Raw genomic sequence first — 461,373 nt, 5'->3', positions numbered from 1 at the left:
CGGCAATGAAGACGCGGCGGCTCAACTGCCACGTGAATTGTTTGAAGAGCAAGCAAAACGCCGTGTGATGGTTGGCCTATTACTTGGCGAAGTCATCAAGTCAGAAGAGCTAAAAGCAGACGACGAAAAAGTGAAAGCTTTGATCTCTGAAATGGCAACGGCTTACGAAGATCCATCTGAGGTTATTGCTTACTACGAGCAAAACGAAGAGATGATGAACAACATGCGCAACGTTGCTCTCGAAGAGCAAGCGGTTGATGCTATCATCGCTAAAGCACAAGTTTCTGAAAAAGAAGTGAGCTTTAACGAGCTGATGAATCAGACTCCGGCTGCATAATCAGCGATATCTCGCGCAGAAAAGTTGACTTTTAAAGCGCTATTCTGCTAACAATGGTCCGTATGATACACATCATTCGGGCCATTTATTTTAGGGACATAAGAATATGAGCTACCAAGAAAAAAACGCAATGTCACCCATTGTTGACGCCCTCGTACCTATGGTGGTTGAACAGACTTCCCGCGGTGAACGTTCTTACGATATTTACTCTCGTTTGTTGAAAGAGCGCGTGATCTTTTTGACTGGGCAAGTCGAAGATCAAATGGCTAACTTAGTGGTTGCACAATTGCTATTCCTAGAGTCAGAAAACCCTGACAAAGACATTTTCCTCTACATCAACTCACCAGGTGGCAGTGTTACTGCGGGTATGTCTATTTACGACACCATGCAGTTTATCAAACCCAATGTCAGCACGGTATGTATGGGTCAAGCTGCGTCGATGGGTGCTTTTTTACTTGCAGGTGGTGCGCCGGGCAAACGCTATGTCTTGCCAAACTCTCGCGTGATGATTCACCAGCCTCTTGGCGGCTTCCAAGGTCAGGCTTCTGACATCCAAATCCACGCTCAAGAAATCTTGGGCATTAAGAAAAAACTCAATACCCTATTGGCAGAACACACTGGTCAGCCTTTAGAAGTCATTGAGCGCGACACCGACCGTGACAACTTTATGTCGGCTCAACAAGCGGTAGATTACGGTTTAGTTGATGCTATCTTGTCACATCGTGGTGAATAATACTCTCTAGACTAACAGCAAAATGAATTGTTTTGTTGTACACTGGATCAGAGAAAGAATAGGTTAAGAGGTTAGCGAATGACAGACAAAAGCAAAGACAATAACAGCAAGCTGCTTTATTGCTCTTTCTGCGGCAAGAGCCAGCACGAGGTTCGCAAGTTAATCGCAGGCCCTTCCGTTTACATTTGTGATGAATGTGTCGATCTTTGTAATGACATTATTCGTGAAGAAATCAAAGATGTTCTGCCTAAAAAAGATGCCGAGGCCCTACCGACGCCAAGAGCCATTAGTGAACACCTTGATGATTATGTGATCGGTCAAGAGCATGCAAAAAAAGTGCTATCGGTAGCGGTGTACAACCACTACAAACGCTTGCGCAATGGTGACAAAACCAGCGATGGTGTTGAGCTAGGCAAAAGTAATATTTTGCTTATTGGCCCAACAGGTAGCGGTAAAACACTACTCGCAGAAACGTTAGCACGCTTCTTAGATGTGCCGTTCACCATGGCGGATGCAACCACGCTGACTGAAGCCGGTTACGTCGGTGAAGACGTTGAAAACATCATTCAAAAATTGCTGCAAAAATGCGATTACGACGTGGCGAAAGCCGAACGTGGTATTGTTTATATCGATGAGATCGATAAGATTTCACGCAAAGCGGAAAACCCATCGATTACACGTGATGTTTCTGGTGAAGGTGTGCAACAGGCATTGCTTAAGTTGGTTGAGGGCACTATTGCTTCGGTACCACCGCAAGGCGGACGTAAGCACCCTCAGCAAGAGTTTTTGCAAGTCGATACATCTAAAATCCTCTTTATCTGTGGCGGGGCCTTTGCCGGTCTAGATAAAGTGATTGAACAACGTGTTGACAAGGGGACAAGTATTGGCTTTGGCGCTGAAGTGCGTTCTAAAAGCGAGTCTAAAACCACCGGTCAACTGTTTAGCCAAGTGCAACCCGAAGATTTGGTGAAATACGGTTTAATCCCGGAATTTATCGGGCGTTTACCGGTAACCACGACCTTGACCGAGCTTGATGAAGCTGCACTAGTGCAAATTCTTTGTGAGCCTAAAAATGCGCTAACGAAGCAATATGCCGCGTTGTTTGAACTCGAAGATGCCGAACTTGAGTTTCGTGAAGATGCCTTACGCGCTATTGCTAAAAAAGCGATGGAGCGCAAAACCGGTGCACGTGGACTTCGCTCTATTCTTGAGGGCGTGTTACTCGAAACCATGTACGAGCTTCCTTCCTCAGAAAACGTCTCAAAAGTGGTGATTGACGAGTCCGTCATCAATGGCGAATCAGAGCCTTTACTCATCTACAGCAACTCAGATAATCAAGCTGCTGGCGCAGAATAAGACTTGAGTAAAAAGGAGGTATATTTACCTCCTTTTTTTATTTATTGTCATTGAAAGCAAATATTTAATCCCCATATCTTACCTATAACATAAAGCGGAAGAGAGAATATCATGAACTTGGAACGCTCCGAGCGAATCGAGATACCCGTCCTGCCTCTACGAGATGTTGTGGTTTACCCTCACATGGTGATTCCACTTTTTGTAGGGCGTGAGAAATCTATCAGTTGTTTAGAAGCAGCGATGGAAGCTGATAAGCAAGTTTTGCTAGTGGCACAAAAGCAAGCCAGCACTGATGAGCCAGAAACTCATGATCTTTATGAAATCGGTACCGTTGCCACTATTCTACAATTACTCAAACTGCCCGATGGCACTGTGAAGGTGTTGGTTGAAGGCCAGCAACGCGCAAAAATTATCGAATACAAAGACAGTGACTTTTTCTTAGCCGATGCCGACTTTGTTGAAACCCCAGCAATGGCCGAAAACGAGCAAGAAGCGGTGGTTCGCAGTGCCATTAACCAGTTTGAAGGTTTTATCAAGCTGAATAAAAAAGTGCCGCCTGAAGTGTTGACTTCACTGAATGGCATTGATGATGCAGCGCGCTTAGCCGATACCATTGCTGCTCATATGCCATTGAAAATTGAAGAAAAACAAAATGTGCTTGAGCTGCTTGATGTCAGTGAAAGACTCGAGTTTCTCATGGGCCAAATGGAATCAGAAATCGACTTATTGCAAGTTGAAAAACGCATTCGCGGCCGTGTTAAAAAGCAGATGGAAAAGTCTCAGCGCGAGTATTACCTCAACGAACAAATGAAGGCGATCCAAAAAGAGTTGGGCGATTTAGACAATGCGCCTGATGAATTTGAGTTGCTGAAAAAGAAAATTGCTGACGCTAAGATGCCGAAAGAGGCGTTAGAAAAAACCGAGCAAGAGTTGCAGAAGCTAAAAATGATGTCGCCCATGTCGGCAGAAGCGACTGTGGTGCGCAGCTACATTGACTGGATGGTGAGTGTACCTTGGGCGAAGCGCTCGAAAGTGAAAAAAGATCTCGCCAAAGCTGAAGAGATCCTCAATGCTGACCACTACGGGCTTGAGCGTGTTAAAGACCGAATTCTCGAGTATTTGGCAGTGCAAAATCGCGTCAATAAACTCAAAGGGCCGATCCTTTGTCTCGTAGGGCCTCCTGGCGTGGGTAAGACGTCTTTAGGACGCTCTATTGCGGCTTCAACGGGGCGTAAGTACATTCGTATGGCGCTTGGTGGCGTTCGTGATGAAGCGGAAATCCGCGGTCACCGCCGAACTTATATTGGTTCATTACCAGGCAAACTGATCCAAAACATGTCTAAAGTCGGTGTTAAAAACCCGCTGTTTTTACTCGATGAGATAGACAAAATGGCCTCTGATAGCCGCGGTGACCCAGCGTCGGCGTTGCTAGAGGTGTTGGATCCAGAGCAAAACAACAGCTTTAATGATCACTACTTGGAAGTGGATTACGATTTGTCTGATGTGATGTTTGTCGCGACCTCAAACTCGATGCAAATCCCTGGCCCGCTGTTGGATCGCATGGAGGTTATTCGTCTTTCAGGTTATACCGAAGATGAAAAACTCAATATTGCTAAACGCCATTTAATCAACAAGCAAATCGAGCGCAATGGTCTTAAAAAAGGTGAGTTGATCTTAGAAGACTCTGCGATTATGGGCATCATTCGCTACTACACTCGTGAAGCGGGTGTGCGTAATCTTGAGCGTTCTATTTCGACTGTGTGTCGCAAAGCGGTGAAAAACATCTTGCTAGATAAGTCGCTAAAATCGATCACTGTGACCGGTGATAACCTCAAAGACTACCTCGGAGTTCAGCGTTTTGATTTTGGCAAAACCGAAGATCTCAACCGCGTAGGTCAAGTCAATGGTTTGGCTTACACTGAGGTCGGTGGTGAGTTATTGTCAATTGAAGCAGAATCGGTAGTCGGTAAGGGTGTATTAACTCAAACTGGTTCGCTAGGCGATGTGATGCGTGAGTCAATCCAAGCGGCAATGACGGTGGTGAGAAGCCGTGCGGACAAATTGGGTATCAATCACGACTTTTACGAAAAACGCGATATTCACGTTCACGCACCGGAAGGCGCAACACCTAAAGATGGTCCGAGCGCGGGTATTGCCGTTTGCACCGCTTTAGTGTCGAGTCTGACGGGTAACCCAGTTCGCTCGGATGTGGCGATGACGGGTGAAATTACCTTGCGCGGTGACGTTTTGCCTATCGGTGGCGTTAAAGAGAAATTGCTTGCTGCACATCGCGGTGGGGTGAAAACGGTCTTGATCCCTAAAGACAATGAACGCGATTTGGAAGAAATTCCGAAAAATGTGATTGCTGATCTCAAAGTGATCCCTGTGAAGTCGATTGATGAAGTACTGACAGTCGCACTTGAGCGCAACCCACTTGGTGTTGAAATCGCTTAATGTTTATCCACTTGCTCACGAAATTGAGTGATTAAGGACAAATATTATTAATCTTTACGCTGACAGCTCGAAAAAGGCTTGTCAGCGTTTTTTTTCAAGGCTAAGTTAGTCAACGTTGAATGAGTGCTGAAAGTTGTTTGACTCACATTGTCAGAGTTAAACACTTGTTTTGGCTTTGTGCCAATCTAGCGAATTAGCGGGTCGTACTCGCTGGGCGACACTCGATTCTGCTGCGCAGTCATTGATCACACGCTTATTCAGATTGGCATTACTGAAACCGTCAATTGGGTTTCTAACGTTTACATGAGTCATTTAGTTAGACTTTATTTTAGAAATGGATAACGTCACCTCGTATCGTATTCATCGGTGACACAAAGGGGAATAACAGTGAATAAAACTCAACTTGTAGAAAAAATTGCTGCCGATGCCGATTTGTCAAAAGCATCAGCAGGCCGTGCTCTTGATGCGATGATTGAAGCCGTTGGCGAAACCCTACAATCAGGTGACCAAGTGTCTTTGATTGGCTTTGGTACTTTCAGTGTTCGCACTCGTGCAGCACGTACCGGTCGCAACCCGAAGACAGGGGCAGAGATTCAAATTGCCGAAGCGAAAGTGCCTGCTTTTAAGCCGGGTAAAGCGCTTAAAGATGCGTGCAATCAGTAATCTTCATCGGTAATTGATTTTAATTGAACGTTTTAAGTTAATGCGCATCCTAATGATGCGCATTTATTTTTCTGATATTATCCAATGAGACAATAGAAGAAGCCATGGCTTCAAGAGTGGAGAGCTTTACAATATGATGGATCGGCTACGAGAAGGTGCAAATAGCATCGTGGTCAAAATAATCTTAGGTTTGATCATACTGGCCTTTGTCTTTGCCGGTGTGGGAAATTACCTGGTGAGTGGCAGTAATAACAACGTGGCTGAAGTGGGGAGCACCCCGATTACACGTCAAGACTTTGAGTCAGCCTACCAAAACCAACGCAGTCGCTTGCAGGCCCAAATGGGGGAGTACTTTGGTCAGCTCATGGCTCAACCAGGCTACGTCGATTCGTTGCGTCAGTCCGTACTGCAAGAAATGATTAACGACGCTTTGATGTTGCAACTTGCCGATGATCTCGGTCTTAAAATCAGTGACCAGCAAGTTCGTCAGGCGATTGTCGATATTCCCGCTTTCCAAAACGGTGGCCAATTTGACAAAGACACTTACCAAAGTGCCTTGCGTGTCAATGGCTATACCCCAGACTCTTTTGCCCAAGTGATGCGACGCAGTTTGTTGCAAGAACAGTTGACTCAAGCTTTGCAAAACAGTGAGTTCAGCTTACCTAGTGAGGTTAAGCAACAAGTGTCTCTATTGACGCAAACGCGTAACATCGAGCGTTTGACGATTACTGCTGAGCAATTTGCTGATCAAATTGAGTTGTCAGATCAAGATATTGAAGGGTATTACCAATCAAACCAAGAACAATTTAGCCGTCCTGAGCAGTTCAAATTGTCGTATATTGAGTTTTCTGCCCAAGGCCTACAATCGTCAGCTTCGGTGACAGATCAAGAGATAGAAGCTTATTATCAAGAGCATTTGTCTGATTTTACCAGTGAAGAGCAACGCCGTGTTCGTCATATTTTGTTCCGCGGCGATGACGCAGAACAACAAGCAGAAGCGGCGTTAAAAAAACTGCAAGACGGCGCCAACTTTGCTGAGTTAGCCAAGGCAGAGTCACAAGATGGCGGCAGTGCCACTAAAGGTGGTGACCTTGGTTGGATTGAAAAAGGCACCATGGCGCCAGAATTTGAGCAAGCTGCATTCTCATTGGCTAACGCTGGTGATTTATCGGGCGTTGTGAAAACAGATTTTGGTTATCACCTTATTCAGTTAGAAGAGATTAAAGCAGGTGATACTCAGCCACTTAGCGAAGTGCAAGAGCAGATCAAACAAGATCTCGTTGACAATCAAGTCGCGGATCAATACTACGACCTGCAAAATCAGATTGATCAGGCAGCGTTCGAATCGCCAGACTCTCTAGAAAGCGCGGCCAAGATTGCAGGAGTGAGTATTGAGCATACCGATTTTATCTCACAAGATGACCTGCCTGAGGTTCTTCAGTACCCGGCGGTTGAACAAGCACTTAACAGTGATGAGGTAAAACTCCAGGGTCTAAACTCAGCAGCGATTGAAATTGGCGCTGAGCATATTGTTGTCGTACGAGTTGACGATAGTCGTGAAGCGACGGTCTTGCCACTTGAAGAAGTCAAACCACAAGTGATAGAGCAGTTGAAGGCACAAAAGTCACTTGATAAAGCAGAAGAACTGGCGTCTCAGTTGGTTGAGGGCTTAGCACAAGGTGACGATAGTTTATTGGCAGAGCACCAGTTGGCCTTTGGCGATTTAGAGACCATTGATCGCCGTTCGCCATTAGCTAATGATGTCTTCGCGATGAAAAAACCGCAAGATGGCAAGCCAACCTTTACTCAGTCTGAAGATCAGCAAGGTAATGTCGTTGTGATTAAGCTCGAGGGCATCGGAACCTCTCAACAGCAAGTTGATGAGTCCCGCTATGCCGAACAGTTGACGCAGAGCTTACTGCAGCAAGATCTGACGGCACTCATCACCGCGTTGCGTGCCGATACTGATATCGATGTGTATTTGACTTCAGAGAGTGATCAGTAAGACAAAAACTAGGTAATCGGTATGTTGCTAAAGAGGGGTTGCATTTGCAGCCCCTTTTGTTTTTGTCTCGTGCGCCTGGGGAGTTTCGCCGCTTCGACATAAGCTGAATACGGTTTCAAAAAAAGGAGAACCGTATGAAAAAACTGACTCTATTAAGCGCGATGTTCACTGTGGTATTGGCTTCAAATGCCGTGGCTGACAGCATGGAAAACCAAGCTGTATCAGCGATTCAGTCACCCGTTGATGTGGTGGCCAACACGCAAGTGAATCCGACTATTAACCCGGTGGATAAAACGCTACAAGGCATTGAAGTGACAGTGAATATCAATCAAGCTTCAACTCATGAACTGGCGACGTTACTCACCGGGGTCGGGGAGAAAAAAGCGCAGCGTATCGTTGATTATCGAGAGTTGAACGGCCCGTTTACCAGTGTCGACAGTTTAACGCAAGTGAAGGGAATCGGCCCGGCGTTGTTGGCTAAAAACCGCCAACGGATAACGTTATAATTTTTATTCCTTAGCCAAATGGCGCTACCGCCCCGTTTGGCTGAGGTTTTCCCCTTTCCATGGTGAGTACATACTTACCTTGTCATTGCCCCCCATTGAATAACAGACGACAAACCGATGACTAGGAGTAGCGCTTATTGTCGCTTGGTCATTGATTTAACGACAGAGTAGAGCCCGGATGTGCCCCCTTGATGGCTAAACAGCGCTAGGGCAAATCCACACACCATACCGACTAAATGCGCGTTGATCGCAACTGACGCCTCAATCCATTGCTCCGTCAGTGCTGAAGCCCCATACCATTGCTCCCAACCCACCTTTAACACTATCGCTAAGCACAGTAGGCTGCTACTGCGTTGACCCCTGCGCCACTCGTTTGCGCTACTGTATGCCCACAAATAATGCAATACCCCAGACAGACCGACGTATTGTTGCATGTCGGTGAGTAGTAAGCCGAGCCCTACGCAGCAGGCACCGGATAACAGCAACAGCGTTATTTGGCGAGGTGACCAACGAAAGACAAAACACATAAGCCACAGAGCCGATATATTCATCGCCCAGTGGGTGATATTGGTATGGATAACGTTTCCTGTTATTATCCGCCACCACTGTCCTTGCGCGATCAGTAAGTGAGACCAGAATAACTCGTTTGCTATACTTGGCAATTGAGCGATCAAGCTGAACAAGGTAAAGAAAAAGGCGATAATCATAGAGGTATTGGATGTCCCGATATTGTCCGGCGTGTTACAAAGCCCGAAAAGCGTGTATTTGTGCGTCAATCACACCGCTACAAGCACAAACAAAATTAGTGATATTACAGCACCATACTGAGACGTCGCAAGCGTTGGCGACGGCGCCAATCTTAGAGTTGAGCTTAGACTCTTGCCAAGTGCTCGTCGGGGAAGATTTTACCGATAACGCGATGTTAAATACACTACTGACTAACCCGAGTTACCATTGTGTCCTGTTATACCCAAGTGAGCAGTCGGTGGCGCTGGGTCAGTCTTTCTCTTCGGCAGAGCACCAGGGCAAGGCATTGTGTGTGATATTGCTCGATGGTACTTGGAAAAAAGCTTACAAAATGTGGCGCCTGTCGAGTAACCTACATTCACTGCCAAGCGTGTGCTTACCCGAGGGGTTATGCGGTGACTATCGCTTGCGCAAAGCGCCGAAAAGCCACTATTTATCGACGGTTGAGGCCGGTTATCACCTTTTGTCGTTGCTAGAGCCCGACAACGACTTTTCACCGCTATTACACTCTTTTAATCAGATGATTGATTTTTATATGTCACAAATGCCACCAGAGGTATTGGCGTCACATTATGGTTTAGAGCAATCGGATTAATACAAATCCTCTTAAGTCGTTTTTAATGGAAAAATGCAGGCAAAACTTAACAACAAGGCGCGGTTTTTTGTATAGCCGCAATCTTAAGCTTGGCTCTACAAGTTGCTTTGTGACGCAGTTATCGAGTTTTTAACCCGCTTGAGTGGTCGGCACCCCAGCGAGTTTGGTGTTAACGATGCCAAGCAATGCGTTAGGAGAAAAGCTTTTGATGTAAGCTCTCCGCTTGCCGGTCAGTCAGCGATGAGATGTAATCGGCGATGGCTCTCATTCCTAGCCCTTTTTCTTCTGCGCGTTGCCAGGTTAATTTGGCCGCTTGAGGCAGCAGGCGCTCAGGGTTGGCGGCAAATACTTCAAAGACATCCATAATCACTTGTTGACCGCGATATTCGACGATTTGAACTTGAGGGATATGCACCACATTCTCACTGACAAATTGCTTTAAAATCTCCAATGTCTGGGCCATCGATGGGTCCAACTTCGCGTTGTAGCTAAGCAGTGGACTGATAAACTCTTGGTCGACAAAATCGATACGGATGCTGGTAAGCAGGGCATTGACCATACCGCCGATGGCATCTTTACGCTGAAAGTGCTGCCCGGAGAACAACATGTCGGTCATCGAATGAATGTGCTGCCTAAACCAGGAATCCCCACCGGTGGTAATTGGCTCTTCTACGCCTGCTTGCCATTGCGCTCGCGTCACTAGCCCTAAGACGATCGCGTCTTCAAGATCGTGGATCCCATAGGCGATATCATCAGCCAACTCCATAATAGAGCAATCCAGGGATTTAAACCGAGTTTTGCCGTGTTCTGTCGCGGTCGGTGCCAATAACAACTTTTGAAACAGGGCTTGGTCTTGGTCACATAAAGGATCCAATACCCATTCAAGTCGCTTGCTATCGCATTGGTATATGCCTTTCGCTGGTGCCCATTGCTCGGCTTTTAATTGGCGTCGATTCTCTGGTACGGGGTAGCCTTGGGTCGCGTTGACTTTGTCGATTAAAGCGGGGTATTTGAGTAGGCCAAGTTGGGTGCGGCGCGCCAAGTTCATCCCGTAGTATTCCGTGTAAGGCTCTAGTCGCGTCACGATGCGAAATGTCTGCGCATTGCCTTCAAAGCCGCCGTGGTCTCTCATCATAAAGTTCAGTGCGATTTCACCGCCGTGGCCATATGGTGGGTGTCCAATGTCATGAGCGAGACACAAAGAGTCGATAAGGCTAGTCGAAGGCAGTACATCTTGATATTGGGGCTGTTTTTTTTTCAGTTGAGCGACAATGCCTGAGCCAAGTTGGGCCGCTTCCAGTGAGTGAGTTAACCGCGTGCGGTGAAAGTCGTCTAAGTTTGTTCCCAATACTTGAGTTTTCGATTGCAAGCGGCGAAAGGCGGCGGAGTGAAGAATACGCGCTCGATCTCGTTGATAGGGACTGCGGTGGTCATCGCGGCGAATCTTGTGTTCGTCGTTGTGCCTTTCTTGCCAAAGTGGGTGTAAATTAAACTTCAAAGGCGTCTCCTGTTAGGAACAATTAACTGATTTCATCTAAAGAAAGACTAAAACTGGGCACAAAGGTGGCCAAAAAATAATCCATTTCGTCGCTGCGCCGTTCTTCAAGTGTGATTTCTAAGCGTTTTTTTGCCAATTCAAATTCGTGATTACCCGCTCGTAATTCTTCTAAGCATTTTAAGTACGCACACAGGGTGTCAGCTTGTTTAACGATTTTATGCTCGGGGACAGAAACATCGGTCGAACACACAAAAGGGGCGAAGTCGTCTTGAAACTCCTCAGGTAGCATAGAGAGCAATTTTTTCTCGGCAGCGGTCTCAATCTTTTTGTATTCTTTGGCAATATCTGGGTTGTAGTATTTTATTGGTGTTGGCAAATCGCCGGTCAGTACTTCGCTGCTGTCGTGGTACATGGCGAGTAAGGCCACTCGTTCGGGGTTGATGTCGCCGGCAAACTTTTTGTTTTTGATCAATGCCAAGGCGTGAGCGACGAAGGCAACTTGTAAGCTGTGTTCAGAGACGTTTTCTTTTGTTACAGACCGCATAAGAGGCCAACGTTGAATGAGCTTCATACGCGACAAGTGAGCAAAAAAGTGACTTTGTTTCATAAGCTCTCCTCAAACCGAAAAACGGACAAGTTACAGCATAACTTGCCCGTTGAGCAGAAGAAAGCGTTGTTAGTGCACTTATTGTCGATAAGTGCTTAAGAAACGCTCAAAACGACCAATGGCGGCTTCAAGGTCTTCAACATAAGGCAAAGTCACAATGCGGAAGTGGTCCGGTTTGGGCCAGTTAAAGCCGCTGCCTTGTACTAAGAGCACTTTTTCTTGGATTAAAAAGTCCAATACCATCTTTTGGTCATCGTGAATATTGTACTTTTTAGTGTCTATTTTGGGGAATAAATACATCGCGCCTTTGGGCTTGACACAAGAGACGCCGGGGACTTGGTTGATAAGCTCCCACGCTCGATCGCGTTGCTCAAGTAGGCGGCCACCGGGTAAGATCAGCTCGTTGATACTTTGATAACCTCCGAGCGCAGTTTGAATGGCGTGTTGCATGGGGACATTGGCACACAAGCGCATAGACGATAAAATTTCTAATCCGCTAATGTAGCCCTGAGCCAAATGCTTAGGCCCGGTTAAAAACATCCACCCTCCGCGAAAACCACATACGCGATAGGCCTTTGAGAGACCATTGAATGTGACCACCATGACGTCTTCGGTGAGCGTTGCAACCGAGGTGTGTGTGGCACCGTCATAAAGAACTTTGTCATAGATTTCATCAGCAAAAATAATCAAGTTGTGCTGGCGGGCGATTTCGATGACCTCGAGTAAAAAGTCGCGACTGTACACTGCCCCGGTCGGGTTATTGGGGTTAATCAGAACAATTCCCCGCGTTTTGCTGGTAATTTTTGCTTTGATATCGTCGAGGTCCGGGAACCAATCAGCTTGCTCGTCACAGATGTAGTGGACGGCTTTGCCGCCGGAAAGTGAGACGGCAGCCGTCCACAGCGGGTAGTCTGGGGCCGGGACCAACATTTCGTCGTCATTGTTTAACAGGGCTTGCATCGCCATGACAATCAATTCTGATACGCCATTGCCGATATAAACATCTTCCACATCTAAACTGCGGATTCCCTTGCGTTGGTAGTGTTGCACGACGGCTTTTCGGGCGGAGTAAATGCCTTTTGAATCGCCATAACCTTGTGACGTCGGTAGGTTACGGATCACGTCAACTAAGATCTCATCCGGGGCATCAAAGCCAAAAGGGGCGGGGTTACCGATATTTAGCTTTAGAATTTTATGCCCTTCTTCCTCCATGCGTTTAGCATGTTTGAGCACTGGTCCTCTAATGTCGTAGCAGACATTGTTGAGTTTGGATGACATCTCAATATTTTGCATTGCTTTACTCATAAAATAAGGTGTATTTCTTTATCAAAATACAGCAAAAAGCCTTTTTTTAGAATAAAAATCCATGTTTTTCTTAAAAGCTGAGGTTAAAGCAAAAAAGTAAGTGGTTGTAACACGCAAAAAGTCAACAAAGATTGATTTAGATGAATATTTGTCGTGTAAAGAGCCTTTACTATGAGCCATGGTCACACAGTGGGGGAGTGTTATGGCATTTCAGTTGTTTATCGCCGAGCAAATACAGTCTTTACAAAGGTTGCGTCAAAGAGCGGTGTTCTTATCCGCTCCTTGGATTGCAAAAGAGAGCGGTAGGGTTTGCAGTGCAGTGCAAACTGAGGTACAGCGGACTGAGATGTTACAGGCACTACAATCCCTGCCTTGTTACCCAAAGTGGTTTTGGCAAGACAGAGACCAACGAGACATGGTGATCGCCTGGGGACAGACCGAGGGTGTTCGTTGGTTTTCTCAATCAGAAGCGTCCGCTCACTCCACTGAGCGCGACTCCTCCTTACCGCCTAAATATTGGTGTTTTTTTCCTTTTGATCCACAACAGCCCGGATTGCAAGTACAGGCCGAGGTTGAGATTCGCTTTTCTTCCCGGTATAGGTCGTTGACGGTTCAGCCCGGAGCCAATATTGACTCGGTGATCGCTGCACTGAGATCTTTGCTTGTTGAGGGCACCTTGTCTACTTCGCGCCTGCCAGTCAAACTCATTGAACAGCGCCATTGCCCAACGTGGCCACAATGGCAGAAAGAAATCGAGCACGCGCAACAATGGTTACAACACGGCCAACTCGACAAGGTGGTGTTGGCGCGCAAAACCACCTGGAAAACGGCAAACTCAATATGTCCCTATGCACTATTGCTGGCCAGTACTCAGTACAATGCCCAGTGTTATCACTGGCTGTTTGCTTTTTCTGCTGATCAAACCTTTATTAGTGCGACTCCTGAGCGACTGCTGCGTCGTCGTCATCGATATTTAACCACGGAAGCACTGGCGGGTACATCACCGCTCGGTTTTGAGCCGAAAGGGCAGTGTTGGTCGCAATGGTTGATAGACGATGACAAAAATAATCGTGAAAATCAGTGGGTGGCTCAGGATATTCAACAACAACTGGCCGGGTTAGTTGAGTCATTTGACATTGGTGATTGCGAATTATTGGCCCTCTCCTCTTTACAGCATTTGCGCCGGCCTATTCGCGCAACGCTACACCAAGAGGTACCAGATAGAGCTCTGGTCGCGCGCCTGTCACCCACCGCGGCCGTTGCAGGTTACCCTCGAAGTACAGCGTTAGACTTTATCCGTCGTGTCGAACCTTTTGAACGCCAATGGTATGCCGGTTGTTTTGGGTATTATCAAGGTCAGCACAGTGAATTTACCGTCGCCATCCGCTGCGCAGAAATTACCCCCCATCAAATTGACTTTTATGCTGGAGCGGGAATTGTTGAGGGGTCAGATGCAGAGCAAGAATGGCATGAGTTAGATCGAAAATTGACCTCGCTCACGCAATTGTGCCGTGCCAAACACGAGGCAGCTCATGGCTAAATGGCAGACCCAAAAAGCAGAACAGGCTTCCTCACTGGTAAAGAGTCACCAAGTGAGTATCAACCAAAGTTGGGCTAGGGCTTTACTTGGTGTTTTACAAACTCAAGGTATTCAGCATATGTGCTTTGCACCCGGATCTCGTTCGACACCTCTGGTCACCGAAGCCGATGCACTGGGTTTTGCAATGCATGGCCATTTTGATGAGCGCGGGTTGGGTTTTTTCGCCTTGGGTTTAGCCAAAGCCACCGGCCAACCCGTTGGCGTAATTGTGACTTCTGGGACCGCGGTCGCCAATTTGTTGCCGGCGGTGATTGAGGCAAAACTGACGGATGTTCCCTTGATCTTGCTCACCGCCGATCGACCAGTGGCTTTGACGCAGTGCGCTGCCAATCAAGCGATTGTTCAAAAAGGGATCTTTTCTCATTACTTGACTGGGGAGTTATTACTGCCGGAGCCGAGTGACGGCGCATCACTGATTTGGATGCTAACTCAACTTGAATATCACTGTTTTAGCCAGCGTCAAAACCCTGGCCCTCTGCATATTAACTGCCCATTTTCTGAGCCTTTGTACGGGCCAATCGATGACAGCGTGCTTCAGCATTGGCAAGACGTTTACCAGCATTGGCAGCGAGGTGGTAGAGCGTATCGCCATGCTGTGGTCGACAAGGCGGTGACTGGTCACTCTGAGCTGACTATAGAAATACCGTGCGGCGAGGAGGCTTTTGGCGTGGTAATCATCGGCGATGTGTCGTTGGAGCAAGCCCATCACATTGCAAAGTGGGCACAGTCTCTAGGGTGGGTATTGTTGTGCGATCCTCAATCGGGCCTAAGTAGTGCTTGGTGTCATTACGATGTTTGGTTAAATGGTACTAAGGCGTGGCAATGGCTCAACCAAGCCAGTGTGGTGGTGCAATTTGGTCATCGGTTAGTGTCGAAAAATTTGCAGCAATGGCTGGCACAGTGCTCGTGTCCTTATTGGTTGATAAGCGACGAAAAGCGCTTAATTAGCCCTAACTTAGCACCGACTAATCGAGTCTTGGCAAACAGTTTGGCTTGGCTAACCGCCAATCATCACTTTGTCGCAACTTCATCCCCTATACCGCAAGCGCTACGGGAAGTCTCACTGCATGCAGAGCAAGCGTTGTATCAAGAACTGCAGCGTGACGTCAGCCTCGATGAATTTTCACTCGCCCACTGGCTAACCGATATCTCTGTGGTTAAATCGCTGTTTGTCGGTAACAGCTTAATGATTCGCATGCTGGATAAAGTGACCCGCCTGCCTTATTGCCAAGTGTGGACTCAAAGAGGCGCATCTGGAATCGATGGTTTGCTGTCTGGCGCGTGTGGTATTGCCCGAGGAACCGGGGAAAAACAATTGACAATTGTTGGGGATACATCGGCATTGCACGATCTCAACGCTTTAGACTTGTGGCGAGATAGCAAGACACCACAGGTTATCGTGATCGTCAATAACGACGGCGGAGCGATATTTGATTTTTTACCCGTTAAGACCACACGAAGAGACGCTTTGTATCGTTTGCCACATCATTTGAGCTTTGAGCATGCCGCTTGGCAATTTGGTTTGCAGTATTACCGGGCCGATAACATTCAAGCGTTCAACAACGTGGTTGAAGGGCATTTCGCGTCGGGACAAGGCGTGTTACTGGTCGAAGTCCCTTGTCTGCCTGGCGGGGCTAAAGCGCGTGTCGACCGTTGGTCTTATTGCGTGTGTGAGGAAATAAGATGACGCTAGCCTGTGAGTTTCACCCACCAATAAGGGACGGGCATGACGGGGTTTTATTGGTCGCATTGCATGGCTTGTGGGGTGATAAAAGTGAATTTTCTCCGATTGCCGATGCCCTCAGGCACTGGGCTTGGCTTGGTATCGATTTACCCGGCCACGGCCAAAGCAAAGGCGTGCAAGTTACCAGTTTAGCGCAGACTTGTGAACGAGTCTGTCAGGCGTTGGCTCCTTATGCTTCTTTTCGTCTTGTGTTACTCGGGTATTCCTTAGGAGCACGAGTGGCACAATACGGGCTGGCGATGCAGCTTTGGCCGGATAACCTGCTTGGCGTCATCGCTGAAGGGGGACATTTAGGCCTGACAAGTGAAAGTGAGCGCAAGCAACGCGCCATTCATGACCATCAATGGGCGGAACGCTTTTGTCGTTACCCAATAGAGACGGTGTTGGCGGCTTGGTATCGCCAAAACGTGTTTGCCACGCTTTCTTGTGGGCAACGGCGCGCGCTAATCGAGAGGCGAAAGCACAATGATGGTCGCGCCGTCGCGCAGATGTTGCTGGCGACTTCGTTGGCCACTCAGCCCAACCTCGGGCCCTATTTAAGCGTTCATCAAGACCTTTTGCATGTCTTATGCGGCGCCAATGATCAAACGTTTTGCCGGTTATATACCCGCAGACTATGGCCATTTTCAACCCTTGCTAATGCAGGTCACAATGCCCACCGCGATAACCCTCAGGGCTTTGCTTCCTTGATTCATGGCCGGGTGACTCAGTGGGTAAGAGGGGCAACCGTTAGTGAATTCAATGGTTTTGACAAGGTGATGTCGGTTAACTAACGCGACAATGTAATGTAACGAGGAAAAGGTATGGTGTTATGAGTCAAACGGTAGGTATGAGCGAACAAAGCCTTTACGCCCCGATTAAGTGGCAGCCATCGGCAATAGCGTATCAAGATATTTTGTATCACACTTCTGAAGAGGGCATCGCCAAAATTACCATCGCACGCCCGTCAGTCCACAATGCATTTCGGCCACAGACGGTAAAAGAAATGATCGCCGCTTTATCGGTGGCCCGCTACGACCCCAATATTGGTGTAATTATTTTTACCGGCCTTGGCGATAAGGCATTTTGTTCTGGGGGCGATCAAAAAGTGCGTGGCGATTATGGCGGTTATCGCGATGAACAAGGGACACATCATTTAAATGTTTTGGATTTACAGCGTGATATTCGCACTTGTCCAAAGCCGGTTATCGCATCGGTCGCCGGTTGGGCGGTAGGCGGTGGCCATGTGCTTCACATGATGTGCGATTTAACCATTGCCGCAGACAATGCCCAATTTGGTCAAACTGGTCCGAAAGTGGGCTCTTTTGACGGCGGTTGGGGCGCTTCTTACATGGCGCGTATTGTCGGCCAGAAAAAAGCGCGTGAGATTTGGTTTTTGTGTCGTTTCTATGATGCGCATGAAGCTTTGCAAATGGGGTTGGTCAATACGGTGGTTCCCTTGGCGAATTTAGAGCGAGAAACCGTGCGCTGGTGCCGAGAAATACGCCAGCACAGCCCGATGGCTCTGCGCTGTTTGAAGGCGGCGCTCAACGCCGATTGCGATGGTCAAGCTGGGCTACAAGAGTTGGCGGGCAATGCCACTATGCTGTTTTATATGACAGAAGAAGGTCAAGAAGGACGCAATGCGTTCAACGAAAAGCGCCCACCGAATTTTGATCGCTATCCACGCAATCCCTAATGCTGAGAAGTCATGGTGATTACCGAAAAGAAAGCGTCGTTGTGGCGCTATTGTATACCTTTTAAGAGGCAAGGTGTTGTTGAACCGGCGCGTTTTGGCGACCAAGGTGTGACTTATCGTAGCGGGTTAGTGGTCGAGCTTTGGCAAAGTGGGCGGCAAAGCCTCGCTGAGATTGCCCCTTTGCCGGGTTATAGCCAAGAGTCTCTCACGCAGGCCACCGTTCAGGCAAAGCGGCAATTGAGTTTGTGGGTTCAGCATCAGCCCATGTTGTTCGAACACTTATATCCCTCAGTTGCATTTGGTTTATCCATGGCATTACACGAAGGGAAGCAGCCATACTCACGTCTGCATCTAGGAGAGACGGCGCGTTTAATTGGCTCGGATGAACTGGGCTATCCCCAGGAAGTTCAATGTCAATGTGGGGGGCTAAGTACCCCGTGTGAGGCGTCAGTAGCGAGGCAAGATCACAGCGTGGTTGGCTGCGCCAAAATCAAACTCGGTCGACAGCGATTAGTGGTCGATATTGAACGAGTTAAAGCCGCGCTCAATCACGTGAGTGTATTGCGCATTGATGTGAATCGCAGTTGGTCACTCGATGATGTCATGACTTTTAGCCACGCGTTTAACCCTTCACAGCGCGAGCAGATTGAATGGGTTGAGGAGCCATGTACTCGCTTAGCAGACAGCATACAGTTTGCCCGTCAAACCGGTTGGCCGTTGGCGTTGGATGAAAGTTTACATGGACAAAAACCCTCTCGACAATCTCGCTGGGTGAGCGCGTTGGTGCTAAAGCCCACCTTGATCGGCAGTCTGGAACGCTGCCGACAGTGGGTTGATGTGGCTAACCAGCATCAACAAAAATGGATGCTAAGCTCTAGCTTGGAATCCAGCCTTGGTCTTAACCAAATTGCACGGTTATCCGAGCAATGGCAAGCACCGGCAGTTGCAGGCTTAGATACCTTTGATAGGTTCAATCATCAGGTTATCCGACCTTGGCCTTTGTGTGAGAAGCCCGTGTTGGCCTTAGAAAAATTGGAGAAGATATGGACCAGTACGGTTGTCTAGCCTCTGCGTTGATTCAAGAAAATGCGCCTAATCGTTATCACCCCAAAAGCGAGGCTCAAGCATGTAAACGAGTGTACCTTACTTATCCGGCAATGGAAGTGGATGGTATCTATTACAGTGGCGAAGAGGTGGGTAAGAAAGTTCAAAATTATCAAAGACAATTAAACGTTCAGGGCGTAAGAGCCAATCAGGTGGTGATGGTGGTCTGTCGTCATCAGCCTCAAGTGGTGTGGTTTTATTTGGCGATGTTGTCTATCGGCGCAGTGACGGCGTTTGTTGCCCCTCAGACTCATGCTCAATTGGCGGATAAAGCCGAGCAACTGTTTGCTTCTGGGGCGGTAAGGTGGTTTTGGTCCCCCGATGGTGATATGGCGCTGCCTAAATGCCCCCTCTTGCGACTAAAGGATGAGTTACCCTGCCAAATCCAGGATCACGATACGAGTAGTCAAGCCGACCACGGCACGCGAGGGGGGCATTTTAATCTTAATGTTATTGCCAGTTTGGTGTTTACCTCAGGCAGTACTGGGCAGCCAAAAGCGGTTGCTCACAGTTTGGCACAGCACCTTGAATGTGCTCAAGCCGTCAATCAGGCTCTGCGATTTGACTCAACCAGCCGCTGGTTGGTCAGCTTACCTTTTTATCACGTGTCGGGCTTGGCTTTGATTCATCGCTGTTTTCTGGCCAATGCGACTTTGGTCTTCGGCCGCGATTGGCAACAGTACTTGCCTTGTTGTAGTCATGTTTCTATGGTCGCGACTCAATTATTGACTTTGTTGTCTTCACCTCGTTTGCTTGAGAGTTTGCCTTGTGTGCTACTTGGCGGTAGTTCGATTCCAGAATCCTTGTTACCTTTACTAAGGGAGCGTGGTTTACAAGATTGCGTTTGGCTTGGCTATGGGATGACAGAAAGCGCGTCGACGGTCACACTTGGGCGCTTGGCAAGTGAGGGAACGTCAGGACAACCATTGTGGCGAAGAGAGGTACGCTTAAACGAGCAGATCATTGAAATAAAAAGCCCGAGTCTTGCGATGGGCTATTATTATCAAGGTCAGCTAACCCCGTTATCTGACCCAGGTTCATGGTGGCAGAGCAGTGATTTAGGGTGTTGGCAGAATCAGCAACTCAAGGTTCTTGGCCGGCGTGATAATGCCTTTATGTCTGGTGGTGAAAATATTCATTGTGAAGAGATCGAGCGCACCTTGCTCAATCATCCCGACATTGATCGCGTGATGGTGTTTGCCGTGGCAGATGAACGCTATGGCGCTCGGCCTGTCGCGGTCTACTCGGGCAGGGTTAATCTGGCACAGTTAACGCCGTGGCTGCAACAGCACCTCGAAAAATTTAAGTGCCCAGAGCATTATGCCTTGATGCCATCTTGGGCGGTGTCTTCACCGGTGAAAATACCGAGATACCGTTTAAAAAATTGGCTTAAAGTGAATCGCCCTGATTGGACCTTGCTTTAGAAGGCGTTTCAGGCGCGGCTAAGTGTTGTAATAAAAGATGGTGTAATTGATGGCGATGTGTCTCGGTTGCAGACTGCATCTCACAAAGGGTCATCTCTATACGCGGGCGAGTGGGTTTGGGTACTCCGCGACACGCACGGCCGCGGTAGCGACTAAAATAACTGCCCCATAAGCCGTTAATCGCAATAGGTAAAACAGGCGGCTGGCTGCGCGATAAAATACTATCGAGCCCGCGCATGAAAGGTTGTAAATGGCCATCAGGCGTCAGACGTCCCTCTGGGAACAGGCACACTAATTCGCCCTTATTTAAAGCCTGTTCAATCTCTGCCATCGCTTGACGGACACTGCCTTTTTTCTGGGCTGAAATCGGGATCACACCGGCGTTTTTCAATACGCGCCGAATGGGGGCAAACGTGGTGTATTCTTGCTGCATGACAAAGCGAATACGGCGAGGGGTGAGGGTGGTGATCAGGAGCGCGTCTAGGTAACTGACATGGTTGGCAATGATCAGCGCGCTGCCTTGTTTGGGCAGGCGATCAAGATGCTGAATGCGAATTCGATAACACAGTTTGAGCAACAGTTGAACTAAGTAACGGAGCACAGTGATCGGCTCACGGTAGCAAAGCGCAATGGCGAGCAACAGGTTACCCGCTGCAAGTAAAGTAAACAAAGCGGTAATCGTGCCGTTAAACAGCCCCAAAAATAGCATGCCCACAATGGCGCTCGCGACCATAAATAAGGCGTTGTAAATATTGAGAGCCGCAATGACTTGAGAGCGGCGGTCTGCTTTGGCACGAGTTTGCAGCTGTGTGTAAAGCGGCACAATAAATAGCCCGCCACTGACGCCCATGACAAAAATCGCCGTAAATAGCCCCCAGAGCTTGGCAGTGAACATAAACGTCAGTGTTTGCGTAAATACTGGCAAAACTTGAGAAATCGATTCCGATTGAAGACTAAAATACATCCCGCTTAATCCCATCAGTAACATGCCAAGTGGCGCGAGTGCCGGCTCGATAGCCTGTTGGCAAATACGTGCACACAGCATAGAGCCCGTGGCAATACCAATGGAAAACAACGCCAATAGAAAAGAAACCGCACCTTGTGGAGCGTGAAGATACTCTTGGGTGTAATTGGGAAACTGGGTGAGGTAGGTGGCGCCTAAAAACCAAAACCAACTGATAGAAAGCGCAGGAGTAAGCAAAGACTTTGACGCGTGTAAATCTTTAAGCGTCCGTTTTGTATCGCGTATCGGTTGCCAGCGAAATGGGCGTAGTTTTCCTACACTGGGCGCTGGGGGAATAAAGTAACTGCACACGTAGCCCATCAAGGCGCACAGAAATACGGTAGTGGCGGCGATGATATAAGCGCTGTGATTTGAGGCGATGACACCGGCGACAATGGTTCCGGTTAAAATGGCGATAAAGGTGCCCATTTCAACCCACGCATTGGCGCGGGTGAGTTGATTTTCCGCGAGGTGCTGAGGCAAAATCGAGTACTTGACTGGGCCAAAGAATGCCGACTGGGTGCCCATCAAAAAGAGTAAAAACAACAAAATGCGATAATCATGGGTGAGAAAGCCCACGGCCCCACAGGCCATGATCAACACCTCTAACAATTTTATTAGGCGAATGTAGTGAGATTTATCCCATTGATCAGCCAGCGTACCGGCAGTGGCTGAGAAGAGAAAAAAAGGCAAAATGAACAACCCAGCGGCTAGATTAATAAAGACATCGGCATCGATTGGCAAGGTATCGATAGGGGCAAAAGCCACAAACAACAACAGGACATTCTTAAAGACGTTGTCGTTAAAGGCACCGAGAAACTGGGTGGTAAAATAGGGTAAAAAGTGTTGTTGGCATAAGAAAGAGCGACTCATCACAATGACCAATTTTGCAGGTATTGCTCGATGAGATTATCAATTAAGTGCTCACCATTGACGGGGCTCGAGGTGAAAAACTTGTCGTCAACACTGAGTAAAGTAATGCCGTGTACCCCAGACCACAGTACGCGACTGGCTTCAAGAACCTCTTGGTCACTGCGCTGTGGCGATAAAGCGTGTAATAAGGTCTCGAGTAGCGTCATCATAGTCTCAATACGCTGACTTTGCCATTGGGGTAATTCATCCCCTTGCATACTGTGTTCAAAAATCAACTGCCAGTGGTTGGGATGGGCTTTGGCAAAGTCGTGATAACAATGAGCAATAGCCAGTAACGCTTGTTTGGGGTTATCACTGTGTTGTTGACTGGCGGTCAGGGCCAGTTGCGATAATTTGTCGAGAGTGCGGGCAATGCCGTGCAGTAAGAGTAAGTTATAACTGCCAAACACATTAACCAAGGTACTCGGAACATACCCAATCAGCGAAGCGAGCTTGCGTAAACTCAATTCGCGGTATGAATGAGTGGTTAAAAATTGATCTAAGGTCTGTAAGGTGAGCTCTGTCAATTCTTCTCGGGTGTGGTCATTGCGTCTTGCCATTAAAAACTCTCATATTGAACATTGTTCATTATAATAGGTTAACTGCACTTTATTCGTCAACCGGTGGGCCGGTGACCCATTTTGCTCTTTTTATCATCAATCGCAATATTCTGATACAAAGCATTGCCGTGTATCTACTTTCAAAACAATTCATTAAGGGTATTATAAACTTGTCTTAAACCAATAATGAATGGGTCAGTTATGAAGAAGTTATTTGCTTTTGTCGCTTTACTGATGGTATCAGTGGCGACCACTCCTGTGGTCGAAGCGAAAAAGTTTGGCGGCGGTAAGTCGTTTGGTAAATCGTTTAAAACTGCACCGGCGCCAAAACAGGCGACGCAGAATACCAGCACGTTAAACGGCAAAAATACCGCAGCAGCCAACAGCAGTAAAAAAGGCTTAATGGGAGGCTTGCTGGGCGGTCTTTTAGCCGGTGGGCTTTTGGCGGCTTTCTTTGGCGGTGCGTTTGAAGGTATTCAGTTTATGGATATCTTAATTATTGGTCTGGTGGCCTTTTTGATCTTTAAGTTAATGCGCGGTTTACTTGGCGCGAAACAAGGCAGTATGAATCAGCAACACCGCGCACAGCCGGCTTTTGGTGGCCAGAATTCGCCTAAGTTTGAGCAGCATAACTTTGAACAGCCACAGGCAACACAAACCGGTGGAATGGGATTTGGTGCTGCCACGGATGTTCCGCATAACTTTACTCCGGGTTTTGATCATGCGGCTTTTGTCAATGGTGCACGCGAACACTATCGCATCATTCAAGGTGCTTGGAACCACAATCAATTAGAGACGATTGAAGAATACGTATCGGCCAGTTTATTCGCTGAGCTAAAAGAAGAACGCGCGAAACTCGGCGGTGAGCAACACACCGACGTTATGTACGTCGATGCGGAAATTGTTCGTGCCGATCACGATGCCAATAAGGCGCAAATCAGTTTGCAGTTTAGCGGACGTTATCGCGATGCGGTTGAAAATGTTGAGGAAGACATAACTGACGTTTGGCATTTAGAGCGTGACCTGAGCCAAGATAACGCACCGTGGTTGATTGTCGGTATTCAAGCGTAACAATAAACCATCCATTGTCTATGATCAAAAGCCTTGCGGTTTATACGCGAGGCTTTTTTGCTCCTGTTGTAAACCCGATCTCTCATTTCAGAGCCGCGGGTGTCGTGGTCGACTAGAGTGGGGGAAATAGTGCTGGGCACTGGATCTGCTGTGGTTAGAGAGCGTTGGGGGTCAAGGTGATACCCATCGGGTTATACCAATCTGATTAAGCCTGTGGTCAATGATGGCGCAGGATCAAACCTTGAGAACCAGGCAACCTTTTTGCGTACAAAGTTAGGCATCTACGTCGTTATTCTACATGTGATTTTCTTAATGGCGTTATTGAGTTTTTAACCAGAGAAGGTGACCAGCTATTTAGTTAGATTGGTAAGCATGGTTATGGCGCTTTAGACGAAAAAAAACCAGCACATGGCTGGTTTTTTTATATGGTGGAGGGGGACGGATTCGAACCATCGAAGGCAGTGCCGGCAGATTTACAGTCTGCTCCCTTTGGCCACTCGGGAACCCCTCCGGGGGTTTTATCCTTGCTTTTGGTTTTCTCAACACGAAAAGCAAGCGCGCTTATCAATAAAAAGGATTATTGCTAAGCAAAATATGGTGGAGGGGGACGGATTCGAACCATCGAAGGCAGTGCCGGCAGATTTACAGTCTGCTCCCTTTGGCCACTCGGGAACCCCTCCAGGGGTTTTATCCTTGCTTTTGGTTTTCCCAACACGAAAAGCAAGCGGCTTATCAATAAAAAGGACTATTGCTAAGCAAAATATGGTGGAGGGGGACGGATTCGAACCATCGAAGGCAGTGCCGGCAGATTTACAGTCTGCTCCCTTTGGCCACTCGGGAACCCCTCCAGGGATTTTTATCCTTACTTTTGGTTTTCCCAACACGAAAAGCAAGCGGCTTATCAATAAAAAGGACTATTGCTAAGCAAAATATGGTGGAGGGGGACGGATTCGAACCATCGAAGGCAGTGCCGGCAGATTTACAGTCTGCTCCCTTTGGCCACTCGGGAACCCCTCCAGGGGTTTTTATCCTTACTTTTGGTTTTCCCAACACGAAAAGCAAGCATGCTTATCAATAAAAACTATTGTTAAGCGAAATATGGTGGAGGGGGACGGATTCGAACCATCGAAGGCAGTGCCGGCAGATTTACAGTCTGCTCCCTTTGGCCACTCGGGAACCCCTCCAGGAATTTTTATACTTAATCCAATGCCTTCCCAACGCATTGCTCAAGTGCGGAGCGCATCATAACAAACTGTTTTGGGCTGTAAAGTGTTTTTCCGGTGTTTTTGTGTTAACTGCTGCCTTTTTCGGCGCTGGTGAACAAAACTTGTTAAGTCTGTCGTTTAATTAAGCATGTGATGCGGTAAATAAGTGTAAATAAACGCAACTTAAAGTGAGACACATAACAAAAGCTTGTTATGATAGCTAAAACTTATCATTCAGGTATATGGATATGAAAGCCCTGTTGTTTACGAGTCTCTTTTTTTGTGTATTTCGCGTATTTGCTGCTGTACCTGTGGTGGTCGAACCGGTTGAGTCGAGGCCATTGACTCCGACGTTAGGTTTGATAGGTCATCTACAGGCCAAGCAATCGGTGGTGGTGTCATCGGTGGCAACCGGGCGAGTGATTGATATTTTAGTTGAAAATAATCAGTCGGTTGAAAAAGGACAGCCTCTTATCCTACTTGAATCTTCCAAACAGCAAGCCCTGTTAGCACAAGCCAAAGCGACGTTGGGCGATCAGAAACGGCGTTTGAATGAATTTGTTAAACTTCAAAAGCGCAATGCGATCACCCAAAGTGAATTAGAAACGCAAAGAGCGCAGGTCGCCATCGCTCAAGCTCAATACGACTCCGCTCTTGTCGATGTTGAGGACCGAGTGGTAAAAGCCCCTTTTAATGGGCAACTTGGCTTGATTGATTTTAGTTTAGGTCAGTGGATCAATACCGGCAGTGCGGTGGCAACGCTCGACGATTTGTCGTCGATGCAACTCGATATTGCTGTCCCTGAGCGTTATTTGTCGTCGCTGGCGATTGGTATGCCAGTCAGTGCGATGACGCAAGCTTGGCCCGGACAACGTTTTGTAGGTGAAGTGGTGGCGATTGACAGTCGAGTCGATACCGAAACACTGAACGTACGGGTTCGCGTTCAGTTTGACAACCCTGAAAGACGTCTTAAAAGCGGTATGTTAATGGATGCCGAGGTCCATTTCCCTGCAGTGACTGCCTTATCGATTCAGCCAAAAGCCCTGCAATACGCGGGCACGGAGCGTTATGTGTACCGTTTAACGGACGAACAGACTGTGCAAAAGACTCAGGTTTGGATTGGCGATACGATTGAAGATCGGATTGTGGTTGAGAAAGGGTTGCAAGTTGGTGATCAGGTGGTGGTTCAAGGAACGATTAATTTACGCGATGGGGTTGAAGTCATGCCCAGAGTCGCCATGCCAGTAACCTCTTCACAGAGCGAGGTGATACCCGAGAGTACCCCGTTGACTATGAGCAATTAGGAGAATCGCCATGATATTGTCTGATATTGCTGTCAAACGCCCGGTGTTGGCGATTGTACTGAGCGCCTTGTTGTGTGTGTTTGGTTTGGTGTCGCTGTCCAAATTAGCCGTACGAGAAATGCCGGATATTGATAATCCGGTGGTGTCGATCATGACGCAATACAGTGGCGTATCGGCGACGATTATGGAACAACAAGTGACAACGGTTCTTGAAGATCAAATCTCTGGCATACGAGGCATTGATGAGATCACGTCGACTTCTCGCAACAACAACTCTCGCATTACGGTGACCTTTGAGATTGGCTACGATCTCCAAGCGGGGATGAGTGATATTCGCGCCGCGGTTGACAGAGCGCGCAGTGCTTTGCCTGAACAAGCCGATGATCCACAGATTTTTCAGAACGACGGCAGTGGTGAGCCTTTAGTCTACGTTAACGTGCACTCTAGTGGTCTCGACCGTACGCAACTGACGGATTATGTTGAGCGTATATTGACTGATCGCTTCTCACTGCTCGATGGGGTGAGTTCAGTCGATGTGTCTGGCGGGCTGGAAAAAGTGATGTATGTCGAGTTACGCCCACAAGCGATGGCGGGTCGCGGTGTCACGATCAGCGATATTGTCAATGCGCTTAATCGAGAGAATTTAGAAAGCCCTGGTGGTCAAGTTCGCAATGACAGTACGGTCATGACGGTGCGAACAGCGCGTAATTATCAAAGTGCACAAGATTTTCAGTTTATGGTGGTCAAGCGCAGTGGCAGCAATCAAGCCGTGTACTTGAAAGATGTCGCCAACGTCTACATTGGCGCGAAAAACGAAGATTCACTTTTTCGCAGTGACGGTATTGTCAATGTCAGTTTAGGTATTGTGGCACAAACCAGTGCCAATCCTTTACAAGTGGCTAAATTAGTCCGTCAGCAAGTCGCTTTAATTAAGCCATTTTTACCCGCGGGGACCGAAATTGCCATTGACTATGATTCAACGGTATTTATCGAACAATCGATCAAAGAAGTCAATCAAACCCTGTTGATCACAGCCCTTGTCGTTATCGTGGTGTTGTATTTGTTTTTAGGTCAAATTCGCGTGACTTTGATCCCGGCGGTGACGGTGCCGGTATCGCTGATCAGTGCCGCAATCATCGCCTATTGGGCGGGCTATTCCATCAACTTAATTACCTTGATGGCCTTTATTTTGGCGATTGGTTTGGTGGTCGATGACGCGATTGTGGTGGTGGAAAATGTCTATCATCATATTGAACGCGGTGAATCTCCCTTGTTGGCGGCTTTTAAAGGCACGCGTGAAGTGGGTTTTGCCGTCGTCGCCACTACGATTGTCTTGGTAATGGTCTTTTTGCCAATTGCTTTTATGGATGGTTTAGTGGGGCTGATTTTCACTGAGTTCGCCATGATGCTGGTGGCGGCCGTAATTTGTTCGTCGTTTATTGCTCTGACCTTGACTCCGGTGCTCGGCAGTTGGTGGTTAAAACCGTCTCAGACGCCTTCTCGCTTTCATCAAGTCATCGATCGCATGATTGATAAGCTCACCCATTTGTACAAAAAAGCGCTAGCCGTGGTCATTCTGCGGGCGTGGTTTGCCCCATTAGTGATTCTTGCGTGCATTGCGGGGGGGTATCAAATGATGCAGCAAACCCCAACAGAGCTCACACCGCAAGAAGACCGTGGCGTGCTCTTTGCCTTTGTACGAGGTGCCGATGGTACCAGTTTTGAACGCATGTCTGAGAATATGGCTGAAGTCGAGCAAAGATTGATGCCGATGTTAGGGCAAGGCGTGCTTAAGTCGTTTAGTATTCAAACCCCTGCTTTTGGCGGCCAAGCCAGTGATCAGACGGGGTTTGTTATTATGATTTTGGAAGACTGGCAAACACGTACGACCTCGGCGCCAGAGGCGTTAAAAATGATCCGCCAATCCATGAGCGGGATTACCGATGTGCGTTTTCGCGTCTTTATGCCCGGGTTTCGAGGTCGGCCAAGTGGGCCTATTCAAGTCAGTATTGCCGGCTCAGATTACCCCACCTTGTACCATTGGGCGCAGCAGTTAGAGCAAGCGGCCAACCAATCGGGGTTAATGACGGGCGTCGATATCGATTATTCGGAAAACAGTCCAGAGCTCTTGGTGAATATTGATGTTCAACGCGCGTCGCAGTTGGGGATCGCAGTTCAAGATGTCTCACAAACCCTTGAGGTATTGCTTGGTGGTGCTTCACAAACGACGTTTGTCGAAGACGGTCAAGAGTATGATGTTTACTTGCGAGCCAATGAAGATAAATTCAACAGCCTTAATGATTTAAGTCAGATTTATTTACGTACTCAACAAGGGCAAGCTGTGAGTTTAGACACCATAGCGCACATTGAACCGGTCGCCGTGGCCAATAAATTGACTCACGATGAAAAGAAAAAGTCGATTGTGGTTGATGCCAATTTGGCGGCGGGAGTGGACCTGGGTCAAGCACTGGGCTTTTTGGAGCAATACGCCAGTGAACATTTTCCCGCCAATGTGAGTTTGGGGTATCAAGGCGAATCGAAGGATTTTAAAGAGAATCAGTCGCGCATGTGGGTGACGTTTGTTCTGGCCTTGGTCGTCGTGTATTTGGTGCTGGCTGCGCAATTTGAAAGTTTTATCAACCCGTTAGTGGTGATGCTGACGGTACCTTTGGGGCTCTTTGGCGGTTTTGCTGGTTTAGTGATTATGGGGCAAGGGTTTAATATCTACAGCCAAATTGGCATGATCATGTTGATCGGCATGGTGACCAAAAATGGCATTTTAATTGTGGAGTTTGCCAATCAGTTACGCGATAGAGGTATTGAATTTGAAAAAGCCATCGTTGATGCTGCTGCGCGCCGATTGCGGCCCATTTTAATGACCGCGACGACCACAGTCGCAGGCGCTGTGCCACTGTTGCTCTCGACTGGGGCAGGTTATGAAAGCCGAATCGCGGTGGGGACGGTGATCTTTTTTGGTATGTCGGTCGCGACCTTAATTACTTTATTTGTTATTCCGGCCATGTACCGTTTATTATCGCGACATACCAAATCACCGGGCTTTGTCGCAAAACAACTCGACCTAGCCCGTCAAAAAGACACCAAAACGCGAGTGGGTCATGGTTAAGGGTCACTTGGCATCGACGTGACGAACCGTTGATTAATACAGGATAAAACAATGAGCAAATTTAACTATCAATCACTGTCTCAAGCAGAGCAAGACAAGCTCGATGCGGCTACTTTCCGTCAGCTTTTAGCGCATTTAGACAACAATAAACAAGTGCAGAACATTGATCTCATGATCTTAGCGGATTTTTGTCGCAATTGTTTAAGTAAGTGGTATTTGGCAGAGGCACAGCAGCAGGGGATTGAACTGTCGCTAGACGATGCGCGTGAGCGTGTTTATGGCATGACTTATCAGGAGTGGAAAGATAATCACCAACCTGCAGCAACACCCGAGCAACTCGCGGCTTATGAGCAAAAACAGGCGAAAAAGAGTCAATCTTAAGCTTGGTAAGTGTTGGGACAAAGACACAAGGTGGCGCTGGGGCCACCTTTTTTATGCCAATTTAGTGGAGGGTTATTTTTGACGCTGGCGCATGACACCTTCTTGTACGGCACTGGCCACGAGCTGGCCTTGCTGGTTGTAAATCTCTCCGCGTACTAAGCCGCGAGTACCGCTGGCGGTTGGACTTTCAATGGCGTAGAGCAGCCAATCATCCATTTTAAATGGGCGGTGAAACCAAATGGAATGATCGATGGTCGCCACCTGAAATCCTGGGGTCATGATCGAGACTTCGTGAGGGTGCAGCGCGGTGACCAAAAAGCCCCAATCTGATGCATAGGCTAATAAGTATTGGTGGATCAGGCGATTGTCTGGCATCTCACCATTGGCGCGGATCCACAAGTACTGTTTGGCTTCGTTGGCTTTGGGTTTTAATGGGTTAATCGCGATAACAGGACGCGTTTCAATTGGCTTTTCACCGCAAAAAGTTCGGCGCAGTTTTTCAGGTAAATACTCGGCAATTTTTTGGGCCAGTTCGGTTTCCGATTCCAATTTATCTGGGCCTGGGATATTGTCTGGCATGGCTTTTTGGTGTTCGAAGCCTTCTTCGTCGATATGGTAACTGGCGGTGAGGTAGAAAATGTTCTTACCGTTTTGAATGGCTTTGACTCGGCGAGTTGAAAAGCTGCGGCCATCTCTCAGTTTTTCTACGTCATAAATGATAGGCTTTTCAGGGTCGCCGGGAAGCAAAAAGTAGCTGTGAAAGGAGTGAACCGTGCGATCTTCAGGTACCGTATAGCGCGCGGCTGACAGTGCTTGGCCGATCACTTGACCGCCATAGACTTGCGGTAAACCAAGGTTTTCACTTTGACCGCGGAACAGGCCTTCTTCTAAGCGCTCGAGTTGTAATAAATGCAATAATTGATGAAGAGGTGTACTCATAACGGACATCCTATAATAAATTAGACCCATGACAGTCGATGATTTTGCCTAGGGGTAAGGCGCTAGTCATGCTAAAAGCTAGGTTTTCATCACCCTCTTTGCGCTGTGGCAAAGGGCATTATTGGGGTCTTAGTCGTGACTAAATGGGGTATTGCGTGATAATTGTTTATCACTTTACACCTAGGTTATCTATCTTCCAATCCATTTGAGTGAATAAACGTTAATGAATCGGTCATATTTGTTTAAAAAGGTTATTCTGTTTGGTTTGTGTTTGGGGTTGTTGGCTTGTCAGTCTGCACCATCACTTGAGACGTATCAGTCTCCGATTCGTCATCTTTATGGCCATGTTTTCGTGCTTAATGACGAGTCTCTCCCCGCTGAGGCACTGATCACGATTACCTTGCTGGTCAAGCCATCTACGGGCGGTGAGCTTTATCCCATCGCAAAGCATAAGTTTCGCGTCAGTGAGCGTCCATACCCTTATCGGTTTGATATGTCCTACGACAAACGAAAACTCAGTGATTCGGATGAGACATATTGGTTATCCGCGACAGCCAGTTACTATCCGCAAGGGCATTATCAGTTAGCCAAGCTGCACCCGGTTGAGTTGGGCAGCAAGCTCAGTGCCTCACTTTTATTACAAGCTCAGTAATCGTGTGCTTTACTATTAATCGCCTTGCCATAAGTATTGTTTTAACGAGACTCGGCCTGTTTCAGAGACTGTGATTTTTTCATTGAGTAATGCCTGACGTTGGGCATCAAAACGTTGACCTTTTAATGAGATTTGTCCTTGGCTGTTGAGGACCCGATGCCATGGCAGTTGTGAACCCTCGGGCAGTTGGGCGAGCGCTTTGCCCACATGGCGCGCATAACCTGGGTAGCCCGCCATCTTTGCAATCAAACCATAGCTGCATACTTTTCCGGGTGGGATTTGGTGAATGACGAGGTAGATGGCACGTAGGAATTCGTTGGGCATTATTCTTAATTTATCATTGGCTTTGGCTGTAGTGTAGGGGGCTTGTGGTGAAAATGTCCACTGCAATTGTTGGATGTTTAAGCAAACGATACAGCAAGAGGGATTGAGCGTTGATTGGCACTTGCATTCTGGACCGAGTTCGTGAATAATCAGCACCATATTAAGGCGTAAGTCTCACAGCATTATGAGGCTCTGGTCCTCTCGCAACAATAGCTCGTGAACTCGGTCAGGTCCGGAAGGAAGCAGCCGCAGCGAGTGACTTGTGTGCCGGGATGTGGCTGGGGTCTCGCCCTTTAAAAAGCCTGCTAAGCATTTGTTTAGCAGGCTTTTTTCGTTTTAATTTGAGCATTTCACTTGATTCGCTTCTGCCGTATGTTTATTCATGGGTAGGCTAGATGAAACAGTGGTCTCCGCTGCATTTGACCTAAGCCTCGGCAGACCCATGATAATGTTGTGGGCTTTTTAATCACTTACATGGAACGTGAGAAGTAATACTTGGGTGTCCTTGATTTTTCCCTAATTTTTATACCAAATTACTGTGAGAGTGGGCATTCTATTTAAGAAGGCCAATCCTCGGGGTTCGTCAATCGCGTTTTATCCGAGAAGGTTTCTGCGCGAATGTCTTGAGGGTTGTAAATCACGCAAGATTGCATTGATAAACAGCCACAACCAATGCATCCACCTAGGTCATGCTGTAGCGCCTTCAACTGTTGAATACGATGTTCAAGCATCGCATTCCAATTTGAAGCCATCTGTGTCCATTGCTTTTGGCTTGGAGCCTGATGTTTAGGCAGTTCAGAAAGTGAATCCGCTATCTCTTCTAAGGTTAACCCAACCATTTGTGCTGCTTTGATGACGGCTATTCTGCGTAATACATTGCGATGATAACGTCGCTGGTTACCTTGATTACGCCAACTGTAAATAAGCCCCTTTTGTTCATAAAAATGTAAGGTCGATATGTTTACTCCAGACCTTCTTGCTACCTCACCAACCGTCATTTCCATCATTCTGTGTCCTTTAATCCGCTCTTTTTTACATTATATAAAAAAGTGCTTTACCTCAAGTTAACCTGAGGTATTAACGTGTCAACAAATTGGTCTTATCGGAAAGAAATATGGAATCAGCAGTAAAAACACGGACAACAACCTATTTAACGGGACGGTTTTTTGATGGGGTATCCTCAGGGCTTTTCATGATGGCTTTACCTTGGGTTATGCTATTGACGCCTAATATGGGGTCTTTTGTGGCATTACTGGCTTTATCTTGTACCCTTCTTTCATTTGTCTTTACCCCTTTTTTCTCCACTATGATTGATCGATATTCAAGAAAGCGACTTTTGGTTTCGGTTCAGCTAATACAATCTATTACAGCGGCGGTGGTTGCTGTGTTTTATGGCATTGGTTGCGAGTCTAATTGGTTACTTGCGGTTGCTCAGTTGATCTTTTGGACTTCGAGTAACTTGGCTTGGTCGGCCAATAATGCCTTTACCCAAGAAAATTTTAATCAAAACGAATACGCTTCGATTTCGGGAAAACAAGAGGTCATCATGCAAGTCACTACATTAGGTTCTGGAGCTTTGGGGGTGGTTTTGCTGGAATGGTGGGGGATGTTCGAATTTTCTAGCTGGGCTGCGATGGCGTCTGCCATTGCCGCTACCAGTTATATGTTAACGCCCTATCGCCGACAACGAATGGACGCCATATCAGTCACTTTTGTCACTCAGTTGACAGAAAGTCGAGATATATTCCTGCAAAGGCCTCATTTTTATGGCTTTTTAATACTCTCAGCGTTGAGCTACCCGATTTTAACGTTCCTCATCAAATTAGTCCCGATTTGGTTTTCAGAAATCGGTGTGTCAGGCGCTTGGTTTGCAGGTTATAACATTGCTTTTGGCATGGGCTCACTAGTCACGGGTTTATTGATAGGCCGATTATTAACCTTGGGGTCACAGCAAAGTATTATGATTCAAGCCATGGCGATTGCATCCGTCATGCTAATAGGAATGAGTTTATCGGCGTCACCGTGGTTACTGCTGGTGTTTACTTTTTTCTTTGGTACATTTAATGCATTAAATCGTATCGCTAGAACAAATTTAATGCATCACACTATTAGGGTTGACCAACGGGGAAGAGCGGAAGGTGGGCTGCAGATGTGTTCTACTCTGGCACAAAGTATGAGTTATGTCGTCATCGCCTATCTGAGCCATTTGGGCGTAACTCAACTTGGCTTTTTCTTTGCTGCAGGGGTGATGGTTGCAGCGGTCTTGATGATGATTCATCTTAATAAAGGGCAAGCGATGGTGATTGACTCAGTGTAAATCATGGTGCTCATTCTCTGTTTTATCGCTTTAAGGACATTCATCATGTTTCGGGCTGAGCCTCTTCAACAGAACACCATTGTTAGTGAGCAGCGCCATTCAGTGACTCAATGACCCTATGATTAAGGTGGTATGGGGGAGCGTGATGATACTTCGCTCTGTTTAACGCAATACCTGGGTGTCCTTGATTGGTCATCCTTAATTGGTCATCTTGGGTTTTCTCGAAGCAACACAGATTAATTAACGACTGGAGTTTGACCATGCCACTAGAAGTACCGGTTCCCGATGCCTCATTACTGGGTAAATACAAACAACGCAATGCATTCACAGATTGTTACTCGACCGTCGTTACTATTCCTGTCACATTGCCTGAGTTTATTGACGCTTTTTACACCACTTGGTGGTTTAAACTGGAACGATGGTTGCTGGCTTTATTTTGTCGTCAGTCTTCGACAGACAAGCAAGTCAGCCAACTTGCGCGAGCACAAACCAGTGACATGTCTGTCTGGCGGGTGGAGAGTCGAACTGAAACGGAAATCCTGCTTTCAGCTTGGCATACTCGTTCTTGGTTGTGTGTGCAATCTGAACAAACCAGTAGCCATGTGGTTATCTCAACCAACTTGTTGTTTGGCTCAGCCGTAATACCTTCTAGGTCAAACGGTCAATTTGCTCTTTTGTTTCATCTGCTCGGTGGTGTTCATCGTTGGTATGCAAAATGTCTACTGGCCGCAGCGGCGAAGCAACTGCGGCGTAAACACAGTCGAGATCAACAATAACCGTTTACGTATAAATGGTTGAATCACGTGGGGGTCTATTAAGGTGTCACTCGCTGCTTATTGAAAGTGAGGCAGTACGTCTCTAGCAATGTCTTTTAACGATTTTTCAATCGGTTGTCGGTTGCGCCTAAAGTGCAAACCAATGTGATCCACTCCCATGGCTTTCATGGACTCTAGCTCTTGGATGAGCCCGTTGATGCCCGTTTGCACGCCAAAGTGATGACGGACGATCGGCGCATTGGGATCATCGACTAAGTCTAAGTGAATAAAGCTGACATAAGGCTTTTCTCCGGCAACTTGCCGCCAAAGTTTAACCCTTTGTTCGTGGTCTTTTGGCGTTCCGGGGTAGGCGAGCCAACCATCGACATGTTCACCGACCCATTCGGGGCTTTGTTGCGCTAATCCTGCAACATAAATAGGAATTTCTTCAAACTTGGGTAAGATCTTAAGTTCGCCTGGGAGCTGACTGTCATCCTGGTCTTTGAGTATGTCTACACTGTGGCGAAATTGCTGTCCACGGCGGTTAAAGTCAGCCTCAAAAACCGGGTATTCACTCGGGCGATCACCACTTGCTACGCCAAGAATTAAGCGATTATTACTGAGCTGATTAATGGTCGCGGCCGCTTTTTTCACTATCCAAGGCGCTCGTAGCGGCAGCACCACCGCCGCGGTTCCCAGCAAAATATTTTTGGTGCAAGCGGCCAAATAACCAAGATAACTAAACACTTCAAAGATTTGCGCAGCATCGCCAAAGTTTGGGTCATAGAGAGGAACATCTCTCACCCAAGCAGCCTTAAAGCCAAGCTTATCAGCCAACATGATTCTTTCTTGGTGCTTTGCCATATCGGGGACACCAAAGGGCTTGTTTTGTCGTAAGCGTTTAGATTGGCCCTCTTGAGTCCAATCATTATCTAAAGGTAGCTCTACGCCAATAGTAAACGAGCTGTTGAGATCTTTATGCATACTGCTTTTCCTGTCGTGGCCATTGAATGTTGAAATGTTTTACGTTGTAGGAGAAGCAAGGTATGCGAAAGGTCACGTTGGAAAAAGCCATTAAATCACAAAAGATTTTTGTTTAAATTGATCGTTGTTTTGGAGGTGGTGAAGGGATAAGGCAATAATGAACGAAAAAAGGGCACTCGTGTTTGTATCAATACAACTAAGCTGGTTGACTGGCTTGTTATAAACTTGTTCAAGCGGTCAAGAAATTGCACCAAAATAGGTCGTCAATTTAAAAGTCGCCGTGCTTTATTTTTTTTTAATTATTTAAAAACAATAATTTAATAAGAGAATCAATAATAAGTTGAGTGAAGGTATTTTGGTCTGGTTATTGCTAACTATTATGTTTTAGTTTCAATAACAAGGATGATTTATGAGGCTCAACAAATTGGTAACGGCGGCGGTACTGGCTGTAAACACTCTTCTATTACCTGTCACACAGGCAGCGGACGACCCAGTAAAAGTGGGTTTTGTTTATGTCGGCCCAGTGGGCGATCACGGCTGGAGCTATGAGCACGATCAAGGTCGACAAGAGCTCGAGCAACACTTCGATGGCAAAGTAGAAACCACCTATGTCGAAAATGTGCCAGAAGGAGCAGATGCGGAAAGGGTAATCACCCAACTTGCCAAATCCGGCCACGATGTCATCTTTACCACCTCGTTTGGCTTTATGAATCCGACGTTAAAAGTAGCGAAAAGGTTCCCGAAAGTGCATTTTGAGCATGCTACTGGTTATAAACGCGCTAAAAACGTTAGCACATACTTACTCAGTACTTACCAAGGGCGTTATGTTTCTGGCGTAGCAGCCGGAATGCAGACCGAATCTAATGTCATTGGTTATATTGCTTCTTTTCCCATTCCGGAAGTGATTCGAGATATCAATGCGGTTTATCTGGGGGCAAAAAGCGTAAACCCCGATGTCAAAATTAAAATTGTTTGGGTGAGTACTTGGTACGATCCTGGCAAAGAATCGGATGCGGCGAATGCGTTAATGGATCAAGGGGCGGATATTATTATCCAACACACCGATAGCCCCGCGCCATTAATTGCCGCAGAGAAACGTGGCAAGATGGGGATTGGCCAAGCGTCTGATATGAGTCACTTTGCGCCTAACTCACACATGTTCTCTGTTCGCGATCACTGGGGCCCTTACTATATTGAAACGGTGCAAAAAGTCATGGATGGTACTTGGACATCCGAAGACTACTGGGGTGGTTTTGACGAAGAAATCTTACAAATCGTTTCGGTTAATCCCAACTTGAGTGAGGACATCAAAACCGCGATCAACGAGACCTACGCCAAGATCAAATCGGGTGAGTTCCATCCATTCACAGGTCCAATGAAAGACAACCAAGGCAATGAGGTTATCCCGGCAGGTAAAACGTTGACCAATCAAGAGCTAGCTGGAGTGATGTGGTACGTCGAAGGTATCGACGCCAAAATCCCACAATAAATCGTCATGACATTCAGCGTTAGGTAACTAACGCTGAATGTGTATTAAAGCAACTCAACAAGGCTCGACCTAATGTCTCTTAATCTACCTATTATTGATATCTCCGCTCTACAAAGTGATGACGTCAGTCAATGGACCGACGTGATTAGCGAGATCGACAAAGCCTGCCGTGATATCGGCTTTTTTTATGTGATTGGTCACGGTATTCCCCGTGAGCAGTTCGACCAAGTTCAAGCCATGGCCGATCGCTTTTTTGCACTGCCAGAGTCAACCAAGCAACAGATCAGCATACAACATTCGAGTAACCACCGAGGGTGGGGGCAAGTCAATGCTGAGCAGCTTGATCCCAATGGCCCGAGCGATCACAAAGAAACCTTTGATATGGCGCTCGACCTTAGCCCATTTCACCCACAAGTGGCTCGCTGTCCGCAGTTATACGGCCCCAACCAATACCCCCATCTCGAAGGCTTTATTCAATTGATGCAGCAACAATATCAATTGAGTATGGAAGTGGCGCTGCGTATTCTTAAGGCCATGGCGCTTGCGTTGTCTTTACCGATGGATTTTTTTAGTCAGTATTTCACCTTTCCAATTAGTGTATTGCGTTGTATTCATTATCCGCCTCAAACGGGTGAACAAAATGGTGCGGGCGCTCATACCGATTACGGCTGTATTACCTTGCTCTACCAAGACACCATCGGGGGGCTGCAGGTTCAAGACCGACACGGTCATTGGTTAGAGGCACCGCCGGTCGACAACAGTTTTGTCGTCAATATTGGTGATTTAATGCAGCGTTGGACCAATGACTGTTACAAATCAACCAGTCATCGAGTCACCAGCCCTTCTTGTCAGCGGACGCGCTTTTCGATGCCATTCTTTGTCGAACCTAATTTTGATACCCCGGTCAAGACCATTGCGTCCTGTATAACCAAAGGAGAGGTATCACCTTACCCTGAAGTGACCGCAGGAGACTGGATTTTATCGCGCTTTGCCGATACCTATGAGTACCGAGCTAAAGACAAAAAACCTTAACCAGGGCACAGGTAAAAAAGGGTAGGGGAAGGAATAAACCCGCACGATATGGCGGTGTAAATGAATAAGGATTGTTCAAGACTATGGTAGATGTACCTTTACTGACACTGTGGAATATCAGTAAGTTTTATCCCGGTGTGGTTGCCAATGACAAGGTCAATATGACTCTCAACAAAGGAGAAATATTGGCACTGCTCGGTGAAAACGGCGCAGGAAAGTCCACATTGGTAAAAATGATTTACGGCGTCAGCAAGCCAGATAACGGCGCCATTTTATGGAATAACAAAGAAGTGGATATTCTGTCCCCAAACCAAGCGAGAGCGATGGGCATTGGGATGGTCTTTCAGCACTTTTCGGTATTTGAAACACTGACCGTACAAGAAAATATTGAGCTTGGACTCGAGAAAACGTTTGTTGAGCAACTCGGTGACTTGCGCCAAAAAATCATCGACATCAGCAAAAAATATGACCTGCACGTAGACCCCGACCGCTACGTACACAGCTTGAGTATTGGGGAGCAACAGCGAGTCGAAATCCTGCGTTGTCTGATTCAAAACATCAAATTATTAATCCTTGATGAGCCGACCTCCGTTCTTACGCCAAACGAAGTTTCTGGTCTGTTTCGGGTTTTAAAGAAATTGGCGAGTGAAGGAACGAGTGTGTTATTCATCAGCCATAAATTAAAAGAGGTGACAGAGCTTTGCGATCGCGCGGTCATTTTGCGCGCAGGGAGAGTGACAGGGGAGTGCATCCCCGCCATGGAGACCTCGGAGTCAATCGCCAGAATGATGGTTGGCAGTGAGGCAGTCCTGACACAAACTTACCCAAAGCGAAACACCCAACAAGTTATCTTTTCGGTAACAGGCTTGACCTTGCCCTCCAGTAATCCATTTGGTTGTGGTTTGGACAATCTCAGCCTGACCTTAAACCAAGGTGAGATCTTGGGTGTGGCTGGGGTTGCGGGCAACGGACAAGAAGAGCTACTCGCCGTATTGAGTGGTGAAGACACGCGGGCGACTCAAAATAGCCTGATTTTTGAAAACCAGTTTATCGGTCATCTGAATGCAGGTCAGCGTCGAGCGCTCGGTATGGCGTATGTACCGGCAGACCGTTTGGGGCAAGGCGCGGTGCCACAAATGAGTTTGACTGATAACACGTTATTAACCAACACGGCATCGCTGACAAGAGCGAGCTTTATTCTTGGCCGGAAACTCAAGGCGTTGGCCGATAAAATCATTATCGATAACAACGTCAAATGCCACAACCAAAGCGCACAGGCAAAGAGTTTGTCGGGTGGTAATTTGCAAAAATTCATCATTGGGCGGGAGATAGAGCAGGTACCCCGTGTTCTTATCTGCGCTCACCCTACCTGGGGCGTTGATATCGGTGCCGCCAGTGCGATTCATCGACAATTAATTGCGTTGCGTGACCAAGGCTCTGCGATCATCATTATTTCAGAAGACATCGACGAATTATTTGTGTTATGTGACCGGCTTACCGCGTTATACGAAGGCCAACTGTCACCGATAGTCGAAACAGAAAGCACGAACATTGAAGAGATAGGACAATGGATGGCCGGTGATGTGATGCCGACTAAGGAGGCACGTCATGCTTAAGGTCGAGCCTCGTCGAGAAAGCGGCAAACTGATGTCTTGGCTCTCTCCATTCATTGCGATCACTTTTACCATGCTGGTGTCTAGCGTGATGTTTTCCTTGTTGGGCGTTGATCCGTTGCGCGCATTTGAGGTGTTTCTCATCATGCCACTCAGTGACAGTTACAACTTAGGTGAGTTGATGGTCAAAGCCGCGCCTTTGATGTTGTGTGCTACCGGATTGGCCATTTGTTATCGAGCGAATATTTGGAATATTGGCGCAGAAGGTCAACTACTGATTGGGGCGGTGGTATGCAGTTACTTTGCCGTCCAAGCCAGCGAGGATAGCGCTTGGTTCACGTCGGGGCTGATCCTTTTGTCTGGCGTGATTGCCGGCGCATTTTGGGCAGCGATTCCGACCGTCTTAGAACGCTACTTTAACACCAATATGATCCTTTCTACCATCATGCTCAATTACGTCGGCCTCTATACGTTACTGTGGGCGGTACACGGCCCCTTGGCGGATCCTCAAGGTTTTGGCTTCCCTGAGTCTACCATGTTTGCCGATGCCATCTTGCTGCCTCTTATTGGTGATGAAGGCCGTGCTTCAATCAGTATCATCATTGCCATTGTGATCGCTTTAATTGCCGGTGTTACGCTGTTTAACACCCTACCAGGCTTTGTACTTCGCGTTTATGGCGAAGAAAAAGCCGCCGCGAGATATGCGGGGTTTAGCAGTAATAAAGTGGTGTGGGGAGTGATGTTATTTGCTGGTGCACTCGCGGGCTTGGCCGGTGCGGCTGAAGTGATGGGGCCGATCGGTCAGCTGATCCCTTCTGTCTCGCCCGGTTATGGGTACGCTGCCATTATTGTCGCTTATTTAGGCCGCTTAAACCCCTTTGGTATTATTCTCTCAGCACTGTTTATGGGCTGTTTGTACATGGGCAGTGATCTCGCCCAGATAGAACTCGGCGTGCCGACGGCGATCACCGGGTTATTTCAAGGGGTGTTACTGTTTTTTATGCTCGCCGCAGACTTTTTAATTCACTATAAAATTTCGTTTGCGAGTTCGTCTGCTTCACACGCCTCTCTTTTAACCGATACTCAGTCCCCAGTCCAGGGAGTGGACACCGACTTAACGTCAGATGCTGGCAGCAACAAATAAAGGAACGCGAGATATGGATATAGAACTGATACAACAAATTTTGATCGCGGCATTGAAGACAGGCACTCCCTTGTTGTTGATTGCGTTGGGCGAATTGGTGACCGAAAAATCGGGTGTGCTCAACTTAGGCCAAGAAGGCATGGTATTGATGGGGGCGATGGCGGGCTTTACCGGGGCCTATTACTCAGGGAGTTTGTTGCTCGGTGTCACCTTTGCGATCCTCGCCGGTATGGCAATGGCATTGTTGTTTGGCATTTTGGCGCTGAGTTTAAATACCAGTCAAGTGGCGACCGGGTTGGCGCTCACCATTTTTGGCGTTGGATTGAGCTCATTTTTAGGGGAGAGTTTAGTGGGATCAACCGTGGCAGGGTTCTCAACCTTTGCCATTCCATTACTCAGTGACATCCCTTTTTTGGGTATGCTGCTGTTTCATCAAGACGTGCTCATTTATGCTAGCTTTGTGCTCGCAGGCCTGACGTGGTGGGTCTTGCACAAAACCCGAGTGGGATTAACCGTCAGAGCGGTGGGTGAAAATCCGTATTCCGCTAACGCATTGGGTATTAAGGTGATAAGAATTCGTTTTCTCGCCACCCTGTTTGGCGGGGCGATGGCAGGGTTAGCCGGTGCTTATTTATCCTTATCTTACACCCCGATGTGGATGGAAAATATGAGTGCAGGGCGTGGTTGGATCGCCTTGGCCCTGGTGGTGTTTGCTTCTTGGCGAGTTGGGTATTTAATGCTCGGGGCGTATTTGTTCGGTGTTGCCTCTATTTTGCATTTGGTGGTACAAGGCTTTGGCTTTGATATTTCACCCAATTTACTGGCGATGATGCCATACCTCGCGACTCTCGTGGTGATGGTGTTGATCAGCTCCGATGCGATGAAGCAAAAGCTCTCGACGCCAATGAGTTTATCTAAGCCGTTTGATCCCAAACTGCATTGATATCAGCAACGGGCGTGGGCCATAGCGCGGTCATTCGTCTCCCAGCCCACTGACTTTGTCTCGTTATCCTAAGACCGCACAGCCGTTGCGGTCTTTTTTTACTTTGCTCGGAAAACCTATGGGCGGGTCAAGCTGACAATATGAGGTGCAATCGCGTAATCGTCGCCGCCCAACTTACCGACAGCCTGTGTCTGACTTTGATCGATCAAATCGTGATGATAAAGATCATCTCTTACGTACACTGACTCAACATTCAACAAAACCACTGAGCCACCGGTGGGTTGTTCGCTTACGGTAATGATGTCACGCAGTGTGCACTCATAGCGAATCGGTGAAGCTTTAACCGCCAAGACATCAACACTTGTCCCAGGGCAGACCTCGATATTGGCGTAGTCAAATTCGCTACCGGCAGCTTCAAGGGCTGCGCTGGTGAGATTGGCTTGTTCGAGAAGCGCCTCATTGACGATATTGACAATACACTGGCCGGTTTGTTTTAAATTGGTGAGGGTGTCTTTGTCCTTACCATTGCGCGGCAAAATTTGGGTGTACATTAATACTGGCGGCTGACAACTGGCGACGGAGAAAAAGGAATAAGGGGCAATATTGTCGACGCCATCGGCGGAGCGAGTACTAATCCAAGCGATGGGTCTAGGAGTGACCCCACCATTAAGTAAGCGGTAATTCTGTTGTGAGGTTAATTCGCTGGTTGAAAAAATCATCTTAACTCTACCCTAAAGCCGGTTTGTGGTTGTGTTTATTGGCCTTAGCATGCCACAAACCCCTCATCCCTTCTAATAACACGATTACAGGTCACCCATGAATTTTGCTGTGTAAATCATGGGTGTCCTGTTGTTATTGGTTTGCGATATTGCCACTTAAGGCATTATTCGACAGGGGTGGCGGCTTGATGAGCGTTTGGCGCAAATTGAGTCCGCAGCGCTTTTTTGTCTACTTTTCCGACCGGAGTCATCGGCAACGCATCGCAAAAAACCACTTTATCCGGGATCTTGTAATCGGCGACCCCCATATCGCGAACGCAACGTTTTACGCCAATGGCCGACAGCGTTTGACCTTCTTTTAACACTACCACAGCCAAACTGCGCTCACCGAGATACGGGTCTGCGATAGCGACGAGTGCGGCATCAAAAATAGCGGGGTGGGCGAGAAGGTAATTTTCAATCTCTTCTGCGGCAATCTTTTCACCACCGCGATTAATTTGATCTTTATCTCGCCCAGTCACCATCAAATTGCCAGCGGCATCCATCTTGACCAAATCGCCGGTCCGGTAAAACCCATCGTCAGTGAAAGCGCGTTGGTTGTGCTCGGGGGCTCGGTAATAGCCGCGAATAGTATAAGGGCCTTGTGTGATCAAATACCCTTCTTGGCCAAGCGGTACATCGTTTCCTTGTTCATCAACGACCCGCACTTCATCGGCGGATGACATGGCTCGGCCTTGAGTATGAATAATGGTCTCGAGCGGGTCGTCAAGTCGGGTGTAATTGACTAAGCCCTCCGCCATCCCGAACACTTGTTGCAGTTGGCAAGCAAAGGCTTGTGGGATTTGTGCAGCGACATTGGCACTGAGCTTTTGACCGCCAACTTGAATTAACGACAGGCTGCTAAGATCGCATTGGTTGCGCTTTTGGGCTTCAAGCCATAACAAAGCGATAGAGGGCACGAGCGCACAATCGGTGATCCGATACTGCTCAATGAGGGAAAAGGCGGTGTTTGCTGAGGCATCTTGACTGAGCACCACGCAACCACCAACAGAGAACACCCCGAGGGCACCCGGCGAACTCAGCGGGTAATTATGAGCCGCGGGTAGCACACATAAATAGCGGGTACCGGTATGCCATTGGCAGACATCAACACTGGCTTGGACACTGTAGGCATAATCATTGTGGGTACGTGGGATCAATTTTGGTGTGCCAGTGGTCCCGCCAGACAGTTGGAAAAAGGCGATATGATCGGCTTGACCGTCTTGATTGTCAGTGCGTCCGTGCTGGTAAAGATCACCAAAGTTGTGGACACCCATATAAGGCACTGGCAATTCTTGTTGTGGCTGACAAACAAATACATGCTCAAGACTTGGTTGGTTGTCGAGCAGTTGTTTGGCCAGGGATAAATAATCAAAGCCCGCCGCTTCTTCTGTTATCACCATGGCCTTGACGTCGGCGTGTTGGCAGAAAAAACTCAACTCGCGTTGGCGATGGGCGGGTAAGGCCATAATGGGCCGTGCTCCGATCTGCAGTAATGCGTAAAAAGACAGATAAAACTCGACGCAGTTGGGCAGTTGCACTATCACATTATCATTGGCGCCAATGCCGTGGGCGCGAAAACCGGCAGCGAGACGTTCAATTTCATCGATCGCTTGTTGGTAAGTCAGCTGTCGCTTTGCATCGATCATGGCGACCTGTTCGCCGCACTGACTGGCGGTTTGTCTGAAGTGATCGACTAAGGTTTTATCTTGCCAAAAACCCAGTTGACGATAACGCGTCGCGAGCGACGTTGGCCATGGCGTAAAATCTCGATAATCTTGCATCTTTGTCCTCCGCGATCAAGCAATTAAAGGTTCACTGATAGACAAGCCTGCCGCGTTGACTATGGTCTGCATTTTGGCCGCGGTTTCTTCTAATTCAGCTTGTGGATTTGACTGATTGACAATACCTGCTCCGGCAAAGAGCCTCATTTTCCGTTCATTAACCTCAGCACAGCGAATTGTTACCACCCATTCGCCATTGCCTTTGGCATCACACCATCCGACCATACCGGTAAAGTAACCCCGGTCGAACCCTTCGAGTAATTTGATCGCTTGATAGGCTTCGTGTCTAGGGAAACCACATACTGCTGGGGTGGGGTGAAGTTGACTGGCCAGTTGCAGTACATGTGTCGAAGGATCGGACAATTGACCGTCTAAGCGAGTCGACAAATGCAGCATAGTGTTGGTTTTAATGACACTGGGCTGCTTAGGGCAATGAAGAGGAGCGCAATAAGAGCTGAGGACTTTTTCTATTTCATCGACCACCAAGGCGTGTTCATGTCGATCTTTGTCGGTGGCGAGTAGATCGTCACTTAAACGTTGATTTTGTGCCTCATCATCCGCTTTAGGACGTGAACCTGCCAAGGGATTAGAGACGATCTGAGCGCCTTGTTTGGCAATCAAGAGTTCGGGACTGGCACCGAGTAAAAAAGTGTTGTCGCCGGTTTGCACACTAAACGTATAGCCGGTTTGGTTAATGGACAATAAATTATTGAGCAGAGCAAAACGGTCGATGCTCTCTTTTGCTTCGACGTCGAGCGCTCGAGATAGCACCGCTTTATCAAGTGATGAATGGCCAAAGTGTGCCACTAATTGGCTGACGCCTTGGCGGTAGTGATCGCCGCTGGGCTTGGAAATAATACTGGCCGGGTTACGGCTGATTTGTGCTTCGGTTTGTGTCGAGCATCGTTTGGCGAATGTTAAATGGTTAGGGATCAAAAGCTTAGTAGGAAAGGATTGATCAAAAGGAATCACGCCAAATAAAACCGGGTTGTCTTGTTCATCGGTTTGGGCCGATGTTAGCAGTTGTTGCGCTTGGCTGGCTAACTGTTCAAAAGCAATGACCTCGTTGACGGCGGTTTTCACTCCCTGACCCACTAAAGTGTGCTTGGCAGAGGAAAAGAAAAAAGATGCGTCGTGAAAATCACCGCGTGTGAGTTTCACTTGAGGAGTGTCGTGACGTTCCATGAAAGGCCTCATTAAAAAATGTGTTTTCAACTTGCTAAATGCGTTTTGAGGGCTTAGTTTATAACACCATTAATGATAATGGTTATCATTAATATTTGTTATTGATTATCGTTTCTAGATCGAGATCACAAATTAACATTGACTAACAGAAACAAGATTAATAATTAATCCATTGAAAATTATAAGGTTATTTTAAATGAGTGAACGAGTTGTTCTGGTAACAGGGTGTGCCCAAGGGATCGGATTTGCGGTAATGGAAGCCTTATTACAGCAGGGTAAAAGAGTGATCGCGACCGATAAGAACATCGAGTTATTAAAAGAAAACAGCGCGCATTTGAGTGAACAATACCCACACCATTTACGTTGTGATGCGTTAGATTTGAGTCAAATGGAGCAAATCGAAGCGCAGATAGAACAGTGGCAACAAGACGGTGGTCAAATTACAGAGCTGGTGAGTTGCGCGGGTATTTTACACTTAGGACCACTTCATCAAATGACGTTGAGTGAAGTCAAACACACGTTTGAAGTCAATACCTTTGGCACTTTAGCACTGATGCAAGCGATCGCTTATCAGATGCCACATGACCAAAAGCCAGCCATGGTGATTATCGGCTCGAATGCGGCGAATACCCCAAGGCCCAATATGGGGGCGTACGGTGCGTCGAAAGCCGCTTTGCATATGATGGTCAAGTGCTTTGCTATCGAACTGGCTGAGCAAGGGATTCGCTGCAATATTGTCAGCCCAGGTTCCACTCTGACGAAGATGCAAAAACAGCTGTGGAATGATCAGTATGGCGAGCAACAAGTGATTGAGGGCGATAGTCGTACTTACCGATTAGGTATTCCACTGCAAAAACTGGCAACCCCAGAAGAAATCGCCCAAAGCGTGCTATTTTTACTGTCACCTGCTGCCAGTCACATCACGATGCACGACCTGCGGGTCGACGGCGGCGCAACCCTGGACAATTGATCATGACAATCACTCTTTCCCCTTTACAAATGGCCTATTGGTCTGGTCGACAGGCAACGGGTATTGCGGCGCACTTTTACACCGAATGGCGCATTCAAGACCTAGACCTCACCGCCCTTAAGCGTTCGGTAATGCACTTATATCTCATGCATCCGTGTTTGCGGTTGTCGATCAGTTCACAAGGGCAGGCCCAAGTGATGCCTTTCTCTCCCGAGCATTGGCATCGGTTACACATCATCGACGGTCAGCATTGGTCAGACAGTGAAGTAGCGGCACAAATCGCGCACATTCGCCACCAAAAAATGCATCAGACATTAGCGCTTGAACAAGGGCAGGCTGTCGAGTTTACGGTCACCTTGCTGCCCAATGGCCAAGCGCAATTTCATCTCGATGTTGAAATGCTGGCGGTCGATGGCAGCAGTGTTTGCCGTTTAATGACGCAATTGGCCGAGCGGTATACTTACCCACTTAGACAACCCCCTCAAGAAGATAACACCTTGTCGGTTCTTTCTGAGTCTCATTCACACCGCCAAAGTACTAAAGCCTATCAACAGGCTCAGAATTGGTGGCAGCAACAGCTGAACAACATTGCTCCTGCCCCTGAGCTTCCTGAGCCAGTCAATCAAGGTAAGCACGACCTTGGTCATACTGAACGATGGTCAACCATGCTTGATCCCCATCGCTTACGCGCCCTAGAGCAGCTGGCTAATCAACACCAAGTGACCATGTCAACCTTGTGCCTGACTATGTTCCAATTGCTGTTAAGCCACCAATGTCAGCAGCCTCGTCTTCGCTTGATGGTGCCCAGTTTTTATCGCCCTTGGGCAGTGAATGGTGATCAACCAGCCATTGGCGATTTTTCTGACGTGAGTGTGTTTTCCGGCCATACTCAATCGTCACTGACTTTACTTGAGCATGTTAAATGCAACGCTGAAACGGTGGCCGAACTGTTATCACATCGCGCCTATTCTGGCGTTGAAGTGATGCGCGACTTGTCTCGTTATCGCGGGACCGTCGCACAGGCCCCGGTGGTTTTTACCTCTGGATGGAGCGAACAAGACACCTTGTTTACCAAGCGAGTTCAAGAGGTCTTTGGTGGCATGCAATGGGCCTCGTCACAAGGGGCTTATGTTTTTCTTGATGCACAATTTGCACCTTGTCAGCAAGGACTGCTGATCAACTGGGACGTACGACTTGACAGGGTTGAACGCCAATGGGTTGAAGCCAGTTTTACGGCGATGGCCTCACTGCTCAATACCTTGGCATCAGAGCCGAGCTATTGGCAGCAGCCTTGGCAAACCGTTTGTCAGCATCTTTTTCCATCCGCTCAAGGCGATAAGATTCGAACAGAGCCCCCCACATCGAGACAGGAGGAAGACCCTGCCTTATTGCGTACCCCTTTTACGGGGTTGCAGCAAACTTATCTTTTGGGCCGAGAAGCGAGCACATCACTTGGCGGGGTTGCAATGCATGATACTCGCCTATACCGAGGAAATTGGGATAGTACGCGTTGGCAAACTAACCTTGCTCTAGCCATTGAACAATGTCCGATGCTACGTAAACGCATTGATCTTGAAAGCCGGACACAAATGATTGTTGAAGGACAAGGCCGAGCGAGCGAGTGGATAGCAACCAACAGCCAGTGTATCGATCTGCGCTCATCAAGTCGCCAAGAGGCGCTTAGTGAAGTCGAAGCCTATTATCAGAAACATCGGCAAACCTGTCACGACCTTAACGGTTTTCCTTGGTTTATGACCTTATGGCTATTGCCCCAAGACCCACAGGACCCTGGTGCTTATCAACATGTCGTCATGAGTCGTTTTGATGCGCTATTGGTCGACGGGCATGGTATTTCCGCCTTCATGCAGCAGTTTTTTTCAGCACAGCCACACTTTCCCAATGCACAAGCCGGTCTTAGCCAGTCGCCTTCGCCAGTAGAACAACAGGATGATGAGCTTCGTCAACGTGCAAAATCTTTTTGGCAACAACAGAGTATGAGCAAAGACGCCTCCCCCAAACTGCCTTGGTTACAGCCTCTTGATGGGATAGTCGAAGCCAAATTTGAACGTTGTGAACGAGTGATTGAGCGCTCGCAGTACCGTCAACTTTGTCGTGAGTCAGCCAAGTCGCACTGTTTTATTAATAGTACGCTAACGTGGGCCGCGACATACAGTTTACTGTCGTGGCAGCAAGGGGAGGCGCTACGCGTTGGTTTGCCGATAGCTTTTCCGAAATCAGAGCAAGTTTGGGATAATCAATCCTCCTTTATCGCCTTGGAAATACCGCGGCAAGAGCAAGTCAGTGTGGCTGAGCAAGTGAAGCGACTGCAAGGACAAATCGCACAGGGGGTTGAGCATCGCGATTATTCCGGGATCGATTTAGCGAGGGACATCGTGGGGAGAACTGGGGAGGCCTTGCCGCTACCTGTTGTGATCACCAACGGTTTGGGGTGGCCGCAAGTCAACAAAGCCGATGGAATGCATTTACAGCAAAGTTGTACCCAAACCCCACAAATTGCGCTTGATATTCGCTTTACTCTCACTCAAGAAGGCGATTTAGTACTGGCAGCGGATTACGTCACTCAGGCGCTTGACACCGGTTGGGTCGAGTGTTTCCTTGACCTCTGCCAAACGATACTTGAACACTTAGCCAAACCCGATGGTGAATGTTGGCAGCAACCGTTTTGCCGTGCGTCCTTGGTTGACCCGATTGCGCCCCCTTTGCCGCACAACGCCAATGAGTATGACTTTTTAGGTCGCATTGCCAAACGACTGCAAGCGAAAGGGGAGGAGACGCTTTGTTATTATCAGAATAAGGCCTACAGCGCGCACTGGTTCTACCAACACGTCAGTGCCTTGATGAGTTATTGGCAATACAGCGGTATTCGTCGCGGTGATGTGGTGGCTATTGCATTGCCCAAGGGGCCTCAACACCTAGCCGTGATCATAAGCTGTGCACTTAGCGGACTGGTTTGGGTGCCTATTGATACACTCAGTCCGTTGTCACGGCGCCGCTATTTGCTCAGTCACTGTCAAGCCAAGACCATTGTCGGTGAGGGGGCTCTGGACGGTTTTGACATTAAACGCTTCGAAGAGATCATCGAATGCGGACAAAAGCAACCGCTAAGCCCGTGGCCAAGTGCACAAACATTAGCGAGACTCAGTCATCAGACTGTCCCCAGTTATTACCTTTATACGTCGGGTACCACTGGGCAGCCCAAATGTGTTGTACTCAATAATCGCGCCACCGCCAATGTATTAGGGCAAACACTCTCTCAATGGCAAGTCACCAGCAATGATTGCTTGTTATCTGTCACGCCTTGGCATCACGATATGTCGCTGTTTGATACACTTGGCATGATGTCATGCGGTGGGGAAATCGTCGTGCCTTCACCAGAGGAAGAAAAAGATGCCTTGGCTTGGGCTGCGCTGGTCGAGCGTTATTCCGTCAGTCTTTGGTGCTCTGTCCCTGCGATCCTAGAAATGCTATTGAGCTGTGCAGAGCTTGATTCACTGAAGGGGCTTCGTTTAATTGCCCAAGGTGGGGATTATATCAAGCCGAATGTTATCAATGGGTTAAGAGAAAAGTTTCCTAGAATGCAGTGGTATTCTTTGGGCGGACCTACCGAAACCACCGTCTGGAGTATTTGGCATCAATTGCAGCCTAAAGATGTGCAGGTGATTCCATATGGCAAAGCGCTGGCGGGAAATAACTATTATATTTTGGACGCGAACTTACAACCCTGCTTACCTTATCAGGTTGGTCGTATGTATTGTGCAGGCGTTAATTTGGCCAATGGTTACCTCCAACAAGGTGAGCTGGTGCAACACGATTTCGTTGAGTTACCGCTTGCAAATGGACACACACTGCGTGCTTATCAAACCAGCGACCAAGGCTTTGTCGACAACGATGGCAAGATTATTTTCGCTGGTCGATTAAATGGCTACATCAAGGTGCGTGGCGTGAGAGTCTCCCTACCCGATATTGAAAAAAGCCTTATGGAGACCAATCGGTTTGTGGACCTTGTTGCTTTGCCACTGACACGCAATGACGGCGATACTGAAATCGGTGTCGCTTTTATTGGGCGAGACGCTGATCTAAAGCAGTCACAGGCCAGACAAATCGCAGGGCAAGTGTTACCTGTGTCTCATCATCCTCGAGTGTGGTTGAAGTGTGAGCGCTTTCCTTTGTCCGCCAATGGCAAAGTCGACCGCCGTGAGCTTACGCGTCGTATCGAGCAAGCAACGTGGCAATCTCACCCTACGACGAGTTTGTGTGAAAAGGAGCATGCAACAGCTTCTGAGCGCGAGTTGGATAGGGTAGCGCGTCAATTGATCGCCTTGTATCAACAAGTCTCGCAAAGGAAAAGTATGACCTGTCGACAAACGATGAGCTTAATCCATACCGGAGTACAAGCGAATGATTTAATCGATATCCAGCAAAAGATCCACCAACAGTTTGGACAAAAAGTGCCGATGACAGTACTGATCTCATGTCGTTATGCCCATGATTTAGCCAAGCGGCTGGTAACCATATCCAGGACATAAATCAGAATAGGCCGCACCTTACGTGGTGCGGCGCTTTATTTTGCTTTAACGTTGAGGTGAAAAAAGATCGTGTAACTTTTGTTCGGCGTTACTTGGTTTAAAACAGCGCTGTAAAAAAGTCATTAAGTTATTTTGATGGTCGAGCATCTCGGTTTCTGGGTGCAAACTGGCATCAGAGTCGAGGCTCATACTCAAACCATAGCCGTTCGTCTGACCGCGGAAAGTCAGATTAAAACCGTCGGCAGGCCCTGAGGTGAGCACATGGTGGGTGGTCTCGCATTGATGAAAGGCAGGGGGATCGAATGGCAATACGTTGATAAAGGGTGAGAAAAAATAGCGATGATTGTTTTTTATCCCTTGGTCTTTTGCCATTTGTTCAATGCGAAAGCGGCCGTGGCGATATAACTGGCGCAGGGCCTGGCTGTGATGTTTCACTTGTTGGTGCAGGGGCGCTGACTCATCAACTGACAAGGTGAATGGCAAAATATTGACCATCATCCCTGGCATGTAAGCACCGACGCTGCCCCAGCGACTCATAAACGGAACCCAAAGTGTCAGGGGGTCATCGTGTGGGCAATATTTTGCCGACAAATGATGATGAAGATACAAGCCAGAGAGAACCACGAGCAGATCGGCCCAAGCAATGCCATAGAACTTGGCCGCATCAATGAGCGTTTGCGAAAATGGCGTGTCCAGTCGAGCCGAAAGGGCAACGCTTTCTTCTTCGTAGTCATCGGCCTTGTCCAGCGCCGTGACCGAGTTAGGCTGCTGTAGATAGTGGTGCCAGAACTGCTGGGACTGCTGGTGTAAGGGGCTGCTTTGGTAAGCGTTTTCTTCCGAGAGAAATTGGTTTAGGCGATTAAAAGGGCGGCCGCAGTCTTGCCCGGCTTGAAAATGCGCATACCAAGTGGCACAGCGCTGCTCTAACAGGGTCATCCCAAACCCATCCATGATGATGTGATGGGCTCGCAGATACCACAAATAATGGTCATCGGCTAACTTTATCACCCATTGGGCAGACAATTTATCGTGATAGAGGTTGATCGGTTGCTTTAACTCATCCTCCATCAAGGTGCGTGCTTTGGCGAGGGGCGTTTCATTCTCACTCAGATCAATGACCTTGACGATGGGATAATGTGGTTCGGAAATCGCTTGTTGTACTTGGCCGCTTTGCGGGTCTTTACGGAAAGTCAAAGCGAGCACGTCGGTTTCGCGCACGGCGGCTTCAATCGATTGACACAAGGCATCGAGATCAACGGGACCGGTCAGCTCAATGTAATGAGCCACGGTCGATAGTGGCTCGTCGGGGTGCAGATCAAACTCTTCCCAAAAGTCCATTTGTGGCAAGGTTAAGGCGTGCCACGATAAGGTCGAGGCTTGGGTACTCGGTTGGGTCGTTTCAGTGTGCATGGTATTCCTATAGCTAGATTTAAAAAACTGAGCGCCAGACGCTGATCTGAAAAGGCACTTCTCACACTCAGAGCAAGAAGTGCATCATGTCAATGATTTGGCATCGATTATCAGCGGTCTCAATAGTGGCTAGCATAATTAAAGTTGAACAAATAACAATGATAATTATTATCAATTAGATTATTTAAGTGACCTTGATCTCAAACTTACCCGCCAAAACCCCAACTCATTACTCGCCAATACCCAGGTTGACGCTCAGTGTGTTACCTCGATAGTCGCGATGTGCCAAGCCAAGTTCGACCAAACGCGGCATAACGTGTTCTAGAAATAGAGTCACCGATTCCCACGAGCCACTGGGCACGGCAATAAACCCATCCATGGATTTGGCCGCTGCTCTTGTAACTATCGCGTCAACGGCATCTTCAGGTGTGCCAATCACGAGCCAATGCGCTGAGCCTATGACTTCTGGGCTATTGAGTAAGGTTTCTAGACTGGGTCTATCGCGTTCAATCCGGCGACGCAGTAACTCGGCATGGGTCAAGCTTCTCACCGGGGTGGTGTCGGAAGGGAGATCATCAGGCCCAAGAATGTGGTCTAATGAATAACAAGAAAAATCAACCCCTAATGCCTGTTTTAAGTAGTCAAATCGCCGTTTTAGGCCGAGGTTTAAATGCGTTTCACGATGCAATTGTTCGGCTTGTTCACGCGTTTTTGCTAAAAATAAACTCAAACCGGGGAGCACTTTAATGGAGCGCGGATCGCGGCCGTGTGCTTTGGCTCGTTGTTGAAGATCTTGGCGTAATTCGATACCCGACTCAATATCAGGGCTGGCGGCAAAAATCGCGTGGGCGGTTTGAGCGGCAAAGTCACGGCCAGATTCTGACGCACCCGCCTGAAACAAGGCGACCTCGCCATAAGGTGAAGCGGGAATATTCAAGGGCCCCTGTACGGAAAAGTATTCCCCTTGATGGTTAATGGGTTGAATCAATGAGGGGTTGGTGTACTGACCGCTACTCTGATCGGCGAGTAGCGCTTCATGGGGGTAACTGCGCCAAAGTTGTTGGACGACTTGAGTAAACTCTGCGGCTTTTTGATAGCGCTGCTTAGAAGGCAGCAACTCTTCTTGACCAAAATTGCCTTGTCCATCTAATGCGGTGACGATATTCCAGCCGGCTCGACCTTGGCTTACCCATTGCAAAGATTGCAATTGGCGTGCGACGGCGAAGGGCGGTAAAAAAGCGGTCGAAGCTGTGGCAATCAAACCAATGTGTTTGGTTTCTCTGGCAAGACTTGCCAATAGGACCATGGGATCTAAGCTGCTAAAGCCCGGTTCGTGTTCAATGGCATGTTGATTGAGAAATAGAGTGTCTGGTCGAAAGAGGAAGTCGAGTTTGGCGGCTTCTGCGCGTTTGGCCAGTTCAATATAAAGGTCACTGTGATGAATATCTTCGATGCGACTGTCCGTGCGTCGCCATGCGTTTTTACTCAGCCAACTAAACGCTAGGGCCATACCAATACATAATGGAGAAGATTGACTCATAAAATCACTATCCTTCGGGTAAATATAAGAAAACGTATGCGCTTGTGTGGGTGGTGTAATCCCTCAATCAAACCTTGTCATACCAGGTGGTTTAGTATTAATCTTGTCGCAATTATAAATCAAATGAGAAACTAAATGATAACCAATATCATTAAATGGATAGTAACATCTTGTTTTCTGATCGTCAGCCATCAATCGTTTGCGGCACAATGGCCGACCACCTTTGTCAATAGCGATGGTACAACAACGGTCATCAAGGCCAAGCCTCAGCGGGTTTTATCGACCTCAGTCAGTATTACGGGCACCTTACTAGCCATCGATGCCCCAGTGATTGGCAGCGCCTCTGCCGCCAACCATCAATTTTTTGCCCAGTGGCAAGAGGTGGCGAAGCAGCGCGGTGTTGTCGACGTTTGGCCTGCGGGCAGTGTTGATATTGAGATGGCTTATGCGTTGCAACCCGATTTGATTGTTGTATCAAGCAGTGGCGCCGATTCAGCCCGCGCGCACATTGCTCAGTTACAACAGGTTGCCCCGACCATTGTGCTCGATTACAGCAAACAAACCTGGCAAGATTTGGCGAATCGTTTAGGGAAAGCTTTGGGTTTGGAACAGCAAGTGGCTAAAAAGATTGAACAATTTAACGCTTATCTCAAAGACAGTAAAGAGGCGATGAGTTTGCCCGAAGGCCGCGCAAACATCATCAGTTACCAAGGCCCAGGCGCGGTCAACCCGATCGCCACGGCGCAAGGCAGTCATGGGCAGTTATTGAGCCAGCTGGGCTTTGACATCGAACAACCCAACCCAGCATGGCAAACGGCCCTTGATCATCGCCAAGATTTTATTCGTTCGCACTATGAGCACCTCACACAGTTAAAGGCGCAAACTTCATTTCTGCTCACGCGTAAAGGCGACCAGGTTGACGACTTTCTCAATGACCCTGTATTAGCCAACTTACCCTCAGTACAAGCCAAACAAGTGTATGGGTTGGGGAAACATTCGTTTCGTATCGATTACTATAGTGCCCATGAGATTGTCGAACAATTGGTACAGCGCTTTGCAAAATAAGTTGGCATAACATGGCACGATACAACGGAATTGGCGAGACTCAAACACACCGCCTTTGGCTCGGCGGCCTTACGCTTTTGCTGGTATTAATTGGGCTGTCGGTATTGAGCATCTTTATCGGTACACGAGCCATTGCCCCGGATGTCACTTGGCAAGCGATATGGCAATTTGACCCAACCAACAATGCACATTTATTAGTGCACTATTTGCGATTACCACGCGCTGCGTTGGCTGTTGTGGTCGGCGCCGCGTTGGGGCTTGCCGGTGCGGTGATGCAAGCGCTGACTCGTAATCCACTGGCAGATCCCGGAATTTTAGGGGTCAATGCCGGAGCGACACTGGCGATAGTGTTGGGTATTTCTCTGTTGGGGATCAGCCAAGTGGTCGATTATGTCTGGTTAGGATTGGTCGGGGCAGCTTTACCTGGCGTGGCTTTGTACTTTCTCTCTGGTGTCAAACAGGGAGGGCACCCCGTTCGCTTGGTGTTATCGGGCGCGGCGTTGTCGGTGGTGCTGTTGGCTCTGACACAAATGATCACGATCAATAGTGATGAAACCGTCTTTAATCAATTTCGCCATTGGGCGGTGGGATCTTTGCAAGGGCGCGGTTTTGCAGTGTTGTGGCCGGTGCTCTTCCTCACGGTGATAGGCAGTGCATTGGGGTGCAGTCTGTGCGCAGCGCTCAATGCCACGTCTTTAGGGGACGAGGTCAGCCGCTCGTTAGGCGTTAACCCTAAGCGTATTACGCTACTCGCCTGTGTGGTCATTGTCGTGTTATCGGCAGCGGCAACAGCAGCGGCGGGGCCGATCAGTTTTGTCGGTCTAACGGCACCGCACTTGGCGCGTTTTATTACCGGCCCTGATCATCGTTGGTTACTCCCATATACCATGCTAATTGCCGCGTTATTGGTTCAGGTTGCCGATATATTGGGCCGAGTGATTGGCTACCCCGATGAAATCAGCGTAGGTATCATGGTGGCCTTGCTCGGTGGGCCCTTTTTTGTCTATCTCGTTCGTCGATGGAAAATAGCACAGTTATGAAGCAACCCTTACCACTTTCCGATTCCCTCTTAGTGCTGGGCTCTTGGCGTTTCTTGTATCAAAAGCGCAGTATTGTTTTTGGTTTGATCAGCCTCGCGATAGTCTTCGTTCTCATGGCCTACAACATGACGCTTGGCAGCTATCCATTAGCGCTTAACACGGTTTTTAGCACCTTGATGGAGCCCAATGGCGCCGATATTGCCCATCGAATTGTCTGGCAAATCCGCTTGCCCCGAGTCGTGACCGCGTTGTTTGTTGGTGCGGCACTGGGGGTGTCTGGGTGTGTGTTTCAATCGATTTCGAAAAATGCTTTAGGCTCGCCAGATGTGATTGGTTTTACCACTGGCGCGGCTACTGGGGCGCTATTGCAGATTGTCCTGTTTGGCGGTCAAGTGCTGATGGTGGCAATAGCAACGATCCTCGGTGGTGTGCTGACTGCGGCGGCGGTTTATGGGCTGGCGAGAAAAAATGGTGGCGTCAATGGATACCGTTTGATTCTGATTGGGATCGGAGTTGGGGCGATGTTAAGTGCTTTGAATGGTTTGTTACTGGTAAAAGGCGACTTGGACAATGCGATCAGTGCAAACTTGTGGCTTGCCGGTTCACTCCAGGCCAGAACCTGGTCCCACGCTTGGCCGGTTGTGGTCGGGGTCATGGTATTGGTGCCTTGGGTTAAAGGCCTTAGCCGAGCGCTCAGTTACCTTGAAATGGGGGACGAGTTGGCTCAGCAAGCGGGGATAAGCGTTGAAAAAGTTCGACGCTGGGCGATGTTGCTCGCGGTACTACTGGCGGCCTTAGCGACCGCTTCAGCTGGGCCGATTGCTTTTATTGCTCTTGCTGCACCTCAATTGGCTTCGCGTATTGTTCGCTCTGGCCAACTTGCGGTGATCAGTTCGGCTTGCTTAGGAGCGCTGTTATTACTGCTTGCCGATACCCTAACCCAATGGCAGCCTTGGCATTGGGTACTGCCGATCGGTCGTGTTACCGGTATGATTGGTGGTATGTATTTGTTGTGGTTATTAGTCAAGATGAAGTAATTACGTCACTTAAATGATAATGAGAATTCTTTACATTTACATTTTGACACAGTAAAGTGCTTGACCATGTTGTCAGGGGCAGAGCCGTGTTTTGTCCCACCAAAGGAAATGAAAATGGAAGAAGCCGAGCTGCGTCAATTGGTGACTTTAGTCTGGGACCCTGCTGCCCAGTCTCTTGGTCTGGATGAAAATTTATTTGAATACGGATTGAACTCAATTCACATACTGCGTTTGGTTGATGCGTTATCACAACATGCTGGTGTGTCTGCAACGCTAAGTGACTTTTATACCCAGCCAAGCTTGTCTCATTGGTTGAAAACCTGTCGTCAACTGCGAGAACAGGAGGCCAATCATGGTGGAGTCACAGCCTAATCGATCTGCCAGTGGCACTGAGCAACAATGGCGTCCTACCTCTGCGATAGAGCAAATGATTTGGCTTGATCATCAACAAGTCGAAGACACTCGACATCAAGGACAGCTCGCGATTAAGCTTAAGGGTGAACTCGATGTCATGCGCCTTGCTGAGGCAGTGAAAGCCATGGCGGACAGTCTGCCGGATATCGATGCTCGTTATCGGTTTGATGAGTCTTCAGGCTTGATGAAAGCTCAGAATCAGTCCCCCGTTTTTCACTTGAAGATTGAAAGTGCCCACGACGTTGACGCGGCCTTACAGCAAGCTCGATTACGCCGTGCGCAAAAGCGCGATTTGTCACGCTGTGCGCCACTTGAATTTGTGCTTTATCACTACGAGCAAGATCAATGGCTGTTGACCATCGTCGCCCATCGAATCGCATTTTACCGGCTCAATTGGCACAGTATTCTCTCATCGATCTCAGGCTACTATCGCCAAGATTGGCAAGGGGTACTTACAGTGGTTGAGCAGGAAGACCTCCAGCCTTTGTGGTTGATTCGTGATGACAGTGCGCCACTGGCTCCTCGTTGGCAGGCTTTTCGTCAGCCGAGTTATGTCGGCCGAGCGGGCGGGGCAACTCAGGGGCAAAATACGGTTATCGATAAACAATTTCCCGTTGATTGGTTGAGTCAATACGTCGATGATGCGATGGACCACCAAGCGTTATTGCGTCAAGCGGGCCTGGGGTTTGCTCGGCAATTGAGCGCACTTTGCCAGACCCATTTGACGCATTTTTTCCTCTCTGAAAAACCTCATCAACACGGTGAGTGGAATGGCAACTGGATGACGTCAGGGCTTAGTCAAGTTACGCTCGCTTGTGATATGAGTTCAACACACTCAGATGAACCGTTACCAGCGCCTGTGGTATCAAGTAATTGGTCGGTGTCATCATTGGCTGTCGACGAGCTTCATCTCGGCGTTTCATGGATCGCGGATGCCAGTCAATATTTACAGTTACCCGGTGTTGATGTTGGGTTACAGCGCAGCGCAATGCCTCACCCAGAGTTCGACTTAATGCTTGGCCTGGGTATCAGTTGTGATGGCTTGTTGATGTGTCAATTAACGGTGAGTGAGCGGGTGTCAACCGCGTTAGCTGAATACGCACTTGATGGTTTTATCGAGGCGTTGATGACAGGGCAGCTCAATACCCGTACGGGGAGACTTGAGCTTGGTTCTGTCAGTCCATTCGTTCAATCTAGCGTGAGTGACTTGCCACGCCAAAGCGTCAATAAGCCAAGCGCTGTGGTGACAGTGGATAAGACCACGCAAGAGCCCGCTTTTGAAGCATTGCTGTTGACTGTGTTTCGCAGCGCTTTACAGCGGCCAGAGTTTGATCTCGACGATGACTTTTTTGATGCTGGGGGTCATTCATTAATTGCCACGCGAATTTTGGGGCAACTAAAGCAGCAACACGGGATTGAGCTTCGAATTAACGATGTGTTTAGTCAGCCAAGGGTACGGCAATTGGCTCAGATCGTAAGCGATAGGCACAAACCAAAGATGAATACTGAACCCAGCCACCGCGTCACGGACTGTGTGACAAACGCCCCATTGGCGTTGGCACAGCAATCGCTATGGAAAGTGTATTCCGCCTTTGGTTATGGCGCTATGTTTAATATCCCTTTTACCTTGCGTTTCTTAAAACCGGTTGATGAAAAACGCTTTGAACACGCCTTTGCCATTTTGATGAAACGACATCCAATCTTGCGCAGTTTGTTCCATCAAGAGCAAAACCGTGTGCTTCAACAAGTAGTGAGCTTAGACGAATTACCGAAATACACCTGGTTTTGGGATTCAGCTCAAAGTGGCGAGTTAACTCTGAAGCAATACTTAGATCAAGAAGCGCATTACCCCTTTGAACTGGCCACGGAATTACCGGTGCGCTTGCGCTTCATCACAGAAGAAGGGACGGAGATACAATATTTGTCCTTTTTATTTCACCATCTAGTGCTCGACGAATGGTCAGTCAATATTTTGATGGATGAACTGTGTCACGTGTATCATCAATTATCGCTTAACCCATCCAGCGCTGAGAACGATATCGATCTAAAACCGGTGGCTTCATTTCTTCAATTTGCCCAGCAACAAGCAACGGCTGGTGTCGAACCCTCTCACCTCGATTACTGGACTTTGCGACTCAAAGGCATTGCTCCGGGGTTACGTCTTCCTTTGCTCTTAGCGGATCAACAGACACCGGCTTTGCCAGCGAAGAGTAAAGATGCAGGCGGTTGGCAAGAGCTCAAAATCAGTGAGTCCACCCGCGCCGGGTTATACCAATTGGCCAAAACATGCCAAGGTTCGCTGTTTAATGTCATGTACAGTGGTATTGCTCTGGCTCTGCGCGGTTTGGGGGCGCAAGACAGCCTTTTGGTGGGAACGCCAGTCAGTGGTCGCATTGATGCCGACTATTTTGATACTGTGGGGTATTTCACCACCATCGCGGTTCATCCGGTGCATTTTGTTGCTCAGACACTGGGCCAATTTATTGACACGGTAAAAAACACCATTAACGATTCCATGCCTTATACCGATGTCCCCATCGATCATGTTGAGCAGGCGCTGTTTGGCGATCACAAGCCATTTGATGTTCATATGTTTGATGTTTTTATTCAGTTACACGCTAAAAATAAATTACATGGGCAATTGCTAAGCGCGGATCATCAGCCCATTCCTTTTGAACAAGTTGACCCGGATAAAAGCGAATCACCACTAGGACTGCAATTCGAAGTGATGGAAGAAACCGTGGCCGGCCAGCCAAGCTTGAGGTTACTGATGAGCTATCGAAGTGATCGCTATAGTGATCAGCAAGTGGCGCAGATTTTACAGGTGACAAAGCAAACATTGGTGACCATGGCACACATAGAGTCGGCCGCAATGAGCTTTGAGGACGTGCTTAAATCAAGCTCTCGCCATGTCCATGATGGCAAGCTGAATCAATGAATATTATCAAACCATAAAAGAGAGAATTATGACGCGTTTATCTGGTCATCAATTAACATTAGGGTATGACCATCATACGGTGAGTGAAGGGCTTAACATCGACATTCCCGATGGCCAGTTTACCGTGATTGTTGGCCCTAACGGCTGTGGGAAATCCACCTTACTGAAAACCTTGTGCCGACTCTTAGCCCCCAAAGCGGGTGAGGTTCTCCTCGATGGCCAACGCTTGGCCAAGTTTGACGCCAAAGCCTTGGCTCGTGAGCTCGGTTTATTGCCGCAAAGTGCTCAGTGCCCCGATGGGCTTCGAGTGGTCGACTTGGTCGCTCGTGGCCGTTACCCTCACCAAAGTGCTTTTCGACAATGGAGTGAGCAAGATCAAGACGCGGTCAGCGAGGCCTTGGCTCTCACCAATCTAGAGTCGTTGTCCGAGCGCCCCGTGGATGCTTTGTCTGGCGGTCAGCGGCAGCGAGTGTGGATTGCCATGGTGCTGGCTCAGCAGACGCCGATTTTACTGCTCGATGAGCCGACGACGTATTTAGATATCACTCATCAAATTGAGTTGTTAGAGCTGTTTAAACGTTTAACCACGCAATCAGGCCGAACCTTGATAGCGGTGCTGCACGATCTCAATCAAGCCTGTCGGTATGCCGATCATTTAGTGGTGATGGCCAATGGTCAAGTGGTGGACACTGGTGCGCCTAAAGACATCATTACTCAAGATTTGGTTGAAGAGGTCTTTGCGTTACCCAATGTGATCATTGACGATCCGATCAGTCATACTCCGCTGATCGTGCCAAAAGGGCATGGGCAGTGACAACGTTTGCCGCGTCTGCGCCGCAAGTCATAAGCGGTAAGCCAAAAATGGCTTGGTCGAAGTTACAGGCCAAGGGTCGGGTTTGGTACCGGCTTGGCGGGGTGGCGATTTACGCACATAAGATTAGCGAGCCAGTTAAAAGTGTTGAACACGCTGCTTTGCCAAGTCCGATTGCTGACGCGCCGTTTGTTCGCCAGCAAGAGTTTTTAGCAGGGCGAAAGGCGGCCGATAAGGCGCTAAAAGCGATCAACATCGATGCGCCGATGTTGCCGATTGGCGATCACAGAAGCCCGTTATGGCCAGAAGGGGTTACAGGCTCAATCAGTCACAAAGGCGCGTGGGCCATTGCTTGTGCACAAAGACAAGACGTGCGTCAATATCTCGGGGTTGATATTGAACAGCCTCTGTCAGTTGGCGTTGCCAACGCCATTGCCACGGTGTGTGCCGATGACGATGAGCGGGCGTATTTGTCGCGCCATGTGCGTCTTGTGCTGGGGGATAAGGCGTTCCACGATGTGGGCGGGGACAATGACTGGGCTTTGCTCATCACAGCGTTGTTTTCTGCCAAAGAAAGTTTGTTTAAAGCCGTGTACCCAGCAGTAAATCAGTATTTGGAATTTAGTGATGCGAAGCTGATTGCTTGGCAGCAAGAGGCTCAGGTGATGTGGTTTGCGTTTCAGCCTCAGTGGTCAACCCTGGCGAAACGAGTTTGGCCGGTGTATCTCGGTCAGCGACATGGCCTGGTGGTCAGTTTGGCAAAGGGCGATAGGCCAAGTGAATAAAAGTTAACAGGACACTCACCCTTATTCTTAAACTAGCAAGGCAAACCTCAGTGTTTGCCTTGCGTTTTTTATGGTCGACTTTAGCTCACAGCTCACGCCAGTTCCCTTAATAATCCACGCGCCGCGTGATTTTCCCGTTGTTCATATGCACAGAACTGTCACACATGTAATCAATGGTATTGGGGTCATGGCTGACTAGGATCATGGTCAGTTGATGTTGCTGCTTGAGGTCGTTGAGCAAGTTTAAAATCTCGGCTTGAACGGACATATCCAGGGCAGATGTCGGCTCGTCGAGTAATAAGAGTTTGGGTTTTAACAGTAAAGCTCGCACAATGGCCACGCGTTGACGCTGACCGCCAGAGAGTTGATGCGGATAGCGTTCGAGCATCGCAGGTGATAAGCCGACTTGCTCAAACAAGACACAAATCTCCTTTCGTCGCTGCGCTTTAGGTAGCCCTTTTAACGGCTCTGACAAAGTGCGATATAGCGTGTGCTTAGGGTGTAAAGAGGCGTAAGGGTCTTGAAAGACCATTTGCACATCTTGTCTCAATTGACCTTTAAAGACTTGTTGCGGCTTTAAATTATGACCGGCTAGCGTGATGTCACCTTGCCAGTGAGGGTTAAGCCCAGCCAATACCCAAAGCAGTGAAGATTTGCCACAGCCCGATGGTCCGACTAAGCCAAAGCACTGGCCGGATTCGACCGTCAGTGAGACTTGGTGAACCACGGTATTGCGTTGCTGGCCATTGACATGAGTGACACTCACGTTCTGTAGGTTAACGGCTGACATAGTTATTCTCCAAAGCGTCGCGATTTAACACCGGTAGGGGCTTGCCACGTTTTTCAAGATGCGGTTGGCAAGACCATAGCGTTTTGGTGTAAGGATGGTTGGCCGTTGGCAGTTGGTCAGCAGGTAACGCGTCTAAAATCTGGCCCTGATACATGACTAAGACGCGATCGCAGTAATTCGCGACTTGTTGCAAGTCATGGCTTATCAGTAATAAACCCATATTGCGCTGCTCAGTCAGGCGGTAAATCAACTCGAGAACTTGATCGCGCATCACGTGATCTAATGCCGAGGTCGGCTCATCGGCAATCAGTAATTTAGGTTGGTTTATCAAGGCAATTGCCAACATCACGCGTTGGCCCATGCCTCCGGATAACTGATGAGGGTAGTTATTTGCCAGTGTTTTGACCTTGGGTAAGCCGACTGCCTCGAGCATGTCATACACCCGCTCTCGTCGCTCTGCTCGGCGCAAGGTTTGATGTAATTTTAACGGTTCTTCAACTTGCTTAAACAAGGTTTTTGAGGGGTTGAGGGCATATTTAGGGTCTTGCAACACCATGGCAACGTCGCGGCCGCGGACACCTTGCCATTGCCTTTCATTCATTGTCAGCAAGGGCGAACCTAACAATTGCGCTTGGTCGGCTTTGGCCTGGCACACCGAGGGCAGTAACCCCATCAAGGTTTTGGCTGTGAGGGACTTACCCGACCCCGACTCGCCGACTAAGGCAACGCGTTCGCGACCTAAGGATAAAGAAAAACCGTCGACGAGTTTGTCACCGGATGGCAGTTGTATCGAGAGGTTATCGATGTCGATAAGAGGATTAGTTTGCATGACGAGGATCCAATTTGTCGCGTAGGCCATCGCCTAATAAGTTAAAGGCGAGACTGGCGAGTAAAATAGCGCACCCCGGGACAGCGGCGACCCACCAATGATCAAAAATAACTCGGCTGCCACTGGCGACCATTGAGCCCCATTCTGCCGTCGGTGGTTGCACGCCCATACCGAGAAACCCAAGCCCCGCCGCGGCTAAAATGATACCGCCGAGGTTGAGCGCCGCGCGCACAATGGCACTGGGCAAACACAAGGGCAGTATATGCCCAGCAATTAAGGGGATCCCATGAATGCCTTGCATTTTAGCGGCTGCAAGATAATCACTTTTTCGCAGTGCTAAGGTCTCGGTACGTGCTTGACGCGCGAACGAAGGCCAACTGGTAAAGGCAAGCGCCAAAGCGCCATTCATTAAACTGGGGCCTAAAATAGACACCAGAGCCAAGGCGATCACTAGGCTTGGCAGTGACATGACAATATCGGTAAACCGCATCAAAATACGCTCAATCCATCCGCCAAAGTAACCGGCACAAATACCAATCAACAGTCCCGTTGGCACCGTTAATACGATCACCAAACTGACCAGGATGAGAGTCGGTCTGGCACCATAGAGCACACGGGTAAACAGATCTCGGCCGAAACGGTCGGTACCAAACCAATGTTGGCTACTCGGGGGCAGTAAACGCTGGGAAATGTCTTGGGCATTGGGGTCAAAATGACTCAGCCAAGGAGCAAATAGGGCAATAAACACCAACAAAGCAACCAAAACGCTGCCGATGGTGAAGGTATTCAAGCGTGGAGCGGCTCGATAGAAATCAGAGATAGACATATTAACGCGTCCTCGGATCGACCCAACGCGTTAACGCATCCGCGATGGCATTGAGTAAGATGAAACAAGTACCGATGAGCAAGGTCGGGCCCAGTACCGCAGAAGTATCTGAGGCAAATAGGGCACTGGTCAGGTAGCGGCCAAGCCCTGGCCAAGCAAAGACCGTTTCTGTCAATACGGCGCCTTCGAGCAAACTGGTGTAAGACAAAGCCAGAATGGTAATTAAAGTGCCCAAAACATTGGGAAAGATATGAATAAAGACAATACGCCAGCGGCTAGCCCCTTTGGCTTTGGCCAGTAAAATGTACTCTTTATTGCTCTCTTCAAGCATGGCAGCGCGCAACAATCGGGTGATAGAAGCCATCGATAGCAAGGCCAACACGGCCACGGGAAGCCATAGGTGAGCAAAAGCATTACCTATGATGTCAAGGTCGCCAGTGCGCAAGGTATCCCAAAGAACAAATCCGCTGTCAAACGCCATGGTATAAGTATAAATATCGTCAAGACGACCAGGGCCTGCCGACCAATGCAGTTTGGCGTAGAACAACAATAAGCCCAACAAGCCGAGCCAAAAAACCGGTACTGAATAGCCGAGTAAGGATATCAATCGTGCGAGATGGTCGAGCACACTACCGGGCTTATACACAGCGAGTATCGCCAAACTGATGCCGAGTATGGCGCCCAGTAGCATCGCAACGGTTGCCAGTTCAATCGTCGCCGGAAAGGCCTGCTTTAAATCTTCTAACACCGGTTGTTGAGTGATCTGTGAAACCCCCAAGTCCCCACGCAGTAATTGACCGACGTAGTGACTAAATTGCACCACAAGTGGTTGATCCAGACCGAGCTCTGCTCTGGCTTGTTGATAAGTGGCCTCACTGGCGTGGTCGCCAACCAGTTGTAATGCAGGATCAATCGGCGCAGCTCGCGACAGTAAGAAGGTGAATATCAACAGGCCAATGATGGTTAACGCAAACGACGCTAACCCGGTGAAGGCTTGTTGAAGACGCAAAAAAAATGGATGCCGACGTGATAAAAAGGGCTGGTGTTGATCACCAGCCTTGGATTGGTATTGTGTCATTATTTTGATACGTTTTGATAGTAAACCATGTCAGGCGTAATGCCCTGAACGTAACCTTGGATGTTGTCACGCAATGCGACTAACTTCTTGTTTTGCAAGCCGACAACAAAAGGTGATTGAGCGCGAACCTCTTTTTGAATGGATTCATACATCTCAGTGCGTTTCACGTCGTCGGTTTCAGCGCGAGCGGCTAAGGTTGCTTTACTGATAGCAGGGATATGCCAATTGGCGCGCCAAGCGAGGGTTTTACTGCCGTTTTCTGGGTTGTAAGCAAACGCCGACGCATTGGTATTGGGATCAAAATAATCGGGGCCCCAGGCGGTGACGGTCGCTTGATACTGATGAGATTTGACATCCGTAGCGATTTGGCTACTCACACCGGGGATGAGCTCAACGTCAATACCGGCTTTGGCAAAACTCGCTTGCAGGGCTTGCGCAATGTCTAAGTAAGGAGGCTGGTTACTGACGGCAAGAGTGAAGTGAGGGTTTTTTATTCCAGCGTTAGCAAGGATCTCACGCGCTTTTTGTGGATCGTACTGATAAGGCTGATCGGTCAATGCACCTTTAAAACCCTGAGGTAAAAACGATTGCTGAACTTGGAATTGACCGTGCATCAAATCTTCTGCAATGCCTTGATAATCAAACGCCCAACGTGCCGCCTGCCAAAACTCTGGCTTGCCCAAATCAGGGTTATCGCGGTTGTCTGCGTTAAACATCAAGTAATACAAAGAGGCATAAGGCAGTGCGAGGGTTTTCACGCCGTCTTTTCCTTGTAGCGATAAGAACTGATCGGAGCCGAGATTGCGAATGATGTCCGCATCGCCCTGTTCAAGCAACAATTGACGTGTTGCGGCATCCGGGACATTTTTCAATAACAAGTATTGGCTTTTCGGTGCCCCAGCCGGTGAACTGGCATTGGCTTCCATCAGAAGGGCTTGGTGAGGAACGTACTTGCGGATTTTGAAAGGGCCGCTGCCCGCAGAATGGGTGTTGAGCCACTGGTGGCCAAGATCGCCGTCTTTTTCATGCGTCAACACCGTTTTTTTATCGACGATAGACGCCGCAGGAGCCGACAGTAAACTGAGGACAAAAGAAGGACCGACATCGGCATCCCAAGTAATGCGCAGCGAGTGATCACCGGTTTTGATGAGATGTTGGTCGACGTTGTCTGGGGTCCAGCCAAGCTGAGTCAAAATAAAGGAAGGGGCCAGATTGAGTTTTACCACACGTGCGAGGCTGAAAATGACATCATCTGCAGTCAGTGGATTTCCAGAAGCAAAGTTCGCATTATCGCGTAAGTTCATGTCAATACTGTGAGCGCTTGTCGTCCAAGTCGTGGCCAACGTTGGCATGAGCTCAGTGGGATTTTGTGGATTAGATTGAACTAAGCGCTGATAGAGGTTGGTAAAACTTTGTACTGATGTTAGCTCGAAACCTTGAGCGGGGTCGAGACTGGTGACATCATCCAAAGATTGTGCGACCACTAAGGTATTATCTGGGGTTTTGGCCAGTAAATTGGCGCTAAATGAGGTACTGACTGCCAAGGCCAACACAGACAAAGAACGAGCTAAGGGCATCGCTATTTCCTTATTTAATTGTAACAAATTATTAAAAGTAACCAATTAATAATGTGATAACAAGCACATAAAGAGTTTTAGCCAAAAGAATAGATAGATCAAAAAAATATAACTTATTTGATATTAACAATAAATAACGATAAAAGCGGTTTCGTGTGGGGGGAATCGGCGGCAAAGTGAAACGAAAAAGCGACGCAGGCTTGGTTTAGGAGCACTCTTTACGTTGTCGAAAGAGTGCTCCTCCTGCCAAGGTGTTTACTGGCTCAATTCGCTGGCTAATACGCGATTGAGTCTACCAGCGGCTTCAATCAACTCTTCAGGCGTGCCATTGGTGAAGTTCAATCGCAAGGCGCTCGGTTGATTTTCTGGATCCGAATAAAAGACGGGACTTGGCACAACCGCGACGCCTTCAGCAAGCAGTGTTTTCGCCAGCGCAAAGGTGTCACATGGCGGTAAGGTTAACCAGACAAACATTCCGCCTTCAATGGCATCGAGTTGACATTGTGCTGGCAAATCTTGGCGCAATGCTGCGAATAGGGTCTCGTAGCGGGCTTGGTATAAATGGCGAATTTTTTCTAAGTGCTCAGGAAACCCTGGGTTGGATAGCAAACCAAGTAAGATGGCTTGCATCGGTACGCTAGAGTGTAAGTCTGCCCCTTGTTTAACTTTAATCATCGGGTCGAGAAAATCAGACTTTCCGGTGACAGAGCCAAGGCGCAATCCCGGCGAAGCAATTTTAGAAAATGAACGCAGTACAATCGCTTGTTGAGGACAAAATTCAGAGACTAAAGGTAAAAAATCACCTTGAAAACGCAATTCACGGTAAGGGACGTCTTCGACAAAGGCGACGTTGTATTGTTGGCACAATGCGGCGACGGCTTGACGAGTATTGAGATCCCAACTGATCCCGGTTGGGTTGTGAAAATCGGGAACCGCGTAAAATAGCTTGGGCTTTTGAGTGCTAAAGACGGTTTCTAGTTGTGCTAAGTCTGGGCCGGTCGGCGTTTGGTCGACGGTAGCGATATTGGCTTGTGCTAAACCAAAGACTTGCGTGGCTCCAAGGTAGCTTGGTGCTTCCATCACAACGACATCGCCTGGGTTAATGTAAGCACGAGCGATCAAATCAAGTCCTTGTTGTGAACCTGTGGTAATCATCACTTGGTGATCGTCTGGCAAAGTGAAGTAATCGCGCAGAAAAGTGATAAGAGGCGCATAACCCGCCGTTGAACCGTACTGAAAAACGTCAGGGGAGGTGATCAATGCTTCAATTGAGCCTTTCATCAGTTCAATCGGAAACGTATCTTCATCGGGTAACCCGCCGGCTAAAGAAATGACATTGTCATTATTGACAGCGGCGAGAATCTCACGAATGTAAGATGAAGGGATGCGTTTTAGCGATGTTGCAATTTCCATGGCAGTTCCTGAACGGTGAAAGGCAAAAAATAGTGGCAACTATCATAACGGCTCTTGCTGAAAGCGATGTGTCCATTTATGCTATTGTCTTTGTCCATTTATGCGATTTCATCATGCCTTCTCTTCACCGTTCTCGGATCAACGACGCGTTATACGAAATACACAAAGACATCGCAAAGCCGTTATCCGCGGCTTATTTAGCTAAGGTGTCGGCTTATTCAGAGGCGCATTTTCACCGAGTATTCAAACAAGTGGTGGGCGAGAGTGTCCATCAGTATGTGCGCCGTGTCCGCATGGAGTTTGCGGCGAATCAGTTGATGTTTGACGGTGAGGCCAATGTCGATGAGATTGCTCAAAAATGCGGTTTTTCATCATTATCTTCATTCAGTCGCGCGTTCAAGGCGACGTTTCATGAAACGCCGGGCCAATGGCGTCAGTCATCAGAGAATCATCGCGTGCCGCTGAGTTTTCGCTTGGATGAGGATAAAGCCCGCCACTACCAAGTCCAGGTGCAAACGCCACTGCCAAGGCCTTCTGTGGTGTTTACTCAACCGCAAATGATGGCCTATGTTCGTCACCGGGGCTACGATCGCGGCATACGTCAAGCCTGGCATCAGCTTTTAGAGTGGGCAGAGCAAGAGCAGCGTTCAGTGACCACTCAAATTGGCTTACATCATTCCAACCCGGCCTGGGTGGCATTAGAACATTGTCATTACGTTGCCTGTATTGCGATTGATAAGCCGGTACGGGTTCGAGGTCAAGTTAATCAACTGATTATCCCCGGAGGCCGACATGCGGTTTTTCACCTTGCCGGAAAGTATGGCGATATGCTGCCAAAGATTGGCCAAATCTTGTCGCAATGGTTACCGCAATCCGGCTTTAAATTAGCAGCCACTCCCGCTTATGCTTGCTATCAAACCAATCACTTCACCGATCCCGATGAGCGCTTTGAACTCGATTTTTATTTGCCCATTACCGGATACTAATCCGATTGCATTATAAAAAAGACAGCGAGTGGCTTAGCTATTTGTTATGCATTTAAGTGCCTATGAGTGGGCTAAAAATAACCGTTAAGCTCAAACTTTGAATGGTGCGTAAACGATTGCGCTCACATATTTGCGACTTAAATATAATAATCAATACAAATATCACCCGATCGTCACATAAGCTTAATCAAGTTGGACCAGTCTTATGGCGCGTTATAAAAATAAGACTTCCACGCAAGGAACGATTAAAAACTAAACTTGGATTAGCTTGGAGATTACGATGATTTTCCCTGAATTTAAAAAGCGTACGCTCGCGAAACTGATTGCAGCATCGCTTTTGGTTACCCCACTGGTTGGGTGCCTAGATGGCGACGATGATGATGACACAACCGAGGAAACGGTCAGTGCCGCCTTTACGTTACAACTTTTACACGTTTCAGATATTGATGGTTCCAATTCTGATGCGCTGGCAAACGTTGGTAATTTTGCCAGCAACCTGGCCGCACTAAAAGCCGATTACCCAGACAACACACTGTTTTTAAGTTCAGGGGATAACTACATTCCAGGCTCTGTCTATGATGCAGCGGATGATGATTCCATGGCCGATGTGTCTAGTATCAACGTACCTGGCGTGGGTCGTGCCCACATTGCTTGGCTCAATGAAATGGGCTTACAAGCTTCTGCCGTTGGTAACCACGACCTCGATGGTGGCACGGCAGAATTTGCTTCAATCATTGCTCAAGAAACCGATGATGAGAGCGGTAATACCTATATTGGCGCTGATTTTCCATACCTAAGCGCCAATATGGATTTTTCTGCTGATGAGAATACCGCTGATTATGTCGTTGATGATATTCAACTTGCCAGTAATATCCCCAATAGCTTAGCGTCTTCAACCATTATTATTGTCGATGGTGAAGCGATTGGTATTGTCGGTGCCACCACGCCAACCGAAGAAGACATTACTTCAACGGGCGATGTGACTGTCACTCCAGAGAGTGATGACACTACGGAACTTGCCGCGATCATTCAAACCGAGGTTGATGCTTTAATTGATCAAGGTGTCAACAAGGTGGTTCTATTAGCGCACATGCAAACCATTTCGGTTGAGCAAGAGCTCGCGACGTTGCTTTCTGGTGTTGACATCATTGTGGCCGGCGGTTCGAACACACTGCTCGCGGATTCCACCGACCGTTTGTTAGACGGTGATACCGCGGCAGATGATTACCCGTTATTTTATCAAGATGTTGATGGCAATGATGTGGCGCTGGTCAACGTTGATGGTGACTATAAATACCTTGGTCGATTGGTGATTGGTTTTGACGAAGACGGTCAAATCATTACCAGCACGGTCGATGCTGATGAAAGTGGCGTGTATGTCAGTGATGATACCATGGTCGCAGAGCTTGGCGGCGCAGCCAACACCGAAGTGGATACGGTAACCGACGCCGTTAGCGACCTATTGCTAGAAGCGGAAGGCAACATTTTTGGTCATACCGACGTGTTCATCAACGGTATTCGCGCACAAGTTCGCTCCGAAGAAACCTCGCTTGGCGACCTGACGGCTGATGCCAACTTGTGGTATGCGCAGCAAGAAATCTCTGACGTGCAAGTGTCGATCAAAAACGGTGGTGGTATTCGCGCCGCCATTGGTTATTACGAATACCCCGCAGGTTCAACCAATGCCGATGATCTTGAGTACTACCCACCGGCAGCCTATGACGCCGCTGGTAAAGCGGAAGGGGACATCTCACAGTACGATATCCAAACGGCGTTGTCGTTTAACAACGAACTGGCTGTGATTGACGTCACCGCGGCAGAGTTAAAAGACCTGGTTGAGCACGCCGTGGCAGCAACCGTATCCGGTGATGAAACTGTTACTGCTGGTCAATTTGGTCAATTTGCGGGCTTGAATTTTACCTATGACCCGAGCTACACCGCGATTGCGACGACACTGGGTGATGACAATACTTACACAGTGGATACCGAGGGCGAACGTGTACGTGAGTTGGTCGTGGGTGATGATGTTGTTGTGAGTGATGGTGTAATACAAGGCGATGAAACTCGCAGCTTTAGTGTTGTGACTCTAAGTTACCTACTTGAGCAAGGCGATGGTTATCCGTTTAGCTGTACTTACAATGGCACCTATTGTACCGATGCCACTTACTTAGCTGGTAATGACGATCAAGCCGCGATGACAGATATTGGCAATGCTGATTTTGCCGATGCCGGTACCGAGCAAGATGCACTGGCAGAGTACTTAGCAGCGTTCTACCCAGATGCGGATAACGCCTTTGATATCGCTGATGACATCTTTGATTCAAGTGTCGTTGATGAGCGTATCATTCGCGACGACAGCACAGAGTAAAGATTGACGCTTAAAACCACCCTATACACTAGGGTGGTTTTTTTTGTCTCAAATTTCCAGATTTGTATATTAATCACTCACAAATAGTCGAAATTTCAATCACTTTGACTATCAAGGAAGACAGTAATGAAAATGACACCTTTAGCCATCGCGGTCGCGGCTAGCCTACCGCTATCTGCTCATGCCGAGTTGATGATCACCGAATACGTTGAAGGCAGTGGCAATAATAAAGCCATTGAACTTTATAACGCGGGTAGCAGTGACCTTGACCTTTCCACCTATTCACTTTCCCGCTACAAAGATGGCGATGAAACCCCCACAGCAATGGTTTCTTTAAGTGGGACATTAAGCGCCGGTGAGTTACTTGTTGTTTACAACAGTTCCGCGGATTTTACCTTAAGCGATGATATCAATACACTGGCGACGTCGACCCTGTATCACAATGGCGGCGATGCCGTTGGTCTGTTTGATGGCGAGACGTTAGTCGACATTGTTGGGGATGTGCCAACAGAAAGCGGTTGGGGCAAAGAAGAAACACTGAGAAAAATCAGCCTCACCGCTGCGACGAGTTATGATGCCAATAATTGGCAAAGTTACGATCAAGATACCTTTGATGGCTTGGGAAATCTTGATGTTGAGGAGACAGAAGAACAAGAGGTCGTTGGCATTGAAACCACCATCATGGCCATCCAAGGCTCGGATTGGAGTTCACCGCTGATTGCCGATGACGCCTATGAATCAGAAGACTATTACCAAGTGACGGGGGTGGTGACGGCGATTCAAACGACCGCCTTAGGCAACGACATCGCTCAAGGTTTCTTCTTACAAGATGTCGATGGCGATGGAGATGCCACCACTTCAGATGGTTTGTTTATCGAATCGGACAGCAGTGAGATAGCCCTTGGCAATACCGTCACTGTGACCGGCAAAGCCTATGAAAACTACGGTTGGACACAGCTAATCGATACCACAATTAATGCCATTGAAGACACTGATGTCAGCGTTGAAGCGGTCGATTTGGTGATGGCAGACAGTGATGAAAGCTTTTCTCAAACGCTAGAGCGTCACGAGGGGATGTTGATTAATCTTACTGCTGAGCAAGAGATGCGTGTGACGCGTACTTACAGTTTTGATTATGATGCCTACCGATACAATATGGTGGCCGCTTATAACCGCGTCAATTTACATCCTAATCAAAATAATGTACCTGGCTCAGATGAGTCCGCTGCTCAAGCGGCGACGAATGCCGACTATCGCTTGTTTATCGAATCGTTTGAAGACGCTGACAACGGGGTAGTGCCTTGGTATCCAGACTTTCTGGTCGAGAGCTCAGTACCGATGGCGGATGGGACCACAACCAGTGATGATTATATTCGCGTTGATGATACCATCGATGGTTTGCAAGGGGTACTGGGTTACTCTTACAGTGAGTACCGACTTTATGTGACCAATGAAGCGACCAGCGACACCTTCATTCACAATAATGATCGCACCACGTCACCTGAGGTTATTGATGGTGATCTTCGCGTTGCCACGTTTAATGTACTCAACTATTTTAACTCGCCATTTGGCGGTGCGCAAAACCCTTACGGCGATAATCGCGGCGCAGAAAGTGCAGAGGAGTTTAGCCGTCAGGGAACCAAAATAGCCAAAGCGATTGTGGCGCTGGATGCAGATATTGTCGGTTTGATGGAAATCGAAAACAACGGCTTTGGTGAGGATTCTGCTATTGCTGATCTCGTGACTAAGATCAATGCACTCATTGAGGATGAAGCGGATCAATACGCGTATATCTCGAGTGATGATTACGATTATATTGGCACTGATGCCATCACCAATAACGTTATCTTTAAACCCAATGTGGTAACCCTTGATACGTTCCGCGTTATCGCGATGCCAGAGCAGCATGCGACAGAAGGGGAAGATGTTGATAACTATCAACGCGATGCCATTACCCCTACCTTTGAAGTGAACGCCACTGGCGATTTGGTCACGGTGTCGGTCAATCACTTTAAATCAAAAGGGTCAACGTGTTGGGAAGACGTTAACTTACAAAATGAAGAGGATGTCGATAACCAAGGCAGCTGTGAAAACTTGCGGGTCTCCGCCGCTCAGCACCTCGGTGAACAAATGGCGCAGATTGATGGTTACAAGCTGATCATGGGCGATCTTAACTCATATGCCAGTGAAGATCCGATTTTGTTGTTAACCGAATTGCCCGATGGTTACACAGTCACGCCAGCGCGCGATACCTTTGTTGGTGATGAAGCAATGGATGGCAGTGATCCTGAAGCGCTTAGTGACGCATTTGGTTATGTGAACGTCATCAAACAGCAACACCCGGAGTCATACAGTTATTCTTACGATGATTACCTTGGCACACTGGATTATATTTTAGCGGATGCTGATACGGCGAGTGTCATCGTTGATGCGATGGATTGGAACATCAACGCGTCTGAGTCAACCTATGTCGATTACACCACAGAGTACTCTGGTGACTTGACTAAATATGACGATATGTATCGCTCCTCCGATCACGACCCAGCGGTGGTGGTATTCTCTTTTAGCTCGGATGAACAAGCCCAGCCGGTCACGCCTCCGTCAGAGCCGATTAACCCGCCAGCAGGTGTTGAAGAGCGCCCAACAGCAGCGATGCTCAATGAGCCGTTAAGTGTGCTGTTCGATTTGACGGTCTTGGGGGATTTTCAGCTCCATACGGGAGACAGTGTTATTTTGACGGCCTCGAAACAATCTACGGTTAGCGCCTTTGCTGCAACTGATGAGGACTCGAGCAGTCAAGTTACTTTAACAGAAGAGTTGATTGAGCAAGGGTGGGTCAGTTTATCGACGACCATGACCGAAGAGGGTGACTATACCTTGACCAAGCAAATCTCAGGTACCGATGGCGATTACGAGTACGAAACGGCGACCATCACCGTTGCCGAAAGCACAACGACCACAACCGACAGTAGCTCAGGAAGTTCGGCCGCCAGTTCGAGCTTATGGGGCTTAGTGCTGATGTCTGCTTTGGCACTGTGGCGTCGACGTCGCTAGGTCAGGATCGCTCCTTATTACTGTAATGACACAAAGCGCAGCCTCGGGCTGCGTTTTTTTTTGTTTTTGGTTCAGAAAATGAAAACAACTTGAACGACCGTTCAAGTTGTGGTTGAATGAACGTTCAACTACAAGGAGTTTTACTATGCTTAAGTTCTTTTTTCACCACACGCCCAACCCAATGAAAGTGGCTCTGTTTCTTGAAGAAACGGGCTTGGACTTTCAACTTGTCCCGGTTGACACCTTAAAAGGCGATCAACACACTCCAGAGTTTCGTCTTATCAACCCCAATGGGAAAACCCCTGCGATTGAAGACGATGGTCAGCGTGTGTTTGATTCCAACGCGATTTTGATGTATCTGTCGGAAAAAACCGGTCAGTTAGGCGGTAAAGCGGAAGATAGAGCAGAGCTGCTGTCGTGGATGATGTTTATCGCCACGGGTCTTGGTCCGTATTCTGGTCAATGTGTTCACTTTCGACACGCCGCGCCTAAAGAAGGATTAGAGTACGCCGTAAACCGATACTTGCGTGAAGCGCAGCGTCATTACGAAGTACTCGATGCCCACCTTGAAGGCCGAGCGTTTATTGTCGGTGACGAATACACCATTGCCGATGTTGCTGCGTGGGGATGGATTGACAAAGCGCCGGTCGTACTCGGTGAAGAGGGCTTGGCGCCTTACCCAAATCTGGCGCGTTGGTTTGAATCAATCAATGAAAGGCCGGCTGCGAAGCGAGCCCGCGATATTGCCAAGGGGATTGAATTTAAAACCGAGTTTGACGAAGAAGCGCGTCGCGCCTTTTTCCCATCTAACTACCCAAAATCATAGTTGATGGCGTTATCTGACCAACCATGCCGCACCTGATGCGGCATGGTTGATTTACGCGTTAGTAAGGTAGGGGAGTTACTTTGTTTGGACTTGATGGAGATGCACATCGAGTTGTTTGAAAGGAATTTTGATTCCGTTCTCATCAAAAGCTTGCTTAATCGCTAAGTTCATATCCCAATATACAGCCCAATAGTCTTGGCGATTCACCCACGGGCGGGCAATGATTTCAATTGAAGAATCATTTAAGGCACTCACGCCGATTTTGACTGCTGGGTCAGAGTGTACTCGCGGATCACTTTCAATCACTTGCTTGATGACTTGTTGTGCCAGGTTCAAATCACATTGATAAGAGACGGCAAAAGTAAAATTAATTCTCCGAGTATCGAAGTGGGATACATTGGTGATCGGCTTTTTTAAAATGGATGAGTTCGGCACCACAATCAAGCGATTGTCACCGGTCTTTAACAAGGTCGAAAACACTTGAATGTTTTGTACAGTACCAGAAACGCCAGCGGCCTCGATAAAATCACCAGATTTAAACGGACGCAGAACAATAATCAAAATACCCGAGGCAAAATTGGCTAGCGAGCCTTTTAAAGCCAGTCCTACCGCTAAACTCGCCGCACCGAGTACCGCGATCACAGAGGCGGTATCGATACCGACCTTGCTCAAGACAGCGATCAGCACAAACGCCATCAAGCCGTAATAGGTAACATTGCGTACAAATCCACTGATGGTTTTGTCGACATTTTTTCGTTCTAACCAGTGGGCCAAGTGTTTAGTTAATAGTTTGGCAAGCAAATTACCAATAATAAAAATCACAACAGCAGCAATAATATTGATGCCGTAGTGAACAATTAAAGGGGCGCTATTGAGAAAAAAATCACTCGCCTGAGTTATCGGTGATTCGGTCATGTTTGTTCTCCTAACAAAGTCATACTCCATTATCAGAGATAATCGACTGAAATGACAACTATTATTCGTTTTAAAGCGCGATTATTCCCCCGTGAGTGACACAATGTGAGCCCGAGTTAAAACGTCAGTGTGTTTACTGACAAGAGTGTTACTCACGGTAGCCACTATTGCCCCGTTAATGAATGTTAGGGGCAGAGGGCTATTGCTTGATCTCGGCGAGAATATCGAGCGCCGTCAATCTATCTTGGTGATGATACATATCATTGGTAAACATGAGCTCGTCGATGGCAAGCGTGTTAAGCAATTGCTCAAGTTTGTGGCGAATACTGATAGGGCCACCACAGACATTGAGGCTTAAAAAGTCATCGACGAAAGCGCGCTCTTGTTCGGTCCATAAACCTTGCATCGAATCGACAGGCGGTTTTAACCACAAGCCTTCCCCGCGCAGCAAGGCCAAAATACGTTGCTTTTGTGTGCTGCTTAAATATTGTGCTTGTTGATCGGTTTGGGCGGCGACCAAGGGAAGTGCCACCATGACATAAGGCTTTGATAAGTGTTCCGAAGGCGTAAAATGTTGACGATACACATCGACCGCTTGGTATACATAGCGCGGAGCAAAATGGCCGGCAAAGGCATAAGGCAAGCCTTTTTTAGCCGCTAGCTTGGCACTAAATAGGCTAGAGCCCAGCAGCCATATCGGCACTTGACTATTTTCACCAGGGTAGGCACGAACGCTTTTCCCCGCTTGATGCGGGCCAAGTAAGGTCTGCAACTCGGTGACTTCTTGCTCAAAGCGGTCGGCTCGGCTTGGGTCACGGTTAAGAGCTTGGCTGGTCGAGGCATCGCTGCCCGGAGCACGGCCAAGGCCAAGATCAATGCGATTGGGGTGCAAGCTGTCGAGAGTGCCAAATTGTTCAGCGACGACCAAAGGGGCATGATTTGGCAGCATGATCCCGCCAGAGCCAACGCGAAGGTGCTCAGTGTGATTGGCAACGTGCCCAATCAGTACAGCAGTTGCTGAACTGGCGATACCTTGCATATTGTGGTGTTCGGCAAACCAAAATCGATGAAAGCCGAGCTGATCGGCGTGTTGGGCGTACTGAGTACTTTTTTTTAACGTGTCGGCAAAGTGTTCATCTTGGCGCATCGAAGACAGTTCAAGTAATGAAAAAGGGATGGTGTTGAGTGACGTCATAAAACCTAGCTGATGTTTAGCAAATAATATTGCAAGGTGTGAATGTGCATTGATGAGTAAAACTACCACGCTTACCCGATGAGAAAAACCCGCAAGAGAGGCATCAGTGTGTTGATAATTTAGCATGAACGCCGTCTGCTTTGGCGAGCAAATTGATTGTTGCCGGGGGCTTGGCGTAAACTGAGCGTTTTTATTATGGGGACAGTCATGCATATTGGTTTTGATTTTGGCACTGCGAATTGTTCAGTAGCAACCATGGTGGGTGATGTTGTACAACGGGTTGCTTTGTTTGAGCAGCAATCTTATATGGCTTCGGCATTGGTGGCGCCAAACCGTGAATCCGTGTCTGAATACTTATTTCGCCACCGCGGTATTTCGCCAACCACCCCTGCTGGCCAACGTCTATTAGCAAGGGCTATCGCATTCAACAAAGAAGAAGACTTACCGATTGGCCCTGATGATGTCGATTTTGGTTTGCGTGCTTTTGAGCAGTACCTTCAGGACCCTCAAGAGGTGTATTACGTTAAGTCCCCCAAATCTTTTTTAGGCGCGATGGGGCTGGGCGAATTGCAATTGGCTTTTTTTGAAGATTTGGTTTGTGCTTTGATGGATAAGATCAAAACACAAGCTGAACAGTCGCTAAAAAGTGACATTAAGCAAGTGGTGATTGGCCGCCCGATCAATTTTCAGGGCCGAGGTGGCGAAGAGTCTAATCGCCAGGCGGAGTCGATTTTACGTCAGGCGGCAACGCGTGTTGGCTTTCAACATATTGAATTTCAATACGAACCTGTCGCGGCCGGGTTAGAGTACGAAGCCAATTTAGAGCAGGATCAAATCGTATTAGTCGTGGATATTGGTGGCGGGACAACCGATTGTTCACTGTTAAAAATGGGCCCTTCATGGCGCCACTTAAATGACCGACAGGCTTGCCTACTTGCTCACAGCGGTCAACGAATTGGTGGCAATGACTTGGACATTCAGCTCGCTTTTAAGCAACTGATGCCGACGTTTGGCTATAAAAGCTTGATGGAAAGTGGCCTTGAAATGCCCAATACACAGTTTTGGAACCCGATTGCCATTAATGATATTAGTGCTCAAAAGCGTTTTTATGCTCGTGAAAACGAAAAGGATCTCAAAGCGCTCATCAAACAAGCCCAGTCGCCGGAAAAACTCAAGCGTTTGTTGGCCGTACATCGCGATACGCTGGGTTATCAATTGGTAAAATGCGCTGAGCAAGCAAAAATCGCCCTGTCTGCACAAAGTGACACAGCGCTTGAGTGTACGGTCAATGGCGAATCACTGAACGTGGCAGTGACTCAACAAAACGCTTTTTCTGCTTTGCAGACGCCGATACAAAAAATGGTGCAACTGGTCGATGAGGTTAGACTACAGGCCCAGCACAAACCGGATGTGGTGTTTATTACCGGCGGCTCAGCGCGTTCTCCTTTTGTTCGTCAAGCCATCGAAAAGGCCTTGCCAGGGGTGCCTTTGGTCAGTGGTGATGATTTAGGCTCCGTCACTTCAGGTCTGGCCCGCTGGGCTAAACACTGCTTTGAGTGAGGCGGTGCTCAAGTAAGAGAAAAAACGATCAGCGCGGCAGTACTCAGTTAATGACTGTCAGTAAATCACTTGGTTACGACCTTGGCGCTTAGCTTGATAAAGCTTTTGATCGGCAAGGTGCATCCAATGCTCGAAACCTTGTGCATTGACGTGTTTGCAGTGCTGAATACCGATACTGACCGTATAATTAATTGGTGGATCCTTGCGTTTTATTTTTTCACGCAGTTGCTCTGCCAGTATATAAGCGCTGAATTGATTGATGTCGGGATACCATACTAAAAACTCTTCGCCGCCTACTCGTGCCACCCAGGCTTGTTTGGTGAGAATCGTGTGGATGTGTTGTGATAAATTTTGAATGACTTTATCGCCAGTAGTATGGCCGTGGACATCATTGATTTGTTTAAAATGATCAATGTCGATCATCATAATCACTCCCGAGTTTTGCGGCGGCAGTTGGGCGACTCGCGCGGCCATTTCACGGCGATTAATACAGCCAGTAAGAGGGTCAGTGATGGCCATTTGGTGGAAACTTTTGGCCAGCAAAGCACGCCGGCAGAGAAAAACCAGACTGTAGCTAAGGCCTACTAATGTGGTAAACGTCAGCGAGCTTATCAAGAAGGCGTTATGTGTCACGTTTTGTAGGTCTTGAGTGATGTCTTTTTCTACGACCTGAGCCCCCATTAAATCGCCCATTTGCCATTGTTGCTCTGGGGGGAGTTGTTGAATGCGGTTGTGACAATCAATGCAGGTCTTGTCGATGGCGTAAAAAGGCCAATAGGTTCGATGTAGTGAGCGGTCGGAATATTCTAACCGCGAAGTGATAAGTCCTTCTTGATGCTGCTCTTCTATTTGCTGCATTTTGGCAAACATGTCTTGATCTTTGGGGCCGCGCTTGATTGCTCGGCCGTAAAGTCCGATGACTTCTGAGTGCAAAGCGCCGCCATACAATTTATCTAACTGAGCGAGTTGTAAAGCTTGGGTGCGAAACAGCGCCGGATTGGGCAAAATACCTGGTGCGTATTGCTGCTCAAAATTCGAATAAGCTCGAATAAACCCCTGCGTTAAATTGACGACTTGGCTGCCTTGTTTCGTGGCATTCTCAATAACTTTTAACTCGGCTTGATGGGCGGTGATCTGAAACATTAGCAGGGCACACACAGTGGCAACAAAGAAAATGACCAAATGGCAAAATTTCGTAAACACACTCGGTGGGTGCAGCGGGTGAAACTCAGGTTCCATTAACTCACTCTTTTTTAGCGGACAGTAGCCAGTATCGATAAGGGAAGGTACCGATTAATACGTGCCTTACCTTGATGGTATAGTAACTTTAGCTTGGTTGCTTTTGATGTGGTTAGCAAGCGGGCGAGATGTGTATTATGCAACATTGCTAGCGGTCTCTCATTTTATTAATAATGCGTGAAATCTCTTAATTTTATTCAGTGGAGAACGAGGTGAAGTTTTGGCCTGTCTCATTCGCAGTAAGGCAATTGTCTTCTGAGCGAACAGTGATACACTGAGAGCAAGTTTTTGATGTTCACAGGAAAAAAAGATGAACCCAATTATTGCTTTACTCAAAAAACATCAGGTCAGTGATGAGCAGATCCGCGAAGTATTTGAAACCTTGACTCAAAACCCTTTGGCGGCCATGGCAACCATTAGTCAGCTCGGCTTACCCGAAGAGGATCTCAAAGCCTTGATGGGGCAGGTGATGCAAAACCCAGCATTAATCAAACAAGCGGTTGACGAGCTTGGCCTCGACTTTTCTAAAGTGGAAGCCGCTCAGCAGAAAATGCAAAACCCGAACGCTTAATTCTTCTCAGCACGAAAGATAAAAAAAATCCCCAGCGCCTAAAGAGGGCTGGGGATTTTTTATGCGTCTAAAAGCGTTGTCATTTTAGAGATGTTTGTCGTGGTGAACAACGGGGGGCTTTATACCTTAAAACGACTCAGGTGACTGCGCAATCGACGGTTAACTTCAGAGACTTTTTCGGTGGACGCTAATACCTCTTGACCGCTTTGAGTTAAGTGCTCTGCAATTTCTTTGATGCGATTGATGTTGCGGCTCACCTCTTCGGTTACCGCTCTTTGCTCCTCGGCGGCGGTGGCAATATTGGCATTGGAGTCTTCTAAGCCTGCGACTTGAACATTAATATCGCTAATGGTGGTCAACGCGCTTTGCGTGGTCGATACCGTATTATCGAACTGACCACGGGTGCTGTCCATCATTGTCACTACATTAGTGGCCCCGTGGTTTAAGCTATCAAGCATCTGGCTGATTTCTTGTGTGCTGGTCTGCGTGCGAGCGGCCAAGGCGCGCACTTCATCAGCCACCACGGCAAAACCACGGCCGGCCTCTCCAGCTCGAGCCGCTTCAATTGCCGCGTTCAACGCCAGCAAGTTGGTTTGTTCAGAAATACCCTGAATAACATCTAAGACCTGTGTGATCTGCTGTGCTTCTTCATTCATGTGGTGCGCTTGCTCTGATGCTTTGGTCAGTTCATTTGACAAACTACCCATGTCGTCAGCGGTAGCCGAAATCGACTGATGTGAGCTATTGGCAAGGCCGGTTAGTATTTGAGCTAAGTCAGCACCCGCTTGAGCACCTTTGGCAACAGATTCCGCGGTTGAGCTCATTTCGGTAACCGCAGAGGCAACTTGCTCGGTTTCACTTTGGTGGTTAAGCAATACCGTATGATTGTTTTGAGCGACGGACTCAGCACCGTTTAAGCCGAGGTCTATTTGTTTTGACGCCGTGGCAATATCTGTCACCAAGGCCTGTAAGTGAGCAATGAACAAGTTAATGGAACGCGCGATAACGGCTAAGTCGTCGTGGCCTTTTTCCGGCAGGCGGCGCGTCAGGTCGGCGTCACCGGAAGACAGATCTTGAGTTAACTCTCTCAGGGCAACAATTGGGCGATAGAGTAATGTCATCACACCAAACATGAGCACGCCGCCAATGAGGATAGAGCCAAGAGTAAACCACAGGCTGTTAGACAACTCTTGGCGCAAGGTCGCATATAGCGCGTCTTTATCGACGGCAATCAGCATTTCAAAGGCGCGGTGGCCTGCTAAGGTAATGGAGCTGAAGTAACCAACTTTATTGACCCCAGACATTTGGTATTCCACTTGTCCTTGGTCGTCTTGTTTAATACGCTGCTCTAAGACCGAGAGCTTGGGATCATAGTCGCTTAAGGGCGAACCAATCTGCTGGGCAACTGGGCTGGCGAGCACGTTGAGGTTTTTGTCGAGCAAGATGGCATAACCGCCTTTAAAGTCGACGTTATTGGCCATGTTCAATAGGGTGTCTAGGCTCAGGTCGCCAACCAATACACCGAGTAACTGACCTTGCTTTCTTACGGCAATCGAGAGGCTGATCACCGGTTTTTGAGTCACGCTGTCGCGATAGATTTCGCTTAACTGAATACCAGCAGACTGAGTGGCTAATTGATACCAAGGCCGAGTACTTGGGTTTAGCTGAAACGGACGATAGGTTGACAACTTTCCTTCTGCGCTCACCAATGTCGACTGTCCCTGGACGGCGAAGGCGAGGTTGGTGAAGTCTAAACTGTTGTTGAGGTTTTGTAATAACGGTCCGATGGACGTTCTATCCTCTTGTTGTGCGACCCATTGGCTAAGGGTTTTTAAACTGGTGACATGTTGCTCTAGCCAGGTACTGACGGCGCGAGACTCGTAGTTTAATGTTGACTGGCCTAGCGTGGTAATTTGTTGGTCAATTAAGGCCTTTTTTGACTGATAACTCAATAGTGATGAGCAGATAAGCGCGGCGGCTAAAATGACTAAAGCGCATAGGTTTAAACGGGTTTTAAATCCAAATATCATGGTAAAGACTCAGTAATGCATAGTTAAGATGGGCTTGGTATGCCCCTTATCAAAAAGCAGAAAATCGGTTTCTAACAAGGGTCATGGGTTAAATGATGGACAAGGGGTTTCATAGAAGCGGCGGCATGATGGGCAATTTTAGGAGGAAAGTCAACACAATGTCAGAGGTGAAAGTGGCCGTCACGCTGATCAGCAGTCACGACCACATTGATAATCAAGTGAGCGAGTTCAACAGATAGGGCATTAGGGCACATTATGGCCTTTACTGGCCACCCATACGCGATACCATTGCTCGCGAGTTAATGTCAATTCAAGTGATTTAACCGCACTGCGAAGGCGATCAATTTTTCCAGACCCGACGATGGGTAATGGCTTGCCAGGAAGGCGCATTACCCAAGTATAAATGACTTGATCTATGCTCTCGGCACCGAGCTCTTCTTGCAGCTCGCACAATACCTTTCGAACTCGCTGGTGCTGCTTTGCTTGTCCCGAGAATATTTCCCCACCCGCCAAACATGACCATGCCATGGGACGAATGCGATGCTGCTGCAAGTAATCGAGCGTGCCATCATAGGCGCAGTCAATATGGAGTGGGTTAATTTCAATTTGGTTGGTGGCTAAAGGTGCGTCAAGGCGAGATTGAAGCAGTTCACATTGGCGAGCGGTAAAATTAGACACGCCAAAATGGGCGACTTTCCCTTGTTGTTTTAAATCACCAAAGGCCGTGGCGACTTCATCGGCATCCATTAACGCATCCGGGCGATGCAGCAGCAAGAGATCAAGGTGATCGACTTGTAAGCGCTGCAGGGACTGTTCGACAGAGGCAATAATATGCTCACGACTGGTGTCATAGTGATTAATTTTGCGTTGAGGAAAGTCAGGACGGGTTAGTTTAATGTCACACTTGGTGATAATTTGCATTTTATCACGCAAAGATGGCTCGAGTTTGATTGCTTCGCCAAACAGCTGCTCACAGCGGTAATCGCCATAGATATCGGCGTGATCGACACTGGTGATGCCTAATTCCAGGTGTTGTTTGATAAACCCAAGTCGCTGTTGCGGTGTCATGCCCCAATCGGCAAGGCGCCAATAGCCTTGAATAAATTCTGACAGGCTTGGGCCTTGAGGCGATGTTGTTATTTGATTGACCATAGTGACCTTAAAATGACGAGTTGATGGATGAGACTAGACAACTTGTCTATTGGTATCAATACCGTCAGTGAGAACCCTGAATCTGGCGCACACATTTCGTTAGGCTAAAAGCGAGAGTTGGGTTGCTGCAAAAAATCGATCTCTTGCTTTGTTGACGGCCGATTTAACAGCGCATTGCGATGTGGATAACGGCCAAAGCGATCAATAATTGCCTTGTGTTGCAATTCGTACTCGAGGTTGTGCTCAAGACCAAGCGATTCAAATAAAGGCACGGCCTCGCGGTGGATTTGCGCCGATTCACTATGCATGTAGGGCATATATAGAAACAACCGTTGAGCGGGCACTAGAGCTTGGTCAAATCCTTTTTCGATGGCCACTTGCGATAAAGTCAACGCCATAGTGTCATTAGCGAAGGCAGCGGCTTGATCGCGAAAGAGGTTGCGAGAAAATTGGTCGAGAATGATAATTTCTGCCAGTGCACCTTGTGCATTACGTCGCCAGGAGTGTAATTCACCAGCACTTGCTTGTCGGTGAAGGTCGCCAAAGCGCTGTTTAATAATGGCGTCAAATTCAGGGTCTTTTTGCCACCATTGCTTTGGCCTGGTTTGATTGAACCAAAAATCAAGGATTGAGTCAGGCATGTGTACCTCCAAATTCAATAAAGAACAGTCCACTAACATAACAAAATGAGTGAAAAACAATAAGGGGACACTCAATAAATGAGTTCAACAATAAGATGAGTGAAGAGAAGCCTCTAACATAGGTTTTCTGTCTTTGATAACCAACTCGAGTATGTTAATCCATGGGTGTCCTTTAAAAGCTCCCCGTTGTTTAAAGCACCATTGTTTAAAAGCGCAATGATCGCTGTGTTACGTTTAATGAGAGGAGTCAATGCCAAGCTTCTTCAGTTTTCGGTAAACGGTGTTGCGACTGATCCCTAGGGCTTGTGCCGTTTGGCTGATGTTTCCTTGTAAGCGATAATAGGTGGACAGCAGCGTTTGTTCAATGGTCGCTTTGAGCTCTGCGGAAACCTCATCGTTCTCCTGTCTATCATCAACGCGACAAGGCGTTAAGTTTTTAGAATGGTCAACGCGTAAGCGCTGCTTAAAGTCATCGACCAATTGGTCGAACCCTAGACAAGAGAGGCCTTTGCTCAGAAGTGAAGCCACTTTAATTGCGCTATCGAGCTCTCTGAGATTACCCGGCCAGGGGTAGCGGAGCAGGGTGTCCATTAACGGTTGATCAATACACTGTGATTTGTCGGCGTATTGACGATGAATCTTTTCAATAAGTGCTTGTTTGTCTTGTCTTTCTCTCAGAGGCGGTAAGGTTGCTTTAAAACCATTGATACGGAAATACAGGTCTTGGCGAAATCGCCCTTGTTTGACTAGCTCTGCTAAATTTTCCTGACTGGCGGTGATGAGGTAAATATCGACATCATGGCTGTGGTTAGAGCCTACGGGGATCACTTTTTTATCTTGTAATACATGCAGTAAGCGTGCTTGAGCCTCTAATGGCATATCGGCAATTTCATCGAGAAATAAGGTACCTTGATGGGAGGCCCGTATTTTGCCTTGATAACCTTTAGGATTAGCCCCTGTAAATGCGCCAGGGGCGTAGCCAAACAATTCCGCCTCGAGTAAATCTTTGGGTAGGGCGGAGCAATTGACGGCAATCAGCGGCTGTTGGCTGCGCTTTGAGTGTTGGTGGAGTTGTTTGACGAATTCATTTTTGCCTGCACCGGTTTCACCTTCAATCAAAATGGCAATGTCTTGGTCTATCAGTTGACAGGTTTGCTGCCAAGCTTGTTCGATGCGTGGCTCACCGTAATGAAGTGGGCAAGAGGGTACAAAAGGATCCGAGGTAAACGTCGTACTTGTGTTTGATTTGTTTTGCATTTGATAAACAAATCGATCTTGGCAAGAGGCGATCAAGGCATCAAGACTTTTGCCGATAAGTGGTGCTTGGTCGAGTAATTGCCCAGCCATCGCGTTGTGGGCAACAATCTTCCCATGCCTGTCGGCAACCGCGATGCCTTGCCACCCCGAACCTAAAATGGGTTGACTGAGTGCAAATTCAAGGCGAGTGTCTCCTTGCGGGTGACTGCACAACCATTCATTTTCGATCATTTTGACCATCGCTTGAATCAGCGCGGGGGTATCGCTTTGGTGTATTTGTTGTTCGCTGGTGATATCTAAAATTGCGATGAGATTGTGTTGATGATCGAAAATAGGGCAAGCCGAGCAACTGATAAAATGGTGGTGGTCAATAAAGTGTTGGTTTCCGATCACCGTGATGGGGCTCTTTTCGATTAATGCGGTGCCAATGGCATTAGTCCCTTTGAGGTTCTCCTGCCAACAGACGCCGCTTTCAAGCGCTATGGCTGCAAACTTGTTGGCAAAGCGCCGCTCCCCCCACTCTGAAACAATGACGCCTTGATGATCCGTTAAGATTAGCCGACTTTTTGTGCGAGAAAAGTGTTGTTCAAATAAAGGCACGGCGAAGCGAGTTGAGATATCAATCAAATGTGCCAACTGTTGTTTTCTTTCTTCGAGTTGAACTCGGTCTAAACGCCATTCCTCCCCTTCGTGGTGCTGGAGTAACCCCGCTTGCTTACTGCGATGCCATGACGTGTCTAACCAGTGTAAGTTGTGATTCAGTGTCGGCTGTTTCATTGTGCCACCTTGTTACAGTGTGGGTGTGTCAAATTGGCACACTTTATCGTCATTGTGTGTGTATTGGCGTTCAAATGAGTGAGTACGCAACAGTTGTAAATCAAATGTAATCATAATATTAAATGTCCGCATTGGCAAGTTTGCTTGCTTTGGCTTGCCTTTTGCCTATTCAACGGGTGCAGTCAAATGAACTGTGAAAAATCCATAATAAAAACAGACTAATAACAATACCGTGTCACACGTCATAAAAGGAACGAGTTATGATTTATGCCCAACCCGGAACCCCAGATTCAAACATCACCTTTAAGTCACGCTACCAAAACTACATTGGCGGGGAGTGGATTGAACCTTCGCAAGGTGAATACTTCGATAATCTTTGCCCAGTCAATGGTGAAATCTTTTGCCAAGTTGCCCGTTCGACACAAGAAGACATTGATCTCGCGCTCGACGCAGCACACCGTGCAAAATCTCAGTGGGCGGCAACCAGTGTCGCTGAGCGCTCTAATGTGTTGCTGAAAATTGCCGACCGCATAGAAGCGAACCTAGAAGAGCTTGCCGTGGTTGAAACCTGGGAAAATGGCAAACCCATTCGCGAGACACTGAATGCGGACTTGCCATTGGTTGTCGATCATTTTCGTTATTTCGCCGGTTGCATGCGGGCTCAGCAAGGCAGCGCTTCAGAGTTAGATGTCAATACAGCGGCTTACCATTTTCCTGAGCCGGTTGGCGTGGTTGGGCAAATTATCCCGTGGAATTTTCCCTTGCTAATGGCGGCATGGAAATTAGCCCCAGCGATAGCGGCTGGATGCTGTGTGGTATTAAAACCGGCCGAGCAAACTCCAGTATCGATATTGGTATTAATGGAAAAAATTGGCGATTTGATTCCCCCTGGCGTCGTTAATGTGGTCAATGGCTTTGGCGCAGAAGCCGGCCAAGCATTGGCACAAAGTGAGCGTATTGCCAAGTTGGCGTTTACGGGGTCGACCCAAGTCGGGCAGCATATTTTGAAATGCGCAGCGGCCAACTTAATTCCATCAACAGTGGAATTAGGTGGTAAGTCTCCCAACATTTATTTTGCCGATATTTTTGATCATGAAGATGCCTATTTAGATAAATGCGTAGAAGGTTTATTGCTGGGCTTTTTTAATCAAGGAGAGGTGTGTACCTGTCCATCGCGGGTGTTGGTACAAGAGTCAGTGTATGAGAAATTCATTGAGCGAGTGATTGAGCGAGCGAAAACCATTAAGCAAGGCAACCCAATGGATACCGACACACAAGTGGGCGCTCAAGCTTCATTGGAACAATTTGAGAAAATCCTCTCCTACCTCAACATTGGTCGTCAAGAGGGCGCGCAAGTCTTGTTTGGTGGCGAAGCGGCGCAGGGCGAATCGAGCGTGGGGAACGGTTATTACGTTCAACCAACCTTGCTCAAAGGCACCAACGATATGCGCGTGTTCCAAGAGGAAATTTTTGGCCCTGTTGTGGCAATCACCACGTTTAAAGATGAAGCTGAGGCGTTACAGCTGGCCAACGATACCGAGTATGGTCTTGGGGCTGGGTTGTGGACACGCGACATTAACCGTGCTTATCGAATGGGACGCGCTATTGAGGCGGGGCGTATTTGGGTAAATTGCTATCACATGTACCCAGCTCACGCCGCGTTTGGTGGCTATAAAAAATCGGGGATTGGCCGTGAAACCCATAAAATGATGCTTGATCATTATCAAAACACCAAAAACTTGCTGGTAAGTTATGATGTCAATCCATTGGGCTTTTTTTGATACGTGTAATAACCATCACTGACAATGTAATATTGGCTGTAAGTAAAAGCCGCTGAATCTTCAGCGGCTTGGTTTGGCAAAGTCGAGTTTTCGCGCAAGTTTGTAGGGGCGGTTACGTTTGGGCGTGTTTATATGTGCGTCGCCAGAGCCATAGGTCAATCAAGACAAATCCAGCTAAGCTCACGCCAAGTACAGGTAAAGCCAATGCGAGCACAGTGGTTATGATCGCAATGATCGCCTTGTCTTTGCGTGGCAAAGGTTGCCAACTGAGGATAAGGTATTGCTGATTACTTGTCTTGGTTGGGCGTCGTTGCCACCACATTTTATAGCCCAAAATGATCATCCAGCACAAACAGAGGCCAAAAGTGGCCAAGATCAATTGATTGAGCAGACCAAACAGTACCCCCATATGCGCATCGATTCCCCAGCGAATGAGTTTCGCAACGAGGGGGTAATCGGAAAAATCGGCGCGACTGGTGATCGTTTGACGATCTAAATCGATAGCGACACTGTCGACTTGTGATGGCCAGCTGCGATCAATTTCCCTCACTAACCACGCTCTGTCGCTGGCGCTTGGCGGTTTTATCTCCACTTTGTCAGCGTCAATCCCTCCTTGGCGTGCAATGGTCAGTACTGCATCAAAATCACGTGCGGTAAAGACATGTTTTGACACCGTTGACTGTGCAATCTCATGATGATGAGGGTTATTCTCGGTCATGTTGTTTGAATTGAGTGTTAATGATACCGATGGTGTCACCCAGCCCAGCGTTTGTCGCCACTGGCCAATATTGCCACCCGCCCATTTTGACCATGTCAGACCGGTTGCAGAGAAAAAGACCAAACCGACGAATAATAGTAGGCCTAAACGTTGATGGCGTCTTTTGTACCGATATCTCGCATTGGGCCTTTTGGGGGTGGGTTGCTTACGGCTCGACATCCACAGTATTGCTCCGCCCAGTGCGACGACCCATAACCACGAAGCGGCAAGTTCACTGTAAATACGACCGGGTTCACCCAATAAAAGGTTGCGGTGCAGGTAATCTAATGTGATGCGAAAGGGCAAAATACCACTGGTGCCGTAGGTGGGCAGATCGCCGCGCACCTCAAGCGATACGGGGTCAATGAATAGGGTGCGCAGTTCCCAGCCATAATTGTTGGGATCTTGAAACATGACTCGCGTTGTCTGGCCTGGCGCCTTTGCGGGTCGAACGGCGCTCAGCGGTAATGGCGATTGGAGGCTGGCTTTGGCCGCGTTGATTTGTTGTTCAAGTCCGTGCGCCTGACCTTGGCTCTCGGTCGTCAGCTCATGGTGATAAAGAATCTTTTCAATTGGTGGGCTGAGCACGTATAGGGTGCCAGACAAGGCGGCAATAAAGATGAACGGGCCGACAAAGAGGCCGATATAAAAATGCAATCGCTTGATAAACGAAATAAGCGGTGTTGAGAACACGATAAATTTTCCTGTTAAGTCAGTAAAGAGTAATGACGAGATTCGCCAGCTTTTAGAGTTGCCTGCTTAACGGGTGGCGCGCGAGCAAAGTGGGTTATCAGCCTGCGACTCATTCGCGCTCGAGGTAAGGCTTTTCCAATAAGATGGAGCAAGACCAATTGGCAGTGAATTGGAGTTATGTTGAAGGGGACGTCAGCACTCAAATGCGCCCAAAAAGCGCAGTAATCACACCAATTTTGCTTCAATGATGAATTATGAGAGTGGTGTCGATGGTGCGTATGTTGACTGTGTGAAATGGGCACAGAAGACGAATGTAAATAGCCCGATTGATAGAAAGAAACCAGCGGCGCAATATAGATAAAGGCAATGGTGAGCAAAGCCAGCAAGCTAGCTGCACGCAAAAACCTATCGTCATTGGGGTGAATATATGGCATTGCGCAAAGGGCTTGAATAAATGGGGCGTTACATTATCACATTTTCATTGACACTGATAAGATTAAATACGTGTAAAAACATGAGCGTAAGGTGACAAAGCCGCTGAAAAAGCTCATGATGGCAAGATGAGTCCTCATTGTGATGCAATTATGAAACGGCAAAATAGTAGCCTCAGTATTCTTTTTAAACTTCAACGTTTTATTGCGCCTTATCAATGGCGTGTGGCGGCGGCGTTGTTCGCACTGATGGCCACAGCGAGTCTGACTTTATCCGTGGGTTATGGCGTCCGAATGCTGATCGATGAAGGTTTTTCACAGCAATCCTTGCCAGAGCTCACCAGTGCAATTGAATTTATTATGCTGGTCATTTTATTGATTGCCGTCGGGACCTTTTTTCGCTTTTATTTGGTCTCTTCGGTTGGAGAGCGAGTGAGCGCAGACATTCGCCTAGCGGTGTTTAATCATGTGATTACCTTGCATCCGAGTTATTTTGAAACCCACAGCAGCGGCGATATTATGGCGCGGCTGACCACGGATACGACCTTGTTGCAAAGTATTATCGGCTCGTCCTTTTCAATGGCAATGCGCAGCGCTTTGATGTGCCTGGGCGCCATTGTTATGCTGTTCGCCACCAATATCAAACTGACGATGATCGTGTTGGTTGCCGTGCCGTTTGTGTTAGTGCCGATTTTGGTTTACGGGCGAAAAGTTCGCGCGCTGTCGCGTTTGAGCCAGGACTCGATGGCGGATGTGGGACGCTATGCGGGAGAAGCGATTGAACACATCAAAACCGTGCAAAGTTTTGGCGCCCAACACAATGAAAAAAAAGCCTTTGAACACCATGTTGAACACGCGTTTGAGCTGGGAAAAAAACGGGTTAAACAGCGGGCGATTTTAATCACTGGGGTGATTGTTATTGTGTTTACTGCTATTGCCGGCATGTTGTGGGTTGGCGGTCGAGATGTCATTTTGGGGGCGATGTCTGCGGGAGAATTGGGCTCGTTTGTCTTTTATGCCATTATGGCGGCCACATCGATGGCGACCATTTCTGAGGTGCTGGGTGAATTACAACGCGCGGCGGGTGCGACGGAAAGGTTGATTGAAATACTCGAGGTAAAAAGTGATATCAAAGGGCCAAGTGAGCCTTTATCAATAAGTGAATTCGAGGCTGAGATAGCGTTTGAACAGATTGATTTTAACTACCCTTCACGGCCAGGCCAGCCAGCGATCAGACAACTCACACTACGGGCACAAAAAGGTCAGGTACTTGCTTTGGTTGGACCGTCTGGCGCTGGGAAAACCACCCTGTTTGAATTATTGCAGCGTTTTTATGATCCTTTGCATGGGCAGGTGCTCTATGGCGGCCAAGATATTCGCCAATTCTCGCCTTGCGATCTCCGAGACCAAATGGCCATCGTGCCACAACAACCGGCTTTGTTTAGCCAAGATGTGATGCACAACATTCGCTATGGCAACCCAGAAGCGAGCGATGAGCAAGTGATTGTCGCTGCCAAAAAAGCCCATGCTCATGAGTTTATTGAAAAGCTGCCTCAAGGTTATCATAGCTTTTTAGGCGAGCGAGGCGTTCGCCTTTCTGGTGGTCAAAAGCAGCGCATTGCCATTGCGCGCGCGATTTTAAAAGACCCTAAGGTGCTATTGCTCGATGAGGCAACCAGTGCTCTAGACAGTGAAAGTGAATACTATGTGCAACAAGCCCTCGAGGCGCTCATGCGAGGGCGTACGACGCTGATCATTGCTCATCGTTTGTCGACAATTCAACACGCCGATAAGATAGCAGTGCTCGAGGAGGGCGAGTTGGTTGATGTCGGTACACACCTCACCTTATTGCAAAGCTGCGAACTTTATCAAAGGTTAGTGTCCTTGCAGTTTTCTGCTCAAAATAAATGAGATTAACCGCTTTTCGTCAGCCTTTAAGGAAAATGAGTCCATGACAAGTCAGGAATCCTCGTCGGCGAACAATGCCGATGACGTTATCTCCCCAAAGCAGTATCGGTCGAACTTATGGCGTTTGACATTGGCGCAAGCTTTATCTGGTGCCAGTGCGGTGATCGTGTTTGCCACCGGGGCCATTGTTGGTCATGATTTGGCGCCTTCTGCCGTATTGGCAACGCTGCCTATTTCTGTTTTCGTCGTTGGTATGGCGGCATGCGTTTTCCCTACAGGAGAGATTGCACGTTGCTATGGCCGCCGAACCGCGTTTGTGGTTGGCTCTTTGGTTGGGGTATTAACGGGATTATTGGCAATGGCGGCAGTGTTGCTAGGCTCGTTTTGGCTATTTTGTTTGGCGACGTTTTTTGGCGGTGCGTATGCATCGGTGGTGATGTCATTTCGATTTGCAGCGACCGATGGTTTACCTGCTAAAAAGCGTCCTCAAGCTTTGTCACTTGTGATGGCGGGCGGTATTGTGGCGGGTGTGATTGGCCCACAATTGGTCACTCATACCATGCAGCTGTGGCCATCACAGAGGTTTGCCGCGACGTTTTTGGCTCAAGCACTTGTCGCCTTGTTGGCGGGAGGGATTTTGTTTGGTGTTGACTCGCCAAAACCACTCAAACAGCATGTGGTGATGAGTCGTCCTTTGGCGGAAATTGCTTTACAGCCTCGATTTATTTGTGCGGTGATTTGTGGCGCGGCGTCTTACACTATTATGAACTTTTTGATGACGGCAGCGCCATTGGCGATGCATCTTCATGGCCATAGTCAAGCGTCTGCGAATTCAGGCATTCAATGGCATGTGATTGCCATGTACGCGCCGAGCTTTTTTACCGGAAAATTGATCAGTCGTTTTGGCGCCACCGCAATATCAGCATTGGGAATTGTGTTGACCGGAGTTTCAGCAATCGTTGGCTTATTGGGTAACGACGTTGGGCACTTTTGGGGTCTGCTGATTTTGCTCGGGGTAGGTTGGAACTTTGGCTTTTTAGGGGCTTCTGCGCTGGTGTTGGAATGCCACCAACCAGAAGAGAAGAACCGAGTGCAATCGTTAAATGATTTTATTATTTTTGCTTTGATGGCGATAGGGTCGTTTTCGTCTGGTGGTTTGTTAAGTGCTTATGGTTGGCATTCGGTGTTGTTGGTGTCGTTAGTCCCTCTTGTGATTGCCATTGTGACCCTAAAATTGGCAAGCGGCAGAGCGTAATATGTAGGACACCCAAGAAAAATATGTAGGACACCCAAAAATATGTAGGACACCCAATGAATATCCCTAAAATATTGGTGGGTGCCCTTGGCTTAATTTTGAAATGGTTTTTGATAATCATCGGTTAGGTGAGGGTTACCTACTTTTATATATACTGTCGCGCCTAGTTTTCCCGCTTTAACGATTTGTTGCTCGCTGCTGGCCAAACGTAACCAGCTCCCTTTTGGATACTCAATGTGATTGAAAATAACACTACCTGATAAAACAAAGATCTCACACATTGGCTGTGTTGCTTGACAGTTAAACAAGGTTTCGCCGTCAGTAAGACGCTGTAATGAAGTGGTTTCTTGATTATCTTGGTAGAGAGGGCAAATTGCACGCCCCTTGTCATGCGTCCAGTTGCTTTGGTCTTGAGTATCAATGCCTACGGTGGTGCTATTACTGTCCTGCATTTGCCATAGTTTAACGAAAATTGTCGCTCCATCAATGCTACTTGGTGCATGGGAAGTACCAGGGGGATTTCTTAAATACCAGCCTTTGGGGAAGTCACCGGATTGATCTGAAAATGTTCCAGATAAGACTAAGATCTCTTCTCCTCCTGGGTGGAAATGCGTTGGAAATTCGGAGTTTGTGGCGTAACGAACAATGCTCGTTGCCCTAGCTTTTTCATCACCAATTCTATCTAGCATTACGCGCTCAACCCCAGCTTGTGGCGAAGGCACCCACTGGTATTGGTCGTCTTTGAGTGTTGCGGTAAGCGAAAAGTCGGTATTGATTTGCATAGGGGTACTCTGGTTAATCACGTCAAAAAAAATTAACTGATCTTACTTTCGATGAAAAGCTTTCAGGCATGGTAAGCCTAATGAGGATATACAGGAAGGATATACAGGACACCCAGTTAAATTCCCAATGATTGATTCAGTAATCGTCTGAAGTAGCTTCATGAGTGTCCTTATTTCCTTCTCATTCACACTTTCTGGCGAGATCATTATGAACTCAAAAGGGTGGTTGCTTTTTACACAACCACTGGAGGGAGTTAGCTGGCTTTGGATGAGACTTGAAATTGATCGATTAGAGAATTGAGCTTTAGCGCCGACAGACCCATACGAGAGGCGCGATGTTGCAAAGCGCGAATGGAACGGCGCATTTGCTCAGTGGCAGCGCCCATTTCTTGTACTGTGTTAGCATTGGTTTTGTTGCTTTCATTCATTCCGAGCATGGTATTAAAAATGGACTCGACTAATTGATAAAGCTGTTCATCACTTGAATTAGATTGTTCACTCGCCTGTAAATTTTTATCCACTTCTTCGGCGCCTTGCTCCATAAAATTCACTGCTTGACGTGTTTCAAGTTGGATATTTTCTAACATGGTACGAATCTCCTCGGCAGCAAGCGCCGTTTTTGATGCAAGGTTGCGTACTTCATCTGCGACAACGGAAAACCCACGTCCGTGTTCGCCCGCTCTGGCGGCTTCGATCGCGGCATTTAGAGCCAATAAATTCGTTTGATTGGTTATGTCTGAAATAGTGGTGATAATACCGGCAATTTCATTGGTCTTCTCATTGAGAGATTGTACCGAGTTGGCACTGGTGCGAACCACATCACGGATCTCTTGAGTTCCTACTTTGGCTTCTTTGAGCCTTGCTCTTGTTTGGGCGACAACATTATCCATAGTGTCTTTAAGTGATTGAGCTGTTTGTGATGCGGTATTGACTTGTTCCATCTGCTGTTGAAAGACGGTGAGCATGCTTTCAACTGCGCCGTCGAGATATTGTGATGCCTGGTGCGCCTCATCATTGGTGCGGATCATAAAATCATTAGAGCGCTTCACATTACCACTGGCCGTGATGACATTGCCAATGGTGCTATCTAAGTTGTCAATAAAACTGTTCATCCATCGACTGAGATCACCGATTTCATCATTGGGAAAATGATCATCCAGCCTTTGGGTTAAGTTACCTTCACCTTCAGCGATGGTTTGCACTACATCGGTCATTTTATTTAGGTTTGTACTTATTTTTTTTGTACTCAATTGGTTAAATAAAATGCTGCTCAATGATAACCCTGTTAAGGCTGCCATTCCGATTAATAAAGGCGACCAGTTAGTGTAACTATGTAAGCCAGCTGTAATAAGAAGAGGAAAACTGGCCGCGGCTAAAAAGTGTTTGGTTAGCGTTAAATTGATTGAGCGGCGGCGGTAAACTTCTTCGAGATCCGCTTCACACATGATCCCCCAAGTGTCAGGGCAACCCTTCAACTTAAATGTCACCCCCTTACCGATAACAGGAATGTGACGGTAGTCTGAATAACCTGGGTAAGTGACAAATAGGTTTTGCCCTTGCTTGATGGTCTCTCGTACCCCTGGATGCAGTTCTTTAGTTGCAGGATCGGTAAAGCGAATTTCAAGTTCAGTGTGATCTTTTATTGTAACGTCTCCCCATGGTGTTAGGACACCACTTTTGAGGTTATCACCATGACTAAAAGTGTCATCTTCGAAGCGAGAGCGGGAAAGGGCGGTACCAGGTAATATTGTCTTATCGAATTGGGCATCGACCATAAATAAGTAATTATCCCCCGATTCTTTAAAGATGTGTCCTGCTTCTCTTTGAATTATGTCACCAAGTACATCATTAGGTATTCGAGCACAGACTGCTCCGACACTCTCGCCATTTTTTTTGATTGGCAAGTAAAACATGAGGGTGACAGCGTCGTGAAATGTTGAGCTTGACGGGCCGATGGTTAATGTTTCTGGATCGACATAAGGCCCGTGTAAGAACGCATCGCTAAGGCCTAATTGAACAGCCTTATCAGGCAAATCGGTTTTGTTGATGCGTGATGAGTGAGTTGAGTTGAGAACTTTTCCTTGTTGGTCAATAACAAAATATTCTGATACATCGGCAACACGTTTTTTTCTTTCAAGTAAATAATCTTGCTCAATGAACGGGAACTGTTGCTCTACTTGCTCTAAAAGGACATGTAATTGTGACCATTGATTATTTACCCAAGCATCAAGCAATTTAACGCGTGTAGCGGCGATACTTTCAAAGGTTTTTTCTATGGCGGGATAGATTTTTTTATTTAAGTAACACGATTTCAATAAAGAAAGTTTGTTTGAGTTTCCAAACCAAGGCAACCAATGTTTTTCTTGATAGGAAAGCGACATCTGATGGCTTTTTAAAATCATTCTTTTGTATAACTCCATTTATACTTTATATCAGTGTTTAACACGGCTTGAAATGTGATAAATATCACTTAATATAACAAGAAAATTTTTTATTTGTATTATTTAAAGTCAATTTAGTTTGAAAGTTTAAAAATAGCTATCAGTGAAGATGAATGAACTAGTTCTTAAGATGAAGTCTAGTTATTTATAAAGTTAAAAAACGCCACTAATGATAGTTTTAACATTAATATGTAGCGCTTTTAGAGATTTTGGTTCATAAAAATTGAGCTGTTTACCAAGAAAACATACAAAGATATACAAGATACTCAATCAAATTTCTAAAGCATTAAATGACTGTCCCTAGTTTTTTTGAAAAATTTGGGCAAGTAATAATTGGACTTCAAAGCTCAAAATTTGACAACTACGAAGAGTAAGTCTAATTTTAAAATACTGTATAAATTACCAGTTTTGGTGTGTTTATGACTCAAGCGCGTTCATCACTTATTTCATTGTCAGATACCGCTTATTACCATTGTATTTCCCGATGTGTGAGAAGGGCTTATTTGTGTGGGCAAGACGACTATAGCGGTCGTGATTTTGAGCATCGCCGAGTTTGGTTGATCGAACGACTTCGCTTATTAACACAAGTTTTTTCGATTGATATCTGTGCCTACGCAATCATGTCTAATCACTATCATTTGGTACTTCATGTCGATGAAAACCAAGCGAAAAGTTGGTCTGATAAAGAGGTTGTTGAGCGCTGGAGTGTTCTTTATACATTGCCCGTCTTGGTGTCACATTGGTTAAAAAATGAATTGATGGATGACTCAGAACTCGTAAAAGTATCTGAGGTCATAGCAGTATGGCGACAGCGGTTGATGGATATTTCCTGGTTTATGCGCAATATTAACGAATTTATCGCTCGTCAAGCTAACAAAGAAGATCAGTGTACTGGGCGGTTTTGGGAGGGGCGATTTAAATCTCAAGCCTTGTTGGATGAACGCGCACTACTTACATGTATGGCGTATGTCGAACTTAACCCCGTCCGAGCGGGCATGGCGAAGACATTGCAAGACTCTGAATTTACTTCTCTCTACGAACGTATTCATGGTAAAGCCTGTGATGATGATAATGGGGCGGGGCAAATCGCTGAACTTGTTGAGAAGCCTTTGTTTGGTTTTTTAGGTGCTCAGTCTCAAGCAAAAGCAAGTAAACCAGACACGTTACAGGGTATTGAATTTTCATTGTTAGATTATATCGCCTTGGTTGAGCACATAGGCCAGATTCTTCAGCGAGATAAAATCGGATATCTCTGCTCAAAAGCCCCCTGCCTTCTTAAGAAATTAGGGTTGTATAATGAGCAATGTCATCGTTTTTGTGCTCAGTTTGGTAGACACTTTAGCTGTGCGGTTGGCGGAGTAGATGAACTCAGAGAGTATGCAAAGAATACCGATCGTAACTAGGTGAGGCAGTACGCTTATTAGTCCGGGCTATTTGTATCGGTTAATGCCATTGTAACTGAGAGGGTCATTCAAGTATCTAATGATGAGATTAACAACTTTCAATGCTCTGGGAAATGTGTCTTGACTTGCCCAATTTATCCCCTTCGAGCGAGTGTCCTCATTAATAATACCCTTTGATATTTTTAGTTCGGGAATGACTGATTTATCTTCCTTCACCGATTTAGATGAGTGTCTACTGCTTTCTTTTCGAGTTAAAAGCGAGAGTTTGGCTGATTTGATGGATGTCTACAATATATTCTTGATTAAATACATGGGTGTCTTAAAGAATGTTCTAAACACCGAATACAAAAAAAGCCTGACTCACTAGAATCAGGCTTTTCGAATGTGGCGGAGAGATAGGGATTTGAACCCTAGAACCGCTATTAACGGTTGCCGGTTTTCAAGACCGGTGCTTTCGACCACTCAGCCATCTCTCCAATGGCGTGAATAATACCACGCTGATTTGACTTGTAAAGGGCAGTTTGAATCAAGTGGATGTTTTTCAAACACTTTGTCATAAAAAACTGCCGATGAGGCCATTATTGGCTCTTGGTATAAAAGCGTTGTAGTTCCGTTAACCCTTGCATCAACAAACTGAGTTTAGGGTTGTCATCTTTAAGGCGATGATAGTCTTGATCATAGAGCTTATAATTGCCAAATTTATCGACGACTGTGGTGTCTGAATCCGTGATTAGGGCAATTTCACGCTCGTCACCAGCTAAAATCCAGTTGCGACGATTTTCGTTAAATAAATTTCGGCCACTGCTGTAATCACTGGTTTTGGTTGAAACGCCCAATAGATCCTGCATCAAGGTAACTGAGAAATCCAAATGACTGGTTTTGCTGTCAAACTGAGCCGCTAAACGCCCTGGCCAATGAATGATCATCGGTACTTCTAGTTGGTAACGACTGTAATTTGAATTTGCTCCCCAACTGTTGGTATTGGTCTCATTAAATTCATTGCCGTGGTTGGAAGTAAAGACCACAATGGTATCGTTGAGCAATTCTTTTTCTTGCAGGGTGTCAATAATGGTCTTCACACGTTGATCGGCGGCCGTGACAGACTCATCGTAACTGGCTTTCATTTTGTCACTTGCCGACATCGATGAATGATGCGTACTGTAGCGATCAAAATTTTCGACTGTAGTCACTTCTAAAAAACTAAACCAAGGCTGTTTCACCGTAGTTAACCAGTTCTGCCATGCCTCAATACCTTTTTGCGAAGAGGGTTTGCGCTCTTGTAATTGCTGAGCCAAGTTAAAGTGGCGGAAAATGACTTCACTGTAGAGTTCATCATTAAAGGCATTGCCACTAAATAAACCAAATTTATACCCCATGTCTTCAAGGGTTGTTAACAACAGCGGCGCAGAACCCTGAGCTTTAATACTGCTGGCATAACTGGTGGGTAAGCCATAAAACAAGCCGAACATACCAAGCTGATCATTACTTGAACTATAGTGGTGCTTGAACTGAAGGTTTTCATCAGCGAAGGCAGATAAGTTTGGCATGGTTTGCGGGTTAACGCGATCGGCTCTTAGGTTGTTAATACTGACAACCATCACATTGAGTTTGTTTACTCGGCGATTGAACTGCAATGGCTCCAGCGGATAGCGAACCAGTTCGACCTGATTTTTATTTTCTTCAAGGCGCTTTAAATATTCTTCTCTGTCCAATAAACCGTGTTTTTCCATAAAGCTTTTGGCTGTCATCGGGTAGGACAGAGGGAAATTGGCACGTTGGCTGGTGATGGGGTTATAAAAATACGCATCAGCCCAAATGTAAATAAGATGGCTGGCGATAAAGCACAAGAAAAACACGGCAGCAATTGGCCGGCCGATGTGTTTTCGTGACAGTTTTCGTTGCGAGCGCCACACCCATTCTGACAATGCCAGCTCAACTAAAAAAATGAGCGGTAAAACAACGAATAAATGTTGTAAATCACTACTGATAGAAGAAGGGGTGTCGCCAAATAACAGCTCCCACACCACAGGGGTTAAATGCAGGTTTATCAACTGGTAAGCTTGAGTGTCGACCAGTAGCAGGGTTAAACCTACAGTGGTAAAACAAACGGAGAATAGCCTCAATAGCTTACGCGAGGGCAGAGCAAAAGTTAGCGGAAACAGCACTAACAAATACAACGAAAAAACCAAAAAGCCAAAGTGACCTACCCACGAAACAGCCAAATAAAGCTGACCGAGGGCCGTTTCTGGCCAAGGGGATTGCGTAATGTATCGGGTCCCGATCAGCATTGCCGCAATGATGTTGAAAAAAGCAAACCAATGTCCCCAGCCTACCAGGCGAGACACTCTTTCTCCATATGAGGTTTTTTCACTATCTACCATGGATAAATTCTATTGTCCGTTTGAGGTTGAACTTACTTATCTTCTAAAGAAGAGGTCAGCGCTTGCGCAAATTTCTCTGCTAACGCATAGCGTTGAGAAGCTGCAACATTTGTATTGAGAACATTGGTGGCTAAATTACCGGCGATCATCAAGGTTAATTCAGCAGAAGCACCGTGTTTTTCAAGTACTAGACCTACTTCAGTTAGGATTTGTTCAACTTGTTGGTCAGTGTATTTTGATGTAATTGGCATAAAGACTCTAATAATGATAGTAAAAGCGACTTATGATACCCTACATCACCTATGAACTTAAACCTTGAAGCGCGATAAATTCACTATGAGCTTAAACCTTTCTAATGTCATTCTTCATCAATTGGTTAAAGACGAGCAAGACCAATTAACCGTACAATTTCGCTCTGATGCTTTAGAGCATGATGAATTCAGTGAGAACCTTGTCGCCGAGCTACACCGAGTCTTTCACTCTAAAGCGGGTAAAGGCTTTGGTTGCTTTAAAGAAGACAGCGAGTTTAAGCAGTGGCTCGGTGATTTTCGCCACAATACATTGTCATTTTCAGAGTTTTCTCAACACTGTGGTCATCGCTTAAAAGATGAACTGCAAAAGTACCCGTTTGCTGAACAAGGCATTTTAGTGTTAGCGGTGTATCAAAGTTTATCAACGGAATACCTGTTTGTTGGCATCATTCCCCTTAAACATAGTCTAAAAGTCACCGATGGGTTAAATATCAGCGACACAGCCTATCTCGATATCACAAAAATGGACATTGCTGCGCGTATTGACCTGTCAACCTATGAGACAGACAGCGATTCGAATCGTTACCTTTCTTACGTTAAAGGGCGAGTGGGTCGTAAAGTGGCCGACTTTTTTTTGGATTTCTTGCAAGCTCAAGTTGGGCTCGATCCCAAACAGCAAAACCAAGTGCTAATGCAGGCGGTGAGTGATTTTTGTGAGGACGCTCAGCTAGAAAAAAGTGAAAGTTTGGAATACAAGAAACAAGTCTTTGATTACTGTAATGACCAATTAAAATCTGGCGATGAAGTGGCGATTAAAGAATTGTCTAGCGAGTTGCCGGCCAGTAAGGACGGCAGCAGTTTTGCAGACTTTACTCAAGCCCAAGGGTATGAGCTAGAAGAGTCTTTTCCCGCCGACCGAGCAACGGTAAGAAAGCTAACCAAATACGTTGGGGCTGGTGGTGGTCTGAACATCAGTTTTGACAGCCTTTTGTTAGGGGAAAGGGTCTTCTACGATCCAGAAACCGATACCTTGACGATTAAGGGAACACCGCCAAATTTAAAAGACCAATTGACGCGCTAATTGATATTAAATTACGTGGTAACTGGTTTAAAAAAGAGAATATTGTTAGGGTATATGAGCAATTTCCATGTAAATATTTTGATTTTTTGTCATGAAAGACTTGAGATTTTGCTGAGAAAATTGAACTATGTTGTACAGATAATTTGAAAGACACGGAGAGTGATAGAATGAAAGTTGGTTTAGTCGGTTGGCGTGGTATGGTCGGTTCTGTATTGATGCAGCGCATGATCGAAGAGAAAGATTTTGATTTGATTGAGCCGGTATTTTACAGCACGTCACAAGTCGGCATTGCCGCACCGAATTTTGGTAAAGATGCCGGTCTGCTGCAAGACGCGTTTGACATCGAGAGCCTAAAACAACTTGATGCTGTTATCACTTGTCAAGGCGGTGGATATACCGAAAAAGTTTACCCTGCTCTTCGTCAGGCAGGTTGGAAAGGATATTGGATTGATGCCGCGTCGACTTTGCGTATGGCTGATGATTCAATCATTACGTTGGATCCGGTGAACTTGAACCAAATTCAACAAGGCATCCACAGTGGCGTCAACACTTATGTCGGTGGTAACTGTACAGTGAGCTTGATGTTAATGGCATTGGGTGGCTTGTATGAAAAAGGTCTGGTTGAATGGATGAGCGCAATGACGTATCAAGCCGCTTCAGGGGCTGGTGCGCAAAATATGCGTGAGTTGATCGCTCAAATGGGTGTCGTTAACGACTCTGTGAGCTCTGAGCTTGCCAACCCAGCCAGTTCCATTTTAGACATCGACCGCAAAGTTGCTCAAACTCTTCGTTCACAAGAGTTTCCAACCAGTAACTTTGGCGCGCCATTGGCTGGTTCTTTAATTCCTTGGATCGATAAGAAACTAGATAACGGCCAAAGCAAAGAAGAGTGGAAAGCGGGCGTTGAAGCCAATAAGATTTTGGGCAGCTCGGCAAACCCTATTGCTATTGATGGCACATGTGTACGTATTGGTGCGATGCGCTGTCACGCACAAGCTCTGACCATTAAATTGAAACAAGATGTGCCAATCGATGAGATTGAAGACATGATTGCTTCACACAACCAGTGGGTGAGCGTTGTACCAAATGACAAAGAAGCGACGGTTGCTGATCTCACGCCTGCAAAAGTCACTGGGACATTGTCAGTACCGGTTGGTCGTCTACGTAAAATGTCGATGGGTAACGATTTCCTAAACGCCTTTACGGTCGGTGACCAATTGCTATGGGGCGCGGCAGAGCCGTTGCGTCGTACCTTGCGAATCTTATTGCAAGAAAAGTAATTGACGGATTAAACGAAATTAAAAAGCGCCTCAATGGCGCTTTTTTTTTTGAGCGTACAAGGTGTGATTGCAGTATTGACTGCCTGAGTCATCCAAACGGGCAAAAACAGGTTGAGTACGTGATCGTATTTTTATGACTGTCCTGCTTTTTGTTTTTCTGCTTTTTGTTTTATTTCATCTATTCGATTTGTGTACGGTGATGCATTAAGCCAAACCCGGGAACAAATGACGTAAGCCATTAGCCATAAACTCAATTCCCAACGCGCCTAATATCAAACCCATGATACGGGTAATCACGTTAATACCGGTTTGACCTAAGAATCGCACAATCAGGCGGGCGCTGCGAAAAAGCAGCCAAGAGCAAAGTGAAAACACCACAATGGTCATGATGATACCAAAGGTATCGAGTGTGGATGGGTAGCGCGCTCCGAAAACAATGGTTGAGCTGATCGCCCCAGGGCCGGCCATCAGTGGCATGGCTAAGGGGACAACGCCAATTTGCTCACGACTGACGTATTCAGACTTTTCTTGTTTGTTTTGCTTATCTTCACCAAGTTTACCGCTCATCATTGAAAAGGCGATGGTCATCAGTAGCATGCCACCCGCAACTCGAAACGAATCCAATGAAATACTAAACATATCTAACAACCATTGGCCGGCCAACAGTGAGATGACCAATATAATCGCCACAGAAACGTGAGCGGTTACCGCCGTTTTGTTTTTTTCCTCTTCGCTCATATGTCCCGTTAGCGAAACAAAAATAGGCATGATACCCACGGGGTTAACCGCGGCGACCAAGCCCAAGAAAAATTGCATAAAGATAGCCAGTTCAAACGATGTCATTGCATTACCCTCAAAGAAAACGCGCCTACTTTAGGCGAAATCACACGAATTCACGAGTGAAAAAAAATAAGGCTAAAGTCAGTTATCGCAAAAAAAAACTAATGTTACTTGGCTGCCTGTTATTCGCGCCCGCTTTGCTCTTTCATAACACACGCCCAAGCGGATGGCCATATTGTTGCTCACTGCCCACGTCATACAGGAAAGAAACTTACTGATTGAGTTTCCAGGTTATAAATCTGTCGAGACAACAAGTCTTTCTGTTAATGTCAATTTTATCTTTAAATATCTAGTTGTTTTAAAACAATGGCTTATTTTGAGTTGTGGCACATTTTTTTCGTTTTTGTCACTTTATTCAATCTATAATGATCTGAATCAATTTTGCTCAATAAAGTGGGGGATATACTCACCACATGAAAACAATTTACTAAATACTTAGTCGTCAATGAGAGTCGTTAATAAATAGTTTTTGAATGATTAAGTCTTATTAGGAGAAACAATATGCCTGTTACTAATTTAGCTGAACTGGATGCCTTGGTTGCACGAGTGAAAAAAGCCCAAGCTGAATTTGCAACCTTTAGCCAAGAGCAAGTGGATAAGATTTTCCGCGCTGCGTCACTGGCAGCAAACCAAGCGCGTATTCCGTTGGCACAACAAGCGGTCGCCGAGTCTGGCATGGGAATTGTGGAAGACAAAGTGATCAAAAACCACTTTGCTTCTGAGTTTATTTACAACAAATACAAAGATGAGCAAACTTGTGGTGTTCTAGAAGAAGATGACAATTTAGGCACCATGACCATTGCCGAGCCAGTGGGCATTATCTGCGGTATTGTGCCAACCACCAACCCAACGTCAACGGCTATCTTTAAGTCATTGATCTCACTTAAAACCCGCAATGGCATCATTTTTTCACCGCACCCAAGAGCGAAAAACTCAACCAATGATGCGGCCAAATTAGTCCTTGATGCGGCCGTTGCTGCGGGCGCACCGAAAGACATTATTGGTTGGATTGACCAGCCTTCTGTGGAGCTTTCAAACGCACTAATGAAACACGAAGGCATTGCGCTCATTTTGGCGACAGGTGGTCCTGGTATGGTGAAAGCCGCTTACTCATCTGGCAAACCCGCTATTGGTGTGGGTGCGGGTAACGTTCCTGTTGTGATTGATGAAACGGCGGATGTGAAACGCGCCGTGGCTTCTATCCTCATGTCAAAAACCTTTGATAATGGGGTGGTATGTGCATCAGAGCAAGCGGCGATTGTAGTCGATGAAGTGTATGACGAAGTCAAAGAGCGTTTTGCAACCCACAAAGCTTATGTACTGACCAAAGCCGAAGCTGACAAAGTGCGTAAAGTCTTGTTAATTGACGGTAACCTCAACGCAAAAATTGTTGGTCAAACGGCGTCGACGATTGCCGAACTGGCGGGGGTTAAAGTGCCTGCGGATACCAAAGTATTGGTCGGTGAAGGCCTTAGCAACGGTAAAGTGTCTTACGATGATGCTTTTGCACACGAGAAACTATCGCCAACCCTCGGGCTATTCCGCGCCGAAAACTTTGAAGACGCGGTTGCTCAAGCGGTGACCATGGTTGAAATTGGCGGTATCGGCCACACTTCGGGCTTATACACCAATCAAGATGCAAACGCAGATCGCATTCGCTACTTTGGCGATAAAATGAAAACCGCGCGTATCTTGATTAATATCCCAACCACACATGGCGGTATCGGTGATTTGTACAACTTCAACGTTGCGCCTTCATTAACTTTGGGTTGTGGTTCATGGGGGGGGAACTCCATCTCTGAAAACGTGGGTCCAAAACACTTGATCAACAAGAAAACCGTAGCAAAACGAGCCGAAAATATGTTGTGGCATAAACTTCCAAAATCGATTTACTTCCGCCGCGGTAGCTTGCCGATTGCCTTGGGTGATTTAGAAGGGAAAAAACGTGCATTTTTGGTCACTGACCGCTTCTTGTTCAACAATGGCTACGCTGATGACATTGTCCAACTGCTCAAAGCACAAGGCATGGAAGTTCAAACTTTCTTTGATGTTGAAGCCGACCCTACGCTCTCTGTCGTCAAAAAAGGAGCTGAACAAATGAACAGCTTCCAACCTGACGTGATCATTGCCCTCGGCGGCGGTTCACCAATGGATGCAGCGAAAATTATGTGGGTAATGTACGAACACCCTGAAACGCATTTTGAAGAGTTGGCGATGCGCTTTATGGACATCCGTAAACGTATCTATAAATTCCCTAAAATGGGGAAAAAAGCTGAGCTTGTGTGTATTACAACTACATCAGGGACTGGTTCTGAAGTGACCCCATTTGCGGTGGTAACGGATGATGAAACGGGTGCGAAATACCCACTGGCAGACTATGAAATCACGCCTAATATGGCGATTGTTGATGCAAACTTGGTGATGAATATGCCTAAATCGCTGACTGCTTTTGGTGGTTACGACGCGGTGGTTCACTCACTTGAGGCTTACGTATCTGTATTGGCTAATGAATATTCAGATGGTCAAGCCCTACAAGCGCTTAAATTACTTAAAGAATACTTACCATCAAGTTATGCCAACGGTGCCAATGATCCCATTGCACGTGAAAAAGTGCACAATGCCGCGACCATTGCCGGGATTGCATTTGCCAACGCCTTCTTGGGTGTGTGTCACTCAATGGCCCACAAAGTAGGGGCAGAGTTTCACTTGCCACATGGGCTGACCAATGCCATGTTGATGTGTAATGTGGTTCGCTACAATGCCAATGACAATCCGACCAAGCAAACCGCGTTTTCTCAATACGACCGCCCACAAGCTCGTCGTCGTTATGCAGAAGTCGCCGATCACTTGGGACTATCTTTACCGGGCGATCGCACAGCACAAAAAATTGAGCGTTTACTGGGTTGGTTAGAAGAGCTGAAATTGCAATTGGATATTCCTGCGTCAATTCAAGCGGCAGGGGTGGCAGAGGCTGATTTCCTCGCCAAAGTTGATGAGCTCGCGGTGGCGGCATTTGATGACCAATGTACCGGAGCTAACCCTCGCTACCCGTTAATCAGCGAGCTCAAAGATGTCTTGTTGGCTTCTTACTACGGCAAACCTTTTATTGAAGGTGAGACGTTTGAAGGCACGACCGTGATTAAGAAAAAAGCGGATCAGGATCAAGCGAAAGTTAGCTCAAAAGTGGCAGAGAAAGCCGCTAAGCCAAAAGCAGAAGCTTAAAATAGATAGCAACATCTTGTTGAGCTAATTAAATAAACGGCCTTAGTTGGCCGTTTTTTTATGGGTAAACACAATACTCACAAGTGGCGAGCAAAAGATATGAGGGTAATGGCGCTTTATACGTCGGTATTCACTACTCGACCGCTGAAATAATCATTGGTGACGATGTACTCGGCATTGCGAGTCAACTCTTGCTGGATACAGGCCCAATAATGACTATCAATCGGATCGCCTTGATGGGTCGGAGCTGGGATCACACCGCCCACTCGTATATTGTAAGGCGCCATCTCCTTTGCCCAGCTCGAAGTTAAGCCAGAGACTAAAGCTCCAATACTTTCAATGCCTTTGGTATCACTGTGGTTTTCATATGAAAGCACATTGACGATGACGCCTTGATTGCCTACGGCACGCATTCGTTGCGCGGCGACATGGCCGGCTGCCTGAAAATAAGCGGCTGTTTGCGCGATGGGTTCGACAAACCGCTCGGCTAAAGGATCATTGAGTCCCGAAAGCGGGGAGGCTGTCCAGCAATTGACAATCACATTAGGGCACTGCTCAACCTCTTGTTCGATACAATCAAAGAGGTATTGCAAAGACGGTGTGGTAAAGTCTTTAACGGGCATGGCATAAACTGCTTTGCCTTTGGATTGAAACTGCTTAAATATATGCTCTAGCCTGTCTTTGTGAGTGTCACATAAGATCAAGGTCGCGCCCGTTTGAGCAAAGTGATTGGCGATGTTTCTTCCCAAATCGCTGCCCGCAAAGGTAATTAATACCGTTGAATTTTTTAATTCCATGCACTTCCCATCCCTAACACTAAAGTCTTATTTTCAATAGAGTGGACAAAAATACGAATATTAAGTGTGAAAATGGTCAAACATTAGTATATGACAGTCAATAGAAAATCATTATTTAGCTAAGCGTCACATTTTTGTTTTTGACGAATGTCATTTTTTTGACGAAATTGCCGAGTGTGGTTCATTTTCACTCGTATTCATTCACGAGACTTAAAGAAAGGTGAGGAGTGGCATGACTACGCAGCGCAATGTAAACGGTCTTTTTTCAATGCGGTGTTGAGTTGTTCATACAGTCTATTTTGACTATTGTTCTGCGATGGTATGGGGTTCGCCGTTGCTTTTAAGCGCCTCTGCTGGTGCGACGATAAATTGTGGTAGCACGCTTCGGGTAACCCTGCGGTGTTTTGAGGTTGGACACACAAGCCCTCAGGCCGTAAGTAATGACTGAGGTGACTACTGACAAGGCTGGCAGAGTGTAATAGTTGACTTTGTTGTGCCCCTAAATCGTAGCTGTCGTGATCCGCAATCAAAGGTTGAGAGGGGGCAATTGATAATTGCTCACGCAGTGAGGTACCAGAGGACAACGTCTCTGGCTTTGTCTCTGTGGCAAAGAGTCGCTCTTGAACATCGTCAGATAACATCGACAGTAAAAGCGCGAAATCAGAACGTCGGCCCTGATTAATGGCTTGATTAACACTGGGTTGACCTTGCAAATCATTAAATTGAAGCTCATTGATTAGTGGGCTGTGATTAATCGTGTTGACCGACATAGATAGTTCTCCTTGAGACACAATCTTTATCGGTTAAGCGAAACTTTTCTTTAACGATTTTTACGAAATATTGTCCTTGTCTGCGGTTGTTATTTACTCAATGTTGAGGTAGTGCATGGCAACGTCCAAAGAGGGGCATTGATGGTCACTGATTTGAGAAAATCGGTCACTTTGTGTGGTAACGGCAATGCAGTGCAATTTGGCCGCTTTGGCTGATTGACAGCCAGTTTGGCTATCTTCCACCGCAACCGCTTGTGATGGAACAAGCCCGAGTAAATCGAGGGCGTGCTGATACACATCTGGCGCAGGTTTGCTGTGTGGTACATCTTCATTGCTTACCACGCAGAAAATTAACTTGTTAAGTTTATGATCAATCAGGGTTTTATTGACGGCTTGGCGGTCTGCACCGGTAACGATCGCAACCTGGATACCCGCTCGGTGTAACCGGTGTAATACCGACAGTGCACCAGGCATTAAGGGAAAGGCATGTTGGGATAAATAGCGCTGAGTGGCTTGCTCTTTTTGTCGTAACAGTTCTTGAGGCTCAACGGGCAACAAATAGTGTTCGCACAGTTGCTCAGCATTGAGCCGACTGGGCTGACCTTGGTAGTACTGTTGATAATCTTTGCGGTGGAAATCGAGAGCGTATTGCTCAAGAATGGTTTGCCACATTTGGCAGTGCACGGTTTCTGAGTCGACAAGGGTACCATCGTGATCAAAAAGAACCGCCTTGAGGTTATTGAATGGGTTATGCTCAATGGTTGGCATTACTGCTCCGCTCATATACTGGGATAAAATGTGACTAGAGTATGGTCTAACAATGTGATTTTCTGTGATTTTGTTAGAACTTTGCTGATAAAATTGCTCTGTTTTCGTCTCGATGACTGACTGATCTTAGGAATTTAGCCCGTCCTTTTCATATCGAGGTTTAAATTCTGTGATATTGGGGTAGAATGAGCAAAATTGACATTAATGATCACAGAGGGTGACATGGAAACGATTGATAAAATTAAACAGCAAATTGAAGAAAACACCATTCTACTTTACATGAAAGGCTCACCTAAGTTGCCAAGTTGTGGTTTCTCTTCACAAGCATCACAAGCGCTTATGGCGTGTGGTGAAAAATTTGCTTATGTTGATATTCTGCAAAACCCTGATATTCGTGCTGAATTGCCAAAATACGCGCAATGGCCAACGTTCCCACAGCTTTGGGTTGAAGGCGAATTGATCGGTGGTTGTGACATCATTCTAGAGATGTTCCAAAAAGGTGAACTGCAACCTTTAGTCAAAGAAGCGGCAGCAAAAGCACAACCTGAAGAATAAAAAATCGCTTATATCGGGAAAGGTAAAGCGGTGTTTACCGACAATAAAAAGGGCTTGGTGATACCAAGCCCTTTTTTTGTGATAGCGAAACGGTGCTTAGAGCGTCATCGCGGCTAACCAACCAAAACCTATCAGTGGCAAATTGTAATGCAAAAAGGTGGGTACAACCGTTTGCCAAATGTGTTCGTGTTGTCCATCTACATTCAAGCCTGAGGTTGGGCCTAACGTCGAGTCTGAAGCTGGAGAGCCAGCATCTCCTAGAGCGGCAGCGGTTCCTACTAGTGCCACCGTCGCCATCGGTGAAAAGCCAAAGGCAATGGCGAGTGGCACATAAATGGTGGCGATGATTGGGATGGTTGAAAATGAAGAGCCGATGCCCATGGTGACTAATAAGCCCACGACGAGCATCAAAAAGGCGGCCAGTGGTTTATTATCACCAATTGAGGTCGATAATGATTGCACTAAGGTTTCGACACCATTGGTGGCCTTCATGACTTCGGCAAAGCCGGCAGCGGCAATCATAATAAAGCCAATCATTGCCATTAAGTGGACGCCTTTGGTAAACACATCGTTCGTGTCTTTCCAAGCAATGACACCACCGAGGTTGAATACGGTGAAACCAGCAAGAGCACCAATAATCATTGAGCCAGATAGTAATTGCACACTTAGCGCAGCAACAATGGCCACCATCGATACTATGATGTGTCTTGGGTTAATGGTTTTCTGCTCAGCTTGTGGCGCCGTGTACTCGGTAACCGCGTATTCACGAGGTTTGCGATAGCTAATCAACACTGCAACCAGCAAGCCAAATACCATTCCTGCCCCTGGCAATAACATGGCATGAGGGATTTGCCCTGCCGTAATCTCGGTTAAGCCATTATCGTGAAGGTTTTTCAACAAGATATTGTTTAAGAAAATACCGCCAAAGCCAATGGGCAACACCATATAGGGAGTGATCAAGCCAAAGGTTAACACACATGCGACCAAGCGACGGTCAAGTTTGAGCTTGGCAAAAACGCCTAAAAGGGGAGGGATCAAAATCGGAATAAAGGCGATGTGTACTGGGATAATGTTCTGCGATGACATGGTGATCAAAACCAGCGCAAAAATCAAACCGTATTTTAAGCCCGTAGAGGCGGTTTGGTTTTCATGACCAATAAAACGTTTAATAACGGATTGAGCGAGTAGATCCGTCACGCCAGAGCGAGAGATTGCCACGGCAAAGGTCCCTAACATGGCATAACTTAATGCGATGGTAGCGCCGCCGCCTAAGCCACCTTCAAAGGTCGAGACGGCATCCGTTAAGCTCATGCCAGAGTACCAACCACCAACGATGGCACTAAAGGTCAGAGCGACCACCACATTTACGCGCATCAATGCCAAAACCAGCATGACGCAAACAGATAAAACAACAGGATTCATAGTTTTCTCGGATAGTTATGTTTACATTTTTTCTTCATTGTTATCATTAACCGGCCAACCCCCAAGGGCTTGCCACTTATTGACGATTTTACAGAATAAATCGGCCGTCTTTTGTGTATCATACAATGCGGAGTGGGCTTCGTTATTGTCGAAGGTCATACCGGCAGTAAGGCAAGCTCGAGCAAGAACGGTTTGGCCAAACGCCAAGCCACTGAGCGCGGCAGTATCGAAGGTCGCGAAGGGGTGGAAAGGGATGCGTTTTAGTCTGCAACGCTCGTTAGCCGCATTAACAAAATTTAAATCAAAAGCGGCATTGTGAGCGACCATGATAGCGCGATTGCACTCAGCGGCTTTTTGTTCCTTGCGCACCATTTTATAAATTTCTTTGAGAGCCACATCCTCAGTAACGGCACCGCGTAGTGGGCTATAGGGGTCACGTATTCCGGTAAATTCTAATGCTGCTGGCTCTAAATTCGCTCCTTCAAAAGGGAGGATATTGAAATGCATCGTTGAGGCTGGTCGCAATTGACCGTCTTGGTCCATTTTTAAGGTAATGGCACAGATTTCCAACAGGGCGTCGGTTTGGTGATTAAAACCCGCGGTTTCAACATCAATGACAACGGGAAAAAAGCCCCTGAATCGATCTTTTAAAGCGGTGGCGTCTTGTTCTGCAGGCATGTTAACTCAAGGTGTGTGACAAAGGCTGCATTATTACAGATTATGGCCGGTAGCAAAACCGTCTAAACAGAGAAACTTTTTTTCGTGAAAATTATTGTTGGCGAGGTTTTTGCTTAAGTTAGTACAGCGAGTCATGATGACGGGCAAAAGTTCACCGTAGCGCTCCAGTGTGCGTTCTATACCCGCTAAGGGCTGCTTTCTAGTGAGAACGAAAACATTCATCCAAATCAGTACTATCACAACTCGGCAAACTATTGCCACTGCCATCAAAAGAGAAGAATAACCATGTTAAATCTGTTGAAATATAGCGGTTTGATGTTGTCTATGGTCGCCTTTCCCACTTGGGCGATGCTAGAGAAGCACTATGTTGCAACGCCCGAACAATCGCATTGGAATCTAACTGAAGACACACCGCTGTCATGTCGTTTAGTTCATCCTATTCCAAATTACGGCAACGCTGAATTTAGCGCCCGTGCCAGCAAGAAGCTGAATTTAGATTTTGAGCTCAAAATGTGGCGGCCGATGGCGCGAACTCGGTCGGTGAGTTTGGTTTCTCTTCCCGCGCCTTGGCAAGCGGGAGAGGCGGCACAAAGGTTGGAAAAGTTAGAATTTTTTCAGCAATTTGATGGCTATGTCGGCGGGCAGACCGCGTGGGTGATGTTGTCGGAGTTAGAGCGTGGTCGTCAGCCGACCTTTAGTTATCAAGAGTGGCAAGATCGCAATCAACGCATTGAAATTTCGTTGTCTTCGGTGCTCTTTCAACAAAGTTACAATCAATTTAGCCGTTGTATTCAAAACCTTTTGCCTTATAGCTTCGAAGATATTGCTTTTACCATTCTTCATTATGAACGCCAAGGCGATAAGTTAACGAAGGCATCGCGTAAGCGCTTAGATCAAATTGCGCAGTATCTTAAATACAATCAAGACATTGATTTGGTGTTGGTATCAGCCTATCTCGATACCAGTTTAGGCAAAGACGAGAGTCAAGACTTAACGGAACGACGAGCGCAATCGTTGCGGGATTACTTTAAAACCTTAGGTTTACCTGAGGAGCGCATCGAAGCTCAGGGCTTTGGCAAACGCAGGCCAATCGCCGACAATGCATCACCGATAGGCAAAGATCAAAACCGTCGAGTGGTGATTTCTTTTGGTCGCAGTGGCGTATAGCGCGAAGCTGACGACAGGACGGGTCACATTGTTAACAAAAAAGGCGATGAATACCTCATCGCCTTTTTTATCTTCCATCAATGCCGATAAAATGGTTAATTTAATCTGAATTTGGCAATGATCTCACAGCTAGTGGCTGTATCAATGTCTTGTACGTGTTTTGCAATCATTGGGTTTGGATGACGTTTCATAAAATCAACCAGCGCTTTTTTACAACAACCAATAGGCTCAACAAAACTGGCACAACTGCGGTGAGGGCATTGAGGGATCAAGGTTAACACACGCTCTGAAGCAAGTTGAAGATACTTCAACTCGTAATCGCTGTCGCCAGCCCAACGCCAAAACTGGGCGAGGTTATGGCAAGAGATCACGGCAATCGTTAATCTTTCATCGATTTCAATGTCATTCGAATCAAGAATTTGCTCACTTAAAGTTAATGCTTGTTGATAATGCAAAATGCTTTGACTCGGGTTGTCGAGTTGCATCGCCGTATCGGCAAGCAGTGTGTGTTTTTCCCATTCACTGATCATGATCAACATCCTAAAAATATAATAGGTTATAAATCTAAACGATAAGAATTATCATGTAAAGCCTTTCTATGTTAAAAAAGCAGGGATTACCCTGCTTTTTATCGTGTCCGGCTCAATCTCTTAAAAAGGGGCGATTTTAGCCTTCTAGGCCGGCATTGGCTTGTTTATTTTGGATGAACTCGATCATGTAGCCGTCTGGGTCTTTGACAAAAGCAATCACCGTTGTCCCGCCTTTAACTGGACCCGCTTCACGAGTGATGTTTCCGCCTGCAGCTTTAATGGCATCACAAGTCGCGTAAATATCATCGACGCCAATGGCAATGTGTCCATACGCGTTACCCAAGTCGTACTCTGAGGTTCCCCAGTTATAGGTTAACTCGATCACAGCACCTTCAGATTCATCACCGTAACCGATAAAAGCCAGGGTGTACTCGTATTGTTTGTTTTCATTGGTACGCAGTAAAGTCATACCTAAAACCTTAGTGTAAAACTCAATTGAGCGGTCGAGATCACCAACGCGTAACATGGTGTGTAAGATGCGATTGTTTGACATAAAAACTCCTCGTTTTACAAATTGTCTTGTGGTGAAAACGGCGGCGAACAACAATGTAAGCCGTTTGCCGTTCTCTCTTGTGATTACTTAGGTATTGACCGTCGCACGGCATCGCTGGCTGACGCCCGCTATTTTTTTTGTTTCTTCACTTGTTGTTTAAGCACTTCATTGATGAAACTGCGACGTCCATACTGGCGGGTGATAATGCATTTGTCCAGCGAGAAACCTCGAGCTGGGCAATATTCACGGCCGTAATAAATGATCTGTAGGTGTAATTTATTCCACTTTTCTCTGGGAAATAAACGCTTGGCGTCGCGTTCGGTTTGTTCCACACTTTTTCCGTTTGACAATCCCCAACGATACATCAAGCGATGGATATGAGTGTCTACGGCAAAGGCCGGAATATTGAACGCTTGTGACATGACCACTGAGGCGGTTTTATGACCGACGCCAGGCATGGCCTCTAAGGCATCGAAGTCTGCCGGTACTTGGCCATTGTGCTGCTTGAGGATCATATCAGATAAATGCCATATTCCTTTGGATTTCATCGGTGATAGACCACAGGGTTTGATGATGTCTTTTATTTCATCAATGGTTAATTTGACCATATCCGCGGGATTATCTGCTTTGGCAAACAATTTGGGCGTGATCTGATTGACTCGTTCATCGGTGCATTGAGCCGATAACAATACGGCGATCAACAAGGTATAAGGGTCCTTGTGATCCAAGGGGATGGGCACTTCAGGGTAAAGCTCATCAAGAATATTAATGATGGCAGCGACTTTTTCTTTCTTTGAAACCGCAGTGGTCATAGTGATTATCTCAAACAAAAACTTGAATCGAAGTTAAACATTGGTGACGCGAGCACGCTCAATTTTCGGTTTGTCTGCGCGTTGAGTCTGGCGCTGTGCTCGGCGGTGATCAATGATGTTTTTGACCGCAATCAACAACCCGACACCAATAAAGGCCCCAGGTGGTAACAACGCCAACAAGAAACTATTATCAAAGTGAAATAGTTCAATTCTCAGTGCTTTCGCCCAATCGCCGAGTAAGAGGTCGGCACCGTCAAACAAGGTTCCGTTGCCAATGATTTCACGTAATGCCCCCAACAAGACTAATACGAGGGTCATGCCTGTTCCCATCCAAAAGCCATCGATGGCAGAGGGCATGACCGAATTTTTAGAAGCGAAAGCCTCGGCGCGGCCAATAATAATACAGTTAGTGACGATAAGCGGAATAAAAATGCCCAAAGACAGGTATAAGCCGTAAGCAAACGCATTCATCAACAGTTGTACACAAGTCACTAAGGCGGCAATGATCATGACAAAAACCGGAATGCGGATTTCATTGGGCACGTAATCTCGAATCAAGGAAACCGTTACATTAGAGCCAACCAATACCAAAAGTGTGGCAATGCCGAGGCCAAGCGCATTGGTTAAGGTGGATGAGACGGCAAGTAATGGACATAACCCAAGTAATTGAACCAGGGCGGGGTTGTTATCCCATAAGCCATTTTTGATTAACGCACGCGTATCAGATGTCATGGGTTACTCCTCACATTGGCGGGGTTGAGCAATCAATTGCGCTTGGTGTTGATTGACATAGTCAACGGTGTTACGGACGGCTTTAACCACGGCTCTTGGCGTTATGGTGGCGCCGGTAAATTGGTCAAAATCGCCACCGTCTTTTCTTACTTTCCAGTTCGCTCGGTTCGTTTCTGTGACCGTTTTACCACTGAAACTGCTGATCCAATCAGAGATGCGAATATCAATTTTATCGCCTAAGCCTGGGGTTTCGTTGTGCTGTAAGACACGTGTCGCCAGCACTTTGCCATCGAGATCAACACCGGTGATCAGTTTAATGGCTCCACTGTAACCATCAGGCGCGATGCTTTCAATAGCGATCGCGCTGGGTTGTCCATTTAGGGTCGCGATATAAGCCGGCATCGCCTGATCTGTACCAAGTAAGGGATGACGGACGAGAGTACAGGATTGGGTGAGATCGTTGTCATGAGCAGACAAAGGGATCACCTGGTTCAAGGTTGCTTTGAGTTGCGCTTCTTGTTGTGCTTGAATGCGGTCGGCCGTCAAGTATTGAGTTATCGCAACCACGCCCGTTGTGGCACAGGCAAACAGTGCTAGGGTCAGACCATTTTTTTGAATAGCTTTGAAAATCATCGTAGCTCCTAGTGCCCGTAGGTTCTGGGTTTTGTGTAATAGTCAATCAAAGGCACACACATGTTGGCAATTAAAACCGCAAAGGCGACACCATCGGGAAAGCCTCCCCAAGTGCGAATGATATAAACCAAAGCGCCGATCATCGCACCATAGATCAATCTCCCCTTGACGGTCGTGGACGCTGAAACAGGATCCGTTGCGATGAAAAAAGCCCCTAACATGGTGGCACCGGATAACAAGTGGAACCAAGGCGTTGGTGAACTTTCTGATGCGAATAACCAACTCAGCGTGCTCAGAACAAGCAAAGCCAGTAAAAAAGCTACAGGGATCATCCACTGGATGATGCGCTGTTGTAATAGAACCAAACCACCGAGCAAATAAGCGAGGTTGACCCACATCCAACCATGACCGGCAAAGGCATTAAAAATGGGCATTTGCATCGATTCGCTGACTGTGCTGCCGGCTTTTAACGCGGTTTTCATACCATCGAGTGGTGTGGCCATGGTAACACCATCCAGATCACTGCGAATTTGCAACAAAGACAGACCTTGAGGATCAAAGCCGGTAAATATCAACGACAACGCCTGCGAAAAGCTGACTGTATGGGCGGCGATTGATTCTGGTGCACTCCAACTGGTCATGGGGACAGGGAAAGCGATCAATAAAACCACATAGGCGACCATCGCGGGGTTAAAGAGGTTTTGACCTAGGCCACCATAAAGGTGCTTGGCGATCACGATGGCAAAAATTAAACCAATGACCATAATCCACCACGGTGCTAAAGGTGGCACTGCCACAGCAAGTAACCACGCAGAAACCAATGCGCTGTTATCTCGAAGTGCTTGGCGCGGTGAGCGTCCTCTAGCCAGCATGACACTGGCTTCTAAAGCGAATGCGAAGGCAATGGCAAAGGCCAATTGAATTAATGTTCCCCAGCCGAAGAAATAACATTGTGCGACCAAGCCTGGTAAGGCGCAAATGGCGACCCAGCGCATTAGGCTAGCCGTGGTGCGACGATTGTGCATATGGGGTGAACCCGCAATAAAAAAGGACACTACTTGTTCTCCGGATCAGTTGATGATTGAGCAGCTTTACGGGCCTTGGCGCGTGCAATAGCAGCGGCAACCGCGGCTTTTTTCGGATCCTCAGGCGCTTCAGAAGTCGGTGTCGAATCCGACTCTGTTTTGTCCGCTTCTGGGGTTGCCTGGGCGGCTTTACGGGCCTTGGCGCGTGCAATGGCAGCGGCAACCGCGGCTTTTTTCGAATCCTCAGGGGCCTCAGAAGTCGGTGTCGTATCCGACTCTGTTTTGTCCGCTTCTGGGGTTGCTTGGGCGGCTTTACGGGCCTTGGCGCGTGCAATGGCAGCGGCAACCGCGGCTTTTTTCGGATCCTCAGGGGCCTCAGAAGTCGGTGTCGTATCCGACTCTGTTTTGTCCGCTTCTGGGGTTGCTTGGGCGGCTTTACGGGCCTTGGCGCGTGCAATGGCAGCGGCAACCGCGGCTTTTTTCGGATCCTCTGGGGCCTCAGAAGTCGGTGTCGTATCCGACTCTGTTTTGTCCGCTTCTGGGGTTACTTGAGCGGCTTTACGAGCCTTGGCGCGTGCAATGGCAGCGGCAACCGCGGCTTTTTTGGCATCCTCAGGGGCCTCAGAAGACGGTGTGGTATCCGACTCCGTTTTATCCGCTTCTGGGGTTGCTTGGGCGGCTTTACGGGCCTTGGCGCGTGCAATGGCAGCGGCAACGGCGTCTTTTTTCGCATCCTCAGAGGCTTCAGAAGATGGTGTGGTATCCGACTCCGTTTTATCCGCTTCTGGGGTTGATTGGGCGTTTTTACGGGCCTTGGCGCGTGCAATGGCGGCGGCAACCGCAGCTTTTTTGGCATCCTCTGAGGCCTCAGAAGACGGTGTGGTATCCGGCGCTGCTTTGTCCGCTTCTGGGTTCGCTTGGGCGTCCTTACGGGCTTTGGCACGTGCAATGGCGGCGGCAACGGCGTCTTTTTTGTTGTCATTTTGCTCTGGCGTTGCTTCAGCGTTTTGTGCCGCGGCTTGTTGCGCTTTTGCTTTAGCTATGGCGGCAGCAACTGCGGGTTTAACCTTCGCAGGTTGATCGCTCTGTTGTTTGTTTTTGACCCGTTCAATCGCGGCAGCGACGGGGTCATCTCCGTTTTTTTGCATGGATTTTCGACGATCACTTGCTGCCGATTTAAAGCGATTTTCACGCTCTTGTTTATCGCGTTCCATACGCGCTTTTTTGGCTTCAAAACGCTCTTTTGCGCGCTCTGCCGCTTCGGCGTCTTGCTGACGTGTACGAATTTCCGCTTTGGCCTGGCGGTAATAGTTGACCAAAGGTATTTCACTTGGGCAAACAAAAGCACAAGCGCCACACTCAATGCAGTCTTTTAAGTTAAGCTCTTCTAATTTTTCGTATTCTTGAGCTTTGGCATGCCATTGCAATTGCTGTGGCAGTAACGAAGCAGGACAAGCCTCAGCACATTGACTACAACGAATACATTCTAATTCGTTTTGCTCTGCGGCGATTTCACGTTTCTTCGGTGCCAAAATACAGTTGGATGTTTTCGTGATCGGTACGTTTGCGTGCGGTAGGGTAAAGCCCATCATCGGGCCGCCCATGATCAGTCGAGGGAGCTTTTTATCTGCCTTGTACTCAAAAGATTGCAGTAAGTGTTCTACTGGGGTACCAATACGGACCCAAACATTGCGTGGCTGCTTGAAGGTCTTGCCCGTTAGGGTGACAACGCGTTCAATTAAAGGCTCGCCATCGACAATAGCGCGCTTGATGGCATAAAGAGAGCCGATGTTTTGTACTAAAATCCCGATGTCGGCTGGAATGCCACGGCTGGGGACTTCTAAGTTCGTTAAGATTTTTATTAACTGTTTCTCGCCACCCGATGGATACTTGGTCGGTATGACTCGAATCACGATATTTTTGTCTTTCGCTGCGACTTGTAACGCTTCAATCGCATCCGGTTTATTGTCTTCGATACCGACAATGGTCAATTTGGGTTTGAGAATGTGCTCGACAATTTCAATGCCGGCAATAATTTGCTCTGCCTCATCTTGGATCAAGCGATCATCGGCAGTGATATAAGGTTCACACTCTGCAGCATTAATGATTAAGAGTTCGGTTTTTGCTAAGCCAGATTGCAACTTTTTTGCACTGGGGAAACCAGCGCCCCCCATCCCGGCAATACCGTAATCACGAAGGCGATCGAGTAACTTTTCCGCTTCAATTTGTCGATAATCTTGAAAGGGCTGCTTTTCAAGCCACTGGTCTTGGCCATCGGGGATCAAAACGGCACACAATTCTGGCAACGCCGAAGGGTGGGCGGTTGTTCTTGGCTCAATGGCTTGAATTGTCCCAGAGGTGGAGGCGTGTACAGGCACGGTAAAACCGGTTGTGGCTCGGGTCAATGCCTGACCTTTTTTTACTTGATCTCCGGGCGCAATCAGGATATGCCCGGCTTTGCCAATGTGTTGCTTGAGTGGGATGATAAGCTCTGCAGGCAGCGGGCATTGACTTAAAGGCAGTTGGTTAGACTGTTTTTTATTTTCGGCAGGATGAATTCCACCGGGAAAGTCCCACAATGCACCGGATTTTATTTGTTCTATGAGCGACAGCATGTGACCCCTTAGTGAGTCGATGATTGATGTGTTACATCAACCACAGGTATTTGTTCTAATTGCCATTTCCAGTTTTCTGTAGTGGTAGCGACTGGAATCATTTCAATACAATCCGTTGGACAAGGTGCGACGCAAAGGTCGCAACCGGTACACTCATCCTTGATCACGGTATGCAAAGCCTTGGTTCCCCCGACAATGGCATCGACGGGGCAGGCTTGAATGCATTTCGTACAGCCAATACACATATCTTCGTGAATAAACGCGACGGTTTTGACTTCATTGTCCAAGTCGTGTGCTGACTCTTGTACTTCAACCCCCATTAAATCGGCGAGCTTTTCGATTGTGGCTTGCCCGCCGGGGGGACATTTATTGATGTCATCCCCATTGGCTATGGCCTCTGCGTAAGGGCGACAGCCTGGGTAACCACACTGACCACATTGGGTCTGGGGTAAGATATCGTCGATTTGTTCAACAATTGGGTCACTTTCCACTTTAAAGCGAATCGCGGCAAAGCCTAGTATGACACCAAAGATAGCCGCAAGCGCTGCCAATGCAGCAATGGCGATAAACAGAGTAGACATAAAATTAATTGACCAATCCAGTAAAGCCCATGAAGGCAAGAGACATTAAACCTGCGGTGATCATCGCAATCGAAGCCCCTTTAAAAGGCGATGGTACATCTGCAGCTTGAATACGTTCTCGCATCGAGGCAAACAGAATCAACACCAAAGAAAAGCCAACCGCAGCGCCAAAGCCATAAATAATCGATTCAACAAAGCTATGGTTTTCATTGATATTGAGCAAAGCAACCCCCAAAACGGCACAGTTTGTGGTGATCAAAGGCAAAAAGATACCCAATAAGCGGTACAGGGTTGGGCTGGTTTTGTGGACCACCATTTCGGTAAATTGCACGACGACGGCAATAACAAGGATAAAACTCATTGTACGTAAGTAATCAATGCCAAGGGGCGAAAGAATATAAGTTTCGACTAAGTAGGAGCACACCGAAGCCAACGTTAAGACAAACGTGGTGGCCAGACCCATACCGATGGCGGTCTCGAGTTTTTTTGATACCCCCATAAAAGGGCACAAGCCGAGAAACTTTACTAAAACGAAATTGTTTACTAGGACAGTGCCTATCAACAATAGAATATAATCAGTCATAATGTGCACGTTTTGTTGTAACGACCGAGTCATTATCCTTGGTTGTGAGGGGAATAACAACCATTGTCCTTTGAATGTCAATGGATTGAGTGCACCCATCATTGAGTGGCAGCTTTTTGGCAAAGCAACCATCACTCCAGTCGAATAAAATTACGGCCTTATTATACCATTTGAATCACAAAGAAAAATGCTTGGAGTAGAAAGTAAAAAACCCAATCCGAGGATTGGGTTTTTTGAAATTGGCTCCCCCTGCGGGACTCGAACCTGCGACATACGGATTAACAGTCCGCCGTTCTACCAACTGAACTAAGGGGGAATTGCTTAAAGCGGAACGAATGTTACTCAAGCCAATGGTGAGAGTCAAGTATTGCAAAGAAAAAAAACTGAAAAAACCATGTGTTAACAAAAAAAGAGCCAAAAGAAAGGAGTCTAAAATAGGTTGAGGCCTTGATAATACTGGCCTGACGTGAGTTATCCACTAAAATTGTGGATAAGTATGTTGATGAGTGATTGATAACTTTTTTTATGTCACTTTTCTTTAAATAAATAAATTAATAACTTGAAAATGTCAAATTAAATCAATGTGTTATTGGGTTGGTGGATTTTAGCAGGGTTAGCCTTGTCACGAATTAGTCATACAAATAACGAGAAAATGGGGAAAAGGTGTGCAAAACCATTGGGGGGATAAGAGAGCTCAGAACGAGCAAGGCGAAACATAATAGCAAAAACTCAAATAAAAAAACATGCCGTAGGATCACTTTTTTGTCTTTTTCTTCGTAATAACACTGGTTGCCATGGTATTTTATTGCCTTAGCAACGTTTGCCATTTGGCCGAGATTGAGTATTCTGTCTTACCGTGATTGATGACCAATAAGTGATGTAGAGATGAGTAAGCAATTCGAATTGGTGTCTGAGTACCAACCCTCTGGCGACCAACCCAAAGCCATTGCCCAGTTGACCGAAGGATTAGAAGCTGGCTTGGCTCATCAAACCTTGCTTGGGGTGACGGGCTCAGGGAAGACCTTCACGCTCGCCAATGTGATTGCCAATGTGGCGCGGCCAACCATCTTGCTAGCGCCTAATAAAACCCTAGCGGCACAATTGTATGGCGAAATGAAAGCGTTTTTCCCCAACAACGCCGTGGAATACTTTGTCTCTTATTACGACTATTATCAACCTGAAGCTTACGTGCCGACCACCGATACGTTTATTGAAAAAGACGCCTCGGTTAACCAGCATATTGAACAAATGCGGTTGTCGGCAACAAAAGCTCTACTCGAACGCAAAGACGCCATTATTGTCGCCTCGGTTTCGGCGATTTACGGTTTGGGCGACCCTCAATCTTACTTGCAAATGATGTTGCACCTGCGCCGAGGTGATGTGTTAGATCAACGTTCGATGTTAAGGCGTTTGGCTGAGCTTCAATATACGCGCAATGATATTGGTTTTGAACGCGGTCAATTTCGAGTCCGCGGTGAAGTCGTGGATATTTTTCCAGCCGAATCAGAAAAAGACGCTGTGCGAGTTGAAATGTTTGATGATGAGATTGAAACCATTAGTTTATTTGACCCTCTGACAGGCGTGGTCAAACAAAAGGATCTCGCTCGATATACCGTGTACCCAAAAACGCATTATGTGACACCAAGAGATAAATTGCTCGAAGCCATTGAGAAAATCAAAGACGAACTGAGCCATTATAAGGATGTGTTGTTGGCCAACAACAAACTACTTGAAGAGCAAAGGATCAGTCAGCGTACTCAATTTGATATCGAAATGATGCTGGAATTGGGCTTTTGTTCGGGAATCGAAAACTATTCACGCTACCTGAGTGGACGCAACGAAGGTGAGCCACCGCCAACCTTATTTGATTATTTGCCACACGACGGCCTGTTAGTGATCGATGAATCTCATGTGACTGTGCCACAAATCGGTGCGATGTTTAAAGGCGATCGCTCGCGCAAAGAAACCTTAGTGGAATACGGTTTTCGACTGCCGTCTGCATTAGATAACCGGCCGTTGAAATTTGAAGAGTTTGAGTCTTTAGCACCGCAAACGATTTTTGTCTCGGCAACTCCAAGTCAATACGAATTAGAGCGTTCAGGCGGGGAGGTTGCCGATCAAGTGGTACGGCCAACGGGCTTGCTTGACCCAGAATTAGAAGTGCGGCCAGTGGCGACCCAGGTTGATGATATTTTATCTGAAATCCGCCAACGAGTGGCGATTGATGAACGTGTGTTAGTCACCACGCTGACTAAACGCATGGCGGAAGACTTGACTGAGTATTTGTACGAACACGAAGTCAAAGTTCGTTATTTGCATTCCGATATTGACACGGTAGAGCGAGTTGAAATCATACGCGATCTGCGTTTGGGCGAAATCGACGTTATTGTCGGCATTAACTTGCTGCGTGAGGGATTGGATATGCCCGAAGTGTCTTTGGTGGCGATTCTCGATGCAGATAAAGAAGGTTTTTTGCGTTCAGAACGCTCATTAATTCAGACGATTGGGCGTGCGGCGCGTAATGTCTCAGGCAAAGCTATTTTGTACGCTGACCGGATCACAGACTCGATGAAAAAAGCGATGGAAGAAACGGAGCGACGTCGAGAAAAACAACAAGCGTACAATGAGCGCAACGGACTCGTTCCTCAGGCGTTAAAACGCAATATTCGCGATATTATGGAATTGGGCGAGGTGCACGGCCAATCGAAGCAGAAAAAATCTCAAGTGGTGGCGCTTAACAAAGTGGCTGAACCCGATAGTGATTATAAAGCGTTAACCGCGCAAGACTTCGAGCGGGTGATGAAATCACTTGAGGCCGAAATGTATCAACACGCGCAAAACCTTGAATTCGAACTCGCGGCACAAAAGCGTGATGAAATAGAAGCTTTAAAAGAGCAATTTATTAGTAATGGATAATAACAAAACACTCATCGGCAATTGATTAACTTTGATAATCGTTATTAAATACGGCCGAATATGATGTTGGCTGCGCAAAAAACTATCATAGCTGCGCAAATTTGAGTAAAATTCGCGGTGCTAAATTGCATAATGAAATGCGTAATGCAATGATTACTAATATTAGAATAAGGCTAGGAAGCAGTCGTGGTTGAAGAAAGCAAGAATCGTTATTTACTGATGGTGGAAGACACCGCTTCGGTTGCGGCATTGTACCGTTCGTACCTGACACCACTGAATATTGATATCACCATTGTCGGCAATGGTCGCGATGCGTTGGACAGTTTAACACGACGCATCCCAGATTTGATTTTGTTGGATTTGCGACTGCCGGACATGACTGGCATGGATGTTTTACACGAAGTCAAAGCCAATCACCCTGATGTTCCTGTGATTTTCATGACCGCGCACGGCACGATTGATACCGCCGTTGAAGCGATGCGTCATGGCTCACAAGACTTTTTAATTAAACCTTGTGAAGCCGACCGATTGCGAGTTACGGTGAACAACGCCATTCGCAAGGCGAGTAAGTTGAAAAGCGAGCACTCAGCAGAAAACCCTGGTTATCAAGGCTTTATTGGCAGTAGCCACAATATGCAGCAAGTGTATCGCACCATTGACTCGGCGGCGTCGAGCAAAGCGAGTATTTTTATTACTGGTGAAAGTGGCACAGGCAAAGAAGTGTGCGCCGAGGCCATTCACGCCGCCAGTCAGCGCGGTGATAAACCATTTATTGCCATTAACTGTGCGGCGATACCCAAAGACCTGATCGAAAGTGAGTTGTTTGGTCATGTAAAAGGGGCCTTTACCGGCGCGGCAACGGATCGCCAAGGCGCGGCAGAGTTGGCCGATGGCGGCACACTATTTCTCGATGAGCTGTGTGAGATGGATTTGGAATTGCAGACCAAACTCTTGCGCTTTATCCAAACGGGCACCTTTCAAAAAGTGGGCTCGTCAAAAATGAAAAGCGTCGATGTGCGTTTTGTGTGTGCGACCAACCGAGATCCCTGGAAGGAAGTGCAAGAAGGGCGTTTTCGCGAAGATTTGTACTACCGCTTGTATGTCATTCCATTGCATTTACCGCCTTTGCGCGATCGCGGTAACGATGTGGTTGAAATTGCCTATTCGTTACTCGGCTATATGTCGCACGAAGAGGGTAAAAACTTTGTCCGCTTCGACCCAGCGGTGCTTGAGCGTTTTGCCCAATATGAATGGCCGGGTAACGTGCGACAATTGCAAAATGTACTGCGCAATGTGGTGGTGCTTAACAACGGTAAAGAAATCACCATGGAAATGCTGCCACCACCTTTAAATCAGGTCAAACCTAAAATGCCAGAGCCCGTCAGTAGCGGAACAAAACCGTCGGTATCAGAAATTTGTCCCTTGTGGATGACGGAAAAGCAAGCAATAGAAAATGCCATTGCCGCTTGTGATGGTAATATTCCTCGTGCCGCTGGTTATCTCGATGTCAGCCCATCGACGATCTATCGCAAAAAGCAGCAGTGGGACGCTCAAGGCGCTGAGAGATAAAGCATGCAGATTATGAACAAGCAAAAACTCGAACAATTGCAAAATGAAATCGGTCGAGAAAACATCCCAATGTTACTCAATATCTTTTTGGGGGAGTTAGAGGTTTACAACCAGCAACTCAATCGACTTAAAGGTGAAGAACAATTGGATTACATGCTGGAGATCACTCATGCACTCAAAAGCAGCGCCGCCAGTTTTGGCGCTGATCAATTGTGTGTGATCGCCCAAGAAATAGACACCAGTGGCAAGCAACAAACCCTGGTCGATCAAGATAAGGAAGTGGCGAGATTGACCGATGTATTGCTGAACACGGCCACACAGTACCATGAAGTGGCTCTTTCCTTTTCATAGCTGACTTTCAATAGCGTCCTTCAAGCGTGTGCGGTCGTGACGCCAAGGGCGATTGGGGGAGGCTAGGTCAGTCGTGATAATTTGGTGTTCTTTTTTGAGATCGAGTTCAACCTTCGATGTGATGATGCTATCGACCTGACGGCCGGCACAAGCTCTTTGACACCAGTGCAATTTTTGCCGCAAGGTCATTGAACCTGCAGGGCCATACTCTTTACCTAAATTGTCGATAAACAACAGCTTAGCATCGTGGTTGTCAGCAATAGCTTGGCCGATTTCTTTTAATAAGAGCGGTGGCATGATACTGGTTAAAAAACTGCCTGGGCCGAGTATGATTAAATCGGCACTTTGTATCGCATCGATGGCTTCTTTGGTGGCGGGCACCGTTGGCGAAATTTCTAAACGCACCAGATCATGCTTCATATTATCGACGTGGGTTTCGCCAGTGATCCATTCGCCGCGAATGTCTAGTGCACTGAGATCGGCTGGGTGTTCTGACATCGGAATGAGGTTGACTTCCACGCCTAGTGTCTGTCGGATTAAGTTTATTGCATCCAGGGGTCTGACCGATAAATTGCCCAGTGCCGTCAGGATCAAGTTGCCTAAATTGTGACCGCTGAGCTCACCTGAACCTCTAAATCGGTATTCAAACATCATAGAGCCGATCGAAGGTTCTGTGATCAACTGGTTGATGCAATTACGGGTATCTCCCCACGCAATACCACCTTGAGACTCGCGTATTCGGCCAGTAGAGCCACCATTATCTGTGGTGGCGATAATACCCGTGGCGTTATGCCCGTATTCTTTTAGGGCCGATAATACTCGCCCTAAGCCATGGCCACCACCTATGGCGACTATCTTGGGGTGCACCGAACGGGCGCTGTCAATCTCGGTTAGCGTCGATGTGGTCACGTTAAGCACTTTTATGGTTTTTCATTCTATAAGCATATCTTATTTCAACGCATTTGTACTTTGTAGTAAATAATTGTTGAACCTCAATCACTTTCTTGACTACTATGAAAGGCCGTAGCCATGATGGACCATGGCTGCCATAACTCCTAGCACGCATGGCTAAGTCGATTTCGATGACTTGTTATCAAAACGTCGATTGAGATACGCAGTGTGTGCCGTGGCCCAAGGGGTCACCAGGGTAGCAGAGGAAACGAAGCTATCTCCCGAACTTTGGAAAGGTGTTCAATGGCACAACCATTTATTGATATTCATAGGCGCAAATTTCACTATTTGCGCTTGTCGATTACGGACGTGTGTAACTTTCGTTGCACCTATTGCTTACCCAATGGTTATCGTCCTTCCGACATAAAAAACTCTGGTTTTCTGCGGCTCGATGAAATAAAGCGAGTGGTATCGACGTTTGCCCAATGTGGGACGTCAAAAGTGCGTATTACCGGTGGTGAACCTTCGATGAGACGTGACTTTTGCGATGTGATTGCTGCCGTTTCTGACACTCCTGGTATTGAAAAAGTGGCGACCACCACCAATGGCTATCGCATGGCATCGCAAGTCGAACGGTGGCGAGCGTCTGGCTTAGATGCGATCAACGTCAGTCTCGATAGCTTAAACCCAGAAATGTTTCGCCAAATTACCGGTCAAAATCGCTTCCACGACGTGATGGCAGGCATTGATCGCGCTTTTGAAGTGGGGTACGAGCAAGTCAAAATTAATGCCGTTCTGATGAAATCGCTTAACGATCAGCAACTGCCGCAATTTTTAGCTTGGATTCGCGACCGGCCTATTCAATTAAGGTTTATCGAACTGATGCAAACCGGTGAGATGAATGACTTATTTACCCGTCACCATCTTTCTGGTATTCATATCCGTCATTATTTAATCGCCAATGGCTGGCTATTAAAAACGAGAGGTAAAGATGATGGCCCCGCTCAGGTGTATAGTCACCCTGATTACCAAGGTGAGATTGGACTGATCATGCCTTATGATCGAGGTTTTTGCTCTACGTGTAACCGTCTGCGCGTTTCGGCGATTGGCAAATTGCACTTGTGCTTATTTGGTGAGCAAGGCGTCGAACTTAGAGACTTGCTGCAATCTGATCAGCAACAGCATGAGCTCATCGCCCGCATTCAAGCGGCGTTGACCAGCAAATCAGCAAGCCATTTCTTACATCAGGGCAATACGGGACAAACCCCTCATCTCGCCTCCATCGGTGGTTAGTCTTTAGCGTCGATAGCCTATCTGGGTATTGATTGGATTGACATTGCCCGTGATGGGGCTGGGCAATGCGTACAGACATTATGATTTATTAAGGAAGTTAAGATGTCTCATTCTTCACAACCATTTCGCGCCGCACAGATTGCGGTATTAACGGTGTCGGACACGCGAACTCAAGAGACCGATACCTCAGGGGCTTATCTCGTTGAGGCGCTCACACAAGCCGGTCACCAATTAGTCGACAAAAAAATTGTTATCGATGATAAATACCACATCCGCGCCTGTGTTTCTCAGTGGATTGCCGATGATAACATCCATGCTATTTTGATCACCGGCGGCACTGGCTTTACAGAGCGCGACACGACGCCTGAAGCGTTAAGCCCATTGTTTGATAAAACCGTTGAGGGGTTTGGTGAGGTATTTCGCGCGGTGTCGTATCAAGAAATTGGCACTTCAACCATTCAATCTCGAGCCCTAGCCGGGTTTGCCAACAAAACGGTGATCTTTGCCATGCCAGGTTCGACCGGGGCTTGTAAAACCGCGTGGACCAAAATCATTGCCGAGCAGTTAGATGCCAGCCACCGACCGTGTAATTTTATGCCGCATGTTGGCGCGTAAAAGTCACTGAGTGTTGAAATAAGGAATTTATCATGGAGTTTACTCATATCAATGGCGCTGGCGAGGCCAATATGGTCGATGTGTCTGAAAAACAGCACACGGTGCGAGAAGCAAGGGCACAGGCTTTTGTGTCTATGTCTGAACAAACACTCGCCATGATCCTCAATGGCGATCACCAAAAAGGAGACGTGTTTGCGACTGCTCGCATTGCCGGGATTCAAGCGGCGAAAAAAACCGCCGATCTCATCCCACTTTGCCACCCACTAATGCTATCTAAAGTGTCTGTGACCTTAACAGCAGAGGTCGAGAATTCGCGCGTTCGCATTGAATCTTGGTGTAAATTGACCGGTCAAACCGGGGTGGAGATGGAAGCCTTAACCGCTGCGTCTGTCGCGGCTTTGACCTTATATGACATGTGTAAAGCCATGCAAAAAGACATGGTGATCTCTCAGGTATTATTACTGGAAAAAAGCGGCGGTAAATCCGATGATTTTAAGGTGACACCATGATCCATGTGCATTTTTTTGCCCAAACGAGGGAATTAATTGGTGAGGCGAGGATTGAGGTTGAACCGAGTTTTGAGTCTGTCGAAGCGCTTAGAGCCCAGCTTGCCAGTCAAGGAGATAAATGGGCATTGGCGTTAGAACAACAAAGGGTATTAGCCGCGGTCAATCAAACGTTGGTTTCTCTTGAGCACCCCTTGTGCGATGGTGACGAGGTGGCTTTTTTTCCTCCGGTGACAGGGGGATAATCGATGCATCAAGTCAGCATACAGCACAGTGATTTTAATTTTGCCGAGGAATATCAGCGCATGGCGACGTCTTCTCAAGCTGGGGCTGTGGTCGGTTTTGTCGGCCTGGTCAGAGATATCAACTTAGATCAATCAATTTCGGGTTTGTATTTGGAGCATTATCCCGGAATGACAGAAAAATCGTTGCAAGACATCAGTCAGCAAGCGGCCGAGCGCTGGCCGATTTTGGCGAGTAAAATCATTCACCGCATTGGTCAGCTTGACGTCAATCAGCAAATTGTCATGGTGCTGGTGAGCAGTGCTCATCGACAAGCGGCCTTTGAAGCTTGTCAATTTATGATGGACTTTTTAAAAACTCAAGCGCCGTTTTGGAAAAAAGAGCGACGTTGCAACGGTGAGGAGATTTGGCTCGATGCGCGTGAATCAGACCAAAAGGCGCTGCAACGTTGGTCAAAAACTAACGGGTAATCCTGTCTTGTAACTACTCCCAAAGAGGTAGTGATTGGTTGTTTTGTAATCAATCCTGCCTTTTTCTCTTACATAACTTGATCTTGATCACTTTTTTGTCGGTTTGAATTGTCGATTACATTTAAATAGTTCGACATTTTCGCACATCAATGATAAAAATCGAAAGTTATACAATCGTCGTTAATAGTGTGAATATACAAATTTTCAATACTTTCTGGCGAATTGTAATTAAAAATCAGACTTTTATAACAGAGAAACCGCTTTCACTGTTATTTTTTTGATTCTACAGTGATTTTTTTATTGGTTTCTATGAATAATTACCCAATAAAGAGTGATTGTAGTGAGGTTTTAAGCACTTTGCCGCTCAGCCTCATTCATGGATGCAAATGTAAAACTTGGAGTTACGCATGTACAAAAACAAACTTACCCAAGCGCTAATGCTAAGCGCTGGGTTCTCTCTTGCCGTTTCTAGTCCAATGGCGTTTTCCGCCGATGTCCCTGCTGGTACCCAACTTGCTAAAGTACAAGAATTTGTACGTGGTAATGGCACCGAAGTGGCTTCACTGGACCCACAAAAAACCGAAGGGGTCCCTGAGTCCAACGTGATTCGCGATCTTTTTGAAGGGCTAGTTAATCAAAATGGCGAAGGGAAAATCGTTCCCGGTGTAGCGAAAAGCTGGGAAACCACCGACAACAAGACGTTTGTTTTTCACTTGCGCGAAGATGCAAAATGGTCAAATGGCGATCCGGTGACTGCCGATGATTTCGTCTTTACCTTTCAACGCGCGGTCGACCCAGCTACAGGTTCTCCTTATGCTTGGTATTTAGAAATGACCGCAATGGTCAATGCCGCCGATATCATTGCCGGGAAAAAAGACAAATCAACCTTAGGTGTGAAAGCGTTAGATGCTAAGACTTTAGAGGTGAAGCTTGCCCAGCCCGTACCATACTTTGTCAAGATGATGGCCCACACCACCGTGAAGCCCGTGCATCGTGCGACACTTGAAAAATGGGGTGATGAGTGGACCAAGCCTGATCATTTTGTTGGCAATGGTGCTTACAAGCTCGATTCTTGGGTGGTTAACGAGCGCATGGTATTGAGCCGTAATCCGCAGTATTGGGATGACAAAGACACGGTGATCAACAAGGTCACTTACTTGCCGATCGAAAGCCAAGTGGCAGAAATGAACCGTTTCCTATCCGGTGAGCTTACGATGACTAACGAACTGCCACTTGAGCATTTCCGCCGTTTGCAAAAAGAGCACCCAGAGGATCTTAAAGTCACTGGTCAATTGTGCAGTTATTACTACGGTTTTAACAATGCCAAAGCGCCATTTGATGATGTACGAGTACGCAAAGCGCTATCTTACGCCATTGATCGCGATATCATCGCTAACGCGATTCTCGGCCAAGGTCAAAAACCGGCCTACTTCTTGACCCCTGAAATTACCGCAGGCTTTACCCCTGAATTGCCAGAATACGCGACTTGGTCGCAAAAAGAACGCGTGGCTAAAGCGAAGGAACTCCTTAAAGAGGCGGGTTTTGACAGCGATCACCCACTAAATTTCACCTTGCTGTACAACACCAGTGACAATCACAAGAAAATTGCCACTGCAATTCAGTCGATGTGGAAAAAAAGCTTAGGTGTCAACGTCACTCTGGAGAACCAAGAGTGGAAGACCTACTTAGACACACGTCGTGAAGGCAACTTTGATGTGACCCGTGCAGGGTGGTGCGGTGATTACAACGAAGCGTCGTCTTTCTTGTCGTTGATGCAGTCAAACAACAGTTCCAATGATCCTAAATATCACAGCCAAGCATTCGATCAGCTAATGGAAAAAGCGCTTAATTCTACCTCAGAGCAAGAGCGCGAAGCCCTATATGCCGACGCTGAAAAGCAATTGGCTGTCGACATGCCCATTGCGCCTATCTATCAATACGTCAACGCGCGTTTGGTTAGCCCTCAATTAGGTGGCTACCCTGAAAACAACGCAGAAGACAAGGTTTACAGCAAAGATTTGTACATTAAAGCAAACTAAGTAACCCTCTGTTTTTAAAAGGCCTACTTTGCATTTTAACCTAATAGGGCGTGCAGAGTAGGGCCTTTTCTTATCCCTCATTGCGTCTTTGTCAATGTGTAAAATGTCGAGTTATCTATGTTAAAATTTATTTTTAAACGGGTGTTAGAAGCGATCCCCACCTTGTTGGTGCTGATCACCATCTCCTTCTTCTTGATGCGCTTTGCCCCCGGTAACCCTTTTTCTTCAGAGCGCCCATTACCGCCAGAAGTGATGGCTAATATCAATGCTAAGTACGGTTTGGACAAGCCTGTGTTTGATCAATACCTCACCTACCTTGGCAATATTTTACAAGGCGACTTTGGTCCTTCGTTTAAATACAAAGACTACACAGTGAATGAACTGGTCGCACAAGCCTTGCCAGTGTCCGCCGAAGTGGGCTTTTTTGCCTTTATTTTTACTTTAGTGGTTGGTGTAAGTGTCGGCACTATTGCTGCGCTGCGGCAAAACTCTTGGGTGGATTATCTGATTATGTCCACTGCTATGACCGGTGTGGTGATGCCCTCTTTTGTTCTCGCCCCAGTACTGATTTATATCTTCTCTATTTCGATGGATGGCTTTTTGCCTGCTGGCGGATGGCAAGGTGGTCAGTGGCAATTTATGATCTTGCCTGTGTTGGCGATGTCGCTGTTGTATGTCGCCACCTTTGCCCGAATTACTCGCGGGTCTATGATAGAAACGCTCAACAGCAACTTCATTCGCACAGCCCGTGCGAAAGGGTTGAGCTTTTCCTATATTGTGGTGAAGCACGCCCTTCGACCTGCAATGTTACCGGTGGTTTCTTATATGGGACCTGCCTTTGTCGGCATTATTACCGGGTCTGTGGTGGTGGAAACGATTTTTGGTTTGCCAGGTATTGGCAAGTTGTTCGTCAATGCTGCTTTTAACCGAGACTATTCGTTAGTGATGGGAGTCACCATTTTGATTGGCTTCTTATTTATCATTTTTAACGCCGTTGTCGATATTTTGTTGGCGTTAATTGATCCTAAGATCCGTTTTTAAAAGGCCGTATTATGTTGACGAAAAAAGACAATGTTGAGGCGGTAGAAGCCTTTTCAAAGCAACTTGAAATTCAGGGTCGCAGTCTGTGGCAAGATGCGCGCATCCGATTTATGCGCAATAAAGCGGCCATGGTGAGCTTAGTGATCTTAACATTGATCACCTTAGCGGTTATTTTTGCCCCTTTGCTTTCACAATACACCTTCGATGATACCGACTGGTATGCCATGCATGCCGCGCCTTCCGCAGAGCACTTATTTGGTACTGACTCGTTGGGAAGAGACTTGTTTGTACGCACCCTAATAGGCGGGCGCATTTCTTTGATGGTGGGGATCTTAGGCGCTTTTGTTGCGGTTTTGATTGGTACTTTATATGGCGCAACGTCCGGTTTTATTGGCGGGCGAGTGGACCGCGTGATGATGCGGGTACTCGAAATCCTCTATGCGATTCCCTTTATGTTTTTGGTCATTGTGCTCGTCACGTTTTTTGGTCGTGACATTATCTTGATCTTTGTGGCGATTGGCGCGATTGCTTGGCTGGATATGGCGCGTATCGTTCGCGGCCAGACCTTGAGCTTGCGCAGCAAAGAGTTTATTGAGGCCGCTCGGGTTAGCGGGGTGAGCACCCGCCATATTATCACCCGTCATATTGTGCCCAATGTGTTGGGTATTGTGGCGGTGTATTCAACGTTACTGATCCCAAGTATGATTTTAACTGAGTCGTTTTTGTCTTTCCTCGGGTTGGGGGTACAAGAACCGATGACCAGTTGGGGCGCGTTATTGCAAGAGGGCGCGAACACCATGGAAGTGGCAATTTGGCAATTGTTGTTCCCGGCCGCCTTTATGGTTGTCACTCTGTTTTGTTTTAATTACGTCGGCGATGGCTTGCGCGACGCGTTAGATCCAAAAGATCGCTAAGTGACAAGGAAAAAAAGATGAGTTTATTAGACGTAAAAGATTTAAGAGTCGAATTTTCAACTCAAGATGGCACGGTCACGGCGGTCAATGATTTGAACTTTTCGTTAAACCCAGGAGAAACGCTTGGGATTGTTGGCGAGTCGGGGTCGGGTAAATCGCAGACGGTGTTTGCGATTATGGGTTTGTTGGCCAAAAATGGTTATATCTCAGGCAGTGCTAAATTTGAAGGGCAAGAGATCCTCAATCTGCCAGAGAGACAACTCAATGCGATTCGCGCCGAACAAATTGCGATGATTTTCCAAGATCCGATGACCTCGTTGAACCCTTATATGAAGGTTTGCGATCAGTTGATGGAAGTCTTGATGTTACACAAAGGCATGGGTAAAAAAGAGGCCTTTGAAGAATCGGTAAGAATGCTTGAAGCGGTTAAAATTCCTGAGGCGAGAAAGCGCATCAACATGTACCCACATGAGTTTTCTGGTGGCATGAGACAACGGGTTATGATTGCCATGGCTTTGTTGTGTCGCCCAAAACTCTTGATTGCGGATGAGCCGACCACGGCATTAGATGTGACAGTGCAAGCGCAGATCATGGACTTGCTCAATGAACTAAAAAATGAATTCAATACCGCCATCATCATGATTACTCACGATCTCGGTGTTGTCGCGGGCTCTTGTGACAAAGTGCTGGTGATGTATGCTGGGCGTACCATGGAATACGGCAGTGTTGACGATATTTTTTACCGGCCAAGCCACCCCTACGCTGAAGGTTTGTTAAAAGCCATCCCACGCCTCGATTCGGTCGGTGACACACTGCCAACCATTCCAGGTAATCCACCAAACTTGTTGCACTTACCCACAGGCTGTCCTTATCAAGAGCGCTGTCATCGGGTAATGGACAGCTGTCGCCAGTCCGCACCAGAGTTAGTGCATTTTGGCCAAGGTCGTCAACGCGCCTGTTTTTCTAACTGGGAGGCATGGGAAAAATGAGTCAAGCTAATGTATTGTTAGAAGTGTCCAAGCTTAAAGTGCATTTTGATATTACATCTAAATCACTGTGGCCATGGGCGAAACCCGCTAAACTCAAAGCCGTTGATGGCGTTGATATTCGCCTCTACGAAGGAGAAACCTTAGGGGTTGTCGGTGAATCTGGCTGCGGTAAGTCAACGTTTGCGCGCGCGATCATTGGTTTGGTGTCTTCGACAGAGGGGGAAGTGGTTTGGTTGGGTCGCGACTTGACCAAGATGCAAGACATCGAACGCCGAGATACACGCAAAGAAATCCAGATGATCTTTCAAGACCCATTGGCCTCACTGAACCCGAGAATGACGGTCGGTGATATCATTGCTGAGCCGCTGCGGACTTTTTACCCACAATTGAGTAAAGACGACGTCAAAACACAAGTTAGAGAAATGATGGCAAAAGTGGGGTTACTACCGAATGTGATCAACCGTTATCCCCATGAGTTTTCCGGTGGTCAGTGTCAGCGGATCGGCATTGCTCGTGCGCTGATATTGAAACCAAAAATGATCATTTGCGATGAACCGGTATCGGCTTTGGACGTGTCTATTCAGGCTCAGGTGGTCAATTTGCTGAAATCACTGCAACAAGAGCTTGGCTTGAGTTTGGTGTTTATCGCTCACGATTTGTCGGTGGTCAAACACATTTCTGATCGGGTTTTAGTCATGTATTTGGGCAACGCGGTTGAAATGGGCACATCAGAAGCTCTTTTTTCTGATCCGCAACACCCCTATACCCGAGCGTTAATGTCGGCAGTGCCTATCCCCGATCCCAATATTGAGCGCAACAAAAAAATTGAGATGTTAGAAGGGGAGTTACCTTCGCCGATCAACCCGCCCTCTGGGTGCGTATTTCGAACTCGTTGTCCGCTAGCAACGACAGAATGTGCTGAGCGCAAACCCGAGATTATCGGTACCGAGCGCCACGCCGTTGCGTGTTGGAAAGTCGACTCGCTGGTGTGAGAATAAAACAAAGGCAATGGTAGAAAAAAAGCCCCGTGAAGGGGCTTTTATGTATTTGTAACTCTGTATTCGCAAAGCGAGTGTCAATTGATCACGGACCAAACGAAAGTGTTAATAAGGGATAACACTGCTCACTGTGGCCCGTGATGAATCGCGTTACGCGTTGTCTTCTGCTTGACTGGCTTGAATCGCAGTTAAAGCGACAGTGTAGACGATGTCATCGACCAAAGCGCCGCGAGACAAGTCGTTTACTGGCTTGCGCATACCTTGTAGCATTGGACCAATAGAGACCAAATCTGCAGAGCGTTGTACGGCTTTATAGGTGGTATTACCCGTATTGAGATCAGGGAATACAAACACCGTTGCTTTACCGGCAACAGGGGAGTTCGGCGCTTTAGAAGCCGCGACGTTTTCCATGATTGCCGCATCGTATTGAAGCGGACCATCAATGATCAAGTCAGGGCGCTTTTCTTGAGCGATACGCGTTGCTTCACGGACTTTCTCAACATCGGCACCTTGGCCAGACGTGCCTGTTGAATAAGAAATCATTGCCACGCGAGGCTCAATACCAAAGGCCGTTGCTGAGTCTGCAGATTGAATAGCGATTTCAGCCAATTGCTCGGCGTTAGGATCCGGGTTAATGGCGCAGTCACCGTAAACCAGGACTTGATCAGGCAGCAGCATAAAGAAGATCGAAGACACCAAAGAAGCATTTGGTGCGGTCTTGATCAGCTGTAGTGGTGGGCGAATAGTATTGGCCGTCGTGTGCACCGCACCAGAGACCAAACCGTCTACTTCGTTGCGTTCAAGCATCATAGTACCGAGTACCACGGTATCATCAAGTTGCTCGCGTGCAACCACTTCGGTCATGCCTTTGTTCTTACGCAATTCAACCAAACGTTCTACGTACTGTTCGCGAACTTCCTCTGGGTTGATGATTTGAACTCCGCTGCCAAGTGTCACGCCTTGTTGCTCAGCAACGCGCTTGATTTCATCTGGGTTACCGAGAAGAACACATTGGGCAATGCCGCGTTCTGCACAGATAGCTGCTGCTTTGACCGTTCTAGGCTCATCACCTTCCGGTAACACAATGCGTTTGTTTGCGCGACGGGCAAATTCAGTCAGTTGATAGCGGAATGCTGGCGGGCTAAGGCGACGACTGCGAGTGGCCCCTTCGGTCAATGAATCGATCCACGGTCCATCAATGTGGCTGGCAACGTGCTCGTTGACAAATTCAATGCGTTCTTTGTCATCCGCGGGAACTTCTAAACTGAAGCTTTGCAGGTTCAATGACGTTTGCCAAGTGTTACCTTGCGCTTTGAAAATCGGTAGGCCCGATTCGAAAGCCGGCTTACATAGCTCGGTGATTGAGTCTGGAATGTCGTAGCCACCTGTCAATAAGATAGCACCGATATCAACGCCGTTCATTGAGGCCAGAGAGGCAGCGACAATAACGTCAGGACGATCGGCTGAGGTCACCAAAAGTGAACCAGGGCGGAAGTGCTCAATCATGTTAGGGAGTGAGCGGGCACAAAAAGTAATGCTGCGGATTCGGCGCGTTTCGATATCGCCTTTGTTGATGATGTCCGCTTTAAGGTGCTTAGCCATGTCGATAGCACGAGTGGCAATCAAATCAATGCTCCATGGCACACAACCCAACACACGCACAGGGCTTGAGTTGAAAATCTGCATGACTTCGAGTTGGTTTTTCTTCGCTTGATCAGCATCATCAAAGATCTCTGACAGATCAGGGCGAGTGCGACCGGCTTCATCGACTGGCGCATTGAGCTTGTTGATGATCACGCCCGCGATGTTTTTGGTGCCACCAAAGTTTGAGCAAGCGACTTCGATACGCTCTTTTAACTGCGTCGGGTTATCTGTACCTGGGGTAGCCACAAGAACAATCTCTGCACCGAGGGTTGCGGCAATTTCAGCGTTGACTTGGTTGGCAAAAGGATGCTTACGAGTGGGTACTAAGCCTTCGATCAAGGTGACTTCTGCATCTTGCGCCACTTGATTGTAACGTTCAACCACGGTTTCAAGCAGTTCGTCCATGTTGTCATTACCGATCAAATTGTCGGCAACAGACATCGCTAGAGGTTCGCCAATGTTCGTGTTGGTATTCGCTGCGATAATGGTTGAAGACAGATCCGGTTGATCGCCTCCGTGACGGGGTTGAGAAATTGGCTTGTAAAAAGAAACTTTAACGCCCTTGCGCTCCATAGCGCGTAATACCCCCATGCTAACGCTGGTCAAACCAACGCCGGCACTGGCAGGGATAAGCATAATAGTTCGTGACATGGATGAAGTACCTATATTTTTTTGAGTTAAAGCCTAACTGCTTATTCCATCAGTCAATAAGTGATGGAATAGAAATTAGTCCCCATTATAAAACTGGCTAGTCAATGACTAGCCAGTGTGCGTTGCTTATAGACCTGCTAGGCGTGCAGTGTCTTCAGCAATGACTAATTCTTCATTAGTTGAAACGACCATGGCAGGGATGTGGCTGTCTGCCGTTGTAATCGTCCCTTCTCCGCCAAAGCGCGCTTTTAAGTTTGCTTCGCTGTCGACTTTGATGCCAAAAATGGCTAAGCGGTTCAATACCATTTCGCGAATAGGTGCTGAGTTTTCACCGATACCGCCCGTGAAGATAATCGCATCTAAGCGACCTTCTAACGATGCCGTGTAACCTGCAACGTATTTAGCAAGGCGGTGACAGAATACGTCCATCGCGCGTTTTGCTTCTTCTTTTTCTTCGTAGTTATCTTCAACGAAACGACAGTCTGACGTCACTTCTGTTAGGCCTGCAAGACCTGATTCTTTGGTCAACATGGTGTTGATCTCGGCCACTGAGTAACCTAGTGTATCGTGTAAGTGGAAAATAATCGCAGGGTCGATATCACCACAACGAGTTCCCATCACCAAACCTTCTAGTGGGGTTAAGCCCATGGACGTATCAACAGATTGACCGTTTTTAATGGCACAAACAGAGGCACCGTTACCTAAGTGACAGTTGATGATGTTCAATTCATTAACCGGCTTACCAAGAAGTTCTGCGGTCTCACGAGTGATAAATAGGTGAGACGTGCCGTGCATGCCGTAACGACGAATCGCATGGTCTTTATAAAGGCTGTACGGCAGGGCGTAAAGGTAAGACTCTTCAGGCATGGTTTGATGGAAAGCCGTATCGAAAACAACTGACATTGGCAGACCCGGGAACGCTTTTTGCGCCGCCTTGATGCCGATGATTGCCGCTGGGTTGTGAAGCGGCGCTAACGTTGCGCAATCTTCAATACCAGCAATGACGTCTTCTGTGACCAGCGCAGATTTAGTGAATTTCTCACCACCGTGAACAACGCGATGGCCTACGGCTTTGAGTTGTTGAGCAAGTTCTGGTTTAGAGGCTAGGATAGTGTCGACAATAAATTGCAGCGCCTGATCGTGTGCAGCGCCGTCGCCAAGTTGTGCTTCGTGTTTGCCATCGAGCTTCCACTTAATACGCGCTTCTGGCAGGTGAAGGCATTCGGCTAGACCGGTTAGGTGCTCTTCGCCATTTTGTGCATCGACAATGGCGAATTTAAGCGAGGAACTACCACAGTTTAAAACTAAAACTAGCTTTGACATGAGTGACTACCTGTATCTTTGTCTGATATAAATCAGTAAATAATGAAATAAATCCACAAAAACACCCAGTCATTAAAAGTGGGTTGTGTTTCTGTGCAATGGGTTTTCCTTTTCTGCACCGCTCTTGCTTTTAAGAGTGATACCTGTGTTAGTTTGACAAGCCTAGCTTGCTAAATCCACTATTAACAGCAACAATAATAAAAGGACGCGCAGAGGATAACGATAATAAACCAATATAACAAAAAAAATTTAAGTAAAATTAAATTTTCTTGATTTTTTTGTTCATTTAGTTGATTTTTTCAACTTAAGTTGTAATGAGAGGGCGATATGAAACCGAAAACAGGCTTCACCCATCAGTTGAAAGACGGGCAAAAGTACATGGACACATGGCCAATGCGCAAAGAGCTCAATGCCATGTTTCCTGAACAGCGTATGATTAAAGCGACCCGTTTCGCTATGCGAGTCATGCCTGCTGTGGCGGTGATAAGTGTTTTGACGCAAATGGTGTTTCACAATGTCGAGGCATTGCCACAAGCGGTGATGGTGGCGTTATTTGCTTTGAGTTTGCCTTTTCAAGGTGTGTGGTGGCTTGGCAACCGTGCTAACACACCGCTACCGCCTTCGTTAGCCGCCTGGTATCGCGAGTTACACCAAAAGATTCTCGACAGTGGCTTTGCTTTAGAGCCGGTCAAATCCCAACCTCGTTATCAAGAATTAGCGCATATTTTGAAACGCGCGTTTCGTCATCTTGACGAGTCAACTTGGGAGCGCTGGTTTTAACGGATCAGCCACCCATTTATATACTCGAACTCAGTAGAGCTTGCTCTTCATTGAGTGGGCTTTTGTTTTGTCGATTAGCCGCTTGTATCACGGCACTTAACATTTAACGCCCTCGATTCGATACAGATGTGCGTTAGCTCCCACCGCCAACGATTTAGCTCGGTAAATTTCTTTCTTTTTCTGTGCCTTACTGGTAAATATAAAGACTTCTCACCAGATTCACTTTAGCCTTATCTCGGATCAGCGACGACGGCTCCCCGCCCTATACCTGTCTGTATCCAGTGAATTGGCGTTATCCAAGCTCATTTGCTTAATCAAGGAGTCGATATGAAAGCAAAAACACTTTTGGCCTCTGCGTTAATGGCCGCTTTAGCCACAGGGGTTAGCCCGATGTTACAGGCCAAGCAAGCGACAGTGGCGGTATCTCAAATTGTTGAACACCCAGCTCTCGATGCCACTCGTCAAGGTTTGCTTGATGGCTTAAAACAGCATGGTTATGTCGAAGGCGAAAACTTGGACTTTGAATACAAAACCGCCCAAGGAAATCCGGCGATTGCCGCGCAAATTGCGCGTCAATTTGTCGGTGAGCAGCCGGATGTCTTAGTCGGTATTGCGACGCCAACGGCGCAGTCATTGGCATCGTCAACTCGCTCTATTCCAGTGGTCTTTACTGCAGTGACCGACCCAGTCGGCGCCAAATTGGTTAAGACGCTCAAACAGCCCGGTGGCAATGTCACTGGCTTGTCGGATTTGTCTCCGGTCGCCCAGCATGTTGAATTGATCAAAGAGATGATGCCAAGCGTTCAGCGTATCGGTGTGGTTTACAACCCAGGTGAAGCCAATGCGGTCAGCTTAATGGCGTTATTAAAGCGCAGCGCAGCAGAACAAGGTATCGAGATCGTTGAAGCGACCGCGCTAAAAAGTGCCGATGTGCAATCGGCGACTCAAGTTGTGGCCGGAAAGTCAGACATCATTTACGCTTTGATTGACAACACTGTTGCCAGTGCTATCGAAGGTATGATAGTTGCGGCCAATCAAGCTAAAGTCCCCGTTTTTGGCGCTGCCACTTCTTATGTTAAACGCGGTGCAATCGCAAGTCTTGGTTTTGATTACTACCAGATTGGGGTGCAAACCGCGGATTATGTCAGCCAAATCTTAGCGGGTAAAAAACCGGGTGAATTGGACGTAAAAGTGGCAACCGGGTCTGATTTAGTTATCAACCAGACGGCGGCCAATAAACTGGGCTTTACTATCCCACAAAGTGTGTTGGACCGCGCCACGCAAGTAGAATAAACATAAGTTAACCCCAAAATAGCAGGGTGTTTCCGCAAAATGACAACAACGGGTCGCCATCGTTTTGGGGTTTTTGACAGACACTAGGAGTTGTTATGTCTGCATTTGCTTTTTTTGGCGCCTTAGAGATAGGCTTGGTTTATGGCCTAGTCGCGCTTGGTGTCTATCTCACTTTCCGGGTTTTGGACTTTCCCGATTTAACCGTTGACGGCAGTTTTCCGATGGGGGCCGCCGTGGCTGCCACGGCCATTGTTGCGGGCTTCGACCCTTGGTTAGCCACTGCAATGGCGATTTTTGCCGGTGGCTTATCGGGTTTAGTCACGGCTTTTTTGGCTGTGAGATGTGGGATCTTACACCTTTTGGCTTCGATCTTAACCATGATCGCCGCTTTTTCAATCAACATCCGCATTATGGGCCGCCCCAACATGGCGCTATTGGGTGAAGAAACGATTCTAACGCCGTTTGAGCAGTGGGCAGACCCTATGTGGGTAAGGCCAACGGTGGTCTTAGTGTTGGTGCTGATCTCAGCGTGGGGTGTGGTGCGTTTACTCAACAGTGATTTTGGCTTGGCATTGCGAGCGACTGGAGTAAATCCGCGCATGGTAAGAGCCCAAGGGGGATCGACGGCGTTCTACACCTATTTTGGTTTAGCACTGTCTAACGGGTTTGTCGGTTTTGCTGGCGCTTTGTTTGCCCAAACCAACAGTTTTGCCGATGTCACTTCAGGCGTGGGCACCATTGTTGTTGGCTTGGCATCGGTGATCTTAGGGCAGACACTTATCTCAGGTCGGAAAATCTGGGTGGCGGTGTGCGCGGTCATCATTGGCTCTGTGTTGTATCGATTGGCCGTTGCCTTTGCCTTGAGTAGTGGAATGTTCGGTTTGCAAGCATCGGATCTCAACCTGGTCACCGCGATCTTGGTGGCGACGGCGCTCATCGCACCTAAAATCAAAAGTAAGATGCAAGCGAAAAAACGTGTTAAGGCTGCGTTATGATTGAATTAAACGATATTCGAGTCACTTTTAATCCTGGCACCGTATTAGAAAATCAAGCCCTGCGCGGGGTGAACCTTGTGGTTCCTGAAAAGCAGTTTTTAACCGTGATCGGCTCTAACGGTGCTGGTAAATCAACCTTACTTGGCGCGGTGACAGGGGAAACGCCAATTATCTCTGGTCAAGTTCACATCGATGGCAACAATATGACGCAGTTGCGCGTGGATCAGCGTGCCAAACACTGTGCCCGCGTGTTTCAAGACCCTCTTGCGGGTACTTGTGGTGATTTGACCATTGAAGAAAACATGGCCTTGGCCTATCGTCGTGGTCATCGTCGCAGTATGAGTTTGGCCCTATCGAGTCAAAGGCGGCGTTTTTTTCAAGAACGGATCAGTATTTTAGGCTTGGGCCTTGAAGATAGGTTAGGTGACAATATTGGTTTGCTATCTGGTGGTCAGCGCCAAGCGGTGAGCTTAGTCATGGCCACCTTATCAGAGAGTAAGTTGTTGTTACTCGATGAACACACCGCCGCACTCGATCCTCGTATGGCAGCCTTTATCATTGATTTGACCAAGAAAGTGGTCGACGAATTTGAGCTAACGGTGATGATGGTTACCCATTCGATGAAGGATGCTCTAGCCTGTGGCGATAGAACCGTGATGCTACACCAAGGTCAAATTGTGTTGGATGTGGCTGGTGAGCAAAGAAAAAACATGCAGGTCCCTGATTTACTGGAGATGTTCTCAAAAGTTCGGGGTGAAGAGCTCACCGATGACAGTTTGCTGCTGACTTAAAGGCTCGGCTATCTTGGCACCAAACACAGCCCCCCAATCATTGGTCTCCAACTATTGGGGGGCTTTTTATGTGTTAGGGTCTTTTTTCACACGAAAGCTGGTGTATTGTTACTGGGCGTTCTCGTGTTGCCACTGCGCTTGATAGCGTTGAATGTGTTCAACAATGGGCGCTGCACGGTTAAAGGTGCGGATCTCGCGAAACAAGGCTTGAGCTTCAGGGTAGTGCTGTCTTAGATAAGAAAACCATTGTTTGACGCGATTGGGGTAATACAAGCCTTTGTCGCCTTTAATTTCGTACTCAGAATAGCGAAGCAGCAGTGCCACCACTTGCGACCACGCCATAGGGGCTTGGTTGTATTTTACCATATTGCCAAGGTTGGGAATGTTAAACGCGCCTCGGCACACCATTAAGGTAGAGATACCCGATATGGCTTGGCAACGCAGGGCATCTTGATGATTCCAAATCTCGCCATTGGCGATCAGGGGAAGGGAAGTATACTCCGCGATTTTTGCCAAGTATTCCCATTTGATTTCCGAGGCTTTATAACCGCCAACCTTAGTGCGTGCATGAACGGTCAATTGACTGGCACCAGCTTGAGTAATGGCGTCGACTATCTCAAAACAATCGTCAGGGTCTTCCCATCCTAGGCGTATTTTGGCACTAACCGGGATCTCAGCCGGTACGGCATTACGGCATGCCTTTACCACTTGATGAACGATCTCAGGGTGTTGTAAAAGCGCTGCGCCACCTTTGTTTTTGTTGACGGTTTTGGCCGGACACCCAAAATTAATATCAATACCTGCAGCGCCTAACTGATAGGCTTTGAAAGCATTTTCAGCCATCCAGTTTGGGTCTTGGCCAAGTAACTGCAGATGCACTGGCACACCAGCGCGAGTTTGCGAGCCTTGAGCTAGCTCCGGGCACAGACGGTGGAAGACATGATCAGGCAGACACTGATCGACCACACGTACAAATTCGGTGACACAGAGATCATAGTCGTTAATTTCGGTGAGCAGTTCGCGCATTAAATGATCGAGAACGCCCTCCATCGGACCAAGAACAACTTGCATTGAGATTACCCTAAATTGAATGAGGCGTGATTCTATCTTTCTGATGACACTTTGTCACGTTTGCAAGGCGCCGCTGGGATAAACGTAAGTCTATGCGGGAGTTTTGGTCTCTTGCTTGTTTTGTGGCAGCGAATCATTATACTCGCGGCTAATGATTTACGCTGAGCGTACCAAGAGATGAAATCCATGAATTATCAATTAATCGATCAACAAGCCTTGCCTGAGATCCTAACGGCTATAGAGCTTGAAGGTATGATGTTGGCTGCCAATATGGCGCTTGAGCCCCTAGATCCTAAGGTTTGGCTAGCTGAAAAAATGGCCTCCCTGAGCGACAGTCAATACCAGCAGATAGAAAGCCAGTTACTGACTCAATACCACTATCTTAAAAGTAATCAATACGCTTTACTGGCACTGACCTGCGATCTGCAATCTTTGGCCGAAGCCGCGGAAGGTTTCATGCAAACTTGGCCTTATGTCGAGCAAAAATGGACAGAGCAAGTATTGAATGACGGTACAGAACGTATGCTGCAAGCTCTGTTGACCACTTGGATGTTGGCAATTGATGAAGCGCAAACTCAGCAACAGATGATCGCCGCGGGGATCGATAATCCACCGAGCTTATCGCAATTGAAGCCGCAATTGGATCTGATGATCAATGAAGTGGCTCAAGCGGCGGATGAGATACAAGGCAGTGGTCATGCTCAATCGGTTAACCCGTATAAAACACTTGGTCGCAACGAACTGTGCAGTTGCCAAAGCGGTAAGAAGTTTAAACACTGCTGCGGGCGATAAACCCACAGCAGTGAAATCACAAGTCGGGTTAGCGAGCTCGAAACACTTGGCTAATCAGTACTAAGGTAGCAATGACGGCGTTGGCGACAAAGATGACCAACAGCCACTGTGGCATCGACAAGTTGAGCCATTGCCAAACTATGTCACTGCAATCGCCACTGGCTTTAAAGAACGCCGGTATCCATTGGTCTAGCGGCAACCATGATGGAAAGTTGAGCAAAACAGTACAAGTGGCAAAAGGTGAGGGGTCGATTTGATAGCCGACGTGTTCCATCCCTAAAAGTACCCCCTGGATACTGCTGTAAAGCCACAAGCCGACGGCAGATAGCCGCAGCAATAGCCTCTTACAACCAACGATGCCAATTAAACCGCCAAAGGCAATGCCCAACATCGCGATACGCTCATAAATACACATGACACAAGGGGCCAGTGACATGACGTGTTGAAAATACAGTGCGGTCACTTCAAGCCCCAAGGCACAGCATACCAATAGTGTCCATGCGGTGCGTTGGCGAGAAAACTGGTTCAGTTTAGCGAACAACTTCACTTTGATTTCCTTTCAAGAAAACGTTGATTAATCATGGTTTTTAACTATTTTTTGGGTTGCGGTCAAGGTTTAATGCCCCGTTGTTGTACCGGTCGCGCTGGCAACGGTATTGTGAATCCAACCCATCTCGTACAACCATTGTGTTGACGGCTCGAGGAAGAATAAGATACTCAAAAAGCCAACGCCAGCAAGGACCACAGTGTAGGGCAGAGCCATGACGACCATACGACCATACGATAGGCGAATCAGTGGAGCAAGCGCCGAGGTGAGCAAAAACAAAAAGGCAGCTTGGCCATTCGGGGTGGCAACGGAAGGTAAATTGGTGCCGGTGTTGATGGCGACCGCGAGTAATTCAAACTGCTGATGGTTGATCAAACCTTCGTTGAGGGCCGCTTTGACTTCGTGAATGTAAACCGTACCGACAAAGACGTTGTCAGAAACCATCGACAGTAATCCGTTGGCGAGGTAAAACATCAACAGTTGAGTATTGTTGTCATCAATGGCTAAAACGGTGTCAATCACGGGCTTAAAAAGTTGTTGGTCGATGATCACGGCCACCACGGAGAAAAATACCGTTAACAAGGCAGTAAAGGGCAGTGCCTCTTCAAACGCTTTACCCAATGCGTGTTCTTCGGTGATACCGATAAACGAGGTGGCAAGAATAATGACGGATAAACCAATCAGACCCACGGCGGCAAGGTGAAACGCTAAGCCAACCATCAACCAAACTGCGATAATCCCTTGAACCCAGAGTTTGGCGACATCGATTTGAGTGCGGTTGTTAAGATCTTTTTGATAGTTTTCAACCAAAATGGCTCGCACATTATCCGGTAATGGCGCGCCATAGCCAAAGCATTTAAATTTCTCCACTGCAATACACGTTAGAAGACCGCAAAAGAATACCGGCAGAGTGACCGGAGCCATACGCAAGATAAACTCGCCAAATAACCAGCCAGACTGATCCGCGATAATGAGATTTTGTGGTTCACCGACCATGGTCATCACCCCACCTAGCGCAGTCCCGATTCCCGCATGCATCAGCAAAGAGCGCAAAAAGGCGCGGTAATTGTCGAGATCTGAGCGAGTCAGTTCGGTAAAGTCATCGTCTTGTGTGTGGTCGTGATCTTTACTCGACCCCTTACCCGACGCGACTTTGTGGTAAATCGCGTAAAAACCGACGGCAACACTGATGATCACTGCGATAACGGTTAAAGCATCGAGAAACGCTGACAAGAAAGCCGCAGCGACACAAAATGTGAGTGACAGTCGGGTTTTACTTTTCACTTCAAGCAGTATTTTTGTGAAAGCGGTCAGCAAAAGTTGCTTCATAAAGTAGATGCCAGCGACCATAAATACCAATAGTAAGATGACTTCGATATTGGCCACCAGTTCGTGTTTTACTTGCTCAGCGCTTGTCATACCGATGGCGATGGCTTCTATGGCCAGCAAGCCACCCGGTTGCAAGGGATAGCACTTTAAAGCCATCGCAAGGGTAAAAATGAACTCTACCACTAACAACCACCCGGCAGTAAATGGGTCGACAAAAAAGTAAACCAGGGGATTGATAATAAGAAAGCTAATAATCGCGACTTTGTACCAATCTGGCGCTTTGCCGAGAAAGTTCTTAACCAAAGCCTGCTGTAATGTTTTAGGCATGATAAATCTCTTTTTCCATAAATATCGAAAAACACTGGATGATGGTCAGTGAGCGATCATCGAGGTGGCGATTCGATCACAGCTATCAATATCAGGTCAATAATGCAGTCAAACAAACTAGCACAGAAATCCACAAACGTGAGTAATGAAAATGAAAATTGTGAATTTGAAAACGATAAACTATCGAAACGGTTAACAAAATCACTGATATAAATCATTTGTTAAGCAACTAAGTGAGATTTTATTGCAGATTGCGATCATCAATGGCTTTGTCACTTTTTTGTCATTTTGTCGCCTTTGATAACACGACGTTTTATATCATTTAAAACTAGTGGTATGATGAGTAACAATAGACCCTGAATAACAAACATTTGGATAACGATTAACCATGGTCATCAAGGCAAAAAGTCCTGCAGGTTTTGCGGAAAAGTATATTATCGAGAGTATCTGGAATGGCCGATTTCCCCCAGGCTCTATACTTCCTGCAGAGCGTGAGCTTTCTGAGCTCATTGGCGTCACCCGTACGACATTGAGAGAAGTGTTGCAGCGTTTAGCACGCGATGGTTGGTTAACGATACAACACGGTAAACCAACTAAGGTCAATCAGTTTATGGAAACCTCTGGGTTGCATATCCTCGATACCTTAATGACATTGGATGTAGAAAACGCGACCAACATCGTTGAGGATTTGTTAGCAGCGCGGACTAATATCAGTCCTATTTTTATGCGTTACGCTTTTAAATTGAATCGCGATGCTTCTCAGCGCACCATTACCAAGGTGATTGATTCTTGTGAGCAATTACTGCAAGCCCCCAATTGGCAAGCTTTTATTGATGCGTCACCATACGCTGAAAAAATCTTACAAGAAGTGAAAGAAGACAACGAAGAAAACCCGCAAAAGCGAGAAGCTATTTTAGTCGCTAAAACATTCAATTATTACGACTATATGTTGTTTCAGCGTTTGGCGTTTCATTCGGGCAACCAGATATACGGTCTGATCTTCAACGGAATTAAAAAGTTGTACGGTCGGATTGGCGGTTATTACTTTATCAATCCGCAGGCGAGAGAGTTAGCGCTTGATTTCTATCGTCAACTGCTCGACTGCTGTGAGCAAGATCACCGCGAACAATTACCGCACATCATTCGTCAATACGGCGTCGACAGTGCGCTGATTTGGAATGAAATGAAAAATCAGTTGCCGACCTCGTTTACCGAAGACGATCACTGATCAACTCAAGGCTGTGATTATCAGCGACAAGACGAAAGACCAAAAAGCGCACTCAACCTGAGTGCGCTTTTTGTTGATTAAACCCTTTTTGACTAATCCTAAGCAATCGAGTCCGCTTGTAACACAGGATAATTCGACTAAGATTTAATGCCTTAGAAAACTTAAATCATAGTTAGAGTCGGCAGTGGTGAATCAAATTGACTGATCACATCGGCTACCAGATTATCGTAGGTTGTGAAGATGGTTAACGACAGCGCCGTGGTTAATTGATACAGCGCCCTAGCATCGGCATCGAGTAGGTGCTGAGTCGACTCACACAGCTCTTCAAGTTGCTTTATCACTTGACCTGAGGACGGGGAGCGACTGGAAACCTTGCTGATCAGCGACAGTTGATGGAGGCGGCGAATTAAAACTTCTCCTCGCTCTCTGAGACGCTGAGGCTGGTTGTCTTCAATGGCGATGCGCATTTGGGTGAGGGCATCTAGGCTGTCGACGATGACATGCCAGTGCCGGTGGTAATCATAAGTGAGATCGTCGCGGTCCATCTTTCTAAGCCAAGTCACTAGCATATCGTCAAGCAGAAAAAGGCATTGGCGGATAGCTTCGCCATGCCGCATTTGGTTTTTGGCCAAGCTGAAGCGAGACCAATCTCGAGTGATATCGTGTATTTTAATTTGTAAAATACGAAACATAGCGCGGGTTTCAACCGGTGCGGTATCGACTAAGTGTTCACAGGTCACATCCATTTGCTGGGCGACGAGGGCGAGATCTTCGGGACGATAATCGTCAAATTGCAGGGCGTAGTGGGTGAGTTGCCGATGCTCTCGACAGTGACTGATCAGTTCACGCAACCCCATTAATAACTCGTAATGACGTGAATAAAGCGCGTCTCTTTGTTGCGATAGCAAATACAAGCCAACTAAAAAGAGCAATGAAAGGGAAATGCTGATCATTATAAACATGGACACAACCTTTGTCTTCGTACATCGTCAATCGAGGTAAAGAGGACAGCAGTAATTGTGCCAAGGGTATCCATACGCCGGATATCACGTGCTCAACCAAGTTACTCTAGATGGCAGAAATCGCAATAAAAAGACACGTGAGTGTCGAGCTCGAATACGATAGTTGTATGGTTTGTCAGTAGTTTGTTTCAAATGCTCACCATTATTGCATTAAAGTACGGCATGTGGGCAGGCGGACGCGAAACCGGTTTAATCGAGATAGGGTTCGTCAAAAGGGATTGTGGGAATGTTAGTCAAATACAGGTGCAGTTGCACTATTTTGGTGATAACGCGTGGGAGAAAAGAGACCCACACTCGCGTGAAAGGGGATGTGGATAAAGCGACGCTCAACCAGGGTAAGCGTCGCTGATAAAAGAGCAAACAGTGAATTACATGACGCGCATGCCCGCTTGTGCTCCTTCGTGAGGTTCAAGTAACCACAGCTGATCACCGCCAGGACCCGCGGCGAGGATCATGCCTTCAGACATGCCAAACTTCATTTTTCTCGGTTTGAGGTTGGCGACCACCACAGTGTATTTACCCACTAAGTCCTCAGGGGCATAAGCCGCTTTGATACCCGAAAAAATCTGACGGGTTTCACCACCGATATCCAATTGGAACTTAAGAAGCTTATTGGCTTTTGGTACCGATTCACACGAGAGTATTTTCGCAATGCGCATATCGACTTTGGCAAAATCGTCAAAGTCGATTTCATCGGCGATGGGGTCTTTGTCGAGCTCGGATTGTGCTTGCGCTTCTGCCTTTTGTTTTGCGGCGATTTCTGCGGCTGCATCTTGCTTGGCGTCTTCGATCATTTGTTCAATGTGTTTGGCATCAATACGACTAAACAAAGCTTTGAACGGTGAAATGGTATGATCGACTAGTGGCGTGGCGATGATATTCCAATCCAACTCTTGGTTGAGAAACGCCTCGGAGCGCGCAGCCAGTTCTGGCATGACAGGTTTTAAGTAGGCCATAAGTATGCGGAACAGGTTTAAACCGACGGTACAAACCGCTTGTAATTGCTCGTCTTGACCTTCTTGCTTGGCGATCACCCAAGGGGCTTTTTCATCGATGTATTGGTTGGCGCGATCGGCCAAAGCGGTAATTTCGCGAATGGCACGGCTAAACTCGCGGTTTTCAAACATGTCGCCAATTTGATTACCCGCGTCGACAAACGATTGATAAAGCTCCGGTTCTGCGAAGGATTGCGATAGTTGGCCATCAAAACGCTTGTTGATAAAGCCGGCATTACGCGACGCTAAGTTCACAATTTTGTTCACAACATCGGTGTTCACGCGTTGTGAGAAGTCCGCCAAATTAAGATCGAGATCGTCGATGCGGTTATTGAGTTTTGCTGCGTAGTAATAACGCAAACACTCAGGGTCTAGGTGCTTAAGATAGGTGCTGGCTTTGATGAATGTGCCTTTCGATTTAGACATTTTCGCACCATTAACCGTCACGTAGCCGTGTACGAAAACATTGTTGGGCTTGCGATACCCAGCGCCGTCAAGCATCGCTGGCCAAAACAAACTGTGGAAGTACACGATGTCTTTGCCAATGAAGTGATAGAGTTCAGCGGTACTGTCTTTGCGCCAATAGTCGTCAAAATCAAGATCGTCGCGTCGGTCGCACAAGTGTTTAAACGAGCCCATATAGCCAATAGGCGCATCAAGCCAAACGTAAAAGAACTTGTTTTTCTCTCCGGGAATTTCAAAGCCGAAATAAGGCGCATCGCGAGAGATGTCCCACTGCTGTAAGCCCGACTCAAACCACTCTTGCATTTTGTTCGCCGTTTCTAATTGCAATGAGCCTGAGCGGGTCCACTCTTTGAGCATGCTTTCAAACTGAGGAAGGTCGAAGAAAAAGTGCTCAGAGTCTTTCATGATTGGCGTTGCCCCAGACACAGCGGATTTGGGGTTGATCAAATCGGTTGGGCTGTAGGTTTCGCCACAGGCATCGCAGTTATCGCCGTATTGATCTTCTGAGTGGCATTTAGGGCAAGTGCCTTTGACAAAGCGATCAGGCAAAAACATTTCTTTTTCAGGATCGAACAATTGAGAAATAGTTCGGCTAGAAATGAAACCATTGTTCTTGAGCTGAGTGTAAATGTGAGCAGACAACTGACGGTTTTCTTCACTGTGTGTGCTGTGATAGTTGTCAAAACTGATGTCAAAGCCGGCAAAGTCTTGTTGGTGCTCTTTGCTAACTTCGGCGATCATTTCTTCTGGCGTGATGCCCATTTGTTGCGCTTTAAGCATGATTGGCGTGCCGTGCGCGTCGTCAGCACAGATGAAGTTCACGATGTTGCCACGCAGGCGTTGGTATCGCACCCAGATATCCGCTTGGATATGCTCAAGCATATGACCTAGGTGAATAGAGCCATTTGCATAAGGCAGAGCACAAGTGACCAATAGTTTTCTTGGTTCAGTAGCCATACTTAATTTTCGCTTATTTGATAAAGAATAAATAATTTGCCATGTTACCGCACCCAGCCCATCACGCCAAGATGCCTTCTTGGGGAATCCTTTAGTTTTTTCAGGGTTTAGACACTTTTAATACAGTGGTAGCATAGAGGGTAAATAACCGGTCATATGAGTAGCACAATGAACGAGATTCAATACTATGTCGATGGTTTATCCCATATTGAACACCCTGCACTTGCACCGCATTGGTGTGAGTTGCCTGGTGTGGTTAAATTGGTGGATGAGAAACTGGTGATCACCTTGCCGTTTGCACATCGCGAGCTGAGCGAATACCTCAGTGGCTGGATGGCGCGCCAGTGGCCAGAGCTTGACAGTGAAGTGGTGATAGAGGTAAAGCCAATGCAAAGTCCTCGCAATACCTTTTTGGCTAAGGTCAAAAACATCATTGCCATCAGTTCAGCGAAAGGCGGGGTTGGCAAATCCACCAGTGCCATCAATTTGGCGTTAGCGTTACAACACAACGATGTAAAAGTGGGGATCCTTGATGCGGATATATATGGCCCATCGATACCGTTAATGCTGGGAACTCAAACTGAAAAACCGCAAGTCATCGATGGCAAATGGATGAAACCGATCGAAAAATACGGCATCTTTGCCCATTCGATTGGTTATTTAGTGGCTGGTGATGAGGCGGCCATATGGCGAGGGCCAATGGCATCTAAGGCGTTCAATCAGTTATTAAACGAAACGCGGTGGCCTGAATTGGATTATTTAATCATCGATATGCCACCGGGTACGGGTGACATTCAGTTGACCTTAGCTCAACAAGTGCCCGTCAATGGCGCCGTGGTAGTGACGACGCCGCAAGACCTGGCACTGGCCGATGCCGTCAAAGGGGTCGCCATGTTTAATAAAGTCGATGTGCCAGTATTGGGTATTGTAGAAAACATGAGCTATTACCATTGTGAAAACTGCGGTCATCACGCCACTATCTTTGGTGAGCAAGGCGCCGTTCAACTCGCTCAACAATACGATTTAAGCGTTCTTGCTCAAGTCCCCTTGCACTTACACCTTCGTCAAGATATTGACCAAGGCTGTCCTACGGTGGTGGCACGCCCAGACGATTCGCTGGCTGAGGTTTACTATCAATTGGCGGATACACTCGTCGCACAGCTTTTTTGGACCGGTCGTGAGCGACCAGCATCGATTGATATTAAAGCCATTGACAGTGATTAGGCCATCACAGCTCGCGCGCTTGTTGGTTTTTTATCCAAAAGCGTCGATAAGTTAGGTATCTGTCAATTGTTCCTAGCATAAGCCCGGTTAAGCTCTTATAATCGGGCGGTTTATTCTTTTCCTCACCAACATGTTTCGGGTGCACATTCATGTCTGATAATAATCAATGCGTCATCGTCGGTATTGCTGGCGCGTCAGCGTCTGGCAAAAGCCTCATCTCAAGTACAATTTACAATGAACTGCGTGCCAAGGTCGGTGATCATCAAATTGGAGTGATTAAGGAAGATTGTTACTACAATGACCAGAGTCACCTCAGTATGGAAGAGAGAGTGAAAACCAATTACGATCATCCCAACGCGATGGATCACGACCTGTTGGTTGAGCATCTCAGTGCGCTGTTGCGCGGTGAGACCGTCGAGGTGCCAGAATACAGTTACACCGAACACACCAGAACCGCGAATACCACACCACTATCACCGAAAAAAGTGATCATTTTAGAAGGGATTTTGCTGTTAACAGACCCAAGATTGCGCGAGCTAATGCACGCCAGTGTCTTCATGGATACACCACTCGATATTTGTTTACTGCGCCGAGTAAAGCGCGATGTTGAAGAGCGTGGTCGTACTATGGAGTCGGTGTTAAAGCAGTATCAGAAAACCGTTCGCCCTATGTTTATGCAATTTATTGAGCCTTCAAAACAATACGCCGATATTATTGTCCCGCGTGGTGGCAAAAACCGCATTGCGATTGACGTGTTAAAAGCGCACATTGCACGCTTGCTAAAGTCTTAAGTTAACTAGATTTTTACACGCGACTCATCAATATAACGTATAGTTAAGTGGCACATGTTGCCACTTTTTTTGTCTCTGGGTTAAGGAGCATGCCATCAAAGTGTGCCTTGTGTTTGTCATAACCAATGAGATTAACGTTCTCGGCATTTAATATGCATGTTCTGTCACATGACTTTGCTATTTTTGTTGAGTTTAAATACGCAAGCATGAACAACGACAGTGTCTGTCATTATCAATACAAGGATTTGCTATGAAAAAACTGCTGTGGGTCATTGCGGCTCTTGTTCTCTTAGGCGGCGGCGCACTCATCGCGCTGGTGACGCTCGTCAACCCCAATCAATTTAAACCACAAATCGAACAACAAGTTTATCAGCAAACAGGACTCGAACTGCAGATCAGCGGTGACATCGGTTGGCAGTTTTTTCCGACGTTAGGTTTTGAAATGGGCACAACTCAATTAAAAAACCCGGCCGACTTTGACAGTGACAACTTGTTATCGGTCGAACGAGTGAGTATTGATGTTTCTTTGCTACCACTGATGGATAAAACCCTCAATATGGGCGATGTGGTATTGGATAACGCGCAAATAAACATTGAAACCTTAGCCAATGGTCAGCGCAATATCGATGCCTTATTAAAGCAAGAGTCACAGCAAGACACTCAAACGGCTGAGGTGGCACCAGAAAGCGAACAAGAAGCCAGTGAAACATCAAAAAACGCCGCCCAAGGTTGGCAAATTCGCATCGTTGGAGTGCACATTAATCAAGCTTCATTGAGTATTGTGGATAAACAAGCGGGCAGCACAATGGGTTTAGAACAGGTCACGCTAGCCTTGTCTGAGTTTGCGTTTGATCAATGGAGTCAAATCTCGTTTTCTGGTCAAGGACAACAAGATGCGATGACCTTTGGTTTTCAAGGGCAAACCGAGTTTAAAGTCTCTGCAGATTTAAGTGACTACCAGCTAAGAGAAACCCGACTAGAGACAAATCTCACATCGGGAAATCAAACGTTAGAGGCGTTGGTTTTGACGATGAATGAGTGGCAAATTGGTCAGTCTTCACCGTTTAACCTTAGCTTGAAAGGACAAGCCGATACCAGTGAATTTGATGTTAGCCTGGCTGGGGAGTTAACCTTGCCACAAGAATTTAACAGCATCACCTTGTCTCAATTGTCGATGACAGGGCAGTTGACCGGCGATACTTTACCGGTATCACCGTTTGAGATTGACTACCAAGGCGGGGTGAGTGTCGATCTCGACAAGCAACACATTATGGCGACCCTCGACCGTTTAGGGCTCAATGATAATGTACTCAAGGGGCAGGTAGATGTGAATTTAGCGCCTCAACTTACCGTCAAATTTGGGCTCAACAGCGATAGCCTCAATCTCGATAAGCTTATGGGGGCTGATAAGCCGGACAACGCAAAGAGCGAAACCGAACAAGCGTCGGTGAGCACCAGTAATGCACAAAGTGCTGAGGAGCCTGATTTGAGTGGGTTAAAAGAGCTCAACCTCAGTGGTCAGGTGAATGTCAAACAATTGCAGGCCAACAATTTGGCATTCAGTGATGTCGCATTGAAACTCAAAATGGCGAATGGTGTGATGGAGGTTTCTTCCTTTAACGCCGATATGTACGAGGGTAACTTAGCCATGACAGCGCAATTAGATGGGCGCAAAACTCCGGCCAGTTATCAAACTGACATCCGCGTTAAAGACGTGCAAATGTTACCTCTGCTAAAAGCCGCTGCCCAGCAAGACGTGTTAGAAGGCAAAACCACGTTTGAAGCGAAGTTAACAGGGCGCAGTTTACTGCCCAATAAAGCGATGGACAACTTAACTGGTAAAGTGGCGATTGAATTGGAAGACGGTGCGGTCAATGGCATCAATGTGGCGAAAATGTTGAGAACCGGCTATGCCAAATACACTGGGCAAGATACCAGTGAAGCGAGCGCGGTACAGAAAACCGATTTTAGTTCATTAACCGCCAACTTCGCCATTGCCAATGGGGTGGCATCGAGTGATGACATCCAATTGTTCTCACCCCTGCTGCGCTTATTAGGTGAAGGCGATATTGCTTTTGTGAAACAAACCTTAGCCATGAAGCTCAACACGTCACTGGTTGGCTCATTACAAGGGCAAGGCGGTAAAAGTGCCGATGAACTCAAAGATATCACTATCCCACTTAAAATTACGGGGGATTTTGCCGACCCTAAAGTGGGGTTAGATTTTAGTGACGCGTTAAAACAAAAAGCCAATAAAGAGGCACAACGTGGCGTGGAGAAGCTGACAGATAAAATCAAGGATGAAAACACCAAACAAGCCGTTGATGGCTTGCTCAAAGGCTTGTTTAATTAACGTCTGAAAAAAGCGGCCTAAGCACAGGGTTTAGGCCTTTTTTCTTGGTGATATGGTATTCCGAGAGCACAGTGAACGGACCATTGACCGTTTACCAATCAATGCCTTTTTGTGCTTTGATGCCGGATTCAAAAGCGTGCTTGATATTTTTTACCTCAGAAACCGTATCCGCTAACTCAATCAGTTGGCGGTGTGCGGCTCGTCCGGTGATGATAACCGATTGCATTGATGGTCGCTGGCTGAGTGCATCAATCACTTCTTCTAAATCGATATAACCGTAGGTGATCATATAGGTCAGTTCATCGAGCAAGACGAGATCGATGTTAGGGTCGGATAAGTATTGCTGACAACGCTGCCAAACCTGCTGAGCTGCATCGGTATCGGTTTGTTTATTTTGTGTTTCCCAAGTAAACCCGGTGGCCATGACCGCAAATGGTACGTCGAGTTTTTCGAGTAAATTCTTCTCACCGTTCTCCCACGTTCCTTTAATAAACTGAGCCACCGCGCAGCGTTTGCCATGGCCAACCGCGCGGGTAACGGTTCCAAAACCCGAAGTGGATTTACCTTTTCCATTACCAGTAATCACCAACAAGATACCTTGTTCTTTTTGCGCCTGGGCAATTTTATCGTCAACGGTTTCTTTGAGTTTTTGTTGTCGTTGTTGATGGCGTTGTGCTTTGATATCTGTCATGGTTAATCTCACATAAACTAAATTAACCCTATCATAGTTCATCTTAATGATGGTTGATATCGACAAGGCATAAAAAGGAACGGTTCATTATGGAAAGTCATAATTTACTCAAGGTGTTAGTTGTGTGTATGGGTAATATTTGCCGTTCGCCAACCGCACAGGCGATTATCGATAAAAGGTGCCGAGACGCCGGGCTTGCCATTGAAATTGACTCTGCGGGAACGATAAATTACCACCGTGGTCAATCCCCGGATCGCCGTGCGATACAAGCCGCTCAATCGCGAGGTTATGATCTCAACGGACTCAAAGCAAGGCAGGTCACAAGACAAGACTTTGACGACTTCGACCTTATTCTTGCTGCGGACCTCGATAACCTTGCTGATTTAAAAGCCATGGCATCTCGTGAGCAACGAGGCAAAATTCACTTATTACTGGCATACGCAAAGCTTGGAGAGCGAGTTATCCCTGATCCCTATTACGGCCGTAATGAGGGGTTTGATGAGGTCATCGATTTATTAGAGCAAGCGAGCGATAACTTAATCACTTTGTGGAGCCACGCACAGCCTAGTGGCAATAAAAAAGCCATCGAGTGATGGCTTTGGTGTTTAGTTCGACTCGCGAGCGGATTAGGCGAGAGAGTCTGTGATCACTTTATAGTGAGGATCTTCTTTGTCGTCGACTTCAATCAGACGGCCTGCTTTGTTCAGTAAAGCTTGGCAGTCGGCACTTAAATGACGTAAGTGTAAAGTCTTCCCTGCATTTTCATAACGTTCGGCCAGTGTTTCTAGCGCTTCTATTGCGGAGTGGTCTGTCACGCGCGATGCGGCAAAATCGACAATCACATCATCGGGATCGTTTTTAGCATCGAACAACTCGAGAAAGTGAGCTGTTGAGCCAAAAAATACGGGGCCGTTGATCTTATATACTTTTGAGCCTTGTTCGTTGATGCAGGTCTCGGCTTGAGTGTGCTTCGCGTGTTGCCAAGCAAACATCAAGGCGGAAACAATAACCCCAACAAAGACGGCAATGGCGAGGTCGGTGGCAACCGTGACCGCCGTGACCAACACAATGACAAAAAAGTCTTGTTTTGGCACGCGACGAGCCAGTTTGAAGGTCGCCCATTCGAAAGTGCCAATCACCACCATAAACATGACGCCAACGAGCGCGGCAACGGGAATAATTTCAATTAAGCCAGAGCCAACTAAAATAAAGAACAACAAACCCAATGCCGCCACAATACCGGATAAGCGCCCACGGCCCCCTGAGTTTACATTGATCATGGATTGGCCAATCATGGCACAGCCGCCCATGGCACCAAAGAATGAACAGGACACGTTCGCTAAGCCCTGGCCCATGCATTCGCGATTGGATTGGCCACGCGTATTGGTCATTTCATCCAATACAGTCAGAGTTAACAAAGATTCGATCAAACCAACCGCAGCCAAAATAACCGCATAAGGCAAAATGATGTACAAGGTTTCAAAAGTAAACGGCACATCGGGTAGGGCAAAGCTTGGCAGTTCACCGGCGAGAGTGGCATTGACATCACCTGACATAGTGCGAAGGAAGTCAACCACAGTGCGGGTTTCTAAGCCTAGGCCTTGGACCAATAGCGTGACGATTACGATGGCGGCTAACGAGGAGGGAACGGCGGTAGTCAATTTAGGCAAAAAGTGAATAATCGCCATCGTCAGCGCAACTAATCCAAGCATTAGCAACAGCTGATCATGAGGTAACCAAGTCATGACGCCACTGAGGTCTGGGGTTTTAAACTGACCCAATTGGGCTAAGAAAATAACGATAGCAAGGCCGTTAACAAACCCTATCATCACTGGGTGTGGGACAATGCGGATAAACTTACCGAGCTTGAAGACACCAGCAAGAATTTGCAAAATACCAGCCAGTAAAATGGTGGCAAATAAGTACTGCACCCCGTATTGCGCGACTAATGACACCATGACAACGGCCATCGCGCCAGTCGCGCCGGAAATCATGCCAGGTCGACCACCAAAAATAGAGGTGACGAGGCCAACGATGAAGGCCGCGTATAAGCCGACCATAGGGTCAACACCAGCGACAAAGGCAAAAGCAACCGCTTCAGGTACCAATGCAAAAGCAACGGTAATCCCAGAGAGCGTATCGTTTTTCACCCCGTGTTTAGACATTTTGGGAAATTCAAACATACTGTTAGTCATTCTTGGTTAAATAAAAGTTATCACTTGGCGTGTGTTTCGTTGCACAAGTGCGAAAAAGGAAATGTGTCATTGCCGTCAATACAGTGCGCTTTAGCCATCGCAATGGAACTCAATCGCGAGGCAACCTAGTGAGAGAAGAACAATTCGTGTACTTGATAATTGTTCTTCCACGGTTCCACGCACGGTCACTAATCGCATTGATATAAGCTGTGATTGACCGGCTATAAATGAGAACGAAATAGTACGATAAAGTATTAAGGACATCAATTTATAGCGCGTTTTTAAGCACGATAAATCGTTTCAAACGTGCCACGGCGTTTGTTCTTCACGAGATAAAGAAAAAGCCAGTGGGATAAACCACTGACTTTTTAGTGTAACGCAAGTGTTTCACGGCGCTTTGAAGAACCACGGATTTACTTAAGTGGTCTCACGCTGTAATCGACAGTTATTGCGTTTTACTCATCACAGCCTGAGCTTGGTTCGACGCACTGAGTGCCCCTGCGCCTTGCCCTTGATAACGATTCTCACGCCATGGCGCAGGGTTGATAGTGATCGACTTGATCTCATCACTGCCAGCGGCTTTAGTCATTGGTGAACTCGCATGCCCTTTGTAACTCGGCTTAATATTGGGCTCTGCAACAGGATTGTCGTCTAACACGGTTTCTTGAGTCGCTGACAAGCTTTGCTCACCGCTGTCGGTGCTCTTTTCAACCACGGTTTGTTCCTTAGTGGTCTCTTCAACAACGGCAGGTTTTACAGGTGTTGTGCTGTTTTGAACGACTTGAGCCGTTTCTGTCACTGCATCACTAACCGCGGGCTCGCTGTGAGTAGGCGCCTTTGCCACAGGTTGTGTCTCGACGTCGGATGTCACAACCGGGTTGGTTTGTGGCAAAACGTCGACGGCTTTCTCTGTCATTGGCACACTTGGTGCCGGCTTCGTCGTAATTGCCGCAGATGGCGTGACAATTTTACCCATCGCCATTTCAGGGCACGCGACGCCACCGATCACTTTCAGTGTCTGAGACGTATCAACCGCAGGTTTCTTCTCAGCGTATGTCTTACCCGTGTACTTCGGCATGACTTTACCCATGGCCATCTCAGGAGAGGCGACCCCTCCTTTGCGAAGGCGGAAAGGGTTGGGTCTGCGATCACGACCGCGACGACGACGCTGACCATTGGCACGCAAGTGACGGGGCGAACGACGATTGCGACGGCCTTTATTCTCTTGAGTGTTGTCTACGTTGTTTTCACTCGGGCGTTCTCTATCAGCTGTTTTGGTCGCTGAATCTTGAGTTGGCGCTGGCTCGACAGCGTTCTCTTTGACAGCAGAAGCTGTTGGCGCCGTGTTTTTAGTGCGAACCGATTTTTCTAGTTTGCGCTGCGAACGACGTTCTTTAACCTGTTGGTTTTTTTGCGCGGGTTTATTATTTTGCGCGCTTTCGTCGTTGTTTTGTTTCTCGGCAGCAATTTCGAGGCCTTTTTGCTCAACTTTAGACTTTTTAGTCGTGTTTTGAGTGTCTTTGCTCTTCTCATTTTTACCTTGGCTTGATTTGCGCTTTTGGCTGTTTGAGTTTGCTTTGCCTTTTGCCGCTTTGGACGGATTCGCGTTTTGATTCTGACTGTCTTGCTCTTTTTGCTCGTCCGTATTTCGGCGAGGCTGGCGAGGCTTGTCTGAACGCTGATCGCGGTTGGAACGGCGACGTTTGTTACCTTGATATTTGTTTGAGGTTTTTTCAGTGTGTTGTGACTGAGTTTTCTCTTGCTCTGTCGTACTCTTCTCTTGGTTGTCGGCTAGGCTGCTATCTTTACTCCCAAATAAGAATTGAGCAATTGACTTGATAAAACCAAATAAGCCACGAGCGGGTTTATTCTCAGCCGCTGACGCTGTAGGTTCTTGAGCGGCAGTGGGAGCGGGTGCCGATTGAGAAGGAGAAGCAAAGCCCTTAAGCACGGGCTCTTCAATTTTCTTAGGCTTGAGTTGAGGCTCATACACCGCGCTCTCTTTGCCTTCGGCTTCTTTCATTTGGTCGATTTTTTGCGGCAACAAATAAGACAAAAGATCGAACTCTTCACCTTCGCGCACGCGAATGACATCAAAGTGTGGCGTTTCCATATCGGAGTTAGGCACAACGGTGATTTTCACTTCTTGAGTGCGTTCAATGTGGTTCACAGAACGGCGTTTTTCATTGAGCAAGTAAGAAGCAATAGGAACGGGAACGACGGCTAATACTTGAGCCGTATTGTCTTTAAGCGCCTCTTCTTCAATCAAACGCAAAACGGAGAGAGCGAGAGACTCATTGTCGCGAACCACACCAGTACCACTACAACGAGGGCAGATATGATGGCTGGCTTCTGCCAACGATGGGCTTAAGCGCTGACGAGACATTTCCAATAGGCCAAAGCGAGAAATTCGGCCAATTTGTACTCGTGCACGGTCTAGACGAACGGCGTCTTTCAAACGGTTCTCAACTTCGCGCTGGTGGCGAACAGGGGTCATATCGATAAAATCGATAACCACCAGACCACCGAGGTCGCGCAAACGCAGCTGACGCGCAATCTCATCAGCGGCCTCAAGGTTGGTGTTTAGGGCCGTTTCTTCAATATCGCCGCCTTTGGTGGCGCGAGCCGAGTTGATGTCAATGGAAGTGAGCGCTTCGGTTGGGTCGATGACAATTGAACCGCCAGAAGGTAAGCGAACTTCGCGTTGAAAGGCCGATTCTATTTGGCTTTCAATCTGATAATGACTAAATAGAGGGACTTCACCATCGTATTTTTTGACTCGGTGTAAAAAGTCGGGACGTACCAATTGAATGTGCTGTTTTGCACGTTCGTAAATGGTATTACTATCAATTAAAATTTCCCCAATATCACGACGCAAGTAATCGCGAATAGCGCGGACAATGACATTGCTCTCTTGGTGAATTAAGAAAGGCGCTGGGTTGCTGTCTGAGGCGGTTTTGATCGCACTCCAATGATTGAGCAGCACGTTTAAATCCCACTCCAGCTCCTCGGCACTTTTACCAACACCAGCGGTACGAACAATCAGTCCCATACCTTGTGGTAAATTCAAGGTGCTTAAAGCGGCTTTCAGCTCGGTACGCTCATCCCCTTCGATGCGACGAGAAATACCGCCTGCGCGAGGGTTGTTTGGCATGAGAACCAAATAGCTGCCAGCAAGAGAAATAAAGGTAGTCAGGGCAGCGCCTTTGTTACCGCGTTCTTCTTTCTCTACTTGGACAATCACTTCCTGGCCTTCAGAAAGGACTTCTTTGATGCTCGGTCGGCCTTGGTAAGTGTAACCGTCTGGGAAGTATTCTTTGGCAATTTCTTTAAGAGGAAGGAAACCGTGACGCTCAGCGCCATAGTCGACAAAAGCGGCTTCTAAACTGGGTTCGACTCGGGTGATTCGTCCTTTGTAAATGTTCGCTTTTTTTGATTCGTGACCCGGACTTTCGATATCTAGGTCAAACAACCTTTGGCCATCGACCAAGGCTACACGCAACTCTTCTTTTTGAGTTGCGTTGATTAACATTCTTTTCATTGATATTTCTCGTTGTCTTTATCTTTCTATTTTGATTGTCTTGTTGCTTTTTCGCTGTTTCACGGTGCCAGATCCCATGGCTAAAACGGTACAGCCTCCCGGCTGGAAGGGATGCTCTAGGGGCACGACAGTGACCACAAAAATCATTGATTGAGATTTTTGTGGACCGCAATAACAGGCGGTAAATACTCAACGTGAAGGTGCGACGAGCAGGGCAACAAAATACGTCGTCATAAACAAGTCTTACGCCAATGCGGCTCGCTTTTGACGTTAACGTCTACTCAATTTGCTCAGGAACAACACTCGGTAAATGAAAACCGATTGAACCTTCTATAGCGTTTCGAACTATAACAGTGCATCTAACTCTCAGCAATCAGCTTTCGCACTAAGAACTTAAAAAAGTGAGCTTTAGCGTTATTCCCTTGCGCAGTTGGTGATTTATCCACCGTTCGCCGAGATTGGCGCAGACCGAAATGAGAAATGCAATGCGAAATGGCGACGAAGCTGTTATAAAGTGCCCTTAGGTATACTCAGTTTTTTAAACTCGCCACAAGAATAAGCCGAAGAACGATACAATCGCTATGAATGAGACAAAAACCCCAGTACAACTGTTGGACATCGATGCCGACATGGCCGGTCAACGGGTCGACAATTTTTTGCGCAACCACTTAAAATCCGTACCGAAAAGCTTGATTTATCGCATTATTCGCAAAGGCGAAGTTCGCGTGAACAAAAAGCGAGTGAAAGCAGAATACAAACTCAATGCTGGGGATGTGGTTAGAGTGCCGCCGGTTGTGATTGAAGTCAGTGATACCCCGGCTGCGCCATTGAACACGAATTTAGAGCGGGTAAAAAGCCTATCAGACCATATAGTGTACGAAGACAACCACTTGTTGGTCCTCAATAAACCTTCTGGGTTGGCGGTTCACGGTGGCAGTGGCTTAAAGTTTGGCGCGATAGAAGCGTTAAGAGCGCTAAAACCAGAATGTCGATTTCTTGAATTAGTTCACCGCATTGACCGCGATACTTCCGGTTTGTTGTTAATAGCTAAAAAACGCTCGGCGCTTAGGCATTTACAAGCGCAATTTCGCAATAAAACGGTACAAAAATACTATTTTGCTTTAGTGATGGGGGTGTGGGATAGCCATTGTAAAAAGGTCACTGCGCCATTGCAAAAAAACGAAGTAAATAGCATCGTGCGCGTTAACCGAGATGGCAAGCCATCGGAAACGCGCTTTAAAATTCTTGAACGCTTTGAGCAAGCAACATTACTGCAAGCGAGCCCGGTCACTGGACGAACGCATCAAATACGTGTGCACTGTCAATACACGGGCCACCCTATTGCATGGGATGATCGCTACGGTGATCAGCGCTTTGACGCTTACGTTCGTCCGTCTGGTTTAGATCGTTTGTTTTTACACGCCGCCAATATTCAGTTTCTTCATCCCGAAGATGATCGCAAAATCACCCTAGATGCGCCCATGGACAGTCAACTTCAAAGCGCACTTGCGTGGTTGCGCGGGGCATGCTGATACAATTATTTTCACTTGCGATTGCCTCTGAGGTGGCATTCATGGTGACGATGAATGCCAATAAGGCACAATCTGCTTAGTTGGCAAGGGTAGTATAATTAGTTAGCTGACTTATTGAGTTGAACGCTTGGTTTAAGTTAACTTGTCAGGACATCAACGCCTTCGTTGGCGAGCAGTTGAATCAAGGCGATTAAAGGCAAGCCGATTAAGCTATTTGGATCATCGCCATCTAAGCGTTCAAATAGGGCAATACCCATTCCTTCGGCTTTAAAACTGCCAGCACAGTAAAGGGGTTGTTCTTTTGTGACATAGGCTTCTATTTGTTGCCGGGTTAAGCGCTTAAAATGAACGTCAAATGACGCTAAGTGGGTCTGACATTGTTGAGTCCGTGAGTTGTACAGGGCGAGACCTGTGTAAAACGTGATCACTTTACCGCTTTGATTGGATAATTGTTCGATGGCTTTTTCCTTCGTGAGCGGTTTGCCTAGAATGTTGCCGTCGACGACGCAGACTTGATCGCTGCCGATGATGAGACTATCGGTTGAAGTTACACAGCTCATTGCTTTGGTTCTCGCTAAACGTAACACGAGGGCTTTTGCGTTCTCATTGTGGTAAGGCGTTTCATCGCAATCAGGGACCGCGCAAGTGAAGGGCAAGGCGAGTTTTTCGAGCAATGCTTTGCGAAAAGGTGAACTCGAGGCTAAAACTAAAGGGGTATCCATGACCGTCCTCTTTAATAAGATTGAGCTAATAAAAGATAATGCTATTATAGCGTCAGTCGAAGTCGCATAATAGTTTGGTGGAAAAAGCGCTTTTTTTGCTTTTTTCTTTGACTAATTTTAATTTGGAAGATAATATTCGCGCCCTATGCAAAAGGTAAAAATACCCCGTTCGGTTGATCCGGCAAAAGCAGCACAAAAACGTTTGGATTATAATGGTATTATTCAAACCAGCTTGTTTAAACGCTTGGATGAGACAACCGCAGGTGTAAAACGTGATGCGTCAGTATCATTGTCCTTTGAACTGGATCAGCAACGTCTTGTGGTTATCTCTGGTAAAGCTAACCTCGATGTTGACTTAATCTGTCAGCGATGCAATGAGAAATTTTCTCATGAAATCGATGTCGAATTCACTTATACGCCGTATTACAGCGAAAAAAGTGAACAAGAAGCACCGGAAGAGTACGATTTGGTAGATCTAAACGAATACGGTGAAGTCGATTTAATTCAGTTGATAGAAGATGAGTTCATATTGTCATTGCCACAAGTGGCGATGCACGATGATGCCGAGTGTTCCGTCGATTCAAATAATATGGTGTTTGGTGAACTTCCTGACGAAGTAGAGGAAACCAAGCCAAACCCGTTCGATGTTTTAAATAGCTTAAAGCGTTAAACGTGTTAAGTTAAAACCCATAACATAGGAGTAGGGTCAATGGCCGTACAAAAAAACCGTAAAACCCGTTCTAAACGTGGTATGCGTCGTTCACATGATGCATTGACTACAGCTGCACTGTCTGTCGACGCAACTTCAGGTGAAACTCACCTACGCCACAATGTAACTGCTGAAGGTTACTACCGTGGCAAAAAGGTTATCAACAAGTAAGTTGAATAGCCTTTGAACATGATTACCGTTGCATTCGATGCGATGGGCGGGGATCACGGTCCTCGCGTCACAGTGCCTGCTATCGTGCAGGCACTGTCACATTTCCCCGAGCTAAAAGTGATTGTCGTCGGTCATCAGACGGAAATTACGCACGCGCTCAATCTCATCGGTTATCAAGCCGATCACCGCTTAACTATCCATCACACAGAACGCGCTGTTCACGACACCGACAAGCCTTCTTATGCCTTGCGTCACGGCCAGAATACCTCAATGCAGATTGCCATTGACTTGGTTGCTCAATCCGCTGCCGATGCTTGTGTCAGTGGTGGCAATACCGGTGCCTTAATGGCACTGTCACGTTACGCGCTAAAATTACTTCCAGGAATCGAGCGCCCAGCATTGGTCTCTCGTTTACCCACGTCAACGGGCCAGTTCTCATGGATGCTTGATTTAGGTGCTAATGTCGCTTGTGATGCCGACAGTTTGTTTCAGTTTGCCATTATGGGAGCGGCTTTGGCAGAGCAACCTCTGCAGAGAAATCCGCGCGTGGCGATTTTGAATGTCGGTGCTGAGCAAGTTAAAGGTAATGATTTGGTCAAACGTTGCGCTGCGATGCTTGACCAAAGCAAAGCAATTGATTTTATCGGTTATATTGAAGGTCATCAATTATTACATAACATCGCAGATGTGATAGTGTGTGATGGTTTTGTCGGTAATGTGTGTCTCAAAGCCACTGAGGGCACAGCGCAATTATTTTTTGATAAGATACACAAGAATTTGATGGCATCAACAGTAAAAAGCTGGATCGCAAGAAAACTGTTTGCCTCATTATTTGATGAACTTAAAACCTTGAAACCCGACCACTATAACGGTGCAAGTTTGCTAGGATTGCGCGGCATTGTCATAAAAAGTCATGGAAGTGCTGACACCGACGCCATTATAAGTGCGATTGGTGAAGCAATCCACGAGGTCAAACAACAGGTTCCCGCTCGAATTAGTGAGCGTTTGGAAGCGGTTTTACTCGAGAGGCATTATTAGTCTTCATGTATAGCAAAATTTTAGGAACAGGCAGCTACCTGCCGACTCAGGTTCGCTCAAATGCGGACTTAGAGAAAATGGTAGACACCAGTGATGAGTGGATCGTAACCCGTACCGGGATCAAAGAACGACGTATTGCCGCTGAGAATGAAACCGTCGCCGATATGGCTTACGAGGCAGCAAAGCATGCCATCGACATGGCGGCCATCGACAAGAACGATATCGACCTGATCATCGTCGCCACCACCAGTGGTAGCCACTCTTTCCCTTCATCGGCGTGTCAAGTACAAGGCAAACTGGGTATTCACGGTTGTCCGGCTTTTGATATCGCTGCCGCATGCACTGGTTTTGTTTATGCTTTGTCTGTTGCCGATCAACACATCAAATCGGGAATGTGCCAAAAAGTGCTGGTCATCGGCGCTGATGCGTTGTCGAAAACGTGTGATCCGACTGATCGCTCAACCATTATTTTGTTCGGTGATGGGGCCGGTGCTGTCGTGTTAGGGGCCAGTGAAGAGCCCGGCATTATTTCGACTCATCTCTATGCCGACGGCCAATTCGGTGAATTGCTGAGCCTAGAAACCCCAGAACGCGGCCAAGATGCTGATAAATGGTTGCACATGGCTGGCAATGAAGTCTTTAAAGTCGCCGTCACTCAACTCTCCCGCTTGGTAAAAGATACGCTAGCGGCGAATAATATGGAAAAGTCAGAGCTCGATTGGCTCGTGCCTCATCAGGCCAATTTACGCATTATTTCTGCGACGGCGAAAAAATTAGACATGTCATTAGACCAAGTGGTCGTTACTCTTGATCGCCACGGTAATACCTCTGCAGCGACTGTGCCAACCGCGTTAGATGAAGCGGTGCGCGATGGCCGAATTCAACGCGGTCAAAACCTGCTACTAGAGGCCTTTGGTGGCGGCTTTACTTGGGGTTCTGCTCTGGTTCGATTTTAATCATTGCGTTGCCCGTTTGGGCAGCGTTCACTTTACTTACAAGGACATATCACGATGAGTACATTCTCTGTGGTCTTTCCAGGACAAGGCTCACAAGCGGTGGGCATGTTAGCGGATTTAGCCAGCCAATTTGAGGTTGTAGAGCAAACTTTTGCTCAAGCCTCCGAAGTGTTGGGTTACGATTTATGGGCTCTAGTACAAAATGGCCCAGTTGAAGATCTCAATCAAACCTTTCGTACCCAACCTGCGTTACTTGCGGCATCCGTAGCGATTTGGCGTGTGTGGCAACAACAAGAACGCCCATTACCTACTGTCGTTGCCGGCCATAGCTTGGGCGAATACTCAGCGCTAGTGTGCGCTGGTGTGATTGATTTTCAAGCTGCGATTAAATTAGTGGCCTTGCGCGGTCAACTTATGCAAGAAGCGGTTCCGGCTGGCACTGGCGCCATGTATGCGATCATCGGTCTCGATGACGAGGCCATTGAGCTTGCTTGTCAACAAGCCGCTCAAGGAGAGGTGGTGTCGCCGGTGAACTTCAACTCGCCGGGCCAAGTGGTTATTGCTGGTGAAAAAGCCGCGGTTGAACGCGCAGGAGCGTTGTGTAAAGAAGCGGGCGCAAAACGCGCATTACCACTGCCTGTGTCTGTGCCTTCACACTGTGCTCTAATGAAGCCGGCTGCAGATAAATTGGCCGAGGCGCTCGAGTCAATTGAATTTAACACCCCTGTCATCCCGGTGATCAACAATGTTGATGTGATTGCACAAACCGATCCTCAGGAAATTAAACAGGCCTTGGTAAAACAACTGTACAGCCCGGTGCGTTGGACTGAGTGCGTAGAGTCTATGCACGCTCAAGGCGTTGAACAATTGCTTGAATTTGGTCCAGGGAAAGTGCTTACCGGTCTGACCAAACGAATTGTAAAAGCCCTCAATGCGTCAGCCGTTAACGATCTTGCATCGTTAAACGCTGTGACGCTTTAAAAGGAAATAGAAATGACTGATTTACACAACCTAGAAGGTCAAGTGGCGCTTGTCACTGGTGCGAGCCGTGGTATTGGCCGCGCAATTGCTGAAACCCTTGTTGCCCGTGGTGCGACCGTGATTGGCACGGCAACATCAGAGAAGGGCGCTGAGGCGATCAGCGAATATCTAGGGGATAACGGACAAGGTTTTGCTTTAAACGTCACAGAACCTGAGTCGATTGAGCAAACTTTGAAGTCGATCAATGAAGCTTATGGCTCGATTGATATCCTGATCAATAATGCAGGTATCACCCGCGATAATCTATTGATGCGCATGAAAGACGACGAGTGGACCGATATTATGGATACCAACTTGACGTCTATTTTTCGATTGTCAAAAGCGGTGTTGCGCGGCATGATGAAAAAACGCCAAGGTCGTATCGTCAATGTCGGTTCTGTTGTGGGGACGATGGGCAACCCAGGTCAAGCCAACTACGCTGCAGCAAAAGCCGGTGTGATTGGTTTTACTAAGTCGATGGCACGTGAAGTCGCTTCACGTGGCGTAACGGTCAACACCGTTGCTCCGGGTTTTATCGAAACAGATATGACAAAAGCATTGAATGATGAACAACGTGCTGCTACTTTGGCGAATGTTCCAGCAGGTCGTCTCGGTGACCCTCGTGAAATTGCTGAAGCTGTGGTATTTTTAGCGTCTCCTGCTGCTGCGTACATTACAGGTGAAACCCTGCATGTAAACGGCGGTATGTATATGGTTTAAATTTGGTCGTTATTGCGCCATAATTTAAACTCAAATGTAGTTAAAATCGGTTATAATCGCGAAAATTGTGGTTTGACCACGAAAGTTGTTCTTGCAACTTTTAATAGATTGAATAAACTACGGAAAACATCGCACTAAAGCGAAATCTGTAAAGGAAAAGAAAAAATGAGCAACCTCGAAGAACGCGTAAAGAAAATCATTGTTGAACAACTAGGTGTTGATGAAGCTGAAGTAAAAAACGAAGCTTCTTTCGTCGATGACCTAGGTGCAGATTCTCTAGACACTGTTGAGCTAGTAATGGCTCTAGAAGAAGAATTTGACACTGAAATCCCAGACGAAGAAGCCGAGAAAATTACTACTGTTCAAGCTGCGATTGACTACGTAACTAACGCTCAGTAATCTCTCCTCAGGCGGTCACCTTGGCCGCCTGTGTTTTAATGTCTTCTGTCCCTCATAGAAACTATTCAATACCCGGAGAATAAAATCGTGTCCAAGCGTCGTGTCGTTGTTACCGGCATGGGTATGTTGTCACCGGTAGGCAACAATGTAGATTCCTCATGGAAAGCCCTGCTCGATGGTCAAAGTGGTATCGTTAATATCGAACACTTTGATACCACAAATTTTTCTACCCGTTTTGCTGGTCTTGTTAAAGATTTTGATTGTACTGAATACATGACCAAAAAAGATGCCCGTAAAATGGATCTTTTCATTCAGTATGGCATCGCTGCTGGCATTCAAGCTCTCGATGATTCGGGCTTAGTTATCGATGATAACAATGCAGACCGCGTGGGTGTCGCTATTGGTTCAGGTATTGGTGGCCTTGAGCTGATCGAAAATGGTCACCAAGCGTTGGTCGAAAAAGGCCCTCGTAAGGTAAGCCCATTTTTTGTTCCTTCTACTATCGTGAATATGGTAGCAGGTAATCTTTCTATTATGCGTGGTTTACGTGGCCCTAATATTGCCATTTCAACCGCGTGTACAACCGGCTTACACAACATCGGTCATGCAGCACGTATGATTGCTTATGGCGATGCAGAAGCCATGGTTGCTGGTGGTTCTGAAAAAGCCTCTACGCCGCTGGGTATGGCGGGTTTTGGTGCGGCGAAAGCCTTGTCTACGCGCAACGAAGCACCTCAGAAAGCCTCTCGCCCTTGGGATAAAGACCGCGATGGGTTTGTTCTCGGTGACGGCGCGGGTGTTATCGTGCTTGAAGAATACGAACACGCGAAAGCGCGAGGCGCTAAAATTTACGCTGAGTTGGTTGGCTTTGGTATGTCAGGTGATGCTTACCACATGACTTCTCCAAGTGAAGACGGCTCTGGCGGTGCTTTGGCAATGGAAGCGGCATTGCGCGATGCGGGTATTAATGGTGAGCAGGTGGGTTATGTCAATGCTCACGGTACATCTACCCCAGCTGGCGATGTTGCAGAAGTTAAAGGCATTAAGCGTGCTCTTGGTGAAGCTGGTGCTAAGCAGGTTAAGGTATCTTCAACGAAATCCATGACTGGCCACCTATTAGGTGCGGCGGGTTCAGTTGAAGCTATCATTACCATTATGTCTTTGGTAGACCAAAAAGTGCCGCCGACGATAAATCTTGATAATCCAGAAGAAGGATTAGACATCGATCTCGTTCCTCACGTTGCCAAAGAGGTGCAAATGGAATACGCGGTGTGTAACTCTTTTGGCTTCGGTGGTACAAATGGCTCTTTAGTGTTCAAAAAACACGACTGATCATTACCGTCAATTTTGTTAGTATAAATGCGGTTCAGTGCCTAGCACTGAACCGTTTTTTTATGCCATTGATACCAATTAATTACACACTATGGTTTATCATTCTCGCGGGTTAAACTCAGTAAAATAAGAATATCCATCTAACTAAATAGTGGGTCACCTTTGCGGGTTAGAAAAACTTGATATCATTGTTAAGAAAACCACAGGTTGAATAAAAATTATGGTCTTTTCTTGCTCTGCGCTAAGTCTATTTTTCCGTACTATCAATGACGAAATACCGAATTAGATTGGTGTAAGGCGACGTGTAACCTAACAATAAATGTGATATTTGGCAAAACGGGGAGGGAAGATGTTTTGGCGTAATGGAGAGTTGATTGAGCATATTGATGTTCGCGACCGAAGTTTTCAATATGGCGACGGATGTTTCACCACTTTATTGGTTAAAGAGCGCGTGATACAACACTGGCCTTTACATCAGCAACGGTTGCAATTAGCTTGTCAGCGCTTGGGGATTGACATGCCGAATTGGTCTCAGTTATACAGTGGCGTACAATCTGTGATACCGGACTTACCTCGTGTGGGCGTTAAAATTCACCTCTCTCGCGGTATGGGGGGGCGTGGCTATCAATGCCAGGGCGTTGAGGGGCCTTCAGTCGTTATTAGTACCTTCGATTATCCTTTGCACTATCAGCAATGGCAACGCGAAGGGATCGCATTGGCTTTGTCAGATGTTAAGCTTGGCCTTAATCCTTTGTTAGCGGGGATTAAGCACAATAACCGTCTAGAACAAATTCTCGCCAAACAATCACTGCATGATGACAACGGCTGTGATGCTGTGATGCTTAATATTAATGATCATGTCATTGAAACTACAATAGCCAATTTATTTTGGTTCAAAAACAATGTGCTATATACTCCCAAACTCGATCTGTCCGGCGTTTGTGGTGTTATGCGCAAAGTCGTCATAGAGACGGCTGAACGGTTGGGCATAGAATGTCGACAAGGCGATTATTTCGTATCTGACCTTTTGAGTGCGCAAGAAGTCTTTACCACCAATTGTCTAATGGAAGTGGTTCCGGTCAATCAGTTCTTAGGGCAAGGCTATGTATCAAAAACAATAACTCAACGATTGCAGGAAGAAATACTGTCGTGATTAAAAAAAGTTTACTCGTGTTAATGGTCATTCTTTTACTGGTAGTGGCATCGGTTTGGTGGACTCTGCAGAAAACAGAACAATGGTTAACACAACCTCTTGCGGTGACTGAGCCTCGCTTGTTAAAGGTGCCCGCAGGCAGTAATTACCACAGCGTGATTCGCCAATTTGAATCCCAGCATTGGATTGAAGATTCGGTGCTAAAAAAGATCGTTCCTCGTTTACATCCAAATTTGATCAAGGTTAAAAAAGGCACTTATCAAATCGAGCCGGGTTTGAGCTTACAAGAAGCGCTCAACACGATCGTGTCAGGTCAAGAACATCAGTTTTCAATGACTTTTATCGAGGGCAGTACCTTTTCACAATGGCGGGCAACCTTAGAGGCAAGTTCGCATTTGCAACATACCCTCAATGAGCTAGACGAAGCACAAATTGCAAAGAAGTTAGGCTTAGATACGGACAAAGTCGAAGGGTGGTTATTGCCTGAGACTTACCATTATACCGAAGGCACGACAGATTTGGCGATACTCACTTGGGCACATCGAAAACTGTCGAATGAATTACAGCAAGCTTGGGACAATAAACAAGCTGACTTACCGCTTGAGACGCCGTATCAAGCTTTGATCTTGGCGTCGATCATTGAAAAGGAAACGGCGATAGACAGCGAAAGAGGCACAGTGGCGTCGGTTTTTGTCAATCGTTTGCGAAGAGGGATGCGATTACAGACTGATCCAACGGTGATCTATGGGATGGGAGCGGCTTACGATGGCAATATTACTCGTAAGGATCTTCGTCAGCCCACTCCGTACAATACCTATGTGATTAAAGGGTTGCCACCAACGCCGATTGCGATGGTCAGTGCACAATCGATCCGCGCGGCCTTAAACCCACAACAGAGCCCGTATTATTATTTTGTTGCAACCGGCAATGGTGGTCATCGTTTTTCTAAAACGTTGGCTGAACACAACCGCGCTGTACGTGCTTATCTACAAGAGTTAAAGAAAAAATGAGTCATGGAAAATTTATCGTTATTGAAGGCCTAGAAGGTGCGGGCAAAAGTACCGCCATTAAAACGATTAATCAGGTATTACATCAGGCTGGTATCACTGACATTATCAACACCCGCGAGCCTGGCGGTACGCCACTTGCCGAGAAAATGCGCGCACTTGTCAAACAAGAAGTCAAGGGTGAAGAACTTGAAGATATGAGTGAATTACTTTTGATGTACGCTGCTCGTTTGCAATTGGTCAACCAAGTGATTAAGCCTGCGCTCGCGAAAGGGCAATGGGTAGTTGGTGATCGCCATGATTTATCTTCTCAAGCCTATCAAGGGGGAGGGCGTCAAATTGATCCACAAATCCTGACTCAATTAAAGCAACTGACGCTCGGTGAGTTTACACCGGCCCTGACCTTGTATATGGATATTGAACCCAGCCTAGGGCTCGAACGCGCTCGTGGCCGCGGTGAACTCGATCGCATTGAAAAAATGGATCTAAGCTTTTTTGAACGCAGTCGCGAACGCTATTTAGCCTTAGCTGCGCAAGATGAGTCCATTATGATTATCGATGCGAGTCAATCCATTGAAAAAGTGAGTGAGCAAATTCGCCACTTGCTGTTGGCATGGCTAGCGACGCAATCGGGGGTATAATGGCACTTCAACCCTGGTTGCAAGAGACTGCACAGCACTGGCTCAGTGCGATTGAAGAGGAAACCATCGGACACAGTCTCATTTTGCATTCTGAGGTAGAGCTCGGGGCAGAAGCAATGATTGAGCTGTGGGCTGGGAGTCTTTTATGCCCACACCCTGGTCACGCTTGTGGCTTTTGTCATAGCTGTCAATTGTTAGACAGTGGTAACCATCCAGATTATCACCACATCCAACCGGATAAACCCGGTGGCAACATTACCGTTGATCAAATTCGGCAAGGGCTTAAACAAGCGCAGGAGTCTTCTCAGTTAGGTGGTAACCGGGTGTTTGTTATCACTCCTGCAGAGCAGATGAATACGGCGGCGGCCAATGCATTACTGAAAACCTTAGAAGAGCCAAGTCAATCGAGCTTTTTTCTATTGGTATGTCAATCCCCCAAGCGTTTGCTTGCGACTATTCGCAGCCGTTGCCAACTGTGGTCACTGCCGTGTCCTAGCCCTTCACAGGCTTTGGAATGGTTGGCTGAGCAAGGTCATAAAGACGTTCCTGCATATGTGATGACACTGGCTCAAGGCTCGCCCATGGCGGCAAAGCAATGGTTGGATGACAAACAATTCGCTGAATTTGAAATAGGCCAATCTCTTTTAGTCAATACTATGACCCGCAGTGATAGTGACCCAATAGATGCGGTGTCTTGGTTGGAAAAAAATCCACAACGCCACGGGCAGTGGTGGTGGTTTTTACTCAGTGATGCGCAAAAAGTCAGATTTGGTCAAGTGGGGGACTTTGACGAAATTAGTAGACGCTTAGCGCATTGCGACTACGACGTCTTGTATCGTCAAAGTCAGGCATTGGCGCGTTTATTGTCGCAACTTCAAGCGCAGCCAGGCCTTAATACGTCGTTACTGTTTTATAACTGGTTAATAGAAACAAGAGAGCATTTATGTTTATAGATTCACATTGTCATCTCGACAAACTCAGCTATGGCTCACAACACATCGATGTCAAGGACGCGATTGCCAAAGCTCGCGCCGCCAAGGTGGAGCAATTACTCAGTGTCGGTGTGAGTTTAGAGGCTTTTCCTAAAATGTTGGCGATGATTGAACACGATCCAAACGTTCACGCATCTTGCGGGGTACACCCGTTAGACGTTGAAAGCGACTTTGAGTTAGGTCAGTTTGTAGAATACGCGAAACACCCTAAAGTCATTGCCATCGGCGAAACAGGGCTAGACTATCATTACTCTCCTGAGACGAAAGCATTACAGCAACAACGCTTCGAGCAACAAATCGAAGTGGCCGTCGAATTAAACAAGCCGTTGATCATTCACACTCGCGATGCTCGTGCCGACACACTAGCGATGTTGAAAAATGGCGGTGTTGAGCGATGCAAAGGGATCATTCATTGCTTTACCGAAGATCTCGACTTTGCTGAGCAAGCCATGGCGTTAGGCTTTTATATTTCCATTTCTGGTATCGTGACCTTTAAAGCGGCCAAAGAATTGCAGCAAGTGGTCAAATCGTTGCCAATGGAGCGCTTATTAATCGAAACGGACTCGCCTTATTTGGCGCCTGTCCCTCATCGCGGTAAAGAGAATCAACCAGCCTATGTCGTTGAGGTTGCAGCATTTATTGCTCAATTGAAAGGTTGTTCTTTAGCAGAGGTGGCAAAAACCACGAGTGAGAACTTTGAGCGGCTGTTTAAATTAGGTTAAAAAGTCAAGCGAGCGCAGTAGGAATGACGGAGTCCTCACCTCATTATTTCAACATAGAGTTTTTACTGCTTCTTCCCTTTATATCGATGGATTTTTTTCTTATCAGAGGCTAGGAGCTTTAAGTTTAACCTTAGCCTTTGAATCATGAGCGCCTTTTATTTTACCTGCTTATACATATACGATAAAGCTTTTGTGATTAATGTCACAAGACTATTTTGAAAATGTTCAATAAATCACCGTGTTGTTTTATTTCTACAGACTGTATCTTTATTACAGATTAACGTAGGTTTTTATTTAAATTTAATAAAAACAGATACTTAAAATACATTTTGTGTTGTTTGTTATTTGTTCAATTGTGATCTAATACTTGTTTTTGAACATTCCTTTTTCTCTCTGTAGCATCCTTGATGGTCATCAATATATATTTAGAGCCGAAAAATAAACTTGTAGTGTTTATTTTTTGTTCATGTTCAATGTCACAACGGGGGTGGTGACATTAACTTGATTTCATCTTTATTTTGCTTAGGAGCACAAATTATGAAAAGCTTTTTTAGTAAGCTGTCGCAAGCGCTTATGCTACCGATTGCCTTACTGCCTGCTGCTGGTATTATGCTTGGTATCGGAGGTAGCTTTACCAACCCAGCCATGATCGAAGCCTACAACATCGGCATTTTAGAAACCGGTTCAGCATTGAACAGCTTCCTACAAGTCATGACAGCCGCTGGTGGGATTGTTTTTGCCAACCTACCTGTTATGTTCGCCTTGGCGGTCGCGATTGGTTTTGCCCGTACAGAAAAGGGGGCAGCGGCGCTAGCGGCATTGATTTCCTATCTCGTTATGAACGTAGCGATTGCAAAAACCTTAGTGGTTGGCGGTATGATTGACACGGCAAGCAATACCGTTGTGTTGCTTGGTGAAAGTTACCCAGGTGTATTAACCAACACACTTGGCATTGAAAACACCTTAAGTATGGGGGTGTTTGGCGGTATTATTGCTGGTGCTTTCTCGGTTATCTTGCACAACAAGTACTCACAAGTAAAATTGCCAGATTATCTTGGTTTCTTCGGTGGGGCGCGCTTTGTTCCTATTGTGAGTGCATTTGCCGCACTTTTCTACGGTATTGTTTTAACGTTTATTTGGCCTTTTATCGGTGCCGGTTTTGGTGCGATAGGTCAAGCTCTTGGTGAAATGACGGCCAGTGGCCATGGCTATATTGCCTCATTTTTGTTTGGTGTTATTGAGCGTTCACTGATCCCTGTCGGCTTACACCACGTCTTCTATTTGCCATTGTGGCAAACCGAGATTGGTGGGACGGCAGAAGTCGCTGGTCAATTGATCAAAGGGACACAAAACATTTTCTTTGCCTCGCTTGCCACTGGGGATTTTTCACAATTTACTTCAACTAACTTCATGACCGGTAAATTCCCATTCATGATGTTTGGTTTACCAGCGGCTGCTTATGCGATGTACAGCTTGGCAGACAAAGAGAACAAAAGCGCCGCCGGCGGTTTGCTATTTTCTGTTGCCTTAACCGCGTTTTTGACCGGTATTACTGAGCCAATTGAATTTACTTTCTTGTTCTTGGCACCTGCCTTGTACTATTTTATCCACGTACCATTGGCCGGTATTTCCTTTATGTTAATGGATATGCTCAATGTCAAAGTGGGTATGACATTTAGTGGTGGCTTTATCGACTTCACACTATTTGGTTTATTACCCGGCCTTACCGGTACAGCTAACCATTGGTATTACATTGTGGTGGTTGGCCTTGCTTATGCGGTACTGTATTACTTCCTCTTCCGTTGGTACATCGTTAAATTTGATGTCCTAACGCCAGGGCGTAAGGGCAGTGCGGTTGCCGTTGTGTCTAAGCAAGATTATCAGGCTGCCAAATCGGGTAATGTCGCTCAATCTTCTGGCAGTCAGATTGATGAGATGATTGCAGCGCTAGGGGGCGCAGATAACTTGGTGGATGTCGATGCTTGTATTACTCGATTGAGAATTACCGTAAAAGATGGCTCACAAGTTAAAGATAATGCGTATTGGACGTCTCAGCTTGGTGCAAAGGGCTTAGTAAAAGTCGGTGAAACGGGCATTCAGGTCATTTATGGCGCTCAAGCTGCTGGCTATAAAGCTGAAATTAATGAGCGTTTAGGCCGCTAGTGAGTATGGGGTTAAAGTATCGACGCTGCGGGGCTTTTGTGATTGATGTACTGATCGCAAAAATGTTCACTCAAGTGATCATGGAAGCGGTGCTGTTGATGCTCCATCATTTACAACAAGGTGAGGGCTTTTGGCTCTCACCGGATAAGTATTATTCTTTGCCGGTATTATTGGCGATGTATTTACTGATGCTTTTATTGTATCTCGCAGTTTATCTCGGTTATCAAACCGTGTGTTATCACTTTTTAGGGCAATCACTGAGCAAGTATTTTTTGCGCTTAAAAGTATGTGACCGAGAGGGTCGAGACTTAAGTAGTAAACAGTATCTATACCGGGAATGCGATAAAATGCTGTTGAGTTTAGCGACCTTGGGGTTGTATCCCTTGTATGCAGCGGCGCAATGGGTCAGCTTTGGTCATCTGAGTTGGCATGATAATAAGCACTTGACGCAAGTTATCGATTCCTAGCTTAGCGCTAATATAGTTTCTACCAATCTAACTCAATAGGTGGTTACCCAAGATGGCTAAAAAGCTTGATAACATCGTTAAGAAAATTAACTGTAGAATAATGAGTTAGATTCTTTTCTTGCTTTGTTCTTAAGCGTTTATTTCGCGCTATCATTGGCCACATACCGAATCAGATTGGTATTACTTGTCACGGCGAAGTCTGATATTCAACCAATAGAAAAGCCAGTGTATTACACTGGCTTTTTTTATCCTTGAATATAAAAAATACGATTAAAAAATAAATAGTCAATAAGGGAACTTTGTCGGTTTTTTTAACATCCCTTCACCCGTTACTGACATTGATATTGTCATTTTTCCCTAATCTAGATGTTATTCCACGAGCAAATTTTCACCCAAGCTTTGGCTGTGTATCTTCGCAAAGGTGTGATTTGGAAATGAAGTGGTTTGAGCAGGCTAAGTATACACAATGTGTTTAAACCCTGAATGATCGTGAGAAACTTAACTCAATGAATAACAAAAAGGTTTTATTATGAAAAAGTTAGCAGTGATTTTACTGGCTTCAGCGACACCACTTTTTGCCCATGCCGCGCCAAGTCCAGATGCCAATTATGATCAAGGCCTAGATGTGGGTATTGCCTTTGACCAAGGATTAAGTGGCGTTTTGGAACTCAATGATCAATATCGTTTTACTTTGGGTAACGATGGTGGCGCTTTTGACTACATTTTTAAACGCGGAACCTTCAATGCTAACGTTCCCTTTAGTTGGTATACCGGTGTCGGCGCCTGGACCGAATGGGATAACCGTCACGATGATGACTTTGGGGTTCGCGTACCGCTTGGTTTAAACATGGCGTTAACTAACCACGTTGAGACTTACGCTGAAGTTCAACCTGCTCTGCAAATACACGATGACACAGAGTTAGAGCTGGGTGCCGCGATTGGTATTACTTACCGTTTCTAAGCGTATCTGAGTAAGAAAATAAAGAACATAAAAAAGCCAAAGCATCGTTTGCTTTGGCTTTTATCGTTTAAAGTGTCATGCGACTTACTTATTCATTGCTTTTCGAATGCAAAGCACCGCACCGCCCCAGGTAATACCAAGGCCGATAATCATCATGATAATTGCGCTGGTTGCCATATTAAAACTCCTTTTTGCTGAAGGTATTGACGGCAATACTTGCAATAAGTAAGGCCAAAATCATGCCCCATCCTAGGGTTAAGTCATAACCGCCATAGCCTTCGTTAAACAAAACTGAGAACTTGGTGACAACAATGAAAACCAAGATAATCGGAGTGATAAATCGAAGACACAGTTCAAACCAAGTGCCGATAGTAAAATCAGACACCTTGTTGACATAATCGCGAACATCCGCAATTTTAAGTAGCCAGGTCATGAAGAGAATTTCAACCAAACAGCTGGTCATAATACCGATGTTGTTGGCGAAATGATCGACTAAATCGAGTAATAGCAAGCCGCCGTTGGTGGCAAACGCCATCGAAATGACAAAGCCTGATCCAATGACGATGGTGGCGGCCTTGCGACGGCTCCATTTCATTTTGTCGATAACAGCAGAGGTAACCGCTTCGACAATAGAAATGTGTGAGCTGATGCCCGCAACCACAAGAGCAAAAAAGAACAAGGGGCCTAAAATGTAAGGCGCCGGCAGTAAGTTAATAGCCGCGGGTAGGGTAACAAACGCCAAGCCAACACCGGCACTCACCACGTCTGTTAATGGTTTTCCTTGTTCTTGTGCCATATAGCCAAGAACGGAGAAAATCATAATACCAGCTAAGATAGAAAAGCCGCAGTTAAGCAACACGGTTATAAAAGCGTTATTGCTAATGTCTGATTTTTCAGGTAAGTAGCTTGAGTAGGCGAGCATAATAGAAAAGCCAATACTCAAGGTGAAGAAGATCTGACCGTAGGCGGCTGCCCAGACTTGGGCATCCCAAATTTTGCTAAAATCAGGTTTGAACATGTATTCAATCCCCGACAAAGCGCCTGGTAATACTGACATACGAGCAATTAACAACAGCACCAAGACCAATAAAATAGGCATGAGTACTTTAGACATGCGCTCAATACCCGATTTTACGCCGCCGACGATGGCTAAATACGTAACAGCCCAAGCGATAGCCATTGAGAGGGCTATTTTCCATTGAATACTGCCCAGATTAGTTGGTGAGTTATCCCCTAAGCCTAAATAACTGCTAAAGAAGAAAGCATTGGTGTCGCTTCCCCAACCTTGGTTGAAAGAAAGACCAAAATAAGAGATAGCCCAACCAATTACGGCGACGTAGTAAATACCAATAATGGCAGCGATGCCAACTTGGAACCAACCTAGCCACTGCATTTTGCGGCTAATTTTTGTCCAGGTTTTGGCTGCTGAGCCGCGGTATTTATGTCCCATACTAAATTCTAGGATCATAAAAGGAATACCGGCGGTGATCATGGCGAAAAGGTAGGGGATAAAAAAGGCGCCGCCGCCATTCTCATAGGCCATATAAGGGAAGCGCCAGATGTTACCTAGGCCAATTGCCGAGCCAACGGCTGCTAGGATAAATCCAGTACGAGATCCCCATTGTTCTCGTTTCATAGTAAGTTACTCCAATATTACATATGGGTCTTCAAAACACGGTGGTGTGCTGAGCACGTTATAGGTATTGATCTTGTGACTGTGTGAAGACGGTCGTTAAAGTGTGCGATGTGTGAGGACGGCAGCACCGTCCGTAGCAAAGAGGCTACCTATTTAAAATTGTCAAATCAATAGATTGTACTGGTTACATATCAACTTGACCTGAAGGGTGATGTTTTGAGTCTCTTGCTTTATGTAAGTCAAAAAACTGCAATTAACGTATTTTTTGGGTGTAAATGGTAAAAATGAAGATTTTTGTTGAAATATAATTCTGATTTTGTTTGTGCGTTTTTATTTCATATTTTTGTAATTAAACCAAACTATCTGATGAAATAGGCTAAAATGAAAGCATGTTTTGATGTAGGTCAATGATGAAAGCAACGAATACCCGTTAAATAGTGTTATTACACAGTGAAATGAGGTGAGGGAGAAGGCGATGGAAATTGAGTTAAAATGCAGTTTGATTGTAGTTGCGATTATTATGACTTCGATCCTAGCAGTGGGGTTGATCGCCATCAACTAATGGGTTTGATTGCCATTATCGAGTAAGCAGGTTATTCTGAAATAATGATACGAACTTCATTAATAACTTCAGAATCCTCATATTTTGAACCCGAGCAAGCGGTGGGATACATCCGAGGAAAAAAAGCGTTAGTCACTCAAGGGGGTGGCCAGCGAGGTATTTTTACCGCGGGGGTACTCGATGCTTTCTTAGCCTCTAACTTTGATTTTTTTGATGAGTTTTTTGGCACTTCTGCAGGGGCATTAAATTTGTGCCCTTATCTTTGTCGTCAGCCTGGTCTGGGCCGTGATTTTATCTATGAACTGACCACTCAAAATGATTTTTTCAATTTGTTTTCTTATACACGAGGCTCGCGTGCCTTGGGTTTAGACTGGGCGATGAAAGCGATTCAAGCGTCTCCTTATCACCTCAATATTGAACAGGGACGCCGTTACCTCGGTCAGCGGCACGCTGTCGCCGCGGTGACCAATACCGCGACAATGCACGATGAGTACTTACCTTTTCTTGGCCGTGATTGGTTATCGACATTAATCGCGACTTGCGCGATCCCCAAATTGTACCCACAACCGGTACACATCGCTGATAAAACTTACGTTGACGGTGGGGTTTCAGCTTCGATTCCCGTGCAAGAAGCGTGGCGACGCAGTGCGCGTTTTATCACTGTGATTCGCACTGAGCCTTGTGTCGAGGCGAGTGATAGTAATGAGACGGATGACCAACAAGTACAAGAGGGCATGGTATACCGATTTTTACAAAGCCAAGATGCTTGGTATGACAAGTTGACGTCGTTGAAATCAGATTGGCAAGCCTACTTGAGTCAACAGTTGCCTTTCCTCAATCAGGATAATAAAGTTCCCCGTACTCTGAACGGCGAGCGTTGGCTTTATGGTGCGAAAGATATCACCCGCCTCAGTCACCTTTTTGGGGGGAAAATTGATTCGCAGCTTGCCGATATGTTAATGGTTCACTATCAAACCTACCGCTTGACATTGGACTTTTTAAATCAGCCCCCAGAAGACTGTTTTATCGTGCAAATTGCACCAGATCAGCCACTGAAAACGCGCTCTCTTTTGAGTAAAAAAGACGATTTATATCACGACTATGAGCTTGGTCTTGCCGCGGGTGAGCGATATTTAGCACAGGTTGATTCGGTGCTGAACAAGCCGGCTGATTACAAGGTAGATATGAGTCATAATGTCAGTGATCTCAATCAGAACTCATCGCCATAGGCACCGTGTAATACGGGGAATTTTGACCGCGATACTTATCGCGGCAGTGATAGATGACTCAAAGCAAGATATTGAATTGTGACTGGGCTCACGAGATAGCCTTCTTCTTCTTCACAAGCGCGTTACAAAAGCAAAAGATGCCTCTGTATTTTATGTCGGAGTAATCAATGTACATGGCTCAACCTGGTCACATTGACCAAATTAAGCAAAACAACGCAGGAAGAGTATATCGTCTTATCGATCAACACGGGCCTATCTCCAGAATTGACCTATCGAAGCAAAGCAGCCTGGCACCGGCCAGTATCACCAAAATCACTCGGGAGCTTATTGAAGGCCACTTAGTGGAAGAAATTGCTCTGGGCGTGGCTGTTGGGCGCGGCCGTCCCGCGATTGGTTTACGCGTTAAGCACCAAGGTTGGCAGTTTTTATCTTTGCGTTTAAACCAGAATGTACTGTATTTGGCTTTGCACGAATTGGGTGGCGACTTATTAATTGAGCATAGAGTGAATCTGACTTGCGTTGATCAAGAAGGCTTTTTGGATGCGTTACTGACGGAAATTCAACGATTTCTTCAGATGTATCAAAGCGTCGTTGATCGTTTGACGAGTATTGCGATTACCTTACCTGGCTCAGTTGACCCTAATAGTGGGCGTGTGTTGTCGATGCCGAGTTTTCAAGTGTCAAACCTAGAGCTTGGCAAGGCGGTATATCAAGCGATTGGTTTGCCTGTCTTTGTTGGTAACGATGTGCGTTCATGGGCACTGGCTGAACAAATGTATGGCCATTCTAGTAAAAGTCACAATATGGCTCTCGTTGATTTTCAAGATGACGTGTCCGCGGGGGTGATTGTCAACGACGCTTTGCTGCATGGCGCTCAGGGCAATATTGGCGAATTGGCTCATATTCAAATTGACCCAAATGGCGAATTGTGTACTTGTGGTAATCGAGGTTGTCTAAACACCTTGGCGAGTGTTGAATCGCTCAAACGATTTTTGCAACAAGAGCTCAATCAGGGCAAAAAGTCAATCTTAAGACTGACGCCACAATTAACGATTGCCGATATTTGTCAGGCAGCCAACAACGGTGACAAACTCGCCTTTGCTGGCATTGCTCATTTAGCCAAACACTTGTCAAAAGCGATCGCTATTATTGTCAATCTCTTTAATCCAGAAAAAGTACTTTTAGCGGGTGAGATCAACCAAGCAAGCTTGATTTTGTACCCTATGCTTATTGAGGAAATAAAAAAACAGACGCCGAAGACACACCACCAAGAGCTCGTATTAGAAGCCGCTTATTTGAGTCATACCACAACCCTACCAGGGGCGGCGTTAGTCAAACAAGCGATGTACGATGGTGAACTGTTGATGAAAGTGATTGAAGGTTGAATGGTGACCCCTTTTAAGCACAAAATCCGCATATATTGCATAAAGCCCATCGCAATGTTTGCGCAAAAGTAACCTTTGCGTTAGCTTTAGAGTAATTGTACAAGGTTATCACCAATTTGACTTAATATTTGGTCACCTTAGCCGAGTTAAAAAGTGATAGCGTGATTAAAATAGTCACCGACAAAATACCTATTTGGCTTCTTGTTTGATGAGAACGTGCTTTGCCTTGTGATCACGTGTTATTTTCATGATCACAGTGATCGCAACTTTAATCAGATCGAGATAACAAACTTAATCAATTATTAGGATGCCTATGTCTGGGGTTTTAAACAGTGTCGACCAACGAACCAAACTCGTTGGAGAGAATCGATTAGAATTGCTGCTTTTTAGCTTAAACAGCCGTCAACTTTTTGCCATTAACGTGTTTAAAGTTAAAGAGGTTATCAAAGTTCCACCTATGACCAAGCTACCCGGCTCTCACTACAACATACGTGGGGTTGCCACTTTACGTGGTGAAGCGGTCCCTGTGATTGATTTACGTCAGTCGATTGGTTTTCCACCGTCTCGCCTTGAAGACGTCGAAGAAAACCTCATCATCACAGAATATAACCGCACCACCCAGGGCTTTTTGGTTGGGCAAGTGAAAAATATTATCAACACGGCTTGGACCGAAATTCAGCCGCCGCCAAAAACATCGGGTCGAGACAACTTTTTAACTGCGATCACTCATATTCAAGATAATGATCAGCAACGTATTGTTGAGATTATCGATGTTGAAAAAGTGTTGGCTGATATTGTCGATTACGATGTGACGATTTCAGAAGGGGTGTTGGACGAACAACTGGTACCAAACCTTGTGGGGCGTAAAGTGCTTATTGCCGATGACTCTTCAACGGCTCGCAATCAAATTAAAGATACTCTATCTCAATTAGGTATTGAAATCATTGCCTGTGAAGACGGTATGCAAGCGTTGAACTTACTGAAATCTTGGTGTGACGAAGGACGTAATCCCGTTGACGAATTGCTGCTGATGATCACCGATGCTGAAATGCCGGAAATGGACGGCTATAAATTAACGCATGAAGTGCGCAGCGATCCGAGAATGGCTGATCTTTACATTACTTTGAATACCTCATTGAGTGGGGCTTTTAATAAAGCGATGGTCAAGAAAGTCGGCTGTAATCAATTCATTTCCAAATTTCAACCCGACTTGTTAGTCAAAGTTGTTCAAGACCGAATGAGAGAAATCGGTATTTGATCTTGTTATCCAGAAAAGGCGAAGGCTTGCAATGCCACACTGACATGGACTGTCGTGTGGCATTTTTGTTATCGAGAATGGATATTTGTCCTAATCTCTTTTCTTCTACCAGTGATTATCCCAGCGATGCTATCGAAATTTTACCCGCTATTGAATTCGACTGGGATTATTTAGGTTGGGCATCAAGGCATTGACCATGAGTGTCTTGCATTTCTGGCGACATCAAATACAAGTACAAAGGCATGATATCAAGCGGTGTTTTTAGCGTGCCCGGATCTTCTTGGGGCTTGGCCTGTGCTCTCATTGCCGTTCTTGTCGCGCCTGGATTAATCGCATTAACCCGAATCGGGGTGTTTTTGGTTTCGTCAGCGAGCACTTGCATCATGCCTTCGACGGCAAATTTTGAAATGGCATAATTTCCCCATAATGCCCGTCCTTGATGGCCAACTGTCGAACTGGTGAAAAGAATTCTCGCAGCGGGAGCGCGTTCGAGTAATGGCCACAATACTTGGGTTAATCGCAAGTTAGAACGCACATTAACTCTGAATAATTGATCAAAGCTCGCCATGTCTGTTTCGGTTAATGGGGTTAATTCACCTAATAGGCCAGCACTGTGAAGCAAGCCATCGACAGTTGGACTGTGGGTTTCAATTTGTTTTGCGAGGTCTTGATAGTCGTTATCGGTGGCGGTGTCGAAATCAAATGAGTAGAACCAGTTTTTCGTGTTGAATGACTGCTCAATTTCGCTTGATAATTGTTTGAGCTTAGTTGTACTTCTGCCTAATAGGACCAAATTGGCACCGTGTTCGGCATAACTTAGGGCCGCTTGACGACCGATACCATCACTTGCACCGGTAATAACGATGGTTTTTTGTTGGAAAGCATCGGGTTTGGTTGAGTATGTTGGCATGTTTCATCCTTAATCGATTGCGTTTATTTAAGCATTCATGACAAGATAGTTACCATACAGTAAATCCAAAGAATAGAGGAATATAGCGTGGATTTTTTATTTGATTATGGTCTTTTTTTGGCCAAAATTGCCACCTTTGTGATCGCTCTGCTGGTGATTTTGGTGCTGGTTAAGTCGAGTAACCAAAGAAGCGGTGCACAAAAGGGGCATTTGGAGGTGTTGGATCTCTCTAAGCAATACCGTGATAATGTCGAGCAACTCAGTGAACATTTAGTCGATGAACAACAGCGTAAAATACAGCAAAAACAAGAGCGAAAAGCAGAAAAAGCCAAACAAAAAGAACAACAAAAATCGCTCAAGAAAGCAGCCAAAGAAGGCAAAGTGCTTGAAGAACGCCAGCCACACGTCTTTGTGTTGGATTTTAAAGGCGGTATTGATGCCAAGGAAGTGTCTTCACTAAGAGAGGAAATCAGTGCGATTTTAGCCGTTGCCAAGGAAGGAGATGAAGTCTTGCTAAGGCTCGAGAGCGGCGGCGGCATGGTGCACGCTTATGGCTTGGCGTCTTCTCAGCTCGATCGTATTAAAAAGGCCGGTTTGCCCCTGACCATCTCAGTCGATAAAGTGGCGGCAAGCGGCGGTTATATGATGGCGTGTGTCGCAGATAAAATTGTATCCGCTCCATTTGCCATTGTTGGCTCTATCGGGGTTATTGCTCAGATACCCAACTTTAATAAAGTCTTAAAAAAATACGATATTGAGTACGAGCAACTGACCGCTGGTGAATACAAGCGCACACTGACAATGTTCGGTGAAAACAGTGATAAAGCTCGGGATAAGTTCAAGCAGGAGCTGGAAGAGACACATGGTTTGTTTAAGCAGTTTATTGAACAACACCGACCGAGTTTAGCGCTCGATGAGGTTGCAACTGGCGAGCATTGGTTTGGTATCAAAGCCCATCAATTAGGCTTAGTGGATGAATTGAGCACCTCAGATGAATTGTTAGCCACAATGTGCCAAGAGAAATCAGTATTGCAAATTCGTTATGCTCAAAAGAAAAAGATCTCCGATCGCCTCTCTGGTGCAGGAGCGAAGCTCGTTGATGGGGTACTGCTCAAACTGGCAGAACGCGGCAAAGAACCGATTGTGTAAACCGCGATAACTGTCATTCAAGGGAAATTGTTTGATCGCATAACCTATTGTTTCTAAGTCAGTCATGAGTCCTGAAATATGGGCTCATACGCGATTAAGCTCGAAAAACAATAGCATTACGCCTATAATGCCCGCGCATGAAAAAGGTGTTCGATTGATAAACCGTTAAATGGAGAAAAGTATGTCCTCATTCCCTCCTATTGTGACCGTGGACGGGCCGAGTGGTGCCGGTAAAGGTACTTTGTGTATGCGCCTTGCTAAAGCGTTGGGTTTTCATCTGCTCGATTCTGGGGCGATTTATCGCGTTTTGGCTTTAGCGGCGATTCACCACGGTGTAGATACCGAGTCGGAAGAGGCATTAGTTCCGCTCGCGACGCATCTTGACGTTCAATTTATCGCCGAAGGTGACTTGGTTAAAGTGATCTTAGAAGGCGAAGACGTCTCTTCGCAATTGAGAAAAGAAGAAACGGGGATGGCGGCCTCAAAAGTTGCCGCGTTTCCGCGAGTGAGAGAAGCGCTGCTGCGTCGCCAACGCGCTTTTGAGGGGGAGCCTGGCCTTGTCGCTGATGGTCGAGATATGGGGACCATCGTTTTTCCGCAAGCCAATGCGAAACTGTTTCTTGACGCCAGTGCAGAAGAAAGGGCAAATCGTCGCCTCAAACAGTTGCAAGATAAAGGGGTTAATGTTAAATTTGACGCCCTTTTAAGCGAGATTCGCGAGCGCGATGACCGCGATAGAAATCGCGCTGTGGCACCACTTCGTCCCGCAAGTGATGCGTTAGTCATTGATTCTACGTCAATGACAATCGATGAAGTTGTCGCGAAGGCGTTGCAATACATAGAATCTAAATTGGTCGATTAATCGGCCAATATGGAACGTCGGTCACACGGATGATGACTGGCTAAGTAAATAACCCCATGCGGTAGGATACCCGTGGACGTTTAAATTAATTGAAGATTAAATAATGACTGAATCTTTTGCTCAACTCTTTGAAGAGTTTCTAAACGAGACTGAATTCCAACAAGGTACTATCGTTAAAGGTACTGTAGTTGCAATCGAAAACGGCTTTGTACTTGTTGATGCAGGCTTAAAATCTGAATCAGCAATTCCTGCTGAGCAATTCAAAAACGCTGCTGGCGAACTAGAAGTTGAAGTTGGTTCAGAAGTAGATGTTGCTCTTGATGCAGTAGAAGACGGTTTCGGTGAAACTCAACTTTCTCGTGAGAAAGCGAAGCGTCACGAAGCGTGGATCGTTCTTGAAAAAGCATACGAAGAAGCTGAAACTGTTGTTGGTATCATCAACGGTAAAGTTAAAGGCGGTTTCACTGTTGAACTAAACGGTATCCGTGCTTTCCTTCCTGGTTCTCTTGTTGATGTTCGTCCAATTCGCGACACAGCTCACCTAGAAAACAAAGAGCTAGAGTTCAAAGTTATCAAGCTTGATCAGAAGCGTAACAACGTTGTTGTTTCTCGTCGTGCTGTTATTGAATCTGAAAACAGCGTTGAGCGTGATGAGCTTCTTGAGAACCTTCAAGAAGGTGCTGAAGTTAAAGGTATCGTTAAGAACCTTACTGACTACGGTGCATTCGTTGACCTTGGCGGTGTTGACGGCCTACTTCACATCACTGATATGGCTTGGAAACGCGTTAAGCACCCATCTGAAATCGTAAACGTTGGTGATGAGATCACTGTTAAAGTTCTTAAGTTTGACCGTGAGCGCACTCGTGTTTCTCTAGGTCTTAAGCAACTTGGCGAAGATCCATGGGTAGCAATCGCGAAACGTTACCCAGAAGGCCACAAGCTTTCTGGTCGTGTTACTAACCTAACTGACTACGGCTGCTTCGTTGAAATCGAAGAAGGCGTTGAAGGTCTAGTACACGTTTCTGAAATGGATTGGACTAACAAGAACATCCACCCATCTAAAGTGGTTAACGTTGGCGATGAAGTTGAAGTTATGGTTCTTGAGATCGACGAAGAGCGTCGTCGTATTTCTCTAGGCCTAAAACAATGTAAAGCAAACCCATGGCAGTCATTCGCTGAAGCGCAAGCTAAAGGCGACAAAGTAACTGGTAAGATCAAGTCTATCACTGACTTTGGTATCTTCATCGGTCTTGACGGCGGCATCGACGGTCTTGTTCACCTATCTGACATCTCTTGGAACGTTCCAGGTGAAGAAGCAGTACGTGAATACAAGAAAGGTGATGAAATCTCTGCTGTTGTACTTGCTGTTGATGCAGAGCGTGAGCGTATTTCTCTTGGCGTTAAGCAAATGGAAAACGACCCGTTCAACGCATACGTTGCTGACAACAAGAAAGGTACTCTTGTAAACGGTACTGTGGTTACTGTTGACGCTAAAGGCGCAACCATTGAACTTGAAGATGGCGTTGAAGGTTACTTACGCGCTTCTGAAATTTCACGTGACCGCATCGAAGACGCAAGCTTGATCTTGAACGTTGGTGACAGCGTTGAAGCTAAATTCACAGGTGTTGACCGCAAGAATCGCGTTATCAACCTTTCTGTGAAAGCGAAAGACGAAGCTGAAGAGCAAGAAGCAATGGCTTCACTGAACAAGCAAGATGATGCTTCATTCGGTAACGCTATGGCAGATGCATTTAAAGCAGCGAAAAGCGAGTAATTACTCCTTAAGTTGATAAAAAAGAGCGTGTAAACGCTCTTTTTTTTATTCAAATTATGCTTGAAAAAATACGTTGTGTCATACCCACCTAGTCACTCATTGCCCCTACATGATCTGTGCCCCTAATCGGTAACAACTCGCGAATAGTATTAAAACCCCGGGTAGAATAGTGAGTTAGATAGGCGTCTTTTTTAAACATTGACGCTGTTGACAACCTGCATCGCTGTGATCATTGACCACAGACTTCATCAGATTAAGACACTATCGCTTACTCTGGTTCTTTGAACTGGCTGGCGGTTTTCGATCTCTTGAGAGCAGGTGGACATGACTGACTTCAAAAACTGGTTGTTTTTTATTATATTTAAACAGCAAGTGTTTGTTGAAACACATAATACTGTCTATAATGTTAAAAAAAACCGGAGAAGGTGATCATGACTAAATCGGAACTTATTGAAAGATTGTGTGCAGAACAAACTCATCTTTCAGCCAAAGAAATAGAAGATGCAGTAAAAGATATCATCGAACACATGGCGACAACGCTTGAGTCTGGGGAACGCATTGAAATCCGAGGTTTTGGCAGCTTTTCTTTGCATTATCGCGAGCCTCGAGTTGGTCGTAACCCTAAAACAGGCGATAAAGTTGAACTCGAGGGTAAGTACGTCCCACACTTCAAACCAGGAAAAGAGCTGCGCGAACGCGTCAACTCAGTCCACTGATCTTCTCAATCGAATTTTTTAAAAGCGGTGTACATAGCGTATACCGCTTTTTTATGCGAGAATTCACTTCTTACAAACGTTTGACCCTTGTGTTCAGATATGAACCTCGAACTGCCTGTTATAGGAAGGGATTATTATGAAAATTATAAAAATCGTCATCGTTGTCTTGTTGTTTTTGTTGGCACTTGCCTTGGGAGCACAAAATCAATCATTGGTAAGTGTTAATTACTTAGTAGCAAAAAGTGAAGTCCATTTATCGATGCTCATTGGCGTGGTCTTTGTTCTGGGCTTTGCTGCCGCTGCTGTGTTATTTTCGGCAATGCATTTCAAACTCAAACTACAAAATCGCCGTTTAACGAAAAAAGTCAGCCAATTGGCCATTGAGTCAGATCGTAGCGTTCAGGTTGATAAATAAGGCCTAGGGTACATGCTTGAATTACTCTTTTTGTTGTTGCCGATTGCCGCTGCCTACGGTTGGTATATGGGGCATCGCAGTGCACAACAAGAGAAGCAAAAACAGTCATATCAGATATCGTCAAAGTATGTAGCAGGTTTAAACCTTCTCCTGTCTGAGCAATCTGATAAAGCCGTTGATCACTTTATCGAACTATTACAAGTTGACAACGAAACGATTGATACTCACTTAGCTTTAGGCAACTTGTTTCGTTCAAGAGGGGAGGTCGATCGGGCGATTAAAATACATCAAAACTTGATCTCCCGCTCTGGCTTAACACTTGAGCAAAAGAATCTGGCACTTAAGCAATTGGCTAAAGATTATATGGTGGCCGGTTTACTTGATCGCGCTGAAAAAATCTTTGAACAGTTGATAGAAGAGCCTGAATACCGTCAGTCCGCTTTAAAACAGTTGGTGGTTATCGCTCAACAAACACGGGAGTGGGCGAGAGCGATTGATTACGCATTACAACTTAAAAAAACCGGTTACAAAAAAATCAGCCGAAACATTGCCCATTACTACTGTGAACTGGCCATGATTGAAAAATCCAGTGGGCAGCACAAAGCGACCATTCAGTATTTCAAAAAAGCACTCCACGAAGACCCTCAATGTGTTCGTGCCAACCTCTCTCTTGCCAAACTTTACTTAGAATTAGCGCAATATCAAAATACCATTGAATGCTTAACCGAGGTGCTCGATCAAGATATTGATTTTGTTAGTGAGGTTCTGCCGACATTACATGAATGCTATCAACATTTAGGTCAAGAAGCGCAATGGGCTGAGTTCTTGCGTTTGTGTATCAGTAAAGAAGCGGGTGTTAGTGCTGAGTTGATGTTGGCAGAGTTGGTTGCCACTCATGATAGTTTGGGCGCCGCACAAGATTTGCTTACAAGACAGCTCATTAAAAACCCGACCATGAAAGGCTTTTATCGCTTGATGGATTATCATTTGGCGGAAGCAGAAGAAGGTCGTGCAAAACAGAGTTTAACCACATTACAGTCGATGGTTGGAGAGCAATTAAAAGCTAAGCCCCATTATCGGTGTCATACTTGTGGCTTTGCAACGCATTCTCTTTATTGGCATTGCCCATCATGTAAAGGTTGGGGAACGATTAAGCCTATCCGTGGCTTAGATGGAGAGTAGTGAGTGTGATCTAAATAACGATACGGATGCCAAAAAAACTGGCAATGATAGCGACTAAGGTCGCTGTTTTTTAATATTGATAATTCGATCATGAAACGCATGGCACCACAATGTCGCGATGGGTGTGTTTCTGGTTAAAAAAGCTCGTATACCTTGTTGGTAAAGGAAAGAAAATGAACGATCCAAAAATAATTGTCGCCTTAGATTTTGAGCAGCAGTGTGATGCATTGGCTTTTGTTGATAATGTTGATCCTAAGTCATGCCGACTAAAAGTGGGTAAAGAGATGTTTACCTTATTTGGCCCTGAGTTTGTCAAGCACTTGCACCAGCGTGGGTTTTCTGTCTTCTTAGACCTCAAGTTTCACGATATCCCCAATACTTGTTCAAAAGCCGTGCGTGCTGCAGCGGAGTTGGGCGTTTGGATGGTAAATGTTCATGCAAGTGGCGGTGAGCGCATGATGACAGCGTCAAGAGAGATCCTAGAGCCTTATGGCCAAGATAAGCCATTGCTGATTGGGGTGACGGTACTAACCAGTATGGAGCAGCAAGACTTGTCAGCGGTTGGCATCACCACCTCGCCACATGAACAAGTGTTGAATTTAGCAACCTTAACACGCAATGCAGGCCTAGATGGGGTCGTTTGTTCTGCTCATGAAGCGAGCTCACTTAAGGCGAAGCTGGGTAATGACTTTACCTTAGTCACGCCAGGCATTCGCCCTGTGGGGAGCGCTCAAGGTGATCAGCGTCGAATTATGACGCCTTTAGAAGCACGCCAAGCGGGATCGGATTATTTGGTGATTGGTAGGCCGATCACTCAAGCCGAACACCCTGCTACTGTATTACAGTCTATTAATCACGAACTCGGATTAGTGTAACTGAATCAAAAGCGATTTGCGTGATGCCATGTGACGAGAATTTATTACTTAAATTGTGTTAATGGCAGCACGCAATGAAGAAGAGTGAACGGTGAGATTAGGCTGGATAGCCACTGTGAAATTTAAAGTCTTGATCAGGGCTTTGAATCAAATCCGCTTCAACTTGACCAAAAAATGCCACGCGCTCTGTGATGTCAAAAGGCGAAATCTCTTGTGCTAAAGTGAGGTAGTCTTGGTAATGCCTCGCTTCCGAGCGCAGTAGAGATAAATAAAACTTGCCGATATCGTCATCGAGATGGGGGGCAATTTTGGCAAAGCGTTCACATGAACGTGCTTCGATGTAAGCACCAATAATCAACTTGTCTACTAAGGTATCTGGCTCGTGGGTTTTCATATGAGTTAACATGCCTTTGGCATAGCGACTGGCACTGACATTTTGATAGTCAATCCCTCTCGATTCCATGATTTCAAGCACTTGATAAAAATGGTGTAATTCTTCTTTGATTAGCATAACCATCTTATCAATTAATACCTGACTGTAGGGAGTTCCGGCCTTCGCTTTGATTGCCTTGGTGATCTGGCTTTTCCCCTTGAGTGTTTCAATACTGCCGATTTGTCGATAAGCAAAATCTTCATACGGTTTAAACCAATTTAACAACACTTCTCGACTTTCTGGCTCAACGGCGTAACGGCGAATCAAATACATGGCAGACTGCCCCGCTTTTAATTCACACAATAGATGATCGATAAGTAAGGTAGCCAGGTTGTCGGGTTTGACGGCTTGATCGATCCAAGCCTGTGGTGTTTCACAATGCAAAAATTGGTTAATTGGCGACAGCAATGGTAAATGTGGAGAAATATCTATCATATTGGCAATACTTTAGGGTGGTAAGGATGAAAATAACAGGTAAGTAGTTTACCATTTTTTCTTGTCGCCGAACAAAGCGGCCATGTCATCATTGCGCTCGCGATTTTCCATTTCTTCACGTTCAACGGCGTCGCGGGATTGTCGTTGTTGATCCAAATCGCCTAGCATGGTTTCTAGTTTTTCTTTCGCTTGCTGAGAATAACTGTCGCTTTTACTGCTTAACGCGTCTATGCCTTTGCGGAGAAGTTGTAATGCGGTGCCACTCTGTCCTCGACTAATAGCATCATTCGCTCGTTTGATGACATTTTCAATGTTAATTCGAATTTGCATGCTTTCTAAACGGCCGTTTTCATTGACGTAGGCTTGTGTATCCATACGGCCTTTGTTGTGTTCATTGCGCACCGTTTCACGTAATTTTTTGACAATTTTAAGCATGGCAATGGCTTGTTTATCATTGGCGGGAATCTTAAACGACGTGGTTTCTTCATCGTTAAAATTACTGTCGATATCGGCCAATTGTTGCTTCATGGTCGCAATACGAGTGGCAACTTGTTTGTTCTTGGGATCGAGTTCTAGCATCGATTGCAAAGCGTCGAGAATGCGATTGTTCAAACACAGCAATAACGGTTTACTAAAAGGAACATTGTTAGCGTGACCAAGTAGTTCTTCAGTGCTGTCAATGACGGCAACATAGCGAGCAGTTTCTTGCTTTTTGATCGTTTCAACTTTGCTTTTGTATTGCAGCATAATGTTATAGCCGAGAACGAGGACGAGTAAAATGGCAACGAGTGCAATGATTAAACCAATATTCATAGATAGATATTCTGCTTTAAATACGTGAAATTGCTAAAAACAGCATACACCATCTTTAATTTCATCGACAGATAATATCTGCTGTTTGTCCAATATTTTTGTCAGTTAATGACAAAGTCTGTGATTGATAATACAGATTGTTGATGATGTATTTCGACTGAATTGGCCTTAAAGTGCGTGACGCGAATACGTATAACTAAAAATTATATATGTTCTGTGCTAAGGCAATAATGTTATAATGATTTAATAATGTCTCGATGAAGTTTGGCGGTCAAGCATGAAGTTACAACAACTCAAATACATAGTCGAAGTGGTTAATCACAGTTTGAACGTCTCAGCAACGGCGGAGAGTTTGTACACCTCACAGCCCGGAATCAGCAAGCAAGTGAGGTTGCTTGAGGATGAGCTTGGCATTCAAATATTCGAGCGCAGTGGTAAGCACCTGACAAGAGTTACTCCAGCGGGTGAAGAAATTGTACGTATTGCCCAAGAGATTTTGTCACGTGTTGACGGGATAAAGTCGGTGGCCAGTGAACACACCCACCCGGAAGTTGGAACCTTAAATATCACCACCAATCACACTTTGGCAAGGTATATACTCCCTGAAGTGATTAAGCCTTTTAGCGACCGGTTTCCACAGGTCGGTTTGCACTTACATCAAGGCGCACCTGAGTTAATGGTTGAGTCTTTAACCAAAGGCGCGGCGCACTTTGCCATCGTTAACGAATCAGTACAGGCGTTACCTGATGTGGTGGCATTACCTTGTTTTCAGTGGAATCACGCCATTTTAGTTCCTAAAGCACATCCATTTGTCCAACAAAAGCACATCAGCTTACAAGACTTAGCTGACTGTCCTTTGGTGACCTACACCTACGCATTCCAGCGAGATTCAGAACTAGAACTCGCATTTGGACGCAATGGCTTAAGCCCTAAAGTTATTTTCACCGCCAGCGATGCCGATGTGATCAAAACCTATGTTAAATTGGGTATAGGGGTGGGGGTCGTTGCCAGTATGGCGGCACAGGTGAGCGATGACCCCGAGCTTGTGGCCATTGATGTTAGTCATCTCTTTAACCCTTGTGTGACACGAGTTGTGTTTCGTCGTGGCAGCTTTTTGCGCTCATACATGTACGATTTTATTGTTCGTTTGGCGCCACACCTAACCAAGCCGCTTGTGGAAGCCGCTATGATGTCGAAGTCAAACAGCGATGTGGAAGCGCTGTTTGACGACGTCGCTTTACCCAGTCGTTAAGTCTCTATGAAACAGATATTTACTGATTTATCACAATGGCTTATCTTGCATCAACAGCACTGGCGTTTTTCTGCTTTTAGCCATGCTTGTAATGGTACACAACCCGACAGTTCGATTGTCGCCCATTTGCAAGAACTTAATGAGCAAGAGATAAGTGATTTCAAACACAACCTGCAAGCCGCCAATGCGTTTTTTTCTCAGTGGTTACCCGATATTGCGCGTCTCCAACACTGGGCACCGACGTCTAATATTGCTACAGAGCACATTGAACAGATCGATGGCATCCCCGGTCGAAAATTGGCTCAGATACATCACTTTTCCCGCTTAGCGACCCGCACCTGTGATAAGCTCCCTTGGTTAGAGTGGTGTGCAGGTAAGGGGTATTTAGGCCAATTCTTGTCGTCGCGAACCTCCCAATCGGTGACCAGCTTGGAGTTTCAAGCGGCCTTGTGTCAGCAAGGTCAGCAACTTGCTCATCAACGCCAGTTGCCAATGACGTTTCATCAATGCGATGTGTTGTCGGCACAATCTAGCCACTATGTCGAGGCTCATCAACATGCGGTGGCGCTTCATGCCTGCGGTGATCTTCATCAAAGATTGATCGAGCTCGCTGTTGAAGCGGGTACTCAAGCCATCTCTATAGCGCCTTGTTGCTATCACTTAACCGCGAGCAACACCTATTTTCCTTTGTCTCGAGTGGCTCAACAGTACGATTTGCGCTTAAATCGTGACGAGTTGCGAATTCCTTTGACCACGACGGTGACGGGGGGAGAGCGGGTTCGCCGTTCACGCCAACAAGAAATGAGTTTTCGCCTCGGGTTGGATCGAGTGTTGCGTGACCACTGTGGTCGAGACAAGTATATTCCTATCCCCAGTATTAAAAAGTCGCTTTTACAACGAGGGTTTGAGGATTTTTGCCGTTGGGCGATAGAGCAAAAAGAACTTCATTTACCCAGCAACGTCGATTGGTTACGTTATCAAGAGATAGGGGAAAAGGCGTTTTGGCAGATGGAGCGGTACGACTTGTTACAACAAGTGTTTAAGCAGCCTTTAGAATGGTGGCTTATCTATGACAAAGCCTTGTACTTGAGTGAGTCAAATTATCAAGTTGATGTGTCCATGTTTTGTGATTACCAAATTACACCAAGAAACTATTTGATTAGAGCACGATTAGTTTGAGTGGTAACAGGGATACATTTATATACAACCTAACGCTTAACAAAAAAGCAATATCATAGAAATACTTAAAATATCAGAATTTTGTACTTGATAAGCGCTGCAGATTGTGGAAAATTTAGGTTTTGGCGTGATTTTCACTGTTTATCAACTGAGATAGAGTTCAATCTTTAGCTGATGAGTTAGGGGAATGGAAACCCTGATACAAGGTCCCATTGTTTGGGCTGGAGTCACTTTGGTATTTTGAGACGAAGTCAACTCAATCGTGATATCACGCTCAAAACGTGATAATAGCGCAGAAAACACCCGATCCTTTGAGGTAAACCACTGCTTGCTAGTCTTGCTCTTCACTTGAGTGGTTAAACGGCTTATCGCTATTCTCGATAGAGGTTCGAAGTGGGCTTTAGATAGGAATGACATCAAAGAGCCGATTTCCGTGCCCTTGTCTTGTGTGTTGTCATTTTCAACCTGTGTTGTTGGAGTCACGTTAGTTGCAGTTGTTATCAAAAAGACAAGCTGCATCATTCGATTAAATATTACGTATCGTGTCGGTACGGATATTTCTATTTGCAAGGAAGTAAAAGGTGGAATAAAAATGGCAGAAAATGAAAAAAAGCCGTCCAAAGATTTAGACCGCATTGACCGTAATATTCTCAATGAATTACAAAAAGACGGTCGAATTTCAAATGTCGAACTGTCTAAGCGTGTCGGTTTGTCTCCGACACCCTGTTTAGAGCGAGTCCGTCGTCTCGAGCGTCAAGGGTATATCAGTGGTTATACTGCATTGCTCAACCCTCAATACCTTGATGCTTCTTTACTCGTGTTTGTTGAAATTACGTTAAACCGCGGCGCCCCTGATGTGTTTGAGCAATTTAATACTGCGGTACAAAAACTCGATGATATTCAAGAGTGCCACCTCGTTTCTGGTGACTTTGATTATCTGTTGAAAACACGGGTGTCTGACATGAGTGCGTACCGCCGATTATTGGGTGATACCTTACTTCGTTTGCCTGGCGTCAATGACACTAGAACGTACGTAGTAATGGAAGAAGTAAAACAAACCAATCATTTAGTTATCAAAACACGTTAATTTACTGTCAATAAAGTGAGGATGTTTGCGCTTTGACCTAGAGTAGATTGGGTTTTTGACAACGATGTGGTTAAATCAATGAAACGTCGAGCGGCTTGCAGCCGCTCGGATTGTTTCTAACGCAAGAAGATTCAACAAAGATATGTTCAAACAGAGCGCAGAAAAAGTACAAACGATAATTAAAACCGGTGAACGTATCGCGACAGCTCGTCTTGATGGGTTTGAACGATTAAAAGAATGCTGTCTCATCATTGGTGTGTTGGGCTCAGTGTTACTGGCGATTTCTCTCATTACGTTCAATCCAGCCGATCCCTCTTGGTCACAAACCTCTTGGGGCGGAAAAATGCATAACGCCGGAGGTATGCTCGGAGCTTGGGTAGCGGATACCTTGTTTTTTGTCTTTGGGTTACTAGCCTATTTGATTCCCGTGCTCTTGATAGCCGGTGCGTGGATTGCCTTTCGCAAACGAAGTGAAGAAGATGAGATCGACTTTATGTTGTGGGGGACACGGTTGTTAGGTGTCTTCGTACTCATACTGACCAGTTGCGGCCTCGCGGATATGAATTTTGATGATATCTGGTATTTCTCATCGGGCGGCGTCGTTGGCGATGTTTTAACGAATTTGTCTTTGCCAACGTTGAATGTACTCGGTACGACGTTAATGCTGTTGTTTCTATGGGGGGCTGGGTTTACGCTACTCACCGGTATTTCCTGGTTGACGATTGTTGAAAAACTGGGCGATTGGGCGATTACTCGCTCAACGGCCTTACTCAATAGATTACGTGGCCAACGCGATGAACATTTAACCCCACAACCCTATGAGGCCGATCAGATTGATCAAGAGACCAGGCTAGGGGAAGCTGAAGACTTTCCTTTACGCGATCCTTTGCTCGACGGCCCCGATGTCACGGCTGAAATGTCTTCTCGGTCCGTTTATTCTGCCGATGAAAGCCCGGCACAACAAACGGAAAATTCTGGCTATACCATTCATATGCCATCTTCTGCCGAGAGCCAAAATCGATCAAGCGATTCTAACCCTAGCTCTCATGAGTCAGACTTAATCACCGCTTCTCGTGTCGAAACACAAGATTGGCAAGAGGAGTCCTTAACCCCGGTCTTTAGCCATAAGCCCAGTCATAGCCGAAGTGAACAGCCGTCTGAATTTTTCGATGATGAGATCGAGTATCAAGGGCCAAGCCTGAGCGATGACATCGACTGGGCAAGCCTTGAGCAAGACTTGGCAAAAGAGCCACGATTTGATGCGACGTCCGAGTCACTGACTCCTGAGGCGTCATCGTCCCCATCGCGTAAAGTACCTCAATCGTTTACTCCTGAGGAGTTAAATGCAACTCAAGAGGTAGGGCAAGAAGAGAGTCAAGAGTATGACAACGAAAACGACAGTGTGTCAGAACACCAGCTCGACGATACTTTGGGCTCTGACGGTCCATCTCAATTGGCGCAATCGCACCGCGTCACGGATTCATCATTGAGTCATGAGCCGATCTCAGATTATGAACCAGAGGAGTCGACTGAGTTAAGTGCGCCGGTATTACCGACAGCGCCTTCCATGCCAACAGACACAAGTCGCTCTGACAGTACAGCGACTCCGGCGAGCTCGTCACCACAAGTCAACCGGGCTGTGAGCCAATCTCCAGAGCCTGAACGTGAAGCGAGCGTTGAGGATAAAGACCTGGCGGCATTTCAATCGATCGTTGCCGAGGCACAAGAGAAAAAAGCGGCGGAGCAAAATCCGTTTCTGGTACAAGATGAGCCAAACTTGCCGGTGCCTGAAGAGCCGTTACCAACGTTGGACTTATTGTATCATCCCGAAAAGCGAGATAACTTTGTCGATAAACAGGCACTCGAAGGCATTGCCAAGTTAGTTGAGTCCAAATTGGCTGATTATAAGATCAAAGCCCAAGTCGTGGGAATTTTCCCAGGTCCTGTGATCACCCGTTTTGAACTTGATTTAGCCCCCGGGGTAAAAGCAAGTCGCATTTCCAGCTTATCGTCGGATTTGGCTCGCTCTTTGTCAGCGATGGCTGTGCGAGTCGTTGAAGTGATCCCTGGCAAGCCCTATGTTGGTTTGGAGCTACCCAATGTGACCCGTGAAACGGTTTACTTGTCAGATGTGGTTAGCAGTGACAGGTTCACCAAAGCGAGTTCACCGACCACAGTGGTACTCGGTCAAGATATTGCCGGTGAAGCGGTTATAGCCGATTTAGCGAAAATGCCTCACGTGCTTGTCGCGGGTACCACAGGCTCAGGTAAGTCTGTCGGTGTCAATGTGATGATTTTAAGCATCTTGTATAAATCGACTCCTGAAGATGTGCGATTTATTATGATCGACCCGAAAATGCTGGAATTGTCGGTATACGAAGGGATCCCTCACTTGTTATCCGAGGTCGTTACGGATATGAAAGACGCAGGCAATGCATTGCGTTGGTGTGTTGGTGAGATGGAGCGTCGCTATAAATTAATGTCAGCGTTAGGCGTGCGTAACGTGAAAGGGTTTAATGAAAAACTCAAGATGGCCGCTGAAGCGGGGCATCCTATCCACGATCCTCTGTGGAAAGAGGGCGACAGTATGGATACAGAAGCGCCATTGCTAGAAAAGCTGCCTTACATTGTTGTGATTGTCGATGAGTTTGCCGATTTGATGATGGTGGTGGGTAAAAAAGTAGAGGAACTCATTGCTCGCTTAGCACAAAAAGCGCGTGCAGCGGGAATTCACTTAGTACTGGCGACACAGAGACCGTCTGTGGATGTGATCACTGGTCTCATCAAAGCCAATATTCCGACTAGAGTGGCGTTTACGGTATCTACCAAAACCGATTCACGCACTATTCTCGATCAAGGCGGTGCGGAATCCCTGTTGGGGATGGGGGACATGTTGTATTTACCACCGGGCTCTAGTCATACCGTTCGTGTTCACGGTGCTTTTGCTTCCGATGATGATGTTCACGCCGTGGTCAATAACTGGAAAGCGCGCGGCAAGCCGAATTACATTGAAGAAATCATCAGTGGTGATCAAGGACCAGAAGCCTTGTTACCTGGTGAGCAAACGGTCGATGAAGACGTTGATCCTCTGTTTGATCAGGTGGTTGAGCACGTGGTTCAATCCCGCCGTGGTTCGGTTTCTGGTGTGCAGCGGCGTTTCAAAATTGGTTATAACCGAGCAGCCCGCATTGTTGAGCAGCTCGAAGCTCAAGGGATTGTCAGCCCACCTGGTCACAACGGCAACCGCGAAGTGTTGGCTCCCCCTCCGGTTGAATAATGAGAAACGGCGTGCTATTGAACCCTTGGTAGCCAAAAATGTCTATCAATAAGTCACCCAATATTTAATAGAAAACAAAAGGTAAACTATGAAAAAATGGTGGTTGTTGTTGCTAGTGAGTACCAGTGCATTAGCCAATCCTCAGCAAGAGCTCAGTAAGCGTTTATCCAGTACTGAGGGATTTAGTGCTCACTTTGACCAACAAGTTATCAGCCCGGAAGGCGATGTCATAATGCAAGGGGAAGGCGAAGTGGATGTGGCAAGACCGAGTCTTTTTCGCTGGCATACTCAAAGCCCTGACGAGACAGTGCTCGTCTCTAATGGTAAGACCTTGTGGTACTACAGTCCTTTTGTTGAGCAGGTGACCTTGTATAACCCTGATCAAGCGACCGCGCAAACGCCATTTATTTTGTTGACGCGCAATCAAGACAGTGATTGGCAGCAGTACCAGGTCTCACAAAAGCAAGACACTTTTACTTTGGTTTCTAAAGAGAAATCTCAATCGGGCAGTCAATATCAAATCACCATTAGTGCGAAAGGACTGGTGGATCAGTTTAAAGTGATTGAACAAGATGGCCAGACCAGTACGTTTGACTTTTCACAGTTTAATAATGGCTACCAGGATACATCGCGATACAACTTTAACGTGCCGAAAGGGGTTGATATTGACGATCAGAGGCAGTAATTCTTGAGTAACTTAAGTTTAGACTTTGGCCAGGCAGACCATCGCCCACTTGCCGCGAGGATGAGACCACAGCGTATCGAACACTATGTCGGTCAGCGTCATATTCTCGCCAAGGGAAAACCACTGCGCCGAGCGCTTGAAGAAGGTCATCTGCACTCGATGATTTTGTGGGGGCCACCTGGCACAGGGAAAACCTCATTGGCGGAATTAGCCGCACAATACGCCAATGCTCAGGTTGAGCGAGTGTCCGCCGTGACCTCTGGGGTAAAAGACATTCGTCAAGCCATTGATAATGCCAAACACAATGCCAGTGTCGGACAAAAAACCATTTTGTTTGTGGATGAAGTTCATCGATTTAACAAGTCTCAGCAAGATGCGTTTTTACCGCATATTGAAGATGGCACGGTCACTTTTATTGGTGCGACGACAGAAAACCCATCATTTGAGCTCAATAATGCATTGTTGTCTCGTGCCCGAGTCTACAAACTTACGTCATTGGAGCAACAAGATATACATCATGCCTTGCAACAAGCGATGACCGATCCTCAACGCGGTTTGGGTAAAATAGAGGCGGATTGTGAAAGTGGCGTGCTAGAAAACTTGGCTAATTTAGTACAAGGTGACGCGCGTATGGCACTTAATTACCTTGAAATGATGTATGACTTCGCTGAGGAAAAGCAAGGCCGGAAACAACTGTCTCTTGATTTATTAGCCCAGGTGAGAGTAGAAAAAAGTGCTCGTTTCGACAACAAAGGCGATGCTTGGTACGACTTGATCTCTGCCGTTCACAAATCGATTCGCGGTTCCGATCCAGATGCGGCTTTGTATTGGGCTGCGCGCATGATAAGCGCGGGTTGCGATCCGCTTTACATCGCTCGTCGCTTATTGGCGATTGCTTCTGAAGACATTGGTAATGCAGATCCAAGGGCTATGGAAGTCGCGTTGAATGCCTGGGATTGTTTTACTCGTGTCGGGCCGGCTGAAGGTGAAAGAGCCATAGCACAAGCGATCGTGTATTTGGCTTGCGCGCCAAAGAGCAACGCTGTGTATGTCGCTTGGAAGCAAGCGCTTAGCGATGCACAAAACTTACCGGATTTTGACGTCCCAGAACATCTGCGAAATGCACCGACCAAATTAATGAAAGACATGGGCTATGGTGAGAGTTATCGCTATGCCCATGATGAACCAGGCGCTTACGCGGCGGGTGAGTGTTACTTTCCACCGCAGATGGCTCAGACCCGTTATTATCATCCCACAGAGCGCGGCCTCGAGGGGAAAATTCAACAAAAATTGGATTACTTGGCGAGTTTAAATACAAAAAGCCCACAAAAGCGCTATGAAAAATAGCCACTTTTGGTTATCTTTGAACGATCTCATCGTCAGTGTGCTCACTGACCCTCACTTCATATTACCAAAGCATAGGATTAATGATGCTGGATTCTAAATTACTTCGTACAGAGCTGGATGAAACGGCGCAAAAATTGGCACGACGAGGTTTTGACCTCGATGTTGACACCATCAGTCAATTGGAAGAAAAACGAAAATCTATTCAAGTTGAAGTTGAGAATCTACAGTCCACTCGCAATGCTATTTCCAAAGAAATTGGGCAGAAGATGGCAGCAGGCGACAAAGAAGGCGCAGAGGCTATTAAACAAAAGATTGGTAACCTAGGCGCTGATCTCGAAGCTAAAAAAGCGCAATTAGCCGAAATTCAAACTCAACTTGAAAGCATTGTCCTTTCTGTGCCCAACTTGCCAGCAGACGATGTACCAGCGGGTCGTGATGAAAACGATAATGTTGAAGTTGCACGTTGGGGTGAGCCTAAAGAATACGATTTTGAAGTCAAAGATCACGTTGATCTTGGCGAAATGGGCGATGGGTTGGACTTTGCAAGTGCAACCAAAATCACTGGTGCGCGTTTTATCGTGATGAAGGGACAATTTGCCCGTTTGCACCGTGCTATTGCTCAATTTATGTTAGACCTACACACGGACGAGCACGGCTATACAGAGATGTACGTGCCTTACTTGGTTAATGCTGATAGTTTGTATGGCACGGGTCAATTACCAAAATTTGGCAAAGACCTGTTTCACACTGAACCATTGATCGAAAAAGTTAACGACGAGGAGCCACGTAAGCTTTCCTTGATCCCGACGGCTGAGGTTCCGTTGACCAACTTAGTGCGCGATACCATCAGTGACGAAGCGGATTTGCCGATCAAAATGACGGCTCACACACCGTGTTTCCGTTCAGAAGCGGGCTCTTACGGCCGGGATACTCGAGGTTTGATTCGTATGCACCAGTTTGACAAGGTGGAACTCGTTCAAATCACGAAGCCAGAAGAGTCTATGGACGCGCTTGAGTCATTGACTTCACACGCAGAAAAAGTGCTTCAATTACTGGAGTTGCCGTATCGAAAAGTCATTTTGTGTACCGGTGATATGGGCTTTGGTGCTTGTAAAACGTATGATTTGGAAGTTTGGGTTCCGGCGCAAAAAACCTATCGCGAGATTTCTTCATGTTCTAACATGTGGGATTTTCAAGCACGTCGTATGCAAGCCCGTTTCCGTCGTAAAGGCGAGAAGAAGCCTGAACTTGTCCATACTCTCAATGGTTCTGGTTTGGCCGTGGGTCGAACTATGGTCGCTATCCTTGAAAACAACCAACAAGCTGATGGGCGTATTGAAATCCCACAAGTATTACACAAATACATGGGTGGTCTTACTCACATTGGTTAAGCGTTGATTTAAAATCATCCGATAACAAATTAATAAGCGAAGGGAATACCTTCGCTTTTTTTTATCTTAAATAAACCGACTATTGCGTATCGCCGATAAAGAATTCAGGGTGATCCAATGCGCTTTCAATAGCGTGATACAGAGTCATTAATTGGTCTGGTTCAATACAATAGGGCGGCATGATATAAATCAAGCGACCAAAGGGCCTTATCCAAACACCGCAATTGACAAAGTGTTGTTGTATTTTAGCCAGGTCGACTCGCTGGTGTGTTTCGACCACTGCAATTGCCCCTAAACACCTTACGGACTTAACTCGTTCACTTTGTTGTAATCTTGGCCAGTGGTGTTTAAAAAAGCGCTCAATGTTTTGGACTTGTTGTTGCCATTTGCCTTCTTGAATCAAAGAAAGGCTCGCACTGGCAACGCGACAAGCCAATGGGTTCGCCATAAAGGTGGGGCCATGCATAAAACAACCAGCTTCACCACTGCACAGCGTATCGGCGACTGCTTTGGTTGTTAACGTGGCGGCCATCGACATGTAGCCTCCGGTCAGTGCTTTGCCTAAACAAAGAATATCGGGTTCGATATCGGCGTGTTGGCAGGCGAACAGTTTGCCAGTACGTCCAAAACCAGTCGCAATTTCATCGGCGATCAACAAGAGCTGATAATGGTCACACAACTCACGCACTTTGCGTAAATAGTGTGGGTGATAAAAGCGCATTCCTCCTGCCCCTTGAACAATTGGCTCAATAATCACCGCAGCAATATCGCGGTGATGTAGGGCAAATTGTTGTTCGATTTCATCGCCATCACTGTCATTCCAAACCGCATCAAATGCCGTATTTGGTGACGAAACAAAGCGGTGCTCAGGAAGAAAACCTTTGTAGATATGATGCATTGAATTATCGGGATCGGTCACCGACATAGCCGCAAAAGTGTCACCGTGATAACCGTGTCTTAGGGTTAAGAACTGATGTCTTGGTTGCCCCTTGCTTTGCCAGTACTGTAACGCCATTTTCAAACTGACTTCGACGGCGACTGAGCCAGAATCGGATAAAAAGACTTTATCTAAATTGTTAGGAGCAAGGTGAAGTAATTGTTTGCACAAGTCTACGGCAGGTTGGTGAGTTAACCCACCAAACATGACATGAGCCATCTGATCGATTTGCTGATGAAGCGCACGGTTGAGTTCGGGGTGATTGTAGCCATGAATCACGGCCCACCAGGAAGACATTCCATCGATCAGTTGTTGGCCATTTTCCAACGTTAGATACACGCCATGCGCACGGGTAACGGGGTAACACGGCAGTGGGTCGAGGGTTGAGGTATAGGGGTGCCAAATATGCTGTTGATCAAAGCTTAAATCAATGTTGCTCATGATATGTCTTGTTGTAAACCATTAATTATAAATTGTGTTGACAGTGTAGCGAACAAAGGTAGACTGACCAAGTAGAAATAACAAAGATACAGAGGGCAGTGTGAAAAATAACCCAAAATGGACCTATCAACAGGTCGACGCCATGATGACGATGCCTTTTATGGATTTGTTGTTTGAAGCGCAGCAAGTTCATCGACAACACCACCTAGCCAACCAAGTTCAAGTTAGCACTTTGCTATCGATTAAGACCGGGGCTTGCCCTGAAGACTGCAAGTATTGCCCGCAAAGTGCTCGTTACCATACCGGGATCGAAAAAGAAAAGTTGATGGAGGTAGAGGCGGTTCTGGCGTCGGCCAAAAAAGCAAAACAGGCGGGTTCAACGCGTTTTTGCATGGGAGCGGCCTGGAAAAACCCCAAGCAGCGCGATATGCCATATTTGGTAAAAATGATCCAAGGTGTGAAAGACATGGGCATGGAGACTTGCATGACACTTGGGATGTTGAGTACTGATCAAGCGCAGCAATTGTCTCAAGCCGGTTTAGATTATTACAATCATAACTTAGATACTTCGGCTGAGTACTACGGCAACATTATTACCACTCGCAGCTATCAAGACCGTTTAGACACTTTGGGCCACGTTCGTGAAGCGGGGATGAAAATCTGCTCTGGCGGTATTATCGGCATGGGAGAAAGTACTCGAGACCGTCAAGGCTTGTTACTCGAGTTGGCCAACTTATCGCCACAGCCAGAAAGTGTACCCATTAATATGTTGGTTAAAGTCAAAGGAACACCACTTGAAGATGCTGAAGATGTCGACAGTTTTGACTTTATTCGTCTCATTGCCATGGCGAGGATCATGATGCCACAATCGGCTGTTCGCCTCTCCGCTGGCCGAGAAACCATGAGTGAAGAAATGCAGGCGTTGTGTTTCCTAGCAGGGGCGAATTCAATCTTCTATGGTTGTAAGTTACTGACCACTCCGAACCCTAGTGAAGATAAAGACTTACAATTGTTTAATCGTTTAGGGATCAATCGACAACACGTGAGTGATAAGCCCGACCAAATACAAACTGAGCTCCTATTGACAAAAATTGCTCAACAGTCACAACCTGAGCCTAGCCCTGACGATTTATTTTACGATGCCACACTTTAAAACTCGAATCATTGAACAATTGGCTAAGCGTTCAGAACAAGGATTGACACGACAATTAGTCGCAAAACTCGCGGGCAATCAAGTCATTTTAGAGCAGGGCGGTCAGCGCTACATCAATTTTTCGAGTAATGATTACTTGGGGCTGGCCAATGAAGCGGCCCTAGTCAGAGCTTGGCAACAAGGCTTGACTTTGTACGGTTGTGGTAGTGCCGCCTCGCCAATCGTCACCGGTTATAGCCCTGCGCATCAAGAGTTAAGTGAGCAATTGTGTGATTGGCTTGGCTATGACTCAGCGGTGTTGTTCAATTCAGGCTTTAGTGCGAATCAGGCGTTATTAATGACGTTGTTGCGGCGCGGTGATGTATGTCTGCAAGATAAACTCAATCACGCTTCTTTGATAGAAGCCTCTTTAGCCACGCCAGCCAAGACACTGCGTTTTCGTCATAATGATACTAAGCACCTCGCTCTATTACTGGATAAAACCGCGCCAGCACCGACTTTATTAATCACTGAAGGCGTGTTTAGTATGGATGGCGATCGCGCCCCGCTGGTTGACATTGAACGGCAACGACAGGCCTATGATGAGGTTGTCACTGTGATTGACGATGCACACGGTATTGGTGTTGTCGGTGAGCAGGGCAAAGGCAGTAGCCATGACATGGGGGTGCGAGCCGACTTTTTGGTGGTCACCTTTGGCAAAGCGTTTGGTTTATCAGGGGCGGCCATTCTTTGCGACCGTACTTACGGTGATTACCTTGTGCAATTTGCCAAACACCATGTGTACTCAACGGCACTACCACCTGCTCAGGCTTATACGCTTACCCATGCGCTTGCGTTGATCAAAAGCCAAGATTGGCGGCGAGATAAGTTGCGTGCCTTGTGCCATCTTTATGATCAACACCTAAACAATGAGGCGGGGTATGTGCATACTGAATCGGCGATCAAACCCTTTTTAATTCCAGACCTCAACCGATTACAAGCCATTGTCAGCCGGTTGCAACAACACGGTTTATGGGTCAGTGCCATCCGTCCGCCAACCGTTCCCCCTAATGGTGGTCGCTTGCGCATTACCCTTACCGCCAATCACACTCGTGAGCAGGTAATGGCGTTGGTGTCATGCCTAAAACTGCATCATTAAGTACAGAGATGAGAATGAAACCTTCAAAAACAATGAACACAGAAGGGCGCACTGATAAGCGGCAACAATCAATTGCTCATTGCTTCAGTCGCGCCGCTGCTCATTACGACCGCCATGCTCACTTTCAGCGTCAAGTTGGGGCGACAGTCATGACGTTACTTCCACAGAGCTTAGTTGGAAAACACGTTGTTGATATTGGCTCCGGCACCGGTTATATGGCCAAGCAATGTATGGCGAGAGGCGCTCGAGTAACGTGTGTCGATTTGTCGATATCAATGCATCAACAGGCAAAACTTAGGTGTGGTGAAAGGCAAGTGGACTACTTGGTCGCCGATGCGGCCTTTTTACCTTTAGTCAACCAAAGTGCTGACTTTGTCGTCTCAAACTTGGCGTTGCAATGGTGTCAGCCGCTTTCGACTTCGCTGGCTGAAATTCAGCGAATCCTCAAGCCAAATGGGCAAGCGCATTTTTCGACCTTGCTGGCAGGATCCCTTTCTGAGTTACGCCAAGCGTATTGCCGTGCCGGTTTAGCTCCCAATATCAATCGCTTTTTGAGCTTTAATCAAGTCAATATTGCGATGGCGCAAGTTGCGACAGGACAATCCCGTTTAAGGTTAGAGAATGTGCAATTAGATTACGAGCGTGTTGTTGATTTACTGCGCGATTTAAAAGGCATTGGTGCAACGTACGTTGAACAGCGTCAACATCAAAATTTAAACCGTAAGACCTTGTCAGGGCTCGAACGTGCATTTGCGCAGCTTTGTTCGTCAAACTCGGGGTTGAATGTCACTTATCAAGTGGGGATTGGGAGTTTTTACAATGAATAATGCTTTTTTTGTCACTGGTACCAATACTGAAGTTGGCAAAACGGTGGCTTCTCAAGCCTTGTTGCAAGCTTTAGCCGCCCAAGGGTGGACAACATGTGGTTACAAACCTGTGGCGGCGGGATGTGACAAGAGTGAGCAAGGCTACCTCAATGATGATGCACTGTCTTTACAGCGCCACTCGACGTGCCGCTTACCCTACCATGAGGTAAACCCTTACGCGCTTGAGATACCCGCATCACCGCATATTTCAGCTCATAGAGCGCAAGAGGTTATCGAACTTCAGCGGTTAACACAGGGGTTACAGACGTTATCTGAAAAAGCCGATTGGGTATTGGTCGAGGGCGCGGGTGGGTGGCATGTCCCGCTCAACGATTCATATTGTTTCTCAGACTGGGTGGCAGAGGTCAAATTGCCGGTGGTGTTAGTAGTTGGTGTTCAGCTTGGCTGTTTGAATCACGCATTACTGACACAGCAAGCGATTTTGGCACAGGGGTTAACCCTTGCCGGTTGGATTGCGAACCGAATTAACCCTGGTTCAGAGTATTACCAAGAAAACCTTCAGTATCTTGAGCGGACAATGAAAGCCCCTAAACTGGGTGAGATACCTTATTTGAGCAGGGAAAAAAGAGCAGACTTGTCGCCTTACATTGATAATTTGGCGCCTTTAGTTGGCCGTTACATGAAATAAATGCCAAGAGCAAGGAGCTTATCGGTGTTAAGATGATCTGCCGCTTATTCGGCGTGCAAGTGGCAGATCATCAGGAGAACTTGATATACCTGGCCAGTTAAATATCATCGGCCAAATGTTCACTCAACTCAGGAGAGAGGCCATTGAGCGTTTCAGGGTTGAGACCGAGTTGATGCTTGGCTTCTTCTTCTGATAAGCCTAAATGACAACACAACAAATCAATGGCCATTTGATAATCTTTAGCTTCTGACATTTTTTTATCCTCATTCCTAGAAGGTATTGGTTAACAAACTATCATCTTTTTTATTACAATCTATACCACCAAAGTCGAATCTTATCTATTTTGTGACCTTCTACTCATCAACACGAAAAGTAAGTGAAAAGTTTCATATTACAGTGACGGTTTGATTGATTACCGTAAGACTTGGGCGGATAGCAGTCCTTTGGGGTTAACCACGTTGTGAAGACATAGCCATTGACGCCATCATTGATTGCGATGGTCATCGCTTGAGTCGCGGGGCATATACGGGGAGTCAAGGAACAGAAATAGGTAAATATGTGTTGCAAATTATTGCTTAGACTTGTTTTTTTATCTGTTTGATCATATCTATGTAGTCAGGAAGCTTCACAACATAGTGAGTGCTTGTTTAAACATGATTTTCTATGAGGAAAAGCAATGAAACGTGTCGTGTTATTTCTCGCCACAAACTTAGCCGTAGTTCTGGTGTTAAGTGTTGTTCTTAACTTAGTCTACGCATTTACAGGCCTTCAACCTGGCAGTTTATCAGGGTTATTAGTCATGGCCGCGCTGTTTGGTTTTGGCGGCTCTTTTATTTCTCTTATGATGTCAAAGGGAATGGCGATACGGTCAGTTGGCGCTGTCGTGATTGAAAGCCCGCGCAATGAAACAGAACACTGGCTTGTACAAACGGTCTCCCAACAAGCCCAAAAGGCGGGTATTGGTATGCCCGACGTTGCCATTTATGATGCCCCTGACATTAATGCCTTTGCCACCGGCGCTAAGCGCGATGATGCTTTGGTTGCCGTGTCTACGGGTTTGCTGCACAACATGAGCCGCGATGAAGCAGAAGCCGTTTTGGCCCATGAAGTCAGTCACATTGCCAACGGTGATATGGTGACCATGACTTTGATGCAAGGGGTCGTTAATACCTTTGTCATTTTCTTATCGCGATTTATTGCCAATATTGTCGCGAATAATGATAACGAAGAAGGTGAAGGCAGCAACTGGATGGTGTACTTTGGTGTTTCTATGGTCCTCGAGTTGGTGTTTGGCTTTTTGGCCAGCTTCATTACGATGTGGTACAGCCGTCGGCGCGAATATTTTGCCGATGCGGGTTCTGCACAGTTAGTCGGTAAGCACAAAATGATCGCGGCGTTAGAAAAACTGAAATTGAGTCAAGAATCCCGCCTAGATGGTACCATGATGGCTTTTGGTATTAATGGTAAATCGACAGTGACAGAACTTTTAATGAGTCACCCTCCGCTTGACAAACGTATTCAAGCCTTGCGTCAATTGTAATACCTTCTTTAGTTCTACCTCTAAAAGCTCAGAATTTCTGAGCTTTTTTTGATCCATCCGATCTTAGCTTCGTAATAAAAGCCACATATTTATCAAATTAATATTGTACAAACATATTTTTTGTACTATAAATTTTGATACGCAATTTATTTTTGTATAGGATTTTGAATGGACATACAACGCGTTGTACAGGCATATCAAGAATTAACGAAATCCAATATTGCGCTTCTTGGTCATATTTATCACTCGAATGTGGTTTTTAAAGATCCTGTACACAAAATAGAAGGCTGGGAAGCGCTAGAACTCTATTTTGAAAGTCTCTACCAGAATGTCATCAGCTGCAGTTTTGACATCCATCATGCTCAACAAACGGAAAATCAAGGCTTTTTGGTTTGGACAATGCGTTTGCAACACCCAAAATTACGTCGTGGTCAGGAAATTACGGTCGAAGGCATGTCATGGCTACAATTTTCTGATCACAAAGTCATCGTACAGCAAGACGCCTATGACCTTGGCGAAATGATTTATGAACACATTCCTTTGTTAGGTCATGTGGTGCGAAAGGTCAAGCAAGGACTGGCACAATGAAAAAGATATTGATTACCGGTGCCACATCAGGGATAGGACGACAACTCGTTCTTGATTATGCTCAGCAAGGTATGGATGTTATTGCTTGTGGCCGTAATCAAGAAAAATTAACTGAGTTAGAAACCGAGTGTAACGGCATTGAAACCCTCTGTTTTGATATCACAGATCCACACGCGTGTGTCAACGCATTAGCCCAATTACCAGAGGGTATTGATGGCTGGATTTTCAATGCTGGAGATTGTCTTTACCTAGAAGATGGTGTCATTGATCTTGCCGTCGTAAAGCGAGTAATGGATTGTAACTTTTACGGTCTTGTTCATTGTTTGTTTGCTTGTCAAGGTTACTTTCAACCCGGTCATCAAGTGGTGGTGGTCGGCTCAATCGCCTCACACATTCCCTTACCAAGAGCAGAAGTCTACGGAGCATCGAAAGCGGCCGTGGATTATTTTGCCAATACGCTAGCGATTCCTTACCGGCAGCGAGGTATTTATCTGAGCTTGGTCTATCCGGGGTTTGTCGATACGCCTTTAACGCAAAAAAATACCTTTGCCATGCCAGGTGTCATCAGTCGAGAGCGGGCTTCAGAGATTATTATCAAACAACTGAGCCGTAAGAAACCCCATATTTATTTTCCAAGGCGTCTTACGTGGGTAATTCGTTTTCTCGCTTTACTCCCCCATGGTGTTGCTCAGTGGCTAGGCCGACAAATGATAAAAAAATGAGAGACAAAGAATGAAAATTGCCATTATTGGAAGTGGAATATCTGGTTTAACATGTGCTTATCACTTGCACAAAAATCACGATGTAACGGTTTATGAAGCCAATCACTACATCGGAGGTCACACCGCGACTGTGGATGTCGATGAGTCAGGTAAACCTTTGGCGATTGATACTGGTTTTATTGTTTACAATGACCGTACGTATCCCAGGTTCAATCGACTACTGGATGAATTGGGTGTAAAAGGCCAAAAAACCGATATGAGTTTTAGTGTCAAAAATCAAGCTAATGGCCTGGAGTACAATGGGCATACCTTAACGACGCTGTTTGCCCAAAAACGCAATTTATTCAAGCCAACATTTTATCGATTTTTAGCCGAAATTGTGCGCTTTAACCGCCTGGCGAAGGCGATGGCGCAACAAGAATCAATCAATGATGTGACCTTAGGGGATTTTCTACAGCAGCAAGGTTTTACTGATTATTTTTGTCAAAATTACATTTTGCCAATGGGGGCGGCGATTTGGTCTTCTTCGCTGGCTGATATGAGGCAATTTCCTCTGCCATTTTTTGTTAACTTTTTCCTTAATCACGGTTTATTGGACATCAATAACCGTCCTCAGTGGTCGGTGATAAAAGGGGGGTCAAGGTGCTACATTCCCGCGTTAACGAAAGGGTTTGCCAACCGTATTAAACTCAATTCACCGGTGCAAAACGTTTACCGACAGGGCGATCACCTTGTGGTTGAATCAAAAGGTGAAAAGCAATCATATGATCAAGTGATTATGGCTTGTCATAGCGATCAAGCCTTGGCAATGATTAATGATGCCAGTTCACAAGAAACTCGTGTCCTTTCGGCGTTGCAGTATCAAGCCAACGAAGTTGTACTCCATACAGATACCAATTTATTACCCCGGCGTAAAGCGGCGTGGGCGGCTTGGAACTACTGGCTAGACGGCAGTGATAAAGAGCAAAATCAATTGCCTAAACTAACTTATAATATGAATATTTTACAAGGACTTAAAACACAAAAAACCTATTGCGTGAGTTTGAATGCCACTGCTGATATTCAACCTCAAGCCATTATTAAACGCTTTACTTATCACCATCCGGTTTTTAATCCTGCGGCGATAGCGGCACAACAGCAACGCGATCTTATTAATGGCGTCAATGGCATTTGGTTTTGCGGCGCTTATTGGTATAACGGATTTCACGAGGATGGTGTGCGTAGTGCGGAAGACATTGTTGAAGCGTTTGAGCTTGGTCTACCGCGTGTTCTTCGAGGCGTTGCGTGATGGCGAGTCCTTCATTGCGAAGCCGTTTGATGGTCGGTCAGGTGAGGCACAGGCGGTTTACACCGACGTCTCATCATCTGAATTACCCCTTGTTTATGCCAGCTATTGATTTGGATGAATTGGTGTCGTTACAAACCTCGGTCACTTTTTTTGGTACGCGTTGGTGGCACTGGGCGCGATTTAAACGTTCTGATTACCTCGGTGAGGGGTGTTTAAAGCAAGCCGTGCAACAAAAAGTCCAACAACTCACCGGGGAGCTTTGTCAGGGCAAGGTGGTCGCGGTGATTCACCTGCGATATCTCGGGTTCTATTTTAGCCCGGTCAATTTTTATTATCTGTACGATGAACATCAGCAATGGCGCTACGTGCTCGCTGAGGTGAGTAATACACCTTGGAATCAGCGCCATTATTACGCTGTGCCTGCCAGTGCGTCACACCAAGTGTGGTGCGATAGTAAAGCCTTTCATGTGTCACCGTTTAATCCTGTTGATCAAGACTACCATTGGCGGGTTAAACCACTTGACTCTCAGTTGTTTGTGCACCTCGAGTGCCACAAGCAAAAGAAGCACTTTGATGCCACATTAACGATGAAAGCGAAACCATTTAACAGCGCTAACTTGGTGGCGGCTCTAGTCCGAACGCCAATAATGGCATTAAAAATGCTTGTTGGTATCTATTGGCACGCGCTGAGATTGTGGCTCAAAAAGGTGCCAATTTACGATCACCCGGATAAGCATCAACAACAAGACAAAAACCACTCATAGGGAATAGCGATGCAGCATATTGAATCAAAAACGAATAAAACCGCATTGAGCTTCTCACAGTCAATGGCGAGAAAGTGGATATTTCAGCGCTTGCAACAGGTACAAGGTGCAGCGCTGCAAATACAAGAACTCTGGTCTAACCAGACAATTGATTTTGGCACCACTCATGCCCCAGCCATTGTATTTCGTGTTCATCACGCCAATTTTTACCAGAAGTTGATCAAAGGGGGCAGCATTGGCGCTGCTGAATCTTACATCGATGGTGATTGGGATACTCCGGATTTAACTCAGGCTTTGACTTTTTTTGCCACCAATGAAGACACAACGGATGCCATTGAATCTAATGGGCAATGGTTAACCAAGTTGTCGACTAAAATTCAGCATTGGCTCAATAGCAACTCGATTAAACAAGCAAAACGCAATATTTCAGCGCACTATGATTTGGGCAATGATTTATACCACAGCTTTCTCGACGAGAGTATGCTGTATTCATCGGCCTTATATCGCCAAGGTACGGACTCTTTGGAACTCGCTCAACAGCAAAAGATGGCGCGCCTTTGTGAGCAGCTGTCGTTACAGCCCAGTGATCACGTGTTAGAAATAGGTACAGGTTGGGGGGCAATGGCGATATATATGGCGACTCATTATGGTTGCCAAGTGACCACGACCACCATCTCTGAACAGCAATATGACTATGTGGCCCAAAAAATCACCGAGCTTAACCTACAAGACAAAATTACTCTGTTGAAGCAAGATTATCGCCGTTTAGAAGGTCAATTTGATAAATTGGTGTCTATTGAGATGATTGAAGCGGTTGGAGAAAAATACCTGCCGCAATTTATTGATGTATGCCAACAACGACTTAAACCCAGCGGTAAGATGGCACTACAGATGATCACGATTAGCGACCAGCGCTTTGATTACTACCGAAGCAATGTTGATTTCATTCAGGCGTATATTTTTCCAGGCGGTTTTCTTCCTTCAGTCAGTTATTTTCTCAATCAAGTCTGTGCTCATAGTCCACTTATTGTGCGTAATTTACACGATTTTGGTTTTGACTACGCGCGGACGCTGGCCGATTGGCAGCAAAGATTCCATCAATCAGAAGCGACCGTACGCGCTTTGGGCTACGACGAAAGGTTTATCCGTTTGTGGCACTTCTATTTCAGTTATTGTCAGGCGGGTTTTTTGGCTAAAACCATCAGTGTGGTGCAAATTACGTTAGAAAAGCAGCGTTAGCGTATGGCTTTTTTTGTCCTTTCACTTTGGTTCCAAGCCGGTTGGTTTTTGGCGGTGGCCGGTCGCGAGTCGTATCTGTTGTTAACGCTTGCTTGGGTGGGTATGAGTTACGTTTGGCAGTGGCGCAATCAAAGTCAAACAATGTTGTCTATGGTGGCCTTTGCGTTATTTGGCATGGCACTCGACCAGGCGAATATCTACTTCGGTATTTTGGATTTTAGCCAAACTTGGTTGCCGGTGTGGATGATAGGCTTGTGGCTACTGTTTGCTTGGTATGGCAGTCACTTTGTGGCGGCGTTCGCACACTGGCCGAAGCGTTGGCTGTGCCTCTTGGTGGCGACCTCTGCCACCTTGAGTTACTACGCAGGCTCAGCACTTGGTGCGGTGAGCTTCGAATCGATGAGATTGTCTCTGACGGTGCTTTTTGGTCAGTGGCTGATCATTGCCCAATTGATGACAGTGCTACTTATGAGGAAAAGAGAATGATAAGGACATTTCGGTGTGTACTTTTATTGTTCACAAGTACCACCTTCTTTACTATGTCAGCCTTTGCAAATGACACACAGACTTGGAGCGAGTGGCCAGTGGTCGGTAAAGCGCGATTATCTTGGTTTTTGTTCGATGTTTACGACTCGCAGCTGTTATCGCCAAGCGGCAATTATCAAACGGGTATGCCCTCCAAAACACAACCGCTTGCGCTGGCGTTAACTTATTTGCGCAGCATCAGTTCGCAGCAACTGGTTGAGGCGACACAAGAACAATGGCAAAAAATGGGTCTAGATGAACAAGAGTACACCCCTTGGCTTGCGATTCTTCCCAGCGTGTTTCCCGATGTCAAGAAAGGCGATTCGCTGGCCTTAGTCAGTGATGGACAAGGGTGTCAATTTTATCAGCAGAGTTCGAGGGAAACCTCGATGAGATTGTCACAAAGCATTGATAAAAAGGAGTTTTGTCGCGCATTTTTAGGTATTTGGCTGGGGGCCAATACACAGTACCCCAAATTGAGGAATGCCTTAATAGGAGTGAGTGATGAACAATAATCGCTGTCGGTTTTTCCGCGCTATAGTGCTCTTTTTGAGCGCTTTCATCGTTGCCTGTAGTGCCGATATTGATGACTATTCACAAAGCGGGCCGGAATTTCAATTGTTTGATTATTTCTCTGGTCAGCATACCGCATGGGGAATGATTCAAGATTACCGTTTAAAACAAACTCGCCGGTTCGAAGTCGCGTTGCGAGGCGAGGTTAAAGGTGAAGAGTTAACCTTACACGAAGACTTTGTCTTTGATGATGGTGAAACCATGACCCGGGTTTGGCGCATCACACGACAAAGCGATGGGCACTACCTTGGTCAAGCCGATGACATTGTCGGTACCGCACTCGGACGCGAACAGGGTAATGCGTTACATTGGCAATACGATTTTCTCATCGAACAAGATGGAAGCAAAACCCAAGTCACCTTTGATGATTGGCTTTATCGCCAAGACGAAAAGCATGTGTTTAATGTCACCTCGATCCGAAAGTGGGGCATAGAGGTTGGGCGGCTAACGCTGTTTTTTCAAAAACACGATTAAGAGTGAAGCCGATAAAAAACCGCAGACTGGCTGCGGTTTTTTCTTGCGACACAATACCAATCTAAACAGAATCAAATTGGTATAATTTCAAATTACAGTTTGTCGGTTAATTCGATGGCTTGGCCAATGTAGTTTGCCGGAGTCATTTGTTTTAAACGTACTTTTTCTTCTTCTGGTAGCTCAAGCCCATCGATAAAGACTTGCATCGCCGCTTGATCAACGCGCTTACCACGAGTCAACTCTTTGAGTTTTTCATAGGGTTTTTCGATACCATAACGACGCATTACAGTTTGAATGGGTTCCGCGAGTACTTCCCAGTTGTGGTCGAGTTCATCAAGCAAAGCCGCTTGGTTCACTTCGAGCTTTGAGATGCCCTTCATGGTTGAGGTATAGGCAATAACAGAATAGCCAACACCTACACCAAGGTTACGCAATACGGTTGAATCCGTCAGGTCGCGCTGCCAGCGTGAAATCGGCAGTTTTTGCGCCAAATGGGTAAAGATTGCATTGGCTAGACCTAAATTGCCTTCTGAGTTTTCAAAGTCAATCGGGTTCACTTTGTGAGGCATGGTCGATGAACCGATTTCACCCGCAATGGTTTTTTGCTTAAAGTGACCAAGTGCAATGTAGCCCCAAATATCGCGATCAAAGTCAATTAAAATGGTATTGAAGCGACTAAGAGCATCAAAAAACTCAGCAATGTAGTCATGCGGTTCAATCTGAGTTGTGTACGGATTCCAATCTACGCCAAGTGATTCTGTGACAAACGACTCGCTGAGTTGATGCCAATCCACTTCAGGATAAGCGGATAGGTGTGCGTTATAGTTACCCACTGCGCCATTGATTTTGGCCAAAATTTCAACCGATTGAATCTGTTTAAACTGGCGTTCCATGCGGTAAGCAACGTTGGCCATTTCTTTACCAATGGTCGAAGGAGAAGCCGGTTGGCCATGGGTACGTGAGAGCAGAGGAATGTCGCGATACTCAGTGGCGAGTGCTTTAATCGCGTCTATCAATGCGCTTAATTGAGGTAAGATAACTGTGTCGCGCGCTTCTTTGAGCATCAATGCGTGAGAGGTGTTGTTGATGTCTTCAGAAGTACAAGCAAAGTGAATAAATTCATTCACCGCAGCAAGCTCAGGTTGCGCTGCCACTTTCTCCTTTAAAAAATACTCAACCGCCTTGACGTCGTGGTTTGTCGTACGTTCAATCTCTTTGATGCGTTCTGCATCTTGTTGGTTGAAGTCACTAGCGATACGATCGAGAAAATCATGGGCCTCTTGACTAAAAGCCGGCACTTCCGCAATTGCATCTGTCTGTGAAAGCTTCTGTAGCCAACGTACTTCAACGATAGTGCGGTACTTCAATAATCCGTACTCACTAAATATTTCTCGTAACGCAATCGTTTTACTTCCGTAGCGACCATCTACTGGTGAAACAGCAGTCAATGCTGACAGTTCCATGTTCATCTCCTGAATTATCAATAGGGGGGTTAAATAGGATAAAAAAGAACGCTCGCCGTGGTAGGGCGAGCGAGGTTTTAAATTACATTCGTGCTAATAATATTTGTGCCTGTTGCAACATTTTTTTGCGCCCAAACACCAGATGGCGTTTGCGACCACCAACCTGACGCCAGAGAACGGCGCAGCGAATGCCCGATAACAGCAAAGCACGCACCTTCTCTTGTTGGTTGGGTTGTTGTAACACACTCGGGGTGCCAGCGACTTGTATACGCGGACCGATTGGACTAATGACATCGAGGTAAACGCTGGCGAAATTGGCGATCATTTGTGGTTCAAATAGGTCAAAGTGTTCAGTTTGACGTTGAATCATTGCAAGGCGATCGCCAAGTTGAGCCAGTGCATCTTGGCGCGAAGACAGTTTTCTTTCTAGCGCCATTAGACTGATGAGATAACGCGTAATTTCACTTCCAGATGGGGAGTTGTCAATGCCATTTACTAGACATTCCAAACCCGCTTTGAGGTGTTGCTCTCGCCCGAACACATCGAGTGTATTTTGTGGAGAGGTCGCTAACGTCGCTTCAATCGATGTCTTGAACGCTTGCTCATCGCACTGACCATTTTTAGCGACTTGTTGCACTAGATAAGCCGCTTGACACATGCCAGCAAAGGCGAGGGTACGATCGTAAATGGTATGAGACAACGCTTTTCTCCTTGATTGACGTCAATTATGCGAGTGGAATTCGCTGTTCGATAATGCCACCGCCAAGACAAATCTCACCGTGGTAGAAAACAGCAGATTGTCCAGGGGTCACCGCAATTTGCGGTTCATCAAAAACGACCTCTATTGTACCATCATCTATGGGGTTGATGGTACAAGGAATATCATCTTGTCGATAGCGCGTTTTGACGCTGCAGCGAACGGGCTCTGTTATGGCGTTACGATCCACCCAATGCAATTGACCTGCCACTAATCCAGTCGATTTGAGCAAGGGATGGTCGTGCCCTTGTACCGCAATCAGCACATTGCGCGTGAGATCTTTTTCCGCGACAAACCAAGGTTGTTCATTGCCGCCGCCGCCTTTTTGGCCGCCGATATGCAGCCCTTTTCGTTGGCCTAAGGTATGGTACATCAAGCCTTGATGCTGGCCGACCACTTTACCTTCCGGTGTTTCGATATCGCCTGGCTGTGCCGGTAAATAGCGACTTAAAAATTCAGTGAATTTTCGTTCGCCGATGAAGCAAATACCGGTGGAGTCTTTCTTTTTGGCTGTGACGAGGCCTTGCTCTTCTGCAATTCGACGCACTTCTGATTTTTGTAGTTCACCAACGGGAAATAAGCTGCGCGCAATTTGCTCATGACTCAGTGTATACAAGAAGTAACTTTGGTCTTTGTTGTTGTCTAAACCGCGAAGCATGGTTGCCTTGCCTGGGGCATCGACCGCGCTGCGACGTACGTAATGCCCCATCGCAATGTAATCGGCGTCGAGCACTTCATCGGCAAATTCGAGAAACGCTTTGAATTTGATTTCTTTATTACAAAGAATGTCTGGGTTAGGCGTACGGCCGGCTTTATATTCCTCGAGAAAGTACTCAAAGACATTGTCCCAATACTCAGCGGCGAAATTAATCTTGTGTAAGTGGATGCCAAGCTTGTCACACACAGCTTGGGCATCGGCAAGGTCTTCGGCGGCAGTACAGTACTCCTCGCCATCATCCTCTTCCCAGTTCTTCATGAACAGCCCTTCAACTTGGTATCCTTGTTGTTGAAGCAAATAAGCGGAAACGGAGGAATCGACACCACCAGACATACCGATGATGACTTTTTTAGCGCTGTTATCAGTCATAACTTTTTACCACACATGAAAACTGGAGCCGAATATTAACAGAAAGCAAATCGCTCGGACAGATGAGAATGGTCTTTATCGGTGACTTTCTGCCAATTGATTTATGACGCTGAGGCAACAAAGGCCGTTGTGAGTCGTTTTCAAAATAAATCCATCAAGTAAACGTTTGCTATTGCGGTGAAGATTGCTGGGGTTTAATGCGCGAGTTAGAATCCGTTATCCGTTCATCATGTGACACACTATTGCTATGAAATTTCCAGGACAACGAAAATCCAAACACTATTTCCCGGTCGATTCAAGAGACCCCTTATTGGCGCAATCAACCAAAACGACCCTCAATAAAGGCCATGTCATCGGCATCGACCAAACCTTGGTGGATATCGAAGCCAAAGTGTCGACAAAATTTATTGAAAAATACGGTTTGAGTAAGGGGCATTCATTAGTTATTGACGATCGCATAGCAGAGTCACTGTATTTTGAACTGAAAGAGCAAGGTCTGATCACCAGTGAATACGCTGGGGGCACGATTGGCAATACCTTGCACAACTATTCAGTATTGGCTGACGCGCGCTCAACTTTGCTTGGGGTGATGAGCCAAGATATCAAAATTGGCAGTTACGGTTATCGCTATTTGTGTAATACCTCAAGCCGAATGGACTTAAATTATTTACAGGGTGTCGATGGGGCTATCGGTCGTTGTTTTGCCCTTATCAGCGAAGACGGCGAGCGCACGTTTGCTATCAGCGAAGGGAAAATGAACCAATTGAAGCCAGAGAGCATTCCCGAGTCTATTTTTAAAACGGCCTCTGCATTGGTACTGACCGCGTACCTTGTCCGTTGTAAACCTGGCGATCCTATGCCTGAAGCGACGATGAAAGCCATTGAATACGCCAAGCGTTATGACGTGCCTGTTGTGTTGACCTTAGGAACCAAGTTTGTCATCGAAGATGATCCGGCCTTTTGGCAATCTTTTATCGATGAGCACATTTCAGTTGTGGCGATGAACGAAGATGAGGCGAGTGCCTTGACAGGATTGACCGACCCATTAGCGGCTGCCGATAAAGCCCTAGATTGGGCAGATTTGGTGCTTTGTACTGCTGGTCCCCTGGGGTTGTACATGGCAGGTTACACCGAACAGAGTTCAAAAAGAGAAACCTCTTTGCCTCTGTTACCCGGCTGTATTGCCGAATTTAACCGTTATGAATTTAGCCGACCGGTAATGAAAGAGAAAGTTGATCACCCGATGAAAGTCTATTCTCATATTTCTCCTTATATGGGCGGGCCGGAAAAAATCAAAAACACCAATGGCGCAGGTGATGCCGCGCTATCTGCATTGTTGCACGATATGGCGGCCAATAAATATCACCGCGACAATGTGCCGAATTCAAGTAAACACAAGTTTCCTTTTTTAACCTATTCTTCATTTTCACAAGTGTGCAAATACGCAAACCGAGCCAGTTACGAAGTTTTGGTACAGCATTCTCCGCGTTTGTCGAAAGGATTACCGGAAAAAGAGGACAGTTTAGAAGAAGCGTATTGGGAAAGGTAGGGCAAAGGCAGTAATAAAAAAGCGGCTCCCTGACTAGGAGCCGTTAATCATTGCTAATAACAGAGTGTTATAAACGGACTGATTGAACAAAGATAAGCTTAGATAGCGAAATCTTCGAGGGATTTGCCTTCATCAAGGGCTTTTTGAATTGGCAACGGCGTACGACCTTGGCCAGTCCAGGTTTTTTCTTGGCCCTTGTCATCGGTAAATTTATATTTTGCTGGGCGAGGGGCGCGTTTTTTCTTTGGCTTACTGGTTGCAGATTCATTTGACAAGGCAGAAATTAAGTCATTCACATCAATGCCATCTTGAGAGATTTGCTGCGCAATTTGTTCAAGTTTTGCTTTTTTCTCAGCTTCTAACTGTCGCGCTTCTTCTTCTTGCTCACGACGCTCTGAAACGACAGTATTTAACTTATCGAGAGCTTCTTCTAATTGACTCAACGTCAACTCTTTTGATAATGCACGCAGACTACGAATATTGAGTAAGGTTTTAGTCAGGTCGGACATGGGTATTCCTTTTTATTTAAACGTTATACGCAAATGCGCTTGGAATGTTTATATCTTTAATATACTTTGCTTTTGGACAACCGCAAAGACAATAAGTTTAAAATAGCCAAAAATATAAATAGATTATAAACCAGTCTCATAAATAAAAAAGTCAGATTATTGTCAAGAGTGTTTATATTTATTTCTTTAAGATAAATGGCTTTTAAATATTTCTAAGTGTCTAATTACATATTGTTGATTAATTTAAAAATACTGGTTTATACGCGGTTGCATTCAGAGTCGATTTGCGTACAATGTCGCGCACCTGATGCGGGGGCGATTTGACAAAACTCAGACCAAGTTTTGACAAAAAGAACTTCGCCGTAGAGGTGCAATAGCAATCAGTCGTGATGTTTGGGGTGATGCCGATGAAACATCATAAAAGGTGTTATTGCCGAAGTCTTGTAGGTATCGAACTGCAAGGCTGGGGTTGTGTTCGAATAGGCACAACACTGCCATAGTCATTATTAATACACTATGGAGCGCTACTGTAGGGTTAACTAACCACGGTTAGTTTATCGCTATTTGTTAACGAGACACTTTTGGAAGTATGGCACTTCTCGGTCGTTCTGCAGTAGATCTCTAACCAAATAAACTGGTTCTCGAAGATCATGAATTTAATCGATTATTCTCAATCCTTTCTCGCTTTATTGCCGCCGGTAATGGCACTAACTCTCGCAATTGTAACCCGTAAAGTGATGTTATCACTGGGTGTTGGCATCCTGCTTGGGGCACTTTTATTGACCGACTATTCGGTTTTAGACAGCGTTACTTATATATTTGATCAAGTGTCGGCCGTCTTTATTGACGGAGAGGGTTTAAATACTTGGAATATGAGTATTGTTGCCTTTCTACTATTATTAGGCATGATGACGGCACTATTAACACTTTCTGGCGGCACTCGCGCTTTTGCAAATTGGGCCCAACGCAAAGTGAAAACCCAGCGTGGTTCAAAATTATTGGCGGCTTTTCTCGGTGTGTTTATTTTTGTCGATGATTATTTCAACAGCTTAGCCGTCGGTGCCATAGCCAGACCTGTAACCGACAAGCTCAAAGTATCGCGTGCTAAACTGGCTTATATTCTCGATTCTACCGCAGCGCCAATGTGCGTCATTATGCCGGCATCGAGTTGGGGCGCTTATATTATGACCATTGTCGGTGGTATTTTAGTGTCTCACGGTATCACTGAGTATTCGGCGATAGGCGCTTACATGCGACTGGTGCCAATGAACTTTTACGCCATCTTTGCCCTCTTGATGGTTTTTGCCGTCGCGTGGTTTCGATTGGATGTGGGGAAAATGAAAACCCATGAACAAGCGACGTTATCTCAAGTAGATTCCCTACAAGAGCAAGCGGATAGTAGCGTTCTGCATGACGATTTGGATATAACAGAAAGTCGCCATGGTCGCGTCTCAGATCTGCTATTGCCGATCATTGCACTGATTGTCGCGACCGTGTCTTTTATGTTGTTCACCGGGGCGCAGGCGCTTGCAAAAGACGGCCTCCCCTTCTCTTTACTCGGCGCATTTGAAAATACGGATGTGGGGCGCTCATTGGTTTACGGTGCATTAATTGGCCTGGCATTGGCGTTAGTGACTGTCCTAAGACAAGCCTTACCTGTCAAAGAAACGGCCAGAACACTTTGGATTGGGGCGAAATCCATGTTTGGTGCCATTGTTATCTTGCTGTTTGCTTGGACAATTGGTTCGGTGATCAGCGATATGAAAACCGGCAGTTTCTTATCGACGTTAGTACAGGGCAGTATTCCATCACAATGGTTGCCGGTTCTGCTTTTCTTACTGTCAGGCGCGATGGCGTTTTCGACGGGAACCTCATGGGGGACATTCGGCATCATGCTGCCAATTGCTGGTGACATGTCTGCTGCGAGCGATATCAGCTTGATGTTGCCTATGCTCAGTGCCGTTCTTGCCGGCTCGGTATTTGGTGATCATTGTTCGCCTATCTCAGATACCACCATTTTGTCTTCAACCGGGGCGCGTTGTCACCACATAGATCATGTGGCTACTCAGTTGCCTTATGCCTTGATCGTGGCGGTGATTTCGAGTTTGGGCTTCATTGTACTTGGCTTTACCGATTCGATAGGCCTTAGCTTGTTAACTTGTGTTGTGGCATTTGTTATCAGTTGCTTCATCTTGCGCAGTATGAATAGAGATCACGCCTAATTTTAGATTGCCGACATCGTTAATCGATAGCGTAAATACCGCAAAGCCAGTATCGAGTTAAGATGCTGGCTTTTTGTTTAAATAGGGTAAAGGCAAACTTAGAACCCAAGTAATTGAATGACTCTTGACTTGTCTCGGCACGTGTCAGTGAACAAGCCCAAGCCCAAATAGCCAAGTAAAGCCGTGATTTATGGTGGACGTGTTTCATTGTGACAGCGAACCTTCAAGACGACGAGAGGTAAAGCAGGCTCACCGTGATGGCCTTTTAGCCCGTTTCAGGTATCTATAAAACACGGATAATATTAGGGTCTCGTGAATTTTATCTTTCCTATCATTGCGCAAAGGCTTCGTTGGATAAATTAAATCAAAAAAAGTGTGCTTTGCCCCTTGCAATCCTTGCTAAGCTCAGATAGTGTTGAAACTCAATTAGGACAGTTAAGAATAACTAAGTATGCGTATTATTGGAATGAACATTCATCACCATCACCATCCCTAAGAGGTCTTTCGGGGAGGTTTACGTATACCCGGGAGGCAAGATGCTCCCGGAGGTTGATAAGAATTTTTTAAAACCCTCGGGACCATTATCCCGAGGGTTTTTTTATTTCGAATTTTTATACCGATTTTAAGAGAAGGGAAGTAAGCATGACAACACAACGACTACGTATTGCAATTCAGAAGAAAGGCCGCCTGAGCAAAGAATGCCAAGAACTATTAAAACAATGCGGTGTTAAATTTAACCTTATGGGTGAACGTTTAGTGGTTCATGCGCAAAACATGCCAATCGATCTATTGCTTGTACGCGATGATGACATTCCTGGCTTGGTAATGGATGGCGTCGTTGATTTGGGCTTTATCGGAGAAAACGAATTAGAGGAAGTTCGCTTAGACCGCATCGCATCAGGTGAAGCGAATGAATTTACCACGCTAAGACGCTTAGATTTCGGCGGTTGTCGCCTGTCAATCGCCATCAACAAGGACCAGCAATACAACGGCCCTCAAGACCTTGCTGGTAAGCGCATTGCCACAACTTACCCACATTTGCTAAAAGCGTTCATGGACGCGAATGATATCGATTTTTCAACCTGTATGTTGACTGGTTCAGTCGAAGTGGCGCCTCGTGCAGGTTTGGCCGATGCGATCGCGGACTTGGTGTCAACCGGTGCGACGCTAGAAGCCAACGGCCTAAAAGAAGCCGAAGTCATTTTCCGTTCAAAAGCCACCTTAATTCAGCGCACTGGTGAGTTTGATGCTGATAAACAAGCTTTGATTGAAAAGCTACTGACTCGTATGCAAGGTGTGCAGCAGGCAAAAGAATCAAAATACATTATGTTGCACGCCCCGGTTGAAAAACTTGAAGCGATTAAATCTTTGCTACCGGGAGCCGAGGATCCAACTGTCCTGCCACTTTCGAGCGACAAATCTCGCTTGGCCGTACACTTGGTCAGTACTGAAAACTTATTTTGGGAAACCATGGAAGAGCTAAAAGCACTGGGCGCGAGCTCCATCCTTGTGTTACCGATTGAAAAAATGATGGAGTAAGGCAATGAGAACAATCGTATGGCAATCCCTCAGTGAACAACAACAAGATGCAATTTTGGAACGGCCGGCGATCAGTGCGGGTGCCAATATTACGCAAGCTGTCCAATCGGTCATCGACACGGTGCGTAAGGACAAAGACCAAGGTCTACGTGAGTTAACGGCTAAGTTCGATGGCACTGATATCGATACCATCGCAATGAGCAAAAATGACATCAATGCGGCGGCTGAGCGTTTAAGCGATACCATGAAACAGGCGTTGCAACAAGCTTACGATAATATTGCCCTTTTTCACAAGGCACAAAAGCCAACGCCATTAAAGGTTGAAACTCAACCAGGAGTGGTTTGTGAACAACTCACTCGCCCAATTAATACGGTTGGTCTTTACATTCCCGGTGGCAGTGCACCACTGCCTTCAACGGTATTGATGCTCGGTGTACCAGCGCAGATTGCCGGTTGTCGCAAAGTGGTTTTGTGTTCACCACCGCCGATTGCCGATGAGATTTTATACGTCGCTAAACTGTGTCAAATTGACGAAGTGTATCAAATTGGCGGTGCGCAGGCCGTCGCTGCTATGGCTTATGGCACAGAAACGGTCACCAAAGTGGATAAAATTTTTGGCCCAGGTAATGCGTACGTTACCGAAGCAAAGCGCCAAGTGAGTAACGATTTTCGCGGTGCGGCCATCGACATGCCAGCCGGCCCGTCAGAAGTGATGGTGATTGCCGACGATACTGCAGACGCCGATTTTATTGCCGCAGACTTGCTAAGCCAGGCCGAGCACGGCCCTGACTCTCAAGTGGTCTTGGTCACACCTTCGATTGCCATTGCCGATCAAGTAACCGATGCGGTTGAGCAGCAACTGAAAACACTATCTCGTGCCGACATCGCTCGTCAGGCGTTAGCATCGAGTCTGATCATTATCTCTGAGTCTATGACCCAGGCGGTGGCGATTTCAAATCACTACGGCCCTGAGCACTTGATTGTACAAACCAAAACCCCTCGAGAGTTGCTGCCACTTCTCGACAACGCGGGCTCTATCTTCTTAGGGACTTGGTCACCTGAGTCTGCGGGCGATTACGCATCAGGAACCAACCACGTATTGCCAACTTACGGCTATACCAAAACGTACTCCAGCTTAGGCCTTGCCGATTTTAGCAAGCGCATGACCGTGCAAGAGCTCAGTGCTGAGGGCTTACAAAATCTCGCCCCAACCGTGGTGACAATGGCCGAAGCGGAAGGCTTAGATGCGCACAAACGCGCGGTGACTATCCGTATTGAAAAACTGGCGAAGTAGGAGCTAAACATGGAAAAATTGGCCAGAAAACAAGTTCAAGGATTGACGCCGTATTTGTCGGCCAGACGCATTGGCGGCAGTGGTGATGTTTGGCTCAATGCCAATGAATCTCCTTTTGACAACCCTTACACGACGGATTTTACTGGGCTCAATCGCTACAGTGAATGCCAGCCGCCTGCCTTGATTGATGCTTATGCCGCTTATGCGGGCGTCACGCCACAGCAAACGTTAGTGTCTCGAGGTGCCGACGAAGGGATTGAACTGCTCATCCGCGCGTATTGCGAGCCAAATCAAGACGCTATTTTGTTTTGCCCACCCACTTATGGCATGTACTCGATCAGTGCGGAAACCTTTGGCGTTGAACGAAAAACAGTCCCTTTGACGCAAGAGTGGCAACTCGACCTAGCAACCATCGAGCAGCAGCTTGATAATGTTAAATTAGTCTTTGTGTGTAGCCCTAATAACCCAACGGGTAACATTCTACCCAAAGAGCAGATTGTCTCGTTATTAGAAATGACACGCGATAAGGCGATTGTGGTACTTGATGAAGCGTATATCGATTTTTGTCCCCAGCACAGTGGCGTTGACTTACTGGAAAAATACGATAATTTGGCTATCCTACGCACCTTGTCAAAAGCGTTTGCTTTAGCGGGGCTTCGCTGTGGTTTTACTTTAGCCGATGAAGCGATAATCAATGTGCTATTAAAAGTGATCGCGCCATATCCGGTTCCGGTCCCCGTCGCTGATATTGCCGTTCAAGCGCTGTCTGAGTTTGGTTTGGCCCGTGCAAAGTCACAGGTCCTCGAGCTCAACACCAACCGAGCTTATTTGGAGGCCGGCTTGAGTGAAATTGCAGGGGTGACGGTACACTCAGGATGGGGCAATTATTTACTAGTCCGTTTTCCCGATGGCGATGCCTTGTTTAAAGCGACTTGGGACAACGGCATTATTTTGCGTAATTCACCTATCGAAAATAGTGTGCGCATCAGTGTTGGCAATCGCGAAGAGTGCGAAAAAACACTGACTTTTATTCGAAACTTTTATTCTTAACAGAGAAAGGACAATCTCGTGAGCAAGCAGCAAAAAATCCTATTTATTGACCGTGATGGTACCTTGATTGTTGAGCCACCTGTTGATTTTCAAGTCGACCGTCTCGATAAACTTGCCTTTGAACCCTTTGTAATTCCCAGTTTATTGGCCCTACAAGAGGCGGGTTATCGCTTAGTGATGGTGACTAACCAAGATGGATTGGGCACCGAAAGCTACCCACAAGCGGATTTTGATGCGCCGCACAATATGATGATGGCGGTGTTTGAGTCACAGGGGGTGGTGTTTGATGATGTGTTAATTTGTCCACATTTTGACAGCGATAATTGCACCTGCCGCAAGCCCAAATTAGGTATGGTGAAAGAATATCTGCGCGAAGGCAAAGTGGACTTTCAACATTCAGTGGTCATTGGTGACCGCGTCACGGATTTGCAATTGGCCGAGAACATGGCAATCGAAGGGCTTCAATACCACCCAGAAACCATGAACTGGCCGCAGATTGTACGCTTATTGACGGTCAAAGAGAGAACGGCGAAAGTGGTTCGCACTACAAAAGAAACCGACATCCACGTTGCGGTCAACCTAGATCAAAGTGGCGGTAATTCCATCAAGACTGGCCTTGGCTTTTTTGATCATATGTTGGATCAAATCGCCACGCACGGCGGTTTCCAACTCAAGCTGAACGTAGAAGGGGATCTTCATATCGACGATCACCACACGATCGAAGATACGGCATTGGCGTTAGGCCAAGCGTTAAAAGAGGCGCTTGGTGATAAGCGTGGTATTGGCCGCTTTGGCTTTAGTTTGCCAATGGATGAATGTCTTGCCCAATGTGCACTGGATTTATCCGGTCGTCCTTACCTTAAGTTTGACGCTGAATTTAGCCGCGATATGGTGGGTGATTTGTCTACGGAAATGGTGGTGCACTTTTTCCGTTCGCTCACCGATACGCTGGCTTGTACTCTGCACTTGAGTTCGAATGGCGATAACGATCACCACATTATCGAAAGCTTATTTAAAGCCTTTGGACGTACACTGCGACAAGCAATCAAAGTCGAAGGCAATGAGTTACCGAGCAGTAAGGGAGTGTTGTAATGACTCAGCAGCAAAAAGTGGTGATCATCGACACCGGCTGTGCCAACGTGTCATCGGTGCGCTTTGCCATTGAACGATTGGGTTACTCAGTGACTATCTCTCGCGATCCAGACGTCGTTTTGGCTGCTGACAAGCTGTTTCTACCCGGGGTAGGCACGGCCAGTGAAGCGATGAAAAACCTTGAACAGCGCGGTTTGATTGACTTGGTAAAACAAGTTACTCAGCCGTTACTCGGTATTTGTCTGGGCATGCAGTTATTGGCGAAATTGTCTTATGAAAAAGGACAAAAAAGCGATCAAAGTGTCGATTGCCTTGGCTTGTGTGACAGTGAAGTGCGTTTGATGGATAGCGGTGATTTGCCCTTGCCACACATGGGGTGGAACACGTTAACCCCCGTTGCTGATCACCCGCTTTTTCGCGGTATCGGCGAGCAAGATTACGTGTACTTTGTGCACAGTTTTGCCATGCCTGTGGGTGAGTACACCATAGCTCGCTGTGATTATGGTAATGCATTCTCTGCTGCCATTCAGCACAACAACTTTTACGGGGTCCAATTTCACCCGGAGCGTTCTTCAAAGGTTGGCTCGCGTTTGATTCAGAACTTTCTAGAACTTTAAAATTGAATGGATTTGGCCAAAGAGTGCCACAAGGAATTAATATGATTATCCCAGCATTAGACTTAATCGATGGACAAGTGGTGAGACTGTTCCAAGGCGATTATGGAAAAGTGACGGAATATAAAGTTGACCCAGCCGAGCAATTTGCTCTTTATCAACAAGCCGGTGCAAACTGGTTACACCTGGTTGATTTAACCGGCGCCAAGGACACGCAAGCACGACAGCTCGATTTGATTGAAACCTTATTGGCCAGTACGCCAGCCAAGATTCAAATTGGCGGCGGTGTGAGAAGTGAGCAAGACGTGATTGACCTACTTAACGCGGGGGCGCAGCGAGTGGTTGTTGGGTCGACAGCGGTAAAAAATCCCGCGATGGTCAAAGAGTGGATGCTCAATCACGGCGCTGAAAAAATCGTACTCGCGTTGGATATCAACATCAATGAACAGGGCGAACGCAAAGTGGCGGTATCAGGGTGGCAAGAAGACTCAGGCGTTACCATTGAGCAGTTGTTAGAAGACTATCTGACGGTGGGCTTAAAGCACGTCCTGTGTACGGATATCTCAAGAGATGGCACCTTAACCGGTTCGAATGTTGAACTGTACCGCGACCTATGTGCTCAATACCCTCAAGTTCAGTTTCAATCCTCTGGCGGTATTGGTCAACTCGACGACATCGCTGCGTTGAAAGATACCGGTGTTGCCGGTGTAATTGTTGGTCGTGCATTACTCGATGGTAAATTCAGTGCTGAGGAGGCGTTTACATGTTGGCAAAACGCATAATTCCATGTCTTGACGTTCGCGATGGCCAAGTGGTTAAAGGCGTGCAATTTCGCAATCACGAAATCATTGGTGACATTGTTCCACTGGCTAAACGCTACGCGGAAGAAGGCGCAGATGAGTTGGTGTTTTACGATATTACCGCCTCGAGTGATGGCCGCGTTGTCGACAAAAGTTGGGTCCAGCGCGTTGCTGAGGTGATTGATATTCCGTTTTGCGTTGCAGGCGGGATTAAATCGGCCGCTGATGCAGAGCGCATTTTAGAATTCGGCGCTGATAAAGTGTCGATTAATTCACCGGCGTTGGCGAACCCAAGTTTAGTGACTGATCTTGCTGATCGTTTTGGGGTGCAATGTATTGTGGTTGGTGTCGATTCGTATTTCGACAAGGATACGGGCCAGTATCAAGTATACCAATTTACCGGTGATGAAAAACGCACACAAGCCACCCAGTGGCAAACCTGTGATTGGATTGAAGAAGTACAAAAACGCGGCGCTGGTGAAATCGTGCTTAATATGATGAACCAAGATGGTGTTCGTAACGGTTACGATTTAGAGCAATTGGCAAAAGTGCGTTCGGTCTGTCGAGTGCCATTGATTGCCTCTGGCGGCGCTGGAGAAATGTCACACTTTTCTGATGCGTTCTTAAAAACGAATGTCGATGGTGCGTTAGCCGCTTCGGTATTTCACAAACAAATTATTAATATTGGTGAGCTAAAAGGCTATTTAGCGACCCAAGGGGTTGAGGTAAGAAAATGACCAACAGCACACAGGAGACCGATCTGGTTTCGCGTATTAATTGGCAGAAAGTCGACAATATGATCCCGGCAATTATTCAAGATCAACAGTCTAGCCAAGTGTTGATGATGGGGTACATGAACCAAGAAGCACTAGAAAAAACGCTGTCGACAGAAAAAGTAACCTTTTTTTCCAGGACTAAGCAGCGTTTGTGGACCAAAGGAGAAACCTCAGGTAACGTCTTGCAATTGGTCAATATCGCTTTAGATTGCGATCAGGATACACTGCTTATCAAAGTAAACCCCATTGGCCCAACTTGTCATACCGGAACGACAACCTGTTTTGATGGTGACAAAGAGACCAAAGAAACGCAATTGGTTTGGTTACATCAACTAGAGCAGTTGCTGGCAGAGAGAAAAAATGCCGATCCTGAAACGTCTTACACTGCGAGTCTTTACGCGCGTGGTACTAAGCGAATTTCACAAAAAGTCGGTGAAGAGGGGGTCGAAGTTGCCTTGGCGGCGACCTCTGGCGACAAAGACGAATTGATCTGTGAATCTGCTGATTTGATCTATCATTTATTTGTCTTGCTAAGCGATCAGGGCTTGTCCTTTAACGATGTGATCAACAAACTCAAAGAGCGTCACTGAGTTATCCCCATTTGATTACGTATGTGGTCAATGAGAGCGCAAGAAAAGCTTGAGGATAAGGCAATAAGATAAGTCATTACCAGACAAACCAGGCGGCACTTACCGCCTGGTTTTTTTGACGTCGACCGTCTAGATCATTGACCGACGAGTAAGCTTAACCACAGCATTTTTTAAACTTTTTACCACTGTGACAAGGGCAAGCATCATTGCGCTGAATTTTGATCTCTGCAGCGTGTGGTTCGACGTCACCATCGACGTAATACCACTGACCCTCTCGGCGAGAAAAACGCGATTTTTCAGCTAGGCTGTGCAGGCTGTTACCATCAATATAATCCGCTTTAAAACTGACAAAGCCTTCATCCTCGCTACTGCCGTCATGAGTTTCGGTGACAGTGAGTTTCACCCAGTTTAGAGTGGTCGAGTTGGCAATGCCATCACGCTCTTGCTCTGCATGGCAGTCGGGATGATAGGTATCGACAATAAAGTCAACCAAATCCATGACATGCGCACTGTAACGAGCGCGCATCAATTGCTCTGGACGCTCGGCATTACTGGGGTTGTCATGGATAACTTGGCAGCAATCCATGTAAGTCAAAGAAGAGCCACAAGGGCAAAGTGAATGATTCATAAAGCGCTCCGTATTTCATTGGAGCTCATTGTACGGTGTTAACGCCGCTAATCAAGGTTTCGGTGATCTAGAGGTTAAACCGCCGTTTCATCAAGAGGCTGATGCAGCAGTTGGTGTAAGGTATCCGAATCGAGATTGAGCTCGTGTTGATATTGGTGGAACGCAGACCAGTGCGCATTTTCGTAGGCGATAACAAGCTGTAATACTTGAGCGAGCAAACCTTCTCCCTTGAGAAGGGCAGTGATAATTTCTTGGTCGAGTGGGGTCTGCGACAGAATAGACTCGAGAGGTTGATCGAGCAGTGAATCAAGAAGTGAAAACATACCAACTAAGAAAGCTTCTCCATGTGTGTAGTGGCTATCGAGTTGCTTTACGATGTCATGACAGCGTTGTGCTCTAGCCACAGCGAGTTGGTATAAAGCATTGGGTTTACTACCTTCAATACAAGCGAGTGACACTAACGAGGAAAACTGACGAATCTTTTCTTCACCTAGGTATGCCAGTGCCTGAGAAAACGATTTAATACTTTTTTGCAGGTAAAAGCGAGTGTTGACATAAGACAGTAATTTAAAGGACAGAGTCACATCACTGGCGACAATCTGCTCAACGGCTTTGAGATCCATCGGGCTTTGTGCGATTTCTTGGCACAGTTTGATGGTGGTGAGCAAAGAAGGGTTGACGTGCTTGTTTTGTATCATCTCAGGCTTACTAAAAAAGTAACCTTGAAATAAGACAAATCCCGCCGCTCTCGCTTGCTTAAACTCATCGTACGTTTCGACTTTCTCAGCTAAAAAAGTCATTTTAGGGTAAACACTGTGAACGGAGCGAATAAACTTGGCTGCTTTTTCTATGGTCACAGCGCGAATGTCAAATTTGATGATACTGATATAAGGTAGAAAACGTCCCCACGTTTGGTGTGGTATGAAGTCATCGAGAGCGAGTTGGTAGCCTTGTTGTGCTAATTCTTTAACGGCGACTAGCAGCTCATCCGTTGGCGGGCAATCTTCTAAAATCTCGACAATCAGTGCTTCTTTGGGAAATAAACTTGGGATACCGTTTATCAGGCTTTCATAGGGAAAGTTAACAAAGCCAAATTTACCGTTTAAGGTCTCGTTAATATTGACCAATAAATGGTCTGATAGCAGCCGGCTGGTTGCCAACTCAGGGTCGATGTCAGGGAAGGTATTTTTCGGACCGTCACGAAACAAAAGTTCGTATCCTTGGGTGTTAAGGTCGACATCAAGTATAGGTTGGCGAGCAATATAACTGTAAGGCATAAACGGCATGATATTGTAATACGGTGTGCTTATCATACCGAATATTGCTAAAAAACAAACAAATAGCGTTGTAATTTTAGTGTGCTATCACAGAAGTGGGAAAAAAAACAATTGTTTGTGATCTGAAGTGATTTTCAAATAACTGCCTTGTTCAAACCAGTCTCCCAGAACAATGCGCTGAGCGTGTTGTTCACCGCATAAGAAATGATGAACATTGGGTCGATGCGTATGGCCGTGGATCAAACATTGTACTTGTTGCTCTATCAACCTTTGTTCTACCGCGCGTTGATTGACATCCATAATGGTCATCGATTTTTGCTGTTTTTCGTCGCGAGCATTGTGTTGTATTTTGCTGACAATATAACGGCGAAGAGCAAAGGGTAAGTGATTAAACAGCCACTGTAGCCAAGGCTGATGAACCTTAGCACGAAAGTTTTGGTAGGCTTGGTCATCGGTACACAAAGTATCACCGTGCATAATCAACACTCGCTCACCGTAAAGATCGATCACCACTTCATCGGCGAGCAAAGTCATGCCGGTTTGCTGACAAAAGCGCTGACCGAGTAGAAAATCTCGGTTGCCTTGGATGAAATACACGGGTACCCGGTGTTGATGGGTCAATTGGTGAATGGCCGCTTTTATCGTGTTGGCAAAATCACTGTTGTCATCATCGCCAATCCAAAAATCAAATAAGTCCCCAAGTATGTAAAGGGCATCGGCGTCAGGTGCTTGTTTGGATAAAAAAGAGAGGAAAGCGTGAGTCATGTCTGGTGCATTTGGGCTTAAATGCAAATCAGCAATAAATAATGTGGTCATAATGATCTTGTCATGGGTAAAAAAGGGGCCATTAACAGCCCCTAGTGACAGAATTAGTCTTCAATGGTGGTGCCAGTGATGATAACTTCATCAAGTGGAACGTCTTGATGCATGCCATAAGCACCTGTGCTGACCCCTTTGATTTTATTAACGACTTCCATGCCTTCAATCACTTCACCAAACACACAGTAGCCCCAACCGTCACGAGATTCAGAGCGAAAATCGAGGAAAGTGTTGTTGTTCACATTGATAAAAAACTGAGAGCTAGCCGAGTGAGGATCCATGGTACGTGCCATTGCTAAAGTGCCGACTTTGTTGCTCAAACCATTGTTCGCTTCGTTTTTGATCGGTGCTCTGCTCGCTTTCTCTTTCAGACCGGACTCCATGCCACCGCCTTGGACCATAAATCCATCAATCACACGGTGGAAAAGAGTGTTATCGTAGAAGCCATCACGGCAGTACTGACGGAAGTTTTCTGCGGTAATTGGCGCTTTTTCATCGTTGAGTTGAATTTTGATGTCGCCAAAATTGGTATGAAGAGTGATCATATCGTTACCTTTTGATTAATTAAACAGTGCGAAGTTTATCGCAAGTAGCCTTAGATGCAATCCTTTTCAGTTCCGCTCGGTAGCAACTTAACGGACAAAAGGATTTTCGCACGTAAAGTGTTACGAAATAACATTGAAATTGATATACTGCTTAGCTATTTCCATTCACTGACAATAACTATAGATAGAGATCATGTTGAAAATATATAACACGCTCACTCGACAGAAAGAGGAATTCAAACCCATTAACGCCGGTAAAGTAGGCATGTATGTCTGCGGAGTGACCATCTATGATCTTTGTCACATTGGGCATGGGCGTACATTTGTGTCTTTTGACGTGGTGTCACGTTATTTACGTTATTTAGGCTACGACTTGACGTACGTGCGCAATATTACCGATATCGACGATAAAATTATTAAACGCGCCGAAGAGAATAATGAGTCTTGTGACACCTTAACTCAGCGCTTGATTGAGGAAATGTACGCCGATTTTGATGCGCTGAATATTAAGCGTCCCGATATTGAACCAAGAGCGACCGGTCATATTGATGATATTATTGCTCTTGTTCAAACCTTGATTGAAAAAGAGTTTGCTTACGTTGCTGAGAACGGCGACGTCATGTTTGAAGTCAGCAAGTACGAGCAATATGGTCAGTTATCTGGTCAAGACTTGGAGCAGTTGCAAGTTGGGGCTCGGGTTGATGTTGAAAAAGCCAAACGCAGCCCAATGGACTTTGTGCTGTGGAAAATGTCGAAGCCAGGTGAGCCTAAATGGTCTTCTCCTTGGGGAGAAGGACGCCCTGGGTGGCACATTGAATGTTCTGCTATGAACAAAGCGATTTTGGGCGATCATTTCGACATTCACGGTGGTGGGTCAGATTTGCAATTTCCACACCATGAAAATGAAATTGCCCAGTCTTGCTGTGCTCATGGTAGTGACTATGTCAATACTTGGATGCACAGTGGTATGGTCATGGTCGACAAAGAGAAAATGTCAAAATCTCTCGGCAATTTCTTCACCATTCGCGATGTTTTGCAGCACTATGATGCAGAGACAGTTCGTTACTTCTTGATGTCGGGCCACTATCGCAGTCAATTGAACTACAGCGAAGAAAACCTCAATCAGGCAAGGGCGTCATTAGAGCGTTTGTACACTGCGCTGCGCGATTTGGACACCTCTGTGCCAGCACAAGGTGGCGAAGCCTTTATCGAACGTTTTAACCAGGCGATGAACGATGATTTTAACACCCCAGAAGCTTACTCAGTTTTGTTTGACTTGGCGCGTGAAATCAACCGTCTCAAAGCCGTAGATCTCACCAAAGCAAGCGCACTTGGCAGCGTGTTAAAACAACTGGCCGATGTGATTGGCATTTTAAATCAAGCGCCCGAAGCCTTTTTACAAGGTGGCGCAGACAGCGATGAAGATGTTGCTGAGATTGAAGCGTTGATCAAACTTCGCAATGATTCACGTGCTGCTAAAGATTGGGCCAATGCCGATCTGGCTCGCGATAAGCTCAACGAATTGGGTATTGTGCTCGAAGATGGCCCGCAAGGCACCACTTGGCGACGCAAATAATTTACTCGGGATGAGGCTGTGATTGATCACAGCCTTTTTTATGATGACATTGGATGATTTTTAGAGGCCTTGGTTTTGGCGCAAATGTATTTTTATTACTCGGCGATGAATGCCGGTAAATCGACCACCTTGTTACAATCTTCGTTTAACTATCGCGAGCGGGGCATGAACCCGGTCATTTTTACCGCTCGTATTGATGACCGCTACGGCATTGGCAAAGTGGCTTCGCGTATCGGGCTACAATCCGATGCCGAGTTATACGATAGCGACACAGATTTGCTGGCCCAAATACAACACATGCATCAGCAACAGCCTCACCACTGTATTTTAATTGATGAGTGCCAGTTTTTAACCAAAGCGCAAGTGTATCAATTAACCGAAGTGGTCGATAAACTCGATATTCCGGTGCTTTGCTACGGTCTGCGCACCGATTTTCGCGGTGAGCTTTTCGAGGGCAGTCAGTACCTGCTCGCTTGGGCAGACAAATTGGTTGAATTAAAAACCATCTGTCACTGCGGGCGTAAAGCCAATATGGTGATCCGCACGGATGAAAACGGTAAAGCGATTGCCGAAGGGGACCAAGTAGCCATTGGTGGTAATGAGCGCTACGAGTCAGTTTGTCGTCAACACTATAAAAGCGCGCTAGACCAAGCCAATAACGCCCGTTAAGCAAGTTTACTCGCTTGAGGTAAACTCAATCGCCTTAATGGCATCAAGGCTATGAGGGTACTGATATTGAAATCCTTGTTTGGTAATCAAATCGCCATTGATGGTTTTTCCCGGTGACGGTGACTGCGGCGGCAAGGGAGCACTTAGCTTGGCTGTTTCAATGGCAACGCGATAGAATTCTGCTTTACTGACTGAGGTTGGGCAAGACAGGTTATAAATACCTTCACACTGATGGGTAAGGCAAAATTCAATCGCTCTTATCACATCACTTTGGTGCACCATATTTGCACTCGCCTGGGTACTGACGCTTTTCAGGCGAGCTGCGAATCGGGCGGGATGGCGAGACGGTCCAATTAAGCCACTGCAGCGTAAAATCGTGCTTTTAAATCCGCGATGACTCAGTGTCGCCTCAGCGTCGAGCATTGCGATGGCCTTGTCACCAAAAAGAGGGTTGTTTTTTGCAAGCGCTAAACTGGCGTCTTCTTCTTTCATGATGGCGGATTGATCAGGGTAGACGGACGTTGAACTGATTTGAATGACCTGCTTGACTTGTGTCTGGTGACACAGTTCGGCGATACATTGCCAGTGAGACAGGTAATGCTCTCCTTTACCGTGGCGAAATCCTGGAGGGAAACACCCAATGACAAGATCAAAGCCATGAGTGGTCATTAGCTCGGCGAGTGATTGTCGTCCGCTGTCTTGATTGAGGTCCAAGTGGTGCAAAATCACTGATGGGGGTAAGGTCTCTTCACGCACGCTTCTACGAACGACGTGCACCTGACTGTTTTTGAACTGATTTGACCGCACCAATTGATTGGCCAGTGGCGAGCCGAGCCAACCGCCACCAATAATGAGTAACTTAGACATGTTTCTCCTCACCACGTCTTGGGTATTTTAGCTCATTTTGAATTAATGGCTTAAGCACATCAATAGCAATGGCCACGTTTTCAAGAACTAACGTAATAATAACCAATGTAGCAGTGACCACGGGGTGGCAACATACGTTTGATGAGTCGGATGTTAGTTAATCAGTTATCTATGTCGCGCGCAGAGGTGACTAATGACTCTTGAGCAGACCAAAATTCAGTAACTTGCTGAGGTTGTAACATTCGCCATTCGACCAACGGACAGTCGTTGCGCTCTTCTTGTTGAGTGGGTAACCATTGTGCTTCCATATTCGACTCCTAGACATAAATAGGGACATCAGCCTTTCCTTTGGCCTAAACTAATACTAGATCATGACAAGTTGTTGACGGCAATATTATTGTCTTGTTGTGTTTAAAATGTGAGCAAGATTACAAAATAGCCGGGATTGCAGGGGGTAAGCCTAGCCCGTTTATCGATGGTGGCGCGATACTGTGTTAATTGACCAGTTGAGCAAGAGGGGCAAAGCGAGCCTGCTCTTCGGCCTTTTCCACCTCTGATGGCTTGGCAAATTGCTGGGCGAGACGTTGAATGGTGGTTAAATTCGTTGACATCGGCGCACTGCTTTTTAGTGCCGGGTGGTAAAGTAATTTCAGTAAGATCACGTCTAAGGGGCTTAGCAAGTCGTTGGGTGAAGCATCATTAAAAATCGACGGAAAAACCTTGTCTGAGTCATTGGGCAAGCCCAGTGACTGGGTAAGCTCTTCGACAATACAGGCCAACAGTTTGCCTTTTTCTCGAGCATAATCCACAGGAATGACGGTACCGGCAAACGTGATACGGTGAGAGCGAATACGTAAAGCCGCTTGACATATCGCATCGTCAATCGGTGCTTTACCTAAGGTTGTTCTTACGGCTCTCTCAAAGTGAGAGGCCTGAGTAAACACAATGACAAAGTTGGCGGCTTTTCGGCTGCTTGCGGTGGTAATTGACAGTCCAGTGAGACTGGCAAGATGCTGAAAATGCAGTTCGACCAGTTGTTGATGAGGTGCTTGCTGACCAACTTGATGCTCAATCCAATAGCGGATTGGGCCTTGCCACTTGCGCAGAGGTTGCTGAGTATGTGTGGTGTCGTATTCGTTGTGTAGTGCTATCTCGCGAAAAGCATAGGTGATGTAGTCAGCATTTTTCCAGTGCTCATCCGGTGAAGAAGCCATTGATGAGTTGATGGTAAAGCATCCAAGTAAACCGATAAAACTAGCGCGTTGGAGAGTGGTAAAAATGGTTTTCCACCAAACGTTGAGTAATCGGGTGCTGGCCATGGTTAATCACCTCTTGAGTTAATCCACATTCAACGACTTCCCCTTGGTGCATGACCATGACTTTATCACTGATGTGTTTCACCACGCCAATGTGTTGTGATACATAAACAAAGGAAACGCCCATTTCTTCTTGTAAAGAGAGAAACAAATTAATGATTTGCGAGCGCATCGCCATATCGAGGCCATTGAGGGCTTCATCGGCAATGATGACCGAAGGCTGTAACACCAAAGCTCTGGCAAGGCACACTCTTTGTTTTTGTCCTGACGCTAACATTTGTGGGTAGAAATACGCGTGTTCAGGCAACAATCCTACTCGAATCAAGGTTTCTTTTACTCGTTTTACTCGTTCATCACTCGACATATTAGTATTGCGTTGTAGTGGCCCCTCTAGAATACGGCCTATTTGCAACCTTGGGTTAAGCGAGGTATTGGGATCTTGAAATATCATGCGGATCAGCTTGCAACGAGTGCTGTAATCGCGATGCTCTAGCCGCTCGCCATTAACGCGAATTTGCCCTGAGCTGGGTTCAATTATGCCTGCGAGCATTTTGACCAAAGTCGATTTTCCTGAGCCATTTTGACCGATAAAACTCAGGGTTTCACCCACTTCGAGTTGAAAACTCATCGGTTTTACAATCTCAGTGACTTGTTTGCGAAACAAGCCTGAGCGCGTGACGATGTGTTTGCTTAACTGCTCAACTTCCAACAATGCGCTCATATTTTGGCTTTGGCTCCGTAAAGTTTAAAGGAAAATGACAACTGAATTTGTGGTTCTTTATGGTGCGAGTATAAGGTATTTCAACGCATTGTCGTTGCGCATACGGGCAGCGAGGCCCGAGCCTGCATCCTATCGGTAAGTGCTGAAGTGGCGGAATCGAGCCTGGTAACGATTGTAATTTGTGTTTATGGGGAATGCGCTCGGCAAAATTGGGCATCGCATTGAGCAGGGCCACAGTGTAAGGGTGCTTTGGCTCGTTGAGCAGTTTGGCCGTTTCTGCAGACTCAACTGACTGTCCACAATACATGACTGTGATCCGTTTAGCCCAGTGGGTAATGGTATTGAGATCGTGGCCGATCAAGAGGATCGTAGTATTGCCAATTTGATTCATACGGCTGAGCAGGCGAAGAATTTGCGCTTGAGTAATGGGGTCAAGGTCATTGGTTGGTTCGTCGGCGACCAATATTTTGGGTTTGTTGGCGATCGCCATGGCAATCATGACCTTTTGACATTCCCCATCGGTTAAATCGTAGGAATAGCTTTGCATAATTCGCTTGTGCTCTTTGATACCGACTTTGTGTAATAGAGCGATGGCTTGCTTGCGCCTTTCTGCGGCTCGAAATGGCCACGGGCGCTTGAGTGCTCGGTTGGGAATCGACTCCATTAATTGATTGCCAACGCTTTCGGATGGGTCAAAACAAGTACTGGGCTCTTGAAATATCATCGCAATATCGCGGGCGATCACTCGGCGCCGTTCTTTGGCGGACAACTGCAATAAATCGATATTGCCAAGACGCATTCGGTCGGCACTGACACGCCAATTTTCTTTACATACTCCAACAAGGGCTTTGGCGACCAAGCTTTTACCAGAGCCAGACTCACCGACTAAGCCGCGAATTTCACCTTCGGTTAAAGTTAAACTCATGCGATCAACGGCTTTGACACGACCTTGAGGGGTTTCAATTTCAATGGTGAGGTGGCGAATATCCAATAATGGCATTTATTCAATCCCCGCGTTAAGTGCTTGTCTGGTTCCTTCACCGACGAGGTTAATAACAACAACGGTAAACATAATAAACAAGCCTGGTAAGGTAACGGTCCAAGGGGCCAAATAAAGCAGTTCAACGGAATCGCCCAAAATTGCCCCCCATTCTGTACTAGGCGCTTGGGCACCCAGGCCTAAAAAGCCCAAAGCCGCCATATCGAGAATGGCCAAAGACAAAGCCATGGTCAATTCGGCCGAAATGACGGTTAAGATATTGGGCATGATCGAATGCCATAGCAAGTAAAAATCTTTGGCGCCATCGAGTCTCGCGGCCATGATGTAATCTTTTTTGACTTCGCGACTGACCGCAGTATAAACCGAGCGGATAAACCCGGGAATTAAAGACAAACCAATGGCAAAGGCGACATTAATTTCCCCAAACCCTAAAAAGGCGACGATAACAATAGCCAGTAGCAGTGAAGGGATGGCCATGATGGTATCGAGTAAGTGATTTAGTGTACTCGATAATAATCCCTTGGTCATACCGGCAAATACGCCAATCAGCCCGCCGATAACACCGGCAATTAATGTCACTATTAAGGCTAATCCGACGGTACTTTGCGAACCAATAATCAAACGCGACAAGATATCGCGACCTAAATCGTCGGTACCGAGAAAATAGTCAACGGTACCGTTGGTGTCCCATGATGGCGGAGTGAGAAGGTGGTTACTTTGCATTTGCGGATCATGGGGGGCAATCCAAGGTGAGAGTACCGTGATCAGTAAAATCAATAAAAAGCACCACAAGCCAAACATGGCCAAGTTATTGCTACGATAACTGCGCCAAAACCGTTCAAATTGTGTAGGGATATGCTCTTCTTGATAAACGCTATTTGGCTGCATACCAGTCATTCCTCATTCTTGGGTTGATCAGTACGGCGAGTAACTCAGATAAAATATTAGCCGTTAACACGACAGTGGCGACCACCATGACGCCAGCCTGGATGGATTGAAAGTCGCGATTGAATAATGCATCGAGCAACCAACGGCCAATTCCGGGCCAATTAAAAATAGATTCAGTAATAAATACCAATGCCATCATGCTTGACAGCTGTGCGCCGATTTTAGGCAGTACGGGTGGGATGGCATTGTGGAGTACGTGTTTGACAATGATTTGTACATTGGATAAACCGCGAATTCTTGCTACTCGGATGTAATTGTTTTTCATCACATCGGTGACGGAATTACGGATTAAAATGATCATTTGCATCGTAGGAAAAAGCGCCAAGACCACCACAGGTAGCGCCATATGACGCAGCACGCTGTAAAACGCGGCCATGCGATAGGCACTGTCCGAGAGCAGGGCATCAATACTGGCAAACCCAGTCACGTTGGGGATCTCGTAAAGTAGGTTATAGCGACCAGAGACAGGAAAAAATGCCAGGTGGAGTGAAAAAGTCATGATCAGTAGCATGGCAATCCAAAAAATGGGGGCAGATGAGCCGGCCATCGATAAAAAAGAAATGACCGTATCTTGCCATTTGCCGGGTTTCATTCCCGCTAATACTCCCGCTGGGAGTCCGATCAAGAGGCTGACAAAAAATGCGGTTACACACAGTTCTAGTGTAGCGGGAAAAACGATTTTGAGCTCTTCACTGATCGGTAAACCTTGTTGATTGGTACCAAAATTAAACTGAATCAGCTCAAGAAGGTAACGATACCAGCCGGAAAAAAAATCGGCATGTGCCCACGCTGAATCGGTGTCTAATCGCAAGAGTGAATAGCCGACCAGGGTCAAAATCAACAGGGTAATGATGAATAAATTAATTCGGCGTAGGGTATACAAAAACATCAGTGTACCCTCTCAACTAGGTTGAAGGGCTGCGCGTTAAAAGGACTATTAATAAACCCCTGTAACGAGGTGTCACTGACGCGATATTGCATGCCATGGGCCAACGGGATCACAGGAAAATCTTGGTTCATGATATTTTGTGCTTGAAAGTAAATATTTCGTCGGTAGCGAAAGCGCTCAGTTTCAAGGGCAAGGTCAAGGAGTACATCAAAGTCTTCATTGCACCAATGTGAAATGTTAATCCCTGCAATTTTTCCCTCACAGGACAGCAAAGGCCTTAAAAAGTTGTCTGGCTCACCAGAATCGCCAATCCAGCCGGTGAGCAATAAGTCAATATGACTGAGTTGCTCACGACTCGGCTTTTGCATTTCCTTGTCGGTAATGATGTCGAGAGCGATACCAATATCCGCTAAATTTGACTTAATAAGCTCAGCGGTTTTTCTTGGACTGGGGTTGTAAGCTCTTGGCTCAAGAGGCACAAACATGGTCAGCTGTGTTCCTGCTTTAACGTTGGCATCGCGCAATAGAGCTAAAGCGTAATTGCGGTCATAGCGAATGGTGATGGAATCGCGGCGATAAGCCCAAGAAGAGGGAGGCAATAATGTATCCGCGCGTACCCCTCGACCGTAATAGACCGAATCGAGAATGTTTTGTCGGTTGATCGCTAAGTTGAGGGCATGGCGAACTCGCGGGTTATTCACCACGGCTCTTTGGGTGTTGATGGCCACAAAGGCCACGTTCATCGCCGGGGTGGCCGTTAACTGTAATTTTTCATTGTCCTCAATGATTGGAATTTGACTGGATATCGGAGAATTGAGCACGTCACATTCTTGACGCAGCAATTTGGCAAGCGTGCCGGTGCCACGCTTGGATACGTCAAACACCACTTGCTTCATTTTGGCTTTTTCGCCCCAATAGGCCTCATTGCGCTTGAGGCGAATCCAATCGCCAGTTTTGTAGTGCTCAAGGTAAAAAGGGCCGGTACCGACCGGAAATCGGTCTATGTGATTTTTTTCATCGCGCGCTGCTAATTGTTGGGCGTACTCTTGCGATAAGATCACCGCGTGACTGGTGGCAATGTCAGACAGGAAAGCATAATTGGCATTATTGAGCTCAAACTGAACCGTGTGTGCATCGAGAGCGGTCACAGAGTGGACGATATTTTGAAAATCAATGCCAGTGAACCAAGGATAATGACCACCATTGACCTCGTGATAATCATTGTCGTGATTTAAGATGCGTTGAAAACTAAAGACCACGTCTTGCGCTCTTAGCGGGCGATTCGGGGTGAACCAATCGGTCGTTTGAAATTGCACATCACGACGCAAATAAAACGTATAGGTCTTTCCATTGTTACTGATTTGCCAATCGCGAGCCAAACTGGGCTCTGGCCGATGAGTCACCGGGTTTAGGGTGACAAGCCGATCGTAAATTTGCGGACTCAGGGCTTCTGCGGTGATCCCGCTGTCGACTAACTGAGGGTTAAATGTACTGGGCGCCGCTTGGCCACAATAGACAAAGCCGCTTTGTCGAATTTGTTCCACTTGCGGTGAGGCGTCACAAGCGCTTAAAAATCCAACGCCCAATAAACCAAGAGTGAAGCGAATATATGTTTTCATTGCGTGATGTCTGTCTGTGGCGTATGCGTTCACAAATAAGTGAATAATCTAACATGCTTTTGAACTGTGACCAAGGTAAAGCCTTGTTCTGACAGTAAAGGCTTATTGATTTTTACTATGTATAACGACAAATCGTCTAAAGTCAATGAATAGAGGTTTTTTACCCACGAGTGTTTATTTTTCGATGAATGTCATATTTTTTCATTAAACCTCTTAATTGATCATAGCTTAAATTCAATCCTTGTGCGGTGTGCTTTTGATGGTATTGATAAAATGCCAAGGCTTGCTTAATTAAATCGCGGCTGAATTGATCTTGCTGTTGAGTAAAATCAAGTGGAAACGTGATGTCAGACGCTTGGCGCCTTGGTGTACTGACGTTTGAATCTGATTCGGGCGATGACCAGGGTGCTTGAAAGGGGTCAAGGATCACCTGATCCACGGGAGTGTTTTTTCCATGGTGGTAAAGGCTGCGCTCGACCACATTTTTTAACTCTCTAACATTGCCAGGCCAAGTGTAATTTAACAGGGCCTGCTTGGCAAAAGTCGACCAACCACCAAAGTAACTGATCTTTTGTTCTTGTTGCCAGCGGATGGCAAAGTGTTCTGCTAAGGGAAGAATATCATCTTGGCGTGCGCTTAATGGCGGCACATGAACCACATCAAAGGCGAGTCGATCGAGTAAGTCTGCGCGAAACTGCCCTTGTTGTACCGCTTTTTTTAAGCATTGATGACTTGCACCAATCACGCGAATATCGATCTGTTGTACTTGTTGGCCTCCGAGGCGTTCAAATTGACCGTATTCAATTAAACGCAACATTTTCTCTTGCGCTTCTAAGGTCAATGTGGCGATTTCGTCGAGAAAAAGGGTACCGCCATTGGCACGCTCAAATTTGCCTAATCGGCGCTGTTTGGCACCGGTAAACGCCCCCGCTTCATGGCCAAACAATTCACTTTCGAGCAGTTGCGGTGAGAATGACGCGCAATTAATTTTTATCAAAGGGTGTTGCCAGCGCGCAGATAAATAGTGCAAACGTTCGGCAAACAGTTCCTTGCCCGTTCCGCGCTCACCTTGAATGAGAACCGGGCGATTGACGGTGGCTAATAGGGAGGCTTTTTCCACTGCAGCCAAAAAGTTCGCGGCCTCGCCGATTAAGACCTGAGTCGTTGGGGGGGTTATCATGTGGTTATTTTGACCATTTTTTGGTGAGTGTTACTGTTCATACTAGCGGGTTATAGAGAGAAATCCAGTAAGTCATTCATATTGATGGGGTTTATATATTGGCATGCTTCTTGGTTATTTATCCTTGTGTAAAGGGTTTATTACGGCTTATTTTCGCTGGCTATAAACCTTGTGTCGGCGGTGCTACGCCAAGTTTAGCCCCAGAGTGAGGGAGGTATTATGAGTGTATTTTCGCGTTTTAGTGACATTATCAGTGCCAACATTAGCGCTTTGTTAGACAAAGCCGAAGACCCACAAAAAATGATCCGTCTTATCATTCAAGAAATGGAAGATACCCTGGTGGAAGTTCGTACCCAGATGGCCAAGAGCTTAGCGGACAAGCGCGAGTTAACCAGAGTCAAAGATCAACGTACGCAACAGCTTGAAGATTGGCAAAACAAAGTGCGTTTAGCTCTGAGTAAAGACAGAGATGATTTGGCACGCGCGGCTATCATCGAGAAGAATAAACTGGCCAAAGTCGTGGAAGCGATGGCTCAAGATGAGCAAACCATTGATGACAATTTGGCTAAACTGAGCTCGGAAGTGGATAAATTGGAACAAAAAATTACCGAGACGCGGGCCAAGCAGCAAGCCTTGTTGATTCGAGAACAAGCGGCAACGTCGAGAAGTAAAGTTCAATCGCACATCAATCGCGTACAAGTGGCAAAATACGAAGCGCAGTTTGAACAATTGGCCCGTAAAATTGATCACTTAGAAGGGCAAGCCGATGTGGCGAGCAAGCCATCATCGGAGCTTGAACAAGCGTTTAATGATCTCGAAGCGCAAGATGAGATCGAACAAGAGTTGGCGGCAATGAAAGCACAAATTGAAGCGCAAAAAGCAAACTCGATTAAGGAGTAACTATGTCATTCATGTTTTTGAGTGTGCCATTGGCATTGTTTTGTCTTATTGTCGCCCCTTTGTGGTTGGTACTGCACTACCGAACTAAGCGCCGTAACGCCAATGGGCTCAGTCAACAAGAAGCGGCAAAACTCGAGCGTTTGACGTTACAAGCTCATAAACTGCAGCAGCGAGTCGATGTGCTAGAGCGTATTCTCGATGCCTCATCACCGGATTGGAGGCAGTATGATCAAGGATAATAGTTTAGCGCGCGATCCTGAGCGCGCGGTGTTCAGTGGCGTGTGTGCTGGAGTGGCACGCTATCTCGAAGTCGAGGTATGGCTGGTTAGAGTGTGTGTGATAAGTGTGTCGCTGCTCGGTGGAGCCATGTTGACACTACTCGCTTATTTAGCCATGAGCTTTTTATTGGAAAAAAGACGTGATCCCAAAGTCGATAAGCTCAAGCAGCACACGTGGCAAGAGGGAGTGAGTGTCAGTCAACGACTTGCCGATGTTGAGCGCAACCTGCAAAACATTGAGCAAAAAGTGGTTAAGGTTGAAGCTTATGTGACATCCTCACAATATTCCGTCGACCAAGCGTTTCGTCAGTTGTAAGCGATTATCAAATAATGGAGTCATCATGACAAAAGAATGTGCTTGGTCATTGCATCACCCACTAGAACGCGATTATCACGATAGTGAGTGGGGGGTACCCGTGTACGATGATCGTATCTTATTTGAGTTTATTACCCTAGAGGGGGCACAAGCTGGATTGAGTTGGCTCACCGTGCTCAAGCGCCGTGATGCGTACCGGCAAGCCTTTGTTGATTATCAATTAGAGCAGATTGTTGACTTTGATGAGCAAGACATTGAACGTATTATGACCGACTATGACGTGATTAAACATCGCAAAAAATTACAATCGGTGGTAAGTAATGCCCAAGCTGCTCTCACATTACAGCGAGAGTGGGGCAGTCTGTCCCATGCGTTGTGGCAATTTGTCGATCATCAACCGATCGTCAACCATTGGACAACAGCCTGCCAAGTTCCCACAGCCACTCCAGAATCCAAAGCCATGAGTGTCTTTTTGAAAAAGGCCGGTTTTCGTTTTGTCGGAGAAACCATTTGTTACGCCTTTATGCAGGCAATGGGAATGGTGAATGATCACTTGGTGTCTTGCCCTTGCCGAAAAAAGTCATAATGGCAAACACCGGTTTTGATTTTTGATGAGGGGGCATTGAGTTGCCCCCTTTTGGTGTGAGGCTATTGAGCTAAGGTATTTTGATAGTGTTCAAAACCTTGTTCAAGGTCGGCGATTAAATCCGACACATCTTCCAGTCCGATGTGTAATCGGATCAGGGTACCGTCAAAGTTGGGGTTGGCCACTGTTCTCAAACTGGTGAAACTTTTTGGCTCATTGGCTAAGATCAAGCTCTCATATCCGCCCCAGGAGAACCCCATACTAAAGTGCTTGAGGTTGTCTAATAAGGCGGTGGTTGCTTTGCTATCACTGTGTTTGAGGATGAACGAGAACAAGCCATTGCCACCGGTAAAATCGCGTTTGAAAAATTCATGACCAGGGCACGATTCTAATGCGGGGTGGCGCACTTCAGCGACCAACGGATGCTGAGCCAACCACTGAGCGACCGCCAAGCTATTTTGGGCGTGCTGTTTTAAACGCAAATCTAACGTTCTTATGCCGCGCAGGCCCGTATAAGCGTCATCGGGTGAGACACATTGGCCCATTAAGTAGCTTTGTTCGCGCAACTGTGGCCACAGCGCTTCGCTGGCGACAGCCGTGCCGAGCATGACATCGGAGTGACCGACTATGTACTTCGTTGCTGCTTGAATCGAAATGTCAACCCCGTGCTCAAACGGTGAGAAATGCAAACCGCCAGACCAAGTGTTATCCAACATGACAATAATGTCGTGCTGGTGGGCAATGTGAGATAAGGTGGGGATGTCTTGCACTTCCATGGTGATTGAGCCGGGTGACTCCGTAAAGAGCAGTTTGGTATTGGGCTGAATGTAATCGACCAAATCGCTGCCCACCGTTGGTGGATAGTAAGTAGTTTCTACACCTAACTTCTTAAGCATGGTATTGCAAAAGTCACGCGTCGGTTCGTAACAGGTATCGACCATTAAAATGTGATCGCCCTGCTCGACAAAAGACAAGATGGCATTGGAAATGGCGGCTGTTCCACAAGGGTAAAGCGCACACCCGGCACCGCCTTCGAGCTCGGTCATCGCCTGCTGAAAAGCAAAATGGGTGTTGGTGCCTCGGCGTCCATAAAACAGGGTTTTTTCGCCGCGTTTTAAGGTGGCGGCGTTTTTCTCTGCGACGCTGTTAAACACCACAGTAGAAGCGCGTTGAATCGGTGGATTGACCACGCCTTGTGTCCATTGTTTGTCACGGCCTGCTTGGATAAGCTGTGTGGTTTTTTTTTCTGACATAATTATCCTTGTCGGCAATAAAGTGTTGAATTTAAATAATTAGAGGGATATTTTTCTAGGAAATCAGCCCAAGTGCCTACCAAGTTACAACAGTGGGTTGAATAAGTAAAAAATTCTTTCTAGAACACGAGAATACAGACTGCGTTGTTGCCAATGCTGCAAGTTGACTGACGCCGATGACGCTTGATAGCTTTGCTGTAATTGGCGTAAAGACTCGGTGAAATGCGCATCGTCGATTGCTAAGGTGAGTTCGAAATTAAGCCACAAACTGCGCATATCAATATTGACTGAGCCGACCAAACAAAAGTCTTCATCAATGATCACAGATTTAGTGTGTAATAAGCCACCGTCAAATTCATAGATAGTGATTCCCGCTTGCAAAAGCTCAGTGTAAAAAGCTCTTGATGCCCATTGCACCATTATTGAATCATTTTTCTTCGGGATAATAATACTGACATTAACACCACGCTGAGCCGTCATCTTGAGCGTTTCGAGTAAATCGGCGCTCGGCACAAAATAGGGGGTGGTGATACGCACGCTACGCTGAGCTTGGTGAATTGCCACAATCAACACTTGTGAGATCAAATGCTCTGGCATCCCAGGCCCTGAAGGGACCACTTGAATCGGGTTTGGCACCCCGGTGTCTTCAATGGAACATTGAGGTTTATTTGGCAGGCGACGTTCTCCGGTTTCGACTTCCCAGTCCCAGCAGTGTATGGCGGATAATACGTTCACCGTTGGGCCTTGGATACGGACCATAATATCAACCCAATGACCCACACCGCGGCCTTGTTTAAAATAAGCGGGATCAACCATATTCATTGAACCTGAATAGGCGGTGTTATCGTCAATGACGATGATCTTACGGTGCTGACGCAAATCTAAACGGCGGAAAAATGCTCGGAACAAATTTACATTTAACGCGGGTATGATACGAATATTGGCTCGTTTCATCATGGTAAGCCAATGGGAGTTAAAAAAGCGCCGACTGCCAGCAGAATCAAGTAGGATACGCACGCTCACGCCGCGCTTTGCCGCTTGAATTAACGCCGCGGATACCGAATCGACTAAGCCGCCTTGTTGCCAAATGTAAAATTCCATACGAATGGAGTGCTTGGCGTTCTCTATGTCTTTGATGATATTTGATAAGATGTGATTCGGCTCGGTTAACAGCTCTAACTGATTGCCACTAAGCGCAGGCAAGCCTAAACGGTTATTGCACAACTGATCGATTCGATAGATGTGACGACCGAGGGATTCTGGGGTGTGATCAATACAATCATGTAAACTATTAAACCAATTAGCAAAAGGGCCGAGCATTCTCTTTGCTCGCTCAGCACGTTTGCGTCCTAAGTTTAATTCGCCAAATAAAAAATAACTCAGTACACCAACAATCGGCAGAATATAAATGATCATTAACCAGGCGAGCGACACGCTCAAAGCTCGGCGTTTGAGTACGACTCGCAAGGTCACACCGGCCACCAACAGCCAATATAAGCCAATACCTGCCAATGTAAGGAAGTGATAAAATTTTTCCATAGAGACCTAAATAGTATCCTATAACAGACAAACATTTCGTTTGTTGCTTCCTTTCCCTTGGGTAAGCGTGACGTGCTGGAAAAGGGTCAATATGAGCTCATATTGCCTGAGTGTAAGCAGGCTGTGAAGTGGCGAAATAAAAAAGATCTCGTCAGAGCCGACGTCAAGACGGGGGGAAGCTCAGGTGAACGCTGACTTCATAACTCGATGTGCGTTTATGCTACTACTTTGATGTTTTACCAGTTAAACGAAGACAAACTGAACAAAAAAATAGCGGAAAGTCAACTTTTGCCTATAAAAGACAGAAAAATATACTAATAGCACTTTTCATTTTACGCTGAAACTGATTTACTTGCCACGATTTTAGGTTATGGCAGCAGTGAAGCGGCTGTAAATATTTTTGTACGCCCTTGAGCAGGGTGAGGAATGAGGTGGTAGCGCAAATTATGGCAAATGCATCGAGAGGCCAATTTTCGTCGAAAATGGGTTTTATAATGGCTGCAGCAGGCTCTGCGGTGGGATTGGGCAATGTGTGGGGATTTCCTACCAAAGCGGCCAGTAATGGCGGCGCAGCTTTTTTATTGATTTATTTGTTGATGGTGTTTTTACTTGCCTATCCTATGCTGGTGGCCGAATTAACCATTGGTCGTCACGGTCAATCTAACCCGGTTTCCTCGCTGCGCGCTCTGTTACCAAGAAAAAAGAAGGTGGCGGTATTACTGGGTTTAATCGCCATGTTGGTCGCCTCGCTATTGTTGAGCTTTTATTCCATTTTGGCCGGTTGGTTAGTCGGTTTTGCCGGTGCCCCTATTTTAGACGCGCTGCAGTATCATCAAGCCAGTACGTGGTTGACGGATTTTAGTAACAGTCGCAATGTGTTACTTACATTATTGTTTTCTGCATTAACCGTTTTAGTGGTTAAAAAAGGCGTTTCCGATGGCATTGAAAAATGGTCGACCCGTTTAATGCCAATGTTGTTTGTCCTATTTGCAATCATGATCGTCTATATCTTTACTCAAGAGGGGGCAATGGAAGGCTTAACGGCGTATTTGATACCCGATATTTCTCATCTGTCCCCTGCGCTGTTTGTCGATGCGATGGGGCAAGCGTTCTTTTCTCTCTCACTAGGAGTAACGACCATGATGGTCTACGGCTCTTACTTGAGTAAAGACATCAATATCCCGAGAACGGCAAAACAAGTTGCCCTTATTGATACCGGTGTCGCTTTTGCTGCTGGCTTGCTCATTCTGCCGGCCATGTATGTGGCGAAGCACAATGGCGTTGAGATTTTTGATCAGGCGGGTAACTTGATAAGTTCAGGTGGTTTGGTCTTCCAAGTCTTGCCCTCGATGTTTGATACCATGGGCAATGCCGGCGTTGTGCTTGGGGTGGGCTTCTTTATTTTAATGGTGATTGCGGCTTTGACCTCGTCGATCTCGCTTCTCGAAGTACCGGTGTCTTGTATTCATGATGAGTTTGGTGTGGACCGCGGTAAAGCCACCTGGATCATGGGGGCGGTTATCATGTTGTTGAGTGTCATTATTGCACTGAATTTTGAACATTTGTTTGGTTTAGTGGCGGACTTTACCACCGTGTACATGCAGCCCATTCTCGGCGCAATTTGGGCGATTTTTGCCGGTTGGGTTTGGCACCGTAATTCACTATTAAAAGAGCTTGCGCAAGGCTGTCCTGAAATCGAACAGTCACTGTTTTGGAAGATTTGGCCACACTATGTCCGATTTGTTTGCCCTGTTGCGATCATCGCTGTGTTTGTGTTTTCGATCCTATAGTGCCTTCATCAGCTTGGCACGTCATGAGCACATGAAGCTTATGGTGAAGTGACCATGAAAAAGCGTCCTGATTGGGCGCTTTTTTACTGGTGTGCTCAATCGCATCACGTATACTGTCCGGCAATTTCTCGGAGGCACAATGTTTGATTTGATTTTTCAACACCCGGACTTTGTGGTGATTAATAAACACCCAGAGATCTCGGTTCACAAGGACCAACAGGAACACGGGCTAGTGGAGACCGTCAGTGCGGTGCTTGGTTTGCCCAATTTGTACCTAGTACACCGACTCGACAAAATGACATCCGGCCTCCTTATTCTAGCCACCCAAGCTCAGGCAGCCGCTGAGCTAGCTCAGTGCTTTGCCAAGCGAGAAATCGACAAATTTTATCTGGCGATCAGTGCTCACAAGCCCAAAAAAAAGCAGGGCTTAATATGCGGTGATATGGAGAAAAGTCGTCGCTCAGCATGGAAGTTAATGAAAAGCCAACAAAATCCAGCGGTAACGCAGTTTTTCTCTTTGTCGTTAGAGCAAGGTCGGCGGGCATTTCTGTGCAAACCTTATACGGGTAAAACCCATCAAATTCGAGTGGCGTTAAAATCACTCTCTGCGCCAATTCTCGGTGATGGGATTTATACAGGGGCCACCGATAGTGATCGCGGTTACCTTCACGCTTATGCAATTTGCTTTGTCTATCAAGGTCAACGTTTTGAGTTTAGGTGCGATCCGCGCACACAAAGCCAGGGTGTGTACTGGCAATCTCCCACGTTAGAGCGCCATCTCAACCAAGGGGACTGGCAGAGCCCTTGGCTACTTAATTGGCCTACTTTACCAGGAAGACTGACAAGATGATAACTCTGAATATCTCCGCTCTACAAAGGCTAGAGCAGCACCTCATCGAGCAACTTGCTTTAAAACCCAATCAATTGACGCGGTTATTTCACGGCCGTGGTCGGTTTTACCTAGGGCTTGAACAGATCACTGTTGATTGGGTAAATCAAACCATGTTGGTACAGTTGTTTAAATGTTATGACGGGCCGAGCCTCGAGCGATTACAAAGCCGATTGAGAGCGATTAGCTTAACCCAAGAGTGGCAACAAGCGGGCGGTGAGCACATTGTTATTCAGCATCGTTATTTAGCGGATAATGACCTGGATGTGGTCGTTGGTGAATTGATTGAGCGCCAAATTGGCTACGAAAATGGCTTGGCATATCATTTAACCTTGGGAAAAAACCAAAATATGGGTTTGTTCCTTGATATGAAAGCAGGCCGTGAATGGGTAAAACAGCACAGTCATGGCAAAAAGGTACTCAATCTATTTGCTTATACGTGCGGCTTTTCGGTCGCCGCCGTCGCTGGTGGGGCGAGCTCCGTGGTCAATATAGACATGGCCAAGGGCGCGTTGGCGACCGGGCGAAAAAATCATCAGCTCAACCCAGACCACGACGCCAAAGTTCATTTCTTTGCCCACGACATTTTCCGCTCATGGGGCAAGATCAAAAAATATGGCCCTTATGACCTCATTGTCATTGACCCGCCGTCGTTTCAAAAAGGCAGCTTTGCATTGACCAAGGATTACCAAAAAATCCTCAGGCGCTTGGCCGATTTACAAACGGCCGATGGGCAGGTACTCGCTTGTGTTAATGCCCCAGATGTCGACAGTCACTTTTTAATTGACAGTATGGCGACTCATGCCCCGCAATTTCGCTTTATTGAACGCCTAGACAACCCAAGTGCTTTTGTCGATAGTAACCCTGAGTCGGCTTTGAAAGTCTTACACTTCGCCAGCCAAGTCTGATACCAATCTGACCACAAACACAATCAGACTGGTATCCGGTTATTGTGGACTGGTTTTGATAAAAGCAGCGCTGTGGCTTGAATTGGTCAATATCATCAGTTTGTTGGTCGTGGTGACATCAGCGCCTTTGTTGAGTAGGTTAAACAAGGCCTGTTCTTGCTGCATTTGATTGGGCGGACACAACATTTTGGTTGCCAGGGCCTGGTGGATTTGTAATTGGTTGTCCTCTAAGCTCAACTGGCCCGAGAATTGATTACATCCACTTCGTCCTTGGATGGCCAAGGTGTCCGTGATAGTAAACTGTGCATTGCGTGGGGTATCGGCAATTTCTTTGCCGTCGAGCAACATTAATCGCCAATCGTGTTGAATATCCTGGTTTTGCACCGTTAAACGCGTGTTATCGGGCTGTGAGCTGCACGCGCCAAGGAAAAGGGACAAAGCGAGAGCGCTTACCAAGGGAATAGACTTCATCATTTGACCTTTATCTATAATAGTGAAGAGATGCGTTAAGCTTAAATCAAACACCGCTGATCGCTTGTGAAGTTCAAGTGAATTTTCATCCATTATCCTGCTGGATGATTATTTTGATGTATAATTATTGTACAAAAATAAGGGTGGGGGTGGTTGTGCAACAGCTTGAATTTTTTTCTGTACCAAGTCCATGTGTGGGCGTTTGCCACTTGGATGAAAAAGGCTATTGTTTGGGGTGCATGCGAAAAAGGCAGGAGCGTTTCAACTGGTTGTCAATGACCCCTGCAGAGCAAAAAGCCGTATTGCGTTTGTGTCAGTTGCGCTATCGTCGGCGACAAGGCAATCGAGACCACACGAAAGCTCAACCCGAGCCCATTGACATCACTCATTCGCAAGACTCGCTTTTTTAACCCTTTTACCAATCCGATTAAGTATGTGGTCAACGATAGCGCAGAATTAAGCTTGAGAACAAGGCAACCTACTTGCTTGTAAATGAAATGAATTAAGTTATTGTTTTTAAATTTATTTTTATAACGATGTTATCGGGTTTTTTAACCAGTTAAGGTGACCCGCTATTTAGCTTGATTGGTATTAGACAAACCCGAATACGCAGTGAGCTGTGCTATGTGGTAGGCAATAAAGAAAACCCCAGCTGTTGGTAGCAGCTGGGGTTAAATATCACGATTTCGGGTGGTAAGTCCGGATCATGCAAAAGGTGTCTATTTGCCTTGGTAAGGGGCAATTAGATGCGGATGAAATCCATGTGCTCAACTTTTGGCTTAAACGCGTGACGTTGAACATCTTGTGGCTTCACTTTAACTTCTTCGTTGCCGATCACAAGAGTGATTGCTTCGTAGAACTCAGGCTTGTCCATTTGGTTGATGATGTCATCGTGGTTTAGTGAGATAGCGACTGGCGCTGCTTCACCACCGTAAACAACTGCTGGGAATTGGCCAGCGTGACGTAGGCGGCGGCTCGCACCTTTACCTAGTTCAGTACGTACTACTGCTTGAAATTTCATAGTTTTACTCTCAAATTAGTAAAAAATTAAATGATAAAAAGCAATGCGACCTTGCTTAATATACTGTTCGCTCATCACTTTTAACGATTGAGCGAGCGCGGATACTAACACCGCTCGCCGAGTTAAGCAAGGCTGGGATTAATAAACCTTAGCATTTTCAGTCATGATCTGATGATAATGAGTTGGCTTCTCAAATAATTTGTCTTTTACTTTCCAAAAGCGCCCTTTTTTAAACGCAATGACGAGACTCGGTGGTTGGAAGCGATGCGCATTGTTGACAATTTTTGACGCCGCAGTCTCGGTAAATGGACGGTGTCGGTCACAAAGATGGCGAGGGACAAACCAATCTAAAAAATGCTGTTTTTGCCCTTTAGTCGCTAAAGGCCAGAACTCGTGAACTTGGGTCGTATCACTAAAGTAGGTGACTTTGAGCTGTGGCTTACCTTGGGCGCTTTTTTCTGCTTTAATTTGCATGTCGATACATTCAAAAATTAAGGCGTCTTTGAGCTTTAGGGCATCGCGGAGTTTTTTGTCGGCATCGACCAACACCGCCTCACATTGATGACAGCGACGAGCCGCAATATCGTTATCAGCGCCACACTGATCGCAATATTTGGCCCGAAAACGATAACCACAGTGTTCACGTTCTAGTGTATCTGGCTCTTCAAAATAGCCCTGGCATTGCCGTCCATAATGTTCGAGTAAAAAGCCGTTGGCATCCAATTTCCCCCAAAAGTTATTATTAAAGCCACAGGCAGGGCAGGGGACGGTAACCATTTCGCTTTGTGAATCCGGTTTGGGATCGCCGACTTCAGGTTGATAGAGATCGTGTCGATTACCCGCGTATTCAAGTACCAAACAATCGCTCTTGCCCTCTGCCAGTCTTAATCCTCGACCGACGATCTGCTGATATAAGCTGACGGACTCAGTTGGTCTTAAAACGGCGATCAAATCGACATGGGGCGCATCAAAGCCGGTGGTTAAAACCGAGACATTAACTAAATATTTGATCTGCTTTTGTTTAAAAGAGCGAATTATCTCTGCGCGTTGTTCGGTGGGGGTGTCACCAATCACCAGCGCCGTTTGTTGAGCGGGTAGGTAATTGATTATTTCTTGAGCGTGGGTGACGGTGGCAGCAAAAATCATAACCCCTTGTCGAGATTGAGCGTATTCGATGACTTGGGCAATAATTTGCGGGGTGACACGCTGGTGAGCATCGATCACCGCGTTGACTTCACTTTCCTGAAAATGCCCATGTGCATTGGGTTTTAAGGTTGAAAAATCATAACTGAGCATCGCCATATCGAGGATGCGAGGCTGGGTAAGGTAGCCTTCATCCATTAAATAAGTAATGGGTAATTCGAAAATACAATCGCGAAAAAAGCACGCTTGTTGGTTTTTGACTTGTCCCCTTGTGTGGTATTGATAAATCCAGCCTTTGCCAAGGCGATAAGGGGTAGCGGTCAAACCGAGAATTTTCATCTTCGGATTGAGTTGGTTGAGATGCGCAATCACTTTTTGGTAGCTGCTGTCTTTGTCATCAGGTACGCGATGGCACTCATCAATGACCAGTAGAGAAAAGGCGTCCTGAAACAGGTCTAAGTTTCTGACCACGGATTGAACAGAAGCAAACACCACTTGAGCGGACGTTTCCTTGCGATCAAGACCGGCAGAAAAAATACTCGCCTCAACGCCATAACTTTCATATTTTTCGTGATTTTGTTGCACCAATTCTTTGACGTGCGCTAATACCAAGACTCTGCCCTTGGCAATTCGTGCTAATTCGGCAATGACTAAGCTCTTTCCGGCTCCGGTGGGTAGAACGAGTACGGATGGCGTTTGGTAGCGACGGAAATAGTCAATCACAGCGCGAACGGCGTCCGCTTGGTATGGCCGCAATGAAAACATGTTCCCCCTCTATTATTTCATTAAAAGCGCACTATAATAGCGCACTTAAATCAAATGAGGTAAGCATGAGACTAGATAAATTTTTGTGTAATGCATTGGGCGCGACTCGCAAAGAAGCGGGCAAAATCATTAAATCTGGCGAAGTGACAATTGATGGGGTCACGACCAAAAGCGCGGCGGTAAAAGTTGATGATAGTCAGAGTGTTGAATGGCAAGGCCGTCAATTAAGTGCCCATGGTTTGCGGTATATTATGCTGTTTAAACCCCAAGGTTTTGTCTGTTCTCATGAAGATGGCTTTAATCACACCGCCTTTGTTTTATTGGATGAAGTCAATGTGGAAAAATTGCACTTTGCCGGCCGTTTAGATGTTGATACCACAGGGTTAGTGTTACTGACTGACGATGGTCAATGGTCGCATCGCATCACCTCCCCTAAACATCACTGTGAAAAAACGTATCGAGTGTGGCTTGTCGACCCGATTGGTGAGGATTACCAGCAAAAACTGCTTGAGGGCATTGAGCTTCGCAACGAAAAAAGCGCCACTTTACCGGCGAAAATGGAGATTGTCGACCGAGAAGAGAACGAAGTTTTGTTGACGATCAGTGAAGGCAAATACCATCAGGTAAAGCGAATGTTTGCAGCGCTTGGTAACAAAGTGGAACACCTGCATCGCGAGTCCGTGGGAAGTATTCAACTCGACCCAGAGCTAGAGCCGGGCGAATACCGTTACCTGACTGAAGAAGAAGTGGCGTCAGTACTGAGTCATTAACACAGAGTTCGCCCCCATGGCGGTTGGCGATCAAAAATACCCTTGCCTATTTGGAGAGTTTTATGGCCTCATCTGCTGGCGCCGCGATTGAGCGGCCCAAGGTCAATTTGTTGTTGTTTGTCATTCTCGGTGCCATCGGGGGATTGACCCCTCTGGCCATTGATCTTTACTTACCGGCCATGCCCGCGATTGCCACAGCATTAAATTCCACACCAGGGGCGGTGCAATTGACCTTAACCGCTTATGCTGCCGGGTTTGCGATTGGTCAGTTGATTCACGGCCCGTTAGCCGACAGTTATGGTCGTCGGCCTGTGTTGCTGTTGGGGATTGGTGCTTTTGCCTTGGCGGCCATGGCCAGTGCTCAAGTTGAACAGGTGGAGACCTTAACCTTTATTCGTACCTTGCAGGGCTTTGCGGGGGCGGCAGCGGCGGTGATTGTGCAAGCGGTGGTAAGAGACATGTTTGACCGCGAAGAGTTTTCACGTGCGATGTCATTTGTCACCTTGGTACTGACCATGGCCCCCTTGGTTGCCCCTTTATTAGGTGGTCACTTGGCCGATTGGTTTGGTTGGCGTGCAATATTTTGGTCGTTAGCGCTGTTTTCTCTACTCGTGATTGCGTTGGTGCTGTGGAAAATTCCAGAAACCCTGGCAGCCGAACATCGGCAACCTCTTAAACTGTCAGCGACGCTGAAAAATTACGCTTCTTTACTGCGCAATTCAACGGTGATGGGCTTGATTTTTGCCGGTGCGTTCTCGTTTGGCGGCATGTTCGTTTTTGTGACCGCAGGCTCTTTCGTTTATATTGAAATCTATCAGATACCGGCACAATACTTCGGGTATTTGTTTGGATTGAATATTCTTTCCATGATTGCGCTGACGATGGTCAACAGCCGTCTCGTTCGTCGCATGGGGTCACATGCCATGTTGCGCCTTGGTTTGACGTTACAATTAACCGCGGGGATTGGGCTCTTTTTTACCTGGCTATTGGATGGTGGTATCACGGCGGTTGTGGTTTTTGTCATGCTGTTCATCGGCACCATTTCCATGATTGGCAGTAACGCGATGGGATTGTTGCTCAGTGGCTATGGACACATGGCGGGAACCGCCTCTTCGTTAACGGGAACCTTGAGATTTGGTATGGGCTCTGTGATGAGTGCGGTCGTTGCCGCCTTACCTGGAGATAAAGCCTGGCCAATGTTATTTATTATGGCACTGTGTGCACTTTGTTCTGCATCGTGTTATTGGATTTTTGGGAGAAAAGCGTGAATCAATACGGTTACGACATACAAAACGTGGTCACTGAAGCCCTGACATCGATGGAAGCCGAGCATCAAAAAGGCCGTTTGGTCGATGCTCCGGTGGCCAACAATCATTTTCTATTGCGGTGGATGACCAAAAAAATCAAAGACAAACAGTTTCCTCGAAGTGTTCAACCGGATTTGATTCGCTGGCAAAAGATGGGGCGCTCTAAAGGCAATCAGGCACAGTTTCCACAACTCTTTGCCAATATTCGTGCCTTTTATCGCGAGATTTTGCCGGCTGAGGGGCAACCTGTTGTTGCGGTAACAGACAACCAAATAGAAGCATTTCTCGATGCAATGGAAGCACAGGATTGGGAAGTCAGCACCTCTGAGCCAGTTGTTAATCAAGGAAAAGTTCAGATTTTTACTGAAGGTCAAGACTCGTTGGTGTTGTGCGCTGATCAATGTTCTGACAATTTTGAACAAGAACAATTGATAAAACCAATGAGTTGGTTTGTGCGCGGTAATCATCAAGCGTTTATTTCAATGGCCTTTGAGCACGGTTTTTTAGTGCATAAAGTGACTGACTATAAATCCAACGTGAAATACCACGGAGAATATTTGATTTTCCCCAATAACTTAGGCGATAGATTGGCTGAAATTCCCTTTTCTTATCGCGCACAATAACAGAAGGTTTTCTGGCACTAAAACAGGCTAAGTCGTTAATGATAATAAAGTTTACTCACTTAAACGGCGATCATATCTTTAAGATTGATCACATTTAGTGTAGATTCTTATACTCAAACTGAGAAGTATATGGTTGATTGATGCTGTCATTAAAAAATATAAGCAAAGGCTATGTGGACGGGGATGAATTTCACCCTGTTTTACAAGGAGCACAATTGACTTTGGCTCGCGGCGAACAATTGGCATTGATGGGGGAGAGTGGGGCAGGAAAAAGCACCTTACTCAACCTTATTTCAGGCGTTGATATTGCCGACAGTGGCTTGATCGAATTTTCTGGCTTTTTGATGCACAGCGCCAGTGAAAAAGAGCGCACCGAATTTCGTCGTAACCACATTGGCCACGTTTTTCAACAGTTTAATCTACTGCCTACCCTGAACATTGCCGATAACATTCGTTTTAGTCGTCAACTGAAAGGGCTTGATGAAGACGCCGAACTATGGCGTCTTATTCTCTCGGCCCTTGATTTACTCTCATTAGTCAACCGTTATCCTGAAGAGCTTTCCGGTGGCCAGCAACAAAGAGCGGCGATTGCCAGAGCGCTTTACATGCAACCCAAGCTTATCTTGGCTGATGAGCCGACTGGGAGTTTAGATGAGCGCAATGCAGAAGCTGTGATGCGTTTATTGACCTCGTTATCCAAAGAGCTCGATGCCACTTTGTTAATTGTCACTCATAGTGAACAAGTTGCTCAACACACCTCGGGGAAAATTCGTTTACAAGGGGGACAATTGCATGTTGTGGCCAGTAGTTAAGGCGCTATTAGGTCATTATCGTCGACACCCTTTGCAAATGCTGCTGGTTCTATTGGGGTTGACCTTAGGCGTTTCTCTACTCGTCGGGGTGACAACCATTAACCAGCATGCTAAACAAAGTTACAGTTACAGCGGTAAAATTTTTACCAATCCTTTTCCCTACCGCATTCAAACCAAGCACGCTGCTTTTAAAGTACCGCAAGGTTTTTATATCCAGTTGCGCCAAGCCGGATTCACCCAATGTTACCCTTTTGATGTTAGGCGTTTTAGTGCGTCAAGTGGTATCAACGTCAATGTGATTGGTTTTGATCCTGTGGCAATGTTGGCCTTATACCCTAGTGGTTCGGAGCAAGCATTAAACAATCTTGAGCTGAGTGAGTTTCCTTACCCGGTGTTAGTTGGAAATGATTTGGCCGAAACACAAGGTTGGGTCAATGGTCAAATGGTTGTTATGCAAGATGGCAGTCAGATTGGACCGATCAAAATCGATCAAAACAAAGTGTTATCAGGCAGTAACATGCTGGCGGATATGCGGGTGTTACGTCAATTTCAAACCATTTCCGGTTTTTCTCGTATCGCTTGCCAAACTTTGTCTACCAGTCAAATGGCAGAGTTAAAGTCGTTTCTCCCCGATGGTTTAAAGGTGATTAAAAACAATCGTCAAGAATTGTCTTCTCTCACCAAAGCATTTCATATGAACCTCACCGCGATGGGGTTGTTGGCCTTTTTGGTGGGCTTGTTTATCTTTTATCAGGCGATGTCGATGACCTTTGTTCAACGTTTGCCCCTTATCGGCAACTTGAGACAATTAGGAGTCACAGGCAAACAGGTGGTACAAGCGATATTAATTGAGCTGACTCTGATGATAAGTTTTGCTTGGATTGCCGGTAATGGGTTGGGATTATTGCTGGCTAATCAGTTGATTTACAAAGTGGCAACCAGCTTAAACGATCTCTATGGCGCCAATGTGGGTCTAACCATTTCGATGAGTTGGTCCGCAGCGGCCTTTAGTTTATTGTTGACTTTTTCTGGTACCTTGGCGGCTTGTTTCTGGCCTTTAATCCGCTTGCACCGCAGTCAACCCATTCAACTGAGCATGCGCTTGTCGAGTTTGCGCTCATCGGGGCGAGAATTGTTTTGGCAAGCGTGGGCCGCGATCGTTTTTGCTTTGCTTGCTTGGATGATGCTCCTATTGCCAAAAAGCTTAGAGGCTGGTTTTTTAATCATTGTGTTTACTTTGTTAAGCGTGGCTTTGATGACGCCTTATCTACTCTGGAAGTGTTTTCGCGGTTTGGCGAAGTCTGTACCTTCCGTTGTTTGGCGTTGGTTTTTCTCCGATGCCGCTTCTAGCATGAGCTATCGCGGTATTGCATTAATGGCGTTTTTGTTAGCACTGGCCGCCAATATTGGCGTCGAGACCATGGTGGGTAGCTTTCGCGATACCACGGATAAATGGTTATCTCAGCGATTGGCGGCGGATTTGTACTTGTCACCTACCCACCAAAACACGACTAAGATCGAACAATGGCTACTCAAACAACCCCAAGTTGATCAGCTTAATTGGCGTTGGCAAACGGAGTTACACACCGCACGTGGACAACTTCAAGTGGTGAGCACTGGAGAGACGATTTCGGAATTTAATGCCTTGACCGTGAAATCATCGGTCAACAATTATTGGTATTTATTACATCACTCACGCAGTTTGATGGTCAGTGAATCGATGGCGTTAAAATACAATATTTCGCCAGGAGACCGGCTCGATCTCGTCTCACCGCTTGGCAGTGAATGGCTGGTGGTTGGGGTGTACTACGATTATGGCAACCCTTACAATCAATTGATGTTGTCACAGAGCAACTGGACAAATTATTTTGAGCGCGCTGGCAGTGTCAGTATTGGGGTGCAATTGTACAACCCCGAGCAAATTCATTCGGTTAAACAGGGGCTAGAGCAAACCTTTCATATCAACAGTGAAAATATCTATGACAGTGGTAGGTTGCACCAAAGGGCGATGGGATTGTTTGACCGCACCTTTTTTATTGCGGATGCCTTGTGCCACATTACATTGGTCATTGCTGTTATGGGCTTGTTCTTTGCCACTTTGTCAGGTGAAGTCGCTCGGCAAAGGCAAACGGCATTGTTGCGCTGCTTAGGAGTGACGGGAAAAGAGCTAATCATACTGGGTGGTGGTCAATTGGTGTTATTTGCTTTGATCAGTGCCTTGGTTGCTGTACCACTGGGTATTGGTATTTCGTACATGATTGTGGATATTTTATTACAGCATTCGTTCGGTTGGTCTATCGATTGGCAACTTTTGCCATGGCAATACGCAAAAACCATTGTCTGGGCAATGTGTGCCATGATGTTTGCAGGGGCATTACCAGTATGGCGTTTGATTCATAAAAGCGCCATCACAGCGTTGAGGAGAGCGGTATGAGTAAAAACGCACTGCTGTCCGTACCATTAAAATGGTTGGTGATCGGATTAGTCATTTGTTGGCTGGTGATTATTGTTGGTTACTTTACTCATTTGCGGCAAGAACAAAGACACAATCCGCAATTGCCAGAGCTCAGCGTTCGAGCCCCTGACCGGCCCGGTAATGCGCCTGAGGGGCTGACTTTACCAAACGACCTGGCCTTTCATCAAAGCAGTGCCAACGAGATCTGGCAAATGTACGCGGTGTTGAATGATAAACAGGGGCACAGCTATCGTTTCCAATGGCAATTTCTGCAAGTAAACCTGGCCACTCCAGCGCACACAGGTTGGCAAAATGAACAGCGTTACTACGCACAAGCGACGATGGTTTCTTTGCAAAAATCCTGGATGGCCAGTCGCATTGCGCGTGGTGGCTTTGGCCAAGCTGGGACCTCATCGAGGCCAATGAAATTGTGGATTGATGATTGGCAACTAAATACTTACCGCGACAGCAACGCCGCTAAGCTCAAGGTACGCGGTAGCGACTTTGCCGTGAATCTCGATATTGAACAACAAACGCCAGGTTGGCTTAAGTTCGGCCAAAATGGCTTATGGCGAATCAAAAGTAGACCAGATGCTTGGTTTTACAATCTTTCTGCGCCCAGAAATCAGATTTCTGGTGTCATCACGTTAGACGGTGTTCCAGTACCCGTGAGTGGGCGAGCTTGGGTTGATCACGTTTGGGGCTCGCAACTGTATCATTTGGCCGATCAAGATTGGCAGTGGTTGCGCTTGCGACTCGATGACGATCGCTACTTATCCGTTTGGCGTTATCACAATGATCAACAGCTACCGACGACGACCGCCAGTTTGGTCGATGCAGACGGAAATGTTGACTATTTGACGCCTAACGAAGTATCACTTGATCCCGTTGCAAGCGATGAGATAACCGAACACACTCATAAGTCGCTGAAATGGAAGTTGAGTATTCCCAAATACAGTATTTACCTTACAACTCAACCTGTGCAACTCGGTGATAAGGTAGCGGAGCAAAGTACTATGTGGCAAGGGCAAGTTTATGCCTATGGCACACAAGGCGGTTCGGGCTTTTTTCAAATCCTCTCCAAATAAGTCTGAAAAGTCAGCTTTGCTATACTGTCTACAGTTTCGTGAATTTAACCCACTTAATCTAAGTAATAAGTGAGTGATTCACGCGAAATAACCTAACGCAATGACGACGATAAAATCAATCAAACATGGATGACGTTTCGGTTTTTGCGAAAGGTTATATCTAAACAATCGATTTTTCCGAAACTCAATCAAGGGATACACTGAGCCCTTGTGTTATTTATGTCTCGTTACACTGATAAGGATCACTGGTAATGGATAAACTTCGTCAATTTTTTAAAATGGAATCCGCTGGCGGTATTCTATTGGTTCTGTCTGCCGTATTGGCTATGATCGTGGCCAACTCTCCTTTGGCCTCACTATACGATTCCTCTTTACATACCTATGTGTTCGGTTTGTCGATTTCTCACTGGATTAACGACGGTTTAATGGCAATCTTTTTCTTGTTGATTGGTTTAGAAGTCAAAAGAGAATTGATAGAAGGGGCATTAAAGTCAAAAGAAACCGCACTATTTCCCGCAATTGCCGCGATTGGCGGCATGTTAGCGCCAGCTCTGGTTTATGTCTTTTTTAACCAGCAAACCCCTGAAGCGATTCAAGGATGGGCGATTCCAGCGGCAACGGATATCGCATTTGCTCTCGGCGTGATGGCCATTTTGGGCAACCGCGTCCCTGTCGCACTCAAAGTGTTTTTGTTGGCATTGGCGATCATTGATGACCTAGGTGTGATCGTGATTATCGCGCTGTTTTACAGCAGCGACTTATCGACGTTGGCGTTAGCAATTGGCTTTGCTATGACCTTGTTGCTGTTCTACATGAATTACAAAAATGTCACCAAGTTAAGCGCTTACTTGGTCGTCGGCACAATTTTATGGTTGGCGGTGTTGAAATCTGGCGTGCACGCCACTCTGGCTGGGGTAGTGATTGGTTTTGCTATTCCATTAAAAGGCAAAGAAAAGCAATCTTCGCCACTGAAAACCTTAGAGCACGGATTAGAGAACTACGTCAACTTTGGTATTTTGCCTCTATTCGCCTTTGCCAATGCTGGTATCGCTCTTCAGGGGGTATCGTTTGATAACTTAGTGTCTATGGTACCGTTAGGGGTTGCATTAGGCTTGTTAGTGGGCAAACCACTGGGTATTTTCACTTTCAGTTTGTTATCCGTGAAGCTCGGCTGGGCTAAATTGCCAGAGGGAATCAACTTTAAACACATTTTTGCTGTGTCCGTGTTATGCGGTATTGGCTTTACTATGTCGATATTCATATCATCGCTGGCCTTTGGCGATGCCAATCGCGAGTTTGATACCTTAGCACGCCTGGGTATTTTGATTGGCTCTACCACATCGGCGCTAATTGGTTATGGGCTACTCAATGCCATTTTGCCCAAAGCGTCCACCCAAGCGATAAAATCCCAGCCTTAGCGAAAATAAAAAAAGCCCAGAGCAAGTAGGCTCTGGGCTGGATACAAACATAGGAGTTATAAGAAAAAGCAGCAACACGAACTGGAAAGCGTTTGACGGCTAAGAGAAACCTCTCCAGTTACTCGTTGTTACCTTACTTATGACTCTCCTTTCACAATGAAGTTCCCTTAAATTCCATTCTTTTTTCACTGTCTTTACTTTTGTATTTTTGTGTGATCTATACCTCGCTTTTTGGTCCGACCTGTTTTCAAAAGTGTGATGTTAACAATTTGTTATTTTTTTTGTTGGTGTTAATTTAACGGTGTAGAACAACACATCGTTGTAATGAAATCTTGTCAAATCGGACAGAGCTCTCAAACAGCGAGATAGATGACTAATACCATTGCCCTAAAAAACAGACAGTTTGCTCTATTTTAAAAAGTGAAAATTGCAGTCAATACAAAAAGTACAAGTAAACGAATCTATCGGCTTTTATGGCTTGTATTACAGGGTTTTCAACAAAGGGCTGGGGCAATGAATTTAAAAAGACTGAATCAGTGATATTCGGCACCCGACGTGAAATAGAAGGAATACATCATGAACTCTCTACGCAAAAAGTGGGTAAGTGATCCCGCGCTAACATGGTTTAAAAAAACGTTACCAGCTCTATCTACCACTGAACGAGAAGCAATGGAGGCGGGCAGTGTCTGGTGGGAAGGAGAGTTATTCAGTGGCCAACCAGACTTTAGCAAGTTACACAATTACCCCAAGCCGACACTAAGTGAAGAAGAAAAGCAGTTTATCGAAAATCAATTACCGACGTTGATGGATATGCTCGATGATCATCAGATCATTAAACACGACCGCAATTTACCAGAGGCGGTGTGGCAATACCTCAAACAAGAGCGATTCTTTTCACTCATCATACCAAAAGAATATGGGGGCAGAGCCTTCTCAGCACTGGCTAATTCGACGATAGTTTCCACTATTGCGACTAAGAGTATCAGTGCTGCGGTCACTGTGATGGTGCCAAACTCTTTAGGCCCAGGAGAATTGTTGACGCACTATGGCACAGAAGAGCAAAAAAATTATTGGCTACCTAGGCTGGCAGACGGTCAAGACATCCCGTGTTTTGCCTTAACTGGCCCCGAAGCGGGCTCCGATGCTGGAGGCATACTTGATAGCGGTGAAGTGTGTTATGGCACTTACCAAGGGAAAAAAACGCTAGGTATCAATCTCAACTGGAATAAACGCTACATCACGTTAGCCCCAGTGGCCACTGTACTAGGGTTGGCGTTTAAATTAAGTGATCCACAACACTTGCTTGGTGACAAAACATCGCTTGGCATCACCTGTGCTTTGATACCGACCTCTCATGACGGTGTTGAGATTGGTGAGCGTCACGACCCGCTCGGATTGGCATTCATGAATGGGCCGACACGAGGAGAAAATGTCTTCATCCCTATGGATTGGTTGATTGGGGGGCAAGAGTACGCGGGTAAGGGGTGGCGAATGTTGGTCGAGTGTCTTTCGGCAGGCCGTGGCATTTCACTGCCGGCGATTGGCGCAGCGATTGGTCACTTAACGACGCGTACCACGCCTGCATACGGCTATGTCCGTAAACAATTTGGCATGCCGATAGGTCAATTTGAAGGGGTTGAACAAGTGTTGGGGAAAATGGCGGGCTTGACCTACCTATTGGAAGCGACGCGAACATTCACCACAACGGCTTTAGATATGGGCGAAAAGCCTGGGATTGTCACAGCGATTGCCAAGTATCACATGACCGAAATTGGCCGAGAAATACTCAATGATGCTATGGATATTCACGCCGGTCGTGCGATCCAAGATGGACCAATGAACTACCTCGCCACCCATTATATTGGTATTCCAGTCGCCATCACGGTTGAAGGGGCCAATATTTTAACCCGTAACTTGATGATTTTTGGTCAAGGGGCGACCCGTTGCCACCCTTATGTTCTCAAAGAAATGGAAGCTGCAGCCAACCCAGATACAGAGCAAGCCAGTCAAGCCTTTGATCAATTATTATTTAAACATATAGGTCATGCGAGTAAGAATGCACTGTTGAGCTGTTTAAACGCGCTAACGGCTTCGCGTTTTGCCAAGGTTGAGTGCCGCGGTGAGGTGAAGCGATATTATCAACACATCAAGCGTTTGAGCCAAGCACTTAGCATTGCTGCCGACGTTTCTATGTTGACCCTAGGTGGTGACTTGAAGCGCAAAGAAGCCACATCAGCGCGCTTAGGTGATACCTTGAGTTATTTGTTTATGGCGACGGCGTGTTTGAAAAAATACCAAGATGAGGGCGCCTACGTTGAAGACCGGCCTTTGCTCGATTTTGCGGTCCAACATTGTTTACACAATGCCAGCCATGCCCTCAATGAAGCGTATCGGAATTTCCCGAAAAAAGGCACAGGCAAATTGCTTAAACACCTGACCTTCCCACTGGGCAATCATTGTAAAGCGCCCAGTGATGGATTAGTGAGTTGTATCGCGCGTTTGGTGTCCCAGCCGGGCGAACAACGCGATAGATTAACCCATTTGTGTTACGTCAACTTAAATGATCAAGGCGTTGGCTTAATGGAGCGCAGTTTTATCGCTTTAAAAGCCGTTGAGCCATTAGAGAAAAAATTGCATACCGCGATCAAACAAGGAGACATCCCCAACAAAATAAGCTTGGCAGAAAAGCTCGAACTCGCACTCAAACTTGGTGTGTTTAATGCCGATGAAGTGGAGGCGATTGAAAAGGCTGAGGCACTGCGGCAACAAGCGATTCAAGTGGATCATTTTAGTCATGACTTTAGTGAAATCAGAACCCATGGCAAACCAAAAAATCCAACCTTGAACGATGTGGCTTAGTTCCTAAAGGGTGTGGTCGTTGTGCCACACCCGTTTAAATTATCACCAACTTGTCTGCTTTACTTCCTTCAGAGATCCAACCACTTAGAAAAAAAGCTTTTTTTTTCATAAATAGGGTGAGATCTTATGATGAACCCCTTATCCTTATCAGGTTTATTAAAGGAAGTTGAATATGATCATCAAACCTAAAATTCGTGGATTTATCTGTACAACGACACACCCAGTAGGTTGTGCAGCCAATGTTAAAGAACAAATTGAGTATACGAAGTCTCAAGGGCCAATTGCCAATGCACCAAAACGCGTGTTGGTTGTCGGGGCGTCTAGTGGTTACGGTTTGTCTTCTCGTATCACAGCGGCTTTTGGTGGTGGTGCCTCAACCATCGGTGTTTTCTTCGAAAAAGAAGGAACAGAGAAAAAAACAGGTACGGCAGGTTTCTACAACGCGGCGGCATTTGAGCAATTTGCGCATCAAGAAGGCTTGTACGCGAAAAGTATTAATGGCGATGCGTTTTCTCATCAAGCTAAGCAAAAAGCCATTGAGTTAATTCAAGAAGACCTAGGTCAAATTGATTTAGTGGTCTACTCTTTGGCGTCACCGGTGAGAAAAATGCCTGAAACCGGCGAGCTCGTACGCTCCTCTCTTAAGCCGATTGGCGAAACCTACACCTCTACTGCTGTCGATACCAATAAAGATGTCATCATTGAAGCCAGTGTTGAGCCAGCAACAGAACAAGAGATTGCCGATACTGTAACCGTAATGGGTGGCCAAGATTGGGAACTGTGGATGGACGCGCTTGACCAAGCCGGTGTATTAGCACCTGGCTGTCGAACGGTTGCTTACAGCTACATCGGCACGGAGCTTACTTGGCCAATCTATTGGGATGGGGCATTAGGTAAAGCGAAAATGGACCTTGATCGTGCAGCCACAGCGCTCAATCAAAAATTGGCTGACAAACAGGGCAGTGCCAATGTTGCGGTACTGAAATCTGTCGTCACACAGGCGAGTTCAGCGATCCCAGTTATGCCTTTATACATCGCGATGGTGTTTAAGAAAATGCGTGAAGAAGGGGTACACGAAGGCTGTATCGAACAAATTAACCGTTTGTTTAACGCACGCATGTACAAAGAAGATGGCTCTGCACCCGAAGTGGATGAAGCGAATCGCTTGCGCCTTGATGATTGGGAGCTGCGTGATGACATTCAGCAACACTGCCAAGCTCTGTGGCCTCAAATTACGTCTGATAACCTAAAAGAGTTAACCGATTACGTTGAGTACAAAGAAGAGTTCTTGAAACTGTTTGGCTTTGGTGTTGACGGTGTCGATTATGAGGCAGACGTTAGCCCGGTCGTTGACGCTGACTTTGTTAACCTGTAAAGGGTTATCTCCATACATTAATGGCCTCATTTGAGGCCATTTTTTTATTCTGATAAACCATAATGTCATCGACTTAATACTGCCCTGATTACGCATTTTGTTAACCAGGGCAGTAGAGCAGTAGATATTAAGTAAGAATGACCAGTATAGTGCCAGCTAAGGTCATGAGAATATTGGCAATGGCATAGGTGCCGGCATAACCAAGGGCAGGAATGGCTGATTTAGCATAATCGTTAACAATGTCCATAGCGGGCGCGCAAGTCCTTGCTCCAATTACCGCGCCAAGCAATAAGGCGCGATTCATTTTAAGAATATGCGCACCGACTAAATAAGCCAACACCACTGGGATAACACTGATTAAAAACGCGACGGCAAAAATAGTCGGACCGACTTGCGCCAGGTGAGCAAACATTTTGCCACCGGCACTTAAACCGATACCCACCATAAAAACCATTAAACCAAGATCTTTTATGATGTTTAAAGCGCCCTGAGGGACATAGCCAAAAGTAGGGTGGTTAGCTCTTAAGAAGCCCAAAGTAATACCGGAAAGCAACAGTCCGACTGCATTGCCTAAGCTGAAAGAGACTTGACCAAAGGTCATGGTAATTAGACCCAGCAAAATACCCATAATGAAAAAACTGCAAAAAGCCAGCAAGTCGGCCATTTGACTGTGAATGGAGATAAAGCCGATTTTGCGTGCAAGACCATGTACGCGACTCTTTTCTCCACTGACTTGTAAAACATCGCCTTTCGCGAGAACAATATCGAGATCCATCGGCATTTCGATTTGTGCCCTTACGACTCGATTGAGAAAACAACCGTATTCAGATAAATTTAAGTCCGCTAAGCGCTTACCAACCATAGAGTCGCTTTTGACCACGATTTCTTCTTCGACAACGCGTAAGTCGAGTAGGTTGCGGTCAAACACTTCTTTACCGTTGCGAAAACGTGGGTCAAGACGAGCATGGCTATCGGGAAAACCCACCAAGGCAATTTCATCCCCTTCTTGCAAAATGGCATCGCCATCGGGTCGTGCCAGGATGCCATTGCGACGAATGCGTTCGATATAACACCCAGTTTGACGGTAAATACCTAATTCGCGGAGGTTTTTGCCATCGGTCCAATCAATCAATTCGGTCCCAACGCGGTAAGCGCGAATGATCGGCAAATACACTTTTCGTTGGCTACTTGAACCAAGGCCACGCTCTCGGGCAATTTGTTGTGCTGAGTCAGATAAATTTTGCTTTTGAAATTTGGGCAGCAGTTTGGCAAACACGATCATACTGATCAGACCGACCAAATAAGACATTGCGTAACCTACGGATAAGTTCTCCATCACGATATCAAAAGTCATATCACGAGGGATCTCTGATAGGCCTGAGTTGATGGCATCTTGTGCGCCAACCAAGACCGGAGTTGAGGTTAAGGCCCCCGCCATCATGCCCGCAGAAAGGCCAAAATCGATGTGCAAATACTGAGTGCAAACATAAGTAATGGCGATTGCTGTGACCAAAACCGTCATACTCAAAATAAGGTAGTGTTTGCCGTCGCGAAAGAAAATACCGAAAAAGTTAGGGCCCGCTTCAATCCCCACACAATAGATAAACAGCATAAAGCCGATGATCAGGGTCTCAGAGCTGAAAGAAAAACCGAGATGGCCCATAACCAGTGAGGTCATGAGAACGCCAATCGAATTTCCGAGTTGAAAGTTGCCAAAGCGAATTTTTCCAATTGAGAGGCCAATCGCCAGGACACAAAAAATGAGTAGGATGGGGTTTTCTTGTAGCAAAAGTACGACGTCTATGTTCACTGTAAGATTCTAATGTGGATGGGTAAAATAGGTTTGAAATCTGAATTAATTGTAGCTGAATTATCGCAATTGATAAGTGAATTTTTTGTCATAAAGCAAAATAGACAAAAAAAAAGCCCACCGACGGGTGGACTTTTTAAATGGTGTTTAATCGAATAAACCTAAATTCGCTTTAGCATAAGCTTCGAATTCATCACAACCACCGATGTGGTCTTGATCAATGAAAATTTGTGGCACAGTGTGAACGGGTTTACCAACGGTTTTTTCAAGATCTTGTTTGGTGATGCCTTCAGCCTGAATGTCGACATAGCGGTAGTTAAAATCATCGCGTTTTGCTTTCAGGGTTTCAGCGTGTTCTTTCGCACGAACACAATAAGGGCAAGCAGGACGGCCAAAAATGACTGCAAACATAGTTATCTCCTTCGAAATTATGTCGACACTATGCCTTATTCAACCGGGGAAATAAAGAGTGCAATACCTGTTAATTGCATAGACAGAATCTATTGGCGATGGTTTTACACTCCCAAAAACGTGAATTAGCTATTAGGGGCGAGTTTGTTGTAACGGGAGTCTTGCAGCGCCTCTTTGACACGTTTGAGATTGTTGCGAAATCCATTGCCGCGACGCAGTGTAAAACCAGTCGCTAGGACGTCGATAACGGTCATTTGTACAATGCGGCTGGCCATTGGCATGTAGACGTCGGTGTCTTCAGGTACGTCTAAGCGAATCGAGATGGAACTGGCGTGATCTAACGGCGACTCTTTCGCGGTAATGGCAATCACGGTCGCGCCGTTTTCTCGTGCTAGCAGTGCTAATTCTACCTGGCTTTTGGTTCTTCCGGTGTGGGAAATTAATACCACCACATCGTTTTCGGTGCAGTTAATACAACTCATACGTTGCATCACGACATCGTCAAAGTAGGTGATCGGAATATTAAAGCGCATAAATTTGTTTTGCGCGTCTTTGGCAACGGTTGACGAGGCACCCAAACCAAAAAATGAAATGCGCTTGGCCTGAGTTAACAAATCGACGGCGCGGTTGATTTGCGTTGGGTCGAGGGTGTTTTTTGCCACGTCAAGACAGGCCATCGTCGATTCAAAAATTTTCTGTGTGTAAGCGTCTGGACCGTCGTCCTCTTCGACATTGCGGTTGACATAAGGTGTGCCATTGGCAAGGCTCTGTGCGAGGTGGAGTTTAAAATCAGGAAACCCCTTGGTATCTAAACGGCGACAAAAGCGGTTGACGGTCGGTTCGCTGACATCAGCCATTTTTGCCAACGTAGCAATACTGGAATGGATGGCGGTTTGTGGTGAAGCCATGATCACTTCTGCGACTTTGCGTTCAGACTTACTGAAGTTGTCTAAATTTTTCTGAATTTTATCTAATGTATTCATAATGTGTGCGGTTCAGTAAAAAAGATGAGAGATACGCAGTACGGTTAAGTGAACACCACTTATACCACGACGAGTGACAATAAAGTTGCTTGATTATAAACTGATTTTAAGCAATGACGAAACGTATTCACCAGACAAAATTTGTAGAATTTGACTCGCCTCAAACAAAAAAGTGAATAAAAACGCAGATTTAATCAGCATGTGCTGGCATGAGCACACGCTGTGTTCCATTAGCTACTGGCCTTGGAATCAAGGATTGACTGTGCTTGTTCACGCAAGGGGGCGAGTAAAGCGCAAAAGGTATTGGCTAAGTTCACTTGTTCATCGAGAATCGCGCTAAGAATTTCATTGGTGGTCAGTGGGTTGGCCAGCACGACGCGAAATACGACAATATCTTGCCCTTGATAGCGTTCCAAGTTGAGCTGGGTTCTTGACACGAACGAGTTTCCGTTTTCGCGTTGGGCTTTTTGTATTTGTTTGGTTAACTCATTAAGAATACAGTTAATTTTCTCTTTTGTTGCGAAGTCGGCATGCTTCATTGCTCGTTGCAACACTTGCGGCGCGTAACGGTAGGTCAACAAACACAATTCAGGCTTCGAGGTAAGCTCAAAGTCACAATGAGCCTCAATCATTTCGGCAAAGCGACGCGCTTTTTCAATACTTTGATTGATTAAGAGTTCATAGCCGGGGCGACTGATAATGTGCATGGCGGCATAAAGTAGCATGGCAATGCCTGAGCGTGAACCTTCTAACGTATGGGCGCCTAGGTCTTTTGAACCATCGCGTAAAATGTATTGCGCGTGATGCTCAATCGACTGGGCCAGTTCCGGTGTTTTAAATAAGACCATGCCAGCGCCCATCGGGATGTACAACTGCTTGTGGGCATCGATGGTTATCGAGTCTGCGTGTTCAATGCCGTCAAGTAAATAGCGATATTGGTTGGACATTAACGTAGCCCCGCCCCATGCGGCATCGACGTGAAAATGACATTGGTATTGTTGACATAATGTGGCGATGTCATTGAGCGGATCGACCGTGCCGGTTTCTGTCGTTCCGGCAATACCGACAACGGCAAGGACTTTGATATTTTTGGCCTGGCAGTCTGCTAGGGTAATTTGTAAATCACTGAGTGACAATTTGTTGTTGTGATCGGTTTTTATCTTGATCAAATTACGTTGGCCAATCCCCAAGATGTCTGCGGCTTTGGCGAGTGAATAATGGCCGCGTTCAGAGACCAATATCGCCATGTCTTGATAACCATAATGGCGCAGTGCAGCGACGGCACCATCGCGTTCAATACCCTGAAATTGCTCACCATCAGCGGGAAATGCATTGTTTCTCGCAACCCAGAGGGCAGTGAGGTTGGCGACAGTGCCTCCAGAGCAAAAGACGCCCAGAGAGTGTTTGGCACTGTGAAGGAATGGCGTATAAAAATTCTCATCGCGTTGATAGGCAAGGCGATGTAACATGCCAATGACTTGCCGCTCAAGCGGAGTAAAAGCTTTCGAGGTCTCAATCTTGACGGTATTTTGATTAAGCGCAATCATGATTTTAGACAGCGGCATCAAAAAATAAGGCAACGCTGACGTCATATGACCGATGAATCGCGGCGATGCCGTGTGAACCGAATGTGCGACCAAGTTGTCGAGTAAATGCTGAGTATGATCAGAAACTAACTGGGCTTGCTCTGGGATCTGAGTCGAAGCGAAGTGCTTTTCAATCTCAACTAACGGCTTTTCATGAGCAACGATATGATCGTTGAGAAATTGGTCAAGGTTATTAGATAGACGACGCTCAATTTGCGTTAACGTCGATGTTTCCCCTTCTGGGACAGTGAAAATACGTACAAGACTGTCAAAATCCACTCGCACAGGTTTGTGTTCTGTCACCATAATTATCATTCTAATTGAGCTAATGGCGAAACAAAATAAACTAAAACGTCGCTCTTGTCTCGCGAAAATTACAACTTGTTGTTCACGCTAATCCTTGAGAAAGAGATATAAAGAACAACATCAATACTGGTACTAATACACTTAAAATAAAGCCACTGACAATCGCAATAGGAACGCAGCGCACCCCACCAGAGCTTTGTATGATAGGCAAAGTAAAGTCCATTGCGGTGGCCCCAGCATAGCCAATTACAGTAGAGGGGTAGCGATAAATAAACACCGGAATAATCAAAATCGCCGCCAACTCCCTGAGCAACTCTAAAATAAACGAGGCACCACCAAACACTGGTCCGTAAGCATCACCGATAAGAATACCCGAGAGTGAATACCAGCCAAAACCAGAGGCCATGGCCAAACTTTGAAACAAAGGCACATCGGTAAAGAGGGTCATCAGTACTCCAGCCAACATGGACGACAGGACAATAATTGCACTGAGCAGCATGCCCTGTTTATTGAGCAGTATCTGCTGGAGTGAAAGGCCGCTGTGCCTGAGATCGTAACCGATAAAAAACAGCAGAGCATAGAGGCAAAACTCACTGGCGCTATCAACAGCGTCAGTCGGCAAGTTCATGACAATACCAATGAGGCCGCCTAGCGCGACGACGCTGATGAGTTTTATCGAGCTCATTGCCATTTTAATCAGCGGGGGACGATAGCGCTTTTCTTCGAGAGTGACTGGCCAAAAGCGGTCAACGACAGGCAGAAAGGCCAAATTACACCCCCCGATAACCAAAAAGTAACCGAGGCTATAGGTCAACATGGCTGAGGTGTTCGCGGCAAGATTATCAACCGAAGTAATGCTGATCCCCATTAAAAACAAGATGACATAAATAAGCCATTGCGTGGCTTTACCGGCTCTTGCTCGCCATTTCGGATCCTTGAACGTGAGGAGGTAACCCACCACCAAAGGAATAAAGATAAACAACATGCTGGAATACATAAATCGGACTTCTTACTCGAATACAAGGGCAGTGGGGGAGATTATAGACCGCTACTTTTGAGCACCGCATCGAGCCGCTGCTCAAATTCACGCTCATTTAAGTTAGACAATTGGTACAGTATTTGGGCACCCGTGGTATCAAACTCAACCTGGTAGTCTTCCAGTCCGCTGTCGTCTTGACGTCGAAATAACAGCAAATAATAAGCAATACGCGCTATGTCTAGATAACTGACATGATTGGTATCGAGTTGCTGACCTTCATTTGAAGCTACATCGAGGTAATCTTGATCAAAGCCCCAACACGACAGTACGTTTTGGCTAAAATTACCACAGCGATGTTCAAACAAGGCCATTGCCAACTCCACCGCAAGGTAATTTCCGCGCGCTAAATACACATGGTATTCGCGAACCAAACTGTACAAACCAATATCGGCTAACAAACCGGTTAAAAACGCTTTCTCTTTGTTGAAATAATGGAAACGAGCCTTGTCCGAAGCTTGATATTGCTCGACGACTAATGCCATGGTCGCCCCGAGTTGTTTGGATGCTTTGGCACTTTGTTCTAACGTCTGTTGGCAGCATGGCTCAAATCGAGAAGACGTTTTTAATTGTTCGATGGCTTGCGCCGTAATGATGTCTCTAACGCGTAAGATACCCAGTCGATTGATCGCCACTCGCAGATCGTGACACTCAATACCGCGACGATTGAACATGACCGAATTGGCTATCCTGATCAAGGAGGCGGCAAGACTGGGTTCAGACATTAACAAAATACGGATCTGATCAACATCGACTTCTGGCTCTAAACACAATTGTTGAATCTGCAGTACGACATCAGGTAAAGGTGGCAAAGAGACATGACCTGCTGCAATGGCGAGATCAATCATTTCAGCAAACTCTTGCTTTAATGATTCTAAAATCCATTGTTTGTTGTCGGGACGCCAGTAAAACGAAAGGTGCTCCATGAAAACTCACTTATTAATGAATGACACGTAATTATGAAAAAAAGAAAACCCAGTCACCTAGATTATTAATTGTTACTTTGTTAAATAAATGTGAAGGAACTCAAGATAAATACATAAACTTTGTCACTTATTCTTTTATTAACCTGACATATGACGAATTATTTCTTAGAGTTAATTGGTAACAGCAATTAACTTGCTCTCATTCATCGTTATGCTCTTTTAAGGCAATTTACGTCCTTTTAACAGCCTGGCCGTCTTTTGAGTTAGTAGAGGAATAGTCTGTATGATCATTGAGTACTACCGAGATATATTAAATTCACATTCTATCGATGTCAAAGTGCATAGTTTTTTTGGTCTGATGAGTTTTATTCACGGTAAGATTCTCATTGCAATAGAAAAAAATGGCCAATTGTTTTTACAAACGAAAGGCTTGAGCCAGGATAAAATCAATGAATTTGGATTGAAGTCACACAACGAGTTTCACTGTTATTTAGATGAACTGTTTTTATTAGCAGAAGACTTTTCACAGCAGCCGACTCGCTATGTTGAAGTCATACAATTAATTATTGAACAGGCTAACCTACAACGAAGTGCAATAATTGAGCAAAAGTTACATGCCTTACCCAATCTAAATATTCATCTTGCCAGTTTGTTAAGAAAAATAGCCATCACGAACACAGAAGCTTTTTTTGAAATTGGCGCGGTGGATGCTTTTTATTTTTTAAAGAAAAAATTAGGCAAGGACTTATCGATAAGAATACTTTGGCGATTAGCCGGTGCCGAACTGGGAGTGCGTTGGGAAGTGTTGACGGACCAGCACAAGCAGCAACTACGGATGATGCTTGCAGAAAGAGAAGTAAGTCAGACCCTAGAGATCAACCAAAAGCCTATAATGGTAGAACCTACGTATACTCAACACCTGCGCAGCCTTTCGGAACATAAGCTGATCACTGCTTCGATGTCAGTCAAAAAAGTAAACCACAAAGGGAACTCGGACTCTAAAAAGCGTGATTTGGCTCAAAATGATAACGCACCAACAAACTGAGCTTTGATGGTGCGTTTGAAAGCGGATTTAAAGCAACGCTTCTAGGCCTGTACGATACACAGAATTAAAATTTAAAGCGGGTGGTAAACATCACCTGGTTGCCGTAAAAATCGTTAATTCTTGCTTCCGCACCGATGGAAAAGAGCTCGGTAGAGTGGAAGCGGGCATAAGCGCCACCAATGACGTGATTGTCATCATCGATATCGACATAGCCAACTTTACCGCCGACTTCAAGCTGTGGACCAAGCCATTGGCGCACACCAAGGTTGACTTCCATGCCCGTGTCGGTATCACTGCTCGATTCTTCTTCGACGACTCTCAACAGCATTTCACCGGTTAAATCTGCCCAATTGTTAATGGGCGAGTGAAAACCAAAACCAAAGGATGAGTCGAAATCATCTTCAAATTCAGAATCAAAGCGAGCGAGAAAATGCGCGTTGGGGTGAACGGATTTGCTTAGTGCGCCACCAAAAGTAACAGGACTAGCACCGATTCGAGCTTCGAAATAGTCGTAGCTGAAATTGCTCATCACCGTAGTGTCGTTGTAGTTGTTAGTCGCGGCCATCAAGGGGTGTGAGCCAAGCAATAGCGCTGCGGCGAAAAGAGTTTTACGCATCATTTGCTAAACCTTTGTCGAATTGTATCAATGTAAGATATCGCTAAGGATAAACTGTATTCAGTCAACTTTTCAACGAGATAGTTTTATAATTTGTTACCAAAGACAAAAAATAATACCGCCTGACTGTAACGCGGTGTGTTTTGCACTGTAATGAGTCATTTTTTGGTCAGAGTAAAGCGCCTGATATTGCGCTCGCTTTCTTGTTAACCACAGATAAGCTAGACTGAATCAAACTACTCAACAATTTTGATTATGAATAAATTACAAAAAATCGGTGCGGTGGGCGGGGTGTTAGCCCTGGTTGCCTGTTGGCCTGCTGTGGTTGGTAAAGTAGGTGAAGAAGCCCTGCGTCAAGGCGTGAAGACACTGCAAATGAACGGTGTGCAAACTCAGGTACTCGATTACCAAAGAGGCTACCTTTCATCGAAGATGGTCAGTCAGTTTACTGTCGTTGATCCCAAGCTTCTCGAGCAATTAACTCGCGATGGCTTACCTAAGCAATGGACAATCACCAGTGATATCTCTCATGGTCTGTTTGGCTTAACGTCACAATCTCACATTAGCGATCACCCTGATGTGCCGATCAGTTTAACCACTCATACTCAGTTAAATGGCAACACGCAATTTGAACTTGATATTGAGCAATGGAATTACCAAAACGATCTCAAAGGGGTGGCATTTTCGCTCCAGCCGAGTCAAATTAGCGGCTCATTAACCGTGCTAGGGGGGTTGACCTATCAAGCGAGTGTGCCATCAATTCAAATTGCATTTGCCAATGGCGATGCCCTCAAGCTCGATAATATCCAAGGACAAGGCGCTGGCAAACAAGCACATGGTTATTTTGTCGGTGAGCAATCTTGGTCGATAGAGAATAGCCAACTAACCGACATCACCAGTGAGGCTTTAGCTAAGATACAAAAGGCCAACTACCACATGGTGACTTCATTTGATGAAACGGAAGAAAAGTTGACCAGTGTTGCTGATCTGTCCATTGAGCACCTTGAAAGCTTGGGTATCGATCCGATTAATGCGCTTAAACTGCGCTTTGCCATTAACGACATCGACCGACAAGCATTGGACAAAACCCGTCAGCTTATCGACCGCTCTGGAGAAGTGACATCTGCTCAGCTTCAGCAGTTGCTTCCTGCTTTGGATCGATTATTTGCTCAGGGTTTTGAAATTGATTTACAAGCATTGAGTTTTGACGTTGCAGACGGTGAAGTGTCAGCAAAAGGCGTCATTACTATCCCGGCAAGTGAGGATCACATCACGAAAAATCCTTTTAATGTTTTGCAAGGTATGTCGGGGCAATTTGACAGTCATGTCACTGACGAAGTCGCCGAATCGTACCCAAGTCTACACCAAACTCTAGATGAGTTAGTGGTGATGGAAATGGTGACGGCGGACAAAGACCAATACCGTTTCAAAGCGGATCTTAAACAAGGGAAGTTAATCTTGTCGAACGGCAAAGAAATTCCATTATTAGCGATTTTAGTTCCTATGCTTGAATAGTGGGCAGTGGCGTGCTCAGTGAGTGAGAAAAAGGGGCCTGGTGGCCTCTTTTTGTTTTTCTAAATCGGCAAAACATGCTATTAATGTTGCACTTTGATTTCGACAACCTTGAGCAGGAGCAACTCGTATTATGGATACCAATGCAAACACCATTTTTAACTTCAGCGCCGGTCCAGCAGGATTGCCACACGATGTAATGGTGAAAGCACAAAGTGAATTGGTCAACTGGAATGGCTTAGGCACGTCTGTCATGGAAATTAGCCATCGCAGTAAAGAGTTTATTCAAGTGGCAAAAGAAGCCGAACAAGACTTGCGTGACTTACTTTCTATTCCTGACAACTACAAAGTCTTGTTTTGTCAAGGTGGTGCGCGTGCGCAATTTTCTGCCGTGCCATTGAACCTACTCGGTGATAAAGCGCAAGCCACCTACGTCGATGCCGGTTATTGGGCACACAGTGCCATTGAAGAAGCGAGTAAATACTGCCAAGTAGACGTGGTTGATGCCAAAACGACTCGAGATGGCAAAGTTGCAATCACACCAGCAAGTGAGTGGGCGGTGGATCAGCAATCGGCTTACGTTCACTTTTGTCCGAATGAAACCATTGATGGCGTCGAAATTAACGATTTACCGGTGACCGACAAGCCGATTGTTGCCGACTTGTCTTCGACGATTTTGTCTCGTCAAATCGACGTTTCAAAATACGGTGTTATTTATGCAGGTGCGCAAAAAAATATAGGTCCATCAGGTATTTGTATTGTCATTGTTCGCGATGATCTACTGGATCTTGCTCGCAATGTCGTGCCAAGTGTACTCAACTACGGTCTTGTCGCAGAGAAAGAGTCGATGTACAACACGCCACCAACGTTTGCGTGGTATTTGTCTGGTTTGGTGTTCAAATGGTTGAAAGAACAAGGTGGCATCGCTGCGATAGAAGAGATCAACCGACAAAAAGCTCAATTGCTTTATCAAGCGATCGACCAATCTGACTTTTATATCAATAACATTCACAGCGATAACCGCTCACGCATGAATGTGCCTTTCCAATTGGCAAAGCCTGAGCTTGATGCAACATTTCTAGAGCTTGCTGATAAGGCCGGTTTAAAGTCACTGAAAGGTCACCGTGCTGTAGGTGGTATGCGCGCTTCAATTTACAACGCGATGACACTAGAAGGCGTGCAAGCTCTGGTTGATTTTATGGCGAAATTTGAGCAGCAATACGCTTAATGTCAACGCATTCCGTCGCGAGTATTCAGGTTTGATAAAGGCGAAAAGCTTGAGGTGAGGATATAAATTGCGTATTTCACCCCTACGTTCAAGCTTTTCTGCTTTGATGACTGACTAGAAAAACAAGCCTATTGATGGCCTCGCTTCGATTTGCAAAGGTAAGTTAAAAAACGCTATAACTCAATGAGTTATAGCGTTTTTACTTTTAAGGACGTTTGTTCTTTACGAATGAATGTCTGTCAGTGTCACTAGAGTGACTGAATTAATTGAGCGTAACGGCCGTTTTGGCTAGCCAGTTCACTGTGACTGCCTTGCTCAATCACTTTACCGTTTTCGAGCAGTATTATGGTGTCCATCGACGGTAAATCAATCAACCTATGGGTGATAAAGACCACAGTCTTATTGGTAAAGTGCGTGTTTAGTAGTGACATAATGGATTGCTCAGTCTGCTTGTCGAGTCCTTCGGTGGGTTCATCGAGTAACATGATGGGCGCATCGTGAAGCAAAGCTCGCGCGATTCCAATACGTCTTTTTTCTCCGCCAGACAGTTGCCTACCACCATCCCCTAACCAGGTGTCGAGGCCTTGATTGTCGAGTAGGGTATCTAGACCGACCTGCTTTAGACATTGGGCAAACGTGTCGTCATCAGCGGTTGGCTTGGCAAGGAGCAAGTTATCACGCAAGGTGCCATTGAGGATATCGACGCGTTGACTGACCACGCTGATCATGTTGCGCAAATTTTCTTCAGACCAGCTTTTGAGTGGTTGACCCGCGAGATAAATGTCGCCTTGATCGACATCCCAGGAGCGGGTGAGTAGGTGCAGTAAGGTGGATTTACCTGACCCAGTCTGGCCGAGAATGGCATTGCGAGTACCTGGGGCAAAACGCAGCGACAAATCATTAATGACAGGTTCTGTGCCACCTGGATAGCGAAATTGAATCGTTCGAAATTCAATTTCCGCTTCATGCGGTGCCAGAATGATAGGGTCCTGCTCTGGAAAAGTCACCACTGGTGTCTGGTCGATGACTTCATTTAAACGGCGAGCCGACGTTAGGGTTTGGCCTAAAAACTGAAAGGCGCCGGCAATGGGCATTAAAATTTCAAAGCTGGCCATGGTGGCGAAAGCAAACATCGCGACGAATGGATCGGGTGCTTTGCCGTTAATACCATCAGCCGCTACCCAAACGACAAGCACTAAGGTCAAGCCATTAACTAATACCAATAAAGCCGATGCTAAACCAGTGAGGTAGGCGTGTTTTTTTTGATTGGCCAGTAACTTTTCTTGTTCGTTCAACATCCGTTGGCGGTAGATTGGCTCAGCGCCAAATAAGATTAATTCACTATAACCTTGTAGCCAATCAAGGGCTTTAATTCGCATTTGCGCTTTGTTGAGGGTTAACTCGGCCCCATTCGTTTTACCCAGTTTATAAAACAAAATCGGCCATGTGAGCAGCATGAAGGTGAGAATTGAACCGAGTATCAAGGCGAGTTGAAGATCAAAAAAAGACAATAACACCGTTAAAAATACGATGCCCAAGGCCCCGATCACCACAGGGCTTATTAAGCGCAAGTAAACGTGATCCATGGCATCGACGTCGGCGACTAAGCGGTTGAGGATATCGGCATCTCTTAAATTTGACACATTGCCAGGGACGAGGGGAGCGAGTTGTTTAAAAAAGTGAATGCGAAGATCAGAGAGTAGCTTAAAGGTTGCATTGTGACTGACAACTCGCTCAGCCCAACGGCCCGCGGTGCGAGCAATGGCTAAACCGCGCACCCCGCCACCGGGAAGAAAATAGTTAAAGGATTGACGAGCGATAGTAAGCCCAGCCACGGCTGCAGCTGAGATAAACCAACCCGATAACGTCAATAAACCAAGAGAAGCAATCAGCGTCAGTAACGCCAGTAACATACCCAGTGAAAGGCCGAACCAATGTTTTTTATACAGTTTGAGAAAAGGGAGCAGTTCACGCATCGAGATTCCCCTGTTGAGTGTGTTGCAAAGAAGCCAAGCTCGCTGCGAGCATGGATTTAAAGCGGCCGGTTTCGGTACTCAATTGCTGATAATTACCTTGTTGAACGATTTGCCCTTGGTCCATAACCAAAATCTGATCGACAGTCTGCAAATGCGACAATTGGTGTGTAACCATGAGTTGGGTCTTATCGCGTAAGTAAGGCGCCATGCCTTGTAACACCAAGCGCTCACTGTTGGCATCTAAGCTGGCGGTAGGCTCATCTAAAATCCAGAATTGGCCATGTTGTAACATCGCCCGAGCCAGTGCGATTCTCTGTGCTTGACCAACCGATAAACCGCCTGAGCGGTCGGAAATAGGGTAATCGAGCCCCAAGCGTTCGACAAAGTCATCCGCATTGGCGTCCTTCACAACAGCTCGAAGTCGTTGGTCATCGCTGAATGTTTGCCCAGACAAAGACAAATTATCTCGAATCGTGCCAGTCAGCAGAAGCGGATTTTGACCAATCCAGCTGATGTGCTGACGCCAACTGCTTTTATCTAGGGATTTGAGTTCCTGTCCATTGATAGTTAGGCTACCCTCATAAGGCATAAATCCTAATAAGGTGTTGACTAAACTGGTTTTACCCGCGCCACTTGGGCCAACGAGTGCGGTTGATGAACGATCGCTTAACGAAAAAGTCAAAGGGCCTGCTAAGGTGTCGCCTTCAGGGCTGTAAATGATCAAGTCTTTGGCTTCAATCGCAATGGTTGAATGATCGCGCAATGGTGTTTCTCCGCTTTGAAGACTCGATACTTCAATTTGCAAAAACTCAACCAAGCTTTCAGCGGCGCCAATGGCTTGTTGTTTCGCGTGATAATAAGTGCCTAAATCGCGCAGGGGCTGATAGAACTCCGGCGCTAAGATCAAGATAAACAGGCCGGCAAAGAGAGAGATTCCCGCCCCGTAGTAGCCAAAGTCAAGCTCGCCAATGTAGCTAAAACCGAAATAGACTGCGGTGATAGCGATAGAGACCGAGGTGAAAAATTCCAGTACCGCGGATGACAAGAAAGCAATACGCAGAATGTCCATCGTGCGCTCGCGAAATACCTCAGAGGCCGCACGCAAGTTTTCTGCTTCGCCTTCAACGCGATGAAATAAGCGCAAAGTCGTTAGAGACTGTAAGCGGTCGTAAAAGTGGCCTGATAAACGTTGCATGGCTTTGAAGTTTTTTCGGTTGGCATCCGCAGCTTTCATGCCAACTAATGCCATAAATAAAGGCACTAAAGGGGCCGTGATCAAGAAAATTAACCCCGCCGCCCAGTTGATAGGAAACACCACCGCAAGAATGACAAATGGGATCAGCACGGATAAAGACATTTGCGGCAAGTAGCGAGCAAAGAAATCGTGCATATTTTCGACTTGTTCAATTAATAAGGTTGCCCAAGCTCCAGCGGGTTTTCCTTTGATATAGGTTGGACCAAGCTGCTGTACCTTGTCCATAATTCGTTGCCGAATGACCACTCGGATCAATTCTCCGGCGCGAAACCCTGCGTATTCTTTGGCCCATGCGCAACCAGAACGAGCAATGACGGCGCCAATCATACCGAGAAAGTGAAAGACTAATTGTTGTTTATCAACTTGTTCAATGATGAGTTGATGAAGAAGGGAAGCGAGAAGCGCTGCTTGAGCGATAAGGAAAACACTTGAAAGCATACCTAAAGCAATCGAAATCACTAGCCAACGTTTGGCAATGTTACTTTGCTGCTTTAGCCAGGTATTCAAAGTACGAAGCTTTTTTCTATCCATCTTATTTTGTAATACGGCCATCGGTTGAAAGGGGCAGTCAGTATACAAAAGAAAACCCAGCGGGCATACCACTGGGTTAAGAAGAAGAGCAACAAAATTGCAAACTTACTTGTCGTTTAGCGCGTCCAAAAAGCGTTCTGCGTCTAATGCTGCCATACAGCCAGTGCCGGCGGAGGTAATCGCTTGACGATAGTTATGATCCATCACATCGCCAGCGGCAAAGATACCTGGAACACTGGTTTGCGTGGCATTGCCATCTAAGCCCGATTGAACTTTAATGTAGCCGTTTTCCATGTCTAACTGGCCGGCAAAGAGTTCGGTATTGGGTTGGTGACCAATGGCAATAAAGGCGCCCATCACCGCAAGCTCTTCGCTTGTCTCTGACTGAGTATCTTTGATTCTGACGCCGGTCACGCCCATTTCATCGCCGAGCACTTCTTCGAGCTGACGGTTGGTATGGAGAACAATATTGCCATTCTCGACTTTATCCATCATGCGGTCGATGAGGATTTTCTCTGCACGGAACGTGTCTCGGCGGTGAATGATATGCACTTCTGAGGCAATGTTAGCAAGGTAAAGAGCCTCTTCTACAGCGGTATTCCCCCCGCCGACAACAGCCACTTTCTGGTTGCGATAGAAGAAACCATCACAGGTTGCACAGGCGGATACGCCACGGCCTTTAAAGTTTTCCTCTGACTCTAAACCGAGGTATTTAGCCGAGGCGCCAGTGGAAATGATCAAAGCATCACACGTGTACTGACCGCTGTCGCCACTTAATTTGAAAGGGCGAGAAGAAAAATCAACACTGTGGATGTGATCAAATACAATCTCAGTGTCAAATTTTTCAGCGTGAGCTTGCATTCGTTCCATCAGACCTGGGCCGGTTAGGCCTTCTGGGTCGCCAGGCCAGTTTTCAACTTCCGTTGTTGTGGTCAATTGACCGCCTTGTTGCATACCTGTAACAAGCACGGGAGATAAGTTAGCACGGGCAGCGTACACAGCAGCGGTATAGCCCGCAGGACCTGAACCTAAAATTAGCAGGTGACAATGTTTTACTTCGCTCATTTGGGCTCCTAAAGCGGTAAGCGGATAGTTATTTTTTGATTGTATGAAAAATCATAGGTTTGGAAAAGTCTTGCACACCTAATTACGACAATAAATCGCGATAACCTATAGCAAATCACACTAATGAGTTTACACCTGGTCATCAACGTGTGCTGGTGAGTCGAGAAAACCGTCATAGACTTCAACCTGATAAGAAGTAAATTTACGGATGTTGATGACGCCGGTATCAAAGATCAAATACTGGCCTTTGATTCCTTGTAATACCCCTGTAACCACCGGATTTTTGTCAAAGTTATGAGAGACAATTTTGCTCGGGTGTTGTAACACCGGGTAGTGCAGCTCTGTCGTGCTGCTATTGAGTAGTTCGAACGCATCCTCGCCGTGCTCTTGTTGGATAGCACGTAATTCAGGTTGCACTTGAGCCAGTAAGTCAGTGGCGTATTGGTGAAGATCAAGTGGCTCACCGTCTTGTTTTAATAAAGTACGCCAATTGGTTTTGTCGGCGATGTGTTTGGCAATAGCAACCTCGATTAGGCCTGAGAGGTGGCGCGTCTTGGCTTTGATGATTGGCAAGCCTTGGGTGGCACCTTGATCGATCCAGCGAGTTGGAATTTGCGTGTGGCGAGTAATACCGACTTTAAGACTGGATGTATTGGATAAGTACACATAATGATCAACCATGCAGTGGGTTTGAGCCCATTCAGGTTCACGACAAGTCCCCTGGTCGTAATGACACGTTTCGGGCTTCATTATACACATATCACAACTGGCCAGCTTTTTCATACACACAAAGCAGTGACCTTGTGAATAGCTTTTTTTGGTTTTTTTACCGCAATTGGCACAAAAAATTTGCCCCGTGTATTTTAAAGTCAGAGGTTTACCCAGAAAGGGCGTCAGCTCGATTTGGCTGTCGCCGACCGGTAAGCAATACTCAAGAGTGGATGAGGCTTGGGCCGGCATTTTATTTAGTGTGCCTGAAGTAATTAACGACATGATAATGCTCAATAGGTGTTTTTATGGCGCAATACTATCAATATTTTCATCTTTCGATAAGGGCAATGCCGTTGAAGAAGGGCGAATCGGCTCTTTGGGACCTAAAAATTTGGGTTGGGTATGGATAATATACAAATCGAGAAATGCCTTGCTACGGGCGAGAATTTCGCGAATGCGCAGTGACCAACTCAGGCCTTCTTTATCGCCTTTGACGGCATAACAGTGGGCATCGATGTCATTCGCTTTGGCAATGAATAACGCTCTTTGGCAGTGAAAATTTTGTGAGATAATTAAGAAACGACGAGAATCAAACACTTTCTTTGCTCTGACAATCGAATCTAGGGTGCGAAACCCAGCGTAGTCAAGGTGAATATGTGAATCGTCGATACCCGCTTTGAGTAGATCGCGTTTCATGGTCCACGGCTCATTGTAAGAGCGATGGGCATTGTCGCCACTGAGTAAAAATTCTTCAATTTTCCCTGCCCGGTACAAGGCAATCGCCGATTGAATTCGCTCGTGGTAATAGACGTTCAAGGTACGACCTATGTATTTACTGGTGCCAAGCACCACGGCCACGTCATAGTGGGGAACTTGATCAATGTGATGATAGATACGCGCATTGGTCTGCCAACTGATCCAGCGGTCGATGAGAATGATGGTCAAGCAGACGACGAGTAATACACCGATCACACAATAGCAACAGCGAAGGAGAATACGGCGTACATCAGTCATAGGCAATCGATCATTAACAGCGAAAAAATCATTGTATCGTACTGATTTATAATAGGAAGGATTTGATAAAAAATTGACTTAACTTTTAATCAACACATTAGCATAGCGCTAATGTGTTGATGGTATTAAAACCCCATGATATTGCGATAAAATCTGGGGTTAGAAAGCCGTTCGTTTATAACGGCGGTATACTGGTTGCCAGAATTGATTGTCGATGGCGTGAATTAACGCATCGTCCGAAATGTTAGGGGCTACCCCTTGTTCAATGGCTTTTTTACCGACGGCAAAAGCAATTTTTTTAGAGACGGTGTGGATCTCTTCAAGTGGTGGCAACAAGGCCCCTTTGCCAAGGTTGGCCAAAGGCGAGCAAGTTGCTAAGGCACGGCTCGATTCCATCAACATCTCGTCGGTGACTTTCTTCGCCCCCGCGGCCAAAACGCCTAAACCGATGCCTGGGAAGATGTAACTGTTGTTACACTGCGCAATCGAGTAGGTCTTGCCATCGTGGACGACAGGGCTAAATGGGCTACCAGTGGCGACAAGTGCTTCGCCATTAGTCCAAGAAATAATATCACTTGGTGACGCTTCAACACGGCTGGTTGGGTTAGACAAAGGGAAAATAATCGGACGATCACAGTGACGATGCATTTCCTCAATGATCTCTTGGCTAAACAACCCAGGAGCACCAGATACACCAATTAAGATAGTTGGCTTGGCATTTTTCATCACATCGAGCAAAGAGAATGCGTTGTTTTCTTTTGGCCAATCTTGCGTATTGCTGAGCTTTTGTACCAAGCGCTGTTGGAAATCAAGCAGGTTAAGCATGCCTTCCTCTAGCAAGCCCCAGCGATCAACCATAAAGACTTGTGAACGCGCTTTTTCATCGCTGATCCCCTCAGAGACCATCTGTGCAATGATGGCTTCGGCAATACCACACCCAGCTGAGCCTGCACCTAAAAAGGTCACGCGCTGGTCAGAGAGTTTGCTGCCCGCCGCTTTACACGCTGCCAGTAATGAGCCGACAGTGACAGCTGCTGTGCCTTGAATATCATCGTTAAAACAACAATAGTCTTCTTTGTAGCGCTCTAGTAAGGGCATGGCGTTTTTCTGCGCAAAGTCTTCGAACTGAATCAAAGCCTCAGGCCAGCGACGTTTTACCGCCTGCATGAACTCTTCGACAAAGGCCTGGTATTCTGCACCGGTAATGCGCGGATGACGCCAGCCCATATACATAGGATCGGCCAATCGTTGTGGATTATTAGTCCCGACATCGAGCACAATCGGCAACGTATAGGCAGGGCTAATACCACCACATGCGGTATACAGCGACAGCTTACCGATTGGTATCCCCATACCGCCAATACCTTGGTCACCAAGGCCAAGAATGCGTTCGCCATCGGTTACAACGATGACTTTGACATTGTGGCTGGTTGCATTGTTGAGCAGGTCGTCAATGCGATCGCGATTTTCGTAAGAAATAAACAGGCCGCGACCACGTCGATAAATGTTTGAGAAGTTCTCACACGCCGCACCTACCGTAGGGGTGTAGATGATAGGCATCATTTCTGTGATGTGATTTTGCACTAAGCGATAGAACAAGGTTTCGTTTGTGTCTTGAATATTGCGCAAATAAATGTGCTTATCGATGTCACTTTCGAAACTTTTGTACTGCTGGTATGCGCGTTCAACTTGTTCTTGAATGGTTTCTGTCGCCTCAGGTAACAGACCTTCAAGGTTAAACTCTTTGCGTTCTTCTAGAGTGAATGCAGCGCCTTTGTTGAGCAAAGGGGTACTCATTAGAATGGGCCCAGCGTAAGTGATGTACAAAGGGCGTTTGTCATTGTTCATTTGATGCCTTAATTCTCGATCAGGATAAGGTTAAATTGACAAAATGATAACGGTTTGAGCAATGGGTTGTAAACTATTTCTCACGGATAGCTCATTTATATTGGTATTGTCGTTAAGCTTGGGTAGTGATGTTGATAACGTGTCGCGATGCCGTAAGGTAGGCGAGTAAAAAATCGACGATAACCCAGTTTACAAGCTGTTAATGACAACAAAAGATGCCAAGTTCAGGCTCAAACGTATCATGGACGACGATGCCTTTGGCGCAGACAAAGGCATCAATGGATATCATTAATCGACAATTAAATCATAATCCCGAGCGAGGATTTCAATGATTTCACTTTTGGGATCTGAGCTTAAAAGCAATGGCTGTCCGGTAATTTTTTCTGCGATGTCGCAATAGGTTTTCGACAAGTCCATAAAGGCACTCAACGGCAAAACGCTATCGCGAGCAAGTTGACTGCGCTCTGGCATACGAGATTTATTGAGCAAAATGTCGGGGTCTGGAAAGTAATTGAGTAAGAATTGACGAAAGCCTTCTTTGGAGTTTTCGATGATATCGCCACGTCGATAAGCTTCACCATCCCAAATTCGAGAAGAATCAGGTGTACCGACCTCATCCATGTAAATCAGTTTCTCTTGACCAGATGCGTCTTTTACGTAGCCAAATTCAAATTTGGTATCGACAAATAACTGATCAAGTTTAGCGAGTGATTGACTGATCAAATGAAAACCATCACTGAGCAGTTGTTCGTATAGGTCAATGTCAGCCGGTGAGGCAAAATTGAATGCCGCGTAATTGTCACTGATGTTTTGACGAGTGATATTGACATCGTCGGCTTCTTCGACGCCTGGAATACCAGTCAAAATCCCTTTTGTTGAGGGGGTGAAGAGCAATTCAGGCAAGGGTTTGTCTTTTTCAAGTCCGTCAGGCAATTCAATACCACAAAAGACGCGCTCGCCTTGTTGATAGGCTCGCCACATAGAGCCTGTAAGGTATTGGCGACAAATGGCCTCGATTTTAACTGGCTTGGCCTGTTGGACAATCCAAACAAATGGGTGAGGGATGTCGACAATGTGACTGTCGGCAAGGCCGTGTTGTTTGAAAAGCTTAAACCAGTGATTGGAAATGGCATTGAGGGCCGCGCCTTTACCAGGAACACCTTGCAGCCCTTCTTCACTGTGCCACAAACAATCGAACGCCGAAATGCGATCTGAGATAACCATTAGGGCTAGTGGCGTATCTGGGGCGATGTCATAGCCTTTTTCTTGAATGAGACGTTGACTGTCTTTTTCGGTGAGCCAATACACGGAGCGTACTTTACCACTGTGTACAGGGCGATCAGTTTTGATAGGCAGATCGTCATTAACGGCGAGAACCTGGTTGGCGAGACTCATGAAACATTTCCTACTTGTTAAGAACAGATGAAAAACGAAACCACGGCGCCATGATAACAAATCCCCTATTGGATGCCATAAAAAAAGCAAACGATTGCTTCAGTTGTGAGTATTTTATCCAGTCTGGTTAAATATCCTCCAAATCAATGGAGGGAGCGATAGAGGTCGTGCAGAAAAAACACCTGACAATGGTGTAAGGCACCTCGCTGTTGGAGTTGCTGTTTATCGTTTTCATTGAGGCGTTCGGAGACAACGATGGCACTGGCAGTGTGTGATTCAATGGCTTTAATTGCAACTTGAAATTCACTGTCATACTGTGACGGTGATAGGTGTACGACTCGATCACAACGGATCTGATGTTGAGCGAGTAACTTTGCCGCCGGTCGTGGGCATTGCGCAGTGAAAAATACCCATTGCTGATGGTGCGAAAGTTCGGCTAATTGGCAAACAAGTTGAACGTGGCAATGATTTTCGTGAGCCATTTCATACGAAACAGAAGGTGTTGTTGCAAAAGTCATAATGCTGTCTCCATTCACATACTGTATACCTATACAGTATTACTGTTTGATTCACTGTGCAAGTAAAAAATGACCAATTTGCACAAATAATCAACGCAAGTGGTCACATTGTGATCTGAAGCAAAACAAAGTGCAGTAAGCGAGGGTTGAGGTATGGGGAGATTGGGCTGAGCTTTCAGAACGGAAAGGCATGTTTCTGGCTAGAAGCTCGCCTCAAAGCCAGAACAAAAAAACGATCACTGTATAGGATTATCGCTAAAAAAGACCGAGATTAACGGTGAGATACCGATGTGCTTTTTAAGTGATGAGCTAAGGTTTTAACGGCTTGGTTGAGCTTTTGCATGTGCCGTTCACTGCCGCCACAGTCAGGGTGATGAATTTTGGCTAGGATTTTATAGCGGGCTTTTAATTGCTGCAGGGTTAGGGCATCTTGTTGATCAAAGCCCAATAGAGCATAGGCTTCTGACAGCGGGTGAGTTGAAGCTTGCGATTTCTGATGTTCGAGCTCCTTTTGCAACTCAGTAATCTTACTTTTCATCGCCAACAATAAGCGCTTTTGTTTGATGAGTTGTTGTTCGTGATCAGTTGTTGTGGTCGGCACTGAGGGGGCGGTGCGGCGCTGGCGTCTCACTCGCCAGAAAAGAAAAGCTAAAACCACAAACAAGGCAAAGCTGGCAAGGGGCAACCAAACCCCAAAAGACAATGGGGTTGCGATTGGGCGCGGGTTAGGAGCCGCAACAGGGGCGATCTGAGATTGAATTTCACTGTCGAGCTGGGCGGAACGCTGTTGATTGAATTTTTGTTCCAGCCACTGATTATACAATGGCTCGGCTTGTGGGTTGGAATCACTGGCAAGTCGATACAGTACTTCGGTCCAATCTAGGTCTATCAATGTCTTCGGGTCGACAACAGACAGCCATTGTCCGAGTTGAATTAACGCTTGTGTATTGCCGTCCAAGGCTTGTTGGAGTTGATAAAAGATCGCCTTTTGCCACTCTTGTTGACCTGCGTAATAGTGCCCGAGCAGTTGTTGGGCCTTAGCGTTGTGTTGTGCTGCCGCTTTTTCTAGCCAATAAATGGCTTCATCGTCATTGTTGAGCTTGAGTTGCTGCTCGCCTTTTAACAACCAAGCTTGGCTATCATCGGCACGGAGTTGACCAGGCAACAGGACTAAAAAAAAGACGAGTAACCACAAATAGGGCTGACACGCATCACGGTGAAAAGGCATATTTGATCAATGTTGTAGGCGTTCGATAACCCTATACTAGCACAGAGGTGAGAATCGATGCGACGGCACATCTCACGCAAAGGTTAACCCATTGATGCAAGAACTCGCCGATGGCTAGCTGTGAATGGATGTGCGATACATTTGAAATCAGGCAGGTGAGTCAGCCTGCCTGAAAAAACAGCATTGCGATTAATCGAGTGGCAAAATGTTAATTTCGACACGGCGGTTACAAGCACGTCCAGAAGAGGTCTCGTTAGTGCAAATTGGAAAGCGTTCGCCAAGGCCGCGAGCTACTGCGCGACCTGGTGCCACACCTTGTTGCAATAGGTATTGGCGCACTGACTCAGCTCGACGCTCAGAGAGCACTTGGTTGGTCGAATCGCTGCCGGTACTGTCGGTATAGCCTTCGATCACTAAACTGGTTTTTGGGTACTCGACCAAGATGGTGGCGACGCCAGCAAGGGTATTGCGGATGGAACTGTCGAGTTGGTATGAATTAGTTGCAAAGCCGATGCCATTTTGCATAATCAGGCTCAGCTGGTTATCGCCTTCGCGTTTGACTTGTACGCCAGAGTTGAGTAAAGACTCGCGCAGTTCTTTTTCTTGCTGGTCAAGGTAGTAGCCTGTGCCGCCACCAATCGCAGCGCCACTGGCCGCACCAATTAACGCACCTTTACCTCGGTCACTTTTTGATGACGACGCCACACCGACAACCGCTCCAGCGATAGCGCCAATAAAGGCGCCGGTCGTAGCTGAGTTGGTTTCACTTTCTCCAGTCGTGGCATTTTGTCTTTGTGTGGTACACGCTGACAGCGACAACACACAAGCTAAGCTGACGGCTAATGCTTTCATTATTTGTTCCTTTTAATTAGCGAGACTTAATCATTGATTATTAGTATAGATCAAGAATCGGTAAGTAAAATCAACGTTTTGTTAATTGCTGTTTTTGTTTTTCGCCATCGATGGGTCGGCTCACAGAAACTCGGCGACCTTTTTTTAACCCGACTTCATAATCTTCAGTTAGGTTTTTCATTGCTTCTTTCAATTGCTTTTTGAACGTCTCTCGGTCGATGTTTTTAAATTCTTTATCAATGTAATTATTGATCGAATTACTCGAGTCTTTGTCGGGGGCAATTTCGGGTAATTTCTCCAATGCACCTTCAATCCAACCGGAAACAAAGGAGTTCACCCGGCGAGTGACTTCACTGTTATGGGTACCTGAACCGGCAAAACTGTTGCGAAATTGTCCAGTTTGCTCATTCATTTCACGATAAATAATATCAAAAGCAAAAGCAGCAAAAATGGCTCGGTCGGCCTCGCCAATGAACTCACACCGCTTGAGCCCTTTGTGATTGAGCAATACAGCTTCAACGCCAAATTTGGTATTGATACCGCGAATAATTCGCAAGATAGATTGACCGATATTGGCCGGTAAAAGATGCGTCGACTGGGTTTTGCCCATTTTGATGAATTCAATATCATCGGCACTCAAGCCGTATTTGGCCATGAGGCTATGAGCCATTTTGATCGCACTTGCGGCTTCATTCACATTCGCCGAGTTTCCTAACTCGAGACATTTTGCAATTTTTTTGAGGGCTTTTTGTTTGTCCATCGTCTACCAAGTCATCAGGCGCTTTAAAAATAAGTCGCATATTCTATCGCGATAAGCACAAAAACAAAATCACCAATCTCCATTGCTGAGAGTTCAGTAGGGAAAATCGGGTTGATTTGTGTTGTCAGATCAGGCCGTGATCGGTAAACGTGCACGCCGCGAAGAAAAGGCGTTCACAATCTGATGAGCGCTAATTAGAGGCGATACGCGGTTGGTGTGCGTGCGACGAGATTGGTGTTAAGGGTTAAAAAGGCAGTAATAGAATCAGCGTAACGATTTGGTTTTCTATGACTGCCAAAGAGAAGCGAGGCTTATCAATTTAGTGGTTGGTTATATACCCAGTTGATTGAGCAGGTCATCGGCATCATCCGGTTGAGACGTTGAGTGTTTGGCTTGCTGTTTGCGCTGAGCTTGTTCGATGATGTCGTCTGGTGTTTGGTCTTCTTCAATGTCAAACTCTTCGAGCTGGATAAACTCGGTCTTGTCCATCGCCAATTCGAGATAAAAAATTTGATTGTTTTCTGTTGAGAAGGTGACTCTTCGCGCTTGTGGGCGATCCAAATTGGTGTCGACTTGTAGCACCACTTGTTTATTGATTGACAGCATTTTGGGTTGGTTTTGAGTAATGTTAGTTTGTAACTCTTTGCGCACTTTACTCGTGAAGTCACCCACTAATTGATTCATCAATTCACCCAATACATCACCTACTTCATCTGAGGTGTGTAAAATGGCTAACTCTTCTTCGGGCATCCCCATATGACGCATGTAATTGGTGTATATTTCGAGAGCCGATTTGGCGGTAAAATTGATCACAACCAACCCCGAAAAGCCCCCATCAAACAATACAAAACAACCAAAATCGGGTTTTAAGCTGGTTTTGGTGATTTTTTGCACCATCGCCGAGTAGGTCACCGGGGACTGGGTTGCTTCAGTCAAAACGGTTGAGACCGATTGACACAATTTGAGTAAAATATCCTCAGTGGTAATTATTTTATTTTTTTTCATGATAAAACTCGTAAAAGTGAACAAGGTTTACTGGCATTTAATGATGTCGTTAGGCAAAAGAAAAGCGTTATTTGATTTTTTGCCGGGATAATGTGTTTTGAACCCATTTTTAAATGTTGTAAAGTGATATAGAGCAAAAAACGAATAAATAGTTGTGTGGCTGTTTTTTTTATCAGTCACTTATAGGCAGGAAGCAAATGTTACCCCAATTAAACTCCGTTACTGGCATTGAACCGTTAACGCAAAACTATCTCGAGGCGTTGCAAAATGCCGGTTTTAGCGGCGATGTCGAAACCCAGTACGCCAGTCGTTTCTCGGTGGCTACAGACAACAGTGTTTATCAACAGTTACCGCAAGCGGTGCTGTTTCCCCGCCACCATCGCGACGTGGAAATCTTGACCTCGGTGGGCAATGACGAGCAATTTAAAACCTTGACCTTTTCGCCTCGTGGCGGGGGGACTGGCACCAACGGTCAATCTTTAACTCCGGGGATAGTGGTCGATCTCTCGCGCTACATGAACCAAATTATTGACATTAATCCAGAGCAAGGTTGGGTTAAAGTGCAAACGGGGGTTGTCAAAGACCAACTGAATGATGCGCTGCGACCTTATGGTTATTTCTTTTCTCCAGAGTTATCGACCAGTAACCGAGCGACAATAGGCGGTATGATCAATACCGATGCTTCGGGCCAGGGGTCGTTAAAGTACGGCAAAACATCGGATCACGTTTTATCGGTCAAAGCGGTGTTGGCCGATGGGTCGACTCTGGAAACGGATCATCGAACTCGCCAACTTGAAAATACCGATGACGATAATTATGCCGCGGTTGCTAAGCGTGTTACTGAGGCAATTTGCCGAGAGTTTCGGCCGCTTATCGAAGAAAAATTCCCCCCGTTGAATCGTTTTTTGACCGGTTATGATCTTAAAAATGCCCTTGATGTCGAACAAGATTGTTTTGACTTGACCCGAGTATTGTGTGGGTCAGAAGGAACGTTGGCGATCATTACCCAGGCGACATTGAATATCACGCCGATTCCCAAGGTGAGGACACTGGTCAATGTCAAATACAACTCTTTTGATGCAGCGCTTCGCAACGCGCCTTTCATGGTGCAAGCACAGGCGCTGTCGGTGGAAACCATCGACTCGAAAGTACTCAATCTCGCCAAGAGTGACATTGTTTGGCATTCGGTGTCGGAGTTGCTGGCAGACGTACCGGACCAAGAAATGCTGGGGATTAATATTGTTGAGTTTGCCGGCCAAGACCACGATGCGATACAAGCGCAAGTTGTTGCATTGACCACGCAACTCGATGACATGATGGCGGCCGAACAGGCGGGTATCATCGGTTATCAAGTGTGCCACGATTTAGCCAGTATCGGCCGCATTTACAACATGCGCAAAAAAGCCGTAGGGCTATTAGGCGCGGCGAAAGGCCGAGCGAAACCAGTGCCATTTACCGAAGATACTTGTGTACCACCGGAAAATCTGGCGGATTTTATCGTTGAGTTTCGTCAGTTGCTCGATCAGCATCAGCTCAATTATGGCATGTTTGGCCACGTAGACGCGGGGGTACTTCACGTGCGCCCTGCGCTTGATTTGTGCGATCCCGAGCAAGAATTATTGATGCAATCCATTTCTGACCAAGTGGTTGAGTTGGTCGCCAAATACGGCGGTTTAATGTGGGGAGAACACGGCAAAGGCTATCGCTCTGAATACGGACCGGCTTTTTTTGGCGACGAATTATTTGCTCAGTTGCGACGGGTTAAAGCGGCCTTTGATCCCGATAACAAAATGAACCCGGGTAAAATCTGTACGCCATTTGACTCTCATGCTGAGTTAGTGAAAGTCAGTGCCACCAAGCGCGGTTACTACGACCGACAAATCCCGATCGAAGTGAGAGAGAGCTACTCCGGGGCGATGGACTGCAATGGCAATGGATTGTGTTTTAATTACGATACGTCGTCACCTATGTGTCCATCGATGAAAGTGATGGCGGATCGTCGCCACTCACCCAAGGGCCGGGCGGGCTTAGTCAGGGAATGGTTGCGACAATTGGCGGAGCAGGGCATTGATATTCTCGATTTGGAACGCCAACTTTTAACCAACCAATGGTCAATGAAATCGCTGTTAGACCGAGTGCGAAATCGGATCAATCAACGTCATGAGTACGATTTTTCTCATGAGGTTTATGAGGCCATGAGCGGTTGCTTGGCCTGTAAAGCCTGTGCAACTCAATGTCCGATCAAAGTTGATGTGCCCAATTTTCGAGCGCGCTTTCTCAATGTGTATCACAGCCGCTATGCTCGGCCAGTTAAAGACCATTTAGTGGCCAATATCGAGCAGATGTTACCTTTCATGGCGCGTATGCCAAGCTTGGTCAACGGGATCCTCAAGCAAACAAGCACGCAAAAACTGATGGCCAAGTACATTGGCTATGTCGATGCGCCTTTGCTTTCGCGACCGACACTGAAGGTAAGGCTTAAAAAAAGCGCGGCACAAGAGTTTGATTTACTGCGCTTAAGTCAGCTCAGTGAAACGGCACGTGAGCAGCATGTGATTGTCGTCCAAGACCCGTTCACCAGTTATTACGAAGCGCAGTTGGTGGAAGATTTTGTCGAGTTGGCTGCCAAGCTGGGTAAAACGCCGATCGTGTTGCCTTTTAGCCCCAATGGCAAAGCACAGCACGTTAAAGGCTTTTTGAAGAAGTTCTCTACCACGGCGCAAAAAACCTCGCAGTTTTTACAGCAAGTTGCGCAATTGAACATTCCTATGGTGGGGGTCGATCCGGCGACGGTCTTGTGTTACCGAGACGAATACCAGCAAATATTGCAACAGCAACGCGGGGATTTCACGGTGTTATCGGTCCATGAGTGGTTGTATCCGCGTCTTGCGCAACTGCCGGTGCCAGCCTGCGCAAGCCAGCACCAAGACACGCCGTGGTATTTGTTCTCACACTGCACTGAAAAAACGCAATTGCCAAATGCCGAAAAAGAGTGGGGGCATATTTTCTCTCATTTTGGCGCCACTTTGCAACCCATCTCTGTGGGGTGCTGTGGTATGGCGGGAACCTTTGGTCATGAACAGGACAAATTGGCTTATTCAAAAGACATCTATCAATTGAGTTGGCAACCAAACTTAGCAACGTTAGATCCGACACGCTGTTTGGTGACAGGCTATTCGTGTCGCAGTCAAGTAAAACGCTTTGAGCAGGTGTCGGTACGACATCCATTACAAGCCTTATTGAGCTACTTGTGATGGCTTAAGAGCTTAGCCGTTTAACGTGCTCAGTTGTTGTGCCAACTGGGCCGTACTTTGGTTTTACCGCACAGCAACAAAGCTCGATATTGAGCCGTTTTTTATCGCTGATATCGAGCTTTTTATAGGTGGAAAGCGTTATTTGGTATTTAATACCGTTATTTTGTCAGGGAAGATAAAAACCATAAACGCCCTGACGGTTATTACATTAAAAAAGGAAAATTATGAAACGTCAGCAGTGGTTATTCTGTGCAGCATTAGCCTGCGCGAGTCCATACGCGTTGGCTGAAGAGCCAACCTATCAAGCCTTTGCCCCACAAAGTGAAGAGTCGTATTTGTATACCGGTGTGAGTGGCACTTTTATCGAATCGGATTTAGGCGATCACCAAAGGTTTAATCACTATATGATCGGCGCATTAGTGGGCTATCGCTTTAACGATAACTTGGCCTTGGATGTCCGAGGTTATAAATCGGCAAGCGAAGGCAGTGTCAGCGGTGAGAGTGCCGCTTTAGATCGCAGCCTCAGTGCGTTGGCAAAAGTGATTTTACCCGTGACGGAGAACGTTGAGGCTTATGCTCTTGGTGGTTATGCCCATTTGCGTGCCGAATACAATGGGGAGTACACCAGCGATAATGACTTCCAATATGGGGTGGGCTTGGCGGTCAAAAACGACACGCCGTTAGAAGCGCACTTTGAAGTCTTGAGGGTTTACGATCAAGATGACGTATCAATTTGGGGCGCCAATATCAACGTCATTTACAAGTTTTACTAAGCCAGCGCTTTGCTAACAAGGCCGCTTGGCAAGGTTGAATATGACAGCAACGGCTTAGTGTGAACTAAGCCGTTATTTTAGCAATGCCCAGAGCCTGCTTGATAAGCTTGGCCATAAAAAGGCACAAGGCGTTGTTCGCTTTATTTGCGTTGAGCGAGGAGAGTGACGTCAAGGAATGGAAATAAAACAAATGGCTAGCAGTTATGGATACGATCAGTTAGTATGCCTGCTCACATTTGTTGAGAGTGAAAAACGCTTGTCTCTTCCACAGTAGGGAAGATTAAAAAGCGTTGTCGAACATCGGCAATTTTACTGTCAATTACATAACTAACCTAGAGTGCATTGTGTTGCTTGGTATGCAACAACACTGTTAAGGATTCGTCATGCCAATTATTACTCTTCCTGACGGCAGTCAACGTTCGTTTGATAGCCCAGTTTCCGTTTTAGACGTTGCTCAATCTATTGGTCCCGGTCTAGCTAAAGCCACCATTGCCGGTCGTGTCGATGGCGTGCGAGTGGACGCGTCCGATGTCATCGAACAAGATGCAACATTGGAAATCATCACCAACAAAGATGAAACCGATGGTTTAGAAATTGTGCGTCACTCTTGCGCGCACTTGTTGGGGCACGCGTTAAAGCAGTTGTATCCAGACGCAAAAATGGCGATTGGACCAACGATCGATAGCGGCTTCTATTACGACATTGATCTTGAGCAGTCATTGACTCAAGAGGATTTGGAAACAATAGAAAAGCGGATGAAAGAGTTGGCGAAGACCAAGTATCAGGTCGTTAAGCACAAAGTCAGCTGGCAAGAAGCCCGCGATACCTTTGAGCAACGTGCTGAGCCGTATAAGATGGAAATCTTGGACCAAAACGTCGCCAAAGACGATCGCCCAGGCCTGTACCACCACGAAGAATACATTGATATGTGTCGTGGACCGCACGTACCGAATATGGGCTTTTGTCAGCACTTTAAATTGCTCAATATTGCCGGCGCTTATTGGCGCGGTGACAGCAATAACAAGATGTTACAGCGCATTTACGGTACTGCCTTCCACGACAAAAAAGCTTTAAAAGCCCATTTGACTCGCTTAGAAGAAGCGGCAAAACGCGACCACCGTAAAATTGGTAAGCAACTGGACTTGTTCCACATGCAGCAAGAAGCGCCGGGTATGGTCTTCTGGCACCACAACGGTTGGTCGATTTTCCGCGACCTTGAAATGTTTGTTCGCGATAAGCTGAATGAATATGGCTACCAAGAAGTCAAAGGCCCACTGATGATGGATCGCGTACTGTGGGAGCGTTCAGGGCACTGGGACAAATACGCCGATGCGATGTTTACCACGTCGTCAGAAAACCGCGAATACGCGATTAAGCCAATGAACTGTCCAGGTCATGTACAAATCTTCAATCAAGGCTTAAAATCTTACCGCGATTTACCGCTTCGTATGGCTGAATTTGGTTCTTGTCACCGCAATGAGCCATCGGGTGCCCTACACGGTATCATGCGCGTTCGTGGCTTTACTCAAGACGATGCGCATATTTTCTGTACTGAAGCGCAAATTCAAGAAGAAGTCACCAACTGCATTAAGATGGTTTACGATACGTACCAAACTTTTGGTTTCGACAATATCGTCGTCAAGCTGTCTACGCGTCCAGAACAGCGCGTTGGCTCAGATGAAATTTGGGACCAATCTGAGGCGGATTTGAAACGCGCCCTTGAGTCCATGGACATCGAGTACGAAATTCAAGAAGGTGAAGGGGCATTCTACGGCCCGAAAATTGAATTTACTTTGTACGATTGCTTAGATCGCGCGTGGCAATGTGGTACAGTACAGTTAGACTTCAACTTACCAAGTCGTCTCGGTGCAACTTATGTCGGTGAAAACAACGAACGTTTAGTTCCAGTAATGATTCACCGCGCAATTTTGGGATCACTGGAGCGTTTCATCGGTATTTTGATCGAAGAATACGCCGGTTTCTTCCCAACGTGGTTGTCACCTGAACAAGTGGTTATCATGAACATTACCGATAAACAGTCGGTTTATGCTCAAGAAGTCGCACAAAAATTACAAAAATGTGGAATTAGAGCCAAAGCGGACTTGAGAAATGAGAAGATAGGCTTTAAAATCCGCGAACATACTTTGAAGCGTGTTCCCTTTATGCTGGTCTGCGGCGATCAAGAAATGGACGCAGGTGAAATAGCAGTGCGTACACGCAAGGGCAAAGATCTCGGTAAATTCAAGGTTGATGACTTCATTAATTACATCAACGACGAGATCCGTAGCCGTAAGCTCAATCTGGAGGAATAAACTATTAAAGGCGGAAGACGTGGCCAACAGCCGGCCAAGCAAAACCAGCACCGTATGAACGGTGAAATTCGTGGCGTACGTGAAGTTCGTTTAACCGGTGCAGACGGCGAGTCTGTCGGTGTTGTATCGATTCAAGAAGCACTAGCGGCAGCTGAAGAAGCTGGTATGGATCTCGTCGAGATCAGCCCTAACGCCGAGCCACCGGTTTGTCGTGTGATGGACTATGGCAAGTTCCTCTTTGAAAAGAGTAAAGCTGCTAAAGAGCAGAAGAAAAAGCAAAAGCAGATTCAGGTTAAAGAAGTCAAATTCCGTCCTGGAACTGATATTGGAGACTATCAGGTAAAACTACGCAACCTGACCCGTTTCCTTGAAGAAGGCAACAAAGTGAAAGTAACAATTCGCTTCCGTGGCCGAGAAATGGCTCACCAAGACATTGGCGTTGACGTTTTGAATCGCTTGAAAGAAGATACCGCAGAACTTGCTGCAGTAGAGTCTTTCCCGACTCGAATCGAAGGTCGTCAAATGATCATGGTTCTAGCCCCCAAAAAGAAGTAATTAACGGCTTAACAAGTAATTAAGCTCTTTTACAGAGCTTAATTCGCCCTGATTACGTGTTATTAAACTACTACAATGCGGAGTTATTCATCATGCCTAAGATGAAAACCAACAAAGGTGCTGCTAAGCGTTTCAAGAAAACTGCTGGTGGTATTAAGTTCAAGCACGCGACTAAACGTCACATCCTGACTAAGCGTACTACTAAGAACAAGCGTCAACTACGTCCAAACTCAATCCTTCCAAAATGTGAAGTTGCGGGTGTTGTTCGTATGATGCCATACGCTTAATTCTTTTTAGTTTAATTTATCGTTTAGTTTAGGAGAAGCATAATGCCTCGCGTAAAACGTGGTGTACAAGCTCGTGCACGTCATAAGAAAGTTCTAAAACAAGCTAAAGGTTACTACGGTGCACGTTCACGTGTATATCGTGTAGCTTTCCAAGCAGTAACAAAAGCTGGTCAATACGCATACCGTGACCGTCGCAACAAGAAACGTCAATTCCGTCAACTTTGGATTGCACGTATCAATGCGGCATCTCGTCAAAACGGTCTATCTTACAGCCGTCTAATCAACGGTCTTAAGAAAGCGTCTATCGAAATCGATCGTAAGATCCTTGCCGATATCGCTGTATTTGACAAAGCTGCGTTCACTGTACTTGTTGAAAAAGCAAAAGCAGCACTTTAATTTTTAAAGTCAGCCTTATGAATTTAAAAGGAGAGCGCATGCTCTCCTTTTTTCGTTTCATACCCGTTGTCATTGTAGAGTGAGAGCATGAGTGAATAAGTATGATAATGGTTTAAGAGTGATCGCTGTCACTGAGGCGATGAAAGGGACGGTCGCCGCGTTTACTTGTTGGTTACTCCTTCATTTGGGCTATCAACAATTTCATCAGCAAATGAAAGTCATGATAGATGTCGTTCATTTGTTTTCTGCACGTGACATAACCGCTCTACTCAAAGCCCAAGTCGATAAAATTACCCCGAATAATTATCGCACTGTGATTTCTATTCTTGCCCTGTACGCCAGCATGCGATTTATTGAAGCCGGCGGGCTATGGTATTCAATGCGTTGGACCCAATGGTTTGCCATCGTCAGTGGTGCCATATACTTGCCCTTTGAAGTATTTGACTGGATAAAGCAACCGTCTTGGTGGATGACCTTGGTGATTGTTTTCAATAGCGCAGTCGTCATTTATGTGTATTTCACCACCCAACGACAAGCGAAAATGAGATTGGATGAAGAGCTTACTGGCCGTTATCGCTGATCTTTATACCCCGGTGCTCATTGCGTCATTACTGGTCGGGGTAGGTGCGATCGCCAATGCCCAACGCCCGCTGCTCATCGGCGTGTTGAAATCGCTATTGGTTTTATTGATTTGGGTCTATGGGTTAATGATTCTCGATACAGTACTAATGATTTGGCCGCGCTGGTCATTGGATTACAGCACTCATACTGCTTTGGCGTTGGCGCTGATTTGGGCCTTAGTGAAAGTGCGTAAAGCACATAAAAAATACTCAATTGCCAGTATGGTACTATATGGTCAAATCATGGTCGTGATGAACTACCACACGTGGCAAGACATTATTACTACCGCGTTGGCAATGACCGTTGCAATCCTTTTTGTTGAGTGGCGTTGGTTTTATCGCCGGTGCCAAATTCCATAAATCGCCAATGTGACTTTATGACCAATCCTGTGAGGTAAATTAGAACGGGCAGGACACCTTTTTGACCGTGATCACGATGTTGTAATGAGACACGCGTCACTAAGTTTAGGTGAACTTGCTGCTCCCTGAGAGCGAATTTCTCTTTTTGACGTCTCAACCTTGAACCCAATACGCTTTCATCGCTTCCTGACTTTGCCACACTTAAGCCAATTCACCACCAATGATGAGGCCGGTTATGGCAAATGCACTGACGCGTTGTACTGCTCTATTGTATGTTCTGCTCTTTGTTGTTACGGGCGCGAACAGTCAAACCGTGCGCAGCGATTTTGACCATGTCGACGAACAATGGACAGACCAAGAAGAGGCGTATCAACAACGACAAGATGACGCAGATAATGCCTTTTTTCACTGGTTGAACCATCAGCCTCCGGCTTATCAATTTGAGCTGACCATTACCTGTTGGTGTGATTATTCCGGACAGTATTTATTTGAGGTAGTAGACAACACGCCTTTGCCAACAGAAGACTATCCGTTGAAGGTACAAGCTCAGTGGGGGATTATTGAAGGGGTGTTCGACCGTATTCAAGAGGCAATGGATTGGCAATATCAGACCATTGAAGTCAGTTATCATCCACACTACTTCTACCCAACTCACCTCTATTTTTTTGATCAGCAATTTGATCAAATCACCTACCTGATTGCCAAGATCCGTTTGTTAAATACAGACTAGGCATTTAACCAACTTGGTGCTTTCGTGCACCAAGTTGGTGCTAAAAAGAAGGCGAAGAACTGACTTAATTAATTTCCTGACCATATGGTTAAGAAATACAAAGGGTTATTTACCGTGATCTTTTCTCATGAATTGGAACAGTTTGTGCTTATCTACCAATAAGTTATATAGGGAGATATTATGAAAGCTATCATTATTGGTGCCGGCATGGGTGGCATGTCTGCAGCAGCAGCGCTTAAACAGCAGGGCATTGAGTGTGAAATTTATGAAGCGGTGAAAGAAATTCGGCCGGTTGGCGCAGCGATTTCGGTGTGGTCAAATGGCGTAAAATGCATGCGTCACCTTGGTATGGGACACATCATGGATGAACTTGGTGGCCAAATGAACAGCATGGCGTATCGCTCAGGGTTAAACGCTGAAACCTTAACTGAGTTTAGTTTATTGCCGCTCATCGACCAAGTTCAAGAGCGCCATTATCCGGTAGCAAGGGCCGACTTACAGGCGTCGATGATCGATTGGTGGGGTAGAGACTTGGTGCAATTTGGCAAACGAGTCATTGATATCGAGCAAAAGGCACAATCGGTTGAAGTTACCTTCGACGATGGCAGCAGTGCCAATGGCGACTTTGTCATTGCGGCAGACGGTACTCATTCCGTGGTTCGTCCTTTTGTGCTGGGTCGACAAGTCGAACGCCGCTATGCCGGTTACGTCAATTGGAATGGCTTAGTTGAGCTAGATGAAAAGATTGCGCCAAAAGAGCAATGGACCACCTATGTCGCAGAGGGCAAACGCGTGTCCTTGATGCCTGTCGCCAATAATCGCTTTTATTTCTTTTTTGATGTGCCGTTACCCAAAGGCTTACCTCAAGATAGAAGTACGTTGAAAAAAGACTTAAATGAATACTTTGCCGATTGGTGTCAACCGGTTAAGCATTTAATCGACGCGTTGGATGCCGAGACTACCAACCGCGTTGAGATCCACGATATCGAACCGTTTGACACCTTGGTCAAAGGGCGAGTGGCGTTATTAGGTGATGCCGGGCACAGCACGACTCCTGATATTGGTCAAGGTGGCTGCGCGGCGATGGAAGATGCTGTGGCGCTCGGCCAAGCCTTTGCCGACAATGATTCAATTGAAGCGGCGCTGCAATCGTATCAAGCAGCTCGGGTTGAACGGGTAAAAGACCTCGTCTTAAAGGCGCGCAAACGCAGTCAGGTGACGCACGGTCAACCGATGGAAGACACCCTATCTTGGTATCAAGAGCTCGCGCAAGAAAGTGGCGAAAATATCATTGCCGGTTTGAAAAGTACCATTGTCTCTGGGCCATTGGGTTAATTAAGCTGGGCCTTATTGGGTTTCGGGGCGTAAAAATGCGGGTAAGAACGACGCCTTACCCGCATTGAGAGACGCTATGGTTTGGGCTGGTCATCAACAACGGACAGTTTGGCGCGAATAAACTGACTGTGATCAACATACAAGAGTTCGGCTGTCTTGCGGATCACGGCGTCTTCAAGCGGGTCGATATGCCCATCGGCATTGGCCACTTGCCACATACTTTCTATGACTTGATAACGTTGCTCGGCACTTAGCTCTCGTAACTGAGAGGTAAAATCAAACAGTGAAGCGGAATTGTCGACATGTTGGTTGGCTTGTACAAGCCAGTCGTCGACTTGCATTTCATCGGCACCGGTTAACTTTGTCAGCAAGGCTTTTTTGCTGAGTTGTTCTTGCTCACTGATGTCGTGATCAGCCCCAGCGACTTCGGTGAGTAGGCAGGCCATGGCTAACTCTGGCTGGGCTGCCGGAGCCGTGGGCTTGTCATCGAATAATGACTTCATTAACGAGGTTAAGGTACTGAGCATAACAAAGCTCCTTCATTACAAGATTTATCAAAGGGTATCACGTTCTACCTCGCTAGGTAAAAACTCAATCATCTCGCCAGACGATAATCGGATAGCGACCTTGGTTGGTCTGCCATCGCGATCGAATTTCACTTCACCAAGGGCACTGTGATTGACCAAGTGTTTGTCGGTTTGGTCGGTATGGCGCTTGTGAATTTGTAAACGCTTTCGCTTTGTCAACCAGTTCAGTGGAGAGTGAGGGCTGTAGAGGTATTTATCGGCCCATTCACAGACCGCTAATAAAGGGCGTGGAAAGGTGTTCTTGATGCCACTGCACGTAATTTGGTAGATGGTCGGTTTGGCTTTGCGAAAGCGCAATTTGATATCGTAGGCAAAAGAGTAGTGCACATCGCCAGAGAGAATGACGAAATTGGCTGGGGTTTGCGTATGAGTAAAAATGCTCAGTAAGGTGTTGGCACTGCCTGGGTGTGCCATCCAGTTTTCGGCATCAACGGCCAAGGGAAAACCAAGCCAAGTCACGGCTCTTTGTAACACTTCAATAAACTTAACCCCAAAGATGGGGGCCGCTGAGACCAAGATCACCGCTTTTTGGTCCACCAATTCTTGATGCATCTCGATAAGGGCTTCCCAGTCCATTAGGCCACTGGGTTTGTTCATTTTCGATTCTGAACGCCAACGCCGGGTACGCGTATCAAGAACCACCATCTTAGGTGTGCTATCGACGACATAATGCCAGGCTTCGAATTGTTCGACGGTTTTAATCGCCTCGAGGTGATGTTCTGGGCTCGAAGATTGGAAAAACTGGCACACACTGGTCTTAAAGTCGCTCGTAAACTGCTTGGGCGCATTTCCCCATCCTTGACAAAGCCAATAAGCCATCAAGCCATTATTGATAATTTGTCTGGCATCTGGGTGTTGATAAACGGCTTGTTCCCAACCAATGGTGAGATTCCAATCATCGGTAATGTCGTGATCATCGAAAATCATATAGCTAGGAACATGTGCCAGTAATGCCTGAATGTCACTGAGCCCCGCAATAAAGTCTTCGATATTACTGCGTTCGTGATGCCATTGTTTCAACGTCTCACCTGAAAGGGTTTTAGGTGGGTGTTGCCACGCGCTGGAAAATTGGTGCCACAAGTTAGGCGACCAGACCAACAAGTACATGGCAAAAAACTCACTAAAGGTCATTAGGTGGTTGGCACAGTTACCCGAGGTGAAAATGCTATCGCTCGACCAAGGCCACAAAACCTTCGAGCGAGTCACAGACTGTCGGGGCAGTAAAACGTCACGACCGTAATAGGTCTCTGGATGCTGGTACAACTGCTGACTGTTGGCGACCTTGAGATGACGAAAGTCTTCTTCGGGTAAGCCGAGTGCGTTAATCACGGCATGGATGGTTTGTAACGTTGGCCCTGCCACTTCATCGGCGTAGATCTGATCGCCGGTAAACATTAACACATCAGGCCGTTGTGTGGCGCAGACATCACGTTGCTGGCTAGCAAGATAGGCCAGGGCATCTTGGTTGTCGGTATGTGGGCAACGACATGATCCATGAATGACATGCTGAGCTCTTTCGGGGACGCGAAACTCAATCGCCCGTTGACCTTTAATCAATTCATCGTGTTGATAAAAAAGGTGAGGCAGCAGCGTGAATAAATCGCCTTCTTGAGTATTTAACTGGTAATACAAAGGCACATCGGTCGGCACCTCAAACTCAAAGTGAGCGAGGACGACCCAAGCCTGCTGGCCAATTTGGCATTGTTCAATATCTTGTAATGAGGCGCGATAAAGAGGCTGTTGATGACGGTCATAGACAATAAACTCGCCGCTTAAGGGTTCTCGGGTAACCAGCCAGAGAACCAGGCCCGTTTGGTCGCAGCGTCTGAGCAGGGGACCGGCAATGATTAAGGGCAGTGGACTGTACATAGGCCTCGTTTATTCTAATTGCTCCAACAAAGCCACAAATTCAGAGCTCGACATTTCGTGGCCACTTAACACTAAAGCCAGTAAAGCATGTTGCTTTTGTTGCATGCTACAGCGCTCGGTCAAAATTTGATAAATTCTTTCTTTTAACAGCTCGATCTCGTGTTCGACCAAACCTCGTCCTTCTTCATCGCCAGCGATGTCTTCGGGGGCATTATCAAAATGGAGGAATAAGAGTGAGCCGTCTTGTTCCACGTCAATCAATTGCTCAGGCAAATACACCTCGCCCGTCACGAGTTCATGGTGATTTTTAATCGATTCTTGAGCTAAAATTTTTTTTAATTCAGCGACTTTCACTTGTTTTCTTCATAGCGTTGGCCAGTCATCAGCGCTTGTCTACTCTGCGGCTCACAGCGGTAAAGTCTGATAAGTACAGCGAGTTAACGTGCTTTTAAGCCTAATTGGTTGAGGCAAAGATGAGCGTCATTGCCGTTTATTGGTATTGATAAACATTAGACTTACTCTGCCATAATTCCCAAGCCAAAGATAGCTGAAATCCACCGCTAATAACGGGATAAACCGTCGCCTATGTCATTGATTGCTCAGACGGTAAGCGATTATTGGCGTCAATTTGTCTCTAGCAATAGTCGAGACCGGTTTGCAAATTGTGGTATCATGGTCACAGTTATTTCTCTCACACACGATGGAATTGTTTTGTCAAAGAATCAAGACTCAACGCCCATGGCGACGACCAATGACGCCAATACTTTGTTTCATGCCCTCAATGATTGTTTGATCAAAGATCGCTTTCGCATCAAGCGCCGAATTCACGGTGCCAAAAAGATCGCCAATGCCGATTCGCGCCAAGCGGTATTTGACACCATAGCGCAAGATATCGCGGTATCGATGGCCAGTGTCGCCCTAAAAAAACAGCACACGCCAAGCATTGATTATCCAGAGTCGTTACCGGTTAGCCAAAAGCGCCATGAGATCATGGAGGCGATTGCAAAGCACCAAGTGGTGATTGTGGCAGGGGAAACCGGGTCGGGTAAAACTACTCAGTTGCCCAAAATGTGTTTAGAGCTCGGCCGAGGTCAGTTTGGTGTCATAGGCCATACTCAGCCACGCCGTTTGGCCGCTCGCTCAGTGGCCAACCGCATCGCGGAAGAAACCCAATCTCAACTCGGTGACAGCATTGGCTATAAAGTGCGTTTTAACGATCAGGTTAGCGAGCAAACACAAGTTAAGTTGATGACCGATGGGATTTTGCTGGCTGAAATTCAGCACGATCGCTATCTCAATCAATACGACACCATCATTATTGATGAAGCGCACGAACGCAGTTTAAACATTGACTTTATCCTCGGCTATTTAAAAGAGTTGTTGCCAAAGCGCCCCGATCTCAAAGTGATCATCACCTCGGCAACCATTGACCCAGAGCGCTTTTCAAAGCACTTCTCCAATGCGCCGATCATCGAAGTGTCAGGGCGAACTTTTCCGGTTGAAACCCGTTATCGCCCATTGGTGACCGATACTGATGAGCGGGATATCCACGAAGGGATTTACGCCGCCGTCGACGAATTGTGTGATGAGGGTTTGGGCGATATTTTGATCTTCTTATCCGGCGAACGAGACATTCGCGACGTTGCCGATGGGTTGAGCAAACGCAATTTAAAAGCGACCGAAATCGTGCCTTTGTACGCGAGATTATCCTCGAGTGAGCAAAATCGCATTTTCCAGCCACACAGTGGGCGTCGCATTGTACTGTCGACCAACGTCGCCGAAACCTCGTTGACCGTGCCTGGGATTAAATATGTCATCGACCCAGGTCTGGCGCGTATCAGTCGCTACAGTTATCGCACTAAAGTCCAGCGCTTGCCGATTGAAGCGATTTCCCAAGCCAGTGCCAACCAACGCAAGGGCCGCTGTGGTCGGGTAGAAGAAGGCATTTGTATCCGCCTCTATTCAGAAGAGGATTTTCTTTCGCGCCCTGAGTTTACCGACCCGGAAATTTTGCGCACTAATCTTGCCTCGGTGATTTTGCAAATGGCGGCACTGGGCCTTGGTGATATTCAGGCGTTCCCGTTTGTGGAAGCCCCCGATAAACGAAATATTCAAGACGGGATCCGCCTATTAGAAGAGCTTGGGGCTATCGAGGTATTACCCGGTAAAAAAACACAACCTAAGCTCACGGCGATGGGGCGTCAATTGGCGCGTTTGCCTATCGATCCTCGTTTGGCAAGAATGGTGATCGCCGCAGAGCAACAACAGTGTTTGCGCGAAGTGATGGTGATCGCGGCGGCTTTGTCGATCCAAGACCCACGTGAGCGACCCAGTGATAAACAACAAGCGTCCGATGAAAAACACCGCCGTTTTCAAGATGAAGATTCGGATTTCATCGCTTATCTCAATTTGTGGGATTACATCAGCGAGCAGCAAAAAGCGCTGAGTCACAATCAATTTCGCCGACTATGTCAGAAGGAATACCTTAACTTCTTACGCATTCGCGAGTGGCAAGATGTTTATATGCAACTGCATCAGGCGATGCGTGAGAACGGCGCCAAACTCAATGCTCAAGCGGCCGATTATCAAAGCGTTCACACTGCACTACTGGTTGGTTTGCTCAGTCACATCGGTTGTAAAGACAGTGAAAGTAACGACTATCAAGGGGCGAGAAATACCCGCTTTCACATTTTCCCCGCGTCGGCGCTGTTTAAAAAGCAGCCCAAGTGGATCATGACCGCTGAATTGGTCGAAACCTCGAAACTGTGGGGGCGTATCAGCGCCAAAATTCAGCCTGAATGGGTAGAGCCGTTGGCAAAACACCTCATTAAGCGCAGTTACAGTGAACCACATTGGTCGAAAAAGCGAGCGGCGGTGATGGCTTATGAGAAAGTCACTTTGTACGGCGTACCGATTGTGGCTAAACGTTTGGTCAATTACTCGGCCATCGATCCTGTTTTGTGTCGTGAGCTCTTTATTCGTTCGGCGCTTGTCGAAGGCGACTGGCATACCAAACACCGTTTTTTCAAATCCAACCAAGCGCTGTTGCAAGAAGTAGAAGAACTGGAGAAAAAGTCCCGTCGCCGCGATATTCTTATCGATGATGATGCCTTGTTTGATTTTTACGATCAGCGAGTTGGGGTCGATGTTGTCTCAGGCCGTCATTTTGATTCATGGTGGAAAAAAGCACAGCGCGACACGCCCGATCTGCTCGATTTCGAAAAAGAGATGTTGATTCAGGGAGACGCCAGTCACGTCACCGAATTGGATTATCCGAACTTTTGGTATCAAAATGGGCTTAAACTCAAACTCAGTTACCAATTTGAGCCCGGAGACGACAACGATGGCGTGACGGTGCACATCCCCTTGCCGATCCTCAATCAGGTTTCTGCCGAGGGCTTTGATTGGCAGATCCCTGGCCTTCGCCACGAGTTGGTGGTGGCGCTGATCAAGTCTTTGCCAAAAACGCTGCGCAAACACTTTGTGCCGGCGCCAAACTACGCCCAAGCCTTTTTGGCCAGAGTGACGCCGTTAGAAGCGCCGTTGCTCGATAGTTTGGAGAAAGAGTTGCGTCGAATCAGTGGCGTGACAATTCAGCGCGAAGATTGGCAATTGGCGCAACTGCCAGAGCATTTGACCATCACTTTTCGAGCCGTTGATCACCGGGGCAAGAAACTCAAAGAGCACACTGACTTATTTGCCCTCAAAGAAAGCCTGAAAGAACAAGTTCAGCAAACCTTGTCTAATGTGGCCGATGACGATATTGAACAACAAGGCCTACATCAGTGGACTTTTGGCGAGTTGCCAACGGTGTATCAACAAAAACGCGGCGGTTTTGAGGTCAAAGCTTTCCCTGCGCTGGTGGATAATAAAGACAGCGTCGAAATAAAATTGTTTGAGACCGAGCAAGAGCAACACACGGCAATGCAGGCAGGTCAGCGGCGTTTGATCTTGCTCAATGTGCCGTCACCGATCAAGTATTTACACGCCAATCTGCCGAACAAGTCCAAACTGGGTCTGTACTTTAACCCTTATGGTAAAGTCTTGGATCTGATCGATGACTGCATTGCTTGCGGGGTCGATAAACTGATCGAGCAACACGGCGGTTTAGTGTGGAAAGGCGAGCAATTTGAGAAGCTTAAAGAGACAGTACGCGCCGAGCTAGGCGATACGGTTGTCGACATTGCCAAGCAAGTCGAATCGATATTGACCACCGCATTTGCCATCAATAAACGCTTAAAAGGCAAGGTTGATTTTACCATGGCTTTTGCACTGTCCGACATTAAAGCGCAAGTGGAAGGCTTGATCTTTAAAGGCTTCGCGACCCAATGCGGTTGGCAAAAACTGCCGGATATCCAACGTTATTTACACGCTATTGAGCGTCGCTTAGAAAAATTGCCCATCGATCCTAATAAAGATCGTTTGCACATGCTCAAGATTGAATCCGTGACACAGAGTTATCAAGAGTTGCTCAATAAGATCCCGAAAGGGCAACCGGTGCCAGAGCCGGTTAAGGCGATTCGTTGGATGATTGAAGAGTTGCGAGTCAGCTTTTTTGCTCAGCAACTTGGGACGCCATATCCCGTCTCGGACAAGCGGGTTAAAAATGCGATCGAAAACGTGTAATTGAGTGAGAAGGCAGACAACATCAATATCTACGGCACAAGATTTGCTTACTTGCACGAGTAAGTTTTACGTTGGATTGATGACGACGTTAGGTGAAGGTTGTGCGCAAACAGGGCGATAAAAACGTTTTCTTTGTGGGCAACGCCTCGTTTTCGTGTAAAATCTTAATCATGCAAAAGGACAAAGCGGTAACGGTTTGCCGCTTTACAATAAATATAGAGAAGGGTGACAATGAAAAAAGCACTATTGGCCTTAGCCTTGCTAGGCGCATCATCGACGGCGATGGCAGATTCATTGGTTTTTGGTGGCGCAACATTAGGTGGCTCTGAATACAAGGGTAAGTCGAGTGAATCGTATTCCGTGTATGCCGGAACGGGATTGTTACCGATTTTAGGTATTGAAGCCGGTATCACACATATGGGTGAGTTTGATGTCGATGGCACTGAAACCACGCTAGATACCTACTACGCGGCACTGAGACCAAGTATTGATCTTGGCCCTTTACAATTGTACGCAAAAGGCGGTTTTCACAAATGGGAAGCCGACGTTGATGGCGGCAGTGACGACGATGGCTATGACATGATGTACGGCATCGGTGCTGAGTATTATATTTTTGGCCCGATTTCAGTCGGCGCAAGCTATACCAATTACACCGTAGATGATGAGAACGTCGATACTTATTCACTCAGTGCGATTTTCCACTTCCTATAAGCATTCTCTTCGTGGTATTTAAAAGCCAACTTTGCGTTGGCTTTTTTGATCAATTCAGCTCGGGTGAGTCGCTATTGAGTTAGATTGATATTAAATATTGAATCCGATTTGGATCAAATTATGAACCTTACCGAATACCTCTTATTATTAATATCTAAACCTCTTCACCATTTTTATTAAGTCCGCTTCTTTCTATTTCGTCAAGAATACGTCGTTATGTCAATAAAACATTATTATGTTGAACGTATCGAGTCCGTTATTAAATTAAATACTTTTACCTAAAGTATTGCTTTTATTATCGTGATATAAGTCACAAAAAATAATGTATTTGTATTGTGAATGTTAATTTCATACTTTTATTTTAAGTAATTGAAAATGAATGATAGTTAGTTTGTTTGTCTCTCATACTTTTACTATAAGTTAATGATTTATAATCCCTTTGATTAATCAATTCCAATATTGGAGCGAGATTGAAAATATAACTTAGCGATATATCTTATATTTGATAATTCAAAAATGGATGTTGGCTATGTTCAAAAAAAATATCATTACCTTAGCGATAGGGGTCTCTGCCAGTAGTTTATTAGTGGGATGTGGTAGTGACAGCGACAGTGATTCAAGCAGTGCAAGCACTTCGACGTATTCAGTGAAAGCGATTGATGGCTATTTAGTCGATGCGCAAGTTTGGTTAGACGTCAATGGCGATTACCAGCTCAGCGAGGGTGAGCCGATGGCGATGAGTGAGGCCGGTGGTGTCGCCAATCTCGATGTCAGCTCGGTCACCGATTATCTGTCTTATCCGATCTTGGTCAAAGCGATTGCCGGGCAGACCACTGATGAAAGTGAAGGGGAGATCAGCCAAGGGTTTGTTATGTCCGCGCCGCCGGGGGAAGACAGCGTGACACCGCTGTCAACGCTCGTGCACATGACGATGGAGAAAACCGACAGCAGCTCGATGACAGACGAAGAAATCGAGCAGCTCAAAGCCAGTGCGATCAGCCAGGTCGCTGCGCAATTGGGCTTAGACAGTGATGAGGTACTTGGTGACTTTATTGAAAATCAAGTAGACAGCGCCGCGTATGTGGCAGTGAACTTGGTGACTGCTGGGGTTTTGCCAGAAGATGAGGCGGAGCGTGAAACCGCGGCTGATGACGACGATTTTAATAATCAACTGGATGCGGCGAGAACCGCGATTAAACAACAAGTCGAGGCTGCCGGCGAGCAAGGGTTTGCGGATCTCGACAATGTGTTTAGCGACAGCGATGACTTTGAGACTGACAGCGATGCCGATGGTGTGGTCGATGTCCTAGATAAATTCCCAGATGATGCCACCGAATGGTCTGATCTCGATGGGGATGGCACCGGGGATAATAGCGATACCGATATTGATGGCGACGGGGTGGAAAACGACCAAGATGCCTTCCCGCTCAACCCGGTTGAAACCATCGATACCGATGACGATGGATTGGGCAACAACGCCGATAGCGACGATGATGGTGATGGCATTGCCGATGAGCAAGATGGCGATCCATTAGATCCCACTAACCCCTCCTTAGAAGAAGAGGAAGAAGAGGAAGTCACCGACCGCGATCAAGATGGCTATAACGATGATGTCGATGACTTCCCCGATGATGAGACTGAGTGGCTCGACAGCGATTTAGATGGTGTGGGCGATAATGCTGATGCGTTCCCCGAAGATGGCTCTGAAACACTGGATACCGACTCGGATCAGATCGGCAATAACAGAGATGACGATGACGACGGTGATGGCTTACTTGACAGCGTCGACCCAGAGCCATTGGCAGAAGACAACAGTAACAGCTCCGACACCGCAATTGCCGCCGCTTGGCTGTTCAGCCAATCACAAGCGTATATTGTCTACGATGATGAAGACGACAGTGATCAAGAGGTGCTGGTGGTTGAACCGGCTTCAATTAACGGAACTGACATGACCATCGAGGGCTATCAAACCTTAATTGATACTGGGGTATTGTCGTCTCTGCAATCTTATGAAAGCAATGATATTATTTTAAGTGCTAATGGCTGGGTCTTAGCGTCAGTGTTCCCGGAAATTCGCTATCAAGATGGTGAAGTGGTGGCCAATAATGTCGATGCGCCACTGCAAACGTACCGCTTAAATGGTCAGCTGATCGCTTTAGACGGTCAAAACATCAAAGACACCGTCGAGTGGGCATACCATTTTGATGATGAGTTAACTTTTAGTGAGGGTAGTTATGTCTTTAATGGCCTTTTTGTTGCGGATAAAGATACGTATTATCTCGATGACAATCCTGCATATGTTTTTGCCGGTGATGGCGGACAATCCGATGGCGAAGTCGAAACATTAGCGCAAGTGATCAGCAGTGTCAGTGCCGGCGATGGCGCTTCACCGGGTGAGTTAGTCGGCGTGGTGCTTGATTATTCGTTGATGGTTGAGTTGGTTGAAGGTGGCATAGCCAACTACTTCACGCTCGATTACACCAACAATGAATCAAGCATATTGGCGTCAGGTACTTGGCAGCAGCAGACGATTTCGGGTGAGGACTTGATCACCGCCCCAATCCCAGATCAGGTGGTTGAAAGCTATCCCGACCGATTTGATTTAGCCAATAATATCATTGTGTTATCTGAATACAATGGCAAAGTCCATGAGGGCACTGTCGATACGGCAGGTGAAAGCAACGATAGTGTACCGATTTACAATGAAAGCGCCTATCTACAAATAATCAATAATGCGACCACTGCGGTGGTGACACTATGTGATTTAGGAGAAGATGTCGAAGCGCCTACCTTAGACGACTTTAACGAAGCCGTGGCCTTGTGTGGCGGTGCCGAGTCTTTACCAGACGCTGATGATCTCGATGGAGAAACCTTCATGCGAGTGAGAGGCGATGGTGAAACCCGTCATTACACCTTTAATGATATGACCTTAGATGTGGCTAAAAATGGCAGCTACTCCTACAGTTTAGATTGGACGATAGAAGGCGATTACTTCAAATTCACCAATGCCGATCAATCTGAAGTCTGGTATTGGGCTTTGCTCAATGAGGACGGGGATCGTTTCTCGTTTAAGTTTTATGAAGAATACGATGACACCAGTGAAATTTGGTCGGCCATCATGACCTCAGATGATAACCCGGTGTGTCGCTTCGATGAGCAATATGACGTGTCGCAAAGCGTGTTTACCCAAGCCATTGAAGCTTATGATGCATGCAGTGGCGATGAAGTGAGCTTGTCTGATGAGGATCTCGACGGCGTGCGTTTAGTGCGAACGAACAGTGACGGCGAAATTCGCTCCTTTGAGTTTGATAGCAGCACCATGACCGCGCACTATTACCGCAATGGGGTCGATAGAGGCGAACAAAATTGGTACATCGAAGACGAGCGCTATATTGTCACTACCGCGTTAGACGATAGCTTAGACGTGTATAATATCATGGCTTTGCTCAGTGATAATGATGACTCACTCATTATCGCCAACTATACCCCAGAAGACAGTGAAATCTGGGTGGACACTTATTATGACCTGGCGGATGTCGAGCTTGACGATTGTACGATAAGCAATACGGAGTTTGATGACGAGAATAACGTGCCATTAACGACGGTAACGTTTGACACTTTCTTAACCACGGTAAGCGAGTGTCAGCAAGAGGGCAATGATATTGACGCCTTCTTTAGTGACGATTACTTTAATGATGATTCGCGTAATTTGATGCTCAGTGATGAGTATGACACCTTTGTCTTTCGCGCCGACGGCAGTGGCTTCTTGATTGTCGATGAGGAAAGTATTGACATGACTTGGCAGTTAGATGAAACCAATCACGTCATTGAGCTTAATTTTGTCTATACCTATCAAGGCGAAGAGTATGACGTGATGGACAGTATGGCTCTGGTGGACACCGATGGCCAATCCATCTCGGTCAAAGTCTTGTCACAAACCGATCTGCCTGGTTGGCCTGGCGTAGACAGCGAGGAAGGGGATCTATGGTCAGCGGTATTTGACGTCAGTTACCATTTTGATGAGTAGGGAAAACCTGTCCCCATAAACTCAATCAGTAACCTCAATGGCTTTGGTGGAATGTAATGTCTGCCAAAGCCATTCTTATTTCTAAGTTGACGTTTTTTTGCTGATACCATAGCGCTGGCATTTGGTGCTGCAGTCCTAAAGAGATGAGCGTTTGCCACTCAGCGGCACTGATAAGGCGATAGTCCAATAAATGCAATAAGACTCTTTGCATCCGAGAAAAGCTCAAGTTTCCATCTTTTTCGTGTTTTTTCAGCTCGCCAATAATGGCCTTGAAGGGCACGAGTGCAATCATGGTGACGCTGTCACTTTTTAGCGCGTTATCTGAACGCCTAAGTCTGGCTTTGGCGCTGGTGAGGCAAGGTTTACCCTTGTTGGTGACATAGCCATGTCGATAACAAAAGAGCGGCCACAAAAATCGCTCGATTTGATGCCAGCGCTGCGCCTGGATTTCTAACCAGATGTGTTGTAATTCAAGTGCATGGTCAATATCGCATTGAACGGCATGGCTCGTTTGATGATGGCGACTCGAGGACGAATTAATGGTCATTAACAGGTTTCAAGGCATGTTGTGATGGCGATGTGTTCGATGTTAACACGCACGTAAGCGAAGATGAAAGAGGACAAGATAGGGAGAAAGCCAGTTTACCCGTGTAAAAAGCGAGAAAGCGCGCAGCAATACCAAGCCCATACTTGCTCACGGGCTGGGCTTTGATAAACTTGGCCAATCATTTTTATTCCAACACGCTTATGACTCAGTATATTCTTTCTTTTCCTCCTATGTTGCTCGGTGCGCAGTTATTGCTGACCTTAATTTTAATCAAGGGCGATTTGTGTCCCGGTCAACGCGGCCGATTACACAAAGTGCTGTTATACCTTGCTGTTCTATGGGTTTTACCGGCACTGACGATGTCTTATTATATGTTTCTGATCAGTGCAATTGTGTTGCTCTTTTGCTCTCAAGTGAAAATGAAAAAGACCCGTGATGAGGGACCAATGTGGCTTATGCATGGCGCGAATGTGGTGGCAACGGCATTGGTGTTGTGGCAAATGTGGCTGCACGGTCAAGGGGGGATGGCCGGCCTTTGGTTGGTGCAGCTGTTCTTACTAGGGGCGGCACTGACGCATGTATTGCTAGTGACCGCTCGCAGTCGATTACAAGCTTTTCATCAATTGTTGCCCTTAGTCGGTATCATCAGCGGCATGGGGCTTGCCCTGGTGGTGTTATTATTGGCATACCAGTTGGATACACCGTCATTAAATCAGCTCACGCAGCGCATTTTAGTGGCGTTATCTTTGTTAGTAACCGCGGTAATTATATGGGCGTGGCACTTATTTAAAAAGTCGACAGTCGATAAAATTCAACTCTGGGTGGCCTTGCTGTGTTTAATCGCTTGCAGTGGACAATTGGTGTACCTGTTGCCTTAATTGGCAAGACCGCCATGCAATTTTAGATGGTTTAAACCGTCTCAGGGTATTGCCTTGTGGCGGTTTTTTACTCTATATTGGAAGAGTGCAATATAAAAATGTCTCCTTATTTGGGGGATAGTAATGTTGAAATGAGTCGTGCTAGTGGCCGGTTTGTTATACTCATAACACAAGGGCACTGGTAACGCAGTAGGAGGTAGACATGGATTTAACCAACTTAACTCATATCGATAGTCATATTTTACTCGGTATTATTAATGAAAAGCTGCGCCATGAATGTCAGAGCATTGACGACTTGGTGATGACCTACGAAGTGAATGAAGTGCATTTGAGTGTGCAACTATCTCAAATTGGCTATCATTATGATCCTCTCACCAATCAATTCAAGCCAAGAAACGAATAGTATCAGTCAGGTTTTGTGATACTGGCCTGAACCTCATCCATCAGCGATATTGTAAGTGCTTCGTTCGGGTTATACCCAGGGCCAACCAAGGGGGATAACCCGATAGCAAGTGCGGTAAAGTTTGCCACAGGCAAGGGTCGTGGACACTGTCTATTCATATTAAGCCATCTTAATACCGTCGAGGTGTTGCTGGCTTTGTTGTTTGGAGGTGTGAAAGAACGCCTGCAAGTAGTGTTTGTCTTTTTCTGCGCTGCGCGTTGCGGCAAACAAGCGTCGCCACAACCCCGCCCCCAGCGGCTTACTGACGATAAGGCCTTGGCGAGAAAATTCGCTGATGGCCCAATTGGGTAAAGCGGCCACACCAAGGCCTGCAGAAACCATTTGTACTAGCATGAGTGTATTCTCGGCCTGTTTCCATTTAAACGGCTCGATACCCGCTGGGGCTAAAAAGTGTTTGACCACGTCCAAGCGCTGTTTTTGCACCGGGTAACTCAACAGGGTTTGGTCGAGAAAATCCTCAGGTTGAATACGGCTTTTACTGGCTAAAGGGTGGTTGTTGGCGACAATTAATCGCATTTCAAAATCAAACAAGGGTTCGTAATGGACTTCGGAGCGAGGCTGAATATCGGAGGTGATCACCAAATCTAAATCACCACTGAGTAACGCAGGTAAAGGCTCAAAGCCAAACCCTGAAGAAAAATCTAAACTGACGCTGGGCCATACAACTTGGTAAGCTTTTAAAGCTGGCATAAGCCACTGAAAGCAAGAGTGGCACTCAATGGCCATGTGTAAGCGGCCGTGATCGTCTTGTTTGGAGGCGGCCAGTTCGTGTTCGACTCGAGTTAATCGGGGTAATATATCATCCGCGGCTTTGAGTAAGATGTCGCCTTCCGTGGTGAACTTGACTGGGCGAGTCTTGCGCAAAAACAAAGGGCTACCAATTTTGGCCTCAAGATCTTTGATCTGATGAGATAAGGCCGATTGAGTCAGGTGAAGCGCAGTGGCGGTGGCCGTTAATGAGCCGGTTTCTCGTAAGGACACTAAGGTTTTGAGATGCTTCAATTCGATCATTGATGCCTCTTTATGGATGAAGCTTATCGTATGGGTATAAGCTACGCTTTTTCTATGTCCCTGTAAACATCTAGACGGCTAAAAGGCCGTTTATTTCTTCTTATTGTATGAAATGAATTCATGGTTAATGTGAAAAAATGGCGTTGGTTATTTGTATCAATTCATTTTATTTTTAGGCGCATAGAAGTTTAAATGGCTTGAGAGAGACAGGGCTCATGTTTGGCTATCCGAGAATCGGTGAAAAGCGTCAACTTAAATACGCCTTAGTACCATACTGGCACCGTAGTCTTGAGCAAGAAGGGCTGTTGTCAGTCGGGGAGAAATTCGCGACCAATGAAGGCCACCGGATGATGACATCAAAAGAGTAGGCAACCAAAGAGTCGTGTAGAAAAACGCATTACAGCAATGGACTCGTAACCGGTGGTACGAGTCCATTGGGATCAGCTTTCGCTTGTATTACAGGTTTGGTCGGTAACTTTTTTGTCGATCAGCAACTGTCCGCGGGCATTGCGAATTTTTATCTCGTAAACTAACCCTTCTTCAAGGTTGGCAACAATTTCTTTATTACTGCAAAACGAATCCACACTGCGGTCGAGAACTTGATTAACCGGCTCGGCATTTTTGCCATCCGTATTATAGATCATCATCAGTCTCACCACATTGTCATGAGGTAGTACACGCATGATCTTTAACGGTCCACGTTCAACGGGCAACCCGGCGGATAATGCCTCGGCGCGATTCGATGCCATTTGTTTTAACTTGCGACGTTGTTCGTCTTCATGTGAGGCACAACTGGCGAGAAAAAGAGGCACGAGAAGAAAAGTGAGCAATTTTTTCATGGTATCAAAATACTTTTTTAAAGGGTTTGACGATGACGGATTGGTAAACACCTGCCTCAACGTAAGGATCGCTGTCTGCCCATTGCTGTGCTTGAGCTAAGGTGTCGAATTCAGCGATCACCGTTGACCCAGTAAAGCCCGCTTGGCCTGGGTCTTCACTGTCTATCGCAGGCATAGGGCCGGCAACTAACAAGCGTCCTTCCTGTTGTAATAACGAGAGACGTTCCAGGTGAGCGGGGCGGGCTGCAAGGCGCTTTTCTAATGACTGCTCAACATCTTGAGCGTAAATGACATACCACATGTCCGTATCCTTATTCAAAGTAGTCAAGCAGTTATGACCACACAATCGATAACAAGTTTCCTAACTGGCAGTGTATAACAATAACGGACACGAGAGAAAGGGTAAGCTTGACCTATTTTGCAATCACGCGAGGTTTACCATCGCTATCGACGGCCACATAGTTAAACGTCGCTTCACAAACTTGAAAGCGTTGTCCTACGCCATCACTTTTGACCGGTTTCACCCAGACTTCCAAGTTAATCGACATCGATGTGCGACCAATTTTGGTACATTCACCATAACAACACACCACATCGCCGACCTTAACCGGTTTTTTAAAGGTAATACTCGATACCGATACCGTCACAATTCGGCCTTGCGAAATCTCTTTGGCCAAAATGCCCCCGGCAAGATCGAGTTGCGACATAATCCAGCCACCAAAAATATCGCCATTGGCGTTGGTGTCTGCGGGCATCGCTAAGGTGCGAAGTAATAGTTGTCCTTTCGGTGTTGTCATGGCGTTCTCATTGTTTGGGCAAAATGAAAGATAAAAAAACAGCGGCATTAGCCGCTGATGATGATGCTGTCATTATAACAAATTGAACTTATTCGTCATCCTTACCGGGCTGAAGTTTTTGTTTTTGCTCTGCTGGCATGGATTTGTAGATGTACACACCAGTTAGCGCTGTCCACAACAAGGTCGCCACCAATAAACCAAAGACTTTAAAGTTGACCCAAACATCGAGTGGCAGATAAAACGCGACGTAGAGATTTAACAAGGCACAGGCAATGAAAAACAGTGACCAAGCCCAAGTGATCTTGCCCCATACACGGTCGCTCAGTTGGATCTCTTTGCCGAGCATGCTTTTGATCGCCGAGCGGCCGATGAAGTGACTGATCAATAAACCCGCGGCAAAGATAAAGTAGACAATGGTGACTTTCCACTTGATGAAGTTGTCATCGTGTAAAAAGATAGTCATACCACCAAAGAGTGCCACCATGATAAAGGTGATCACTTGCATTTTTTCCACTTTTTTATAGAGAAAGTAGGTCAACACTATCTGCACTGCAGAGGCAACAATTAAAGCACCGGTCGCAATGTAGATATCGTAGGTTTTAAAAAGAACGAAGAAGATAATTAAAGGAATAAAGTCAAGTAACTGTTTCATGTTGTCTTTCCGTGTAATAGATAAGTCCAGTCTAGCGAAAAAAGCGCTGGGTGGAAATTCTACTGAGATATTTTGCGACAAAAAAAAGCCCTTTGCAGGGCTTAATATTGTCATGGCTTAAGACGCTTGAGAAGAAGAGGTTGATGACGAGTCTTTTTCTACCATGGCATCGACAATCACGGCACAAGCAGCATCACCAGTGATGTTTAGTGCCGTGCGTATCATGTCGAAAATGCGGTCAAGGGCAAACAGCAAAGGCAAACCTTCAATCGGAATCCCTGCCGCCAATAACACGGCTACGACTAAAAATGAAGGTCCGGGAACGCCGGCTTGGCCAACCGCGCCGAGTGTCGAGGTTAAAATGATAGCAATGTAAGCGCCAAGCCCGAGGTCGACGTGAAACAATTGCGCAAAGAAGACCGCGACTAACCCGTAATAAATCGCATTACCTGACATGTTGATGGTGGCACCGAGTGGTAACACAAAAGCAGAGGTCGACGATTTGACCTTGAGCTCTTGTTGGCAGGTGTCCAAGTTGACTGGCAAGGTCGCCATGGATGAGGCGGTAGATAGCGCCAAGGCTTGAGGTTTTTTCATCGCCGAAATAAATTGCTTGGCACTGATGTTACTCAAGCTCTGTACCATGAGTGGATAGACCACAAATGCAAAAATAGCGATGGCCGCCACGTAGACTAAAAAGAGGTTAAAGACAACCGTTAAGGCACTAAATCCAAAGGTGCCCACGGCATTGGCCATCAAACCAAAGACCCCAATCGGTGCGAGCAACATGACTTTGTTCATCATCCAAACCAGGACATCGACTAAGGTGTTGACCACATCGAGGATCGGTTGGCGCTTGTCTTTTTTCTGCTTAGTAAGAGCAATGCCAAAAAAGAGACAAAAGACCAAAATTTGCAGTATGTTGCCTTGGGTTAACGAGTCAAAAATATTGGTAGGGATCATCCCTGTTACCGTATCCCAAAAACCGGCAATATCGCCTTTGTTGGCGTACTGATCAGAAAAGACACTGGAAATAGACGAAACATTAATCCCTTGACCGGGTTTAAACCACTGTCCCAACAGTAAAGCCAATGCGACAGCAAGGGCTGAGGTGAGGGCAAAATAGCCCAAAGTGAGAATGCCAACTTTGCCCGCTGATTGACTGTCTCCCAGCCCAGAAGCGCCGGAAATGAGTGCGACCACCACCAAGGGAATCACCAACATTTTGATCAAATTGATGAAAATATTACCCAAGGGCGCAAAAAGTTGTGCGTCTTTACCAAGAGTGAGTCCGACGAGTGTGCCAACAATCATAGCAATGACCACTTGTAGGCCAATGTTGGTCAGCCAGTGTTTTTTTTCTGTCACAGTTTTAACCTTTTTGTCTAATCGCGGTCCTGATTGGCTCGGCGTGCCAGATCAGGTAAAAATAGTGGCTAATCTTTTACAGGGTTCGTCGACAAAGCTCAAGGTTAATTGGCATATTTATCTAAATAAGCAGCAAAAGAAAGCGATTTACTGGAGGTTTTAAGCAGATGGCTGGAGAGATTCACTATTTAAAGTGTTTTTGTAGGCCGGTGAAACGTCAATGGTGCTCATTGATATTGGCAATACCCATGGGCAGAACCCATGGGCAGACGCTATCGCAATGACAAGCACTAAATTGCTCAGCGTTAATACTGTGTTGCAGCCTTCATACGGCCAATGAAATCACCTAAGGTGTTAAGTAGAGCCGATTTATCGTTTTGGTGTTGCTCGATGATCTTAACCACGGCTGAGCCTGAAATCGCGCCCGCCGCGCCCGCGGCAATGGCTTCACTGACTTGCGATGGCTCCGAAATACCAAAGCCGAGCAGCGCGGGGGGCGCTTGCAAGCGGTTGAGCTTATCGATTTGATCGCCGACCGGCATGTTGGCTTTGGTTTCCGTACCGGTCACCCCTGCGCGCGATAACAAGTAGGTATAGCCCTGTCCGAGAGTAGCCACTTGTTGCAAGGTTTCATCGCTGGCGGTTGGCGGCGCAATAAAGATGGGTTTGATGCCGTGATGGTTGGCCGCAGCGACAAACTCGTCGCTGGAACCTGTAGGCACATCCGCGACCAGAACCGAATCCACGCCGACCTCGGCACAACGCTGATAAAAGTGATCGACGCCTTTGGCATAGACGAGGTTAGCATAGACCAGTAAGCCAATCGGGGTATCGGGAAACTCGCTGCGCACTTTGGCAAGCAGTTCAAAGCACTGGCTGATCGTCGCGCCAGATTGCAACGCACGTAAGTTGGCACCTTGAATCGTTGGCCCATCCGCAAGAGGGTCGGAAAACGGCAAGCCCAACTCAAGGGCATCGGCACCGGATTGAACTAGGGTGCGAATGATGTCAAGTGACAATTCAATCGAAGGATCGCCAATGGTGACGAACGGCACAAACGCCCCTTGTTTTTGTTGTTGTAAGCGTTCAAAACAAGCTTGATAGCGATCCATTACAGCGCTCCTTTTTCTTCGAGAATTTGGTGAACGGAGAAAATGTCTTTGTCGCCGCGACCTGAGAGATTGACGACCAACAGCTGTTCTTTTTCTGGGTTCGATTTAGCCATTTTTATCGCGTGTGCTAGGGCGTGAGAAGACTCAAGGGCGGGAATGATGCCTTCGTGTCTTGCCAGAGCTTGAAACGCATCGAGCGCTTCGTCATCGGTGATGTTGACGTACTCAGCGCGGCCAGTCGCGTTTAGGTGCGCGTGTTGCGGGCCGACGGAGGGGAAATCAAGTCCGGCAGAAATCGAGTACGACTCTTCAATCTGTCCTTCGTCGGTTTGCATTAAGGGAGACTTCATCCCAAAGTAAATACCGGTTTTGCCGTGTTTGAGTGGTGCACCGTGTTGATCGGTATCAATACCTTTACCACCGGGTTCTACGCCAATCAGAGCCACTTGTTCTTCTTCGATGAAGTCGGCAAACATACCAATCGCGTTGGAACCACCGCCGACACAGGCAATGACAGCATCGGGTAAGCGCCCTTCGCGTGCGAGGATTTGGTTTTTGGTTTCTTCACCAATCATGCGTTGAAAATCACGTACGATCGTGGGGAAGGGATGTGGGCCCGCGGCAGTACCGAGCAGGTAATGGGTGGTTTCATAACTGGCCGACCAATCGCGTAGCGCTTCATTACAGGCGTCTTTTAGCGTCGATGAGCCTGAGTGAACCGGGATCACTTCTGCACCCATTAAGCGCATGCGAAATACGTTTGGACTTTGGCGTTCAACGTCTTTGGCGCCCATGTAAACGCGACATTTCAATCCAAGTAGCGCGCAAGCTAACGCGGTGGCAACGCCGTGTTGGCCTGCGCCGGTTTCGGCAATAATTTCGTGTTTGCCCATACGTTTGGCTAACAAGGCTTGACCGAGCACTTGGTTGGTTTTGTGTGCGCCGCCGTGCAGCAAATCTTCTCGTTTGAGGTAGAGCTTGGTCTTGGTGCCTTTGGTTAGGTTACGCGTTAGGGTCAGCGCGGTTGGACGCCCGGCGTATTCTTGTAATAACGTCATGAATTCACTACGAAACTCAGGATCCTCTTGCGCATCAATAAACGCTTGTTCTAATTGATCCAGTGCAGGGACGAGTAACTGTGGAACAAATTGGCCACCAAACTCGCCGAAAAATGCATCTAATTTTGCCATTATGGCTCCCTATTTCTGTTTGTTTCTGTTCGCAATGGGGCCAAGTTGTTGCAGCACTCCCATTGCGATAAAAGGTGTTCGACTCCAAAAGAGCCAAGGATCAATACTGTCTGATAAGCTCAAATACCCGTCTGACTTTTTGCTCGTCTTTGACACCGGCACTGTGCTCGACCCCCGAATTAAAATCCAAACCCAAAACGCCGAGCTCTAGCGCCTCGCGGACATTATCTGGGCCTAATCCGCCAGCGAGCATGACGCGCTCTGGGTGCTCGAGCAGTGACCAGTCAAACGCGTGTCCGGTCCCGCCACTTTGATGGCCGACTTTACTGTCGAGTAAGTGGCGATCAATGGGGCCATTGAGCAATTCTGGCAGTGCAGTTTGCACACCATAGGCTTTCCAAATCTCAATGTCGTCATTGAGCTCTTGGCGCAGCAAAGCAATGTCTGACTCTGATTCTTCACCGTGTAACTGTACGGCAAAAAAACCGAGTTGATTCGCGGTATCGGCAACTTTGACAATGGGTTGGTTTTGAAACACCCCAACAAAGCGCAGTGGGGCGGCCGTGCAAATCGCTTTGGCATCATCATAACTGACACAGCGCGAAGAGCCGCTGGCAAAAATCAAACCGCCAAACACCGCGCCGGCTTGATAGACGCGCTGCGCATCTTGCACTGAGGTTAAGCCACAGACTTTGTGGGCACCGTAAATCACTTGTCGTACGGCCAACTCGAGGTTTTGCTCTGCCATCAGTGAGCTGCCTATCAAGAAACCATCGGCAAAAGTACACAGTTCTCGGACTTGCTGGTGAGTGTAAATGCCCGACTCAGAGATCACGATAGCCTGTGGTGCTTTGGCACGAATTTGCGGCGCCAGAGTTTTAGTACGCTCGAGATCGGTACTGAGATCGCGCAAGTTGCGATTATTAATACCAATGACTTTGGCCCCAAGTGCAACGGCGCGTTCAAGCTCTTCTTCGTCGCTGACTTCGGTGAGCACGCCCATGTTCAACTGGTGGGCGAGATCGGCTAACTGTTGGTATTGCTCATCATCAAGCACCGACAGCATCAATAAAATCGCATCGGCCTGGTAGTGACGCGCAAGCCAGACTTGATACTCGTCGAGCATGAAGTCTTTACACAGTACCGGTTGGCTAACTTGGCGACGCACTTGATTGATGTAGTCAAATTGGCCTTGAAAGTATTTCTCATCGGTTAACACCGAAATGGCATTGGCGTGATGGTGATAAACCTTGGCAATGGCATCGAGATCAAAATTTTCGCGGATCAACCCTTTTGACGGCGAGGCTTTTTTGCATTCGAGAATGAACACGCTATTACTGTGAGTTAAGGCTTGATAAAAATCACGATCACTTGGTTGTACTTGGCTTTGGAACTCGCTTAATGGTTGCGATACTTTACGCGCCGCGACCCATTGCTTTTTATCGTTAACGATCTTCACCAGCACTTGCGCCATTTGACTTTCTTGCAGTGAAACGTGTTGAGACAGTTGAGTCATTATTTTTCTCCTCGTTGCGCCAGTTGCTGCACTAAAGGGAAGGCCTCACCACGCGTCATGACATCGATGGCTTTTTGAGTATTGGCTTTGAGATCTTCATGGCCAAATAAACGCATTAACAGCGCCACGTTCACCGCAACCGCCGCCACTTGGCCTTCTGTGCCTTTGCCGGTCAGGATATTTTCAATGATCAGGCGGTTTTCATAAGGCTCACCACCTTTGATTGCCTCAAGCGGGTATTGCTCAACACCAAAATCAGCTGGGGTGAGTGTGTAGTATTCAAGTTGCCCGTCTTTGATTTCGGCGACTTTGGTTTCACCGTGAATTGCCACTTCATCTAGGCCGCTACCGTGAACAACGGCGGCGCGCTTAAAGTTCATTTTTTGCAAGGTTTCCGCGATCGGAGCGATCAAGCTTTCACTGTAAACGCCCATCAGTTGAATATTGGGTTTTGCTGGATTAATCAAAGGGCCTAAGATGTTGAACAAGGTGCGAGTTTTGAGTGTTTGGCGCACCGGTACCGCATGGCGAAAGCCTTGGTGATAGGCCGGGGCAAACAAAAACGCGACGCCTAGGTCATCGATAGCTTGGCGCGACTCCTCAGCGGGCATGTGCAGATCAATGCCGAAGGCTTCGAGTAAATCCGAGGAGCCAGAACGACTCGAGACGCTGCGGTTGCCGTGTTTGGCGACTTTTAGACCACAAGCCGCCGCAACAAACGCCGCGGTGGTGGAAATGTTGATGGTGTGATGGCCATCACCACCAGTCCCGACGATATCGGCAAAGTCATAATCAGGACGGGGAAACGGCTTGGCATTGGCCAGTAGCGCTTTAGCCGCGCCGCTGATTTCATCTGGCGTTTCGGTTTTGATCTTTAAAGCGGTCAACGCAGAAGACATCAAAATTGGCTCCATTTCGCCTTGAATAATCTTGGCGAACAGCGCTTGGCTTTCAGCTTGAGTTAAATCTTGTTGTAAGTAGAGTTTTTCGATTAAATCTCTCATCTTATGCCTCCGCTCCTTGGGGTTGATATTGGTTTTGTTGCAAAGCCCAGTGCAAGGTATTCTCAAGCAGTTGTGCTCCTTGGGTGGTCATGATCGATTCCGGGTGGAATTGATAGCCACAGACTTTGTCTGCTTCGTTGACCGCCGCCATGACTAAGCCATCGGCGTGGGCGACTTCAGCCAAAGTCGACGGCATCGACGTAGCGACCAGCGAATGATAACGAGCAATGGCGAAGGTGTCAGCAAAACCGTTGAACAAAGGGTGATGATTGTGTGACATCATCGACACTTTACCGTGAATGATTTCGCCTGCCCCCCCCACGGTGCCGCCATAAGCTTCAACAATGGCTTGGTGCCCCAAACAAATGCCAATGATTGGCCGCTTGCCTTTACACTCTTGAATAATGGCGGGCATATTGCCAGCCTGTGACGGCGCGCCAGGCCCTGGCGAGAGCAGTAAAACGCTGTCTTGATGCTGTTGGAGGGCGGCAATGATAGTGCTCGTCTCAACCGTGTTGCGAAAGATAGTCACTTGATGACCTAGCGAACGAAACTGATCGACCAAGTTGTAAGTGAATGAGTCGAAATTGTCGATAAAAATAATGTTAGCCATAGTCCGAGCCCTTATCCTTGATGCGCCATTTGAATCGCTTGAATGACCGCTTGTGCTTTACCTCGCGTCTCATCCGCTTCTGATTGTGGTTCGGAGTCGTAGACCACACCGGCTCCCGCTTGTACTCGAGCCATACCATTTTCAACGTACGCTGACCGGATCACGATACAAGTATCTAAGGTGCCTTCACCCGTCAGATAACCGACCGCGCCGCCATAACTGCCGCGGGTGGTTTGTTCCACTTGACGAATCAACTGCATAGCGCGAATTTTAGGTGCTCCAGTTAGCGTGCCCATGTTCATACAGGCTTGATAAGCGTGCAGAGCATCAAGGTCATCGCGCAGTTGACCAACCACACGCGAGACCAAGTGCATCACGTGGCTGTAACGATCGACTTTGAGTAAATCCGCGACATAACGGCTCCCGGGCTTGGCGATGCGCGCGACGTCGTTACGGGCGAGGTCAACCAGCATCATGTGCTCTGCGTTTTCTTTTTTATCGTTGCGCAATTCGAGTTCAATGCGGCTGTCGAGATCTTTATCGATGTCGCCTTGGGCATTCTTACCCCGGCGGCGAGTACCGGCAATGGGGTAGATTTCGATTTGGTTGCTTTGAGTATCGTATTTGAGTGCACTTTCAGGTGACGCGCCAAACAAGGTGAATTTTTCATCTTGCATGTAAAACATATACGGGCTTGGGTTGCTTTTCTTGAGCGCTTCATAGGCGGCTAAGGGGGATGGGCACGGCATAATAAAGCTGCGCGACGGCACCACTTGGAAAATATCACCCTGAATAACGTATTGTTTTAAATCACTGACAATAGTGCAAAAGTCATGATCTGAGATGTTGGTGGTCACCGTAAAGTCAATGATTTTCTTTGCGTCCACGGCGCGGTGCGCTCGGCGCTGAGCTTGCAGTGAAATATCGCTGAGACGCTCGGCCACTGCGGCTTGGTGCTGGGCGGCAAACGCACTGCCTTGCAAAATGCAGCTCTCGCTTTGATGGTCGACGATTAATAAAGATTCAGCCAAATAAAATACGTAGTCTGGGCATTGGTTGAGTGCATCGACTTGACCAAGGTGTTCAAAGTTGGCCACCATATCGTAGGCAAACAAACCCCCTAGGAACACGCTGTGCTTATCGTGTTCGCTAAGATCAAAGCTCTGTTGCACCAAGCGCAGAGCGTCAAACGACGAGCTTTGTTGCAAGCGAGAGTCTTCGTCGAGGGCGTCGTTCGAGGCGCTAAATTGCAAGGTTAGCCCTTGCTCATCACGGGATAAAACCTGTGCTGGTTCAGCGCGCTCTGCCAACACGGTTAGGGCGCTTTGGCCGTTGTCACTCAATGCGGTAAAAGTGACTTGTTGACCGTGACAGACAATGCGAAGCGCTGAGTCGACAATCATTAAGCTTTTTAAGTTTTGTTTGGAATCAATTTCAGCTGATTCGAGCAACAAGCAATCCGGTTTGTCTTGACACAATGCGTGAAAGAGATGAGTAGGGTCTTGTTGATAAGGTATCGCTTGGGTTAGGCGATACAATGGCGCTTGTTGGGGGGATTTTGCCTCAGTCATGGGACATCCTTTTATTGTCTGTGACGAGAAATGATTCACGTGCACTAAATGTGTATGATTTTGAATGAAATTTCTAGAGGCTTCTGGAAGATAATTTAATAAAAAACCCGCAGAAGCGGGCGAGATAATCTTGGAAGTGAGATATTCGCCCTAAACACTGAACCGCCACACGCGCCAGCACCAACCGAAAATAGGGCCAGTGTGCGGTAATGGAGTGTGAAGCAATGCAAATTGCGTTAACATGGGCGAACCTTCTAAGCTAATGGGAAGTAAAACATTTCATTTAAAAATAAAGCAAATTGTCTGCTTTGTTATTGTGTACTAGTAAACTAGTGCGAGGGTAAAAAGTCAAGGATAAAATAGCGTCTACATGAAAATAGATCTTCACAGTCACAGTCAGTGTTCCGATGGCCGTTTGAGCCCCCAAGAGTTGATTGATCGCGCGGTTAATCAACACGTTGACGTTTTGGCCTTAACCGATCATGATACGATTGATGGCCTGGCTCCTGCCTGGCAACACATCGAAGCCAATCGGCTGCCGATCACCTTGATTTCCGGTATTGAGTTTTCCACGGTGTGGCAAAACAAAGACATTCACATCGTTGGGCTGAATTTTGATCCTCATCACTCCGCGTTGAATGCCCGCATTGCCGATCAACAAGTTCGCCGTCAACGTCGCGCTGAGTTAATTGCTGAGCGATTGGCGAAATTCACCGGGGATTCGATGTGGCCAGAAGTGCAAGCCATGGCCGGCGACAGTTGCGTGACTCGGGCGCATTTTGCCCGTTGGTTGGTCGAGCACGGTTATGCCGCGAATAACCAGCAGGTGTTTAAAAAGTTTTTGACTCGCAATAATACCGGTTATGTGCCGCCGCAGTGGTGCAGCATGGCTGAGGCAATTGAGGCGATTCATCTGGCCGGTGGCGTGTCGGTGCTCGCTCATCCTGGTCGTTATCAATTGACCACCAAGTGGTTGCGGCGTTTGGTAGTCGCCTTTAAAGAGGCGGGCGGCCTGGCGATGGAGGTGTCGCAGCCTCAGCAAGCGCCAAATGAAAAGCAGTTGTTGGCGCAGTTGGCCTGTGAGCATGAGCTGTTGGCTTCGCAAGGCAGTGATTTTCACTTCCCGAGTCGCTGGATGGAGCTGGGCAAAAAGTTGGCGCTTCCCGAGTCGGTGACGCCGGTTTGGCATTCTTGGTCATTGCCAGGTATCGCTGCGGATTAATAGGTTCACAGACAGAGATTTGACATCAAACGGTCATCCTTTTTCAAGGTTTCGCCGTTATGATTGGCCTTGTGTTGTGTGTTTGGCGATGCAAGGTGTTGTGATTGACTTAGACTAGGGCTGACCATTGAGCGGTTTGTTGTGCAGCAAGGTTTTTTGCGACTTAAGTGACGTTAAAGCGTATAGTCCTAGTCTCGGGCTCAAAGAAAGAGGAAGAATAATGAGTCAATTTTTTTATGTTCACCCAGAAAACCCACAAGCGCGTCTTATCAATCAAGCGGTGGCGATCATTCGCAACGGCGGCATCGTCGTTTACCCTACCGATTCCGGTTACGCTTTGGGTTGTCAGTTAGAAAACAAGCAAGCGCTTGAGCGCATTTGTCGTATCCGCAAGTTGGATGATAAGCACAATTTTACGTTGTTGTGTCGCGATTTGTCGGAATTGTCGTTGTATGCACGGGTTGATAATACCGCGTTTCGTCTGTTAAAAAACAACACGCCGGGCCCATACACCTTTATTTTTAAGGGGACAAAAGAGGTGCCGCGCCGTTTGATGAACGCTAAGCGCAAGACGATTGGTATTCGTGTACCGGATAACAAAATTGCCCTCGATTTATTGGATGCACTGGGCGAGCCGCTGATGTCGACGTCGTTGATTTTACCTGGCAACGATCAAACCGAAGCCGATCCAGAAGTGATTCGCGATAACCTCGAACACGCCGTCGATGTGATCCTCAATGGGGGCTACCTCGGTGAGCAACCTACTACGGTTATCGACTTTAGCGAAGGCGAGGTAGAAATCACTCGCTATGGCGCAGGGGATGTCACACCTTTCCAGTGAGTTTGATTGCGAAAAAATGATGCGCAGCTTGGGATTATTTGAGATAATGTGCGGCCGTGATTTTGACGGTAAATCCAAGACGTCTGTGAAGACGACATAATTAGGTAGAGTAATGAACGAAAAGTTACAAAAAGTATTGGCGCGAGCAGGGCATGGTTCTCGTCGCGAATTAGAAACACTAGTGAAAGCAGGACGAATCAGTGTTAACGGCAAGGTCGCTACGTTGGGCGAGCGCCTTGAAGACGATAATGCTGTGGTTCGTATTGACGGTCACATTGTGTCGATAAAAGCGCAGGAAGAAGTGGTATGCCGAGTGTTGGCGTATTACAAGCCTGAAGGCGAGTTGTGTACTCGTCACGATCCGGAAGGCCGCCGTACCGTTTTCGATCGTTTGCCGAAGATCCGCGGTTCGCGTTGGATTTCTGTCGGCCGTCTTGATGCTAATACTTCCGGTTTACTTTTGTTCACCACCGATGGCGAGTTGGCTAATCGTTTGATGCACCCAAGTCATCAAGTTGAACGTGAATACTTAGTGCGCGTGTTTGGCGAAGTGAATGAAGACAAGGTGCGCAACTTGGTTAATGGCGTTGAGCTAGAAGATGGCTTGGCCCGTTTCGAAGACGTGGTTTACGCTGGCGGTGAGGGCATGAACCACACGTTTTATGTCGCGATCAACGAAGGCCGCAACCGCGAAGTTCGCCGTTTGTGGGAGTCGCAAGATTGCACAGTGAGCCGTCTTAAGCGTGTTCGTTATGGCGATATTTTCTTGGATAAGAAGTTGCCACGTGGCGGATGGATGGAGCTGACGTTAAAAGAGGTCAATTACTTGCGTGAGCTGGTGGATTTACGCCCTGAAAAGCAGACCATGTTGGATGTCAATAAAGACAATACGTCAAGAAAGCGCGAACGTGCTCGCAGTCAGAAGATCCGCCGTGCCGTGAAGCGTCACGAAGAAAGAGTGACCGCACCAAAAGGCCGCGCCGCTGGCCGTGCTGCCGCCAAGCAAAAGCAGCGTTCTCGCAATGAGGCGCCGGTGAATCAGCGCAGTCGTAATGACTCACCTGCTAAGCGCAGCCGCAATGATGGACCAGCCAAGCCGCGTCGCCGTTAATCGTTATTATTGTTGAGAAAGCCCGCCAAGTGCGGGCTTTTTTTATTCTTTCATTGCCACTCGTTCCCACGCGGGAGCGAGGGAACGAGGGAAATACCACTGTATTTTACTGTCTTAAACTGTGTTGTACTGTCCTACACTGTTATAAACTGTCTAAGAGTTAATCGCGTTTCCAAAGGATATGGCAAAATTTTTGCTCAGGGTCGCGGCTGATAAGAAGGCGAGCAAAGACATCATCGAGTTCGTCATTGTCTTCATTAACTAGGCCGATTCTCACTTCAGCGTACTGCTCATCGGCGGTATCAAAACCCACGTGTTGTGGCCAATCTGCACCGGTTTCAACCAGTTCTGCAGCGCCGCGCTCTTCAAATTGCGCAGTGAAAATAATCACATCAGCAGGTTCGAGGTTATCAGGCGCCATCTCGAGAAAAATGTCGTAGGCGGCGTCGATCACATCGTCATAAGAAATCAGTTCACTCATAAAATTACGCTCGGCTCATGTATTTGCGTTCTGCGGTATTAACAATAATGCGATCGCCAGTGGCAATGTATTCGGGCACTTGCACAACAAGACCAGTAGCAAAGCGGGCCGGTTTGGTTCGTGCAGAAGCTGAAGCGCCTTTAATTGACGGGTCTGTTTCTTCAATGACGAGCTCGACAGAGGCCGGTAAATCAATCGCGGCCGCTTCGCCGTTAATCAACACCACTTGCAACCCTTGGATCTCTTCATTGATGAACAGTAATTCCTCTTCAATGTCGTCTTTCTTAAAGCTGTATTGAGAGTAGTCTTCATTGTCCATGAAAATGTAATCGTCGCCATCGATATAAGAAAAGCTCGCGGCGCGTTTGAACATTTCAACGGTGTCGAGTTGTTCATCGGCCTTAAAGCGCTCATCCACTTTTCCGCCGGTTGCCAGATCAGTAAATCGGAAGCGATAAATGGTCGAGGCACCTCGAGCACTTGGCTTGGTCACTTCAATATCTTTTACTAATAAAATTTTGCCATTGTATTCAACAGCAAAGCCTTTTTTAATGTCACTGACTTTTGGCATAAAATGCACCTTTAATAAAAACGAGATGGCAATTATAACCTGTTCCATCAACAAAGAGGAACTGATTGATTATACAAGTATTCATCAATGTTCCATTCTGTGGATAACAGCCCTTCACCCGATTGATTATCAAGTGTAAAATCATCGAACATGACCTTGTTATCACCCCGTATGGCAAGGCATTCGGTAAGGGCGCAGGCGTTTATCCACGCTGGGTACGCTGACTTTTATTGTTTTTCTTTTGATAACGCAGGCTAATGTATTTAAGCAAATTTTCACCATCATCCCCTTATCAAGCTGAGTTTCAGGCCGCTATGGAGATGGTTATCTCGTTTTTGCAAAGCGAACTCGGCGAGCAGATACACAGCCTCTACCTCTATGGCAGTGTCGCTCGCGGCTGCGCCAAACCTGGGCGTTCTAATCTCGACATGGTGATGGTGCTCAACCGTTCGCTAGGCACCAAGCAAAGCACCTTACTCAATACCTTGCGCTGGCACTTGCAACGCCGTCACCCTCAAGTGAATGGCTTGTCGCTCAAAATTGCTCAGCTCGATCAAGTCGCCTCGCTTGAAGGGGTACTCAACTGGGGCTTTTTACTGCGCCATTGCTCAACCTGTGTATACGGTGAGGATTTGGCCGAGTGCTTTGGTGACTATCAGCCGAGTTGGGAAATTGCCAAATTCTGGAATATGGATCTTGAACAGTGGCTCGTGCACCATCGGCGTAAAATGGCCGAAGCCAACGACCCCGCTTCACTGCTCAACACTCAATATCAAGTGGCGAAAAAGCTGTTGCGAGCGGCGTATTCGCTGGTGATGCACAAAGATCAGCAGTGGTTTGATGAGCCGCTCGATTGTGCACGGGCCTTTTTGTCTTATCACCCGGAGCAAGAGGTGATGATTAAGCGACTCATATTGCTGTATTTACAAAAGCCAGTGGCCAAACGCTCTTCGATTGCCATTATTGATCAATTTGGCCAGTGGTTAGGAAAGCAGTACCAAAAAACCGAATTTCGCATTGGTTGATTGGTCTCTACGTTGAACCATATTGGCCTCGGCGTTTAACGGGATGTTAATGGCTTTAGCGACGGAGTCATTAAGCGAGGTCTTCAAAACAGTCCGAGCTGCGGGATCGCCAATTGGTCAAACTGCAAATTGATGTAGGGTAAAATTGCATCGGCCACCGGTTTGAGTTGCTTATCTATATAGTGCTGATAGTCAATCGGGCTGGTGAGATAGCTTTTGGGTTCAGGCCCGTTGACGGTGATATAGTATTCGATGTAACTGCGTTTTTGATATTGCAGGGGCCGGCCGAGTTGGCGGTTTTTTTCATCGGCCAAACGCGCGGCTCTGACTTGCGGTGGCACGTTCTTTTGATATTCTTTGAGCGCGCGGCGCAACTGCTTGCGATACACCAGTTTGTGATCCCATTGGCCTGATTGGGTCTGCTCAACAAACTCTCTGATCCATTGGCTCGGGTCTTGGCCGTGAAATACCCTTTGATACAGCTCAGCCTGAAACTCATGAGACAGTGGAGTCCAATCGGTGCGTGCGCTTTCTAACCCCTTAAAGATGATCTCTTCTTTGCCGTTTTTGACCACCAGCCCGGCATAGCGTTTTTTCGAACCGGTTTCTTGACCGCGAATGGTCGGCATCAAAAACTTTAAGTAGTGGGTTTCGTATTCAATTTCCAGCGCCGACTCGAGCCGATATTGACTTTTCAGGTGTGATTGCCACCAAGTGTTGATCTTTGCCGCAAGCGCATTACCGATCTGATCGGCTTGCTGCGGATCGCTTAGCTTACCTAAAGAGACAAAGGTCGAATCGGTGTCGCCGTAGATCACCTCATAGCCTTGCTGCTCGATCAGTTGTCGAGTTTGCTTCATGATTTCATGGCCGCGCATCGTAATGCTTGAGGCAAGGCGCGTATCAAAAAATCGGCAGCCCGACGAGCCAAGCACGCCGTAAAACGAATTCATAATGATTTTTATCGCCTGAGAAAAGGCCCACTCTTGCGCTTTTTTCGCTCGGTCTCGCGCTGACCACAGGGTTTCGATCAGCGCAGGTAAAAAGTGGTGTTGGCGATGAAACTGACCGCCGCGAAAACCGGGCACCGATTGATGATCGTCCGTACCAATCGGTTGTTCTAACCCTTCGATTAAGCCCATAGGATCGATGAGAAAGCTGCGAATGATCGACGGGTAGAGGCTTTTAAAATCCAGTACGATCACCGAATCATACAAACCGGGTTTAGAGTCCATCACATAGCCGCCAGGGCTGGCTTGCCAATTTTCTGGCATTAAATTGGGCGCAACATACCCTTGGCGATGCAATCTTGGTAAATACAAATTGGTAAATGCCGCCACTGAGCCACCGACGCGGTCAAGCTCGACGCCGGTCAATTTCGAGCGCTCAATGGCAAATTCAAGCATGTGTGTGTGTTTAAAAATTCGCTCAACCAGTTGACAGTCTTTGAGGTTGTAAAACGCCAACGCCGGTTTGTCGTGAGCAAACATATGGTTAATATGTGCCATGCGATCGTGAGGATCGTCAATGGCTTTGCCTTCGCCGAGCAACTGCTGAGCGACATTTTCTAACGACCAAGACGAAAAGTGGTACGTCGCGGTTTTTAAGGTATCAATACCGTCGAGCACCACGCGACCTGGCAAGGTGAGGTAGCCTTTATTTTGTTGCGATTGGCGATAGTGACCTTTTTGGCCGCCGCGGCCGATGGCAAAAGCGAGATGGTGGTATTGGGCGCGCTGAAATAACAAACGAAAATCAAAATCGATCACATTCCAGCCGATGATGACATCGGGATCAAAACGATCAAACCACTCGGTTAAGGCGATCAATAACGCTTTTTCATTGGTGACCCATTGAATAGGGGTAGAGCTAGCATCAGACAAGGGCGGGTTATTATCGTCTCTGTGGTCGATGGCGTCATTTTTATCATCACGTGAGTTTGTCGACCTGGCACTCGATGACGGTTCACCGACCATGATCACCCGTTTATCAAGCTCGCTATAAAGACCCACGGAGTACAAAATACCTTTTTGTGAACACTCAATGTCCAGTGATACCATGGTGAGCTTGGGCTGATACTCGACCGGGCGAACTTTGGCTTGTTGAACGCGCCGATAGCGGGGCAAAGTGTAATTGTGGCCGACAAACGCCATCGAACCTTGAATAAAACGCTCCATTAAAAAGCGATCCGCTAACCGTATATCGTCTTCATAGCTGGTGATGTCGGCCTGAGCTAACACCTCAAGCCACCGCTTGTGTTGCGAAATAGTGACGTTGTAACAAGCTGTCATCGCCTGATGCTGGAAATTTTTCAGCGATAGAGAATTAAAGCGAGTATTTAAACCGTGCTGCATGGCCAGTGATTGCGCTTTGGGTAGTGACTCGGTGGCAATAAAACACACCGGCTCTTGATCGGTAACCAGAAGCTGTACAGGGCCATTATCGGTAGAGACCCAGAGTTCGATTTCGGTGCGCTGCCCTTTGTCACGAGCCTGACGAGTTAATAAAAACCCGACATCAACTTGATTTTCCGCCATGATCATTGCTTAAAAGTGGCAAGATTAACACAATCAATAATAAAAATACGCTTTACTTGTCCATTGTTGTTGGTCCGCTTGCCACTGCTGCCATTGATAAGAGGTTCTGATTGCCCAATGTTGGGATAGTGTCCAATGCCAATCGAGGGACACCTGATGACGATGAGGTGACGTACTTTGCAAAGCATAAAAATGTTCGCTGCTCAGCCTAACGGTATGATGGTTGGCCATATGCCATAACACGCCTATTTCCGCACCTGGCGCAACCCGCACTTTGTGTTTCGTCGCACTGCCGTGAGCAACTTCACCGCCAAACAGAGCATAGCCTACCACGTGGTCAGTTAAGTGTATTGCTTGTCCACCCGAGCCTTTTAAGTGTAAGCGCCCATCTCGCTGAGTGCGATGGCTTGGCAGTCGATCAAAACCAAATTGCAGATGCCACGCCAAGTTATTGAACAAGTCATCACTGGTGGCAATGGACCAAATATTCATCAGATCGAGTTGCTCTAACGATAGCGTGTCAGATGAAGATAAAGCCCAATGGCTGTCGAGAAAGCTCAATTGAGCGCCGGGAATAAAACCGTCGCTGTTATCCAATAAATCGTGATAAGCCAAACGCCAGTCAAACAACAAGAAGGTTTCGTTGTCCTGCGAATGCTGAACGCCAAGGCCAACTCGGCGACTCCCGTGTCCTTGTAAAGGGGAGACATCGGGGATGGCCACAGGCGTAAACGGGGAAGGAGGCGAGAGCTTGGCGCGTTGTGTTAGCCACTTGGTCATGTGCTTGGCCGCTTGTTGACGCGCTAACCCCTCTTGATAAAACTCAAAGTTATACCATTGGTAGGTAAACTCGTAGACCGCCACTTTTTGCGCATCGCTCAGAGGACTGTCTTCAAGAGATTGACCGTCTTTTAATTGTTCGACCCAAGGTAACAAAGCACTGTCAAACTGTTGAGATTGATGAATTAAACGCGTCCCTTGTGAGGCGCGATAACGAGGAGAGTCGAGCAATCCTACTTGCTCAAGCGCCGTGACCGTGTCAGAGGGAATGGCGTAGAGGGGAAATTGGCTGACCAAATCCAAATCTTCACGTGCTAATTGTAAAAGAGACAGCAGTTGATATGAGCAGTTTTCATCGACGAAATAGTAATCGAATTTCGCGCTTTTGAGCTCCCACAAATGCCGCAATACTCGCGTGACTTCTTGACGGGACAAAGTCAAAGGAAACTCCCAGATATCGCGGGACTCAATGTCGTTGTATTCTCTGACTTTCCGATAATAGGGCATGACGGCAAATTGCCCAGGGTATTGGCCAATTAGACCTTTAACCGCGAACAAGGCCGCATTGTCAGCAGGGTCTGGTTCTGCTGCAAAGTTAATCGCAAAGGCAACCAATTCTTTATTACGGGTTTGATCGATCGCATTGACTCTAAGTAACGTGTGTCCGAAAGCCGATGAAGGGTTATTCATATAGGCGGTAGGGAAAACTAAGGTCATCGTATCTGGGTTTAAAATACGTTGCCATTGTTTGAGTTCGTGGCAGTGAACGATTTTTTGAGCCGCTTCACTGTCATCGAGATTCGGTTGCAACTGTCGCTCTAACCAGAGAAAGCGTGCCGGGTATTGGCAACGGCTTGATTGGCGAATCGCTGCGTCTTGGTGATAAATAGCACTAAAGGTGGCTTCTAACTCGGCGAGAGGATCGCTTTTTCCCGTGTCGGCGAGAAAGAAATCTTGACTGTCGACAGTACTTTTCCAGCCCATTAAAAAGGGACGGGGGAGGTAGTGACCGAGTTTGAGCCAATACGGGCTTTCGGCTAACTGACGCATATCAATGGCATTAAGTACGGGCTTGGCCGTAGAAGGCAACGAGAAAATAATCGCTAAAATGAGCAAGAACACTGCGGGCATTGGCATTATTAAAGGTGGCATCGTCGTTGAAGCCACCTTTTCCTTAGAGATTAAAATTGATTAAATTGCGTAGGCCGCGAGAGAGTCTTGCTGTTTTAGCATGGTATTTAATCGGTTGAGAACTTGATCCGACGTGGTATTTTCATCGTGGAAAATGGTCGCAAAATTGTTTTTGGCAAACTGATTAAATTCGGGTTGCTGTTCTTGTGGGATCCCCCAGACTTCGGACAGTGTGGCTAAGGTTTCCCCTTGGCCGACAGCGATATCACGCGCCAGATTATCCATGTTACCATCGATGAACATGGCGAGCTTTTGATCTGATGTGATGGTGCCGGTGCCGTCACAACCAAGTGTACCAAAAGTAATACCAAAAGTTTGGTTGCCTGATGTGCCGTTGGTGGTCGCGCCCAATACTTTAAATACCTTGCCTTCTTGCCCAGCAAAAACCATCGAACCCAATCCACAACCGATGTCATCATCAGCCAAAGCATTGGTAGAAAGCAGGGTACATGCGGTAAGAGTGAGTAAAGCCAAACTGTTGCGTTTCATAATGATATCCTTTCGTTTATGGTAATGAGCTTTAATGCTCATATATATGCATAGCACGGGTGGAGTTATAGATCAAACAAATGCAAAGTCCGTGGGAATTATTTTTATGAATAATAATGAGGTTTAGATAACTTACTGATTGTAGTTGCAAATATGTGATTGGAGTCGCTAAATTGGGGTTTGAGTTTTTTTTTAAATAAGAAAGTCTTGCTTCCTAGCGCATTTAATCACATAGTCAGGGAGCTTTTTTGACGCGAATGCGTTAGAATACGCGCAGTACTGAGTCTACAGCACAGGCTGTAGGTGCAGAGCCAATTTTTAGTGGAGATACAAGTTTGATTAAAGTTTTCCTTGTAGATGATCACGAGCTGGTTCGCACAGGGATTAGACGTATTCTTGAAGACGTCCGTGGAATGAGTGTTGCAGGGGAAGCACAAAGCGGTGAAGATGCAGTGAAATGGTGCCGTCAAGAACACGCTGATGTGGTGTTGATGGATATGAATATGCCGGGAATTGGCGGTTTAGAAGCCACCAAAAAAATTCTCAGGCTCAATCCAGACATCAAGATCATCGTGTTGACCGTTCACACTGAGAACCCGTTTCCAACCAAAGTGATGCAAGCAGGCGCCGCCGGGTATTTAACCAAAGGTGCCGGCCCTGATGAAATGGTCAATGCGATTCGCATTGTCAACAGCGGTCAACGATATTTGTCGCCGCAAATCGCTCAGCAAATGGCACTGAGTCAGTGCTCTAATACCTCTGAAAACCCTTTTAAGGATTTGTCTGAGCGCGAGTTGCAAATTATGTTGATGATCACGAAAGGCCAAAAAGTGACTGACATTTCAGAGCAGCTTAACTTAAGCCCGAAAACCGTGAACAGCTATCGCTATCGTTTATTCAGTAAATTGGATATCAATGGCGATGTCGAGTTGACTCATTTAGCCATACGACATGGCATGTTAGATACTGAGGCGCTTTAGTCTTTTACGGCGATAGTATCAAGGCTAGCACGATCATAGACGATGTTTGACTCCCACGCCTTTCTAACAACCGTTTCCTCTTCGCCCGGTGTGTACCGTATGTACAACACCGAGGCGGAAGTGATCTACGTCGGTAAAGCCAAAAACCTCAAAAAACGCCTGAGCAGCTATTTTCGCCGTACGATTGATAGCGAAAAAACCAAGGCGCTGGTCTCTCACATTGCCAATATTGATGTCACGGTGACGCATTCGGAAACCGAGGCGTTGATTTTAGAGCACAACTACATCAAGCAATACTTGCCTAAGTACAATGTGTTGCTTCGCGATGACAAATCTTACCCCTATGTGTTTATCAGCGCCCATCGTCACCCTAGATTGTCGATTCACCGCGGTGCAAAACGCAGAAAAGGCGAGTACTTCGGCCCTTATCCAGATTCTGGCGCAGTAAGAGAAACCTTACACTTGCTGCAAAAAATCCTTCCAGTCCGTCAATGTGAAGATACCGTCTACAGTAACCGTTCTCGACCTTGTTTGATGTATCAAATTGGTCGTTGCGCCGGCCCGTGTGTCGAATCCTTGATCGCGGATGACGATTACGCGGAACTGGTGCAGCTTGTCCGTCTGTTTTTACAAGGCCGCGATCAGCAGGTGCTTAACACCTTAGTGGATAAAATGGATGCGGCCAGTCAATCACTTCGCTTTGAAGATGCTGCAAAGTTGCGCGATCAAATTCAAGCGATACGCCGAGTTCAAGAGCAGCAATACGTCTCACACAATCAAGATGATAATATGGATGTACTCGGTTTTGCCCAAGAGAGTGGTGTGGCCTGTATCCATATGCTAATGATTCGCCAAGGTAAAGTACTCGGCAGTCGCAGTCATTTCCCCAAATTGCCTGCTAATACCGATCCCAAGGAAGTCTTTGAGAGTTTTTTGACCCAGTATTACTTCAATCACAGTGATGTAAAAGAAATCCCCAACCAGATTTTGTTTGACTCGCAATTGATCGAACAAGCGCAAAGTATTGCCAATGCCATCAGTGAGTATGCCAGTCGCAAGATCGTCTTTACACACAAAGCCGGCGGTATTAAACAGCGCTACTTAAGGTTAGCCAACACCAACGCTCACAGTGCTGTCACCAGTAAGATCAACCACAAGATGACGATCAATCAGCGCTTTAAAGCTCTGCGTTCGGCCTTAGACAAAGACGATATTGCCCGTATGGAGTGTTTTGATATTTCCCATACCATGGGCGAGTACACCATGGCTTCGTGCGTGGTATTTAATCAAGAAGGGCCACTGAAAAGTGAATATCGCCGCTATAACATTACCGACATTACTGGCGGTGATGATTACGCTGCGATGGAGCAAGTGTTAACCAAGCGCTACGGCAAGCACATTGACGTTGAGAAAATCCCTGACGTCATTTTTATTGATGGCGGCAAAGGCCAGCTTAATCGCGCCCATCAGGTGATGCGAGCGTGTTGGTCTGCCTGGCCGAAAAGACCGCTGTTGCTCGGTGTGGCTAAGGGAGTGACGCGTAAACACGGATTAGAGACGCTAGTGACGGTGGACGGGGAAAGCTTTCACTTGCCGAGCGACTCTCCGGCGCTGCATTTGATTCAGCACATTCGCGATGAGAGCCACAACCACGCCATTTCTGGTCATCGCGCTAAACGAGGTAAGGCCAAAAGAACCAGCAGCCTAGAAGGCATTGAAGGGGTTGGGCCAAAACGTCGCCAATCTTTGCTCAAATATATGGGGGGGATTCAGGAATTAAGGCGTGCATCTGTTGAAGAAATCGCCAAAGTGCCCGGGATCAGTATTTCTTTAGCAGAAAATATTTATCAGGCATTGAAACAGGCGTAAAAATCACGCACCATAAGAGCGCCCCAGCTAAGAGATGACATTTATGCGCTTAAATATTCCTAACCTTCTGTCCTTACTCAGATTATTTTTAATACCTGTCTTTGTTGTTGCGTTTTATCTCCCTTATCAGTGGGCACCATTGGCTGCGGCAATGATCTTTTTCGTCGCGGGCTTTACCGATTGGCTTGATGGTATGTTAGCGCGCAAGCTCGGGCAGACCTCTCGTTTCGGCGCTTTTATCGACCCGGTCGCGGATAAAGTCTTAGTAGCGTCGGCGCTGATTTTGATCACCGAGCATTTTCACTCTATTTGGGTGACCATTCCCGCGGTGACCATGATTGCCCGTGAGATCATTATTTCCGCATTACGCGAATGGATGGCTGAAATTGGCAAGCGTGCCAGTGTGGCGGTTTCCTGGGTTGGTAAGGTTAAAACGCTCTCGCAAATGTTCGCACTGTGGGTATTGATTTGGCGTTATGACGATTGGATGGTTTGGCTTGGCTTTGCCGCCTTGTACATCGCCACGGCTTTGACCTACTGGTCTATGTATCAATATCTGATGGCGGCCAAAGGCGATTTGCTCAGCGAAGAGCACATGTAATCCCCATCTAAGTACATAGGGTAGCGCGTCACTCTAGTGAGTTAAAAACACGATTAAGATGGTTAATAAAACGACTTATAGAATGCAGACTCATGTTCTTTTTTATCGTGATAGTGCGTTTCTATGATTATTTTGTGACTAAAGTTGCAAAAAAAACCTTAAAATGACTATTTAATATCCAAACAAACAAAAAAAGGTTTTTTCGTGTTGACTCAGACAGATAGATGCGTAAAATGCCCAGCATAAGGTCGATGACCTACGGCGTGTTGGCAGAGTGGCTATGCAGCGGATTGCAAATCCGTGGACCTCGGTTCGACTCCGGGACGCGCCTCCATTAACGCATTGTTAATGGTTTGTGAATTTTGCGACACTAGCTCAGTTGGTAGAGCGCAACCTTGCCAAGGTTGAGGTCACGAGTTCGAACCTCGTGTGTCGCTCCAAATTTTTTCATCATGATAGCTATCGTTATTATTGATAACAATCATGTTTGATGGTGTTTACAGATGTGCCCTGGTGGTGGAATTGGTAGACACAAGGGATTTAAAATCCCTCGGCGTTCGCGCTGTGCCGGTTCAAGTCCGGCCCGGGGCACCATCATTCATGCGACACTAGCTCAGTTGGTAGAGCGCAACCTTGCCAAGGTTGAGGTCACGAGTTCGAACCTCGTGTGTCGCTCCAAATAAAAAAGCCCTGCTTATCCAAGCAGGGCTTTTTTATTTGCGCTAGTTCATGCTAAAAGCGTCTTAATAGAGATCTATACCTATTTATACCAATCTAACTCAGTCGCTGGTCACCCTAGCGGGTTAAAAACTCGATAACGTCGTTAAGTCAATCACTGGTCGAATAACGACTGAGATTCTTGTATTGATAAGTAAAGAGGTTGACTTGTTCTCACGCTATCATTGTCCATAGATTGAATCAGATTGGTATCAACAGCGGATCTTGGGAAGGTGTTGCCAATTGGTGGTGTATTGCGGGGTTAAATAGTCCCGTTTCATTTCCCAGTGACAATGCATTCCTTGCGCCCCCAGAAAAATCGCATCTCGACCATAACGTTGATTTAACCCGTCGAACACCGACATTAATTTTGGGTTATTCGGCGCGGGGTTAAATAGGTCGGGCTGCTCATTTCGGCCATCGATGAGTTCTACTAAGCCCACGCCAAATTTATAAAAACGCACACCCTCGCGAAAAAGTTGCTGACTGATATGATCTGTGGCCCGAGTGATCACCGTGACATCCGCAGTCGGGTAGGCGAAGTGGTGTAATGACTTCGCGCTGACCGGTTTATCGTCGTAGGGAGAAGAAGAAGCAAACACCAACATGGTTTTACAAAGTGAGCCTTGCTCACGGGCTTTTCTTGAAGCGATGCCCGCGTGCTTACACAACGCCTGAGAGAGGGATATGGGGTCGGTAATACGCTGACCGGCACTGCGAGTAGAAAAAATTTGCTTTTTATTGATTGTGCCACCATCCCAACCTTTACATGCTTGGCCGTTGAGTTCGCGAAGGGTGCGCTCCATGTCAACGCCAAAGATTTTGCGCATCTTAGTCATCGAGGCCTGAGCCAAATCCAACCCATTGTGAATTCCCATGTGACGCAGATGAACCGATAAACGACGACCAATTCCCCATAAGTCAGACACCGACAATTGGCTGAGTACGTGATGGCGTACGTCTACGTGGTCGATGATACAAACACCCTGATAGCCGGCGAGCTTTTTGGCCGCGTGATTCGCCGCTTTCGCTAGGGTGAGGGTTGGCGCGATACCGACACAAACGGGCAGGCGGCATTCTTTCCACACTGCGCGTCTTAATTGCAAGGCATGAGTGTGAAAATCTGGGATAAGGTGCTCACAGCGGTGAAAAGATAAAAATGACTCATCAATAGAATAGATGTATTGATCGGGTGCAAAGCGGCCAATCACATCCATCATCTTAGACGATAAGTCCGCGTACAACTCATAGTTTGACGAAAACACGTGGATGCCTTGCTGCTCACAAAGGGCTTTCATCGTAAAAAAGGGTTTGAACTTTTTTATCCCCATTGCCTGAGCTTGACGATTGGCCGCGACAATACAGCCATCGTTGTTCGATAACACGACGATGGGCTGACCGCGCAAATCAGGACGAAATACTTGCTCGGCGCTGCAGTAAAACGCGTTGGCATCGACGAGTGCAAACATAGTTAGTCTCGCGTTCGATGGCTGCGGATTGAGTGGATCACTACGCCTTCTAAGCTGAACGTATCGAGCTCGTTGATCGTGACAGGGGCAAACGCTTGATTGGCTGAGCGCAACTGACGATGGACGGTGTCTAATATCTTACAGACAAATTCACCGTTGTAGTTGGCCACCACCACATCGTTGTTCAGTGGTCGTACATGCCGATCAACAATCAAAAAGTCGCGATCAAAAATCCCCACGCCTTGCATTGAATCTCCACAGGCCTGACCAATAAAGGTCGAACTCGGGTGTTTGATCAGCATGGCATCGAGATCAAGTGCTAACTGAGAATACTCAGTGGCGGGGCTTTCAAACCCGCTAATACCGGCACTGGCAAAGATAGGGATCACTTTCATAAGGATAACCAATACTGTTTATTTATACAGTTTTATTGTGGTTGAATTACGGTGCTCGGTCAAGAAAAAAAGTCGTTCTGCGACCAACGTAATCGGTGGCGTTGTTTTCCATGCGTTGCTCAAAGAAGCATATCGATAACTTCCATCAATAAAGCCGATGATTAATGACGAAAAATCGAGATGAAGCGGGAAATTTTGTTTGCATGTTATTTTCTTAATGTGATAAATTCGCCAACAATCTCGGAGAGACATTCTGGGGGATACGCGTAACAGACATTCAAGCTGATTGTGCTGCTACGTAGGGTAGGTACCAGTAAAGCCCTTTACTGGTAGACGGGATACTAATGTTGCACTAAGAATCGCAGCATATTAATGGGAAACCCAACATTGAAATCAATAGCGAAACACACAAAAATCAGCTTTATTCTGCCTAAATGCCCAGTCATACAGATCAGAAGCATTACTGAACCTTGATTCCAGAAACATCCGCGTGTTGCCATCGAATTGATGGAAAGTTTGCCGTGAGCCTTAGTTAAGGTTCGTGGTTTTCATTGATATGCCTCTAGTTTCGATTTCCTGCTGTCTCAGGTATCACTAGACCTTTTATTTTATGGGGTTCAGATATGACCACCGTTTTTGACGTCGACAACTCAGCTTTCGACAATGCTTTTTCTTGTCAAGTACCAAAGCCAACTGGGCTATACGACTTGACCCCAGATCAACACTTGCTTCAACAAGAGCAACACGAATCCGATGTGCGTTCGTATCCGCGTCGTTTACCGATTGCAATTCGTCGCGCGTTTGGCGTTTTGGTTGAAGACACCCGTGGACAAATCTTTCTCGATTGTTTGGCGGGCGCAGGTACCTTGGCATTGGGCTATAACCACCCTGAGATTAATCAGGCGTTAAAAGCGCAATTGGATTCGGGCCTTCCATACCAAACCCTAGACATTACCACCGAAGTGAAGAATAACTTTATTCGCGCGGTGAAAGACTTTTTGCCTTCGGCATTTGCCAGCAAATCGGTGGTTCAATTTTGTGGTCCTTCTGGCGCTGACGCGGTAGAAGCGGCGATTAAATTGGCGAAGCAAACTACTGGCCGCAATACCATGTTTGCGTTTCGCGGTGCTTACCACGGTATGACCAACGGCACCATGGGTATGATGGGCAATTTGTCGACCAAAGCGCGCCGTACTGGCTTGATGTCCGATGTACACTTTATGCCTTTTCCATACGACCTACGCTGCCCGTTTGGTTTAGGTGGTGAGGCCGGTGCCAAAGCCAGTATTCGTTACATTGAACGTTTATTACAAGACGACGAATCGGGCATCATGAAACCTGCCGCGATGATCGTCGAGCCTGTGCAAGGGGAAGGCGGTGTGATCCCTGCGCCTGATTTGTGGTTAAAAGAGTTGCGTCGAATTTGTGACGAGCACGGTATTTTATTGATCTTCGACGAAATTCAATGTGGTGTCGCCAAAAGCGGTGAGCGCTTTGCCTTTGAAACGTCAGGGATTTACCCAGATATCTTGTGTCTGTCTAAAGCCATTGGCGGTGGATTGCCGATGTCGTTGTTGGTCTTAGATAAAAACATTGATACGTGGCGCCCTGGTGAACACACCGGCACTTTTCGCGGTAACCAATTGGCGATGGTATCAGGTGCGAAAGCGCTAGAGATCATCGAACGCGACAACCTGGTGGAACACGCGAAAAAAGCGGGTAATTACCTACGTCAAGGTCTAGAAGCCATTGCGCAGCGCGTGAACTGCATTGCTGAGGTGCGTGGCAAAGGCTTAATGCTCGGGGTTGAAATCAAGCAAGCCAACGGTGCGACCAATGGGTTTGGTGAGCCAAAAGCCGACGGGACCTTAACGCTGGCGATTCAACGCGCTGCACTAGAGCGTGGATTAATGGTTGAAAAGGGTGGTCGAGAAGGCTCTGTGATCCGTTTTCTTCCACCAGTCATCATCAGCTACGAGCAGTTGGACTTTGCCCTTGAAGTGTTCGAAAAAGCGATCATTGCCGCCGGTGGTGAGTACGTTGATCATCCGCAAAACCAATGGCAGCAACACTTTGTTCAAGTGGGTAAAGGCGGAGCGGATCACTACGCGTCAGTGATGCAACACACCACGCAAGCCATGACTCAAGTGTTTAATCAAGTCGATAAACCTTATTCTGGTCTCGACCCTCTGATGCTTGAAGCGCAGATTAAAGCGGTGAGTTTACAAGGACAAAGCGACTTGACGACGGTGATTGATGAGACGGCAGAGCTGGTGGCTAAGCATTCTATTTTCACTCAGCACAAGCACTGTATCGCGCATTTACACACACCGCCGATGATGTCAGCGATTGCCGCAGAAAGCATGATTGCCGCGCTTAACCAATCGATGGACTCATGGGATCAGGCGTCAGCGGCGACTTATGTTGAGCAAAAAGTGGTTGACTGGTTGTGTCAGCAATATCAACTGAGCACACAAAGTGACGGTATCTTTACCAGTGGTGGCACACAAAGCAACCAAATGGGGCTGATGCTCGCCCGCGATTGGATCGTGGATCAATTGTCTCAGCACTCAGTACAAAAACTTGGCTTGCCTGATTACGCTGATAAGTTACGCATTGTCTGTTCAGAAAAAGCGCATTTTACGGTTCAGAAAGCGGCGTCTTGGATGGGGCTCGGTGAAAAAGCCGTTGTGACGGTACAAGCTCATGACAATGGCACGATGGACAGCGAAGCCTTGCCATCGACGCTCAGTTCATTAAAAGAGCAAGGTTTGATCCCGTTTGCGATTGTCGGAACAGCAGGGACAACCGATCACGGCGCGATTGATGATTTGGCGATGATGGCCGATGTGGCGAAAGAGTTTGGCCTTTGGTTCCACGTCGATGGAGCTTATGGCGGCGCTCTGATCTTTAGCTCACACAAAGCTCGACTACAAGGCATTGAGCGTGCGCACTCTATTAGTGTTGATTTCCATAAGCTGTTTTTCCAAACTATCAGCTGCGGCGCGCTCTTGGTCAACGACAAAGCATCATTGGGCTTTTTACTGCACCACGCTGATTATTTAAATCGCGAGCACGATGAGTTGCCAAATTTGGTCGACAAATCCATGGCGACGACGAAACGGTTCGATGCGTTAAAAGTCTATATGACCATGCAAGCGGTTGGACCGCAAATGCTAGGGGATATGCTGGATCACCTCGTGGCACAAGCAGAACAAGTTGCCGCGATGATCGAACAGCACAACAGCTTTGAATTGCTGGCGCCGCCGAATTTATCCACGGTACTATTTAGAGTGGCGACGCCGCATCTGAACTTGGATAGCCTCAACCAAAAAGTGCGTATCCAAGCCTTAGTTCGCGGTATTGCGGTATTGGGTGAGACCTGTGTTGATGGTCACAGTGCCTTGAAATTTACCATTTTAAACCCGTGTTTACAGTTGGCTGATTTTGAAGCCTTACTGACAAATATCGAAGCGCTGGCCAACGAGCTAGCATAAGTAATCGGGTGCATGTACAAAGGCATGCGCCCATCAATATCAGGCTTTAAAGCCAACAATAAAGGATAAATGCGCATGGCAGTTTTGCAAATTGGTGCCGGAGGTGTTGGATGGGTGATTGCTCACAAGGCAGCCCAAAATAACGATGTACTCGGTGACATTACCATTGCTTCACGTACGGTAAGCAAATGTGAAAAAATCATTGAGTCGATTGAAAAAAAACAAAATCGCAAAGATACCAGCAAAGGCTTAACCGCACGCGCGGTCAATGCCGACGACGTGGATGCGTTGGTGGCTCTTATCAAAGAGGTCAAGCCAGACTTAGTGATCAACGCTGGACCTCCTTGGGTCAACATGGCCATCATGGAAGCCTGCTACCAAACCAAAGTATCGTATTTAGACACCTCTGTGGCGGTAGATTTGTGCTCTGAAGGCCAGCAAGTACCACAGGCGTACGATTGGCAATGGGGTTATCGTGAAAAGTTTGCTGAGGCCGGCATCACTGGTATTCTCGGCGCGGGCTTTGATCCAGGCGTGGTGAGCGTCTTTGCCGCTTACGCGGTGAAACACCTATTCGATGACATCGATACCATTGATGTGATGGACGTTAACGCTGGTGATCACGGCAAAAAGTTTGCTACTAACTTCGACCCTGAAACCAATATGTTGGAAATTCAAGGGGACTCTTTCTATTGGGAAAATGGTGAGTGGAAACAAGTCGAGTGCCACTCGCGAATGTTTGAATTTGATTTTCCTTTGGTTGGCAAACACAAGGTTTACTCGATGGCGCACGACGAAGTGCGTTCAATGAAAGAGTTTATTCCAGCCAAGCGCATCGAGTTTTGGATGGGCTTTGGTGATAAATACCTCAACTATTTTAATTGCATGCGCGATATCGGTTTGCTTAGCCCAGACCCTGTGGTATTGCCTGATGGCCGCGAAGTGCAACCGTTGCACGTACTTAAAGCATTATTACCCGATCCGACGTCATTAGCGCCAGGATATACAGGCAAAACTTGTATTGGTACTTGGGTTCAAGGTCGCAAAGATGGCCAAGAGCGCAGCGTGTTTATTTACAATAACGCTGATCACGAAGTGGCCTACGAGGATGTCGAACACCAAGCGATTTCCTATACCACGGGTGTACCAGCTATTACAGCGGCTTTGCAGTTCTTTAATGGTAAATGGGCAGAGGCTGGGGTGTTTAACATGGAACAGCTCGATCCCGATCCTTTCCTTGAGACGATGCCGGGTATTGGCCTTGACTGGCACGTTCAAGAGCTTGAAGTCGGACAGCCAAACATTCAAATCTTAAAATAAAACGATTGGCCGATGAATTTCATCGGCCTTTTATCATAGAGAGTGCATTGTGAATTCTTCCCTAACGACACCGTATTTTATGATTGATGAGCAAAAGCTCATTGCTAACTTAGAAAAAGCGCGTGACTTAAAAGCGCGCTCCGGCGTCAAATTGGTTTTGGCGTTGAAGTGTTTTTCAACCTGGGGCGTGTTTGATCTGATCAAACCATACTTAGACGGCACCACCAGCAGCGGCCCTTACGAAGTGAAACTGGGCCACGAAACCTTTGGCGGTGAAACTCACGCTTACAGTGTGGGCTATAGCGAGGCGGACGTACTCGAAGTTGCGGATATCTGTAATAAGATGATTTTTAACTCTTATCATCAATTCGAGGCTTATCAACACTTGGTCAAAGGCAAGGCGTCTTTGGGGCTGCGTATCAACCCAGGGGTCAGTTACGCCGGTCAGGATTTAGCCAACCCAGCGCGAACCTTTTCTCGCCTTGGGGTACAAAAAGATCAGCTCAGTGCTGAGATGTTCGAACAGCTCGATGGGGCGATGTTTCACATGAACTGCGAGAACAAAGACGCCGATGCGTTCTTGGCCTTGTTAGATTCGATTTCCGAGCAGTTTGGCGTATACCTTGATCAACTTGAATGGGTGAGCCTGGGCGGTGGCGTCTTCTTTACTTGGCCAGGTTATGAGCTGGACAAGTTAGCTGACGGTCTGAAAGCCTTTGCAGAAAAGCATCAAGTACAACTCTACTTAGAGCCGGGTGAAGCCATTATTACCCAAACCACCGATCTGGTTGTGAGCGTGGTAGACATTGTTGAAAATGGGATGAAAACCGCGATTGTTGACTCGGCGACAGAAGCGCACCGGCTTGATACCTTGATTTACAATGAGCCAGCAACGGTGAAAGAAAGCAGTGATGAAGGCGAGCACGAGTACGTGATCGGCTCTTGTTCTTGTCTGGCCGGCGATCAGTTCTGTGTGGCGCGTTTTGAGCAGCCGTTAACCATAGGCCAGCGCCTGCACATTGCTGACAGCGCAGGGTATACCATGGTTAAGCTCAATTGGTTTAACGGGTTGAGAATGCCGTCGGTGTACTGTCAGCGCCAAGATGGCCGCATTGATAAACTCAACGAGTTTGATTATCAAGACTTTAAGCGCAGCTTGTCGCAATGGTCTGTTCGCTAACGCATTGACAATCAGCACTTCGGTGCTGATTTTTTTACCATGTGAAAAGCGAGATCCAGGGTGTGATTTGTGGCGATTTTTACACGGCGATGATATACATGCCGCTTGCTATCGAGTAATCTGTTTTCAATAAAAATCAAAAATGGCGAAGGTAATTCTGTGAAAATTGCGATGTTGAGCACAGGGGAAGAAGTCTTGCATGGTGATATTGTCGACACTAATGCGGCTTGGCTCGGAGAATACTGCTTCGAGCACGGTTTTACACTGACCAAGCGCAGTACTATCGGTGACAGCCTAAGCGCCTTGACGCAAGAATTGATTATGTTGAGCCTCAATCACGATGTGGTGTTTGTCAACGGTGGGCTGGGCCCGACCAGCGATGATCTTTCTGCACAAGCGGCCGCCAATGCCAATGAGGTCGAACTTGAAATGAATCACTCGTGGTTAGAAACCCTCACCGAGCGCTTTGCTGCTAAAGGTCGCGTGGTGACAAAGAGCAATGCCAAGCAGGCGTTATTGCCGCAAGGGGCAGAGATGATCCCCAACTCGATTGGTACGGCCTGCGGTTTTTCTATGTTGCTCAATCGCGCATTAATGTTCTTTACCCCTGGTGTGCCGAAAGAGTTTAAATTGATGGTAAAAACGCAGATTATTCCCTTTCTACAGCAGCAATTTCCTCAACACACACCGCTAGCGTGTAGTCGCTTTTATACTTTTGGTCATAGTGAGTCAGGCTTGGGCGATTTACTGAGTGCACTGCAGTTGCCAGAAGGGTATTTTTTAGGTTATCGCTCGGCTTTGCCTTTTATCGAGATAAAATTGTTTGGCCCACAAGGCGACTTGGAGACGAGGGCGAAAGTCATGGCCCTTATTCACAACATCGTTAAAGACTATACTTTGAGTATTGATCAGTCCGTGACCCAATTAATCGGTCGTCACCTGCAAGAAAAGCAACTCACTTTGTCACTAGCAGAGCAAAGCACCTTTGGTCATCTCAGCGCGTGGTTACACGATGATGAGACCGCATCGGGCCAATTGCGCCACTCTTGGTTGTTGCCAACACATAGCCTCGAACACGACAACGACGCCTTAGCGGGGGCGTTTGCGTTAGCCGCAGCCACCAGAGAAAAATGTGACACGGATTTGTCCTTAGTGACGACGGAGCTAGATGATAACCATTGCTGTGCTGTCGCCATGGCCGACGCCAGTGGTGAGTGGGGCGGGGTGTACCAACTGAGAGTCGGTTACAGTCGTGAAGAGCAGCGCAAGGTGATCGCCACGATTGCGATTGATCTATTGAGGCGTTTTTTACAATCGCAGCCGCGTTTTGGCCAGTACCATTTCATCGAAACCAAGCGCAGTTTGTGGTTGCCAAAAACGGCCTCAACGGTGCTTTCTTAGCGCGAATGATGGGATAACAAAAAGCCAAGTGATACGAATCACTTGGCTTTTTTATTGTCTAGCCCGACGAGGCAAGCGCTAAAACCAATCTAACTCAATAGCGGCTTATCCTAGCCTGTAAAGAATCGATAACGTCGTTAAGGCAATCACAGGTAGAATAACGACTGAGGTTCTTATTTTTATAAGAAAAAGATTGCCTTATTCTCACGATTTTCCGGCGCTATCATTACCCCAGACTTAATCAGATTATTACTGAGCGCTAGGCGCTTTTTACATTAATGTTGTAATTCACATTGTGTAATGAAATGGATGATTTTGCTTTGGCGATACAAGGCAACACTTCACCGGGTGCCAAATAAGCCAACGGAAAGCCAACATAATCCACTTCACCGGTCGTGATGCCACACTTACAGCTACCACAATGGCCATCACGACAATGGTACTCAGGTTGCAAGCCGGCTTTTTCCATTGTTTCTAACAAGGTATCGGTATCGTTAGATTCAATCAAAATCGCATCATTAATATGAATTGAAGGCATTAAAGTTCAAAGCCCTCAAAGTCGTCGTTGCTGACTTCATTGTCGATTTGGCCAACCAGGTAAGAGCTGATTTCCGCTTCTTGTGGTGCCACTTGAACGTTGTCCGAAGACAGCCATGCATTGATCCAGGGAATTGGATTGGTGGTGGCTTCTGGATAGGCGGCAGGTAAACCAACGGCGTTCATGCGAATGTTGGTGATGTACTCAACGTATTGGCATAAGATTTCGCGGTTAAGACCAATCATAGAGCCGTCTTTAAACAGGTATTCCGCCCATTCTTTTTCTTGCTCTGCTGCTTCTTTAAACAAGTCAAAGCACTCTTGCTTACACTCTTCTGCAATCTGGATAAAGCTAAAATCATCTTGACCGTTGCGCAGTAGGTTGATCATGTGTTGAGTACCGGTGAGGTGAAGTGCTTCATCACGAGCAATCAGTTTAATGATTTTGGCATTGCCCTCCATCAATTCGCGTTCTGCAAAAGCAAAAGAACAGGCAAAGCTGACGTAAAAGCGGATGGCTTCTAGCGCATTGACAGACATCAAGCACAAGTAGAGTTGCTTTTTCAAAGCGTGCTTGCTGATGGTCACTTCCTCACCTTGAATCGTATGAGTCCCTTCGCCGTAACGATGGTAATCATTGGTCATGGTGATCAAGTTGTCGTAGTAGTGAGCAATGTCTTTGGCGCGTTTTAGAATGTGCTCATTTTCAACGATGTCGTCAAAAACCGCCGCCGGGTCGTTGACGATGTTGCGGATAATGTGAGTGTATGAGCGAGAGTGAATCGTTTCAGAGAACGACCAGGTCTCAATCCAGGTTTCCAACTCAGGAAGAGAAACGATTGGCAGCAGCGCGACGTTTGGGCTGCGGCCTTGAATAGAATCAAGCAGAGTTTGGTATTTTAGGTTGGACAAGAAAATGTGTTTTTCGTGCTCAGGAAGCTTGGCGTAATCGATGCGATCACTGGATACGTCAACTTCTTCTGGACGCCAAAAGAAAGACAGTTGTTTTTCGATGAGCTTTTCAAACACTTCGTATTTTTGTTGATCGTAGCGAGCTACATTCACCGATTGGCCTAAGAACATTGGTTCTTTAAGCTGATCATTTTTTTGTTGAGAAAAAGTACTGTATGCCATGTCGAGCCTCAATAAACTAAGACCCCTGAGGCAATGTCAGGAATCTTTTTAGATGTATGTATGTCTTAAATTTTACAACCGCCGCCGGCGCAATCGTCGTCTTGAGCTACCACTTTACCGGACTGATCGTCACTCGCGCCATCGCGGGTGTTGTGATAGTAAAGGGTTTTGACGCCAAATTTATACGCGGTGAGCAGATCTTGCAACAAGACCTTCATCGGTACTTTACTGGTTTCAAAACGACTTGGATCATAATTGGTATTGGCCGAAATGGCTTGGTCAACAAATTTTTGCATGATCCCAACGAGGTGTAGGTAGCCGTTGTTGTTTTCGAGACTCCACAGCAGTTCGTACTGATTTTTTAGCTCGGTGTACTCAGGCACCACTTGCTTGAGAATGCCGTCTTTAGACGCTTTAACAGAGACAAAACCACGCGGTGGCTCAATGCCGTTGGTGGCATTTGAGATCTGCGAAGACGTTTCTGAAGGCATTAACGCGGTTAAGGTTGAGTTGCGAAGACCGTGTTCCATGATCTCTTGGCGTAAACCATCCCAATCATAGTGCAAAGGCTCAGCACAAATGTTATCGACGTCTTTTTTGTAGGTGTCAATTGGCATAAGGCCTTTGGCGTAATTGGTTTCGTTAAACGCGTGGCAACGGCCAAATTCTTTGGCTAAATTTACCGATGCTTTGAGCAAGTAATATTGCATGGCTTCAAACGTGCGATGAGTCAGTGCATTGGCACTGCCATCTGAATATTTCAGACCATTTTTTGCTAGGTAGTAGGCGTAGTTGATCACACCCACACCTAAAGTACGGCGATTCATAGTTGAACGACGTGCCGCTGGCAGTGGGTAATCTTGATAGTCGAGTAGGGCATCAAGTGCGCGTACAACCAGATCAGCTAATTCTTCAAAATCGTCGAGATGGTTGATTTCACCCAAGTTAAACGCAGAAAGCGTACACAAGGCAATTTCGCCGTTCTCGTCTTCGACATTGTTTAACGGTTTGGTTGGCAATGCAATTTCCAAGCACAAGTTCGATTGGCGAACCGGGGCAACCTTAGGATCAAAGGGGCTGTGCGTGTTACAGTGATCGACGTTTTGAATGTAAATACGACCCGTTGATGCACGCTCTTGCATTAAGAGGGTGAACATGTCGAGTGCTTTGACGGTGGTCTTCTTGATGCTCTCGTCTTGTTCGTATTGCACATAGAGTCTTTCAAACTCATCTTGATCTTCGAAGAAAGCGTCGTACAAGCCAGGAACGTCGGACGGTGAAAACAGGGTAATGTTGCCACCTTTGACTAAGCGTTGGTACATCAAACGGTTGAGCTGTACACCATAGTCCATGTGACGCACGCGGTTTTCTTCAACACCACGGTTGTTTTTCAAAACCAATAGTGACTGAGCTTCACCGTGCCAGAACGGGTAAAAAACCGTGGCCGCACCGCCGCGCACCCCGCCTTGAGAACAACATTTAACAGCGGTTTGAAAGTACTTGTAAAAAGGAACACAGCCGGTGTGGAAGGCTTCGCCACCGCGAATTTCTGAGCCAAGGGCGCGAATACGGCCCGCATTGATCCCAATACCCGCTCGCTGTGACACGTAGCGCACGATAGAGCTTGCTGTTGCATTGATTGAATCTAGGCTATCACCACACTCAATTAAGACGCAAGAGCTGAACTGACGCGTTGGCGTACGCACACCCGACATGATGGGGGTGGGCAGCGAAATCTTAAACGTTGAGGTGGCGTCGTAGAAGCGCTTAATGTAGTCAAGGCGAGTCGCTTTGGGATAATTGGCAAACAAACAAGCGGCGACTAGGATGTACAAGAACTGTGCACTTTCATAAATCTGACCGGTGACGCGGTTTTGTACAAAGTACTTACCTTCGAGCTGTTTTACTGCCGCGTAAGAGAAGTTGAGATCGCGAGTGTGCTCGATGAAAGCATCGAGTTGATCAAATTCCGCTTCCGTGTAGTCGGCCAACAGGTGTTTGTCGTACTTACCGGCTTCAACCATTTTTTGCACATGGTTGAAAAGGCGCGGCGGCTCGTATTGACCGTAGGCTTTTTTGCGCAAGTGAAAAACGGCCAAGCGAGCGGCGAGATATTGATAATCAGGCGACTCTTCTGAAATCAAATCAGCAGCGGATTTAATAATGGTTTCGTGGATGTCAGAGGTCGTGATGCCATCGTAAAATTGGATATGCGCGCGCAATGCGACCTGAGAAACGGAAACGTTGTTTAAATCTTCAGCCGCCCAAGAGATCACGCGATGGATCTTATCGAGATCAATCGACTCTTTGCGACCATCGCGTTTAGTGACAGTAAGTTGTTGGTTCATTATTCACACACCATTTATCAACATCTAGTGAGGTAAACACTAGATGTAGGGGTCTTATTTATTTTGGATACAAGATAGAGCTATTTGTCGGGCATTTCAAGGCATGACTTTGGGATGACTTGTGGATAACTCGCTAAGAGAAAAAAATCTGTAAGTAGCTACTCACTGAGAAGCAAAGGGCAGACGTAGTCATCAAAATTGACATGGTGATCATCGGATTAAAGATGACCAGTTAGAAAAAAAAATTACTTGATCTTTGCGCTATTCTGTATAAGAAATCGCATTGCGTTTACTGCCTGCTCATGCTCGCGGTCAAACCGGTGGGATGCTATGGTGAAAAAGGTCACCACGGCGTAGCGTACTCAGTGTGGCACACGACCGAGAAAGACGCTGAGTGGGCGATGACTGCTCGCTCAGTGTCTTGATATCAGCGCCTTGATATCAGCCGCTGGACTCGTTGTTTGAGGCCGCCTTATTTAGCCGATTTTACGGGTGTGGATAATGTAATTGACATCGACGTTGCTGCCGAGTTTGTACTGGTCAAACAATGGATTGTAATGTAAGCCCGTAATACCTTGCTCTTGTAAATCGGTGCGATCTATCATGTTAAAAAGTTCACTTGGGCGGATAAACTTACTGTGTTCATGGGTGCCTTTCGGGACGATTTTCATGACCTGTTCAGCGCCGACAATGGCAAAAAGGTAAGATTTGAGATTGCGATTGAGGGTGGAGAAAAACACATGACCGCCGGGTTTGACTAAGGCAGCACAAGCTCGCACCACGGACTCAGGGTCGGGGACGTGTTCAAGCATTTCCATGCAGGTGACAACGTCGTAGCGCTCGGCGTACTGCTCGGCGTGTGATTCAATCGTGTCTTGTAGGTATTCAATATTGGTGACACCACTTTCAAGCGCGTGTAATCTGGCCACCTCAAGAGGCTCTCTTCCCATGTCGAGGCCGGTCACCTCGGCGCCGGCTTTGGCCATGCTCTCGGCTAAAATACCGCCGCCACACCCGACATCGAGCACTCGCTTGCCAAAGATGCCTTCCGCGCCTTGGATAATATAGCTAAGACGCAATGGGTTTATCTGGTGTAAAGGTTTAAATTCCCCGCTTTTGTCCCACCAGCGCGAAGCCATTTGTTCGAACTTTGCAATTTCGTTTGGATCGACATTGATAGTTTCATTCATCGTCTATCGTCTCCGTTGATATAGAAGTGGTCACATTATACTGACAAATGATGCGGGGTACAGGCGCAGAGTGTTGAAGCGGAAGTGAAAATCGAAATTTCGTTAATAAATAGTGTTAATGAATCAGATTGATAAGCCAGTTTTGATGCTTTTATCGACAATTAATCACGAATCGGGCAGTCAAGGTCAAAATCGACGATGAAAGTTGTCACTGATGACGAATAATTGTGGTATATTTTTAACCTTGTACGTACCAGATACGATCAAAGAATAGAGGGACAATAGCTCTATGAGCGATCTAGCGAAAGAGATCACGCCCGTCAACATCGAAGATGAGCTAAAAGGCTCATACCTTGATTATGCGATGTCAGTCATCGTTGGTCGAGCGCTTCCCGATGTGCGTGATGGTCTAAAACCTGTGCACCGCCGCGTACTGTACGCGATGAATGTGCTGGGAAATGATTGGAACAAACCATACAAAAAATCTGCCCGTGTCGTGGGTGACGTGATCGGTAAATATCACCCTCATGGTGACAGTGCGGTCTACGACACCATCGTACGTCTTGCGCAACCCTTTTCACTGCGTTATATGCTGGTTGACGGCCAAGGTAACTTTGGTTCCATCGATGGTGACTCTGCAGCGGCAATGCGTTACACCGAAGTTCGTATGGCAAAAATTGCCCATGAACTGCTGGCTGACCTAGAAAAAGAAACCGTGGATTACGTACCGAACTACGACGGTACCGAAAAAATCCCAGCCGTGTTACCGACGAAGATACCAAACTTACTCGTCAACGGTTCTTCGGGGATTGCCGTGGGAATGGCGACGAACATTCCGCCGCACAACTTAACCGAAGTGATTGATGGCTGTTTGGCCTACATCGACAACGAAGCGATCACGATTGACGAGTTGATGCAGCATATTCCCGGTCCTGATTTCCCGACGGCGGCGCTTATTAGCGGTCGTAAAGGCATCGTTGATGCTTATAAAACGGGGCGCGGTAAAATTTACATGCGTTCGAAAGCGGACATTGAAACCGATAAAAACGGCCGTGAGACCATTGTGGTTTCCGAGATCCCTTATCAGGTCAACAAAGCGCGTTTAATTGAAAAAATTGCCGAGTTAGTCAAAGACAAAAAAGTGGAGGGCATTTCGGCCTTGCGCGATGAGTCAGACAAAGACGGCATGCGCATCGTGATCGAGTGTAAACGCGACGCGGTCGGTGAAGTGGTGCTCAATAACCTCTACACCAATACCCAATTGCAAACCACCTTTGGCATTAATATGGTGGCACTCAATGACGGTCAGCCTCAGTTGTTTAATCTCAAACAAATGCTGAAGTGCTTTGTTGATCACCGTCGTGAAGTCGTCACGCGTCGTACCGTGTTCGAGCTGAAGAAGGCGCGCGATCGCGCGCATATTCTTGAAGGCTTGGCACTGGCCTTGGCCAATATCGATGCCATCATTGAGTTGATCCGCAACGCACCGACACCGGCTGAAGCGAAAGCGGGCTTGGTAGCTCGTGGTTGGGAGCTTGGTAACGTTTCGGCCATGCTAGACCGCGCGGGCGACGACCACGCCGCACGCCCTGAGTGGCTGGAGCCGCAATACGGTGTCCACGACGGCTTGTACTACCTTACCGAGCAACAAGCGCAAGCTATCTTGGACTTGCGTCTTCACAAGCTAACCGGCCTCGAGCATGAGAAAATTCTCGGCGAGTACAAATCGCTGCTCGATGAAATTGCAGAATTGCTTCATATCTTAGCCAGCACTGAGCGTTTGATGGAAGTGATCTGTGATGAGCTGAAGATCGTGCGTGAGCAGTTTGGTGATGCGCGCCGCACCGAAATCACCTCAGCAAGCCATGACATTGACATGGAAGAGTTGATTGCCAAAGAAGACGTTGTGGTTACCCTGTCACACGAAGGTTACGTCAAGTACCAGTTGTTGAGTGATTATGAATCGCAACGACGTGGCGGCAAAGGCAAGAGCGCCACTCGCATGAAAGACGAAGATTACATTGAGCGTTTGTTAGTGGCCAATACCCATGACAACATTCTGTGTTTCTCGACTCGTGGTAAAGCTTATCGCTTGAAAGTCTACCAATTGCCACAAGCGACTCGCACTGCGCGTGGTAAGCCGATCGTCAACATCCTTCCTCTGGAAGAAAACGAACGCATTACCGCCATTTTGCCGGTTAGTGAGTACAGTGAAGACAAGTTTATCTTTATGGCAACCGGCGACGGTACAGTGAAGAAGACCTCGTTGGATCAGTTCTCAAATGTTCGTGCCAATGGTTTGATTGCGGTTAATCTAAGAGAAGAAGATTCTTTGATTGGCGTCAACATTACCGATGGCAACAGTGACATTATGTTGTTCTCACAATCGGGTAAAGTGGTTCGTTTCCACGAAGATCAAGTGCGCTCAATGGGACGAACGGCTTCCGGTGTCCGTGGTATGAAGTTGGGTGAGCAAGACAAAGTTGTGTCTTTGATTGTCCCTGGCGCTGAAGGCGATATTCTAACCGTCACGGAAAACGGTTATGGTAAACGCACTGATTTGTCTGAGTACCCAACCAAGAGTCGTGCGACTTTAGGTGTGGTATCAATCAAGGTGTCAGAGCGCAATGGCTCTGTTGTTGGCGCGATTCAAACCTCTGAAAACGATGAGTTCATGATGATCACCAATGCGGGAACCTTAGTCCGCACACGTGTTTCTGAGGTCAGTCAAGTTGGTCGTAACACCCAAGGGGTGACCTTGATCCGTACTTCAGAAGGCGAAGCTGTGGTTGGGTTGCAACGCATTGAAGAAATTGCTGAGTTGGCTGAAGAGCTGGCAGAGCAAGACGGCAATGAGCCAGCGACTGACAGCGCTGACATCCCACTTGCCGACAATGAGCAAAGTGATACGGACGACAACCTTGAGCATGGTGACGGTGAGCAAGGCACTGAATAAGCCGCTCTGATACCATGGTGGACGTTTGAACAAAGCGGCGCACAATGACAAGACCAATACCGATAACAAGCCGGGGCACAACTGCCTCGGCTTTTTTATATCTGCGATAAGGTGGCACGCCAATGTCGTTCTTCATTGACTCGCTCTTGCTCGTGATGCGGTCGGAGGCCCTTGGCTGCAATTGTTGATTAATGATTGATGCCAAAAGAATTTGCAAATCAAACTCGATTCAATTCATTGTCCTCGGAACTTGATTTATCTCATTATTGTTATATTATAACAATTAAATTTAAACGCGATGAGTGCTTGAAAAGCGAAAATTCATACCCATCTATCGAAAGTAGAAAGTCCAATCTCTTAGTGAGGTCAAAACCGTCTATAATTAAGTGGTCAGACAATCACAAGCCGCTGAAGGTTAGCCAGTTTCCTGTGTCTTGCCGGTTCAGCTTAAACTGATGGTTAGATTAACTTGATGTCACACGGTTATTATGGTGATGAAATAAGGCGACAAGCGGTCTTAAGTTTTTGTAAACAAAGTGAGTAAAAGTATGGCAGAAGTGAGAGCCAGAGTAGATTTTAAAGTTGGCGCCAAAAGCCATATCCCAGCAGAACTGTTATCTTTTCGCGGTTTGAAAACGGATAAAGAGCACGTTGCTGTAATCTTTAAACAAGCCGATAAAGCCCAAGCGGTTCCTATCGTGCGTATGCATTCTGAATGTTTAACGGGTGATGTTTTTCACTCTTCTCGATGTGATTGCGGAGAGCAATTAGATGAAACGATCGAAAGGATGGCCCAAACCGGGGGGATCATTCTTTATTTGCGCCAAGAAGGGCGCGGTATCGGTCTTTACAACAAAATTGATGCGTACCATTTGCAAAGCCAAGGCTTAAACACCTATGAAGCCAATAACAAACTGGGTTTTGCCGATGATCTGAGAGACTTTACCGAAGCGGCACAAATGCTTCAGGCTTTGGGCATTGATAATGTGCAATTGGTGACGAATAACCCGAAGAAGATTCGCGATTTACAAGACTTTGGTATAAAGATTGACCAGGTTATCCACACGTCAGCTCACCTCAAAGATGGCAACGAAGGGTACCTCAAGGCAAAGGCCGATCACGGCCATCAACTTGAAGTCTAATGAACTGACATCGCAATGGTGTTATTGATACCAATCTAACTACATAGCGAGTTAAGAAAATGACTTGTAGAATCACCACTCACTTTTTTCTTACTTTGTTATCAAGCTTTTGCCTGCGCTATCCTTGACCACAGACTGAATCAGATTGGTATTAATCGTTAAACCTCACATTTGTGAGGTTTTTTTTTAATTTCTATAGCGTGATAATACCAAGTTATATTAGTATTAATAATATTGAGAATACTTATCATTTTTAATACTAATAAGGGCTAAGGAATGAACTTATCGAACAAAGTGGCACTGACTCTCATCGGTTCACTTGGCGTGGCCAGCGCTAACTTGCAAGCAGCGGAGGTGACTCAGCAACAAGTGGTCGAACAATACACTAAGGTTGCGCACGCTGTTTTTGCCGATTCATATTTGACGGCACAAGCACTGCAAGAAAAGATTGACCAATTTGTCACGTCACCTAGTGAGGCGACACTTGAAGCGGCGAAACAAGCTTGGCTTGCCGCCCGAGTCCCTTATCAGCAATCTGAAGTGTTTCGTTTTGGCAATGCCATTGTTGATGACTGGGAGGGCCAACTCAACGCCTGGCCATTGGATGAAGGCTTAATTGATTATGTCGCCGATGATTATCAATACGAGTTGGGCAACGCAGGTGCGAAAGCCAATATTATTGCTAACACGTCAATTAACGTCGGCAACACAACACTCGATACTCAAACCATTAGCAGCGAGTTAATTGCCAGCCTTAATGAATTAGGTGGTTCAGAGGCCAATGTCGCTTCGGGGTATCACGCGATTGAATTTTTGTTGTGGGGACAAGATCTCAACGGCACAAACGCCGGGGCCGGTGAGCGTCCTTATACCGATTATGTGCAAGGGGAAGGTTGTACTCATGGCCATTGTGAGCGTCGCGCACAATACTTACAATCGGTAACTCAGTTACTGGTCGATGATTTGGCGTGGATGGAAAAGCAATGGGCTACAGGTAACAAAGAGAATTATCGTCAACTTTTGCTCAGTGAGTCGGCAGAAAATGGCTTGCGCAAAATGCTGTTTGGCATGGGCTCCTTGTCGCTTGGTGAATTGGCCGGCGAACGCATGAAAGTCGCGTTAGAAGCACATTCAACCGAAGATGAACACGATTGTTTCTCTGATAACACCCACAATTCGCATTACTATAACGAGCAAGGCGTTTACAATGTCTTTACCGGCAGTTACAAACGTGTCAATGGTGAATTGGTGACAGGGCCGAGTCTATACGATTTAGTTAAACAGCAAGATGCTCAAGCGGCAGCGCGCATTCAGCAGCAATTTGATACCACCCGTGCACAAGTACACACTTTGGTTGAATCTGCGCAAAATAATCAGTATTTTGATCAGCTTATCGCCCCAGGCAATGAGCAAGGCAATGCATTGGTAAATCAATCAATCAATGCACTTGTGGCTCAGACGGCAGCCATTGAAGATGTCTCTGCCATCATTGGTATTGATAACCTGAACCCAGATACCGCTGATCACGAGTTTTAATCAGTTATCAAATTTGCAGAGTAAGCGCTGCAAAAAATTATGGATATAATGGGCTCGCTTGAGCCCTTTTTTACGCTATGAAATGGACGCAACAATTAACACACTGGGCTAAATTGAGTGTTTTCATACCTGTGGTCATTACCCATGCCACAGCGGCGTCTGAGGAGCGTGCTAGCGCCGCAGGTGTTGATGTCACTGAGTCGCCGTCAATACGCCAGCAAGTGGAGAGCAAGAATGAAGCAAAGCCATTTGTTCTCGATAAGCGTTTGTCTGGTGGGCAAGGTACAGTAACCCCAGTGGGAGACCATGCTTTTTCTTTGCCAGCGGCCAATTTGCCCTTGTCACAGAGACTCGATTTTAGTGTCGGCAACAGCTTTTTTCGCAACCCTTGGGTACAAGCACCATCGACCACCGATGCTCGAGATGGACTTGGCCCTCTGTTTAATACCAATGGTTGTGAAAACTGCCATATTCGCGATGGGCGAGGTCATCCGCCGCAATCGGCAAAAGACAACGCCGTGTCAATGTTGATCCGCCTGAGTGTGCCTGCCACATCGCCGGCGCAACAAAAATTGATACAACGCCAGGGCGTGATTGGCGAACCCACTTATGGCACTCAATTACAAGATTTTGCACTACCTGGTCAAAAGCCTGAAGCCAAAGTGGCGGTTGAATATCACTATCAGGAGGTTCAGTTTGCCGATGGCTATACTGTAACGTTGAGAAAACCCAAGATAGTGTTATCTGAACTGGCTTATGGCAAGATGTCACAGCAGGTGCAAATGTCGGCGCGTATTGCGCCGCCGATGATAGGCTTAGGCCTGCTAGAAAGTATTGATGATGCTACTTTGTTGGCTGCTCAAGATCCCAATGATTATGACCAAGATGGTATTTCTGGCCGTGTAAATTGGGTCTGGGACCGACAAGCCGAACGGTTGGCGATTGGTCGCTTTGGTTGGAAAGCGGGCCAGCCGACGTTGATGCAGCAAAATGCGTCGGCGTTTAGCGAAGATTTAGGCCTGACGAGTCATATGTTTCCTAAGCCAAGTTGTCAGCCAAGCCAGACTCTTTGTCAGCAACTTCCCGACGGTGGCAGTCCTGAAGTGAGCAAGCGAGTCTTAAATTTTGTTGAGTTTTACACCCGCCACCTTGCTGTCCCTGCGAGGCGCCAACTCGATGATGCGTTGGCGTTGCAAGGTGAGAAAACGTTTACCGAATTAGGGTGTGGTCGCTGCCATCAGCCGGTTTTTAAAACGGGTAACCGGCCAGAGACACCAGCCTTATCTCAACAAGTCATTCACCCTTATAGCGATCTCTTGTTACACGATATGGGTGAAGGGCTAGCAGACAACCGACCTGAGTTTACCGCCAACGGTCGAGAGTGGCGAACTCCGCCGCTGTGGGGGATCGGTTATACCAAGAAAATCAGTGGCCATACTCACTATTTACACGATGGACGAGCGCGCAATTTACTCGAAGCGATTTTGTGGCATGGCGGAGAAGCTGAGCCGATCAAACAACAAGTATTACAACTTAACGAGCAGCAGCGTGAAGCATTGGTTGCTTTTCTTCAATCTTTGTAAATCAAGGCGTTGTTGCGAGCACCGTTACGATTAAACACTAAACACCAAGGTATTGCAGTGAATAAGGTTTTTATATTATCGACGCTAGTGACCACCGGTCTATTGACGGGCTGTCAAGCGACGGACTCCGTAAACTCAGAGAATGCTGCTATTTATCAGCAGACTGAGGCGTTGAGTCAACCGGTTTATCAAATCGAAGCGCAATTTGCCCATCAATTGGCACAGGAATCAAAGGCTTTACATCAAGGCTTTCAGCACGCTTGTCAGGGTAAACAAACCCTGGAGTCGGTTCGTTTACAGTGGCAACAAACCGCGCGAGCTTGGATGGCGTTGCAGGGGCAACAACGAGGCCCGGCACAAGCAATTGAAAAAAGTTGGCAGATCCAATTTTGGCCGGATAAGAAAAATACCACAGGGCGTCAAATGTCGGCTTTATTACGCCAATCCGAGCCGGTGACGGTGGCGCAAATTGGTGCTGGCAGCGTCGCGACGCAAGGGATTGGGGCGTTAGAGTGGTTGCTTTACGATTCTGCGTCACCCATCGAGACGTCAGCAGCGTGCCACTTGGGTGAAACCATCAGCGAAAACTTGTACGTGCAAAGCCAAGCAATTGCTAAAGCGTGGCAACAAAACCCGTGGCAAGAACTTGATGCCAACACTTGGCGCAATGAATACGTGGCTTTGTTGAGCAATCAACTGGAATTTAGCGTGAGTAAGCTAAATCGCCCTTTGGCGGAGATCGGCAAACCCAGACCATATTTTGCCGAATCTTGGCGTTCGGGGCAGTCAATGGCCAATATTAAAGCCAACGTTAGTGCGTTATTTCAACTCTATATGGCCGATGGTCATGGCCTAGATCACGACCTAAGAGCGAGCGGGCACGCCGATATTGCAGATAGAATGGTGAATGAGTTCCAATTGATAATGCAAACATGGCCTGAGGATCTGACCCTCTTTACCGATATTTCCAGTCGTGAGGGGTACCGTGCTGTGTTGTTGCAAAAAAACAAATTAGAGCAGCTGCACTATTTGTTACACGATGAAGCCGCGGTCGCACTTGGCGTTATTGTTGGGTTTAATGCAACCGATGGCGATTGATCAGCAAAGGCGGCAACTGTTAAAGCAGGCGCTGGCATTAACCGCCTTGCCCTTTATTCCCGCTTGTACCAGTGTCGCTGAGCGTCAGCCTGGTTTGATAGGTTGTGCATTAAATGGCAGGCGTGGTTACCAAGCTATAGTGGCAGACCGTCAAGGCATTCCGATTCATCGATTAGAGCTGCCTGCACGCGGCCATGGCGTCGCCAGTGCTGGTAATGGTCATGCAACGGTGTTTGCGCGTCGACCGGGCGATTACATGATGGTACTGGATTATCGCACTGGGCAAATGATCAAAATGATAGCGGCCAGCGGCAAGCGATATTTTTACGGTCATGGCGTTTATTCATTCGATCAGCAATGGCTTTACGTCACTGAGGGTGAAAAGCGAACCAGCCAAGGTATTATCGGCGTTTATTCGGTTGAACAAGGCTATCGCAAAGTGGCTGAGTTTAGCGGTTTTGGCATTGGCCCCCATGAGATCATTCAACTTGACGACGGTCGCTTGGTCGTTGGTGTCGGCGGCGTGCACACACAAGGACGGACGCCTTTGAATTTAGATTCAATGTCACCGAGCTTGTGTTACTTGTCCGGCGAGGGGGCATTACTCGACCAACAACACCTCGCGGATGCAAAGTTGAGTATTCGACATTTGGCCCAAGACGGTCAAGGCGCGGTGTTGTGTGGTCAGCAGTATCGCGGCACCCCCGATGATTACCCAGCGCTGATCGCCATTCACAAAGCAGGTCAACCGTTACGCACGCTGAAAGCTCGAGCCGATCAATGGGCGCGTTTTAACCATTACATTGCCAGTATAGCCGCCGATGAACACAGGATTATTGCGACGTCACCACCAGGAAATTGTTACGGTGTGTGGGACAAACACACGCTTGAATTACTGAGTTTACATTCCTTAGCCGATGCATCGGGTGTAGTGGCGACGAAAGAGGGCTTTTATTTAAGCTCTGGCAGTGGCGACGTGATCCATCAACGCGCTGCCACCTTATCGCGTTATCACTCCAATGTGCTGTGGGACAATCACTGGCAAAGAATTCGCTTGAGTTAGTGTATGCACAAGGGGGGTCACATTGTCGTTGCTCTTTAGTATCTGGCCAGAGAAAGCCAATGTGTTACACTGTTTTGACATTCATAAGATTAGGAAATGCGATTTATGTCTTTAGGTTATCAAGTTGTCCCTGTGACCCCATTTCAACAAAACTGCTCAATCATTTGGTGTGAAAAAACTCGCCAGGCGGCGGTGGTTGACCCTGGGGGTGACGTTGAAACCTTGCTAGCGCAATTACAAAAGCTCGATGTCACCGTGACGAAAATTTTGCTCACTCATGGACATCTGGATCACGTTGGTGGCGCAAAAGCGCTGCAGGCTCAGTTGGCCAATGTGCCAATCATTGGCCCACATCGCGCCGATACATTTTGGTTGCAAAGCATCGAACAACAATGTCAGATGTTTGGTTTTCCTGAGACGCGCTCATTTTTGCCAGAACAATGGTTAGAAGAGGGCGAGTCCGTTATGGTGGGCGAGTGTGCGCTGGCGGTTTATCACACTCCAGGTCATACTCCGGGTCACATTATTTTTTTCCAAGCAGAATCAAAGTTGGCCTTTGTGGGTGATGTGTTGTTTAGCGGCAGTGTGGGGCGTACCGATTTTCCCCAAGGCAGTATGTCTGATCTAATCAATTCCGTGGTGACAAAATTATGGCCATTGGGTGAAGACATTCACTTTGTCGCGGGCCATGGCCCTGAATCGGACTTTGCCACTGAGCGTAAAAGTAATGCGTATGTTGCCGATCACGTACTGGCAAACCGCGGTTAGTCTTACGATGTTAGCCGGTTAAATCGCCTTTGCTTTATCTCGGCAGGGGGGACGCGGTGGAATGGAATTGCCAGCGTGTAATTCATGCCGAGTACCATGACAAGCAATGTCCAAATTAGCCCACCTTGTTCGCACGTTGGCCGTTTTGCTAGTATTGCCGACATCGCGAACTTAGGTGATTGAAAACGTAAAAAAATCCAATTGTTTACGTTATTGCCCCCGCTTTATAGCGTCTTAGCAAACCAATAAAACTGTCGATATCTCGGTCGAGGTCGGCAGTAGAAATAAAAATATCATACCCGTAACACTCGCGTTGGTATCGCATTCTTTGTGCCAGCATGGCCTGTAAACCGCGAAACTGCCTGCCCGATTTACTGGTATAACGAGCCGTATCAAACAGCTTGTCTTCAATGCGTGGATCGAGGTTACCTCGCAGCGCTAAGTACAATAAACCTCGTTGGTTAATCAACATTTCCGAAGCCACTCTTGGGCAAATGGCGTCAATAAAGGGTTCATAGTCGACCAATTTAAAGCCTATCCAGGGCACGGGGTGTGACCAGCCTTCGCGGTCGCGGTAGTGACATTGTCCCAAACGTTGGATATTTTTCCATTGCATTGCCCAGCCGCCTTTAAATAAATGCTGCTGAAAATGTGTGGCGGTTAAGGTGTAACCGACTTGAGAGCGGCGATACAGGTACCAAGAGCAAAAAGCTCCCCCCCCACAGGCAAGTGCGGCGAGAATAGCGTGCCCTATGGTGGGCGCTGTCATAATCCAAACGGAAAATAACAGAGTAACCAGTGCGAGGATCACACGTTGGTAGCGTTGTAACCACACAAATTCATGTACGCGTAAATGCAATGTAGGTAAGCAGATAGGTGACATGATGCCCTCCAGTCGTAACGATTTCAATCGTTGTTATCGTGATGATAGTGACGGAATTGTCAGCACTTTTGACCCCCAAGCGCCTTTTTTAAGCTTGTTTTACGTCTCAGGGTGGGAAAAGCTACAAAAAGAAATGGTTTTTTGGTATAAAAGCCGCTTTCAATTTTTGAACCCTGCTTCTGGCAGCATTTTGGGGAATTATCCATGAGACTTGCGCATAAACGTAAAGTGCAAACTAAGCTAAACAAACGACTTCAGGTTATCACATCACAAATAACCAAGACAGCACCACAAGTGAAGGCCAAAGTGGTCGAGTCTGTCAAAAAACAAGCCGATAGCGTGGTGACATTACCGTCGAGCTCTTTGACTCCCAAACAACAACAAGTGCTCGATATCGTTGCTGCCCATGCAGACGGAATCAATCCAAAAGGCATTGGTTTAGAGGCCGGTCAAGAAGACAGCAAAGCGGCGTCATGGGCCACGGGCGCATTAAAAAAATTGCTTGAAGAACAGAAAGTTGAGCGTGTTGCCTTATCCGGTAATAAGGTTATTTACAAGCTTAAGTAAAACGCTCTAGGTGTGGGGAGAACGGCTCACCACATAGACGATAGAAAACGGCAGCCACTGCGAAGGGGCTGCCGTTTTTCATTATCGCAAACCAAGTGGTTATCGATTGAAAGCCTTGTCTGACCTGATGCGGTGATGGCTATTATCACGCACGGCCTATGGCAAGTGAGAGGGCATTTGGTGCACTCGTAGTTATTGCGATTGTGCTTTGAGAACGGGATATAAAAAGCCCCCAAACAGGGTGTTTGAGGGCGTTATCGCAGTTCGAGTCGAGTCAAACCACCTGTTATTGAGTAATACTGCCGATTTCCAACATCGGAGCTACGTCGTAATCTTCGGCATTCATCATGGTCGAAATGCGTTGAACCGAAGACAACAACAGGGTTTGTTCCCACTCATCTAATTTTTGAAAGCGGTGAATAAAATGCTCTTGCAAAGGTTTAGGCGCATTATTGAACACTTCGCGCCCAGCATCGGTGAGCACGGCGTGTACTTTGCGTTTATCCGTAACACTACGCACACGGTCGACATAACCATTGCGCTCAAGGCGGTCTAAAATGGTCGTCGCCGTTGCTTGGCTCATGTTGGTATGATTGGAAAGTTGCTTGATGGTGACATCGCCAAGTTCAACAATGGCACGCATCAATATCAATTGCGGACCGGTTAACCCTGACTCTTTACTCAGTTTTTTTGAATGCAGATCAATCGCTCGGATAATTTGGCGAATTGAGATCAAGACTTCTTCATGCTTTTCCAAAGTGTTTACCATTTGCATTGTCAATAATTGAAGGGCGCAAACTACCCCAAATCAAGCGTAATGAAAAGGGGGTAGCTGCATAAAATTGTGATTACGAAACAACAGTGATCATAGCATAATTTATGCAGATTTTCATCTTTCGCAATAAATCCTTTATAGACTTATGATTTGTACACAAACTATTAAGGCGGTGTGGTGATGGCTTTTTTGATCGCTTTGTTAAATTAAACCGTATTTTTTGCTATGTAGACGATGGAATATAGAAATATTTGTGATGTATGTTACACTTTCCTGTGTGAATAAGAGATGCAAATGTTATGAGTACGAAGTTTTTTATTGAGTAAAAATGGAAGACTCGGCTAAATACATCTCTTGTAGCTCTAAATATATTGACGCTGAGAGGCAATATGACCAAAGATATCGATAAGTACAGTATCGACAATACCGACTATACCGTCGGGCAAGATAATGTACAAAAGTGGGGATTTGATATCCACAATCAGGTGTTCGGCATCAGCGCTGGACTGATCATAATTTTTTTACTCGCCACCTTATTAGTGGATCCCCAGACGGCCAAGGATGCGCTTGATGGGATAAAGTGGAAAATCATCGGCTCTTTTGACTGGCTATTTATTTGGTCCGGTAACCTTTTTGTGATTTTCTGTATCGCGATGATTTTGTCTCCATTTGGCAAAATACGTTTGGGTGGTAAAGACGCCGTTGCCGATTATTCGGTACTGTCTTGGCTAGCCATGCTGTTTGCCGCAGGGATGGGGATTGGCTTGATGTTTTGGAGTGTCGCTGAGCCAGTCGCTTATTTTACTGGGTGGTATCACACACCACTTAACGTGGAAGCGAACTCACCTGAAGCCGCCAAATTGGCCTTGGGCGCGACTATGTACCACTGGGGACTTCATCCTTGGAGTATTTATGGTGTCGTTGCGCTGTCTTTGGCTTTCTTCGCCTATAATAAAGGCCTGCCTTTGTCGATTCGTTCGATTTTCTTCCCCTTACTTGGCGATCGAGCTTGGGGATGGGCTGGTCATATCATCGATATCTTAGCCGTAGTTGCCACTTTGTTCGGTTTGGCTACGTCACTGGGTCTTGGGGCCCAACAAGCGGCCAGTGGTATTCACCACGTTTTTGGTTTAGATGGTTCTATTGGCTTGCAAATCGGCATTATTATTTTTGTCACTTTGTTAGCGGTTATTTCGGTTATGCGCGGTATCGATGGCGGTGTGAAAGTCATCAGTAACCTCAACATGTTAATTGCCTTTGTTTTGTTGGTGGCCGTTGCCATTATCGGTGGTACGGTAGGCTTAGGGGCTATTCCCGCTACGTTAGGGTCATATGTCGAAAACTTTATCCCATTGAGCAACCCGCACAACCGACCTGACGAAGCTTGGTTCCAAGGTTGGACGGTGTTTTACTGGTCTTGGTGGATTTCTTGGTCGCCATTTGTCGGTATGTTTATCGCTCGTGTGTCACGCGGACGTACGATACGTCAATTTATGACGGCAGTGCTTTTGGTCCCGACTGCGGTGACCGTGATTTGGATGTCGGTGTTTGGCGGCTTGGCCATTGATCAAGTGATTAACCAAGTCGGTGACTTAGGCAGCAAAGGCTTGACGGATGTTTCCTTGGCGATGTTCCAAATGTTTGATCAATTGCCAATGAGCAATGTGTTATCCATCGTTGGTGTGGTGTTGGTCTTGGTTTTCTTTGTCACGTCATCGGATTCCGGCTCTTTAGTGATCGACAGCATTACTGCAGGCGGTAAGATGGATGCCCCGGTTCCTCAGCGCGTATTTTGGGCGACCGTTGAAGGCGCGATTGCGATTGCTTTACTTTGGATTGGCGGTACGGAAGCGATTCAGGCGTTGCAGGCGGGAGCGATTTCTACAGCCTTGCCATTTACCTTTGTACTTTTGCTGATGTGTGTCAGCTTGTTAATGGGGTTAAGAACCGAGCAGCGTCATCAATACTGATTGACCAAACCGTAAACAAGTCCATTTTAATGATATGCGCAAGCCTGATGGCTTGCGCTTTTTTTTGTCATTTTGGCATTAAAATAAGGTGATTTTTATCACTGGGCTTGTTAGATTCTTGTCAATAGGATTGGCGAGAGTAAATGGAAAGATGAATCTGAGTTTAAAACACAAATTAATAGCCCTGAGCTTAGTGGCCTGTGTCGTTATGGGGACAATACTGACTGCAATTGCGGTGTATCAACTCGACAAACAAACCAGTAAAGCCTTGGCAGATAGGGCACAAGGTATCACTCTTGTGGCACAAGACAGTATTTCGAGCTGGATTGACGGCAAGAAAAAGGTGGCCCAAGCATTTGAACCCTTTGCCAGTCGCGAAGACAGACATGATTTGTTCGTGCTGACGCGTGAAGCGGGTGGCTTTGATGAGATTTATCTTGGCGATGTGAATGGTGGCATGCATCGTTCTTACCCAGAAAGAACCAAGCCAGGTTACGATCCACGAGTACGTGGCTGGTATAAAGCGGCGGTGGCAGCCAAACAGCAAATGATTACTTCGGCTTACGTTGGCGCTTCCACGGGCGCTTTGATGGTGACGATTGCAGAGCCGGTTTATCGAAATAATCAATTGTTTGGCGTGATTGGTGCTGATGTGTTGATCGAGCAATTGGTCAACAGCATTACCTCGATAGAAGCGGGTACGAATAGCCAAACGATGCTCATTGACAGCACGAATGGTCAGTTTCTCGCTCACTCTGATAGCGAGTTTAATTTAAAGCCCGTTTCTGATTATGCTCAAGATCTGACCGTGCAAAAAGTTTTGTCACTTAGTCAGCAAACCGGTTTGACAAGCCTAACGATTAATGGTCAGGACAAGTTGGTCAAATTCACCCGTATTGCAAATACGCCTTGGGTATTTGCCATCGAGTTAGACAGTAATACCGAGCATCAGCACTTTAATGCGTTGTTGTTTAATTTGCTGATTACTGCGCTGGTGATCACCTTGGTGGTGATGGTGTTGATTTCACTGATCATCAACTGGCTGTTTAACGACCTGAGCCGGGTATCTAACGCGCTGGAGGCGATTGCCTCTGGAGAAGGGGATCTGACGCAAAGGTTGACGCCGCGTAGTAACGACGAAGTGGGCCAATTGGCGCACAACTTTAACCGTTTTGTCGATAACATGCATCAAATGGTGACCCGTTTAAACGGGGTGGCGAGCGCGTTATCAGGTCAGGCACACGACACGGCAGAGCACGCGAAGTTGCGCAGCGAACGCATTCACCAGCAACAAGATGAAATCAACATGGTGGCGACTGCGGTCAATGAAATGGCGGCGGCGACACAGGAAATTGCCGGTAATGCAGAGCAAACCGCGCTCAATTCGGAACATGCGGTTAAGGCGAGTCAGAGCGGTGCGCAACAAGTGTCGCAAACGCAAAATTCAATCCAAAACCTCGCCCAAGAGGTGCAACAAGCCACCGATGTGATTGGCGAGTTAGAGACTCACGGCCACGCGATTAATACCATCTTGTCGACCATTCAAGGCATCGCTGAGCAAACCAACTTATTGGCGCTCAATGCGGCGATTGAAGCGGCGAGGGCGGGAGAACAAGGCCGAGGTTTTGCGGTGGTTGCCGATGAAGTCAGAGTACTTAGCCAGCGTACTCACGCGTCGACCAAAGAAATCCAGCAAATGATAGAAATGTTGCAAACCACCACGGGCAGGGCGGTCGGCATCATGGGCGATGGTCAATTGCTAGCGACAACCAGCGTCGATGATGCCAACAGCGCGGCGGCTCACTTAAACGAGATCCACCAGGCGGTTGCCACCATCAGTGATATGGCGACGCAAATCGCTTCAGCGGCGGAAGAGCAAGCGTCAGTGACCTCAGAGATCACGCGCAATACACAAGGGATCCGAGATGTGTCAACCGAGCTGGCCAGTGAAGCGCAAGACGCGGCGCAGCAAGCCGCTGAGTTGTCATCGCTCTCACAGCGTTTAGAAAGTGAAATCAAGCGCTTTAAGATCTAAGCTTAATATAATTGTCGATGATTTCTTTCCTCGGCAACCCGTACGTTAGTGTTAATAAACCGAGCGGTAACAAGCTCGGTTTTTTTGTTTAACAAAGCCGTGTCATAAAATCTTATTGCGCTTTAATTTGCATATTAGAAAAAAGTTGTTACATTAGCGCCAGCGATTTTTGCCGATAATTTTACTATGAAAATAACATTAAAACAGAAACTTATCTTTGTCTCACTCATCAGTGTACTGGTGATGTCTACGGCGTTAACTTGGGTAGCCTCACAGCGACTTTCTCAACAAACAGAACAATCAATACAAAGTCGTTTAGACAGTCTGGCCAGTATGGCAGGAGAAAATATACAAAATTGGTTAGCGGCTAGGCAAAGTGTGGTCCATTCCTTCGCTGAACACGTTGGCCGGGAAGAAAAAGTGTCATACTTAAAAATGGCTGAACAAGCTGGTCAATTTGATCTTATGTATTTTGCCACGCCAAGTGGTGCAATGTATCGTTCACAGCCAACCCGGAGTGTTGAAGGTTACGACCCGAGAGTGAGGCCGTGGTACAAGCAAGCGATATCGCAACAAAACCCGATTATCACCGCAACGTATGTTGATGCTGTCACTCAATCGTTATTGATCACCATTGCAGAACCTGTCTTTGTCAATTCGCAATTGAAAGGGGTGATTGGTGCAGATTTAACCATTGATCAACTAGTGAAAAGTGTTGATCAAATTGACGCTGGTAAGAATGCTCATGCGATGTTGATCGATTTAAACGATGACACTTTCTTAGCTCACCCGAGCAAAGATAGCGTAAGAAAAAATATCAGCAGCTATTATAAAAACCTCGACACGGCAACGATTGATCGTTTGTCGCAAGAGAATAAGGCGTTGAGTGTGGATGTAAAAGGTCAAACAAAACGAGTGTATTTTAAATCAATTGCGAATACACCTTGGGTGTTTGCCCTCGAGTTGGATGAAAAAACCGAGCACGAAAATCTCACGAGTATGGTGACAAAGCTCATTATGACTTCGTTAGTGATCACCGGGTTGGTGATTGCGACGTTATCATGGTTTATCGGTTGGCTGTTTAACGACCTGAGCCGGGTATCTAACGCGCTGGAGGCGATTGCCTCTGGAGAAGGGGATCTGACGCAAAGGTTGACGCCGCGTAGCAACGACGAAGTGGGCCAATTGGCGCATAACTTTAACCGCTTTGTCGATAACATGCATCAAATGGTGACCCGTTTAAACGGGGTGGCGAGCGCGTTATCAGGTCAGGCACACGACACGGCAGAGCACGCGAAGTTGCGCAGCGAACGCATTCACCAGCAACAAGATGAAATCAACATGGTGGCGACTGCGGTCAATGAAATGGCGGCGGCGACACAGGAAATTGCCGGTAATGCAGAGCAAACCGCGCTCAATTCGGAACATGCGGTTAAGGCGAGTCAAAGCGGTGCGCAACAAGTGTCGCAAACGCAAAATTCAATCCAAAACCTCGCCCAAGAGGTACAACAGGCCACCGATGTGATTGGCGAGTTAGAGACTCACGGCCATGCAATTAATACCATCTTGTCGACCATTCAAGGCATCGCTGAGCAAACCAACTTATTGGCGCTCAATGCGGCGATTGAAGCGGCGAGGGCGGGTGAACAAGGCCGAGGTTTTGCGGTGGTTGCCGATGAAGTCAGAGTACTTAGCCAGCGTACTCACGCGTCGACCAAAGAAATCCAGCAAATGATAGAAATGTTGCAAACCACCACGGGCAGGGCGGTCGGCATCATGGGCGATGGTCAATTGCTAGCGACAACCAGCGTCGATGATGCCAACAGCGCGGCGGCTCACTTAAACGAGATCCACCAGGCGGTTGCCACCATCAGTGATATGGCGACGCAAATCGCTTCAGCGGCGGAAGAGCAAGCGTCAGTGACCTCAGAGATCACGCGCAATACACAAGGGATCCGAGATGTGTCAACCGAGCTTGCCAGTGAAGCGCAAGAGGCGGCGCAGCAAGCCGCTGAGTTGTCATCGCTCTCGCAGCGTTTAGAAAGTGAAATTAAGCGCTTTAAGATTTAATGCCAGTCTAACTCAATAACGTTGTTAAGAGCGTTAGGGGTAGAATATCGACTGAGTAACGATAAAAAGATAAGCCGATAGAGCTTATCTTTTTTTCAGTTCAACGAGAGACGATGGCAGTGTGAGTTTGAAGGTCTGTCTGTAAACGCACCTTTGGGCGTAAAAAACTAGCGCCACAGCTCGCCGACTGGTTTGGCCGCTTTGTAAAAGTGAGCAATTTGCGCTTGCAGCAATTCAGCGGTAGCAATGGCATCGGTAAGGGCGTGGTGCGGTGAATAATAAGGCAGCCCGTAGCGTTGGCGACTTTGTCCTAAGCGCACTGAAGCCGGCTTCTTGCCTTTGAGTTGATTCCACAAACCGCCGGTTAGTTTCTCTTGAATGCGCTGCTCAATGTCTAACGTATCGAGCACGGGAAATTCAATCCCTTCCCCAATGCGATTTTTCACCGCATTATTCAAAAATTCACGTTCAATACGGCGATAGTGGACCACGGTAATTTTACCTGCTAGCGCGTTTAACAACGTGGGTAAAACTTCGATTAAATCTGGCGCGTCTTGAATATCACTATGGGTAATTCCATGAATGACAATCGATTTCTCATCGAGATTACGGCTAGGGCGCAAGGTCCAATGCCGTGCCTGATTGAGGTAAATGCGGTTGAGATCAAAAGGGACCAGCCCAATGGTAATGATGTCGTCTTTGCGCGGGTCAAGGCCGGTTGTTTCAAAATCAAGAGCGACAAACGGCACTTCTGCCAAAGGCGTGGTCGCGTTTGGCAGTGGCGTTTGATAAAACGCACGCAACATGGGCGATTGGGTTCGCATGAGTTTTTGCTCGAACTTTAACGGCCATTGCACCATAGGCGGCTTGAAGAAAGATGGGATCATCGGGCGACCTACTTAAAGTTATTGTGGGCTTGATAGCGAAACTTGAGAAAGTTTTGCGCTTTGCTGAGAATTTGAAACGCGTCTTTTAAATTGCGGCGTTCAAAGTCGGTTAAGTTCTCTGGCTCAATGTTGTTGTCGGGTTCAATTTCATTGTCGACGTCATAAGCTTGATGTCGAATGCGTACCATGGAAATAAACTCCATCGCATCTTTGAGATCTTGAGCGCGTCCTTTGGGTAAAATACCGGCATCAATGATGTCGTCAAGGCGTTCAAAGGAATTGCGCGCCCGAGAGCCAACCGCAAGAGCATGAACGCGGATCAAGTCTGCCAAAGGAGCAGTCCCTCGGCGTTTTAGGTTAATTGAATTATTGTGACGACCGTCTTTTTCCATCACAAAATCTTTAAAAAAGCCCAGTGGTGGGGTGCGATTGAGGGAGTTACGTGCCAAACAAGCTAAAAAGCGATTGTTGCGACGGGCGCGACGCACAATAAAGCCGTTGAGCTGCTCTGCCCATTTTAAGCGGCCGTAAACGCCATCGAGATCAAAGAAAATCGACGCATTTAGCAAGGATTTGGGGTTGGGGTTGTCAATCCAATCAGCGAAGCAGGCCTCCCATTCTCGACGGGTCAGCCGCCACATTGGATTGGTCGACATGATGCCACCACTGCAATATTTATAACCACAGGCATTGAGACCATCACAGACAAACTTGGCCAGTTGTTCAAAGTAGTGCGCGTGTTTTTCTGGGTTATAGCTGTCGTCCAAAATAAGCGCGTTATCTTGATCGGTCACCAGTAACTGCTCATCGCGGCCCATCGAGCCAAGAGCGAGAAAGCAATAAGGTACCGGTGGGGGCCCTAAAGCGTCCTCAGCCAATTCGACTAAGCGCTGCTTGAAGCTGCGGCCAATCACGGACATCGCAGTGCCGACCATGTGGGCGTTGGCGTCTTCGTTCACCATACGCACGAAGCTGTCTTTTACTTGTTCAGCGACGGTTGCGAGATCTTCGATACTGTTTTGTTGAAAAATATTGCTGACGATCAGCAAGGAGTTTTGCGATTCGTAACGAACAATATCGGTTTCTTCAATGATACCAATGGGCTGACCGTCTTTAAATACCGGTAAATGATGAGCGTGATAGCGCAGCATGGTCAACATGGCCTCATAGACGTAAGCATCTTCATCTAGCTTAATCACTTCGGTGGTCATCACTTCACTGACCGGCTCAAGAGGTGATAGGGCTTTGGCGAGAACGCGAGTACATAGGTCGCGATCGGTAATAATGCCAACCACCTGTGAACCTTGGTTGGCTTCGTCATCCGGGGCGAGCTCAGGGTCAATGATCAGCAGGGCGGATATATTGTCTTCTGCCATTTTTTGTGCCGCGCTTTGAATCGTTTCGCTTTTTTCTATCAAGGGGGCTTCGCGATTCAATAGGGTGGTGACCTTTGACGTCGTCAGGTCATTGGCATCTTTGTTTTCATTCACGGCTTGGCGAAGACGTGCATTGTCTTCGACCTCGACAAAATCGGCAAAAGAGTCATATTCGTCATACAGCATTTGAAAAACGGACTCGGGAATGCAGTACAACAGCGTATCTTCAATCGCTTTGACTGGAAACAAAACGCGGTTATTGGTCAATAAGCCCATTTGGCCAAATAAGGCGCCTTCGTCGAGGCGGTTGTACAGTTCACCTTTGCGACGATAGAGCTCGACCACACCACTGCGAACCATGTACAAATCGTGCAGGTGATCACCAAAGTGAATGACGGGCGTATCTTGTCGGTAATAGGAAATTTCGATGTGTTTAGCAACGTGATGAATGACGTCTTCAGGCAGTTCTTGAAACGGAGGGTGTTGAGAGAGAAAGTTGTAAATCTCGAGCAGTTCGGCATCCATACAACGCGCCTATAACGAATGAATAATAGCGCATAATAACTCAGAGTGGTAAGAATACCAATGCTGTGAATGACTTGTTGTTGAAAAGACCAGCAGTGAATTAACTCACTGCTGGTACTGGCTTTATGTGATGTTGCGGTAACGCTGATCTGAGCCGTTGAGTTAGAGAACCGCCGCAATTCCTTGGCACAGTGGCAGCATGTTTGATTTGGTCATGCCAGCGACACTGATACGGCCAGAGCCAACGATGTAGATGGCAAATTCTGTTTTAAGGCGCTCAACTTGTTCTTTGGACAAACCAGAGAATGAGAACATACCATTTTGACGGGCGATAAAGCTAAAGTCTTGATCAACGCCTTGTGCTTTGAGGGTCTCAACAAACAAATCGCGCATCTCTTGAATGCGATCGCGCATTTCAGCCACTTCGTTTTCCCACTCGGCACGCAACGCGTCGTCTTTTAAGATGTGGGTGACAACGGCACTGCCGTGAGCGGGTGGGTTAGAATAGATAGAGCGAATGATGGCTTTGATTTGAGAAAAAGCGGTGGTGGCGATGTCGGTGTTTTCGGCGACTAAGGTAAATGCCCCAACACGCTCATTGTACAAACCAAAGTTTTTCGAAAATGAGCTCGCGACTAAAATTTCGCGGTGATACTGAGTAAAAATACGCAAACCTTGTGCGTCTTCCTCAACGCCTTTGGCAAAGCCTTGGTATGCAAAATCAAACAATGGCAGCAGCGATTTTTCAGCCGTAAGTTTGGCCAGTTGCTCCCATTCTTCCGCGGTAGGGTCAATGCCCGTAGGGTTGTGACAACAGCCGTGGAACAAAACAACGTCACCGGCTTTGGCATCGGCAAGGCTGGCGAGCAAGGCGTCGAAGTCTTTATCCTTGGTTTGTGCGTTGTAGTAAGTGTATTGCGCTGTTTTGATTCCCGCGGCCGTAAAGACACCATTGTGGTTAGCCCAAGTTGGGTTGCTTAACCAAATGGTGGCATCAGCGTTGAGTTGACGCTTGATGAACTCGCCTGCAATACGCAACGCACCGGTACCACCAGGGGCTTGAGCGGTTTTTGCACGCTGCTTAGCAATGATGTCGGCGTCTTTGCCAAACAATAACTGCTGAACCACAAGGGCGTAGTCGCTCGTCCCCTCAATGGTCAAGTAAGATTTGGTTTTTTCGTTTTCAACCAAAGACGCTTCGGCCTTTTTGACGGTGTTGAGGACAGGGGTTTCACCTTGTTCATTTTTATAAATACCAACGCCAAGGTTAATTTTATCCGTGCGAGTGTCTTGTTTAAACTCTTCGGTCAAACCTAGAATGGGATCCGCGGGCGCGGCAACAACATTTTCAAACATAGTGAACAATCATCCGTGTTTTGATTTAAGGGAGGGTATGACGCTATTTATACCCTGATGTAAGCGTGCTGACAACTGTCGGATTAACTTTGCAACTCGATGCTTTACCGCGATGTCAATTTGCGCTGTCGATGGTGTAAAAGTCGGGAAAATAAAAAAGCCTTATCACGGGGATAAGGCTTTCGATTTTAGAGGCACTTTAGAAGTTAGCGCTGCGCGGCGTACGTGGGAACGGGATCACGTCGCGAACATTCCCCATACCAGTAACGTAAGAGACTAAGCGTTCAAATCCCAAACCAAATCCAGCGTGAGGCACGGTGCCGTAACGACGCAAATCGCGATACCAGTTCATGTGCTCTGGATCGATGTTCATCTCACGCATGCGAGCGTCGAGTACGTCAAGGCGCTCTTCGCGTTGAGAACCACCAATGATTTCACCAATACCAGGTGCCAAAACGTCCATCGCTGCCACTGTTTTACCGTCTTCATTAAGACGCATGTAGAAGGCTTTGATGTCCTTCGGGTAGTTTTTCACAATGACCGGTGCTTTGAAGTGCTCTTCAGCCAAGTAACGTTCGTGCTCAGAAGCGAGATCGATGCCCCATTCAACGTCAAACTCGAAGGTTTTCCCAGACTTTTGTAAAATGTCGATAGCATCGGTGTAGTCGACTTGAGCAAAGTCCGATTCAACAAATTTCTCAAGACGGCTAACCGCTTCTTTATCGATGCGCTGGGCGAAGAACTCAAGATCGTCGCGGCGCTCGTCGAGCACGGCTTTAAAGACGTACTTAAGCATGTCTTCTGACAGTTTGGCGACGTCGTCGAGATCGGCAAAGGCAACTTCAGGCTCAACCATCCAAAACTCCGCGAGGTGACGACTGGTGTTAGAGTTTTCTGCGCGGAAGGTCGGACCAAAGGTGTAGACTTTGCTCAGGGCACAGGCATAGGTTTCTGCGTTGAGCTGGCCTGATACCGTCAAAAAGGTTTCCTTGCCAAAAAAGTCTTGGTTAAAGTCAACATCACCTTGCTCTGTGGTTGGTAGGTTCGCTAAATCTAGGGTTGAGACGCGAAACATTTCACCTGCGCCTTCGGCATCGGATGCGGTGATCAATGGCGCTGATAGCCAGTAGTAACCTTGCTCGTGATAGAAGCGATGAATGGCTTGCGATAAACAATGACGAACGCGAGCTACGGCACCGATCACGTTGGTTCTTGGACGCAGGTGCGCCACTTCGCGTAAATATTCGATAGAATGGCGAGTTTTGGCCATTGGGTAGGTGTCGGCATCGTCCACCCAACCAACCACGTTGACCTGGGTCGCGGCCAGTTCAAAATCTTGGCCCTTGGCCGGTGAAGCCACTACCGTCCCAGTGACTTCAACAGAGCAGCCTGTGGTGAGCTTTAACACTTCATCTTGGTAATTATTCAGTTCATTGGGGACAACCGCCTGGATAGGATTGAAACATGAGCCGTCATAAACAGCAAGAAACGAGATCCCAGCTTTAGAATCGCGACGTGTGCGGATCCAGCCTTTGACAGTCACTTCGCTGTCGACTGAGATTTTTCCGCCCAATACGTCTTTTACAGGCACGTAAGTCATTTTTAATTGTCTCTCCGTAAGAACTTTGCAAACATTGGTATTGAATCTTATCGGTTACATGGCCAATGTTCATTAATCGAAGTGACAATATTACCTAGCTAATTTCTAGCTTCAACCTTTTATCGACAGATTTCGGTTGCAAATTGCCCAGTTGACCGTCATAAGCAAGGTCGAGCGACCTTTTATTATCACTTGACCCATTGTTCCGCCTTAACGAATGACGACGGGCCGAGTGATAAACGCCTTTGCGGCGAAAAGAGAGAGGCCGCTTGGTTAGCAGATCACCTTGATGGCAAGGCCGCCTTGTGAGGTCTCGCGGTATTTTGCGTTCATATCTTTACCGGTTTCTAACATGGTCTCAATCACTTTGTCGAGTGAAACGCGAGGTGCTGAGGTGCGTTGCATCGCCATGCGACAGGCGTTGATAGCTTTGACCGCTGCCATACCATTTCGCTCGATACAAGGGACCTGTACTTGCCCCGCGACAGGGTCGCAGGTTAGTCCTAGGTTGTGCTCCATGGCAATTTCCGCCGCGATGCAGACTTGAGCGGGACTGGCTCCGAATAATTCAGCAAGCCCGGCGGCGGCCATTGAACAGGCGACTCCGACTTCGCCTTGGCAACCGACTTCGGCACCGGAAATGGACGCGTTGCGCTTGTACAAACCGCCAATCGCACTAGTGGTGAGTAAATAGCGTTCCCGTTCTTGGCTGCCGACAGGGCGGATAAATTTGTCGAAGTAAGCTAAAACGGCCGGAACAATGCCACAAGCCCCATTTGTCGGCGCGGTAACAACGCGTCCGCCAGCGGCATTTTCTTCGTTGACGGCAAAGGCAAACATGTTTACCCAATCGAGAGCAGACATAGGATCTTGTGCGTGTTTTTCTTGGGCGAGCAGCAAGTGTTTTAACGCCGCGGCTCGACGTGGCACCCGCAGTGGGCCCGGTAACAAGCCCTCGCGTTCCATTCCCTTGACAATACACGCTCGCATGGTCTGCCAGATATTGTCGAGGTATTGTTCCGTGTGTGCTCGGCCGTGTAAATGCGCTTCATTTGCCATCACAATGGCCGATATCGATAACCCGGTGTCGCTGCACTGTTGCAATAATTGTTCTGCACTGTCAAAGGGGTAGGGAACCTCACTTTCATCTGCCAGTACTAAGTCAAAGGCATCATCGTCGACGACAAAGCCGCCGCCGATTGAGTAGTAGGTTTTGCTGACCGAGGTTTGGTCGTCAAACCAAGCGGTTAAGGTCATGCCATTTTCGTGCTTTGGTAGCGCGTGGCGATGGAAAATGATGCCCTCTTGCGCGCAAAAATCTATTTGGTATTGACCGTTGTACACATTGAGTTGTTGTGAGTGTCGCACCTTTTCGATCAAAGCGGGGATCTGTTCAATGTCAACGCTATCAGGGGCGTGACCACACAGGCCTAATACGATCGCGATATCGGTTTGATGGCCTTTACCAGTCAGTGATAAAGATCCGAAGACTTGCGCTTGTAGACGAGTGACCAAAGGCAACTGCGATTGCTCTGCTAAGTGTTCGATAAATTGTTTGGCCGCCACCATAGGCCCAACCGTGTGAGAGCTCGAAGGCCCGATTCCAATTTTAAACAGGTCAAAAACACTGATCATAATACTCAACCACAACAAAATAAGAGGTATCAATGAGAGGGAACAAATGCATCAGCTCATTAATTTCACGATTATCAATAGGGCGAGAGCTTACCTAACTTTTATCTAATTCACTATAAAAATCAGTATCGACAGGACAAAATTTAACAATATTTATTTATAATAGTGTGATTGACTGATTGAGCTCGGTTTCAAGGATGGGTTAAATGTTGTTGTAACTGCTGCAGTATTTGCGCGGTGACGCCCCAGATGAGGTGAGAAGATTGAAACGTCGCTGTGATTTGACGTGAGTAATGGCGAGTTTTAATCGGGTATTGAAAATAATTGTTTGGTTCGAGTAGTACATTTAATGGCACTTCAAAAAGCTCGGCCACTTCATCTTGATTAATCCTGGAGGTGTAATGGCAAGATACCCAAGCCAGGTAAGGGGTGACGTGAAAGCGGCTGATGGTTTCGAGCGAGGGTAGCGCGCCAATCAATTCCACTTGCTCGGCGTGAATCCCGATTTCTTCGTGCGTTTCTCGCAGCGCGGTGTGGTAGAGGTTTTTGTCTTGTGGGTCTTGTTTACCTCCGGGAAAACTGACTTGATTGGGGTGGTGGCGAAGGTGCTCCGCTCTTTTGGTCAGTAAAACGTGAATGCCATTGGGGCGTGAAACCAAACCTATCAGTACGGCCGCAGAGCGAGTGTTTGCCAGAGTTGGCGCCGAGGGAAGCGCGGAGTGCAGCGGTTTCATTTGATATTGACAAAGCAGTCGTTGTTTACTCCATTGTTTCATTACCCGTTTTCTCCATGTATAACGACCTTGTTTGGCATTATCGTGATCGCTCGGTGTCTCTAAGGTAGAGCAACTTATGAGTGGTTTACCAGTTCATCGGTTGCCATGAAGCGAACGGTAATGCCTTGCAGTCACGGTTGTTTGCTTAGGTGAAGTGCCCAACTCAATACCAGTTCAATTGGGCACAAACGGCGTATATCGTGTTTATATATCACTCAATACTGGAAGAATTTTGCCGAGTTTGTCAAATGTTTCCTGGTATTCAAGTTCACTTTGACTGTCGGCAACGATGCCACCGCCCGCCCAAGCATAAAGGCGCTGCTGTTGACTGATGAGGGTACGAATGGCGATGTTAGTGTCGAGTTGACCATCGCGGCTTAGGTAGCCGATCGAACCGCAGTAAACGCTGCGCCTGTGCGGTTCCAGCTCTTCGATAATAGCCATGGCACGCACTTTCGGAGCCCCGGTAATGGAGCCACCAGGAAAACAAGCGCGCAGTAAATCGGTGGCATTTTGTTGCGGGGCAAGGCGCGCTGTAATGGTACTGACCATATGGTGTACGGCGGGAAAACTTTCGATGGCGAACAAGTGTGGGACACTGACACTCCCAGGGGCGGCAACGCGGCCAATATCGTTTCTGAGCAAATCGACGATCATTAAGTTTTCCGATTGATCTTTTTGCGCTTGCATCAGGTCACGTTTGAGCGCTTGATCTTGAACCGGGTCTTGACTGCGTGGGCGGGTGCCTTTAATGGGTTTGGTTTCAATCTGTTGTTCGCGCAATTGTACAAAACGCTCTGGTGAGACACTGAGCACGGCATGAGATGCCAAGCGAATAAATGCAGAAAATGGCGCTTGATTGGTACGTTCTAAGTGCTGATAGGCCTGCCATTCACTGCCTTGATACTGAGCGTCAAACCGCTGGGCAAAATTGATTTGATAACAATCACCTTCAGTAAGGTAGTCTTGAATACGGGCCAACTTTTGATGGTAGTCTTGTTCAGTGGTGTTGGACTGCCAGTCACTTTGCAGCGCAAAACTTGCTAAGGGCTCTGGCGCCTTGCAATGCAACAGCCAGTGACGGGCCGAGCGACAATCGGTGCCCACCCAGTAGGCCTTTTCGAGTTTATGATCGACAATCAATGCCCAAGAATACAACCCAATGGCCATGTCTGGTGCCTCGATATCTCGTTTCGCCCTCTCTGGAATAGACTCAACCCGACGACCAAGATCGTAAGAAAAATACCCCAATGCACCGCCGATAAACGGCACGTCAAGATCACAGGCCATGTTGGGTAAATGCTCAGCCAAGTACTGCTCGATAAGGCTAAACGGATCGGCTGTGGACCATAAGATGTCTTTTCCGCGGCTGATTTTGGTTTGTTGTCCCTGAGTTTCAAGCGTAACTTTGGGTTTAGCCACTAAAATGTCAAAGCGGCTATTGGGGTGGTCGGTGGCGGCAGAGCGCAATAACATCGCCCAAGGTTGAGACTCAATTTTGGCAAACAATTGACTCGCGAGTTGGGGGCTGTAGGTATGCTCTAAGTAATCAATCTGGGTCAGGTTATGCATAATATTTGTTTTATTTGTTATAAAAGAGTGACATGTGTGCATAGCATGTCGGGTAAAGCAAGAGTATCATAAAGCGGTAAAACTTCGCAGCAGCTAAACATAATCAATTACAACACCGATTAGCTGTGACTTTGTCAGTACAGAACGAATGAGGCGAGCAATGACAGTTATTCGCAAGCAGGATGTGATTTCGAGTGTCGCAGACGCATTACAATACATTTCTTATTACCATCCACTTGATTTTATCCAAGCACTGGAAAAAGCGTACCACAAAGAAGAAAGCCAGGCGGCTAAAGACGCGATGGCGCAAATTTTAATTAACTCACGCATGTCAGCTCAAGGGCGTCGACCGATTTGTCAGGACACGGGTATTGTGACCTGTTTTGTCAATATTGGTATGCAAGTGCAGTGGGACAGCAGTGACATGACGGTGCAACAGATGGTGGATGAAGGGGTAAGACAAGCCTACACTAATCCGGATAACCCGCTGCGTGCTTCAATTTTAATGGATCCCGCCGGCAAACGTATCAACACCAAAGACAACACACCGGCAGTCGTTCATATCAACATGGTACCCGGTGATAAAGTCGACATTCAAATTGCGGCGAAAGGTGGCGGTTCAGAAAACAAAACCAAGATGGCGATGCTCAACCCATCCGATGATATTGCCGCTTGGGTTGAAAAAACCTTGCCGACCATGGGGGCAGGCTGGTGCCCACCTGGCATGTTGGGTATTGGCATTGGCGGTACCGCTGAAAAGGCGGCAGTGCTGGCCAAAGAGTCATTAATGGAACACATCGATATTCAAGAGCTCATCGACCGCGGCCCCCAAAATGCAGAAGAAGCCTTGCGTTTAGACATTTTTGAGCGAGTCAACAAATTGGGGATCGGCGCACAAGGGCTTGGTGGCCTGACCACAGTCGTCGATGTAAAAATCAAATCTGCGCCGACTCACGCCGCGTCAAAGCCGGTTTGTTTGATCCCTAATTGCGCGGCGACTCGACATGTTCACTTTACCTTAGATGGCAATGGCCCGGCGCAATTAGAGCCACCAAAACTCGAAGACTGGCCAGACATCACTTGGCAAGCGGGAGAAAATACTCGTCGAGTGAATCTCGATACGGTAACTCAAGCCGAGATTGAAAGTTGGAAAACCGGCGAAACCGTATTATTGTCGGGCAAAATTCTCACCGGCCGTGATGCAGCGCATAAAAAAATTCAGGCGCTACTGGAAAGCGGTGAAGGTTTGCCAAAAGAAGTGGACTTTAAAGGCAAATTTATTTACTACGTCGGCCCGGTCGATGCAGTGGGTGATGAAGTGGTAGGCCCTGCCGGCCCGACGACATCGACACGCATGGATAAATTTACCGATATGATGCTAGAGCAAACCGGTATTGCAGGTATGATAGGGAAAGCAGAGCGCGGCCCGGATACGGTTGAGGCGATCAAAAAACACAAATCAGTGTATTTGATGGCAGTTGGCGGTGCGGCCTACTTGGTGTCTAAAGCGATCAAAAAAGCCAAAGTCATCGCCTTTGAAGAGCTGGGTATGGAAGCGATATATGAATTTGAAGTGGAAGATATGCCGGTGACCGTCGCGGTCGACTCCAACGGTGTCAATGCTCACCAAATTGGCCCAGATACTTGGAAAGTTAAAATTGCCGAAGCGCAAACCCAGTAGTCAGGGTTTTGGCATCTGAGCATTCGGTTTGTTTGCGCTCTGGGTGAGAACAAACCGCTTGCCAAGCCTCACGGCTCGCGTGAGGCTTTTTACTTATCAGTGCAAAGTGAGAAGACAAGGAATAAATATGGCTAAATTTATCAAATCGTTGCAATTGATCCTCCTCGCCGTCATTGGGTGTTTTTTTGTCTACGATTTTTTCTTGCGCGGTGTCACCATGTTTAACGATAAATACGTGATCATCAGCGCGGTTTTAACCTTATTACTCGAGATATCGCTTTGGGTGATCTACCAGTTGACCATTGACGATTAACGACGAAGCGGTTTAGATTGATCCCCTTGGCTATTAAACGACGTTTTTGTCGCTGAGGTCCTTTTCGTCACGGTTAGGTACGGGGGGTGTCAACGATAGAGCGGTAGACTTGCCAATGCGTCGCAATGGGGATTAGAGTTTTTTCAAAGACAATGAGGTGGTATGGTCACGCTATCGAGAGAAGTTCACGATTTTTTACAACGCGGTCTTAATAATCAAATCAGCATCGCCGTTACCGGTTTGTCACGAGCGGGGAAAACGGCCTTTATCACCTCCTTTGTCAATCAATTGATCCATGCCAGCCCGGCTACGCTGCCCATGTTCGAGGCGGTTCGCCAAGGTCGAATCGTGGCGGCAAAACGATTGCCACAAACCAATCTCATGGTGCCGCGTTTTGGCTATGACGCGGCAATGAGCCAATTGCACGCCAGTCCATCGCAGTGGCCATTACCGACCAAAGACGTCAGTGAAATTCGTCTGGCACTTAAATACCGAGTGGCCAGTCGCACTCGACGTTTGTTGAACGAAACCGCCACCTTGTATATTGATCTCATTGATTACCCCGGCGAGTGGTTACTCGATTTACCCATGTTGGAAATGACCTATCAGCAGTGGTGTGAGTCCTATTGGCAACATCAATCGGCGGATAAGCAAGCCTTGGCTGGCGGGTGGCATGACGCATTGGACGAACTCGACCCTAAGGCCAACGCCGATGAAAATCAATTGGAGCAGATTGCCAATCGCTACAGCCAATACTTAACTGAATTAAAAGCCGAAGGATTTTCCTGGGTTCAACCAGGTCGTTTTATCTTGCCGGGTGATTTGGCCGGTGCGCCAGTCTTGCAATTTTTTCCGGTCGCTTTGAGCGCGTTTGAACAACCGACTCAAAAGGGCAGTCAACTTGAATTGCTCAATGCCCGATTTGAGCAATACAAGCAACAAGTGGTCAGGCGTTTTTACCGCGATTATTTTGCCAAATTTGATCGTCAAATTGTCCTTGTCGATGTGCTTGGGCCGTTAAATCGTGGCTATGATGCCTTTTGGGATATGAGATTGGCATTGGAAGCGATCTTGAAAAACTTTCACTATGGTAAAAGCGGGGTGTTACAACGTTTATTTGGGGCTAAGATTGACAAACTGTTGTTCGCAGCCAGTAAGTCTTGTCATATTACGCCAGAGCAGCACCCTGCTTTATTAACGCTACTGCAACAAATGATCCATCCTGCTTGGCAACATACGGCGTTTCACCCAGTGGAGATGGAGTGTATGACCATGTCGTCGATCAAATCGACTCGCTATGGCCACGTCCAACAAGGTGGGCAAAACGTCGCGGCACTGCAAGGCTTAGACTTACATGGACAACCACAGACGCTGTTTCCCGGTCAAGTGCCAACGCGTTTGCCAGAAAAATCGTTTTGGCAACAACAGTCATTTCAGTTTGAACCTTTTTTACCTCTGCCAAGTGAACCAGATCAAGCGTTGGCGCATCTAAATATGGATCAGGTTTTGCATTTTTTGTTGGGAGATAAATTAAAATGAGTCAAAATCGCGACAGGCAGCCTTTTGAACAAGACGACTTTGTTTTGGCAGGTGACGAGAAACAACAAACCCCCTTGCAAGGCAAGCAAGTGTTTGATGAACAAAGTATTGACTTTGACATTTCTGAAAACGAGTTGATGGCTGACGACCATGCCGAGCACCTTGTGGAAAGAACGCCACGCTGGCTCGTCGGTCTTTTGGTGTTGTTAGTCTCTTTTATGGCTTTAAATGGTTACCAACTTTACCAAGCCATCAGCGAACGTTTGTGGTCGGCAATCTTTTGGCAAGGTTTTGGCTTAAGTGTCTCGATAGTGTTATTCATCGCCGTGTCACGCGTCTTGTTGCGCTGGCGGGTTTGGCAACAGCACCAAGATTGGCAGCGACAAGCAGAGCAACTCAGACAGCAAGCAGGGCTTGGCAACGCTTTGCCTTTGTGCCAACGGCTCAGTCAATTGTCGCCTCAATATCAAGATGGCGATCACTATCAAGTCTTCGTCAGTCAAGTCTCGAGCCACCACAATGATCGAGACGTACTGAATTTGTTTGAGCAAACGGTGTTGGCTCCATTGGATCACAAAGCCAGCCAGTTAATCGCCAAGTACGCCGCAGATTCTGCAGCCTTAGTTGCCATCAGCCCTTTTGCCAGTGCGGACATGCTTTTGGTCGCATGGCGAAATGTGGTCATGATCGATAAACTCAGTGCCTTGTACGGAGTGAGGCTAGGGCAATTGTCACGCTGGCGATTATTAAAGCACATTGCAATGAATATGGCCTCAGCCGGCGCCAGTGAATGGATGATTGACAATGGGTTCGATGCCTTGTCGGTCAGTGCCAGTGCCAAACTGTCAGCCAGAGCAAGTCAAGGAATAGGCATTGGTTTGCTAACCGCGCGAGTAGGCATTCAAGCGGTGTCGTTAACTCGTCCAATCAAAGCCAATGAACAGCGTGTTTTGACCTTAAAAAAAATCCGTCAGGCAGTGTTATCTCACGTGATTCGCCTGTATCGAGGGTCAAAAACACCAGATAATGCTTAATCTCGCTTGACCCAATGAGATCCTTGATAGACACTACTGTCAACTTTTCGTGACAGTTTAATAGGATAGAATGTGCGCTTAGAAGTCATATGTGAAGATAGACTGGGCTTAACTCGTGAGTTGCTCGATCTTCTCGTTGCTCGTGCCATTGATCTGAGAGGTATTGAAATCGATCAAGTTGGGATTATTTATCTAAATTGCCCTGATATCGATTTTGATAGCTTCAGTGCTTTGATGGGAGATATTCGTCGCATTGACGGGGTAAAAGACGTGAGAAAAATTCAGTTTATGCCCGTCGAACGCCATAATCACGAATTGCTCGCCTTGGTAAATCACTTGCCCGAGCCGGTACTCGCCATCGATATCAAAGGCCACATTGATATGGCCAACTTGGCCGCTTGTGCGCTGTTAAAAAAGTCCGAACTCGAGTTAAAAGGCATGCCCGTTCAGCACGCTTTACCGCAAATCGAGTATGGCAGTTGGTTAGAAGCGCCAGAGAGTCGCACTCGAGAAAACATTGTGTTACAGGGGATAGATTACGTCGTTGAATTAATGCCCGTTCATATTGAGAACGATCACCAACAGCGCACTTTTGCCAGTACTTTGCTGACAATACGAACCCAAGTGACCAGTGTCTCACCCCGCGCACCTGTTTATCCTCCGTCGCTGGGGTTTGAACACTTTGTCGGTATTTCGAATCGACATAAGGCCCTGGTCAACCAAGCCAAAAAACTCGCCGTGCTTGAACAGCCCTTGCTGATTGAGGGAGAAACCGGTACCGGTAAGGAAATGTTGGCCAAAGCGTGTCATCACCGTTCAGAGCGAGGCTCACAGCCATTTTTAGTGGTCAGTTGTGCGTCGATGCCTGACGATGTGGCAGAAACGGAGTTATTTGGTCATGCTCCAGGCTCGTTTAACCATGAAAAAGGCCATAAAGGTATTTTTGAATTGGCGGATGGCGGCACGGTTTACCTTGATGAAATTGGCGAGATGAGCCCACATTTACAAATCAAGTTACTGCGTTTTTTACAAGACGGTAAGTTTCGTCGTGTTGGTGAAGAAAAAGAGATTGAAGTGGATGTGCGCATCATTGCCTCGACGAAACACAATCTTGCTCTGCTGGCTGAAGGGGATAACTTTCGCGAAGATCTGTACTATCGCCTGAACGTATTGAGTATCAGTATTCCCCCTCTGCGTACTCGCCCCAATGACATTTCGCCGTTATTGGATTTATTTGTCAATAAACACAGTCAAAAACTGTCTATGGCAGTGCCGACGTATCACCCCGAACTCCTCGACACTTTGATGGCTTATCCATGGCCTGGTAATATGCGCCAGTTGGATAACATGGTCTTGCGGGCGCTGACTCAAGTCGAAGAAGGGGTATTGAGCTGCGAACACTTTCACTTGCCTCAAGTGCAACAATCTGAGCCCTCCCAATTTGTCATCAAGGATCTTGATGGTGGTCTCGATGAGATCATGAAAAGCTACGAAGCGCAAATCTTACACTCGCTGTACCAAAACTTTCCTTCCAGTCGTAAGTTAGCGAAGCGCTTGAATGTCTCACATACGTCTATTGCTAACAAATTGCGTGAATACAACATTAAAAAAGTGGATTAAAGCATGTCAAATCAGCCCTTGATCAGCTTATACGAGCATAAGGATTGGCAATTGCGTAGCGCCGAACTTTGGGATGCCGAACCCATTTGCCAATACTTTGCTCGCAATAAAGCCTATTTAAAACCTTGGGAGCCTGAACGAGAAGCCGGTTTTTACCAGGTGAATCATTGGCGACAGAAGTTGGTCAAACTCGCCGAGTTGCACCGGCTGTCGTTGGGGTTTTATTTTATTATTTGTCATCCGTTACAAGATAAAGTGATTGGCACGCTGTCTTTTGGACAAATAACCCGCTTTCCTTTTCACGCTGGCTCACTAGGCTACTCACTTGACCCTGAGTTTCAAGGCCAAGGTATCATGACGACATGCGTGAAAAAGGTATGCGATTATTTATTTAACCAACAAAATTTGCACCGCATTCAAGCGGCTCACATGCCCAATAATGTCGCGAGTCAAGCGGTGTTAGAGCGTTGTGGTTTCGAGTATGAGGGACTGGCAAAAGCGTATTTGCTCATCGACGGTCAGTGGCAAGACCATCGTTTACTCGCTTTGACGAATCATCAATGGCAAAGCCGCACACGCACAATATACAACGATTAATTTTTTGAGGTAATCATGTCTTATATTCCGTTAGAAGACTATCCGCGAGCGTGGATTTTTCGCCATGCATCACTGCCAATTTCGCCTGACCAATTGGCGTTAATCAAACCGATGACCGCACAACGCGCCGCTCAGTTTTGGAAGGAAAATATCAGTGCCGTTAGCCCAGATGCCGAGCGTCTTAGTGATAAAGATTGGGCAATGCAAACCTCAAGTTGGTTACATCACCTTGATTGGATGCCTGAATGGGAGAGCGATGAGTCACCGTTACCGGCCAGTATTCTCGAGTTCATTGATTGGCAAGACGATGTCACCGTGTATTTTTGTTATGAAAAATACAATGTGATTGAAACCAAGTGGTCGGTGTTTAAACAGCATTGGAAAAACTTTTTGTTTTACGACGATGGGCCGATATTGCTCGGGCGACGTCGTGATCAAGCGTTGTGGTTTCACACCGATGGCAGCGTCAAGTTAGGCCATCGCAGTTAGCGGGTGACGCGCCTTAAAAAACTCTATTGCTCTGCGATGAGAGTTTTTTTGCCTTGTACACTCTCTATCTCGCTCAATCGCGGCTCACTTAAGCCGGTAACATATCGCAATCATCCCGTGGAGAAAATGACCGGTTCAATCACGAAGTAAAGTGGCAATAATACATCTGGTTCTGAATTAATCTGCTGCTGTGCTCTCCACGCCATAGTTATGATGCGTAGTTAGTCTAAATGATATGAGTATTAGAGAAGGCGTCAGTGGTTACAGGTCGTAACCACTGGCGCTGGCCATCGATAACGGCTTAGAAAACCAATACCCTTGCAAATAGTTGGCTCCCAGCTTTTGGTAAAACAATTTCATTTTGGCATTTTCGATGCCTTCGACCACCACTTGGACTTGATGTTGATGGCAGAGGTTAATAAGAGAGTGTAAATAACTGGATGACATCGAGTTATTTAACGCTTTTTCAGCAAACTCTTTGTCGACTTTTAGTTGGTGAAAAGGCAAATCGAAAAAACTGTTGATGGAGCTCAGTCCGGCACCAAAGTCGTCGAGTGAGAGTTGAAAGCCCAACGTGGCTAAATAGCCCAATTGTTCAATGGCCGCCGGATAATGATCAAGAGAGACACTCTCGGTAATTTCCAATACAAAGTCACTTGGTGTTAGGTGATGTTGTTGGCAAAGTTGATAAAACTGGGTTGGCAGTTGTGAATTGAGTAATTGAAGAACGGAGACGTTGACATTGACTCTCGTCACTTTCGAGTGCCGTTGTCGATAGGATTGCAAAAATCGACACGCCTGCTGAAATACAAATTCCCCCAGTGGGCTAATTAAGCCTTGTCGCTCCGCTTCCCCAATAAATTCATCGGGGTAGATTTCACCGTGTTGATCACTTCGCCAGCGGACTAAGGTTTCAAAACTGCACACGCTTTCACTTTGAGAACAAAAAATAGGTTGAAATTTGACGTACAAATCCTTATGGGCGATGGCTTGTTTTAAACTGTGCTTAACGTAGCAGTAACGCTCAACCAAGGCTGCGCTTTTATCTTGATAATAAGTCACTAATGACGTTACTTGGCTGTTGTAATAACAGGCATTAGCGGCCTTTTGCAAAACGTGTTCTGGGCTATGGGTGCCTTGACAATGTGGGTAAACCCCCACACTAAAGAGGTTTTTTTGCACCCGATCTTTATCGGGCAACGCATGTTTAAACTCGAAATGCAAACGTTCTAACAAGGTATCGAGAACCGATTGGTTGACCAGGTCGGGCAGTAAAATCACGATATCGCCTTCTCGCAACAAATACAGTTTCAATTCAAGTTTGAAAACCGTACTTAACGCCTTCGAAAATAGGGCGTAATACTCATCACTGCGAGTGAGTTCTTGGGCGCGAATATGCTCATCGAGTTGATTAAAGTGCAGGTGTATCACATGCAATTCATGACTGTTAAGGGCTTGATTGAGATCAATGGTTACTTGGGAGTAGGGATAAAGGTTCAGTTCGGCATAAGGCGTGTCGGTGTTTTGAACGTGCTTAAGAGACGGCAACGATGGCGAGGGTAACATCGCGCTTTGTATTGGCTCAAAACTGCCTACTAGCCAAAGTTGTTGTTGATAATAGCGGCTTTTAACTTTGCCGTGATACCAAGTATGTCCGCCCTGTGCGTTTTGCCAACGAAAGCAAAAGCGAGTGGTTTCGTGGCTTAAGGTGCGGGTATGAAAGGTGGTCAGTAGGTGGTAAATGTTTTCGCGGTCATCGGAGTGTAGGTGCAATAGCCACTGAGACAAAGGCAATTTACTTTCCATTGTCACCAGTTGGCATTGAGTGAAGTCGCAAAAAAACTCGATGTTGTGTTGTTGGTCAAAACTGAACAAAATTTGATTTAATACATGATCAAATAGATGTAACTCTTCTGTTGCCAAACTGGTTGCGGCATTAAATTGTCCAGAAGGTAAAAATGAAACATTATGCATTGAAAATGACCTATAAAAAGCCGAGTAAATAAAAATTATTGTTGTTATCTGAGTGCGAAATTCGCGACACACTGACGTTATACGATCACATTATGACAATACCATAACACAATTATTTTCAATTTAAAGCGTCATATTATTAATAAAATTAGGTGCATAACCATTGGTGTTATATCAATAAACTGACAGAGGTTGTGTTTATTCGGATTAAAATTAGCAGGTTAATTTGTCTATCTATTTACCTATCTCCATCAAGATAAAAGATATTTATCTTTAAGACTAAAAAATAGAATTGAACAATTTCGTACCCAGAATAAAATCTTTCCTTTTTTTGGCACTTGATATGGATCAGATTTTAACCCAGTTAGAGCAGCGCGGTTATGCCGTGATGGACAATTTCTTGTCTGCGCAACAAGTTCATGACTTATTTGATTCAATGCAGGGCAGTTGGCAGCCCGCGGCGATAGGAAGAGAGCAGTTAAAGCAGACGCGCAGCGATATTCGCCGCGATAAAACCTTGTGGTTACACCCAGAAATGGGCCATGGCGTGGATCATTATCTCGAGCAGATGGAAGCTTTACGTCAGCAGGTCAACCGCCACTTCTTTCTCGGCTTATTTGAATATGAAGCCCACTTTGCCTATTACCCAGAAGGGGGCTTTTATAAAAAGCACTTAGATGCCTTTATTGGCCGTAGCAACCGCCGCTTAACCACGGTATTGTATTTAAATGGTTTATGGCAAGCCGATTGGGGTGGGGAATTGGTGATGTACGATGAGCAAGATCAGGTTCTTGAGTCGATTACACCAATGGCAGGGCGCTTGGTGTGCTTTTTCTCTGAACGTTTTCCCCATGAAGTGTTACCTTGTCGTCACGAAAGGTACAGTATTGCGGGTTGGTTTCGCGTTAATGGCGTGGGTCAGACATTAGACATTGCGCGCTAATGATGCCAATTGCTATCACGACTTAAGCCGTAAAGATGCACATGACAGTGAACAATATGTGGGTATTTGGGCATCGCTTTGATCTTACATAGCGCATCTACATGTGAGAAGGAAGATACCGGGCCACTAACGAGCCCGGCATAATAAGACATTATCTACAGCCCGGCGCTTATTGTGTTTTTTTGCGTTGGCTATTTTTTTGGGCGATCTTTTGTTGGCGTCGTTGCTCATTGATGGTGTTTATATCACCACCAACGTGTTCTTCACCGCGTTGTCGTGCCAATTGAATTTGTTTTTCACGCTCTCGGAAGCGTTGAATTTGCTCCTCAGAGTGGGTGCCATGACACTTAGGGCACGACACGCCTTGTTCGTAGCGATCAGACTGTGTATCGGCTTCAGTGATCGGCAGACGACAAGCATTACAAATGCGATAATCACTGGCTTCTAATTGGTGGTTGACGGCAACGCGACCATCAAAGACATAACAATCCCCCTGCCAAAGGCTCTCTTCTTGTGGAACTTCTTCAAGGTATTTCAAGATGCCGCCTTCAAGGTGATAAACCTCTTCAAAACCTTGCTCTTTAAGGTAGGCCGTGGATTTTTCACAGCGGATCCCACCAGTGCAAAACATGGCTACTTTTTTGTGCTGTTTGGGATTGAGCTCATTTTTAACGTACTCGGGAAACTCGCGAAACGTCTCAGTGTGAGGATTGATGGCATTTTTGAAAGTGCCAAGCTCAATTTCATAGTCGTTACGGGTATCAACGAGCACGACATCAGGATCGGAAATAAGATCATTCCACTGCTCAGGTTTGACATAAGTCCCGACCACATGACGAGGATCGATGCCTTCTACCCCCATGGTGACGATTTCTTTTTTCAGTTTCACCTTGGTACGGTTAAACGGTTGGCTCTCACTGTACGACAGTTTGTACACGGTATCTTTAAGACGCTCATCTTGTTTAAACCAAGCCAATAATGCATCAATACCGTCTCCTGTTGCTGCCACTGTACCGTTGATCCCTTCGTTGGCAAGCAGCAAGGTACCGCGAATGGCGTGCGTCTCCATCAATTCAGTCAGCGTAGGACGGATCGATTCGAAATCAGGGAGTGCTACAAACTTATACAGTGCACAAACAACATATTGCATGGTAAAACCTATCAGGTAAGGACAAAAAAAATAAGGGCGATATTATACCTGCTTTTATCTGGGCAAAACACCTAAATTTAATAAGGACTTTTCTTGGCAAGATTATGAATCTAAATAGGCCAAGCCGCGTTGCAATCCTTGTTGATAACCGCGTTCTAGTAAAGCGGTCTTCATAGTTAAACGCTTCACTTTGAAATCACTGTTTGGTGAAATCACCTTGATCTGGCAGTCTTTAGGGGGGGACTGAATGAAATCTAAAGACTCTTGATAGCGTTTTGCACGGTTGATCATGGCCGTCGCTAACTCCGGATAGCGATGAAATAGACGGCGCCACAACCAAGGATTACTTGCGCTGGGTTTTTTACCCGTTTGCGGACGCGATAATATCACTGTGATGGATTTGGCGCCGCGCCGGTAGGCTTCTTGTACTGGAATCGAGTCGGCCACCCCGCCGTCGCTGTAGCATTGACCGTTAAGGGCAGGTAGGGTCTTATAGGCAATGGGCAGGGCGCTGGTGGCCTCTATGGTTTGTTGCAGATTGTCGGCATTGACTCTATGGTATTCAGCCAAACCGGTTTGAACATTGGTGGTGGTGGCATACAGAGGAGATTTTTGATTGAAGCAGTGCAGGTCAATCGGATATTGTTGAAAAGACTGCTCCACTAACCAATGCACGTCGGTTAAATCGCCACCCCGTAAAAATCGCGTTGGGTTATAAAACTGTTTGTCAGTGGCAAGCTGAGTAATAATATTGATGCTGCGTTTGGGTTGGTTGGCGAGATAGCCAATTAAGTTTGAAGCACCAGCAGACACACCCATGTAAAAATCAAACGGGTCATAATCGTGTTCTAAAAAGCTGTCCAACACGCCACTGGCAAAAACGCCTCTCATTGCCCCGCCTTCAACCACTAACGCTTGCTTAGTCACCATACACCTCATCAATCAAAATTGTTGTCCTTATGAAAACAAATGATTGGCTCAACAGCTAATGCTTTGTCACTATTACAGCGATTGATAAAACCATCAAAGACAAGGCGAGCAGCAACCTATGGTCGGTCAATGCACTGGGTGACTTAAGGTGCTGCCGAGTAGAATCGAGTTGTAAGAAAAAATGAACAATCGTGTAAAAAATAAATGCTGATACGCCTTGAGTTAGTGACGATCAACCCTATAATGGCGCCTTTCTTTTGTATTGCACAGAGCGTGTGTAAAAATTAGTGTACATTTATGTTTAAGTCTAAAGTGCTTGGCAGCACGTTAATCATCGCTGGCACCACGGTCGGAGCCGGTATGCTTGCACTGCCATTGGCCTCAGCGGCTATGGGATTTACCACCGCAACTTTGATGCTGTTGTGTCTTTGGTTATTAATGCTTTTTAGCGCTTGTTTGATGATTGAATTGCACCAACATGCGGATATCAATGCGACGTTACATCAATTAGCCGGTTTGTTTTTAGGACGTCAGGGGCAAAAAGTGGTGTCTTTGACCATGTTGATGCTGTTTTACGCTTTGTGTGCCGCTTATATTTCCGGGGGCAGTGAACAACTGCAGACAAAATGGCTTGAATGGGGATTTGACTTTGGGTCAAAAACCAGTATTACCGTGTTGTTTACGGCGTGTGTTGCGGGGATGATTTTACTTGGTACCGCCATGGTTGACAAAATCAACCGGGTGTTATTCGGGCTCAAATTAGTGCTGTTGTCGGTCGTGGTCTGGGCATTATTACCCGACGTACATAGCCAGTATTTATTTTCAATGCCGGTAGAGCAAGGTTTAGTGATCAGCGCGATCCCTGTGCTATTTACCTCATTTGGTTTTCACGGCAGCATACCCGCCGTGGTCAAATACTTAGAGGGCAATACCGCGGCTTTACGCCGAGTCATGGTATTCGGCTCCGCGATTCCATTGCTGCTTTATGTGCTGTGGCAAGGGGTAACATTGGGCGCTGTCTCGCAAGCCACCATAGTGGAACAAAGCCAATTAAGCGCTTTTATTGCGAAACTTACTCAGCAAGTGGGTACCCATCGCCTACAACAGTTGGTGTCTTTGTTTGCCGATGTGGCGTTATTGACATCGTTTTTGGGCGTGAGTCTGGGTTTATTTGAATATATTCAGGACAGTTTACGGCGTGGACAAACCAGGGCTTCGAAACTGATGCCGCTCTTGATCACTTTCGCTCCTCCTTGCTTTTTTGCGCTGTATTACCCGCAAGGTTTTATTCGTGCGTTGGGGTATGCCGCCATTGCGCTGGCTCTATTAGCGGTGATCTTTCCTGTTATTATGGTCTATCGAGTGCGCTACAGTAAAAATGTGCTCGTCCAAAGAACAACACATCAAGATGTTTACCAGGTCAAAGGCGGTAAGTTCAGTTTATGGTTAGCAGGGACCTGCGCTCTTGGGGTGATTGCCATTCAGTTGATGATCAGCAGCGGCTATCTTAACGTATGATATTTTCCGTAAGGGAGAATGTCGTTATGACGGCGACACGAATTGAGTATCATCAGAAATAAATCGGTGGTTTGCTAAGCGGTCGCACGAAGGTTAAACAAAAATTGACAATAATCACTTGCCTGATTGTCAGAATCTATTATTGTGATAGCTATAACCATCTGTGGTAAAAAAACCATATTAGATATAATGTTTTTCAAAATAAATGAATAACTTATTGTTCTTAAATAGGGGGCTAAATGAGCAGTGAATCAAACATGATTGGTCTTGACCAAGAAAAAGTGAACGTTTTGGCAAAAGAGCTTAATCACTTATTGGCATTGTACCAAGTGCAGTACATGAACACTCGTGGTTACCACTGGAACGTTAAAGGTGAGCAATTTTTTGAATTGCACGCGAAGTTTGAAGAAATCTACACCGATCTCCTCACTCAAGTTGATGAAATCGCAGAGCGCATATTGACGCTTGGCCACGTGCCTGACCACGCTTTCACGCGTTACGTTGAAGTGAGCGAAATTAAAGAAGCAATTAACGTCTCTAACGGTAAAGAGTGTGTCAAAGGTCTAGTTGAAGGCTTTTCTACCTTAATTCAAAAAGAGCGTGTTATTCTTGGTCTAGCAGGCGAAGCTGACGACGAAGGCACAGCAGCGCAAATGGGTGACTACATCCGCGAGCAAGAAAAGTTGCTTTGGATGCTCAACGCATACCTTCACTAATGTGTTGAGTGAACGTGGCGACTGAATGGTTTCATTCGCGTTCACCGTGTAAAAATGATAAAGCCGCTCATTGATTGAGCGGCTTTTTTTCGTTGGTGCGAAGAGGATGAGACAGGAAGGTAAATAAATCAGTGAAAATGGCACAGCGGGCTTAATACCAGAGCCCATCAACCCGCTATTTTATACGCTCGTTGTCTCCTTGCTCTTGGTTTGCATGCATTATTAACGCAGTGAAGGGTGGCGATATAAAAGCGCGCTGAGTTGCACCAAACCGATAAACCCAATCGCGGCACTCACATAGCCGATCATACTCACATCTTGGTATTGCAATACTTGTGCACCAATAAAAGCCCCTGCACCGATGCCCAAATTGATGATCCCAGAAAACATCGACATGATAAAGTCTGCCGCCTTGGGGTTAATGGCCAAGACCTTGCTTTGCATGGTTAACAGTATGGTCATCAGTGACGTGCCCCAGACCATAGAAATCACAATTAGGCTGCTAAAATGAGTTGCACTGACCAGGTAAAGGCCAGTCGAGAGACATAAAATGACGATCGAGATCATCAGCAAGCGCGTGTTGTGTCGCTCACCAAAAAAGTTAAACAACACGCTACCACCAATACCCGCAATACCAAACATCAAGAGTAAAAAAGTGGTGCTATTGTTACTGATGTTGGCGACTTGATTTAGAAAAGGTTCGATATAGCTGTAACTTTGGTAGTGGGCAGTAAATAAAATAAAGATAAATAAATACAAACCGAGCAACTGTCTGTTTTTGAATATCTGAGGAACGGTTTTTACTGAGCCATTAAACAGGCTTGGTAATTTTGGCAGCAACTTGTACAAAGCCAATAAAATCACTAAGGCAATCACGGCAATCGCTGCAAAAGTAAATCGCCATCCGAGCCATTGGCCGACAAAGCGGCCAAGAGGCACACCCAATATCATGGCTAATGAGGTACCCGTAGCCAAAGCAGAAAGAGCGAATGTTTTTTTATCCGCTGGCGCGACTCTCAGAACAATGGAAGCTGTAATAGACCAAAAAATCGCGTGCGCAATGGCAATACCAGTGCGACTGATGATCAACACGGTGAAATTCCAGGCAAATACCGAAAGAACATGGCTGAGAGTAAACAGGGTAAAAATCGATAAGAGTAAGGTCTTACGCTCGACTTTGCTGGTTAACAACATCAGCGGTAGTGATAAACCCGCCACAATCCAAGCATAAATGGATAACATCCAGCCCGCTTGAGCCGGGGTAATGGCAAAATCACTGGCAATATCGGTTAACAGACCGACGGGGACAAACTCCGTCGTGTTAAAAATAAACGCACTGAATGCCAGCATTAACACTTGTAGGTATTGTTGCTGACGAGAAGGTGACGCCGTGGCGGTTTGAGTTGAAGTCATGGTCGTTCATATTGAGAAAAAGAGCCGATATTGTCGCTCTTTTTAGCAAATCTGTGAAGAGCGGCACAAAAAATTAATCAAATTATTTCTGCCGCTCATCATTTTAGCTTAATCAATCAAAATTAACCCTGCCGGTAGGCTATCGCCATAAAGCTTTTGTGACTCCTGCGAGGACAGTTTTCCTTGGGTCATTAACAAGGTATGCCAACTTTGCGGCACTTTGTGTTGTTTGAGCTTACTCGACACTTGGTCGAGGAGCGTGGCGCTAACGTCTAAACTGCGATCGCCAAGTGGCCTACAGGCCATGACAGCAGCGTAAGCCATCATGGGTTCTGTTGACCAATCTTGGTTGAGTAAGACGGATAGCCATTGCTCCACGTGCTTGGCAGCGATGACTTTATGCTGGCTGGCGTATAACGGGTGGCGTGTGGCCAATCGCCCAAATGCCCACCAGTGTGCCTGTTGGAATTGGTTCATATTGGTAGCGCGTTTAAAAAACCAAGTGGCAAGTAATGTCTTGTCTTCAACCTCGAGTTGTTCTAGAGACGCAGCCAGTCTTACCATAGCTTCATAACCGCGCTGGTGAGATTTTTGACTGCCACTGCTATGGTTAACGGCGCCGGGGTGAAGATAGGGAGCGAGGTCGGCGAGTATCTGTTCTTGTTGCTCCTGATCTAATCCTCCACTGACACGGCGCCATAAATTCCACCAATCACTCCATCCTTGTTGATCGGCAAACTGTAGCCCTTGCGGGTAAAGTGCCCATAACTGCTCGACGCGCCAAGGGTCGAGTTGATCGCCAAAACCAGGGCGTAACCCAAAGCCTACCAATCGCAACCATTGTTTTTCATGAGGATCTGAGCGGCGACGACGTTTTTTACCTTGTAATAGAGCATCAGTGATCGCCCGCAGCGTTGTACTGTCCCATTGTTCTTTATCGCCAAGTGATTTATCCAGAAACTTACTTAACCCTTTGACTTGTTTAGCATCGATGCTTTTTTTATTGCCGCTGTAGAAGGTGATAATTTGCTCGAGTGCGCTGTCTAATCCCGGGGTTTGGTGAGTAGGCGCAAAGGTTTGTTCCGTTTGTTTTCGGATCTCAAAATTGAGCTGCCACTCTTGATGCGGCGGTTCAACTTGAATACAACTCAACGTCAAACTGCCAACTTCGGTGAGTTGGGTGGACAAGATAACCTGTTCGCGATGTTTTTGATTGACCTGCTTGACCATTTTTTGTTGTGCTTCAAGCTCAAGGACATAGGGGGGAAGAGGTTGGAATTCACCAGGGCTAACCTCAAACAAGGCACCCGTTTGAATCGGCTTATTGTCTATGTCATCTTTGGTCGAGGTCAGGATATTAAAGCGCACGGGTTGGTCAAGGGTCAGGGCGAAACGACGCTGTGACAGGCGATGTGCTTGACCTTCTTCAGTGCCTTTGGCCAATACGCAAACCGCTTGGCCAAGGCCCTTTTTACTCGGTAGGTGCAAAAAATAAGATCGCGGCGCGCCGCCGCCAATCTTCAATTGCGCACCGCGTCTCGCTTTAGCGAAAGAGACGGCACCCAGTGCCACTGCGTGATCGGGGTGATCATTGTGTAAAATGGTAATAGGGCCTTGTCGCCATATCGCTAATTGCTGCTCGACGCGCTTTGCAATCAATGGGCTGTTGAATACGCCACCATTGAGTAACAGTCCCATTGGGATCACGGGATCTTGTTCGGAGGGTTGATCGGTACCAAGGGCGTGTTGACAAGCGGATTGATGCTGCTGAATAAAGGCGGCAATGTGTTTGCTGATACAAGGGTCGTGAGCAAAAGGCAAGCCAAATTCAACCACGGCATTGCGCTTTTGAGTGGGTTGTTCGCTGAGCTCAATGAAAGGAAAAAAACCGTCGAGGGCGATTTTCTTTACGTCCTCTTGTGACAGTGTCACACTTTTGCTGCCGCCAAGCAATTTAGAGCTGTTGCCAAGGGTTGTCACTTTGGTGTGTTGGATCGCTTGCGATTGCAACAAGTTTTCTTTGGCTCGGCGGGTTTGCTGGATCAAACGGGTGAGGGCTGCCGCGGTTAACTGACCGCGTTTGGGGTTGTCGCGTTCGACAAAGTGAGCCAGCGCCAAATCGATATTGTCACCGCCAAGCATGAGGTGATCGCCAACCCCGATGCGATCAATGGCGAGTTGTCCTTGACCAAATGAGGCGCGGATCAAACTGAAATCCGTGGTCCCACCACCAACATCGACCACGAGTGTTAATGGTACGTCTTTGAGTAAATCACCGGCTTGGTCTTGATGTTGCTCTACCCAGTGATAGCATGCCGCTTGGGGTTCTTCGAGTAAGATAATGTCCTTAAGCCCAGCGCGTTGAGCCGCTTCTATGGTCAAAGCTCGAGCGGTTTCATCAAAGGAGGCGGGTACGGTGATCACTAACTCTTGTTGCTCAAGAGGTTCGCTTGGGTGATGAAAGTTCCACGCCATTCGAATGTGGTGTAAGTAGCTTGCCGTAGCGGTTACTGGTGAGGTCTTAGCGATCGATTCATCACTTCCCCATGGCAGTACGTCAGCTTGACGGTCAATGGCATCGTGCGAAAGCCAACTTTTTGCACTGGCCACTAAGCGCCCCTCACTTTTACTGCCAAGCTCACGGGCCCATTCTCCGATGATCACTTGTTCAAGATCGCCCTCTAATCTTGTTTGTGACCAGGGTAGGGCGAGGTGATCTGGATGAAATTGTTGCGCTGCAGGGTGATAGCGAAAAGCGGGCAGATGGGGGCGTCTTACCACTTCACCTGGACCGATGGATTGATCAATGGGAAATAGGTTCACCGCTGAGTGACGTAAATCAGCGGTGATCTCACTGTAGGCGACAACGATATTTGTCGTACCTAAATCGATGCCAACCAAAAAACGAGCCATAGAGCCTCCTAAAAAAACGGCATCCTAAGATGCCGATAATGGTTATGCTTGAGTCGCTGAACCCGTGTCGCGCACTTCAAATTCAACTTGCCAACGTTGTTGATTGTCACTGGCAATGGCCTCGAGTTTTAAGGTGCCAAGTTCGGTGATACTGGTTGCCAACGTTACAGGTACAATTTGACCTTGGACTCGACCTTCACCGGTAGGCAGCGTCACTTGTAAGCTCGGCATTTCGACTAATTCGTCGTCTTGCCAATCCATTAGATGATCTCCTGCGTGATCCGCTTGACGAGTGGTCGATGCAAAAAATTGAAAAGACACCGGTTCGCCAATGATCAAACCAAAAGGTTGCGAGGTTATTTCGATGGCACTGCCTTCTTCAAGTCCAAATGGTGCAATACACATGGCTTCTAGTGGGGCTGGTAAACCCGGTACCGCCGGTTGAGAGCTCTCAATACCCACGTAGTAACTCGAGGCCAGTCCGCCGCGAATGCGAACACCTTGGCCTTGGCGGACTTGGCCGTAATACGCGGCGCCACCGGCGACAGCAAGGTCAAGATCGTTGCCAGATAACACTTTGAGTTCTGGAGCTTGACTGTCGGTTAACCATTGGTTGATCACCGACAGCAACCGCTGCGCTAGAATTGGTGCTTTGAGTACACCGCCGTTGAACAAAATGGCCGTTGGTTTCATAAAGTCGACGCTGTGCGCCGCGCCATCATCCATACCAGGGAAGTTGGCAAAGGCCGCCATTGGGTCTTCAGTATCGGATTGACCTTGTTTGGTGAGGAAAGCGGCAATGTGGCGAGTTATCCCCGCATCTTGTGCATAAGGTAAACCAATTTGAGTCAATGCCCCGCGCGGGCGCTGCTGTGGTTGCTCACTGACCGACACTTGGGGGAAAAAGCCTTCCACAAGGGTTTGTGTTACCTCGTCTCGAGTTAATTCAGTTTTTAACGCTGCCCCGAGTAACTTAGAGCCACGGCTTGGGACCACAATGGGCACACTGTGTTGCTCTGTGTTGATCAAAAGCGCTTCTTTGGCATCGCGACAGGCGTGAGTCATAGCTTGGATTTGCCAAGGCTGCAGAGCTTTGCCTTCTTGTGCCAATTTTGCTTTGAGGCGATAGGCTAAGGCGAGATCCATATTGTCGCCACCGAGCAAAATATGTTCGCCAACCGCAATGCGATCGAGTTGTAAATTGCCCTCATCTTCACTGACTTGAACCAAGGATAAGTCGGTGGTCCCGCCACCAATATCGACCACTAATACAGTATCGCCAAGTTCAAGTTGAGCGCGCCAGTCGTCACCACTTTGTTCAATCCAGCGATAGAGCGCAGCTTGCGGTTCTTCCAGTAACGTAAATTGAGTCAAGCCAACATTACGAGCGGCTTCGGCGGTGAGATCTCGTGCCGCCGGATCAAATGAGGCCGGTACGGTGATCGTGACGGATTGCTCACTCAGGGGGTGTTGTGGAAACTGATGAGACCAGGCCGCCACGAGGTGAGCAAGGTAAAGTTCGGTCGCTTTGAGGGGGGACACTTTGTCAATATCTTCACTTGCCCCAACAGGAAGTAAAGGATCACGCCGATTGACGCCGGCGTGGCAAAGCCAAGATTTGGCACTGCTGATCAAGCGAAGCGGCGTTTTAGTGCCCATATTGCGAGCGATCGCACCAACCAATGGTGAATGTTCTGACCAGGGCAATTGGCGTGCTTGAGGATCGATTTCACTGTCGTGAGCTTGATAAAGAAACGACCCGAGTTGTGAGCGCTGCTCGATTTGACCAGGGGCACTTAATTGCGTAATAGGCAAGATGTGGACTTGCTTATCGTCGCTTTGGTTGTCGATATAAGAGACCACACTGTGGGTGGTGCCAAGGTCAATACCAACCGTGTAAACATGTTCAGACATTATAATTCAACCTCTGCTGGCGCCAAGATACGAGTATCATAACTGGCCGTCAGTTGTGGTAATGTTACGTTTTCAACTTGCCAGCCCTTGTGAATTAAGGTGCCGTTAAATGGCGGCTCACCGTGTAATTGACCTGAAAGCGCTATGGCTTGTGGGTTAAAGCCAGCTTCGACAGTGATGCGGGTTTCTTCGTCTTCTTGGCGAATTGGCACTAAGGTAAAGTATTGCTTGAGCACTTTTTGGCCTCCGGCATGGATAACTCGAGCTGCTGCGCCGACTTCTTCATCACTAAAGCCATCAACACTGTCTTGTAAAAAGTCAACAAAACGCGCTTCTTTTTGCAGTAAACTCAGCAGTTGCAAAGCGGAGTCACTGTTAGTCGTGGTCACATTGCTCGGCACTTCCACGACCTTTTCAACCACTTTTTCAACTTCGACTATTTTTTCGACTTCGACTATTTTTTCAACCGGGACTTCAACTTGTCGTTCGACCACTTTCTCAACCGGCTTCTCAACCACGGTTTCAATGGTTTTCGGGCGTTTTAGTATTAGTGCTAACACGGCGAACACTGTGAGCGCGGTTAAAATCGCGTGTAAGAGATCAAACGTTGTGGGCATTAATTGCAGATCAACATTCATAAAATCATTCCCGTCATAAAAGTAGGTACCGTCGCGAAGGCAACGGTTATCAAATTCAATTTTGCCAAAATTCTAGCATAGAGAATCACTAAGGCTGTAATTTTTATGACATAACTGGTGCTAGTTTATCCGCTTCGCTGCTTATTTGTTCATTGTGAGGGTTAAAAGGGCGAACTTTATTGTTTAGCGTTGATGCTATCTTGAGCAAGGGGATGCGATGCAAGCACTGAGACTATACAACGGGATGCGATTGGGCTAGCATTTGCTGTTTTTAAATAAAGCGAAACTCTCAATCATGAACCATACTCGCATCGTTTGTTTTGATCTCGAAATGTGTTGCTGGAACGAAAATGGCAAAGGAACAACAGGAGAAATCATTGAGTTTGGCTTAGCAGAAATTGATTTAGTCAACGAAAAAATCGTGAAAAGAGCACAATATTACGTCAAACCTGAACAAGACCCTATTTCACCATTTTGTACTCAATTAACGGGGATCACACCAAAAACGGTGGCAAAGCAAGGGCGGCCATTGGCAGCGGTGATCCAATCGGTGGTCAAAAACTTTGGTGGTGCCAATAAAATTTTTGCTTGTTGGGGACGTGATGATTTGATTTTGCAACAAGAGTGTCAGCAAAAAGGGATTGATTTGCCGTTTGTTGAGTATCTCAACTTATCAGTGCTGTTTTTGATCAAGCAACGGAGCAAAGAAAAGCGCATCGGCCATCGTCAGGCGCAAGAGTCTCTGGGTATCGAGTGGCAAGGTCGACAACACAGCGCGTATGTTGACGCGCACAATTTGGCGATGCTGGCTTTAAAGATACTTTAACACCAGCTTGTCGTTTCGGCATGCTTACCACGTCGGTTGGTCATTGCCACATATCGCACTGTCACAAAACAATGTTATGCTAACTTTGATTTTAAAAGGAGCGCTTACGATGAAAAAAATTTTCACCATCACCTTGTTGGCGTTATGGTTGCAAGCTTGTACTGGGATCCCTGAAAAAGTGGAGCCCGTCAAACACATAGATACAGAGCGTTATGTCGGGCAGTGGTATGAGATTGCTCGGCTGGATCACAGCTTTGAACGCGGCCTTGATTATGTGACCGCCGAGTATCAAGTTCGTGAAGACGGTGGTCTTCAGGTAATCAATCGTGGCTATGATCGCAATGAGCAAGAGTGGAAGCAAGCCACAGGCAAAGCGTATTTTGTCAACCAAGAGCACGATGGCCATCTTAAAGTCTCGTTCTTTGGGCCGTTCTACGGCTCTTATATTGTGTTTGAACTCGATAGAGAAGATTATCAATACGCTTTTGTTTCTGGTCCTAATCACGACTACTTGTGGTTGTTATCTCGAACCCCGACCGTACCCGAAAGTTTACTTGAGCGATTTCGCCAACAAGCCGAAAAGCTGGGCTTTGCCAGCGAGCAATTAATCTACCCCAAACAATCGAAAGAGCGGATCCAAGCCTTGATTGAATGATCTTGTTTGCCGGTGGTTTACCTTGGCTAATGTGCCCCAAGTCTATTGAGTTTATTCACTTGGGGTAGGTAACTGATAGTGATGCTTCCCTTTGTATTACTTAACCAGTTAGTTCAGCGTCGGTTAACTAGGTAGATTAATGAAACCGCAGCGAGAGTGCCGATAATCTATCATCAGGGTAACAATCATACCAATTAAGATATCTCTCTTCTGACTATTATTGAGCAAACTCATGACTGTGGTCAAAAACTCAGCGATCATTCATCAACGGCCTAGTGTTACGTGCAATATACGTCGATGTTTGCTAGTTTAAATGCCTGTTTTTATGCTAGGGGTTTTATATGTGCAAAATTGACTCGCAGGCTTGGCAACAAGGTCAACATCAGCCTCAGACCTTGACATTATTTAGTCAACTCGGCACACAGGTTATTGATGCGCTCGCCCCACAACCGCAGGAAACGATTTTAGATTTGGGTTGTGGTGATGGCCAGTTAAGTCACCAGATTGAACAATATGGCGCCAAGGTCGTCGGCGTCGATAACAACCTTGCCATGGTTGAGGCCGCATGTGAAAAGGGCATTGAAGTGTTTCATCAGGATGGTCAATCCTTGAATTTTCAGTCCCAATTTGACGCGGTATTTAGCCACGCTTCTCTGCACTTCATGCCAAATTATCACGCGGCGTTATCCGGGGTTTATCGGAGTTTAAAACCCGGTGGTCGCTTTGTGGGGGAACTTGGCGGTGTTGGTAACCTGGCCGTGGTCGAAGACGCTATACGCGCTTTTTTTACCCTCAACCCCGGGTTGGGTCAATATCAATCCCCTTGGTTTTTCCCAACGCAAGAGCAATTTTATCAACTTTTAGTTGCTCATGGCTTTATCGTTGAGCGCTGTGAACTGCTCGCAAGGCCGACGTTGATCAAAGCGGGGATGCGAGCGTGGTTAAACGTGTTTGCCAGTGATGCGCTTGTGTTGATCCCTGTGCCAGACCGAGAGGCCTTTCTCGATCAAATTGAAGCTATGCTCAAGCCGCAATTATATTCACCGACCTTGGGTTGGCAGGCCGATTACATGAGAATTCGATTTATTGCGTATAAAAAATAATCCCACCGCAGCCACGCCTTTTTGTGAAATCCGCTTGCAAACGATGCGCTAGGCCATTTTACGGCGTTTGACGAACTCGATTTCTATTAAAATCGAGCTGATTCGCTGTATTTATCACCAATAAGTGCCTTTAACAACAATTCAATTTGGCTTTAGCGGCGGGTTTTATTACTATATGTGCCAATAAAATACCCGTAAAATCCCTTATGGACACTACCCCTAGGTAGATGAGGAAATGATGCAAAATCTAGAAGAGATCATTGCGAGTGCAACCGCAGCCATCGACGCGGCGGATTCACTGACAGCACTTGATGAAGTACGTGTACAATACTTAGGTAAAAAAGGTGAGCTCACCGCGCTATTGCAAAACCTAGGTAAACTCCCACCCGAAGAGCGCCGCACTGCTGGCCAAGAAATCAACAAAGCAAAAGGGGCGGTACAACAAGCGATTGCCGTGCGCAAAGAGGCGTTGCAACGCGCTGAATTAGAAGCAAAACTGGCTGCAGAGTCCATCGATGTTACCTTGGCAGGTCGCCGCATGGAAAACGGTGGTTTACACCCGGTCACTCGCACCATTGAACGCATCGAAAGCTTTTTTGGTGAGCTAGGCTTTACCGTTGAAGCCGGGCCTGAGATTGAAGATGACTTTCACAACTTTGACGCCTTGAACATTGCCGATGACCACCCGGCGCGTACCGATCACGATACCTTCTTCTTTAACCCTAAGCTGATGCTTAGAACGCATACGTCTGGGGTGCAAATTCGAACCTTAGAAGAGCGTCAACCGCCGCTGCGCTTTATTGCGCCTGGGCGTGTTTACCGCAATGATTACGATCAAACTCATACGCCAATGTTCCATCAAGTAGAAGGGATGTTAGTGGCAGAAAAAGTCAACTTTGCTCAGTTGAAAGGTATCTTAAATGACTTTTTGTGCAACTTCTTCGAGGAAGATCTCGAAGTGCGTTTCCGCCCTTCTTACTTCCCGTTTACTGAGCCATCGGCAGAAGTTGATGTGAAAGGTAAAAATGGCAAGTGGCTAGAAGTCTTGGGTTGTGGCATGGTACACCCGAACGTATTGCGCAGTGTTGGGATTGATCCAGAAAAATACTCTGGTTTTGCCTTCGGTATGGGCGTAGAGCGTTTGACGATGTTGCGTTATGGCGTGAACGATTTGCGTGCTTTCTTCGAAAACGATCTTCGTTTCCTTAAACAATTCAAGTAATCCAGAGGTAGACTAATGAAATTCAGTGAAAATTGGCTGCGTGAGTGGGTCAACCCTGAAGTAAATACTGACCAGTTAGCCCATCAAATTACCATGGCAGGTTTAGAAGTTGATGACGTGCTTGCTGTTGCGGGTCAGTTTAGCGGCGTTAAAGTCGGTAAAGTGGTTGAGTGCGGCCAACACCCAGACGCAGACAAATTGCGCGTGACTAAAGTCGATGTTGGCGAAGCCGAATTACTTGATATTGTGTGTGGGGCATCGAATTGTCGTCAAGGCCTAGTGGTTGCTGTGGCAACCGTTGGGGCGGTGTTACCGGGCGACTTTAAAATCAAAAAGGCCAAATTGCGCGGTCAGCCATCACACGGTATGTTGTGCTCGTTTACTGAGCTTGGTATTGATGTCGAATCTGATGGAATTTTAGAATTGCCACAAGATGCGCCGATTGGCCAAGACCTACGTACTTTTTTAAAGCTTGATGATGTCACCATCGATGTCGATTTGACCTCAAACCGAGCAGACTGCTTTAGCATTCGCGGTCTTGCACGTGAAGTGGGAGTCCTTAACCGCCTTGATGTTACTGAGCCAGAAACCCAGTCAGTGTCAACGAGTATCGACGATGCGGTAAACATCGATGTTCAAGCAGCCAATGCTTGTCCTCGCTACCTAGGCCGAGTGATCAAAAACGTTAATGTCAAAGCCCAAACGCCATTGTGGATGCAAGAAAAGCTCCGCCGTTGTGGTATTCGCTCAATTGACCCCGTCGTTGATGTGACCAATTACGTGTTGCTCGAACAGGGTCAACCGATGCATGCGTTTGACTTAGATAAAATCAACGGCGATATTGTCGTACGTATGGCGAAAGAAGCCGAAACCTTGACGTTGCTCGATGGCAATGAGGTAACCTTAAACCAAGAGACCTTGGTGATCGCGGATCAGCAGCAGCCTTTGGCTTTAGCTGGTATTTTTGGCGGCGAGCATTCAGGTGTGACTCAAGACAGTCAACACATCCTACTCGAGTGTGCCTTCTTTAGCCCGGATGCCATTCGCGGCCGCGCGCGCAGCTATGGCTTACATACCGATGCGTCAATGCGCTACGAGCGCGGCGTTGATTTTACGTTGCAACATCAAGCGATGGAGCGTGCAACGGCCTTGTTGGTGTCCATTTGTGGCGGTGAAGTCGGCCCTGTGGTTGGGGTTGAATCTGCGTCGGATTTACCGGTCGCGAACACGGTCACGCTGCGTCGTGAGAAATTGGACGACTTGTTGGGCCACGCCATTGCCGATCACGACGTCGTCGAGATTTTACAGCGCCTTGGTCTGACTGTAGAAAGCACTGAGCAAGGTTGGCAGGCGACAGCCCCAAGTTGGCGTTTCGACATTGCCATTGAGCAAGATTTGATCGAAGAAGTGGGCCGTATTTACGGTTACGACAACATTCCGAATCAAGCGCCTTTGGCTGGGCTTTCAATGAACCCTCATCAAGAGCGTCAATTACCATTAAAGCGCGTACGCGATTTATTGGTTGACCGCGGTTACCACGAAGCCATTACTTACAGCTTTGTTGAACCAGAATTGCAAAAAGCGTTTGTGCCGGATGTAGAGCCGCTGGTACTGCCAAATCCAATTTCTGTCGAGATGTCGGCAATGCGTTTGACCTTATTGCAAGGTTTGTTAACCACCGTGGTTCACAACCAAAAACGCCAACAATCCCGTGTGCGTTTATTTGAGTATGGTTTGCGTTTTGTGCCCAGTGACGAAGCGGAAAATGGCATGAGTCAAATGCCAATGCTGGCGGGGGTCATTTCAGGCCAGCGCAGTGCTGAGCATTGGACGTTAGAAAGCCAAACCGTTGACTTCTTTGATCTTAAAGGCGATCTAGAAGCGGTGCTTGAGCTGACTGGACGTGGTCAAGACTTTGAATTCGTGGCATCAAGTCACCCAGCTTTACACCCAGGTCAATGCGCTATGATCACGTTAGATGGCGAGCCTGTCGGTATCATCGGCACCGTTCACCCTGAATTGGAGCGCAAACTCGGGCTTAACGGTCGTACGATTGCCTTTGAAATTGAATGGCAAGCCATCGATAATAGAGATATCCCTGAAGCGGTTGCCGTTTCTAAGTTCCCCGCTAACCGCCGTGACATAGCGCTTGTGGTTGATGACAATGTGCCATCTGGCGATGTGGTTAACACTTGCCTTGAAGCCGGTGGTCAATGGCTAAAAGACGCTAACTTATTTGATGTCTATGTCGGTCAAGGGGTTGGAGAAGGTAAAAAGAGTTTAGCGATTGCTCTGACTTTGCAATCGGTTGACAAAACCTTAGAAGAAAGCGACATAAACGACAGCGTCGAGGCGATTGTCCTCGCCGCGAAAGAAGCCTTTGGTGCCCAGTTGAGAGATTAATCTCATCTCAAGGCGAATTTCATTGTTTGAAGCTCAGAGTTGTCTCTGGGCTTTTTTTGTAACTAAATTAACGTGTTATTATAACTTTTTTGTCATAAAGTCAGAAAAATTAGCAATTATTTAAAACGGTATTTAATACTGTAATTTTTTAAATATCTGGTTTTTTATCTGTATAATTTGTGTTCGCACTGTGTGATATTGGTATAAATCATCAGTAACTGGTCGATTTTAAAGGTGTTTTTCTGACTGTGCGCACAAAAACACAAAGAAAAAGTTGGCGATAATGAATAGCTTGGCTTAAACTTGGTTTTGTACATGTTTATCTAATTGATTGTGCAAGTATTTCTGTTTTCGCTACTGTTGAAAGTAGCTTGGTATAACACAGCTTTGAGGAAAGTTTATGGCGCTCACAAAAGCCGATTTGGCGGAGAACCTGTTTGAAAAGCTTGGATTAAGCAAGCGAGACGCCAAGGATACAGTAGAGGTGTTTTTTGAGGAAATTCGAAAAGCATTGGAAAGTGGCGAGCAGGTTAAATTATCTGGTTTTGGTAATTTCGATTTAAGAGACAAAAGCGAAAGACCAGGACGTAACCCTAAAACAGGGGAAGACATCCCGATAAGCGCACGACGTGTGGTGACTTTTAGGCCTGGGCAGAAGCTCAAAGCGCGGGTTGAACAAATTGAAAGTCTTGACGAATAACACAAAGGCCACCATGTAGGTGGCCTTTGTGCTTTTTAATAATCGGGTTTGCTTCTGCCCACCGAGGCTGTATGGAAGCGCTTCGGTGGCAATTTCGGTGTGCTTATTGCCAGCGTATGTGAGTGCCCAGAGCCGTGCTTAGGGCTCATGCAACCTGAGGTTTGGCAACCCACACCTATGATGTAGACGCGTGTAATCGAGGCGTTTCGAGCAAAAACATCAAGGGGGCAGACAAATAACCTTGCCAAGCCTTTTGGTATAAAGACGCTGATCCGCTTCGATATTGAGCAATTTGATTTTGCTCTTGAATGGACAGAGCACGGTTCTCTGCGCGAGCAGTACGCTCTATGCGCTGAATGTTCTGATAGCCATCGTGCTCTGGGCCATTTTTTATTGCAGAAATTTTGTTTAAGTGCAGCTGTACTTCAACAATAAGGTCACTGCTAGGCAAGCGCAACAGTAGGTTTATATCACGATATCCCGATGGCTTGGGGTTTTTAAAGCGGTTTTTTATTTGAACCAGTTGTGCGCGCTGCGACAAGGCGTCAAAACTAGCCACCAACTCGGGAATGGAATTGGCGATTAAACTGCCACGGACAATGTCGGTGAGTCCTCGAGCTTCACCTTGTAATTTGTCTGAGATTTTTTGCTGCGCGCGTTGTGATGTTTTGATCGGCGCCATCATCGCACTCACTCTGGCTTGTTGTGACACAACGAGTAACAGCCCCTCAAGTTCATCTTGTGCTGTTGGCGCCAGTGACATCAACGCGTCTAAAGTCTCGACCGGTTGGTGTTGCGAACTTATTGCTAGTTGCCCACCGGCGTGTGAGGTATGGCCATCATTGTAGCCGATTCGGTAGAGGGCTTTTAATGATTGTTGAAAATGTCGACTTTGTTGGGCGGTTAAACTTGGTCGAGTGACTGCGGTGTGTTGCCCGCGGCTTGCTCCCTGTGTCACACCCGGTGCGTGAGTCACACTGGATGGAAGAATATGAGGAGTCGATGCTAAGCTCCCACCACTCATGGCAAGCATCAAGAGTAAGCTGTGTCGAAGAAATACACTCATTTCTTCTCCTTAGGTGTTGTTGATTAAATGGGGACGCTAAAGTAACAACACATCAAGCTTGATTATTTTCGTCAATCTACATCGTGATTATCGATTGTCTTTCTGATATGAACGTTTTACCATTTTTGCGTATTTCAAAGTAAGCAGAGAGTAAAAAATGAGTCAGAATGATGCGTTTTGGCAAGAAAAGTGGGCCAGTAATCAGATTGGTTTTCACTTGCCCGACCCAAACCCACTATTAACACAACATTGGTCTGCCTTAGAGCCAGAGTATGAGCAAACCGTGTTGGTTCCTCTTTGTGGTAAGTCTGAAGATATCGACTGGTTAGCTGAGCGTCATCAGCGAGTGATTGGCGTTGAACTGACCAAAATCGCGGTACGAGCCTATTTTGCTGAGCGGTTTTACACTCCGATGGTATACAGCTTGAGTGGCCAACACGAAAAGTATCACTTTGACGAAGTGGAATTGATCCAAGGCGATTTTTTCACCGCTCCAACTGAGCCCGTTGATTTGATCTATGATCGAGCGGCGCTGATTGCACTCGATGAACAACAAAGGCAGCAATATAGCCAAACGCTGCTTCGTTGGTTAAAACCAGGCGGGAAAGTGCTGTTGATAAGCTTAGATTACCCACAATCTCAAATGGATGGCCCGCCATTTAGTGTGGGCGAATCCGAAATCGGCAAGCTTTTTAAAGGGCAAACAGTTACTAAACTTGCCGAATACGACCGGGTGAATAGTGATAAAAAAGCCATAGCCAATCAACTGACGTCTATGTTTGAAACCGTGTGGTTGATTGAGGGGTAATCCCTTTTTATCGAGTTTTTAACTCGCTAGTAGGGGGGCCAGTTAGCGAGTTAGGTTGGAATAAGTGACGGGTTGAGCTCCCTTAAAAACCATCAGCGCCAGAGGCCAAACTGGCGCATTTCTCTATTTTCGAATAAAGCCTGCCGTGTAATCACAAGCTGTGATAAATAAACTCACATCGCGTATTGATGGCAGCCATTGTATGTTGAGCGGCCTGTTGATGGCGGATCTTCCCTTGAGCGCTTTCGATTAAACACCAAGTTTTGATCTTCGTTTCATCTTTACCAGCCAGCCAAAGCAAGTTTATCGCGATTTGCAGTGGTGCCAAGCTCGGGTTAAAGGCCGCATTTTCTGCATAGGCACCTTGGAAAATACTCCCATCATCAAGCTCTATGGCGACGCCACTGATGTTGTCACTATAGGGAGCATAACTGCGGTTAAAGGCTTGCAGTGCCGCTTGCTCGACCTCTGAACCTTGAGGCAATTGATAACCGTGATCGATAGGCGACAGTAGAGGCGCCTTAATATTGAGATCATTGGGGCCAAAAGCATCAGGTAAGTAAGTGTGTAAACTGGCTTTGGGTTTATTGGGCAGTTGTATCGTTAAGTGAGCGGCACTGGTGAGTTCATTCATAAACTGTCGGCAGTGGCCGCAAGGGGTGTAGTTGACGGTAATATGAGTAATGTCCGTTTCACCCTTCATCCAAGCGTGGCTAATGGCAGATTGCTCGGCGTGAACCGTCTGGACCAGTTGTTGAGTGACAAACTCTAAGTTTCCGCCAAAGTAGAGATTACCGCTGCCACCGGTTGCTATTGCGCCAACTTTAAAATCAGAAATAGGCGGTTTTGAGGCAATGGCGGCAAAAGGGAGTAGTGATAATGTTAACTCGCTGTCGGTGAGATTCGTCGCTTGTTTCAATTGTTGAAATTGTTGAGCGGTTATGACGCCGGCAAAACTCTTCGCGTTCACGATTGGGCTTAGTGCGTCGGCAAGTTCTGGGCTGGCTTGTTGTAAAGCGTGATCAAATCGTTCTGTCATGTCGTCATCCTATCGATTACATGACTACATTGTAGAAAACCCATCGATATTTTTATTGAAACTGGTCACAAAAAAATATTTAAATTACAGTAGTTACACAAAAAGTTTGAATTAAGTCACGCTAATAACCAAACCATGGTGCAAGCCAGAGCGTAAAAGCAAACAAACTTGGCGCCAAAATCGAGGTGATAATGCCGCATAGCACCAAAGCCAGTGACGAGAAGGCCGCATCTTGCGGTTTCTTTTCTGCGCAAGTGGCTGTGCCAAGCGCATGGGAGACGTTGCCCATGGTCAAGCCCCGGGACAGACTGTGGCGGATCCCGATCAGACGATATATAGGGTAACCGAGAACAGCGCCAAATAAACCGACAATCACAACAAGGATAGCGGCAATCGAGGGCTCTCCGCCAAGGTCACCCACCACCGCCATGGCGATCGGCGTAGTAACCGATTTGCCCAATAAAGCCGCGATCAAAGACAGATCTAAATGGAACAACAAACCGATGACCAGCGAAGTGAGCATGGAAAGGAGGCTGCCAAGGGCACAAGTTAGCAAAATTATCCGCCACTGAGCTTTGATTTGATTGAGCTGTTCGTATAGAGGGTAAGCCAAAGCAACCACAGCGGGTTGCAGTAAGTCTCCTAGCCAATGGTTTTGTGCCAGATACACACTGTAATCGGTCGCAGTGATCATCAAGGCGCTAATCAGGATGATCAACGACAGCAGTAGCGGGTTAGTAAGCGGGTGGTTGACTTTTTGTGCAATAGCGCGAGTGAGCCAAAAGCAGAGGAGGGTTGCAATTAACCACATGTTTAGGCCCTTTGTTTAAGAAGGTGATCAACTAAGCGACTCAACACCACCATAACAATGGCACTGCCGCCCACAGCGCTGGCTAAAATACCCACCGCATTGTTGAGTAACAAGGGCAAGTGATCGATAAGACCGACACTAATGGGAATAAACAAGACCACCATATAGCGAATGAAAAGGCTGGCTGCCGGTTTGACCCACTCTACCGGTACTACGCCACTGACCAGTAACCCAAACAAAAAGATCATCCCTAAAACACTGCCAGGAATAGCCACACTACTCAAGGTTTGTAGGGTATTGCCAACCGCCAGTGCGGCGTAAATCAGCGCAAGGGAGCGGGTAAATTGCATGAAAGTCAACGCGGTTTGACGATAAGGACTCATGATGAAGCAAACCTCTGGATAAAAAGAGTGGATAATGGACTCAAACGTTTAACATTAGCGCACTCAACAAAGCAAAAACCGCCCTGAGTATAGCATTGATGCTAACGTTGAAAAAAGCTTGAGAACGACGGCTGTGTGTTCTTATAAAAAAGAGTGTAAAGCGTTATTCTACAAGCGATTTTCTCAACGCGGTTATCGGATGTTTAAACCCAAGTCGCGACATAACGACGTAGTGAGACCGGTATTACGATGCAATGGATTCGGTATAGCGATACACGGATTTGAGGATCGCCAACTTGTTTTCGTCATCGTGGTGTTGCTGAACTAATTGTTCGATTCGCGCTAAGTGATCCGGTAACGCATGAGTAAAATGCTCACGGCAGTGTTCGGCCCACTTTTCTTGTTCTTGCTGGTTTAAGCTCGCTGGGTAATTACGCGCTCGATAGCGAAACAACAAAGGTGTTAAACGCGGGTCGCTAAATTGAATGTCTAAGCCCTCTAAATTTTCAGGTTGGGTTGTGCGAACCACCGACATTGCCGCTTTGTCTGCAGAGGAGAAAAAGCCTTGGTAGAGTTGACTATCAACGTCATCATCAGCGGCAAAATCGGGTTGGTTTGAATAGAGGTCAACGACTTTATTGACCAATTCAGCGTGTTTGCGAAGCTGGGCTAAGTTATCAAGACACTGCTGCCTATCGATGCCAATATGCGCGGCATTGTCAGCGGTCAAGGTTTTGGCCGGGGCGAGAATCGGGCACTTATTTAGGTGGATCAATTTGAGCGGCACAGGTGACTTATCGCCCAATTGATCGCGCTTGGTGTAAAGTCGCTCGGCGAGTTGCTGTGCATCGAGTTCAAGTAAAGGCGATGGGTCTTTAGCCAAGTCGGCCACGATGACCGCGTTGTTATTGGTTGGGTGCCACGCGATAGGCACAACCCAACTGGTGTATTGACATTCTCTGCCCAACATGCCGGACACGTGCATGAGGGGGGTCATGTTAACGATGTCGACTAAACCATTGAGCTTGCGTTTGTGGCGCATAGATAAAAAGTAATCAAATAATTTAGGTTGAGCCGTTTTGACTTTTTTGGCCATTTCTATCGTGGCGATGACATCGGCGAGGGCATCGTGGGCATTCGCGTGCTCAATGCCGTTGGCAACGGAAAGGTGCTCGAGTTTAAAACTGGTAAAGCCATCGTCGTTTTCTGGCCATTCTATCCCTTCAGGACGCAAGGCATGACAAGCGCGCAGCACGTCAAGTAAATCCCAACGAGAATTGCCATTTTGCCAGCTCCATGCATAGGGGTCGATAAAATTGCGATAACACGTATAGCGAGTGACTTCATCGTCAAAACGAATATTGTTGTAGCCAAAGCTGGTGGTATTGGGCGTCGAAAGCTCTTGATGAATACGAGCAATAAACTCGCTTTCGATAAGGCCCTCTTGTTGGGCTTTTTGCGGCGTAATACCGGTGATCAAGGCCGCTTCTGGGTTGGGCAAATAATCGCTGGGTAGTTTGCAATACAGCACAACAGGCTCGCCAATGATGTTAAAGTCTTCATCGGTTCTGATCCCCGCAAACTGACTCGGCCTGTCTTTGGCGGGACTGGTGCCCCATGTTTCGTAATCAAAAACAAAAAATGTTGGCTTTTGCTCGCGGTTATCCGCTGGAGATGGCGCTCGGTTATTATCCAAATCAACCCCTTAATGAAATATAAAACGCGTTGTTTGTGTGTTTAGACGGTCAGCCATCTAAAGCGCAACTGCGTGCGCCACAAAACGAATGAGTCAATTTTACTGTAATAGACGCAGAGGTAAACAGGAAATTTCCTGTCTCGATAGACATTTACTCTGGCAGTGGTTAGTCTTTTACCATTCTACAACAAAGGTTATTTCAATTTTGAACGTCAATATGCTGAGTATCGATTACTTTGCTCAACGACATCGCCGTCGCCAGCGTCAATTCTTGTGTGTGATCAGCGTGCTGGTTTTGGCGATGATGTACTTGTATTTGGCGAGTGGCGAAGTGTGGGTATCACCGTTTTCTGTCCTTCACTCTCAAAACACAACCGGTTTAGCAGAAACACTGCTCTGGGAGATTCGCTTACCGCGTTTACTGTCGGCATTGTTGGTCGGGGCCAGCCTTGCAGTGAGTGGTGCGTGTTTACAGGTCCTGTTGGGCAATGCCCTTGCAGAGCCTGGTGTGCTGGGTATCTCTGGCGGTGCGAGTGTGCTTATGGTGATGGTGATGCTGTGCTTTCCACAATTTAATCAACCATGGGCATTAATGATGTGCGCCGTGCTTGGGGCGTTGCTGTTTACCTTAATCTTGCTTGGTATTAGCCGCCGATACCGCATGTCAACGTCACGCTTACTGCTGGTTGGCGTTGCGCTGGGTATTTTGTCTAGCGCTGGGATGACATGGGGGTTTTATTTTAGCGACCAACACAGTTTAAGACAGCTGATATATTGGCTAATGGGCAGCTTGAGTGGCAGTAGTTGGTCGTATTTGTGGGTCTCGTTGCTCATGTTCCCCGCGCTGTGTTGGCTGTTGTGTCAAGGACACGCCTTGGATCAATGGACCATGGGCGAGCAACATGCCCGACAACTTGGCTTGGCGACAGACCGTTTGCGTTGGCGCTTGATTATTGCCGTCGCGGTTTTAGTCGGAGGGGCGGTCGCCATTGCCGGTATTGTCAGTTTTGTTGGTTTGATTGTTCCTCATTTAGTGCGTTTGCTGTGTGGCGCACAGCATCGTTTTGTTTTGCTGTGCTCTGCATTAGGTGGCGCGCTTTTGGTTGGGCTATCTGATCTGGGGGCGCGTACCTTACTTGAGAGTGCCGAATTGCCACTGGGGGTTGTGACAACGTCACTTGGTGCGCCGGTCTTTATTTGGATGTTGATGAAACACTATGATCACCGTTAATCAATTGGGTTTAGCACCGCGTTTAGAACCGCTGGACTTTAGCTTGCCCTTGGGAAAAGTCTTGCATGTGATAGGTCCGAATGGGTGTGGAAAGAGCACGTTATTAAAATTGTTGTCCGGAGAGTTAACCGCATCGAGCCAAGGTAAAGTGTTGATAAATGCCCCCAGTTCGGCTTATCTCGATGTCAATAAGGCCCCATCGGCCTCCTCTGAGAGGGCGTTGTCTTTACTCGATGTTACCGTGAAAGAGCAAGCTCGTTATCGCGCTTATTTGAGTCAGCAATCAATGCCGAGTTTTGCCGTGCCTGTCTATCACTATTTGCACTTGAGCTGCCCTTCAAATGCCTCGCGAGCGAAGTGTGAAGAGGCAATGAATCAGGTAGTCGAGGCGTTGTCCTTAGCCGATAAGTTGGGGCAAGCCGTCACTCAGTTATCGGGTGGAGAGTGGCAACGAGTACGCCTTGCGGGCAGTGCGCTACAAGTGTGGCCCAGTTTGAATCCCGATGCCTGTTTGTGGCTACTCGATGAACCGGCGGCGCCGTTGGATGTTGCCCATGCCAATCAATGTCATCAGTTGATACAATCGATGGCTGATCAAGGTATTGGCGTGATCGTTGCCAATCACGATTTAAATCGCGCTTTATACCAAGGGCATTGGGTATTGATGTTGAAACAAGGCAAGCTTCAGGCATTAGGAGCGAGTGAGCAACAAATGACGGCACCAGCGCTATCGGCGTTGTACGATACCGAGGTGGTTCGAATTACCCATGAGCAGCAGGCTTACTTACTTTATCCAGCTCAGAAAACTGAACCTAGTTGAAGTCAAAGAGGAATGTGTGGCTCAATTCGCGCACAAAGCCGACAACACCAATGGTCTTGCGGCTTTGTGGTTGTCAATGACGGGAGGGCATGACAACGCGGGCTTTATACCAATTTAATGATAAGAAAAGGGGATGCCTTGTTCTCACGTTTTTCCCGCGCTCTCATAGACCACAGGCTTAGTGCAGATTGGTATTAGGCATCCATCAGCTGCGCTAAATCAGCGGGTCGGTAATAGACAGATTTTAGCACTTTACCAGCGCGGATCGTTTTTTCGTCGCTAAGGTGGTCTTGAGCGCACTTAACGATGAGATATTGGCCTTTTTCTATCGCTTCTACTTCGATGCCTTGCTGTTGATAAAAGGCGTGCGTTTCTTGGTACTCATCGAGGTTGCGACATACTTTACTCATGTTACTGCTGTGGACTTCGTCCCAACATGGCAGAAAATCAATCGCGCGGTTTTTCGCTACGTGCAACAGTAAGTCGATCACGTAACTGATGGCGAGATTATCTTCGCGCTGGCTGTGGCCTAAGTGAACCAGTCTCCCCATCAATACATAAACGGTGTCGATAATGGCATCGGCTTGTTCAACTTTGTTGTCGGCTTCAGCCAGTTCGGTTAACTCTTCAATCGCCAGTGAAGTATGTAATGTATCGGCGTTTTCATCGAGTGAGTCTGGTTGGTTGACGGGCAAATCAAAAGTGTGGCGAAACTCACTGATCGACTGGTATAAGTGGTCGAACAGCTCAGGAGTTAAAAGAGTCAGTTTCATGGTGATATCCATTAAAATCGTGAATTATTGTGGTTTGAACAAGTACGGGAATAACTGCTCGCGCTCGGCATCGGACAGTTGCGTCACTCGTTCAATATTTCTTTCGGGGATCGCCTCTGGATCCGGATAGTGTTTGAGCACTTTCTCCATACTGTCTTCACGGATCAAGTGAAAAACAGGGTAGGGAGAGCGGTTGGTGAGATTTTCATCGTCGTTGGCGTCTGTGCCAGCAAATTGATAATCAGGGTGAAATGTGGCTAATTGATACACGCCTTCCCAACCTTCATTGATAATAAGGCGCTCTATCCACTCAATAAATTGGTTGTACATCCAAAAGTCACTTAGTAAGCCGGGCACTACAACTAAAGTCGTGTCACGCTCGGTGGAGCTAAGTTCATCTAATTGCTTTAATTGAATTAGGATATCGTCAAGTAAGCGTTTTTCATCCGTCGCTTGACTGACCTCAATATGAATTTGACCGTTTCGTTGAGGTTTAGCGGCAAAGGGGCACAAGTTAAGACCAATGACCACTTGATTAAGCCAAGTGCTAATTTGCTGATGGACAAGCTCGCTGTCAATATGAGCCATGGTGTTACCTAGTTAAACGACAAAGTCTTATCATAACAAATTTTTTCATCGTGCGTTGCTTTCCTCGTCGATTGTCTCGCCGTTTGACACTGAATTGCCGTTTATATTTGCCAAGGCCGCGATTTTTGTAAAATCAGGCCGTTATTTAATCGCTGGCAGTGCCCGTGATGGCAACACGCTCTGGTGGGCTCAACGTGTAAGTGAGAGCAAAAAGCATCAGATAAAGCAATGAGGCAACTAGGGTGACGTCAAACCAGCCACCGTGTTGCCATGCCCAAAGCAATAAAAAGCCACCGAGGCTGCCACCGATGTAATAGTGAACCAAATACAAGGCCGAAGCCGTAGCCTTACCTTGTTCGGCCCAGCGACCAACCCAAGCGTAGGCCAGTGCGTGGGTAAAAAACGCGCCGCCACTGATCAAGAGCAAGCCGATGGCAAGCGAGAAAAGTGGGTCAAAACTGCAAGCGGCAAGCCCAATAACACTGATAAGACAACCCAGTCTCATTCCTTGTGGTGAGGTGAAATAGCGTTGCCAACGGCCGGTCATTCTGGCGCTGAACGTCCCACCCAAATAACCGAGGAAAATCAGTGAAGCGAGTCCTATGGGGAGTGAATAAGGAGCGCTGACCAAGCGAAACCCGACAACCGAGTACAAATTGACAAAGAGTGCAAAATTAACTCCGCCGATGAGCATGGCAAACCATAAGTTCGGTTGGCGAAAATGTTGGATAACAATGGCGATGTGGTGTGAAAAACGGGGCGTTTTGAGAGTGGTGTGTTCTTGTTCTGGTAATAGTTTCCAGACTAGGAGTACACCAAATAAAGAGAGAATCAACAGCGTTGCTATCGCCGTTTCAGGGTTGAAATATTGGGTTAGTAGGCCACCACACAAGCGTCCCATGATCCCACCAAAAGCATTGGCGGCTACGTAGCTCCCCATCGCATGGGCAAACGCATTGCTATCGAGCTCTTCTGCCATGTAAGCAACCGCAACAGAAGCAAATGCGGCCAAACTTATTCCCATGATGGCTCGCCAAAAGACTAAGGTGTAAAACGCTTCGCTCAATAATACGCCTAATGCCGTAAATGGAATAGCCAGTAGCCCATAGTGCATCATGCGGCGACGACTGTATTTTTCCGAAAGCAATGCCATGGGAATTAAGGCCATTGAGAGCCCGAGTGCAGTCGCGGCAAATAACAGATTGACTTGCGTTTCACTGATGGCGAAATGTTGAGCGTAAAAAGGCAGCATGGGTTGAAACAAATACAAATTAGCGAAGACAACAAAAGAGCCAATCGCAAGCGCGATGACAAGGCTGCGATAGCGAGGGCTGGCATAAGAAATCATGTGTGTTTCCTGTCATGGAGAGCGATGATAGGCTGAGTTGCCTTGTCAATTTGAGTTTACCCATGCCTTTCAACGCATTGGCAATATCAGTGTCAGCGGATAAAACCCTAACCTTGTGATCAGTGTAGCGGTCCAAAAGTAATTTAAAAAATATATTAAAACTATAACCAAAATATATTTTATATATGGATTTGTGTTCGGTGAATGGCGTCGTTTCGCGTTCACAACCGGATGGAAAAAGGATCGCCGATGGAAAGTAAAGCATTACGACATTTTGTACAGGTCGTCGAACAAGGCAGTGTGACTCAAGCGGCCAAAGTGCTGCACATTGCTCAACCGGCATTGAGTATTTCCATTCAAAAATTGGAAAAAAGTTTAGGCGTTAATCTATTTCGCCGTCACGATAAAACCCTTTCTTTGACGCAAGAAGGGCAAGTGTTACTGCCTCATGCGAAAAGAGTGTGCCAGCAGTTGCAAGATGCGAAGTGGGCGATCGACGAAATGAAGGGGCTGAAGAAGGGAGAAGTTCGGTTAGGTGCGCCGAGTATGATGGGGAGCTACTTTTTACCGCCTCTTATCATGGCGTTCAAACAGCGCTACCCGGATTTGAAAATTTCTCTGCTCGACGCCGGTACCCAATCTATACGACAAATGTTATTGGACGGGGAGTTAGATCTTGGTGTCATTATCGATGAAGAGGTGTCCGATAAACTGGTTACCGACCGACTTTTTTCGTCACCTATGGTGGCGGTTACGTCGTCAAATCATCCTTTGGCCAAGCAAAAAAGTGTGAGTTTTGACGATTTTTTCTCTTACCCACATGTGATGTTCAAACCGGGTTATTTTCATCGCGATTACTTGGATCGCATTGCTAAGCGTTATCAGTATCACGCTCACCTGGAGTTTGAAACCAATTTGCTTGCGGTTATTTTAACGTTAGTCAAAGCAGAGCAAGCTATTACGGCGTTATTAAAATTAGTGACTGATAATGAACCCGATCTGGCCGCAATCCCATTTGAGCACGCTGTGCCGGTAGATTTGGCATTGGCATGGCGCACCGATGGTTATTTGTCTTTGGCCGACCGAGCTTTTATTGATTTTGTCAAAGAGTGGGTTGATAAGTATCAATAAGCGCAGAACACAAAAAGGGCTAACCGTTGCAATGCCTTATCATCAGAGAAAGAGGCGTGGTGTTGTACTTTGAATAATTAACGCTTGTATAACGTATCAAATTTTTTGGGCTGCCAGCCAATCATCAGTTGATCGCCAATTTTTAGTACCGGTACTGAGCGCGCCCCTAGCGCATCGAGTTCCTTGCGACCGCGTTGCATTTTGGCATTGCACAAACGATAGCTTATCCCCTTGGCATCAAGATATCGTTGGGCATCTTTACAGTGAGGGCATTTGTCTTTGATGTAGAGTACAACTCGTTTCATGATTAGACTTTCATTGGGTATCGATGTGGTTGAAGGCGAAATGATACCCTAGCTTGAGAAGGGATTAAAGTGACTTGTTTACAGGGACGTTCATTATGATGAGGAACGTTTCCACTGGGGGCTTAACCTGGACCTTCAATACGTACCAGTGAGGGGATAGCAGACTGACCTTGGTGAAAACTATCAGGTATTTGTGCACGCAGTTTGGCCGTGGCGCGATTATGGCCAAAGTTTTGCTCGAGCAAAGTCAGGTGGTGGTCGGCACTTTGCCATTGTTGTTCTCGAACTGCAATCATCGCGAGGTTAAGGTGAGCACGAGTATTGAGCGGAGCAAATTCGATCAATTCGGTGAGCACTTTTTTGGCATGCCCCCAGCGTTGGTCGGATAAGGCGCACAACGCCGCGTTTTCTAACTCTACTTGAAACTGCCTACTTTCTAACGCAAACGGCGGCGCTGCCCAGAGGGTGAGCGCCTGTGAGATGTCACCTTGAAGACAAAGTACACTGGCGTAGTGATTTTTGAGCCCTGGCAGGTGAGGGTCTTGTAAAAACGCTTTTTCAAACCACTCCTTCGCGCGCCGACTGTGACCGGTTTTTAGCGCGTAACGGGCGTGAAACCACATAATTTGACTGTTGTTTTTAGGATCGAACTTTTTGAGGTGTTGCCATGCGCGTTGTGGTTGGTTGTTTTTCAGATATTGGTCTATTAAAGCGAAATGCGTTTGTGTTGTCGCCTCAAGGTTCAAAGACGTAGCTGAATTTGGCTGGTGACTGCAGGCAGAAATGAGTAGAGATAAAAAGAGTATTTTTTTCATTACAAGTCACTTGGTTCGTTGTCATCTTTTAACGTTAGCAAAGTTTGACCAAGTGGGAGATTTGTCGTTGAAAATTGGAAGAGCGGTCGTATAAAGCGAGAAATTTATCGCGCCTTGTGTGAGCTAGGCGCGATAAAATCCACCGCTTTAATCGTCTTTTGTGAAAGCCTCTTCACTAAAATGATCCAAGTCATAAGGCGTTTGTTGATAAACACAATAGTTGAGCCAATTTGAGAATAATAAATGCCCATGACTGCGCCAACTTGCTCGAGGTGGCTGTTGAGGATCGTTGTTGGGGTAATAATTCACGGGAATCGTGGGGTCTTGACCTTCGCCTTTATCTCGGACGTACTCGTTGTGTAACGTCGTCGCGTCATACTCTGGGTGCCCAGTCACAAAAACGTGACGCTTGTCTTTCGTTGAAGCCAGATAGACACCGGCTTGATCTGAAGTGGCCAGAATGTCGAGGTCGGTGTTGTTTTTTAAGTACTCACTAGAGAAATCGGCATAACGTGAGTGCGGCGCTAAGAAACAATCATCAAAGCCTCGCATGAGTAAGTGGTACGGCTCTAGGTTGTCGTGTTCGTAAACGCCAGACAGTTTTTCTTTGCGAGTACGTTTAGGCAAATCGTAGAGCAATTTTAATCCCGCCTGTGCTGCCCAGCACACATACAGCGTCGATGTGACGTGATTTTTAGCCCAGTTGAGGATGGTTTCAAGGTGGTCCCAATAAACGACGTCTTCAAATTGCACTAAGCCAAGTGGCGCACCTGTTATGATCAGCCCGTCAAAGTTACGGTTTTGTACGGCTTCAAATTGGCGGTAAAAGTTATTGAGATGCTCTTCTGGGGTATTTTTACTCGGTCGATTGTCAATACGTAGTAACTCAACGTCTACCTGCAGTGGACTGTTGGACAGCAAGCGCAAAAATTGAGTTTCTGTTTCAATTTTTTTCGGCATTAGGTTAAGGATCAATACCCTCAATGGACGTATTTCCTGACTTGCCGCACGGCTTTCGTTCATGGTGAAGATGTTTTCCTTGCGCAAAATATCGGTGGCAGGAAGTTGATCGGGTATACGTATTGGCACAAGCTTCTCCGTTGCTATTTACTTCTGGACGTCTAAACATCTATAAGTTACTGCATTTTTTTTGTGATGTCGATAGGTGATTGGGGCTAATTTTGCACAGTTCATCCAGAGTCAATGAAGAGTGTTTGCGCTGGTCATACTTTGTGCTTACTATTCATAAATCGAAAGTTAACAATATTTTAGAGTGGCTTGGATGGTAAACATTTTTATTGTTCTCATTGTGCTAGTCGGCTTTTTTTTCTTGATTCAACGCTATGTCCTCAAAACCGAGGAAGATGGCTCTCATCGGTATCGATTGAATAAAGCGATCCTCAATCCAAATGAAGTGGCGTTTCTCAATGCACTAAAAGCTGCCGTTGGCGAGCAAGCGGTCATTTTGGCTAAGGTGAACATGCTCAATGTCGTTAATGCCAATGAAACTGCGAATAAAAAGCAACGTTTTATTGCCACAAACCGTATTTCTCGTTTGTATTTTGATTTTTTGGTTTGTGATCCCCGCACTTTACAACCTCGTGTGGTGATTGAGCTTGATAATGGTAAGCCGCTAGATAAGCAAAAAGTAGAACGCGAAACGGTATTGATAAAAGTCTGTAAGTCAGCAAACTTGCCTTTGATCGGAGCCTCGGTGAAACACAGTTACCAAGTTTCTCGGTTACGCCGGTTATTGGCCGCGCACATTGATCTGATTGAAGAGGACAAAGAGATTCGCTTTTGTAAAAAGTGTGGCAGTCCAATGGTTATCCGTGTTGCTTCACAAGGTGAGTTCAAAGGTCGCCGATTTTTTACTTGCAGTCGTCAACCTCATTGCCGTTACACCGAGAACTACAACGTGGTGTATGAAAGTGAGCGTGAAAATCGCCAAGTGGATGTGGATGATTTGTGGCAAGAGTAAGTTTTTGTGCGATTGATCATGTGCTTAGCGATGTGTTTGCTCAAAATCGAAGCAAAGTGTTCATTCTAGAAGCAAACTCACCAAAAAATGAAATTTTCTCTTGCACCAGTGCGTTGCAGTGGGTAATATCAGCCTCGTTCCCAAGAGAGCGTCTGTAGCTCAGCTGGTTAGAGTATCGCCTTGACATGGCGGGGGTCGGTGGTTCGAGTCCACTCAGACGCACCATCTTTCTTGAGAGCAGTACTTATCGGTTATGCGTCTGTAGCTCAGCTGGTTAGAGTACCGCCTTGACATGGCGGGGGTCGGTGGTTCGAGTCCACTCAGACGCACCACGTCTAACGATAAGTGAAAATTTGGGTCCGTAGCTCAGTTGGTTAGAGTACTACCTTGACATGGTAGGGGTCGGCGATTCGAGTTCGCCCGGACCCACCAAATTTCGCTCTTTGAGCCTAAAAAGCCCGCTTTAACAGCGGGCTTTTTTGTATCTGATACGCTTTTGTCACCTCATATCCATTTTCTAACTCATGACCCCATAATACGACAGTAGCAATGGGTGAGTTTGCTCACGATGGCGGCTTGTTTTTTGGACGGTTTTAACAAGGTCACGCTATAATTACCACTCTCAACTCACCTTGTAAAAACCAATGATAAAAAGAATAAAGTACATCAACTTACTGGTATCGTCTTTTGCATTGCTGGTTTTGTTTGCGTTGCCAACAAGTGCCACAGAGCCCTCTCATCAACCTGAAGACTTCTTCTCACTAAAAGCGCTGCAAGAGGCCCCTAAAAAAGCGTTGATGCCTATCGAAACGATGACGGCTACCGATGGTGTCGAGTTGGCATTTCGCGCTTATCTGCCTCAAGAGCCCAGCGCTATTGTGATATTTTATCACGGCGCTGGCGCTCACAGTGGTCTGTCATATCAGCATATTGGCGTCGGGCTGCGCGATCGCTTTTCAATTGGGGTGTATATGCCCGATATAAGAGGCCATGGTTTTTCACAAGGAGAGCGGGGAGATACGCCGAGTAAAGAACAAGTCTGGTCTGACATTAATACCATGGTTAATCAGATAAAAACGCGCTATCCCAAGGTGCCGATTTTTGTTGGTGGCCATTCGGCCGGTGCAGGATTAGCCCTCAATTATTCGAGTTGGGAGCACAAGTTAGCCGTTGAGGGGTATGTGTTTTTGGCGCCATATTGGGGGTATCGATCAAAAACGAGCCATGACCATGACGAGCGTTATCAATTTTCGACGGTTAAGGTCAGTCGCTTCATCTTACATGCCATAAGTGGCGGTTGGTTGTTTTCACATTCGAAAGCGGTTTATTTTCATTACCCAGCTCACGTGCTGGAGCAACACCCAGAAATAGTGACTTTTAATACGGTTGCCATGTCCAACGCCGTGACACCTTATGCCCCTGGGGAACAGTTATCAGGATTAAAGCGTGTAGGGCTTTGGATCGGCCGTCAAGATGAAGCGTTTGATGCAAAAAAGGTGATTGAGTTTAGCAAGCGCCATTACAATGTCAGTGTACAAGAAGAAACGGTGATGATTGAGGGTGAAAATCATTTCTCAATCTTACTGGAGGCATCAGAAAAGATTGGGCCTTGGATACTAAAATCGATTCATTAAGCCAAAGAAAAGTGTGCGGCTTACTCTACTGCTATAGCGAACGCCCCTTTGCTTAAAAAGGAGCTCATTGAACTTAATGACCATGGCGACGTAATAAACCCAAGTTGTGCATTTTTTGGAAACATTGTCATGAATCGATTCAACCCCAATAAGCTTTATCACAGCAAGTGGACCGCAATCACGCCTTTACAACGGGAAAAGCATTTTATCGTTTGTGAGGTGACTTTTACTGAGCAAGGAAGCGTTGAACACTGTGTTCTCGAAGCCGTCTATTCTGGCCGTCAATTCGACATTGATTGGCGCGTATTAAAAAATGCCAGTCAGTGGCAGCAGGGATGGAAATAATCATTGATTAACACGACCGATATAAGGCCAATCAAGTGGCTTGTAGAATCTGTGCTCTTTTGAGGTGACGCGCTATCTTGGCTTACCTTCTCCAATACATTGAGTTCATTGAGCATAGTGCAATGAACTCGACTTACCCATTATTCAGTTTGTTACTTTTGTTTACTCAAATTGGCAGGTTGTTTGGGCGGTTGGCAGGTTTGACACTGACGTTTTTTCCCCGTCAGCAAGTATGAAATAGCGTACCTGTGCTTAGCAAAAAACCGATAACCACCATCGGCAACCACTCGAATAAGGGGCCAGCGCAGTGGGGCATAAATCCAGCCCAGCCCAACGGCTTTCCACGCTTGGTGTGTGACATCCAAGCCACTGATGAGCGTTCCGTTATCAAGTAATGCATGAATTCTGGCGTTGAGTTGATGCCAATCAAGATTGGGGTAATCGCGATGAAACTCAGCGGATTGAATATCAACCAGAGTTAATCTTTGCTGCTTATCGCGCTTTTTTAAATGGCGCATTTCAGCGAGGCAGAGCGGACAGGCACCGTCGTAAAATATAATCATCATTCTATCTCATGGCTGTTTGAAAATCGTGGTGTTAAGTGTGGTTGAACACTCGTGATTGATTGAGGCTTTGTGTCACTAAACTTAAATTAGATATGTTTTTTTACGATAAAAAAAACGATTTGGATGACTTGTGTTCGCCAAATTTTGCCTCCACAATTAAGCGGTTAAAGAAAAGAGGAATGACAATGTCAAATTTACAAGTGGCAACATTGGCAGGCGGCTGTTTTTGGTGTATCGAGTCTGCGTTTAATACAGTTGAAGGGGTAATTAGTGCGGTTTCTGGCTACGCAGGTGGAGAGACTCCAGACCCGACTTATGAGCAAGTGTGTACTGGCCAGACCGGTCATGCGGAAGTGGTGCAGGTGACTTTTGACGCGGAATTGATCCGTTATCGAGAAGTGCTAGAAATCTTTTTTGCGCTCCACAACCCGACCCAATTAAATCGCCAAGGCAATGACGTTGGCACCCAATACCGCAGTGCGATTTTTTATCACGACGACCAACAAAAAGCGGCTGCTGAAGCGATCATTGCCGAAATGAGTCAAGAGAAGATTTGGCCGGATCCTGTTGTCACGGAAGTGGTGGCGATCAACAATTACTACCCAGCGGAAGATTATCATCAAGATTATTTTAAAAATAATCCACAAAATCAGTACTGTTCTTTAGTCGTTGCTCCAAAACTCGCTAAATTTAAACAGACTTTTGCCTCTCGTTTACGCTCAGATGCCTGAGTCATCTCCAATGTAGATGCTGCTTAGACCATCGCGATAAATGACCATGCCCTCGGCGCTCGACTGCGTCTGGGGGATTGTCGTTTTTGTGATGCTTGCCGATTGAATTTCGACATCACTGCCTTCTTGCTCTGCCTACAACGATGACCTTGATGGCGAAACTCCGCTTGTCTTTTGTGAGTCTTGTCGCCGAGCCCGCTTTAATTATCTTCGGTTCCCTCGCTTCACTCCGCCCCTGACGTTTTTATTATCGTTGCACTTTTTAGAACGGTTTGTTGGTTATAAAGCACTTTTTTGCCGTCATTGGTTGTGATTTAATCAAATTTAGTGATGTTTATTGTGTTGGCATTAACAGATTAAATATGCTGTGCCATGTCACCAAGCCTGTCACTAAAAAGGATCAATAAGCTTACCCCTGCCACGTTATATTGCGCGGTAGTGGGGCAATCAAAAGGATGCAAAACTATGGACGGTTTAAAAAACCAGTTAGTCAACTGGAAACTTCACCTCTTGGTGATCGGTATGTCGGTACTCGCTGAGCAAATTGGCGTTTTGAAAATTCCCTTATTCAGTGGCATTGTTATTGTCTTGTTGCCGCTTTTTTACGCTTTTATCTTCGGTTTATTACTTAACCCGAATGTCGTTAATAAAGCTAGGGCAGTACTGAGCACAGAGCAATCGAGCAAGGCAACCCCGATAATTATCATTTCTGTTCTGCCATTTTTAGCCAAGTTTGGCACTTTAATCGGGCCTTCGTTAGATAAAATCCTCGCCGTTGGGCCTGCCATGATTTTTCAAGAACTCGGTAACCTAGGCACTTTATTGATAGCCATGCCTATTGCTATTTTAGTTTTAAAAATGGGAAGAGAGTCTATAGGCGCTTGCTTTTCGATTGCTCGTGAGCCCAATATCGCCCTTATCTCAGACAAATACGGTCTAAAAAGCCCTGAAGGGATCGGCGTTATGGGGATCTACGTCATGGGCACCATGTTTGGTACCTTGTATTTTACGTTGCTCGCTTCTTTTTTGGCATCAACAGGTTGGTTTGATATTCGTGCGTTAGCGATGGCGTGTGGTGTGGGTAGTGGAAGTATGACGGCAGCTTGCTCTGCATCACTTGGCGAAGTGGTCCCTGAGTTGAAAAATGACATTCTCGCCTTGGCAGGCGCGAGCAATTTATTGACCAATGCCAGTGGTTTATTTGTTGGGCTATTTATTGCGCTGCCCTTAGCTGAAAAGCTGTATTCTTGGTGCTCATCTCTTAATACAACCTCAACAAAAGCGACGGCGGAGTAACACTTATGTCTGAATTAACGAGCAAAAATAACCCCAATAGTGCCATTAACTTAACCGATTATACCCAAGTGTTGGCGATTGTGTGTTTGGTTTCCTTATTGAGTAACTGGTCTGGTACGGGCATTGCGCCCTGGTCAGCACTGCCTGGTATGTTGATCTTGTTCTCGATGGTTGTGATCAGTTTGATCGTCGCGAAAGTGATGCCGTTTTATTTACCTTCTGTAGCCTGGTTATCAGTGATTAGTGTTGGCCTTACCTTACCGGTCTCACCACTGGCTCCGTGGATTTTGCAGCACTTGAGTAATATTTCATTTTTGAGTTTAGTGAGTCCGGTATTGGCCTATGCAGGATTGGCTATCAGTAAAAAAGAGATAACGACCTTTAAGTCAGCAGGGATAAAGATTGTTATTATTGCAGTCTTAGTCTTTACTGGGACTTATATTGGATCTGCAATTGTGGCGAATACCTTATTATAAAAGGGTCTCGGCTTTACTTTAATACCAATGAGACTTGACAGGGCAACCTGTGTGCTTGGGTTGCCTTTTAACAACAAGGAAGCGTTATTTCATGCTTGATTATGTACAAGAAAACTCTGATTTTCATTTGGATCTTACATCGTGGCGTCGTGATCTCCACGCCCATCCTGAGACGGCGTATCAAGAAATAAGAACGGCGAACTTTATCACACAAGTGCTCAGTGAATATGATGTTGAGTTGACGCAAGGATTAGCGGGGACCGGAGTCATTGCAACCATACATGGTGAATTGGGCGACGGCGATGCAATTGGATTGCGCGCCGATATGGATGCTTTGGATATCAGTGAACTCAATCAATTCGAGTATTGCTCGAATTACCCCGGAAAAATGCACGCTTGTGGGCATGATGGTCATACTGTTATGTTGCTAGGGGCGGCCATCTGCCTTGCGAAGTCTCGACAGTTTTATGGCAAAGTGCACTGTATTTTTCAGCCAGCAGAAGAAAATGAAGCTGGCGCCAAAGCCATGATTAAGGATGGCTTATTCGAGCGTTTTCCCATGAAAGCCGTCTATGGTTTACACAACTGGCCAGCGCTGCCTGTTGGGCAAGCGGCGGTGCATACTGGGCCCGTGATGGCGGCGTTTGATACTTTCGATTTAATCGTTAAAGGGGAAGGTGGCCATGGCGCCATGCCCAATCAAACCGTCGACCCCATTTATGCTGCAAGCTTGATAGTCAACGCACTGCAAAGCATTGTTAGCCGTAACTTAGACCCGCAAAAAGCCGGTGTGGTGAGTGTCACCCAGATCAACGCCGGGCACGCCTATAATGTCATTCCAGATTCGGTCAGTTTAAAAGGTACGACGCGCTCTTTTTGCCCTGAGGTTCGCGATCAACTCGAACAACGTATGACGGAGATAGTTGAGCACATTGCTAAGGCGCAAGGGTGTCAGGCGTCGTTAACCTATACCAGGCGGTACCCAGCAACCGTGAACCACGCCAAACAAGCAAAGCAGTGTTTTGCCGTACTGTCTGACATGGCTGAAATCTCACAGGTGTTATTGGACCCACCGGCGAGTATGGGGGGAGAAGACTTTGCTTTTATGCTTGAGCAATGCCCTGGCGCTTATATCTGGTTGGGGAGTGGTGATGACAGTCATGGCTATAATTTACATCATCCCCATTTCGACTTTAATGATGCGATCATTCCCCACGGCACTAACTTTTGGCTCAAGCTTGTCAAGCGCTTATTGTCGTCACCCACGGTCAATATCGATCAATAGGGCTAAAAGAGTGCGCTCAAGATAAGGACAGGTACGTCACCCACATTGAGAGAAAGAAACATGGACGAACGCGCACTAAAATACTTTGAAGTGGTGTACAAAACAGGAAGCATTCGCGCCGCATCAGAAGTGTTGCACGTTTCGCCTTCCGCCATCAGTCGCAAGGTAGCTCAACTCGAGGCACAACTCGATATTTCCTTAGTTGAGCGAGTCGGGCGGGGGATTAAACTCACCGAAGCTGGCAGTCAATTATTTGCTTTTATTCAAGATATCAACCAAAGGCAAAATGCCTTACTGACTAAGTTGTCAGAGCTGGATAACCTAAAAACCGGTACCTTGAGAATGTCGATTGGCGGCGGGTTTATTTCAGATTTTACCCATGGTGTCGTGAGTGAATTTAGCCGTTTATACCCCGGGGTAAAACTGGTATTAAATGTTGGTGGCGGTGATGAAGTCATCGACAGTATTTTGCATGATGAAGCGGATATTGGTGTATTGCTCAATGCGCAGTGTGACTCGAGAATTGAAGTTATTCACTCTTGTTTATTTCAGGCGCTTAGCTTGGTGATCCCCAATCAAAGTCAATGGGCTCATTGGCCTCAATGCACGGCTTCGCAACTGTCTGATATTCCTTTGGCGGTGTTGAATCAAACCTTTAGTATTCGCCGAGCGTTGGATCTCTACAGTGTCAGGCAAGGTGCCCGAATTAAAATCGCGCTGGAGTGTAACTCCTTTGATGTTGTCAAAAATTACGTCGAAGCGGGCTTAGGTGCCACGGTATTGCCTACCGTGTGTATTGCGAAAGAGCTTCGCCAGGGATTGTTTAAGGCGATTGATATTGAGGGCATGCATTCATTGGATACCAAGGTGGATATGGTGGTGCGGCGTGGCCGCGCTCATGGTGCTTCTGTCAATGCGATGAAACGGTGTATTATCAATCATATGCAAGCTTTTAATGTCGCTGGTGCCCCTCAACCTGGCGACGATTAACGATACTGGACTCACAGTTGTGACCGTGTCACTTAAACCGCGAATAAGGAACGATCATGCTTTCTATGTTCGATATTTTTAAAGTGGGCGTTGGCCCCTCGAGCTCTCATACCAATGGGCCAATGTTGGCGGCATACCTTTTTGTTCAACAGCTCAAACCCCAGATGGCTCAAGTTTCACGAATACGCATTGAGTTATACGGATCCTTGTCGTTAACTGGAAAAGGACATCACACCGACAGAGCTTGCATGATGGGGTTGATGGGCTACAAGCCTGATACGATTGATATTGGCAATGCCAATCAATCACTCGATATGGCTTTGCAACATCGCCATCTGTGTTTAGATCAAATCCAAACGATTCGCTTTGACCCGGAGCGTGATTTGGTGTTTCACGACACATCATTAGATCGTCATGAAAATGGAATGGCGATTCATGCTTTTGATGATGCGAATAAATCATTGCAACAAGAAACCTATTATTCGACGGGCGGGGGCTTTATTGTGAGCGAGTCGCAATGGCAGCAAGCATACCGTGAGCCTTCTATTGGGGATTCGGTCCCTTTGCCCTTTGATTCGGCGCAAACCTTATTAGAACAAGCTAAGGCGCATCAATTATCCATTGCCGAGTTGGTGTTGACCAACGAGAAGACATTTCGCAGCCAATCGCACATTGATCAACAAGTCAATGCACTCTGGCAAACGTTACAAACGTGTATCCAGCGCGGTCTCGATACCGAAGGTGTACTGGATGGGGGGCTTAATGTGACAAGGCGGGCACCTTCACTGTATCAATCGTTGACGGCCGATGAGCAAAGCCAAGACCCGTTAGCAGAAATGGATTGGATCAGTGCATTTGCCTTTGCTGTGAGTGAGGAAAATGCGGCGGGGGGCAAGGTTGTCACCTCACCAACCAATGGCGCGGCGGGGGTGATTCCCGCCGTGTTGATGTACTACCATCAGAGGGTAAAACCTTTAGAAGAGGAACAGATCAAAGCGTTTTTTGCGGTTTGTGGCGCTATTGGTATTTTGTACAAAACCAATGCCTCGATATCGGGGGCAGAAGTTGGCTGTCAAGGTGAGATCGGCGTTTCCTCTTCGATGGCAGCGGCCGGTTTAACGGCTTTATTTGGTGGTACTAACGATCAGGTCTGCATCGCTGCCGAAATTGCCATGGAACATTCATTGGGCATGACTTGTGATCCTATGATGGGGTTGGTTCAAGTCCCTTGTATTGAGCGCAATGGCATGGGAGCCATGAAAGCGGTGAATGCCGCTCGTATGGCGATGAAAAGGACTAGCTCGGCTATTGTCTCACTTGATAAAGTAATTGAGGTAATGTACCAAACGGGAAAAGACATCAATCGTAAATATCGCGAAACGTCACTGGGTGGGCTTGCGTTGATCAACCTGTGTCAATAAACCACTTGATTAACAAATTGTAATAAAACCCAATTTCAAAGTTAAATCAATAACTTAAAGTCATTAAGCCGTAAGTGAGAATTTACGGCTTTCTTTTTATAACTATACTTCTTGTACGCTATGTACTGGAATCCAACCAATTTCACCGTTAGAGCGACTTACTCGATACCATGAGTTTAACTCAAACAAAACCTGCAATTTTTCATTGAGAATTGTATTCAATTCATAAGCATCATAATCTTGCGTAAGTAAACCTACACTTGATTGTTTAACTCTCTCGACATACTGAACAGGGACCCATCCCTTCACTCCTGATTGTGTTGTAGCAAAAATCCAGTTAGGGTATTCGTCATCTATACGACCTAATTTAAGCTGTTCACCAGCTTTAAGATCTAATGGATTTGGGTAGTGGGAGATGTGTTCTTCAATGACTATAACTTCCATTTGTTTTTTCTTTACCTATTCTTTCCAGTCCGAGTAATACGAGTTCTTGATATACACCTTTAATCAAGCAATTACTCAACTCGTTGTGTATAGTGTTCAAACGCAACTACTTTTGAATAACCTTCGGACTCATATAGTTTCTTGGCTACAAAATTATCTGATGCAGTAGCTAACTTAACTGTAAGTGCATTGGTTGTTTCGGCATACTCTTTAACCTTATTCAGTAAAGCCTTAGCAACTCCTTGTTTTCGGGCTGACTGGATAACAAATAAATCATTGAGATACCACATTCGCTTCATTGCGACAGATGAGAATGATGGATAGAGTTGCACAAACCCGATAGGCGCATTTGTGTCATCAAATGCAATGAAAAGTGTAGAGTCTAAATTTTGCAATCTTTCAGTGATGAATGCTGATGCTTTAATTAGATCAGAGCTTTGCCCGTAAAATTGACGATATAAATCAAACAATGGAATTAGGCTATCAAGGTCTTCCAATGTCGCTTTTGTTATGTGCATATAACTTTCCTTGTCTTTTTTCGTTAACCGTTATACTTATAAAAGCACATATTTATATGAATGTTTAGTCAAAAATATCGATTTAAAATTCGACTTACACTCTATCATCGAAAGTTACCCCTACTGCTGACCTCACTATTATAAGCGATTTATTACTATCAAATTGTCAGCGAACCACGCTTACCCTATATCTTGGCAAAATCTAAATAGATAACCATCTGGTGACTGAACGATGAACTGCTTTTGAGTGATAGTTGAATCACCACATTTGTATGATTTTGCTTCCATTGCCAGATAAATTGAATCAGGACTATGGTTTTCTACTTTCTGGTATAGAGAGTCAATATTAACCACATCCCATTGAAAATTGACACCTCTACCCAATGGATGTTCAAGCTCACCAGTGATCCACTTTCGGCTATCGCCTGAAATACCTTCAAGCATCAAATCAACACCGTCCAGTGTTAGATAAGCAAATTCTTCTTCGGGACGTTCATATTTAACAGAGAACCCCAATAGATCGACAAAGAAAAATTTACTGGCATTGATATCTAAACAATACAGTTCTGGCACTACTCGTAATGTCATAACAACTCCTTTGTTCTATCGTCCATTTGACCTAATCTTTCGAGCCACCACCGAAAAGGTATGCCAATGCTTCATTACACCCAAAGCTGTTTCGGAATCTTCATCACGTTCAACAAATCTGATGATTTCAAAATTGTCGAATAACGTTCTTACCTGACTTTCTGACAGTGGCGTTGTTGGGCTGCGGTAGTTATTCGCCCAACTATCTTTGAACCCCATAAAATCGCCAGCAAAGATACCACCAATCGCAATTGATGCTTCAATTTTGCGCCAAGTCTCAGCAAACTCTTCTGGATTAGCAAAAAATAAGCTTGAATTGGCAATGAGAACGCCTGTTTGTGGGTAATCGTATGATTCAAATGAAGATTGTGAAATGCCGATCAGAGACTTTGAGCTAAATCTTTCATTACAGATACCGATAGAGTCAGGGTTAATATCAAAGCCGTGAACTTGATAGCCCTGTTGCTCTAAATAATCAATATCACTACCAGTACCACATCCACAATCAGTAGCGATATTGATCTTTGATTGGTTTAGCTTAATCGCAAACTCAGTCCGTTTGAGGTGAGGTCGTGATAAAGCTTTTTGGTAGTATTCTCGCCATAGCTTTTGATTTTCGTCCATTAATTACTCCCTGTATCATTAATTCTCATTTTATTCTTTTGCTTTCTCACCAAGATGTTGAGTAAACCTCAAAAGATAACCGTCAGGGTCTTGGACAAGTAATTCTCGCTCTCCTGATAATCTATCTCCAATGTCATACCATGATTCTTTCAGCTCACGGAACAGTTTAACTTCGTGATGTTGAAGACGCTTTATCAACGGGTCCAAATTTGTTAGTTCGATTTGAAAATTAATCCCTCTTCCTAATGGAGCAATGAGTTCACCAGTTACCCATCCTTCATCATTGATTTGTTCTAACATAATTTGAACTTGTTCTTGTTCAAGGTAGACGAAATCAGGGTTTTCACGCTTTATGCGAACTGAAAAACCGAGAATATCCAAGTAGAACGAAAGGGATTTTTCAAAGTTGCTGACTGATAGCTCAGGAACCATCGGATTCCAATACTCACTCATGAATTTTATTCCTTTAAGATCATGTGATTTAACAATTTATTATTACAATACAAGCTGATAGTGTTAAGAGACAAGCTATGTTATTTGTTTAACAAGGGTGAATCACTGTATTGCGGGCAACAGTTAAACGTTCAAAGGAGGAACAATGATAGTAATTTATGGAATCAAAGAGCATTTAAACCCGATCAAGGCTCAACTATCAGATGTAATTCAAGCATCTATGACACAAGTTTTGGCACTACCAGAGAGCAAGCGTGCTCATCGAATTGTTCCGCTTGATAAATCGGACTTTTATTACCCATCGGGTAGAAGCGATGCTTATACTGTCATTGAAATTAATATGATGGCAGGACGAAAAGTAGAAACTAAAAAGGCACTGATTAAGGCGCTATTTTTGAACATTGAAGATCAACTTGGTGTTTCCCCTGTTGATATTGAAATCACACTTAAAGAGCAACCACCTCATTGCTGGGGTTTTCGTGGTATGACAGGTGATGATGTTCAAGACCTAACATACAATGTGAATGTATAGGTGAGTAAATGGGTAAAGTAGTTCTGTCTGGATACATTGAAATCCCTGATAATGAATTAGAAGTGGTCAAAAATGCTCTTGTTAAGCACATTGAATTAACTCGAAACGAAAAAGGGTGTTTGGTCTTTGATGTTATTCAGAGTGAGATTCCAACGAGATTTAGCGTATACGAAGAGTTTACAGATAAGATCGCATTTGAGCATCACCAAACAAGGGTTAGCAGATCTGATTGGGGGAAAATCACAACCAATGTTAAACGCAGTTATACAATTGAAGAACAGGATACATAGCAAGTAGTTTTAAGGAGCGTTGTGAATGCCACAAACCTACGGTTCGGAAAAAACAAAAGCATTTTGCTGTAACTGTAAAAAAGTTACATTACATCAGTATGAGAGCTTTTCTAAACCAGAAGAACCACAAGATAACGAAGTAAAAGGTTTCTTTTCTGGATTGCTTACCTCTATTTCAGGAATACTAATGTCTGGTGAGCCTATTGGTGACTATAAATGCGAAGTGTGTGGGACAAATCTCCACACACCTGATCATCTTGACTAAATGTTTTTAAAAAAGAGGAAGTATTGGAAAAGATCATTGACCTGATACAAGCTGACAGCATTAGAAAACAAGTGCTGTTTCATACCTCTCAGTTGAACTTACCAGATTGCTATGTTGCTGCTGGTTTTGTTAGGAATTTGGTTTGGGACTCTCTACACGGCTTCACAGAGCCAACGCCACTGAACGATGTTGATATTATATATTTTGACACATCAGAAGAGAATCTTGATGCATATAAATATTATGAGCAGATATTAACAAATGCAATGCCGAGCATAAATTGGCAAGTGCGGAATCAAGCCTATATGCATTCGAGAAATGGTGATAAACCATACAAAAGTTCACTTGATGCGATGAGCTACTGGCCTGAAAAAGAAACTGCCATAGCAATCAGAATGATAAATAGTGATAGTTTTGAATGTGTTGCAGCTTTTGGTTTTGATTCGCTCTTTAATTTAGAGCTAACGCATAACCCGAAACGCTCAAAGGAAATTTTTGATCAAAGAGTGCAAGCAAAATCTTGGTTGAAGCATTGGCAGCGTCTGAAAGTGGTGTATTAGGAGGAATGTTCTTTTATTCATCTGTCTCCGCCCTGTGAATGAGAATTTCCTGCTCAACCGATGAGTGAGAGTCGTATGAGTTACTTAGCATTTCTTTAAGGCGAACTCACTTATTCTGATACCCTGGCGTCGTTTGCCTGAGCATGCTTGACATCAGCGCCATGGCGTTTAGTGACCTTTGGTATTACTCATCCACGACCTCAATGGTGATATGTTGCGCGCCTAAATAAGTGCCTTCATCGATTTGATAACGCAGCGCCTCTTCACAATGCGGGCACTCAAAAAGTTGGTTTGCTTCAATGTCGTCATCTTGTAAAAACGCCCAGTCAATTGTTTGCTCACAAGCCGGACAATGCATGGTGATCTCCTTGATTGATAAGGCTAAAATAAGTTTAAATAGTAAAGGCTTATACTGAGCTTAATCAAGCTAAATCCAAAACAATTGAAATGTGGTAGGATTTGAGAAAATTGATACATAAAATGAGTATGATTATCAGACAGTGGTTTAATGCCTCGATAAACCGAAAAATTAGCGGCTTGTTTATCCTTCTTCTCAGTTTCCTTTTTGTTGTGATTCTCTATTCAATGGTTCGTTTGAACACTATTGATAAAGAAATCAGGCAGATTTCAACATTAGATATCCCCATCAGTCACTTGGTGACTCAAGTTGAAATGATTCAGTTGCGTCAGCATCTTTTGTTTGAAAAGCATCAACTGAGCGATGCCCATTTGGACGATCAAACTAAGCAAGCGTTATGGCAAAAGCATCAAATTAAACTGTTGCTGCAGCAGGCCATTGGTATGATTCGGCAAAAACTGGCTGAAGAAAAGGTCACCATTGATGCAAAGTTGCACCGTAATGTCATGAGGGAGCTCTCGGAATATCAACGCAAGTCATTACAATTTGAAGATTTGCTGATCGATACCATTAAAAGCCGACAACCGAGCGAGGCGCGGTTAATTGAGCTTGAGCAAAGAGCGCAAAGGTTAGATCAAGAGGCAAAGCGGTTACTCAACGCGATTCAGCAATTTACCCAAGATGCGGCACTCAACACGTTCAAGCAGGAGCATCAATTTATTTGGGTCAACGGATTACTAGGCATCGCCGCATTTCTGTCGGGGTTATATTTGACCTTTTCGGTCATTGCTTTAATAAAAACGCGTATTGGTCGCCTCAAATGGAAAGTCGGACATTTATATCAAGCGATTGATAAGAATAAGGTGATTAGTAGTGAGAGTCATGACCCTCTTGGCCTTGATGACAAACTTGAGTGTAACGATGATTTAGCCGAGCTAGAACGCGATTTGCGCACGCTGATGCATCGTTTATCCGTTGAAATTACCTCTCGAAAAGCAATAGAAACACAACTTATTCAATTGGCGACCTTGGATAAGCTTACTCAAATATACAATCGTCACCAATGGGATGAGCATTTAAAGCAGCAGGTTAGTGCAGCGCAACGTGGCCAGCCGTTAAGTCTAATTATACTTGATATTGATCACTTCAAAGCAATTAATGATCAGCATGGACACCAGGTTGGTGACCAGTGTCTTATTAAGCTTGCGTCTATTCTTAAACAACAATTGCGCGGCGAAGAGCATGTGTATCGTATTGGTGGTGAAGAGTTCAGTGTTATTGTACCAGGCTGTGAGCAGGCTAAAGCGCAAGTGTTGGCTGAGCGTTTAAGGGCATCCGTTGAGGCCATGTCTTTTTCACCCGCCGTTACCATTAGTGTTGGTTTAGGGCAATACCAAAATGGTGAATCATTAGAAAACTGGATAAGCCGGGTTGATAGGGCCTTGTACCAAGCTAAGCACTCAGGGCGAAATCAAACTTGCTGTGCGCTTTAACAAAGCTGCAAAGCTTAACAGCTATCAAGGCAACAGTGACAACGCCATAAAAAAGTTATGGATACCTACCGAAAACGCTATTGACTGCTATGCTTTAAATACCAAAGTAAACAGAGAGTTACTTATGTATATAAAGTTAGTGTCGTTACCGTTTTGGTTGGTCTTTAGCGTGTTGGTCTTGGCGGTTTTGTGGCTATTGGTCTTCGAGGCCTTTTACAGCGCCTTGTTGTTTACCGGTTTGTGTGTGATTGTACTCCCTTACCATTTTTCACAACACAAGCACATTTTGAGCCGTCTGTTAGGGTTATTTCTAATGTTTACCCTGTTGGTTTTTACTCACCATTACGCGGTTGGTGAGGTGAATACGAGAGTGCGACAACTGGCCCAGCTTACCGAGAGTTCGGCACCACTTTCAAAGCTCACGTGGCGAGATAAAGTCGGCTTGTACGGATTGAATATCGCGACCGGTCTCATTACCTTGCCGTTCGCACCCAAGATAGGAATGGAAACCTTGTGGTTGGCGATACCCGGCGACGAGAGTAAAGTTAGGGTATTTCGCTCTGATAAGTTATTGGATTCGAAAAACATACAGGCAGAAATAACGGCCTTTAAGCGAGCGTTTCAACAACGTGCGATGACGGTTAATAGAACCATTCACTGGTCACCGCGTGAAAGACTCGTTAAGTCTGAAAAACACAAAGCGGCTTCGTTGACCTCTTCATCGCTGACAAACTCCGTCCTTCCAAATTGCCACTTGACTCTCACCGCTCAACAAAGCCATCAAGGGTGGGTGTTGAACATCAGTGTAAGAACCAAAGTCGGCTACCGTGAACATCTACAAACGGTGTTGTTCTCACGCCCCCAAGTCATTATGCAAGAACGACTCTGGTGGCTATTGCAACAAGACAAATGGCTTTATCCTTATATCGCGGATTGGCAAACGCAAATACCGTTAACCACAGAAGGTAAGACATAAGTCCACTGTGCGAAATCCGTGTGGTTAAAGTAGGTGGTTTTAACTGGATTTTAAGATAATAACATCATTTACTTAGTCACTTTGACAATGGTAATTTAGTCGAACCTCTTAACGCTATTTTGTACTCTCTTTTTACTTGGTCCTGAGTAGAGACAAAATTAGCACAGTGACGACGAACAAGGAGAGTCTGTGAAATCTTCAACGCGTTTGGAATTTGATCTTGGTCATGAACACTTTATTATTCAGCAGCGCTATTCGTTTTTTTCAAGTGTCAATGACTTATTGATTGCGATTTGGTTTTTGATTGGCAGTTTTTTCTTTCTCAGCGATCAGTTAGTGACAAGCGGTACTTGGCTATTTATTGTCGGCAGTGCCCAATTGCTGATTAAGCCGATGATTAATTTAGCGGGCCTTGTTCACGTGCGCAGAATAAGAGAGCGGCAAATAAACGCAACGTCATAGCTAGCGCTTTCAATACGGACTGAGATTCATCGCTCAAGGTTGAATCAATGGGGTAGTAGGGTCAGGATTTAAGCAGAAAAAAGCGGCGTGAGGAGGACACCTCACGCCGCTTTGAATCGATGTTAACTGAAAAAGATTAACTGTGCTGGTCGGTCAAGGCTTTTACGTGGTTGACGATGGCATTTAATCCCATGGTACGAGTCGGCGTTAAATGAGACTCTAAGTCCAACTCAGCAAACCAGCCTTTGAGATCAAAAGCTCGCGCATCAGACAGTGGTTGACCATCAAAAGCAATGACAAGTAAAGCCAATAAGCCACGTACAATTGCCGCGTCACTCGAGGCGTTGAGTACGATTTTTTCATCCTCGACAGACAGAGTAACCCAAACTTGGCTCTGGCAACCAGGAACTAAGTATTCTTCAGTATGAAATGCTTCATCTAAAGTGGCAAAGCGGTCACCGAGTTCAATCAGATATAAATATTTTTCTTCCCAATCCGGGCAACGCGAAAAATTCTTTTTCAATTTGTCTGGAGTCATGATCATCCTAATAAAGTCAGCGTTCGTTTTAGGCTATCGACTAAGACATCGACATCTTGTTGATCATTGTATATACCAAAAGATGCTCGACAAACCGCTGGAACTTCTAACCGTTGCAACAGCGGCATAGCGCAGTGGTGACCCGTACGGATCGCTACGCCATAACGATCTAAGAAGCTGCCGACATCAAAAGCGTGATGAGAGCCTAGGTTAAACGATATCATACCAGAAGGTGCCGTGTTCTGGGGACCGTAAATGGTTATTTGGTCGATATTTTTTAGTTGCTCTAGGGCATAGTTCATCAAGCGCGTTTGATGGGCTTCAATGGCAGACCAACCGCATTGACGGATGTATTCGAGTGCCGCACCCAGTCCAAGTATCCCTGCGACATGTGGCGTTCCCGTCTCAAACTTCCACGGCGCATCTTGATACGTGGTACCGGTAGGTAAGCACACTTTATCAATCATGGCACCGCCGCCGTGCCAAGGAGGCAGAGCGTCAAACCAACGCTGGTGCATGTACAGAACACCAATACCGGTCGGTCCGTAGAGTTTGTGACCAGAAAATACATAAAAATCGCAGTCGAGTTCACTGACGTCCACTGCGTGGTGCAGGGCGCCTTGAGCACCGTCGATTAACGTTGCTGCCTTGACGCTCTTTGCCAGTGCAATGGCTTCTTTAACAGGAGTGTGCACTCCGAGAACATTAGACAGCTGGCTCATTGCGAGTAATTTGGTTTTACTGCTCAGTAGTGGCTTGAGCTGCTCGAGTTTAAGTTCACCCTCAGCATTGATAGGCCATACCTTGATTTCAATACCCGCCATCTCTGCCATCATCTGCCAAGGAACAATATTGGCGTGATGCTCGAGCTCGGTGATGATGATCTCATCACCGGCTTGACACTGACTTTGCACAAAGCTTTGCGCAATATGATTGATCGACGCGGTGGTGCCAGAGGTGAAAATGATGTTCTTCTCACTGGCTGCCGACAAAAATTGAGCACAATCATGACGCACTTGCTCCATCGCTTGAGTCGCTTGCGAGCTCAAGTGATGAATACCGCGATGCACGTTAGCGTAACCTTGTTGATAAAATTTATCGATTTTATCAATCACGCATTGCGGGGTTAAGGCACTGGCTGCGGTATCGAGATAAACCAAAGGTTTGTTGTGAACCGTTTGGTTTGTCATCGGAAAGTCTTGTCGCCAAGGACTGCTTATTTTGCTCATAGTTGCTCCGCTAGGTACTGCTCAACTTTTTGCGATAACAGTGACTTGATCACATCATTTCCTATGGTTTCCGTTACTTCAGCCGCAAACGCAAAAGTAATGATTTTTTCTGCTTGTGCTTTTGGAATACCACGAGCTTGCAAGTAGAAAATTTGATCTTTGTCGAGCTGACCTGTTGTCGCACCGTGACTGCATTTTACGTCGTCAGTATAGATTTCCAATTTTGGCTTACTGTTTACGCTAGCGTTGTCGCTGAGCAGCAAGTTGTGGTTATCCATCTGGCCGTCAGTCTTTTCTGCGCCGACATCAACGTAGATCATACCGTCAAAAACACCGGTTGCTTTGTCGTTACTAATGACTTTGTGCAACTGATAGCTTTGGCAGTGTGGGGATTGATGACGCAAGAAAGTCCGTGTGTCAAATACTTTATCTTCAACGGGCAGAGCAAGGCTGTTCATGTTCACCTCACCATTATTGCCAGTTAAAATTGAACTGGTTTGATGACGAGCAATCTGCGCGTTGAGCAGCAAGGTGGTCGATTTCGCATTCGCATCACGAGCGGCGCGCATGTCGTTGTGCGCATAATGTTGTTGATGACTGGCTTGCTCAATCACCTTAATGTGCTCTAAATGCGCGGCATCTTGGCAGTCAAACGTAATACGTGACAAGGTAACGCCTTGTGCATCTGATTGAGCAACATGATGCTCGACAAGGCACGCTTCAGCCTGTTGTCCTAAACGTACGTGTACGCGTAGGGTGCTAATATCGCCTTGCTGGCCACTGTTTAAGTTGATCACGTAGATAGGTTTGTCCACCACATGACGCGCAGGTACATCAATAGTAACGCTTTCGTTGCTAATGGCTTCCGTCAAGGTTGCCATGGCTTCTGTGTTGACACTGTCAGGCAAAGCAAGGGCGTCTTCACTGCCGTGTTGGCTCACCGTGATTTTAGGAATCCAATCTGAGTAACGAACACAAAATTGACCATTGATGAAGATCAATCGGTAAGCATCGTCAAGTTTGAGTGCTAATTGATTAATGATTTCAATCGTCTGTGGGTCGCCTGCTTCTTTGACTGGCGCTGTGAATGCCTGATCGTAAAAAGGAGCAACCGGGGTGTACTTCCAATCTTCGTGCTTGACGTGAGGCAACTCCATCTCGCTGAATTGTTGCCAAAACGATTGTTGTCTTGGTGATTCAGGCACGAGCTGTTGCAAACGTTCTAATGCCGTGCTTGTGTTATTCTTCACCGATGATCCAACCATAACCTTTTTTCTCCAACTCATGAGCTAGTGTGTGATCGCCTGATTTGATGATTTTACCTTGGTAAAGAACATGGACGTAATCAGGTTGGATGTAGTCAAGAATTCTTTGGTAGTGAGTGACAATGATGAATGAACGATCTTCATTTCTCAGTGCGTTGACACCCTCAGACACGGCTTTCAATGCATCGATATCTAGGCCGGAGTCGGTTTCATCGAGAATGCACAGTTTAGGCTCTAGGACCGCCATTTGCAGAATGTCGTTGCGTTTTTTCTCACCACCAGAAAAGCCTTCGTTGACTGAGCGGTCTAGAAGTTTTGCTGGCATTTTCAGCAGCTGGGCTTTTTCTTCTAATAGATCTTCAAAGTCAAAACGGTCGATAGGGCCTTTGCCTTGGTATTCGCGAATGCCGTTTAGCGCGGTGTTTAAGAACAGCTTGTTGCTGACACCAGGGATTTCTACTGGGTATTGAAATGCCAAGAAAACGCCTTCGCCAGCACGTTCATCCGCATCGAGTTCAGCGAGGTCTTTGCCGTTAAATTCAATGCTGCCAGCCGTGATTTCGTAGTCTTCTTTACCGGCTAGTGTGGCAGATAGAGTACTTTTACCAGAGCCGTTTGGCCCCATGATGGCGTGGACTTCGCCTGGTTTTACCGTCAGGTTAATGCCTTTTAGGATGTCGTTATCGTCGACACTGGTATGTAAATTTTCGATAGTTAGCATGATGATATTAACCTACGCTATGTTCAAGACTGATAGAAAGAAGTTTTTGTGCTTCAACGGCGAACTCAAGTGGGAGCTCAGAAAAGACGTCTTTACAGAAGCCATTGACGATCATTGAAATCGCATCTTCTTCTGAAATGCCACGTTGAACACAGTAAAAAAGTTGATCTTCGCCAATGCGCGATGTCGTCGCTTCGTGTTCAATATGAGCAGAAGGGTGTTTCACTTCGACATATGGGAAAGTATGCGCACCACACTCACCACCGATCAACATAGAATCACACTGAGTAAAGTTACGAGCGCCTTCCGCTGTTGGCAAGACTTTCACCAAGCCACGGTAGCTGTTTTCACTTTTACCAGCGGAGATCCCTTTAGAGATAATGGTCGAACGGGTATTTTTACCAATATGAATCATTTTTGTGCCGGTATCGGCGCGTTGATCGCCACTGGTCAGAGCCACAGAGTAGAACTCGCCGACCGAGTTATCACCTTTGAGGATCACGCTTGGGTATTTCCAAGTGATCGCTGAGCCCGTTTCGGATTGGGTCCAAGACATCTTGCTGTTGCTGCCTTCACACAAGGCGCGTTTGGTCACAAAGTTGAGAATGCCGCCTTTGCTGCCTTCTTCACCTGAGAACCAGTTTTGTACGGTTGAGTATTTTACTTCCGCATCTTTGTGGACAATGACTTCAACCACGGCGGCGTGCAACTGATAACTGTCGCGAACCGGAGCCGAACACCCTTCGATATAGCTGACATAAGCGCCTTCATCGGCAACTAAAATCGTGCGTTCGAACTGACCGGTTTTCGCTTGGTTAATGCGGAAATAAGTAGACAGCTCACGCGGACAGCGCACACCAGGTGGTACGTAGATAAACGATCCATCTGAGGCGACAGCTGCGTTGAGTGCTGCGAAGAAGTTGTCTTTTGGCGGAACCACAGTACCTAGGTACTTTTTCACCAGTTCTGGGTATTCTTGAATGGCTTCGCTAAATGAACAGAAAATAATGCCTTGTTCTTTTAGGGACTCGCGGTAGGTTGTGGTAACCGAAACCGAGTCAAAGATTGCATCAACCGCAATTTCTTGGCCTTCGCGAACAGGAACGCCGAGTTGCTCAAATGCATCTTCGACTTCTTTGGTTAAGAACTCGTTACTGCCGTCGTCTGCCGCATCGCCTTCGCACTTGCCACAAGTTGGGGCAGAGTAGTAACTGTAGTCTTGATAATTAAGCTCAGGGTAATCGGCTTTTAACCAATGTGGCTCTTCCATCTCCGTCCACAGGCGATACGCTTCCAAACGGAATTCTAACATCCATTCAGGTTCGTTACGCTTGGCAGAAATGGCTCTGACTACGTCTTCGTTGATACCGTGCTCTAAAGTATCATTGTCTAGTTGTGTATAGAAACCTTCGCGATATTTCTCGCGTTTCAATGCTTCTTGCACATCTTCTTGAATATTTACATCACTCATTACACACCAAAACTCTCTCCGCAACCGCATTCGGCTGTTACATTGGGATTGTTGTAAACAAAGGTTTGGTTTAAACCTTGTTGTACAAAATCGACTTCAGTGCCATCGATAAATGGCATTGCTTCTGCTGCCACCAACAGGCTTGCACCGTGAGATTGATAAACGAGGTCGTTTGCCGTTATCTCATCGGCCATGCCTAATACATAAGCATAACCGGTACAACCAGAGGATTTCACTGACATGCGAATCCACTGACCCTCATCGGTAAGCTCGTTAACTCGCTTAGCGGCTGCTTCGGTTAGGGTTATACCTTGCCATTGATTATCTGTTGGTGAGAACTCAGCAACGGAATCTTCTGATTTGTGTTGTTCTACCATGGCTTTCTCCTTCTAATTACGACAATGATAGTCTTTATAGTTTTAATTTCAACCGTGGATTTAGTGTGGTTTTTACCTATCATCCCTCTTGTATTGATAGGTAAAACTTTATTGATATTAATTCTTAATTCACGTAAAGAACACAATATATAGATTTTTAACTTGAAATTACATACTACATATAGATATGATAATGAGAGATATTATCATTAAACACGTTTTTGGGGAGTGTCATGAAAGTCGTTCTTTATTCAAAACCCGGTTGTGTTCAGTGCGTTGCAACCAGTAAAGCGCTAGATAAAAAAGGGATTGTACATGAGGTTGTTGACTTAACAAAGGATCAAGAAGCCACTCAGTGGGTACAAGCGCAAGGGTATCGTCAAGTCCCCGTCGTTTTGGCCGGCGAGCAGCATTGGTCAGGCTTTCGTCCCGACTTGATCAACGCGTTATCTTAATCGCTGCGGTCACACCATGGCAGATTTGGTCTACTTTTCCAGTCAATCTGGAAATACTCAACGTTTTGTCGAACGATTGAACCTCGATGCAATGCGCCTGCCGATCGAGGCGCATGCACAAACGCCTCTTATGGCCAAACCCTTTGTCTTGGTTTGTCCTAGTTACGCCGACGGTCAAGGCCGCGGCGCCGTCCCTAAGTCTGTGATCCACTTTCTTAATCAGCCACAAAATAGACAATGGTTAAGGGGGGTGATAGGCAGTGGCAATCGCAACTTTGGAGTTTGGTTTGCTCGTGCTGGCGATATTATTGCTGAAAAATGTCAGGTGCCGGTATTGTACCGCTTTGAGCTTGCCGGTACCGACAATGATGTCACACGAGTTAAACAAGGCTTAACACGCTTTTGGGAACACAATAATGAATAAACACAGTTTTACCTCCGACGCGCTGGATTATCACGCTCTCAATGCCATGCTCAACCTATTGGATTCGAATGGGCAAATTCAATTCGAGGCGGACAAGCAATCAGTGCGTCAGTATTTCTTACAGCACGTTAACCAAAATACGGTTTTCTTTCATAACCTCAAAGAAAAAATCGACTACTTAGTTGAAGAAAATTACTACGATCACTCGGTACTCGAGCAATATCAATGGCAGGATATTGAATCAATTTGGGCGACCGCTTACGAGCGAAAATTTCGCTTTACCACTTTTTTGGGGGCGTATAAGTTTTACACCTCTTATGCGCTAAAAACGTGGGATGGCAAGCGATACTTAGAGCGCTTTGAAGACCGAGTGGTGATGACGTCACTGACGTTGGCACGTGGCAACACCGATTTTGCTCTGCACCTGGTGGAAGAAATTCTATCCGGTCGCTTCCAGCCGGCGACCCCAACCTTTATCAATGCTGGTAAGAAAAGTCGCGGTGAATTGATCTCGTGTTTCTTGTTGCGCATCGAAGACAACATGGAAAGCATAGGCCGAGCAATCAACTCGTCTTTACAATTGTCTCGACGCGGCGGTGGGGTCGCTTTGTGTTTGACGAACTTACGTGAGCAAGGTGCACCAATCAAAGGGGTTGAAAATCAATCTTCTGGGGTTGTACCGGTCATGAAGTTACTCGAGGACAGTTTCTCTTATGCCAATCAACTCGGTGCGCGTCAAGGGGCCGGTGCGGTGTACCTCAACGCTCACCACCCAGACATTTTGACCTTTCTCGATACCAAGCGCGAAAATGCCGATGAAAAAATCCGCATTAAAACGTTGAGCTTAGGGGTCGTGATCCCTGATGTAACGTTTGAACTAGCCAAGCAAAATAAAGATATGTATCTGTTTTCGCCGTACGATGTTGAGCGTATTTACGGTAAGCCGATGTCGGAAATCTCCGTGACGGAACATTACGAGAGCTTGGTGGATGACTCGCGTATCCGCAAGAAAAAAATCAATGCCCGTCAGTTCTTCCAGAATTTGGCTGAAGTTCAATTTGAATCTGGCTACCCATATTTGATGTTCGAAGATACGGTGAACAAAGCCAATCCGATCGCCGGTCGAATTTCGATGTCAAACTTGTGTTCGGAAATTCTACAGGTCAATGAAGCGTCAACCTTTGAAGATGATTTGTCTTATCGTCATCTCGGCAGTGACATCTCTTGTAATCTCGGTTCATTAAACATTGCGAAAGTGATGGATGGTAACAATATTGCCCAATCGGTAGAGTGCGCGATTCGCGCGTTGACCGCCGTTTCGGAAATGAGCGCAATTGACAGTGTCCCCTCGGTGCGCAAAGGCAATGACGATAGCCATGCCATTGGTCTTGGCCAAATGAACTTACATGGCTTTTTAGCTCGTGAGCGTATGCATTATGGCAGTGATGAGGCCTTAGATTTTACCAATGTCTATTTTGCCACGGTCTTGTTTCATTGTTTGCGCGCTTCAAATCAATTGGCCATAGAACGCGGTGAGAGTTTTAAAGGTTTTTCTGAGTCGACCTATGCCAGCGGTGAATTTTTCCACTCTTATGTCAGTGAACCGATTGAGGCCAAGACCGAGAAAGTTCGCACCTTGCTCAGTACATTTCAGTTTGAGGTGCCAACAACCGAGCAATGGCAAGCGCTAGCAGAATCGGTACAAGCACACGGTTTATTTAACCGCAACTTACAAGCCGTGCCACCGACGGGTTCGATCAGCTATATCAATAACTCAACGGCGTCAATTCATCCGATCACCGCGAAAATCGAAATTCGTAAAGAAGGTAAAATAGGGCGAGTTTATTACCCTGCGCCGTATATGTCTCAAGACAACCTTGAGTATTATCAAGACGCTTACGACATTGGTGCTAAGGCGATCATTGATACTTATGCCGTTGCCAGTCGTTACGTCGACCAAGGTTTATCGCTCACTTTGTTCTTTAAAGATACCGTGACCACGCGCGATATCAACAAGGCACAAATTTATGCTTGGACCAAGGGCATTAAAACCATTTATTACATTCGTTTAAGACAACAAGCGTTAGAAGGCACGCAAATCGAGGGATGTGTATCATGCAGTCTGTAGAGCAACCAATCACGGCGAAAATATCTAAAGCGATCAACTGGAACCGTTTACAAGACGATAAAGACTTGGAAATTTGGAACCGTTTAACCGTGAATTTTTGGTTACCCGAAAAGGTGCCTTTGTCAAATGATATTCCAACGTGGCAACAGTTAACTGAGCAAGAGCAGGAGTTGACTATCCGTGTCTTTACCGGTCTGACCCTGTTAGACACCATTCAAAACACGGTGGGGGCGCCTTCTTTGATGCCGGATGCACAAACGCCTCATGAAGAAGCGGTGTTAACCAACATCGCTTTTATGGAAGCGGTGCATGCGCGTAGCTACTCTTCGGTGTTCTCTACATTGTGTACCACGCGCCAAATAGATGAAGCGTTTCGCTGGTCTGAAGAAAATGAGCATTTGCAACAAAAAGCGTCCTTGATCCTCAATGAATACCAAGCGACGGAATCACCACTGAAGAAAAAAATTGCCAGTGTTTTCCTAGAGAGCTTTTTGTTTTATTCGGGCTTTTATTTACCTATGTATTGGTCTAGCCGCGGCAAGTTAACCAATACCGCCGATTTGATCCGTTTGATCATTCGCGATGAGGCAGTACACGGTTACTACATCGGTTATAAATTCCAAAAGCAATATCAAGCTTTGCCAGAGTCTGAGCAAGAAACACTGAAAAGTTTTGCCTTTGATTTGATGTTCGATCTTTATGCCATTGAAAGTGAATATGCACAAAGCCTTTACGATGGCATGGGCTTAACCGAAGAGGTGAAAACCTTTTTGCACTATAATGCTAATAAAGCATTGATGAATTTGGGATTTGAAGGCTTGTTTCCCGATGAGTTGTGCCAAGTTAACCCCGCTATCATGGCATCGCTGTCGCCCAACGCCGATGAGAATCACGATTTCTTTTCTGGCTCGGGTTCTTCTTATGTCATCGGTCAGGCGGTGGCCACAGAAGACGAAGATTGGGATTTTTAAGCCGACTTCCCTATGTTGGCATAATACAGTGAAATACAGCCTCCAACGGTTTGGGGGCTTTTTTTCTTACCATAATGGGCAAAAGAAAAAGCAACGTGAACCCGAGCCCCGTGTCGACAAGGCGTCATACGTCGATGGGAAACTGTGGTACAGTAAGTTTTTGCAACAAGAACGCAACGATAAATGCCATGCAACAATTGACTTTAATTCGCGGCTTGCCCGGTTCAGGGAAAAGTACCTTGGCCAAACAGTTACAACAAACA

407 protein-coding genes, 14 tRNA genes, 1 other RNA gene, 2 riboswitches and 1 other annotated feature (2 of these 425 only partly in view) are annotated in these 461,373 nt (G+C 46.6%); of the genes, 239 read left to right on the top strand and 183 right to left on the bottom strand.

Annotated features, from left to right (window positions below; translation table 11 throughout):
- The 7 genes from tig to AB0763_RS09115 all read left to right on the top strand — a co-directional run.
- On the top strand, positions 1 to 337 hold the end of the coding sequence (gene tig, locus AB0763_RS09145) for a trigger factor (RefSeq protein ID WP_306100438.1). 968 nt of this gene lie to the left of the window's left edge; the window shows 337 of its 1,305 coding nt (coding positions 969-1,305); the start codon falls outside the window, past its left edge; its stop codon occupies positions 335 to 337.
- Positions 338 to 443: 106 nt separating this feature from the next.
- Positions 444 to 1,070, top strand: coding sequence for an ATP-dependent Clp endopeptidase proteolytic subunit ClpP (gene clpP, locus AB0763_RS09140; protein ID WP_306100437.1), 627 nt, complete (start codon positions 444 to 446; stop codon positions 1,068 to 1,070).
- Between the two features lie 78 nt (positions 1,071 to 1,148).
- Positions 1,149 to 2,426, top strand: a complete 1,278-nt coding sequence (gene clpX, locus AB0763_RS09135; protein ID WP_306100436.1) for an ATP-dependent protease ATP-binding subunit ClpX — start codon at positions 1,149 to 1,151, stop codon at positions 2,424 to 2,426.
- A gap of 111 nt (positions 2,427 to 2,537) precedes the next feature.
- A complete protein-coding gene (gene lon, locus AB0763_RS09130) occupies positions 2,538 to 4,880 on the top strand; it encodes an endopeptidase La (protein ID WP_306100435.1) in 2,343 nt (780 codons plus the stop codon).
- 366 nt (positions 4,881 to 5,246) lie between these two features.
- The gene (locus tag AB0763_RS09125) at positions 5,247 to 5,543 is read left to right on the top strand and encodes an HU family DNA-binding protein (protein ID WP_306100434.1); all 297 of its coding nucleotides are present in this window, start codon (positions 5,247 to 5,249) and stop codon (positions 5,541 to 5,543) included.
- 133 nt (positions 5,544 to 5,676) lie between these two features.
- Positions 5,677 to 7,548 (top strand): peptidylprolyl isomerase, encoded by a 1,872-nt coding sequence (gene ppiD, locus AB0763_RS09120; RefSeq protein ID WP_306100433.1) that lies wholly within the window; start codon positions 5,677 to 5,679, stop codon positions 7,546 to 7,548.
- Positions 7,549 to 7,793: 245 nt separating this feature from the next.
- On the top strand, positions 7,794 to 8,054 hold the full coding sequence (locus AB0763_RS09115) for a ComEA family DNA-binding protein (protein ID WP_306100522.1): 261 nt from the start codon (positions 7,794 to 7,796) through the stop codon (positions 8,052 to 8,054).
- A gap of 134 nt (positions 8,055 to 8,188) precedes the next feature.
- Here AB0763_RS09115 and rrtA read toward each other — a convergent pair whose 3' ends face one another.
- A complete protein-coding gene (rrtA, locus tag AB0763_RS09110; RefSeq protein ID WP_306100432.1) occupies positions 8,189 to 8,761 on the bottom strand; it encodes a rhombosortase in 573 nt (190 codons plus the stop codon).
- Positions 8,762 to 8,772: 11 nt separating this feature from the next.
- On the opposite strand from rrtA, the gene AB0763_RS09105 reads away from it, so the two are divergent.
- Entirely contained in the window at positions 8,773 to 9,396 is a 624-nt protein-coding gene (locus AB0763_RS09105) for a tRNA-uridine aminocarboxypropyltransferase (RefSeq protein WP_306100431.1), read from the top strand.
- 190 nt (positions 9,397 to 9,586) lie between these two features.
- Here the strand turns inward: AB0763_RS09105 and AB0763_RS09100 are convergent, their stop codons facing one another.
- From AB0763_RS09100 to AB0763_RS09090, 3 genes are all read right to left on the bottom strand, one after another.
- Entirely contained in the window at positions 9,587 to 10,894 is a 1,308-nt protein-coding gene (locus AB0763_RS09100) for an anti-phage deoxyguanosine triphosphatase (RefSeq protein ID WP_306100430.1), read from the bottom strand.
- Positions 10,895 to 10,916: 22 nt separating this feature from the next.
- Complete coding sequence (gene yfbR / locus AB0763_RS09095; RefSeq protein WP_306100429.1) at positions 10,917 to 11,501, bottom strand: 5'-deoxynucleotidase; 585 nt, start codon at positions 11,499 to 11,501, stop codon at positions 10,917 to 10,919.
- Positions 11,502 to 11,579: 78 nt separating this feature from the next.
- Positions 11,580 to 12,794, bottom strand: coding sequence for a pyridoxal phosphate-dependent aminotransferase (locus AB0763_RS09090; protein ID WP_306100428.1), 1,215 nt, complete (start codon positions 12,792 to 12,794; stop codon positions 11,580 to 11,582).
- A gap of 214 nt (positions 12,795 to 13,008) precedes the next feature.
- On the opposite strand from AB0763_RS09090, the gene AB0763_RS09085 reads away from it, so the two are divergent.
- The 6 genes from AB0763_RS09085 to AB0763_RS09060 are packed head-to-tail and all read left to right on the top strand — an operon-like array spanning position 13,009 to position 20,356.
- Positions 13,009 to 14,346 carry an isochorismate synthase MenF gene (locus AB0763_RS09085; RefSeq protein WP_306100427.1) on the top strand — a complete coding sequence of 446 codons (1,338 nt, stop codon included), beginning with the start codon at positions 13,009 to 13,011 and terminating at the stop codon, positions 14,344 to 14,346.
- Entirely contained in the window at positions 14,339 to 16,093 is a 1,755-nt protein-coding gene (gene menD, locus AB0763_RS09080; protein WP_306100426.1) for a 2-succinyl-5-enolpyruvyl-6-hydroxy-3-cyclohexene-1-carboxylic-acid synthase, read from the top strand. Before AB0763_RS09085 ends, menD begins: the two co-directional genes overlap by 8 nt.
- Positions 16,090 to 16,923 (top strand): 2-succinyl-6-hydroxy-2,4-cyclohexadiene-1-carboxylate synthase, encoded by an 834-nt coding sequence (gene menH / locus AB0763_RS09075; RefSeq protein WP_306100425.1) that lies wholly within the window; start codon positions 16,090 to 16,092, stop codon positions 16,921 to 16,923. The genes menD and menH overlap by 4 nt, the downstream gene beginning before the upstream one ends.
- 38 nt (positions 16,924 to 16,961) lie before the next feature.
- The gene (gene menB, locus AB0763_RS09070) at positions 16,962 to 17,828 is read left to right on the top strand and encodes a 1,4-dihydroxy-2-naphthoyl-CoA synthase (RefSeq protein WP_306100424.1); all 867 of its coding nucleotides are present in this window, start codon (positions 16,962 to 16,964) and stop codon (positions 17,826 to 17,828) included.
- A 12-nt stretch (positions 17,829 to 17,840) separates the two neighbouring features.
- On the top strand, positions 17,841 to 18,893 hold the full coding sequence (gene menC / locus AB0763_RS09065) for an o-succinylbenzoate synthase (protein ID WP_306100423.1): 1,053 nt from the start codon (positions 17,841 to 17,843) through the stop codon (positions 18,891 to 18,893).
- A complete protein-coding gene (locus AB0763_RS09060) occupies positions 18,872 to 20,356 on the top strand; it encodes an AMP-binding protein (protein ID WP_306100422.1) in 1,485 nt (494 codons plus the stop codon). The genes menC and AB0763_RS09060 overlap by 22 nt, the downstream gene beginning before the upstream one ends.
- Here the strand turns inward: AB0763_RS09060 and AB0763_RS09055 are convergent.
- Both AB0763_RS09055 and AB0763_RS09050 read right to left on the bottom strand, forming a co-directional pair.
- Positions 20,322 to 22,232 carry an MFS transporter gene (locus AB0763_RS09055; RefSeq protein WP_306100421.1) on the bottom strand — a complete coding sequence of 637 codons (1,911 nt, stop codon included), beginning with the start codon at positions 22,230 to 22,232 and terminating at the stop codon, positions 20,322 to 20,324. The genes AB0763_RS09060 and AB0763_RS09055 overlap by 35 nt on opposite strands.
- Positions 22,232 to 22,831 (bottom strand): TetR/AcrR family transcriptional regulator, encoded by a 600-nt coding sequence (locus tag AB0763_RS09050; RefSeq protein WP_306100420.1) that lies wholly within the window; start codon positions 22,829 to 22,831, stop codon positions 22,232 to 22,234. The genes AB0763_RS09055 and AB0763_RS09050 overlap by 1 nt, the downstream gene beginning before the upstream one ends.
- A 201-nt stretch (positions 22,832 to 23,032) precedes the next feature.
- On the opposite strand from AB0763_RS09050, the gene AB0763_RS09045 reads away from it, so the two are divergent.
- Complete coding sequence (locus tag AB0763_RS09045; RefSeq protein WP_306100419.1) at positions 23,033 to 23,902, top strand: Tim44 domain-containing protein; 870 nt, start codon at positions 23,033 to 23,035, stop codon at positions 23,900 to 23,902.
- 426 nt (positions 23,903 to 24,328) lie between these two features.
- On the opposite strand, the gene AB0763_RS09040 is transcribed toward AB0763_RS09045, so the two are convergent.
- From AB0763_RS09040 to AB0763_RS09020, 5 genes are all read right to left on the bottom strand, one after another.
- Positions 24,329 to 24,413, bottom strand: a tRNA-Tyr gene (locus AB0763_RS09040).
- Between the two features lie 84 nt (positions 24,414 to 24,497).
- Positions 24,498 to 24,582, bottom strand: a tRNA-Tyr gene (locus tag AB0763_RS09035).
- 83 nt (positions 24,583 to 24,665) lie between these two features.
- Positions 24,666 to 24,750: transfer RNA gene (locus AB0763_RS09030), tRNA-Tyr, on the bottom strand.
- A gap of 84 nt (positions 24,751 to 24,834) precedes the next feature.
- Positions 24,835 to 24,919 (bottom strand) — tRNA-Tyr (locus AB0763_RS09025).
- Between the two features lie 82 nt (positions 24,920 to 25,001).
- Positions 25,002 to 25,086, bottom strand: a tRNA-Tyr gene (locus tag AB0763_RS09020).
- 269 nt (positions 25,087 to 25,355) lie between these two features.
- On the opposite strand from AB0763_RS09020, the gene AB0763_RS09015 reads away from it, so the two are divergent.
- From AB0763_RS09015 to AB0763_RS09005, 3 genes are read left to right on the top strand one after another with little or no spacing between them, the layout of a single operon-like run.
- A complete protein-coding gene (locus AB0763_RS09015; protein WP_306100418.1) occupies positions 25,356 to 26,411 on the top strand; it encodes an efflux RND transporter periplasmic adaptor subunit in 1,056 nt (351 codons plus the stop codon).
- Between the two features lie 10 nt (positions 26,412 to 26,421).
- Positions 26,422 to 29,535: a multidrug efflux RND transporter permease subunit gene (locus AB0763_RS09010; RefSeq protein ID WP_306100417.1), complete on the top strand. Its 3,114-nt coding sequence runs from the start codon at positions 26,422 to 26,424 to the stop codon at positions 29,533 to 29,535.
- Between the two features lie 51 nt (positions 29,536 to 29,586).
- Positions 29,587 to 29,916 carry a DUF1244 domain-containing protein gene (locus AB0763_RS09005; protein WP_306100416.1) on the top strand — a complete coding sequence of 110 codons (330 nt, stop codon included), beginning with the start codon at positions 29,587 to 29,589 and terminating at the stop codon, positions 29,914 to 29,916.
- A gap of 72 nt (positions 29,917 to 29,988) precedes the next feature.
- Here the strand turns inward: AB0763_RS09005 and tesB are convergent, their stop codons facing one another.
- A complete protein-coding gene (gene tesB / locus AB0763_RS09000; RefSeq protein ID WP_306100415.1) occupies positions 29,989 to 30,855 on the bottom strand; it encodes an acyl-CoA thioesterase II in 867 nt (288 codons plus the stop codon).
- Between the two features lie 223 nt (positions 30,856 to 31,078).
- On the opposite strand from tesB, the gene AB0763_RS08995 reads away from it, so the two are divergent.
- The gene (locus AB0763_RS08995) at positions 31,079 to 31,507 is read left to right on the top strand and encodes a YbaY family lipoprotein (protein ID WP_306100414.1); all 429 of its coding nucleotides are present in this window, start codon (positions 31,079 to 31,081) and stop codon (positions 31,505 to 31,507) included.
- A gap of 15 nt (positions 31,508 to 31,522) precedes the next feature.
- On the opposite strand, the gene AB0763_RS08990 is transcribed toward AB0763_RS08995, so the two are convergent.
- The gene (locus tag AB0763_RS08990) at positions 31,523 to 31,831 is read right to left on the bottom strand and encodes an MGMT family protein (protein ID WP_306100521.1); all 309 of its coding nucleotides are present in this window, start codon (positions 31,829 to 31,831) and stop codon (positions 31,523 to 31,525) included.
- Positions 31,832 to 32,021: 190 nt separating this feature from the next.
- On the opposite strand from AB0763_RS08990, the gene ffs reads away from it, so the two are divergent.
- Positions 32,022 to 32,118, top strand: an RNA gene (gene ffs / locus AB0763_RS08985) — signal recognition particle sRNA small type.
- A gap of 270 nt (positions 32,119 to 32,388) precedes the next feature.
- Here the strand turns inward: ffs and soxR are convergent.
- Entirely contained in the window at positions 32,389 to 32,835 is a 447-nt protein-coding gene (gene soxR, locus AB0763_RS08980; protein ID WP_306100520.1) for a redox-sensitive transcriptional activator SoxR, read from the bottom strand.
- Between the two features lie 110 nt (positions 32,836 to 32,945).
- On the opposite strand from soxR, the gene AB0763_RS08975 reads away from it, so the two are divergent.
- Positions 32,946 to 34,148, top strand: coding sequence for an MFS transporter (locus AB0763_RS08975; RefSeq protein ID WP_306100413.1), 1,203 nt, complete (start codon positions 32,946 to 32,948; stop codon positions 34,146 to 34,148).
- 260 nt (positions 34,149 to 34,408) lie between these two features.
- Positions 34,409 to 34,924, top strand: coding sequence for a hypothetical protein (locus AB0763_RS08970; protein ID WP_306100412.1), 516 nt, complete (start codon positions 34,409 to 34,411; stop codon positions 34,922 to 34,924).
- Between the two features lie 57 nt (positions 34,925 to 34,981).
- Here the strand turns inward: AB0763_RS08970 and AB0763_RS08965 are convergent, their stop codons facing one another.
- Positions 34,982 to 35,887 carry a TIGR03571 family LLM class oxidoreductase gene (locus AB0763_RS08965; RefSeq protein ID WP_306100411.1) on the bottom strand — a complete coding sequence of 302 codons (906 nt, stop codon included), beginning with the start codon at positions 35,885 to 35,887 and terminating at the stop codon, positions 34,982 to 34,984.
- A 409-nt stretch (positions 35,888 to 36,296) separates the two neighbouring features.
- On the opposite strand from AB0763_RS08965, the gene AB0763_RS08960 reads away from it, so the two are divergent.
- The 5 genes from AB0763_RS08960 (at position 36,297) to AB0763_RS08940 (ending at position 42,108) form a co-directional block, all read left to right on the top strand.
- Entirely contained in the window at positions 36,297 to 37,376 is a 1,080-nt protein-coding gene (locus AB0763_RS08960) for a BMP family ABC transporter substrate-binding protein (RefSeq protein ID WP_306100410.1), read from the top strand.
- A 72-nt stretch (positions 37,377 to 37,448) separates the two neighbouring features.
- On the top strand, positions 37,449 to 38,408 hold the full coding sequence (locus AB0763_RS08955; protein ID WP_306100409.1) for an isopenicillin N synthase family oxygenase: 960 nt from the start codon (positions 37,449 to 37,451) through the stop codon (positions 38,406 to 38,408).
- An 83-nt stretch (positions 38,409 to 38,491) separates the two neighbouring features.
- The gene (locus AB0763_RS08950; RefSeq protein WP_306100408.1) at positions 38,492 to 40,024 is read left to right on the top strand and encodes an ABC transporter ATP-binding protein; all 1,533 of its coding nucleotides are present in this window, start codon (positions 38,492 to 38,494) and stop codon (positions 40,022 to 40,024) included.
- Entirely contained in the window at positions 40,017 to 41,165 is a 1,149-nt protein-coding gene (locus tag AB0763_RS08945) for an ABC transporter permease (RefSeq protein WP_306100407.1), read from the top strand. Before AB0763_RS08950 ends, AB0763_RS08945 begins: the two co-directional genes overlap by 8 nt.
- 13 nt (positions 41,166 to 41,178) lie before the next feature.
- Positions 41,179 to 42,108 carry an ABC transporter permease gene (locus tag AB0763_RS08940; RefSeq protein WP_306100406.1) on the top strand — a complete coding sequence of 310 codons (930 nt, stop codon included), beginning with the start codon at positions 41,179 to 41,181 and terminating at the stop codon, positions 42,106 to 42,108.
- A gap of 116 nt (positions 42,109 to 42,224) precedes the next feature.
- On the opposite strand, the gene AB0763_RS08935 is transcribed toward AB0763_RS08940, so the two are convergent.
- From AB0763_RS08935 to AB0763_RS08925, 3 genes are all read right to left on the bottom strand, one after another.
- Entirely contained in the window at positions 42,225 to 42,827 is a 603-nt protein-coding gene (locus AB0763_RS08935; RefSeq protein ID WP_306100405.1) for a flavin reductase family protein, read from the bottom strand.
- 164 nt (positions 42,828 to 42,991) lie between these two features.
- On the bottom strand, positions 42,992 to 44,650 hold the full coding sequence (locus tag AB0763_RS08930) for a (2,3-dihydroxybenzoyl)adenylate synthase (RefSeq protein WP_306100404.1): 1,659 nt from the start codon (positions 44,648 to 44,650) through the stop codon (positions 42,992 to 42,994).
- A gap of 15 nt (positions 44,651 to 44,665) precedes the next feature.
- Positions 44,666 to 45,835, bottom strand: a complete 1,170-nt coding sequence (locus AB0763_RS08925) for an isochorismate synthase (RefSeq protein ID WP_306100403.1) — start codon at positions 45,833 to 45,835, stop codon at positions 44,666 to 44,668.
- Between the two features lie 196 nt (positions 45,836 to 46,031).
- Between AB0763_RS08925 and AB0763_RS08920 the strand changes: the two genes are divergently transcribed.
- Together AB0763_RS08920 and AB0763_RS08915 are read left to right on the top strand one after the other, a co-directional pair.
- A complete protein-coding gene (locus AB0763_RS08920; protein WP_306100402.1) occupies positions 46,032 to 46,805 on the top strand; it encodes a 2,3-dihydro-2,3-dihydroxybenzoate dehydrogenase in 774 nt (257 codons plus the stop codon).
- Positions 46,806 to 46,807: 2 nt separating this feature from the next.
- Positions 46,808 to 51,352: an AMP-binding protein gene (locus AB0763_RS08915; RefSeq protein ID WP_306100401.1), complete on the top strand. Its 4,545-nt coding sequence runs from the start codon at positions 46,808 to 46,810 to the stop codon at positions 51,350 to 51,352.
- A gap of 45 nt (positions 51,353 to 51,397) precedes the next feature.
- Here AB0763_RS08915 and AB0763_RS08910 read toward each other — a convergent pair whose 3' ends face one another.
- Both AB0763_RS08910 and AB0763_RS08905 read right to left on the bottom strand, forming a co-directional pair.
- Positions 51,398 to 52,762, bottom strand: coding sequence for a condensation domain-containing protein (locus tag AB0763_RS08910; RefSeq protein WP_306100400.1), 1,365 nt, complete (start codon positions 52,760 to 52,762; stop codon positions 51,398 to 51,400).
- A gap of 229 nt (positions 52,763 to 52,991) precedes the next feature.
- Complete coding sequence (locus AB0763_RS08905) at positions 52,992 to 54,302, bottom strand: NtaA/DmoA family FMN-dependent monooxygenase (RefSeq protein ID WP_306100399.1); 1,311 nt, start codon at positions 54,300 to 54,302, stop codon at positions 52,992 to 52,994.
- A 135-nt stretch (positions 54,303 to 54,437) separates the two neighbouring features.
- On the opposite strand from AB0763_RS08905, the gene fepB reads away from it, so the two are divergent.
- The 7 genes from fepB to AB0763_RS08870 all read left to right on the top strand — a co-directional run bounded on the left by fepB (position 54,438) and on the right by AB0763_RS08870 (position 62,392).
- Positions 54,438 to 55,367 (top strand): Fe2+-enterobactin ABC transporter substrate-binding protein, encoded by a 930-nt coding sequence (fepB, locus tag AB0763_RS08900; protein ID WP_306100398.1) that lies wholly within the window; start codon positions 54,438 to 54,440, stop codon positions 55,365 to 55,367.
- 11 nt (positions 55,368 to 55,378) lie between these two features.
- Positions 55,379 to 56,407, top strand: a complete 1,029-nt coding sequence (locus tag AB0763_RS08895; RefSeq protein ID WP_306100397.1) for an iron ABC transporter permease — start codon at positions 55,379 to 55,381, stop codon at positions 56,405 to 56,407.
- On the top strand, positions 56,404 to 57,444 hold the full coding sequence (locus tag AB0763_RS08890; protein ID WP_306100396.1) for an iron chelate uptake ABC transporter family permease subunit: 1,041 nt from the start codon (positions 56,404 to 56,406) through the stop codon (positions 57,442 to 57,444). The genes AB0763_RS08895 and AB0763_RS08890 overlap by 4 nt, the downstream gene beginning before the upstream one ends.
- 114 nt (positions 57,445 to 57,558) lie before the next feature.
- On the top strand, positions 57,559 to 57,816 hold the full coding sequence (locus AB0763_RS08885; protein ID WP_306100395.1) for an acyl carrier protein: 258 nt from the start codon (positions 57,559 to 57,561) through the stop codon (positions 57,814 to 57,816).
- The gene (locus AB0763_RS08880) at positions 57,797 to 60,796 is read left to right on the top strand and encodes a condensation domain-containing protein (RefSeq protein ID WP_306100394.1); all 3,000 of its coding nucleotides are present in this window, start codon (positions 57,797 to 57,799) and stop codon (positions 60,794 to 60,796) included. The genes AB0763_RS08885 and AB0763_RS08880 overlap by 20 nt, the downstream gene beginning before the upstream one ends.
- Before the next feature lie 28 nt (positions 60,797 to 60,824).
- Positions 60,825 to 61,610, top strand: a complete 786-nt coding sequence (locus AB0763_RS08875; protein ID WP_306100393.1) for an ABC transporter ATP-binding protein — start codon at positions 60,825 to 60,827, stop codon at positions 61,608 to 61,610.
- A complete protein-coding gene (locus tag AB0763_RS08870; RefSeq protein WP_306100392.1) occupies positions 61,607 to 62,392 on the top strand; it encodes a 4'-phosphopantetheinyl transferase in 786 nt (261 codons plus the stop codon). The genes AB0763_RS08875 and AB0763_RS08870 overlap by 4 nt, the downstream gene beginning before the upstream one ends.
- A 106-nt stretch (positions 62,393 to 62,498) precedes the next feature.
- Here the strand turns inward: AB0763_RS08870 and AB0763_RS08865 are convergent, their stop codons facing one another.
- The 6 genes from AB0763_RS08865 to AB0763_RS08840 form a co-directional block, all read right to left on the bottom strand.
- Entirely contained in the window at positions 62,499 to 63,182 is a 684-nt protein-coding gene (locus AB0763_RS08865; protein WP_306100391.1) for an ABC transporter ATP-binding protein, read from the bottom strand.
- On the bottom strand, positions 63,169 to 64,011 hold the full coding sequence (locus AB0763_RS08860; RefSeq protein WP_306100390.1) for an ABC transporter ATP-binding protein: 843 nt from the start codon (positions 64,009 to 64,011) through the stop codon (positions 63,169 to 63,171). The genes AB0763_RS08865 and AB0763_RS08860 overlap by 14 nt, the downstream gene beginning before the upstream one ends.
- Positions 64,001 to 64,837, bottom strand: a complete 837-nt coding sequence (locus AB0763_RS08855) for an ABC transporter permease (protein ID WP_306100389.1) — start codon at positions 64,835 to 64,837, stop codon at positions 64,001 to 64,003. The genes AB0763_RS08860 and AB0763_RS08855 overlap by 11 nt, the downstream gene beginning before the upstream one ends.
- Position 64,838: 1 nt before the next feature.
- Entirely contained in the window at positions 64,839 to 65,915 is a 1,077-nt protein-coding gene (locus AB0763_RS08850; protein ID WP_306100388.1) for an ABC transporter permease, read from the bottom strand.
- A complete protein-coding gene (locus tag AB0763_RS08845) occupies positions 65,915 to 67,492 on the bottom strand; it encodes an ABC transporter substrate-binding protein (protein WP_306100387.1) in 1,578 nt (525 codons plus the stop codon). The genes AB0763_RS08850 and AB0763_RS08845 overlap by 1 nt, the downstream gene beginning before the upstream one ends.
- Positions 67,493 to 67,747: 255 nt before the next feature.
- Positions 67,748 to 68,905, bottom strand: coding sequence for a PLP-dependent aminotransferase family protein (locus tag AB0763_RS08840; RefSeq protein ID WP_306100386.1), 1,158 nt, complete (start codon positions 68,903 to 68,905; stop codon positions 67,748 to 67,750).
- 113 nt (positions 68,906 to 69,018) lie between these two features.
- Between AB0763_RS08840 and AB0763_RS08835 the strand changes: the two genes are divergently transcribed.
- The 4 genes from AB0763_RS08835 to AB0763_RS08820 all read left to right on the top strand — a co-directional run bounded on the left by AB0763_RS08835 (position 69,019) and on the right by AB0763_RS08820 (position 76,139).
- Positions 69,019 to 69,891 carry a GyrI-like domain-containing protein gene (locus AB0763_RS08835; protein ID WP_306100519.1) on the top strand — a complete coding sequence of 291 codons (873 nt, stop codon included), beginning with the start codon at positions 69,019 to 69,021 and terminating at the stop codon, positions 69,889 to 69,891.
- Between the two features lie 280 nt (positions 69,892 to 70,171).
- A complete protein-coding gene (locus tag AB0763_RS08830) occupies positions 70,172 to 72,259 on the top strand; it encodes a bifunctional UDP-sugar hydrolase/5'-nucleotidase (RefSeq protein WP_306100385.1) in 2,088 nt (695 codons plus the stop codon).
- 126 nt (positions 72,260 to 72,385) lie between these two features.
- The gene (locus AB0763_RS08825; RefSeq protein WP_306100384.1) at positions 72,386 to 75,313 is read left to right on the top strand and encodes an ExeM/NucH family extracellular endonuclease; all 2,928 of its coding nucleotides are present in this window, start codon (positions 72,386 to 72,388) and stop codon (positions 75,311 to 75,313) included.
- Between the two features lie 145 nt (positions 75,314 to 75,458).
- Positions 75,459 to 76,139: a glutathione S-transferase family protein gene (locus tag AB0763_RS08820; RefSeq protein ID WP_306100383.1), complete on the top strand. Its 681-nt coding sequence runs from the start codon at positions 75,459 to 75,461 to the stop codon at positions 76,137 to 76,139.
- Between the two features lie 75 nt (positions 76,140 to 76,214).
- Here AB0763_RS08820 and AB0763_RS08815 read toward each other — a convergent pair whose 3' ends face one another.
- Together AB0763_RS08815 and AB0763_RS08810 are read right to left on the bottom strand one after the other, a co-directional pair.
- Positions 76,215 to 77,054, bottom strand: a complete 840-nt coding sequence (locus tag AB0763_RS08815) for a mechanosensitive ion channel family protein (RefSeq protein ID WP_306100382.1) — start codon at positions 77,052 to 77,054, stop codon at positions 76,215 to 76,217.
- A gap of 199 nt (positions 77,055 to 77,253) precedes the next feature.
- Positions 77,254 to 78,375 (bottom strand): LLM class flavin-dependent oxidoreductase, encoded by a 1,122-nt coding sequence (locus AB0763_RS08810; protein WP_306100381.1) that lies wholly within the window; start codon positions 78,373 to 78,375, stop codon positions 77,254 to 77,256.
- A gap of 81 nt (positions 78,376 to 78,456) precedes the next feature.
- Between AB0763_RS08810 and yegD the strand changes: the two genes are divergently transcribed.
- Positions 78,457 to 79,809: a molecular chaperone gene (gene yegD, locus AB0763_RS08805; protein WP_306100380.1), complete on the top strand. Its 1,353-nt coding sequence runs from the start codon at positions 78,457 to 78,459 to the stop codon at positions 79,807 to 79,809.
- A 57-nt stretch (positions 79,810 to 79,866) separates the two neighbouring features.
- On the opposite strand, the gene AB0763_RS08800 is transcribed toward yegD, so the two are convergent.
- On the bottom strand, positions 79,867 to 81,048 hold the full coding sequence (locus AB0763_RS08800; protein WP_306100379.1) for a GGDEF domain-containing protein: 1,182 nt from the start codon (positions 81,046 to 81,048) through the stop codon (positions 79,867 to 79,869).
- Between the two features lie 310 nt (positions 81,049 to 81,358).
- Between AB0763_RS08800 and AB0763_RS08795 the strand changes: the two genes are divergently transcribed.
- Complete coding sequence (locus tag AB0763_RS08795; protein ID WP_306100378.1) at positions 81,359 to 81,619, top strand: DUF2999 family protein; 261 nt, start codon at positions 81,359 to 81,361, stop codon at positions 81,617 to 81,619.
- 119 nt (positions 81,620 to 81,738) lie between these two features.
- Here the strand turns inward: AB0763_RS08795 and AB0763_RS08790 are convergent, their stop codons facing one another.
- The 4 genes from AB0763_RS08790 to AB0763_RS08775 all read right to left on the bottom strand — a co-directional run bounded on the left by AB0763_RS08790 (position 81,739) and on the right by AB0763_RS08775 (position 87,476).
- A complete protein-coding gene (locus AB0763_RS08790; RefSeq protein ID WP_306100377.1) occupies positions 81,739 to 83,649 on the bottom strand; it encodes a methyl-accepting chemotaxis protein in 1,911 nt (636 codons plus the stop codon).
- A gap of 243 nt (positions 83,650 to 83,892) precedes the next feature.
- Complete coding sequence (locus AB0763_RS08785; RefSeq protein WP_306100376.1) at positions 83,893 to 84,801, bottom strand: aldo/keto reductase family oxidoreductase; 909 nt, start codon at positions 84,799 to 84,801, stop codon at positions 83,893 to 83,895.
- Positions 84,802 to 84,905: 104 nt separating this feature from the next.
- Positions 84,906 to 85,442, bottom strand: coding sequence for a DUF924 family protein (locus AB0763_RS08780; protein ID WP_306100375.1), 537 nt, complete (start codon positions 85,440 to 85,442; stop codon positions 84,906 to 84,908).
- A gap of 234 nt (positions 85,443 to 85,676) precedes the next feature.
- Complete coding sequence (locus AB0763_RS08775; RefSeq protein WP_306100374.1) at positions 85,677 to 87,476, bottom strand: sigma-54-dependent Fis family transcriptional regulator; 1,800 nt, start codon at positions 87,474 to 87,476, stop codon at positions 85,677 to 85,679.
- 260 nt (positions 87,477 to 87,736) lie between these two features.
- Between AB0763_RS08775 and AB0763_RS08770 the strand changes: the two genes are divergently transcribed.
- Positions 87,737 to 89,257: an aldehyde dehydrogenase family protein gene (locus AB0763_RS08770; RefSeq protein ID WP_306100373.1), complete on the top strand. Its 1,521-nt coding sequence runs from the start codon at positions 87,737 to 87,739 to the stop codon at positions 89,255 to 89,257.
- 112 nt (positions 89,258 to 89,369) lie between these two features.
- Here the strand turns inward: AB0763_RS08770 and AB0763_RS08765 are convergent, their stop codons facing one another.
- Positions 89,370 to 90,707 carry a PepSY domain-containing protein gene (locus AB0763_RS08765; protein WP_306100372.1) on the bottom strand — a complete coding sequence of 446 codons (1,338 nt, stop codon included), beginning with the start codon at positions 90,705 to 90,707 and terminating at the stop codon, positions 89,370 to 89,372.
- Between the two features lie 14 nt (positions 90,708 to 90,721).
- A complete protein-coding gene (locus AB0763_RS08760) occupies positions 90,722 to 91,141 on the bottom strand; it encodes a DUF2946 family protein (protein WP_368643020.1) in 420 nt (139 codons plus the stop codon).
- Positions 91,142 to 91,291: 150 nt separating this feature from the next.
- Between AB0763_RS08760 and AB0763_RS08755 the strand changes: the two genes are divergently transcribed.
- Both AB0763_RS08755 and AB0763_RS08750 read left to right on the top strand, forming a co-directional pair.
- Entirely contained in the window at positions 91,292 to 93,049 is a 1,758-nt protein-coding gene (locus tag AB0763_RS08755; RefSeq protein WP_306100371.1) for an ABC transporter transmembrane domain-containing protein, read from the top strand.
- 40 nt (positions 93,050 to 93,089) lie between these two features.
- Positions 93,090 to 94,301, top strand: coding sequence for an MFS transporter (locus AB0763_RS08750; protein ID WP_306100370.1), 1,212 nt, complete (start codon positions 93,090 to 93,092; stop codon positions 94,299 to 94,301).
- Positions 94,302 to 94,393: 92 nt separating this feature from the next.
- Here the strand turns inward: AB0763_RS08750 and AB0763_RS08745 are convergent, their stop codons facing one another.
- On the bottom strand, positions 94,394 to 95,083 hold the full coding sequence (locus AB0763_RS08745) for a cupin domain-containing protein (RefSeq protein WP_306100369.1): 690 nt from the start codon (positions 95,081 to 95,083) through the stop codon (positions 94,394 to 94,396).
- 254 nt (positions 95,084 to 95,337) lie between these two features.
- Positions 95,338 to 97,485 (bottom strand): methyl-accepting chemotaxis protein, encoded by a 2,148-nt coding sequence (locus AB0763_RS08740; protein WP_306100368.1) that lies wholly within the window; start codon positions 97,483 to 97,485, stop codon positions 95,338 to 95,340.
- 458 nt (positions 97,486 to 97,943) lie between these two features.
- Between AB0763_RS08740 and AB0763_RS08735 the strand changes: the two genes are divergently transcribed.
- Positions 97,944 to 98,927 (top strand): transposase, encoded by a 984-nt coding sequence (locus tag AB0763_RS08735; protein WP_306100367.1) that lies wholly within the window; start codon positions 97,944 to 97,946, stop codon positions 98,925 to 98,927.
- 385 nt (positions 98,928 to 99,312) lie between these two features.
- Here the strand turns inward: AB0763_RS08735 and AB0763_RS08730 are convergent.
- The 3 genes from AB0763_RS08730 to AB0763_RS08720 form a co-directional block, all read right to left on the bottom strand.
- Positions 99,313 to 99,403 (bottom strand) — tRNA-Ser (locus tag AB0763_RS08730).
- A gap of 102 nt (positions 99,404 to 99,505) precedes the next feature.
- On the bottom strand, positions 99,506 to 101,308 hold the full coding sequence (locus tag AB0763_RS08725; RefSeq protein ID WP_306100366.1) for a DUF3413 domain-containing protein: 1,803 nt from the start codon (positions 101,306 to 101,308) through the stop codon (positions 99,506 to 99,508).
- A gap of 32 nt (positions 101,309 to 101,340) precedes the next feature.
- Positions 101,341 to 101,559: a YejL family protein gene (locus AB0763_RS08720; protein ID WP_306100365.1), complete on the bottom strand. Its 219-nt coding sequence runs from the start codon at positions 101,557 to 101,559 to the stop codon at positions 101,341 to 101,343.
- Positions 101,560 to 101,644: 85 nt separating this feature from the next.
- Between AB0763_RS08720 and yejK the strand changes: the two genes are divergently transcribed.
- Both yejK and asd read left to right on the top strand, forming a co-directional pair.
- On the top strand, positions 101,645 to 102,640 hold the full coding sequence (gene yejK, locus AB0763_RS08715) for a nucleoid-associated protein YejK (RefSeq protein ID WP_306100364.1): 996 nt from the start codon (positions 101,645 to 101,647) through the stop codon (positions 102,638 to 102,640).
- A gap of 167 nt (positions 102,641 to 102,807) precedes the next feature.
- Entirely contained in the window at positions 102,808 to 103,920 is a 1,113-nt protein-coding gene (gene asd / locus AB0763_RS08710) for an aspartate-semialdehyde dehydrogenase (protein WP_306100363.1), read from the top strand.
- 204 nt (positions 103,921 to 104,124) lie between these two features.
- Here asd and AB0763_RS08705 read toward each other — a convergent pair whose 3' ends face one another.
- Positions 104,125 to 104,763 (bottom strand): YchE family NAAT transporter, encoded by a 639-nt coding sequence (locus tag AB0763_RS08705; RefSeq protein WP_306100362.1) that lies wholly within the window; start codon positions 104,761 to 104,763, stop codon positions 104,125 to 104,127.
- A gap of 498 nt (positions 104,764 to 105,261) precedes the next feature.
- On the opposite strand from AB0763_RS08705, the gene adhE reads away from it, so the two are divergent.
- Positions 105,262 to 107,982 (top strand): bifunctional acetaldehyde-CoA/alcohol dehydrogenase, encoded by a 2,721-nt coding sequence (adhE, locus tag AB0763_RS08700; protein WP_306100361.1) that lies wholly within the window; start codon positions 105,262 to 105,264, stop codon positions 107,980 to 107,982.
- 116 nt (positions 107,983 to 108,098) lie between these two features.
- On the opposite strand, the gene AB0763_RS08695 is transcribed toward adhE, so the two are convergent.
- From AB0763_RS08695 to AB0763_RS08685, 3 genes are all read right to left on the bottom strand, one after another.
- The gene (locus AB0763_RS08695) at positions 108,099 to 108,779 is read right to left on the bottom strand and encodes an SDR family oxidoreductase (protein ID WP_306100360.1); all 681 of its coding nucleotides are present in this window, start codon (positions 108,777 to 108,779) and stop codon (positions 108,099 to 108,101) included.
- Between the two features lie 236 nt (positions 108,780 to 109,015).
- Positions 109,016 to 109,549, bottom strand: a complete 534-nt coding sequence (locus AB0763_RS08690; RefSeq protein ID WP_306100359.1) for a VC2046/SO_2500 family protein — start codon at positions 109,547 to 109,549, stop codon at positions 109,016 to 109,018.
- 93 nt (positions 109,550 to 109,642) lie between these two features.
- Positions 109,643 to 110,317 carry an HAD family phosphatase gene (locus AB0763_RS08685; protein WP_306100358.1) on the bottom strand — a complete coding sequence of 225 codons (675 nt, stop codon included), beginning with the start codon at positions 110,315 to 110,317 and terminating at the stop codon, positions 109,643 to 109,645.
- A gap of 222 nt (positions 110,318 to 110,539) precedes the next feature.
- Here AB0763_RS08685 and AB0763_RS08680 point away from each other — a divergent pair, with 222 nt between their 5' ends.
- Complete coding sequence (locus AB0763_RS08680) at positions 110,540 to 110,872, top strand: Grx4 family monothiol glutaredoxin (protein ID WP_306100357.1); 333 nt, start codon at positions 110,540 to 110,542, stop codon at positions 110,870 to 110,872.
- A gap of 96 nt (positions 110,873 to 110,968) precedes the next feature.
- On the opposite strand, the gene AB0763_RS08675 is transcribed toward AB0763_RS08680, so the two are convergent.
- Both AB0763_RS08675 and rnt read right to left on the bottom strand, forming a co-directional pair.
- Positions 110,969 to 112,294 (bottom strand): Na+/H+ antiporter family protein, encoded by a 1,326-nt coding sequence (locus AB0763_RS08675; RefSeq protein ID WP_306100356.1) that lies wholly within the window; start codon positions 112,292 to 112,294, stop codon positions 110,969 to 110,971.
- A 21-nt stretch (positions 112,295 to 112,315) separates the two neighbouring features.
- On the bottom strand, positions 112,316 to 112,972 hold the full coding sequence (gene rnt / locus AB0763_RS08670) for a ribonuclease T (protein WP_306100355.1): 657 nt from the start codon (positions 112,970 to 112,972) through the stop codon (positions 112,316 to 112,318).
- 315 nt (positions 112,973 to 113,287) lie between these two features.
- Between rnt and AB0763_RS08665 the strand changes: the two genes are divergently transcribed.
- Positions 113,288 to 114,139, top strand: a complete 852-nt coding sequence (locus AB0763_RS08665) for an OmpA family protein (protein WP_306100518.1) — start codon at positions 113,288 to 113,290, stop codon at positions 114,137 to 114,139.
- Between the two features lie 95 nt (positions 114,140 to 114,234).
- Here AB0763_RS08665 and AB0763_RS08660 read toward each other — a convergent pair whose 3' ends face one another.
- The 10 genes from AB0763_RS08660 to AB0763_RS08615 form a co-directional block, all read right to left on the bottom strand.
- The gene (locus AB0763_RS08660) at positions 114,235 to 114,669 is read right to left on the bottom strand and encodes a DUF2753 domain-containing protein (protein ID WP_306100354.1); all 435 of its coding nucleotides are present in this window, start codon (positions 114,667 to 114,669) and stop codon (positions 114,235 to 114,237) included.
- A gap of 136 nt (positions 114,670 to 114,805) precedes the next feature.
- Positions 114,806 to 115,222, bottom strand: a complete 417-nt coding sequence (gene gloA / locus AB0763_RS08655; RefSeq protein ID WP_306100353.1) for a lactoylglutathione lyase — start codon at positions 115,220 to 115,222, stop codon at positions 114,806 to 114,808.
- Positions 115,223 to 115,350: 128 nt separating this feature from the next.
- Positions 115,351 to 116,034 carry an endonuclease III gene (nth, locus tag AB0763_RS08650; RefSeq protein ID WP_306100352.1) on the bottom strand — a complete coding sequence of 228 codons (684 nt, stop codon included), beginning with the start codon at positions 116,032 to 116,034 and terminating at the stop codon, positions 115,351 to 115,353.
- A 33-nt stretch (positions 116,035 to 116,067) separates the two neighbouring features.
- Positions 116,068 to 116,766 carry an electron transport complex subunit E gene (locus AB0763_RS08645; protein WP_306100351.1) on the bottom strand — a complete coding sequence of 233 codons (699 nt, stop codon included), beginning with the start codon at positions 116,764 to 116,766 and terminating at the stop codon, positions 116,068 to 116,070.
- 3 nt (positions 116,767 to 116,769) lie between these two features.
- A complete protein-coding gene (rsxG, locus tag AB0763_RS08640) occupies positions 116,770 to 117,396 on the bottom strand; it encodes an electron transport complex subunit RsxG (protein ID WP_306100517.1) in 627 nt (208 codons plus the stop codon).
- An 11-nt stretch (positions 117,397 to 117,407) separates the two neighbouring features.
- Positions 117,408 to 118,454, bottom strand: a complete 1,047-nt coding sequence (rsxD, locus tag AB0763_RS08635) for an electron transport complex subunit RsxD (RefSeq protein ID WP_306100350.1) — start codon at positions 118,452 to 118,454, stop codon at positions 117,408 to 117,410.
- Positions 118,454 to 121,039: an electron transport complex subunit RsxC gene (gene rsxC, locus AB0763_RS08630; protein WP_368643009.1), complete on the bottom strand. Its 2,586-nt coding sequence runs from the start codon at positions 121,037 to 121,039 to the stop codon at positions 118,454 to 118,456. Before rsxC ends, rsxD begins: the two co-directional genes overlap by 1 nt.
- 8 nt (positions 121,040 to 121,047) lie before the next feature.
- Positions 121,048 to 121,620, bottom strand: coding sequence for an electron transport complex subunit RsxB (gene rsxB / locus AB0763_RS08625; RefSeq protein ID WP_306100348.1), 573 nt, complete (start codon positions 121,618 to 121,620; stop codon positions 121,048 to 121,050).
- Between the two features lie 4 nt (positions 121,621 to 121,624).
- Positions 121,625 to 122,203: an electron transport complex subunit RsxA gene (rsxA, locus tag AB0763_RS08620; RefSeq protein WP_306100347.1), complete on the bottom strand. Its 579-nt coding sequence runs from the start codon at positions 122,201 to 122,203 to the stop codon at positions 121,625 to 121,627.
- A 240-nt stretch (positions 122,204 to 122,443) separates the two neighbouring features.
- A tRNA-Asn gene (locus tag AB0763_RS08615) sits at positions 122,444 to 122,519 on the bottom strand.
- 569 nt (positions 122,520 to 123,088) lie between these two features.
- Here AB0763_RS08615 and uvrB point away from each other — a divergent pair.
- From uvrB to AB0763_RS08600, 3 genes are all read left to right on the top strand, one after another.
- The gene (uvrB, locus tag AB0763_RS08610; protein WP_306100346.1) at positions 123,089 to 125,119 is read left to right on the top strand and encodes an excinuclease ABC subunit UvrB; all 2,031 of its coding nucleotides are present in this window, start codon (positions 123,089 to 123,091) and stop codon (positions 125,117 to 125,119) included.
- 219 nt (positions 125,120 to 125,338) lie between these two features.
- Positions 125,339 to 126,688 (top strand): quorum-sensing sigma-54 dependent transcriptional regulator LuxO, encoded by a 1,350-nt coding sequence (luxO, locus tag AB0763_RS08605; RefSeq protein ID WP_306100516.1) that lies wholly within the window; start codon positions 125,339 to 125,341, stop codon positions 126,686 to 126,688.
- A gap of 12 nt (positions 126,689 to 126,700) precedes the next feature.
- The gene (locus tag AB0763_RS08600; protein ID WP_306100345.1) at positions 126,701 to 127,039 is read left to right on the top strand and encodes an Hpt domain-containing protein; all 339 of its coding nucleotides are present in this window, start codon (positions 126,701 to 126,703) and stop codon (positions 127,037 to 127,039) included.
- On the opposite strand, the gene yvcK is transcribed toward AB0763_RS08600, so the two are convergent.
- Positions 127,034 to 127,948, bottom strand: a complete 915-nt coding sequence (yvcK, locus tag AB0763_RS08595; RefSeq protein ID WP_306100344.1) for a uridine diphosphate-N-acetylglucosamine-binding protein YvcK — start codon at positions 127,946 to 127,948, stop codon at positions 127,034 to 127,036. The two genes, AB0763_RS08600 and yvcK, sit on opposite strands and share 6 nt — an antisense overlap.
- Before the next feature lie 131 nt (positions 127,949 to 128,079).
- Positions 128,080 to 128,244: riboswitch (molybdenum cofactor riboswitch) on the top strand.
- On the opposite strand from yvcK, the gene moaA reads away from it, so the two are divergent.
- The 10 genes from moaA to oppF all read left to right on the top strand — a co-directional run bounded on the left by moaA (position 128,234) and on the right by oppF (position 137,032).
- On the top strand, positions 128,234 to 129,223 hold the full coding sequence (moaA, locus tag AB0763_RS08590; RefSeq protein WP_306100343.1) for a GTP 3',8-cyclase MoaA: 990 nt from the start codon (positions 128,234 to 128,236) through the stop codon (positions 129,221 to 129,223). It overlaps the preceding riboswitch by 11 nt.
- Before the next feature lie 102 nt (positions 129,224 to 129,325).
- Entirely contained in the window at positions 129,326 to 129,838 is a 513-nt protein-coding gene (gene moaB / locus AB0763_RS08585) for a molybdenum cofactor biosynthesis protein B (protein ID WP_306100342.1), read from the top strand.
- Between the two features lie 29 nt (positions 129,839 to 129,867).
- Positions 129,868 to 130,347, top strand: coding sequence for a cyclic pyranopterin monophosphate synthase MoaC (gene moaC, locus AB0763_RS08580; protein WP_306100515.1), 480 nt, complete (start codon positions 129,868 to 129,870; stop codon positions 130,345 to 130,347).
- Positions 130,344 to 130,589: a molybdopterin synthase sulfur carrier subunit gene (gene moaD / locus AB0763_RS08575; protein WP_306100341.1), complete on the top strand. Its 246-nt coding sequence runs from the start codon at positions 130,344 to 130,346 to the stop codon at positions 130,587 to 130,589. The genes moaC and moaD overlap by 4 nt, the downstream gene beginning before the upstream one ends.
- 3 nt (positions 130,590 to 130,592) lie before the next feature.
- On the top strand, positions 130,593 to 131,057 hold the full coding sequence (gene moaE / locus AB0763_RS08570; RefSeq protein ID WP_306100340.1) for a molybdopterin synthase catalytic subunit MoaE: 465 nt from the start codon (positions 130,593 to 130,595) through the stop codon (positions 131,055 to 131,057).
- Between the two features lie 407 nt (positions 131,058 to 131,464).
- Positions 131,465 to 133,096: an ABC transporter substrate-binding protein gene (locus tag AB0763_RS08565; protein WP_306100339.1), complete on the top strand. Its 1,632-nt coding sequence runs from the start codon at positions 131,465 to 131,467 to the stop codon at positions 133,094 to 133,096.
- A gap of 117 nt (positions 133,097 to 133,213) precedes the next feature.
- On the top strand, positions 133,214 to 134,137 hold the full coding sequence (gene oppB / locus AB0763_RS08560; RefSeq protein ID WP_306100338.1) for an oligopeptide ABC transporter permease OppB: 924 nt from the start codon (positions 133,214 to 133,216) through the stop codon (positions 134,135 to 134,137).
- An 11-nt stretch (positions 134,138 to 134,148) separates the two neighbouring features.
- Positions 134,149 to 135,051 carry an oligopeptide ABC transporter permease OppC gene (oppC, locus tag AB0763_RS08555; protein ID WP_306100337.1) on the top strand — a complete coding sequence of 301 codons (903 nt, stop codon included), beginning with the start codon at positions 134,149 to 134,151 and terminating at the stop codon, positions 135,049 to 135,051.
- 17 nt (positions 135,052 to 135,068) lie between these two features.
- Positions 135,069 to 136,040 (top strand): ABC transporter ATP-binding protein, encoded by a 972-nt coding sequence (locus AB0763_RS08550; protein WP_306100336.1) that lies wholly within the window; start codon positions 135,069 to 135,071, stop codon positions 136,038 to 136,040.
- Entirely contained in the window at positions 136,037 to 137,032 is a 996-nt protein-coding gene (oppF, locus tag AB0763_RS08545) for a murein tripeptide/oligopeptide ABC transporter ATP binding protein OppF (RefSeq protein WP_306100335.1), read from the top strand. The genes AB0763_RS08550 and oppF overlap by 4 nt, the downstream gene beginning before the upstream one ends.
- Before the next feature lie 156 nt (positions 137,033 to 137,188).
- On the opposite strand, the gene pta is transcribed toward oppF, so the two are convergent.
- Both pta and AB0763_RS08535 read right to left on the bottom strand, forming a co-directional pair.
- Positions 137,189 to 139,333 carry a phosphate acetyltransferase gene (gene pta / locus AB0763_RS08540; protein WP_306100334.1) on the bottom strand — a complete coding sequence of 715 codons (2,145 nt, stop codon included), beginning with the start codon at positions 139,331 to 139,333 and terminating at the stop codon, positions 137,189 to 137,191.
- 126 nt (positions 139,334 to 139,459) lie between these two features.
- Complete coding sequence (locus AB0763_RS08535) at positions 139,460 to 140,656, bottom strand: acetate kinase (RefSeq protein ID WP_306100333.1); 1,197 nt, start codon at positions 140,654 to 140,656, stop codon at positions 139,460 to 139,462.
- Positions 140,657 to 140,983: 327 nt separating this feature from the next.
- Between AB0763_RS08535 and yfbV the strand changes: the two genes are divergently transcribed.
- The 4 genes from yfbV to AB0763_RS08515 all read left to right on the top strand — a co-directional run bounded on the left by yfbV (position 140,984) and on the right by AB0763_RS08515 (position 144,515).
- Positions 140,984 to 141,436 carry a terminus macrodomain insulation protein YfbV gene (gene yfbV / locus AB0763_RS08530; RefSeq protein ID WP_306100332.1) on the top strand — a complete coding sequence of 151 codons (453 nt, stop codon included), beginning with the start codon at positions 140,984 to 140,986 and terminating at the stop codon, positions 141,434 to 141,436.
- 327 nt (positions 141,437 to 141,763) lie between these two features.
- Positions 141,764 to 142,729: an ABC transporter substrate-binding protein gene (locus AB0763_RS08525; RefSeq protein ID WP_306100331.1), complete on the top strand. Its 966-nt coding sequence runs from the start codon at positions 141,764 to 141,766 to the stop codon at positions 142,727 to 142,729.
- A 95-nt stretch (positions 142,730 to 142,824) separates the two neighbouring features.
- Complete coding sequence (locus tag AB0763_RS08520; protein ID WP_306100330.1) at positions 142,825 to 143,724, top strand: ABC transporter permease; 900 nt, start codon at positions 142,825 to 142,827, stop codon at positions 143,722 to 143,724.
- Positions 143,721 to 144,515 (top strand): ABC transporter ATP-binding protein, encoded by a 795-nt coding sequence (locus AB0763_RS08515; protein WP_306100329.1) that lies wholly within the window; start codon positions 143,721 to 143,723, stop codon positions 144,513 to 144,515. Before AB0763_RS08520 ends, AB0763_RS08515 begins: the two co-directional genes overlap by 4 nt.
- A 108-nt stretch (positions 144,516 to 144,623) precedes the next feature.
- Here AB0763_RS08515 and dusC read toward each other — a convergent pair whose 3' ends face one another.
- A complete protein-coding gene (dusC, locus tag AB0763_RS08510) occupies positions 144,624 to 145,586 on the bottom strand; it encodes a tRNA dihydrouridine(16) synthase DusC (protein WP_306100328.1) in 963 nt (320 codons plus the stop codon).
- A 186-nt stretch (positions 145,587 to 145,772) separates the two neighbouring features.
- Here dusC and AB0763_RS08505 point away from each other — a divergent pair, with 186 nt between their 5' ends.
- Entirely contained in the window at positions 145,773 to 146,378 is a 606-nt protein-coding gene (locus AB0763_RS08505; protein WP_306100327.1) for an SEC-C metal-binding domain-containing protein, read from the top strand.
- Positions 146,379 to 146,406: 28 nt separating this feature from the next.
- On the opposite strand, the gene dsbB is transcribed toward AB0763_RS08505, so the two are convergent.
- Positions 146,407 to 146,925: a disulfide bond formation protein DsbB gene (gene dsbB / locus AB0763_RS08500; RefSeq protein WP_306100326.1), complete on the bottom strand. Its 519-nt coding sequence runs from the start codon at positions 146,923 to 146,925 to the stop codon at positions 146,407 to 146,409.
- Between the two features lie 69 nt (positions 146,926 to 146,994).
- Positions 146,995 to 148,581, bottom strand: coding sequence for a Na(+)/H(+) antiporter NhaB (gene nhaB / locus AB0763_RS08495; RefSeq protein WP_306100325.1), 1,587 nt, complete (start codon positions 148,579 to 148,581; stop codon positions 146,995 to 146,997).
- Positions 148,582 to 148,969: 388 nt separating this feature from the next.
- On the opposite strand from nhaB, the gene fadR reads away from it, so the two are divergent.
- Complete coding sequence (gene fadR / locus AB0763_RS08490; protein WP_306100324.1) at positions 148,970 to 149,809, top strand: fatty acid metabolism transcriptional regulator FadR; 840 nt, start codon at positions 148,970 to 148,972, stop codon at positions 149,807 to 149,809.
- A gap of 161 nt (positions 149,810 to 149,970) precedes the next feature.
- Here the strand turns inward: fadR and AB0763_RS08485 are convergent, their stop codons facing one another.
- Positions 149,971 to 150,771, bottom strand: coding sequence for a hypothetical protein (locus AB0763_RS08485; protein WP_306100323.1), 801 nt, complete (start codon positions 150,769 to 150,771; stop codon positions 149,971 to 149,973).
- A 428-nt stretch (positions 150,772 to 151,199) separates the two neighbouring features.
- Complete coding sequence (gene metG / locus AB0763_RS08480) at positions 151,200 to 153,248, bottom strand: methionine--tRNA ligase (RefSeq protein ID WP_306100322.1); 2,049 nt, start codon at positions 153,246 to 153,248, stop codon at positions 151,200 to 151,202.
- 168 nt (positions 153,249 to 153,416) lie between these two features.
- Here metG and apbC point away from each other — a divergent pair, with 168 nt between their 5' ends.
- The 3 genes from apbC (at position 153,417) to AB0763_RS08465 (ending at position 157,616) form a co-directional block, all read left to right on the top strand.
- Positions 153,417 to 154,472: an iron-sulfur cluster carrier protein ApbC gene (gene apbC, locus AB0763_RS08475; RefSeq protein ID WP_306100321.1), complete on the top strand. Its 1,056-nt coding sequence runs from the start codon at positions 153,417 to 153,419 to the stop codon at positions 154,470 to 154,472.
- Between the two features lie 149 nt (positions 154,473 to 154,621).
- On the top strand, positions 154,622 to 155,263 hold the full coding sequence (gene udk, locus AB0763_RS08470) for a uridine kinase (protein WP_306100320.1): 642 nt from the start codon (positions 154,622 to 154,624) through the stop codon (positions 155,261 to 155,263).
- Positions 155,264 to 155,513: 250 nt separating this feature from the next.
- Positions 155,514 to 157,616 carry an AsmA family protein gene (locus AB0763_RS08465; protein ID WP_306100319.1) on the top strand — a complete coding sequence of 701 codons (2,103 nt, stop codon included), beginning with the start codon at positions 155,514 to 155,516 and terminating at the stop codon, positions 157,614 to 157,616.
- A 91-nt stretch (positions 157,617 to 157,707) separates the two neighbouring features.
- Here AB0763_RS08465 and cobO read toward each other — a convergent pair whose 3' ends face one another.
- Positions 157,708 to 158,349, bottom strand: a complete 642-nt coding sequence (gene cobO / locus AB0763_RS08460; RefSeq protein ID WP_306100318.1) for a cob(I)yrinic acid a,c-diamide adenosyltransferase — start codon at positions 158,347 to 158,349, stop codon at positions 157,708 to 157,710.
- Between the two features lie 47 nt (positions 158,350 to 158,396).
- On the opposite strand from cobO, the gene AB0763_RS08455 reads away from it, so the two are divergent.
- Complete coding sequence (locus tag AB0763_RS08455; RefSeq protein ID WP_306100317.1) at positions 158,397 to 158,900, top strand: low molecular weight protein-tyrosine-phosphatase; 504 nt, start codon at positions 158,397 to 158,399, stop codon at positions 158,898 to 158,900.
- Between the two features lie 33 nt (positions 158,901 to 158,933).
- Here AB0763_RS08455 and AB0763_RS08450 read toward each other — a convergent pair whose 3' ends face one another.
- Both AB0763_RS08450 and rne read right to left on the bottom strand, forming a co-directional pair.
- Positions 158,934 to 160,490: a SulP family inorganic anion transporter gene (locus AB0763_RS08450; RefSeq protein WP_306100316.1), complete on the bottom strand. Its 1,557-nt coding sequence runs from the start codon at positions 160,488 to 160,490 to the stop codon at positions 158,934 to 158,936.
- 457 nt (positions 160,491 to 160,947) lie between these two features.
- Positions 160,948 to 164,043 carry a ribonuclease E gene (gene rne, locus AB0763_RS08445; protein WP_306100315.1) on the bottom strand — a complete coding sequence of 1,032 codons (3,096 nt, stop codon included), beginning with the start codon at positions 164,041 to 164,043 and terminating at the stop codon, positions 160,948 to 160,950.
- Positions 164,044 to 164,624: 581 nt separating this feature from the next.
- Between rne and rluC the strand changes: the two genes are divergently transcribed.
- On the top strand, positions 164,625 to 165,575 hold the full coding sequence (rluC, locus tag AB0763_RS08440; RefSeq protein WP_306100314.1) for a 23S rRNA pseudouridine(955/2504/2580) synthase RluC: 951 nt from the start codon (positions 164,625 to 164,627) through the stop codon (positions 165,573 to 165,575).
- Between the two features lie 137 nt (positions 165,576 to 165,712).
- Here rluC and AB0763_RS08435 read toward each other — a convergent pair whose 3' ends face one another.
- On the bottom strand, positions 165,713 to 166,297 hold the full coding sequence (locus AB0763_RS08435; protein WP_306100313.1) for a nucleoside triphosphate pyrophosphatase: 585 nt from the start codon (positions 166,295 to 166,297) through the stop codon (positions 165,713 to 165,715).
- Between the two features lie 145 nt (positions 166,298 to 166,442).
- Here AB0763_RS08435 and yceD point away from each other — a divergent pair, with 145 nt between their 5' ends.
- The 16 genes from yceD (at position 166,443) to AB0763_RS08355 (ending at position 180,748) form a co-directional block, all read left to right on the top strand.
- A complete protein-coding gene (yceD, locus tag AB0763_RS08430) occupies positions 166,443 to 166,967 on the top strand; it encodes a 23S rRNA accumulation protein YceD (RefSeq protein WP_306100312.1) in 525 nt (174 codons plus the stop codon).
- Positions 166,968 to 167,006: 39 nt separating this feature from the next.
- Positions 167,007 to 167,177, top strand: a complete 171-nt coding sequence (gene rpmF, locus AB0763_RS08425) for a 50S ribosomal protein L32 (protein ID WP_014232495.1) — start codon at positions 167,007 to 167,009, stop codon at positions 167,175 to 167,177.
- Between the two features lie 12 nt (positions 167,178 to 167,189).
- Entirely contained in the window at positions 167,190 to 168,215 is a 1,026-nt protein-coding gene (gene plsX / locus AB0763_RS08420; RefSeq protein ID WP_306100311.1) for a phosphate acyltransferase PlsX, read from the top strand.
- 5 nt (positions 168,216 to 168,220) lie between these two features.
- Positions 168,221 to 169,171, top strand: coding sequence for a beta-ketoacyl-ACP synthase III (locus tag AB0763_RS08415; RefSeq protein WP_306100310.1), 951 nt, complete (start codon positions 168,221 to 168,223; stop codon positions 169,169 to 169,171).
- A gap of 54 nt (positions 169,172 to 169,225) precedes the next feature.
- Complete coding sequence (gene fabD / locus AB0763_RS08410; protein WP_306100309.1) at positions 169,226 to 170,152, top strand: ACP S-malonyltransferase; 927 nt, start codon at positions 169,226 to 169,228, stop codon at positions 170,150 to 170,152.
- A 12-nt stretch (positions 170,153 to 170,164) separates the two neighbouring features.
- Positions 170,165 to 170,911, top strand: coding sequence for a 3-oxoacyl-ACP reductase FabG (gene fabG / locus AB0763_RS08405; RefSeq protein ID WP_306100308.1), 747 nt, complete (start codon positions 170,165 to 170,167; stop codon positions 170,909 to 170,911).
- Positions 170,912 to 171,076: 165 nt separating this feature from the next.
- Positions 171,077 to 171,310: an acyl carrier protein gene (acpP, locus tag AB0763_RS08400; protein WP_306100307.1), complete on the top strand. Its 234-nt coding sequence runs from the start codon at positions 171,077 to 171,079 to the stop codon at positions 171,308 to 171,310.
- Positions 171,311 to 171,397: 87 nt separating this feature from the next.
- On the top strand, positions 171,398 to 172,642 hold the full coding sequence (gene fabF / locus AB0763_RS08395; protein WP_306100306.1) for a beta-ketoacyl-ACP synthase II: 1,245 nt from the start codon (positions 171,398 to 171,400) through the stop codon (positions 172,640 to 172,642).
- 349 nt (positions 172,643 to 172,991) lie between these two features.
- The gene (gene pabC, locus AB0763_RS08390; protein ID WP_306100305.1) at positions 172,992 to 173,795 is read left to right on the top strand and encodes an aminodeoxychorismate lyase; all 804 of its coding nucleotides are present in this window, start codon (positions 172,992 to 172,994) and stop codon (positions 173,793 to 173,795) included.
- Complete coding sequence (gene mltG / locus AB0763_RS08385; protein WP_306100304.1) at positions 173,792 to 174,805, top strand: endolytic transglycosylase MltG; 1,014 nt, start codon at positions 173,792 to 173,794, stop codon at positions 174,803 to 174,805. The genes pabC and mltG overlap by 4 nt, the downstream gene beginning before the upstream one ends.
- Positions 174,802 to 175,443 (top strand): dTMP kinase, encoded by a 642-nt coding sequence (gene tmk / locus AB0763_RS08380; RefSeq protein ID WP_306100303.1) that lies wholly within the window; start codon positions 174,802 to 174,804, stop codon positions 175,441 to 175,443. Before mltG ends, tmk begins: the two co-directional genes overlap by 4 nt.
- Positions 175,443 to 176,396, top strand: coding sequence for a DNA polymerase III subunit delta' (gene holB / locus AB0763_RS08375; RefSeq protein ID WP_306100302.1), 954 nt, complete (start codon positions 175,443 to 175,445; stop codon positions 176,394 to 176,396). The genes tmk and holB overlap by 1 nt, the downstream gene beginning before the upstream one ends.
- On the top strand, positions 176,387 to 177,157 hold the full coding sequence (locus AB0763_RS08370; RefSeq protein WP_306100301.1) for a TatD family hydrolase: 771 nt from the start codon (positions 176,387 to 176,389) through the stop codon (positions 177,155 to 177,157). The genes holB and AB0763_RS08370 overlap by 10 nt, the downstream gene beginning before the upstream one ends.
- 537 nt (positions 177,158 to 177,694) lie before the next feature.
- Entirely contained in the window at positions 177,695 to 179,320 is a 1,626-nt protein-coding gene (locus AB0763_RS08365) for a PTS transporter subunit EIIC (RefSeq protein WP_306100300.1), read from the top strand.
- Between the two features lie 5 nt (positions 179,321 to 179,325).
- Positions 179,326 to 179,787: an RDD family protein gene (locus tag AB0763_RS08360; RefSeq protein WP_306100299.1), complete on the top strand. Its 462-nt coding sequence runs from the start codon at positions 179,326 to 179,328 to the stop codon at positions 179,785 to 179,787.
- 529 nt (positions 179,788 to 180,316) lie between these two features.
- Positions 180,317 to 180,748: a hypothetical protein gene (locus AB0763_RS08355; RefSeq protein WP_306100298.1), complete on the top strand. Its 432-nt coding sequence runs from the start codon at positions 180,317 to 180,319 to the stop codon at positions 180,746 to 180,748.
- 84 nt (positions 180,749 to 180,832) lie between these two features.
- On the opposite strand, the gene AB0763_RS08350 is transcribed toward AB0763_RS08355, so the two are convergent.
- Positions 180,833 to 180,925: a MetS family NSS transporter small subunit gene (locus tag AB0763_RS08350; protein WP_306100297.1), complete on the bottom strand. Its 93-nt coding sequence runs from the start codon at positions 180,923 to 180,925 to the stop codon at positions 180,833 to 180,835.
- Position 180,926: 1 nt separating this feature from the next.
- A complete protein-coding gene (locus AB0763_RS08345; protein ID WP_306100296.1) occupies positions 180,927 to 182,384 on the bottom strand; it encodes a sodium-dependent transporter in 1,458 nt (485 codons plus the stop codon).
- Between the two features lie 606 nt (positions 182,385 to 182,990).
- On the opposite strand from AB0763_RS08345, the gene AB0763_RS08340 reads away from it, so the two are divergent.
- The 3 genes from AB0763_RS08340 to AB0763_RS08330 all read left to right on the top strand — a co-directional run bounded on the left by AB0763_RS08340 (position 182,991) and on the right by AB0763_RS08330 (position 186,818).
- Positions 182,991 to 184,175, top strand: coding sequence for a patatin family protein (locus AB0763_RS08340; RefSeq protein WP_306100295.1), 1,185 nt, complete (start codon positions 182,991 to 182,993; stop codon positions 184,173 to 184,175).
- Positions 184,176 to 184,342: 167 nt separating this feature from the next.
- A complete protein-coding gene (locus AB0763_RS08335) occupies positions 184,343 to 185,560 on the top strand; it encodes an ROK family protein (protein WP_306100294.1) in 1,218 nt (405 codons plus the stop codon).
- 313 nt (positions 185,561 to 185,873) lie between these two features.
- Positions 185,874 to 186,818, top strand: a complete 945-nt coding sequence (locus AB0763_RS08330; RefSeq protein WP_306100293.1) for a chemotaxis protein CheV — start codon at positions 185,874 to 185,876, stop codon at positions 186,816 to 186,818.
- A 166-nt stretch (positions 186,819 to 186,984) separates the two neighbouring features.
- On the opposite strand, the gene AB0763_RS08325 is transcribed toward AB0763_RS08330, so the two are convergent.
- Positions 186,985 to 187,728, bottom strand: a complete 744-nt coding sequence (locus AB0763_RS08325) for a YciK family oxidoreductase (protein ID WP_306100292.1) — start codon at positions 187,726 to 187,728, stop codon at positions 186,985 to 186,987.
- An 87-nt stretch (positions 187,729 to 187,815) separates the two neighbouring features.
- Here AB0763_RS08325 and sohB point away from each other — a divergent pair, with 87 nt between their 5' ends.
- From sohB to pyrF, 7 genes are all read left to right on the top strand, one after another.
- Complete coding sequence (gene sohB, locus AB0763_RS08320) at positions 187,816 to 188,877, top strand: protease SohB (protein ID WP_306100291.1); 1,062 nt, start codon at positions 187,816 to 187,818, stop codon at positions 188,875 to 188,877.
- Positions 188,878 to 189,058: 181 nt separating this feature from the next.
- Complete coding sequence (cmk, locus tag AB0763_RS08315) at positions 189,059 to 189,739, top strand: (d)CMP kinase (protein WP_306100290.1); 681 nt, start codon at positions 189,059 to 189,061, stop codon at positions 189,737 to 189,739.
- Between the two features lie 103 nt (positions 189,740 to 189,842).
- Positions 189,843 to 191,513 (top strand): 30S ribosomal protein S1, encoded by a 1,671-nt coding sequence (rpsA, locus tag AB0763_RS08310; RefSeq protein WP_306100289.1) that lies wholly within the window; start codon positions 189,843 to 189,845, stop codon positions 191,511 to 191,513.
- Between the two features lie 431 nt (positions 191,514 to 191,944).
- Entirely contained in the window at positions 191,945 to 192,229 is a 285-nt protein-coding gene (ihfB, locus tag AB0763_RS08305) for an integration host factor subunit beta (protein ID WP_306100288.1), read from the top strand.
- A gap of 136 nt (positions 192,230 to 192,365) precedes the next feature.
- A complete protein-coding gene (locus AB0763_RS08300; protein ID WP_306100287.1) occupies positions 192,366 to 192,644 on the top strand; it encodes a lipopolysaccharide assembly protein LapA domain-containing protein in 279 nt (92 codons plus the stop codon).
- A gap of 12 nt (positions 192,645 to 192,656) precedes the next feature.
- Complete coding sequence (gene lapB, locus AB0763_RS08295) at positions 192,657 to 193,826, top strand: lipopolysaccharide assembly protein LapB (protein WP_306100286.1); 1,170 nt, start codon at positions 192,657 to 192,659, stop codon at positions 193,824 to 193,826.
- Positions 193,827 to 193,999: 173 nt separating this feature from the next.
- Positions 194,000 to 194,701: an orotidine-5'-phosphate decarboxylase gene (gene pyrF, locus AB0763_RS08290; protein WP_306100285.1), complete on the top strand. Its 702-nt coding sequence runs from the start codon at positions 194,000 to 194,002 to the stop codon at positions 194,699 to 194,701.
- Positions 194,702 to 194,798: 97 nt separating this feature from the next.
- On the opposite strand, the gene AB0763_RS08285 is transcribed toward pyrF, so the two are convergent.
- Positions 194,799 to 195,569, bottom strand: coding sequence for a tRNA isopentenyl-2-thiomethyl-A-37 hydroxylase MiaE (locus AB0763_RS08285; RefSeq protein ID WP_306100284.1), 771 nt, complete (start codon positions 195,567 to 195,569; stop codon positions 194,799 to 194,801).
- A gap of 48 nt (positions 195,570 to 195,617) precedes the next feature.
- Positions 195,618 to 196,382: a DNA repair protein gene (locus tag AB0763_RS08280; RefSeq protein ID WP_306100283.1), complete on the bottom strand. Its 765-nt coding sequence runs from the start codon at positions 196,380 to 196,382 to the stop codon at positions 195,618 to 195,620.
- Between the two features lie 277 nt (positions 196,383 to 196,659).
- Here AB0763_RS08280 and cysB point away from each other — a divergent pair, with 277 nt between their 5' ends.
- From cysB to serS, 7 genes are all read left to right on the top strand, one after another.
- Positions 196,660 to 197,634 (top strand): HTH-type transcriptional regulator CysB, encoded by a 975-nt coding sequence (cysB, locus tag AB0763_RS08275; RefSeq protein ID WP_306100282.1) that lies wholly within the window; start codon positions 196,660 to 196,662, stop codon positions 197,632 to 197,634.
- A 6-nt stretch (positions 197,635 to 197,640) separates the two neighbouring features.
- Entirely contained in the window at positions 197,641 to 198,813 is a 1,173-nt protein-coding gene (locus AB0763_RS08270; protein ID WP_306100281.1) for a methyltransferase, read from the top strand.
- A gap of 592 nt (positions 198,814 to 199,405) precedes the next feature.
- On the top strand, positions 199,406 to 199,900 hold the full coding sequence (gene lrp / locus AB0763_RS08265; protein WP_306100280.1) for a leucine-responsive transcriptional regulator Lrp: 495 nt from the start codon (positions 199,406 to 199,408) through the stop codon (positions 199,898 to 199,900).
- A gap of 142 nt (positions 199,901 to 200,042) precedes the next feature.
- Positions 200,043 to 203,177: a DNA translocase FtsK 4TM domain-containing protein gene (locus AB0763_RS08260; protein ID WP_306100279.1), complete on the top strand. Its 3,135-nt coding sequence runs from the start codon at positions 200,043 to 200,045 to the stop codon at positions 203,175 to 203,177.
- Between the two features lie 88 nt (positions 203,178 to 203,265).
- The gene (lolA, locus tag AB0763_RS08255) at positions 203,266 to 203,862 is read left to right on the top strand and encodes an outer membrane lipoprotein chaperone LolA (RefSeq protein WP_306100278.1); all 597 of its coding nucleotides are present in this window, start codon (positions 203,266 to 203,268) and stop codon (positions 203,860 to 203,862) included.
- Between the two features lie 3 nt (positions 203,863 to 203,865).
- On the top strand, positions 203,866 to 205,209 hold the full coding sequence (locus tag AB0763_RS08250; protein WP_306100276.1) for a replication-associated recombination protein A: 1,344 nt from the start codon (positions 203,866 to 203,868) through the stop codon (positions 205,207 to 205,209).
- An 83-nt stretch (positions 205,210 to 205,292) separates the two neighbouring features.
- Positions 205,293 to 206,600, top strand: coding sequence for a serine--tRNA ligase (gene serS, locus AB0763_RS08245; protein ID WP_306100514.1), 1,308 nt, complete (start codon positions 205,293 to 205,295; stop codon positions 206,598 to 206,600).
- Positions 206,601 to 206,679: 79 nt separating this feature from the next.
- Here the strand turns inward: serS and bioA are convergent, their stop codons facing one another.
- Positions 206,680 to 207,969, bottom strand: coding sequence for an adenosylmethionine--8-amino-7-oxononanoate transaminase (bioA, locus tag AB0763_RS08240; RefSeq protein ID WP_306100513.1), 1,290 nt, complete (start codon positions 207,967 to 207,969; stop codon positions 206,680 to 206,682).
- A 109-nt stretch (positions 207,970 to 208,078) separates the two neighbouring features.
- Between bioA and bioB the strand changes: the two genes are divergently transcribed.
- Genes bioB through bioD form a run of 4 tightly spaced genes read left to right on the top strand, consistent with a single transcriptional unit; the run spans position 208,079 to position 211,784 of the window.
- Complete coding sequence (bioB, locus tag AB0763_RS08235; protein WP_306100275.1) at positions 208,079 to 209,131, top strand: biotin synthase BioB; 1,053 nt, start codon at positions 208,079 to 208,081, stop codon at positions 209,129 to 209,131.
- A complete protein-coding gene (locus AB0763_RS08230) occupies positions 209,118 to 210,269 on the top strand; it encodes an 8-amino-7-oxononanoate synthase (protein ID WP_306100274.1) in 1,152 nt (383 codons plus the stop codon). The genes bioB and AB0763_RS08230 overlap by 14 nt, the downstream gene beginning before the upstream one ends.
- A 14-nt stretch (positions 210,270 to 210,283) precedes the next feature.
- Positions 210,284 to 211,096 carry a malonyl-ACP O-methyltransferase BioC gene (bioC, locus tag AB0763_RS08225; protein WP_306100273.1) on the top strand — a complete coding sequence of 271 codons (813 nt, stop codon included), beginning with the start codon at positions 210,284 to 210,286 and terminating at the stop codon, positions 211,094 to 211,096.
- Complete coding sequence (gene bioD / locus AB0763_RS08220; RefSeq protein ID WP_306100272.1) at positions 211,089 to 211,784, top strand: dethiobiotin synthase; 696 nt, start codon at positions 211,089 to 211,091, stop codon at positions 211,782 to 211,784. The genes bioC and bioD overlap by 8 nt, the downstream gene beginning before the upstream one ends.
- 97 nt (positions 211,785 to 211,881) lie before the next feature.
- Here the strand turns inward: bioD and AB0763_RS08215 are convergent, their stop codons facing one another.
- Positions 211,882 to 212,037, bottom strand: a complete 156-nt coding sequence (locus AB0763_RS08215; protein ID WP_306100271.1) for a hypothetical protein — start codon at positions 212,035 to 212,037, stop codon at positions 211,882 to 211,884.
- Between the two features lie 423 nt (positions 212,038 to 212,460).
- Here AB0763_RS08215 and htpX point away from each other — a divergent pair, with 423 nt between their 5' ends.
- The 9 genes from htpX to AB0763_RS08170 all read left to right on the top strand — a co-directional run bounded on the left by htpX (position 212,461) and on the right by AB0763_RS08170 (position 219,497).
- Positions 212,461 to 213,324 (top strand): protease HtpX, encoded by an 864-nt coding sequence (gene htpX / locus AB0763_RS08210; RefSeq protein WP_306100270.1) that lies wholly within the window; start codon positions 212,461 to 212,463, stop codon positions 213,322 to 213,324.
- Between the two features lie 168 nt (positions 213,325 to 213,492).
- On the top strand, positions 213,493 to 213,912 hold the full coding sequence (locus AB0763_RS08205) for a nuclear transport factor 2 family protein (RefSeq protein WP_306100269.1): 420 nt from the start codon (positions 213,493 to 213,495) through the stop codon (positions 213,910 to 213,912).
- On the top strand, positions 213,909 to 214,634 hold the full coding sequence (locus AB0763_RS08200; protein WP_306100268.1) for an SDR family NAD(P)-dependent oxidoreductase: 726 nt from the start codon (positions 213,909 to 213,911) through the stop codon (positions 214,632 to 214,634). Before AB0763_RS08205 ends, AB0763_RS08200 begins: the two co-directional genes overlap by 4 nt.
- Before the next feature lie 10 nt (positions 214,635 to 214,644).
- Entirely contained in the window at positions 214,645 to 215,922 is a 1,278-nt protein-coding gene (locus AB0763_RS08195; protein ID WP_306100267.1) for an NAD(P)/FAD-dependent oxidoreductase, read from the top strand.
- Positions 215,922 to 216,686, top strand: a complete 765-nt coding sequence (locus AB0763_RS08190) for a DUF1365 domain-containing protein (protein ID WP_306100266.1) — start codon at positions 215,922 to 215,924, stop codon at positions 216,684 to 216,686. The genes AB0763_RS08195 and AB0763_RS08190 overlap by 1 nt, the downstream gene beginning before the upstream one ends.
- Positions 216,687 to 216,695: 9 nt before the next feature.
- The gene (locus AB0763_RS08185) at positions 216,696 to 217,925 is read left to right on the top strand and encodes a cyclopropane-fatty-acyl-phospholipid synthase family protein (protein ID WP_306100265.1); all 1,230 of its coding nucleotides are present in this window, start codon (positions 216,696 to 216,698) and stop codon (positions 217,923 to 217,925) included.
- Positions 217,926 to 217,928: 3 nt separating this feature from the next.
- Positions 217,929 to 218,411 carry a DUF2878 domain-containing protein gene (locus AB0763_RS08180; protein ID WP_306100264.1) on the top strand — a complete coding sequence of 161 codons (483 nt, stop codon included), beginning with the start codon at positions 217,929 to 217,931 and terminating at the stop codon, positions 218,409 to 218,411.
- 53 nt (positions 218,412 to 218,464) lie between these two features.
- Positions 218,465 to 218,965 carry a chalcone isomerase family protein gene (locus AB0763_RS08175; protein WP_306100263.1) on the top strand — a complete coding sequence of 167 codons (501 nt, stop codon included), beginning with the start codon at positions 218,465 to 218,467 and terminating at the stop codon, positions 218,963 to 218,965.
- Positions 218,955 to 219,497 (top strand): DUF3833 domain-containing protein, encoded by a 543-nt coding sequence (locus tag AB0763_RS08170; protein ID WP_306100262.1) that lies wholly within the window; start codon positions 218,955 to 218,957, stop codon positions 219,495 to 219,497. The genes AB0763_RS08175 and AB0763_RS08170 overlap by 11 nt, the downstream gene beginning before the upstream one ends.
- Positions 219,498 to 219,589: 92 nt before the next feature.
- Here AB0763_RS08170 and purB read toward each other — a convergent pair whose 3' ends face one another.
- The 3 genes from purB to mnmA form a co-directional block, all read right to left on the bottom strand.
- Complete coding sequence (gene purB, locus AB0763_RS08165; protein ID WP_306100261.1) at positions 219,590 to 220,960, bottom strand: adenylosuccinate lyase; 1,371 nt, start codon at positions 220,958 to 220,960, stop codon at positions 219,590 to 219,592.
- A gap of 82 nt (positions 220,961 to 221,042) precedes the next feature.
- Entirely contained in the window at positions 221,043 to 221,660 is a 618-nt protein-coding gene (hflD, locus tag AB0763_RS08160; protein ID WP_306100260.1) for a high frequency lysogenization protein HflD, read from the bottom strand.
- Between the two features lie 25 nt (positions 221,661 to 221,685).
- A complete protein-coding gene (gene mnmA / locus AB0763_RS08155) occupies positions 221,686 to 222,804 on the bottom strand; it encodes a tRNA 2-thiouridine(34) synthase MnmA (protein ID WP_306100259.1) in 1,119 nt (372 codons plus the stop codon).
- A gap of 247 nt (positions 222,805 to 223,051) precedes the next feature.
- On the opposite strand from mnmA, the gene AB0763_RS08150 reads away from it, so the two are divergent.
- Positions 223,052 to 224,353, top strand: a complete 1,302-nt coding sequence (locus tag AB0763_RS08150) for an inosine/guanosine kinase (RefSeq protein WP_306100258.1) — start codon at positions 223,052 to 223,054, stop codon at positions 224,351 to 224,353.
- 98 nt (positions 224,354 to 224,451) lie between these two features.
- On the opposite strand, the gene AB0763_RS08145 is transcribed toward AB0763_RS08150, so the two are convergent.
- Complete coding sequence (locus AB0763_RS08145) at positions 224,452 to 224,862, bottom strand: H-NS family nucleoid-associated regulatory protein (protein WP_306100257.1); 411 nt, start codon at positions 224,860 to 224,862, stop codon at positions 224,452 to 224,454.
- A gap of 355 nt (positions 224,863 to 225,217) precedes the next feature.
- Positions 225,218 to 225,397, top strand: a riboswitch (Lysine riboswitch).
- A 115-nt stretch (positions 225,398 to 225,512) separates the two neighbouring features.
- Between AB0763_RS08145 and AB0763_RS08140 the strand changes: the two genes are divergently transcribed.
- From AB0763_RS08140 to hisIE, 9 genes are all read left to right on the top strand, one after another.
- Positions 225,513 to 227,084, top strand: coding sequence for a Na+/H+ antiporter NhaC family protein (locus tag AB0763_RS08140; RefSeq protein ID WP_306100256.1), 1,572 nt, complete (start codon positions 225,513 to 225,515; stop codon positions 227,082 to 227,084).
- A gap of 474 nt (positions 227,085 to 227,558) precedes the next feature.
- Positions 227,559 to 227,686: a sequence feature (His leader region), on the top strand.
- 40 nt (positions 227,687 to 227,726) lie between these two features.
- Positions 227,727 to 228,623, top strand: a complete 897-nt coding sequence (gene hisG, locus AB0763_RS08135) for an ATP phosphoribosyltransferase (RefSeq protein ID WP_306100255.1) — start codon at positions 227,727 to 227,729, stop codon at positions 228,621 to 228,623.
- A gap of 4 nt (positions 228,624 to 228,627) precedes the next feature.
- Positions 228,628 to 229,917: a histidinol dehydrogenase gene (hisD, locus tag AB0763_RS08130; RefSeq protein WP_306100254.1), complete on the top strand. Its 1,290-nt coding sequence runs from the start codon at positions 228,628 to 228,630 to the stop codon at positions 229,915 to 229,917.
- A gap of 9 nt (positions 229,918 to 229,926) precedes the next feature.
- Positions 229,927 to 230,967, top strand: coding sequence for a histidinol-phosphate transaminase (gene hisC / locus AB0763_RS08125; protein ID WP_306100253.1), 1,041 nt, complete (start codon positions 229,927 to 229,929; stop codon positions 230,965 to 230,967).
- Between the two features lie 18 nt (positions 230,968 to 230,985).
- Entirely contained in the window at positions 230,986 to 232,059 is a 1,074-nt protein-coding gene (gene hisB, locus AB0763_RS08120; protein ID WP_306100252.1) for a bifunctional histidinol-phosphatase/imidazoleglycerol-phosphate dehydratase HisB, read from the top strand.
- Entirely contained in the window at positions 232,059 to 232,676 is a 618-nt protein-coding gene (gene hisH, locus AB0763_RS08115; protein WP_306100251.1) for an imidazole glycerol phosphate synthase subunit HisH, read from the top strand. Before hisB ends, hisH begins: the two co-directional genes overlap by 1 nt.
- Positions 232,677 to 232,717: 41 nt before the next feature.
- Entirely contained in the window at positions 232,718 to 233,455 is a 738-nt protein-coding gene (gene hisA / locus AB0763_RS08110; RefSeq protein ID WP_306100250.1) for a 1-(5-phosphoribosyl)-5-[(5-phosphoribosylamino)methylideneamino]imidazole-4-carboxamide isomerase, read from the top strand.
- Entirely contained in the window at positions 233,437 to 234,210 is a 774-nt protein-coding gene (gene hisF, locus AB0763_RS08105) for an imidazole glycerol phosphate synthase subunit HisF (RefSeq protein ID WP_306100249.1), read from the top strand. The genes hisA and hisF overlap by 19 nt, the downstream gene beginning before the upstream one ends.
- Positions 234,207 to 234,839 (top strand): bifunctional phosphoribosyl-AMP cyclohydrolase/phosphoribosyl-ATP diphosphatase HisIE, encoded by a 633-nt coding sequence (gene hisIE, locus AB0763_RS08100; RefSeq protein WP_306100248.1) that lies wholly within the window; start codon positions 234,207 to 234,209, stop codon positions 234,837 to 234,839. Before hisF ends, hisIE begins: the two co-directional genes overlap by 4 nt.
- Before the next feature lie 154 nt (positions 234,840 to 234,993).
- Here hisIE and AB0763_RS08095 read toward each other — a convergent pair whose 3' ends face one another.
- From AB0763_RS08095 to AB0763_RS08080, 4 genes are all read right to left on the bottom strand, one after another.
- Positions 234,994 to 235,467: a YchJ family metal-binding protein gene (locus tag AB0763_RS08095; RefSeq protein ID WP_306100247.1), complete on the bottom strand. Its 474-nt coding sequence runs from the start codon at positions 235,465 to 235,467 to the stop codon at positions 234,994 to 234,996.
- A 74-nt stretch (positions 235,468 to 235,541) separates the two neighbouring features.
- Complete coding sequence (locus AB0763_RS08090) at positions 235,542 to 236,780, bottom strand: EAL and HDOD domain-containing protein (RefSeq protein ID WP_306100246.1); 1,239 nt, start codon at positions 236,778 to 236,780, stop codon at positions 235,542 to 235,544.
- Positions 236,781 to 236,831: 51 nt separating this feature from the next.
- Entirely contained in the window at positions 236,832 to 237,560 is a 729-nt protein-coding gene (gene lpxH / locus AB0763_RS08085) for a UDP-2,3-diacylglucosamine diphosphatase (RefSeq protein ID WP_306100245.1), read from the bottom strand.
- Positions 237,561 to 237,613: 53 nt separating this feature from the next.
- Positions 237,614 to 238,108 (bottom strand): peptidylprolyl isomerase, encoded by a 495-nt coding sequence (locus AB0763_RS08080; RefSeq protein WP_306100244.1) that lies wholly within the window; start codon positions 238,106 to 238,108, stop codon positions 237,614 to 237,616.
- Positions 238,109 to 238,301: 193 nt separating this feature from the next.
- Here AB0763_RS08080 and cysS point away from each other — a divergent pair, with 193 nt between their 5' ends.
- Both cysS and AB0763_RS08070 read left to right on the top strand, forming a co-directional pair.
- Complete coding sequence (gene cysS, locus AB0763_RS08075; RefSeq protein WP_306100243.1) at positions 238,302 to 239,684, top strand: cysteine--tRNA ligase; 1,383 nt, start codon at positions 238,302 to 238,304, stop codon at positions 239,682 to 239,684.
- A gap of 75 nt (positions 239,685 to 239,759) precedes the next feature.
- Positions 239,760 to 240,353 carry a thymidine kinase gene (locus AB0763_RS08070; protein ID WP_306100242.1) on the top strand — a complete coding sequence of 198 codons (594 nt, stop codon included), beginning with the start codon at positions 239,760 to 239,762 and terminating at the stop codon, positions 240,351 to 240,353.
- Positions 240,354 to 240,359: 6 nt separating this feature from the next.
- Here AB0763_RS08070 and AB0763_RS08065 read toward each other — a convergent pair whose 3' ends face one another.
- The 9 genes from AB0763_RS08065 to pspF all read right to left on the bottom strand — a co-directional run bounded on the left by AB0763_RS08065 (position 240,360) and on the right by pspF (position 248,893).
- Complete coding sequence (locus AB0763_RS08065; RefSeq protein ID WP_306100241.1) at positions 240,360 to 241,220, bottom strand: NAD-dependent epimerase/dehydratase family protein; 861 nt, start codon at positions 241,218 to 241,220, stop codon at positions 240,360 to 240,362.
- Between the two features lie 161 nt (positions 241,221 to 241,381).
- Complete coding sequence (locus AB0763_RS08060; RefSeq protein WP_306100240.1) at positions 241,382 to 241,528, bottom strand: hypothetical protein; 147 nt, start codon at positions 241,526 to 241,528, stop codon at positions 241,382 to 241,384.
- Positions 241,529 to 241,714: 186 nt separating this feature from the next.
- A complete protein-coding gene (locus AB0763_RS08055; protein WP_306100239.1) occupies positions 241,715 to 242,539 on the bottom strand; it encodes a DUF2927 domain-containing protein in 825 nt (274 codons plus the stop codon).
- A complete protein-coding gene (locus AB0763_RS08050; protein ID WP_306100238.1) occupies positions 242,475 to 243,257 on the bottom strand; it encodes an ATP-binding cassette domain-containing protein in 783 nt (260 codons plus the stop codon). Before AB0763_RS08050 ends, AB0763_RS08055 begins: the two co-directional genes overlap by 65 nt.
- Positions 243,235 to 244,257: an oligopeptide/dipeptide ABC transporter ATP-binding protein gene (locus AB0763_RS08045; RefSeq protein WP_306100237.1), complete on the bottom strand. Its 1,023-nt coding sequence runs from the start codon at positions 244,255 to 244,257 to the stop codon at positions 243,235 to 243,237. Before AB0763_RS08045 ends, AB0763_RS08050 begins: the two co-directional genes overlap by 23 nt.
- Positions 244,258 to 245,145 carry an ABC transporter permease subunit gene (locus tag AB0763_RS08040; protein WP_306100236.1) on the bottom strand — a complete coding sequence of 296 codons (888 nt, stop codon included), beginning with the start codon at positions 245,143 to 245,145 and terminating at the stop codon, positions 244,258 to 244,260.
- Complete coding sequence (locus tag AB0763_RS08035) at positions 245,132 to 246,094, bottom strand: ABC transporter permease subunit (protein ID WP_306100235.1); 963 nt, start codon at positions 246,092 to 246,094, stop codon at positions 245,132 to 245,134. Before AB0763_RS08035 ends, AB0763_RS08040 begins: the two co-directional genes overlap by 14 nt.
- Entirely contained in the window at positions 246,094 to 247,713 is a 1,620-nt protein-coding gene (sapA, locus tag AB0763_RS08030; RefSeq protein WP_306100234.1) for an ABC transporter substrate-binding protein SapA, read from the bottom strand. Before sapA ends, AB0763_RS08035 begins: the two co-directional genes overlap by 1 nt.
- 160 nt (positions 247,714 to 247,873) lie before the next feature.
- Entirely contained in the window at positions 247,874 to 248,893 is a 1,020-nt protein-coding gene (gene pspF, locus AB0763_RS08025) for a phage shock protein operon transcriptional activator (protein ID WP_306100233.1), read from the bottom strand.
- Positions 248,894 to 249,112: 219 nt separating this feature from the next.
- Between pspF and pspA the strand changes: the two genes are divergently transcribed.
- The 4 genes from pspA to AB0763_RS08005 are packed head-to-tail and all read left to right on the top strand — an operon-like array spanning position 249,113 to position 250,973.
- Positions 249,113 to 249,793 carry a phage shock protein PspA gene (gene pspA / locus AB0763_RS08020; RefSeq protein WP_306100232.1) on the top strand — a complete coding sequence of 227 codons (681 nt, stop codon included), beginning with the start codon at positions 249,113 to 249,115 and terminating at the stop codon, positions 249,791 to 249,793.
- 2 nt (positions 249,794 to 249,795) lie between these two features.
- A complete protein-coding gene (pspB, locus tag AB0763_RS08015) occupies positions 249,796 to 250,032 on the top strand; it encodes an envelope stress response membrane protein PspB (protein WP_306100231.1) in 237 nt (78 codons plus the stop codon).
- Positions 250,019 to 250,387, top strand: a complete 369-nt coding sequence (gene pspC, locus AB0763_RS08010) for an envelope stress response membrane protein PspC (protein WP_306100230.1) — start codon at positions 250,019 to 250,021, stop codon at positions 250,385 to 250,387. Before pspB ends, pspC begins: the two co-directional genes overlap by 14 nt.
- Before the next feature lie 25 nt (positions 250,388 to 250,412).
- Positions 250,413 to 250,973, top strand: a complete 561-nt coding sequence (locus AB0763_RS08005; protein WP_306100229.1) for a DNA-3-methyladenine glycosylase I — start codon at positions 250,413 to 250,415, stop codon at positions 250,971 to 250,973.
- Between the two features lie 62 nt (positions 250,974 to 251,035).
- On the opposite strand, the gene AB0763_RS08000 is transcribed toward AB0763_RS08005, so the two are convergent.
- The gene (locus AB0763_RS08000) at positions 251,036 to 252,226 is read right to left on the bottom strand and encodes a cystathionine beta-lyase (protein ID WP_306100228.1); all 1,191 of its coding nucleotides are present in this window, start codon (positions 252,224 to 252,226) and stop codon (positions 251,036 to 251,038) included.
- 84 nt (positions 252,227 to 252,310) lie between these two features.
- Entirely contained in the window at positions 252,311 to 253,765 is a 1,455-nt protein-coding gene (cls, locus tag AB0763_RS07995) for a cardiolipin synthase (RefSeq protein WP_306100227.1), read from the bottom strand.
- A gap of 446 nt (positions 253,766 to 254,211) precedes the next feature.
- Here cls and AB0763_RS07990 point away from each other — a divergent pair, with 446 nt between their 5' ends.
- The 3 genes from AB0763_RS07990 to AB0763_RS07980 all read left to right on the top strand — a co-directional run bounded on the left by AB0763_RS07990 (position 254,212) and on the right by AB0763_RS07980 (position 257,352).
- A complete protein-coding gene (locus AB0763_RS07990; protein ID WP_306100226.1) occupies positions 254,212 to 255,555 on the top strand; it encodes a sodium-dependent transporter in 1,344 nt (447 codons plus the stop codon).
- Positions 255,556 to 255,694: 139 nt separating this feature from the next.
- Complete coding sequence (locus AB0763_RS07985) at positions 255,695 to 256,405, top strand: TIGR01621 family pseudouridine synthase (RefSeq protein ID WP_306100225.1); 711 nt, start codon at positions 255,695 to 255,697, stop codon at positions 256,403 to 256,405.
- Positions 256,402 to 257,352: a class I SAM-dependent methyltransferase gene (locus tag AB0763_RS07980; protein ID WP_306100224.1), complete on the top strand. Its 951-nt coding sequence runs from the start codon at positions 256,402 to 256,404 to the stop codon at positions 257,350 to 257,352. The genes AB0763_RS07985 and AB0763_RS07980 overlap by 4 nt, the downstream gene beginning before the upstream one ends.
- A gap of 39 nt (positions 257,353 to 257,391) precedes the next feature.
- Here the strand turns inward: AB0763_RS07980 and AB0763_RS07975 are convergent, their stop codons facing one another.
- On the bottom strand, positions 257,392 to 257,826 hold the full coding sequence (locus AB0763_RS07975; RefSeq protein ID WP_306100223.1) for an META domain-containing protein: 435 nt from the start codon (positions 257,824 to 257,826) through the stop codon (positions 257,392 to 257,394).
- A gap of 113 nt (positions 257,827 to 257,939) precedes the next feature.
- On the opposite strand from AB0763_RS07975, the gene AB0763_RS07970 reads away from it, so the two are divergent.
- Positions 257,940 to 258,233 carry a DUF1289 domain-containing protein gene (locus AB0763_RS07970; RefSeq protein ID WP_306100222.1) on the top strand — a complete coding sequence of 98 codons (294 nt, stop codon included), beginning with the start codon at positions 257,940 to 257,942 and terminating at the stop codon, positions 258,231 to 258,233.
- Between the two features lie 332 nt (positions 258,234 to 258,565).
- Here AB0763_RS07970 and rplY read toward each other — a convergent pair whose 3' ends face one another.
- Positions 258,566 to 258,844: a 50S ribosomal protein L25 gene (gene rplY / locus AB0763_RS07965; RefSeq protein ID WP_306100221.1), complete on the bottom strand. Its 279-nt coding sequence runs from the start codon at positions 258,842 to 258,844 to the stop codon at positions 258,566 to 258,568.
- A gap of 138 nt (positions 258,845 to 258,982) precedes the next feature.
- Complete coding sequence (locus AB0763_RS07960; RefSeq protein WP_306100220.1) at positions 258,983 to 260,752, bottom strand: DEAD/DEAH box helicase; 1,770 nt, start codon at positions 260,750 to 260,752, stop codon at positions 258,983 to 258,985.
- Positions 260,753 to 260,817: 65 nt separating this feature from the next.
- Between AB0763_RS07960 and rsuA the strand changes: the two genes are divergently transcribed.
- The 9 genes from rsuA to fabV all read left to right on the top strand — a co-directional run bounded on the left by rsuA (position 260,818) and on the right by fabV (position 273,459).
- Positions 260,818 to 261,522, top strand: a complete 705-nt coding sequence (gene rsuA / locus AB0763_RS07955) for a 16S rRNA pseudouridine(516) synthase RsuA (protein ID WP_306100219.1) — start codon at positions 260,818 to 260,820, stop codon at positions 261,520 to 261,522.
- Positions 261,523 to 261,584: 62 nt separating this feature from the next.
- Entirely contained in the window at positions 261,585 to 262,790 is a 1,206-nt protein-coding gene (locus tag AB0763_RS07950; RefSeq protein WP_306100218.1) for a Bcr/CflA family multidrug efflux MFS transporter, read from the top strand.
- Complete coding sequence (locus tag AB0763_RS07945; RefSeq protein ID WP_306100217.1) at positions 262,787 to 263,452, top strand: DUF2913 family protein; 666 nt, start codon at positions 262,787 to 262,789, stop codon at positions 263,450 to 263,452. The genes AB0763_RS07950 and AB0763_RS07945 overlap by 4 nt, the downstream gene beginning before the upstream one ends.
- A gap of 140 nt (positions 263,453 to 263,592) precedes the next feature.
- On the top strand, positions 263,593 to 264,264 hold the full coding sequence (locus AB0763_RS07940; protein WP_306100216.1) for an ABC transporter ATP-binding protein: 672 nt from the start codon (positions 263,593 to 263,595) through the stop codon (positions 264,262 to 264,264).
- Complete coding sequence (locus AB0763_RS07935; protein WP_306100215.1) at positions 264,245 to 266,698, top strand: ABC transporter permease; 2,454 nt, start codon at positions 264,245 to 264,247, stop codon at positions 266,696 to 266,698. Before AB0763_RS07940 ends, AB0763_RS07935 begins: the two co-directional genes overlap by 20 nt.
- Positions 266,695 to 267,807, top strand: a complete 1,113-nt coding sequence (locus AB0763_RS07930) for a lipocalin-like domain-containing protein (protein WP_306100214.1) — start codon at positions 266,695 to 266,697, stop codon at positions 267,805 to 267,807. The genes AB0763_RS07935 and AB0763_RS07930 overlap by 4 nt, the downstream gene beginning before the upstream one ends.
- Positions 267,808 to 268,058: 251 nt before the next feature.
- Entirely contained in the window at positions 268,059 to 269,225 is a 1,167-nt protein-coding gene (nhaA, locus tag AB0763_RS07925; protein ID WP_306100213.1) for a Na+/H+ antiporter NhaA, read from the top strand.
- A gap of 576 nt (positions 269,226 to 269,801) precedes the next feature.
- Positions 269,802 to 272,084, top strand: a complete 2,283-nt coding sequence (locus AB0763_RS07920) for an acyl-CoA dehydrogenase (protein ID WP_306100212.1) — start codon at positions 269,802 to 269,804, stop codon at positions 272,082 to 272,084.
- A 172-nt stretch (positions 272,085 to 272,256) separates the two neighbouring features.
- Positions 272,257 to 273,459: an enoyl-ACP reductase FabV gene (gene fabV, locus AB0763_RS07915; RefSeq protein ID WP_306100211.1), complete on the top strand. Its 1,203-nt coding sequence runs from the start codon at positions 272,257 to 272,259 to the stop codon at positions 273,457 to 273,459.
- Positions 273,460 to 273,586: 127 nt separating this feature from the next.
- On the opposite strand, the gene AB0763_RS07910 is transcribed toward fabV, so the two are convergent.
- The 6 genes from AB0763_RS07910 to AB0763_RS07885 all read right to left on the bottom strand — a co-directional run bounded on the left by AB0763_RS07910 (position 273,587) and on the right by AB0763_RS07885 (position 280,517).
- A complete protein-coding gene (locus AB0763_RS07910; protein WP_306100210.1) occupies positions 273,587 to 275,269 on the bottom strand; it encodes an aspartate:alanine antiporter in 1,683 nt (560 codons plus the stop codon).
- A 147-nt stretch (positions 275,270 to 275,416) separates the two neighbouring features.
- On the bottom strand, positions 275,417 to 275,680 hold the full coding sequence (locus tag AB0763_RS07905; protein WP_306100209.1) for a GrxA family glutaredoxin: 264 nt from the start codon (positions 275,678 to 275,680) through the stop codon (positions 275,417 to 275,419).
- Between the two features lie 125 nt (positions 275,681 to 275,805).
- On the bottom strand, positions 275,806 to 276,663 hold the full coding sequence (locus tag AB0763_RS07900) for a MurR/RpiR family transcriptional regulator (protein ID WP_306100207.1): 858 nt from the start codon (positions 276,661 to 276,663) through the stop codon (positions 275,806 to 275,808).
- A gap of 230 nt (positions 276,664 to 276,893) precedes the next feature.
- Entirely contained in the window at positions 276,894 to 278,555 is a 1,662-nt protein-coding gene (gene panP, locus AB0763_RS07895; protein ID WP_306100206.1) for a pyridoxal-dependent aspartate 1-decarboxylase PanP, read from the bottom strand.
- A gap of 82 nt (positions 278,556 to 278,637) precedes the next feature.
- Entirely contained in the window at positions 278,638 to 279,552 is a 915-nt protein-coding gene (locus tag AB0763_RS07890) for a lysine exporter LysO family protein (protein WP_306100204.1), read from the bottom strand.
- A gap of 41 nt (positions 279,553 to 279,593) precedes the next feature.
- The gene (locus AB0763_RS07885) at positions 279,594 to 280,517 is read right to left on the bottom strand and encodes an HDOD domain-containing protein (protein WP_306100203.1); all 924 of its coding nucleotides are present in this window, start codon (positions 280,515 to 280,517) and stop codon (positions 279,594 to 279,596) included.
- A 283-nt stretch (positions 280,518 to 280,800) separates the two neighbouring features.
- Between AB0763_RS07885 and AB0763_RS07880 the strand changes: the two genes are divergently transcribed.
- On the top strand, positions 280,801 to 281,562 hold the full coding sequence (locus AB0763_RS07880) for a TfoX/Sxy family DNA transformation protein (protein WP_306100202.1): 762 nt from the start codon (positions 280,801 to 280,803) through the stop codon (positions 281,560 to 281,562).
- A gap of 64 nt (positions 281,563 to 281,626) precedes the next feature.
- Here AB0763_RS07880 and AB0763_RS07875 read toward each other — a convergent pair whose 3' ends face one another.
- Positions 281,627 to 282,178: a hypothetical protein gene (locus tag AB0763_RS07875; RefSeq protein WP_306100512.1), complete on the bottom strand. Its 552-nt coding sequence runs from the start codon at positions 282,176 to 282,178 to the stop codon at positions 281,627 to 281,629.
- A 255-nt stretch (positions 282,179 to 282,433) separates the two neighbouring features.
- Between AB0763_RS07875 and AB0763_RS07870 the strand changes: the two genes are divergently transcribed.
- The gene (locus AB0763_RS07870) at positions 282,434 to 283,693 is read left to right on the top strand and encodes a DUF945 family protein (RefSeq protein ID WP_306100201.1); all 1,260 of its coding nucleotides are present in this window, start codon (positions 282,434 to 282,436) and stop codon (positions 283,691 to 283,693) included.
- Positions 283,694 to 283,823: 130 nt separating this feature from the next.
- Entirely contained in the window at positions 283,824 to 284,918 is a 1,095-nt protein-coding gene (serC, locus tag AB0763_RS07865) for a 3-phosphoserine/phosphohydroxythreonine transaminase (protein ID WP_306100200.1), read from the top strand.
- Positions 284,919 to 285,166: 248 nt separating this feature from the next.
- Here serC and cydC read toward each other — a convergent pair whose 3' ends face one another.
- The 12 genes from cydC to AB0763_RS07805 all read right to left on the bottom strand — a co-directional run bounded on the left by cydC (position 285,167) and on the right by AB0763_RS07805 (position 299,076).
- Complete coding sequence (cydC, locus tag AB0763_RS07860; RefSeq protein ID WP_306100199.1) at positions 285,167 to 286,894, bottom strand: cysteine/glutathione ABC transporter ATP-binding protein/permease CydC; 1,728 nt, start codon at positions 286,892 to 286,894, stop codon at positions 285,167 to 285,169.
- Positions 286,887 to 288,680 carry a cysteine/glutathione ABC transporter permease/ATP-binding protein CydD gene (gene cydD, locus AB0763_RS07855; protein WP_306100198.1) on the bottom strand — a complete coding sequence of 598 codons (1,794 nt, stop codon included), beginning with the start codon at positions 288,678 to 288,680 and terminating at the stop codon, positions 286,887 to 286,889. The genes cydC and cydD overlap by 8 nt, the downstream gene beginning before the upstream one ends.
- A gap of 105 nt (positions 288,681 to 288,785) precedes the next feature.
- Positions 288,786 to 289,745 carry a thioredoxin-disulfide reductase gene (trxB, locus tag AB0763_RS07850; protein ID WP_306100197.1) on the bottom strand — a complete coding sequence of 320 codons (960 nt, stop codon included), beginning with the start codon at positions 289,743 to 289,745 and terminating at the stop codon, positions 288,786 to 288,788.
- A gap of 129 nt (positions 289,746 to 289,874) precedes the next feature.
- Positions 289,875 to 290,738, bottom strand: a complete 864-nt coding sequence (locus tag AB0763_RS07845; RefSeq protein WP_306100196.1) for a DUF2797 domain-containing protein — start codon at positions 290,736 to 290,738, stop codon at positions 289,875 to 289,877.
- A gap of 21 nt (positions 290,739 to 290,759) precedes the next feature.
- The gene (locus AB0763_RS07840) at positions 290,760 to 291,470 is read right to left on the bottom strand and encodes a vancomycin high temperature exclusion protein (RefSeq protein WP_306100195.1); all 711 of its coding nucleotides are present in this window, start codon (positions 291,468 to 291,470) and stop codon (positions 290,760 to 290,762) included.
- A 159-nt stretch (positions 291,471 to 291,629) separates the two neighbouring features.
- Positions 291,630 to 293,318, bottom strand: coding sequence for an NAD-dependent malic enzyme (locus tag AB0763_RS07835; protein WP_306100194.1), 1,689 nt, complete (start codon positions 293,316 to 293,318; stop codon positions 291,630 to 291,632).
- Positions 293,319 to 293,606: 288 nt separating this feature from the next.
- Positions 293,607 to 294,713 (bottom strand): phosphoribosylaminoimidazolesuccinocarboxamide synthase, encoded by a 1,107-nt coding sequence (locus AB0763_RS07830; RefSeq protein WP_306100193.1) that lies wholly within the window; start codon positions 294,711 to 294,713, stop codon positions 293,607 to 293,609.
- A 143-nt stretch (positions 294,714 to 294,856) separates the two neighbouring features.
- Positions 294,857 to 295,231, bottom strand: a complete 375-nt coding sequence (locus AB0763_RS07825; protein ID WP_306100192.1) for a hypothetical protein — start codon at positions 295,229 to 295,231, stop codon at positions 294,857 to 294,859.
- A 271-nt stretch (positions 295,232 to 295,502) separates the two neighbouring features.
- Complete coding sequence (locus AB0763_RS07820) at positions 295,503 to 296,459, bottom strand: hypothetical protein (protein ID WP_306100191.1); 957 nt, start codon at positions 296,457 to 296,459, stop codon at positions 295,503 to 295,505.
- A gap of 189 nt (positions 296,460 to 296,648) precedes the next feature.
- Positions 296,649 to 297,311, bottom strand: a complete 663-nt coding sequence (locus AB0763_RS07815) for an OmpA family protein (RefSeq protein WP_306100190.1) — start codon at positions 297,309 to 297,311, stop codon at positions 296,649 to 296,651.
- A gap of 70 nt (positions 297,312 to 297,381) precedes the next feature.
- Positions 297,382 to 298,071 (bottom strand): DUF2786 domain-containing protein, encoded by a 690-nt coding sequence (locus tag AB0763_RS07810; protein WP_306100189.1) that lies wholly within the window; start codon positions 298,069 to 298,071, stop codon positions 297,382 to 297,384.
- Between the two features lie 330 nt (positions 298,072 to 298,401).
- Positions 298,402 to 299,076, bottom strand: a complete 675-nt coding sequence (locus tag AB0763_RS07805; protein ID WP_306100188.1) for a DUF3334 family protein — start codon at positions 299,074 to 299,076, stop codon at positions 298,402 to 298,404.
- Between the two features lie 197 nt (positions 299,077 to 299,273).
- Here AB0763_RS07805 and AB0763_RS07800 point away from each other — a divergent pair, with 197 nt between their 5' ends.
- From AB0763_RS07800 to hpxO, 10 genes are all read left to right on the top strand, one after another.
- Entirely contained in the window at positions 299,274 to 302,330 is a 3,057-nt protein-coding gene (locus tag AB0763_RS07800) for an FAD-binding and (Fe-S)-binding domain-containing protein (protein WP_306100187.1), read from the top strand.
- A gap of 224 nt (positions 302,331 to 302,554) precedes the next feature.
- On the top strand, positions 302,555 to 303,103 hold the full coding sequence (locus AB0763_RS07795) for an outer membrane beta-barrel protein (RefSeq protein WP_306100186.1): 549 nt from the start codon (positions 302,555 to 302,557) through the stop codon (positions 303,101 to 303,103).
- 383 nt (positions 303,104 to 303,486) lie between these two features.
- Entirely contained in the window at positions 303,487 to 305,415 is a 1,929-nt protein-coding gene (thrS, locus tag AB0763_RS07790) for a threonine--tRNA ligase (protein ID WP_306100185.1), read from the top strand.
- Between the two features lie 3 nt (positions 305,416 to 305,418).
- A complete protein-coding gene (gene infC / locus AB0763_RS07785) occupies positions 305,419 to 305,970 on the top strand; it encodes a translation initiation factor IF-3 (protein WP_306100511.1) in 552 nt (183 codons plus the stop codon).
- A 92-nt stretch (positions 305,971 to 306,062) separates the two neighbouring features.
- Entirely contained in the window at positions 306,063 to 306,257 is a 195-nt protein-coding gene (rpmI, locus tag AB0763_RS07780) for a 50S ribosomal protein L35 (RefSeq protein ID WP_306100184.1), read from the top strand.
- A gap of 42 nt (positions 306,258 to 306,299) precedes the next feature.
- Positions 306,300 to 306,653, top strand: coding sequence for a 50S ribosomal protein L20 (rplT, locus tag AB0763_RS07775; RefSeq protein WP_073584179.1), 354 nt, complete (start codon positions 306,300 to 306,302; stop codon positions 306,651 to 306,653).
- 91 nt (positions 306,654 to 306,744) lie between these two features.
- Positions 306,745 to 307,233, top strand: coding sequence for a DUF2127 domain-containing protein (locus AB0763_RS07770; protein WP_306100183.1), 489 nt, complete (start codon positions 306,745 to 306,747; stop codon positions 307,231 to 307,233).
- Entirely contained in the window at positions 307,205 to 307,633 is a 429-nt protein-coding gene (locus tag AB0763_RS07765) for a hypothetical protein (protein WP_306100182.1), read from the top strand. Before AB0763_RS07770 ends, AB0763_RS07765 begins: the two co-directional genes overlap by 29 nt.
- Before the next feature lie 235 nt (positions 307,634 to 307,868).
- Positions 307,869 to 308,363, top strand: coding sequence for a DUF6174 domain-containing protein (locus tag AB0763_RS07760; RefSeq protein ID WP_306100181.1), 495 nt, complete (start codon positions 307,869 to 307,871; stop codon positions 308,361 to 308,363).
- A gap of 180 nt (positions 308,364 to 308,543) precedes the next feature.
- Positions 308,544 to 309,698 (top strand): FAD-dependent urate hydroxylase HpxO, encoded by a 1,155-nt coding sequence (gene hpxO / locus AB0763_RS07755; RefSeq protein WP_306100180.1) that lies wholly within the window; start codon positions 308,544 to 308,546, stop codon positions 309,696 to 309,698.
- 74 nt (positions 309,699 to 309,772) lie between these two features.
- Here the strand turns inward: hpxO and AB0763_RS07750 are convergent, their stop codons facing one another.
- The 3 genes from AB0763_RS07750 to AB0763_RS07740 are packed head-to-tail and all read right to left on the bottom strand — an operon-like array spanning position 309,773 to position 312,508.
- Positions 309,773 to 310,225, bottom strand: coding sequence for a TerB family tellurite resistance protein (locus AB0763_RS07750; RefSeq protein WP_306100179.1), 453 nt, complete (start codon positions 310,223 to 310,225; stop codon positions 309,773 to 309,775).
- A gap of 27 nt (positions 310,226 to 310,252) precedes the next feature.
- Positions 310,253 to 312,154, bottom strand: a complete 1,902-nt coding sequence (locus AB0763_RS07745; RefSeq protein ID WP_306100178.1) for an alkaline phosphatase D family protein — start codon at positions 312,152 to 312,154, stop codon at positions 310,253 to 310,255.
- Positions 312,155 to 312,163: 9 nt separating this feature from the next.
- Positions 312,164 to 312,508: a hypothetical protein gene (locus AB0763_RS07740; protein WP_306100177.1), complete on the bottom strand. Its 345-nt coding sequence runs from the start codon at positions 312,506 to 312,508 to the stop codon at positions 312,164 to 312,166.
- A 384-nt stretch (positions 312,509 to 312,892) separates the two neighbouring features.
- On the opposite strand from AB0763_RS07740, the gene hrpA reads away from it, so the two are divergent.
- The 3 genes from hrpA (at position 312,893) to AB0763_RS07725 (ending at position 321,518) form a co-directional block, all read left to right on the top strand.
- Positions 312,893 to 316,780 (top strand): ATP-dependent RNA helicase HrpA, encoded by a 3,888-nt coding sequence (gene hrpA, locus AB0763_RS07735; protein ID WP_306100510.1) that lies wholly within the window; start codon positions 312,893 to 312,895, stop codon positions 316,778 to 316,780.
- Between the two features lie 231 nt (positions 316,781 to 317,011).
- The gene (locus tag AB0763_RS07730; RefSeq protein WP_306100176.1) at positions 317,012 to 317,491 is read left to right on the top strand and encodes an outer membrane beta-barrel protein; all 480 of its coding nucleotides are present in this window, start codon (positions 317,012 to 317,014) and stop codon (positions 317,489 to 317,491) included.
- Positions 317,492 to 318,020: 529 nt separating this feature from the next.
- The gene (locus AB0763_RS07725) at positions 318,021 to 321,518 is read left to right on the top strand and encodes a hypothetical protein (protein ID WP_306100175.1); all 3,498 of its coding nucleotides are present in this window, start codon (positions 318,021 to 318,023) and stop codon (positions 321,516 to 321,518) included.
- Positions 321,519 to 321,552: 34 nt separating this feature from the next.
- Here AB0763_RS07725 and AB0763_RS07720 read toward each other — a convergent pair whose 3' ends face one another.
- Complete coding sequence (locus tag AB0763_RS07720) at positions 321,553 to 322,065, bottom strand: hypothetical protein (RefSeq protein WP_306100174.1); 513 nt, start codon at positions 322,063 to 322,065, stop codon at positions 321,553 to 321,555.
- A gap of 200 nt (positions 322,066 to 322,265) precedes the next feature.
- Between AB0763_RS07720 and AB0763_RS07715 the strand changes: the two genes are divergently transcribed.
- The gene (locus AB0763_RS07715) at positions 322,266 to 322,943 is read left to right on the top strand and encodes a hypothetical protein (RefSeq protein ID WP_306100173.1); all 678 of its coding nucleotides are present in this window, start codon (positions 322,266 to 322,268) and stop codon (positions 322,941 to 322,943) included.
- A gap of 202 nt (positions 322,944 to 323,145) precedes the next feature.
- A complete protein-coding gene (locus AB0763_RS07710; RefSeq protein ID WP_306100172.1) occupies positions 323,146 to 323,346 on the top strand; it encodes a DUF4250 domain-containing protein in 201 nt (66 codons plus the stop codon).
- A gap of 159 nt (positions 323,347 to 323,505) precedes the next feature.
- Here AB0763_RS07710 and AB0763_RS07705 read toward each other — a convergent pair whose 3' ends face one another.
- Positions 323,506 to 324,417 (bottom strand): LysR substrate-binding domain-containing protein, encoded by a 912-nt coding sequence (locus AB0763_RS07705; protein ID WP_306100171.1) that lies wholly within the window; start codon positions 324,415 to 324,417, stop codon positions 323,506 to 323,508.
- Positions 324,418 to 324,632: 215 nt separating this feature from the next.
- On the opposite strand from AB0763_RS07705, the gene AB0763_RS07700 reads away from it, so the two are divergent.
- Positions 324,633 to 324,785 (top strand): hypothetical protein, encoded by a 153-nt coding sequence (locus AB0763_RS07700; RefSeq protein WP_306100170.1) that lies wholly within the window; start codon positions 324,633 to 324,635, stop codon positions 324,783 to 324,785.
- 72 nt (positions 324,786 to 324,857) lie between these two features.
- On the opposite strand, the gene AB0763_RS07695 is transcribed toward AB0763_RS07700, so the two are convergent.
- The 11 genes from AB0763_RS07695 to AB0763_RS07645 form a co-directional block, all read right to left on the bottom strand.
- The gene (locus AB0763_RS07695) at positions 324,858 to 325,256 is read right to left on the bottom strand and encodes a GspS/AspS pilotin family protein (RefSeq protein WP_306100169.1); all 399 of its coding nucleotides are present in this window, start codon (positions 325,254 to 325,256) and stop codon (positions 324,858 to 324,860) included.
- 4 nt (positions 325,257 to 325,260) lie between these two features.
- The gene (locus tag AB0763_RS07690; RefSeq protein ID WP_306100168.1) at positions 325,261 to 325,557 is read right to left on the bottom strand and encodes a YciI family protein; all 297 of its coding nucleotides are present in this window, start codon (positions 325,555 to 325,557) and stop codon (positions 325,261 to 325,263) included.
- Positions 325,558 to 325,669: 112 nt separating this feature from the next.
- Positions 325,670 to 326,053, bottom strand: a complete 384-nt coding sequence (gene yciA / locus AB0763_RS07685; protein WP_306100167.1) for an acyl-CoA thioester hydrolase YciA — start codon at positions 326,051 to 326,053, stop codon at positions 325,670 to 325,672.
- A gap of 88 nt (positions 326,054 to 326,141) precedes the next feature.
- Positions 326,142 to 326,705, bottom strand: coding sequence for a septation protein A (locus tag AB0763_RS07680; RefSeq protein WP_306100166.1), 564 nt, complete (start codon positions 326,703 to 326,705; stop codon positions 326,142 to 326,144).
- A 117-nt stretch (positions 326,706 to 326,822) separates the two neighbouring features.
- A complete protein-coding gene (locus AB0763_RS07675) occupies positions 326,823 to 328,073 on the bottom strand; it encodes a dicarboxylate/amino acid:cation symporter (RefSeq protein ID WP_306100165.1) in 1,251 nt (416 codons plus the stop codon).
- 305 nt (positions 328,074 to 328,378) lie between these two features.
- Entirely contained in the window at positions 328,379 to 329,185 is an 807-nt protein-coding gene (gene trpA / locus AB0763_RS07670; protein WP_306100164.1) for a tryptophan synthase subunit alpha, read from the bottom strand.
- On the bottom strand, positions 329,185 to 330,375 hold the full coding sequence (gene trpB, locus AB0763_RS07665) for a tryptophan synthase subunit beta (RefSeq protein WP_306100163.1): 1,191 nt from the start codon (positions 330,373 to 330,375) through the stop codon (positions 329,185 to 329,187). The genes trpA and trpB overlap by 1 nt, the downstream gene beginning before the upstream one ends.
- A gap of 100 nt (positions 330,376 to 330,475) precedes the next feature.
- A complete protein-coding gene (gene trpCF / locus AB0763_RS07660) occupies positions 330,476 to 331,891 on the bottom strand; it encodes a bifunctional indole-3-glycerol-phosphate synthase TrpC/phosphoribosylanthranilate isomerase TrpF (RefSeq protein ID WP_306100162.1) in 1,416 nt (471 codons plus the stop codon).
- On the bottom strand, positions 331,891 to 332,895 hold the full coding sequence (gene trpD / locus AB0763_RS07655) for an anthranilate phosphoribosyltransferase (protein ID WP_306100161.1): 1,005 nt from the start codon (positions 332,893 to 332,895) through the stop codon (positions 331,891 to 331,893). Before trpD ends, trpCF begins: the two co-directional genes overlap by 1 nt.
- Position 332,896: 1 nt before the next feature.
- On the bottom strand, positions 332,897 to 333,508 hold the full coding sequence (locus AB0763_RS07650; RefSeq protein WP_306100160.1) for an aminodeoxychorismate/anthranilate synthase component II: 612 nt from the start codon (positions 333,506 to 333,508) through the stop codon (positions 332,897 to 332,899).
- An 11-nt stretch (positions 333,509 to 333,519) separates the two neighbouring features.
- Entirely contained in the window at positions 333,520 to 335,079 is a 1,560-nt protein-coding gene (locus AB0763_RS07645; RefSeq protein ID WP_306100159.1) for an anthranilate synthase component 1, read from the bottom strand.
- Positions 335,080 to 335,449: 370 nt separating this feature from the next.
- Here AB0763_RS07645 and AB0763_RS07640 point away from each other — a divergent pair, with 370 nt between their 5' ends.
- The 3 genes from AB0763_RS07640 (at position 335,450) to rluB (ending at position 338,253) form a co-directional block, all read left to right on the top strand.
- Complete coding sequence (locus AB0763_RS07640; RefSeq protein WP_306100158.1) at positions 335,450 to 336,301, top strand: PHP domain-containing protein; 852 nt, start codon at positions 335,450 to 335,452, stop codon at positions 336,299 to 336,301.
- A gap of 220 nt (positions 336,302 to 336,521) precedes the next feature.
- A complete protein-coding gene (locus tag AB0763_RS07635) occupies positions 336,522 to 337,142 on the top strand; it encodes an L-threonylcarbamoyladenylate synthase (RefSeq protein ID WP_306100157.1) in 621 nt (206 codons plus the stop codon).
- Positions 337,143 to 337,254: 112 nt separating this feature from the next.
- The gene (rluB, locus tag AB0763_RS07630) at positions 337,255 to 338,253 is read left to right on the top strand and encodes a 23S rRNA pseudouridine(2605) synthase RluB (protein WP_306100156.1); all 999 of its coding nucleotides are present in this window, start codon (positions 337,255 to 337,257) and stop codon (positions 338,251 to 338,253) included.
- A gap of 160 nt (positions 338,254 to 338,413) precedes the next feature.
- Here rluB and AB0763_RS07625 read toward each other — a convergent pair whose 3' ends face one another.
- Together AB0763_RS07625 and yeiP are read right to left on the bottom strand one after the other, a co-directional pair.
- Positions 338,414 to 338,734 carry an HI1450 family dsDNA-mimic protein gene (locus tag AB0763_RS07625; protein WP_306100155.1) on the bottom strand — a complete coding sequence of 107 codons (321 nt, stop codon included), beginning with the start codon at positions 338,732 to 338,734 and terminating at the stop codon, positions 338,414 to 338,416.
- 4 nt (positions 338,735 to 338,738) lie between these two features.
- Positions 338,739 to 339,305: an elongation factor P-like protein YeiP gene (yeiP, locus tag AB0763_RS07620; RefSeq protein ID WP_306100154.1), complete on the bottom strand. Its 567-nt coding sequence runs from the start codon at positions 339,303 to 339,305 to the stop codon at positions 338,739 to 338,741.
- A gap of 257 nt (positions 339,306 to 339,562) precedes the next feature.
- On the opposite strand from yeiP, the gene AB0763_RS07615 reads away from it, so the two are divergent.
- Positions 339,563 to 340,330: a nucleotidyltransferase domain-containing protein gene (locus AB0763_RS07615; protein WP_306100153.1), complete on the top strand. Its 768-nt coding sequence runs from the start codon at positions 339,563 to 339,565 to the stop codon at positions 340,328 to 340,330.
- 83 nt (positions 340,331 to 340,413) lie between these two features.
- Here the strand turns inward: AB0763_RS07615 and AB0763_RS07610 are convergent, their stop codons facing one another.
- The 3 genes from AB0763_RS07610 to AB0763_RS07600 are packed head-to-tail and all read right to left on the bottom strand — an operon-like array spanning position 340,414 to position 345,327.
- Entirely contained in the window at positions 340,414 to 342,867 is a 2,454-nt protein-coding gene (locus AB0763_RS07610) for a DNA polymerase II (RefSeq protein WP_306100152.1), read from the bottom strand.
- Positions 342,868 to 342,900: 33 nt separating this feature from the next.
- Positions 342,901 to 344,799 (bottom strand): DUF4105 domain-containing protein, encoded by a 1,899-nt coding sequence (locus AB0763_RS07605; RefSeq protein WP_306100151.1) that lies wholly within the window; start codon positions 344,797 to 344,799, stop codon positions 342,901 to 342,903.
- 39 nt (positions 344,800 to 344,838) lie between these two features.
- Positions 344,839 to 345,327 (bottom strand): DUF3015 domain-containing protein, encoded by a 489-nt coding sequence (locus AB0763_RS07600; protein ID WP_306100150.1) that lies wholly within the window; start codon positions 345,325 to 345,327, stop codon positions 344,839 to 344,841.
- Positions 345,328 to 345,662: 335 nt separating this feature from the next.
- Here AB0763_RS07600 and uvrY point away from each other — a divergent pair, with 335 nt between their 5' ends.
- From uvrY to AB0763_RS07565, 7 genes are all read left to right on the top strand, one after another.
- Positions 345,663 to 346,307 carry a UvrY/SirA/GacA family response regulator transcription factor gene (gene uvrY, locus AB0763_RS07595; protein ID WP_306100149.1) on the top strand — a complete coding sequence of 215 codons (645 nt, stop codon included), beginning with the start codon at positions 345,663 to 345,665 and terminating at the stop codon, positions 346,305 to 346,307.
- A gap of 42 nt (positions 346,308 to 346,349) precedes the next feature.
- On the top strand, positions 346,350 to 348,176 hold the full coding sequence (uvrC, locus tag AB0763_RS07590) for an excinuclease ABC subunit UvrC (RefSeq protein WP_306100148.1): 1,827 nt from the start codon (positions 346,350 to 346,352) through the stop codon (positions 348,174 to 348,176).
- Positions 348,177 to 348,219: 43 nt separating this feature from the next.
- Complete coding sequence (gene pgsA / locus AB0763_RS07585) at positions 348,220 to 348,777, top strand: CDP-diacylglycerol--glycerol-3-phosphate 3-phosphatidyltransferase (protein ID WP_306100147.1); 558 nt, start codon at positions 348,220 to 348,222, stop codon at positions 348,775 to 348,777.
- Between the two features lie 260 nt (positions 348,778 to 349,037).
- Positions 349,038 to 349,111: transfer RNA gene (locus AB0763_RS07580), tRNA-Cys, on the top strand.
- Between the two features lie 30 nt (positions 349,112 to 349,141).
- Positions 349,142 to 349,217: transfer RNA gene (locus AB0763_RS07575), tRNA-Gly, on the top strand.
- A gap of 67 nt (positions 349,218 to 349,284) precedes the next feature.
- A tRNA-Leu gene (locus AB0763_RS07570) sits at positions 349,285 to 349,371 on the top strand.
- Positions 349,372 to 349,379: 8 nt separating this feature from the next.
- A tRNA-Gly gene (locus AB0763_RS07565) sits at positions 349,380 to 349,455 on the top strand.
- 251 nt (positions 349,456 to 349,706) lie between these two features.
- Here AB0763_RS07565 and AB0763_RS07560 read toward each other — a convergent pair.
- Both AB0763_RS07560 and AB0763_RS07555 read right to left on the bottom strand, forming a co-directional pair.
- Complete coding sequence (locus AB0763_RS07560) at positions 349,707 to 350,963, bottom strand: Y-family DNA polymerase (protein WP_306100146.1); 1,257 nt, start codon at positions 350,961 to 350,963, stop codon at positions 349,707 to 349,709.
- Between the two features lie 2 nt (positions 350,964 to 350,965).
- Entirely contained in the window at positions 350,966 to 351,358 is a 393-nt protein-coding gene (locus AB0763_RS07555; RefSeq protein ID WP_306100145.1) for a LexA family transcriptional regulator, read from the bottom strand.
- A 623-nt stretch (positions 351,359 to 351,981) separates the two neighbouring features.
- On the opposite strand from AB0763_RS07555, the gene AB0763_RS07550 reads away from it, so the two are divergent.
- The 4 genes from AB0763_RS07550 to AB0763_RS07535 all read left to right on the top strand — a co-directional run bounded on the left by AB0763_RS07550 (position 351,982) and on the right by AB0763_RS07535 (position 358,756).
- Complete coding sequence (locus AB0763_RS07550) at positions 351,982 to 354,855, top strand: pyridoxal phosphate-dependent class III aminotransferase (protein WP_306100144.1); 2,874 nt, start codon at positions 351,982 to 351,984, stop codon at positions 354,853 to 354,855.
- A gap of 75 nt (positions 354,856 to 354,930) precedes the next feature.
- On the top strand, positions 354,931 to 356,175 hold the full coding sequence (locus AB0763_RS07545; RefSeq protein WP_306100143.1) for a carboxynorspermidine synthase: 1,245 nt from the start codon (positions 354,931 to 354,933) through the stop codon (positions 356,173 to 356,175).
- 46 nt (positions 356,176 to 356,221) lie between these two features.
- Positions 356,222 to 357,355 (top strand): carboxynorspermidine decarboxylase, encoded by a 1,134-nt coding sequence (gene nspC, locus AB0763_RS07540; protein WP_306100509.1) that lies wholly within the window; start codon positions 356,222 to 356,224, stop codon positions 357,353 to 357,355.
- Between the two features lie 159 nt (positions 357,356 to 357,514).
- On the top strand, positions 357,515 to 358,756 hold the full coding sequence (locus AB0763_RS07535) for a CinA family nicotinamide mononucleotide deamidase-related protein (RefSeq protein ID WP_306100142.1): 1,242 nt from the start codon (positions 357,515 to 357,517) through the stop codon (positions 358,754 to 358,756).
- Positions 358,757 to 359,015: 259 nt separating this feature from the next.
- Here AB0763_RS07535 and yfaE read toward each other — a convergent pair whose 3' ends face one another.
- The 4 genes from yfaE to ubiG all read right to left on the bottom strand — a co-directional run bounded on the left by yfaE (position 359,016) and on the right by ubiG (position 363,965).
- Positions 359,016 to 359,294, bottom strand: a complete 279-nt coding sequence (gene yfaE, locus AB0763_RS07530) for a class I ribonucleotide reductase maintenance protein YfaE (protein ID WP_306100141.1) — start codon at positions 359,292 to 359,294, stop codon at positions 359,016 to 359,018.
- A complete protein-coding gene (gene nrdB, locus AB0763_RS07525) occupies positions 359,294 to 360,427 on the bottom strand; it encodes a class Ia ribonucleoside-diphosphate reductase subunit beta (RefSeq protein WP_306100140.1) in 1,134 nt (377 codons plus the stop codon). Before nrdB ends, yfaE begins: the two co-directional genes overlap by 1 nt.
- Before the next feature lie 65 nt (positions 360,428 to 360,492).
- On the bottom strand, positions 360,493 to 362,775 hold the full coding sequence (gene nrdA / locus AB0763_RS07520) for a class 1a ribonucleoside-diphosphate reductase subunit alpha (RefSeq protein ID WP_306100139.1): 2,283 nt from the start codon (positions 362,773 to 362,775) through the stop codon (positions 360,493 to 360,495).
- 476 nt (positions 362,776 to 363,251) lie between these two features.
- A complete protein-coding gene (ubiG, locus tag AB0763_RS07515; RefSeq protein WP_306100138.1) occupies positions 363,252 to 363,965 on the bottom strand; it encodes a bifunctional 2-polyprenyl-6-hydroxyphenol methylase/3-demethylubiquinol 3-O-methyltransferase UbiG in 714 nt (237 codons plus the stop codon).
- Between the two features lie 289 nt (positions 363,966 to 364,254).
- On the opposite strand from ubiG, the gene gyrA reads away from it, so the two are divergent.
- The 7 genes from gyrA (at position 364,255) to AB0763_RS07480 (ending at position 374,111) form a co-directional block, all read left to right on the top strand.
- The gene (gene gyrA, locus AB0763_RS07510) at positions 364,255 to 366,921 is read left to right on the top strand and encodes a DNA topoisomerase (ATP-hydrolyzing) subunit A (RefSeq protein WP_306100137.1); all 2,667 of its coding nucleotides are present in this window, start codon (positions 364,255 to 364,257) and stop codon (positions 366,919 to 366,921) included.
- 548 nt (positions 366,922 to 367,469) lie between these two features.
- On the top strand, positions 367,470 to 368,063 hold the full coding sequence (gene ribA / locus AB0763_RS07505) for a GTP cyclohydrolase II (protein WP_306100136.1): 594 nt from the start codon (positions 367,470 to 367,472) through the stop codon (positions 368,061 to 368,063).
- A gap of 276 nt (positions 368,064 to 368,339) precedes the next feature.
- The gene (locus AB0763_RS07500) at positions 368,340 to 369,599 is read left to right on the top strand and encodes an imelysin family protein (RefSeq protein ID WP_306100135.1); all 1,260 of its coding nucleotides are present in this window, start codon (positions 368,340 to 368,342) and stop codon (positions 369,597 to 369,599) included.
- 77 nt (positions 369,600 to 369,676) lie between these two features.
- Complete coding sequence (locus AB0763_RS07495) at positions 369,677 to 371,182, top strand: di-heme oxidoredictase family protein (RefSeq protein ID WP_306100134.1); 1,506 nt, start codon at positions 369,677 to 369,679, stop codon at positions 371,180 to 371,182.
- Positions 371,183 to 371,239: 57 nt separating this feature from the next.
- Positions 371,240 to 372,280, top strand: a complete 1,041-nt coding sequence (locus AB0763_RS07490; protein ID WP_306100133.1) for an imelysin family protein — start codon at positions 371,240 to 371,242, stop codon at positions 372,278 to 372,280.
- Positions 372,261 to 373,343 carry a DUF1513 domain-containing protein gene (locus tag AB0763_RS07485; RefSeq protein WP_306100508.1) on the top strand — a complete coding sequence of 361 codons (1,083 nt, stop codon included), beginning with the start codon at positions 372,261 to 372,263 and terminating at the stop codon, positions 373,341 to 373,343. The genes AB0763_RS07490 and AB0763_RS07485 overlap by 20 nt, the downstream gene beginning before the upstream one ends.
- A gap of 105 nt (positions 373,344 to 373,448) precedes the next feature.
- Positions 373,449 to 374,111, top strand: a complete 663-nt coding sequence (locus AB0763_RS07480) for an MBL fold metallo-hydrolase (RefSeq protein WP_306100132.1) — start codon at positions 373,449 to 373,451, stop codon at positions 374,109 to 374,111.
- Positions 374,112 to 374,316: 205 nt separating this feature from the next.
- Here the strand turns inward: AB0763_RS07480 and AB0763_RS07475 are convergent, their stop codons facing one another.
- Positions 374,317 to 374,994 (bottom strand): DUF2982 domain-containing protein, encoded by a 678-nt coding sequence (locus AB0763_RS07475; protein WP_306100131.1) that lies wholly within the window; start codon positions 374,992 to 374,994, stop codon positions 374,317 to 374,319.
- Positions 374,995 to 375,198: 204 nt separating this feature from the next.
- Between AB0763_RS07475 and AB0763_RS07470 the strand changes: the two genes are divergently transcribed.
- A complete protein-coding gene (locus AB0763_RS07470) occupies positions 375,199 to 375,561 on the top strand; it encodes a MarR family transcriptional regulator (protein WP_306100130.1) in 363 nt (120 codons plus the stop codon).
- A 286-nt stretch (positions 375,562 to 375,847) separates the two neighbouring features.
- Here the strand turns inward: AB0763_RS07470 and AB0763_RS07465 are convergent, their stop codons facing one another.
- The gene (locus tag AB0763_RS07465; protein ID WP_306100507.1) at positions 375,848 to 376,318 is read right to left on the bottom strand and encodes a MarR family winged helix-turn-helix transcriptional regulator; all 471 of its coding nucleotides are present in this window, start codon (positions 376,316 to 376,318) and stop codon (positions 375,848 to 375,850) included.
- A 407-nt stretch (positions 376,319 to 376,725) separates the two neighbouring features.
- Here AB0763_RS07465 and AB0763_RS07460 point away from each other — a divergent pair, with 407 nt between their 5' ends.
- From AB0763_RS07460 to AB0763_RS07450, 3 genes are all read left to right on the top strand, one after another.
- Positions 376,726 to 378,306: a BCCT family transporter gene (locus tag AB0763_RS07460; RefSeq protein WP_306100129.1), complete on the top strand. Its 1,581-nt coding sequence runs from the start codon at positions 376,726 to 376,728 to the stop codon at positions 378,304 to 378,306.
- A 151-nt stretch (positions 378,307 to 378,457) separates the two neighbouring features.
- A complete protein-coding gene (locus AB0763_RS07455) occupies positions 378,458 to 380,341 on the top strand; it encodes a methyl-accepting chemotaxis protein (RefSeq protein ID WP_306100128.1) in 1,884 nt (627 codons plus the stop codon).
- A 186-nt stretch (positions 380,342 to 380,527) separates the two neighbouring features.
- Positions 380,528 to 382,411 (top strand): methyl-accepting chemotaxis protein, encoded by a 1,884-nt coding sequence (locus tag AB0763_RS07450; RefSeq protein ID WP_368642904.1) that lies wholly within the window; start codon positions 380,528 to 380,530, stop codon positions 382,409 to 382,411.
- Between the two features lie 167 nt (positions 382,412 to 382,578).
- On the opposite strand, the gene AB0763_RS07445 is transcribed toward AB0763_RS07450, so the two are convergent.
- The 7 genes from AB0763_RS07445 to pabB all read right to left on the bottom strand — a co-directional run bounded on the left by AB0763_RS07445 (position 382,579) and on the right by pabB (position 392,138).
- Positions 382,579 to 383,295: a 3'-5' exonuclease gene (locus tag AB0763_RS07445; RefSeq protein ID WP_306100126.1), complete on the bottom strand. Its 717-nt coding sequence runs from the start codon at positions 383,293 to 383,295 to the stop codon at positions 382,579 to 382,581.
- A gap of 11 nt (positions 383,296 to 383,306) precedes the next feature.
- Positions 383,307 to 385,199: a DUF294 nucleotidyltransferase-like domain-containing protein gene (locus AB0763_RS07440; RefSeq protein ID WP_306100116.1), complete on the bottom strand. Its 1,893-nt coding sequence runs from the start codon at positions 385,197 to 385,199 to the stop codon at positions 383,307 to 383,309.
- Positions 385,200 to 385,361: 162 nt separating this feature from the next.
- On the bottom strand, positions 385,362 to 386,555 hold the full coding sequence (locus tag AB0763_RS07435) for an amino acid aminotransferase (protein WP_306100115.1): 1,194 nt from the start codon (positions 386,553 to 386,555) through the stop codon (positions 385,362 to 385,364).
- Positions 386,556 to 386,754: 199 nt separating this feature from the next.
- Positions 386,755 to 388,155, bottom strand: coding sequence for an asparagine--tRNA ligase (gene asnS / locus AB0763_RS07430; RefSeq protein ID WP_306100114.1), 1,401 nt, complete (start codon positions 388,153 to 388,155; stop codon positions 386,755 to 386,757).
- Positions 388,156 to 388,428: 273 nt separating this feature from the next.
- A complete protein-coding gene (locus AB0763_RS07425) occupies positions 388,429 to 389,790 on the bottom strand; it encodes an L-serine ammonia-lyase (RefSeq protein WP_306100113.1) in 1,362 nt (453 codons plus the stop codon).
- 191 nt (positions 389,791 to 389,981) lie between these two features.
- A complete protein-coding gene (locus AB0763_RS07420; RefSeq protein WP_306100112.1) occupies positions 389,982 to 390,566 on the bottom strand; it encodes a CoA pyrophosphatase in 585 nt (194 codons plus the stop codon).
- Between the two features lie 204 nt (positions 390,567 to 390,770).
- Complete coding sequence (gene pabB, locus AB0763_RS07415) at positions 390,771 to 392,138, bottom strand: aminodeoxychorismate synthase component I (protein WP_306100111.1); 1,368 nt, start codon at positions 392,136 to 392,138, stop codon at positions 390,771 to 390,773.
- A 160-nt stretch (positions 392,139 to 392,298) separates the two neighbouring features.
- On the opposite strand from pabB, the gene AB0763_RS07410 reads away from it, so the two are divergent.
- The 7 genes from AB0763_RS07410 to AB0763_RS07380 all read left to right on the top strand — a co-directional run bounded on the left by AB0763_RS07410 (position 392,299) and on the right by AB0763_RS07380 (position 399,411).
- Positions 392,299 to 393,819: a fumarate hydratase gene (locus AB0763_RS07410; protein ID WP_306100110.1), complete on the top strand. Its 1,521-nt coding sequence runs from the start codon at positions 392,299 to 392,301 to the stop codon at positions 393,817 to 393,819.
- A gap of 127 nt (positions 393,820 to 393,946) precedes the next feature.
- Positions 393,947 to 394,132 carry a hypothetical protein gene (locus tag AB0763_RS07405; protein ID WP_306100109.1) on the top strand — a complete coding sequence of 62 codons (186 nt, stop codon included), beginning with the start codon at positions 393,947 to 393,949 and terminating at the stop codon, positions 394,130 to 394,132.
- 162 nt (positions 394,133 to 394,294) lie between these two features.
- A complete protein-coding gene (locus tag AB0763_RS07400) occupies positions 394,295 to 395,671 on the top strand; it encodes a YcjX family protein (protein WP_306100108.1) in 1,377 nt (458 codons plus the stop codon).
- Positions 395,668 to 396,705 carry a TIGR01620 family protein gene (locus AB0763_RS07395; RefSeq protein WP_306100107.1) on the top strand — a complete coding sequence of 346 codons (1,038 nt, stop codon included), beginning with the start codon at positions 395,668 to 395,670 and terminating at the stop codon, positions 396,703 to 396,705. The genes AB0763_RS07400 and AB0763_RS07395 overlap by 4 nt, the downstream gene beginning before the upstream one ends.
- Before the next feature lie 72 nt (positions 396,706 to 396,777).
- Positions 396,778 to 398,325 carry a transcriptional regulator TyrR gene (gene tyrR / locus AB0763_RS07390; protein WP_306100106.1) on the top strand — a complete coding sequence of 516 codons (1,548 nt, stop codon included), beginning with the start codon at positions 396,778 to 396,780 and terminating at the stop codon, positions 398,323 to 398,325.
- 3 nt (positions 398,326 to 398,328) lie between these two features.
- On the top strand, positions 398,329 to 398,922 hold the full coding sequence (locus tag AB0763_RS07385) for a GNAT family N-acetyltransferase (RefSeq protein ID WP_306100105.1): 594 nt from the start codon (positions 398,329 to 398,331) through the stop codon (positions 398,920 to 398,922).
- 15 nt (positions 398,923 to 398,937) lie between these two features.
- On the top strand, positions 398,938 to 399,411 hold the full coding sequence (locus AB0763_RS07380; protein ID WP_306100104.1) for a DUF2947 domain-containing protein: 474 nt from the start codon (positions 398,938 to 398,940) through the stop codon (positions 399,409 to 399,411).
- A gap of 261 nt (positions 399,412 to 399,672) precedes the next feature.
- Here AB0763_RS07380 and AB0763_RS07375 read toward each other — a convergent pair whose 3' ends face one another.
- Complete coding sequence (locus tag AB0763_RS07375) at positions 399,673 to 401,385, bottom strand: EAL domain-containing protein (protein ID WP_306100103.1); 1,713 nt, start codon at positions 401,383 to 401,385, stop codon at positions 399,673 to 399,675.
- Positions 401,386 to 401,728: 343 nt separating this feature from the next.
- Here AB0763_RS07375 and AB0763_RS07370 point away from each other — a divergent pair, with 343 nt between their 5' ends.
- Positions 401,729 to 402,328, top strand: a complete 600-nt coding sequence (locus AB0763_RS07370; protein ID WP_306100102.1) for a 2OG-Fe(II) oxygenase — start codon at positions 401,729 to 401,731, stop codon at positions 402,326 to 402,328.
- 169 nt (positions 402,329 to 402,497) lie between these two features.
- Here the strand turns inward: AB0763_RS07370 and AB0763_RS07365 are convergent, their stop codons facing one another.
- The gene (locus tag AB0763_RS07365; RefSeq protein WP_306100101.1) at positions 402,498 to 403,478 is read right to left on the bottom strand and encodes a rhodanese-related sulfurtransferase; all 981 of its coding nucleotides are present in this window, start codon (positions 403,476 to 403,478) and stop codon (positions 402,498 to 402,500) included.
- Between the two features lie 102 nt (positions 403,479 to 403,580).
- Positions 403,581 to 404,408, bottom strand: a complete 828-nt coding sequence (locus AB0763_RS07360; protein ID WP_306100100.1) for a patatin family protein — start codon at positions 404,406 to 404,408, stop codon at positions 403,581 to 403,583.
- Between the two features lie 297 nt (positions 404,409 to 404,705).
- Between AB0763_RS07360 and AB0763_RS07355 the strand changes: the two genes are divergently transcribed.
- On the top strand, positions 404,706 to 405,926 hold the full coding sequence (locus AB0763_RS07355; protein WP_306100099.1) for an aromatic amino acid transport family protein: 1,221 nt from the start codon (positions 404,706 to 404,708) through the stop codon (positions 405,924 to 405,926).
- 239 nt (positions 405,927 to 406,165) lie between these two features.
- Positions 406,166 to 406,642 (top strand): Dps family protein, encoded by a 477-nt coding sequence (locus tag AB0763_RS07350; protein ID WP_306100098.1) that lies wholly within the window; start codon positions 406,166 to 406,168, stop codon positions 406,640 to 406,642.
- 222 nt (positions 406,643 to 406,864) lie between these two features.
- Here AB0763_RS07350 and AB0763_RS07345 read toward each other — a convergent pair whose 3' ends face one another.
- The 4 genes from AB0763_RS07345 to AB0763_RS07330 all read right to left on the bottom strand — a co-directional run bounded on the left by AB0763_RS07345 (position 406,865) and on the right by AB0763_RS07330 (position 413,520).
- Complete coding sequence (locus AB0763_RS07345; protein WP_306100097.1) at positions 406,865 to 408,055, bottom strand: sugar transporter; 1,191 nt, start codon at positions 408,053 to 408,055, stop codon at positions 406,865 to 406,867.
- A 108-nt stretch (positions 408,056 to 408,163) separates the two neighbouring features.
- Positions 408,164 to 410,968 (bottom strand): Hsp70 family protein, encoded by a 2,805-nt coding sequence (locus AB0763_RS07340; protein ID WP_306100096.1) that lies wholly within the window; start codon positions 410,966 to 410,968, stop codon positions 408,164 to 408,166.
- 42 nt (positions 410,969 to 411,010) lie between these two features.
- Positions 411,011 to 412,882 (bottom strand): Hsp70 family protein, encoded by a 1,872-nt coding sequence (locus tag AB0763_RS07335; RefSeq protein WP_306100095.1) that lies wholly within the window; start codon positions 412,880 to 412,882, stop codon positions 411,011 to 411,013.
- Complete coding sequence (locus tag AB0763_RS07330) at positions 412,882 to 413,520, bottom strand: DUF2760 domain-containing protein (protein WP_306100094.1); 639 nt, start codon at positions 413,518 to 413,520, stop codon at positions 412,882 to 412,884. Before AB0763_RS07330 ends, AB0763_RS07335 begins: the two co-directional genes overlap by 1 nt.
- Positions 413,521 to 413,815: 295 nt before the next feature.
- Between AB0763_RS07330 and AB0763_RS07325 the strand changes: the two genes are divergently transcribed.
- The 6 genes from AB0763_RS07325 to ihfA all read left to right on the top strand — a co-directional run bounded on the left by AB0763_RS07325 (position 413,816) and on the right by ihfA (position 420,429).
- Complete coding sequence (locus AB0763_RS07325) at positions 413,816 to 414,346, top strand: 3'-5' exonuclease (protein WP_306100093.1); 531 nt, start codon at positions 413,816 to 413,818, stop codon at positions 414,344 to 414,346.
- A gap of 109 nt (positions 414,347 to 414,455) precedes the next feature.
- Positions 414,456 to 415,001: a lipocalin family protein gene (locus AB0763_RS07320; RefSeq protein ID WP_306100092.1), complete on the top strand. Its 546-nt coding sequence runs from the start codon at positions 414,456 to 414,458 to the stop codon at positions 414,999 to 415,001.
- A 341-nt stretch (positions 415,002 to 415,342) separates the two neighbouring features.
- Positions 415,343 to 416,104 carry a class I SAM-dependent methyltransferase gene (locus AB0763_RS07315; protein WP_306100091.1) on the top strand — a complete coding sequence of 254 codons (762 nt, stop codon included), beginning with the start codon at positions 415,343 to 415,345 and terminating at the stop codon, positions 416,102 to 416,104.
- 238 nt (positions 416,105 to 416,342) lie between these two features.
- The gene (gene pheS / locus AB0763_RS07310) at positions 416,343 to 417,326 is read left to right on the top strand and encodes a phenylalanine--tRNA ligase subunit alpha (RefSeq protein WP_306100125.1); all 984 of its coding nucleotides are present in this window, start codon (positions 416,343 to 416,345) and stop codon (positions 417,324 to 417,326) included.
- A 15-nt stretch (positions 417,327 to 417,341) separates the two neighbouring features.
- Positions 417,342 to 419,729 carry a phenylalanine--tRNA ligase subunit beta gene (pheT, locus tag AB0763_RS07305; protein WP_306100090.1) on the top strand — a complete coding sequence of 796 codons (2,388 nt, stop codon included), beginning with the start codon at positions 417,342 to 417,344 and terminating at the stop codon, positions 419,727 to 419,729.
- 400 nt (positions 419,730 to 420,129) lie between these two features.
- Complete coding sequence (ihfA, locus tag AB0763_RS07300) at positions 420,130 to 420,429, top strand: integration host factor subunit alpha (protein ID WP_306100089.1); 300 nt, start codon at positions 420,130 to 420,132, stop codon at positions 420,427 to 420,429.
- Positions 420,430 to 420,604: 175 nt separating this feature from the next.
- Here the strand turns inward: ihfA and AB0763_RS07295 are convergent, their stop codons facing one another.
- Positions 420,605 to 421,495 carry a phosphoribosylglycinamide formyltransferase gene (locus AB0763_RS07295; RefSeq protein WP_306100088.1) on the bottom strand — a complete coding sequence of 297 codons (891 nt, stop codon included), beginning with the start codon at positions 421,493 to 421,495 and terminating at the stop codon, positions 420,605 to 420,607.
- A 157-nt stretch (positions 421,496 to 421,652) separates the two neighbouring features.
- On the opposite strand from AB0763_RS07295, the gene AB0763_RS07290 reads away from it, so the two are divergent.
- On the top strand, positions 421,653 to 422,303 hold the full coding sequence (locus tag AB0763_RS07290) for a thiopurine S-methyltransferase (protein ID WP_306100087.1): 651 nt from the start codon (positions 421,653 to 421,655) through the stop codon (positions 422,301 to 422,303).
- Between the two features lie 151 nt (positions 422,304 to 422,454).
- Here the strand turns inward: AB0763_RS07290 and cdd are convergent, their stop codons facing one another.
- The 4 genes from cdd to sbcB form a co-directional block, all read right to left on the bottom strand.
- Positions 422,455 to 423,342: a cytidine deaminase gene (gene cdd, locus AB0763_RS07285; RefSeq protein ID WP_306100086.1), complete on the bottom strand. Its 888-nt coding sequence runs from the start codon at positions 423,340 to 423,342 to the stop codon at positions 422,455 to 422,457.
- 121 nt (positions 423,343 to 423,463) lie between these two features.
- The gene (locus tag AB0763_RS07280; RefSeq protein WP_306100085.1) at positions 423,464 to 424,153 is read right to left on the bottom strand and encodes an LrgB family protein; all 690 of its coding nucleotides are present in this window, start codon (positions 424,151 to 424,153) and stop codon (positions 423,464 to 423,466) included.
- Between the two features lie 2 nt (positions 424,154 to 424,155).
- A complete protein-coding gene (locus AB0763_RS07275) occupies positions 424,156 to 424,536 on the bottom strand; it encodes a CidA/LrgA family protein (protein ID WP_306100084.1) in 381 nt (126 codons plus the stop codon).
- A 244-nt stretch (positions 424,537 to 424,780) separates the two neighbouring features.
- Positions 424,781 to 426,232 carry an exodeoxyribonuclease I gene (gene sbcB / locus AB0763_RS07270; protein ID WP_306100083.1) on the bottom strand — a complete coding sequence of 484 codons (1,452 nt, stop codon included), beginning with the start codon at positions 426,230 to 426,232 and terminating at the stop codon, positions 424,781 to 424,783.
- 217 nt (positions 426,233 to 426,449) lie between these two features.
- On the opposite strand from sbcB, the gene btuC reads away from it, so the two are divergent.
- A complete protein-coding gene (btuC, locus tag AB0763_RS07265; protein WP_306100124.1) occupies positions 426,450 to 427,463 on the top strand; it encodes a vitamin B12 ABC transporter permease BtuC in 1,014 nt (337 codons plus the stop codon).
- Positions 427,450 to 428,283 carry an ATP-binding cassette domain-containing protein gene (locus tag AB0763_RS07260; protein WP_306100082.1) on the top strand — a complete coding sequence of 278 codons (834 nt, stop codon included), beginning with the start codon at positions 427,450 to 427,452 and terminating at the stop codon, positions 428,281 to 428,283. Before btuC ends, AB0763_RS07260 begins: the two co-directional genes overlap by 14 nt.
- A 194-nt stretch (positions 428,284 to 428,477) precedes the next feature.
- Here AB0763_RS07260 and AB0763_RS07255 read toward each other — a convergent pair whose 3' ends face one another.
- From AB0763_RS07255 to AB0763_RS07245, 3 genes are all read right to left on the bottom strand, one after another.
- On the bottom strand, positions 428,478 to 429,056 hold the full coding sequence (locus AB0763_RS07255) for a nucleoside triphosphate pyrophosphohydrolase family protein (protein WP_306100081.1): 579 nt from the start codon (positions 429,054 to 429,056) through the stop codon (positions 428,478 to 428,480).
- A 24-nt stretch (positions 429,057 to 429,080) separates the two neighbouring features.
- Entirely contained in the window at positions 429,081 to 429,635 is a 555-nt protein-coding gene (locus AB0763_RS07250) for a DUF1415 domain-containing protein (RefSeq protein WP_306100123.1), read from the bottom strand.
- A gap of 154 nt (positions 429,636 to 429,789) precedes the next feature.
- A complete protein-coding gene (locus AB0763_RS07245) occupies positions 429,790 to 430,992 on the bottom strand; it encodes an MFS transporter (RefSeq protein WP_306100080.1) in 1,203 nt (400 codons plus the stop codon).
- 249 nt (positions 430,993 to 431,241) lie between these two features.
- Here AB0763_RS07245 and AB0763_RS07240 point away from each other — a divergent pair, with 249 nt between their 5' ends.
- Positions 431,242 to 432,123, top strand: coding sequence for a LysR family transcriptional regulator (locus AB0763_RS07240; protein WP_306100079.1), 882 nt, complete (start codon positions 431,242 to 431,244; stop codon positions 432,121 to 432,123).
- 77 nt (positions 432,124 to 432,200) lie between these two features.
- Here AB0763_RS07240 and AB0763_RS07235 read toward each other — a convergent pair whose 3' ends face one another.
- From AB0763_RS07235 to metA, 3 genes are all read right to left on the bottom strand, one after another.
- On the bottom strand, positions 432,201 to 432,428 hold the full coding sequence (locus AB0763_RS07235; protein WP_306100078.1) for a glutaredoxin family protein: 228 nt from the start codon (positions 432,426 to 432,428) through the stop codon (positions 432,201 to 432,203).
- Between the two features lie 122 nt (positions 432,429 to 432,550).
- The gene (locus AB0763_RS07230) at positions 432,551 to 433,243 is read right to left on the bottom strand and encodes a hypothetical protein (RefSeq protein ID WP_306100077.1); all 693 of its coding nucleotides are present in this window, start codon (positions 433,241 to 433,243) and stop codon (positions 432,551 to 432,553) included.
- A 147-nt stretch (positions 433,244 to 433,390) separates the two neighbouring features.
- Complete coding sequence (gene metA, locus AB0763_RS07225; RefSeq protein ID WP_306100076.1) at positions 433,391 to 434,332, bottom strand: homoserine O-succinyltransferase; 942 nt, start codon at positions 434,330 to 434,332, stop codon at positions 433,391 to 433,393.
- A gap of 193 nt (positions 434,333 to 434,525) precedes the next feature.
- On the opposite strand from metA, the gene AB0763_RS07220 reads away from it, so the two are divergent.
- The 6 genes from AB0763_RS07220 (at position 434,526) to AB0763_RS07195 (ending at position 437,203) form a co-directional block, all read left to right on the top strand.
- Complete coding sequence (locus AB0763_RS07220) at positions 434,526 to 435,224, top strand: DUF2726 domain-containing protein (RefSeq protein WP_306100075.1); 699 nt, start codon at positions 434,526 to 434,528, stop codon at positions 435,222 to 435,224.
- Positions 435,225 to 435,372: 148 nt separating this feature from the next.
- A tRNA-Val gene (locus tag AB0763_RS07215) sits at positions 435,373 to 435,449 on the top strand.
- Between the two features lie 30 nt (positions 435,450 to 435,479).
- A tRNA-Val gene (locus AB0763_RS07210) sits at positions 435,480 to 435,556 on the top strand.
- 23 nt (positions 435,557 to 435,579) lie between these two features.
- Positions 435,580 to 435,656: transfer RNA gene (locus AB0763_RS07205), tRNA-Val, on the top strand.
- A gap of 212 nt (positions 435,657 to 435,868) precedes the next feature.
- Positions 435,869 to 436,858 (top strand): alpha/beta fold hydrolase, encoded by a 990-nt coding sequence (locus AB0763_RS07200; protein ID WP_306100074.1) that lies wholly within the window; start codon positions 435,869 to 435,871, stop codon positions 436,856 to 436,858.
- A gap of 129 nt (positions 436,859 to 436,987) precedes the next feature.
- Positions 436,988 to 437,203, top strand: a complete 216-nt coding sequence (locus tag AB0763_RS07195) for a TIGR02450 family Trp-rich protein (RefSeq protein ID WP_306100073.1) — start codon at positions 436,988 to 436,990, stop codon at positions 437,201 to 437,203.
- 152 nt (positions 437,204 to 437,355) lie between these two features.
- Here AB0763_RS07195 and AB0763_RS07190 read toward each other — a convergent pair whose 3' ends face one another.
- Entirely contained in the window at positions 437,356 to 437,769 is a 414-nt protein-coding gene (locus tag AB0763_RS07190) for a thiol-disulfide oxidoreductase DCC family protein (RefSeq protein WP_306100072.1), read from the bottom strand.
- 185 nt (positions 437,770 to 437,954) lie between these two features.
- Between AB0763_RS07190 and msrA the strand changes: the two genes are divergently transcribed.
- The 6 genes from msrA (at position 437,955) to AB0763_RS07160 (ending at position 443,968) form a co-directional block, all read left to right on the top strand.
- Positions 437,955 to 438,500: a peptide-methionine (S)-S-oxide reductase MsrA gene (msrA, locus tag AB0763_RS07185; protein ID WP_306100071.1), complete on the top strand. Its 546-nt coding sequence runs from the start codon at positions 437,955 to 437,957 to the stop codon at positions 438,498 to 438,500.
- Between the two features lie 465 nt (positions 438,501 to 438,965).
- On the top strand, positions 438,966 to 439,796 hold the full coding sequence (locus tag AB0763_RS07180) for a DUF3100 domain-containing protein (protein ID WP_306100070.1): 831 nt from the start codon (positions 438,966 to 438,968) through the stop codon (positions 439,794 to 439,796).
- A 5-nt stretch (positions 439,797 to 439,801) separates the two neighbouring features.
- Positions 439,802 to 440,272 carry a hypothetical protein gene (locus AB0763_RS07175; RefSeq protein WP_306100069.1) on the top strand — a complete coding sequence of 157 codons (471 nt, stop codon included), beginning with the start codon at positions 439,802 to 439,804 and terminating at the stop codon, positions 440,270 to 440,272.
- Between the two features lie 91 nt (positions 440,273 to 440,363).
- Complete coding sequence (locus tag AB0763_RS07170) at positions 440,364 to 441,557, top strand: M20 aminoacylase family protein (RefSeq protein WP_306100068.1); 1,194 nt, start codon at positions 440,364 to 440,366, stop codon at positions 441,555 to 441,557.
- 60 nt (positions 441,558 to 441,617) lie between these two features.
- Entirely contained in the window at positions 441,618 to 442,547 is a 930-nt protein-coding gene (locus AB0763_RS07165) for a LysR family transcriptional regulator (RefSeq protein ID WP_306100067.1), read from the top strand.
- 56 nt (positions 442,548 to 442,603) lie between these two features.
- Positions 442,604 to 443,968 carry an L-serine ammonia-lyase gene (locus AB0763_RS07160; protein WP_306100066.1) on the top strand — a complete coding sequence of 455 codons (1,365 nt, stop codon included), beginning with the start codon at positions 442,604 to 442,606 and terminating at the stop codon, positions 443,966 to 443,968.
- Between the two features lie 102 nt (positions 443,969 to 444,070).
- Here AB0763_RS07160 and AB0763_RS07155 read toward each other — a convergent pair whose 3' ends face one another.
- From AB0763_RS07155 to AB0763_RS07135, 5 genes are all read right to left on the bottom strand, one after another.
- Entirely contained in the window at positions 444,071 to 444,412 is a 342-nt protein-coding gene (locus tag AB0763_RS07155; RefSeq protein ID WP_306100065.1) for an SH3 domain-containing protein, read from the bottom strand.
- 71 nt (positions 444,413 to 444,483) lie between these two features.
- Positions 444,484 to 444,930 carry a GNAT family N-acetyltransferase gene (locus AB0763_RS07150; RefSeq protein ID WP_306100064.1) on the bottom strand — a complete coding sequence of 149 codons (447 nt, stop codon included), beginning with the start codon at positions 444,928 to 444,930 and terminating at the stop codon, positions 444,484 to 444,486.
- Positions 444,931 to 445,110: 180 nt separating this feature from the next.
- Positions 445,111 to 445,518: a VOC family protein gene (locus AB0763_RS07145; protein ID WP_306100063.1), complete on the bottom strand. Its 408-nt coding sequence runs from the start codon at positions 445,516 to 445,518 to the stop codon at positions 445,111 to 445,113.
- 15 nt (positions 445,519 to 445,533) lie between these two features.
- Positions 445,534 to 446,142 (bottom strand): bifunctional 2-polyprenyl-6-hydroxyphenol methylase/3-demethylubiquinol 3-O-methyltransferase UbiG, encoded by a 609-nt coding sequence (locus AB0763_RS07140; protein ID WP_306100062.1) that lies wholly within the window; start codon positions 446,140 to 446,142, stop codon positions 445,534 to 445,536.
- Between the two features lie 30 nt (positions 446,143 to 446,172).
- On the bottom strand, positions 446,173 to 446,595 hold the full coding sequence (locus AB0763_RS07135; protein ID WP_306100061.1) for a VOC family protein: 423 nt from the start codon (positions 446,593 to 446,595) through the stop codon (positions 446,173 to 446,175).
- 145 nt (positions 446,596 to 446,740) lie between these two features.
- On the opposite strand from AB0763_RS07135, the gene AB0763_RS07130 reads away from it, so the two are divergent.
- Genes AB0763_RS07130 through AB0763_RS07115 form a run of 4 tightly spaced genes read left to right on the top strand, consistent with a single transcriptional unit; the run spans position 446,741 to position 448,242 of the window.
- A complete protein-coding gene (locus tag AB0763_RS07130; protein WP_306100060.1) occupies positions 446,741 to 447,127 on the top strand; it encodes a tautomerase family protein in 387 nt (128 codons plus the stop codon).
- Between the two features lie 8 nt (positions 447,128 to 447,135).
- Entirely contained in the window at positions 447,136 to 447,417 is a 282-nt protein-coding gene (locus AB0763_RS07125; RefSeq protein ID WP_306100059.1) for a putative quinol monooxygenase, read from the top strand.
- Between the two features lie 25 nt (positions 447,418 to 447,442).
- A complete protein-coding gene (locus tag AB0763_RS07120) occupies positions 447,443 to 447,682 on the top strand; it encodes a hypothetical protein (protein WP_306100058.1) in 240 nt (79 codons plus the stop codon).
- Between the two features lie 23 nt (positions 447,683 to 447,705).
- Complete coding sequence (locus AB0763_RS07115; protein WP_306100057.1) at positions 447,706 to 448,242, top strand: nucleotidyltransferase family protein; 537 nt, start codon at positions 447,706 to 447,708, stop codon at positions 448,240 to 448,242.
- Positions 448,243 to 448,426: 184 nt separating this feature from the next.
- On the opposite strand, the gene AB0763_RS07110 is transcribed toward AB0763_RS07115, so the two are convergent.
- Positions 448,427 to 448,600 carry a hypothetical protein gene (locus tag AB0763_RS07110; protein WP_306100056.1) on the bottom strand — a complete coding sequence of 58 codons (174 nt, stop codon included), beginning with the start codon at positions 448,598 to 448,600 and terminating at the stop codon, positions 448,427 to 448,429.
- A gap of 122 nt (positions 448,601 to 448,722) precedes the next feature.
- On the opposite strand from AB0763_RS07110, the gene AB0763_RS07105 reads away from it, so the two are divergent.
- The 3 genes from AB0763_RS07105 to AB0763_RS07095 all read left to right on the top strand — a co-directional run bounded on the left by AB0763_RS07105 (position 448,723) and on the right by AB0763_RS07095 (position 451,531).
- Positions 448,723 to 450,093 carry a GGDEF domain-containing protein gene (locus AB0763_RS07105; protein ID WP_306100055.1) on the top strand — a complete coding sequence of 457 codons (1,371 nt, stop codon included), beginning with the start codon at positions 448,723 to 448,725 and terminating at the stop codon, positions 450,091 to 450,093.
- A 124-nt stretch (positions 450,094 to 450,217) separates the two neighbouring features.
- Entirely contained in the window at positions 450,218 to 451,069 is an 852-nt protein-coding gene (locus AB0763_RS07100; protein WP_306100054.1) for a hypothetical protein, read from the top strand.
- Positions 451,070 to 451,258: 189 nt separating this feature from the next.
- Positions 451,259 to 451,531 (top strand): YrhK family protein, encoded by a 273-nt coding sequence (locus tag AB0763_RS07095; protein ID WP_306100053.1) that lies wholly within the window; start codon positions 451,259 to 451,261, stop codon positions 451,529 to 451,531.
- A 136-nt stretch (positions 451,532 to 451,667) separates the two neighbouring features.
- Here the strand turns inward: AB0763_RS07095 and AB0763_RS07090 are convergent, their stop codons facing one another.
- From AB0763_RS07090 to AB0763_RS07065, 6 genes are read right to left on the bottom strand one after another with little or no spacing between them, the layout of a single operon-like run.
- On the bottom strand, positions 451,668 to 452,069 hold the full coding sequence (locus AB0763_RS07090) for a SufE family protein (RefSeq protein ID WP_306100052.1): 402 nt from the start codon (positions 452,067 to 452,069) through the stop codon (positions 451,668 to 451,670).
- A gap of 2 nt (positions 452,070 to 452,071) precedes the next feature.
- Positions 452,072 to 453,298, bottom strand: coding sequence for a SufS family cysteine desulfurase (locus AB0763_RS07085; protein ID WP_306100051.1), 1,227 nt, complete (start codon positions 453,296 to 453,298; stop codon positions 452,072 to 452,074).
- Positions 453,295 to 454,548 (bottom strand): Fe-S cluster assembly protein SufD, encoded by a 1,254-nt coding sequence (gene sufD / locus AB0763_RS07080; protein ID WP_306100050.1) that lies wholly within the window; start codon positions 454,546 to 454,548, stop codon positions 453,295 to 453,297. Before sufD ends, AB0763_RS07085 begins: the two co-directional genes overlap by 4 nt.
- The gene (sufC, locus tag AB0763_RS07075; protein ID WP_306100049.1) at positions 454,538 to 455,284 is read right to left on the bottom strand and encodes a Fe-S cluster assembly ATPase SufC; all 747 of its coding nucleotides are present in this window, start codon (positions 455,282 to 455,284) and stop codon (positions 454,538 to 454,540) included. Before sufC ends, sufD begins: the two co-directional genes overlap by 11 nt.
- A gap of 7 nt (positions 455,285 to 455,291) precedes the next feature.
- The gene (gene sufB / locus AB0763_RS07070; RefSeq protein WP_306100048.1) at positions 455,292 to 456,755 is read right to left on the bottom strand and encodes a Fe-S cluster assembly protein SufB; all 1,464 of its coding nucleotides are present in this window, start codon (positions 456,753 to 456,755) and stop codon (positions 455,292 to 455,294) included.
- The gene (locus AB0763_RS07065; protein ID WP_306100047.1) at positions 456,755 to 457,132 is read right to left on the bottom strand and encodes an iron-sulfur cluster assembly accessory protein; all 378 of its coding nucleotides are present in this window, start codon (positions 457,130 to 457,132) and stop codon (positions 456,755 to 456,757) included. Before AB0763_RS07065 ends, sufB begins: the two co-directional genes overlap by 1 nt.
- A gap of 233 nt (positions 457,133 to 457,365) precedes the next feature.
- Between AB0763_RS07065 and nrdH the strand changes: the two genes are divergently transcribed.
- The 5 genes from nrdH to AB0763_RS07040 all read left to right on the top strand — a co-directional run.
- Positions 457,366 to 457,587, top strand: coding sequence for a glutaredoxin-like protein NrdH (gene nrdH, locus AB0763_RS07060; protein WP_306100046.1), 222 nt, complete (start codon positions 457,366 to 457,368; stop codon positions 457,585 to 457,587).
- 16 nt (positions 457,588 to 457,603) lie between these two features.
- Entirely contained in the window at positions 457,604 to 458,011 is a 408-nt protein-coding gene (nrdI, locus tag AB0763_RS07055) for a class Ib ribonucleoside-diphosphate reductase assembly flavoprotein NrdI (protein ID WP_306100045.1), read from the top strand.
- Positions 458,004 to 460,139 (top strand): class 1b ribonucleoside-diphosphate reductase subunit alpha, encoded by a 2,136-nt coding sequence (nrdE, locus tag AB0763_RS07050; RefSeq protein WP_306100044.1) that lies wholly within the window; start codon positions 458,004 to 458,006, stop codon positions 460,137 to 460,139. The genes nrdI and nrdE overlap by 8 nt, the downstream gene beginning before the upstream one ends.
- The gene (gene nrdF / locus AB0763_RS07045) at positions 460,127 to 461,110 is read left to right on the top strand and encodes a class 1b ribonucleoside-diphosphate reductase subunit beta (RefSeq protein ID WP_306100043.1); all 984 of its coding nucleotides are present in this window, start codon (positions 460,127 to 460,129) and stop codon (positions 461,108 to 461,110) included. Before nrdE ends, nrdF begins: the two co-directional genes overlap by 13 nt.
- Positions 461,111 to 461,298: 188 nt before the next feature.
- Positions 461,299 to 461,373 carry the 5' portion of an ATP-binding protein gene (locus AB0763_RS07040; RefSeq protein WP_306100042.1) on the top strand. The gene runs 318 nt beyond the window's last position, so only the first 75 of its 393 coding nucleotides appear in the window; it begins with the start codon at positions 461,299 to 461,301; its stop codon lies beyond the right edge, outside the window.

It is taken from the genome of Vibrio sp. HB236076, assembly GCF_040957575.1.
Classification (GTDB): domain Bacteria; phylum Pseudomonadota; class Gammaproteobacteria; order Enterobacterales; family Vibrionaceae; genus Vibrio.
Note: the sequence above shows the minus strand (reverse complement) of the source record. Positions and strands in the feature narration are given on the sequence as shown.

Coding starts and splice junctions, on each gene's coding strand:
- clpP (WP_306100437.1), top strand. CDS start 444: ATGAGCTACCAAGAAAAAAACGCAATGTCACCCATTGTTGACGCCCTC.
- clpX (WP_306100436.1), top strand. CDS start 1,149: ATGACAGACAAAAGCAAAGACAATAACAGCAAGCTGCTTTATTGCTCT.
- lon (WP_306100435.1), top strand. CDS start 2,538: ATGAACTTGGAACGCTCCGAGCGAATCGAGATACCCGTCCTGCCTCTA.
- ppiD (WP_306100433.1), top strand. CDS start 5,677: ATGATGGATCGGCTACGAGAAGGTGCAAATAGCATCGTGGTCAAAATA.
- rrtA (WP_306100432.1), bottom strand. CDS start 8,761: ATGATTATCGCCTTTTTCTTTACCTTGTTCAGCTTGATCGCTCAATTG.
- AB0763_RS09105 (WP_306100431.1), top strand. CDS start 8,773: ATGTCCCGATATTGTCCGGCGTGTTACAAAGCCCGAAAAGCGTGTATT.
- yfbR (WP_306100429.1), bottom strand. CDS start 11,501: ATGAAACAAAGTCACTTTTTTGCTCACTTGTCGCGTATGAAGCTCATT.
- AB0763_RS09090 (WP_306100428.1), bottom strand. CDS start 12,794: ATGCAAAATATTGAGATGTCATCCAAACTCAACAATGTCTGCTACGAC.
- AB0763_RS09085 (WP_306100427.1), top strand. CDS start 13,009: ATGGCATTTCAGTTGTTTATCGCCGAGCAAATACAGTCTTTACAAAGG.
- menD (WP_306100426.1), top strand. CDS start 14,339: ATGGCTAAATGGCAGACCCAAAAAGCAGAACAGGCTTCCTCACTGGTA.
- menH (WP_306100425.1), top strand. CDS start 16,090: ATGACGCTAGCCTGTGAGTTTCACCCACCAATAAGGGACGGGCATGAC.
- menB (WP_306100424.1), top strand. CDS start 16,962: ATGAGTCAAACGGTAGGTATGAGCGAACAAAGCCTTTACGCCCCGATT.
- menC (WP_306100423.1), top strand. CDS start 17,841: ATGGTGATTACCGAAAAGAAAGCGTCGTTGTGGCGCTATTGTATACCT.
- AB0763_RS09060 (WP_306100422.1), top strand. CDS start 18,872: ATGGACCAGTACGGTTGTCTAGCCTCTGCGTTGATTCAAGAAAATGCG.
- AB0763_RS09055 (WP_306100421.1), bottom strand. CDS start 22,232: ATGAGTCGCTCTTTCTTATGCCAACAACACTTTTTACCCTATTTTACC.
- AB0763_RS09050 (WP_306100420.1), bottom strand. CDS start 22,831: ATGGCAAGACGCAATGACCACACCCGAGAAGAATTGACAGAGCTCACC.
- AB0763_RS09045 (WP_306100419.1), top strand. CDS start 23,033: ATGAAGAAGTTATTTGCTTTTGTCGCTTTACTGATGGTATCAGTGGCG.
- AB0763_RS09015 (WP_306100418.1), top strand. CDS start 25,356: ATGAAAGCCCTGTTGTTTACGAGTCTCTTTTTTTGTGTATTTCGCGTA.
- AB0763_RS09010 (WP_306100417.1), top strand. CDS start 26,422: ATGATATTGTCTGATATTGCTGTCAAACGCCCGGTGTTGGCGATTGTA.
- AB0763_RS09005 (WP_306100416.1), top strand. CDS start 29,587: ATGAGCAAATTTAACTATCAATCACTGTCTCAAGCAGAGCAAGACAAG.
- tesB (WP_306100415.1), bottom strand. CDS start 30,855: ATGAGTACACCTCTTCATCAATTATTGCATTTATTACAACTCGAGCGC.
- AB0763_RS08995 (WP_306100414.1), top strand. CDS start 31,079: ATGAATCGGTCATATTTGTTTAAAAAGGTTATTCTGTTTGGTTTGTGT.
- AB0763_RS08990 (WP_306100521.1), bottom strand. CDS start 31,831: ATGCCCAACGAATTCCTACGTGCCATCTACCTCGTCATTCACCAAATC.
- soxR (WP_306100520.1), bottom strand. CDS start 32,835: ATGGAAATGACGGTTGGTGAGGTAGCAAGAAGGTCTGGAGTAAACATA.
- AB0763_RS08975 (WP_306100413.1), top strand. CDS start 32,946: ATGGAATCAGCAGTAAAAACACGGACAACAACCTATTTAACGGGACGG.
- AB0763_RS08970 (WP_306100412.1), top strand. CDS start 34,409: ATGCCACTAGAAGTACCGGTTCCCGATGCCTCATTACTGGGTAAATAC.
- AB0763_RS08965 (WP_306100411.1), bottom strand. CDS start 35,887: ATGCATAAAGATCTCAACAGCTCGTTTACTATTGGCGTAGAGCTACCT.
- AB0763_RS08960 (WP_306100410.1), top strand. CDS start 36,297: ATGAGGCTCAACAAATTGGTAACGGCGGCGGTACTGGCTGTAAACACT.
- AB0763_RS08955 (WP_306100409.1), top strand. CDS start 37,449: ATGTCTCTTAATCTACCTATTATTGATATCTCCGCTCTACAAAGTGAT.
- AB0763_RS08950 (WP_306100408.1), top strand. CDS start 38,492: ATGGTAGATGTACCTTTACTGACACTGTGGAATATCAGTAAGTTTTAT.
- AB0763_RS08945 (WP_306100407.1), top strand. CDS start 40,017: ATGCTTAAGGTCGAGCCTCGTCGAGAAAGCGGCAAACTGATGTCTTGG.
- AB0763_RS08940 (WP_306100406.1), top strand. CDS start 41,179: ATGGATATAGAACTGATACAACAAATTTTGATCGCGGCATTGAAGACA.
- AB0763_RS08935 (WP_306100405.1), bottom strand. CDS start 42,827: ATGATTTTTTCAACCAGCGAATTAACCTCACAACAGAATTACCGCTTA.
- AB0763_RS08930 (WP_306100404.1), bottom strand. CDS start 44,650: ATGCAAGATTATCGAGATTTTACGCCATGGCCAACGTCGCTCGCGACG.
- AB0763_RS08925 (WP_306100403.1), bottom strand. CDS start 45,835: ATGGAACGTCACGACACTCCTCAAGTGAAACTCACACGCGGTGATTTT.
- AB0763_RS08920 (WP_306100402.1), top strand. CDS start 46,032: ATGAGTGAACGAGTTGTTCTGGTAACAGGGTGTGCCCAAGGGATCGGA.
- AB0763_RS08915 (WP_306100401.1), top strand. CDS start 46,808: ATGACAATCACTCTTTCCCCTTTACAAATGGCCTATTGGTCTGGTCGA.
- AB0763_RS08910 (WP_306100400.1), bottom strand. CDS start 52,762: ATGCACACTGAAACGACCCAACCGAGTACCCAAGCCTCGACCTTATCG.
- AB0763_RS08905 (WP_306100399.1), bottom strand. CDS start 54,302: ATGAGTCAATCTTCTCCATTATGTATTGGTATGGCCCTAGCGTTTAGT.
- fepB (WP_306100398.1), top strand. CDS start 54,438: ATGATAACCAATATCATTAAATGGATAGTAACATCTTGTTTTCTGATC.
- AB0763_RS08895 (WP_306100397.1), top strand. CDS start 55,379: ATGGCACGATACAACGGAATTGGCGAGACTCAAACACACCGCCTTTGG.
- AB0763_RS08890 (WP_306100396.1), top strand. CDS start 56,404: ATGAAGCAACCCTTACCACTTTCCGATTCCCTCTTAGTGCTGGGCTCT.
- AB0763_RS08885 (WP_306100395.1), top strand. CDS start 57,559: ATGGAAGAAGCCGAGCTGCGTCAATTGGTGACTTTAGTCTGGGACCCT.
- AB0763_RS08880 (WP_306100394.1), top strand. CDS start 57,797: ATGGTGGAGTCACAGCCTAATCGATCTGCCAGTGGCACTGAGCAACAA.
- AB0763_RS08875 (WP_306100393.1), top strand. CDS start 60,825: ATGACGCGTTTATCTGGTCATCAATTAACATTAGGGTATGACCATCAT.
- AB0763_RS08865 (WP_306100391.1), bottom strand. CDS start 63,182: ATGTCAGCCGTTAACCTACAGAACGTGAGTGTCACTCATGTCAATGGC.
- AB0763_RS08860 (WP_306100390.1), bottom strand. CDS start 64,011: ATGCAAACTAATCCTCTTATCGACATCGATAACCTCTCGATACAACTG.
- AB0763_RS08855 (WP_306100389.1), bottom strand. CDS start 64,837: ATGTCTATCTCTGATTTCTATCGAGCCGCTCCACGCTTGAATACCTTC.
- AB0763_RS08850 (WP_306100388.1), bottom strand. CDS start 65,915: ATGACACAATACCAATCCAAGGCTGGTGATCAACACCAGCCCTTTTTA.
- AB0763_RS08845 (WP_306100387.1), bottom strand. CDS start 67,492: ATGCCCTTAGCTCGTTCTTTGTCTGTGTTGGCCTTGGCAGTCAGTACC.
- AB0763_RS08840 (WP_306100386.1), bottom strand. CDS start 68,905: ATGGAAATTGCAACATCGCTAAAACGCATCCCTTCATCTTACATTCGT.
- AB0763_RS08835 (WP_306100519.1), top strand. CDS start 69,019: ATGCCTTCTCTTCACCGTTCTCGGATCAACGACGCGTTATACGAAATA.
- AB0763_RS08830 (WP_306100385.1), top strand. CDS start 70,172: ATGATTTTCCCTGAATTTAAAAAGCGTACGCTCGCGAAACTGATTGCA.
- AB0763_RS08825 (WP_306100384.1), top strand. CDS start 72,386: ATGAAAATGACACCTTTAGCCATCGCGGTCGCGGCTAGCCTACCGCTA.
- AB0763_RS08820 (WP_306100383.1), top strand. CDS start 75,459: ATGCTTAAGTTCTTTTTTCACCACACGCCCAACCCAATGAAAGTGGCT.
- AB0763_RS08815 (WP_306100382.1), bottom strand. CDS start 77,054: ATGACCGAATCACCGATAACTCAGGCGAGTGATTTTTTTCTCAATAGC.
- AB0763_RS08810 (WP_306100381.1), bottom strand. CDS start 78,375: ATGCTAAATTATCAACACACTGATGCCTCTCTTGCGGGTTTTTCTCAT.
- yegD (WP_306100380.1), top strand. CDS start 78,457: ATGCATATTGGTTTTGATTTTGGCACTGCGAATTGTTCAGTAGCAACC.
- AB0763_RS08800 (WP_306100379.1), bottom strand. CDS start 81,048: ATGGAACCTGAGTTTCACCCGCTGCACCCACCGAGTGTGTTTACGAAA.
- AB0763_RS08795 (WP_306100378.1), top strand. CDS start 81,359: ATGAACCCAATTATTGCTTTACTCAAAAAACATCAGGTCAGTGATGAG.
- AB0763_RS08790 (WP_306100377.1), bottom strand. CDS start 83,649: ATGATATTTGGATTTAAAACCCGTTTAAACCTATGCGCTTTAGTCATT.
- AB0763_RS08785 (WP_306100376.1), bottom strand. CDS start 84,801: ATGGTCAATCAAATAACAACATCGCCTCAAGGCCCAAGCCTGTCAGAA.
- AB0763_RS08780 (WP_306100375.1), bottom strand. CDS start 85,442: ATGCCTGACTCAATCCTTGATTTTTGGTTCAATCAAACCAGGCCAAAG.
- AB0763_RS08775 (WP_306100374.1), bottom strand. CDS start 87,476: ATGAAACAGCCGACACTGAATCACAACTTACACTGGTTAGACACGTCA.
- AB0763_RS08770 (WP_306100373.1), top strand. CDS start 87,737: ATGATTTATGCCCAACCCGGAACCCCAGATTCAAACATCACCTTTAAG.
- AB0763_RS08760 (WP_368643020.1), bottom strand. CDS start 91,141: ATGCCATATATTCACCCCAATGACGATAGGTTTTTGCGTGCAGCTAGC.
- AB0763_RS08755 (WP_306100371.1), top strand. CDS start 91,292: ATGAAACGGCAAAATAGTAGCCTCAGTATTCTTTTTAAACTTCAACGT.
- AB0763_RS08750 (WP_306100370.1), top strand. CDS start 93,090: ATGACAAGTCAGGAATCCTCGTCGGCGAACAATGCCGATGACGTTATC.
- AB0763_RS08745 (WP_306100369.1), bottom strand. CDS start 95,083: ATGCAAATCAATACCGACTTTTCGCTTACCGCAACACTCAAAGACGAC.
- AB0763_RS08740 (WP_306100368.1), bottom strand. CDS start 97,485: ATGATTTTAAAAAGCCATCAGATGTCGCTTTCCTATCAAGAAAAACAT.
- AB0763_RS08735 (WP_306100367.1), top strand. CDS start 97,944: ATGACTCAAGCGCGTTCATCACTTATTTCATTGTCAGATACCGCTTAT.
- AB0763_RS08725 (WP_306100366.1), bottom strand. CDS start 101,308: ATGGTAGATAGTGAAAAAACCTCATATGGAGAAAGAGTGTCTCGCCTG.
- AB0763_RS08720 (WP_306100365.1), bottom strand. CDS start 101,559: ATGCCAATTACATCAAAATACACTGACCAACAAGTTGAACAAATCCTA.
- yejK (WP_306100364.1), top strand. CDS start 101,645: ATGAGCTTAAACCTTTCTAATGTCATTCTTCATCAATTGGTTAAAGAC.
- asd (WP_306100363.1), top strand. CDS start 102,808: ATGAAAGTTGGTTTAGTCGGTTGGCGTGGTATGGTCGGTTCTGTATTG.
- AB0763_RS08705 (WP_306100362.1), bottom strand. CDS start 104,763: ATGACATCGTTTGAACTGGCTATCTTTATGCAATTTTTCTTGGGCTTG.
- adhE (WP_306100361.1), top strand. CDS start 105,262: ATGCCTGTTACTAATTTAGCTGAACTGGATGCCTTGGTTGCACGAGTG.
- AB0763_RS08695 (WP_306100360.1), bottom strand. CDS start 108,779: ATGGAATTAAAAAATTCAACGGTATTAATTACCTTTGCGGGCAGCGAT.
- AB0763_RS08690 (WP_306100359.1), bottom strand. CDS start 109,549: ATGTCGGTCAACACGATTAATCACAGCCCACTAATCAATGAGCTTCAA.
- AB0763_RS08685 (WP_306100358.1), bottom strand. CDS start 110,317: ATGCCAACCATTGAGCATAACCCATTCAATAACCTCAAGGCGGTTCTT.
- AB0763_RS08680 (WP_306100357.1), top strand. CDS start 110,540: ATGGAAACGATTGATAAAATTAAACAGCAAATTGAAGAAAACACCATT.
- AB0763_RS08675 (WP_306100356.1), bottom strand. CDS start 112,294: ATGAATCCTGTTGTTTTATCTGTTTGCGTCATGCTGGTTTTGGCATTG.
- rnt (WP_306100355.1), bottom strand. CDS start 112,972: ATGCCTGCAGAACAAGACGCCACCGCTTTAAAAGATCGATTCAGGGGC.
- AB0763_RS08665 (WP_306100518.1), top strand. CDS start 113,288: ATGTTGTCTATGGTCGCCTTTCCCACTTGGGCGATGCTAGAGAAGCAC.
- AB0763_RS08660 (WP_306100354.1), bottom strand. CDS start 114,669: ATGATCAGTGAATGGGAAAAACACACACTGCTTGCCGATACGGCGATG.
- gloA (WP_306100353.1), bottom strand. CDS start 115,222: ATGTCAAACAATCGCATCTTACACACCATGTTACGCGTTGGTGATCTC.
- nth (WP_306100352.1), bottom strand. CDS start 116,034: ATGACCACTGCGGTTTCAAAGAAAGAAAAAGTCGCTGCCATCATTAAT.
- AB0763_RS08645 (WP_306100351.1), bottom strand. CDS start 116,766: ATGACATCTGATACGCGTGCGTTAATCAAAAATGGCTTATGGGATAAC.
- rsxC (WP_368643009.1), bottom strand. CDS start 121,039: ATGCTGTCGCTCATAGAACAAATAAAATCCGGTGCATTGTGGGACTTT.
- rsxB (WP_306100348.1), bottom strand. CDS start 121,620: ATGTCTACTCTGTTTATCGCCATTGCTGCATTGGCAGCGCTTGCGGCT.
- rsxA (WP_306100347.1), bottom strand. CDS start 122,203: ATGACTGATTATATTCTATTGTTGATAGGCACTGTCCTAGTAAACAAT.
- uvrB (WP_306100346.1), top strand. CDS start 123,089: ATGAGTAAGCAATTCGAATTGGTGTCTGAGTACCAACCCTCTGGCGAC.
- luxO (WP_306100516.1), top strand. CDS start 125,339: ATGGTGGAAGACACCGCTTCGGTTGCGGCATTGTACCGTTCGTACCTG.
- AB0763_RS08600 (WP_306100345.1), top strand. CDS start 126,701: ATGAACAAGCAAAAACTCGAACAATTGCAAAATGAAATCGGTCGAGAA.
- moaA (WP_306100343.1), top strand. CDS start 128,234: ATGGCACAACCATTTATTGATATTCATAGGCGCAAATTTCACTATTTG.
- moaB (WP_306100342.1), top strand. CDS start 129,326: ATGTCTCATTCTTCACAACCATTTCGCGCCGCACAGATTGCGGTATTA.
- moaD (WP_306100341.1), top strand. CDS start 130,344: ATGATCCATGTGCATTTTTTTGCCCAAACGAGGGAATTAATTGGTGAG.
- moaE (WP_306100340.1), top strand. CDS start 130,593: ATGCATCAAGTCAGCATACAGCACAGTGATTTTAATTTTGCCGAGGAA.
- AB0763_RS08565 (WP_306100339.1), top strand. CDS start 131,465: ATGTACAAAAACAAACTTACCCAAGCGCTAATGCTAAGCGCTGGGTTC.
- oppB (WP_306100338.1), top strand. CDS start 133,214: ATGTTAAAATTTATTTTTAAACGGGTGTTAGAAGCGATCCCCACCTTG.
- oppC (WP_306100337.1), top strand. CDS start 134,149: ATGTTGACGAAAAAAGACAATGTTGAGGCGGTAGAAGCCTTTTCAAAG.
- AB0763_RS08550 (WP_306100336.1), top strand. CDS start 135,069: ATGAGTTTATTAGACGTAAAAGATTTAAGAGTCGAATTTTCAACTCAA.
- oppF (WP_306100335.1), top strand. CDS start 136,037: ATGAGTCAAGCTAATGTATTGTTAGAAGTGTCCAAGCTTAAAGTGCAT.
- pta (WP_306100334.1), bottom strand. CDS start 139,333: ATGTCACGAACTATTATGCTTATCCCTGCCAGTGCCGGCGTTGGTTTG.
- AB0763_RS08535 (WP_306100333.1), bottom strand. CDS start 140,656: ATGTCAAAGCTAGTTTTAGTTTTAAACTGTGGTAGTTCCTCGCTTAAA.
- yfbV (WP_306100332.1), top strand. CDS start 140,984: ATGAAACCGAAAACAGGCTTCACCCATCAGTTGAAAGACGGGCAAAAG.
- AB0763_RS08525 (WP_306100331.1), top strand. CDS start 141,764: ATGAAAGCAAAAACACTTTTGGCCTCTGCGTTAATGGCCGCTTTAGCC.
- AB0763_RS08520 (WP_306100330.1), top strand. CDS start 142,825: ATGTCTGCATTTGCTTTTTTTGGCGCCTTAGAGATAGGCTTGGTTTAT.
- AB0763_RS08515 (WP_306100329.1), top strand. CDS start 143,721: ATGATTGAATTAAACGATATTCGAGTCACTTTTAATCCTGGCACCGTA.
- dusC (WP_306100328.1), bottom strand. CDS start 145,586: ATGCAAGTTGTTCTTGGTCCGATGGAGGGCGTTCTCGATCATTTAATG.
- AB0763_RS08505 (WP_306100327.1), top strand. CDS start 145,773: ATGAATTATCAATTAATCGATCAACAAGCCTTGCCTGAGATCCTAACG.
- nhaB (WP_306100325.1), bottom strand. CDS start 148,581: ATGCCTAAAACATTACAGCAGGCTTTGGTTAAGAACTTTCTCGGCAAA.
- fadR (WP_306100324.1), top strand. CDS start 148,970: ATGGTCATCAAGGCAAAAAGTCCTGCAGGTTTTGCGGAAAAGTATATT.
- AB0763_RS08485 (WP_306100323.1), bottom strand. CDS start 150,771: ATGTTTATAATGATCAGCATTTCCCTTTCATTGCTCTTTTTAGTTGGC.
- metG (WP_306100322.1), bottom strand. CDS start 153,248: ATGGCTACTGAACCAAGAAAACTATTGGTCACTTGTGCTCTGCCTTAT.
- apbC (WP_306100321.1), top strand. CDS start 153,417: ATGAACGAGATTCAATACTATGTCGATGGTTTATCCCATATTGAACAC.
- udk (WP_306100320.1), top strand. CDS start 154,622: ATGTCTGATAATAATCAATGCGTCATCGTCGGTATTGCTGGCGCGTCA.
- AB0763_RS08465 (WP_306100319.1), top strand. CDS start 155,514: ATGAAAAAACTGCTGTGGGTCATTGCGGCTCTTGTTCTCTTAGGCGGC.
- cobO (WP_306100318.1), bottom strand. CDS start 158,349: ATGAACTATGATAGGGTTAATTTAGTTTATGTGAGATTAACCATGACA.
- AB0763_RS08455 (WP_306100317.1), top strand. CDS start 158,397: ATGGAAAGTCATAATTTACTCAAGGTGTTAGTTGTGTGTATGGGTAAT.
- AB0763_RS08450 (WP_306100316.1), bottom strand. CDS start 160,490: ATGTTTGAATTTCCCAAAATGTCTAAACACGGGGTGAAAAACGATACG.
- rne (WP_306100315.1), bottom strand. CDS start 164,043: ATGAAAAGAATGTTAATCAACGCAACTCAAAAAGAAGAGTTGCGTGTA.
- rluC (WP_306100314.1), top strand. CDS start 164,625: ATGAATGAGACAAAAACCCCAGTACAACTGTTGGACATCGATGCCGAC.
- AB0763_RS08435 (WP_306100313.1), bottom strand. CDS start 166,297: ATGGATACCCCTTTAGTTTTAGCCTCGAGTTCACCTTTTCGCAAAGCA.
- yceD (WP_306100312.1), top strand. CDS start 166,443: ATGCAAAAGGTAAAAATACCCCGTTCGGTTGATCCGGCAAAAGCAGCA.
- rpmF (WP_014232495.1), top strand. CDS start 167,007: ATGGCCGTACAAAAAAACCGTAAAACCCGTTCTAAACGTGGTATGCGT.
- AB0763_RS08415 (WP_306100310.1), top strand. CDS start 168,221: ATGTATAGCAAAATTTTAGGAACAGGCAGCTACCTGCCGACTCAGGTT.
- fabD (WP_306100309.1), top strand. CDS start 169,226: ATGAGTACATTCTCTGTGGTCTTTCCAGGACAAGGCTCACAAGCGGTG.
- fabG (WP_306100308.1), top strand. CDS start 170,165: ATGACTGATTTACACAACCTAGAAGGTCAAGTGGCGCTTGTCACTGGT.
- acpP (WP_306100307.1), top strand. CDS start 171,077: ATGAGCAACCTCGAAGAACGCGTAAAGAAAATCATTGTTGAACAACTA.
- pabC (WP_306100305.1), top strand. CDS start 172,992: ATGTTTTGGCGTAATGGAGAGTTGATTGAGCATATTGATGTTCGCGAC.
- tmk (WP_306100303.1), top strand. CDS start 174,802: ATGAGTCATGGAAAATTTATCGTTATTGAAGGCCTAGAAGGTGCGGGC.
- holB (WP_306100302.1), top strand. CDS start 175,443: ATGGCACTTCAACCCTGGTTGCAAGAGACTGCACAGCACTGGCTCAGT.
- AB0763_RS08370 (WP_306100301.1), top strand. CDS start 176,387: ATGTTTATAGATTCACATTGTCATCTCGACAAACTCAGCTATGGCTCA.
- AB0763_RS08365 (WP_306100300.1), top strand. CDS start 177,695: ATGAAAAGCTTTTTTAGTAAGCTGTCGCAAGCGCTTATGCTACCGATT.
- AB0763_RS08360 (WP_306100299.1), top strand. CDS start 179,326: ATGGGGTTAAAGTATCGACGCTGCGGGGCTTTTGTGATTGATGTACTG.
- AB0763_RS08355 (WP_306100298.1), top strand. CDS start 180,317: ATGAAAAAGTTAGCAGTGATTTTACTGGCTTCAGCGACACCACTTTTT.
- AB0763_RS08350 (WP_306100297.1), bottom strand. CDS start 180,925: ATGGCAACCAGCGCAATTATCATGATGATTATCGGCCTTGGTATTACC.
- AB0763_RS08345 (WP_306100296.1), bottom strand. CDS start 182,384: ATGAAACGAGAACAATGGGGATCTCGTACTGGATTTATCCTAGCAGCC.
- AB0763_RS08340 (WP_306100295.1), top strand. CDS start 182,991: ATGATACGAACTTCATTAATAACTTCAGAATCCTCATATTTTGAACCC.
- AB0763_RS08335 (WP_306100294.1), top strand. CDS start 184,343: ATGTACATGGCTCAACCTGGTCACATTGACCAAATTAAGCAAAACAAC.
- AB0763_RS08330 (WP_306100293.1), top strand. CDS start 185,874: ATGTCTGGGGTTTTAAACAGTGTCGACCAACGAACCAAACTCGTTGGA.
- AB0763_RS08325 (WP_306100292.1), bottom strand. CDS start 187,728: ATGCCAACATACTCAACCAAACCCGATGCTTTCCAACAAAAAACCATC.
- cmk (WP_306100290.1), top strand. CDS start 189,059: ATGTCCTCATTCCCTCCTATTGTGACCGTGGACGGGCCGAGTGGTGCC.
- rpsA (WP_306100289.1), top strand. CDS start 189,843: ATGACTGAATCTTTTGCTCAACTCTTTGAAGAGTTTCTAAACGAGACT.
- ihfB (WP_306100288.1), top strand. CDS start 191,945: ATGACTAAATCGGAACTTATTGAAAGATTGTGTGCAGAACAAACTCAT.
- AB0763_RS08300 (WP_306100287.1), top strand. CDS start 192,366: ATGAAAATTATAAAAATCGTCATCGTTGTCTTGTTGTTTTTGTTGGCA.
- lapB (WP_306100286.1), top strand. CDS start 192,657: ATGCTTGAATTACTCTTTTTGTTGTTGCCGATTGCCGCTGCCTACGGT.
- pyrF (WP_306100285.1), top strand. CDS start 194,000: ATGAACGATCCAAAAATAATTGTCGCCTTAGATTTTGAGCAGCAGTGT.
- AB0763_RS08285 (WP_306100284.1), bottom strand. CDS start 195,569: ATGATAGATATTTCTCCACATTTACCATTGCTGTCGCCAATTAACCAA.
- AB0763_RS08280 (WP_306100283.1), bottom strand. CDS start 196,382: ATGAATATTGGTTTAATCATTGCACTCGTTGCCATTTTACTCGTCCTC.
- cysB (WP_306100282.1), top strand. CDS start 196,660: ATGAAGTTACAACAACTCAAATACATAGTCGAAGTGGTTAATCACAGT.
- AB0763_RS08270 (WP_306100281.1), top strand. CDS start 197,641: ATGAAACAGATATTTACTGATTTATCACAATGGCTTATCTTGCATCAA.
- lrp (WP_306100280.1), top strand. CDS start 199,406: ATGGCAGAAAATGAAAAAAAGCCGTCCAAAGATTTAGACCGCATTGAC.
- AB0763_RS08260 (WP_306100279.1), top strand. CDS start 200,043: ATGTTCAAACAGAGCGCAGAAAAAGTACAAACGATAATTAAAACCGGT.
- lolA (WP_306100278.1), top strand. CDS start 203,266: ATGAAAAAATGGTGGTTGTTGTTGCTAGTGAGTACCAGTGCATTAGCC.
- serS (WP_306100514.1), top strand. CDS start 205,293: ATGCTGGATTCTAAATTACTTCGTACAGAGCTGGATGAAACGGCGCAA.
- AB0763_RS08230 (WP_306100274.1), top strand. CDS start 209,118: ATGCCACACTTTAAAACTCGAATCATTGAACAATTGGCTAAGCGTTCA.
- bioC (WP_306100273.1), top strand. CDS start 210,284: ATGAAACCTTCAAAAACAATGAACACAGAAGGGCGCACTGATAAGCGG.
- bioD (WP_306100272.1), top strand. CDS start 211,089: ATGAATAATGCTTTTTTTGTCACTGGTACCAATACTGAAGTTGGCAAA.
- AB0763_RS08215 (WP_306100271.1), bottom strand. CDS start 212,037: ATGTCAGAAGCTAAAGATTATCAAATGGCCATTGATTTGTTGTGTTGT.
- htpX (WP_306100270.1), top strand. CDS start 212,461: ATGAAACGTGTCGTGTTATTTCTCGCCACAAACTTAGCCGTAGTTCTG.
- AB0763_RS08205 (WP_306100269.1), top strand. CDS start 213,493: ATGGACATACAACGCGTTGTACAGGCATATCAAGAATTAACGAAATCC.
- AB0763_RS08200 (WP_306100268.1), top strand. CDS start 213,909: ATGAAAAAGATATTGATTACCGGTGCCACATCAGGGATAGGACGACAA.
- AB0763_RS08195 (WP_306100267.1), top strand. CDS start 214,645: ATGAAAATTGCCATTATTGGAAGTGGAATATCTGGTTTAACATGTGCT.
- AB0763_RS08190 (WP_306100266.1), top strand. CDS start 215,922: ATGGCGAGTCCTTCATTGCGAAGCCGTTTGATGGTCGGTCAGGTGAGG.
- AB0763_RS08185 (WP_306100265.1), top strand. CDS start 216,696: ATGCAGCATATTGAATCAAAAACGAATAAAACCGCATTGAGCTTCTCA.
- AB0763_RS08180 (WP_306100264.1), top strand. CDS start 217,929: ATGGCTTTTTTTGTCCTTTCACTTTGGTTCCAAGCCGGTTGGTTTTTG.
- AB0763_RS08175 (WP_306100263.1), top strand. CDS start 218,465: ATGTCAGCCTTTGCAAATGACACACAGACTTGGAGCGAGTGGCCAGTG.
- AB0763_RS08170 (WP_306100262.1), top strand. CDS start 218,955: ATGAACAATAATCGCTGTCGGTTTTTCCGCGCTATAGTGCTCTTTTTG.
- purB (WP_306100261.1), bottom strand. CDS start 220,960: ATGGAACTGTCAGCATTGACTGCTGTTTCACCAGTAGATGGTCGCTAC.
- mnmA (WP_306100259.1), bottom strand. CDS start 222,804: ATGACTGATAACAGCGCTAAAAAAGTCATCATCGGTATGTCTGGTGGT.
- AB0763_RS08150 (WP_306100258.1), top strand. CDS start 223,052: ATGAAATTTCCAGGACAACGAAAATCCAAACACTATTTCCCGGTCGAT.
- AB0763_RS08145 (WP_306100257.1), bottom strand. CDS start 224,862: ATGTCCGACCTGACTAAAACCTTACTCAATATTCGTAGTCTGCGTGCA.
- AB0763_RS08140 (WP_306100256.1), top strand. CDS start 225,513: ATGAATTTAATCGATTATTCTCAATCCTTTCTCGCTTTATTGCCGCCG.
- hisG (WP_306100255.1), top strand. CDS start 227,727: ATGACAACACAACGACTACGTATTGCAATTCAGAAGAAAGGCCGCCTG.
- hisD (WP_306100254.1), top strand. CDS start 228,628: ATGAGAACAATCGTATGGCAATCCCTCAGTGAACAACAACAAGATGCA.
- hisC (WP_306100253.1), top strand. CDS start 229,927: ATGGAAAAATTGGCCAGAAAACAAGTTCAAGGATTGACGCCGTATTTG.
- hisH (WP_306100251.1), top strand. CDS start 232,059: ATGACTCAGCAGCAAAAAGTGGTGATCATCGACACCGGCTGTGCCAAC.
- hisA (WP_306100250.1), top strand. CDS start 232,718: ATGATTATCCCAGCATTAGACTTAATCGATGGACAAGTGGTGAGACTG.
- hisF (WP_306100249.1), top strand. CDS start 233,437: ATGTTGGCAAAACGCATAATTCCATGTCTTGACGTTCGCGATGGCCAA.
- hisIE (WP_306100248.1), top strand. CDS start 234,207: ATGACCAACAGCACACAGGAGACCGATCTGGTTTCGCGTATTAATTGG.
- AB0763_RS08095 (WP_306100247.1), bottom strand. CDS start 235,467: ATGAATCATTCACTTTGCCCTTGTGGCTCTTCTTTGACTTACATGGAT.
- AB0763_RS08090 (WP_306100246.1), bottom strand. CDS start 236,780: ATGATAAGCACACCGTATTACAATATCATGCCGTTTATGCCTTACAGT.
- lpxH (WP_306100245.1), bottom strand. CDS start 237,560: ATGACCACATTATTTATTGCTGATTTGCATTTAAGCCCAAATGCACCA.
- AB0763_RS08080 (WP_306100244.1), bottom strand. CDS start 238,108: ATGATCACTCTTCATACCAATTTTGGCGACATCAAAATTCAACTCAAC.
- cysS (WP_306100243.1), top strand. CDS start 238,302: ATGTTGAAAATATATAACACGCTCACTCGACAGAAAGAGGAATTCAAA.
- AB0763_RS08065 (WP_306100241.1), bottom strand. CDS start 241,220: ATGTCTAAGTTACTCATTATTGGTGGCGGTTGGCTCGGCTCGCCACTG.
- AB0763_RS08060 (WP_306100240.1), bottom strand. CDS start 241,528: ATGGAAGCACAATGGTTACCCACTCAACAAGAAGAGCGCAACGACTGT.
- AB0763_RS08055 (WP_306100239.1), bottom strand. CDS start 242,539: ATGGCCAGCACCCGATTACTCAACGTTTGGTGGAAAACCATTTTTACC.
- AB0763_RS08050 (WP_306100238.1), bottom strand. CDS start 243,257: ATGAGCGCATTGTTGGAAGTTGAGCAGTTAAGCAAACACATCGTCACG.
- AB0763_RS08045 (WP_306100237.1), bottom strand. CDS start 244,257: ATGCCATTATTGGATATTCGCCACCTCACCATTGAAATTGAAACCCCT.
- AB0763_RS08040 (WP_306100236.1), bottom strand. CDS start 245,145: ATGCAGCCAAATAGCGTTTATCAAGAAGAGCATATCCCTACACAATTT.
- AB0763_RS08035 (WP_306100235.1), bottom strand. CDS start 246,094: ATGTTTTTGTATACCCTACGCCGAATTAATTTATTCATCATTACCCTG.
- sapA (WP_306100234.1), bottom strand. CDS start 247,713: ATGAAAACATATATTCGCTTCACTCTTGGTTTATTGGGCGTTGGATTT.
- pspF (WP_306100233.1), bottom strand. CDS start 248,893: ATGATAACCCCCCCAACGACTCAGGTCTTAATCGGCGAGGCCGCGAAC.
- pspA (WP_306100232.1), top strand. CDS start 249,113: ATGAGTGTATTTTCGCGTTTTAGTGACATTATCAGTGCCAACATTAGC.
- pspB (WP_306100231.1), top strand. CDS start 249,796: ATGTCATTCATGTTTTTGAGTGTGCCATTGGCATTGTTTTGTCTTATT.
- pspC (WP_306100230.1), top strand. CDS start 250,019: ATGATCAAGGATAATAGTTTAGCGCGCGATCCTGAGCGCGCGGTGTTC.
- AB0763_RS08005 (WP_306100229.1), top strand. CDS start 250,413: ATGACAAAAGAATGTGCTTGGTCATTGCATCACCCACTAGAACGCGAT.
- AB0763_RS08000 (WP_306100228.1), bottom strand. CDS start 252,226: ATGTCAGAAAAAAAAACCACACAGCTTATCCAAGCAGGCCGTGACAAA.
- cls (WP_306100227.1), bottom strand. CDS start 253,765: ATGGAAAAATTTTATCACTTCCTTACATTGGCAGGTATTGGCTTATAT.
- AB0763_RS07990 (WP_306100226.1), top strand. CDS start 254,212: ATGGCAAATGCATCGAGAGGCCAATTTTCGTCGAAAATGGGTTTTATA.
- AB0763_RS07985 (WP_306100225.1), top strand. CDS start 255,695: ATGTTTGATTTGATTTTTCAACACCCGGACTTTGTGGTGATTAATAAA.
- AB0763_RS07980 (WP_306100224.1), top strand. CDS start 256,402: ATGATAACTCTGAATATCTCCGCTCTACAAAGGCTAGAGCAGCACCTC.
- AB0763_RS07975 (WP_306100223.1), bottom strand. CDS start 257,826: ATGATGAAGTCTATTCCCTTGGTAAGCGCTCTCGCTTTGTCCCTTTTC.
- AB0763_RS07970 (WP_306100222.1), top strand. CDS start 257,940: ATGTATAATTATTGTACAAAAATAAGGGTGGGGGTGGTTGTGCAACAG.
- rplY (WP_306100221.1), bottom strand. CDS start 258,844: ATGAAATTTCAAGCAGTAGTACGTACTGAACTAGGTAAAGGTGCGAGC.
- AB0763_RS07960 (WP_306100220.1), bottom strand. CDS start 260,752: ATGTTTTCATTGCGGCCATACCAAGCGGACGCCGTTCGCGCTGTGATT.
- rsuA (WP_306100219.1), top strand. CDS start 260,818: ATGAGACTAGATAAATTTTTGTGTAATGCATTGGGCGCGACTCGCAAA.
- AB0763_RS07950 (WP_306100218.1), top strand. CDS start 261,585: ATGGCCTCATCTGCTGGCGCCGCGATTGAGCGGCCCAAGGTCAATTTG.
- AB0763_RS07940 (WP_306100216.1), top strand. CDS start 263,593: ATGCTGTCATTAAAAAATATAAGCAAAGGCTATGTGGACGGGGATGAA.
- AB0763_RS07935 (WP_306100215.1), top strand. CDS start 264,245: ATGTTGTGGCCAGTAGTTAAGGCGCTATTAGGTCATTATCGTCGACAC.
- AB0763_RS07930 (WP_306100214.1), top strand. CDS start 266,695: ATGAGTAAAAACGCACTGCTGTCCGTACCATTAAAATGGTTGGTGATC.
- nhaA (WP_306100213.1), top strand. CDS start 268,059: ATGGATAAACTTCGTCAATTTTTTAAAATGGAATCCGCTGGCGGTATT.
- AB0763_RS07920 (WP_306100212.1), top strand. CDS start 269,802: ATGAACTCTCTACGCAAAAAGTGGGTAAGTGATCCCGCGCTAACATGG.
- fabV (WP_306100211.1), top strand. CDS start 272,257: ATGATCATCAAACCTAAAATTCGTGGATTTATCTGTACAACGACACAC.
- AB0763_RS07905 (WP_306100209.1), bottom strand. CDS start 275,680: ATGTTTGCAGTCATTTTTGGCCGTCCTGCTTGCCCTTATTGTGTTCGT.
- AB0763_RS07900 (WP_306100207.1), bottom strand. CDS start 276,663: ATGAATACATTAGATAAAATTCAGAAAAATTTAGACAACTTCAGTAAG.
- panP (WP_306100206.1), bottom strand. CDS start 278,555: ATGGTGACAGAACACAAACCTGTGCGAGTGGATTTTGACAGTCTTGTA.
- AB0763_RS07890 (WP_306100204.1), bottom strand. CDS start 279,552: ATGTATTCCAGCATGTTGTTTATCTTTATTCCTTTGGTGGTGGGTTAC.
- AB0763_RS07885 (WP_306100203.1), bottom strand. CDS start 280,517: ATGGAGCACCTTTCGTTTTACTGGCGTCCCGACAACAAACAATGGATT.
- AB0763_RS07880 (WP_306100202.1), top strand. CDS start 280,801: ATGATCATTGAGTACTACCGAGATATATTAAATTCACATTCTATCGAT.
- AB0763_RS07875 (WP_306100512.1), bottom strand. CDS start 282,178: ATGCGTAAAACTCTTTTCGCCGCAGCGCTATTGCTTGGCTCACACCCC.
- AB0763_RS07870 (WP_306100201.1), top strand. CDS start 282,434: ATGAATAAATTACAAAAAATCGGTGCGGTGGGCGGGGTGTTAGCCCTG.
- serC (WP_306100200.1), top strand. CDS start 283,824: ATGGATACCAATGCAAACACCATTTTTAACTTCAGCGCCGGTCCAGCA.
- cydC (WP_306100199.1), bottom strand. CDS start 286,894: ATGCGTGAACTGCTCCCTTTTCTCAAACTGTATAAAAAACATTGGTTC.
- cydD (WP_306100198.1), bottom strand. CDS start 288,680: ATGGATAGAAAAAAGCTTCGTACTTTGAATACCTGGCTAAAGCAGCAA.
- trxB (WP_306100197.1), bottom strand. CDS start 289,745: ATGAGCGAAGTAAAACATTGTCACCTGCTAATTTTAGGTTCAGGTCCT.
- AB0763_RS07845 (WP_306100196.1), bottom strand. CDS start 290,738: ATGTCGTTAATTACTTCAGGCACACTAAATAAAATGCCGGCCCAAGCC.
- AB0763_RS07840 (WP_306100195.1), bottom strand. CDS start 291,470: ATGACTGATGTACGCCGTATTCTCCTTCGCTGTTGCTATTGTGTGATC.
- AB0763_RS07835 (WP_306100194.1), bottom strand. CDS start 293,318: ATGAACAATGACAAACGCCCTTTGTACATCACTTACGCTGGGCCCATT.
- AB0763_RS07830 (WP_306100193.1), bottom strand. CDS start 294,713: ATGAGTCTCGCCAACCAGGTTCTCGCCGTTAATGACGATCTGCCTATC.
- AB0763_RS07825 (WP_306100192.1), bottom strand. CDS start 295,231: ATGACTTTTGCAACAACACCTTCTGTTTCGTATGAAATGGCTCACGAA.
- AB0763_RS07820 (WP_306100191.1), bottom strand. CDS start 296,459: ATGCCTTTTCACCGTGATGCGTGTCAGCCCTATTTGTGGTTACTCGTC.
- AB0763_RS07815 (WP_306100190.1), bottom strand. CDS start 297,311: ATGAAAGCATTAGCCGTCAGCTTAGCTTGTGTGTTGTCGCTGTCAGCG.
- AB0763_RS07810 (WP_306100189.1), bottom strand. CDS start 298,071: ATGGACAAACAAAAAGCCCTCAAAAAAATTGCAAAATGTCTCGAGTTA.
- AB0763_RS07805 (WP_306100188.1), bottom strand. CDS start 299,076: ATGAAAAAAAATAAAATAATTACCACTGAGGATATTTTACTCAAATTG.
- AB0763_RS07800 (WP_306100187.1), top strand. CDS start 299,274: ATGTTACCCCAATTAAACTCCGTTACTGGCATTGAACCGTTAACGCAA.
- AB0763_RS07795 (WP_306100186.1), top strand. CDS start 302,555: ATGAAACGTCAGCAGTGGTTATTCTGTGCAGCATTAGCCTGCGCGAGT.
- thrS (WP_306100185.1), top strand. CDS start 303,487: ATGCCAATTATTACTCTTCCTGACGGCAGTCAACGTTCGTTTGATAGC.
- rpmI (WP_306100184.1), top strand. CDS start 306,063: ATGCCTAAGATGAAAACCAACAAAGGTGCTGCTAAGCGTTTCAAGAAA.
- rplT (WP_073584179.1), top strand. CDS start 306,300: ATGCCTCGCGTAAAACGTGGTGTACAAGCTCGTGCACGTCATAAGAAA.
- AB0763_RS07765 (WP_306100182.1), top strand. CDS start 307,205: ATGAAGAGCTTACTGGCCGTTATCGCTGATCTTTATACCCCGGTGCTC.
- AB0763_RS07760 (WP_306100181.1), top strand. CDS start 307,869: ATGGCAAATGCACTGACGCGTTGTACTGCTCTATTGTATGTTCTGCTC.
- hpxO (WP_306100180.1), top strand. CDS start 308,544: ATGAAAGCTATCATTATTGGTGCCGGCATGGGTGGCATGTCTGCAGCA.
- AB0763_RS07750 (WP_306100179.1), bottom strand. CDS start 310,225: ATGCTCAGTACCTTAACCTCGTTAATGAAGTCATTATTCGATGACAAG.
- AB0763_RS07745 (WP_306100178.1), bottom strand. CDS start 312,154: ATGTACAGTCCACTGCCCTTAATCATTGCCGGTCCCCTGCTCAGACGC.
- hrpA (WP_306100510.1), top strand. CDS start 312,893: ATGGCGACGACCAATGACGCCAATACTTTGTTTCATGCCCTCAATGAT.
- AB0763_RS07730 (WP_306100176.1), top strand. CDS start 317,012: ATGAAAAAAGCACTATTGGCCTTAGCCTTGCTAGGCGCATCATCGACG.
- AB0763_RS07725 (WP_306100175.1), top strand. CDS start 318,021: ATGTTCAAAAAAAATATCATTACCTTAGCGATAGGGGTCTCTGCCAGT.
- AB0763_RS07720 (WP_306100174.1), bottom strand. CDS start 322,065: ATGACCATTAATTCGTCCTCGAGTCGCCATCATCAAACGAGCCATGCC.
- AB0763_RS07715 (WP_306100173.1), top strand. CDS start 322,266: ATGACTCAGTATATTCTTTCTTTTCCTCCTATGTTGCTCGGTGCGCAG.
- AB0763_RS07710 (WP_306100172.1), top strand. CDS start 323,146: ATGGATTTAACCAACTTAACTCATATCGATAGTCATATTTTACTCGGT.
- AB0763_RS07705 (WP_306100171.1), bottom strand. CDS start 324,417: ATGATCGAATTGAAGCATCTCAAAACCTTAGTGTCCTTACGAGAAACC.
- AB0763_RS07700 (WP_306100170.1), top strand. CDS start 324,633: ATGTTTGGCTATCCGAGAATCGGTGAAAAGCGTCAACTTAAATACGCC.
- AB0763_RS07695 (WP_306100169.1), bottom strand. CDS start 325,256: ATGAAAAAATTGCTCACTTTTCTTCTCGTGCCTCTTTTTCTCGCCAGT.
- AB0763_RS07690 (WP_306100168.1), bottom strand. CDS start 325,557: ATGTGGTATGTCATTTACGCTCAAGATGTTGAGCAGTCATTAGAAAAG.
- yciA (WP_306100167.1), bottom strand. CDS start 326,053: ATGACAACACCGAAAGGACAACTATTACTTCGCACCTTAGCGATGCCC.
- AB0763_RS07680 (WP_306100166.1), bottom strand. CDS start 326,705: ATGAAACAGTTACTTGACTTTATTCCTTTAATTATCTTCTTCGTTCTT.
- trpA (WP_306100164.1), bottom strand. CDS start 329,185: ATGGATCGCTATCAAGCTTGTTTTGAACGCTTACAACAACAAAAACAA.
- trpB (WP_306100163.1), bottom strand. CDS start 330,375: ATGGCAAAATTAGATGCATTTTTCGGCGAGTTTGGTGGCCAATTTGTT.
- trpCF (WP_306100162.1), bottom strand. CDS start 331,891: ATGACTCAACTGTCTCAACACGTTTCACTGCAAGAAAGTCAAATGGCG.
- trpD (WP_306100161.1), bottom strand. CDS start 332,895: ATGAGAGATTTAATCGAAAAACTCTACTTACAACAAGATTTAACTCAA.
- AB0763_RS07650 (WP_306100160.1), bottom strand. CDS start 333,508: ATGGCTAACATTATTTTTATCGACAATTTCGACTCATTCACTTACAAC.
- AB0763_RS07645 (WP_306100159.1), bottom strand. CDS start 335,079: ATGACTGAGGCAAAATCCCCCCAACAAGCGCCATTGTATCGCCTAACC.
- AB0763_RS07640 (WP_306100158.1), top strand. CDS start 335,450: ATGAAAATAGATCTTCACAGTCACAGTCAGTGTTCCGATGGCCGTTTG.
- AB0763_RS07635 (WP_306100157.1), top strand. CDS start 336,522: ATGAGTCAATTTTTTTATGTTCACCCAGAAAACCCACAAGCGCGTCTT.
- rluB (WP_306100156.1), top strand. CDS start 337,255: ATGAACGAAAAGTTACAAAAAGTATTGGCGCGAGCAGGGCATGGTTCT.
- AB0763_RS07625 (WP_306100155.1), bottom strand. CDS start 338,734: ATGAGTGAACTGATTTCTTATGACGATGTGATCGACGCCGCCTACGAC.
- yeiP (WP_306100154.1), bottom strand. CDS start 339,305: ATGCCAAAAGTCAGTGACATTAAAAAAGGCTTTGCTGTTGAATACAAT.
- AB0763_RS07615 (WP_306100153.1), top strand. CDS start 339,563: ATGTATTTAAGCAAATTTTCACCATCATCCCCTTATCAAGCTGAGTTT.
- AB0763_RS07610 (WP_306100152.1), bottom strand. CDS start 342,867: ATGGCGGAAAATCAAGTTGATGTCGGGTTTTTATTAACTCGTCAGGCT.
- AB0763_RS07605 (WP_306100151.1), bottom strand. CDS start 344,799: ATGCCACCTTTAATAATGCCAATGCCCGCAGTGTTCTTGCTCATTTTA.
- AB0763_RS07600 (WP_306100150.1), bottom strand. CDS start 345,327: ATGAAACGCAACAGTTTGGCTTTACTCACTCTTACCGCATGTACCCTG.
- uvrC (WP_306100148.1), top strand. CDS start 346,350: ATGTTTGACTCCCACGCCTTTCTAACAACCGTTTCCTCTTCGCCCGGT.
- pgsA (WP_306100147.1), top strand. CDS start 348,220: ATGCGCTTAAATATTCCTAACCTTCTGTCCTTACTCAGATTATTTTTA.
- AB0763_RS07560 (WP_306100146.1), bottom strand. CDS start 350,963: ATGTTTGCACTCGTCGATGCCAACGCGTTTTACTGCAGCGCCGAGCAA.
- AB0763_RS07555 (WP_306100145.1), bottom strand. CDS start 351,358: ATGAAAGTGATCCCTATCTTTGCCAGTGCCGGTATTAGCGGGTTTGAA.
- AB0763_RS07550 (WP_306100144.1), top strand. CDS start 351,982: ATGACCACCGTTTTTGACGTCGACAACTCAGCTTTCGACAATGCTTTT.
- AB0763_RS07545 (WP_306100143.1), top strand. CDS start 354,931: ATGGCAGTTTTGCAAATTGGTGCCGGAGGTGTTGGATGGGTGATTGCT.
- yfaE (WP_306100141.1), bottom strand. CDS start 359,294: ATGCCTTCAATTCATATTAATGATGCGATTTTGATTGAATCTAACGAT.
- nrdB (WP_306100140.1), bottom strand. CDS start 360,427: ATGGCATACAGTACTTTTTCTCAACAAAAAAATGATCAGCTTAAAGAA.
- nrdA (WP_306100139.1), bottom strand. CDS start 362,775: ATGAACCAACAACTTACTGTCACTAAACGCGATGGTCGCAAAGAGTCG.
- ubiG (WP_306100138.1), bottom strand. CDS start 363,965: ATGAATGAAACTATCAATGTCGATCCAAACGAAATTGCAAAGTTCGAA.
- gyrA (WP_306100137.1), top strand. CDS start 364,255: ATGAGCGATCTAGCGAAAGAGATCACGCCCGTCAACATCGAAGATGAG.
- ribA (WP_306100136.1), top strand. CDS start 367,470: ATGGCAGAAGTGAGAGCCAGAGTAGATTTTAAAGTTGGCGCCAAAAGC.
- AB0763_RS07500 (WP_306100135.1), top strand. CDS start 368,340: ATGAACTTATCGAACAAAGTGGCACTGACTCTCATCGGTTCACTTGGC.
- AB0763_RS07495 (WP_306100134.1), top strand. CDS start 369,677: ATGAAATGGACGCAACAATTAACACACTGGGCTAAATTGAGTGTTTTC.
- AB0763_RS07485 (WP_306100508.1), top strand. CDS start 372,261: ATGCAACCGATGGCGATTGATCAGCAAAGGCGGCAACTGTTAAAGCAG.
- AB0763_RS07480 (WP_306100132.1), top strand. CDS start 373,449: ATGTCTTTAGGTTATCAAGTTGTCCCTGTGACCCCATTTCAACAAAAC.
- AB0763_RS07475 (WP_306100131.1), bottom strand. CDS start 374,994: ATGTCACCTATCTGCTTACCTACATTGCATTTACGCGTACATGAATTT.
- AB0763_RS07470 (WP_306100130.1), top strand. CDS start 375,199: ATGAGACTTGCGCATAAACGTAAAGTGCAAACTAAGCTAAACAAACGA.
- AB0763_RS07460 (WP_306100129.1), top strand. CDS start 376,726: ATGACCAAAGATATCGATAAGTACAGTATCGACAATACCGACTATACC.
- AB0763_RS07455 (WP_306100128.1), top strand. CDS start 378,458: ATGAATCTGAGTTTAAAACACAAATTAATAGCCCTGAGCTTAGTGGCC.
- AB0763_RS07450 (WP_368642904.1), top strand. CDS start 380,528: ATGAAAATAACATTAAAACAGAAACTTATCTTTGTCTCACTCATCAGT.
- AB0763_RS07440 (WP_306100116.1), bottom strand. CDS start 385,199: ATGGATGCCGAACTGCTCGAGATTTACAACTTTCTCTCTCAACACCCT.
- AB0763_RS07435 (WP_306100115.1), bottom strand. CDS start 386,555: ATGTTTGAAAATGTTGTTGCCGCGCCCGCGGATCCCATTCTAGGTTTG.
- asnS (WP_306100114.1), bottom strand. CDS start 388,155: ATGACTTACGTGCCTGTAAAAGACGTATTGGGCGGAAAAATCTCAGTC.
- AB0763_RS07425 (WP_306100113.1), bottom strand. CDS start 389,790: ATGATCAGTGTTTTTGACCTGTTTAAAATTGGAATCGGGCCTTCGAGC.
- AB0763_RS07420 (WP_306100112.1), bottom strand. CDS start 390,566: ATGAAACAATGGAGTAAACAACGACTGCTTTGTCAATATCAAATGAAA.
- pabB (WP_306100111.1), bottom strand. CDS start 392,138: ATGCATAACCTGACCCAGATTGATTACTTAGAGCATACCTACAGCCCC.
- AB0763_RS07410 (WP_306100110.1), top strand. CDS start 392,299: ATGACAGTTATTCGCAAGCAGGATGTGATTTCGAGTGTCGCAGACGCA.
- AB0763_RS07405 (WP_306100109.1), top strand. CDS start 393,947: ATGGCTAAATTTATCAAATCGTTGCAATTGATCCTCCTCGCCGTCATT.
- AB0763_RS07400 (WP_306100108.1), top strand. CDS start 394,295: ATGGTCACGCTATCGAGAGAAGTTCACGATTTTTTACAACGCGGTCTT.
- AB0763_RS07395 (WP_306100107.1), top strand. CDS start 395,668: ATGAGTCAAAATCGCGACAGGCAGCCTTTTGAACAAGACGACTTTGTT.
- AB0763_RS07385 (WP_306100105.1), top strand. CDS start 398,329: ATGTCAAATCAGCCCTTGATCAGCTTATACGAGCATAAGGATTGGCAA.
- AB0763_RS07380 (WP_306100104.1), top strand. CDS start 398,938: ATGTCTTATATTCCGTTAGAAGACTATCCGCGAGCGTGGATTTTTCGC.
- AB0763_RS07375 (WP_306100103.1), bottom strand. CDS start 401,385: ATGCATAATGTTTCATTTTTACCTTCTGGACAATTTAATGCCGCAACC.
- AB0763_RS07370 (WP_306100102.1), top strand. CDS start 401,729: ATGGATCAGATTTTAACCCAGTTAGAGCAGCGCGGTTATGCCGTGATG.
- AB0763_RS07365 (WP_306100101.1), bottom strand. CDS start 403,478: ATGCAATATGTTGTTTGTGCACTGTATAAGTTTGTAGCACTCCCTGAT.
- AB0763_RS07360 (WP_306100100.1), bottom strand. CDS start 404,408: ATGGTGACTAAGCAAGCGTTAGTGGTTGAAGGCGGGGCAATGAGAGGC.
- AB0763_RS07355 (WP_306100099.1), top strand. CDS start 404,706: ATGTTTAAGTCTAAAGTGCTTGGCAGCACGTTAATCATCGCTGGCACC.
- AB0763_RS07350 (WP_306100098.1), top strand. CDS start 406,166: ATGAGCAGTGAATCAAACATGATTGGTCTTGACCAAGAAAAAGTGAAC.
- AB0763_RS07345 (WP_306100097.1), bottom strand. CDS start 408,055: ATGACTTCAACTCAAACCGCCACGGCGTCACCTTCTCGTCAGCAACAA.
- AB0763_RS07340 (WP_306100096.1), bottom strand. CDS start 410,968: ATGGCTCGTTTTTTGGTTGGCATCGATTTAGGTACGACAAATATCGTT.
- AB0763_RS07335 (WP_306100095.1), bottom strand. CDS start 412,882: ATGTCTGAACATGTTTACACGGTTGGTATTGACCTTGGCACCACCCAC.
- AB0763_RS07330 (WP_306100094.1), bottom strand. CDS start 413,520: ATGAATGTTGATCTGCAATTAATGCCCACAACGTTTGATCTCTTACAC.
- AB0763_RS07325 (WP_306100093.1), top strand. CDS start 413,816: ATGAACCATACTCGCATCGTTTGTTTTGATCTCGAAATGTGTTGCTGG.
- AB0763_RS07320 (WP_306100092.1), top strand. CDS start 414,456: ATGAAAAAAATTTTCACCATCACCTTGTTGGCGTTATGGTTGCAAGCT.
- AB0763_RS07315 (WP_306100091.1), top strand. CDS start 415,343: ATGTGCAAAATTGACTCGCAGGCTTGGCAACAAGGTCAACATCAGCCT.
- pheS (WP_306100125.1), top strand. CDS start 416,343: ATGCAAAATCTAGAAGAGATCATTGCGAGTGCAACCGCAGCCATCGAC.
- pheT (WP_306100090.1), top strand. CDS start 417,342: ATGAAATTCAGTGAAAATTGGCTGCGTGAGTGGGTCAACCCTGAAGTA.
- ihfA (WP_306100089.1), top strand. CDS start 420,130: ATGGCGCTCACAAAAGCCGATTTGGCGGAGAACCTGTTTGAAAAGCTT.
- AB0763_RS07295 (WP_306100088.1), bottom strand. CDS start 421,495: ATGAGTGTATTTCTTCGACACAGCTTACTCTTGATGCTTGCCATGAGT.
- AB0763_RS07290 (WP_306100087.1), top strand. CDS start 421,653: ATGAGTCAGAATGATGCGTTTTGGCAAGAAAAGTGGGCCAGTAATCAG.
- cdd (WP_306100086.1), bottom strand. CDS start 423,342: ATGACAGAACGATTTGATCACGCTTTACAACAAGCCAGCCCAGAACTT.
- AB0763_RS07280 (WP_306100085.1), bottom strand. CDS start 424,153: ATGTGGTTAATTGCAACCCTCCTCTGCTTTTGGCTCACTCGCGCTATT.
- AB0763_RS07275 (WP_306100084.1), bottom strand. CDS start 424,536: ATGAGTCCTTATCGTCAAACCGCGTTGACTTTCATGCAATTTACCCGC.
- btuC (WP_306100124.1), top strand. CDS start 426,450: ATGCTGAGTATCGATTACTTTGCTCAACGACATCGCCGTCGCCAGCGT.
- AB0763_RS07260 (WP_306100082.1), top strand. CDS start 427,450: ATGATCACCGTTAATCAATTGGGTTTAGCACCGCGTTTAGAACCGCTG.
- AB0763_RS07255 (WP_306100081.1), bottom strand. CDS start 429,056: ATGAAACTGACTCTTTTAACTCCTGAGCTGTTCGACCACTTATACCAG.
- AB0763_RS07245 (WP_306100080.1), bottom strand. CDS start 430,992: ATGATTTCTTATGCCAGCCCTCGCTATCGCAGCCTTGTCATCGCGCTT.
- AB0763_RS07240 (WP_306100079.1), top strand. CDS start 431,242: ATGGAAAGTAAAGCATTACGACATTTTGTACAGGTCGTCGAACAAGGC.
- AB0763_RS07235 (WP_306100078.1), bottom strand. CDS start 432,428: ATGAAACGAGTTGTACTCTACATCAAAGACAAATGCCCTCACTGTAAA.
- AB0763_RS07230 (WP_306100077.1), bottom strand. CDS start 433,243: ATGAAAAAAATACTCTTTTTATCTCTACTCATTTCTGCCTGCAGTCAC.
- AB0763_RS07220 (WP_306100075.1), top strand. CDS start 434,526: ATGGTAAACATTTTTATTGTTCTCATTGTGCTAGTCGGCTTTTTTTTC.
- AB0763_RS07200 (WP_306100074.1), top strand. CDS start 435,869: ATGATAAAAAGAATAAAGTACATCAACTTACTGGTATCGTCTTTTGCA.
- AB0763_RS07195 (WP_306100073.1), top strand. CDS start 436,988: ATGAATCGATTCAACCCCAATAAGCTTTATCACAGCAAGTGGACCGCA.
- AB0763_RS07190 (WP_306100072.1), bottom strand. CDS start 437,769: ATGATGATTATATTTTACGACGGTGCCTGTCCGCTCTGCCTCGCTGAA.
- msrA (WP_306100071.1), top strand. CDS start 437,955: ATGTCAAATTTACAAGTGGCAACATTGGCAGGCGGCTGTTTTTGGTGT.
- AB0763_RS07180 (WP_306100070.1), top strand. CDS start 438,966: ATGGACGGTTTAAAAAACCAGTTAGTCAACTGGAAACTTCACCTCTTG.
- AB0763_RS07175 (WP_306100069.1), top strand. CDS start 439,802: ATGTCTGAATTAACGAGCAAAAATAACCCCAATAGTGCCATTAACTTA.
- AB0763_RS07170 (WP_306100068.1), top strand. CDS start 440,364: ATGCTTGATTATGTACAAGAAAACTCTGATTTTCATTTGGATCTTACA.
- AB0763_RS07165 (WP_306100067.1), top strand. CDS start 441,618: ATGGACGAACGCGCACTAAAATACTTTGAAGTGGTGTACAAAACAGGA.
- AB0763_RS07160 (WP_306100066.1), top strand. CDS start 442,604: ATGCTTTCTATGTTCGATATTTTTAAAGTGGGCGTTGGCCCCTCGAGC.
- AB0763_RS07155 (WP_306100065.1), bottom strand. CDS start 444,412: ATGGAAGTTATAGTCATTGAAGAACACATCTCCCACTACCCAAATCCA.
- AB0763_RS07150 (WP_306100064.1), bottom strand. CDS start 444,930: ATGCACATAACAAAAGCGACATTGGAAGACCTTGATAGCCTAATTCCA.
- AB0763_RS07145 (WP_306100063.1), bottom strand. CDS start 445,518: ATGACATTACGAGTAGTGCCAGAACTGTATTGTTTAGATATCAATGCC.
- AB0763_RS07140 (WP_306100062.1), bottom strand. CDS start 446,142: ATGGACGAAAATCAAAAGCTATGGCGAGAATACTACCAAAAAGCTTTA.
- AB0763_RS07135 (WP_306100061.1), bottom strand. CDS start 446,595: ATGAGTGAGTATTGGAATCCGATGGTTCCTGAGCTATCAGTCAGCAAC.
- AB0763_RS07130 (WP_306100060.1), top strand. CDS start 446,741: ATGATAGTAATTTATGGAATCAAAGAGCATTTAAACCCGATCAAGGCT.
- AB0763_RS07125 (WP_306100059.1), top strand. CDS start 447,136: ATGGGTAAAGTAGTTCTGTCTGGATACATTGAAATCCCTGATAATGAA.
- AB0763_RS07120 (WP_306100058.1), top strand. CDS start 447,443: ATGCCACAAACCTACGGTTCGGAAAAAACAAAAGCATTTTGCTGTAAC.
- AB0763_RS07110 (WP_306100056.1), bottom strand. CDS start 448,600: ATGCATTGTCCGGCTTGTGAGCAAACAATTGACTGGGCGTTTTTACAA.
- AB0763_RS07105 (WP_306100055.1), top strand. CDS start 448,723: ATGAGTATGATTATCAGACAGTGGTTTAATGCCTCGATAAACCGAAAA.
- AB0763_RS07100 (WP_306100054.1), top strand. CDS start 450,218: ATGTATATAAAGTTAGTGTCGTTACCGTTTTGGTTGGTCTTTAGCGTG.
- AB0763_RS07090 (WP_306100052.1), bottom strand. CDS start 452,069: ATGACTCCAGACAAATTGAAAAAGAATTTTTCGCGTTGCCCGGATTGG.
- AB0763_RS07085 (WP_306100051.1), bottom strand. CDS start 453,298: ATGAGCAAAATAAGCAGTCCTTGGCGACAAGACTTTCCGATGACAAAC.
- sufC (WP_306100049.1), bottom strand. CDS start 455,284: ATGCTAACTATCGAAAATTTACATACCAGTGTCGACGATAACGACATC.
- sufB (WP_306100048.1), bottom strand. CDS start 456,755: ATGAGTGATGTAAATATTCAAGAAGATGTGCAAGAAGCATTGAAACGC.
- AB0763_RS07065 (WP_306100047.1), bottom strand. CDS start 457,132: ATGGTAGAACAACACAAATCAGAAGATTCCGTTGCTGAGTTCTCACCA.
- nrdH (WP_306100046.1), top strand. CDS start 457,366: ATGAAAGTCGTTCTTTATTCAAAACCCGGTTGTGTTCAGTGCGTTGCA.
- nrdI (WP_306100045.1), top strand. CDS start 457,604: ATGGCAGATTTGGTCTACTTTTCCAGTCAATCTGGAAATACTCAACGT.
- nrdE (WP_306100044.1), top strand. CDS start 458,004: ATGAATAAACACAGTTTTACCTCCGACGCGCTGGATTATCACGCTCTC.
- nrdF (WP_306100043.1), top strand. CDS start 460,127: ATGCAGTCTGTAGAGCAACCAATCACGGCGAAAATATCTAAAGCGATC.